At 38.9% G+C, this 461,373-nt stretch carries 409 protein-coding genes, 29 pseudogenes, 4 riboswitches and 1 other annotated feature (2 of these 443 only partly in view); of the genes and pseudogenes, 330 read left to right on the top strand and 108 right to left on the bottom strand.

Features of this window, described 5'->3' with window-relative positions; all coding sequences use genetic code 11:
- Together ACVIJU_RS06085 and ACVIJU_RS06090 are read right to left on the bottom strand one after the other, a co-directional pair.
- Window positions 1-1,369: the 5' portion of a ribonucleoside-diphosphate reductase subunit alpha gene (locus ACVIJU_RS06085; RefSeq protein WP_066250873.1), read on the bottom strand. Its footprint begins 896 nt before the window's first position; only the first 1,369 of its 2,265 coding nucleotides appear in the window; it begins with the start codon at window positions 1,367-1,369; its stop codon lies beyond the left edge, outside the window.
- Window positions 1,370-1,505: 136 nt separating this feature from the next.
- Window positions 1,506-1,684, bottom strand: a riboswitch (cobalamin riboswitch).
- Between the two features lie 133 nt (window positions 1,685-1,817).
- Window positions 1,818-2,258 carry an Hsp20/alpha crystallin family protein gene (locus ACVIJU_RS06090; RefSeq protein WP_063387274.1) on the bottom strand — a complete coding sequence of 147 codons (441 nt, stop codon included), beginning with the start codon at window positions 2,256-2,258 and terminating at the stop codon, window positions 1,818-1,820.
- A gap of 518 nt (window positions 2,259-2,776) precedes the next feature.
- Here ACVIJU_RS06090 and ACVIJU_RS06095 point away from each other — a divergent pair.
- The 5 genes from ACVIJU_RS06095 (at window position 2,777) to ACVIJU_RS06115 (ending at window position 7,380) form a co-directional block, all read left to right on the top strand.
- Window positions 2,777-3,988, top strand: a complete 1,212-nt coding sequence (locus ACVIJU_RS06095; RefSeq protein WP_063387280.1) for an ABC transporter substrate-binding protein — start codon at window positions 2,777-2,779, stop codon at window positions 3,986-3,988.
- Window positions 3,989-4,077: 89 nt separating this feature from the next.
- A complete protein-coding gene (locus ACVIJU_RS06100) occupies window positions 4,078-4,938 on the top strand; it encodes a branched-chain amino acid ABC transporter permease (protein WP_094246385.1) in 861 nt (286 codons plus the stop codon).
- Window positions 4,939-5,931 (top strand): branched-chain amino acid ABC transporter permease, encoded by a 993-nt coding sequence (locus ACVIJU_RS06105; protein ID WP_094244607.1) that lies wholly within the window; start codon window positions 4,939-4,941, stop codon window positions 5,929-5,931.
- Window positions 5,928-6,683, top strand: a complete 756-nt coding sequence (locus ACVIJU_RS06110; RefSeq protein ID WP_063387278.1) for an ABC transporter ATP-binding protein — start codon at window positions 5,928-5,930, stop codon at window positions 6,681-6,683. Before ACVIJU_RS06105 ends, ACVIJU_RS06110 begins: the two co-directional genes overlap by 4 nt.
- The gene (locus ACVIJU_RS06115) at window positions 6,676-7,380 is read left to right on the top strand and encodes an ABC transporter ATP-binding protein (protein ID WP_429646306.1); all 705 of its coding nucleotides are present in this window, start codon (window positions 6,676-6,678) and stop codon (window positions 7,378-7,380) included. Before ACVIJU_RS06110 ends, ACVIJU_RS06115 begins: the two co-directional genes overlap by 8 nt.
- Before the next feature lie 373 nt (window positions 7,381-7,753).
- On the opposite strand, the gene ACVIJU_RS06120 is transcribed toward ACVIJU_RS06115, so the two are convergent.
- The 3 genes from ACVIJU_RS06120 to ACVIJU_RS06130 all read right to left on the bottom strand — a co-directional run bounded on the left by ACVIJU_RS06120 (window position 7,754) and on the right by ACVIJU_RS06130 (window position 10,270).
- The gene (locus ACVIJU_RS06120; protein ID WP_063387275.1) at window positions 7,754-9,043 is read right to left on the bottom strand and encodes a globin-coupled sensor protein; all 1,290 of its coding nucleotides are present in this window, start codon (window positions 9,041-9,043) and stop codon (window positions 7,754-7,756) included.
- 729 nt (window positions 9,044-9,772) lie between these two features.
- Window positions 9,773-9,979, bottom strand: a complete 207-nt coding sequence (locus ACVIJU_RS06125; RefSeq protein WP_063387284.1) for a DUF1657 domain-containing protein — start codon at window positions 9,977-9,979, stop codon at window positions 9,773-9,775.
- Between the two features lie 75 nt (window positions 9,980-10,054).
- Window positions 10,055-10,270, bottom strand: coding sequence for an alpha/beta-type small acid-soluble spore protein (locus tag ACVIJU_RS06130; protein ID WP_063387285.1), 216 nt, complete (start codon window positions 10,268-10,270; stop codon window positions 10,055-10,057).
- 249 nt (window positions 10,271-10,519) lie between these two features.
- Here ACVIJU_RS06130 and ACVIJU_RS06135 point away from each other — a divergent pair, with 249 nt between their 5' ends.
- Entirely contained in the window at window positions 10,520-10,765 is a 246-nt protein-coding gene (locus ACVIJU_RS06135) for a hypothetical protein (protein ID WP_063387286.1), read from the top strand.
- A gap of 83 nt (window positions 10,766-10,848) precedes the next feature.
- Here the strand turns inward: ACVIJU_RS06135 and ACVIJU_RS06140 are convergent, their stop codons facing one another.
- The 5 genes from ACVIJU_RS06140 to ACVIJU_RS06160 all read right to left on the bottom strand — a co-directional run bounded on the left by ACVIJU_RS06140 (window position 10,849) and on the right by ACVIJU_RS06160 (window position 16,066).
- The gene (locus ACVIJU_RS06140) at window positions 10,849-11,046 is read right to left on the bottom strand and encodes a hypothetical protein (RefSeq protein WP_063387287.1); all 198 of its coding nucleotides are present in this window, start codon (window positions 11,044-11,046) and stop codon (window positions 10,849-10,851) included.
- A gap of 126 nt (window positions 11,047-11,172) precedes the next feature.
- Window positions 11,173-12,216: a YheC/YheD family endospore coat-associated protein gene (locus ACVIJU_RS06145; protein WP_456687389.1), complete on the bottom strand. Its 1,044-nt coding sequence runs from the start codon at window positions 12,214-12,216 to the stop codon at window positions 11,173-11,175.
- Complete coding sequence (locus ACVIJU_RS06150; protein WP_456687390.1) at window positions 12,206-13,558, bottom strand: YheC/YheD family endospore coat-associated protein; 1,353 nt, start codon at window positions 13,556-13,558, stop codon at window positions 12,206-12,208. The genes ACVIJU_RS06145 and ACVIJU_RS06150 overlap by 11 nt, the downstream gene beginning before the upstream one ends.
- Window positions 13,542-14,651, bottom strand: coding sequence for a YheC/YheD family endospore coat-associated protein (locus ACVIJU_RS06155; protein WP_456687391.1), 1,110 nt, complete (start codon window positions 14,649-14,651; stop codon window positions 13,542-13,544). Before ACVIJU_RS06155 ends, ACVIJU_RS06150 begins: the two co-directional genes overlap by 17 nt.
- 53 nt (window positions 14,652-14,704) lie before the next feature.
- Window positions 14,705-16,066, bottom strand: a complete 1,362-nt coding sequence (locus ACVIJU_RS06160; RefSeq protein WP_456687392.1) for a YheC/YheD family endospore coat-associated protein — start codon at window positions 16,064-16,066, stop codon at window positions 14,705-14,707.
- A gap of 120 nt (window positions 16,067-16,186) precedes the next feature.
- On the opposite strand from ACVIJU_RS06160, the gene ACVIJU_RS06165 reads away from it, so the two are divergent.
- The 11 genes from ACVIJU_RS06165 (at window position 16,187) to ACVIJU_RS06215 (ending at window position 27,299) form a co-directional block, all read left to right on the top strand.
- Entirely contained in the window at window positions 16,187-17,314 is a 1,128-nt protein-coding gene (locus ACVIJU_RS06165) for a DUF445 domain-containing protein (protein ID WP_327863870.1), read from the top strand.
- A gap of 107 nt (window positions 17,315-17,421) precedes the next feature.
- Window positions 17,422-19,047: a spore germination protein gene (locus ACVIJU_RS06170; RefSeq protein WP_456687393.1), complete on the top strand. Its 1,626-nt coding sequence runs from the start codon at window positions 17,422-17,424 to the stop codon at window positions 19,045-19,047.
- A 24-nt stretch (window positions 19,048-19,071) separates the two neighbouring features.
- Window positions 19,072-19,305 carry a hypothetical protein gene (locus ACVIJU_RS06175; protein ID WP_456687394.1) on the top strand — a complete coding sequence of 78 codons (234 nt, stop codon included), beginning with the start codon at window positions 19,072-19,074 and terminating at the stop codon, window positions 19,303-19,305.
- Between the two features lie 15 nt (window positions 19,306-19,320).
- Complete coding sequence (locus ACVIJU_RS06180; protein ID WP_456687395.1) at window positions 19,321-20,430, top strand: GerAB/ArcD/ProY family transporter; 1,110 nt, start codon at window positions 19,321-19,323, stop codon at window positions 20,428-20,430.
- Window positions 20,427-21,629 (top strand): Ger(x)C family spore germination protein, encoded by a 1,203-nt coding sequence (locus ACVIJU_RS06185; protein WP_063387295.1) that lies wholly within the window; start codon window positions 20,427-20,429, stop codon window positions 21,627-21,629. Before ACVIJU_RS06180 ends, ACVIJU_RS06185 begins: the two co-directional genes overlap by 4 nt.
- Before the next feature lie 119 nt (window positions 21,630-21,748).
- A complete protein-coding gene (locus ACVIJU_RS06190; RefSeq protein WP_063387296.1) occupies window positions 21,749-22,099 on the top strand; it encodes a YlbF family regulator in 351 nt (116 codons plus the stop codon).
- Between the two features lie 179 nt (window positions 22,100-22,278).
- The gene (locus tag ACVIJU_RS06195; protein ID WP_456687396.1) at window positions 22,279-22,695 is read left to right on the top strand and encodes a GreA/GreB family elongation factor; all 417 of its coding nucleotides are present in this window, start codon (window positions 22,279-22,281) and stop codon (window positions 22,693-22,695) included.
- Between the two features lie 270 nt (window positions 22,696-22,965).
- A complete protein-coding gene (locus tag ACVIJU_RS06200) occupies window positions 22,966-24,195 on the top strand; it encodes an ROK family transcriptional regulator (RefSeq protein WP_456687397.1) in 1,230 nt (409 codons plus the stop codon).
- A gap of 95 nt (window positions 24,196-24,290) precedes the next feature.
- Window positions 24,291-25,154 (top strand): Cof-type HAD-IIB family hydrolase, encoded by an 864-nt coding sequence (locus ACVIJU_RS06205; RefSeq protein WP_456687398.1) that lies wholly within the window; start codon window positions 24,291-24,293, stop codon window positions 25,152-25,154.
- 97 nt (window positions 25,155-25,251) lie between these two features.
- Window positions 25,252-26,745, top strand: a complete 1,494-nt coding sequence (locus tag ACVIJU_RS06210; RefSeq protein ID WP_130158840.1) for a coproporphyrinogen III oxidase — start codon at window positions 25,252-25,254, stop codon at window positions 26,743-26,745.
- Between the two features lie 359 nt (window positions 26,746-27,104).
- Window positions 27,105-27,299: a hypothetical protein gene (locus tag ACVIJU_RS06215; RefSeq protein ID WP_133309138.1), complete on the top strand. Its 195-nt coding sequence runs from the start codon at window positions 27,105-27,107 to the stop codon at window positions 27,297-27,299.
- Window positions 27,300-27,491: 192 nt separating this feature from the next.
- On the opposite strand, the gene ACVIJU_RS06220 is transcribed toward ACVIJU_RS06215, so the two are convergent.
- Window positions 27,492-27,677, bottom strand: a complete 186-nt coding sequence (locus ACVIJU_RS06220; protein WP_339193242.1) for a YhzD family protein — start codon at window positions 27,675-27,677, stop codon at window positions 27,492-27,494.
- A 181-nt stretch (window positions 27,678-27,858) separates the two neighbouring features.
- Here ACVIJU_RS06220 and ACVIJU_RS06225 point away from each other — a divergent pair, with 181 nt between their 5' ends.
- The 4 genes from ACVIJU_RS06225 to ACVIJU_RS06240 all read left to right on the top strand — a co-directional run bounded on the left by ACVIJU_RS06225 (window position 27,859) and on the right by ACVIJU_RS06240 (window position 33,378).
- Window positions 27,859-29,097, top strand: coding sequence for a metallophosphoesterase family protein (locus ACVIJU_RS06225; protein ID WP_327856399.1), 1,239 nt, complete (start codon window positions 27,859-27,861; stop codon window positions 29,095-29,097).
- Window positions 29,098-29,110: 13 nt separating this feature from the next.
- On the top strand, window positions 29,111-32,089 hold the full coding sequence (locus ACVIJU_RS06230; protein WP_456687399.1) for an AAA family ATPase: 2,979 nt from the start codon (window positions 29,111-29,113) through the stop codon (window positions 32,087-32,089).
- Window positions 32,090-32,169: 80 nt separating this feature from the next.
- The gene (yhaM, locus tag ACVIJU_RS06235; RefSeq protein WP_063387306.1) at window positions 32,170-33,114 is read left to right on the top strand and encodes a 3'-5' exoribonuclease YhaM; all 945 of its coding nucleotides are present in this window, start codon (window positions 32,170-32,172) and stop codon (window positions 33,112-33,114) included.
- Between the two features lie 69 nt (window positions 33,115-33,183).
- Window positions 33,184-33,378, top strand: a complete 195-nt coding sequence (locus ACVIJU_RS06240; RefSeq protein ID WP_063387307.1) for a sporulation YhaL family protein — start codon at window positions 33,184-33,186, stop codon at window positions 33,376-33,378.
- A 271-nt stretch (window positions 33,379-33,649) separates the two neighbouring features.
- Here the strand turns inward: ACVIJU_RS06240 and ACVIJU_RS06245 are convergent, their stop codons facing one another.
- On the bottom strand, window positions 33,650-34,486 hold the full coding sequence (locus tag ACVIJU_RS06245; protein ID WP_063387308.1) for a peptidylprolyl isomerase: 837 nt from the start codon (window positions 34,484-34,486) through the stop codon (window positions 33,650-33,652).
- A gap of 209 nt (window positions 34,487-34,695) precedes the next feature.
- Between ACVIJU_RS06245 and ACVIJU_RS06250 the strand changes: the two genes are divergently transcribed.
- The gene (locus ACVIJU_RS06250; protein ID WP_063387309.1) at window positions 34,696-34,782 is read left to right on the top strand and encodes a YjcZ family sporulation protein; all 87 of its coding nucleotides are present in this window, start codon (window positions 34,696-34,698) and stop codon (window positions 34,780-34,782) included.
- A 63-nt stretch (window positions 34,783-34,845) separates the two neighbouring features.
- On the opposite strand, the gene ACVIJU_RS06255 is transcribed toward ACVIJU_RS06250, so the two are convergent.
- Entirely contained in the window at window positions 34,846-35,025 is a 180-nt protein-coding gene (locus tag ACVIJU_RS06255) for a hypothetical protein (protein ID WP_066248923.1), read from the bottom strand.
- A 123-nt stretch (window positions 35,026-35,148) separates the two neighbouring features.
- Here ACVIJU_RS06255 and ACVIJU_RS06260 point away from each other — a divergent pair, with 123 nt between their 5' ends.
- A complete protein-coding gene (locus tag ACVIJU_RS06260; protein ID WP_063387310.1) occupies window positions 35,149-35,487 on the top strand; it encodes a DUF1878 family protein in 339 nt (112 codons plus the stop codon).
- Here the strand turns inward: ACVIJU_RS06260 and ACVIJU_RS06265 are convergent.
- The 8 genes and pseudogenes from ACVIJU_RS06265 to ACVIJU_RS06300 all read right to left on the bottom strand — a co-directional run bounded on the left by ACVIJU_RS06265 (window position 35,471) and on the right by ACVIJU_RS06300 (window position 42,525).
- Window positions 35,471-36,073, bottom strand: a complete 603-nt coding sequence (locus ACVIJU_RS06265; protein ID WP_063387311.1) for an HTH-type transcriptional regulator Hpr — start codon at window positions 36,071-36,073, stop codon at window positions 35,471-35,473. The genes ACVIJU_RS06260 and ACVIJU_RS06265 overlap by 17 nt on opposite strands.
- Window positions 36,074-36,369: 296 nt before the next feature.
- Window positions 36,370-36,735: a hypothetical protein gene (locus ACVIJU_RS06270; protein ID WP_063387312.1), complete on the bottom strand. Its 366-nt coding sequence runs from the start codon at window positions 36,733-36,735 to the stop codon at window positions 36,370-36,372.
- Window positions 36,736-37,054: 319 nt separating this feature from the next.
- Window positions 37,055-37,610, bottom strand: a pseudogene (locus ACVIJU_RS06275) (tryptophan transporter).
- Between the two features lie 55 nt (window positions 37,611-37,665).
- Complete coding sequence (serC, locus tag ACVIJU_RS06280; RefSeq protein ID WP_063387315.1) at window positions 37,666-38,745, bottom strand: 3-phosphoserine/phosphohydroxythreonine transaminase; 1,080 nt, start codon at window positions 38,743-38,745, stop codon at window positions 37,666-37,668.
- A 130-nt stretch (window positions 38,746-38,875) separates the two neighbouring features.
- Complete coding sequence (locus ACVIJU_RS06285) at window positions 38,876-39,298, bottom strand: HIT family protein (protein WP_063387316.1); 423 nt, start codon at window positions 39,296-39,298, stop codon at window positions 38,876-38,878.
- 664 nt (window positions 39,299-39,962) lie between these two features.
- Complete coding sequence (locus ACVIJU_RS06290) at window positions 39,963-41,174, bottom strand: ABC transporter permease (RefSeq protein WP_066248913.1); 1,212 nt, start codon at window positions 41,172-41,174, stop codon at window positions 39,963-39,965.
- Window positions 41,158-41,907 (bottom strand): ABC transporter ATP-binding protein, encoded by a 750-nt coding sequence (locus tag ACVIJU_RS06295; protein WP_063387318.1) that lies wholly within the window; start codon window positions 41,905-41,907, stop codon window positions 41,158-41,160. Before ACVIJU_RS06295 ends, ACVIJU_RS06290 begins: the two co-directional genes overlap by 17 nt.
- A gap of 111 nt (window positions 41,908-42,018) precedes the next feature.
- On the bottom strand, window positions 42,019-42,525 hold the full coding sequence (locus ACVIJU_RS06300) for an antibiotic biosynthesis monooxygenase family protein (protein ID WP_063387319.1): 507 nt from the start codon (window positions 42,523-42,525) through the stop codon (window positions 42,019-42,021).
- A 133-nt stretch (window positions 42,526-42,658) separates the two neighbouring features.
- On the opposite strand from ACVIJU_RS06300, the gene ACVIJU_RS06305 reads away from it, so the two are divergent.
- The 5 genes from ACVIJU_RS06305 (at window position 42,659) to ACVIJU_RS06325 (ending at window position 49,642) form a co-directional block, all read left to right on the top strand.
- Complete coding sequence (locus tag ACVIJU_RS06305) at window positions 42,659-44,770, top strand: transglycosylase domain-containing protein (protein ID WP_456687920.1); 2,112 nt, start codon at window positions 42,659-42,661, stop codon at window positions 44,768-44,770.
- A gap of 127 nt (window positions 44,771-44,897) precedes the next feature.
- Window positions 44,898-45,938, top strand: coding sequence for a uroporphyrinogen decarboxylase (gene hemE / locus ACVIJU_RS06310; RefSeq protein ID WP_456687400.1), 1,041 nt, complete (start codon window positions 44,898-44,900; stop codon window positions 45,936-45,938).
- A 41-nt stretch (window positions 45,939-45,979) separates the two neighbouring features.
- Window positions 45,980-46,918, top strand: a complete 939-nt coding sequence (gene hemH / locus ACVIJU_RS06315; protein WP_063387321.1) for a ferrochelatase — start codon at window positions 45,980-45,982, stop codon at window positions 46,916-46,918.
- A 12-nt stretch (window positions 46,919-46,930) separates the two neighbouring features.
- Window positions 46,931-48,349, top strand: coding sequence for a protoporphyrinogen oxidase (gene hemY, locus ACVIJU_RS06320; protein WP_144597118.1), 1,419 nt, complete (start codon window positions 46,931-46,933; stop codon window positions 48,347-48,349).
- 279 nt (window positions 48,350-48,628) lie between these two features.
- The gene (locus ACVIJU_RS06325) at window positions 48,629-49,642 is read left to right on the top strand and encodes a LacI family DNA-binding transcriptional regulator (protein ID WP_063387323.1); all 1,014 of its coding nucleotides are present in this window, start codon (window positions 48,629-48,631) and stop codon (window positions 49,640-49,642) included.
- A 61-nt stretch (window positions 49,643-49,703) separates the two neighbouring features.
- Here the strand turns inward: ACVIJU_RS06325 and yhfH are convergent.
- Window positions 49,704-49,839, bottom strand: a pseudogene (yhfH, locus tag ACVIJU_RS06330) (protein YhfH).
- Window positions 49,840-49,942: 103 nt separating this feature from the next.
- Between yhfH and ACVIJU_RS06335 the strand changes: the two are divergent.
- The 10 genes and pseudogenes from ACVIJU_RS06335 to murC all read left to right on the top strand — a co-directional run bounded on the left by ACVIJU_RS06335 (window position 49,943) and on the right by murC (window position 60,937).
- Entirely contained in the window at window positions 49,943-50,680 is a 738-nt protein-coding gene (locus ACVIJU_RS06335; RefSeq protein WP_063387324.1) for an MBL fold metallo-hydrolase, read from the top strand.
- Window positions 50,681-50,943: 263 nt separating this feature from the next.
- Window positions 50,944-51,906 (top strand): ABC transporter substrate-binding protein, encoded by a 963-nt coding sequence (locus ACVIJU_RS06340; protein ID WP_456687921.1) that lies wholly within the window; start codon window positions 50,944-50,946, stop codon window positions 51,904-51,906.
- 17 nt (window positions 51,907-51,923) lie between these two features.
- Window positions 51,924-52,892 carry an ABC transporter permease gene (locus tag ACVIJU_RS06345; protein WP_094244634.1) on the top strand — a complete coding sequence of 323 codons (969 nt, stop codon included), beginning with the start codon at window positions 51,924-51,926 and terminating at the stop codon, window positions 52,890-52,892.
- Window positions 52,867-53,656, top strand: a pseudogene (locus ACVIJU_RS06350) (ABC transporter ATP-binding protein). Before ACVIJU_RS06345 ends, ACVIJU_RS06350 begins: the two are co-directional and overlap by 26 nt.
- Window positions 53,657-53,761: 105 nt before the next feature.
- Window positions 53,762-54,319 carry a helix-turn-helix domain-containing protein gene (locus tag ACVIJU_RS06355; protein WP_063387327.1) on the top strand — a complete coding sequence of 186 codons (558 nt, stop codon included), beginning with the start codon at window positions 53,762-53,764 and terminating at the stop codon, window positions 54,317-54,319.
- Window positions 54,320-54,337: 18 nt separating this feature from the next.
- Window positions 54,338-55,057, top strand: coding sequence for an AzlC family ABC transporter permease (locus ACVIJU_RS06360; RefSeq protein ID WP_063387328.1), 720 nt, complete (start codon window positions 54,338-54,340; stop codon window positions 55,055-55,057).
- Window positions 55,050-55,355 (top strand): AzlD domain-containing protein, encoded by a 306-nt coding sequence (locus ACVIJU_RS06365; RefSeq protein ID WP_063387329.1) that lies wholly within the window; start codon window positions 55,050-55,052, stop codon window positions 55,353-55,355. Before ACVIJU_RS06360 ends, ACVIJU_RS06365 begins: the two co-directional genes overlap by 8 nt.
- An 83-nt stretch (window positions 55,356-55,438) precedes the next feature.
- Window positions 55,439-56,698: a M48 family metallopeptidase gene (locus tag ACVIJU_RS06370; RefSeq protein ID WP_063387330.1), complete on the top strand. Its 1,260-nt coding sequence runs from the start codon at window positions 55,439-55,441 to the stop codon at window positions 56,696-56,698.
- Window positions 56,699-56,851: 153 nt separating this feature from the next.
- Window positions 56,852-59,434 (top strand): DNA translocase FtsK, encoded by a 2,583-nt coding sequence (locus tag ACVIJU_RS06375; protein WP_456687401.1) that lies wholly within the window; start codon window positions 56,852-56,854, stop codon window positions 59,432-59,434.
- Between the two features lie 203 nt (window positions 59,435-59,637).
- A pseudogene (gene murC / locus ACVIJU_RS06380) lies at window positions 59,638-60,937 on the top strand (UDP-N-acetylmuramate--L-alanine ligase).
- Between the two features lie 59 nt (window positions 60,938-60,996).
- On the opposite strand, the gene ACVIJU_RS06385 reads toward murC, so the two are convergent.
- On the bottom strand, window positions 60,997-62,112 hold the full coding sequence (locus ACVIJU_RS06385; protein ID WP_063387333.1) for an aminopeptidase: 1,116 nt from the start codon (window positions 62,110-62,112) through the stop codon (window positions 60,997-60,999).
- A gap of 197 nt (window positions 62,113-62,309) precedes the next feature.
- Here ACVIJU_RS06385 and ACVIJU_RS06390 point away from each other — a divergent pair, with 197 nt between their 5' ends.
- The 4 genes from ACVIJU_RS06390 (at window position 62,310) to ccpA (ending at window position 66,016) form a co-directional block, all read left to right on the top strand.
- A complete protein-coding gene (locus ACVIJU_RS06390; RefSeq protein ID WP_063387334.1) occupies window positions 62,310-62,741 on the top strand; it encodes a DUF948 domain-containing protein in 432 nt (143 codons plus the stop codon).
- Window positions 62,742-62,773: 32 nt separating this feature from the next.
- Window positions 62,774-63,217: a YtxH domain-containing protein gene (locus ACVIJU_RS06395; protein WP_063387335.1), complete on the top strand. Its 444-nt coding sequence runs from the start codon at window positions 62,774-62,776 to the stop codon at window positions 63,215-63,217.
- A gap of 477 nt (window positions 63,218-63,694) precedes the next feature.
- Complete coding sequence (locus ACVIJU_RS06400) at window positions 63,695-64,771, top strand: bifunctional 3-deoxy-7-phosphoheptulonate synthase/chorismate mutase (protein ID WP_063387336.1); 1,077 nt, start codon at window positions 63,695-63,697, stop codon at window positions 64,769-64,771.
- A gap of 240 nt (window positions 64,772-65,011) precedes the next feature.
- Window positions 65,012-66,016, top strand: a complete 1,005-nt coding sequence (gene ccpA / locus ACVIJU_RS06405; protein WP_066248881.1) for a catabolite control protein A — start codon at window positions 65,012-65,014, stop codon at window positions 66,014-66,016.
- A 35-nt stretch (window positions 66,017-66,051) separates the two neighbouring features.
- Here ccpA and ACVIJU_RS06410 read toward each other — a convergent pair whose 3' ends face one another.
- Genes ACVIJU_RS06410 through ACVIJU_RS06420 form a run of 3 tightly spaced genes read right to left on the bottom strand, consistent with a single transcriptional unit; the run spans window position 66,052 to window position 68,558 of the window.
- Window positions 66,052-67,248, bottom strand: a complete 1,197-nt coding sequence (locus ACVIJU_RS06410) for an acetoin utilization protein AcuC (RefSeq protein WP_063387338.1) — start codon at window positions 67,246-67,248, stop codon at window positions 66,052-66,054.
- A gap of 1 nt (window position 67,249) precedes the next feature.
- Window positions 67,250-67,891, bottom strand: coding sequence for an acetoin utilization AcuB family protein (locus tag ACVIJU_RS06415; protein ID WP_063387339.1), 642 nt, complete (start codon window positions 67,889-67,891; stop codon window positions 67,250-67,252).
- Between the two features lie 34 nt (window positions 67,892-67,925).
- On the bottom strand, window positions 67,926-68,558 hold the full coding sequence (locus ACVIJU_RS06420; protein WP_063387340.1) for a GNAT family N-acetyltransferase: 633 nt from the start codon (window positions 68,556-68,558) through the stop codon (window positions 67,926-67,928).
- Window positions 68,559-68,717: 159 nt separating this feature from the next.
- Here ACVIJU_RS06420 and acsA point away from each other — a divergent pair, with 159 nt between their 5' ends.
- Window positions 68,718-70,433, top strand: a complete 1,716-nt coding sequence (gene acsA / locus ACVIJU_RS06425; RefSeq protein WP_063387341.1) for an acetate--CoA ligase — start codon at window positions 68,718-68,720, stop codon at window positions 70,431-70,433.
- Between the two features lie 115 nt (window positions 70,434-70,548).
- Window positions 70,549-70,995 (top strand): GNAT family N-acetyltransferase, encoded by a 447-nt coding sequence (locus tag ACVIJU_RS06430; RefSeq protein ID WP_327856391.1) that lies wholly within the window; start codon window positions 70,549-70,551, stop codon window positions 70,993-70,995.
- Window positions 70,996-71,123: 128 nt separating this feature from the next.
- Here ACVIJU_RS06430 and ACVIJU_RS06435 read toward each other — a convergent pair whose 3' ends face one another.
- On the bottom strand, window positions 71,124-73,913 hold the full coding sequence (locus ACVIJU_RS06435) for a transglycosylase domain-containing protein (protein WP_327863975.1): 2,790 nt from the start codon (window positions 73,911-73,913) through the stop codon (window positions 71,124-71,126).
- Window positions 73,914-74,041: 128 nt separating this feature from the next.
- Window positions 74,042-74,257 (top strand) — a binding site (T-box leader).
- A 48-nt stretch (window positions 74,258-74,305) separates the two neighbouring features.
- On the opposite strand from ACVIJU_RS06435, the gene tyrS reads away from it, so the two are divergent.
- The 12 genes and pseudogenes from tyrS to ACVIJU_RS06495 all read left to right on the top strand — a co-directional run bounded on the left by tyrS (window position 74,306) and on the right by ACVIJU_RS06495 (window position 84,840).
- A complete protein-coding gene (tyrS, locus tag ACVIJU_RS06440) occupies window positions 74,306-75,568 on the top strand; it encodes a tyrosine--tRNA ligase (RefSeq protein WP_066248876.1) in 1,263 nt (420 codons plus the stop codon).
- Between the two features lie 284 nt (window positions 75,569-75,852).
- Entirely contained in the window at window positions 75,853-76,233 is a 381-nt protein-coding gene (locus ACVIJU_RS06445; RefSeq protein ID WP_066248873.1) for a hypothetical protein, read from the top strand.
- A 490-nt stretch (window positions 76,234-76,723) separates the two neighbouring features.
- Window positions 76,724-76,933 (top strand): hypothetical protein, encoded by a 210-nt coding sequence (locus tag ACVIJU_RS06450; protein WP_130157325.1) that lies wholly within the window; start codon window positions 76,724-76,726, stop codon window positions 76,931-76,933.
- A 62-nt stretch (window positions 76,934-76,995) separates the two neighbouring features.
- Window positions 76,996-77,553 carry a hypothetical protein gene (locus tag ACVIJU_RS06455; protein WP_456687402.1) on the top strand — a complete coding sequence of 186 codons (558 nt, stop codon included), beginning with the start codon at window positions 76,996-76,998 and terminating at the stop codon, window positions 77,551-77,553.
- 145 nt (window positions 77,554-77,698) lie between these two features.
- A complete protein-coding gene (locus ACVIJU_RS06460) occupies window positions 77,699-78,988 on the top strand; it encodes a sugar transporter (RefSeq protein WP_327863972.1) in 1,290 nt (429 codons plus the stop codon).
- 3 nt (window positions 78,989-78,991) lie between these two features.
- Entirely contained in the window at window positions 78,992-79,663 is a 672-nt protein-coding gene (locus ACVIJU_RS06465; protein WP_456687403.1) for an ABC transporter ATP-binding protein, read from the top strand.
- Between the two features lie 189 nt (window positions 79,664-79,852).
- The gene (locus ACVIJU_RS06470) at window positions 79,853-80,197 is read left to right on the top strand and encodes a stage II sporulation protein M (protein ID WP_456687404.1); all 345 of its coding nucleotides are present in this window, start codon (window positions 79,853-79,855) and stop codon (window positions 80,195-80,197) included.
- Between the two features lie 925 nt (window positions 80,198-81,122).
- Window positions 81,123-81,359, top strand: a complete 237-nt coding sequence (locus ACVIJU_RS06475; RefSeq protein WP_066246758.1) for a hypothetical protein — start codon at window positions 81,123-81,125, stop codon at window positions 81,357-81,359.
- Between the two features lie 304 nt (window positions 81,360-81,663).
- Window positions 81,664-82,740, top strand: a pseudogene (locus ACVIJU_RS06480) (RHS repeat domain-containing protein); the annotation flags it as partial.
- Window positions 82,741-82,760: 20 nt separating this feature from the next.
- Window positions 82,761-83,099, top strand: a complete 339-nt coding sequence (locus ACVIJU_RS06485; RefSeq protein WP_456687405.1) for an Imm8 family immunity protein — start codon at window positions 82,761-82,763, stop codon at window positions 83,097-83,099.
- Window positions 83,100-83,351: 252 nt separating this feature from the next.
- Window positions 83,352-84,361, top strand: a pseudogene (locus ACVIJU_RS06490) (RHS repeat domain-containing protein); the annotation flags it as partial.
- Window positions 84,362-84,462: 101 nt separating this feature from the next.
- Window positions 84,463-84,840 carry a hypothetical protein gene (locus ACVIJU_RS06495; RefSeq protein WP_456687406.1) on the top strand — a complete coding sequence of 126 codons (378 nt, stop codon included), beginning with the start codon at window positions 84,463-84,465 and terminating at the stop codon, window positions 84,838-84,840.
- Window positions 84,841-85,053: 213 nt separating this feature from the next.
- On the opposite strand, the gene ACVIJU_RS06500 is transcribed toward ACVIJU_RS06495, so the two are convergent.
- Window positions 85,054-86,210 (bottom strand): IS3 family transposase gene (locus tag ACVIJU_RS06500; RefSeq protein WP_456687407.1). Its coding sequence is split into 2 segments (ribosomal slippage): window positions 85,054-85,949 and window positions 85,949-86,210, totalling 1,158 coding nucleotides; the frame shifts between segments, so codons are not numbered across the junction.
- Window positions 86,211-86,282: 72 nt separating this feature from the next.
- Here ACVIJU_RS06500 and ACVIJU_RS06505 point away from each other — a divergent pair.
- The 18 genes and pseudogenes from ACVIJU_RS06505 (at window position 86,283) to ACVIJU_RS06590 (ending at window position 102,050) form a co-directional block, all read left to right on the top strand.
- On the top strand, window positions 86,283-86,516 hold the full coding sequence (locus ACVIJU_RS06505) for an Imm32 family immunity protein (RefSeq protein WP_063387347.1): 234 nt from the start codon (window positions 86,283-86,285) through the stop codon (window positions 86,514-86,516).
- Between the two features lie 446 nt (window positions 86,517-86,962).
- Window positions 86,963-87,124 carry a hypothetical protein gene (locus tag ACVIJU_RS06510; RefSeq protein WP_327856383.1) on the top strand — a complete coding sequence of 54 codons (162 nt, stop codon included), beginning with the start codon at window positions 86,963-86,965 and terminating at the stop codon, window positions 87,122-87,124.
- 148 nt (window positions 87,125-87,272) lie between these two features.
- On the top strand, window positions 87,273-87,929 hold the full coding sequence (locus tag ACVIJU_RS06515) for a hypothetical protein (RefSeq protein WP_456687408.1): 657 nt from the start codon (window positions 87,273-87,275) through the stop codon (window positions 87,927-87,929).
- Window positions 87,930-88,581: 652 nt separating this feature from the next.
- Window positions 88,582-88,986: pseudogene (locus ACVIJU_RS06520) on the top strand (RHS repeat-associated core domain-containing protein); the annotation flags it as partial.
- Between the two features lie 272 nt (window positions 88,987-89,258).
- Window positions 89,259-89,615, top strand: coding sequence for a YxiJ-like family protein (locus tag ACVIJU_RS06525; protein WP_063387349.1), 357 nt, complete (start codon window positions 89,259-89,261; stop codon window positions 89,613-89,615).
- 83 nt (window positions 89,616-89,698) lie between these two features.
- Window positions 89,699-89,827: pseudogene (locus ACVIJU_RS06530) on the top strand (RHS repeat-associated core domain-containing protein); the annotation flags it as partial.
- Window positions 89,828-89,848: 21 nt separating this feature from the next.
- Window positions 89,849-90,280 carry a hypothetical protein gene (locus ACVIJU_RS06535; protein ID WP_130158299.1) on the top strand — a complete coding sequence of 144 codons (432 nt, stop codon included), beginning with the start codon at window positions 89,849-89,851 and terminating at the stop codon, window positions 90,278-90,280.
- 61 nt (window positions 90,281-90,341) lie between these two features.
- The gene (locus ACVIJU_RS06540; RefSeq protein ID WP_456687409.1) at window positions 90,342-90,578 is read left to right on the top strand and encodes a hypothetical protein; all 237 of its coding nucleotides are present in this window, start codon (window positions 90,342-90,344) and stop codon (window positions 90,576-90,578) included.
- 55 nt (window positions 90,579-90,633) lie between these two features.
- Complete coding sequence (tnpA, locus tag ACVIJU_RS06545; protein ID WP_327864002.1) at window positions 90,634-90,954, top strand: IS66 family insertion sequence element accessory protein TnpA; 321 nt, start codon at window positions 90,634-90,636, stop codon at window positions 90,952-90,954.
- On the top strand, window positions 90,948-91,304 hold the full coding sequence (gene tnpB / locus ACVIJU_RS06550; RefSeq protein ID WP_157727923.1) for an IS66 family insertion sequence element accessory protein TnpB: 357 nt from the start codon (window positions 90,948-90,950) through the stop codon (window positions 91,302-91,304). Before tnpA ends, tnpB begins: the two co-directional genes overlap by 7 nt.
- 61 nt (window positions 91,305-91,365) lie before the next feature.
- Entirely contained in the window at window positions 91,366-92,943 is a 1,578-nt protein-coding gene (gene tnpC / locus ACVIJU_RS06555; RefSeq protein ID WP_327864003.1) for an IS66 family transposase, read from the top strand.
- Between the two features lie 299 nt (window positions 92,944-93,242).
- A pseudogene (locus ACVIJU_RS06560) lies at window positions 93,243-93,360 on the top strand (UPF0236 family transposase-like protein); the annotation flags it as partial.
- Complete coding sequence (locus ACVIJU_RS06565; protein WP_063386432.1) at window positions 93,308-93,571, top strand: hypothetical protein; 264 nt, start codon at window positions 93,308-93,310, stop codon at window positions 93,569-93,571. The pseudogene ACVIJU_RS06560 and the gene ACVIJU_RS06565, both read left to right, overlap by 53 nt.
- Window positions 93,572-93,589: 18 nt before the next feature.
- Entirely contained in the window at window positions 93,590-95,086 is a 1,497-nt protein-coding gene (locus ACVIJU_RS06570) for a TIGR02677 family protein (RefSeq protein WP_063386431.1), read from the top strand.
- Between the two features lie 47 nt (window positions 95,087-95,133).
- Window positions 95,134-96,264, top strand: a complete 1,131-nt coding sequence (locus ACVIJU_RS06575; protein WP_063386466.1) for a TIGR02678 family protein — start codon at window positions 95,134-95,136, stop codon at window positions 96,262-96,264.
- Window positions 96,254-100,405 (top strand): TIGR02680 family protein, encoded by a 4,152-nt coding sequence (locus tag ACVIJU_RS06580; RefSeq protein WP_339229312.1) that lies wholly within the window; start codon window positions 96,254-96,256, stop codon window positions 100,403-100,405. The genes ACVIJU_RS06575 and ACVIJU_RS06580 overlap by 11 nt, the downstream gene beginning before the upstream one ends.
- A gap of 12 nt (window positions 100,406-100,417) precedes the next feature.
- Complete coding sequence (locus ACVIJU_RS06585) at window positions 100,418-101,710, top strand: TIGR02679 family protein (RefSeq protein ID WP_339212360.1); 1,293 nt, start codon at window positions 100,418-100,420, stop codon at window positions 101,708-101,710.
- A 250-nt stretch (window positions 101,711-101,960) separates the two neighbouring features.
- Window positions 101,961-102,050 carry a hypothetical protein gene (locus ACVIJU_RS06590; RefSeq protein WP_456687922.1) on the top strand — a complete coding sequence of 30 codons (90 nt, stop codon included), beginning with the start codon at window positions 101,961-101,963 and terminating at the stop codon, window positions 102,048-102,050.
- Window positions 102,051-102,487: 437 nt separating this feature from the next.
- Here ACVIJU_RS06590 and ACVIJU_RS06595 read toward each other — a convergent pair whose 3' ends face one another.
- Entirely contained in the window at window positions 102,488-103,654 is a 1,167-nt protein-coding gene (locus tag ACVIJU_RS06595; protein ID WP_456687410.1) for an IS256 family transposase, read from the bottom strand.
- A gap of 285 nt (window positions 103,655-103,939) precedes the next feature.
- Here ACVIJU_RS06595 and hsdR point away from each other — a divergent pair, with 285 nt between their 5' ends.
- The 7 genes from hsdR to ACVIJU_RS06630 all read left to right on the top strand — a co-directional run bounded on the left by hsdR (window position 103,940) and on the right by ACVIJU_RS06630 (window position 115,530).
- Window positions 103,940-107,185, top strand: a complete 3,246-nt coding sequence (gene hsdR / locus ACVIJU_RS06600) for a type I restriction-modification system endonuclease (protein WP_456687411.1) — start codon at window positions 103,940-103,942, stop codon at window positions 107,183-107,185.
- On the top strand, window positions 107,186-108,667 hold the full coding sequence (locus ACVIJU_RS06605; protein ID WP_456687412.1) for an N-6 DNA methylase: 1,482 nt from the start codon (window positions 107,186-107,188) through the stop codon (window positions 108,665-108,667). It abuts the gene before it with no gap.
- Window positions 108,664-110,127 carry a restriction endonuclease subunit S gene (locus ACVIJU_RS06610; protein ID WP_456687413.1) on the top strand — a complete coding sequence of 488 codons (1,464 nt, stop codon included), beginning with the start codon at window positions 108,664-108,666 and terminating at the stop codon, window positions 110,125-110,127. The genes ACVIJU_RS06605 and ACVIJU_RS06610 overlap by 4 nt, the downstream gene beginning before the upstream one ends.
- Before the next feature lie 553 nt (window positions 110,128-110,680).
- Entirely contained in the window at window positions 110,681-111,781 is a 1,101-nt protein-coding gene (locus ACVIJU_RS06615) for an NAD(P)-dependent alcohol dehydrogenase (protein WP_311067074.1), read from the top strand.
- A gap of 54 nt (window positions 111,782-111,835) precedes the next feature.
- Window positions 111,836-113,314 (top strand): aldehyde dehydrogenase family protein, encoded by a 1,479-nt coding sequence (locus ACVIJU_RS06620; protein WP_117017590.1) that lies wholly within the window; start codon window positions 111,836-111,838, stop codon window positions 113,312-113,314.
- Between the two features lie 460 nt (window positions 113,315-113,774).
- A protein-coding gene (locus ACVIJU_RS06625; protein WP_456687414.1) for an IS3 family transposase occupies window positions 113,775-114,931 on the top strand; the annotation gives its coding sequence in 2 pieces (ribosomal slippage) (window positions 113,775-114,036 and window positions 114,036-114,931; 1,158 coding nt in all).
- A 218-nt stretch (window positions 114,932-115,149) separates the two neighbouring features.
- The gene (locus tag ACVIJU_RS06630; protein WP_117017351.1) at window positions 115,150-115,530 is read left to right on the top strand and encodes a VOC family protein; all 381 of its coding nucleotides are present in this window, start codon (window positions 115,150-115,152) and stop codon (window positions 115,528-115,530) included.
- Window positions 115,531-115,595: 65 nt separating this feature from the next.
- On the opposite strand, the gene ACVIJU_RS06635 is transcribed toward ACVIJU_RS06630, so the two are convergent.
- On the bottom strand, window positions 115,596-116,639 hold the full coding sequence (locus ACVIJU_RS06635; protein ID WP_456687415.1) for an LLM class flavin-dependent oxidoreductase: 1,044 nt from the start codon (window positions 116,637-116,639) through the stop codon (window positions 115,596-115,598).
- Between the two features lie 578 nt (window positions 116,640-117,217).
- On the opposite strand from ACVIJU_RS06635, the gene ACVIJU_RS06640 reads away from it, so the two are divergent.
- Window positions 117,218-117,412 carry a hypothetical protein gene (locus tag ACVIJU_RS06640; RefSeq protein WP_063386410.1) on the top strand — a complete coding sequence of 65 codons (195 nt, stop codon included), beginning with the start codon at window positions 117,218-117,220 and terminating at the stop codon, window positions 117,410-117,412.
- An 85-nt stretch (window positions 117,413-117,497) separates the two neighbouring features.
- Here ACVIJU_RS06640 and ACVIJU_RS06645 read toward each other — a convergent pair.
- Window positions 117,498-117,614: pseudogene (locus tag ACVIJU_RS06645) on the bottom strand (ATP-binding cassette domain-containing protein); the annotation flags it as partial.
- Between the two features lie 860 nt (window positions 117,615-118,474).
- Here ACVIJU_RS06645 and ACVIJU_RS06650 point away from each other — a divergent pair.
- The 4 genes and pseudogenes from ACVIJU_RS06650 to ACVIJU_RS06665 all read left to right on the top strand — a co-directional run.
- A pseudogene (locus tag ACVIJU_RS06650) lies at window positions 118,475-118,999 on the top strand (methyl-accepting chemotaxis protein); the annotation flags it as partial.
- A 428-nt stretch (window positions 119,000-119,427) separates the two neighbouring features.
- Entirely contained in the window at window positions 119,428-119,565 is a 138-nt protein-coding gene (locus ACVIJU_RS06655) for a hypothetical protein (RefSeq protein WP_311067083.1), read from the top strand.
- 723 nt (window positions 119,566-120,288) lie between these two features.
- Window positions 120,289-121,866, top strand: a complete 1,578-nt coding sequence (locus tag ACVIJU_RS06660; protein ID WP_130156735.1) for a type I restriction-modification system subunit M — start codon at window positions 120,289-120,291, stop codon at window positions 121,864-121,866.
- Between the two features lie 244 nt (window positions 121,867-122,110).
- Window positions 122,111-122,875, top strand: a complete 765-nt coding sequence (locus ACVIJU_RS06665; RefSeq protein WP_339199374.1) for a coiled-coil domain-containing protein — start codon at window positions 122,111-122,113, stop codon at window positions 122,873-122,875.
- A 132-nt stretch (window positions 122,876-123,007) separates the two neighbouring features.
- Here the strand turns inward: ACVIJU_RS06665 and ACVIJU_RS06670 are convergent, their stop codons facing one another.
- From ACVIJU_RS06670 to ACVIJU_RS06680, 3 genes are all read right to left on the bottom strand, one after another.
- The gene (locus ACVIJU_RS06670) at window positions 123,008-123,301 is read right to left on the bottom strand and encodes a YxcD family protein (RefSeq protein ID WP_063386402.1); all 294 of its coding nucleotides are present in this window, start codon (window positions 123,299-123,301) and stop codon (window positions 123,008-123,010) included.
- Window positions 123,289-123,723 carry a hypothetical protein gene (locus tag ACVIJU_RS06675; RefSeq protein ID WP_063386401.1) on the bottom strand — a complete coding sequence of 145 codons (435 nt, stop codon included), beginning with the start codon at window positions 123,721-123,723 and terminating at the stop codon, window positions 123,289-123,291. Before ACVIJU_RS06675 ends, ACVIJU_RS06670 begins: the two co-directional genes overlap by 13 nt.
- Before the next feature lie 289 nt (window positions 123,724-124,012).
- Window positions 124,013-125,128, bottom strand: a complete 1,116-nt coding sequence (locus ACVIJU_RS06680; protein ID WP_456687346.1) for an IS4 family transposase — start codon at window positions 125,126-125,128, stop codon at window positions 124,013-124,015.
- 357 nt (window positions 125,129-125,485) lie between these two features.
- Here ACVIJU_RS06680 and cydD point away from each other — a divergent pair, with 357 nt between their 5' ends.
- On the top strand, window positions 125,486-127,219 hold the full coding sequence (gene cydD / locus ACVIJU_RS06685) for a thiol reductant ABC exporter subunit CydD (protein ID WP_339212372.1): 1,734 nt from the start codon (window positions 125,486-125,488) through the stop codon (window positions 127,217-127,219).
- Window positions 127,216-128,937, top strand: coding sequence for a thiol reductant ABC exporter subunit CydC (gene cydC / locus ACVIJU_RS06690; RefSeq protein WP_066251674.1), 1,722 nt, complete (start codon window positions 127,216-127,218; stop codon window positions 128,935-128,937). Before cydD ends, cydC begins: the two co-directional genes overlap by 4 nt.
- Window positions 128,938-129,001: 64 nt before the next feature.
- On the opposite strand, the gene cydS is transcribed toward cydC, so the two are convergent.
- The 4 genes from cydS to ACVIJU_RS06710 form a co-directional block, all read right to left on the bottom strand.
- Window positions 129,002-129,109: a cytochrome bd oxidase small subunit CydS gene (gene cydS / locus ACVIJU_RS06695; protein ID WP_375338786.1), complete on the bottom strand. Its 108-nt coding sequence runs from the start codon at window positions 129,107-129,109 to the stop codon at window positions 129,002-129,004.
- 13 nt (window positions 129,110-129,122) lie between these two features.
- Window positions 129,123-130,142, bottom strand: coding sequence for a cytochrome d ubiquinol oxidase subunit II (locus ACVIJU_RS06700; protein ID WP_063386398.1), 1,020 nt, complete (start codon window positions 130,140-130,142; stop codon window positions 129,123-129,125).
- On the bottom strand, window positions 130,139-131,446 hold the full coding sequence (locus tag ACVIJU_RS06705) for a cytochrome ubiquinol oxidase subunit I (protein ID WP_412674448.1): 1,308 nt from the start codon (window positions 131,444-131,446) through the stop codon (window positions 130,139-130,141). The genes ACVIJU_RS06700 and ACVIJU_RS06705 overlap by 4 nt, the downstream gene beginning before the upstream one ends.
- A gap of 402 nt (window positions 131,447-131,848) precedes the next feature.
- Window positions 131,849-132,040: a hypothetical protein gene (locus ACVIJU_RS06710; protein ID WP_117017358.1), complete on the bottom strand. Its 192-nt coding sequence runs from the start codon at window positions 132,038-132,040 to the stop codon at window positions 131,849-131,851.
- A gap of 145 nt (window positions 132,041-132,185) precedes the next feature.
- Between ACVIJU_RS06710 and ACVIJU_RS06715 the strand changes: the two genes are divergently transcribed.
- From ACVIJU_RS06715 to ACVIJU_RS06760, 10 genes are all read left to right on the top strand, one after another.
- On the top strand, window positions 132,186-132,482 hold the full coding sequence (locus tag ACVIJU_RS06715; protein ID WP_094245447.1) for a DUF3219 family protein: 297 nt from the start codon (window positions 132,186-132,188) through the stop codon (window positions 132,480-132,482).
- Window positions 132,483-132,539: 57 nt separating this feature from the next.
- A complete protein-coding gene (locus ACVIJU_RS06720; protein ID WP_456687416.1) occupies window positions 132,540-133,520 on the top strand; it encodes an ABC transporter ATP-binding protein in 981 nt (326 codons plus the stop codon).
- A complete protein-coding gene (locus ACVIJU_RS06725) occupies window positions 133,510-134,286 on the top strand; it encodes an ABC transporter permease (RefSeq protein ID WP_063386394.1) in 777 nt (258 codons plus the stop codon). Before ACVIJU_RS06720 ends, ACVIJU_RS06725 begins: the two co-directional genes overlap by 11 nt.
- Window position 134,287: 1 nt before the next feature.
- Window positions 134,288-135,076 (top strand): ABC transporter permease, encoded by a 789-nt coding sequence (locus tag ACVIJU_RS06730; protein WP_456687417.1) that lies wholly within the window; start codon window positions 134,288-134,290, stop codon window positions 135,074-135,076.
- 402 nt (window positions 135,077-135,478) lie between these two features.
- Complete coding sequence (gene fdhD, locus ACVIJU_RS06735; RefSeq protein WP_063386392.1) at window positions 135,479-136,267, top strand: formate dehydrogenase accessory sulfurtransferase FdhD; 789 nt, start codon at window positions 135,479-135,481, stop codon at window positions 136,265-136,267.
- Between the two features lie 12 nt (window positions 136,268-136,279).
- The gene (gene fdhF / locus ACVIJU_RS06740; RefSeq protein ID WP_094245451.1) at window positions 136,280-139,225 is read left to right on the top strand and encodes a formate dehydrogenase subunit alpha; all 2,946 of its coding nucleotides are present in this window, start codon (window positions 136,280-136,282) and stop codon (window positions 139,223-139,225) included.
- Window positions 139,218-139,688: a DUF1641 domain-containing protein gene (locus ACVIJU_RS06745; RefSeq protein ID WP_063386390.1), complete on the top strand. Its 471-nt coding sequence runs from the start codon at window positions 139,218-139,220 to the stop codon at window positions 139,686-139,688. The genes fdhF and ACVIJU_RS06745 overlap by 8 nt, the downstream gene beginning before the upstream one ends.
- Before the next feature lie 304 nt (window positions 139,689-139,992).
- Window positions 139,993-141,867, top strand: coding sequence for a molecular chaperone HtpG (gene htpG / locus ACVIJU_RS06750; RefSeq protein WP_456687418.1), 1,875 nt, complete (start codon window positions 139,993-139,995; stop codon window positions 141,865-141,867).
- A 399-nt stretch (window positions 141,868-142,266) separates the two neighbouring features.
- Window positions 142,267-143,082, top strand: a complete 816-nt coding sequence (locus ACVIJU_RS06755; RefSeq protein WP_456687419.1) for a metallophosphoesterase — start codon at window positions 142,267-142,269, stop codon at window positions 143,080-143,082.
- 771 nt (window positions 143,083-143,853) lie between these two features.
- Window positions 143,854-144,348: a hypothetical protein gene (locus ACVIJU_RS06760; protein WP_327848182.1), complete on the top strand. Its 495-nt coding sequence runs from the start codon at window positions 143,854-143,856 to the stop codon at window positions 144,346-144,348.
- 130 nt (window positions 144,349-144,478) lie between these two features.
- Here ACVIJU_RS06760 and ACVIJU_RS06765 read toward each other — a convergent pair whose 3' ends face one another.
- The 3 genes and pseudogenes from ACVIJU_RS06765 to ACVIJU_RS06775 form a co-directional block, all read right to left on the bottom strand.
- Window positions 144,479-145,699, bottom strand: coding sequence for an MFS transporter (locus tag ACVIJU_RS06765; RefSeq protein ID WP_311067095.1), 1,221 nt, complete (start codon window positions 145,697-145,699; stop codon window positions 144,479-144,481).
- 206 nt (window positions 145,700-145,905) lie between these two features.
- Window positions 145,906-147,096, bottom strand: coding sequence for an FAD-dependent monooxygenase (locus ACVIJU_RS06770; protein WP_117017361.1), 1,191 nt, complete (start codon window positions 147,094-147,096; stop codon window positions 145,906-145,908).
- Window positions 147,097-147,112: 16 nt separating this feature from the next.
- Window positions 147,113-147,489, bottom strand: a pseudogene (locus ACVIJU_RS06775) (hypothetical protein); the annotation flags it as partial.
- 342 nt (window positions 147,490-147,831) lie between these two features.
- Here ACVIJU_RS06775 and ACVIJU_RS06780 point away from each other — a divergent pair.
- The 8 genes from ACVIJU_RS06780 (at window position 147,832) to ACVIJU_RS06815 (ending at window position 156,517) form a co-directional block, all read left to right on the top strand.
- A complete protein-coding gene (locus ACVIJU_RS06780) occupies window positions 147,832-148,605 on the top strand; it encodes an IclR family transcriptional regulator (RefSeq protein ID WP_063386385.1) in 774 nt (257 codons plus the stop codon).
- 219 nt (window positions 148,606-148,824) lie between these two features.
- The gene (locus ACVIJU_RS06785; RefSeq protein ID WP_063386384.1) at window positions 148,825-149,850 is read left to right on the top strand and encodes a TRAP transporter substrate-binding protein; all 1,026 of its coding nucleotides are present in this window, start codon (window positions 148,825-148,827) and stop codon (window positions 149,848-149,850) included.
- Window positions 149,851-149,863: 13 nt separating this feature from the next.
- Entirely contained in the window at window positions 149,864-150,355 is a 492-nt protein-coding gene (locus ACVIJU_RS06790) for a TRAP transporter small permease (protein ID WP_063386383.1), read from the top strand.
- A gap of 1 nt (window position 150,356) precedes the next feature.
- The gene (locus tag ACVIJU_RS06795) at window positions 150,357-151,631 is read left to right on the top strand and encodes a TRAP transporter large permease (protein WP_063386382.1); all 1,275 of its coding nucleotides are present in this window, start codon (window positions 150,357-150,359) and stop codon (window positions 151,629-151,631) included.
- Window positions 151,632-152,401: 770 nt separating this feature from the next.
- Complete coding sequence (locus tag ACVIJU_RS06800) at window positions 152,402-153,517, top strand: cupin domain-containing protein (RefSeq protein ID WP_063386380.1); 1,116 nt, start codon at window positions 152,402-152,404, stop codon at window positions 153,515-153,517.
- 46 nt (window positions 153,518-153,563) lie between these two features.
- Window positions 153,564-154,412, top strand: a complete 849-nt coding sequence (locus tag ACVIJU_RS06805; RefSeq protein ID WP_063386379.1) for a fumarylacetoacetate hydrolase family protein — start codon at window positions 153,564-153,566, stop codon at window positions 154,410-154,412.
- A gap of 11 nt (window positions 154,413-154,423) precedes the next feature.
- Window positions 154,424-154,825, top strand: coding sequence for an acyl-CoA thioesterase (locus ACVIJU_RS06810; RefSeq protein ID WP_063386378.1), 402 nt, complete (start codon window positions 154,424-154,426; stop codon window positions 154,823-154,825).
- 102 nt (window positions 154,826-154,927) lie between these two features.
- Window positions 154,928-156,517: a class I adenylate-forming enzyme family protein gene (locus ACVIJU_RS06815; RefSeq protein WP_240326814.1), complete on the top strand. Its 1,590-nt coding sequence runs from the start codon at window positions 154,928-154,930 to the stop codon at window positions 156,515-156,517.
- Between the two features lie 631 nt (window positions 156,518-157,148).
- Here the strand turns inward: ACVIJU_RS06815 and ACVIJU_RS06820 are convergent.
- Window positions 157,149-157,721, bottom strand: a complete 573-nt coding sequence (locus ACVIJU_RS06820) for an ABC transporter ATP-binding protein (RefSeq protein ID WP_205419953.1) — start codon at window positions 157,719-157,721, stop codon at window positions 157,149-157,151.
- On the opposite strand from ACVIJU_RS06820, the gene ACVIJU_RS06825 reads away from it, so the two are divergent.
- The gene (locus ACVIJU_RS06825) at window positions 157,722-158,033 is read left to right on the top strand and encodes a hypothetical protein (protein WP_063389466.1); all 312 of its coding nucleotides are present in this window, start codon (window positions 157,722-157,724) and stop codon (window positions 158,031-158,033) included.
- A gap of 252 nt (window positions 158,034-158,285) precedes the next feature.
- On the opposite strand, the gene ACVIJU_RS06830 is transcribed toward ACVIJU_RS06825, so the two are convergent.
- The 4 genes and pseudogenes from ACVIJU_RS06830 to ACVIJU_RS06845 all read right to left on the bottom strand — a co-directional run bounded on the left by ACVIJU_RS06830 (window position 158,286) and on the right by ACVIJU_RS06845 (window position 159,835).
- On the bottom strand, window positions 158,286-158,777 hold the full coding sequence (locus ACVIJU_RS06830; protein WP_066246766.1) for a DUF7878 domain-containing protein: 492 nt from the start codon (window positions 158,775-158,777) through the stop codon (window positions 158,286-158,288).
- 45 nt (window positions 158,778-158,822) lie between these two features.
- Window positions 158,823-158,969 (bottom strand): annotated as a pseudogene (locus tag ACVIJU_RS06835) (transposase); the annotation flags it as partial.
- Window positions 158,947-159,189, bottom strand: coding sequence for a hypothetical protein (locus ACVIJU_RS06840; RefSeq protein ID WP_456687960.1), 243 nt, complete (start codon window positions 159,187-159,189; stop codon window positions 158,947-158,949). The gene ACVIJU_RS06840 and the pseudogene ACVIJU_RS06835, both read right to left, overlap by 23 nt.
- Complete coding sequence (locus ACVIJU_RS06845; RefSeq protein ID WP_456687420.1) at window positions 159,179-159,835, bottom strand: ABC transporter ATP-binding protein; 657 nt, start codon at window positions 159,833-159,835, stop codon at window positions 159,179-159,181. Before ACVIJU_RS06845 ends, ACVIJU_RS06840 begins: the two co-directional genes overlap by 11 nt.
- Here ACVIJU_RS06845 and ACVIJU_RS06850 point away from each other — a divergent pair.
- A protein-coding gene (locus ACVIJU_RS06850) for an IS3 family transposase (RefSeq protein ID WP_456687421.1) occupies window positions 159,764-160,910 on the top strand; the annotation gives its coding sequence in 2 pieces (ribosomal slippage) (window positions 159,764-160,035 and window positions 160,034-160,910; 1,149 coding nt in all). The two genes, ACVIJU_RS06845 and ACVIJU_RS06850, sit on opposite strands and share 72 nt — an antisense overlap.
- A 301-nt stretch (window positions 160,911-161,211) precedes the next feature.
- On the opposite strand, the gene ACVIJU_RS06855 is transcribed toward ACVIJU_RS06850, so the two are convergent.
- The 3 genes from ACVIJU_RS06855 to ACVIJU_RS06865 all read right to left on the bottom strand — a co-directional run bounded on the left by ACVIJU_RS06855 (window position 161,212) and on the right by ACVIJU_RS06865 (window position 165,691).
- Window positions 161,212-163,194, bottom strand: coding sequence for a bacteriocin-associated integral membrane family protein (locus tag ACVIJU_RS06855; RefSeq protein ID WP_117017585.1), 1,983 nt, complete (start codon window positions 163,192-163,194; stop codon window positions 161,212-161,214).
- Between the two features lie 635 nt (window positions 163,195-163,829).
- Window positions 163,830-165,128, bottom strand: coding sequence for a globin-coupled sensor protein (locus ACVIJU_RS06860; protein WP_117017586.1), 1,299 nt, complete (start codon window positions 165,126-165,128; stop codon window positions 163,830-163,832).
- Between the two features lie 326 nt (window positions 165,129-165,454).
- The gene (locus ACVIJU_RS06865; protein WP_063389449.1) at window positions 165,455-165,691 is read right to left on the bottom strand and encodes a hypothetical protein; all 237 of its coding nucleotides are present in this window, start codon (window positions 165,689-165,691) and stop codon (window positions 165,455-165,457) included.
- Window positions 165,692-166,349: 658 nt separating this feature from the next.
- On the opposite strand from ACVIJU_RS06865, the gene ACVIJU_RS06870 reads away from it, so the two are divergent.
- The 10 genes from ACVIJU_RS06870 to ACVIJU_RS06915 all read left to right on the top strand — a co-directional run bounded on the left by ACVIJU_RS06870 (window position 166,350) and on the right by ACVIJU_RS06915 (window position 176,258).
- On the top strand, window positions 166,350-166,511 hold the full coding sequence (locus ACVIJU_RS06870; RefSeq protein ID WP_161939838.1) for a hypothetical protein: 162 nt from the start codon (window positions 166,350-166,352) through the stop codon (window positions 166,509-166,511).
- 268 nt (window positions 166,512-166,779) lie between these two features.
- Window positions 166,780-167,475, top strand: coding sequence for a helix-turn-helix domain-containing protein (locus ACVIJU_RS06875; protein WP_117017464.1), 696 nt, complete (start codon window positions 166,780-166,782; stop codon window positions 167,473-167,475).
- A 938-nt stretch (window positions 167,476-168,413) separates the two neighbouring features.
- The gene (locus tag ACVIJU_RS06880; RefSeq protein WP_063389445.1) at window positions 168,414-169,166 is read left to right on the top strand and encodes an IclR family transcriptional regulator; all 753 of its coding nucleotides are present in this window, start codon (window positions 168,414-168,416) and stop codon (window positions 169,164-169,166) included.
- A 172-nt stretch (window positions 169,167-169,338) separates the two neighbouring features.
- On the top strand, window positions 169,339-170,235 hold the full coding sequence (locus ACVIJU_RS06885) for a class II glutamine amidotransferase domain-containing protein (protein ID WP_063389444.1): 897 nt from the start codon (window positions 169,339-169,341) through the stop codon (window positions 170,233-170,235).
- Entirely contained in the window at window positions 170,223-170,645 is a 423-nt protein-coding gene (locus tag ACVIJU_RS06890) for a GltB/FmdC/FwdC-like GXGXG domain-containing protein (protein ID WP_456687422.1), read from the top strand. The genes ACVIJU_RS06885 and ACVIJU_RS06890 overlap by 13 nt, the downstream gene beginning before the upstream one ends.
- A complete protein-coding gene (locus ACVIJU_RS06895; RefSeq protein ID WP_456687423.1) occupies window positions 170,642-170,929 on the top strand; it encodes a hypothetical protein in 288 nt (95 codons plus the stop codon). The genes ACVIJU_RS06890 and ACVIJU_RS06895 overlap by 4 nt, the downstream gene beginning before the upstream one ends.
- Window positions 170,911-172,269 (top strand): FMN-binding glutamate synthase family protein, encoded by a 1,359-nt coding sequence (locus ACVIJU_RS06900; protein ID WP_063389442.1) that lies wholly within the window; start codon window positions 170,911-170,913, stop codon window positions 172,267-172,269. Before ACVIJU_RS06895 ends, ACVIJU_RS06900 begins: the two co-directional genes overlap by 19 nt.
- Window positions 172,270-172,292: 23 nt before the next feature.
- Window positions 172,293-173,651, top strand: a complete 1,359-nt coding sequence (glnT, locus tag ACVIJU_RS06905) for a type III glutamate--ammonia ligase (protein WP_199757349.1) — start codon at window positions 172,293-172,295, stop codon at window positions 173,649-173,651.
- Between the two features lie 35 nt (window positions 173,652-173,686).
- Window positions 173,687-174,844 carry an N-methyl-L-tryptophan oxidase gene (gene solA / locus ACVIJU_RS06910; protein ID WP_063389441.1) on the top strand — a complete coding sequence of 386 codons (1,158 nt, stop codon included), beginning with the start codon at window positions 173,687-173,689 and terminating at the stop codon, window positions 174,842-174,844.
- 31 nt (window positions 174,845-174,875) lie between these two features.
- A complete protein-coding gene (locus ACVIJU_RS06915) occupies window positions 174,876-176,258 on the top strand; it encodes an ammonium transporter (RefSeq protein ID WP_066251084.1) in 1,383 nt (460 codons plus the stop codon).
- A 432-nt stretch (window positions 176,259-176,690) separates the two neighbouring features.
- Here the strand turns inward: ACVIJU_RS06915 and ACVIJU_RS06920 are convergent, their stop codons facing one another.
- Window positions 176,691-177,911 carry an acyl-CoA dehydrogenase family protein gene (locus ACVIJU_RS06920; protein ID WP_082830405.1) on the bottom strand — a complete coding sequence of 407 codons (1,221 nt, stop codon included), beginning with the start codon at window positions 177,909-177,911 and terminating at the stop codon, window positions 176,691-176,693.
- A 476-nt stretch (window positions 177,912-178,387) separates the two neighbouring features.
- Between ACVIJU_RS06920 and ACVIJU_RS06925 the strand changes: the two genes are divergently transcribed.
- The 7 genes from ACVIJU_RS06925 to ACVIJU_RS06955 all read left to right on the top strand — a co-directional run bounded on the left by ACVIJU_RS06925 (window position 178,388) and on the right by ACVIJU_RS06955 (window position 184,087).
- Window positions 178,388-178,804 carry a cupin domain-containing protein gene (locus ACVIJU_RS06925; protein ID WP_066251087.1) on the top strand — a complete coding sequence of 139 codons (417 nt, stop codon included), beginning with the start codon at window positions 178,388-178,390 and terminating at the stop codon, window positions 178,802-178,804.
- An 87-nt stretch (window positions 178,805-178,891) separates the two neighbouring features.
- Window positions 178,892-179,866 carry a heme-dependent oxidative N-demethylase family protein gene (locus ACVIJU_RS06930; RefSeq protein WP_235600511.1) on the top strand — a complete coding sequence of 325 codons (975 nt, stop codon included), beginning with the start codon at window positions 178,892-178,894 and terminating at the stop codon, window positions 179,864-179,866.
- Between the two features lie 71 nt (window positions 179,867-179,937).
- On the top strand, window positions 179,938-180,894 hold the full coding sequence (locus tag ACVIJU_RS06935; protein ID WP_063389438.1) for a PDR/VanB family oxidoreductase: 957 nt from the start codon (window positions 179,938-179,940) through the stop codon (window positions 180,892-180,894).
- 29 nt (window positions 180,895-180,923) lie between these two features.
- Window positions 180,924-181,655 (top strand): hypothetical protein, encoded by a 732-nt coding sequence (locus ACVIJU_RS06940; protein WP_063389437.1) that lies wholly within the window; start codon window positions 180,924-180,926, stop codon window positions 181,653-181,655.
- Between the two features lie 168 nt (window positions 181,656-181,823).
- Complete coding sequence (locus ACVIJU_RS06945; RefSeq protein WP_063389436.1) at window positions 181,824-182,411, top strand: dimethylamine monooxygenase subunit DmmA family protein; 588 nt, start codon at window positions 181,824-181,826, stop codon at window positions 182,409-182,411.
- A 71-nt stretch (window positions 182,412-182,482) separates the two neighbouring features.
- Window positions 182,483-183,802: an ammonium transporter gene (locus ACVIJU_RS06950; RefSeq protein ID WP_327847658.1), complete on the top strand. Its 1,320-nt coding sequence runs from the start codon at window positions 182,483-182,485 to the stop codon at window positions 183,800-183,802.
- Window positions 183,803-183,835: 33 nt separating this feature from the next.
- A complete protein-coding gene (locus ACVIJU_RS06955; protein ID WP_327847659.1) occupies window positions 183,836-184,087 on the top strand; it encodes a hypothetical protein in 252 nt (83 codons plus the stop codon).
- A 417-nt stretch (window positions 184,088-184,504) separates the two neighbouring features.
- Here ACVIJU_RS06955 and ACVIJU_RS06960 read toward each other — a convergent pair whose 3' ends face one another.
- Window positions 184,505-185,269, bottom strand: coding sequence for an IclR family transcriptional regulator (locus ACVIJU_RS06960; RefSeq protein ID WP_066251098.1), 765 nt, complete (start codon window positions 185,267-185,269; stop codon window positions 184,505-184,507).
- Between the two features lie 602 nt (window positions 185,270-185,871).
- On the opposite strand from ACVIJU_RS06960, the gene ACVIJU_RS06965 reads away from it, so the two are divergent.
- From ACVIJU_RS06965 to ACVIJU_RS07055, 19 genes and pseudogenes are all read left to right on the top strand, one after another.
- Window positions 185,872-187,164, top strand: a complete 1,293-nt coding sequence (locus ACVIJU_RS06965) for a homocysteine synthase (RefSeq protein ID WP_063389432.1) — start codon at window positions 185,872-185,874, stop codon at window positions 187,162-187,164.
- Window positions 187,165-187,758: 594 nt separating this feature from the next.
- Window positions 187,759-187,923, top strand: a complete 165-nt coding sequence (locus tag ACVIJU_RS06970; protein ID WP_420534690.1) for a PaaD-like zinc ribbon domain-containing protein — start codon at window positions 187,759-187,761, stop codon at window positions 187,921-187,923.
- Between the two features lie 5 nt (window positions 187,924-187,928).
- The gene (locus ACVIJU_RS06975) at window positions 187,929-188,786 is read left to right on the top strand and encodes a 3-hydroxyacyl-CoA dehydrogenase NAD-binding domain-containing protein (RefSeq protein ID WP_117017465.1); all 858 of its coding nucleotides are present in this window, start codon (window positions 187,929-187,931) and stop codon (window positions 188,784-188,786) included.
- On the top strand, window positions 188,776-189,501 hold the full coding sequence (locus ACVIJU_RS06980) for a 3-hydroxyacyl-CoA dehydrogenase family protein (RefSeq protein WP_094245471.1): 726 nt from the start codon (window positions 188,776-188,778) through the stop codon (window positions 189,499-189,501). Before ACVIJU_RS06975 ends, ACVIJU_RS06980 begins: the two co-directional genes overlap by 11 nt.
- Before the next feature lie 85 nt (window positions 189,502-189,586).
- Window positions 189,587-190,786, top strand: a complete 1,200-nt coding sequence (locus ACVIJU_RS06985; protein WP_063389429.1) for a thiolase family protein — start codon at window positions 189,587-189,589, stop codon at window positions 190,784-190,786.
- Between the two features lie 16 nt (window positions 190,787-190,802).
- Complete coding sequence (locus ACVIJU_RS06990) at window positions 190,803-192,278, top strand: aldehyde dehydrogenase family protein (protein ID WP_117017466.1); 1,476 nt, start codon at window positions 190,803-190,805, stop codon at window positions 192,276-192,278.
- Between the two features lie 122 nt (window positions 192,279-192,400).
- Entirely contained in the window at window positions 192,401-193,201 is an 801-nt protein-coding gene (locus ACVIJU_RS06995) for an enoyl-CoA hydratase/isomerase family protein (protein ID WP_339199470.1), read from the top strand.
- A gap of 266 nt (window positions 193,202-193,467) precedes the next feature.
- Window positions 193,468-194,343 (top strand): PaaX family transcriptional regulator, encoded by an 876-nt coding sequence (locus tag ACVIJU_RS07000; protein WP_066251023.1) that lies wholly within the window; start codon window positions 193,468-193,470, stop codon window positions 194,341-194,343.
- Between the two features lie 22 nt (window positions 194,344-194,365).
- Window positions 194,366-195,340 carry an MBL fold metallo-hydrolase gene (locus ACVIJU_RS07005; RefSeq protein WP_345994138.1) on the top strand — a complete coding sequence of 325 codons (975 nt, stop codon included), beginning with the start codon at window positions 194,366-194,368 and terminating at the stop codon, window positions 195,338-195,340.
- A 206-nt stretch (window positions 195,341-195,546) separates the two neighbouring features.
- Window positions 195,547-196,482, top strand: coding sequence for a Phenylacetic acid catabolic protein (locus ACVIJU_RS07010; protein WP_066251026.1), 936 nt, complete (start codon window positions 195,547-195,549; stop codon window positions 196,480-196,482).
- On the top strand, window positions 196,482-196,808 hold the full coding sequence (locus tag ACVIJU_RS07015) for a metal-sulfur cluster assembly factor (RefSeq protein ID WP_066251029.1): 327 nt from the start codon (window positions 196,482-196,484) through the stop codon (window positions 196,806-196,808). The genes ACVIJU_RS07010 and ACVIJU_RS07015 overlap by 1 nt, the downstream gene beginning before the upstream one ends.
- The gene (locus ACVIJU_RS07020) at window positions 196,805-197,035 is read left to right on the top strand and encodes a hypothetical protein (protein ID WP_063388948.1); all 231 of its coding nucleotides are present in this window, start codon (window positions 196,805-196,807) and stop codon (window positions 197,033-197,035) included. Before ACVIJU_RS07015 ends, ACVIJU_RS07020 begins: the two co-directional genes overlap by 4 nt.
- A complete protein-coding gene (locus ACVIJU_RS07025) occupies window positions 197,032-197,676 on the top strand; it encodes a Phenylacetic acid catabolic protein (RefSeq protein ID WP_395994395.1) in 645 nt (214 codons plus the stop codon). The genes ACVIJU_RS07020 and ACVIJU_RS07025 overlap by 4 nt, the downstream gene beginning before the upstream one ends.
- A gap of 9 nt (window positions 197,677-197,685) precedes the next feature.
- Complete coding sequence (locus ACVIJU_RS07030; RefSeq protein WP_117017581.1) at window positions 197,686-198,471, top strand: enoyl-CoA hydratase-related protein; 786 nt, start codon at window positions 197,686-197,688, stop codon at window positions 198,469-198,471.
- A 17-nt stretch (window positions 198,472-198,488) separates the two neighbouring features.
- Window positions 198,489-199,290 (top strand): annotated as a pseudogene (locus ACVIJU_RS07035) (enoyl-CoA hydratase/isomerase family protein).
- A gap of 109 nt (window positions 199,291-199,399) precedes the next feature.
- On the top strand, window positions 199,400-200,983 hold the full coding sequence (locus tag ACVIJU_RS07040) for a benzoate-CoA ligase family protein (RefSeq protein WP_117017219.1): 1,584 nt from the start codon (window positions 199,400-199,402) through the stop codon (window positions 200,981-200,983).
- Window positions 200,984-201,016: 33 nt separating this feature from the next.
- Window positions 201,017-201,466, top strand: a complete 450-nt coding sequence (locus ACVIJU_RS07045; RefSeq protein WP_063389426.1) for an acyl-CoA thioesterase — start codon at window positions 201,017-201,019, stop codon at window positions 201,464-201,466.
- Window positions 201,467-201,501: 35 nt separating this feature from the next.
- The gene (locus tag ACVIJU_RS07050; protein ID WP_261308795.1) at window positions 201,502-203,070 is read left to right on the top strand and encodes a long-chain-fatty-acid--CoA ligase; all 1,569 of its coding nucleotides are present in this window, start codon (window positions 201,502-201,504) and stop codon (window positions 203,068-203,070) included.
- A 143-nt stretch (window positions 203,071-203,213) separates the two neighbouring features.
- A complete protein-coding gene (locus tag ACVIJU_RS07055) occupies window positions 203,214-204,992 on the top strand; it encodes an adenine deaminase C-terminal domain-containing protein (protein WP_066251041.1) in 1,779 nt (592 codons plus the stop codon).
- A 461-nt stretch (window positions 204,993-205,453) separates the two neighbouring features.
- Here the strand turns inward: ACVIJU_RS07055 and ACVIJU_RS07060 are convergent.
- Window positions 205,454-205,669 (bottom strand): annotated as a pseudogene (locus ACVIJU_RS07060) (hypothetical protein); the annotation flags it as partial.
- An 844-nt stretch (window positions 205,670-206,513) separates the two neighbouring features.
- Here ACVIJU_RS07060 and ACVIJU_RS07065 point away from each other — a divergent pair.
- Genes ACVIJU_RS07065 through ACVIJU_RS07080 form a run of 4 tightly spaced genes read left to right on the top strand, consistent with a single transcriptional unit; the run spans window position 206,514 to window position 210,252 of the window.
- A complete protein-coding gene (locus ACVIJU_RS07065; protein ID WP_063389422.1) occupies window positions 206,514-206,903 on the top strand; it encodes a GntR family transcriptional regulator in 390 nt (129 codons plus the stop codon).
- Entirely contained in the window at window positions 206,896-207,795 is a 900-nt protein-coding gene (locus tag ACVIJU_RS07070) for an ABC transporter ATP-binding protein (RefSeq protein WP_456687424.1), read from the top strand. The genes ACVIJU_RS07065 and ACVIJU_RS07070 overlap by 8 nt, the downstream gene beginning before the upstream one ends.
- Window positions 207,770-209,728: a DUF6449 domain-containing protein gene (locus ACVIJU_RS07075; RefSeq protein WP_144598243.1), complete on the top strand. Its 1,959-nt coding sequence runs from the start codon at window positions 207,770-207,772 to the stop codon at window positions 209,726-209,728. Before ACVIJU_RS07070 ends, ACVIJU_RS07075 begins: the two co-directional genes overlap by 26 nt.
- A 17-nt stretch (window positions 209,729-209,745) precedes the next feature.
- On the top strand, window positions 209,746-210,252 hold the full coding sequence (locus tag ACVIJU_RS07080; protein WP_063389419.1) for an RNA polymerase sigma factor: 507 nt from the start codon (window positions 209,746-209,748) through the stop codon (window positions 210,250-210,252).
- Window positions 210,253-210,315: 63 nt separating this feature from the next.
- Here ACVIJU_RS07080 and ACVIJU_RS07085 read toward each other — a convergent pair whose 3' ends face one another.
- On the bottom strand, window positions 210,316-210,732 hold the full coding sequence (locus tag ACVIJU_RS07085) for a DUF4395 domain-containing protein (RefSeq protein WP_063389418.1): 417 nt from the start codon (window positions 210,730-210,732) through the stop codon (window positions 210,316-210,318).
- A gap of 147 nt (window positions 210,733-210,879) precedes the next feature.
- Between ACVIJU_RS07085 and dat the strand changes: the two genes are divergently transcribed.
- The 3 genes from dat to ACVIJU_RS07100 all read left to right on the top strand — a co-directional run bounded on the left by dat (window position 210,880) and on the right by ACVIJU_RS07100 (window position 213,660).
- The gene (dat, locus tag ACVIJU_RS07090) at window positions 210,880-211,719 is read left to right on the top strand and encodes a D-amino-acid transaminase (RefSeq protein ID WP_066251052.1); all 840 of its coding nucleotides are present in this window, start codon (window positions 210,880-210,882) and stop codon (window positions 211,717-211,719) included.
- Window positions 211,720-211,797: 78 nt separating this feature from the next.
- On the top strand, window positions 211,798-212,724 hold the full coding sequence (locus ACVIJU_RS07095; protein ID WP_130156951.1) for a dipeptidase: 927 nt from the start codon (window positions 211,798-211,800) through the stop codon (window positions 212,722-212,724).
- A 123-nt stretch (window positions 212,725-212,847) separates the two neighbouring features.
- Entirely contained in the window at window positions 212,848-213,660 is an 813-nt protein-coding gene (locus ACVIJU_RS07100) for an alpha/beta hydrolase (protein WP_066251057.1), read from the top strand.
- 59 nt (window positions 213,661-213,719) lie between these two features.
- Here ACVIJU_RS07100 and ACVIJU_RS07105 read toward each other — a convergent pair whose 3' ends face one another.
- Window positions 213,720-214,277: a DUF420 domain-containing protein gene (locus ACVIJU_RS07105; protein WP_117017211.1), complete on the bottom strand. Its 558-nt coding sequence runs from the start codon at window positions 214,275-214,277 to the stop codon at window positions 213,720-213,722.
- A gap of 170 nt (window positions 214,278-214,447) precedes the next feature.
- Here ACVIJU_RS07105 and ACVIJU_RS07110 point away from each other — a divergent pair, with 170 nt between their 5' ends.
- Window positions 214,448-214,864 carry a universal stress protein gene (locus ACVIJU_RS07110; protein ID WP_063389413.1) on the top strand — a complete coding sequence of 139 codons (417 nt, stop codon included), beginning with the start codon at window positions 214,448-214,450 and terminating at the stop codon, window positions 214,862-214,864.
- Between the two features lie 704 nt (window positions 214,865-215,568).
- On the opposite strand, the gene ACVIJU_RS07115 is transcribed toward ACVIJU_RS07110, so the two are convergent.
- Window positions 215,569-216,960 (bottom strand): polysaccharide deacetylase family protein, encoded by a 1,392-nt coding sequence (locus tag ACVIJU_RS07115; RefSeq protein ID WP_117017210.1) that lies wholly within the window; start codon window positions 216,958-216,960, stop codon window positions 215,569-215,571.
- Between the two features lie 997 nt (window positions 216,961-217,957).
- Between ACVIJU_RS07115 and ACVIJU_RS07120 the strand changes: the two genes are divergently transcribed.
- From ACVIJU_RS07120 to ACVIJU_RS07130, 3 genes are all read left to right on the top strand, one after another.
- A complete protein-coding gene (locus tag ACVIJU_RS07120; RefSeq protein WP_456687425.1) occupies window positions 217,958-218,521 on the top strand; it encodes an FAD-dependent oxidoreductase in 564 nt (187 codons plus the stop codon).
- 304 nt (window positions 218,522-218,825) lie between these two features.
- Window positions 218,826-219,407, top strand: a complete 582-nt coding sequence (locus ACVIJU_RS07125; protein ID WP_063389409.1) for a cell wall hydrolase — start codon at window positions 218,826-218,828, stop codon at window positions 219,405-219,407.
- Between the two features lie 225 nt (window positions 219,408-219,632).
- On the top strand, window positions 219,633-219,791 hold the full coding sequence (locus tag ACVIJU_RS07130) for a DUF1540 domain-containing protein (protein ID WP_065095535.1): 159 nt from the start codon (window positions 219,633-219,635) through the stop codon (window positions 219,789-219,791).
- 99 nt (window positions 219,792-219,890) lie between these two features.
- Here the strand turns inward: ACVIJU_RS07130 and ACVIJU_RS07135 are convergent, their stop codons facing one another.
- A complete protein-coding gene (locus tag ACVIJU_RS07135) occupies window positions 219,891-221,336 on the bottom strand; it encodes an N-acetylmuramoyl-L-alanine amidase (RefSeq protein ID WP_130156945.1) in 1,446 nt (481 codons plus the stop codon).
- A 195-nt stretch (window positions 221,337-221,531) separates the two neighbouring features.
- Window positions 221,532-221,710: riboswitch (cobalamin riboswitch) on the top strand.
- 111 nt (window positions 221,711-221,821) lie between these two features.
- On the opposite strand from ACVIJU_RS07135, the gene ACVIJU_RS07140 reads away from it, so the two are divergent.
- From ACVIJU_RS07140 to ACVIJU_RS07200, 13 genes are all read left to right on the top strand, one after another.
- Complete coding sequence (locus ACVIJU_RS07140; protein ID WP_063389407.1) at window positions 221,822-222,796, top strand: ABC transporter substrate-binding protein; 975 nt, start codon at window positions 221,822-221,824, stop codon at window positions 222,794-222,796.
- Window positions 222,759-223,820, top strand: a complete 1,062-nt coding sequence (locus ACVIJU_RS07145; RefSeq protein WP_063389406.1) for a FecCD family ABC transporter permease — start codon at window positions 222,759-222,761, stop codon at window positions 223,818-223,820. Before ACVIJU_RS07140 ends, ACVIJU_RS07145 begins: the two co-directional genes overlap by 38 nt.
- Window position 223,821: 1 nt before the next feature.
- Window positions 223,822-225,285, top strand: coding sequence for an adenosylcobinamide amidohydrolase (locus ACVIJU_RS07150; RefSeq protein ID WP_063389405.1), 1,464 nt, complete (start codon window positions 223,822-223,824; stop codon window positions 225,283-225,285).
- Window positions 225,282-226,265: an adenosylcobinamide-phosphate synthase CbiB gene (gene cbiB, locus ACVIJU_RS07155; RefSeq protein WP_063389404.1), complete on the top strand. Its 984-nt coding sequence runs from the start codon at window positions 225,282-225,284 to the stop codon at window positions 226,263-226,265. Before ACVIJU_RS07150 ends, cbiB begins: the two co-directional genes overlap by 4 nt.
- The gene (gene cobD / locus ACVIJU_RS07160) at window positions 226,225-227,304 is read left to right on the top strand and encodes a threonine-phosphate decarboxylase CobD (protein WP_063389403.1); all 1,080 of its coding nucleotides are present in this window, start codon (window positions 226,225-226,227) and stop codon (window positions 227,302-227,304) included. Before cbiB ends, cobD begins: the two co-directional genes overlap by 41 nt.
- Window positions 227,298-227,867, top strand: a complete 570-nt coding sequence (locus ACVIJU_RS07165) for a bifunctional adenosylcobinamide kinase/adenosylcobinamide-phosphate guanylyltransferase (protein ID WP_063389402.1) — start codon at window positions 227,298-227,300, stop codon at window positions 227,865-227,867. Before cobD ends, ACVIJU_RS07165 begins: the two co-directional genes overlap by 7 nt.
- Window positions 227,864-229,366: a cobyric acid synthase gene (locus tag ACVIJU_RS07170; RefSeq protein WP_063389401.1), complete on the top strand. Its 1,503-nt coding sequence runs from the start codon at window positions 227,864-227,866 to the stop codon at window positions 229,364-229,366. Before ACVIJU_RS07165 ends, ACVIJU_RS07170 begins: the two co-directional genes overlap by 4 nt.
- A gap of 1 nt (window position 229,367) precedes the next feature.
- Window positions 229,368-230,165: an adenosylcobinamide-GDP ribazoletransferase gene (gene cobS, locus ACVIJU_RS07175; RefSeq protein WP_161939836.1), complete on the top strand. Its 798-nt coding sequence runs from the start codon at window positions 229,368-229,370 to the stop codon at window positions 230,163-230,165.
- Window positions 230,123-231,133, top strand: coding sequence for a bifunctional adenosylcobinamide kinase/adenosylcobinamide-phosphate guanylyltransferase (locus ACVIJU_RS07180; RefSeq protein WP_456687426.1), 1,011 nt, complete (start codon window positions 230,123-230,125; stop codon window positions 231,131-231,133). The genes cobS and ACVIJU_RS07180 overlap by 43 nt, the downstream gene beginning before the upstream one ends.
- Window positions 231,134-231,206: 73 nt before the next feature.
- Complete coding sequence (locus tag ACVIJU_RS07185) at window positions 231,207-231,716, top strand: ECF transporter S component (protein ID WP_063389398.1); 510 nt, start codon at window positions 231,207-231,209, stop codon at window positions 231,714-231,716.
- Entirely contained in the window at window positions 231,682-232,401 is a 720-nt protein-coding gene (locus tag ACVIJU_RS07190; RefSeq protein WP_063389397.1) for an AIR synthase related protein, read from the top strand. Before ACVIJU_RS07185 ends, ACVIJU_RS07190 begins: the two co-directional genes overlap by 35 nt.
- A 287-nt stretch (window positions 232,402-232,688) precedes the next feature.
- Window positions 232,689-233,090: a MerR family transcriptional regulator gene (locus ACVIJU_RS07195; RefSeq protein WP_063389396.1), complete on the top strand. Its 402-nt coding sequence runs from the start codon at window positions 232,689-232,691 to the stop codon at window positions 233,088-233,090.
- Between the two features lie 86 nt (window positions 233,091-233,176).
- The gene (locus ACVIJU_RS07200) at window positions 233,177-234,472 is read left to right on the top strand and encodes a hemolysin family protein (RefSeq protein WP_063389395.1); all 1,296 of its coding nucleotides are present in this window, start codon (window positions 233,177-233,179) and stop codon (window positions 234,470-234,472) included.
- A 592-nt stretch (window positions 234,473-235,064) separates the two neighbouring features.
- On the opposite strand, the gene ACVIJU_RS07205 is transcribed toward ACVIJU_RS07200, so the two are convergent.
- The 3 genes from ACVIJU_RS07205 to ACVIJU_RS07215 form a co-directional block, all read right to left on the bottom strand.
- Window positions 235,065-237,710: a DUF2309 domain-containing protein gene (locus tag ACVIJU_RS07205; RefSeq protein WP_063389394.1), complete on the bottom strand. Its 2,646-nt coding sequence runs from the start codon at window positions 237,708-237,710 to the stop codon at window positions 235,065-235,067.
- A complete protein-coding gene (locus ACVIJU_RS07210; RefSeq protein WP_063389461.1) occupies window positions 237,703-239,202 on the bottom strand; it encodes an NADH dehydrogenase subunit 5 in 1,500 nt (499 codons plus the stop codon). The genes ACVIJU_RS07205 and ACVIJU_RS07210 overlap by 8 nt, the downstream gene beginning before the upstream one ends.
- A 349-nt stretch (window positions 239,203-239,551) precedes the next feature.
- A complete protein-coding gene (locus ACVIJU_RS07215; protein ID WP_063389393.1) occupies window positions 239,552-239,920 on the bottom strand; it encodes a DUF2294 domain-containing protein in 369 nt (122 codons plus the stop codon).
- A gap of 772 nt (window positions 239,921-240,692) precedes the next feature.
- Here ACVIJU_RS07215 and ACVIJU_RS07220 point away from each other — a divergent pair.
- The 5 genes from ACVIJU_RS07220 (at window position 240,693) to ACVIJU_RS07240 (ending at window position 246,802) form a co-directional block, all read left to right on the top strand.
- Window positions 240,693-242,048 (top strand): aspartate kinase, encoded by a 1,356-nt coding sequence (locus tag ACVIJU_RS07220; RefSeq protein ID WP_063389392.1) that lies wholly within the window; start codon window positions 240,693-240,695, stop codon window positions 242,046-242,048.
- Window positions 242,049-242,654: 606 nt separating this feature from the next.
- Window positions 242,655-243,755: a methyl-accepting chemotaxis protein gene (locus ACVIJU_RS07225; protein ID WP_456687427.1), complete on the top strand. Its 1,101-nt coding sequence runs from the start codon at window positions 242,655-242,657 to the stop codon at window positions 243,753-243,755.
- A 28-nt stretch (window positions 243,756-243,783) separates the two neighbouring features.
- A complete protein-coding gene (locus ACVIJU_RS07230; protein ID WP_456687428.1) occupies window positions 243,784-244,383 on the top strand; it encodes a methyl-accepting chemotaxis protein in 600 nt (199 codons plus the stop codon).
- A gap of 210 nt (window positions 244,384-244,593) precedes the next feature.
- Window positions 244,594-245,055 carry a MarR family winged helix-turn-helix transcriptional regulator gene (locus ACVIJU_RS07235; protein ID WP_063389390.1) on the top strand — a complete coding sequence of 154 codons (462 nt, stop codon included), beginning with the start codon at window positions 244,594-244,596 and terminating at the stop codon, window positions 245,053-245,055.
- A 94-nt stretch (window positions 245,056-245,149) separates the two neighbouring features.
- Complete coding sequence (locus tag ACVIJU_RS07240) at window positions 245,150-246,802, top strand: bifunctional diguanylate cyclase/phosphodiesterase (protein ID WP_066250835.1); 1,653 nt, start codon at window positions 245,150-245,152, stop codon at window positions 246,800-246,802.
- Between the two features lie 133 nt (window positions 246,803-246,935).
- Here the strand turns inward: ACVIJU_RS07240 and ACVIJU_RS07245 are convergent, their stop codons facing one another.
- Complete coding sequence (locus ACVIJU_RS07245; RefSeq protein ID WP_063389388.1) at window positions 246,936-247,034, bottom strand: YjcZ family sporulation protein; 99 nt, start codon at window positions 247,032-247,034, stop codon at window positions 246,936-246,938.
- A gap of 75 nt (window positions 247,035-247,109) precedes the next feature.
- Window positions 247,110-248,909 (bottom strand): DNA ligase D, encoded by a 1,800-nt coding sequence (locus tag ACVIJU_RS07250; RefSeq protein ID WP_130156933.1) that lies wholly within the window; start codon window positions 248,907-248,909, stop codon window positions 247,110-247,112.
- Window positions 248,910-248,942: 33 nt separating this feature from the next.
- On the opposite strand from ACVIJU_RS07250, the gene ACVIJU_RS07255 reads away from it, so the two are divergent.
- Entirely contained in the window at window positions 248,943-249,470 is a 528-nt protein-coding gene (locus ACVIJU_RS07255; protein WP_063389386.1) for a D-glycero-alpha-D-manno-heptose-1,7-bisphosphate 7-phosphatase, read from the top strand.
- Here the strand turns inward: ACVIJU_RS07255 and ku are convergent.
- The 3 genes from ku to ACVIJU_RS07270 all read right to left on the bottom strand — a co-directional run bounded on the left by ku (window position 249,467) and on the right by ACVIJU_RS07270 (window position 251,013).
- Window positions 249,467-250,309: a non-homologous end joining protein Ku gene (gene ku / locus ACVIJU_RS07260; protein WP_066250830.1), complete on the bottom strand. Its 843-nt coding sequence runs from the start codon at window positions 250,307-250,309 to the stop codon at window positions 249,467-249,469. The genes ACVIJU_RS07255 and ku overlap by 4 nt on opposite strands.
- Before the next feature lie 165 nt (window positions 250,310-250,474).
- The gene (locus ACVIJU_RS07265) at window positions 250,475-250,642 is read right to left on the bottom strand and encodes a twin-arginine translocase TatA/TatE family subunit (RefSeq protein ID WP_063389384.1); all 168 of its coding nucleotides are present in this window, start codon (window positions 250,640-250,642) and stop codon (window positions 250,475-250,477) included.
- A gap of 176 nt (window positions 250,643-250,818) precedes the next feature.
- Window positions 250,819-251,013 carry an alpha/beta-type small acid-soluble spore protein gene (locus ACVIJU_RS07270; RefSeq protein WP_063389383.1) on the bottom strand — a complete coding sequence of 65 codons (195 nt, stop codon included), beginning with the start codon at window positions 251,011-251,013 and terminating at the stop codon, window positions 250,819-250,821.
- A gap of 378 nt (window positions 251,014-251,391) precedes the next feature.
- Between ACVIJU_RS07270 and ACVIJU_RS07275 the strand changes: the two genes are divergently transcribed.
- From ACVIJU_RS07275 to ACVIJU_RS07290, 4 genes are all read left to right on the top strand, one after another.
- Window positions 251,392-252,594: a quaternary amine ABC transporter ATP-binding protein gene (locus tag ACVIJU_RS07275; protein WP_063389382.1), complete on the top strand. Its 1,203-nt coding sequence runs from the start codon at window positions 251,392-251,394 to the stop codon at window positions 252,592-252,594.
- On the top strand, window positions 252,584-253,444 hold the full coding sequence (locus tag ACVIJU_RS07280) for an ABC transporter permease (RefSeq protein ID WP_277986810.1): 861 nt from the start codon (window positions 252,584-252,586) through the stop codon (window positions 253,442-253,444). The genes ACVIJU_RS07275 and ACVIJU_RS07280 overlap by 11 nt, the downstream gene beginning before the upstream one ends.
- 50 nt (window positions 253,445-253,494) lie before the next feature.
- Entirely contained in the window at window positions 253,495-254,385 is an 891-nt protein-coding gene (locus ACVIJU_RS07285; RefSeq protein ID WP_066250827.1) for a glycine betaine ABC transporter substrate-binding protein, read from the top strand.
- Window positions 254,386-254,707: 322 nt separating this feature from the next.
- The gene (locus ACVIJU_RS07290) at window positions 254,708-256,561 is read left to right on the top strand and encodes an IS1182 family transposase (protein ID WP_456687290.1); all 1,854 of its coding nucleotides are present in this window, start codon (window positions 254,708-254,710) and stop codon (window positions 256,559-256,561) included.
- Between the two features lie 12 nt (window positions 256,562-256,573).
- Here the strand turns inward: ACVIJU_RS07290 and ACVIJU_RS07295 are convergent, their stop codons facing one another.
- A complete protein-coding gene (locus tag ACVIJU_RS07295) occupies window positions 256,574-257,794 on the bottom strand; it encodes an IS110 family RNA-guided transposase (RefSeq protein ID WP_063388609.1) in 1,221 nt (406 codons plus the stop codon).
- A gap of 454 nt (window positions 257,795-258,248) precedes the next feature.
- On the opposite strand from ACVIJU_RS07295, the gene ACVIJU_RS07300 reads away from it, so the two are divergent.
- Entirely contained in the window at window positions 258,249-258,464 is a 216-nt protein-coding gene (locus tag ACVIJU_RS07300; RefSeq protein ID WP_066250822.1) for a DUF6366 family protein, read from the top strand.
- Here ACVIJU_RS07300 and ACVIJU_RS07305 read toward each other — a convergent pair.
- Window positions 258,436-258,984: pseudogene (locus tag ACVIJU_RS07305) on the bottom strand (IS1595 family transposase); the annotation flags it as partial. The gene ACVIJU_RS07300 and the pseudogene ACVIJU_RS07305 sit on opposite strands and share 29 nt — an antisense overlap.
- A gap of 82 nt (window positions 258,985-259,066) precedes the next feature.
- Here ACVIJU_RS07305 and ACVIJU_RS07310 point away from each other — a divergent pair.
- Window positions 259,067-259,291 carry a hypothetical protein gene (locus tag ACVIJU_RS07310; RefSeq protein WP_063389379.1) on the top strand — a complete coding sequence of 75 codons (225 nt, stop codon included), beginning with the start codon at window positions 259,067-259,069 and terminating at the stop codon, window positions 259,289-259,291.
- Between the two features lie 39 nt (window positions 259,292-259,330).
- Here the strand turns inward: ACVIJU_RS07310 and ACVIJU_RS07315 are convergent, their stop codons facing one another.
- Window positions 259,331-260,035: a DUF1836 domain-containing protein gene (locus ACVIJU_RS07315; RefSeq protein ID WP_066250820.1), complete on the bottom strand. Its 705-nt coding sequence runs from the start codon at window positions 260,033-260,035 to the stop codon at window positions 259,331-259,333.
- A gap of 235 nt (window positions 260,036-260,270) precedes the next feature.
- Between ACVIJU_RS07315 and ACVIJU_RS07320 the strand changes: the two genes are divergently transcribed.
- The 4 genes from ACVIJU_RS07320 (at window position 260,271) to ACVIJU_RS07335 (ending at window position 264,346) form a co-directional block, all read left to right on the top strand.
- Window positions 260,271-261,626, top strand: coding sequence for a TrkH family potassium uptake protein (locus tag ACVIJU_RS07320; protein WP_144598528.1), 1,356 nt, complete (start codon window positions 260,271-260,273; stop codon window positions 261,624-261,626).
- A 42-nt stretch (window positions 261,627-261,668) separates the two neighbouring features.
- A complete protein-coding gene (locus tag ACVIJU_RS07325; protein ID WP_456687429.1) occupies window positions 261,669-263,660 on the top strand; it encodes a penicillin-binding transpeptidase domain-containing protein in 1,992 nt (663 codons plus the stop codon).
- A 391-nt stretch (window positions 263,661-264,051) separates the two neighbouring features.
- Window positions 264,052-264,207, top strand: a complete 156-nt coding sequence (locus tag ACVIJU_RS07330) for a hypothetical protein (RefSeq protein WP_162877044.1) — start codon at window positions 264,052-264,054, stop codon at window positions 264,205-264,207.
- Window positions 264,197-264,346 carry a hypothetical protein gene (locus ACVIJU_RS07335; RefSeq protein ID WP_186439327.1) on the top strand — a complete coding sequence of 50 codons (150 nt, stop codon included), beginning with the start codon at window positions 264,197-264,199 and terminating at the stop codon, window positions 264,344-264,346. The genes ACVIJU_RS07330 and ACVIJU_RS07335 overlap by 11 nt, the downstream gene beginning before the upstream one ends.
- On the opposite strand, the gene ACVIJU_RS07340 is transcribed toward ACVIJU_RS07335, so the two are convergent.
- Window positions 264,343-266,112, bottom strand: coding sequence for a B12-binding domain-containing radical SAM protein (locus tag ACVIJU_RS07340; RefSeq protein ID WP_456687430.1), 1,770 nt, complete (start codon window positions 266,110-266,112; stop codon window positions 264,343-264,345). The two genes, ACVIJU_RS07335 and ACVIJU_RS07340, sit on opposite strands and share 4 nt — an antisense overlap.
- Window positions 266,113-266,603: 491 nt before the next feature.
- Between ACVIJU_RS07340 and ACVIJU_RS07345 the strand changes: the two genes are divergently transcribed.
- Both ACVIJU_RS07345 and ACVIJU_RS07350 read left to right on the top strand, forming a co-directional pair.
- Window positions 266,604-267,350, top strand: a complete 747-nt coding sequence (locus ACVIJU_RS07345; protein ID WP_063389375.1) for a FadR/GntR family transcriptional regulator — start codon at window positions 266,604-266,606, stop codon at window positions 267,348-267,350.
- A 109-nt stretch (window positions 267,351-267,459) separates the two neighbouring features.
- Window positions 267,460-267,793: pseudogene (locus tag ACVIJU_RS07350) on the top strand (IS701 family transposase); the annotation flags it as partial.
- A gap of 412 nt (window positions 267,794-268,205) precedes the next feature.
- Here the strand turns inward: ACVIJU_RS07350 and ACVIJU_RS07355 are convergent.
- Window positions 268,206-268,442 carry a hypothetical protein gene (locus ACVIJU_RS07355; RefSeq protein WP_130157746.1) on the bottom strand — a complete coding sequence of 79 codons (237 nt, stop codon included), beginning with the start codon at window positions 268,440-268,442 and terminating at the stop codon, window positions 268,206-268,208.
- Window positions 268,443-268,656: 214 nt separating this feature from the next.
- Here ACVIJU_RS07355 and ACVIJU_RS07360 point away from each other — a divergent pair.
- The 4 genes and pseudogenes from ACVIJU_RS07360 to ACVIJU_RS07375 all read left to right on the top strand — a co-directional run.
- Window positions 268,657-269,093 (top strand): annotated as a pseudogene (locus ACVIJU_RS07360) (IS1634 family transposase); the annotation flags it as partial.
- 142 nt (window positions 269,094-269,235) lie between these two features.
- On the top strand, window positions 269,236-269,955 hold the full coding sequence (locus ACVIJU_RS07365; protein ID WP_063389374.1) for a (Fe-S)-binding protein: 720 nt from the start codon (window positions 269,236-269,238) through the stop codon (window positions 269,953-269,955).
- 18 nt (window positions 269,956-269,973) lie between these two features.
- Complete coding sequence (locus ACVIJU_RS07370; protein ID WP_456687431.1) at window positions 269,974-271,407, top strand: LutB/LldF family L-lactate oxidation iron-sulfur protein; 1,434 nt, start codon at window positions 269,974-269,976, stop codon at window positions 271,405-271,407.
- Window positions 271,404-272,123 carry a LutC/YkgG family protein gene (locus ACVIJU_RS07375; protein ID WP_456687432.1) on the top strand — a complete coding sequence of 240 codons (720 nt, stop codon included), beginning with the start codon at window positions 271,404-271,406 and terminating at the stop codon, window positions 272,121-272,123. The genes ACVIJU_RS07370 and ACVIJU_RS07375 overlap by 4 nt, the downstream gene beginning before the upstream one ends.
- Before the next feature lie 284 nt (window positions 272,124-272,407).
- Here ACVIJU_RS07375 and ACVIJU_RS07380 read toward each other — a convergent pair whose 3' ends face one another.
- Window positions 272,408-273,409 (bottom strand): acyltransferase family protein, encoded by a 1,002-nt coding sequence (locus tag ACVIJU_RS07380; protein ID WP_456687433.1) that lies wholly within the window; start codon window positions 273,407-273,409, stop codon window positions 272,408-272,410.
- 174 nt (window positions 273,410-273,583) lie between these two features.
- Here ACVIJU_RS07380 and ACVIJU_RS07385 point away from each other — a divergent pair, with 174 nt between their 5' ends.
- Window positions 273,584-275,740, top strand: coding sequence for a PAS domain-containing sensor histidine kinase (locus tag ACVIJU_RS07385; protein ID WP_311067139.1), 2,157 nt, complete (start codon window positions 273,584-273,586; stop codon window positions 275,738-275,740).
- Between the two features lies 1 nt (window position 275,741).
- Window positions 275,742-276,236, top strand: coding sequence for a methylated-DNA--[protein]-cysteine S-methyltransferase (locus tag ACVIJU_RS07390; protein WP_063389369.1), 495 nt, complete (start codon window positions 275,742-275,744; stop codon window positions 276,234-276,236).
- A gap of 181 nt (window positions 276,237-276,417) precedes the next feature.
- Here the strand turns inward: ACVIJU_RS07390 and ACVIJU_RS07395 are convergent.
- Window positions 276,418-277,579 (bottom strand): annotated as a pseudogene (locus tag ACVIJU_RS07395) (toxic anion resistance protein).
- 5 nt (window positions 277,580-277,584) lie between these two features.
- Window positions 277,585-278,211: a 5-bromo-4-chloroindolyl phosphate hydrolysis family protein gene (locus ACVIJU_RS07400; RefSeq protein WP_063389368.1), complete on the bottom strand. Its 627-nt coding sequence runs from the start codon at window positions 278,209-278,211 to the stop codon at window positions 277,585-277,587.
- Window positions 278,212-278,390: 179 nt separating this feature from the next.
- Here ACVIJU_RS07400 and ACVIJU_RS07405 point away from each other — a divergent pair, with 179 nt between their 5' ends.
- Entirely contained in the window at window positions 278,391-278,705 is a 315-nt protein-coding gene (locus ACVIJU_RS07405) for a YbjQ family protein (protein ID WP_094245531.1), read from the top strand.
- 418 nt (window positions 278,706-279,123) lie between these two features.
- Window positions 279,124-279,372 carry an aspartyl-phosphate phosphatase Spo0E family protein gene (locus ACVIJU_RS07410; protein WP_063389366.1) on the top strand — a complete coding sequence of 83 codons (249 nt, stop codon included), beginning with the start codon at window positions 279,124-279,126 and terminating at the stop codon, window positions 279,370-279,372.
- A gap of 22 nt (window positions 279,373-279,394) precedes the next feature.
- Here ACVIJU_RS07410 and ACVIJU_RS07415 read toward each other — a convergent pair whose 3' ends face one another.
- The gene (locus ACVIJU_RS07415; RefSeq protein WP_063389365.1) at window positions 279,395-280,126 is read right to left on the bottom strand and encodes a ZIP family metal transporter; all 732 of its coding nucleotides are present in this window, start codon (window positions 280,124-280,126) and stop codon (window positions 279,395-279,397) included.
- 88 nt (window positions 280,127-280,214) lie between these two features.
- Between ACVIJU_RS07415 and ACVIJU_RS07420 the strand changes: the two genes are divergently transcribed.
- Complete coding sequence (locus tag ACVIJU_RS07420) at window positions 280,215-280,667, top strand: hypothetical protein (RefSeq protein ID WP_094245532.1); 453 nt, start codon at window positions 280,215-280,217, stop codon at window positions 280,665-280,667.
- A 205-nt stretch (window positions 280,668-280,872) separates the two neighbouring features.
- Here ACVIJU_RS07420 and ACVIJU_RS07425 read toward each other — a convergent pair whose 3' ends face one another.
- Window positions 280,873-282,360: an ATP-binding protein gene (locus ACVIJU_RS07425; protein WP_063389363.1), complete on the bottom strand. Its 1,488-nt coding sequence runs from the start codon at window positions 282,358-282,360 to the stop codon at window positions 280,873-280,875.
- Window positions 282,361-282,533: 173 nt separating this feature from the next.
- Here ACVIJU_RS07425 and ACVIJU_RS07430 point away from each other — a divergent pair, with 173 nt between their 5' ends.
- Complete coding sequence (locus ACVIJU_RS07430) at window positions 282,534-282,980, top strand: MarR family winged helix-turn-helix transcriptional regulator (protein ID WP_063389362.1); 447 nt, start codon at window positions 282,534-282,536, stop codon at window positions 282,978-282,980.
- Between the two features lie 13 nt (window positions 282,981-282,993).
- Here ACVIJU_RS07430 and motB read toward each other — a convergent pair whose 3' ends face one another.
- The 3 genes from motB to ACVIJU_RS07445 all read right to left on the bottom strand — a co-directional run bounded on the left by motB (window position 282,994) and on the right by ACVIJU_RS07445 (window position 286,845).
- Window positions 282,994-283,773, bottom strand: a complete 780-nt coding sequence (gene motB / locus ACVIJU_RS07435) for a flagellar motor protein MotB (protein WP_063389361.1) — start codon at window positions 283,771-283,773, stop codon at window positions 282,994-282,996.
- Window positions 283,766-284,560, bottom strand: a complete 795-nt coding sequence (gene motA / locus ACVIJU_RS07440) for a flagellar motor stator protein MotA (RefSeq protein ID WP_063389457.1) — start codon at window positions 284,558-284,560, stop codon at window positions 283,766-283,768. The genes motB and motA overlap by 8 nt, the downstream gene beginning before the upstream one ends.
- 164 nt (window positions 284,561-284,724) lie before the next feature.
- On the bottom strand, window positions 284,725-286,845 hold the full coding sequence (locus ACVIJU_RS07445; RefSeq protein ID WP_327847896.1) for an ATP-dependent Clp protease ATP-binding subunit: 2,121 nt from the start codon (window positions 286,843-286,845) through the stop codon (window positions 284,725-284,727).
- A gap of 243 nt (window positions 286,846-287,088) precedes the next feature.
- Here ACVIJU_RS07445 and ACVIJU_RS07450 point away from each other — a divergent pair, with 243 nt between their 5' ends.
- The 7 genes and pseudogenes from ACVIJU_RS07450 to queF form a co-directional block, all read left to right on the top strand.
- Window positions 287,089-288,123 carry a YkvI family membrane protein gene (locus ACVIJU_RS07450; protein ID WP_327848614.1) on the top strand — a complete coding sequence of 345 codons (1,035 nt, stop codon included), beginning with the start codon at window positions 287,089-287,091 and terminating at the stop codon, window positions 288,121-288,123.
- 32 nt (window positions 288,124-288,155) lie between these two features.
- Window positions 288,156-288,893, top strand: a complete 738-nt coding sequence (locus ACVIJU_RS07455) for a metallophosphoesterase family protein (RefSeq protein WP_066247942.1) — start codon at window positions 288,156-288,158, stop codon at window positions 288,891-288,893.
- 375 nt (window positions 288,894-289,268) lie between these two features.
- Window positions 289,269-289,312: riboswitch (PreQ1 riboswitch) on the top strand.
- Window positions 289,313-289,458: 146 nt separating this feature from the next.
- A pseudogene (gene queC / locus ACVIJU_RS07460) lies at window positions 289,459-290,157 on the top strand (7-cyano-7-deazaguanine synthase QueC); the annotation flags it as partial.
- The gene (gene queD / locus ACVIJU_RS07465; RefSeq protein WP_066247944.1) at window positions 290,157-290,594 is read left to right on the top strand and encodes a 6-carboxytetrahydropterin synthase QueD; all 438 of its coding nucleotides are present in this window, start codon (window positions 290,157-290,159) and stop codon (window positions 290,592-290,594) included. The pseudogene queC and the gene queD, both read left to right, overlap by 1 nt.
- Window positions 290,594-291,322, top strand: a complete 729-nt coding sequence (gene queE / locus ACVIJU_RS07470) for a 7-carboxy-7-deazaguanine synthase QueE (RefSeq protein ID WP_063389355.1) — start codon at window positions 290,594-290,596, stop codon at window positions 291,320-291,322. The genes queD and queE overlap by 1 nt, the downstream gene beginning before the upstream one ends.
- 24 nt (window positions 291,323-291,346) lie before the next feature.
- Window positions 291,347-291,520 carry a tunnelling fold family protein gene (locus ACVIJU_RS07475; protein WP_375338788.1) on the top strand — a complete coding sequence of 58 codons (174 nt, stop codon included), beginning with the start codon at window positions 291,347-291,349 and terminating at the stop codon, window positions 291,518-291,520.
- A 371-nt stretch (window positions 291,521-291,891) separates the two neighbouring features.
- Window positions 291,892-292,221, top strand: a pseudogene (queF, locus tag ACVIJU_RS07480) (preQ(1) synthase); the annotation flags it as partial.
- 131 nt (window positions 292,222-292,352) lie between these two features.
- On the opposite strand, the gene ACVIJU_RS07485 reads toward queF, so the two are convergent.
- Window positions 292,353-292,532 (bottom strand): YkvS family protein, encoded by a 180-nt coding sequence (locus tag ACVIJU_RS07485; protein ID WP_063389354.1) that lies wholly within the window; start codon window positions 292,530-292,532, stop codon window positions 292,353-292,355.
- Between the two features lie 135 nt (window positions 292,533-292,667).
- Between ACVIJU_RS07485 and ACVIJU_RS07490 the strand changes: the two genes are divergently transcribed.
- A complete protein-coding gene (locus ACVIJU_RS07490) occupies window positions 292,668-292,871 on the top strand; it encodes a hypothetical protein (RefSeq protein WP_063389456.1) in 204 nt (67 codons plus the stop codon).
- A 61-nt stretch (window positions 292,872-292,932) separates the two neighbouring features.
- Here ACVIJU_RS07490 and ACVIJU_RS07495 read toward each other — a convergent pair whose 3' ends face one another.
- The gene (locus ACVIJU_RS07495) at window positions 292,933-293,442 is read right to left on the bottom strand and encodes a sigma-70 family RNA polymerase sigma factor (protein WP_066247948.1); all 510 of its coding nucleotides are present in this window, start codon (window positions 293,440-293,442) and stop codon (window positions 292,933-292,935) included.
- A 263-nt stretch (window positions 293,443-293,705) separates the two neighbouring features.
- Here ACVIJU_RS07495 and ACVIJU_RS07500 point away from each other — a divergent pair, with 263 nt between their 5' ends.
- The 6 genes from ACVIJU_RS07500 (at window position 293,706) to ACVIJU_RS07525 (ending at window position 301,731) form a co-directional block, all read left to right on the top strand.
- Window positions 293,706-295,190: a spore germination protein gene (locus ACVIJU_RS07500; protein WP_082829433.1), complete on the top strand. Its 1,485-nt coding sequence runs from the start codon at window positions 293,706-293,708 to the stop codon at window positions 295,188-295,190.
- 23 nt (window positions 295,191-295,213) lie between these two features.
- Window positions 295,214-296,308: a GerAB/ArcD/ProY family transporter gene (locus ACVIJU_RS07505; RefSeq protein ID WP_158640195.1), complete on the top strand. Its 1,095-nt coding sequence runs from the start codon at window positions 295,214-295,216 to the stop codon at window positions 296,306-296,308.
- 2 nt (window positions 296,309-296,310) lie between these two features.
- The gene (locus ACVIJU_RS07510) at window positions 296,311-297,378 is read left to right on the top strand and encodes a Ger(x)C family spore germination protein (RefSeq protein WP_066247951.1); all 1,068 of its coding nucleotides are present in this window, start codon (window positions 296,311-296,313) and stop codon (window positions 297,376-297,378) included.
- A gap of 147 nt (window positions 297,379-297,525) precedes the next feature.
- The gene (locus ACVIJU_RS07515) at window positions 297,526-298,851 is read left to right on the top strand and encodes an oligosaccharide flippase family protein (RefSeq protein WP_066247952.1); all 1,326 of its coding nucleotides are present in this window, start codon (window positions 297,526-297,528) and stop codon (window positions 298,849-298,851) included.
- A gap of 119 nt (window positions 298,852-298,970) precedes the next feature.
- Window positions 298,971-299,519: a TlpA disulfide reductase family protein gene (locus ACVIJU_RS07520; protein WP_066247954.1), complete on the top strand. Its 549-nt coding sequence runs from the start codon at window positions 298,971-298,973 to the stop codon at window positions 299,517-299,519.
- A 313-nt stretch (window positions 299,520-299,832) separates the two neighbouring features.
- Window positions 299,833-301,731 carry a heavy metal translocating P-type ATPase gene (locus tag ACVIJU_RS07525; protein WP_063389348.1) on the top strand — a complete coding sequence of 633 codons (1,899 nt, stop codon included), beginning with the start codon at window positions 299,833-299,835 and terminating at the stop codon, window positions 301,729-301,731.
- Window positions 301,732-301,758: 27 nt separating this feature from the next.
- Here the strand turns inward: ACVIJU_RS07525 and ACVIJU_RS07530 are convergent, their stop codons facing one another.
- Window positions 301,759-301,980: a hypothetical protein gene (locus ACVIJU_RS07530; RefSeq protein ID WP_082829436.1), complete on the bottom strand. Its 222-nt coding sequence runs from the start codon at window positions 301,978-301,980 to the stop codon at window positions 301,759-301,761.
- A gap of 208 nt (window positions 301,981-302,188) precedes the next feature.
- Here ACVIJU_RS07530 and ACVIJU_RS07535 point away from each other — a divergent pair, with 208 nt between their 5' ends.
- From ACVIJU_RS07535 to ACVIJU_RS07595, 13 genes are all read left to right on the top strand, one after another.
- Window positions 302,189-302,884, top strand: a complete 696-nt coding sequence (locus ACVIJU_RS07535) for a thermonuclease family protein (protein ID WP_063389346.1) — start codon at window positions 302,189-302,191, stop codon at window positions 302,882-302,884.
- Between the two features lie 96 nt (window positions 302,885-302,980).
- Complete coding sequence (gene pfkA / locus ACVIJU_RS07540; protein ID WP_066247956.1) at window positions 302,981-303,940, top strand: 6-phosphofructokinase; 960 nt, start codon at window positions 302,981-302,983, stop codon at window positions 303,938-303,940.
- 361 nt (window positions 303,941-304,301) lie between these two features.
- Window positions 304,302-304,520 (top strand): DUF1659 domain-containing protein, encoded by a 219-nt coding sequence (locus tag ACVIJU_RS07545; protein ID WP_063389344.1) that lies wholly within the window; start codon window positions 304,302-304,304, stop codon window positions 304,518-304,520.
- Between the two features lie 19 nt (window positions 304,521-304,539).
- Entirely contained in the window at window positions 304,540-304,758 is a 219-nt protein-coding gene (locus tag ACVIJU_RS07550; RefSeq protein WP_063389343.1) for a DUF2922 domain-containing protein, read from the top strand.
- A 66-nt stretch (window positions 304,759-304,824) separates the two neighbouring features.
- The gene (locus ACVIJU_RS07555) at window positions 304,825-304,971 is read left to right on the top strand and encodes a YvrJ family protein (protein WP_063389342.1); all 147 of its coding nucleotides are present in this window, start codon (window positions 304,825-304,827) and stop codon (window positions 304,969-304,971) included.
- Between the two features lie 252 nt (window positions 304,972-305,223).
- Window positions 305,224-306,099, top strand: coding sequence for a cation diffusion facilitator family transporter (locus tag ACVIJU_RS07560; RefSeq protein WP_063389341.1), 876 nt, complete (start codon window positions 305,224-305,226; stop codon window positions 306,097-306,099).
- A gap of 216 nt (window positions 306,100-306,315) precedes the next feature.
- Window positions 306,316-307,155 carry a glucose PTS transporter transcription antiterminator GlcT gene (glcT, locus tag ACVIJU_RS07565; RefSeq protein ID WP_063389340.1) on the top strand — a complete coding sequence of 280 codons (840 nt, stop codon included), beginning with the start codon at window positions 306,316-306,318 and terminating at the stop codon, window positions 307,153-307,155.
- A gap of 171 nt (window positions 307,156-307,326) precedes the next feature.
- A complete protein-coding gene (gene ptsG, locus ACVIJU_RS07570) occupies window positions 307,327-309,396 on the top strand; it encodes a glucose-specific PTS transporter subunit IIBC (protein ID WP_144598122.1) in 2,070 nt (689 codons plus the stop codon).
- 127 nt (window positions 309,397-309,523) lie between these two features.
- The gene (locus ACVIJU_RS07575) at window positions 309,524-309,790 is read left to right on the top strand and encodes a phosphocarrier protein HPr (RefSeq protein ID WP_063389338.1); all 267 of its coding nucleotides are present in this window, start codon (window positions 309,524-309,526) and stop codon (window positions 309,788-309,790) included.
- Window positions 309,790-311,505, top strand: a complete 1,716-nt coding sequence (gene ptsP, locus ACVIJU_RS07580) for a phosphoenolpyruvate--protein phosphotransferase (protein ID WP_144598123.1) — start codon at window positions 309,790-309,792, stop codon at window positions 311,503-311,505. The genes ACVIJU_RS07575 and ptsP overlap by 1 nt, the downstream gene beginning before the upstream one ends.
- A 635-nt stretch (window positions 311,506-312,140) precedes the next feature.
- Window positions 312,141-314,123, top strand: coding sequence for a methyl-accepting chemotaxis protein (locus ACVIJU_RS07585; RefSeq protein ID WP_456687434.1), 1,983 nt, complete (start codon window positions 312,141-312,143; stop codon window positions 314,121-314,123).
- A 433-nt stretch (window positions 314,124-314,556) separates the two neighbouring features.
- On the top strand, window positions 314,557-315,342 hold the full coding sequence (locus ACVIJU_RS07590) for an SDR family oxidoreductase (RefSeq protein WP_327848611.1): 786 nt from the start codon (window positions 314,557-314,559) through the stop codon (window positions 315,340-315,342).
- 95 nt (window positions 315,343-315,437) lie between these two features.
- Entirely contained in the window at window positions 315,438-316,307 is an 870-nt protein-coding gene (locus tag ACVIJU_RS07595) for an NAD(P)-dependent oxidoreductase (RefSeq protein ID WP_340786684.1), read from the top strand.
- A 142-nt stretch (window positions 316,308-316,449) separates the two neighbouring features.
- Here the strand turns inward: ACVIJU_RS07595 and ACVIJU_RS07600 are convergent, their stop codons facing one another.
- Window positions 316,450-317,235 carry a CAP domain-containing protein gene (locus ACVIJU_RS07600; RefSeq protein ID WP_339229218.1) on the bottom strand — a complete coding sequence of 262 codons (786 nt, stop codon included), beginning with the start codon at window positions 317,233-317,235 and terminating at the stop codon, window positions 316,450-316,452.
- Window positions 317,236-317,579: 344 nt separating this feature from the next.
- Here ACVIJU_RS07600 and ACVIJU_RS07605 point away from each other — a divergent pair, with 344 nt between their 5' ends.
- A complete protein-coding gene (locus ACVIJU_RS07605) occupies window positions 317,580-319,655 on the top strand; it encodes a peptidoglycan D,D-transpeptidase FtsI family protein (RefSeq protein WP_066247970.1) in 2,076 nt (691 codons plus the stop codon).
- A 566-nt stretch (window positions 319,656-320,221) separates the two neighbouring features.
- Window positions 320,222-322,048, top strand: coding sequence for a PAS domain S-box protein (locus ACVIJU_RS07610; protein ID WP_456687435.1), 1,827 nt, complete (start codon window positions 320,222-320,224; stop codon window positions 322,046-322,048).
- Window positions 322,049-322,126: 78 nt separating this feature from the next.
- Here ACVIJU_RS07610 and ACVIJU_RS07615 read toward each other — a convergent pair whose 3' ends face one another.
- Entirely contained in the window at window positions 322,127-323,281 is a 1,155-nt protein-coding gene (locus ACVIJU_RS07615) for an aminotransferase A (protein WP_130157574.1), read from the bottom strand.
- Between the two features lie 109 nt (window positions 323,282-323,390).
- Between ACVIJU_RS07615 and corA the strand changes: the two genes are divergently transcribed.
- Window positions 323,391-324,359, top strand: a complete 969-nt coding sequence (gene corA, locus ACVIJU_RS07620) for a magnesium/cobalt transporter CorA (protein ID WP_198318521.1) — start codon at window positions 323,391-323,393, stop codon at window positions 324,357-324,359.
- Between the two features lie 351 nt (window positions 324,360-324,710).
- A complete protein-coding gene (locus ACVIJU_RS07625) occupies window positions 324,711-325,265 on the top strand; it encodes a TIGR00725 family protein (RefSeq protein ID WP_144598128.1) in 555 nt (184 codons plus the stop codon).
- Window positions 325,266-325,380: 115 nt separating this feature from the next.
- Here ACVIJU_RS07625 and ACVIJU_RS07630 read toward each other — a convergent pair whose 3' ends face one another.
- Entirely contained in the window at window positions 325,381-325,752 is a 372-nt protein-coding gene (locus tag ACVIJU_RS07630) for a hypothetical protein (RefSeq protein WP_063389454.1), read from the bottom strand.
- Between the two features lie 327 nt (window positions 325,753-326,079).
- Here ACVIJU_RS07630 and ACVIJU_RS07635 point away from each other — a divergent pair, with 327 nt between their 5' ends.
- Window positions 326,080-327,021 carry a chemotaxis protein gene (locus ACVIJU_RS07635; RefSeq protein WP_063389327.1) on the top strand — a complete coding sequence of 314 codons (942 nt, stop codon included), beginning with the start codon at window positions 326,080-326,082 and terminating at the stop codon, window positions 327,019-327,021.
- Window positions 327,022-327,035: 14 nt separating this feature from the next.
- On the opposite strand, the gene ACVIJU_RS07640 is transcribed toward ACVIJU_RS07635, so the two are convergent.
- On the bottom strand, window positions 327,036-327,512 hold the full coding sequence (locus tag ACVIJU_RS07640; RefSeq protein ID WP_456687436.1) for a YkyB family protein: 477 nt from the start codon (window positions 327,510-327,512) through the stop codon (window positions 327,036-327,038).
- A gap of 140 nt (window positions 327,513-327,652) precedes the next feature.
- Between ACVIJU_RS07640 and ACVIJU_RS07645 the strand changes: the two genes are divergently transcribed.
- Entirely contained in the window at window positions 327,653-327,967 is a 315-nt protein-coding gene (locus ACVIJU_RS07645) for an ArsR/SmtB family transcription factor (RefSeq protein ID WP_063389325.1), read from the top strand.
- A 499-nt stretch (window positions 327,968-328,466) separates the two neighbouring features.
- Here the strand turns inward: ACVIJU_RS07645 and ACVIJU_RS07650 are convergent, their stop codons facing one another.
- Window positions 328,467-329,738 (bottom strand): MFS transporter, encoded by a 1,272-nt coding sequence (locus tag ACVIJU_RS07650; protein WP_456687437.1) that lies wholly within the window; start codon window positions 329,736-329,738, stop codon window positions 328,467-328,469.
- 128 nt (window positions 329,739-329,866) lie between these two features.
- Window positions 329,867-330,724, bottom strand: a complete 858-nt coding sequence (locus ACVIJU_RS07655) for a metallophosphoesterase (protein ID WP_117016839.1) — start codon at window positions 330,722-330,724, stop codon at window positions 329,867-329,869.
- 1,279 nt (window positions 330,725-332,003) lie between these two features.
- On the opposite strand from ACVIJU_RS07655, the gene ACVIJU_RS07660 reads away from it, so the two are divergent.
- The 12 genes and pseudogenes from ACVIJU_RS07660 to ACVIJU_RS07715 all read left to right on the top strand — a co-directional run bounded on the left by ACVIJU_RS07660 (window position 332,004) and on the right by ACVIJU_RS07715 (window position 344,183).
- Window positions 332,004-333,221, top strand: a complete 1,218-nt coding sequence (locus ACVIJU_RS07660) for an EAL domain-containing protein (RefSeq protein WP_094245556.1) — start codon at window positions 332,004-332,006, stop codon at window positions 333,219-333,221.
- A 47-nt stretch (window positions 333,222-333,268) separates the two neighbouring features.
- Complete coding sequence (locus ACVIJU_RS07665) at window positions 333,269-333,508, top strand: hypothetical protein (protein WP_117016837.1); 240 nt, start codon at window positions 333,269-333,271, stop codon at window positions 333,506-333,508.
- Window positions 333,509-333,837: 329 nt separating this feature from the next.
- Window positions 333,838-334,683 (top strand): ABC transporter ATP-binding protein, encoded by an 846-nt coding sequence (locus tag ACVIJU_RS07670; protein WP_066247988.1) that lies wholly within the window; start codon window positions 333,838-333,840, stop codon window positions 334,681-334,683.
- On the top strand, window positions 334,634-335,551 hold the full coding sequence (locus ACVIJU_RS07675) for an iron-hydroxamate ABC transporter substrate-binding protein (RefSeq protein ID WP_144598347.1): 918 nt from the start codon (window positions 334,634-334,636) through the stop codon (window positions 335,549-335,551). Before ACVIJU_RS07670 ends, ACVIJU_RS07675 begins: the two co-directional genes overlap by 50 nt.
- A gap of 83 nt (window positions 335,552-335,634) precedes the next feature.
- Window positions 335,635-336,639 (top strand): FecCD family ABC transporter permease, encoded by a 1,005-nt coding sequence (locus ACVIJU_RS07680; protein WP_456687438.1) that lies wholly within the window; start codon window positions 335,635-335,637, stop codon window positions 336,637-336,639.
- Complete coding sequence (locus ACVIJU_RS07685; RefSeq protein ID WP_456687923.1) at window positions 336,639-337,652, top strand: FecCD family ABC transporter permease; 1,014 nt, start codon at window positions 336,639-336,641, stop codon at window positions 337,650-337,652. The genes ACVIJU_RS07680 and ACVIJU_RS07685 overlap by 1 nt, the downstream gene beginning before the upstream one ends.
- Before the next feature lie 1,050 nt (window positions 337,653-338,702).
- Complete coding sequence (abbA, locus tag ACVIJU_RS07690) at window positions 338,703-338,894, top strand: antirepressor AbbA (protein WP_066247994.1); 192 nt, start codon at window positions 338,703-338,705, stop codon at window positions 338,892-338,894.
- Window positions 338,895-339,112: 218 nt separating this feature from the next.
- The gene (gene cbpB / locus ACVIJU_RS07695) at window positions 339,113-339,568 is read left to right on the top strand and encodes a cyclic-di-AMP-binding protein CbpB (protein WP_063386842.1); all 456 of its coding nucleotides are present in this window, start codon (window positions 339,113-339,115) and stop codon (window positions 339,566-339,568) included.
- 183 nt (window positions 339,569-339,751) lie between these two features.
- The gene (locus ACVIJU_RS07700) at window positions 339,752-341,257 is read left to right on the top strand and encodes an MDR family MFS transporter (RefSeq protein ID WP_340806709.1); all 1,506 of its coding nucleotides are present in this window, start codon (window positions 339,752-339,754) and stop codon (window positions 341,255-341,257) included.
- 90 nt (window positions 341,258-341,347) lie between these two features.
- Window positions 341,348-342,220 (top strand): LysR family transcriptional regulator, encoded by an 873-nt coding sequence (locus ACVIJU_RS07705; RefSeq protein WP_063386844.1) that lies wholly within the window; start codon window positions 341,348-341,350, stop codon window positions 342,218-342,220.
- Window positions 342,221-342,294: 74 nt separating this feature from the next.
- Window positions 342,295-343,005 carry a 2,3,4,5-tetrahydropyridine-2,6-dicarboxylate N-acetyltransferase gene (dapD, locus tag ACVIJU_RS07710; protein WP_063386845.1) on the top strand — a complete coding sequence of 237 codons (711 nt, stop codon included), beginning with the start codon at window positions 342,295-342,297 and terminating at the stop codon, window positions 343,003-343,005.
- Between the two features lie 49 nt (window positions 343,006-343,054).
- A pseudogene (locus tag ACVIJU_RS07715) lies at window positions 343,055-344,183 on the top strand (N-acetyldiaminopimelate deacetylase).
- A 98-nt stretch (window positions 344,184-344,281) separates the two neighbouring features.
- On the opposite strand, the gene ACVIJU_RS07720 reads toward ACVIJU_RS07715, so the two are convergent.
- Complete coding sequence (locus ACVIJU_RS07720) at window positions 344,282-345,139, bottom strand: mechanosensitive ion channel family protein (RefSeq protein ID WP_066248002.1); 858 nt, start codon at window positions 345,137-345,139, stop codon at window positions 344,282-344,284.
- 350 nt (window positions 345,140-345,489) lie between these two features.
- Here ACVIJU_RS07720 and ACVIJU_RS07725 point away from each other — a divergent pair, with 350 nt between their 5' ends.
- From ACVIJU_RS07725 to ACVIJU_RS07925, 41 genes are all read left to right on the top strand, one after another.
- Window positions 345,490-346,038, top strand: coding sequence for a peroxiredoxin (locus ACVIJU_RS07725; RefSeq protein ID WP_063386848.1), 549 nt, complete (start codon window positions 345,490-345,492; stop codon window positions 346,036-346,038).
- A 92-nt stretch (window positions 346,039-346,130) separates the two neighbouring features.
- Window positions 346,131-346,586, top strand: coding sequence for a TlpA family protein disulfide reductase (locus ACVIJU_RS07730; protein ID WP_063386849.1), 456 nt, complete (start codon window positions 346,131-346,133; stop codon window positions 346,584-346,586).
- Window positions 346,587-346,815: 229 nt separating this feature from the next.
- Window positions 346,816-347,484: a hypothetical protein gene (locus tag ACVIJU_RS07735; RefSeq protein WP_429652798.1), complete on the top strand. Its 669-nt coding sequence runs from the start codon at window positions 346,816-346,818 to the stop codon at window positions 347,482-347,484.
- Window positions 347,485-347,548: 64 nt separating this feature from the next.
- Window positions 347,549-347,649, top strand: a riboswitch (TPP riboswitch).
- A gap of 124 nt (window positions 347,650-347,773) precedes the next feature.
- A complete protein-coding gene (locus ACVIJU_RS07740; RefSeq protein ID WP_311067163.1) occupies window positions 347,774-349,039 on the top strand; it encodes an acetylornithine deacetylase in 1,266 nt (421 codons plus the stop codon).
- Window positions 349,036-349,749: a thiaminase II gene (tenA, locus tag ACVIJU_RS07745; protein ID WP_232515514.1), complete on the top strand. Its 714-nt coding sequence runs from the start codon at window positions 349,036-349,038 to the stop codon at window positions 349,747-349,749. Before ACVIJU_RS07740 ends, tenA (ACVIJU_RS07745) begins: the two co-directional genes overlap by 4 nt.
- Window positions 349,750-349,766: 17 nt before the next feature.
- Window positions 349,767-350,447, top strand: a complete 681-nt coding sequence (tenA, locus tag ACVIJU_RS07750; protein ID WP_117016834.1) for a thiaminase II — start codon at window positions 349,767-349,769, stop codon at window positions 350,445-350,447.
- A 15-nt stretch (window positions 350,448-350,462) separates the two neighbouring features.
- A complete protein-coding gene (locus ACVIJU_RS07755; protein WP_063386853.1) occupies window positions 350,463-351,038 on the top strand; it encodes an ECF transporter S component in 576 nt (191 codons plus the stop codon).
- A gap of 11 nt (window positions 351,039-351,049) precedes the next feature.
- The gene (locus ACVIJU_RS07760) at window positions 351,050-352,507 is read left to right on the top strand and encodes an ABC transporter ATP-binding protein (RefSeq protein WP_117016832.1); all 1,458 of its coding nucleotides are present in this window, start codon (window positions 351,050-351,052) and stop codon (window positions 352,505-352,507) included.
- 11 nt (window positions 352,508-352,518) lie between these two features.
- Window positions 352,519-353,316 carry an energy-coupling factor transporter transmembrane component T family protein gene (locus ACVIJU_RS07765; protein WP_456687439.1) on the top strand — a complete coding sequence of 266 codons (798 nt, stop codon included), beginning with the start codon at window positions 352,519-352,521 and terminating at the stop codon, window positions 353,314-353,316.
- Between the two features lie 336 nt (window positions 353,317-353,652).
- On the top strand, window positions 353,653-354,900 hold the full coding sequence (gene urtA / locus ACVIJU_RS07770; RefSeq protein WP_117016831.1) for an urea ABC transporter substrate-binding protein: 1,248 nt from the start codon (window positions 353,653-353,655) through the stop codon (window positions 354,898-354,900).
- 24 nt (window positions 354,901-354,924) lie between these two features.
- A complete protein-coding gene (gene urtB / locus ACVIJU_RS07775; protein ID WP_094245564.1) occupies window positions 354,925-355,827 on the top strand; it encodes an urea ABC transporter permease subunit UrtB in 903 nt (300 codons plus the stop codon).
- 11 nt (window positions 355,828-355,838) lie between these two features.
- Entirely contained in the window at window positions 355,839-356,903 is a 1,065-nt protein-coding gene (gene urtC / locus ACVIJU_RS07780; protein ID WP_063386858.1) for an urea ABC transporter permease subunit UrtC, read from the top strand.
- Complete coding sequence (gene urtD, locus ACVIJU_RS07785) at window positions 356,878-357,627, top strand: urea ABC transporter ATP-binding protein UrtD (protein WP_063386859.1); 750 nt, start codon at window positions 356,878-356,880, stop codon at window positions 357,625-357,627. Before urtC ends, urtD begins: the two co-directional genes overlap by 26 nt.
- Complete coding sequence (gene urtE / locus ACVIJU_RS07790) at window positions 357,621-358,322, top strand: urea ABC transporter ATP-binding subunit UrtE (RefSeq protein ID WP_094245567.1); 702 nt, start codon at window positions 357,621-357,623, stop codon at window positions 358,320-358,322. Before urtD ends, urtE begins: the two co-directional genes overlap by 7 nt.
- A 206-nt stretch (window positions 358,323-358,528) precedes the next feature.
- Window positions 358,529-358,831 (top strand): urease subunit gamma, encoded by a 303-nt coding sequence (locus ACVIJU_RS07795; protein WP_063386861.1) that lies wholly within the window; start codon window positions 358,529-358,531, stop codon window positions 358,829-358,831.
- A gap of 13 nt (window positions 358,832-358,844) precedes the next feature.
- The gene (locus tag ACVIJU_RS07800; protein WP_063386862.1) at window positions 358,845-359,168 is read left to right on the top strand and encodes an urease subunit beta; all 324 of its coding nucleotides are present in this window, start codon (window positions 358,845-358,847) and stop codon (window positions 359,166-359,168) included.
- Complete coding sequence (ureC, locus tag ACVIJU_RS07805) at window positions 359,165-360,874, top strand: urease subunit alpha (RefSeq protein WP_063386863.1); 1,710 nt, start codon at window positions 359,165-359,167, stop codon at window positions 360,872-360,874. The genes ACVIJU_RS07800 and ureC overlap by 4 nt, the downstream gene beginning before the upstream one ends.
- Before the next feature lie 11 nt (window positions 360,875-360,885).
- Window positions 360,886-361,335: an urease accessory protein UreE gene (ureE, locus tag ACVIJU_RS07810; protein WP_063386864.1), complete on the top strand. Its 450-nt coding sequence runs from the start codon at window positions 360,886-360,888 to the stop codon at window positions 361,333-361,335.
- The gene (locus tag ACVIJU_RS07815; protein WP_456687440.1) at window positions 361,328-362,011 is read left to right on the top strand and encodes an urease accessory protein UreF; all 684 of its coding nucleotides are present in this window, start codon (window positions 361,328-361,330) and stop codon (window positions 362,009-362,011) included. Before ureE ends, ACVIJU_RS07815 begins: the two co-directional genes overlap by 8 nt.
- 168 nt (window positions 362,012-362,179) lie before the next feature.
- Window positions 362,180-362,788, top strand: coding sequence for an urease accessory protein UreG (gene ureG / locus ACVIJU_RS07820; RefSeq protein ID WP_063386865.1), 609 nt, complete (start codon window positions 362,180-362,182; stop codon window positions 362,786-362,788).
- 2 nt (window positions 362,789-362,790) lie between these two features.
- A complete protein-coding gene (locus ACVIJU_RS07825; protein ID WP_339211317.1) occupies window positions 362,791-363,600 on the top strand; it encodes an urease accessory protein UreD in 810 nt (269 codons plus the stop codon).
- Window positions 363,601-363,626: 26 nt separating this feature from the next.
- Complete coding sequence (locus ACVIJU_RS07830; protein WP_130158577.1) at window positions 363,627-364,259, top strand: HoxN/HupN/NixA family nickel/cobalt transporter; 633 nt, start codon at window positions 363,627-363,629, stop codon at window positions 364,257-364,259.
- A 215-nt stretch (window positions 364,260-364,474) separates the two neighbouring features.
- Complete coding sequence (locus ACVIJU_RS07835; RefSeq protein ID WP_456687441.1) at window positions 364,475-366,151, top strand: sigma-54 interaction domain-containing protein; 1,677 nt, start codon at window positions 364,475-364,477, stop codon at window positions 366,149-366,151.
- Between the two features lie 284 nt (window positions 366,152-366,435).
- Window positions 366,436-367,584 carry an acyl-CoA dehydrogenase family protein gene (locus ACVIJU_RS07840; protein ID WP_063386868.1) on the top strand — a complete coding sequence of 383 codons (1,149 nt, stop codon included), beginning with the start codon at window positions 366,436-366,438 and terminating at the stop codon, window positions 367,582-367,584.
- Window positions 367,585-367,604: 20 nt separating this feature from the next.
- Window positions 367,605-368,375, top strand: coding sequence for a glucose 1-dehydrogenase (locus ACVIJU_RS07845; RefSeq protein ID WP_066248722.1), 771 nt, complete (start codon window positions 367,605-367,607; stop codon window positions 368,373-368,375).
- A gap of 220 nt (window positions 368,376-368,595) precedes the next feature.
- Window positions 368,596-370,215, top strand: a complete 1,620-nt coding sequence (locus ACVIJU_RS07850) for a long-chain-fatty-acid--CoA ligase (protein WP_066248718.1) — start codon at window positions 368,596-368,598, stop codon at window positions 370,213-370,215.
- Between the two features lie 79 nt (window positions 370,216-370,294).
- The gene (locus ACVIJU_RS07855) at window positions 370,295-371,068 is read left to right on the top strand and encodes an electron transfer flavoprotein subunit beta/FixA family protein (protein ID WP_311067171.1); all 774 of its coding nucleotides are present in this window, start codon (window positions 370,295-370,297) and stop codon (window positions 371,066-371,068) included.
- A gap of 22 nt (window positions 371,069-371,090) precedes the next feature.
- Window positions 371,091-372,071 (top strand): electron transfer flavoprotein subunit alpha/FixB family protein, encoded by a 981-nt coding sequence (locus ACVIJU_RS07860; RefSeq protein WP_456687442.1) that lies wholly within the window; start codon window positions 371,091-371,093, stop codon window positions 372,069-372,071.
- Between the two features lie 390 nt (window positions 372,072-372,461).
- On the top strand, window positions 372,462-373,613 hold the full coding sequence (locus tag ACVIJU_RS07865; RefSeq protein WP_456687443.1) for an acyl-CoA dehydrogenase family protein: 1,152 nt from the start codon (window positions 372,462-372,464) through the stop codon (window positions 373,611-373,613).
- Between the two features lie 108 nt (window positions 373,614-373,721).
- Window positions 373,722-374,909, top strand: a complete 1,188-nt coding sequence (locus ACVIJU_RS07870) for a thiolase family protein (protein ID WP_456687444.1) — start codon at window positions 373,722-373,724, stop codon at window positions 374,907-374,909.
- Window positions 374,910-375,024: 115 nt separating this feature from the next.
- Window positions 375,025-376,203 (top strand): acyl-CoA dehydrogenase family protein, encoded by a 1,179-nt coding sequence (locus ACVIJU_RS07875; RefSeq protein WP_066248706.1) that lies wholly within the window; start codon window positions 375,025-375,027, stop codon window positions 376,201-376,203.
- Between the two features lie 80 nt (window positions 376,204-376,283).
- Entirely contained in the window at window positions 376,284-377,048 is a 765-nt protein-coding gene (locus ACVIJU_RS07880; RefSeq protein ID WP_130158406.1) for a beta-ketoacyl-ACP reductase, read from the top strand.
- A gap of 22 nt (window positions 377,049-377,070) precedes the next feature.
- Window positions 377,071-377,520: a MaoC family dehydratase N-terminal domain-containing protein gene (locus ACVIJU_RS07885; RefSeq protein WP_311067174.1), complete on the top strand. Its 450-nt coding sequence runs from the start codon at window positions 377,071-377,073 to the stop codon at window positions 377,518-377,520.
- Window positions 377,517-377,918, top strand: a complete 402-nt coding sequence (locus tag ACVIJU_RS07890; RefSeq protein WP_130158402.1) for a MaoC/PaaZ C-terminal domain-containing protein — start codon at window positions 377,517-377,519, stop codon at window positions 377,916-377,918. The genes ACVIJU_RS07885 and ACVIJU_RS07890 overlap by 4 nt, the downstream gene beginning before the upstream one ends.
- 244 nt (window positions 377,919-378,162) lie before the next feature.
- The gene (locus ACVIJU_RS07895; RefSeq protein WP_063386879.1) at window positions 378,163-379,332 is read left to right on the top strand and encodes a thiolase family protein; all 1,170 of its coding nucleotides are present in this window, start codon (window positions 378,163-378,165) and stop codon (window positions 379,330-379,332) included.
- 592 nt (window positions 379,333-379,924) lie between these two features.
- Window positions 379,925-381,595: a long-chain fatty acid--CoA ligase gene (locus tag ACVIJU_RS07900; protein ID WP_063386880.1), complete on the top strand. Its 1,671-nt coding sequence runs from the start codon at window positions 379,925-379,927 to the stop codon at window positions 381,593-381,595.
- A gap of 53 nt (window positions 381,596-381,648) precedes the next feature.
- Window positions 381,649-382,515: a branched-chain amino acid ABC transporter permease gene (locus tag ACVIJU_RS07905; protein WP_063386881.1), complete on the top strand. Its 867-nt coding sequence runs from the start codon at window positions 381,649-381,651 to the stop codon at window positions 382,513-382,515.
- Window positions 382,512-383,516 carry a branched-chain amino acid ABC transporter permease gene (locus ACVIJU_RS07910; protein ID WP_340806668.1) on the top strand — a complete coding sequence of 335 codons (1,005 nt, stop codon included), beginning with the start codon at window positions 382,512-382,514 and terminating at the stop codon, window positions 383,514-383,516. The genes ACVIJU_RS07905 and ACVIJU_RS07910 overlap by 4 nt, the downstream gene beginning before the upstream one ends.
- A gap of 2 nt (window positions 383,517-383,518) precedes the next feature.
- A complete protein-coding gene (locus ACVIJU_RS07915) occupies window positions 383,519-384,283 on the top strand; it encodes an ABC transporter ATP-binding protein (RefSeq protein WP_063386883.1) in 765 nt (254 codons plus the stop codon).
- Complete coding sequence (locus ACVIJU_RS07920) at window positions 384,276-384,983, top strand: ABC transporter ATP-binding protein (protein ID WP_066248684.1); 708 nt, start codon at window positions 384,276-384,278, stop codon at window positions 384,981-384,983. Before ACVIJU_RS07915 ends, ACVIJU_RS07920 begins: the two co-directional genes overlap by 8 nt.
- A gap of 53 nt (window positions 384,984-385,036) precedes the next feature.
- Window positions 385,037-386,242 (top strand): ABC transporter substrate-binding protein, encoded by a 1,206-nt coding sequence (locus tag ACVIJU_RS07925; RefSeq protein WP_340806663.1) that lies wholly within the window; start codon window positions 385,037-385,039, stop codon window positions 386,240-386,242.
- A gap of 180 nt (window positions 386,243-386,422) precedes the next feature.
- Here ACVIJU_RS07925 and ACVIJU_RS07930 read toward each other — a convergent pair whose 3' ends face one another.
- Entirely contained in the window at window positions 386,423-387,166 is a 744-nt protein-coding gene (locus ACVIJU_RS07930) for a DUF3784 domain-containing protein (protein WP_242009367.1), read from the bottom strand.
- A gap of 220 nt (window positions 387,167-387,386) precedes the next feature.
- Here ACVIJU_RS07930 and ACVIJU_RS07935 point away from each other — a divergent pair, with 220 nt between their 5' ends.
- Window positions 387,387-388,184, top strand: a complete 798-nt coding sequence (locus ACVIJU_RS07935) for an ABC transporter ATP-binding protein (protein ID WP_066248677.1) — start codon at window positions 387,387-387,389, stop codon at window positions 388,182-388,184.
- Window positions 388,185-388,325: 141 nt separating this feature from the next.
- On the opposite strand, the gene ACVIJU_RS07940 is transcribed toward ACVIJU_RS07935, so the two are convergent.
- Window positions 388,326-389,663, bottom strand: coding sequence for a 5'-deoxyadenosine deaminase (locus tag ACVIJU_RS07940; RefSeq protein WP_063386887.1), 1,338 nt, complete (start codon window positions 389,661-389,663; stop codon window positions 388,326-388,328).
- A 176-nt stretch (window positions 389,664-389,839) separates the two neighbouring features.
- On the opposite strand from ACVIJU_RS07940, the gene ACVIJU_RS07945 reads away from it, so the two are divergent.
- The 14 genes and pseudogenes from ACVIJU_RS07945 to ACVIJU_RS08010 all read left to right on the top strand — a co-directional run.
- Window positions 389,840-390,208, top strand: a complete 369-nt coding sequence (locus ACVIJU_RS07945) for a Na-translocating system protein MpsC family protein (protein WP_063386888.1) — start codon at window positions 389,840-389,842, stop codon at window positions 390,206-390,208.
- Window positions 390,209-390,372: 164 nt separating this feature from the next.
- The gene (locus tag ACVIJU_RS07950) at window positions 390,373-391,215 is read left to right on the top strand and encodes a creatininase family protein (RefSeq protein ID WP_144597859.1); all 843 of its coding nucleotides are present in this window, start codon (window positions 390,373-390,375) and stop codon (window positions 391,213-391,215) included.
- A gap of 52 nt (window positions 391,216-391,267) precedes the next feature.
- Window positions 391,268-392,608, top strand: a complete 1,341-nt coding sequence (locus ACVIJU_RS07955) for an FAD-binding oxidoreductase (protein ID WP_456687445.1) — start codon at window positions 391,268-391,270, stop codon at window positions 392,606-392,608.
- A 123-nt stretch (window positions 392,609-392,731) separates the two neighbouring features.
- Window positions 392,732-393,742, top strand: a complete 1,011-nt coding sequence (locus tag ACVIJU_RS07960; protein WP_063386891.1) for an ABC transporter substrate-binding protein — start codon at window positions 392,732-392,734, stop codon at window positions 393,740-393,742.
- Between the two features lie 42 nt (window positions 393,743-393,784).
- A complete protein-coding gene (locus tag ACVIJU_RS07965; RefSeq protein ID WP_456687446.1) occupies window positions 393,785-395,143 on the top strand; it encodes an amidohydrolase family protein in 1,359 nt (452 codons plus the stop codon).
- Window positions 395,136-396,371 (top strand): amidohydrolase family protein, encoded by a 1,236-nt coding sequence (locus tag ACVIJU_RS07970; protein WP_456687447.1) that lies wholly within the window; start codon window positions 395,136-395,138, stop codon window positions 396,369-396,371. Before ACVIJU_RS07965 ends, ACVIJU_RS07970 begins: the two co-directional genes overlap by 8 nt.
- Window positions 396,372-396,465: 94 nt before the next feature.
- On the top strand, window positions 396,466-397,164 hold the full coding sequence (wrbA, locus tag ACVIJU_RS07975) for an NAD(P)H:quinone oxidoreductase (protein WP_456687448.1): 699 nt from the start codon (window positions 396,466-396,468) through the stop codon (window positions 397,162-397,164).
- 62 nt (window positions 397,165-397,226) lie between these two features.
- The gene (locus ACVIJU_RS07980) at window positions 397,227-398,252 is read left to right on the top strand and encodes an XdhC family protein (RefSeq protein ID WP_094246485.1); all 1,026 of its coding nucleotides are present in this window, start codon (window positions 397,227-397,229) and stop codon (window positions 398,250-398,252) included.
- A gap of 142 nt (window positions 398,253-398,394) precedes the next feature.
- Window positions 398,395-398,595, top strand: a complete 201-nt coding sequence (locus ACVIJU_RS07985; RefSeq protein WP_094245581.1) for a hypothetical protein — start codon at window positions 398,395-398,397, stop codon at window positions 398,593-398,595.
- Window positions 398,596-398,695: 100 nt separating this feature from the next.
- On the top strand, window positions 398,696-399,565 hold the full coding sequence (locus ACVIJU_RS07990; protein ID WP_094245582.1) for an FAD binding domain-containing protein: 870 nt from the start codon (window positions 398,696-398,698) through the stop codon (window positions 399,563-399,565).
- Between the two features lie 50 nt (window positions 399,566-399,615).
- Window positions 399,616-401,871, top strand: a complete 2,256-nt coding sequence (gene pucD, locus ACVIJU_RS07995) for a xanthine dehydrogenase subunit D (RefSeq protein WP_456687449.1) — start codon at window positions 399,616-399,618, stop codon at window positions 401,869-401,871.
- Window positions 401,853-402,383 (top strand): (2Fe-2S)-binding protein, encoded by a 531-nt coding sequence (locus ACVIJU_RS08000; protein WP_144597869.1) that lies wholly within the window; start codon window positions 401,853-401,855, stop codon window positions 402,381-402,383. The genes pucD and ACVIJU_RS08000 overlap by 19 nt, the downstream gene beginning before the upstream one ends.
- 167 nt (window positions 402,384-402,550) lie before the next feature.
- A pseudogene (locus tag ACVIJU_RS08005) lies at window positions 402,551-402,832 on the top strand (IS3-like element ISEnfa5 family transposase); the annotation flags it as partial.
- Window positions 402,833-403,122: 290 nt separating this feature from the next.
- A pseudogene (locus ACVIJU_RS08010) lies at window positions 403,123-403,194 on the top strand (IS3 family transposase); the annotation flags it as partial.
- Window positions 403,195-403,599: 405 nt separating this feature from the next.
- On the opposite strand, the gene ACVIJU_RS08015 reads toward ACVIJU_RS08010, so the two are convergent.
- From ACVIJU_RS08015 to ACVIJU_RS08035, 5 genes are all read right to left on the bottom strand, one after another.
- Entirely contained in the window at window positions 403,600-404,040 is a 441-nt protein-coding gene (locus ACVIJU_RS08015; RefSeq protein ID WP_117016829.1) for a hypothetical protein, read from the bottom strand.
- A gap of 1,012 nt (window positions 404,041-405,052) precedes the next feature.
- The gene (uraH, locus tag ACVIJU_RS08020) at window positions 405,053-405,415 is read right to left on the bottom strand and encodes a hydroxyisourate hydrolase (RefSeq protein WP_094245585.1); all 363 of its coding nucleotides are present in this window, start codon (window positions 405,413-405,415) and stop codon (window positions 405,053-405,055) included.
- 271 nt (window positions 405,416-405,686) lie between these two features.
- Window positions 405,687-406,196, bottom strand: coding sequence for a 2-oxo-4-hydroxy-4-carboxy-5-ureidoimidazoline decarboxylase (gene uraD / locus ACVIJU_RS08025; RefSeq protein WP_066246748.1), 510 nt, complete (start codon window positions 406,194-406,196; stop codon window positions 405,687-405,689).
- Window positions 406,197-406,216: 20 nt separating this feature from the next.
- Window positions 406,217-407,539, bottom strand: a complete 1,323-nt coding sequence (locus ACVIJU_RS08030; protein ID WP_277986831.1) for a nucleobase:cation symporter-2 family protein — start codon at window positions 407,537-407,539, stop codon at window positions 406,217-406,219.
- A gap of 186 nt (window positions 407,540-407,725) precedes the next feature.
- A complete protein-coding gene (locus tag ACVIJU_RS08035) occupies window positions 407,726-409,342 on the bottom strand; it encodes a PucR family transcriptional regulator (protein ID WP_066249041.1) in 1,617 nt (538 codons plus the stop codon).
- A 178-nt stretch (window positions 409,343-409,520) separates the two neighbouring features.
- Here ACVIJU_RS08035 and allC point away from each other — a divergent pair, with 178 nt between their 5' ends.
- The 7 genes from allC to ACVIJU_RS08070 all read left to right on the top strand — a co-directional run bounded on the left by allC (window position 409,521) and on the right by ACVIJU_RS08070 (window position 416,291).
- Window positions 409,521-410,768, top strand: coding sequence for an allantoate deiminase (gene allC, locus ACVIJU_RS08040; RefSeq protein WP_456687450.1), 1,248 nt, complete (start codon window positions 409,521-409,523; stop codon window positions 410,766-410,768).
- Window positions 410,769-410,788: 20 nt separating this feature from the next.
- On the top strand, window positions 410,789-412,033 hold the full coding sequence (locus tag ACVIJU_RS08045) for a pyridoxal-phosphate-dependent aminotransferase family protein (RefSeq protein ID WP_456687451.1): 1,245 nt from the start codon (window positions 410,789-410,791) through the stop codon (window positions 412,031-412,033).
- 201 nt (window positions 412,034-412,234) lie between these two features.
- The gene (locus ACVIJU_RS08050; RefSeq protein ID WP_327873179.1) at window positions 412,235-412,957 is read left to right on the top strand and encodes an ABC transporter ATP-binding protein; all 723 of its coding nucleotides are present in this window, start codon (window positions 412,235-412,237) and stop codon (window positions 412,955-412,957) included.
- A 14-nt stretch (window positions 412,958-412,971) separates the two neighbouring features.
- Complete coding sequence (locus tag ACVIJU_RS08055) at window positions 412,972-413,817, top strand: ABC transporter permease (RefSeq protein ID WP_066249029.1); 846 nt, start codon at window positions 412,972-412,974, stop codon at window positions 413,815-413,817.
- Window positions 413,818-413,834: 17 nt separating this feature from the next.
- On the top strand, window positions 413,835-414,338 hold the full coding sequence (locus ACVIJU_RS08060) for an ABC transporter substrate-binding protein (RefSeq protein ID WP_456687452.1): 504 nt from the start codon (window positions 413,835-413,837) through the stop codon (window positions 414,336-414,338).
- Complete coding sequence (locus ACVIJU_RS08065; protein WP_456687453.1) at window positions 414,304-414,825, top strand: ABC transporter substrate-binding protein; 522 nt, start codon at window positions 414,304-414,306, stop codon at window positions 414,823-414,825. The genes ACVIJU_RS08060 and ACVIJU_RS08065 overlap by 35 nt, the downstream gene beginning before the upstream one ends.
- Window positions 414,826-414,941: 116 nt before the next feature.
- Window positions 414,942-416,291 carry an allantoinase gene (locus tag ACVIJU_RS08070; RefSeq protein ID WP_456687454.1) on the top strand — a complete coding sequence of 450 codons (1,350 nt, stop codon included), beginning with the start codon at window positions 414,942-414,944 and terminating at the stop codon, window positions 416,289-416,291.
- Window positions 416,292-416,698: 407 nt separating this feature from the next.
- On the opposite strand, the gene ACVIJU_RS08075 is transcribed toward ACVIJU_RS08070, so the two are convergent.
- The 3 genes from ACVIJU_RS08075 to ACVIJU_RS08085 all read right to left on the bottom strand — a co-directional run bounded on the left by ACVIJU_RS08075 (window position 416,699) and on the right by ACVIJU_RS08085 (window position 419,598).
- Entirely contained in the window at window positions 416,699-417,940 is a 1,242-nt protein-coding gene (locus ACVIJU_RS08075; RefSeq protein ID WP_456687455.1) for an MFS transporter, read from the bottom strand.
- Between the two features lie 484 nt (window positions 417,941-418,424).
- A complete protein-coding gene (locus tag ACVIJU_RS08080) occupies window positions 418,425-418,616 on the bottom strand; it encodes an HAD hydrolase family protein (protein WP_456687924.1) in 192 nt (63 codons plus the stop codon).
- A gap of 40 nt (window positions 418,617-418,656) precedes the next feature.
- Window positions 418,657-419,598, bottom strand: coding sequence for a Gfo/Idh/MocA family protein (locus ACVIJU_RS08085; protein ID WP_063386903.1), 942 nt, complete (start codon window positions 419,596-419,598; stop codon window positions 418,657-418,659).
- 1,354 nt (window positions 419,599-420,952) lie between these two features.
- On the opposite strand from ACVIJU_RS08085, the gene ACVIJU_RS08090 reads away from it, so the two are divergent.
- The 5 genes from ACVIJU_RS08090 (at window position 420,953) to ACVIJU_RS08110 (ending at window position 425,508) form a co-directional block, all read left to right on the top strand.
- Window positions 420,953-421,672 carry an ABC transporter ATP-binding protein gene (locus ACVIJU_RS08090; protein ID WP_063386904.1) on the top strand — a complete coding sequence of 240 codons (720 nt, stop codon included), beginning with the start codon at window positions 420,953-420,955 and terminating at the stop codon, window positions 421,670-421,672.
- Window positions 421,641-424,103 carry an FtsX-like permease family protein gene (locus ACVIJU_RS08095; protein WP_063386905.1) on the top strand — a complete coding sequence of 821 codons (2,463 nt, stop codon included), beginning with the start codon at window positions 421,641-421,643 and terminating at the stop codon, window positions 424,101-424,103. Before ACVIJU_RS08090 ends, ACVIJU_RS08095 begins: the two co-directional genes overlap by 32 nt.
- A 4-nt stretch (window positions 424,104-424,107) precedes the next feature.
- Window positions 424,108-424,611: a PadR family transcriptional regulator gene (locus ACVIJU_RS08100; RefSeq protein WP_063386906.1), complete on the top strand. Its 504-nt coding sequence runs from the start codon at window positions 424,108-424,110 to the stop codon at window positions 424,609-424,611.
- A gap of 338 nt (window positions 424,612-424,949) precedes the next feature.
- Window positions 424,950-425,159, top strand: a complete 210-nt coding sequence (locus ACVIJU_RS08105) for a hypothetical protein (RefSeq protein ID WP_063386908.1) — start codon at window positions 424,950-424,952, stop codon at window positions 425,157-425,159.
- A 10-nt stretch (window positions 425,160-425,169) separates the two neighbouring features.
- Window positions 425,170-425,508 carry a hypothetical protein gene (locus ACVIJU_RS08110; RefSeq protein WP_063386909.1) on the top strand — a complete coding sequence of 113 codons (339 nt, stop codon included), beginning with the start codon at window positions 425,170-425,172 and terminating at the stop codon, window positions 425,506-425,508.
- 622 nt (window positions 425,509-426,130) lie between these two features.
- Here the strand turns inward: ACVIJU_RS08110 and ACVIJU_RS08115 are convergent.
- Window positions 426,131-426,448 (bottom strand): DUF2269 family protein, encoded by a 318-nt coding sequence (locus ACVIJU_RS08115; RefSeq protein WP_327019715.1) that lies wholly within the window; start codon window positions 426,446-426,448, stop codon window positions 426,131-426,133.
- A gap of 10 nt (window positions 426,449-426,458) precedes the next feature.
- A complete protein-coding gene (locus tag ACVIJU_RS08120; protein WP_066249000.1) occupies window positions 426,459-427,058 on the bottom strand; it encodes a TetR/AcrR family transcriptional regulator in 600 nt (199 codons plus the stop codon).
- Window positions 427,059-427,767: 709 nt separating this feature from the next.
- Between ACVIJU_RS08120 and ACVIJU_RS08125 the strand changes: the two are divergent.
- A pseudogene (locus ACVIJU_RS08125) lies at window positions 427,768-428,861 on the top strand (IS3 family transposase).
- Between the two features lie 195 nt (window positions 428,862-429,056).
- Here the strand turns inward: ACVIJU_RS08125 and ACVIJU_RS08130 are convergent.
- Both ACVIJU_RS08130 and ACVIJU_RS08135 read right to left on the bottom strand, forming a co-directional pair.
- Window positions 429,057-429,617 carry an imm11 family protein gene (locus ACVIJU_RS08130; protein WP_340881301.1) on the bottom strand — a complete coding sequence of 187 codons (561 nt, stop codon included), beginning with the start codon at window positions 429,615-429,617 and terminating at the stop codon, window positions 429,057-429,059.
- Complete coding sequence (locus ACVIJU_RS08135; RefSeq protein WP_207225800.1) at window positions 429,617-429,946, bottom strand: AHH domain-containing protein; 330 nt, start codon at window positions 429,944-429,946, stop codon at window positions 429,617-429,619. Before ACVIJU_RS08135 ends, ACVIJU_RS08130 begins: the two co-directional genes overlap by 1 nt.
- A 651-nt stretch (window positions 429,947-430,597) precedes the next feature.
- Between ACVIJU_RS08135 and ACVIJU_RS08140 the strand changes: the two genes are divergently transcribed.
- The 7 genes and pseudogenes from ACVIJU_RS08140 to ACVIJU_RS08170 all read left to right on the top strand — a co-directional run bounded on the left by ACVIJU_RS08140 (window position 430,598) and on the right by ACVIJU_RS08170 (window position 439,636).
- Entirely contained in the window at window positions 430,598-430,918 is a 321-nt protein-coding gene (locus tag ACVIJU_RS08140; RefSeq protein WP_456687456.1) for a hypothetical protein, read from the top strand.
- 637 nt (window positions 430,919-431,555) lie between these two features.
- Window positions 431,556-432,305, top strand: a complete 750-nt coding sequence (locus ACVIJU_RS08145; protein WP_066249044.1) for a DeoR/GlpR family DNA-binding transcription regulator — start codon at window positions 431,556-431,558, stop codon at window positions 432,303-432,305.
- 2 nt (window positions 432,306-432,307) lie between these two features.
- The gene (gene pfkB, locus ACVIJU_RS08150) at window positions 432,308-433,222 is read left to right on the top strand and encodes a 1-phosphofructokinase (RefSeq protein ID WP_456687457.1); all 915 of its coding nucleotides are present in this window, start codon (window positions 432,308-432,310) and stop codon (window positions 433,220-433,222) included.
- A 13-nt stretch (window positions 433,223-433,235) separates the two neighbouring features.
- Window positions 433,236-434,753 (top strand): annotated as a pseudogene (locus tag ACVIJU_RS08155) (PTS fructose transporter subunit IIABC); the annotation flags it as partial.
- A gap of 198 nt (window positions 434,754-434,951) precedes the next feature.
- Entirely contained in the window at window positions 434,952-437,966 is a 3,015-nt protein-coding gene (locus ACVIJU_RS08160) for an Eco57I restriction-modification methylase domain-containing protein (RefSeq protein WP_456687458.1), read from the top strand.
- A 16-nt stretch (window positions 437,967-437,982) separates the two neighbouring features.
- Entirely contained in the window at window positions 437,983-438,318 is a 336-nt protein-coding gene (locus ACVIJU_RS08165) for an N-6 DNA methylase (protein WP_456687459.1), read from the top strand.
- Between the two features lie 25 nt (window positions 438,319-438,343).
- The gene (locus tag ACVIJU_RS08170; RefSeq protein WP_456687925.1) at window positions 438,344-439,636 is read left to right on the top strand and encodes a class I SAM-dependent methyltransferase; all 1,293 of its coding nucleotides are present in this window, start codon (window positions 438,344-438,346) and stop codon (window positions 439,634-439,636) included.
- Between the two features lie 149 nt (window positions 439,637-439,785).
- Here ACVIJU_RS08170 and ACVIJU_RS08175 read toward each other — a convergent pair whose 3' ends face one another.
- Complete coding sequence (locus ACVIJU_RS08175; protein WP_456687460.1) at window positions 439,786-439,983, bottom strand: DUF7695 domain-containing protein; 198 nt, start codon at window positions 439,981-439,983, stop codon at window positions 439,786-439,788.
- A gap of 413 nt (window positions 439,984-440,396) precedes the next feature.
- Here ACVIJU_RS08175 and istA (ACVIJU_RS08180) point away from each other — a divergent pair, with 413 nt between their 5' ends.
- The 4 genes from istA (ACVIJU_RS08180) to ACVIJU_RS08195 all read left to right on the top strand — a co-directional run bounded on the left by istA (ACVIJU_RS08180) (window position 440,397) and on the right by ACVIJU_RS08195 (window position 446,055).
- Complete coding sequence (gene istA, locus ACVIJU_RS08180; RefSeq protein ID WP_066251714.1) at window positions 440,397-441,926, top strand: IS21 family transposase; 1,530 nt, start codon at window positions 440,397-440,399, stop codon at window positions 441,924-441,926.
- Window positions 441,923-442,681, top strand: coding sequence for an IS21-like element helper ATPase IstB (istB, locus tag ACVIJU_RS08185; protein WP_066251710.1), 759 nt, complete (start codon window positions 441,923-441,925; stop codon window positions 442,679-442,681). The genes istA (ACVIJU_RS08180) and istB (ACVIJU_RS08185) overlap by 4 nt, the downstream gene beginning before the upstream one ends.
- A 133-nt stretch (window positions 442,682-442,814) precedes the next feature.
- Complete coding sequence (locus tag ACVIJU_RS08190) at window positions 442,815-445,289, top strand: ATP-dependent DNA helicase (protein ID WP_456687461.1); 2,475 nt, start codon at window positions 442,815-442,817, stop codon at window positions 445,287-445,289.
- 406 nt (window positions 445,290-445,695) lie between these two features.
- Window positions 445,696-446,055 carry a hypothetical protein gene (locus tag ACVIJU_RS08195; RefSeq protein ID WP_456687462.1) on the top strand — a complete coding sequence of 120 codons (360 nt, stop codon included), beginning with the start codon at window positions 445,696-445,698 and terminating at the stop codon, window positions 446,053-446,055.
- A 284-nt stretch (window positions 446,056-446,339) separates the two neighbouring features.
- Here ACVIJU_RS08195 and ACVIJU_RS08200 read toward each other — a convergent pair.
- Window positions 446,340-447,486 (bottom strand): IS3 family transposase gene (locus ACVIJU_RS08200; RefSeq protein WP_456687463.1). Its coding sequence is split into 2 segments (ribosomal slippage): window positions 446,340-447,216 and window positions 447,215-447,486, totalling 1,149 coding nucleotides; the frame shifts between segments, so codons are not numbered across the junction.
- Between the two features lie 267 nt (window positions 447,487-447,753).
- On the opposite strand from ACVIJU_RS08200, the pseudogene ACVIJU_RS08205 reads away from it, so the two are divergent.
- Window positions 447,754-448,107: pseudogene (locus ACVIJU_RS08205) on the top strand (PTS fructose transporter subunit IIA); the annotation flags it as partial.
- A 737-nt stretch (window positions 448,108-448,844) separates the two neighbouring features.
- Entirely contained in the window at window positions 448,845-449,213 is a 369-nt protein-coding gene (locus tag ACVIJU_RS08210; RefSeq protein WP_456687926.1) for a helix-turn-helix domain-containing protein, read from the top strand.
- A 123-nt stretch (window positions 449,214-449,336) separates the two neighbouring features.
- On the opposite strand, the gene ACVIJU_RS08215 is transcribed toward ACVIJU_RS08210, so the two are convergent.
- Window positions 449,337-450,503: an IS256 family transposase gene (locus tag ACVIJU_RS08215; RefSeq protein WP_456687464.1), complete on the bottom strand. Its 1,167-nt coding sequence runs from the start codon at window positions 450,501-450,503 to the stop codon at window positions 449,337-449,339.
- A gap of 341 nt (window positions 450,504-450,844) precedes the next feature.
- Here ACVIJU_RS08215 and istA (ACVIJU_RS08220) point away from each other — a divergent pair.
- The 3 genes and pseudogenes from istA (ACVIJU_RS08220) to ACVIJU_RS08230 form a co-directional block, all read left to right on the top strand.
- A pseudogene (gene istA, locus ACVIJU_RS08220) lies at window positions 450,845-452,344 on the top strand (IS21 family transposase).
- Window positions 452,344-453,081, top strand: a complete 738-nt coding sequence (gene istB, locus ACVIJU_RS08225; protein WP_456687465.1) for an IS21-like element helper ATPase IstB — start codon at window positions 452,344-452,346, stop codon at window positions 453,079-453,081. The pseudogene istA (ACVIJU_RS08220) and the gene istB (ACVIJU_RS08225) overlap by 1 nt, the downstream one beginning before the upstream one ends.
- A gap of 87 nt (window positions 453,082-453,168) precedes the next feature.
- A pseudogene (locus tag ACVIJU_RS08230) lies at window positions 453,169-453,555 on the top strand (transposase); the annotation flags it as partial.
- Between the two features lie 183 nt (window positions 453,556-453,738).
- Here ACVIJU_RS08230 and ACVIJU_RS08235 read toward each other — a convergent pair.
- The 4 genes from ACVIJU_RS08235 to ACVIJU_RS08250 form a co-directional block, all read right to left on the bottom strand.
- Window positions 453,739-454,014 carry a hypothetical protein gene (locus ACVIJU_RS08235; RefSeq protein WP_066248432.1) on the bottom strand — a complete coding sequence of 92 codons (276 nt, stop codon included), beginning with the start codon at window positions 454,012-454,014 and terminating at the stop codon, window positions 453,739-453,741.
- A gap of 12 nt (window positions 454,015-454,026) precedes the next feature.
- Window positions 454,027-454,428: a hypothetical protein gene (locus ACVIJU_RS08240; protein ID WP_456687466.1), complete on the bottom strand. Its 402-nt coding sequence runs from the start codon at window positions 454,426-454,428 to the stop codon at window positions 454,027-454,029.
- A 134-nt stretch (window positions 454,429-454,562) separates the two neighbouring features.
- On the bottom strand, window positions 454,563-454,880 hold the full coding sequence (locus ACVIJU_RS08245) for a hypothetical protein (RefSeq protein ID WP_013877120.1): 318 nt from the start codon (window positions 454,878-454,880) through the stop codon (window positions 454,563-454,565).
- Window positions 454,881-454,890: 10 nt separating this feature from the next.
- Window positions 454,891-456,540: an EndoU domain-containing protein gene (locus ACVIJU_RS08250; protein WP_456687467.1), complete on the bottom strand. Its 1,650-nt coding sequence runs from the start codon at window positions 456,538-456,540 to the stop codon at window positions 454,891-454,893.
- Between the two features lie 1,053 nt (window positions 456,541-457,593).
- On the opposite strand from ACVIJU_RS08250, the gene ACVIJU_RS08255 reads away from it, so the two are divergent.
- The 4 genes from ACVIJU_RS08255 to ACVIJU_RS08270 all read left to right on the top strand — a co-directional run.
- A complete protein-coding gene (locus ACVIJU_RS08255; protein ID WP_456687468.1) occupies window positions 457,594-457,794 on the top strand; it encodes a hypothetical protein in 201 nt (66 codons plus the stop codon).
- A gap of 609 nt (window positions 457,795-458,403) precedes the next feature.
- Entirely contained in the window at window positions 458,404-460,086 is a 1,683-nt protein-coding gene (locus tag ACVIJU_RS08260) for an AraC family transcriptional regulator (protein ID WP_063388264.1), read from the top strand.
- A gap of 63 nt (window positions 460,087-460,149) precedes the next feature.
- The gene (locus ACVIJU_RS08265; RefSeq protein ID WP_082830327.1) at window positions 460,150-461,142 is read left to right on the top strand and encodes an ABC transporter substrate-binding protein; all 993 of its coding nucleotides are present in this window, start codon (window positions 460,150-460,152) and stop codon (window positions 461,140-461,142) included.
- Window positions 461,143-461,162: 20 nt separating this feature from the next.
- Window positions 461,163-461,373 carry the 5' end (the start) of a FecCD family ABC transporter permease gene (locus ACVIJU_RS08270; RefSeq protein ID WP_063388262.1) on the top strand. The gene runs 797 nt beyond the window's last position, so the window shows 211 of its 1,008 coding nt (coding positions 1-211); the start codon lies at window positions 461,163-461,165; the stop codon falls past the right edge of the window.

The raw sequence follows: 461,373 nt of genomic DNA on the forward strand, positions 1-461,373 counted from the left end.
TTTGCGCAATCTCTGTGCATAAATTGCTGCAATAAATCATGCCGGCATGCTTGTTTGCGTTTTTTCGATTCACTTCATCCCGATAAAACATAAAAGGCGTTCCCGTTTCAAGCTGGCTGATCATAATCCGTTTCATTATTTCAATCGCAGGCACTTTTTCTTTAGATAAGGAAGGATGATTCACGCACTCAAAATATTTTTCCCGAAAGCTGCCGTTACCTTTTTCTTCATCATAATAATCTTCCAGACTGAATCCCATGACTTTGCGAACTTCGTGGGGATCGAACAAATACCAGTCCCCGCGCTTTTCAACTTGCTCCATAAATAGGTCAGGAATGCATACACCTGTAAATAAATCATGGGTGCGCAGCCGTTCGTCTCCGTTATTTAATTTTGCATCTAGGAAGGCGAAAATATCTTTATGCCAAACATCCAAATAAACGGCAATTGCTCCTTTTCTTTGGCCGAGCTGGTCGACGCTCACTGCCGTATTATTTAATTGCTTCATCCAAGGAATGACACCTGATGAAACTCCTTTGAACCCCCGGATATCGCTTCCGCGGCTTCTGATTTTCCCTAAATAAACTCCAATGCCTCCGCCGCTTTTAGAAACATTGGCAATATCAGTGTTCGAATCATAAATGCCTTGAAGGCTGTCGTCTACCGTATCAATAAAGCAGCTTGAAAGCTGACCGACTGATTTTCCTGCATTAGCCAATGTAGGTGTTGCAACCGTCATATATAAATGGCTCAATGCCCAATACGCTTCCTTTACAAGATGCAAACGTTTGGACGGATGCTCGTTGATCATTAACGTCATAGCGATGATCATAAAACGTTCCTGTGGAAGCTCAAATGTTCGTTTATGAAAATCTTTAGCTAAATACCGGTCGTAAAGGGTCCTTAATCCGATGTATGTAAACAGCTTGTCCTTCTCAGGATCAATGGCATTTCCCAGCTCCATAATTTCCTCTTTTGAATAATGCTCTAGCAAAAGAGGGCTGTAGATTCCAAGATCGGTTAATGTTTCGATTAACAAATAAAAATCGCCGTAGCCCGGTTGGTTGTAATTTCTGTTTTGGCTCGCTTCATAGTAAATTTTTTCAAGAAATACGTGTGCAGCTAAAAAAGTCCAATCCGGCTCACTTTCCGAAATGTTTGCTAAAGCTTCAATAATCAGCAGGTTTGTAAATTTTTCAAGATCATCAATCTGCTGGTATTGTAGGGTTGTCGACACTCTCTCGCTGTATTCATGAAAGGAAAGGGATGGAAACTTTTTTTCAAGCTGCCTTAGATAAAGCTCCCAATCGCTCCTGTTAAAATGATTTTGAAAAACCTCGTATAGATTTAATGCTTTCGTAATATTCATCAAACATCCTCCTTATCAAAATAAAAAACCGCCCAGGAAGCTGAGCGGATCAAACGATGATTAAAAGGGAGGCGGTTTACAAGGCGAAACTACTCCATTCAAACCATCGTTTCATCTTCCCAACCCCCGAAGAATTAGAAACGTTCGGACAAAGGCAGGTCTCCTGACTCGTGCTTCATCCTACTTTGAATCCTTCCCATACGAAACGTACAGTGGATTATTCATTTCGTAGCACTCACAGTTGCGGGGACAGTTCCGGATTCTCACCGGATTCCCTTTTAAGCTGAAAACAGCACCTTTGTCGTTAGGTTTTCAATATATAGTATTTAATTGTTTTTGATTACACAATATATAGATTTTTGATGTTATATATTCATCATAATCGTACTTGGCGAAAATTGCAATAAAAAAGTGAGGCTGATTGAAATTTTGCAACCTCACGAAACAATTAATGAAACTGAATATCAATTTTCTTTTTGTTGTTTTCGGTTTGTTTTGGAATACGGATTTCCAAAACGCCATTTTTATATGTCGCGCTCACTTCTTCTTCTTTTACATTTGCCGGCAATGCAACAGCGCGGTGAAACCGCCCTACAAACCGTTCGCGTCTATGCATTTCTTCTTCCTTTACTTCTTTGCTTCTTTGAATTGTGCCGCTGATCGTAAGAACGTTGCGATCAAGATGAATGTCAACGTCTTCCTTTTTTTCAAGGCCGGGCAAATCACACGTAACAATTACTTCATTAGCAGTTTCATGAATATCAAGCCGGGGGGTATTCATAGTCTCAAAGTTTTCAAAAAAATGCGGGAAGCTTTCAGAAAAAACGCGATTCATGTTTCGTCTAAATTGGTTGATCTCAGAAAAAGGATCGTAAGGAATGAGAGCCATATGATTGTTCCTCCTTTGATTTTTTTACAGAAAATATTATTTGTGTTGGGAAGAGAAATATACATAAAGCAAAGTTTAAATTACTGTTTTTAATCATAAAAATATAAATAAGTCCGCTGCATCCAAATCGTTTCGTGTTTGTTGCTTTTAAAAGCACAACCTAGCAAAATTTGGTGAACGAATGGATAGCATATTGTTGTTATTAAACAAGAATTTACATACGCAGAAAATTAAGTAAGCTGCTTAATTGCAGCCATGCTGGGAATTAACAGATCAAGCTGGATAAATTCACAATGATTGGAAACCGCTGTTGGACAACTTTATAAATTTAAAAATTATTCTTTCGTTGCACATTCTGAAACAACGATGTTGTGAAGACAATCTGCAAGCAATAATATAAAAAACAATAATAAAAAAATTTGGAATATTAAAAAATATAAAGAAGGGAGGGAAAAGCTTTATAACCTTGCAATTCAAAAAATGAAAGCGTTTAACTAATGCTTTTAGGGGGGTATAAAATGGTGGGAAAAGGTAAATTTTGGAGTGTTCTTTTTATTACTATAATGTTGATTTTATCAGGTTGTTCAGGATCGGCTGTAAGCAATAGCAAGTCTAATTCCAGCGGTGAAAAAGATACAATCAAAATTGGCGTCATCCTTTCTTCAACTGGAACATTCGCTCCGCTTGCGGAAAGCATTAAAAATGGATTTAACCTTTATCTTGAAGAAAATGATAACAAGTTGGGCGGAAAAAAGGTGGAAATAAAATTTGAAGATGATGAAGCAAACCCGCAAGTTGCTTTAAGGAAATATCGCCAATTAGTCAAGAATGAAAAAGTAGATATACTTGTTGGACCAATTTCTTCAGCAGTCGCTTACGCATTGAGAGACGAGGTGGAGAAAGACAAAATTATATTAATTGATGCCAATGCTGCCGGAAACGATCTTTCCTGGAGCAAAAAAAGCGATTACATTTACCGCCTGTCATTTTCCAACTGGCAAAATGGCAGCAGTGCTGGAGAATATTTAGCAAAAAATGTTGGAAAAACAGCGGTAGCGATTGCACCCGACTACCCTGCAGGAAAGGAAGTTGTTTCCGCTTTTAAAGAAGCTTTTGAAGCTGCTGGCGGTAAGGTAGTAAAAGAAATATACCCTAAATTAGGAACGAATGATTTCGCAACGTATCTTACTGATGTAGCCCAAGTAAAGCCTGAACTAGTTTTTACATTCATGGCAGGCAGCGATGGAATTCGGTTTGTTCAGCAATACAATGATTTTGGCTTAAAGGGAAAAATTCCGCTGTCAGGTCCAATGGAATTTGGCGATCAACTGATCCTCGAGCCTACTGGTGAAGCAGCAGAAGGAATCATTTCTGGCATACTGTACTCGCCTTGGCTAGAAAATGAGGAAAACAAAAAGTTTGTAGAGGCATATCAGGAAAAATACGGAAAGCTGCCAAACACTTTTTCAGTGGGAGGCTATGACTCCGCAAAAGTCATAGATATAGCGATTAAAGAAGCAGGAAGCACAAATGCAGAGGATTTAATAAAAGTCCTTAAAGGGATTTCCTTTGACAGCCCACGCGGACCAATTACGATTGATCCAAAAACGAACAACCCAATACAGAATTTCTACATCGCAAAAAACACAAAAAAGGATAATCAAATTGTCCCTGAAGTACTGGAGACAGTCGAAAAAGTAACGATGCCTGAAAAAGCTCCTGCAAATTAGTCCATGTAACAGGATTGGGATCTGGGGCAAAGTTCTCCAGTCCCAATTTGTCGTTTCATAAATTGAGAAAGTGGGGGATCGTTTTGTCATTGTCTATATTTTCTGTACAGCTATTAACGGGATTAGCGTATGGGATGCTGTATTTTATGATAGCAGCAGGGTTGACGATTATTTTAGGAGTTATGAATATTGTTAACTTGGCGCACGGTACATTATTTTTACTTGGATCCTATATGGCCTTTACCTTTATGAATCAACAATTCAGTTTTTGGATTGCTTTATTGCTATCAGTTGCTGTTACGGCAGTGATCGGGATTATTATTGAAAAATTATTTATTCGGCAAATTTATGGGAAAGAGCTTGAGCAGGTGCTGCTCACATTTGGTTTAGCCTTCGTTATTGCGGATACCGCAAAGTGGATTTGGGGTACAGAGCCTCAAACGATGGCTGTCCCTGCTTTGCTCGATTCGTCGATCTCCATTGGACCGATGGTTTTCCCTTTTTATCGGTTGTTTGTTGTTTTAATTGGCTGTCTGCTAGCGTTGCTTCTTTGGTATTTTGAGAGCAAAACTAGAATCGGCGCGATTATTCGTGCAGGTGTGGATGACAGGGCAATGGTTTCAGCTCTTGGAATAAATGTTGGGGTCGTATTTACTGGAGTTTTTGCTTTCGGTGCAGGACTAGCTGCGTTGAGCGGAGTATTAGGAGGACCGTTAATCGGGATGTATACAGGTATGGAATCAGACATTCTCGTTACATCATTAATTGTTGTAGTGATCGGCGGCTTAGGTTCGTGGAAAGGCTCTTTCATTGGTGCAATTCTCATCGGATTGATTGAGACCTTCGGCAAGATTTGGTTTCCTTCATTATCAATGCTAATCGTATTTCTTCTCATGGTTGTAGTATTAATTATCCGTCCTCAAGGGCTATTTGGAAGGGAGGTGGCATAGTTGAAAAAGAATATTTTAATTTTCATTGTATTTCTGCTTATTGCTTTCGTTCTGCCCTTCGTTTTAAGTGTGTATGGGATAGATCTTGTTTCCGAAATCTTCATTATGGCTATTTTTGCCATGAGTCTTGGTTTAATAATGGGGTATGCAGGAATGGTTTCACTAGGTCATGCAGGATTTTTCGGAATTGGAGCCTATACCGTGGCACTTCTCGGACCGCATATTCCAAATTCCTACTTGTTACTATTTTTTTCTATCTGCTTATCTGGTCTTCTTGCATTGGTTACTGGCGCGATATTTATACGCACTTCGAAATTTTACTTTTTAATGATTACTCTTGCTTTCGGACAATTGCTGTTTGCTCTGGCTTGGCAATTAAAGCAATGGACTGGCGGAGCAGACGGCATGAAAGTTTCCGCTCCTTTGAATCTCGGTTTTGGCGAAATTGTCAGTCCTATAGGGATTTATTCCGTAATGGCAGCAGCTTTTATTATTGTTTATTTACTGCTTAGATTTTTTGTTGAATCTCCAGTCGGTAAAATTGTCAAAGGAATAATGGAAAACGAAGCACGAATGAGTGCATTGGGGTACGATGTACGCATTTATAAGCTTTTAACATATACATTTTCCGGAGCCCTAGCAGGATTTGCAGGATCTTTATACGGATTTTACAACCTTTTTGTAAGCCCAGATGTATCGAGTTGGATGTTTTCGGGTCAAGTTATGATGATGGTAATAATTGGAGGAGTTGGTACGCTGATTGGTCCGGCAATCGGAGCTGGCCTATTCATTTTTTTACAGAACTTTATCAGCACGTACACAGAACGGTGGCCAATTATAATGGGAGCCCTGTTAGTGATTCTTGTGCTGGTTGGCAAAGGTGGAATTATCCATTGGTTTGCTTTATTGAAATCTAAGATTTTTTATAAAAAACGAAAAAATAGCGATGATTACGCTCCGCAGCATGTTGAAAAAGAGGAGGTAGTCAATTGAGTATATTAAAAGTAGAAAATATAAACAAATCATTCAAAACATTACAAGTTCTTCAAAACGTGTCATTGGAAGTTCAGCCAGGAGAACGCCATGTTATCATCGGCCCTAACGGTGCGGGGAAAACAACTCTTTTTAATTGTATTACAAATGTCCTGCCAATTGACTCAGGAAAAATATTTTTGGAAGGGCAAGAAATAAGCAATATGCCTTCCAGTAAATTGGTTCATTTAGGAATGTCGCGAACGTTTCAAAAAAACAACTTGTTCGGAAATTTGACAGTCGAAGAAAATCTTCATCTTGCTTTAACAGCAACGAAACGATATCGCTACCAAATGTTTCATGCGTTGACAAAGCATATCGACCTCAAAAAAGAAACAGATGAAATCCTTGCACAATGGGAGATTTCTACACGCAGAAATGTCAAGGTGAACAATCTTTCCTATGGAGAGCAGCGGCTTCTTGAGATTTTGCTAGCGATGGCGTCTAAACCGAAGATCTTGCTTTTGGATGAACCGACATCAGGAATGTCTCCAGCAGAAACTGCACAGACAGCTGAAATGATTCAAAAGCTTCCTCGGACGGTATCTATACTAATTATTGAACATGATATGGATGTTGTATTTTCCATTGCTGACAGAATTACTGTTCTTCATCACGGAGAAGTGATATTAAGCGGCACTCCCGAAGAAGTTCGAAACAATGAAGAAGTAAGGAAAATTTACTTTGGGGGAGGTGCAAAAGCTCATGCTTGAGCTTCAAAATGTCCATTCTTACTACGGAACGAGTCATATTCTTCAAGGCGTTTCATTTTCAGTTCCAAGCAAGAAATGTGTTGCTCTTCTTGGGAGAAATGGAGCAGGTAAATCAACAACGATTCATACGATTGCCGGGCTGCTTAAACCGCGGAGGGGAAAAATTCAATTTAAGGAACGGCAGCTGAATAACCTGTTGCCTCATCAAATTTCGTGCCTTGGAATTGGATTCGTTCCACAAGGAAGGCGGATTTTCCCTTCTCTTACCATTCGTGAAAACTTGACAATGGCTGCCCGTAAAAATTTAATAGACCGAAATAATAATTGGGATTTGGAAAGGGTATATGAATTATTTCCTGTTTTAAAAGAAAGAGAAAAAAATATGGGTACTGAGCTATCAGGCGGACAACAGCAGATACTTGCAATCGGAAGAGCTTTGATGACAAATCCCAGCTTTTTATTAATGGATGAACCATCGGAAGGATTAGCCCCTGTCATTATCGATCAGGTCGGCGATATAGTTGTAAAACTGAAGCAGGAAGGACTTTCGATCTTAATGGTTGAGCAAAATATATCACTCGCATGCAAAGTAGCAGATGAAATTTTAATTATGAACAAAGGTACTATTGTATGGCAGGGCAGCCCAGATGAATTAATGAAAAATAATGAAATACAACATAAATATCTTGGGGTATAGAAAAACACCACATAACATTTGGAAGAATATGAGGATATATGTTCAATATACGAGCATATATCCTTATTTTTTTAATCTCCAAGCAAAACGATAACGATGTTAGAACTGCGCAAACAATTTTTATAGATCCTCGTACTATTAAATTTGTACAGAACCAAAGTACTTGTTCAGCTTTTTGTGATTCATCCAGAAAAAGAAGGAAAAACATTTGCAACAAGCGGATTTGCCGACGGTACAGGCGGTATGGTGATTTATGAAGCAAACATCTCCCGGCCGCCCTCCTTTTCATCTATCTATTTATGGTTCAGTACCAATAAAAACCCCATCTCTCCTAAGTTCGGAATGATGGGGCTCAAGCGTCTGAAACAAGAATTTATATATGATTGGCCAGCTTTTTTAAATGTTCTGAAGTCTCATTGATTTGCGCAATGAAATTTGTTATATCATCAATGATTTCAGCAAAGTTTTCGAGTTCATTTTTCGTCTTTTCAGTTTGTTCTTTATTTTTGTCGAAGGCATACAAAATATTGTCGAAGAATTGGTTCATCTCTTTCATTCTTTGCGAACCATTGCTTGTAAGCTCTGTTACTTCCACAATAGATGAAGCGGTATCGTTAATTTTCGCTCTGATTTCCTCAATTAAATTGGAAACGCCAAGCACGGAATTTTTTGTTTCTTCCGCCAGCTTTCTCACTTCACTAGCAACAACAGCGAATCCTTTCCCGTATTCCCCTGCGCGCGCCGATTCAATTGCGGCATTTAAAGCCAGCAAGTTAGTTTGTTCAGCAATAGAAGTAACAATCGAGACGACATGATTAATTTTTTCAGAAGTTTGTTCAAGCGACTTTATTTTTAAAGCAATATCATCAGTCCGTTCTTTTATATTGACCATTAAACCGGAGTGAAAATTCAAGTCTTCTCTCCTTGAACTGACCTCTGCTTCGGTTGATGCCGCTGTTTCAAAACGATCAACTGCAATTAAGGCAAATTGTTTGGATCGTTCGTTAATTTTTTGTATAGCTGAATTGGCTGATTCAATAAGATCAGCGAGACGAATGGAGGTTTGGGCGATGTTTTCATGAAGCTCCTGTTTTTCCTTTTCGATTTTTTGCCGTCTTTTTAAATACTCCTCATTATATGCTTCCAGCACAATTTGCTGTTCAAAGTTTAACATTTTTGCAATGGTGACCACCGCTTTATGATAATCTTCCTTCGATGGACACGCTTTCGCAACAACGGAAAAAATAGATTTCTGTAATTGCTGGAATGAACTCATGTACCAAATCGTATCTAATCCAATGCGGACGTGGGCTACAGCAATCCGCTTCATTCTTGTTATATCTTCATCTGTCAAGGATCCGCTAAACATAAGCAGCACATGTTTTTTCAATCTTTCCTTCTGCTTTTCGATCGAGCTGTATTTATTAATTATGTCAATCAAAAATTGTTCTTGATGGAGAGCATCATAAAATGCATCGATAATAAACTTTATGTTTTCTTCAATCGCATCTTTTAATATAAGAGTACAAATAAGATCATCCTTTGTCAGGCCAACCATCGCTAATTGTCTTTGATATTTTTCATCAGTCACTTCAAGTTTTACTTGTTGAAGATCTACTTGTTTTTCAAAAATTGATGGAACTTGTTTTCTTTTTTTAAACATTGGTTGATTTCCCCTTCAAAATTCATTATTAGTGTCCATTGTATATATCGGCAATTAAAAATAGATGATCAACAATTTTTTCAATTAATTTTTAAAATTTATTCAAATTCGTTAAATTTTATATTCGAAAATGAACAATGTTTTATAAAGGCGAAGATTTTAGGATGGTGTAAAACAATAGAAAGACTTCATATTCGCCGAAAAGCACATTCTGAGCAAATAGCCTGTAGATGATGTTGCAGCTGGCGGCATGAATCAAGAATTTTTTTATAATCGACAAATTGCGCGTGCAGTCAAGACTTCCTTGATGGCGCTTTCTTTAACAAAATGATCTTCAGTTTTTTATTCCTTCTCCCAATATTTAGATACTTTAGCAAAAACATGAAACATATACCATAATTTTTTGTTTTTTTTGAAGATTAATTCGATTGTTTGGCAGTCTAGCTCAATGTGATGATCTAACGGATATCGAAGGTTTTTATAGACTTTTATTACTGTAATTGTTTTTAGAAAGATCAGATTTTAAAAGCTTATAACAGCTGCTCGAACGAAATCAGGGAAACACGACACTTCGTGAGTGGATTTGAAAGTTGAAGAGAGGGCGATTTTCCTTTAATGGAATCAAGCTTGGAAGGAATAGAATTAACAGAAATAGAAAGAGGAAGCTGAATTGGAAGGGTTCAAGAACAAAATGGGAAATATCAGGAGAGTGAATGGTCCCCTCCTGATTTATAGCTGTTTAAATTGCGGCTCTTCGTTTTGAATGTAATTTAGCCTCGCTTTTAAATGGTCAAGCACTTCCTGTTGTTGTTTTGCAAGGTTTTGGTATAACTGCTTAGCTTGTTGATCTTCTGTTTCCAGTGCGAAGCTATGTAAGTTCGCAACTGCACTTTCACAGCTTGAAATAGTTTCCATCAATTTTGTACCAACTGTCATTTGAAAAACCTCCTTATTCTCAAATAAAAGGAGACACGGGTAGTGCCTCCATAGCCATGAATATAAATTTTTTAGTTATTGTTGTTGGAAACCGCCAATTTGTTGTTGAGCAAGTGCAACTAAACGCTTTGTGATTTCTCCACCAACAGATCCATTGGCACGGGAAGTTGTGTCTGGTCCGAGATTTACACCGAATTCTGTTGCGATTTCGTATTTCATTTGTTCAAGCGCTTGTTGTGCACCAGGAACTAAAAGTTGGTTAGAGTTGTTGCTGCGGTTTTGTTGAGCCATAATTTTCAACTCCTTGTGAATTTTTTTTTGGCTGGGTTAGCTGGAGTTGCACCAGCGTGAATCAAAAGATTCACTGCCAAACTCGGCTTAACCCACCGGGATGTATGCTGTTCATTAAGTAGTATGAGTAGGATGTAAAAATCTATTCGAAATGAGAAATGGTAATTTCTGTTTTGTGTCGTTACTCTGTAAATCAGACTAGAAAGGGAACATTATACATAAATCAATAACAAATAAAGGAGTTTTCACATGCGAGCCTGTCCGTTATGCAATGGATTTCAGCAACTTCATAAGTATTGTTCCAAATGCGGAGGCATTTTATTAGATGCAGGGAAAATTACTGACTATTTAGATGACTACAGTGCTTATATGGAAATGGACTTGATGAAGCTTTTAGATGGAAAAAGAGATTCACTAAAAAATCATCAATGCATACATCTTTTATATTGCAGCCAATGCCATGAAGGAGAGCATGCAATCATTCAGGAAACATAACGAAAGGGGCTTTTAAGCTTTAAGCTCTGAATTCTTTTACAGCTAAAATTTAAAAAGCCTGATGTGTTTTTCAAACATCAGGCTTACTTTCCGTTATTTTTCTCTATGTCAAAAGGCGGTTCTTCTTCCTCGAGGTCCCTTGCTTCTTCAATATTGGTCGCATTGTAACGGTAGTGAACAGATCCTCCTGAAAGACCTTCATTAATCATTCTGTCAATGTCCATAAACGATTGATCACGACCTTCATATAGCGAATCTTTTACTTCCTTATCCTTATCCATAACCGTATTACCCTCCTTATTCACTGGAATTATTCATTAGGTTGCTCAGGAAAAGGTAAAATTATAAAAAGAATGTATGATATCATGGATGATTACAAAAATTTGTGGCTTGTGCATCCGTTTTTATCAAGTTTTTTTGGAATCGATTTGATTTTTTGCTAAATGATGGAACAATTTGCTTAGCTGGACAATTCCGTTTTGGAATATGTCTTTTTCATCGAACACCATCGGTTTCGAATTAACCTCATAAATAAAAATATTTCCTTTTGTATCAATTCCAGCATCAATAGAAAATTCCCCAATGAATTGAAAACATTGAGAGAGTGTGCTGCCAATTTCATGGCAAATAGTTTCCAGTTTTTTTGTATCGACACGGTTTTTGACAAAGGAGAAGGGAAGGATAGTGCCTCCATGTACTACATGTGTTGTAATGTTTTTAGATGCGCGCACGCCAATTCCCGAAATAACATATTGGTTTTGACTGTAATGAACGAGAATGCGCAAGTCGTATTTCTGATTGTTAATCTGATCGGAGACGATCTCCTGCTGCATCATATACGGCTCGTTTAAAATGAAATGTTTTATTTCTTTCCAAATATTTTCCAATGAAGATTCATTTTTTATAGAATTTACCGTTTTGATAATGTAGTTATGTTTGGATTCGGCTGTTATTTTAATGATTCCTTTCCCTTGGCTTTGTCCAACAGGCTTTAAATAAACGGAGGGGTATTTTTCAAAAAATGTATAAAAATCTTGTTTCGATGTTACTAATTGCGATTCAGGTATGACAGGAAGAAGGTGCTTATTTTTTTGCAAACAAGTAATGACATCCCATTTATTAAAAAAATGTCTGTTGAAATATGGGATGTTTTTTTTGTTTAAAGAGCGGAAAACGAAATCTGTTTTTTGAACTGTATCGCGAAACGGATAGCGATTATAGACAACATCTGGATATAGAAACTTTTTTTTCAACCAGCGATTTTCGTTCGGTTCATATATATAGCCGACGATCGATTTTTCTTTCATGCCAGAAGGTGTAAAAACAAAGCTTGAACTGTGCTGCTCAGCCAAATGTCTTTGTATAGCTTTAAATAACGAAATGTTTCCATAAAAAGAACCGCTTCGATCGTTATCACCAGCTAAAATTCCGACGAGCATTTCATGGGGCATCATAGATCTCCTCAGTTGAAATTGTTTTTTTCATTAAATATTCGGCATATTGGAACGGAAAGCGCAATGTTTGCCGGTCTTCTTGCTGCAAATCTTTATGCATAAAAATGGAGCGGCCAGGCTTCGAGTTCGCTTCAAATAGCCATATGTTCCCGTTATTGTCGATGCCGAAATCAAAACCGATTTCTCCGATTTCACCGTCCATTTTGCGATCAATTGCCTTGCTAATAGAAAGGGCCGCGGTGGAAAGTGAACGGTAAATGTCCTCTTTATTCAGCGGCAATGATAATTCATGCAAAGATTTTATTGTTCCTCCGTTTTTTACGTGTGTTGTAGGATTTCCCTTTCCCGCCAATTTCGCAGCGATTGCACTGACAAGCCAGATTCCGTTTTCGTTCTTGTTTGTGTGCACGCGGAAATCGACAGGATTTCCACTCGATTTAAGAAGAGAAATGCCTTGTTGAGCAATATATTGATCTAATGATCGCTGTGTAAAAAAATGCTGCAAAAAGCCTTCAATAGAAGAGAACAGCTTCAACTGGCCTTTTCCGTTCTCATCATAATAGCAGCAAAGAATTGATCCATTTTTCAGATTTTTCACCAGCTTAAATATTCCTAGGCCAAGGCTTCCGTTTTCAGGTTTTAAATAAATCGTTTGAAAGCGGTTAATCAGCTGTTCAATTGTTTTTATGGACGGAGCATGATATGTCTCCGGCAAGTAATGCCTTACTGTTTCATCTTTGGATAAAATATGATGGACATCCCATTTGTTGAAAAAGCCTGAGTTGAAAAGCGGAATTGAGCGCATAATTAAGTTTTTTTTCGCAGACTGAAAGTAGTCTGAGTTTTCTACCTTCCGATTTGGAAGACGATCATAGATGACATTTGGAAATGGAACGGTTATTTTTACCCATCCGGATTCATTGAATGTATAGCCTTCAATCATCTCTAAATCCCAATGAATTTGATGTATCCCAAATACAAAACAAAAAGCGCCTGTTGAACAGCCGTTGACCACTAATTTTGAAAAAAATATCGATCTGTCGCCTAATGGGCGCAAAAGGGATTTATAAAAACCTGCTGTGAAAATGCCGACAACGGGGCCTAAAAATAGCGTTTCACTATGGACTAAAGCTTTGATCCTAATATTTTTAGGTAAAAGCAGAGATTCGGCAATATCTTTTGAAATATAAATGCTTTGGATGTCTTCGTGATGGAGAATAGAACGGCACGCTATTTTCCGTTTGCCGAAAGAGATCGATTCGATCGTTACATGGGAAAAAGAGCTAGGAAGCAAAACGGTTTGGTTTAGGTGGTCTGCCTGTTTAATTTGATAAATCATTTATTTCCACCCCGGTTTGTAGTGAGTGTTGCAAGTAGCGGGCATAGCGGACAGGAGCTTCGTACAGAACTGTTTTTCTCGCAGGATCTGTTTTTAAAACGACATTTCTCCCTGGTTTAGAATTAATATCTAAAATCCATATCGTTTCATTTTGCAAATCAATGCCGATGTCCACTCCAAGCTCAAATAAAGGAGCAAAATTTTTTTCAATTTTTTGCGGAAGATGGTGAGCAAGCTGTTCGATTTGGTTATAAATATGGTTCAATCGCTGCCTTGGAATATCTTTTTCCCATTGTTCAAGGGAAACGACAGAACCGCCTTTTGACAAGTTGGATACATACGTATGTTTTTGACCGATTCGAATTCCTTTTCCTTGCATAATCCATTGACCGAACTCGTTTTTTTGAAATAAAATGCGTAAGTCAAATGGACGCTGCTGTTTGTCCTTTAAAGGGAGCAATCGTTGAAGAATGTATGAGTCAACTTGTCTCTTCGCAAGAAATGGTTTTAATTGATTGAAATGTTTCAAACGGACGATCCTTTGATTCGCTCCAATGAAAAAGTATAGAAATAGCGTTTCCTTTTCTTTTTTAATTACAAGCACTCCTTTTCCTGAACTGCCGTGAATTGGTTTTAAGATACATTCCTCATATGATTGCAAAAATGTATAAACTTGATCGGGATGTTGGAAATATTCTGTTTCAGGAAGATATTGATAAATGAATGGATCAGTTTTTAATGTTTTATATTGTTTCCATTTATCTGGGAATCCGTAGCCTAGAAAAGAAACATTTTGTTGTATTTTTAATTTTTGAACGGCTTTTTTGTTTTGAATGGAAGCAGCATCTTTGCCATAAAAACAGCGGTCATAAATATAATGTGGAAGTTGAAAAGTACTTCGCCCCCATTTATTAGATGTTAAATTGAATGTAAATCCCGTTAACGTACCATTTGCGAATTGTACGTCCAACGGGCGAAACATAATACATTTCATATTCAATTTTTTTGCCGCTTTTGAAATATTTTTAAAATAGGCTGCTTCATGAAAATATTTATTGACTAAAAATCCGAAAGACAAAAGAGGTTCTGCCACAAATATCCGCCTGCCTCCGTTTATCTATATTTACCCAATTATTATATGAATCGTTATGAAACATCATAACCGCTTATCAAGAAACAATAACGGATGATTGCTTTGGCAGACGGACGAATGGAAGGATTGAGAGAGTATTCAATATTTTTGGATGGCTTTGTATTGACTTCTAAAATCCATGGTTTCTGATCCTCACTTACAGCCATATCAATTCCAAATTCCCCGTATTCTCCCTCCACGTTCATTTCAACTGTTTTGGCGGCTTCCAGTGCTATTTCTGAAAGAATGCTGCAAAGATGTAAACAAGTGCTTTTGTCAAAAATGTCAGATAAGATTTTTTTTATTTTATACAGCTCACCGCCTTTAGCTAAATTGCTAACAAATTGATCTTTAGCGGAAAGGCGGGCGACAGAAGAGGTTATTTTCCAGCCCTGATGATTGATTTTATGGCATAGAAACCTGAAATCAAGCGGTCGATTATCCAATTTGATTGTGTCGATTGTCTGCTGAATAATATGCGGTTCTCTTTTGAGATATGGAAAGAGATGTTTATACATTTCCTGAAAGGAATGAAAAATAATTGGCTGCTCGCTTTTACCGGGATGGGTAAAGTATATTTCGAAAAGATCGTTTTTATTTTTCAAGCGAATAATTCTTCTCCCTTGACTGCCGTTAATCGGTTTAATAAATACGTCTTGAAAATCATTTACAAACACTTGCAAATCTGATTTTTTTGTTAAAAGCATCGTTTTTGGAAGGTAGGGAAGAAGATGCTGGTTGGACGCAAAAATTTTATGAATTTCCCATTTGTTTAAGTAGCGGTGGTTAAACACCGGTATATCGTTTGCAGCTGTAAATTGCAAAAATTTCAAATATTTTTGAGAATACTCTAATTTTCTTGATCGAATCCGATTATAAATCACGTCAGGACAAGGAATGGTTTCCTTTTTCCAATTTTGATGAGATAAATGAAACCCTTTCTTCTGATTTTGCTGCAGATCAGTTAATGTTGAAATACAAAAAAATGCGCCAATTTCCGCACAGTAATTCGCCATCTCTTTACAAAAATCATCAATATTTCCAAACTGGATTTTTTCATCGTCCTGAATAGAATCAATCAATACACAAATGACCGGTCCAAGTTTGAAGGTGTTGGTGAATTTATCATACTGAAGACGAAGCGTTAAAGATTTTATAGGAAGATGAAGAGCGTTGTAAATCTCTTCACTGGCATAAAGAACGATTTTTTCGTTTCGGATGAAGGAGGCTTTTGTTTTAACTGTTTCTTGGCCGCAATGTAAGGAAAACGTTTGGATCAGTGGAAGGGTCAAAGCTTTTTGCAAAGAATCGCTTATTTCCATATAGAAACCGTTTTTTTCTTCGAGTGGAATCATTAAAATTTTTGTTTCTGCCATTTGAATTACCCCGTTTGCTTACAAATGTTAACCGATTTATAATATTAACTTAGGTAAATCATGCTATGATATCGTATGTCTGGCAGTTGATCTTGTGAATAAACAGTGAGGAAGATGCAAATGGAATTTATATTAACATCAGCTATGATGGTCGTAATTAGTGCATTTATTGGCGGTGTTACGAATTACATTGCCATTAAAATGCTTTTTCGCCCATATAGACCAATCTATTTGTTTGGAAAAAAGCTTCCCTTTACGCCAGGCCTTATTCCGAAACGCCGGGATGAGCTGGCTAGGCAGCTAGGAAAAATGGTGATCGAGCATTTAGTTACACCAGAAGGAATCAAAAAGAAAATGGAGGAGGTCTCCTTCCAGCAGAAAATACAATCATTCCTGCTTCAATCGATAGATGCTTGGCTTGCCAAACAAAAAACTTTAACGGAATTACTGGAAGAGTATGGAGTATCCAACAGCAAGGAAATGATTGCCACCCGACTTGAACGAGCGATTGAAAAAAGCATACTTCATTTTTTCAATACAGATCAAAAAGTCAGTCAGTTTTTGCCGCAAGAATGGAAGAAGAACATCGAATTGCAAATTCCTAGTCTTGCAGAATGGATTGCAATGAAAGGCGTTCAATATGTTGAAAGTGATGAAGGGAAACAAGCGCTGCAAAGAATGATCGATGACTTTCTTCAACAAAAAGGAACGTTTGGCGGCATGATTCAAATGTTTTTAGGAAACTTGAATATCGCAGATAAAATTCAATTAGAAGCAGCAAAGTTTTTTCGTCATCAAGGGACGATTGATCTGATTTCTTCCATTCTTTTTAAAGAATGGAGCCGATTGCTTGATATGCCGGTTTCTGAGTTTACAAGCAGGATGGACAAAGAAAAGACAAGCTTGTCCATTGCAAAACTTATTTCGGAAAAAATACGTATCTACGAAACATTGGATAAACCAATTTCAGAGCTTATCCAGCCGTATAAACAAGCAATTATGGAAAAAATGCTGCCAGCCGTCATTTCCAGCTCTGTTCTTTATTTGCAAAACAGTGTGGAACAGATTATGAAAGCCTTCGATATCGATGAAATTGTGACGGCACAGGTAGAATCCTTCTCGGTTGAACGTCTCGAAGAAGTTGTACTGACTATTTCCAAAAGGGAATTTAAAATGATTACCTACTTAGGCGCTCTCCTTGGTGGTATAATCGGGTTCGTACAATCGATTATCATTCTGTTTATTTAATCCCATGAAAACAGGCAAACCGCCTGCTTCATGGGATTTTTTACATATTAAAAGAACAATTGGGCACTTTACAAGTAAAAGGTTCAAAAACGTTAGGGGGATTCGGCATGAGCTTTTTAAAATTTTTTAAGAAATCGATCGATAAAAAGTCATTTGAACAGCTATTAGCAGACAAGGAAAAGCAAGATAGCAGCGAGCAACCGCAAAGCAAAGAAACGATCAAACGCAGCTTGCATGAAAACTTAAAAAAAATTAGAGAAGCATTTGGCAACAGCAGCGACATTGTTACAAGGGAAATAAGAATAGGAAGACAAGGGGAAATCCGCGTCGGGATTATTTATACGGACGGTTTGATTAACAGTGAAGCGAATCATAATTTTGTTATGGAATCGTTAATGTTTGAATTGAGAAGAAATGAAGTGGATCTGAAAGATCTGGCAGGTTTGACGCTGCTCAATTATATAAAAGAAATGGTCTTGACCGTCGGTTCGATTGAAGATGTGCATGATTTCAACGTTATCACGAATGCTGTTCTGTCTGGAAAAGTTGTTTTATTATTCGATGGATACGAACAAGGCTTTGCCGTTGAAATGAAAGGCGGAAAGGAGAGGGGAGTCCAAGAGACAACAACTGAAACAACTATTCGCGGTCCTCGGGAAGGATTTACGGAAAATTTGCGTGTCAATACTTCCCTTATTCGCAGAAAGATAAAAGACCACCGTTTATGGATTGAATCAAAAAAAGTCGGAAAAGTAACAAAAACGGAAGTCAGCATTATGTATATTAAAGGGATTGTGAGAGAAGAAGTGGTGCAGGAGGTCAGAAGCAGAATTGAACAAATTGATATTGATGGAATATTAGAGAGCGGTTATATCGAAGAGCTGATTCAAGATGACTCATACACGCCATTTCCAACTATTTATAATACGGAACGTCCTGATATCGTGGCAGGACATCTTCTCGAAGGCCGCGTAGCCATTTTAGTGGACGGCACTCCTTTCGTTTTAACTGTACCGTCAATTTTTGTGCAATTTCTGCAATCCCCTGAAGATTATTATCAACGCGCAGATATAAGTTCATTAATTCGTTTGCTCCGTTTTTTCGGTTTTTTCACTGCGCTCCTTGCACCGTCTCTTTATGTTGCTATTACAACTTTTCATCAGGAAATGCTGCCGACACAGCTTTTGATCAGTCTTGCCGCCCAAAGGGAAGGCGTTCCGTTTCCCGCATTTATTGAAGCATTTCTAATGGAAATTATGTTTGAAATTTTAAGGGAAGCAGGACTTCGAATGCCAAGAGCTATCGGACAAGCCGTTTCAATTGTTGGAACATTAGTTGTCGGGACGGCAGCAGTAGACGCGGGAATTGTTTCCGCCGCAATGGTAATTGTTGTAGCATTTACAGCTATCTCAAGTTTTTTGGTCAGCTCGTATGACCTAGCGATCACCGTGCGGATGTTACGATTTGTTTTTATGGGGCTTGCCGCATCTTTCGGTTTGTTCGGAATTATCCTTGGATTGGTGGCGCTTGTTCTTCATTTGAGCAGTCTTCGTTCATTTGGCGTCCCTTATTTAAGTCCAATCGCTCCGTTTACGCTGGCAGATCAAAAGGACGTTTTAATTCGTCTGCCCCGCCGTCTGCTTATTTTTCGACCACGACTTTTTAGTTCACAGCAAAATACGAAAAGAGAGAAATCACTTTTTCAAAACGAAAATCAACGAAAGAAGAAATAGATTACCTAAAGGGGTATTAAATGAATGTGGAACATAATCGGCATTCTTTTCGTTTCTGCATGTATTTTTATAATCGAAGCTCTGCTGCTATTAAAACATAAGCTCTGGAAGGATTTTATTGTGTTTATCATTTTTCTTTTTTTAGGAACAGGATTAAGTATTGCCAGATGCACTAATTTTCCTATTCCAAATCCGATTGAATTGCTCACATGGATCTACCAGCCGCTAAGCGAAGCAGTGAACAAAATATTTCAATAAGAGGTTGGTGAAGGTATGTTAGACAACGGGAAAATAACAGCAAATCAATATAAAATGTTAGTTTTATTATTTACGATTGGAAGTTCAATTCTCGTTGCTCCTACTGCATTAGTGAATGATGCGAAACAGGATGCTTGGATAGCAACCATTTTTACGGTCATCATCTCCATTCTTTTAGTGCTTATGTACATTAAAATATATTCAATTTTTCCAAATATGACTCTTGTAGAAATATGCGAGCTTTTGCTCGGAAAATGGATTGGAAAATTCGCGGTTGCATTATTTCTCATGTATGCTTTTATTTTATCCGGTGCATTGCTCAGGGAAATCGGCGACTTTACAACTACTCATATGATGCCTGATACACCGATCGATGCTATCCATATTGTTTTTATGGGAGTCGTTGTTATGGCAACCCTTTTAGGATTAGAAGTGATTGGACGTTCTTCAGAAATCATTTCATTATGGCTATTCATCCTTTTAACAATCTATTTCATCTCGATTTTGCCTCAAATCAAAATAGGTAACCTGCAACCGATATTGGGTGAAGGAATGAAACCGATTTTATTTGGGTTTTATCATTTTTTTAGTCTGTCGTATTTAGAATTAATCGTTTTTTTAATGATTGCTCCCTTTGTCAATCATCAAAAAGGAGCAGAAAAAGGATTTTTAGTAGGCGTTATAATTGGAGGAATCCTGCTTACATTTGTTGTCATGTTTTCTATTCTTGTTTTAGGTGTCGAAAATACAGCCAGACAAATATATCCGAGCTACGCCCTGGCAAGAAAAATTGAAATTGGAAAATTTTTTCAGCGCGTAGAGGTTATTATGGCGGGAATTTGGTTTTTATCTATTTTTTATAAGTTAACCATCAGTTTTTATGCTTTTGTTTTAGGCCTCTCTCAACTATTTAAAATAAAAGATTATCGTTCGATTACTCTTCCTATTTCTATGATGCTGATTGTGTATGCGATCGCCTTCCATCCGAACATCGTTCACTTTTTTGAGTTTGTACATAATATTTGGCCTTTGTACTCTTTAACGATCGGGTTTCTTTTTCCTCTCATCCTGTTGGGTACAGCTCTAATGAAAAAACGTCAGCATCATGTGAGGGGAAATAGATGAATAAGCGGTTGACAAGTCTTTTATTCATATTGGCGTCCATCATGTTGCTGGCAGGCTGCTGGGATCGGAGGGAGTTAAATGACATCGCAATCGTTTCAGCATTAGGAATAGACAAAGTAGATGATGAATTACTTGTAACGATACAAGTGATCAACCCGGGACAGGTAGCAACTGTAAAACAAGGGGGAATAACAAAAGCTCCTGTTAGAACATTACAGTCGAAAGCGCGTACATTGTCCGAGGCGATGAGAAAAGTGACAACTTTCTCGCCAAGAGCCGTTTATTCAAGTCATCTCCGCATGTTGATTATTGGAGAGGATTTAGCAAAAGAAGGAATGGGGGAAATTATTGATTATGTAGTAAGGGGGAAAGAATTTCGGACAGATTTTTATCTCTCTATTGCTAAAAACACTAGAGCTGAAAACATTTTAAAAGTACTTAGCCAGCTGGAGACAATTCCTGCACATAGTTTAAGTTCTTCATTAAAGTTATCTGAAAAATCATGGGGGCCTATCGAAACAATAGAAATCAATCAATTTGTCAACGAATTAGTTTATAAAGGCATTGAACCTCATGTGATAGGTGTAGAAATAATAGGCAATCCTGAAGCTGGAGAAAAAATAGAAAATGTTGAAAAAACAAAAGCTGATGTGTATCTCAAATTTGGCAGTGTAGCTATCATGAGGAAAGATAAGTTAGTTGACTGGTTAACGGAGAAGGAAAGCAATGGTCTCCATTATGCATTAGGAAAAGTGCAAAGAGCAGTCATTAATGTGCCATGCAAAGAGAAGAAGGTGGCAATTGAAACGATCCGAACAAACAGCAAGATTCAAACAAAAGTTGACGGTCATCAGTTTAAAGGCACCATTCAGCTGCATATAGATGGGTCGGTAGCCGAGGTTCAATGCGAACGAATGGATTTGGAGAAAATAGAAACGATAAACCTTTTGCAGAAAAAAGCTGAGGAAAAGGTTAAAAAAGATATTCTGACAGCTATTCAAGCTTCCCAGAAAAAATGTGAAGTAGATATTTTTGGATTTGGAGAAGCCCTTCATCGCAGCCATCCGTCGATTTGGCATAAAGTTAAAAAAGATTGGCACTCTCATTTTAAAGACATACCGGTTCATGTGGATGTTGACGTAAAGCTAAGGAGAATCGGCACAATTAATAACTCTCCTCTTCATGAAATGAAACCGTAGCTTCCCGAACTTCTAAAAAATTCCTTAGGGTGTAAGGGAATTTTAAAACTTTTTTGACAGGCGGCCTTGTCATCCTTTATATTAGCTAAAAGGGCTCGCGGAGCGAGGAGGGATTAGGAGTGTCTAATATTTTATATAATTCCGCGTACGATTTGAAAAAAGCATTAGAACAAAGCAAGGAATATATTCAATTAAAAAAATTGTATGATGATGTCCAACACGATGAATCAGCGAAAAACATTTTCCGCAACTTTCGCAGCACTCAATTAAACCTGCATGAAAAACAAGTAACCGGAAAAGAAATTACAGAAGAAGAAATTATTCATGCAGAAAAATGCGTTCAATTAGTACAGCAAAACGGCAAGATTGCTGCATTGTTGAAAGCAGAGGAAAGCATGAATATGCTTTTACAGAGGATAACCAGCATTATTTTGGAGCCGCTTGATGAGCTTTATAAAAAAAGTGAATAGTAAAAGAAATGAATATCAAATCAAGGATTTTATTGAAAAAAATAAAATATTTGGTAGTCTAGAGTGAGATGTACTTTTTGTGCATCTCTTTTTTCATTTTCAAAATTGGAGGGAACAGATCATGAATCAAAGACTCATTTTCCATTTTTTTATTAAAGAAAAAGGAGGTGGCATATTTTATGAGCCATAGTACGCTATCCAGCTTAAAAACGGCATTGCGAGAACAATTAACGCTTTTTCAGAAACAACAAAATGACAGAACTTCTCCAATCGGCCGATTTTATATGAATAACCAAAAAAAGTTTTTGCAATATGTAAGGGAATTGGAACAGCTTTTTAATCAAGAAGATGAAGATATTTTCAAAAAAGTTTTTATTGGGGCGACAGTGAAAATTGTATATTTGGAAGAAGAGGATGAAGAAACATATACAATCTGTTTTCCTGAAGAAGCTGATCCTGATCAAGGGAAAATTTCATTTTTATCTCCCATCGGTAATCAGCTGCTGCTTGAAATGAGAGGAAATTCGATTGATTTAGACATACCTGGAGGAAAAACAGCTGTTAAAATTTCTGAAATCCATTATTTAGAAAAATAAATTATGAAAAGGGACTGTCCAGAAAGTCAAATCCCCATTGAAAACAAAAAATTATAAACACCGATATATCAACTTTTCTAAAACATTCATGGGGGCGTCCATAAGCCGTAAAAACGACTTATTAGACACCCCCACTCTATTCATTTCCTCTTTCAGCGTCGAGCTGTAGGAATTTCTAATAAAATATTACTTGCGAAAACCTTGATTCATTGAGATACTAAAATGTAAGGGTTTACATCACGAGCCTCTGTATATTTCGGGGTGGTTGTCATGAAAGATGAAAAAATTGTCGGCAGTTTCCAATTAATGAAATCATTGAATAAATCTTTAATTCTTAATACAATTCGGACACACGGATCGATTTCAAGATCTGACATTGCGAAAGAAACAAAATTAACACCTCCGACAGTCACAAATATTGTAAATGAATTGTTGGAAGAAGGATTGGTAAAAGAGTGGCAGATCGGATCTTCCAGCGGGGGAAGAAAACCCATTTTGCTGAAAATCAACTCATCAAATTTTTATGTTTTCGGTATTGATATCAGCCCGAGGGAAATCCGATTTGCCATCACGGATTTAAACGCTCAAACACTTTTATATAAAACAATCACGATGAAAGAAGAGATGACGAGTTCACGTTTATTCCAAATGATTGCCAAACAGCTTTACATTATGATGGATGAAGCTTGTATAGAATTAAAAAAATTTGTAGGAATTGGCATCGGTATTTATGGCAGGATTGACGCAGATGAATGTTCAAGCGGTTTTGCTCCCCAATTGCAGCATCGAAATGTACCGTTAAAAAAAGAGCTTGAAAAAGAATTTCGTCTTCCTGTCAAAATTGAAAATGATGTTCGTGCCATGGCAATAGGCGAAAACTGGTTTGGCAGCGGGGTGGGGATTAGCAATCTTGTATGCATTAAGATCAGTCATGGGGTTGGGGCAGGTTTTATTTTAAATAAGAAGCTGTTTCATGGAACGAACGGACTAGCGGGTGAAATCGGCCATATGTTTATAGAAAGCAGCGGTTTGAAATGTTCGTGTGGGAATGACGGATGTTTAGAGGCGCTTGTTGGGTCTGAAGGGATAAAACAGCGTACATTAAACAAAATATCGCTTGGGTATAAAACGAAATTAATAGAACGGACAAACGGAATGATAGAAAATGTGAACGGACAACTGATTTATGAGGCTGCATTAGAAGGAGACCTGCTTGCTAAAGACATATTAGAGGAGACTGGCAGGTATTTAGGAATTGCCATCATGAACATTATCCATTTATTCAATCCAGAGCGGATTATTATTGGGGGCGGATTGGCAAAGGCAAAGAATTTTATTTTAACTCCGATTCAAGAAGTGGTTGAACAAAGAGCTTTGACAGAGCAAGCGAAAAAAACAGAAATTGTGTTGTCAAAGCTGGGAGATCAAGCGACGGTCATTGGCGCTGTTGCCCTAGTGCTAAATGAAATGTTTTCTGTTCAATACGAATCGGTGTCATAATGTTTCCCCTTCCTTTAGTACACAAAAGTTCTAATTTGTCTCACAAGGACATATTTTCATAATAGAATTTAACAACAAGAGAAGGGGGACAACACATGCTCTACCGCTTGCTTGCCTTAAATATCGACGGAACGCTCCTCCGTTCAAATGGACGCCTTCAGCATTCTACGAAGGATGCGATAGAATTTGTTCAAAAAAAGGATGTATATATTACTTTGGTGACGAACCGCCATTTTCAATCGGCAAAAAAAGTTGCAAAGGCGCTCAAAATAGACAGCCACTTAATTACTCATGGGGGAGCGTTCATCGGAAACCGTTTAGATGAACCTCTTTATGTGAAGCGAATTTCAGAAGAAAAAACATTTAATATTGTGCAAGTGCTCGAATATTTTAATTGTAATATTCGAATCATTCATGAGCGTTTTTCGATCGGCAACCGGAAAAAAATCTCTTCAAATCTTGTAAGCAAAATGCTATTAAATTCGTCAGATCCGCTTTTTTATCCAATACAATTTGTAGAATCTCTTGCTGATGCGTTAATTGATGAGCCAGTAGCTACCCCAAAAATTGATGTATATTTTGATACGAAGGAGGAATTGAAAGAGGCGGAAAAAACGATACTTGATTCTTTTTATGATGTAGATGTGATCAAGGTTCATGACGGAAAAATTGAAATTGTTCCAAAGGGAATATCTAAACTGAATGGCTTGCAGGTACTTGGCAATCATTTAGGCATTAAGCTGGATGAAATGGTCGCAATCGGCGACGGCCTTGACGACTTGGATATGATCCAGCAGGCAGGTTTGGGGGTTGCGATGGGGAATGCTCCGTTTGAAGTAAAACGGGCAGCAGACTGGATCACGAGGTCGAATGATGAACAAGGCGTTTCATATATGGTAAAAGAGCATTTCCGAAAACAATACCCAATTAAATTTTTAAATAAAATTAAAAACAGATAAAAAACATCCGCTTCTTAGGATGTTTTTTTCGTATTGACTGAAAAAATCCCCTTTAGTACACTATAAGGAGTTTTATTCTATTCGACAAGGTGATCACATGCGCATTCAAATCAGCGGCATAAATGATGAACGTTTTATGCGGCCTCTTCAGTTAATATCTAATTTGTTTTTTGAAGAAGCCGAAATTTTTTTAAAACCTTCTGAACATGATATCGAAGCATTATTCAATTTCGAATTCAGACAGAGTGATTTTCGGTTGGCTTGCGAGCTAAAAGCAGAAGGAAAAACGTATGAAGCTTTTTTAGAAAAAAGCTTTACCGCAACAGATGAAAAAGAACAATTCAAACAAATGAAGCAGGCGGTATTGAATGTTTATGTAACAGCTCTTCAACAGTATACGGGAATTACGCAAAAATGGGGGATTTTAACAGGTGTCCGACCCACTAAGCTTTTTCATAAAAAGAAGCTTGAAGGAAGAAAAAATGAAGAAATTTATAAACAATTAAAAGAAGATTTGCTCGTATCAAATGAAAAAATTCGCATCATGGAACAAATTGTAGAAAAACAATTAACTGTTGTTCCTGATCTTTACAATTTGACAAAAGAAGTAAGCATTTATATCGGCATTCCTTTTTGCCCGACAAAATGTGCATATTGTACCTTTCCTGCCTATGCTATTGGCGGCAAGCAAGGAAAAGTTGATTCTTTTCTCGGCGGTCTGCATTATGAAATGAGAATGATCGGCGAATGGCTAAAAGAACGAGGCATCAATATTACGACCGTTTATTACGGCGGAGGGACACCGACAAGCATTACGGCAGAAGAAATGGATATGCTTTATGAAGAAATGTATACATCTTTTCCAAATGTTGATCGCATTCGGGAAATCACAGTAGAAGCCGGCAGGCCGGATACAATTACAAGAGAGAAGCTGAATGTTTTAAAAAAATGGAACATAGACAGAATCAGCATTAATCCTCAATCATATATACAGGAAACATTGAAAGCAATCGGAAGACATCATACAGTTGAGGAGACGATTGAAAAATTTCATTTAGCTAGGGAAATGGGCATCAACAACATCAACATGGATTTAATTATTGGACTGCCGGGGGAAGGGTTAAAAGAATTTGAGTTCACCCTTGAGGAGACAGCCAAATTGATGCCTGAATCATTGACTGTCCACACGCTTTCCTTTAAGCGGGCATCGGAAATGACAAAAAACAAAGAAAAATATAAAGTAGCTGAACGAAGCGAAGTAGAAAAAATGATGAATAAAGCGGTTGAATGGACAAAGGCCAATCATTATGAGCCTTATTATTTGTACCGTCAAAAAAATATTTTAGGAAATTTAGAAAATGTCGGATATTCCCGGAAGGGTTATGAGAGTATATACAATATAATCATCATGGAAGAAATGCAAACGATTATCGGATTAGGCTGCGGGGCATCAAGCAAATTGATCGACCCGGTTTCCCGGGAAATCACTCATTTCGCCAATCCGAAAGATCCGAAATCGTATAACGATGGCTTTAAACATTATACAAATGAAAAAATCAAATTGCTAAACGCTCTTTATGGCGAAAATTGATAATTTTACGCTCCACATACGTATCGGGTCGCGTTGAAAGGAGGGCCCGATAGAAAACAAGAGCTTGGGAACGTCGAAAATGGAGAACTATTCCCGTATTTCCCTAAAAACACTTTAGAACAAATTTTAATAATAAAAGCGATTGCGCCATTAGCCTGCAACAAACGTAGCCGGCAGACTTCAGACAAAACATACAAAAGCAAGTAGAGAAATACGAGCTCCTTCTCTACTTGCTTTTATTTTTAGGATTTCTTGGACAGCCTCTGATAAATCCGTTTCATCACGTTAGCTATAATGATTTTTTAAATTAATGGGATGATATTGAAGGGGGCTCTGTGAACAAAATGGGAGATAATAAGATGTTTATCATAATTGGAATAGTCGGTCTTTTAGCTATTACTTTTTCAAATTTAGTTCTTAAATATGATGTCGTCGCGACCATTATTAGCATTGTTGTGATCGGGATTTTAGTAAGCTCCAGAACCAAAATCATCCTAATTTTTGGGAGTCAGTTTTGGAAAGAAAAATGCCCCCCACAAAATGCTGGGGACTAGGAAAAAACTGATTTTAGATGCCCACTACAATTTTTCCACACGGGTAAAGTCATATCTATTTAGATATTTTAAATTAGCCTCATAAAATTTTGGGAGCAGGATGAATATCGCGAGCGGCTTATGTCGCGCAGTATTTTTGTTGTGAAAGACTTCCCCTGTCATTCTTTTGTGAGCTGTCAACTCTGTTAAGTTTTAGCGATGAAATAAAACAAGCCGGCCAGAAGAAGTTACTAAGCGATGCGCGGTATTTAAACATTGATGCTCCTTCAATATTTTTGAACCGATTTCTTTTGCCTCTTGTTCTGAATTTGCTTCAAACTTTTCATTTAAAAGCAGTTCTCCTTTGTTTGTAAACGCAGTTAAAAAATATGTCGGCATTTCAAACATCCTCCTTTTTTAAAAAATATATTTCTTTTTCCTGAAAAAAAATCCTTTCAGCTTTTTTTAAAAAAATTTTTTGGCAGGGGGCCCGGGTACCGGGATGTATTTTTTCACATTAAAATGATATAATATGGAAAAGCAAACGTACGTTCCGGAAACAAGTGGAAAGAGGGAGACTATGACTCGCCGCATAACATTTATACATACGGCAGATTTGCATTTAGACAGTCCGTTCACAGGGCTTGAGCATTTGCCGGAAAGCATCTTTAAAAGAATTCAAGAAAGCACTTTTACGGCATTTGAACGGGTAATTGAACTGGCGGCAAAAGAAAAAGTCGATTTTATACTGATCGCAGGAGATTTGTATGATGACGAAGATCGCAGTTTGAAAGCCCAGTTGAGATTAAAGAAACAGTTTGAACGGCTCAATGAAGAAGGCATCCAAGTTTTTATTATTTTTGGAAATCATGATCATACAGGAGGTAATTGGGTTCATATTCAATGGCCTGAAAACGTTCATATTTTTTCCGATCGTGATGTAGAATGTATACCGTTTGTCCGCGACGGAAAGGTTTTAGCCAACATTTACGGCTACAGCTATCCGACTCGTTCGGTTACAGAAAATATTGTCTATAAATTTCAAAAAAGAAGCGAAGCGCCGCTTCATATCGGTCTTCTTCACGGCACCGCGTCAGGGACGGAAGGACATGAGCCGTATTGTCCTTTTACGATTCAAAATTTATTGGAAAAAGATTTTGATTATTGGGCTTTAGGACATATACATAAACGGCAAATTTTACATCGTTCCGACCCTCCGATTATTTATCCGGGAAATATTCAAGGCCGCCATAAAAAAGAAACGGGAGAAAAGGGAGTGTATCTTGTAGAATTAGCAGAAGGCGGGAAAAGCGCGTACCGATTTGTGCCGGTATTTGACATACTTTGGAATGAAATCAAGCTCTCTGTAAATGAAATAGCTGCTGTTGGCGAGCTATATGATCATATTCGAGCGGTAAAGGAACAGCAGAGACGAAATGGCTCGGCTCTTTTGACAATTATGCTAGATGGAGCTTCATCATTGTTTTGGGATCTTATGGATCAGGATCATTTGGATGAGCTTGCGCAAATATTGAATGAAGAGGAAGAAGGAAAGAACGAATTCGTTTGGATTGTTTCCATTCAACATCAAATCGTGCCGAGCGACGACTTTTTCTCCTCCTCTTACATTTCGAAAGATTTTGAACAAATTTTGGATCATTTTCATCAATTTGACGAAGCGATGGAGCCTTTATATAAAAATCGTTTATTTCGGCGTTTCTTTCAATCTTTCACAGAAAATGAAAAAGAAGAATTGATAAAAGAAGCGAAAACAATGATTTATTATGAGCTGTTTAAGCAAGAATGGAAGCGGTCGTAAAAAAGGTGATAAGATGAAAATAAAAGAACTGCATATTTATGGCTACGGAAAATTTGCAGATAAAAAAATTTCATTTTCGGATCATGGCATACAAGTCATTTACGGTTTAAATGAAGCCGGAAAATCGACGCTGATGTCTTTTATCCATAGCATGCTGTTCGGATTTCCCGTTAAACAGCATCCGGATAAACGGTTCGAACCGAAAGCGGGCGGAAAATACGGCGGGGCATTAATCATCGAATGTGAAAATTTCGGAACAGTAAAAGTGGAGCGCGTAAAAGGGAGAGCCGCAGCGGGGGATGTAACTCTTTATTTCCAGGATGGACGGACAGGAGGGGATAAAGAGCTGGCTGAAATTTTAAAAGGAACCGACAGACCAACATATCAAGCGATTTTTTCCTTTGATTTATTCGGGCTGCAAAAAGTGTATGAGCTGAATCGTGAGAAGCTGGGAAAATATTTATTTTTAACAAGTGTATTCGGGTCTGATCAGTTATATCGTTTAGAGGAGAAACTGCAGAGAGAGCAGGAGGATTTGTTTAAACCGAACGGACGAAAACCGTTGCTGAACAGATCGTTAAATGAACTGATGGAGGACTTTGCAGAACTGCAACATGCAAAAGAACAGCAGCGCGCTTACAATTTTTTGATCAAAGAAAGGGACAGCTTAGAGAAGCAGCTGAAGGACTGCCAGAACGAGAAGGTGATGCTGAAAACAGAACGGAAAAAAGTAGAAAAACAAATAGCAGTTCTTCCCCTTTTGGAAAGACGGAAAGAATGCTTGCAGCTGCTAAAAGATTTTCCTGACGGCATTCAATTCCCGGAGGACGGGTTTGTTCGTCTGGAAAAGCTTTCGGCAAGAAGAGACGAAGTTTTAGAACAGCTGGGAAGGGTGCAGGAAAAAGAAAAGGGGATCGAGGATTCCTTATCAGCCTTGAAGATCGACGGCCGTCCAGCTGACGAGACAATATTTGAGGAATTAAAAAGTCAATTTCCCCTCATCCAAAAACAATTAGAAGAACAAAAACTTTTCATTGTTCAACAACAAATGCTGGAAGGACAGATTCATGAGGAGCTCATCTATATTTTCGGCCATCAAGATGAAAATGCTATAAAAAAAATCGACACATCTGTTCGCATGAAGGAAAAAATAAAGGATGCTGCGAAGAAATATGAACAATTATTTCAAAGAAAAAAGCTTCTCGATGAACAATATGAGCGTGCCCAATATTCGCTGGAAGAATGTGAGCGCCGCATAAAAGAATACGAATCTTTTCTGCTTGATCCATCTGAAAGGGAAAGATTAATAGAGGAGCAGTCAGCCATAGAACAAGAAATGGCGCAAACAGCCGACAAACATTATTTAAAAGAGCAGATTGCCCAGTTAAAAGCAAAAATCAATGAAAGAGAAAAAAAGAATCGGGAAAAATTAAAAAAATGGAAAATTCTCACTGTATCTTTGCTATCTGTTTTTGCGTTTGCCATTGTTCTTTCGTTTGTTTATAAGAATTGGCTGTTTTTAACAGCGTTTCTTCCATTCATCATTGTTTTCTTTTTCTTCCGTCCACAGGATGATGAGCTGTTAAAGCATTTACAAAATGAGCATGAACAGCTTGTGAAAAAACTTGATAAACAAAATGATTCCCGAATCTTGGAAAGAACGTCGCGTTTGAAACATATTAAGGAAATATTATGGAAGGATCAGCAAGTCCGCCAAAAAATTGAGATCGAGAAGATGAATTATAAAGGTAAAGAACAAGCTTATGAACGGATTCTTTCGTTATATGACGAATGGGAACATGAAAAGTATCAATTGCAACATTTAATTTTCCCGTTTTATGAACATTTTCATCTTCCGAAAGAAGCCGAAGGATCACAATTGCTTGAGCAGTTTGAACGCATCGCAAGCTGTCAAAAGCTGATAAGAGAAAAAAGAATGTTAGAGGAAAAAGTTCGTTTGTATGAAGAAAACTTAAATCAGTTTAGAAAAAAGTTTGAGCCTTTGTGTGAATATTATAACATTCGTGCCGACTCAATTGAGAAACGCTATTCAGAACTGAGAAGAATAATGGAAGAAAATATAAAGAAACGATCGCAAAAAGAGGCATTGATGAAGCAGCTAAAAGAGGTTCAAGAGGAAAAAACAAAATTTCGTTTGACCTTTCAAAGCATTGAAAGAGAATTAGAGAAGCTGTTTCAGTCAGCCGGAGCAGCAAGCGAGGAAGAATATAGAAAAATAGGAATGCTCAAAAAAGAGAGAGAAAAAATCGAAACCGAATTAAACTGGATTGAAGGGCAGCTGCGAACGAAAGGATTATTGACATCAAGCGATATGAACGATTATCAAAATGAGAGGGCTTTGAAAGAGCGAGAAACATTTCTTGAGGAAAAAGAAGAAGAACTCGAAAAAATGGAGGATTCTATCCGGAAGAAATTAGCGGAAACAGAAATAGAGATTAGAAAAATAGAACTATCAGGTCTATATTCTGAGTTGAAATATTCGTTTGAAATGAAGCGTTCTGCAGCAAAAAAGCTTGCGAAAAAATGGGCGGCAATGGCAGTGGCAAGAGAGATGCTGAAACATACGACGAATTATGTTCGAAATGAAAAAATGCCGAAGTTGTTGCATAAAATGGAATATTTTTTCCGAATAGCAACGTCTGGGGAATACGAAAACATTTATCTGGCGGAGGGTTCGCCTTCTTTCTCAGTGAAAAGGAAAGACGGGCTTGTTTTTACGGCTGAAGAACTGAGTCAAGGAACAGCTGAACAACTGTACACGGCGATCCGGTTTGCGCTGGCAGAAAGCATGCAAAAGAGAATTCATCTTCCATTAATGATCGATGACAGCTTTGTGAATTTTGATCATTTGCGCATAAAAAATATTGTGAGTATCATGAGACAGCTGTCGGATCATCATCAAATGCTGCTGTTTACTTGCCATCAGCATATATTATCTTACTTTCAAGACGAAGAAATCATTTACTTATAAAATATATTTGTCAGACCGTCGCACATTTGGTTCGTATGCTATACTATAAGTTACGAGGCGGAAAGTGGAAGGAGAATACGATGGCTAAAGGAATTATTCATTACAATGTTGGGGAGCAGGTAGATCTTTTTTTGCTGATAAAATCAGTAACAAAAGGTATTGCAAGCAATGGAAAACCTTTTTTAACGTTAATTTTGCAAGACCGTTCCGGGGAAATTGAAGCAAAACTATGGGATGTGAGCAAAGAAGATGAAGAAAATTATCTGCCTCAACAGATTGTTAAAATATTTGGCGATATCCATCATTACAGGGGAAGAAATCAACTGAAAATCCGCAACATCCGATTGGCAGAGCCGCATGAAAATTTAAATGTACAGGATTTTGTAGAAAGAGCGCCATTATCTCAAGAAGAAATGGTTGAAAAAATTACGAAGTACATATTTGAAATGAAAAATCCAAACATTCAACGGATAACAAGATTCTTGATGAACATGCATCAAAGCGCTTTTCTCTTATATCCGGCGGCGACGAAAAACCATCATGAATATGTATCAGGCCTTGCCTATCATGTTGTTTCCATGCTTGATCTTGCCAAAGCGATTGCTGACTTTTATCCGAGTTTAGACAAGGATTTATTATATGCCGGGGTCATACTTCATGATCTTGGCAAAGTAATTGAGCTGTCGGGCCCCATTTCCACTTCTTATACAGTTGAAGGGAATTTGCTTGGGCATATTTCCATCATGGTAAACGAAATTGGAGAAGCAGCGAAGGAACTTGGGATTTCCGGCGAAGAGGTCGTCATTTTGCAGCATATGGTATTGAGCCATCACGGGAAACCGGAATGGGGAAGTCCGAAAATGCCGATGGTTAAGGAAGCGGAAATTCTCCATCATATTGATAATATCGATGCAAAAATGAACATGCTGGACCGGGCGCTTGAACGAGTCAAGCCGGGAGAATTTACGGAACGGATTTTCGCTCTGGACAATCGCTCATTCTATAAACCGTCATTTCATCGATAGAGAATCATAATATAGAGCCCCTTGCATAAAATGAAATAAAAAAGCTTGTCTATGCAAGGAGGAGATGGAATGACGTTTCTGCCGTGGTGGGTATATTTATGTATTGTTGGAATTATTTTTAGTGCATATATGGCATATAAAACAGCTAAAAAAGACAAAGAAATAGAAGAAATTTTTATTGAGCGGGAAGGAAATGTATATATCGAAAGAATGAAAAAAGAAAAAGAAAAGCGAGCGAAAGAAAAGATGACATCTGCAAATTAGAAACTAAATTGTGTCAGCTTTTCTACTATGCTTTCAATTTCCTCTATCCGACCAGCGGGAGCGCGACGATTTTCGGAAAAACATCATCCAACAGTCAAAAGACATCAGACAAAACTTGAGCTGCTTTAATCCGGATAAAAAGATCCATTGTCAACCCGGCAAAGCTGGTGCAGGTTGATAAAAAAACATTTATATACGCTGTCATATATTGAATGCTAAAAAGGGGGACGAAGCTTTGTTTTTAGTCCCCCTTTCTTCTATATGCCATATGTTAATTTTGGGTTTCAAACAAATCTTTTAGATCTTTGTCGTTTACTTTTACATCTGCGTTTTTAATTGCTTTGTCAATAGCTTCCTGCATCAATGACGGATCAGATATTTTCTGTTTTTTGACATCTTCTTTCAGGCTGTCTTTCATTTCTTCGAATGGTTTTACCGTCTGAGTGATTTTAATAATGTGGTAGCCGTATTCTGTTTTAACAGGATCGCTGATTTCTCCTTCTTTTAATTTAAATGCCACATTTTCAAATTCTTTCACCATCTGGTCTTTGCCAAACCATCCAAGATCTCCGCCGTTGGAGGCAGATCCGTCGATCGAATATTCTTTTGCCAAATCCTCAAATTTTTCGCCTTTATCAAGTTTTTCTTTTACTTCTTTCGCTGTTTTTTCATCTTCCACTAAAATGTGGCTGGCGCGTACTTTTCCTTTCAATGAATCATAATATTCTTTTAAATCTTTATCTGTAATTTTAATATTCGCTTCTGTTGCCTTCTTGCGTAGCAAGTCGACCTTCACGATTTGTCTCAAAACCTTGTCTCCGTATTGCTGAGCAATTAAATCGTATTGGGAGCCGTACTGCTGTTTCATTTTTTCGAGCTCTTCATCAATTTCTTTGTCGGAGACTTTAAATTTTTCGCTTAATACTTTTTCATGCACAAGTTCTTGTAAAACATCTTTACCAAAACGGTTTTTCAATGCTTCATAAAATTCGTCCTTCGTAATATCTCCGGCTTTTGTTTCAACGACCGCATCATTTGCACCGTTTGAACATGCATTCAAAGCGAATAGGCTGGCCGTTGCGACAACCGCTAATGCAAATTTTTTCATACTTTACAACTCCTACCTTTTTTTGTCTATCTAAAACAAATATACTCACATTTTGACATGAAACTATATGATTTGCAACTGTTTGTCCAAGTAATGGAAAAATCGTTTCGAATTTGGGTTAAGAAAATTCCAGTAAGAAGGACAAATGCCTATGCGAAAAAAAGAACAGTGCATACGATAACGTAAAGACACAAAAAGGGGGTGTCGTGATGAGCGGAGGATATGGTGGAGGCTTTGCGTTAATCGTTGTATTGTTCATCTTACTAATTATTGTTGGTGCTGCTTGGATCTATTAATGGTTTCAAAAAAGTCGGCAGAAGAGGTTTTCTGCCGGCTTTTTTAATGAAGTAAAAAAACTTTTAAGTAAAGGAAATTTCTATGTATGATGAAATTAGTAAAATGGTAATTAAGACATTAATGGTGCGGAATACGTTTGACTGTTTTTCTTCAGGGAGTTCACGAATGGAACAAAGAGCAGTTGTCAGTTTGTTTATATAAAATAGAATGAAGACGGCAAAAATGATAAAATATAATAGCATTTGAAATCCCCCCTTCCATTCATACCTATTACAATATCAAAATAATGACAAAAAAGATAGGGTTATGGGAAATTTTTGGGGAGTTTTCAGCCCCCATTATGAACCGAAGAAAGATGTGATGGAATGAAAGATTTAGAAAGAAGACTGGAAACTCTAGAATATTATATGTCTTTGTTTATGAAAATGATGAATATTGAAATGTATCCTTTCTACAAGCTCGTGATGGAAAAAGGGCTTATGAAGGAGGAAATAGAAGAGGTTTTTCGCATATGCGATGAATTAGCAAAGGAGCATAAGGAGCAAAAAGCGCAAGGATTTGTATATTTTGAAAATCTCCTTACGCTTTTTGCCGGACAGCTGACGCCAAAGCTGGATGTCAATGAAACGATCGATGCCCTTTATTTACAAGGGCTGTATACTGAATTAATGAAAGACTTAAAACGAACTATTGATTCACTGTAGTTTTTAAATAAGAATGTTCCTCCACATCTTTCTTTTTCTTGATTTTTCCGTCTTCAATGACAAAGTCATTTTCGATATTATTGAATGAGCGTTCAAAAATTGTCATGAAATCGTCTCCGTAAATGTTTCGGATAATTGCTGTAATTTCGATCATTTCAGGAAATTTTCCGTATAGATTTTGCAGCGGAAGCGCGCCTTTCAGAACGGTGTTTTTGGATGGATCATAACCTTCAAGAAGCTTAAGCAGCACTTCCTCTCCTTTTTCTGTTAATTGTATGTAAGTATTTCTTTTATCATTTTCTTTTTTGGAAAATTTTAAATAACCGCGTTCTTCTAATTTTTTCGAAAAGTTGAATGCCGTCGATACGTGCATGACCCCAAATTTTGCGATTTCTGAGATCGAGGCTCCTTTTAAATGATAGGCGATCCATAATATATGATGTTCATTGATGTTTAAATCATATGGTTTAATCCAGCGCTGCCAATCCTTTTCAATGGATTTCCAAAGCGCTTTGCTTAGCTGAGCGACACGCTGGCTGAACAGAAGTGCATCTTTTATCGTATAGCTGTCGAGCGATCTCTTCAATTTTTCCACCTACTTTGTATAATACTAACATTTTTAATATCTTCTATTATGCCAATAAAATAAAGATTTATAAAGATGTAATTTACGAAATTTTTAAATAAATAGTGAAACACTAAAAATAGTACACATAGAAGCGGTAATAAATTTTGCGAAGAATGATGAGAACGATCAAGATTTTCTATACTGTAACATTTTTTTCATGATTATAAATTATAGCAAAAAAGAATTGACACCCTGCCAATTCTTTGACATGCTTAATATTTTTAATTGTAAAAGGCTTCCGCAAACTTGAAGCGTCAGTTTCTTTCTTTTTTGATTTGATCTTCTAGCTCTGTTAATTTATCTTTAATCTCTTTTACATGCAGCTCCAAATTTTTTTTATTCGGATCAATTTCCATCTGCCATGCTTGAATGGACCGATTGACATCTGCAGCGACTTCTTTAGCAATTTGCAAGCCTTCTTTCGCTGATTGTGCGATTTGCTTTTTTAACGATTTCCCATCAGATTTCAAGTCTCCAAATATGTTTTCAAGCTTATGCAAATTGCATCTGGTTTTTTTTAAAACATTGCCGTTCCTCGCTTGAGCCGTAATCAGTGCAGCTGCTCCGGCAACAACACCGCCGACGAAAAATCCATATAGAAAAGATTTGCCTTTTGACATTTTTACCACTCCTATAGTTCCTTGTTTTCAAAATCCGTCAATAAAAACATAGCCTTAGTTGAAGATGCATAAACTAAAAGTAAGGGAGGGAAATTATGGCGGGTGTTATTTTTTTATTTTTTATCATTAGCATGTTGTTTCTTGTAGGAGCTTTTTATAATTTGAAGTTAGCCAATTCTGCGAGTTCATATCCTCCAAAACATCTTCTGAAAAAGAGGGCGTCAGTTTTAGCGATTGGCGGATTAACGTCACTTTTAATAGCTTTTCTTCTTTATTATATACAATAATAAAACCCGATCATAGATCGGGTCAATCTGTTTTATTTATTTTCTGATAGAACGTTAGAACGTTTAAGAATGCTTTCAACAATGGGATAAATAATCACCATTGCAATTGTATTGATAACTGTTGCCGGCAATACAACCGCAAGGAACAATGCAGTAAATCCGGCGCCTCCTGGGAGACCTACAAGTAAGAGCGCTGCTAAAAGAAACACTGTGCCGGAAATTTAATGTTCCTATGACTGTTAAAATTCCCGCCCTTGCTATTGCTTGTTTGAGTGGTTTTAAGGCTAGAAATAGAAAATATATTAAAAATGCCGTCAAAATTTTATCAATAATATTCGGAACGAGTCCGCCGGGAAAACTGGTTGTCAATCCGGATAATATGCCAGTTGCAATGCCCAGCAGACCGGCGTTTGTCATCCCAGGAAACAGGAAAATTCCTAAAAACATCATCAACAGCATCATATCCGGCTTCATCCCGTTAAATATGGGCGGAACAATCGCATGAAGAGCAACGCCGATGGCGACAAATAAAGATAAAATGACTAATTCTTTCGTTCTCATCTCTAAACTCTCCTCTTCTGTTCTCATCTTTAATAAACTTTCCACTATTATAGCGTATGATCGTTAAAGTTAGGATAGGCTTTTAATGTTTTTTTCTGAATTCTTTCATAAACTGGGCGAGCTTTTCACATGCTTCAATCGTTACCGCATTATAAATGGATGCACGGCAGCCACCGACAGAACGATGACCGGATAGACCTATTAATCGATTTTCTTTTGCCTCTTGAACAAACGCTTTTGTCAATTCATCAGACGGCAGCGTAAATGTTACGTTCATGAATGAACGGCTTTCTTTTTCTGCATGTCCTTTGTAAAAGCCATCGCTTTCGTCTATAGCGTTATATAATATTTGAGCTTTTTGTTTGTTTCTGCGTTCAATTTCAGCTACTCCGCCTTGTTCTTTTACCCATTCCAACACTAGAGAAAGCATGTAAATGGCAAAGGTCGGTGGAGTGTTATATAAAGAGTTTTTGCTTGCATGTGTTTGATAGCTCAAAATAGTTGGTACATTTTTATTTGCTTTTTCAATTAGATCTTTTTTAATGATGACAACAGTGACTCCGGAAGGTCCTAGATTTTTTTGCGCCCCTGCGTAAATGAGATCGAACTGTTCGATATTCAGCTCTCTGCTCAAAATATCGCTGGACATATCCGCAATCAGCGGTGCATTCGTGCTTGGGAACTCATGCCACTGCGTCCCAAAAATTGTGTTGTTTGACGTAATATGCAAATACGCAGCATTTTGGAGCGAATTTGCCTCGAATTGTTTTGGGATGTGTGTGTAATTTGACTCTTTGCTTGATGCCAACACATTTGTTTCACCAAATTTTTTTGCTTCGCTTAACGCTTTTTCAGACCATGCTCCGCTTAAAATATAATAGGCGATATTTTCATTATTCAAAAAATTCATCGGGATCATGGCAAATTGCAGACTTGCCCCGCCTTGTAAAAATAACACATCATACGAATCAGGGATATTAAGCAATTCTTTCAATAAGCTCTTGGCATTATTGTGAACCTCATCATACGCCTGGCTCCGATGGCTCAGCTCCATGACGGACATGCCTGTATGATTGAAATTCAACAGCTCGCCTTGAGCTTTTTGTAATACTTCGACTGGTATAGCTGCTGGTCCTGCATTAAAATTGTATACTCGATCCACGATTCGTCCTCCTTTTAACACATTTATAAAAACATCCTATCATGAAAAAAGGAGAGGGGAAATAAAAAATTTTGTGTCGGTTAGAAAACAGTAAGGATCCTGTTGTTAGGATCCTTTAGCCGTTTATTTTTTATTGCAATCCGCCTTTTATTGTTTCAGCAAGCTGTGCAAGATCTTCTGGAGTATAATCATTTTGATGGGATTTCCATACTATGCCTAAACCATCTTCTTTTCCGTGTCGAGGAATTATGTGCATATGGTAATGAAACACTGTTTGACCGGCTTCTTCGCCATTGTTATTGATTAAATTTAATCCTTTTGGATTCAATTGTTTTTTTACCGCCTTTGCGACCTTCGTAACAGCTTCAAAAAAGTTTCTTGAGATGTCAGGTGTGAGCTCGAAAACGTTTTCTTTATGTACTTTTGGGATGACGAGTGTATGTCCTTTCGTTACCTGCATAATATCCATAAAAGCTAAAACGTGTTCATCCTCGTATACTTTTGCACAAGGAATTTCTCCGTTAATAATTTTACAAAAAATGCAATCGCTCATAATGACACTCCCCGCAATTTTTTTCTTTATTTTACCACGTGTTGAAAATGAAAGAAAACATAAAAAGGAACGAACATAAGTCCGTTCCTTTGAAGAGGGGTTTCAATGCACATGTTAAAAAAGCGATTTAAAAGTGTCTTTCGTCAACACCCCATTTTCAAATAATGAATGGTATTCCTTTTTGACACTTTAAACTTTTGTTAGAACACGACATGAAAAAATTTTAATGACAAACATCTGTTTAAGTGTGTTGTCACCCTCTTCAGTCAATAGCATACCCACTAATTTATTTTTTATGTTGTGTAAAATAAAAAAATTGAGCGTTTTTTAATGATAAATATCAAAAGGCGTTTAACGCCTCGGGAAAAAAATTGGCGGCATAAGCAAAAAGCGTTAAGTCAAAAAAACCGCTCGCTCTAAAAAAACAATCCGGCGCCGTAAGAGAAAATTGGCTTTGTGAAATGTTTTTAGCATTCGCAGCCATCTGCCAAAACAGGTTAGCTTGGAAAATGAACGCTTTTCCTCACGGTTCAAATGAAAAAGAGCTTCCTGTTGAAAATAAATTAGGACGCTTCCTTAAATGCCATAAAGTTTATTCAAACCGTCCATGAAAAACGATAAAAAACAGATGTCCAAGAAGATTCTTCCGTTCCGTTCCATTCCTTTATCGTGCCAAAAACTTTCCCGAAAAGTACATATAAACAAAAATATATGCAAATAACGCATTGACTGCCAGCTGGACGCCGACAAATAAAATATTCGTTTGCGTTAATAAAACAATGGTAAGAACGGCTAGCTCAATGAAAAGAATGGTAAAAAGAAGGCGTAAAAAGCTTTTTTTCTTTACATTTTGTGGAACTGGATATAAGTCAGCGATAAAAAGAGCATCATAATGCTTGTATAAGCTCGTTAATTGAATTCCGGTTAGGAAGAGAACAGCTGCCGGCAAAATGATGCAAGATACAAGTGACAAAGGCAAAAAGATGCTGACAATAACGCCGATCATCAATAAGCGGATAAACAATCCGAAATAATCTCCTGAACGAATGAAGGATCTGGAAAACATATATAAAAATACATTTGATTGCTTGTAAGGGATGAAAGACAAAATCCAGTCCATCCATTTCCGTCTTTTTGCTTCAGCCTTCAGTTTCGGCACATCAGTAAACATATTGGCCAATCTATAAAATGATTGCAATTTGCGATTTTCCTGCAAAATTAAAAATTCCCACTGCAGCGTTTTGTTCCTCGTTATCTTGAAGAAATAAATGGTTACCAATGCCATCATGCCGTAAATAAACAGGGACAGCATGCTTTCCTTAACAGCCAAATAAATTACCGTGAAATTGACAGCATATCGGACAAACTTATCCATTATCTGGGATAACCGCTCCGGAAAATGCGTCATTTTCCATTGAATCCACAAATTCCAATATTTAATAACCGTAAGCTGGAAGATAAGGAATAAATAGTTGATGCCTTCACCTTCACCGCTTTGAAAATATAAAGGTGCAAGAATGATTAGGCATACGATCATTTGGACAGTCTGAAGGATATAGCTGTATATAAAAGCACGCTGAAAATAATGGTTTAATCCTTTTTCCATAGGCAGTAAAAAGATGATGTCAGGTTCTTTTAACAACGTGCGTACTTGCGAAAAAGTTACCGTTAATGCTAACAAGAGTGCCATTAAGAATGCTGATGGAAAATGAGGTGGGAGTTGATCAAGCCATTGCTGATACGCATAGGCTCCTCCGCCTAATAAAAACATAATCACTAAAAGCAGATGATCGTTCAGCATATAACGCAAGTATGTTTGTGTTTCTTTTATATGTGCTGCCAAACGGGCAGGCCAAATATCATTGATTGATCTCATCGTCTTGCTCCTTTGTCAGCCGAATATAAAGATCGTCCAATGTTGCACCAGGCATATTGAATTGCTCCTGCAGCTCAAGTTTAGTTCCTTGAGCCCGGACGGTTCCGTTGTGCAAAATCACAAAAGTGTCACAAAACCGTTCTGCATTTGCTAAAATGTGGGTTGACATTAAAATGCCAGCACCTTGTTTTTTCGCCTGATTCATGAGATCAAGCAGGGCGTGAATGGCTAACGGATCCAGCCCGACAAACGGTTCATCAATTATGTAAAGGGATGGCTGAACTAAAAAAGCGCACATAATCATGACCTTTTGTTTCATCCCTTTAGAAAAATGTGCCGGAAACCATTTCAACTGCTTTTCCATTCGAAATGTTTTTAAAAGAGGATCGAGCCGCTCGTTAAATGTCTCTTCACTGATCCCGTGCGCCATAGCCATCAATTGCAAATGCTCAAATAACGTCATTTCTTCGTATAAAATAGGGGTTTCAGGAACAAAACTAAATTGCTTTCGATATTGCACCGGATCTTCCTGAAATGTTTTGCCGTTAATTTTAATAGTCCCGTCACTTGGCTCCATCAAACCGATGATATGCTTGATCGTTGTGCTTTTCCCCGCACCGTTTAATCCAATTAAACCGACCATTTCATTTTCGTTTACAGTGAATGAAACATTTTTTAAAACAGGCTTATTTGTGTACCCGCCGGTAATCTGATCTACTGATAATAAAGTCATATTTTCCGCCTCTCCCCTTTATTTTTTTAAAATTAAATGAGGCTTGATGTATTTAGCCGTTTCAACGATTTTTGCATGTTTTGATCCATTCTTCTCTCTTTCCATTTTAAATCATTCCTTCTCATCTTTTACAATATAATATTTCTTTACTCGGGGTGGAGAAGGAAAAATGAGTTTATCGCTCATCCCTAAAGCTTTTTTAAAGTGGTTAGCAAAAGCTTCGTTTTGATCCCATTTGTTAAAATCTTGTTCTGTCTCCCATAAAGTGAAAATGATATAAGTGTTTTTGAAAAGAGGGCGGAGAACTCTTAAGGCAACAAAGCCCGAATGGCTTTCAATGAATCGAGATAGCTCTTTAAATTGCTGTTCAAATAGAGGTTTTCCTTCATCTGTAACAGATATATAGGTAAACACGGCAAACCCTCCATCGCTGCAGATACTTCCTCTTTTATCAATAATTTCATATTTTTTGGGTTCTTTAAAAATTGTTGTTCCTTTTGTTTCATGCATAAGGACGGCGCTTTCACCGTCATGCATGAATAACATGCATTCTGCTAGATTATTTTTTTTGATTTTGCTTAAATATTCAATAGTGCCGAAAGCTATATAAACATTCATAACAGTCACCTCGCACGAAAATCACTTGACAATTTGCGAAAAAAGTTAAACATGTTACATACTGTATCCAAAATTATACAATACTAATTATGGGAGTTAAACAGAGGTGAAAACATTGTTGAAAAAAATAAAGATGATCTCGGGAATCGTTTTATCTGCTGCTGTGTTAAGTATTATCGCATACTTTGCCATGATTTGGATAGGCGCTATCGTTGTGGATGAAAAAAAGCTTGTTTTGCATTCTGCGACCTCTTTGATCGATCAAGAAGGACGGCCCATTACGAAATTATATTTAGAAAACAGAGAGATCATCGATATTGATAAAGTTCCGAAGCATGTACAAAATGCTTTCATCGCTGTTGAAGATAAAAGGTTTTATGAGCATCACGGCATTGATTTTCGGGCAATTTCAAGGGCGCTGTTCAAGGACATTGCTGCTTTCAAAAAAGTAGAGGGCGGCAGTACAATCACCCAACAGCTCGCCAAAAATGTTTTTTTAACAAACGATAAAACGGTTTTGAGAAAAATGACAGAAGCTATCATTGCCATTTATCTTGAACAGAAATATAGCAAAAGAAAAATTTTAGAGATGTATTTGAATCAAATCTATTTTGGACATGGCGTATACGGCATCCAGTCTGCATCAAAATTTTTTTTCAATAAAGATGCCTCTGAACTGACTATTGAAGAAGGGGCGCTGCTAGCCGGCCTGCCGAAGGCTCCAGCAGCCTATTCTCCGATTTTGCACCCAGAAAAAAGCTTAGAAAGAAGAAATGCGATATTAACCTTAATGGAGCGCGAAAACTATATTTCTCCGGAGCAAGCTGTCAGAAGCCAGGGGAAAACATTAGGTCTGAATATTCATAAAACGGAAGATAAGCCTTGGCTGTCCGCCTATATTGACATGGTATTTGAGGAAGCGGAAAATAAGTATCATCTTTCAAATGAAGAACTCCTAAAAGGCGGATATAAAATTACCGTTCCGATCAATATCGATGTTCAGGAAAAAGCATTCAAAGTTTTTAAAGAAAAGGCTTATTTTCAAGGTACGAAAGATGATGCTCAAGGCGCTTTTATTTTATTAGATAATAAAACAGGCGGTGTGCTTGCTGCGATCGGCGGGCGAAATTATGTTTCCAAAGGATTTAATCGATTGACAGCGAGGCGCCAGCCGGGGTCAACGTTTAAGCCGATAGCTGTATATGCTCCGGCAATGGAGGAAGGACTTTTTCAGCCTTATTCTCTTCTAAAAGATGAGAAATTGGATTATAAAGGATACTCTCCAAGCAATTACGATGGACGTTATGATGGACATGTAACCATGTTTGATGCGCTCATTCATTCAAAAAATGCTCCTTCTGTATGGGTGCTCGATAAGCTTGGAATCGATAAAAGCAAAGAGTATTTAGAGAAAAACGGGATTTATATTGAGGATAAAGGACTGGCGATTGCTTTAGGAGGACTAAAGTACGGCGTGTCGCCGTTTGATTTGGCAAATGCATACAGAACTTTTGCCAATAATGGTCAATACAGCAAGCCGTATTTCATACAAAAAATTGTGAATGCCAACGGCGATGTAGTGGCAGAAGTAAAAAAACAAAAATATCAAGTTTTTTCTCCGCAAACCTCGTGGAATATGACGAGGATGCTGGAGCAGGTTGTTAAAGAAGGAACTGCCAAAGCGGGACAATATGAAGGAGCTTTAGCTGGAAAAACGGGTACGACATCATTTCCTGGAAAAAAGGGCGCCGTGATGGATGCATGGTTTGTCGGATATACTCCTGACGTGACGGGGGCAGTGTGGATCGGATATGACCGGACAGATGAAGAACATTTTTTAAAGGGTGGGAGCGATTATCCAACGAAAATGTTTAAAAATATTTTAAGCGGTTTGAAATTTGAGGAAAAAACATCCTTTACGATTCCGAAAAAAGTGAAAGATTTAGAAAAACCAATCAGGCTTTCACGAATCCCTTCGCTTTCCGCCACATATCAATTTCACGCACTTCAATTATTTAAAGTGACATTAAAATGGCCTGCCCAAGATGATGACCGGGTCGTATACCGAATTTATGAACGAAGCGGAGAAAGCAAGAAATTGGTCGGATCTGTAAAGGGAAAAGGAGAATATGAAATACCGTATATTAACATTTTTTCAGAGCATTTTTATCAAGTTGTCCCTTATAATCCGCAAACCCATCAGGAAGGGGAAGGTACTGATTTTGTCAGCCCGCGCTGGGAATAACAAAATGCTGGAAAGATCTTTCGTCGATTTTATGACATTTCCCTTATATTCCTATACAATCGGGCACGGGAAGAGGTATAGTTTAAAAAGAGTATTAGAAAGGAATCGTTTTTAAAGGGGGATTTACATGGATAGGAAGAAAAGCTTTAATGATACTTTTTTAAAAGCTTGCAGAGGCGAAGCGACGGACTATGTTCCTGTTTGGTATATGAGGCAAGCCGGGAGATCCCAGCCTGAATACCGGGCGTTAAAAGAAAAATACAGCTTATTTGAAATTACTCATCAACCAGAGCTTTGTGCATATGTCACTAGACTTCCTGTCGAGCAGTACGGGGTTGATGCCGCAATTTTATATAAAGATATTATGACGCCGCTGCCTGCCATTGGAGTTCAAGTTGAAATTAAAGCGGGAACAGGGCCTGTTATTGAAAATCCGATCAGGTCGCTGGAGGATGTAAAAAAACTTGGTGAAATTCATCCTGAGGAAGATGTTCCATATGTTTTAGATACGATTAAGCTTTTAGTCAATGAGCAGCTGAATGTTCCGTTGATTGGATTTGCCGGAGCACCATTTACTCTTGCCAGCTACATGATTGAGGGAGGCCCTTCCAAAAATTATAACAAAACAAAGGCATTCATGTATGCTGAACCAGAAGCTTGGTTTCTTTTAATGGAAAAGCTTTCCGATATGACCATTACATACGTGAAAGCGCAAATTGACGCAGGGGTTAAAGCGGTGCAAATTTTTGATTCATGGGTCGGAGCATTAAATGCTTCTGATTATCGATATTATATTAAGCCGGTGATGAACCGCATTTTTTCGGAATTAAAGGAAAAAGAGGCGCCGCTTATTATGTTTGGAGTGGGCGCAGGACATTTAGTAAAAGAATGGAATGATTTGCCTTTAGACGTGATCGGTTTAGATTGGCGTCTGTCGATTTCTGCTGCCAGAGAAATGGGGATTTCCAAAACATTGCAGGGAAATCTTGATCCGGCAGTTTTGCTTGCGCCGTGGGATTTTGTGAAAGAACGGGTAAAGGCTATTTTAGAAGAAGGAATGAAACAGCCAGGTTTTATTTTTAATCTTGGACATGGCGTCTTTCCACAAGTAAAACCGGAAACCTTAAAAAAATTAACGGAATTTATTCATGATTATACGCAAAAATAGATCGAAAAAAATGATCAACTTGAATTTTGGAGGTGCACGTAATGTCGAAGAAAAAAATGGGTTTGTTAGTGATGGCATATGGTACACCATATAAAGAAGAGGATATTGAACGCTATTACACCCACATTCGCCATGGAAGAAAGCCTGATCCAGAAAGTCTGGAAGATTTAAAAGAACGATATAAGGCGATTGGAGGCATTTCTCCTCTTGCTAAAATAACAGAAGAACAAGCGAAAGGCTTAGAAAAGCATTTAAATCATATTCAAAATGAAATAGAATTCCATATGTATTTAGGATTAAAACATATTGAGCCGTTTATTGAAGATGCAGTTGAACAAATGAATAAAGATGGAATCACTGAGGCGGTCAGCATCGTTTTAGCTCCGCACTATTCGACCTTCAGCATTAAGTCGTACAACGGCAGGGCAAAGGAAATTGCAAAAAAACTCGGAGGGCCTTCCATCACTTCTATCGAAAGCTGGTATAAAGAACCGAAATTTATTGAATATTGGGCTAAACAAATAAAAGAAACGTACGCGAAAATGACTGAAGAAGAACGGGAAAAAGCTGTATTAATTGTTTCAGCACACAGTCTGCCGGAAAAAATTGTTCAATTAGGGGATCCTTACCCAGATCAATTACAAGAAACAGCTGAATTAATTGCAAAAGAAGCCGGAGTGCAGCATTTTGCTGTTGGCTGGCAAAGTGAAGGCAATACTCCGGAGCCGTGGCTCGGACCAGATGTTCAAGATTTAACAAGAGATCTGTTTGAACAAAAAGGATACCGGACGTTTGTTTATGCTCCAGTAGGTTTTGTGGCTGATCACTTGGAAGTTCTATACGATAACGATGTCGAGTGCAAGGCAGTAACAGACGAGCTTGGAGCAGCTTATTATCGTCCAGAAATGCCGAATGCAAAACCTGAATTCATCGATTGTTTAGCTACAGTCGTGTTAAAACACTTAGGAATGTCAAAATAAGAAGGAGATTTTATGGGAAGAAAAAAAGTAGCAATTGTTGGCGGGGGAATAACTGGGCTTTCAGTTGCGTTCTACTTGCAGTCAGAAATTAAAAAAAATCATCTTCCAATAGATGTTGTGCTGATTGAAGCGAAGCCGCGATTAGGAGGAAAAATAGAAACGATAAAAAGGGACGGATTTATCATTGAAAGAGGTCCGGATTCCTTTTTGGAGCGAAAAAAAAGCGCTACGCAGCTTGCAAAGGACGTAGGGCTCGGAGATTATTTGGTGAACAATGACGTGGGGCAATCTTTTGTCCTTGTCGGCGACAAGCTCCATCCGATCCCGAAAGGAGCGGTTATGGGCGTGCCAACAAATATTGCTTCTTTCGCCACCTCCGGTTTGTTTTCGTTAACTGGCAAGCTGCGGGCTTCGTTTGACCTTTTCCTGCCGAAGAAAAAAGTGGACGGAGATCAGTCATTAGGCGGATTTTTTGGACGCAGGCTCGGCAGCGAAGTGGTTGAAAATTTGATTGAACCGCTTCTTTCCGGGATTTATGCAGGAGATATTTATAATTTAAGTTTATTAGCAATCTTTCCGCACTTTTATGAAATTGAACAAAAGCATCGCAGTTTAATTTTAGGAATGGCCAAGCAGGCGCAAAAGTCTAAACAAAAACAACAACAGGAGCAACATAAAGGGATTTTTCAAACCGTTTCAACTGGTTTGCAATCGATTGTTGAAGCAATAGAACGCCAATTGGATCATACGGTAGTGAAAAAAGGAATAAAAGTTTCGGAGATTAAAAAGGAAGATGATCTCTACCATTTGGAATTATCTGACGGAACTGTTGACAAGGCGGATGCGATAGTCATTACCGCTCAGCATGATGCTATTCCATCTATGTTTCCGAATGAGCAGCAAACACTCGCTTATTTCAAAAAAATGCCTTCAACATCTGTTGCAACCGTTGCAATGGCTTTTCCGGAAGAAGCTGTTCAGCTGCCCGCAGATGGAACGGGGTTTGTTGTTTCGAGAAACAGCGGCTATACGATTACTGCTTGTACATGGACCAACAAAAAATGGCCGCATACTGCTCCGAAGGGCAAAACGCTGCTAAGAGCGTATGTTGGAAAAGCAGGAGATGAAGCGGTTGTTGACCAGCCGGATGATGTGATCATTCAAACCGTTTTGGATGACTTAAATCGATTGATGCCGGTAAAAGGAGAACCGATTTTTTCTATTGTTACAAGATTGAGGAAAGCAATGCCACAATACATTGTCGGACACCTTGACAACATAAGAAATATAAAAAGTATTATGGGACAAAAATACCCCGGAATATATTTAACGGGTGCTTCTTTTGAAGGATTGGGGATCCCGGACTGCATTGATCAAGGTAAAAAAGCGGTGAAAGATGTTCTTCAATTTTTACATTTGGGACAAGCTTAAAAGGCAGGCTTGTCTCTTATTTTTTCAGAGGAGGCATCCATTTTAGCAAGTTTTGACGCTTCCGACTTCTGATCTTTAAAACGCCTTGGTTGGTTCCCATTGTTTAAAGTCCGACAATTCAAATTGAAGAAAATATATATTTGTTGAACAAGTTAGCATTTCTGTTTTTTTTAGAAAAAGCGATCTGGAAAGATATAAAAAATTCATTGCACATCTGTTGACCATTGATCTATAATCAAAAGAAAATCAAGGGATCCCAAAGTTTTTGGAGGAATGAAAGTGGCTACAATTGAAGATGTGGCAAAACTGGCTGGTTTATCGAAAACGACAGTTTCAAGGGTGATAAATAATCAGCCTTACGTATCGGAGGAAAAAAAACAATTAGTGCTAGAAGCAATGAAGCAATTAGGGTATGTACCTAATTCTTCAGCTAGAAGTTTAAGAAATCAAAAAACTGAAATTATTGCTGTCATTATTCCTAGGGTTATGAACCCGTTTTTTGGACAATTTGTTGAATCGCTGGAAATCGTTGCGTCTCAATACCATTATCAATTGATTGTTTGTCAAACGTTATATTCAGCAAAAAAAGAATTAGACTATTTAAACTTGTTAAAAACGAAACAAGTAGATGGAGTGATTATGACGACATTGCTAAATGGCTGGGAGGCTGTTGAGCCGTTTTTAGAATACGGTCCGATTATTTTATGCAACGAATTCGATGAACAGGCAAATGTCCCGATGATTCATATGGATCAAAACTACGGAGGGTATGTTGCAACTAAGCATTTAATCGATCAAGGATACAATAAAATTGCTTTTTGCTGTGGAAATGTAAACAGTAATGTTTCGAGAGCTAGGGAAGAAGGTTTTCGAAAAGCACTTCGTGAAGCGGGATTGTACCTTCCTGAGCAATATATTTTCCGAAATGTATTTACATTTGAAGACGGAAAAAATGTCTTGAGGAAAATGATGGAGATGGTTGAAGCTCCAACGGCGGTCTTCACAGGTTCTGATGAAGTGGCAGCCGGGATGATTTCTGAGTCAAAGAGACTTGGCGTCCGTGTCCCGGAAGAATTAGCGGTCGTCGGGTTTGACAATCAGGCTATAACTGAACTGATGGAGCCTATGATTACGACGGTTAATCAGCCGGTGAAAGAAATGGGTCATTTAGCAATGGAAGTGATGATGGAAAAAATAAAAACGAGACGGTATAAAGAGAGAGAGGTGCATCTTTTGCCTCTTACATTAATTGTAAGGGATTCTTCAAAGCTAGCCAATTACAATGTGTATTAGTACAGGTTAAGAGAAGAGAAAAAATATTCAGGCAATTCTTTTTAGAATTGCCTGAATAAATTTATTTTACATGTAAGCAATGATTGCATTTGTTCCCGTAGCATTCATTCGTGCTGTTCTTCAATTTCTTTTCCGCATTCAATACATTTTTTTCTTGGCAAGTTTCTAAAAAATTCAGTGATTTTTTGTCCTAACATTTATTATCCCCCCGTGCTGTTGTTATTAACATTGTATTATAACAGAATGAAAAATGTCAATACTGTTTTAAAACATTTTTTCTTATTGAGGAGGATAAGGGTGATGAAAGTAACAGTTGTAGGGTTCTGGGGAGGCTATCCAGAAGCGAATGAGGCTACATCAGGCTATTTATTTCAGGAAAAGGGGTTTAACCTGTTAGTTGATTGCGGAAGTGCTGTATTATCACAGCTGCAAAATTTTGTATCACTTTCAGATTTAGATGCTGTGATCCTTTCTCATTATCATCATGATCATATTGCAGATATTGGACCGCTGCAATATGCAAGACAAATTACCGGCATGTTGCAAAAATCAAACAAAATTTTGCCCATTTACGGACATAGCCTTGATACAAAAGAATTTGACAGACTCACACATTTGAATGTGACAAAAGGAATTTCATACGATCCTGATCAATCGATTTCGATCGGTCCGTTTACGATTACATTTTTAAAAACAGATCATCCTGTTGACTGTTTTGCCATGAGATTTACTTCAGGACATAAAACGGTTGTATACACGGCAGATTCAAGCTTTAAAAATGAATTCATTCCATTCAGCCAAAATGCGGACTTGCTTATATGCGAATGCAATATGTATGCGAATGAAGACGGCAAAAAGTTTGGGCATATGAATTCCCACGAAGCTGCGACAATTGCTAAGGAAGCAAATGTAAAAGAACTTTTGCTGACTCATTTGCCTCATAAAGGCAATCATGAAGAATTGATAGAAGAAGCTAAAACGATTTTTAATGGATCGATCAAGCTGGCTAAAACAGGGTTGTCGTTACATATTGATTAAAGAGAAATTATATTAGCAAAATTATGGGACAGCCTTTTGCCGAACATTTCATAAACTTAAAGCTACTTGCAAACTTCATTTTGACAGAATAGTGTTCCATTTTCTGTAAGGGTGCAGTATGTTGGCATCCTTATTTTTTTGGAAAATTCGTCAGAAAATAATTGAAAATCAAAAATATATTGTTATAATTTAAAGCATAAAAGTAAAAAAGGGGGAAGAAAATTTTGAAAACTAGGATAGGAGCAATCGGAGGAATTTTTTTGATGGCGCTCCTCGTGCTGTCAGGTTGTGGAAGCAGCAAAGGGTCCAGCAGCGAAAGCAATAGTGAAGAAGGAAAGAAAGAAACATTTAAAATTGGTATCACTCAATTTGTAGCGCACCCGTCGCTGGATGAGGCATTGAAGGGATTTCAACAAGCAATTAAAGATAAAGGGTTAAATGTAGATTATGATATTCAAAACGCTCAAGGGGATCAATCGAATACCCAAACGATTGCGAATAACTTCGTCGGAGATAACGTCGATTTAATTTTTGCGAATGCAACGCCTAGTGCACTTGCTGCAGCAAATGCTACAAAGGATATTCCAATTGTATTTACATCCGTAACAGATCCTGTCGGCGCCGGGCTTGTGAAAGAGATGGAAAATCCAGGAGGGAATGTAACAGGAACAACTGATACCCATCCTGATGCCATACCGAAAACGGTGAAATTTATTGATCAATATTTAGATGGCAAAAGAATAGGAATGATCTATAATTCAGGCGAACAAAACTCTGTTGCGCAAATTGACCTTGTTAAAAAAGCGACAGAAGGAACGGATTTGAAAATTGTCGAAGCTTCTGTTTCTACTTCAGCTGAAGTGAAACAAGCTGCTGAATCTCTTGTCGGCAAAGTCGATTGTTTTTACATTATCACTGACAATACCGTTGTTTCTGCGCTTGATTCGGTCATTTCCGTTGCAAATGAAAACGATATCCCGCTGTTTGTCGGTGAATTAGATTCAGTCAAAAAAGGCGGTTTTGCTGCGTACGGATTTGAATATTATGACATTGGCTATGAAGCAGGAGAAATGGCTGCAAAAATTTTAACAGAAGGGAAAAAGCCGTCTGAACTGCCTGTTCAATATCCGCAAAACTTAAAGCTTCTTATTAATAAAAAAGCAGCAGCTGAGATGAACGTTAAGATTTTAGACGAGTGGAGCAAAGATGCAGAGTTTATTGAGTAATTTGGAAGGGTGTTTACATGCTGACAGCAGTATATGGCTCACTTGAGGCGGGACTTATTTACGCAATAATGGCTCTCGGAGTCTATTTATCTTTTAGAATATTAGATTTTCCAGATTTAACGGTTGACGGTAGCTTCGTTACTGGAGCTGCCGTCGCAGCCGTCATGATCATAGACGGAGCTCATCCTGTTATGGCGACGATTGCCGGAATGATTGTCGGCTTTCTAGCTGGGATCTTAACGGGAATTTTGCATTCGTATGGGAAAATTAATCCGTTGTTATCCGGTATATTAATGATGATCGCTCTTTATTCCATTAATTTGCGAATTATGGGAAAATCGAATGTTTCGCTTTTACAGGAGGAAACGCTTTTCTCAAAGCTGGCCGATGCGCTGGCACCGATCGATCAAGCCGTTAAGAGCGTCATTTCTTTTTCCCCGACCACATGGTCAGTCATCATTTCAATGGTGTTATTGGTCGCTTTTTTAAAGCTCATCCTTGATTACTTCTTAAAAACGGAAATCGGACTTGCTATAAGAGCTGTCGGAGATAACGAAGAAATGATTAAAAGTTTTTCGGCGAATACAAACTTTCTTAAAGTATTAGGATTAGGATTGTCAAATGGTTTGGTTGCTTTGTCAGGTGCACTTGTCGCCCAATATAATGGCTTCAGCGATGCCAATATGGGAATTGGAATGATTGTGATCGGGCTTGCTTCCGTTATTATTGGAGAGGCAATTGTCGGCAGCAAGACGATTGTTCGGGCTACCTTAGCTGTTATAATCGGTGCTGTCATTTATCGTTTCATAGTCGCCTTTGCATTTAGATTTAACTTTTTTGAAACAGGCGATATAAAATTAATTACAGCTTGTATCGTCATTTTGGCGTTAATCATCCCGCGATATTTTGAAAAACGGCGTGAGAAAAAAAGAAAATTGGCAAGAAAGCGGGGTGAACAAGTTGCTTCAGCTAAAACACATTCATAAAGTGTTTAACGAAGGGTCATTGGATGAAAAAATCGCCTTAGATGGAATTCATTTAGAGGTCGAAAAAGGCGATTTTATTACGATTATTGGCAGCAACGGCGCAGGGAAATCGACTTTGCTGAACATCATAGCTGGAAAGCTGTTTCCCGATGAGGGGGAAGTCTGGCTTGACGGCGTAAATATAACAACACTTCCTGAGCATAAACGATCAAAATATATCGGCAGAGTGTTTCAAAATCCGTTGTCAGGCACATCGCCGACGTTGACCATTGAAGAAAATTTGGCGATCGCTTACGGCCGTGTTCATAAACGAACTTTGGCCAGAGGTGTAACGAATAAGCGGAAAAATTATTTTGAAGGAGCAGCTGTCGCTTTTAGGGCTTGGATTAGAAAACCGTTTAAATGCGAAAGTAGGATTGCTGTCAGGCGGGGAAAGACAGGCGTTGTCGCTTTTGATGGCAACATTTACGAAACCGAAAATATTATTGCTTGATGAGCATACAGCCGCATTAGATCCCGCACGCGCAGAGGTCGTCCTGTCGCTTACGAAAAAATTTATTGAAGAATATAATTTAACAACGATTATGATTACACATAATATGCAGCAGGCGATTGATCTAGGAAACAGATTGCTGATGATGAATCGCGGAAAAATCATTTTTGAGGCATCTGCTGAAGAAAAAGTAAAACTGACCATTCCGAAATTAATGGACGAATTTGCCAAAATTCAAGATGCAGTATCTGACCGGGTGCTCTTAAGCTGATATTTACCTCTTTCCATTCAGGGGAGAGGTTTTTAAATGCAATTTTGTTCAATATATAAAACAAATGTATGATATAATAAACAAAACATAAAAAAGGAGGAAAACATGAAGCCGATTCAGCAAATTATTGGGGAAAATTTTTGTAAAATCCGAAAAAGGATGGCGCTAAGCCTCGACAAGGTGTCTGAAAAGACAGGCGTTTCCAAAGCGATTCTGGCACAAATTGAAAGAGGGGAAGCGAATCCGACTGTCTCCACGCTGTGGAAAATAGCGAACGGACTTCATGTATCATTTTCCGCTTTGATGAAGGAGGAGGCGGCAAGCGTTCAAAAAATATCTTTATCAAACATACCGGCTATATCTGATGATAATGAAAAGTATAAAGTATACCCGATGTTTACGTTTGAAATCGGCAAGCCGTTTGAGGTGTTTGAAGCACATTTAGAGCCTGGACATGTCCATCAATCGGATGAACATGCGCACGGGGTGCAAGAAATTTTGATCATTCAAAAGGGAGCTTTAGAAATTGTAATTGATGGATGTTCTTATGTTGTTCGCGAAGGGGAAGCGATCCGATTTGCAGCGGATAAAAAGCATGATTATAAAAATATAACGGATCAAAAAGTTAAATATTATGTGATCATTTATTATCCGGAAAACTAGAAATGGAGGTGATTCCGATTGCATTCGACAGCATTGGCAAAATATAAATCGGAATTAATCCAAGGCATTCAAGCAGGAATCAGCATTGCCATCGGCTATTTCCCCGTTGCCATCGCTTTCGGCCTTCTTGCTGAAAGAACGGGACTTTCGATTGCGGAAACGGTGATGATGAGCGCAATCGTTTTTGCAGGAGCGGCTCAATATATGTCATTAAGCCTAATTGCTGCGCATGTTGGTGCATGGGAAATTATTATGACAACTTTCATTGTAAACATCCGCCATTTCCTTATGTCAGCATCATTAAATGAGAAAGTGGAGAAAGACTCCATATGGATAAAAGCTCTGTACGGCTTTGGTGTAACAGATGAAACATATGCAGTTGCGGCTGTCAGACAGGAAATGGTCACAGCACCATATATGTTTGGACTATGCTCGATGGCATATAGCAGCTGGGTGATCAATTCTGGAATCGGTCATATAGTTGGAGAAAATTTGCCCGCTTTCTTACAGGAAAGCATGGGAATTGCTCTATATGCCCTATTCATCGGCTTATTGGTTCCTTCATTAAAAAAACATCGGAAAATTATCGTACTAGCTTTATTATCTGCAGTGATAAATTCCGTTTTATTGACGACCGGACGGCTGTCTATAGGCTGGTCTATTGCATTGTCGTCCTTATTTTCCTCCGTTGTTGTGGAATGTATCTTTAGAAAATTAGAGGTGCAGCAAGATGAATAGCCAAATATTTTGGTTGATTATCGGAATGGGCGTTGTGACATACATACCGCGAATGCTTCCTTTTGTTATTTTCAGTCAATTACATCTCCCTCCGTTTTGGCAAAATGTATTAAAAAATGTACCATATGCAACATTAGGTGCATTGATCGTGCCCTCGGTCTTTTTTATTCACGAGGATTTCCTGTTTGGAGCAGTCGGTGCATTTACAGCGTTCATTGCTGCTTATTTCGGAGCCAACGTCTTTTTTGTAGTTATTTGTTCAATTGCCGTTTTATCTTTTTACAGCTTCTTTTTCTAAATATTTTGGAAAAGCAGTTCTATTACGATGTTTTTTTATCTAAACTACTAAAGGAGGGAGTTAAGCTCAAGGGGGTATTCGGCTTGAAAAAGAGTCTTCTAACGATCATTTTATTATATGCAGTTTACGGTTTGGTTTTATACTTCTATTTATTCTTCTGGACGGGTTATGAGCTGCCGAAGGGAATTGAAGGTACTGCTGCTGATCCGAAAACGTTTTTAACGGCAGAGGAGCTGCAGCTGTCAGAAAATTATTCGCAATTGAAAAATTTGGTATTTTTCATATCCATTCCGTTAGAGTGGATCATCTTTTTTATTGTGCTAAGCTTTGGGATTTCAAAAACATTTCAGCAATGGGCGGAAACAGCATCCCGTTTCTTTATAGTCCAAACAGCTTTATACTATTTTTGGCTGTCATTGCTTGTCACTTTACTAACATTACCTGTCAGCTGGCTGAACTACAAACTGTCAAAGGATTTTCAAATCTCGACTCAGACGTTGAACTCGTGGCTGAAGGATGAAGTGACCGATTTTCTTGTGAATTATGTTTTAATGGCGGTTGTCGTCACGTTTCTATACATCATTATTCGAAAATTTGAAAAGCGCTGGTGGCTTTGGGCATGGTTTGCATCGATACCATTCACATTGTTTATAATGTTTATTCAGCCGGTAATCATTGATCCGCTGTACAACGATTTTTACCCGTTGAAAAATAAAAAGCTGGAGGAAGAAATTTTACAGCTAGCTTCCAAAGCAGATATTCCCGCGGAGCATGTGTATGAAGTGGATATGTCCACCAAAACAAATGCGTTGAACGCCTATGTGACAGGAATAGGATCAAATTCGAGAATCGTTTTGTGGGATACGACGTTAAATAAATTAAGCGAAGATGAAATATTATTCATTATGGCTCATGAGATGGGACATTATGTGATGAAGCACATCTATATCGGAATAGCCGGGTATTTGCTTCTTTCCTTGGCAGGTTTATATATCATTCATCGGTTAATGATTTTTTGTACAAATCGATGGGGAAAAAGGCTGAACATTCAATCTATACGTGAATTGTCGTCGCTTCCTCTATTTCTTTTGCTGCTGGGGATGTTATCGTTCGCTTCAAGCCCTATATCCGGCATAGTATCAAGGTATCAAGAGAAACAGGCGGATTTATATGCAATTGAAATGACAAAAAATGAGGAAGCAGCTGTAAAAACATTTCAACATTTAGCGAAATTTAGCCGCAGCGAAATAAATCCGCCGAAAATAGTGAAATTTTTACGTTACGATCATCCGCCTCTGATTGAACGAATTATGTATATCGAAAATATAAAAAATAAAGAATAAACTCCTTGTTTATACAGGGAGTCTTATTTATTTTTAAATCTGTGATTTTAGCAATATAATATTAATGTTTGTCATTGCTTTTTAAACTTCCAAAAAGTATTTTTATTGATAAAATATAGGATGAGATTAGTATGAATGAAAGAGTGATCATAGATGAGCTGGTTGTCAAAACTGTTGCGGTTGTTTTTCGATAATCAGGAAGAGGAATATGAAAGAAAGATAGATAAAAACAATTCTACTGAAAAAATAAAAGATCAATCATTAACTGACGATAGATTAGAGATGCAAGCTAGAGTTACATATCAATATCCGAAAGGAAACTTTCGGTTTCCGCTAATATCCGATGATGAAACATTGCGAGAAACGAGACGCCCAGCGGATGCGGCAAAATCAAAAGCAAAAACATCTTCTGAACGCAAGCAGTCTCGACTGAATAGTGCACAAGGCGCACAAAAGGAAAGAAAATCTTTTCAGCCAACGGAAATCCCTTCACCGATTTTTGGATTTGGACCAAGGAATAGAGATGATTTATTTTTCAAAAAAATTGAAGAGCAATATCAGCAACAGACGGACATAGACGTACATGATATTTTCATCAATGATCTGGAAAAACAAAAAGAAGTGCAAAGGGAGTTTGCTGTAGCAGAAGAAATAGAAATAAATGAAATGATAGAATATGAAAACGATTATGAAAAAGAAATATCAAAAACACAAGATCACGAAGCTGAGGATTCATATTTTGAAATAACAGCACCGCCTTCGGAGGATAAACAGCGGGAAGCTGAGGAAGCTCAATCGGTCGAGGCTTCAAAGCTGGAGATGGATTCAAAGCAAGAGACGAATCTAAAACAGCGGACAGGTCTAAACCAGGAGACGGAATCAAAGCAAGAGACGAATCTAAAACAGTGGACAGGTCTAAACCAGGAGACGGAATCAAAGCAAGAGACGAATCTAAAACAGTGGACGGATCTAAACCAGGAGACGGGATCAAAGCAAGAGACGAATCTAAAACAGTGGACAGGTCTAAATCAGGAGACGGATCTAAAACAAGAGACAGTTCTAAAGCAGGGGACGAATCTAAAACAGGAGACAGATCTAAAACAAGGAACAGATCTAAATCAGGAGGAAGGTCCAAAACAGGAGACGAGCCTAAAACAGGAAGCGGATCCAAAGCATTTAGAGAAAAAGTCCGATGACAGACGAAAGCCTGTTTCCAGAGGAAAGCTTTCATCAAATCAAAACGAAAAGACAATTATTCCATATAATGTCATTATGTTTGGGCAAGATAAACGAAAGCTTGAAGTAAAGGAAAAACGGCAAAATTATTTGTTTCCGCCGCTCACCCTCCTGAACGTTCAGCCGTTTGAGGAAGAAGCGGATGATCAGTGGATAGAAAAGCAAAAGAATTTGCTCGATCTTACGCTGCAAAATTTTCATGTCAATGCAAAAGTGGTCAATGTGTCACAAGGACCTTCCGTCACGAGGTTTGAGGTTCATCCTGAACCCGGCGTAAAAGTGAGCAAGATAACTAACTTGATAGACGATATTAAATTAAGCTTGTCTGCAAAAGACATCCGGATTGAGGCTCCGATACCGGGGAAAAACACAATAGGGATTGAGGTGCCAAACCGGAAAAGCAAAACGGTTTTTTTAAGAGAGATTTTACGGTCGAAAGCTTTTCAAGCCAACCGCTCTCCGTTAACGGTTGCTCTGGGCCTCAGCATTTCAGGGGAGCCGATTGTGACGGATTTGAAAAAAATGCCGCATGGTTTGATTGCGGGAGCTACAGGGTCAGGAAAAAGCGTTTGTATCAATACGATTTTAGTCAGCTTGCTCTATAAAGCAACTCCAAATGATGTGAAAATGCTCCTCATTGATCCAAAAATGGTGGAGCTTGCACCGTATAACCGCATACCTCATCTCGTCAGCCCTGTTATTACGGATGTAAAAGCAGCTACTGCTGCACTGAAATGGGCGGTAGATGAAATGGAAAGAAGGTATGAATTATTTGCCCATGTAGGCGTTCGAGATATCGAGAAATTTAATGAACGAGTCGGCGACAAGGAAAAGGAGAAACGATTGCCGTACATCGTGATTGTGATTGACGAGCTCGCTGATTTAATGATGGTTTCGCCGAACGATGTGGAGGAGGCGATTTGCCGGATTGCCCAAAAAGCGAGAGCTTGCGGCATCCATTTATTAATTGCCACACAAAGACCGTCTGTTGATGTTATAACCGGTTTAATAAAGGCGAATATTCCTACAAGAATAGCATTTTCCGTATCATCGCAAATAGATTCAAGAACGATTCTTGATACTTCCGGTGCAGAAAGACTCCTAGGAAGAGGAGACATGCTGTTTTTAGAAAACGGTTCTGCAAAACCGGTAAGAGTTCAAGGAACTTTTGTTTCTGATGATGAAATTGATCGCGTCGTTCACCATGTAAAAAACCAGATGGCGCCCAATTATTTGTTTAAACAAGAGGAATTGCTTGCGAAAACAAATTTCCAAGCAGAAGAAGATGATCTTTTTTATGAAGCCTGCGAGTTTGTTGTAGAGCAGGGGCATGCTTCGGCTTCAAGCCTTCAACGCCGTTTTCGAATCGGTTATAATAGAGCGGCCAGATTGATTGATTTAATGGAGGAGCAGGGGATCATTTCCCCGCCGAAAGGAAGCAAGCCGCGAGACGTGCTAGTGTCAGAAGAACAATTGAAAACAATAAAAGAGAGTAGTTGAGATGTACTGAACATGATATTATTAAAATGTTGGGCTGATTTTGGCAATGCCGATTTAAAACGATATACGTTGCTTTCAATTAGGAAACACTAAAAGTATACAATATTGCGTTATGAAGCTTGCAGGAAATAAATATTATAGTTGCAAAACTAGTCATTCGTCATATATTATTTTACAGATAGACGATTGTTGGAGGTTCTTATATGACTGCTTATCATTTTGTTGGCATAAAAGGAACAGGGATGAGTGCTTTAGCTCAAATCCTTCATGATATGAATGAAAATGTACAAGGATCTGATATTGAAAAATATATATTTTACACAAAAAGGCTTGGAGGAACGGGGAATTCAAATATTTCCTTTTTCGAAAAATAACATTCACCCTGGTTTAACTGTAATAGCTGGTAATGCTTTTCCAGATACACACGAGGAGATTGAAGAAGCAAAGAGACTTCAATTGCCGGTTTACCGCTATCACAAATTTTTAGGGGAATTGATGAACAAATTCACAAGCATAGCGGTAACTGGCGTGCACGGTAAAACATCTACAACCGGTTTACTGTCTCATGTTATGCAAGGTGCTTTTCCTACCTCATACTTGATTGGAGACGGAACGGGAAAAGGAGTTCAAAACAGCAAATATTTTGTCTTTGAAGCATGTGAATACCGGCGCCATTTTCTATCCTATCATCCGGATTATGCGATTATGACGAACATTGATTTTGACCACCCTGATTATTATCGTGATCTGGATGATGTTTTTTCAGCATTTCAGCAAATGGCTTTACAAGTGAAAAAAGGAATTATCGCTTGCGGAGATGATGAGCGTTTACAGGAAATACAAGCGAAAGTTCCGGTATTATATTACGGTTTTCATGAGGAAAACGATTTTCAAGCGAGAAATGTGGTGAAAAGCACAACGGGAACTGTATTTGATGTATATATTCGGAATACGTTTTACGGCACGTTTGAAATTCCTGCATTCGGGGATCACAACGTTCTAAATGCGCTGGCGGTTATTACGTTATGCCAATACGAAAATATTGGAATTGATGTTATTCAGGAGCGCGTCAAAACGTTTAAAGGCGTAAAAAGAAGATTCAGCGCCAAAAATTTCGGAGGACAAGTGCTGATTGACGATTACGCCCATCATCCTACGGAAATAAAAGCAACAATTGAAGCTGCGCGGCAAAAATATCCTGACCGGGAAATTGTTGCTGTTTTTCAGCCTCATACCTTTTCAAGAACACAGTCATTTCTTAATGAGTTTGCGGATAGTTTAAAAAGCGCCGACAAAGTATACTTATGCGAAATTTTTGGCTCTGCCCGTGAAAACATAGGGAACCTCACGATAAAAGATTTGCAGGCGCAAATTGAACATTCAGAGTTAATCGATGAGACGAACATTAAAGTTTTGAAAAAGCATGAAAGCAGCGTTATTTTATTCATGGGTGCAGGAGATATTCAAAAATATCAAGATGCCTATGAAAAGCTGTGTGTTTAAAACAAAACGACTGTAACAAAAAATGTTACAGTCGTTTTGTTTTTATAGCGAAGAATGCACTATTTTAAATTCTCAGGATTTAGCTGCTCCAATTCCGGAATGACAAACAGTCCGTCTTTTCGGATCAATACGTCGTCAAAATAAATTTCTCCGCCTCCATATTCCGGACGCTGAATGGCGACCAAATCCCAGTGGATATTGGAATGGTTGCCATTATACGCTTCATCGTAGCATTGCCCTGGCGTAAAGTGGAAGCTTCCAGCGATTTTTTCGTCAAACAGAATGTCCTGCATCGGGTGAAGGATGTATGGATTGACACCGATGGCGAATTCACCGATATATCTTGCTCCTTCATCTGTATCCAAAATGCTGTTTAATCGTTTTGTATCATTAGCTGACGCATCAATGATTTTTCCGTCTTTAAATGTTAACCGAACATTTTCAAATGTAAATCCTTGGTACGGAGAAGGCGTATTAAACGTAATGGTGCCGTTCACAGAATTTTTAACAGGCGCTGTAAATACTTCACCGTCAGGAATATTCATGCGTCCTGCACATTTAATCGCAGGAATATCTTTGATTGAAAAAGTCAAATCAGTGCCAGGACCTTTAATATGTACTTTGTCAGTTTTGTTCATCAGTTCAACAAGCGCATCCATCGCTTTATCCATTTTTTCGTAATCAAGAGTGCAGACATTAAAATAAAAGTCTTCAAACGCTTCTGTGCTCATTTTTGCAAGCTGTGCCATGGATTCATTCGGGTATCTGAGAACCACCCATTTTGTTTTCGGAACGCGGATTTCACGATGCACCTTTTGCCCGATTGTTCTGCCTTCCAGCTTCATTTTTTCTTCTGGAACGTCAGCAAATTCATTAATGTTTTTGCCTGATCTGAGGCCTATGTATGCGTCCATTTCTTTCATGACATTTGCTTCGAAATCAGCCATCATTTCGAATTGTTCTTCTTGTCCTCCAAGCAATAAAGCTCGGTTTATTTGATGATCTTTAATGGAAACAAACGGATGCCCGCCAGCTTTGTAAGCCTCGCGGATGAGAGCAATCACAAGCTCCTTCTCAAGACCAAAGTTTTCAATAAGCACTTTTTCGCCTTTTTGCAGTTGGCATGAATAATGAATTAAAATTTTTGCCAATTTTTCGATTCTTGGATCTTTCAACTTGCCGGCCTCCTTTTTTTTCGTTATACAATAATATTGTAGCGTTTCCTGATTGGATTTAAAACTTGTTCTATTTTTGATATGATCGAAAGGATTCAATTGACAAAATGTCGAATAGATAAATGATTGCAGATTTTATGTTTGCATTCCGAAAAATTAGGGAATTGTATTATTGGTTTTACTTGGAGGTGCAGCAGTTGGAATTCATATTATATGCAAGCATTGCGCTAATAGCTGTAGCTTTTACAGTGTTAGTTGTTTATTTAGCAAAAACATTAAAATCTCTGCGCATTACACTCGATCAAGTAGCCGGGACGCTTGCGGGCCTTGAAAAGCAGGTGGAGGGCATTACAAAAGAAACAACAGATTTGCTTCATAAAACAAACCAATTGGCGGAAGACATTCAGAAAAAATCTGAGAAGGTCAACTCAGTGGTGGATGCCGTAAAAGAGATTGGAACATCCATTCAACAATTTAATCGGTCTATGAAAAAAGTTTCAGCGAGTGTAACTGGACAATTGGAAAAAAATGAAGAAAAAGTTGCTCAAGCCATCCAGTGGACAAATGCTGTGATGGAATTGATTGATAAAGTAAAGCAGAGAAAACGATCAAAGAAGCAAACTGATTAATTAATTTTACTTAAAAAACAGGAGGCGCAAACATGTCAAAAAAAAGCACGAATAAAAAAGGGTTCATAATAGGTTCTATTATAGGCGCTGTTGTTGGGGCAGCTTCCGCATTATTGCTTACGCCAAAGTCAGGAAAAGAGCTTCGCGAAAATTTTAATGATCAGGCGGGAAAAGTGAAGGAAAAAACATCAAAAATTACAAGCGAAGCATATGAAAAAGGAGTACAGTTTATCAGCTTGGCAAAAGAAAAATCACAAAATATTCAACAGAAAATCCAAGAGCAGTCTGAGGGCTTGGTAAAAAAAATAAAGGAACGAAGCAATGAAAATGAAATTTCTGAAAAAGAAAATCCTTCAGATTCCGCTGACACCGAGCTTGACGACGAACAAAGTCAGAAAACAGAAAATTTGACTGACACTTCACAAGCCTCAGATGAAGAGCTTCAAAGCGAAAACAATAAAGAAACAAAGTCATAGGTTTGGCAAGACAATCATCATCGGCAAACAAGCCGATGATTTTCGTTTACAGGAAAATAGGCAGCGAATAGAGGAAAAGAGCGTGAAAATTTTCATGGGGAATATTTTTCGAACAGTGTTACAAGTCCATCAGCCGGCAAGGTTTTCAAGAATTTTAAGCTTTTGCTGCTGATTGCCAAAGCCCTAATCATTTAGTTTACATGTACAAGAATTGTCCGATTCCATAACTGAAACATAATATAAATGAAACATAAATCCCCCAAATATTGTATAATAATTTTATCTGGCATGATGATCATTGGGAAATGACTTGTGAAGAACTGAAGAAAATATTTTGAAAAAAACAAACACTTTACCGCTTAAAAGCGTTTAATCGATAAAGAAATTTTTAGTGACATTTCAAGGAATATGGTTTATAATAAACCCTAATTAAAATCAAATGCTTAAAATTTTGACGGATGTGAAAGGGTGGAAAAAATGAGCAATACAGAATTAGAAGCGCTTAGGGAACGGGTTGATGAAATCAATTTGCAAATTTTAAAATTAATTAACGAGCGAGGCAAGCTTGTTCAAGAAATTGGGAAAGCGAAAGAAGCGCAAGGAGTTAACCGATATGATCCTGTCCGTGAACGAAAAATGCTCGATTTAATAAAAGAACATAATAATGGTCCATTTGAAGATTCCACTTTACAGCATATTTTTAAGGAAATATTTAAAGCGGCATTAGAGCTTCAAGAGGACGATCATCGCAAAGCATTGTTAGTATCAAGAAAGAAAAAGAAAGAGAATACAATCGTTGACGTCAAAGGCGAAAAAATCGGGGATGGCAGCCAATACTTTGTTGTCGGTCCTTGTGCGGTAGAAAGCTATGAGCAAGTAGCTGCTGTTGCGGAAGCAGCGAAGAAACAAGGCTTGAAGCTGCTAAGAGGCGGTGCATTTAAACCTAGAACATCACCATATGATTTCCAAGGTTTAGGTATTGAAGGCTTAAAAATTTTAAAAAGAATTGCTGATGAGTTTGATATGGCAGTTATTAGTGAAATTGTGTCGCCTCAAGATATTGATGTGGCCCTTGATTACATCGATGTCATCCAAATCGGGGCACGGAACATGCAAAACTTTGAATTGTTAAAAGCAGCAGGATCTGTTCGCAAGCCTGTATTGTTAAAACGCGGTCTTTCTGCAACGTTATCAGAATTTATGAATGCTGCGGAATACATTATTTCTCGAGGTAACGATCAAATCATTCTTTGTGAACGCGGAATTCGCACGTATGAACGCGCTACAAGAAACACGCTGGACATTACAGCAGTTCCGATTTTAAAACAGGAAACACATTTGCCTGTATTAGTTGATGTCACTCATTCAACAGGCCGGAAAGACCTTCTAATTCCTGCTGCAAAAGCTGCTCTTGCTATTGGGGCAGACGGTATTATGGCTGAAGTTCATCCGGATCCGGAAGTAGCTTTGTCAGATTCTGCGCAGCAAATGAATATTGAGCAATTCAATCAGTTTATTTCTGAATTAAGACCATTAGCGAAAGTAAATGCCTAATTGAATATCGTCTATTTTTTAAAAAAGGAGCCTTTTAAGGTTCCTTTTTTTGCGTAGATCGTTTACATTATTTAATGAAGGATATACTTTAATGAACATATTTTTTTAACGAAAAAGGTAAAAATATAAGAAAACACGTCAAGCACATTGCGGACGAATGCTTTGTATCGTATGATAAGAGTTATACGGAAGAGACTGTTATTTATTTGATATAGATCATTTAGATGAGGAGTGTTGATCATGAATAATGTGACGATATATGATGTTGCACGTGAAGCGAACGTTTCAATGGCGACAGTTTCACGAGTTGTAAACGGCAACCCGAATGTAAAGCCGACAACTAGAAAGAAAGTATTGGAAGCGATTGAGCGTCTCGGCTATCGGCCAAATGCTGTCGCAAGAGGGCTTGCTAGCAAAAAGACGACGACTGTAGGTGTTGTTATACCGGATGTATCAAGCACATTTTATTCAGAATTGGCTCGCGGGATTGAAGACATCGCAACGATGTATAAATATAATATTATTTTAAGCAATTCTGACCAAAATAAAGAAAAAGAATTGCATTTGCTTAACACCCTTTTAGGGAAACAAGTGGATGGAATTGTATTTATGAGCGGCAATATTACAGAGGAGCATGTGGAAGAATTTAAACGTTCACCGGTTCCTATTGTGCTTGCATCAACTTTTGATGAGAACAATGAACTGCCTTCTGTTAATATCAATTATGAACAGGCAGCCTATGATGCGGTTAAGTTTTTAATCGATAAAGGACACAAACATATTGCCTATGTATCCGGGCCGATGGAAGAGCCTGTGAATAAAGTGAAAAAACTTAAAGGATACATACGTGCACTTGAAGAGGCAGGGATCAAATACGATGAACAATTTGTAGTAGAAGGAGATTATTCCTACGAATCCGGGATTGAAGCATTTGACAAAGTGTTGGAGCTGTCGCCAAAACCGACTGCAATCTTTGTTGGAACGGACGAAATGGCATTGGGCGTGATTCATGCCGCTCAAGATAAAGGCTATGAAATTCCGAAAGATTTTGATGTCATCGGCTTTGACAATACTCGTTTGGCGACTATGGTTCGTCCGCGATTAACAACCGTTGTCCAACCGTCTTACGATATCGGTGCGGTTGCGATGCGCCTGTTAACAAAATTGATGAACAAAGAGGAAGTAGATAATCATATTGTTGAACTCCCGCATCGTATTGAAATTCGGCAATCGACAAAATCATAATCTTTTTAAGCTGAAGAAAAAACGGCCAAGCTTTTTTAAAAAGTTTGGCCGTTAACATTTTTTTTTGCATTATATTCCCTTTGCTGCCGGATGAATTGCAGAGCCAATTCAAGAGTGTGATTGTTTTTTTCTTCAATTTCTTTTTTCCTTGGAATCGGTTGATATAACGGATCGGGATCTTCCCATGTTGGGATTAATTCAACGGGAGATTTCTCCTGCCATTTTTCCAGCCATTCTTTCGGAAGAGCCCCTTGTGCTTTGCAGCTTAAATTTTTCATCTCCAGCCAAATGAGCGACCAAGCTCTTGGAACAACCCGCCAAATATCGTAGCCTCCTCCGCCGACAGCTATCCATTTTCCATCGCAGTAGCTATGGGCAATTTCATGTGCAAGTTTCGGAATTTCCCGGTAAATATTGATGCTGGCGTGAAGATGAGTTAGTGGATCAAAATAGTGGGCATCAGCTCCGTTTTGAGTGACGATGACATCAGGCTTAAAGTACTCTGCAACTTCTGTAACGGCCTCTTTGTAAACTTTTAGCCATGATTCATCTTCGGTAAATGCATCTAACGGAATATTAAAGGCAAAACCGTATCCAGAACCTTGTCCCCGCTCATGAACTGTTCCTGTCCCAGGAAATAAATATCGCCCAGTTTCATGAATAGATAGTGTGCAAACGTTTGGCTCATCATAAAACGACCATTGAACACCATCTCCGTGATGCGCATCCGTGTCAATGTACAGCACCCTTGCCCCATATTTTTCGATAATATATTTAATCGCCACTGCGCTGTCATTATATATACAAAATCCAGACGCTTTCCCCCTGAAGCCGTGATGAAGACCTCCGCCTAAATTTAAAGCATGCTTCGATTTTTCCATCATGACATGATCAACTGCTGTTAATGTCGCGCCAACAATAAGAGAACTGGCCTGATGCATGTTTTGAAAAATAGGTGTATCTTCCGTACCAAGTCCGTAGTTTAAAGCTTCATGCTCAGACAGCTTTCCTTCCCCTGCCTGTTTTACTGCACGAATATAGCCGGCATCATGAATAAGCTCCAGCTCCTCATCTGTTGCAAATCTTGGTTCAACTATTTCATCATCTTCAAGCGCTTTCAATTTTTTTAGCAAATCAACTGTTAATTCTACTCGCAGCTGGTTGAATGGGTGCTTATTACTAAATTTATAATTTAAAAATAAAGGGGAATAAATAAACACGCTGTCTTTCATGTTATTCCCCCATCATATGAGGCCATACAACGGTATAACCTTTTTTCTCAAGCTCAGTAATAAGCCCCATTGGATTCATCGTCTGCACCCGAAAAACTAGTGTTTTGAATTTTTCGTTTTCTTCCGGATACACAAAAACGCTGGAAATGTTTACTTTTCCTTTATGAAATACTGTTGCGACTTCTGAAAGCATTCCGGTTATATTGGGAACTCTTACTTCAATTCGGGAGCTGGGCTGATGGGCTCCAGTCAACTTTACAAACGTATTCAAAACATCTGTTTTGGTAATAATTCCGACAAGCTTTCCATTTGTAGTAATGGGGAGGCAGCTGATTTTATGCTCATAAAAAATCGTAGCAGCATCTTCAACAAAATCAAGAGGGTGTCCGGTTATGACATCGGTTTTCATAATGTTTTTAACTGGCTTGTTTAAAAGCGCATCCAATTTTTCATTTTTACTTAATATAGAGGGAGCAGCATCGCGAATATCTCTGTCTGATATAATGCCAATAAGAGTATTCTCTTCGCTGATGATCGGAATATGCTTGATTCTAGCTTTTTTAATTAAGTTTAAAGCATCTTGGATCGAGTGATCCGGAGAAAGCGTGAGTACGTTTTTTTGCATGATTTTTTCAATAATCATGTTATCCATCCCCTTTCCAAGAATAGCATGGCGATTAATACAAAAATCTGTTTGTAAACCTTAATTGGTCGAATTTCTGAATCGATTCGTTATCTACTCTTTTTCCAATACGAACCATTAAACAGTTTGCAGGATGAGAGCAAATTTCTGGATCATCTGTTGCATACCATTCAAGACCGCCTGCATTCATCATTTTTTCCATCATTTTTCTATACTCCCAAACATTTAAGCCAGTTCCCTTTAAATCCCAATGCCAATAATATTCCGTTGTAATAATGATGTAATCTTCCATTGCATCATCCATCATCGAAACAATCAATAAATTTTTTCCAATTTCACATCCGCGAAATTCTGGAATCACTTCAATGGCTCCTAGCTCAATTAAATTTTCCATCTTTCCTTCAGACCATCGTTCTAGAGGATCAGGGTATAAAAATGTAACATACCCGATGATTGTTTCGCCTTTTCTGGCAATAATAATCCGTCCTTCAGGAAGCTTGGCAATTTCTACAAGCGCTTTGTGCTGCCTTGGTGCAGGACGGAAAGCTGTTAAATCCTCATGAAATTTATAGCCTGCCAGTTTATCGGGGGGAATTGGCCCTTCGACAATCACCGTTCCATTTGGAGTTTCAATTTCTTTGGCATGATATGTTTTTTTATGTTCCATTCATTACACCGCCTACCAATCTAATAACCTATTCATATTATACAGGAATTGTCGAACATAATCGGATTTGTTTTGTAAAAAATTTTTACAAAATTGCGAAATGGAATAAAAAGTTATATAATGATAAACAAATATACTAATTTTTAGGGGGGTACTTCGATGAAAGTGGAAGCGCTACCAGCAATAAAAGGAAACCACAACTTAGCAAACTATGAGGAAGCATATGCAAGCTTTGACTGGAAAGAAGTAGAGGAGAATTTTTCATGGAGTAAAACTGGGAAAATCAATGCGGCTTATGAGGCGATTGACCGTCATGCAGATGGGGCCAAAAAAAATAAAGTCGCACTTTATTATCGCGATGCGAATCGTGACGAAAAGTATACGTTTGAAGAGATGAAAGAGCTCTCCAATAAAGCTGCGAATGTTTTAAAACAGCATACCGACCTTCAAAAAGGTGATCGGGTTTTCGTATTTATGCCTAGAAGTCCAGAGCTTTATTTTGTCATTTTGGGCGCAATTAAACTGGGAGCTATTGTAGGTCCTTTATTTGAAGCGTTTATGGAGAGCGCGGTAAAGGATCGTTTGGAAGATAGTGAGGCAAAAGTGATTGTAACAACAAAAGAGCTGCTGCCAAGAGTTCCAATTGATGAATTGCCTGCGCTCAAACATGTGGTGGTTGTTGGAGAAGATGTAAAAGAAGAAGGAAAAATAATCGATTTCTTTGCTCATTTTGAAAATGCAAGCAAAGATTTGGAAATTGAATGGGTGGATCGGAGAGACGGACTTCTTTTGCATTATACTTCCGGATCAACAGGAAAACCGAAAGGCGTTCTCCATGTCCATAATGCGATGATTCAGCATTATCAAACAGCAAAATGGGTTCTTGACTTGAAGGAAGAAGATATTTATTGGTGTACGGCAGACCCTGGATGGGTAACCGGGACAGTTTATGGTATTTTTGGTCCGTGGCTCCTAGGTGTTACAAATGTTATTGTTGGAGGCAGATTCAGCCCTGATTATTGGTATGAAACAATCGAAAAATACGGTGTCACTGTCTGGTACAGCGCTCCAACAGCGTTTCGGATGCTGATGAGTGCAGGAGACGAATTGGTGAAAAAATATAATTTAAGCTCTCTGCGCCATATTTTAAGTGTCGGAGAACCTTTAAATCCTGAAGTTATTCGCTGGGGAATGAAAGTATTTAATAAGCGCATTCATGATACTTGGTGGATGACGGAAACAGGCGGGCATCTTATTTGCAACTATCCGTGTATGGATATCCGGCCTGGATCAATGGGCAAGCCGATCCCCGGCGTAAAAGCAGCAATTATTGACGATCATGGAAATGAATTGCCTCCAAACCGAATGGGGAATCTAGCAATTAAAAAAGGCTGGCCTTCCATGATGCAAGCAATTTGGAATAATCCTGAAAAATATGAATCTTATTTTATCGGTGACTGGTATGTATCTGGGGACTCCGCTTATATGGATGAAGATGGATATTTTTGGTTCCAGGGACGGGTTGATGACGTCATTATGACTTCCGGCGAACGGGTCGGACCGTTCGAAGTAGAAAGCAAGCTTGTTGAACATCCTGCTGTAGCGGAAGCTGGAGTTATCGGCAAGCCGGACCCTGTTCGAGGAGAAATTATTAAAGCGTTCGTTGCATTGCGCAGCGGCTATGAAGCATCAGAAGATTTGAAAGAGGATATTCGCCAGTTTGTTAAAAAAGGGCTGGCAGCACATGCAGCGCCACGGGAAATAGAATTTTGCGAAAAACTGCCGAAAACTCGAAGCGGAAAAATTATGCGCCGCGTGTTGAAAGCATGGGAGCTTAACTTGCCAACAGGTGACTTGTCGACGTTGGAAGATTAAAAATAATAGAAGCCGTAAGTCTAGTAAATAGGCTTGCGGCTTTGTTATTGGCGGTTCAGGCATTAATAATAGATTGATAAAATAAACGCTAAAAATGGAAATAGGAGAGAGGCTTATGGAATCATCCCTTTTATTGAAAGAATTGCGAACGAAAGAGGAAATTTTAGAAGGATTTTCAGTGATGAAACATTTGCGGACTCATCTTGATGAACAATCATTTCTTGAATTGGTGCTTGAAGCTAAACAAAAGGAAGGATATCAATTAGTTGCTCTTTACGATCATAATAAAATGGTTGCCATCATCGGATTTATGCCAATGATCACTTTATACTACGGGCGTTTCTTTTGGGTTTGTGATTTAGTGACATTGCCTGAAGAACGATCAAAAGGATACGGTGAAAAGCTTTTAACGTATGTTCATCAATATGCTGTAGAAAATGGCTATAATATTGTTTCTTTATCTTCCGGCTTGCAGCGCGTTGACGCACACCGCTTCTATGAAGAAAAAATGCGATACAATAAAGTAAGCTATGTTTTCTTAAAAAAGCTGCCGTCACACTAGCCAGTAAAAGATAAAAAGGACCACGTGCGGTCCTTTTTAAATATTTATTGGGTGAAAGCAAGTTTTGCTGGGCTGTTTTTTCTCTTTCGTCTACTTTATTGATCGTTTAATGCATCTTTTCCATTCGCCTATTGTCTTGCATTTGCCGTCTGCTTCGGTTTTTGCTGCGGCTCTGTTTTTCCAGATTGCACCGTTTTTACAATGGCTGAAGGAGGAGACGCTTTTCCTGCCACATCAACTGCAACGACATAATAGGAGGCAGGAGATTTTCCGACTGAGATGCTTAAGTTATTTTTTGCAGGTATGCTGGCAATTTTTTTGAAACTATTTGAATTAGATGGAGCTGCATAAACTCTGTACCCGATAACATCATATTCACCGCTTTTGCTCCAGGATAATGTTGTTCCGCTAAGCTTTACAGCGGGCACTTTAGAAGGAGCTTTGCCATTATCCTGAAGAACCCTATTGCCGGTCAACGTCAAAGCCTCTAAATTAACTCCGCTAGGCAGAAGTTTAGTCAATTGGGACACGTCTGAAATCCCAAGATTATTCAATACTTCTTTTTTCAGCAGAGGCCCTTCCTGGACGAATTCAGCCGGTGCATTTGCCGGCACTTGATAGGCTACGTTGTCTACTAAAACAAATTTGCCGTACGCCAAGCTTTTATCCACTTTATTCGGCAGAAATTTAGCGTTATACAAGTCAGTTTGAACGAGTCCAGCTTTCTTACATAATTCAGAAGGCAGATCCCCAGAGAGGGCGCAATACGATCTTGAAACAATTCCTTTAGGCATTTTAAAGGAAGTGTTAGGATCTATTAAGTCAGGTTTGACGCTGTATGCGGCGTTCATTAATTTTGCCCAAAGCAATATATTTCTATTGCTGTAGGTCAAACCTTTGTAGGTCGTTTCCAGCCTTTTCGGCGTGTCATAACCGATCCATGTGCCGAAGGATACATTAGGATTTACAGCAACAAACCATGCATCCCGATAATCCTGCCCAGTTCCTGTTTTTCCAGCCCAATCAGATTGAAATGATAGATACCTTTTTAAAGAGGAAGCCGTTCCGCTTTGAATGACATCCCGCATCATATCAATCATTAAATAGGCTGTTTGAGGGGAAAAGACCTTCTCTTTCTTGCTGTTATGTTGATATATAACTTTTCCGTCTTGTGTTTCAATTTTTTCAATCATGTAGGCGTCGACAAATTCACCGTTATTGGCAAATGTTGAAAAGGCGTTTACGTTTTCCTCCACGGTTACTCCGTAAGTCATTGCCCCAAGAGCGAGGGAGAATGAACTGTAATCTTCTTGAGCAAGTGAACTAAATCCCATTTTTTCTAAATAGGATACCGGATTTTGCGAAATAATTTTTGCATAGGTTTTTACCGCCGGAATGTTATATGAATGTTTCAATGCTGTTCGAATACTTGTTAATCCGTGATAGCCGCCTCCATAGTTTTTCGGCTGATATTTCCCGATTGAAAATGGAAGATCTGCCACAACAGTTCCCGGCTGGACGATGCCCATTTCCATCGCGGGTGCATAGACAGCGAGCGGTTTCATTGTTGAACCGTTTGGTCTTAATGCTCTTGTAGCATGGTTTGTCTGCTCCCTGTTATGATCACGGCCGCCAACAAAGGAGATAATTTTTCCAGTTTTGTTTTCGATTAAAACAGCGCCGACTTCAACCGGTTCCTCGATGGTTACGGTCTTGCCTGTTTCAGGATCTTTTTTCTTTTCAAGCTTTGGACTTCCGTAATACTCGTAGTTTTTGACAACCTCTTGCATTTTGTCATAAATTTTCTTGTTAATGGTCGTATGAATGTTGTAGCCGTTTTGTCTCATGTCTTGATCGGCCAGCGCCATGTATCGATTAAACAGCTCTTTATTATTTTTTCGGAGATCCTCCAGCTTGTGACCGTCTTTTTTCGCCAGCTGCTCAGCCAGTATATCCTTCACTCTTTTTTCAACTTCGTATATAATCCAAGGATATTGCTCAATATCAGGTTTTTTCTTTTTGGCTAAATGAGCCTTTAAATCAAACTTAAGTGCTTCTTCATATTCTTTTTTTGTAATATATCCTTCTGCAAACATTTTTCTTAGGACGGTTTTCATTCGGTTTATACCAGGCTGTAAATCTTCTTTTACTTCTCCGTCCTTTGTGAACGGTGTATAAGCAAAAGGATTTTGAGGGAGACCAGCGATAAAAGCTGCCTGCGGTATCGATAAGTCTTTCGCATCTATGCCAAAAATCCCCTGCGCTGCAGCCTGCACGCCTGCAATGTTTCTTCCGGAGCTGTTTCGTCCAAATGATGATACATTTAAATAGGCTTCTAATATTTGATCTTTCGTAAAATATTTTTCTAATCTCAATGCTAGCAGGATTTCTTTTGCTTTTCTTTCAAATGACACTTCGTTGGTCAATATTTGGTTTTTAATTAATTGCTGTGTGAGGGTGCTTCCGCCGGTTCTGACAGAAGAGTTTGAGAACTCCTGGAAAATCGCCCGCATGATCGCCTTTGGGACAATCCCTTTATGCTCGTAAAAATATTCGTCCTCCACTGCAACAATTGCATGTTTTAAATGCTCGGAAATTTGATCAATTTTGATTTTTTCACGTTCAAGATCTGTGCGAATTTTCCCTAAATAGACATTGTCTGCAAAGTACACTTTCGTTGTTTCAGAATAATCGTAAATGTCTTTTTCCAATTCTTTTTCGGAACGGATCGGCTCATCTTTTACAAGCGATGCAAAATAACCAGCTCCTAATCCTCCGATAAAGGAGAAGCCTATTAAACCGATAACCAATAGTAAAAGAAATAAGTTCCATGTTACGTTATAGGCAATGACCATTTTTTGCTGGTGCTTATGATAAAAGGAGCTTACCTTCCTAAAAAATTCGTACCATTTCTCCATTTTTCATCATCCCTCTACAAAATCTAGTTTATTATAGCATATTTTTTTCTCCGGTTGACGCCCTCTGTTCTAATCTTAGTTGACAAAGGATGTCAATTATGCTAAAAATGTTTATTAATGAAAAAAATACTTGAGCGTTGATTGGAGAAAGTAGCAGGCATTTCCCTGTTTCAGAGAGCTGATGGCCGGTGCGAATCAGCACATAAATGCTTTGTGAATTACCTCCATGAGCATTCTTTGTGAAAGTGAAGTAGCAAAGGACGGTTTTAGCCGTTATCAGAATGAGTGAAGAACATGCAAATGTTCTTAAGCAGGGTGGTACCGCGTAATTATACGTCCCTTCATGAAGGGGCGTTTTTTATTTGGATAAAATTTGAAAAGGAGTGGGTTTGATGAATGCTTTGCTAGAAGATTTAAAATATCGCGGACTCATTAATCAAGTAACGGATGAAGAAGGATTAGATAAATTGTTGTCAGAGGAACAGGTGAAGCTGTACTGCGGTTTTGACCCGACGGCAGACAGCCTTCATATCGGGCATTTGCTGCCGATTTTAACGTTAAAAAGATTTCAAGAGGCAGGTCATCAACCGATTGCTCTTGTTGGCGGCGCAACAGGCTTGATCGGCGATCCAAGCGGAAAAAAACAGGAAAGAACATTAAATGAAAAAGAAACGGTGAAGCAGTGGTCAGAACGCATTAAGGAACAGCTTTCCCGCTTTTTGGATTTTGAAAAAGAAGGGAATCCGGCCATTTTGGCCAACAACTACGATTGGATCGGGCCATTGGATGTCATCACATTTTTGCGCGATATCGGCAAAAGCTTTGGCATAAACTACATGCTGGCGAAAGAAACCGTGCAGTCAAGAATTGAAACGGGCATTTCCTTTACGGAATTCAGCTACATGATTTTGCAATCGTACGATTTTTTAAAGCTGTACCAAACCTATGATTGCCGCTTGCAAATCGGCGGAAGCGACCAATGGGGAAATATTACGTCAGGACTTGAACTAATTCGAAAAACGGAAGAAAATGCGAAAGCATACGGTCTTACACTCCAGCTCGTCACGAAAGCCGACGGCACAAAATTCGGCAAAACGGAAGGAGGAGCCATCTGGCTCGATAAAGAAAAAACATCGCCTTACGAATTTTATCAATTTTGGATCAATACCGATGACCGGGATGTCATCAAATATTTAAAATATTTTACTTTCTTATCAAAAGAAGAAATTGAACAATTGGCAGAAGAAGTGAAAAATGCTCCTGAAAAACGGTCTGCGCAAAAAGCGTTAGCGGAAGAAGTGACAAAACTTGTCCATGGCGAAGAAGCACTCAAACAGGCAGTCAAAATTTCCGAAGCGCTGTTCAGCGGCAATATAAAAGCTTTAACAGCAGAAGAAATAAAACAAGGCTTTAAAGATGTGCCTTCGTATGAAACGACCGAAAATGAAATCGGATTAGTCGATTTATTGGTTCAAGCGAAAATTTCTCCATCGAAACGGCAGGCAAGAGAAGACATCGGAAACGGTGCGATTTACATTAACGGCGAACGGGTGCAGGAGCTTGATTATATTGTGTCTGAAAAAGACACCATCGAAGGTCAATTTGCTGTGATCCGCCGGGGCAAAAAGAAATATTTCTTAATTCATTTCAAATAATCATAAGCCTCTGCTCACACTTTAGGGGCCTATTAAAATCAATTGGAAAATATACGGGCGAGTGATTCTAAACGACCACCGCTCATACCCGTATTCTATTAAATAAGTCAAAAGCATCCCCCCTTCAATTGAATGGATTAATTTATTCATTGAAGGGGGGTTTTTTCGTACAAAAGAAGCGAAATTTGTCGAAAAATACAGAATTTTGTATGTCAAAAAATGTACCTAAATCTAGTTTTTATAAAGTATAATCAATTAACAAATTATTGAAAAGGAGGAATTATATGAAAATTAGTCGTTTAAAAAAATGGTTGATATGGGCAATTGTAAATCTGTTATTTTTCTCATCCGTTCCTTTAGACGTTTTCGCAGAAACCATTCATTCTAAAGACAACAACTCTACTGAAAGTCATTTACCGTCAAAAGTCCCGACCCCTAAAATTAACCTTAAACGAGGGGAAATCATTGAGGAACGGACAGAGAATACAAAAGTTTTTTACAATGGTGATGGCACATTTACCAAAAAGATTTATTTTGAGCCGATCCATATAAGGAAAAAGAAGGGGAAGCCATTTGAGGAAATTTCTCCTAATCTAAAATCGATAAATTTCTATTTCATCAACATTTATGAAGAAGATACGAAACTTTATTTACTTTCCATATAAACAGTGTTTTGTTTTCTTTTTCAAAATAAAGTTACAATCCATGCGAAATGATGTAAACGATCAGTAAATGTCACCTTATGATTTTGTGTCCATATTAAATTTTGGAATGTGTTATGGCCAAATCAGAGAATACCTATCTTTTTCTTTTGGTCTAGCAAAATGCTTTACACAAACTTTTAAACATTATTTGTTATTTAATAAAAATATTTACATATTTGGAAAAATAATTATAATTATTTTTGAAAGTGCTATGATGGAATATTTTAATAAATAAATTGTGTAATTCTGATTTGTAAGTGTAATACTATAGCATTCTAGCAGACAACTGTATAAGTTAATTTTATTAATGTAATTAATCTGACTTGCTTTATGTCATTATATTTGCGTTAGGTCTGCTCAACTATTTTATATAATTGAGCGGATCCGAATCTTATTTTTGAGTGCCTCCACATAATTTATAGATTAATGAATAACGAATGAATTGAATATAATGGAAAAAGTTTTGATTAGACAACTTACAGGTGTTAGTTTAAGCACTGCAGGGGTTATTCTGGATTATTTGGATTGGATTTCTTACGCATCATTATTACTGACTCTAACTGGACTTGGAGCTGCTGCATCAGCAGCAGTTTGGTCTTATCGTGCTACAATTTTGGCACTATCCAGATCGGGTAAAAGAGCAGCAGCAAAAGCACTTTAATAGAAATATAGTAAAGAAGGTAGTGTGTGGGGCACTAACTTCTTTATATGAAGGGGATAAATATGTTGCTTATATTAAAACGTCAAGGATTAATCAATACGCTTTCTTTTTTTCTATTGTCTCTGATATTGGTTGCCAATACTTTTTTTTCAATCAGGCAATTTGGGATCATTGAACAATTTAACGAAATCCAAAAAAACTTACCTTTATTTACCGAAGCATTTGTTATTGTCTTTATAACTTCGGTGCAATTGATAGCGGGTATAACAGTTGTAATAATGGAAACACTATTTGTTACTTTTGTAGCAACTTTCATGACTAAAAAGAAATTAAAATTTAGCAACTATATATTTCCAATCCTTTTAGCGAATATCTTTTCAACACTATTAAATATGACTATTATTAAGGCTATCGGTCTTAATGATATGCAAAACATTCCATGGCTGATCTGGTCGCCAGTCTCACAAATATTGTTGGCAGTTTTTATTTATATATTTTTTTCGATTATTGATAAGTCTATATCGAACAACGTAAAAATCAAATTAGGGGTTCTTATATTTTCGGTATTGTATGGTGTACCACTTATTATACATACATTGATAAATGCTACATTTTTTTAATAATTTGGGGAAGGTGTAAAAGAATATGGAAAAATATTTTAAGTTGAAGATGATGGTCGTATTCGCCATTTCAGTTATTTGTGTATTGGTAAGCGTTATCACAGTGATAAGAATCATCGGGAAAATGTTAGGGAATTGAGGACAGATGAAGTATTTCAAATATAAACGTTTAATAAAAAAAAGAAAAGCAATTTCCAATATAGAGATTTTCTACAGATCTATTTTCAATGAGTTTTCTGAAGCAGATAAAAAAATATTGCTGTCCGTATTATACAAAATAAATCAGGTTATTAATTTTATGTCAAAAATAGCACCAATTTTTGTTTACTCGCTCATTTATTATTTTCATTCCTATTTAGAACCTTTTATAAATCCTTTGTATGTCGCAACAATCTATTTAATTTTTAGCCTTTGGTCCACAGATATCAATAATGATGATTATGATCCTCAGGAAATGGAAAATGTTTCTGAATGGATGTATAAAGCCCGAAAAAATAAATTCAAGTTGCTAATCCTGGAAAGATTGGCATTAACATTTGGAACAAGCATTCTTTTTTACTGCATTTTTATCTTTATTTATATGGAAAAAATGAATGTTAGCTACGTAATAATCTTTTTATATGAGATTTTCGGAATCATTGCTGCCGTTCTTACAATTCTTTTAAAATTCTATTGGAGTAATCATCAGATTTTATTTTTATTTTTTCACGGGCCAAACGATATGAAGCGGAAAGAACATTTCATAAGATATCAATATGATCCGCAATTAGATAAGTACCTGATTGCTTTGTCCAGGTCCGTTCAAAATAGAACCTACTATTTATATATATTTTATATTTATCTATTCGCAGCAATTTTACCATTTATAATATGGTTTATAACTTATCATTTTGGTGTTCATCAGTTCATTATCCTAACTGTTTATTTAGCAGTTGAAAGCGTGATGATCAGTTTTATATCCCAGGGAATCATAAATAGTTCAAAGATGTTAAATAACTCAAATTTAAGTGATTACTATTATATAAAGAAGTTTGATAAGAAAAAATACTATGAGAATTTACTTTCTAAATTTCTTTCCAGAAAACTCTTTGTTATCCTGCTCAGCTATTATCTTGGTTTATTCGTACTTTACGGATTTTCGTCCGTTACTGCCATCATTGGCTTATGTTCAACCGTTATCTACTTCAGCACAATACAGATCATTACAAAAAGAGTCTTTCGATTTAAAAAATTATCATTAGAAGAAATCAAAGACAATTTTTTTATTTATTTTTTCAGTCCAATAGAAGATCTGTTTATAATTGGATTTCCTTTAATTATTAGCAGTGCTGTCGCTATTTATTCGATAAAATCAGGAAGTGTCTATCATATAATCATGTGCTTTTTTATATACTCTATTTTTTTATTATTTTATAACTTTCTTAAAGAGAGGTAAAAAATGCTTGAGTTAATAAACATTAAGAAAAGATATGGAGATTCACCTTATATTTTTGATGGTATAAATTTGAAAATTGATAAAAAAAGTATTGTGGAATTACTGGGTGAAAATGGTATCGGTAAATCAACTTTACTGAATACCATTGGCGGAATGACCAAATTCGAGGGTGACATCAAGTTAAATGGAATTTCATTAAAAGACAATTTCAAAAAGTATATGGAAGGAGTTTCATTAATTGGTAATACACCTTTTTTATATGAATATTTAACTCCTTCCGAAACTATAGATATGATCTTGTCCTTCTTGAATAAAAAAAGATTGGACGAGACTCTTGGTGCTCTCATGGAAGAAATTGGGCTCCATAAATATAAAGATACACTAACACGGGAACTATCATTGGGTACAAGACAAAAACTGTCATTAATACTTGCACTTCTTTCTTCGCCTGATTTGATTCTGCTTGATGAACCTTTTGTAAATTTAGATGTTCATTCTAGAAAAGTCATTCTCGATTTTTTGAAGAATTACGTCGTTCAAAACAAAGCAATTTTAATTTATGCAACTCATTCAACAGACATATATTTATCTGATTTTTCAAATAAAACGATAAGGTTAAGAAGAGATGATCTGTTTGATAAGGTGGTATTAGAGAGTGGTACCCGTGAAATTTAAAATATTTAGTATTTGTTTTTTAGTTAGTTCGTTAACGGGAATCATATTTTTCTTTTTAGGTTTTTTGTTATTACCTAATGAGCAGTTTAACCCGGACTTGCATCCTTCTTTTAAAAAGATTTTTTTTACGAACTTTGAAATACATATTCATACCATTTTTTCTCAATCATTAGTTTCGGATTGTTTTCTTTGATTTTTCTCTTCCAGCAGTTTTTTTATTTAGGATTTATTTTCCATAGCTTGGTAGAAAAAACTAGCTTAAAAACAGCATATTCCTTTTTCGCCGGGCATGGAATAATCGAAGTTATAAATATGTTTTTTACGGCATCAATAGGTTTATATGTTACTGTAAACATTTTTAATATGATAAAAAAAAAGGAATTTGGTAGGAAGTCATTTATCAGTTTGGGAAAAAATCTTTTTATACTTTTGATCATAGATATATTGCTTTTATTAATTGCCGCACTGTTGGAAACATATTTATCTCCGTTATTAGTCGATAAAAGTAATATAAATCATCTTTACCATCATTAAATTGGCATTGTTTAATTTCGGTAACATCAAAGATTTCGTATAAACCTTCATATGCAAGCAGCTGGCATTGAGGGAAGAGGCAAAGGTGGCGCGCCTGCTCAACAAGGCGCCGTTTCCTAAACCAAGAACATTCCAGTGGAATGAGAAGATCCATCTGGCTCCTCAGTTGGATGCTAGGGAACTGTGCAGCCTGCGCTTCATTGGCAATTGCGAGAATGTCATCCTGCCTGCTCCTCGGCACAGGAAAAACCCATTTAGCAACATGTCTGCACCCAGTTTTAACATTTACTTCCTTATATCTTTGCATTTGTAGTATGTCATCAACGGATAAAATCCCCAATAACAGCGGTTTAAAATTCCCCAAAAATGACAGATAATCGTTTCAAAACGACATCTTGGATGAGGGGAGAAACGATGCTGAAGATTGGGGAGTTTTTTATGATTCGAGAGTTGTATCAGAAAGGCTGGACTCAAACAGCGATTGCCAAAAAAGTTACGAGGATTTGCCGAAGCGCATGAAGCCCTTCAACGAATGTTTGAAGAACGTTATTGTTAACCAAATATTGTTCCTTTGCCGTTGGCGTGGGACTGGTTGGCGGTGCGGCGTTTAAAGGTGCCAAAATTGCGTATAGGGTGTATAAAGCTAGACGGGCTCTAAATTTTGCTAAAGTTACTAGAAAGGCTGTAGCTGGAAAAATAACAAGATATACTAAACATGGTTTAGCACAGGCTATGCAAAGAGATGGTGGTAGAGGAGTGGCTCCTAAAGCTATTCTAGATGCAACTAGAAACCCAAAAAAAAGTGGTTCAACAGTCAGGAGGAAGAACGAAATATGTGGGTAAGAATGCGGTTGTAGTTCTAAATAAGAACGGAAAAATAATTACTACTTACGCAAAGGGCTCAAAAGGTATAAGGAGGAAGTAAATGTTAAAGCTAAGCGCAGATATGTTACTTTTATTAAGAGAATGCTTGGAATCCCGTAGACCCGACCTTCTGTGGGTTTTAAATAATGAAATTAATATAAATGAAACTTTAGGTAACGAATTGAGAGATATTGTAAATGAAGAGTTTTTGGAAAAAGGATTAAATGATGATGAACCAAATGAGCTGGGGATAAAATTAGAGAGATTAATAGACGAAATTGGAAGGTGTTTTATGTAAGTATGTCTGTTTAAAAGGTGAAATTTCTCAGATTTACGATTTATAATCGTGAATAATCCTTAGAAGACAAATTCTCTTGAGGTTTTTCGATTAGGGTAATAGGTATGTGTCGAAAGAGAACGTGGCATGAGACTGTGGATCATAATGGTAGAATTAGACAGGTTAGACCTGATACTAAATTTACTGGTGGTGCCAAGGTTCACTATCGTTTTGATAAGAATGGGAACTATTTTGGAAAGTGGTGAAAAAATGAGACAACCAACAAAAGAGGAAGTGGTTGATAAACTGAAAATGATTTTACAAGGTCACGTACGATGCGAAGGGCAACCGGACCGAAGACGGTGAGTACCAATATGAATGGAACGAAGCCGATCAGCTTGTCGCTATCACTCGAAAAGGCGAAAGCACGCCGTTTGTCACCACCAAATACGACGAAGACGGCCGCCGCATTCAAAAGACCGTGGGTGGCGTTGTGACGAACTACCACTACCAAGGCGACAGCCTCAACGTCTTATATGAAACCGACGCGAGCGGAAATGTGGTAAGATCGTATATATACGGAGAAAACGGCCAACTGTTGGCGATGAAAAAAGGTAGTGCCACCTACTTCTACCACTACAACGCGCATGGCGATGTCATTGCTTTGACGGATGCCCAAGGAAACATTGCCGCGCGCTATCAATACGATACGTGGGGAAATATTTTTTCCCAATCCGGTTCCTTGGCCGACGAAAACCCATACCGATATGCGGGATACCAATATGACCGAGAAACGGGTCTATACTACCTGATTGCCCGTTACTACCACCCAACGCATGGCGTGTTCTTATCGTTAGATCCAGGAGATTCGGATGATATCCTCACACAAAACGGTTATACGTACGCGAACAACAACCCAGTCATGTTGGTCGATCCGGATGGGCATTGGGTATGGATGGCCATCAATGCGGGATTTGCGGCGTATGATGGGTATAAGGCCTTTAAAAAAGGCGGTTGGAAAGCGGCGGCGATTGCCGTTGGCGTGGGACTGGTTGGCGGTGCTGCTTTTAAAGCGTATAGAATTTATAAAGCAAAAGAAACAGCCAAGATTATGAAGATTTTATTGGCGGCTAAGCATGGAAAAGGTAACACTACTGTAGAAGTAGGTAGAGTAAGTAAGAGACTAGCAAAAAAGGCTGGGAAAGCATGGGGTGGACCAGGGGCTAAGCCACTTTACAAAAATGGTAAATGGATAGGATATAGAAGTAAAGATAAATCTAAAGTATTTAGAATGCAGTATAAGAAAACAAGAAGGGTATATCAAGCGAATTTTGAGGAATTTTATAAGAGTCCTATCAACAAAAAGACATATAAGTTACGAAATGCACACCTTAATTTTTAGCATGGAGGAGAGACATATAAATGATAATTCCTGAATTATTTTGTTTAACGATAATGGATGAAGACTGGGGAGAGGAGGTTGATGATTTTTGGATAGAAATTGAAGCGGATATTGGTATCAAGGGGGACTCAGATTCTACTGAAGTATTTACTATTTATGTTACAAGTCCAAAAAGGTTAGGGGATATGGTGGAAAAGTCAGGATTGGAGATAGCTAGAGGATTGTTTATAATGAAAGACTTTAATATAAAAAGTGTAGAGAATCGTCTCAAAAAAATACTTGCCCATTGTTCAAGAAAAACGTGGAACGAAACAGCTTTAGTTATTAGTCGGTACGCTATTTGGGAGTATGAAAACTAAAACGAAGTATAATTGGGAATTTTTTAGATATACAAATCCAATCTATTTTCCTAATATGTCGTCTTGTTAACGTAGGGGTACTTTAAAGATAGAATTTTTCAAACCTATCTTGACAGAAACACAGAATATTGATGAAGCCTTTTTATGAAAAATTTTTGTTTAGAACTCACGACCTACTTTAAGGTTTGTGAGCTTTTATTATCTCAGAGTGAGAAAGAATAACAACTAATAGAGAAATGTAGCCAAACAAAAAACATTGATTATGACGGAGAGAAAAACATCCGCACCTTCACGACAGGAAACGGAGCCGGTTCAACCTTTATATATGATGATCGTGGCCTCGTCGAAAACGTATCGGTTGGTACAGCGGACGGAAAAGAAATACTGTCCGAAACGTACCGTTATGATGAAAACGGCAATCGGACGAAAGTGGAATTCCCAACAGGAAAAGCAATCGATTACCGTTATGATGAGCTGGATCAATTAGTGGAAGAAGAGCTTCCAGATGGAACGAAGATCGAGTATACGTATGATGGATTCGGCAACCGGACGAAAGTCGTGAAAACAAAGGGTGGGCAGTCGACGACGACCAATGCCGATTATAACGAGGCCAATCAGCTTATTCGGTTTGGCAGCGAAACGATGAGGTACGATGCCAACGGCAACCGATTGGAAGACGGCCAGTATCGATATGAATGGAACGAAGCGGATCAATTGGTTTCGATTACAAGAAAAGGCGAAAGCACGCCGTTTGTCACATACAAATACGACGAAGACGACCGCCGCATTCAAAAGAACGTGAATGGCGTTGTGACGAACTACCACTACCAAGGCGACAGCCTCAACGTTCTGTATGAAACCGATGCGAGCGGAAATGTGGTAAGATCGTATGTATACGGAGAAAACGGCCAGCTCTTGGCGATGAAAAAGGCAATGCCACCTACTTCTACCACTACAACGCGCATGGCGATGTCATTGCTTTGACGGATGCCCAAGGAAACCTTGCCGCGCGCTATCAATACGATACATGGGGCAAGATTCTTTCCCAATCGGGGGATATGGCAGCAGAAAACCCATATCGCTATGCAGGATATCAATATGACAACGAAACAGGTCTATACTACCTGATCGCCCGATACTATCACCCAGAGCATGGCGTGTTCTTATCGTTAGATCCAGATCCAGGAGATTCGGACGATATCCTTACACAGAACGGCTATACGTATGCGAACAACAATCCGGTGATGTTGGTCGATCCGGATAGAGATCCGACCTAGGGGATGCGGATAACATTCTTACACAGAATGGGTATGCGAACAACAATCCAGTGATGTTGGTGGATCCGGATGGGCATTTTGTGTGGATGGCGATTAATGCGGGATTTGCGGCGTATGATGGGTATAAAGCCTTTAAAAAAGGCGGTTGGAAAGCGGCGGCGATTGCCGTTGGTGTGGGACTGGTTGGCGGTGCTGCGTTTAAAGGTGCCAAAATTGCGTATAGGGTGTATAAAGCTAGACGGGCTCAAAGGTTTTTAAAAGGATTAGGTAACCCATTTAAAGGAAAAACTTTCAAAGAGATAGAAGACATGTTTATAAAAAAAGGTTTTGAAAAACGAGGTTCAGACCCATTAAATGGTAAGGGTGGATATGTAAATCCTAAAACAAGACGTTCCTACTATCTAGATAAGGGGGACACTATAAAAAAGGTTATGAGCCTCCACACGTTGATGTCAATAGGTTAAAGGGTAGTAAAAGAAAAAAGAAAAAATACTTTTTAAAATAGCTTTGGAGGTATATAATGATATTAGGTCAATAAAGTAGACACAAAAATTTATAGATTTTTTTTCGCAGCTACCGCGCTATCGCTTGGTGGCCTTTTAAAAATAATTACGACGTTGTCCTAATTATTTTTAAAAGGTAAATTTTCGGGTCTAACTATTCTATTAATATGTTCATTAAGCTCCCTTTTTATAGTACATACGTTCGTATTCAGATGGCGAAAAATACTCTGTTGCGGAGTGAATACGTTTATTATTGTAAAATATTTCTATATACTCAAATATGCTCTTTTTTGCTTCCTCCCTTGTTTTATAACGAGTCTGATAGATTAGTTCTTTTTTTATAACCCCATGAAATGATTCAATACAAGCGTTGTCATAACAATTTCCTTTGCGGCTCATGCTACATTTCATTCCGTATTCCATTAGCTTAGCTTGATAGTCATTTGAAGCATATTGACTCCCTCGATCAGAATGATGGAGGATAGAACCCTGTGGTTGTTGACGCTGATAGGCTTGCTTTAAAGCACTTAACACTAGCTCCTTTTTCATGGAACAGTCTATATGCCAGCCGACTATTTTCCTTGAATACAAATCCATCATACTAGCTAGATAAAGCCAACCTTCATCCGTTGGAATGTATGTGATATCAGCTACCCATACTTCATTTGGTTTCGTAACAGTAAAATGTTGGTTTAAGACATTTTCGTGGACCGGATGGTTATGTTTTGAGTTAGTGGTAGCCTTATGCTTTTTCACGGTACGAGACTTCATTCCCTCTTTGTTCATTATGCGGGAAACCGTCTTCTGTGAAACCTTAATGCCTTCATGATTAAGCTTTTTGGCAACCTTTGGACTCCCATACAGTTGGCGAGATTCGATATACACACGACGCACTTCCTGCGTCAATTCTTCTCGACGCTCTTGTCTAGCACTTTTGGGACGATCACGCCATTTATAATAACCGCTTCGAGAAACTTTCAATACTTCGCACATCTTCTCCAATCGGTAATCGAAGCGATGCTCATGGATAAATGAATCTTTTACCGATGGTCTTTCGCGAAGAAGTGCATCGCCTTTTTTAAGATGGAGTTTTCCTCCTCCAGATCCCGAATACGTTTCTTCAGTTCACGAACTTCGTGGTCTTCGGATCGAAACGTTTGGGTTTCTGTTATTTCAGGTTCTTGCTTATATTTTTTCATCCAGCCGTGAAGAGTATTTTCGTTAATTTTGAGCTCACGAGCCACTTGTGCAACAGATTTCGCTTCCTCCAAAATATAACGAACAGTTTGAAGCTTAAAGTCTTCCTCGTACCGCCTTTGTTTTTTTGTCATGTAGACACCTCATTTTTCAGTCTATTATTACTATAATAATCTGTGTCTACTTTTTAGTCTAACATCAATAAATTGCAAAAACATCTATTATCCTTTGAATATGACAGTGATGGAGAAAAACTTGAAATCCATGCAAATGAAAAAGGCTTGAGATACTTAAAAGAACAAATTGAAATCCTTTTAGAGCATAAGCAAGGACTTCATTTAATGACACCAAGTTGGGGAGGAGAGGAGCTAACAGAAGAACAGCAAGGAAAGGATAATATTTTAATACATCATGTGAAAATCTTTCACTGGGGCGATTAATCGCATCATACCTTGAGAAAGTAAGTTCTTTTTTATGAAGTGTAGCACTGAATCAACTGGTACCGTTAAGAATTTTGTGTAATGCAAGATAGATGGAGTATCTCTGAAATGGATTTGGAATGAATAGGGGGATGTGTCCCATACCCGTCAAGTTTAGTGTTGTAAATTTTTAAGACCATACTTGTAAATTAGCACATGATTTCAGAATCCCTTTTTCAAATTATTTCGGACAGCTTCGGAAATCATGTGCAAATTTTTTGCGGAGTATTTCGGATTTTGTACAGTGTTTCTAAACGTTTTGCACATTTTTTCGGATAACTATTTCTAGTACGCCTGATGAACGGATGAAAAGAAGAAACACCGAAGGAGCGGATTCGGCCCCTTCGGTGTTAATACTCCATTTCCCCCGCCATGCGCACCAATTTTTTGACTAAGGTGCTAGGCACGTGTCGAGTGATGAACTCGATCAGTTGGAGACCGAACAATGCCCGGATGGAACGACCATCGAGTATACGTATGATGGATTCGGGAAACGGACGAAAGTCGTGAAAACAAAGGATGGACAGTCGACGACGATCACGGCTGATTATAATGCGGTGAATCAGTAGATATTATGCACGAATTGTTAAGAGAAATATTTATGGAAGAGAGAATGCCCTAAAGTGGGAAAGAGGAAGAGCTTATGCAGTGAGAAAGGCTGGGGGCAACATGTATCTTCACGTCAGACCTTAACTGCATAAAAAAAGGAGGAAAGCTATGTTACTAAAAACATTTCTGTTATTAGGTGAAGAAGGGATAACTGATGTTAAAAAAAGCTTTTCCTTTCAAACTAGATGCATGACCAAATTGTATGAAAGAGTCTTTGATAAAAAATATAAAACTGTTGATTGTAGGCAATTAAATTTCCATTGTGGTAATTATCCCGAAATAAAACTATTAGAATGTTTTGATGGTTTCTGTCAAGTTTTAGTACCATATAATGTTGAAGAATTTCTCAAGTATCCAGATAACAAGAAGAAAGTAGAAATTTTAGAACTGTTAAAAAATAGCCTCGATTTCGTTATTAGGGAGAAAAATTGGGATCCTGATCCTTTTCAAGAAGCTTATGAGAGAGTAAAGGAGTTAAACTATATTAATGAATTTATATGGGATAAACTAAAATTTAGTCCAAATAGAAAATATAAAGCTGAGGTAATTTGCAATCACGATCTATATGATTTTACACTAAAGATAGTGATTAAAGATAGAAATGGTAAAGTATTGCATGAAAAAGAAATAGTATCAACTGAACCGGATGAACTTATTTATGATAGGTTTTTAGGTCATTTACAGTGGATAAGCGATGATGAGATAGCCCTTTACGAGAAATATTCAAAGCGATATGTCTCTGTAAAATTATCAGAAGTATTATAAAGAGTATTTTATGGATATAGTTAAGTAATATTTCACACTTGGGCAGTTAGAAATTTTTTAGAAGGACATAATTCGTCCTTCTGATTTTTTACTCTTAGGAAAAAGGCAATGCGACATACTTTTGAATAAAGATAGAAGGAAGTAAAGAGATAGAAGATGAATCTTGAACAATTAATAGGGCTTCTAAGGATAGGCCATGAAAAAAATAGAATTCACTTATAAGGGCGAACGTTATTCAATCACTGATACTCAAAGAGGCATTTGTCGTACACAGTACTATGATTTACAACATCAAGTATATAAAAATTTAGAGCATCTTATAAATAAGCACTAATCGGTAAAGAAAAATTAAAAGATATTATTTCTGAAATTCAAGTGATTAATATTTTTTAATTATCTAAAAAGATAAAGGATATTGTAATAATTACTATGTTGAGTGTTCGAAATTTATAATGATTTCTTTATAATACGTAGACAATTAAATTTTTATTAAAAAATAGAGAGACTTAGGCTAATGGATAAAAAACCGCCAAAATGATTATTGTATAAGTAAGTATAAATGATGGCTGCCTATGTTGTGATTGGACATTTCGGGCAGCCGTTTTCCTAAAGGAAGAGTTTGTGTAAAATAATTCCCGCTTGTTAATCAACTGGTACCTCATATGACAACGAAACGGGTCTATACTACTTGATCGCCCGCTACTACCATCCCACGCACGGCGTGTTCCTGTCGCTCGACCCCGCCCCGGGCGTTGCGGATGACCTCTTGACACAAAACGGGTATGCGTATGCGAACAACAACCCGGTGATGCTGGTCGATCCGGATGGGCATTTTTTCTGATTGGCGGTTAACGCCGGATTTGCGGCGTATGATGGGTATAAGGCATTTAAAAAAGGCGGTTGGAAAGCGGCGGCGATTGCAGTAGGCGTAGGGCTTGTTGGTGGTGCTGCATTTAAGGCATTTCGAGCAGCACAAGCAGCAAAGGGTCTCGCACGGTTTTGGTATAAAGGTACCTTTAAAAATAGTATAGAATCGCTAGCATATCATCATAACTAACATGTCGTTAGAAAGGGACGCTCCTATAGTCCAGAAAGATACACAAAACTAGCGAGAGCATTCTATCGTTCAAATAAACATTTGCGAGAAGAAGTGACACTATCTACAGGCAAAAAAGGATATAGAATTAAGAAAGGAAAGGTTGGAGGTTATTATACCAAAAGAGGGAAAATAGTGACATTTTGGCATAACGGTTGGAAACTCAAGAAAAAGTAGAAATATGAATATTATCATTTTTAACATAGTTAAAGAGAGAAAGAGGTGAACAATTTATGAAGGTTAATCACGATGTAATATTAGAACTTGAAAAAATGAGTATATTATTAAACAATGATTTTCCCTCAGAAGATATAGAAAGAATTGAAAATACCATTTTTAAAGATAATGATAAATACTGTTTGACAGGGGACTTTGACAGCTTTTGTTCATTAATAAGTGGAAGTTTAAGTTATGTCCTTGCTCATAAAAAGATACCTAGGTATCAAAGAAAATTGTTGTATAAAGATTTTTTTGCTTTGTATCCTTATTACGAACCTTTAAGGAAATATTTAAACAAATTCCCCCATTTTTCCGAAGAATTACAAGTTCACGAAAGGGTTCGGGAATTACTTTTAGAAGTATTACGCTAACCAGAGAAAAGTAGCTGCCTAAATTCAGCTATTTCTCTCTGTTTAACGTGTCCGTTTTCTTGACATAACACCATTATTACCTAATCGCCCGTTATTACCATCCAGAGCATGGCGTGTTCCTTCCCTTGGATCCAGACCTAGGGGATGCAGATGACATTCTCACGCAGAACGGATATACGTATGCGAATAACAATCCAGTGATGCTGGTGGATCCGGATGGGCATTGGGTGTGGATGGCAGTAGGAGCGTTAATCGGAGGAGTATCGTCGTATAAGTCTGCAAAAAGTAGAGGTCTCAAAGGTTGGAAGTTGTGGGGTTCTGTTGCAATAGGAGCTGGTTTAGGTGCTATCGGTGGAATAGGCTCAGGTGCTTACCGTGCAGCTAAGGTTGCAAGAAATATTTACAATATTACTAAGGGTCCTACATATGTTAGAGGGAGAGCCGCGCACCAAGCATGGACAAAAGCTATGAAAAGAGTTGTTCCTGGAGGCAAATATGATAAACCATTAAGAGGTACTAAAAAACGTCCAGACCTTCAATTTTTTAGAGGAAGGGTTGTCGTTGAATTAAAACCAAAAGGTTCTTGGAAAAGAAGCTATGTAAAAAGGCAACTCAAGAATTATAAGAAAGCCGGCGCATGGATTATAATTAAGGCAAGTTATTAAAGATATTTTGGGACACACACTTAGAGTGTGTCCCTCTTTGATAGTTTTAGGGGTGAAAAATATGAATCAATATGAGGAGACGGTTAGAAATTTAGTTAATAATTTTAATGAGCATAATATAGATATAGTTGCTCAAGATTTAGCTAAGATGGGAAGAGACATAATTACTATCTTACAAAAATACTTTTATAAAGTAGATCCTAATGGCAAGATTGGAATATTAGAAACATTGAAATTATTAAATGACAGTAGTGTAATCCCTTTTCTGGTAAGCGTCAAATCTTGCACACCTTCTTGATGTGCTAATTTCATGAGATAATCTCCTCAAGATGAAATTGAAGGGGGTTTTTTTTATGCCTAAGAATACTGAATTACAAAAGGTTTGGGAACAACGAATCGCTGACTATCGTAAAAGCGGTCAAACTCAAGTAAACTGGTGCAAGGAAAATCAATGGAGTATTCACCAGTTTAAATACTGGTTAAGAAAAATTGAAAATCCAATAAAAAATCAAGGAAAGTCTACAAAATGGGCATCCGTTACCCTAGAAGATCATTCACAAACAGTTGAAAATTCATTACGGATTGAAATTAGTGGGATTTCAATTGAAGTAAAACCTGGTTTCGATCCGGCCTTTCTTTCAGAAGTGGTTAGGACGTTGAAATCAACATGTTAGCTGGTACAAGAGCTGAACGAGTTTACTTGGCAAAAGGAAGTACTGATTTGAGAAAATCCATTGATGGATTAGCTGCTTTGGTGAAAGAGGGATTTGATTTAGATCCCTTTTCATCAAGCTATTTTGTGTTCTGTAATCGAAAGCGAGATAAATTAAAAATTCTTCACTGGGACTATAATGGTTTTTGGCTTTATTATCGTCGATTGGAAAAAGGAAAATTTCAATGGCCAAATGAAAATGACACTGGAACGATACAAATTAGTTATCGGCAATTACGCTGGTTATTGGATGGTCTTGCAATGGAGCAAAAGAAAGCACACCCAGAAGTAAAGGCTAGAACAGTTATATGAATTTTTTACTTTTAACAAAAACCTTGGAGGAAAATAGCTAAAACCGTCGAATTATTACTACATGATGAAAAATTTAAAGAATCCTACCCAAAACCCATTTGAATTAATTGAAAAACTTCAACAGCAAATCGTTGAATTGACGGCGAAATTACGATGGTATGAAGAACAGTATCGTCTTAGTCAAAAACGAAAATTTGGCTCTTCAAGCGAAAAAACAAATCCTAATCAATTAGAACTACCTTTATTCAATGAAGCAGAGGTAGAGTCTAATGTAAAAGCCGAAGAGCCAACTGTTGAAACAATTACATATCGTCGTAAAAAGAAACGTGGTCAACGTCAAGCTACGTTTGAAAACCTGCCTATGGAAACGATTGAATATCGTTTACCCGAAGAAGAGCAGGTCTGTTCGTGTTGCGGTGAAAAAACACACGAAATGAGCACAGAAGTACGACAAGAATTAGTGATTATTCCGGCTCAAGTCAAAGTTTTAAAACACGTTCGATATGTCTATGGATGCCGTCATTGTGAGCGTAATGAAATAGAGACACCAATCGTTACAGCACCTGCCCCAAAATCTGTGTATCCAAAAAGTTTAGCTTCACCGTCAAGCATGGCATATATTATGAATCAAAAATATGTAGAGGGGCTACCTCTATATCGCCAAGAACAACAGTTCAAACGATTAGGTGTGATCTTATCCAGGCAAACCATGGCCAATTGGATGCTTTATGGTGCCGAAAAATGGCTTGCGCCAATTTATCAACGAATGAAAGAGCATCTCCTCTCTAAAGACATTCTACATGCGGATGAAACAACTGTTCAGGTTTTACATGAACCTGGAAGGTCAAGTACATCGAAATCTTACATGTGGCTTTATCGGACTGGAAGAGAGGATCCACCACTTGTCCTTTATGACTATCAGGAAACTAGAGCAGGAGAACATGCCAAAGAATTCCTAAAAGGGTTTAAAGGATACCTGCATGTCGATGGATATGCAGGATACCATAAGGTATCCGGCGTAACATTAGTTGGATGTTGGGCTCATGCCCGCAGAAAGTTCGATGAGGCTTTAAACGTACTTCCTGAATCCAAACGTCATTCAGCAGTCACAGCTCGGGAAGGACTCAATTTCTGTAATCAGCTATTTGCCATCGAGCGTGATTTGAAAGAATGTACACCAGAAGAACGATATAAAAAACGACTTAAACACAGCCAACCATTGTTGGAGGCTTTTTCAGCATGGCTAAAAACAGAGAAAAGCAATGTTTTACCAAAGAGTCTATTAGGTCAAGCCATTACATACTGCCTCAACCAATGGGAAAAACTCGTGGCATTTTTAGAGGATGGACGTTTAGAAATCGATAATAATCGAAGTGAACGATCCATTAAACCATTTGTGATCGGAAGGAAGAACTGGATTTTTAGCAATACTCCGAAAGGAGCTAAGGTCAGCTCAATCATTTACAGTATTGTGGAGACAGCAAAAGAGAATAAATTAAATCCATTTTATTATCTTCGCTACTTATTTGAAAGGCTTCCCAATATGGATATAAGCAATATGGATGAGCTTGATCAACTACTTCCTTGGTCCAAAACAATTCCTTTGAATTGTCGGGTTTTTAATAATTTATCACAATAATAGTATTTAATCCCTATCATTAAAAGGTGGGGATTATTTTACGCTTACTCTTAAATGGTAGGGGGAAAGGCAAAATAAATGCAAAAAGGACTCTCCTCCTGTATTGTGATAAGTGCACAAACCAAACACAAGGAGAAAAGAGAGGTGGGCAAACATTAAAAGAGATCGAAATGGAATTATTTTCGATGATTCAAGAAACCTTCGGGGAACTGCTTCAACAGGTGTTGGAGTACATCGATCATGAGTGCCCTTGGTAAACAAACGTCACTATGTGCATCAGACGAAATGAGCCGGTGTAGGAAGGGCTTGAAGGGTTTATGATGGAAGAATACAGCTATGACCCGATGATGGACTGGTTTTCTCAATGGAGATAGAACCGCGTGGATCACCGCTTGCCGGGAGTATTTCGGAAAACGGCAGGAACACCGATTTACAAGCATTAAAAGTGTTGAAAGGATTTAAAAAAACAAAAGAGGCACATACAAACAGGATGAGATGGTTGGCGAACGCTTACAAAACAGATCGTAAAAACGAAATATACCCAAAAAATCAAAACAGCAAAAAAATCCCCATCAAAATCTTGTCTCAATCTCTCTGCAAATCTATTACAATAGAAATAAAAACATAATTTATAAGGTGATGCATAATGGATTCTTCATGGCTGAAGCCGATTTCTGAGGCAAAGTATTTGGCAACGGACAATGCTTATCGCTATCGGGCGATTTTACGATATTTTTATATGCAGCATGAACGAATGCGGCAATATTTGTTTCCTGAAGAAGTATTTGCATTTTTAAAAGAACATAAGGAGTTTCAGAACTATACGGAAGACGATCTCCAGCAGGATTTAGATCAGCTTGTCAAATGGAAAAACTTAATTGCTCGGCAAGAGACGGTGAATATTCGCACAATCGAAGAATTTAAAAAGAAACGGTTTCGTTATCAATGCAGTCCTTACACGGTTGAAATTGAGAGGATGATCCGCACGTTAGAGAAGCTAGGGGATTCATTCGGAGGATCTTTAGAAAAAACGCGTTTTGACCGTTTATACTCTTCACTCGTTCGAATAGAAAATATTATACAAAACGATTTTCAAGAAAAACGAGAAGAGATTAATCAAATTTGGGAAGAAACATTCGATTATTTCAAAAAAATCATTCAAAATTCTGCGGATTACATCGCTTACCTTAACAGTGAGAACACGGAAGAACGAATGATGTCGGAAGCCTTTCTTGTATATAAAGAAAAATTTACGACATATTTACGCGATTTCATCGTTGCCTTACAGAAAACATCGTTAAAAATTGAAAAGTTGTTGGAAGATATCGCAGAAGATGATGTTCACAAACTAGTCGCAATTGTTGCTGATTATCAAATGACGATTCCTCGATTAGAAGAAATGGAAGTGACGAAAGAACAACTTGAAGAAGATTTATTCGAAAAGTGGAGAGGTCTAAAAGAATGGTTTTTAGGCAGAGAAGGACGTGAAAGTGAATTGTATTTTCTTCAGCACCAAACGAATGAAGCCATTCGCCGTATGACTCGGGTCGTGCAAAGGCTGGGGGAACGTCATCACAATTTCCGCAGCCGCAAGAAAGATTTTCTCCATTTAGCAAAGTGGTTTTCCGAGCTTCCGAGTTTAGTAGATGCCCACCGACTATCCTCTGTTGTTTTCGGCTGTTTCCATACAAAGCATCTCATAACAGAGAACGATGCAACAGAAAACTTTTATCGCGATATTTGGGAAGAAGAGCCGACAGAATGGACGGTAAAGCCTCGCGTTCGCCATTACCGTGAAAAGAAAAAGCCGGAAGCGATCGAAACACATGAAAAAGAGAAACAGGAGATGAAGGAGAAATTTTTGCTGGAGAAAAAACGTGAGAAAGAAGAGTTAGAGAACCTCATTCAAGACAATAAAATCGTATTACGAGAGTTGCCGGTGATCGAACCGCACATTCGAAAAACATTGTTAAGCTGGATAGCAAAATCAATGACAAAACAAGACGGAGTCGTAAAAACGGAAAACGGGTGGAAAGTGAAAATCTTGCAAAAGGATTCTTCCTCGATTCAATTGAAAGCCTCTGACGGTACACTTACGATGCCGAATTATGAACTTTATGTCCTCGAAAAGGGAGAGATGTAACATTGGAAAAGACGGAGCAAGGGTTTGATGAAAAAGCGAAAGAAGCCATGACAGCCCTGTTTGAAAACTTCTGGATTGTCCGGGAAGAGGAACCAGAGCTTTATCAAAAGATTAGAGAACGTGAAAAAGTATTGAAACGTTACTTGCAAGAAAAGTTTGGATATCGGCTAATCATTCACCGTTATTTTGCAAAGCTCGAGAAAATCCCGGCTGAGCCAGAATCGTGGATGGGTATTCAAGATTTTCAAGATATATTAGATTATGCCCTGTTTTGCTGCTTATTAGCATATTTAGAGAGCAAAGCCGTCGATGAGAAATTTCTTCTGTCCGATTTATGTGAAGAGATTCAAGCGATGTATCCCGGGGAACTGCCAATCGATTGGACGAATTATCAACATCGGAAGTCGCTCATTCGGGTGCTGAGGACGTCGGAGCAAATTGGTATCGTAAAACGCGTCGATGGGGATCTTGAAGGGTTTGCAAATAAAGAAGACCATGAAGCACTCTATGAAGTCCCCGTTGTATCCCGCTATTTTATGAGATCATATCCGAAAGACTTGTTTCAATATGAAACGATAGAGGAGATTTTAGAAGAAGAATGGAAAGCGTCCCCGCAAGACTATCGCCGCCATCGGATATATCGGCAACTATTTTTATCGCCAGCCATTTATCGAAGACAAAAAGACGATCCTGACTTTTATTATTTAAGAAACTTTCGCCATCGCTTGCGGGAAGATATTGAAAAACATACTGATTATCGCTATGAACTTTTTAAAAATGCGGCACTTTTAACTTTACCGGAACGTCAAAGCCGCTATACGCTGTTTCCAGATCAAAAAGGTACTTCGGAGATTATTCTTCATTTTTCCAAAATTATTCGCCAGCATCTTGATGTTCACATGTCTGATGAATATGGACAAATCCGCTTAACACCAAATGATTTTTTAGGTCTGTTAAAAAAATGCCGTGACGAATTTTCCGAAGGATGGAGTAAAACATACCGCGACATGACAATCTCTCAGCTTTCTGATGAAGTATTGAGTGCATTAAAGGAGTGGAAAATGGCAGAACGTGAAGCGGAGACTGGGATGATTATTCTCTACCCTCTTTTAGGTCGATTAGTCGGAACATATCCTGATGATTTTCTAATGAAAGGAACGAATGAAGATGACGAGTAAATGGGAGTTATATCGAGCGGGAGTGTTAAATTTTTGGTATTATGATGAAGAATTTTTTCATTTCGCAGACGGAAAACTTCTATTGCGTGGAAGCAACGGCTCCGGCAAATCGGTGACGATGCAAAGTTTTCTTCCGGTTCTGCTTGATGGAAAAAAGAGTCCTGACCGCCTCGATCCGTTCGGTTCCCGAGCTAGAAGAATGGAAGATTACTTGCTTGGGGAAAAAGAACTCGTCGACAGGGACGAACGAACAGGCTATTTATTTTTAGAATATAAGCGGAAAAACTCTGAACAATATATCACAACGGGTATCGGCTTACGGGCAAAACGGCAGAAAAATATGGATTTTTGGGGATTTGTCGTTTTTGACAATCGGCGCATCGGCAAAGACTTGCGTTTATATAAAGAAGAAAAGACAGACGGGAAGACGCAAAAAATTCCTTTAACGAAACGGGAGTTGATCACTGTTATTGGTGAAGGCGGTACGGTTGTTGATTCGCAACGTGAATATATGGAGTTAGTGAATAAACATATTTTTCGATTTGAGTCGCTTGATGCGTTCCACGAATTGATTGAATTACTCATTCAATTACGCAGTCCGAAGCTTTCAAAAGATTTTAAGCCAACTGTGATCTACGAAATATTAGAAAGCTCGCTGCCAGCACTTACAGATGAAGAGCTGCGACACTTGTCAGAAACGATAGAAAATATGGATCAAGCAAAACAACAATTAGAACAGCTTGAAAAAGACGAGAAGGCTCTAAAGCATCTTTGCCAGCATTATTCGACTTATAATGAATATATGTTGGCTGAGAAAGCGAATGAATATGTAAAATCAGAAAAAAGCTTTAAAAAACTAGCTAAAGAAAAGGAACAGCTTGTCGCACAACATCGTGAATATGAGGAAACACTTGCGACATTGAAAGAAGAGACTCAACAATTATCGATTGAACAAGAAGTGCTGCGTAAACGGGAACTTGATTTATCCAATCATGAAGTGTTTCAGGCAGAAGAAAAGCGTAATGAAACAGCGGAAAAACTGCAGAATGTAAACAAAGAGCTCAAAAAGAAAGAAAGATTTATAGATGAAAAACGAGAGCAAGAGCGGAAAATTGAACAAAACTTAAACATGTATGAAGAACGTTTCGAACAGTTATTGAAAAAGCTAACAGAACAGTTAGAAATGATGCGGAACGATGCGTTAGAAAGCTCTTTTTCCGAGCATACAATCAACGAAGAAGATTTTCAGCGGAACCGAGAATATGAATTTGATTTTACCGTATGGAAGCGGGAAGCTAATGCACATTTTGATCGACTGGAGCAAATTAACGGACTTTGGAAAGAACATGATGAAATTCAATTACGTTATGAAGAAACGTATAAAGAGCTCGGCGAATTAAATAGGGAATTAGACCAACTAAAAAATGAAGAGAAAAAATGGTATGAACTGGTTGAAGACGAAAAATCCCGTTTGCAGGAAAGCGTGTTTGAATGGAGCAAAATGTATCCGGATATAAAGGTGGATGACGAAGCATTTCAAGTATTTTTACAAAGGTTGAATGAGCTATATGAGCGCTATCATTTCGAAGAGGTGAAACAACCGTTTACGAATCAATATTATCAATCTTTAGAATCGTGGAAAGCGGAAAAAATTAAAAAACAACATGAAATGAAATTGATAGAAAATGAAATTCGTGAAACGGAAGAAAAATTACGCTATTGGAAGGAACAAAAAGATCCTGAACCAGAACGAGACATGCAAACGGTGCAAACAAGGGTTTTGTTAAAAGAGAAAGGAATACCTTACGTTCCGTTTTATGCAGCTGTGGAATTTCAGGAGCACGTTTCTGAAGAGTTGCGGGAACGGATCGAATCTACATTAAATCATGCTGGATTGCTCGACGCTTTAATTGTGGAAGCGGATTTAGATATCCAATATGATCGAGTAATCATGCCAAACCCGGCAATGATGGCACACACGCTAGAGGATTATTTAAAACCTGATGTAGAGAATGACTCAGGTGTTTCTAAGGAACGAATCGAAGCGGTATTGCGCAGTATTATCGTATCGGACGAACCGCAAGAAAAGGATTATTTTGTCATAAACGAATCCGGACAATATTCACTAGGACTTTTAAAAGGACATGCCCCTGAAAGGGAAAAGGCAAAGTATATTGGAAGAGCCGCACGGAAACGGCTGCGTCTTGAGAAAATTCAGCAATTTGAGGAAGAATTACAGCTTTTAAACACTCAACTAAGAGAAAAACGAGAGCAGCTTGCGGCAGTGGATGAACGAATTCGCCATATTACGGAAGGGTTTCAATTGTTTCCAACTGACCAAAATGTCAAATATGCCTATGACCAGTGGAAGGAAACGAAACTCAAAGTAGAGAGCAAAGAAAAAGAAACAGAAAAGAAAAATGAAAAATTAGGTCAAATTGCTCGAAAATGGCAGCAAGTGAAAAATACTTTGCGCAACAAGACAGAAGGACTGGACCTTAAGTTTTCGAAAAAAGGGTACGAAGATGCTTTGTCTTATATGAAATCATATTTAAAAGAGTTAAATGATGTACAAATTTCGCATGGAAACATCGTGCACACCGATGAAATGATCAAAAATCTAAATGATCAGCTTGAAGCATTACAAAACGAAATAGACGAAGCGAAAGGCGAAATCAATGTTCTTCTCGATCAACAACAGCGGGTATCACTTGAACTTGAGCATATCGAATCAATGTTAACGAAAATGGGAGCGGAACATATTCGTCAAGAGATTCAACGGATTCGAGAACGATTAACGTTTTTAACAACGGAAATTCCTGAGATAATTAAGAAGCAAGAAGGTATAAGGAATCAACTTTCAAACATGGAAAGCAAAATAAGTAGTTTAGAGAGAAAACTGGAATTTGCAAAGGTTCTTGTCCAAGCATGGGAAGAGCTATTTGCCAAAGAATTGGAACGAGGGCTAGTGTTTGTTGACGAAAATGAAACAGGCTCGCTTTTGGACAAAGCAATAGACATTTCCAGGAAATATGGTTCTGTATTAAAAGAGAATACACGACTTTCTGTCACCGAACGATTAAACCGAATATTTTTCCAAGAACAACCGAATTTAATCGAATATCGTCCGGCACAGGAACCTGCCGATTGGAACAAACAAAATCCGTTCGTCGAGCTTTCATTAGATGAGGAATCGGAGCTGAAAGCGAACGATTGGAAGGAAAAAGCAGGACGTATCATCATTTTACTAGACTACAAAGGACAACGCGTCACACCATATTATGTATTAAAAGAGATTGAAAAAGATATATTGCTGCAAAAAGAATATATTAACGAACAGGACCGCGAATTGTATGAAGATATTATTTTGAAAACGATCGGGCGAATATTGCGAAGCCGCATACAGCGTGCCGAACGCTGGGTTAAAGATATGAACGCATTAATGGAAAAACGTGATACTTCTTCAGGTCTGACGTTTTCAATTCAATGGAAGCCGAAGACCGCGGAAACCGAAGAAGAAATGGACACAAAAGATTTAGTCGAATTGTTGCGAATGAATTCGCGGCTGCTAAAGGAAGAAGATTTGCAGCGGGTTACGATGCATTTCCGCTCAAAAATCAACCGAGCGAGAGAAATGCTTGAAGAAAGTGGGCAGGGCAATACGCTTCACCAAGTCATTAAAGAAGTGCTCGATTACCGAAAGTGGTTCTCGTTTACGCTTTATTACCAAAAAACAAATGAACCAAAGCGGGAATTAACGAACCAAAAGTTTTATAAATTTAGCGGCGGAGAAAAGGCGATGGCGATGTATATTCCTCTTTTTGCCGCGGCATATTCACGATATCAAGAGGCTGCAGAGGATGCTCCATATATTATTTCGTTAGATGAAGCGTTTGCCGGCGTTGATGAAAATAACATTCGTGATATGTTTGCTTTAGTCGAAGAGCTTGGTTTTAACTATATCATGAACTCTCAGGCACTTTGGGGAGACTACGACACGGTACCATCGCTTTCTATTTGCGAGCTAGTTCGCCCGAAAAATGCACCGTACGTTACGGTTATTCGTTATCATTGGGATGGAAAAGTGAAACGACTTGCGTCAAATCCGGACGAAGAATTTACTTTTACATCATCCATATAGGAAGGATGGTTCATGTTGGAACAAAAAGTAGCGGATGCTGTTGAGTTTTTTCGCGGTGAACCCGGCTTTCACCGCCTTTTTTTGCTGATGAAAAAGAAATATCAATCACTCGGGAGAATCGGCGGAACGGTCAAATTAGACGGTTTTTCCTTTGAAGAAAAAGAAGCACTCGGGGCGTTTTTTGGGAAGGATTTTCATCAAGAATCTACTCCTTCGGTTTCATTAAAAATGTTTGCCGAACAATTAGAGAAAACGCGCTTTGCCGGTATACCGCTCGTTACGTTACTTGAGAATTATTTTGGTGAAGACATTACAACCAATCAAGAGAAGAGGGAAACAGATCGGAAGAAAAAAGAAGAATTTTTTCAAAACCTTATTCATCAATATCCCGAACAAGCAAGGCTTCTGTCTTTTATAGCTGAATCAGCTCCCCAAAACCGCTTTATTCATATCGCCTATTCGCAAGATAGGGAACATTTGGAGACTGTTTTAAAGAATGTGTGCACTGCGCTTCATCATTTGCCGAAAAAAGGTGATTATGAACGTCTTTCAATTTTTTCACAAAAAGTGCTAAAAGATCCGCACGCATTTGACTTACATACGTTTCAAGGAAAAGTATTTCTTCATGCACTTCAATTTTACTCTGATCAAGACTATGACTTATCCTCAGTCGAGGAAGTCAATGAGCTCCTGCAATCATTTGGCATTTTACGGGAAGATATTTTAAACTTTGTGACATGTGCGGGAATTTTGACAGAAACGGAACAGGGAATTCATTCTGTGTTTGCTTCTGCTGTAAAAACGAATACAGTACTCAATGTGCCATTGCGGGAAATATTGAAGTTAAAGCGTGCATATCCTGCTAAGGGGCAAACCGTATTTGTCGTTGAGAACTCAGGCGTATTTTCCGCTTTGTTGGATTTATTTCCTGACGCTTTTCCGCCGCTGATTTGCACAAATGGGCAATTTAAACTAGCGTCACTGATGTTAATAGACTTAATCATCCAAGAAGGTTGTCAAATATATTATTCTGGAGATTTTGATCCTGAAGGACTAAAAATGGCGCAGCGATTAAAGGAGCGGAATCAGGAGCATATTCATTTATGGCATTTCCAATTAGAAGATTACTTAGCGTCATCTCCAGAGGTTTTGCTGTCGGATGACCGAGTAGCGAAACTAGAAACTGTTACGATCGAAGAATTGCAACCGATCAAAGAGAAAATGCGGAAAATAAAAAAAGCTGGCTATCAAGAAGAAATCCTGAAGAAGCTTTATGAAGGTATTTGTCGCCACATGTGGGATTAGGCTGGAAACATGATTTGCGAGTCTGTTCCCATTCGATTTGCTAACAATGCGCGAATGGGGACAGGTGGTTACATAGTAAAGAAAATACACGTTTGGATAGACGTGCTTACTTTTCGAGTTTATATTAACATATTTCATTATTTGAGGTTTTAAGCTTCCTTGTTGGTTTTAAATTAACTCGAATGTCTATTTCTTTATTATGATGAGCTTGCTCATTTTGGTGCAAGTGGTCCATAATTCCTATGTTGAAATGGAAAGACAAGCGAATTATTTTGCAGCTGCTCTAATATTGCCGTGGAAGCTCTTCCTATACTCATATAAAGCTAGAGGGGGTTATTAATTGAAAGAAATTTTGGATGGTTTCTATAAATGCGATGATTGTAAGAAGTTATCATATATGTTTAATAAGTTACAATTCAATACCAATGCCAGCAAAAGAAAATGTACCAAAGGAAATAAAAACACTCAGTTGCCATTAAGTTGGACCGCCAAACTCTAATGGAGAAAAGATTTGAATGTACCAAAACAAGATTAACCTAGATTTAGAAATGTTGCATCAACTCCTTCAAGGAAATTCAAAAAATTTGCGGTTAAAATAAACCAGACTTTACAAGCTCAGGTACTGTCAAGAATTTTGTGTAATGTAGGATAGATAGGGTATCTCTGAAATGGATTTAGATATAGAGAGGGATATTTCCTCCACACAGGAGACTGAATATTCAGTCTCCTGTGTGGAAAGAGAGAATCCCCCTTATCTCATTGATTTACATTATTTGGTTAATTGTAACGTTCTTCAAACATTCGTTGAAGGGCTTCATGTGCTTCGGCAAATCCTCGCAACTTTCGCCCTGCCCATTTCTCATTAAAATCTTGGATGGTCAAATACACGACTTTTTCAGCGGCTTCTAAACTACTCAAACTGTTCATCGGCTTTAGACGTTTCCGAATCTCTTTGATCGTTCGTTCAATGGCATTGGTCGTGTAAATCAAACTTCGAATACTGCTTGGATAATCCATAAATGTAAGGAGGACATCCAACTCATTGGCCCAAGATTGAACTTCTCTCGGATACTTGCTGGACCATTTCGACTCAAACTGTTGAAACATCTGTAACGCCATCTCCTTATTCGGTGCGCGATAAATCAGTTTGAGATCCTCTGCCACTTCAAATTGATCTTTTTTCCGAACACGATTTAAGGTATTACGTACTTTGTGAACGACACAGCGCTGCACATCGGCTTTCGGATAAACCGTCTTAAAGGCTTCCTCTAAACCCGGTAGTCCATCGAATACGCCTAGAAGTACTTCCTTGACGCCTCTTTTGTAGAGGTTTTGAAGAATTTCTTGCCATACATAAGCACTTTCTTGTCCTCCTACGAAGAAGTCGAGAATTTCACGATACCCTTCTTCGTTTACACCTAACACGACATAAATGACCTCTTTTTCTACCGTATCTCGACGAAGTTTCACGTACAACCCATCCAAATATAAGACCGAATATCGCTTTTGTAGAGGACGTGTGTGCCATTTCGCAATGTCTTCCTTTACCACATCCGTGATATGACTAATCGTTGTTGGTGAGTAGGCATTTCCTAAAATTCGTTCAATAAACTTGCCAATTTCACGCGTACTCATCCCACTTTGATACATTTTGATGAAGGCTTCCTCGAGCCAGCCGGTATGGCGTTGGTAAGGGGTGAACAACTGCGTTTGAAATTCCCCGTTTCGGTCTCTTGGAACAGAAAGGCCTTCGATACGACCATACTGCGTATCTAGGTTTCGATGGTAATAGCCGTTTCTTCTATTCGATGTTCCCATCTGTTCAATTTCGAGGAAACTCTGAATTTCTTCCTTCATGATCAACTCTAATTTTTCCTTTACAAACTGACGAATGGCGTTTTCCAGTTGATTGAGCCAGTCTACATTCGGTATACTTTTAGACATAGGTAGGGTTCTCCTTTCTCTAAGATTTTTGGCCAAATCAGAGAATACCCTACCTTTTTCTTTTGGTCTAGCCAAATGCTTGACACAAAATTTTAATACATCATCCAAGCTCAAGCATCTGAAAGGATCGGATTTGAAATTGTCTAGTATTTTTAGACCCATTCATTTTTACACAATTATACGGACTCAACTCTATTAAATAGATGTATGACTGGAAATAATATATATTGTAAAATTTATGATAAAATAGCACTATATACATGTTCTTATGGGTGAGGTGTGTATATGTCGCAAAATTTTCGCTTTTTAGAAGAAAAATGGGAAGTTCTCGCCCGTGTTGGGGAAACGGCAGAACGAAATGTCTATCAAAATCCAAATGTGGCGATAAGTGAGCTTAGAAAATTTGCTGAAACTATAACAAAATATATTTTAGCGTTAGAAGAAATAAAGGAAGAACGCAGAACTGATCAACAGGAGCGTCTGAGAATTCTTTTTTATGAGCAAATTCTGCCGAAGGAAATATATGACTTATTTACGGTCATTCGTTTGAAAGGGAATCAAGCGGTACATAATCCGAGCTATGGTGAAGTAAATGAGGCAAAAGCTTTATTGCATATGGCGTTTCGAATTGCGGTTTGGTTTATGGAAGTGTATGGCGATTGGTCATTTCAAGCTCCAGAATATATCGAACCGACACCGCAAACATCTATATCAGAAGATGAATTGAACCATGTAGTTAAGTCATACGAAGAAAAGCTTGCTCATTTGGAAACAGAGCTTGAGAAGATACGCAAAGAACAGCTATATATTAGCAATGAAGAGAAACAAAAACGACGTGAGTACTCACAACGCGCCGTTGCCAACTTTGAATTGACGGAAGCAGAAACCCGTATTCTTATTGATCAGCAATTGCGTGATGCTGGCTGGGAGGCTGATTCAGAAAAGCTGCGTTTCTCAAAAGGAGTTCGTCCGGAAAAAGGAAAAAACATGGCGATTGCGGAGTGGCCTTTAAAACATGGTTACGCTGATTATGCTTTATTTATTGGCAACGAGCTAGTAGGGATCATTGAAGCGAAACGTGCTAGTAAAGATATCCCATCTGACATTGAGCAAGCAAAAGAATATGCAAAACTTGTTGTTCGGCATGGTCATGAAGTGATCCATGAGCCATGGGGAGATTACTATGTTCCATTTTTGTTCGCAACCAATGGCCGCCCCTTTTTAAAACAGCTAGAACAAAAGTCAGGCATTTGGTTTTTAGATGCGCGGAAATCAACGAATCACCCCCGACCACTTCATGGATGGTACACTCCTCAAGGACTGAAAAATCTATTAAAAAAAGATACAGAACGTTCGGAACAATTTTTGCGTGATGAAAAATTTGATTATCTTAAATTACGAGACTATCAAGTCAAAGCCATTCAAGCGGTCGAAAAAGCATTGAAAGAGAAAAAACGCAGCATTTTAATCGCAATGGCAACCGGAACAGGAAAAACAAGAATGGCGATTGGTCTCATTTACCGATTGCTCAAAGCAAAGCGTTTTAATCGTATATTATTCCTTGTCGACCGAAAAGCTCTTGGAGAACAAGCGGAAAGCGCTTTTAAAGAAAGTAAGCTGGAAAATTTCCAAACGTTCACTCAAATTTATAGCTTACAATCGTTATACGATCAAAAACCAGATGATGAAACGAAAGTACATATCGCTACCGTACAAGGAATGTTAAAACGCATTTTCTACAACGAGAAAACAGAAGACATACCATCGATTGATCAATATGATTGCATTATTGTCGATGAAGCCCATCGAGGCTATACACTAGATAAAGAGATGAATAACATAGAAATTGAAATAAGAGATCACAATGACTATGTAAGTAAATATCGAAAAGTACTTGATTACTTTGATGCCGTTCGCATCGGTTTAACAGCAACTCCTGCGCTGCATACAACAGAAATTTTTGGACCACCGGTTTTCACTTATTCTTATCGTGAAGCAGTCGTCGATGGATATTTAGTCGACCATGAACCACCGTATCAATTTGAAACGGTATTAAAAAAGGAAGGAATCACTTGGGCCAAAGGTGAAACAGTCGACGTATATGATACGGTTTCCGGCACAATTTCACAAGAGTACCTTGAAGATGAAGTGAATATTGAGGTTGCACATTTTAATACAAAAGTTATCACAGAAAGCTTTAATCGTGTTATTATACGAGAGTTGACGAATTATATTTCTCCGGACGATGAAGGCAAAACATTGATATTTGCAGCGACAGATGATCACGCAGACTTAGTCGTACGTCTTTTAAAAGAAGAATTTGAAAAAGTATACGGTGAAGTCGAAGACAATGCGATTATGAAAATTACAGGCTCTATTAAAGATCCATCAGGTGCGATTCGACGCTTTAAAAATGAAAAATATCCAACTATTGTTGTGACGGTGGATTTGCTAACGACAGGTGTCGATGTTCCAGCAATTACAAATCTCGTCTTCTTGCGCCGCGTTCGCTCGCGGATTCTTTATGAGCAAATGCTAGGACGAGCAACGAGAAGATGTGAAGAAATCCGAAAAGATCACTTTAATATTTTCGATGCGGTTGGAATCTATGAGTCTTTAAAACCATATACAAGCATGAAGCCTGTTGTCACTCGACCAAATATTTCACTGACTCAATTAGTAGAAGAATTAGAAGGTTTAGAAAAAGAAGAACACCTTCAGCATCAACAAGAACAAATTATAGCCAAAATCCAACGAAAAAAACGCCAATGGTCAGATAAGCAGCACCAAGACTTTAAAGTATTATCTGGTGGAAAAACAGTTGATGAATTTATAGATTGGGTAAAAAACTTGAATCCTGCTGAATTAACTGGGCAATTAAAAGAGTATATATCGATGTTCCGTTATATGGATGAAAATCGCTATCGGGAAAATAAACAATATATTTCCACGCATGAAGATGAACTTATTGGAGTTAAACGCGGATATGGAAATGCGGAAAAACCGGATGATTATTTACAATCATTTGGAGAGTTTATCCGAAACAATATGAACAAAATCCCTGCGCTAATGATTGTATGTCAACGTCCAACTGAATTAACGAGAGAAGAGTTAAAAAAATTGTTGCTTGAATTGGACCAGAAAGGTTTTTCCGAGAAAAAATTACAAGCAGCTTGGCGCGAGGCGAAAAATGAAGACATCGCAGCGGACATCATCGCCTTCATCCGCCAGCAGGCTTTAGGCGATCCGCTTATTAGTCATGAAGAACGAATTAAACACGCCATGAAGAAAATTTACCAAATGAAAGCGTGGCCGCCTGTGCAAAAGAAATGGCTGGAACGTATTGAAAAGCAATTACTGCAAGAATCTGTTCTTCATCCGGACCCTGAAAAGGCTTTTGAATATGAACCTTTTAAGAGCCGTGGAGGCTTTAAACAATTAAATCAAATTTTCGATGGACAATTAGCACAAATTGTTCGCGAAATTAATTATAATTTGTATAACTATCACCAAAAGAAGGAGCAAGCGTAGATGAACAACAGAGAAATCGTCCAAAAACTATGGAATTTATGTAACGTTCTTCGTGATGACGGCATTACGTATCACCAATATGTGACAGAGCTAACGTATTTGCTGTTCTTAAAAATGATGAAAGAAACCGGTCAAGAATATATGATTCCTGAAAAATATCGTTGGGATTCGTTAGTAGAAAAAGACGGGATCGAACTTAAAGAGCATTATCAACAGCTGTTGCTTGATTTAGGAAAAGAGGAAAATGAATTATTAAAACAAATTTATACAGATGCGACATCTAATATTAGAGAACCAAAGAACCTAGAAAAAATTATTCAATCGACCAATAACTTAGATTGGTACAATGCGAAGCAAGAAGGATTAGGGGATTTATACGAAGGGCTGTTAGAAAAAAACGCGAGCGAAGTGAAATCGGGAGCGGGGCAATATTTTACGCCTCGCGTCCTTATTGATGTTATTGTCGAACTTGTCAATCCTCAGCCGGGCGAACGCTGCCATGACCCTACTGCGGGAACATTCGGCTTTATGATCGCGGCAGATCGCCATGTTCGTAAACAAACCGATGATTATTTTGACTTATCTCAAGAAGAAATCGAATTTCAAAAATACAAGGCATTCTCAGGAGTAGAGCTTGTCAGAGACACGCATCGTCTAGCGGTCATGAATGCGTTGCTTCATGATATTCATGGGGAAATCTTGTTAGGCGATACCCTCTCTTCACTAGGTGAAAGTTTGAAAAATTTTGATGTGATTTTAACGAATCCGCCTTTTGGAACAAAAAAAGGCGGCGAGCGGGCAACACGAACTGACTTCACCTTTACAACATCGAACAAACAGTTGAATTTCTTGCAGCATATTTACCGCGCTCTCAAGGCAAACGGCAAAGCTCGTGCCGCGGTTGTCCTTCCAGATAACGTCTTGTTTGAAGGCGGGGTAGGAGCCGACATTCGCCGCGACTTAATGGATAAGTGTAATTTACATACAATTTTACGCTTGCCAACTGGCATTTTCTATGCCCAAGGAGTGAAAACGAACGTTTTATTCTTCAACCGCGGGACATCAGATGTCGGCAACACAAAAGAAGTATGGGTGTACGATTTACGCACGAACATGCCTTCCTTCGGCAAACGGAATCCGCTAACGAAAGAACATTTTGAAGGATTTATCAAGGCTTATACGGCAGAAGATCGCAGCCAAGTCAAAGACGAGCGCTGGAATGTGTTCACACGTGAAGAAATTGCGAAAAAAGGTGACAGCTTGGATATTGGTTTAATTGCTGATGAATCCTTGTCCGTCTACGAAAACCTGCCAGACCCAATCGAATCTGCAGAAGAAGCGGTGGAAAAATTAGAACTAGCGATTTCGTTACTAAACGAAGTCATTGCCGAGTTAAAAGCTGTCGAACAACCGAACACCTACCAAACAGATTCTAAAGAAATGCTAAAAGTCGCAGAAACATCTGAGGTGCTTGAAAAATGAGCAAAAAGAAACAAAAATCGATAGAAGAACTACTAGAAGAAGCATTAGTGCCGGAAGAAGAACAGCCTTATATAGTTCCAAAAAATTGGGTTTGGACTAGAACTGGTATTATACATGAAATAGTAACTGGGGCTACTCCATCTAAAAAAAATAATGAGTATTATGGTGGAAACTTTCCATTTGTTAAACCCGGAGATTTAGATCAGGAAGATTCGGTGATAGTAGCTTCTGAATATCTTACTGATAAAGGTAAAGAGGTAAGTAGAATAATTCCAAAACACTCAACATTAGTTTGTTGTATAGGTTCGATTGGAAAGACTGGATTTAATTTAGTAGAATGTACTACAAATCAACAAATAAATTCTCTAATTCCGAATAAAAAAGTAATTTATCCGAAATACACATACTATTTTTCATTAAGTTCTACTTATCAAAATTTATTATTGAAATCTTCTTCATCTACAACCGTATCCATAATAAATAAAAGTAAAATGTCTAAACTTCCATTTGCGCTTCCGCCATTAAACGAACAAAAACGCATTGCTGAGAAGGTCGAGAGGCTTTTTGTGAAAATTGATGAAGCGAAGCGGTTGATTGAGGAAGTGAAAGGGTCGTTTGAACTTCGCTGGGAAAGCATTTTAGACAAGGCATTTCGAGGAGAGTTAACTAAAAAATGGCGGTCTAAGAGCTCAATCATTAAAAGTGCTGATGATATTTTTAAAGAAATTCAAAATGTCTATAAAAAAAAGAACAAAAGAGATGAATACGAAATTAATCCACCTTTTCCAATCCCTCAAAATTGGAGATGGGTTAGATTAGGTGATATTGTCGATATTAACCCAGCTAGGAAGAAATTAGAGGATATTGAAGATATTCAAAGTTGCTCATTTATTCCTATGCCTTCTGTAAATGATAAAACAGGTGAAATAGAAAATCCAGAGATTAGGAAGTATGCTGAAGTCAAGAAAGGTTATACATTTTTCCTTGAGAATGACATTCTTTTTGCCAAAATAACTCCATGTATGGAAAATGGAAAAACTGCCATTGCTCATAATTTAATAAATGGTTTTGGATTTGGATCAACTGAGTTTCACGTGATTAGAACAAACCCTTATATTAACACTAAGTTAATATATTACTTACTCCGATCTAAAAAATTTAGGATGGAAGCTAAAAAGGAAATGACAGGAGCAGTAGGTCAACAACGTGTACCTAAATCATTTTTAGAGAATTATTTATTTCCATTGCCACCAAAAGCAGAACAAGACAAAATTGTTGAGTTATTGGATCATTTGCATGTTAAAGAAGTCGAAATTAGTAAAATAGAGGCATTAGAAGGAGAAATAGATTCACTACGTCAATCTATCCTAAACAAAGCCTTCCGCAGCGAGCTTGGTACAAACGATCTAACCGATGAACATGCCATTGATTTATTAAAAGAAGTGTTAAAATCTAAATAAATCATTTGTGTAAAAGCTCACTCAGTGATTATGGAGTGAACTCTTAGAAAAATTCCAGTAATTCCCCCCGCTTCCAAAGTTGAAGCGATAAACTTCTTATGTGATTAACAAAGTAAACTGTCAACAATCAAAGATTGGAGTTTAAATAAGGTGTATTTGTGCAATGGATATTTGTTTTACAAGATTATCCATTATAATAACAATAGCATATTGTTAAGGCATCTCAGAGGATAGTGAAAACTTGAGGTGCCTTTTTGTTTTACAAATTATTATCATGATGATTGAGCGGATTGTTCGGTATTAAATTTAAATTATATGAATTTAACTTAGATGTGACCATGGAATACTAATATCACGCGTGATTTTATTTACAAAAACGAAATTTCAATTAAGGGATTTAAAGAATTAATGGAACGATTTTTAGAACTAAAAGAAAATGAATGAAAAACAAAAATTTAAAGATAAAATAATAAAATTTTTAAAACAAATATCTCGAATTTATATTAAATTTAAAGAAAGCGTTTACAAAATATTTTATTAGGAGGGACTGCCGGTGTTAACAAAAGCTGCTGTTACTTATGGAAAAGGAGAGCCTTTCAAAATTGACACGATCACGATTGATGAGCCGAAAGATGGCGAAGTTTTAGTCCGTATTAAAGCTGTGGGGATTTGTCATACGGATTTAATCGTCCGCGATCAATACTATCCTGTTCCACTCCCGGCCGTATTAGGACATGAAGGGGCTGGAGTTGTTGAGAAAGTCGGAAATGGTGTAACAAGTGTCCAACCTGGTGACCATGTTGTTTTATCGTTTAGCTCATGTGGAGAATGTGCGCAATGTTTATCAGGCAATCCTTATGCTTGTCAAAAGTTTTTTGAATTAAACTTTTCAGGAAAAATGAAAGACGGAACATGCCGCTTGCATAAAGACCATCAAGATATCGCCAACTTTTTTGGACAATCCAGCTTTTCGCAATATGCGGTTGCTTCAGAAAGAAATGTTGTAAAAGTTCCCAAAGATGTACCGCTTGAAATTTTAGGACCATTAGGATGCGGTATTCAAACGGGAAGTGGAGCGGTTTTAAATAAATTGAAACCAGAAGAAGGTTCAAGCATTGTTATTTTCGGTTGTGGCTCTGTTGGTTTGAGTGCACTTATGGCTGCAAAAGTGGCGAATTGTACAACCATTATTGCGGTTGATCTTCAAGATAATCGGTTACAGTTGGCGAAAGAATTAGGTGCCACTCATACGATCAATCCTAAAAACGTTTCTAATGTGGTGGAAGAAATTAAAGCCATTACAGGTGGAGAAGGCGTTAACTATTCTGTCGAAACAACGAGCATTCCTGCTGTGCTGCGTCAAGCGGTAGATTGTTTGGCCACATTAGGAAAAGCAGCAGTCATCGGAGCTCCTCCAGTTGGAACAGAGGTAAGCTTAGATGTGAATACGATTTTATTTGAACGTTCGCTTACGGGAGTATTATTAGGTTCAGGCGTTCCGCAGCTTTTTATTCCAAAACTTATCGACCTATATAAGAAAGGGAAGTTTCCTTTTGATAAATTGATTAAATTTTATACGTTGGAAGAAATTAATCAAGCTAGTGAAGATTCTGAAAAAGGAATAACGATTAAACCGGTATTAAAAGTTTCATAATGCTGAACTTTTTTGTTTGTAATATTCGAAATATTTAAAAAGGAGGAATAGTTCATGTCTGAAGTAAAAGCAGTTGAAAAATTTTCTGTGTGGAAGAAAATGCCTATTGGTGGTGTGTGGAAATATGGCTCCAGCAATAGAGAATGTGTTGTGACAAATCCATATAATAACGAAGTGCTTGTCACCTTTAACTATGCAAGTAAAGAAGATATCAATGAAGCGTACGAAACTGCACAAAAAGAGCAAAAGAGCTGGGGACAAACTTCCGCATATGAACGTATTCGTGTTTTAGAAAAAGTTGCACAGCTCATCGAGGAAAAAAGAGAAGAAATTGTGGAAATTCTCGTGAAAGAATCCGGGAGTACAAAGTTAAAAGCAAATGTTGAGGTGGATTGCGCCATTGCGGATGTGAAAGAAGCAGCAAAATATCCGTTACAAATGGAAGGCTCGATTCGTGAATCTCTCATTCCAGGGAAAGAAAACCGTGTTTATCGTGACCCAATTGGAGTAGTAGGAGCGATTACGCCTTGGAACTGGCCATTCTATTTAACCATTCGTGTTGTTGCACCGGCTATTGCAACAGGAAATGGTGTAGTACTAAAACCAGATTCTCAAACACCGATTTCAGGCGGACTCATTATTGCGGAAATTTTTGAAGAAGCCGGGCTTCCGCAAGGGGTGTTAAATGTAACAGTGGCTGATCTTGAAGAAATTGGTGATTATTTTGTTGAGCACCCAATTCCTGAAGTAATTTCTTTCACAGGGTCAACAAAAGCAGGACAGCATGTCGGGGCTTTAGCTGTGAAAAATCTGAAAAAACCTGCACTTGAATTAGGTGGAAATAACGCCTTCATCGTACTTGACGATGCCGATGTTGATCAAGCGGTATCTGCAGCAGCATTTGGCAAATATATGCATTCAGGTCAAATATGTATTGCGATCAATCGGATTATCATCGATCGAAAATTGTATAAACCGTTTGTTGAAAAATTCAAAGAAGCCACTAAGGCCATAAAAGTTGGGGATCCGTCCGAAGATGGCACAGTTATTGGCCCTATTATTAATAAAAAACAAGTGGATCGAGCAATTCAGTTAGTAGAACAAACACTTAAAGAAGGTGCAACATTAATTCATGAAGGAAAAGTGGAAGGAAACTTAATTTATCCATATATTTTAGGCGATGTGACAAATGACATGGCAGCTGCGCAAAATGAAGTGTTTGCCCCAATAGCGGTCATCATTCCTGTTGATAGTGAAGAAGAAGCGATTGAAGTGGCAAATGGAACACCGTTTGGATTAAGTGGGGCTGTATTCTCTGGCTCATTGGAACGAGGCATTCATGTAGCAAGAAAAATTAAAACAGGTATGATTCACGTAAACGATCAATCGATCAATGTAGAACCGAATGTTCCGTTTGGCGGAGAAAAATATTCAGGTTTAGGACGTTACTGCGGCGAATGGGCTATTGATGAATTTACAACTGTTAAATGGGTTTCAGTTCAAAAACAACCTCGTCAATATCCATTTTCATAATGCTTCTTCATCATGACATATTCTAACAATTTATACCCTTTTGTATCATGTGCGAAATATTGCACATGCTGCAAAAGGGTTTTCTTTTGACAAGCTTAATTTAGGAATTACTCCATTCATGATCGCAACGCAAATAGTTAAATACTTAATTTCTCAAAAAAGACATCACACCCGCTTTCAGTTACGATGATCGAGAACATCAAGTTTAATTCTGGGAAACTATTTTGTCCCATCTTCGCTTTTCCGCAGGCTTCGTAAGATCCATGAACGGCTTTTACGAGTTCGTTTCCACCTTCGATTTTCAGTCTCAGTCAGAGGTGTCTTGAGGAGGTTCCTGGATTTGTTTCAATATCAGCTAGCTTATTGCCCATCACAACGTTTCGAAAAGCTTTTTGATGTTAGACTAAAAAGTAGACACAGATTATTATAGTAATAATAGACTGAAAAATGAGGTGTCTACATGACAAAAAAACAAAGGCGGTACGAGGAAGACTTTAAGCGTCAAACTGTTCGTTATATTTTGGAGGAAGCGAAATCCGTTGCACAAGTGGCTCGTGAGCTCAAAATTAACGAAAATACTCTTCACGGCTGGATGAAAAAATATAAGCAAGAACCTGAAATAACAGAAACCCAAACGTTTCGATCCGAAGACCACGAAGTTCGTGAACTGAAGAAACGTATTCGGGATCTGGAGGAGGAAAACTCCATCTTAAAAAAGGCGATGCACTTCTTCGCGAAAGATCATCGGTAAAATATTCATTTATCCATGAGCATCGCTTCGATTACCGATTGGAGAAGATGTGCGAAGTATTGAAAGTTTCTCGAAGCGGTTATTATAAATGGCGTGATCGTCCCAAAAGTGCTAGACAAGAGCGTCGAGAAGAATTGACGCAGGAAGTGCGTCGTGTGTATATCGAATCTCGCCAACTGTATGGGAGTCCAAAGGTTGCCAAAAAGCTTAATCATGAAGGCATTAAGGTTTCACAGAAGACGGTTTCCCGCATAATGAACAAAGAGGGAATGAAGTCTCGTACCGTGAAAAAGCATAAGGCTACCACTAACTCAAAACATAACCATCCGGTCCACGAAAATGTCTTAAACCAACATTTTACTGTTACGAAACCAAATGAAGTATGGGTAGCTGATATCACATACATTCCAACGGATGAAGGTTGGCTTTATCTAGCTAGTATGATGGATTTGTATTCAAGGAAAATAGTCGGCTGGCATATAGACTGTTCCATGAAAAAGGAGCTAGTGTTAAGTGCTTTAAAGCAAGCCTATCAGCGTCAACAACCACAGGGTTCTATCCTCCATCATTCTGATCGAGGGAGTCAATATGCTTCAAATGACTATCAAGCTAAGCTAATGGAATACGGAATGAAATGTAGCATGAGCCGCAAAGGAAATTGTTATGACAACGCTTGTATTGAATCATTTCATGGGATAATAAAAAAAGAACTAATCTATCAGACTCGTTATAAAACAAGGGAAGAAGCAAAAAAGAGCATATTTGAGTATATAGAAATATTTTACAATAATAAACGTATTCACTCCGCAACAGAGTATTTTTCACCATCTGAATACGAACGTATGTACGACAAAAAGGGAGCTTAATGAGCATATTAATAGAATAGTTAGACCCGAAAATTTACCTTTAAAAATAATTAGGACAACGTCGTAATTATTTTTAAAAGGCCACCAAGCGATAGCGCGGTAGCTGCGAAAAAAAATCTATAAATTTTTGTGTCTACTTTATTGACCTAATATCAAATTGATGAGACGCTTCTGGGCAGACAAGCTGGAGCAAATTAAAAATTATTTGGAGGGGCGCAATGAATAGATACAGTCATATCGATTTAAGAGTAAATTCATGGGAGAAAGTGCGCACGTTTTATGAGAATCTTCTTCCTGCATTGGGTTTTACCCGCACTTTCCATTCGGAAACATGGAAAGTGTTTGCAGCGGAGGGAGAGCTTCCGAGCGTTCCTTATTTCGCTATCACGGAAGATCCCAATCATAAGCCAAACGAGAATTTGATCGGGTTTTGGGCGCATGACCGGGAGGAGGTGGACCGGATTGCAGAGCTTGTAGTTCGATATGGGGGCACCATCGACAGCGGCCCCTGGCAGTTCCCGATCAGCCCGACTTATTATGCGGTTTATTTTCAGGATCCTTGCGGAAACAAGTATGAAATGGTCCACCGATTAAATTGATTCAGCACCAGTTGTTGCCCAGCCGAAACCTTTTCTTGCTGCTAGCTTCTTTTAGCGGATATCGGTTACGGTTTCCGATTTGTGCGGGCAATTTCCCGCTTGACGGCCGGTGCCACTTTAGTACCCAGCAGTTCGATGGCACGCAACACTTTTTTGTGCGGCAGCGTGCCGACGGTCAATTGCAGAAGGAAGCGATCGTGGCCGAAAATTTCATGCTGGAACAAGATTTTTTCGATCACCTGCTCAGGGCTGCCGACAAAATTGGCGCCCCGTAAGGAAAGAGAGAACTCGAACTGCTCCCGGGTCAATGGCGGCCAACCGCGTTCCCGTCCCAGCCGATCCATCATCGTTTTAAACGCTGGAAATGCAATGTCAGCTGCTTCCTGCGACGAATCGGCGATAAAACCATGTGAATTGATACTGAGGTGTGGCGTTTCGTGCCCCGCCTTTTGCGCTGCCTCCCGGTGTAATTGAGCAAAGGGCGCGAACCGTTCGGGCAGACCACCGATGATGCCCAGTGCCATCGGAAGACCGAGCATGCCTGCACGGACGGCCGACTCCGGGGTTCCTCCAACGGCTATCCAAACCGGAAGCGGATTTTGCAGGGGCCGCGGATAGATCCCTAGATTGTCCAGCGACGGACGATGCTTTCCCGCCCATGTGACCCGTTCGGATTCTCGCAGCTTGAGCAGCAGATCAAGCTTTTCTTCAAAAAGCTCGTCATAATCTTTCAGGTTGTAGCCAAAAAGGGGAAAGGATTCGATAAACGAACCGCGGCCGACCATGATTTCAGCGCGGCCTTGAGTGAGCAGGTCCAAGGTGGCAAATTGTTGAAACACCCTCACCGGATCGTCAGAGCTTAAGACGTTTACTGCACTGGTCAACCGAATGCGTTTGGTGCGGGTCCCGGCAGCGGCAAGCACTACCGCTGGAGCCGATACGGTGTAGTCGGGACGATGATGTTCACCAATGCCGAACACATCCAGTCCGACTTGATCGGCTAGTTCAATTTCCTCCATCAAGTTTTGCAGCCGTTCCCCCGGGCTGATCAATTGACCGGTTTCCGGATCAACCGTCCGTTCTCCAAATGTGTAAATGCCGATTTCCATCCGTTGGCCCCTCCTTTGATTACTGTTCGTTCATACCGATGTTAGATTTATCTTACCCTATTTATTCGACGCCAGGCAATAAAAAGGGCTTAAGGCAGCAATCGCCTTTCCTCAAGGGTGTTTTGCTATGGATGGGAAGTTCGTTTCGGGCGATTTTATCGTAAAAAAAATTTAGCTGACAGGGAAGACGAGATGCCCCAAGATTTTTCCCTAATTCGCTTATGGAGAGGGAATGCTGGTGTGTTTGTCGCTGCCCCAACGTTTTTGATTCATTAGCGGAACGGGAAAACCGCACGGTGCTTTTCATATCCGTTGTTCGCTTCCAGACTGGGAATAACGCCTGTCTATTATCCAAAAGCATTTTTCTCCCGGAAACGGGCATTTTTGCGGAACCCAAAAATCATGACGTATCTTCATAGAGGCTTCTTTAGAATGCTGAGAGCGGAGGGATTCTTTCTTCCATCTATTTAAAATAAATCTTGACGTTTGCCGGATATCCAACATATGCCCATACCAAAGCCGTGACGAATGCATAAAAAATATTGAGATGTAAATTGTTACAACGGGAGGTATGGAAAATGTACCCGGAACGTCAATTTTTCGGAAGGAGACCCTTTTTCTTCGGAGGGCGGAACCCCTTTTTCTTCGGTGCGCCGTTTTTTGGCGGCTTGCTCGGCGGCTTTTTAGGTAGTGCACTGGTAGGACCGCGGCCATATCCGTTTTATCCGCCGTATTACGGAGGATTTTATGGCGGTTATCCGTACTATTGGTAAACGAAAATTTTTTCGACGAGCTGTCTTAAACGGTCATTTTAGAATGACTTTAAGGCGGCTTTTTTTATCCGCAGATTGCAAGATGTAATTCGGGATCAAAGGCAGATGTCGATTCATCATATAACATCGCTTTTGGTTCCATAGCAAGCTCTTGTGCAATTGCCACGCGCTGTTGTTGTCCTCCGGAAAGTTGACTTGGGTAATAGTTCATTTTTTCAGCTAAAATCAACTTTTTTTAAATAATTCTCCGCAGTTTTACGAGCGGCTTCCTAGGAATTGTTGAGGGCTTTATCTGTACCAGCCATTTCATTTTCCAGTGCCGTCACCATTGGAAATAAGTTAAAGCATCGAAGAGCCATTCTTATTTCTTTTCAAAGAGCAGCTACATGCTTTTCATTAAAAAAATAATGTCCAACTATTTTAACTGTTCCTGATGTAGAAAGACATCTTATTCTATTGGGATATGCCCTGTATAGATTAAAATTCATAACTGTACCAAGCTTAAGGTTAAGGCAAAAATTTATGTTCCATTTTTCTCTGTCTTTCTTTTCTTAAACAGAGTATATTTTTCTATTTTAAGTGGTACAAAAATAAGTCCATAATCAGAGGTCATTCCCCGTCTGTATGTAAATCATCAATATTCTGGAAAAGCTTTCCCCGATAAGCCACAAAAATAAAGCGGACGGAAGAAAAAGAACAAGTTTTCTTCGTCCGCTTTTTGTATTGTTTTTTATTAAAAGTGGTTGGCTTTGTGTCATAGCTTCTGTCATGTAGAGAATAAATTGAAAAATTTACTGCCTTCCATAGGTCTTTTGTCTTCACCAATAAAGAAATCAAGAAGCTGACTATTATACGTTGGCTTGTTACTAATCAATTGATCCTAAATTTCTCGTGATTAACAGGCTAATTGTCATACATACGATTAAAACTTTTTGCCTATCAATTTTAAAAATAGTTCATTTTAACTATACCATTTTCACTATAAAATTTGTTATACAATTAAGTAAGAGGTATTATTTGATAAATTCCTTCAAATTTCTACAAAAATATAATTTTGTTTCGGCAAACTACTCGAATCTTCTCTCTTTAAATGCGGCAATTGAAGCAGCAAGAGCGGGAGAGCATGGAAATGGTTTTGCGGTCGTAGCCGATGAAGTGCGGAAACTAGCTGAACAATCTCAGGCATCAGCAAAGCAAATAGCTGATTTAATCTTAAGAATCCAAAGCGATACAGAAAACTCTGTTAAAGCTATGACAGAAGTAACACATAACGTCGAAAATGGTCTTGAGATCACGAAAGAAACATCTGAAAAATTTGCTCAAATCGTTCAAAATATGAAGGATATTGCACCGCAAATTGAGGATATTTCTTCAATTGCTCAACAAGTCTCAGCGGAAGTAGAAGAAATAACATCTACAGCGGATGAACTTACAACAATAGCAAAAGAAAACGCAGCAACATCCGAACAAGTAGCAGCGTCTACAGAGGAACAACTAGCTTCGATGGAGGAAATAACTTCTTCAGCAAAAATGCTTGCAACAATGGCAGAAGGAATGCAAGAATTAGTTCATAAATTCAAGCTATAAAATGGGGAATACAGCCCCATTTTATAGAACATAAGCATTCCGGATGCTGCCGTCTGATTGCTTATACCATAGTTTATAGAAGATAAACCTTCGAGATGATTCAAATAAATCTGAGAATGAATATAAAACAAATATTTAGGCAATGAAAGAATCGTTGCCTCAGCTGATTTATGGACTTCAGAATTTTGAACTTCAGCTTTTGAATGCTCATTTATGATGTTGCGAAATCTTTTCCGTATCGCCCAGCACCTTGCCTCCAAAAATTCCATTCGTGCCGTTCTGCATGAGTGATTCGTTTATTTCGACCTTTCTAACTTTCCCGCCGCATCTTTTTGAAAAAAATCCATGTTTTCACTAGAATATTTGACCAGTTAAATTATTTCATTATGAATACTATATTGACAAAAGCAAGAAAGGTGGTGAAACGAATGAGTGTATGGTATCCAGACAAAGAAGAGAATAGACGCTCCGATTCAGAAAAACGTGCGAACGCAAAGGCAAAAGCTGATGTAGATTTTAAAAGTGACGTTGATGTGGATACGGACAACGAATTAGAGAATAATTAAAAAATATTGATCGTAACACAAATATTGCAAAAGTAAATAATAGCGGCAACTCAAAAGTGGAAATTGATATTCATGTTGATTCCGATTCAGATGCAAAAGTTCGGTCGAAAGCAGAATCTGATCAAGATCAAAACCAAGAGCAAAGAGATTAATTGAGCATAATTAAATGTGGGTGAGATGTCTTTTTTGTCCCACCTATAATATAGGGTGAGAATGTTATGGAACATTTAGATAAAGGAGAGTTCTCTTGGTTACGGAATGCTTCTACTCAAAGCCCTCAATCAAATAAATCTTCCATCTTTATTTGAATTCAGCCCGGGTTACGATCTAGTTATAAAATGGTGAGCACGTAAATGATCGAGAAGATTGGAAAAGAAAGCTGCTGTATGGATGCAGTGAAAGTTTAAAGATTTTGTAAATTAAATTTTTTTATCCCTTCAGCAAAAAGCACTGGCACGTTTTTCTTGATTAAAGCAGCATATGTAGAAAGGGTATTATTTTTTCAACCAAATTCAGAATTGATGAAGAACATAAATGCCCAAAAGTTTGCAGGAAGAGGATATCAATCGACAGTTCATATTGTGAAAATTCGAAAATTTATTTTGTTTCTTATTGCGGCCAAAGCATGGGCCGCTCTTTTGTTTTGAAAAAGAGGAAGACAGATTATGCTAAAATATTTTTAAAATACAATGAATCGACAGCAAGATTTAGAGGGGGAAAACCATGGCGGTTAAAGCAGAGATTGATTTCCAAAAAGAATTATTTGAAGCAGCTAATAAAATGCGCGGAAGCGTGGCTCCAGCTGACTATAAACATTATGTACTGCCGCTTATTTTTTTGCGCTATCTTTCGAATAAATATGAACAGAGCTGCAATGAGTTGGAGCAAATTTTTGCGGAAAATGAAGAAATGCAGCAAGGTTTCGTTTCAGATTCTCATCAATATAGAGATAAAAATGTGTTTGTCGTCCCGAAGGAAGCAAGCTGGCACTATATAATGAAAAATGCTAAACAGCCGAATATTAAAGAAATTCTCGATAATGCGATGAAGCGAATCGAGGAAGAAAACCCAGAATTGACAGGGGTGCTGCCGCAAATTTATCAAGGCTTGAACTTACCGGTAGAAAATGTTGCTGGATTAATTGAAATTTTTTCACGTGATGTGTTTAGTGGCAGCTCGGAAGACAGCATAGATATACTCGGTCGTACTTATGAGTATTTTATTAGTTCATTTGCTTCGTCAGAAGGGAACAGAGGCGGCGAGTTTTTTACCCCATCCTGTATTGTGGAATTGCTGGTGGAGATGCTTGAACCAAAAAGAGGTATCGTGTTTGATCCAGCGTGTGGAAGCGGTGGAATGTTTATTCAAAGCGGGAGGTATGCGCCGAATAAAAAGTCTCTTTTATTTTACGGACAGGAAAATGTCGTCACGACAGTACGTCTTGGAAAAATGAACGTATTGCTTCATGGCATCAATGCGGAAATACGGCTGGGAGATTCGCTGTTGAACGATCAATTTCCTGAATTAAAGGCTGATTATGTGATTGCCAACCCGCCGTTTAATCAAAAAGATTGGGGGGCGGACAGAATATCGAAAAGCGATCCGCGCTTGATCGGGCCTGTTACAAACAGCAATGCAAACTATATGTGGATGCAGCATTTCTTATACCATTTAAATGATGCAGGATCAGCAGGGTTTGTGATGGCAAATGGCGCAATGACAACTAATGTTAAGGAAGAAAAGGAAGTGCGGAAAATATTGGTGGATGAAGGGTACATCGATTGCGTTGTCCAATTGCCGGAAAAACTGTTTTTCACAACAGGCATACCGTGCTGTTTGTTCTTTTTAAGCAAAAATCGCGATGGAAAAAACGGTTACCGTGCTCGAAGAAACAAAATTTTGTTTATCGATGCCCGAAAAATGGGAAAGCCCGTCAGCCGCAAGCAAAAAGCATTGTCTAAAGAAGAAATTGATAAAATCGCATCAGTTTATCGAGCATTTAAATATGAACATGCAAAAAGCTGCGAAAATATTGAAGGTTTCTGTAAAATTGCAAAACTTGAAGAAGTACAACAAAACGACTACAAACTGACACCAAGCATGTACGTCGGAACAGAGGCAGAAGAAGAAGAAGAAGACATTCCTTTTGAGCAAAAAATAGCCGAACTAACGAAACGGTTGCTCGAACAATTTGAAGAATCGAACAAACTACAAGAAAAAATCAAACAAAACCTGGAGGAGCTGATGTATCGGAATGGGGAAAAGTCAAACTTAGTATTCAAAAGGGAAAAAAATGAATGATCTGAGAAAATGTGAAATTTTTTTATCGGTGCTTTCGAAAATTTCCTAATAAAGATTAATCGAGGAAAAAAGGTGGTATTAAGACCTTTCTGTCAGAGAAAAGTGTATTATAATCATTATAAAAGCAGAAGTTAATATGAAACTTTTTCTTCACAAAACCAAACATTTGTTCTATTATTTTATGTAGAAACGTTTAGAGGATAGATATTTGTTATTATAAAATGAATCATGATGGAGGTTTAATATGATGGAAGAAGCGTTAAAATTAATATTATCAGAGCTAAAAGAAATGAAAGAAGGACAATCCCGTTTAGCAGTCGAACAACAAGGTGTAAAGGAACAGCTGAAAGAGCTAAAAGAAGGTCAGTCTCGTTTAGCAGTTGAGCAAAAAGGTATGAAGGAGGAGCTGAAAGAGCTAAAAGAAGGTCAGTCTCGTTTAGCAGTTGAGCAAAAAGGTATGAAGGAAGAGCTGAAAGAGCTAAAGGAAGGTCAGTCTCGTTTAGCAGTTGAGCAAAAAGATATGAAGAAGGAGCTGAAAGAGCTAAAAGAAGGTCAGTCTCGTTTAGCAGTTGAGCAAAAAGATATGAAGAAGGAGCTGAAAGAGCTAAAGGAAGGTCAGTCTCGTTTAGCAGTTGAGCAAAAAGGTATGAAGGAAGAGCTGAAAGAGCTAAAGGAAGGTCAGTCTCGTTTAGCAGTTGAGCAAAAAGATATGAAGGAAGAGCTGAAAGAACTAAAAGAAGGACAACACCGTTTGGCAGTCGAACAACAAGGTGTAAAAGAAGAGTTGAAAGAGCTAAAAGTAGGGATGAAAGAACTAAAAGAAGGACAATCCCGATTAGAAGTAAAAATGGAAAATATCGAACGAAAAATTACAGGAATCCCTAAAACTTATGAGAATTTAGAACAATTTGTAGCACGTCAGCAGCGTGTGATTGAGGAATTGTCAGCACGTTCAGTTGAATACGGGGTAGAGATTAAAGAGATTCATCGCATTTTAAAAAATCAATAAAATAGAGTTTTTTTAGATTCAGAGTGGATTTTAATTGGAAATATGAAAAAGCGCCGAAACATTTTTCATAATGTTCCAGCGCAATCCATAGTCAGCCGAATTTGTGCTGATTATTTTTTAAGGATTGTTCGTTTATCTTCCTTTGACGATGGCAATAATTCCTTCTTCATCATCCAACACAAGTTCAATCCCAGCGTACGGGTCTTCATTTAAAAATTCATCGAGCCAAAGACGCAGAGCTTCGATGATGTTTGCGGTAATAAGTACTTGCTTTCGGTCGTTTACATACGCTTCGGCAGAAAAGCCGTAATCGTCGTCATACATCAGCTCCACTACAACTTCTTCCGGCTTTATTTGTTTTTTTCGGGAAATGTACACGCAGATGGCGTTAATAATATCTTGCTCCGGAATAATCAGCTTTTCCATGGATTTGCAGCCTCTTTTTCTTTTTTATGTTTGATCAGGACGAAAATTTTGCGAATGATCGAGATGAGAATAACGATTGCCAGCAAATTAATGAATAAACCTAAAATTGAACCGAATATACCCATGTTTGCTAGCAGTCCGCCAAATAATAATCCGGCAAGCCCTCCTAACATTAGGCCTTTGAAAAATCCTCCTGATGAGAGTGTGCCTTTGGAGCCGGCAGATTGATTTTTTGGAGTGTTTGCCTTTTTATCTTGGAAATTCGAACTGTTCGTTGTAGTATTTTTATTCAAATTGAAGCTTTTTTTCCCTGATTTGTATGACTTCGCCTCTACTATCGTTGGATGATCTTGAAAAACAACATTTCCAACAGGTGAAAAAATAAGCGCGAAAGTAAACAAAGCTGCTAATAATTTTTTCAATTTCGACTTCCCCCTGTATGAAAGTATTCGTATTTTTTTTGAACTTAGCTTCAATGTTATATACGATAGAAAATCAAATTAGTTTCACGATTTGATATCTTTCTATAATAAACGAATAAAAATTTTTCTTTCATCTAAGCACACTAGTGTTGCATAAATATTGTCGTAATTTTCAGTTTTATTATTTTTCCTGTTTAGAGCCAAAAAGGTAAGTACCCAATTAAAGGTGACCCCATCCATTTGGAAATTTATTGACAATTAGACCTGTGCGACGACGACAATTTACTTATTAAGGGATGGCTTTTCCTTCAATTTTTCGAAGCCAGATATGCGCTGGTTTCCACAATGCAGCCCTTAAATAACGGCTAATTTGTAAGGTTTTTCGCGTACTATTTGTTTCGATTTGTGCCAGAACATGTAGGCAAAAAACAATAAGTGCGATAAATACTTGATTTTGAATCGCCCATTCACTTTGACCATAGAATTTTTTGATGCTGAGATGTTGTTTGACCCATTTAAAAAACAGTTCAATAGCCCATCGTGATTTGTACATCTCGGAAATTTCTTCGGCGCTTAAATCAAAACGATTTGTGATTAAATGGAGTTCATTTCCTTTTGAATCCATCACTTTTAGAAGGCGAAAGTAATTTTCAGCACGGTTTTGAGTTGTGCCAATCAATACCATTTGATCCGACAAAACACTCGTATCTTCGGGTAGTTTAAAATCATAAACTTCCCGTATAACAGCGTTTTTCCGTAGTCTGGAAAGAAAGAAGTAGCCGTCATCCGTCATACGATCAAAGCGCTCATAGTCTAGATAGCCACGGTCAAACACATACATGCATTCCTTGTCATCCACCATGATTTCAAGCTGTCCACGGTCATGTTCTCTTGCCGTTGTCATCAAAGCTTTTTCAGGATAGGATATCCCCTTTTCCATAAACACAAGGCGCAAATGCAGCTTTACACCAGCCTTTGTTTTGCGAAACTTCGCCCATTTATGATTGGTCAAATTAAGTGGCAATGTGCTTGAATCAATGATTTTTAAAGGCATGACCCGTTTTGTGTATTGTGTTTTGGCATGAATTTTTGCGACTAAATCAAGAAAAAGCTTTTGAAATAGATCTGGGTTTATACCATTTAATCGCCGTGACAACTGTGAAATACTAATAGAATTAAGGTCGACCCCTTTTTGAAGTTGGTCATCAAAAAGGCAATCGCTTAGCGCATGGAGACTTTCGATTTCTTCCAATTGCGCAAAAAGCAGTAATTTTAGAAATGACTCTGTCGTTAATTTTTTCGTATAGTAATCTAATTTCATCGTTTTCACCTGTTCTTCAAATAATTGAAGATTTATTGGCGAAAACCATTGTCCAAATGAAGTTTTTCGTGTAATCTTGTCCATGAGTTTGGTCCTTTTTAGTGGATTTGGACGGGTTACCACCTGACTTATCCATTATAAAGGACTTTTTCTTTTCACAAAATAAAATAAGTGAAGATTGTGAGTCTTTTTAATATTAAAATTAAATTAATGCAACACTAGTGATCTAAGCATGTTATTCAACAATTACAAAGTTGTAAACAAGGAATAGAAGACTTTTAAAAAATGGTGAGGCCGTTGTTTTACTTGAATATATTTTATCATGTATACTTGTTTGAAAGTATTTGCGAACTGTAAAACGTTTGGACTGCCATGTTAAAAGAGTTTTTTCAAGTTTCATCAAACTTATCTATGGACGTGTTTTTTTGGAGGCATGAAAGGATGGTTCAGCTAAAAAAATTGGCTTTTAAGCAGAAAACAAAATTGATGTTGCTAATCGTGCTTGCTTTAATCTCTGGTGCTGCCATTATTGGACAAGCTTATTTTTTTGCGGCGATAGTCGATCGCATTTTTTTACAGAAACAGTCTTTTGCTGATGTTTTCCAGTTGCTTTTAGGTTTGTTCATTGTTCTTTTGGCCAGAACTGCATCCCATTATTTCAGCGGTTTAACAGGAATTAAAATAGCGTCCAAAGTGAAAAAAGATCTTCGCCAATCTTTATTAAATAAATTTTCAAGCAACCCGCTGCAAGTATCGCTGCAAGGGAAAACAGGACAAAAAGCAAGTGTATTGCTGGATGCGGTAGATGAAATCGACAGCTACTTTAGCATTTATATTCCAAAGGCAGTTCAAACGTTGATCATACCTCTTCTCATTCTTTTCGTTGTGTTTGCTAGCCATCCATTTACTGGATTAATCATGGTGATTACAGCGCCATTTATACCGATATTCATGATCATCATTGGCTACAAAACGAAAAAGAAATCGGAGGAGCAAATGGAGAAAATGACCGCTTTATCGGGACATTTTCTTGACACCTTGCAAGGGCTGACAACCCTTAAGCTGTTCAACCGTGCGAAACAGCAGAAAGAAGCGATCAGAAAAAGCAGCCATGGCTTTCGTGATGCGACGATGGAAGTATTGAAAATTGCTTTTACCTCTTCTTTTATGCTGGAGTTCATTTCCATGCTTAGTATGGGATTGATTGCCCTTGATGTGGCGATTCGCTTAATTATTTTTCAAAACATTTCTTTTTTTACCGCGTTTTTCATGCTGATTCTAGCTCCTGAGTTTTATAATGCACTGAAAGATTTAGGAAGCGCCTTTCATGCAGGCAGGGGAAGTATGGGGGCGGCAAGAAAGATTGAAGAGGAGCTAAACGCAATCGGAAAGCCAGTAAAATGGGGGAAGGCAGTTTTGCCAAAAGGTGAAGGACCGCCGACCATTCGTATAGAAGGAGCGGGATTTCATTACGAGGGAGATAGGTTTGCCTTAAAAAATATAAATGCTGAAATCCGCCCGTTTGAGCAAGTGGCAATTGTCGGAAAGAGCGGCGCTGGGAAATCGACTTTATTACATGTGATTGCAGGTCTTGTTCCGCTTACTGAAGGGGAAATTTATGTGAACGGAATTCGGCGGTCTGATTTGAACGAAAAGAGCTGGTTCGATGAAATCAGCTATATTTCGCAAAATCCGTATCTTTTTTCTGGAACGATTGCGGAAAATATCGCATTGGGAGGAAAACTCGATGCAACGAAAGAGGAAATCGAACAAGCAGCCGAAAAGGCAGGAATTTTAAAGCTTGTCCAATCACTTGAAAATGGTTTTGATACACCTATTGGAGAAGGAGGAAGGGGAATTTCCGGAGGAGAAAAACAACGAATTGCACTGGCACGAGCGTTTTTGAAAAAACCATCCATTATATTGTTTGATGAGCCGACGACTGGACTGGATCTTCAAACAGAACAAATTTTGCAGGATTCCATAAAGGAATTAGCTCAATCTTCCACCGTCATTACCGTCGCTCATCGGCTTCATACCATTATAAATGCGGATAAAATTCTTTTTTTGGAAAATGGAGAACTCATCGCATCCGGAACACATAAAGAATTGCTGGAATCAGTTGAAGCGTACAGGAAAATGACAACGCTCCAACAGGGAGGCATGGCAAAATGAAAGATTTGCTATTTATTACAAAGCTGACATTAACAGAAAAGAAAGATCTTTTTTTGTCCATTCTCTTCGGATTTATAACAGGAATCGCGACAGTGAGTTTGTTTGCTTCAAGCGGCTATTTGATTTCTAAAGCAGCTCTTGCACCGCCAATTTACACGCTGACTGTTTTCATAGCGTGTATAAAACTGTTAGGGTTTATCAGTGCCGGCAGCCGTTACGGGGAGCGTTATTTTTCTCATCGCGCCACATTCAATATATTAAGCCGGTTGCGAGTTTCTTTTTTTGAAAAGCTGGAGCCATTGGTGCCCGCGATTTTTCTTAAATATCGGAGCGGAGATCTCCTCTCCAGAATTGTCGGCGATGTGGAAACGCTGCAAAACTTCTTTTTGCGTGTTTTTTATCCGCCGATCGTATCCACTCTCATATTTTTATGGACCATTTTTTTCACTTCGTTCTTTTCCTTTTATATTGCCTTGGTGTTATGTATCGGTTTGATTTTCACCACTGTCCTAATTCCGGCTTACTTTGCTTTCAGACTAAAAAAAGTAGAGCGTCATGTTCGGCAAAGCCGCGGGAATTTATCGACAGAAGTTACGGAGTTTTTTTATGGGTTTCGCGATTTAAAAATTTATCAACAGCTTGAGCATAAACAAGAGAAGCTTACCCAACGCTCCGATGCTTATTTGAAAGAACAGGAACGTGAAGCAATCCATAACCTCTTCAGTCAATCTGTCAATACGTTTGTATCTTTAATTGTCTCTTGGATTATTCTTTTGCTTGGCGTCTATTTCGTTGCAGGCGGTCAATTAGATGGTATTTTTCTTGCCATGCTTGTAATGATTTCATTAACTGTTTTTGAACATGCGGCACCGATGGCTGCTTTTCCAAGTTATTTAGAGGACAGCCGTCAAGCTGCTGCAAGACTATCAGACGCCACGCATCAAGACTCTTCTGTAAAAACGTCTGATGAGAAAGAAATGAAGGAGCTTCCCGGTCAACAAGCTCCATCAATTGTCATGGAGAATGTCACCTTTCATTTATTTGGTGAAATTTTAAAAAATGTTTCAATTACATTTCCGGCAGGATCGAAAACAGCCATTGTCGGACCTAGTGGTTCGGGCAAATCGACCTTGCTGGCCCTTTTATTAAAAATTTATAAAAACTATCAAGGGGTGATTCGGATCAACGGCATCCCGATCGATCAATTAGATGACGATAGCCTTTGGAAAAATGCGAACGTTATTTTGCAGGACAACCACTTTTTCTACGGTACCGTTCGCGATAACCTAATGATTGCTAAAGATGCAGTGCTTGACGAAGATTTGGAAGATGTGCTGAAAAAGGTGAAGCTTGACTATCTTTCTTTGGCCGATCCGTTGTTAGAAAGAGGAGGAAATTTATCGGGCGGGGAAAAGCAAAGACTGGCGATCGCCAGGGTATTGTTGAAAAAAGCTCCGCTATGGATACTTGATGAACCGACATCATTTTTGGATGCTTTAACGGAACAGTCTATTTATCATCATCTGTTTGAAGCTGCTAAAAATGATACCGTCATCCTTGTCAGTCATCGTCTGGCCGGTCTGGAAAACATGGATCAAATTATCGTTATGGATGAAGGAGCTATTGTAGAAGCGGGAACCTACAAAGAATTGATGAACAAAAAAGGATACTTTTATCAAATGAAGCAAATTGAACAAAGTGTCTTTACAGCAAATTAAAGAAAGCCGACATGGAGCAAACTGTCGGCTTTTTTTCGATTGATTTCTAAGCTTGCTTCAATTTTTATCCTCTTTTGGATATGAGCTCATCTTTCACTGCTGTCCAAAATGATAAAGCTGCAGCAGCGAATAGCACGAGAAAGGGGGCAAACGTAATTAAAAAAGTCTTCATCGTTCCACACTCCTTATTTTGCGTTTTGCCCTTTCACATAATCTTTATCGAACAGAAACAGTTTTATTAGTAAATAAAGGGAAGGGAGCAAAAGGGCTAATCCTAAAATAAAAACGATGATCAGGGAAATGGCCATAGCTTCGTTTGTAAAACTGTCATAAATGGACAAATATGGATAAAGCAAGTACGGATAATGGGAGATTCCATATCCAAAGAAAGCTAACAGAAATTGACCTACTAACAATCCGAATGCCAATCCATAATTTTTTCTTTTCCAAATGAGCCAGACAGTCCCGACATATAAAAGAAACGATAAAGCGAACATCCACCATAAATTAAGGATGCGTTCAAAATGCTCTTGGTTGTGATAGCTCAGTTCATAAATGATGCCGCAAGCTGTTATGATTAAAGGAAATGCCCAGAAAAGAGCATATTTTCTCATTAAATTCGTTGCGTCTGTATCACCAGTTTGATTCGCGTACCATGTAAGAAAAACAGCTGAAATATAAAGGACGGCCGTAATACTTAAAACGACGATGCTCCAAGATAATGGGCTTTTAAATAATGCTACGTAGTTTAAAACTGGATGCTCATCCACCATCGAGACAAATCCGCCTTCAGAAATGGCTAAGACGACAGATAATGATGCAGGGATCAATAATCCAGACAATCCATACATAAAGGCATACCCTTTATGCCCTTTTGATGAATACGTTTCAAATGCGTAATAAGACCCGCGAATGGCAAGCAAAATAATCGCAATGCTTCCCGGAACAAGGAGAGTTGTCCCATAATAAAATGCGGTTTTTGGGAAAAAACCGACAATCCCAACAAAGAAGAAAACGAAAAATACATTGGTTACCTCCCAAACGGGAGACAGGTAGCGTTGAATAATTTTGGACAATATATGCTGCTTGCCACTCAAAATGCTGTAAGCATTAAAGAATCCAGCGCCGTAATCAATGGATCCAACGATCACATAGCCGAACAAAAAGATCCAAAGGACGGATATCCCAATAATCTCCAAGCTCATGACTGCTCACCGCCTAATCGATTTTCAAGCTCTCTTTCCACCGGATTATTTTTAAACAACCGGCGAAGAATCACAATCGTGCCGATTCCTAAAATCAAATACAAAATGGCAAAAAGAATGAGCATAAGACCTACATGGCCGCTTGAAGTTGCTGCTTCACCCGTTGTCATAATTCCGCGAAGGATCCAAGGCTGACGGCCAAATTCAGTCAACCACCAGCCAGCCTCAATCGCGATAAAAGATAGAGGCCCTCCGAGCACAATGAGCATGCGGAACCATTTTTGGTTGATGAAAGCCCATCCGCGCTTCACTCCAATCCAATAGATAAGTGCTAATAAAATCATGAAAACGCCAATGGCTACCATAATATCAAAAAAATAATGAATATAAAGCGGAGGAGATTCAAAATTTGAAAATTGGTCTAGTCCGATAACTTCTGCATTTGGATCTCCATGCGCCAAAATACTGAGCAAATATGGGAATTTAAGTGCATATTTAATGTTTTGTTCGTCATCTAAAATACCAAACATGACTAGAGGAGCATTTCCTTCTGTTTCAAAATGCCATTCCGCAGCCGCCAATTTCTCTGGCTGGTACTCAGCTAAATATTTGCCGGAAAAATCTCCGATAACAGCTGTTGCAATGGAGAAAATCAGTCCTATTTTCATAGTTAAAAACAAGGCTTTTTTATGATAAACATGGTTGGAGCCTTTTAATAATTGGCATGCTGCAATAGATGCCAGCGTAAAGGCGGCTGTCATAAAGGCGGTTGCGACTACGTGTGCGACTTTTGTCGGCATGGCCGGGTTAAAAATCGCACCCAGCGGATTGACATTGATGAGTTCACCATTTACAATGTCAAACCCTTGCGGCGCATTCATAAAAGAGTTGACGATGGTAATAAAAAAGGCAGAAAAGGCGGCGCCAAGGGAGACAGGAATCAGAAAGAGCAGGTGCTTCCGCTGATTTTTAAATCGTTCCCAAGTGTACATATAAATTCCGAGAAAGATTGCTTCAAAGAAAAAAGCAAATACTTCCATAAAAAGTGGCAATGCGATCACATTTCCGGCAAGTTCCATAAAATTCGGCCAGAGCAATGACAGCTGGAGTCCAATCGCAGTTCCTGTTACAACGCCGACAGCTACGGTGATGACATACCCCCGCGCCCAACGTCTAGCCATTAAAAGATAATGTTCGTCATTTTTTTTGATCCCAACCCACTGGGCAATCATGATCATCAACGGAACGCCTACCCCAATGGTTGCGTAAATAGCGTGAAAAGAAAGTGTAAGGATAGTCAGCATTCGACTGCTGAATACGGGGTCTTCAAATAACAATTTTATTTCCTCCTTTTGAATGGGATAAATCTTTGAAACCGGTCATGAGTATATGATCAGGATGAACCAATACAATATGATTTCATTTTACTTTATAAAAATGTGCTCTTTGTCAATTCTCTTTGACAAATGTATATATAGAGAATGAAAAATATGTGAACATTGGCTCTTTTCGCTTAGTTTATGCCATATTATAGCATTTTAGGCAGCCTGTACCATTTGCAAAATCTGAAAAAATCAGCATTGCTCAACATATGTTTGTACAAATATTTAAAGAATATACATGATTTTCAAATCATATCGGATTATCTGCCGGGTTAAGAAAATATAGGGTTAAGTCCTGTGAAAAAAATCCATGTTTTCCCTAGCTTAAAAAGCCTGAAAGCAGCCAACAAGATTCTGTTTATGTTTGGCTGCGAAATTGGCAGAACGTTTGAATCCGTAATCGAACGGATTGTTGCTGCCGCCTCTAAATGTATATTTTTTGGCAAACAAAAAACGGCTGCATTCATCTTGACTATATAAAATCAAAAATGTTACATAGTCCGTTCTAAATCGCACGGGTTTTTAGCTGCTGTTCATCCGGTTAAATAGAGTCAAAACAGCTTCGAATTTATGTTGTATATTCATAAGCATGCTAGTTTGTGGGCAGGAAGCGTTCGTGCTATGATTTTTTATAAACAGCTGCCAAGGAGGGATGGATCGTATGGTGAAGAAAGTAATATTGAATGGTGTAGAGATACAAGTAGAGGAGTATGAAGAGGAAGTGGTTCATCAACCAAACGGTGAGCCATTACATAAAATTCGTTTTGCTTTTAAGGTGAGAAGCGATGAATATCATGATATTACGACGCTGCTGTATCAGCAAACGTTTGATGTGTCAGTTCCTGAAAGAGACCTGAACTTTAGGGGGACGATACAAAATTATTCCACTTCTGTGACGAATTTGTACAAAAAAAATCAGGTTGGTGATTTTCGATTAGAATTAATTGAGACGATTTAACAATGATTGTTTCAATGGCGTAATCCCATGGTGTTCGAAGAAACAGAGGGAGGCACTATGTCAATTCATGTAGAGCATTTGTACAAGCAATTTCGAGTTCACGTTCGGCAAGCAGGGTGGACGGGTGCTGTACGCAGTTTGTTTAAAAGGGAAATTCGTACTGTGGAAGCGGTGCGAGACATTTCATTTACCATTCCTTCGGGAGAAATTGTCGCATTTTTAGGGCCGAACGGAGCGGGGAAAACAACGACAATTAAAATGCTGGCCGGTTTGCTTTATCCAAGCTCCGGGAGCATTCAAGTTGCCGGATATGTACCGTTTGAACAAAAAGCGGAATTTAAGAAGATCATGAGTTTAGTCATGGGACAGAAAAGCCAGCTCATATGGGATATTCCGCCGATGGAAACGTTTCTCGTCAATAAAGCGATATACGAAATAGAAGACCGTGCGTTTCGGCAAACGTTGGATGAGCTTGTCGAGCTGCTGGAGTTAGAAGAGCTCTTGACGAAACCAACGCGGAGTTTGTCTCTCGGACAGCGGATGAAATGCGAATTGGCAGCCGCGCTTTTGCATCGGCCGAAGGTTTTATTTTTGGATGAACCGACGATCGGCTTGGATGTCCATACGCAGGAAAAAGTCCGCCGCTTTATAGGACAATATAACCGCGAGCACCGAACGACAGTATTGTTGACATCGCATTACATGGGCGATGTGACAGCGCTGTGCGATCGGGTGCTCATTATTAATCATGGGAAGCTGTTGTATGATGGTGAATTGGACATGTTGACGGAAAAATTGACGCCGTATAAATTGCTAGAGGTTCAGCTTTCGTCCATTCCCGATATTTCATGGGATGCATACGGCGAATTAGTCGATGCAAAAGAGGGTAAAGTAACGCTTCGTGTGCCGAGGGAACGCATTCACGAGGTATCCTCCCGATTTTTGCAGCTGTTTGATGTTCGCGATTTAAATATAGAAGACCCGCCGATGGAAGAAGTGATAACGCTCGCGTTTCAGGAGGATGCACATGTTTCGTAAATACTCTGTTCTCCTTCGCATGAAATATGTGGAGATGTTTGCCTACCGGCTGGCGACGATCGTGTGGATGACAGGAGCCATGGTTCAGCCGCTGATCACGATGATGGTCTGGATGAATATTGATCCTGATCAGGAGAATGCGTTTATTTTTTACTTTGCGGCATTGATTTTTGTTGAACGCATGACAAGCGCTTGGGACGTTTGGGAATTGGAGCGGGAAATAAGGGAGGGAACCTTTTCTTATCAAATTGTCCGTCCGTTTCACCCGATACATTGGGCCATTGCTGAAAATATTGTGTATAAAGCGTTATTTTTAGTCATTTTAATTCCGGCATGGGGCCTCTTGGCGGTCTTTATTCCGGCGCTGCGGCTGGATCAAATAGGTGCGGCGCAGTGGCTGTTATTCTTTTGTGCGCTTTTATTGGCAGCGGTCATTCGTTTTTTATTCAGCTACACATTTGGTCTGTTAGGTTTTTGGGTGACAAAAGTGACGGCTTTGTATGGCATGTTTGAAGCGGTGTCTCTCTTTTTGTCGGGCCGCATTGCACCGATGTCGCTCCTGCCGCCGTTTTTGAAAACGATCAGCTTTTATTTGCCTTTTCGATATATGGTCGGGTTTCCAATCGAAATTTTGACCGGAAGCGTCCAAGGGATGGATATTGTGTACGGATTTGGATTGGCTGCAGTTTGGTGCATGTTTTTTATGCTTGCAGTATTGTTGCTTTGGAAGGCTGGTCTAAGGAAAAACCAAGCTGTGGGGGGATAATGTGAAAAGACATTGTCGCATTTTTTGTGAATTTTTTCGGACTTGTTTAGTGGAGGAGCTCGAATATCGCAGCGAATTTTTAGGGAATTTCCTGTCGAGTTTGTTTGGCATTGGGATGGCTATTTTGACAATTCAAGTATTTTTTTATCAAACAGATAACCTCGGCGGTTGGAAATATGCGGATGTTCTGCTGCTTCTTGGTATATTCAATACGCTGCAAGGATTGATTGATTTTGCCCTGCGGCCCAACATGTCCCGTCTGCTGCAGCATATTCGCATGGGGACGTTTGATTATGTATTGACAAAGCCGGTCGACAGCATGTTTTATGTCAGCTTCCGCCATTTAGTGTTTTGGCGCTTAATTGATGTGCTTCTTGGCATCGGCTTGATAATCTATGCGTTAATACAAAAACATTATATGCCGACAATAATGGATGCAGTGATGTTTTTCATTAGTATCGGATCTTCGCTTGTCCTGATTTACGCGCTGTGGATGATGCTGATGACCACCTCCTTTTGGGTTATTCGTATCGATGATCTATCGTTTGTTTTTAATTCATTTTTTGAAACAACACGGTTTCCAATCGGAATGTATAGAGGCTGGCTTCGCATCGTGCTCACATACATTTTGCCAGCTGCCTTTATTACAAGCACGCCGGCGTTGTCTTTGCTTGGAAAATGGAACGGGATGACAACAATCCTATCCGTTGTACTTGCCGGGCTGTTCTTATGGATATCGCGCCGGTTCTGGCGGTATGCGCTTCGATCGTACACAAGTGCAAGCAGTTAAATATTCCGTGCATTGAAAAATGGCAGCAGAGAATGTGAAAAATTTGCTAATAATTTCAAACGGTAGATGTTGGTTAAGGAATGACCGAATAGCTTATTAGATGGATAGATGAAAAAGCAGAGGGGTTACAGTTTTTCAGTTGTTCTTCCCAAGCTGTTTGTCACGATAAAAGACAATGATCACTGGATGATTTTTTCGAACAAGCAGTCCGCCAAAATCAGTCGATGTCGCTTGAAAGATATATATTTCTCCCCTCATTTTTCCCAGCCTGACCTAGCTTAGGTTTTCCAGTGAAACAGTTTCCTTGTATGGACAAATAGAGAAAAAAAGAAGAAAAGGATTTTTTCTGCTTCTGTCGAATATTTTATTTTAGAGGTGTGATTAAAAAGGAAGGTTCCCATTATGGAAAAAGAAATTATTTGTAAAAGAGAAATAATCAAAATTGATCATCAAAACAAGAAAGTGGTGATAGATGAAATTGCGATAGAGTATCCGTTAACAATTTTTGTGGACAATGAGGAATTCGCCACATTAGTATGCTCGCCGTCCCATGTAGAGGAGCTTGTTTTAGGTTTTTTAGCTTCAGAAGGGATGATCCGCATAAAAGCAGATGTGAAAGCGCTTCAAATTGATGAGGATAAGGGGTTTGCCTATGTTCATTTGCATCAGCCGATAGGGGATAAGAAAGAGTTTGTTTCCAAACGCTTTATCGGCTCCTGCTGCGGAAAAAGCCGACAGTTTTATTTTTATAATGATGTGAAAACAGCGAAAACGATTATGAGCAGCATGACGATTTCTGCCGCACAATGCTTTCAGTTAATGGAAATGTTAAATGAAGCTTCATCGGCTTTTAAGCGTACTGGAGGCATTCATCATACGGCATTATGTTCAAAAGAGGGATTGATTAAGACATTTTCTGACATTGGACGACATAATGCTTTAGATAAATTATATGGCTTCTGTCTAAACGAAAGCATTTCTTTAAATGATAAAATAATCGCTTTCAGCGGGCGGATTTCCTCAGAGGTAGTGCTGAAGGTTTCGAAAATTGGGTGCGGTATACTTCTATCAAAATCGGCTCCAACAAATTTGGCACTTCAATTGGCAGAAGATTTAAACATTACGACTGTTGGGTTTATACGGGAAAATAAAATGAACATTTATACACATAGCAACAGAATAACAAAATAACAGGGGGAACGTATCGTGGGAAATGTAACGATTACGGTCAACGGGGGAGAAATAACCGCAAGGGAAAATCAATATCTTCTGCAGGCTTTGCTCGAACATGAAATGGATGTACCGCACGTTTGTTATCATGAAAGCTTGGGCGCAATTCAAACATGTGATACTTGTATGGTGGAAGTGAACGGGGAGCTTGTACGAGCCTGCAGCTACAAAGTCCAAGAAGGACTCGTTGTTGAAACAGAGACTTCTAAAGTAAAAGAATCTCAAAAATTAGCGATGGATCAAATTTTAAAAAATCATGAATTATATTGCACAGTTTGCGATAAAAACAATGGAGATTGTACAATTCATAATACGGTTAAAGCTTTAGGCATTGAACATCAAAGCATTCCGTTCCAACCAAAACCGTATGAAGTGGATTATTCAGGATCATTTTATCGATATGACCCAAATCAATGCATATTATGCGGACGCTGTGTAGAGGTGTGCCAAGATGTTCAAGTAAATGAAACATTGACGATTGATTGGAGCAGAGAGCAGCCTCGTGTGATCTGGGACAACGATGTGCCGATTGATCAGTCCAGCTGCGTAAATTGCGGCCAATGTGTAACTGTATGTCCGTGCAATGCCTTAATGGAAAAATCAATGTTAGGGGAAGCCGGCTTTTTAACAAATGTAGAACCTGGTACATTACGATCGATGATTAATTTGACGAAGGAAGTGGAAACAGGATACGGTTCGCTAATGGCCATCTCAGATACAGAAGCTGAGCTGCGCAAGGAAAGGATCAAGAAAACGAAAACAGTTTGCACATACTGCGGAGTTGGCTGTTCATTTTATATATGGACAAAAGACAGAAAAGTTTTAAAAGTTGAACCAACACCGGAATCGCCGGCAAACGGAATTTCCACTTGTGTAAAAGGGAAGTTCGGCTGGGATTATGTCAATAGTGAAGAACGGCTGACAAAACCGTTGATCCGGGAAGGCGACCATTTTAAAGAAGTTGAATGGGATGAGGCGATTCGATATGTTGCAAAACGGTTTAAAGAAATAAAAGATGCACATGGCCCTGATGCTTTAGGATTTATAGCTTCTTCCAAAGCAACGAATGAAGAATCGTATTTACTGCAAAAATTTGCCCGTCAAGTGATAGGAACGAATAATGTTGATAATTGCTCAAGATATTGTCAATCTCCAGCAACGGTTGGACTATTTCGTACTGTCGGCTATGGCGGTGATTCAGGATCTTTTTCTGACATAGCTTCCTCTGATCTTGTCATCATTATTGGCGCCAATACAGGGGAATCGCATCCGGTTTTGGCATCAAAAATCAAACGAGCGCAAAAACTTTATGGACAAAAGCTGCTCGTGTTTGACTTAAGAAAGCATGAAATGGCGGAGCGGGCCGATATGTTTATCAGGCCAAAGCCGGGAACGGATCTTGTTTGGCTGTCAGCTGTAACGAAATACATCATTGACCAAAATTGGCATGATGAAGAGTTTATCAAAGAACGAGTGAACGGCTTTGAACAATATAAAAGTAGCTTAGAGCCGTTTACGTTGGAATATGCGGAAGAAGTGACGGGAATTTCCAAGGACACGCTGATCAAGGTTGCTGAAACGATTCATCAATCTAAAACAATGGTCATTTGCTGGGCGATGGGAGTCACTCAACAGCAGCGCGGAAGTGATACGAGTACTGCCATTTCCAATTTGTTATTAGTGACAGGCAATTACGGCAAACCGGGCACTGGAGCCTATCCGCTGCGCGGCCATAACAATGTTCAAGGGTGCAGCGACTTTGGAAGCATGCCGAACTTTTTCCCGGGATATGAAAAGGTAGCGGATGAAAAAGTCCGCAGCCGTTATGAAAAAGCTTGGGGCGTGACATTGCCTAAAAATCCGGGAAAAGACAATCATCAAATGGTTAAAGCGATTCATGAAGGCGCTCTGAAGGCATTATATGTGACTGGCGAAGATATGGGGATTGTCGATGCCAATATCAATCAAGTCGGCGCCGCTTTTGAAAAGCTGGAATTTTTCGTTGTGCAGGACTTATTTTTAACAAAAACGGCCCAATATGCAGATGTTGTGCTGCCGGCCAGTCCAAGCTTAGAAAAAGAAGGAACTTTTACCAATACAGAACGCCGGATTCAGCGATTGTATGAAGCATTGCCGCCTCTTGGAGATTCGAAGCCTGATTGGCAAATTTATTGTATGCTGGCGAAAGCGCTGGGCTTCAATTGGGATTATCAGCACCCTGGAGAAATTATGGAAGAAGCGGCGTCGCTCGCACCGCTTTTTGCCGGTGTTTCCTATGACCGTTTAGAAGGATTTTCAAGCTTGCAATGGCCTGTTGAGAAAGATGGAACCGACTCGCCGCTTCTTTATGAAGATCAATTCCCGTTTGCCGATGGAAAGGCACAGCTTTATCCGCTTCAAGTCGATTATTTATATGATGTAGATGAAGAGTATGATCTTCACGTGAACAACGGGCGCTTGCTAGAACATTTCCATGAAGGGAACATGACGTATAAATCACAAGGAATCAGCCGGAAAACCCCGAACGCTTTTATAGAAATTTCGAAAGAATTGGCTGAAGAACGCCGTATTCAAGAAGGAGCCATTGTCAAGCTTATTTCCAAATACGGCTCTGTAAAAGGCCCTGTTCACATAACGGATCGCGTGCAAAAGCATGAAATCTTTATCCCATTGAATGATACGGGCGAATTGGCTATTAATCGTTTAACAGGCAATCATGCTGACCGCGATACGAACACACCGGCATATAAAGAAATTGCCGTAAAAATGGTCGTATTGAAGGAAAAAGGAGACTCCCCAATTCGTCCAAACAACCATCGAAACGGAAAAAGAAATCCGCAAATTGGGGTCAAAGTAGAGAAGAAATGGGAGCGCAGCGACTACACGTTTCCCGGAAGCAAGGTGAAAATACATGGCTAAACCAATTACAACCATCAAAAAAATCGAAGTGTCACAAGAAGAAAAAAGAAAGCAAAATTTATTAGAAATCGAGCAAGCGTTAGCAGACAATAAAGAGGCAGTTTTAGAAGGCATAGCATGTTTACGGAAGCTTCACGATGCAGGTGTTCTGGAAATCGCCAATGCCCTTTTAGCGCGGAAAGATCAAGTACTAGAAAACGTGGTTAAGGAAGTCAGCAGAAAACCGAACATTGATGTTTTAAAAAATATCGTCAATCTGTTGATGCTGCTGGGAACAATCGATCTCGAAAAGCTGCAGGTAATGACGACAAGAATGAATGCTGGAATACAAGAAGCTGCGGCAAGCGTCAATAAAGAAGAAACAACTTCTTTTTTCCAATTGCTATCGGCTTTAAAAGATCCTGACATCAACCGATCGATTACTATGCTTCTTCATTTTTTAAGAGGAATGGGGAAATCTTAAAGGATTGGCAATAAAAGTGAAGCTTGAAAGTTGCGAGGGAATGCTTTTGTGCCGAAAAACATCCTGATTGGTAAAGAAATTTGCAACCATTATGTGGAAAGACAAAGCCCTTCTCATTCGAAAACGACTGTTGCCTATCGTTCGTAAAGAAAAACTCAAGAAAAGTGCAAAGCGGTCAATCATTCGGAGTTGACATAAAATTAAATATTTGTTATTAAAAAAATGATGATTAGCACTCGATTGATTAGAGTGCTAATTTTTATCTTAATTTTGCACATACGCTTTTTAGAAAGGAGAGGCGGTCATGGAAAAAAAAGAGTTTCAAGCCGAGTCGAAAAGGTTATTAGAAATGATGATCAACTCCATTTATACAAAAAAGGAAGTTTTTTTGAGAGAGTTAATTTCAAATGCAAGCGATGCGATTGATAAAATTTATTACAAAGCACTGACTGATGATTCGTTAACCTTTCAAAAGGATCAATACTACATAAAAGTTATTCCAAATAAAGAAAAGCGGACGCTCACAATCGTTGATACAGGCATAGGCATGACAAAAGAGGAATTGGAAGAAAATCTTGGTACGATTGCAAAGAGCGGGTCGCTCGCCTTTAAAAAAGAAAACGAATTAAAAGACGGCTATGACATTATTGGACAGTTCGGCGTTGGCTTTTATGCCGCCTTTATGGTAGCGGATGTTGTCACTGTCATCAGTAAAGCGCTGGGCAGCGATCAAGCATATAAATGGGAATCAAAAGGCGCTGATGGTTTTACAATCGAACCATATGAGAAGGAAGAGGTCGGAACGGAGATCATACTAAAAATCAAAGAGAATACTGAAGATGACAACTATGACGAATTTCTTGACGAATATCGGTTAAAACAAATCATTAAAAAATATTCCGACTTCATCCGCTATCCGATCAAAATGGATGTCAAAGTACAAAAACCGAAAAATGAGAACGAGAACGAATTTGAAGAGGTTGTTGAAGAACAAACAATCAACAGCATGGTTCCGATTTGGCGGAAAAATAAAAGTGAACTGACAGATGAAGATTATGAAAACTTTTATGCCGAAAAGCATTATGGCTTTGATAAACCGTTAAAACATATTCATATTAGCGTAGATGGGACGGTTCGCTATCAGGCGATTTTATATATTCCGGAAAAAACGCCATTTAATTACTATACAGCAGAATATGAAAAAGGGCTTGAACTGTATTCCAACGGCGTGTTAATTATGAACAAGTGCCCGGATTTACTGCCTGACTACTTCAGCTTCGTTAAAGGAATGGTTGATTCTGAGGAACTATCGTTAAATATTTCAAGAGAGATGCTCCAGCATGACAAGCAATTGAAAATCATTGCGAAAAACATTCAAAACAAAATTAAACGCGAACTAGAAAACCTATTAAAAAATGAAAGAGAAAAATATGAAAAGTTTTATGAAGCATTTGGCAGACAATTAAAGTATGGCGTTTACAGCGATTTCGGCGCAAATAAAGAAACATTGCAAGACTTGCTTATGTTCTACTCTTCAAAGGAGAAAAAACTTGTCACCTTACAAGAATATGTATCAAGAATGCCTGAGGAGCAAAAATATATTTATTATGCAACGGGCGATTCGTATGAACGAATTGAAAAGCTGCCGCAAACTGAGCTGGTTGCAGATAAAGGCTATGAAATTTTGTATTTGACAGAGGATATCGATGAATTTGCGATCAAAATGTTAATGACATATAAAGAGAAAGAATTTAAATCAGTCTCCAGCGGCGACTTAGGAATTAGCGAAGAAGAAAACAAAAAAGAAACTGAAAAAGAACATAAAGAGCTGTTCGAACAAATGAAAAGTATTTTGGGTGATAAAGTAAAGGATGTGCGAGCATCAAAACGGTTAAAAACACATCCTGTTTGTTTATCAACAGACGGCGAAATCACTATTGAAATGGAAAAAGTATTAAATGCTATGCCGAACAGCCAAAACATTAAAGCGGAGAAAGTGCTTGAAATTAATACAGATCACGAAGTCTTTCAAACGCTAAAAGCAGCGTATGAAAACGATCAAGAGAAGCTGAAGCTGTTCACAAACATTTTATATAATCAGGCTTTGCTAATTGAAGGCCTGCCAGTCCAAGATCCTGTTGAGTTTACAAATGACATTTGTAAAATTATGGTTTCTTAAAAATCCAGGGCACATCTAGCGATTTGTCAAAGCTTGAACTATTTGCAGAGTTCAGCGCCACAACCGGAAAAACTTAGCTGGCTGAAAGGTGCACGATTTATAGATAAAGAAGCACAAAGAACCGATTGACTGATGCAAAAGAGCAGCAAGGCAGCAGCGGATGAATTTCGCAGATATGAAAAAATTATCATGAAAATGAATGCTTGTTTTAGCTTTTAACGTATGGACATGCGCAAAATAATTAAGAAAGGCAAACCTGTCTTTCCGGCAGAGGCGGAAGGCAGGTTTGTTAATAGTTTGAGCTCTTTTGCAGCTAAGAGTTTTTTTTCAAATTCCTTTAACTCCCACTAGGATCGTTTGAGAAAGTTCGTTATACTTTGGGGAGAGAGGAGTTTGGTTATGCTATTTTTTGTTATATTATTTTTTCTTGGACTTTTCATATTTTTTTTAATAAAAGGAATTAAAAATACAAAGGATGTAGCTGTTAAGAAAATCACAGTTCGCTGCCCCGATAGGAAAGCTTCTGCAAAGAATATAAAAATACTCCATCTATCTGATTTACACCTAGAAAACTTATCGATCAGCCCAAAGGAATTAGATGAGCTGATTTCAGCAGAACCAATTGATCTTATTGCACTGACAGGTGATTTTCTCGACCGGAAGAGAAGTATCCCAAAACTTTCCGCATACTTGGAAGTATTGAGAAAAACAAATCCAACGTACGGCACGTATGCTGTGTTCGGCAATCACGATTATGTTTTAAAGGAAGAAGACTTTGAAACTTTGAAAAAAATGCTGCAGCATTACGGGATAAAGACATTACAAAATGAGCACGTGACCATTCAGCTTGAAGAAGAATGCTTGAATATTATTGGCATTGATGATTACACGACAAACCGCAGTTATGTTCAAAAAGCTTTTCACGGAGTAGAAGAAGGAATGCGATTAGTGCTGACCCATGATCCAAGCGTTATTCTTGAAATGGAAAACATTTCGTTTGATTACTTACTGTCCGGTCATTTCCACGGCGGACAAATCAATTTGCCAAAGCCGTACCATCTTTTTTACAAAGGCAAGCTTCCAAGAATGAACATTATTAAAGGACTCTATTACCATAACGAGCGGCCGTTTTATATTAGCGAAGGCCTAGGACAAACAGGAGTGAACATCCGAATTGGCAGCCGCCCTGAAATTACGTTTCATCAATTTTCATAGTATTTTTAACATATCTCTAAAATTGTAATGTTAAGATTGTGAAATTTTCCCTACTATGTTGAAGATGATTCAATAGCTAAAGCAGGATGAACTCCTGCTTTTTTCTTTTTGCAAAAAAGAGTTTATTTTCTTGTATCTTTAATAAAGTCAGCTTTCCGTTTATTGGTTATTTATAAAAGGTTAATCACAGAATCTACTAAGATCCACATTTGCTAATAACTAAAGTTAAATTTACGCTTTTCCTCTTATAGAAATGCATTAATCGATGAAAAACATTTCAAAATATAAAGCAATCACACCTTTTGCTCCCATTGTAAAATTGAATAAACAATACTTGCTGCTTTTCCATTGTTCAGCGTGTTGATCAATCGGAATTTTCAACGATCTTGAGTTCACAAAGAATTTTTTGTGAGCGCTTATTAGTTTTTTAACTTCATCCTTTCACTCGTTTCTCCGTTTTTTTTGTAGATGACTTTATTTCTGAACGCCTATGAAACATGGTATACTCTTCCTATAAGGAGGCGGAGAAAAGATTTTTTTCACGATTGGGGTATTTAATGGAGAAAAAGCAAAAACTATTTTTAATCGTAAGTTTTAGCAGGAGCCTTAAAGGGAGAAAGTAAAGATTTCAAAAATATTTGCGGCTGCAACGTTCTTATTGCCGTTTCCCTTTGAATTGGCTGGTGATTAGATTTGTCGCCTTCTTTTTACATAGCAACGCAGTCATTGAAGCGATGACAGAAGAAATGATTTAGGAACGGAGGTTTTTTAATGCTGCCAAAAACGATCGAACAATTGGATCAAATTCGGGAAGAATGCCGTAAATTAGTGAATAGACGTTCATCTGTTTCTGCTATTGCTGCAGCTGTTCCAATTCCGGGTATTGATGTGACGGTGGATGCTGCACTTGTGAAAGATCTGCTAAATGAAATTAATCAAAAGTTTGGTTTATCAAAAGAGCAAGTTGATCAATTGGATGCGAAAACAAAAGAGCTCATTATCGTACTGGCAACTTCATTAGGAAATGAACTCATCGGAAGAACAATTGGCAAAAAATTGGTGCTGAGCTTGGTGAAAAAAGCTGCAACCCGGATGGCGGCAAAACAGACGAGCAAACTTATTCCTCTCATTGGAATAGGGGTTTCGGCCGGGATTAGCTTTGCAACGATGAAATATTTAGGAAATAAACATATTGATGATTGCTATAAATTAGTTAAACAATATATCGAACAGGAGGCGTCATCAGAAAATTTTGCTGCAAAATAGTGAGTCTGGTTAGCTGCAATATTTCTAACAATAACCCCCAAAAAGCACTGATGATGATTAATTCAACTAGATAAAATCTCAGAGTAAATAGGATTAAAGCAATGATAAAGCCCCCATTGCTTAAAGGGGGCTATTGTTGAAGAGAAGATTTTCGATCGTGCTCCAAACTTTTCGGCTTTCTGGCAAAACGATGCTGTACAAAGAGGCAATATAAAACTAAACCTACCAACACATAAAGCGAAGTGTAAAAATATAAAGATGTAAATCCAGTAAACACAACAACTGCTCCAGTTAAAAACGATCCGAGGCCGATGCCGATGTCGAAGATCGATAAAAAGGTGCTGAGAGAAGCCGCTCTTCTCTGTGGAGGGACAATTTGTATAGCCATTGTTTGGAAGCTTGGAAACAAGGTTCCCCATCCAAGACCGATAAATACTGCACTTAACAAATAGATGAAGGATGTATTTGCCATGCTCAATATAAATAATCCGAAGGCAAATGAAACGATACATGGGATAACAATGACATTTGCGCCGTATCGGTCAAACCACCTTCCGGTAAACGGCCGGGAAATGAGCAAAACGATTGCATACACGACGAAGAATAAATTCGAACCGGCGCCAAGATTCATTTTTTCCGCAAAAACGGAGACGAACGATAATACAGTCGAATAAGCAAAAGCTAAAAAGGCAGCAATCAACGCAATGCGGAATGCTGATACCTCTACAAGTTTTTCAAAGCTGAAATTCACTTTGAAAAGTTCTCTTTTATTTAGTTTCGGCTTCATTTCATGCAGGTTAACTATTCCCCCGGTCAAAAGCGCCCCAACGGAACAAATAAGGGCAATGACGAGCATGACAAAAGAACCCCAATGATCTAACGAGGTAAGCCCTAAAAACGGTCCAATCACCATGGCGACATTGGAAGATAAAATAAAATATCCCATTCCTTCTCCTTTTTTCGATTCCGGCACGATATCTGCCACAATCGCCCCTGTTGCGGTTGTCGCGATCCCGAAACCGATTCCATGAAGAAAACGAATGATCAATAATAAGACAATTGAACTGACAAATAAATAAGAAATAGAGGCGATCAGGAAAATGACCAAGGAAATAATCAACATTTTTTGTTTTCCAAGCTTCTCCATAAATTGGTCGACGAACGGGCGAGTCACGATCGCAGCAAATAAATAAACCATTGCTATTAAGCCAGCCTCAGCTTCACTGCTTTTTAAATCTTGAATGACAAAGATCGGCAAGGTGACCAGCAAATAATAATAGTTTATAAAAAGAAAAAAATTACAAATTGAAATACTAAAAAAATTTTTCGTCCATAATTTTGCTTCTTCCATATTTGTCCCTTCTTTGAAAAAAAATCATTTTTTCAGACTTTTTAAACAACAAACTAATTGTACACCTTTTTTTAAAAAAATAAAAGAATCGTGCAAATGGTATGAAGAAAGCGGTGAAACGAAGGCTATCCATTGTTTTTCACCGCTTTCTATTAAAATATTTTTTATAAGTTCAAATTTTTACGTCAGGCTTCTCTATTCATATATTAATTGATTTGTTTAGTCGTTTTGTCATAGCTATAAAGGAAATCGGCCACTTCATAGTCTTGCGGAGTTCTTTGTTCAAAAATAGTGTTTCTGAGCAGTGTTGCAACAGGATCTTCAGTATGAAGAATTTCACCCCATGTCCGAGCGCTCGTTTGTACTTTTGCTGTACGCGGCAGCCGCTCTTTCTGAAAATCGGCGAATGCTTGCTCATAGCTGTCCGGATATTTTTTGAGCATATCTGCAAGATAAGAAGCATCTTCAAGCGCCTGGCAGCCTCCTTGAGCTAAATATTGCAGCATAGGATGAGCTGCATCGCCAAGCAATGTAACCTTCCCTTTTGTCCAATTGTTAATTGGCAGCCTGTCATACATCGGCCAGCGAATTTGCCGTTGTATAAATGTTAAGGCATTTTTCACATCCGGATGGCATCCTTTAAATCGTCTGTCCATTTCTTCAGGTGTGCCCCAATCATCGGAATTTGCCTTATAATTGTAAGATTTAAACACGACCACTTGATTATAAAGCTCTCCGCATCTTACTGGATATTGTACTAAATGCAAATAAGGGCCGATCCACATGACGACATCGTCTAAGTTTGCGTTTGAAATTTCGGAAATCGGTATGGTTCCTCTGTAAGCAACATATTCAGAGCAAATGGGTTCGTCATCGACGAAATATTTTCTAAGCTTTGACCAAAGTCCGTCTGCTCCGATGACGGCATCAGCCGTGAACATTTCTCCGCTTTGGCTGTAAACAGAAACAACGACATGTTCTTGCTTGACAGTCTCAATTGTTTGGTTGTTTTTGAAGCGGACCATACCTGTTTTCTTGCAAGCTTCAAGCAAAATTCGGTGGAGATCCGAACGGTGCAAAACGAGATACGGATGTTTGTATCGGGCTTTGAATGCTTCGCCAAGGTCCATTGCTGACAACTCTTTTGCCGTATAAACATCTTTTAGCACAAGACGTTTTGGAAATACAGCAACTTTTGAAATTTCCTCCATGACTCCAAATCGTTTCAGCACAGCGGTTGCATTTGGTCCCAATTGAATACCTGCTCCGACTTCACCAAACTGAGGAGCTCTTTCCAAAACTAATGAAGTTTTTCCGGCTTCCGCTGCCGCTAGAGCAGCCGAAAGACCGCCTATCCCCCCGCCGACAATGATTAAATCTGTTTGACTGTTTTTCATATATTGATCCCCCTTATTAGAATGAAAAATGAAATGAATCGACAATTGCTTCAAGTTCACTTTTTACAAAATTCAATTTATAAGGCTGGTGTAAACTATCTTTTACTTCTTGATAACCGTTTTGACTGCTCAAACGTTTCAATCCGAATTTTTCAAGTATTGGCAAATCATTTGTTGAGAATAAAATAGCTTTCTTCTTCTGCAACGTGTTCATGCCACGACCAGTTCGGGACAACGAAAAAATCTCCTTTTTCCCAGTTAAATCGAGTGCCGTTAATGATCGTATAACGGAGCATGATAAATCGATGTGTGTATATGTCTATGGGCGTTCGAATGGAACCCTTTCGGAAGCTTTTGCATCCATGCAGCAATAATCGGGAAAATTGTATGGCCTAAAAGCATTCCTTAGGCAATACATTTTGCTTAAATTTTTAACGGCACCTACTCTTGATCTGTGTTATTAGAAAACGTGACTAATGAAAAATTGGAAGCGCATTCAATATTTTGAAAAATGGTAGTGTTAGCCTTTCACTTTTGGATCATAAAATCCACTATTAGATAACATTGTTATTTAATAATAAAAATAAATAAATATTTTAAAATTGTCAACTTTAATAAAATAAAAATTTTTCAGTTATTTTATTGTGTTTGATTTTTTCAAAGTTCCTTGTTACATTCATGTTTATAAAAGAATTTGGATATTGGGTTAAAAAATGGATTAAAAGGGGAAGAGAAATGCAGCAGCAAAAAAACGTACAAATCATTCAATCGTTGCAAACTGGCGTGCAAATTTTAGAGATTATTGCAAACAATGATCATCCGTTAAAATTTACGGAAATTCAGGAGTTGTCCGGCATTACAAAAAGCAACCTCTATAAATATTTGAACACATTGACGCAGCTTGGATTGTTGTATCGGGATAAAAGACATGGAACATATTCATTGGGAGGAAAATTTATTCAATACTGTTCGGCTGCAATTGGCAGCAAAGATGTGATCGGCAGGGTGACGCCGTACTTAAGAGATATCAGCCGCTACACAGCCCAAACATCGCTGCTTACAGTTTGGACGCATGAAGGGCCGGTTATCGCAAATATTTGGAATGCCAACTACGGTCTAAATATCGGAGCGCAAATTGGAACACGGCTGCCTTTAATGTCTGCCACAGGGAAAATTTTCGCTGTTTTCAACAAAACGCCTGAAATTGAGATTAAGGAATGGAAGTTAAAAGAGTTAAGCAAATTGACGGAAGAACAACGGAAGGAATTTGAAAAGGAGCAAGTTGAAATTGAAAAAACGTACTTTGCTTACGCAGCAGAGCCTTTAGTGGAGCACGTTTCGTCATTTAGTGTGCCGATTTTAGATTTTAATCATGATCTTGTAGCCTCCATAACATTGGTAGGCTTCACGAAGCTGATCCCGCATAAGCCGACGGATGAAGTGAGCCAATACGTCATAAAATGCGCTCGCGAATTATCTGAATCCTTTGGATTTAAAAGCGGGAAGTAGCTTTCTAGCTGGAAAGCTGCTTTTTTATTTTTAATTATTAGAAAATAATAAATATTAAAAATGGTTTGACATAGAGAGCAGATAAATTATAATATAAATGAAACGAATTCACTATTTCAATAATAAATGTTTTTTAATGTTTATTATTGAAAGCGTTTCATTTTTTGGTACCTGCAAACTTTTATTAACAAAGTTGATTTAAAAAAGGGGGATTTTTACATGAAGAAAATGAGAATTATGAGGTTGCTTGTCATGCTGTCCATTTTAGTCATCATTCTTTCAGCATGCAGCGGCAATAACGCAAACGGGGATGAGAAAAGCTCTGAAAAAGGCGGTGACGTATACACTTTTAAAGTAAGCCATGTGACACAAGAATCTCACGTCTGGCATCAAACTGCTTTGAAATTCGGGGAAGAGCTGGAAAAGCTTTCAGACGGAAGAATGAAACTGGAAATTTACCCTGCTTCTCAGCTCGGACTGGAAAAAGATATGGCACAGCAGCTTGAAACTGGCTCATTAGATTTTGGTTTTCTGACAAACGCTTATATGAGTACGCGCCAAGATTCATTAAACGCTTGGTTTATGCCATTCACGTTTAAAAATTTAGAAGAAGCGGTGAAAATGAGAGAATCGGAAGCTGCAAAGCAGATGTTGGAGGATCTGAATTCACAAGGGCTTGTCGGACTTGATTTTATTTTTGCCGGAAACCGCCACATTTTGATGAAAAACGGGCATGTCTCTTCTCCGCAAGACTTGAAAGGGAAAAAAATTCGCATTATTGGCAGCCCGGCTATTCAGGAATTTTGGGAAAAAGTCGGCGCTGGTCCAACCGCAATGCCGCTTTCTGAAGTATATACTTCTTTGCAAACTGGTGTCATCGATGGAATTGACATTGATTTAGATGCGTTAGTAACGGAAAAATATTATGAAAATGCTGAAAATTTAACGTTGACAAACCATATAACGTTCCCATCTGTTATTGTGATGAGTCAAAAAACATATGACAAGCTAACGACTGAAGATCAAGAAATTGTGAAAAAAGCATTAAAAGCAGCAGCAGATTGGGGTGTTCAAGAAGCAATTCAACGAGAGAATAAGAACTTGGAGGAATTAAAAAAGCATGGAGTTAAAGTAAAAGAACTTACCGATACCTCTGCTTTTGATTCGATCGCAAAAGAAGTGAAGGACAAATATGCTGAAAAATCACCGGTTATTAAAAAGTTCTTAGAGGAAGCGAAACAATAACGGGGGAGTTTTTATGAAGTTTATCCATAGCCTGAGTGAAATCTTACACAGTATTGAAAAAATTTTGGCGATCATTTTATGCATTTTTATGCTCATTTCATTATCTTTAGGTGTTTTCTATCGCTATTTCTTAAGCTCTCCTTTAAACTGGTCAGACGAAACCGCCATTTTTTCATTAGCATGGTTAACTTTTATTGGGGGAAGCATGAGTATTAAACGGCAGAACTCTGCTGCCGTTACTCTTTTTATGGATAAAATGAATGGAAAAACAAAAAAAGTTTTGATTGGCATCAGTTTGCTTTCCGTCCTTCTTTTCGCCTTGTATATTTTCTATTTATCTGTCATGTGGCTGTCATCATCTAATATAATGATTCAACGCTCCAATTCGATGCAATTGCCGATGATTATTCCATATTTGAGCGTACCTGTTAGTTTTTTCTTTATTAGCATTCATACGCTCGATTTGATTTTAAAAAATTTCCAAGGCAAAAAGGAGGCATTGTAATATGACTATCGCACTGTTAATCTTTATTATTCTCCTCCTTTTACAAGTACCGATTGCTTTTGTACTTGGAATCACGACGATTCTCTATATATTGTTAACTGGAAATACGGGTTTGTTATCAACAGCGCCCCAACGGTTATATTCAGGCCTTGAAAGTTACGGTCTACTTGCGATTCCGCTGTTTATGATGGCAGGGGAGTTAATGAATTCCGGCGGCATAACAAAGCGTTTAATTCGCTTTGCTACGACTCTTGTTGGGCATTTTAAAGGTGGATTGGCATATGTGAATGTCGTTTCGAATATGCTGCTTGCATCCATTATAGGGTCAGCTACAGCTCAAATTGCTATGATGAGCAAAATTATGGTGCCTTCAATGGAAAAGGAAGGATATTCAAGGGAATTTAGCGCCTCCACGACAGCAGCCGCAGGTCTTTTAGGTCCCATTATTCCGCCAAGCATGCTGTTTATTATCTATGGCGTTTCGTCAGGAGCATCGATCGGTTCAATGTTTTTGGCAGGAATTATGCCTGGAATTTTATTGGGGATTGCCTTTATATTACTAATTGCATACACAGGCTACAAGCAGAAGTGGCAGACGCATGAACGCGCTAAAATATCCGTCATGTTCCAATCTTTCTTGAATGTGATTCCTGCACTGTTAGTACCGTTTATAATTATTGTCGGTATTTTAAGCGGTGTTTTTACTCCTACGGAATCAGCAGCGTTTGCATGTGTTGTAGCGTTAGTTGTCGGTTTTTTTATTTATAAAGAACTGAAAATTAAAGATCTTCCAACTATTATGATTAATACAGCTATTTCAAGTGCTATCATTACTATGCTCATCGCAATGGCAAATTTATTTGGTTGGATGCTTTCATTTGAGAGAATTCCTCAAACAATTGCATCCTGGATGACTTCTTTAACTGAAAATCCGTTCCTGTTTCTTCTATTAGTTAATATTTTTCTATTAATTGTAGGAATGTTTATGGACGGAATCGCTGCATTGATTATACTTGTACCGATATTTACGCCAATCATTGCAAACTATGGAATTGATCCAATTCATTTCGGAGTAATTATTTGTATAAATTTAACAATTGGTCTCCTTACACCTCCAGTTGGAGCGGGGCTTTACCTTGCTTCTTCGTTGGGAAATGTCAAGCTGGAAGCCTTAACGAAAGCCATTTTGCCATTTTTGGTCGTGTCCATTATTGCATTGTTCATCATTACTTATTGGCCGCAGATGGTTCTTTGGCTTCCGAATATAATCAAATAATTGCCCATTAGCTCTAGCTTCAAAGATTTCTGGACATTTCGATAAACGTTTGATTTTGGAACAAACCCGTATTCAAGAAAGAGCGGGTTTGTTTTTGTTTGTTGGAAAGACAAAAAGCTGGAAGTATTAGAGAGTTTTTCTTTAAAGATGCATTTTCCTTTGTGCAGAAAAATAGATGCAGCGAGGAATATCGGTTTTTCTTGAAACTGCTAAACAGTTTGCACAAATTGAAGGAAAAAACCATTCCTACTATTTGTCGTGTATGAGGTTCATTCACAAGATAAAAAGCGCTTTTTACGAATCATTTAGCAAAGGGGGAGAGGAAAATCTAAATTTCGAGCCGTCTCATATTATGACAACTATCAAGCATCCATCACATTATGCAGGTCATATGCAGAAGCTGGCGTTGATGGAAAGTATCGGTCAGAGAAGAAATTTGGAAAAGATTATAATCAAAACAAATGAGGCTTGCATGAAAGTTTAATAGAACGAAACTTTCTGTAAGCCTTTTTTTAGCGTGATGACAAATATTAAGCAGATGAATTGAAATGAGGAAAGAATGCACGGGCACTGCTGAGTGAGGTATCCGCCCAGTTTTTAGAAAATAAATTCTGACTATTGACAATATTAATTTTATTTTTTAATATCGAATTAAGTAATTAAGTTCCCTATATCAGGAACAAATAAAAAATTTTATTTTTTTAGGATTGGTGGAAACGCATACATGATCATTAGTTTTGGATCAATTTTATTTTTCGGGAGGGTTTCCTATGAGCAAAAAAGAAGTCATCACGGACACAGAATTAAAAGAATATTACGATGGGATGAAAAATAGTTATTTAGGTCCGCTATGGTATGATTTAGGACACATGGTGACGAAAGAGCCTGTTCATGATGTGGAGCCATATTTATGGAAGTGGAAAACGATCCGCGATTATGTTATGAAGGCGGGAGAAATTTTAGAACCTGGAAAAGATGCTGAGCGGCGCGTTGTTTATTTGCAAAATCCTAATCTATTAAAACATGGATTAGTCGGATATGGGACACATACGTTGTATGCCGGAATCCAGCTATTGCTGCCGGGAGAATTTGCTCCTTCGCACCACCATTCTCAAGGAGCGATCCGTTTTATTATTGAAGGTTCTGGAGCTTATACAGCTGTGAATGGGGAAAAAGTGTACATGGAACGGGGAGATATGATTCTTACTCCTGCATGGACATGGCATGAACATAAACATGAAGGAACTGAACCGATGATTTGGCTGGACGGTTTGGATGTAGGACTTGTGAAAAATTTGGCTGCTTCTTTCTTCGAACCTTATGAAAATGGATTTTACCCTGAACAGCCGCTTGAAAATTATTCAACTGAAAAATTTGCAAAAGGTGCGTTCGTCCCGAAAGGCAAAAAAGAAAAGCCTGGGTATCCGTCTCCTATTATTGGCTACAAATGGGAGCGCGCAAAATATGTTTTAGAGCAAATGAGTAAATCGCCAAAGGAAAACGAAGATCCGTATGATGGCTATGCGATTGAATACATCAATCCGACAACAGGAGGATCGGCAGATGAAAGAATCGGTTCGATGATGCAAAGATTGCTGCCGAACCAGCATACGAAAGCGCATCGCCATGTGCACAGCGCCATTTACCATGTTCTTGAAGGAAAAGGATATACAGTCATTAACGGACAAAAATTTGAATGGGAAAGAGGAGACTTCTTCATTCTGCCGCCGTGGAGCTGGCATGAGCATGTCAATGAAGGATCGGAGGACGCCTATTTGTTCTCATTCAATGATAAGCCGGTTATGGACATTCTTGGATTAGAATATGAAGAGGCCCATCCGGAAGGACATCAAAAAATTGAAAAAGTATTTACTCCAGGCCCGTAAATAGATTAAAAATTGTGCAGAAGCGATTTAAGTGAGGAGTGTGCCTATGAAAATTGCCATTTTTAATGATAATCGATTAGGAATCGTAGCAGGCCAAAAAGTTTCAGATGTAACAACTACCGCTGACTGGGATCAAACAAAGCCGCATGAATCATTAGTAAGGCTGATGGAAAATTTTGATTCATTAAAAGATACACTGGAAAAGGCAGCTCAAGAAGGAAAACAGTACGATCTTGAAGAAGTAGTTTTTAGAGCGCCTGTCCCTTCACCAAGCAAAATATGGGCTGCTCCTGTTAACTATAAAAAACACCAAGAGGAGATGAACAAACAATTTAACAACGCTCCGAGAACGATTGAAGAACTTGCGCTGTTCTTAAAAGCTCCGTCATCTGTTTCAGGTCCGTCCGATCCGATTTTGCTTCCATTTAAAGACAGAAGAACAGATCATGAAGCAGAACTCGGATATGTCATCGGCAAAAAAGCGAAAAATGTTAAATATGAAGATGCAAAAGATTATATTTTCGGCTATTTCGCCTTATTGGACATTTCCATCCGGGGAAATGAAGAGAGAACATGGAGAAAATCATTTGATACATTCACACCGATCGGTCCATGGATCGTGACGGCTGATGAGATTGAAAATCCAAATGATCTTTCATTGAAGCTCTGGGTCAATGAAGAATTGCGCCAGGACGGAAGCACGAAGCATTTAATTTATGATTGCTATAAATGTTTGGAAGTCGCCTCGACTTATTCGACATTAAACCCTGGGGATATTATCGCAACCGGAACTCCTGAAGGTGTCGGACCGATCCGTGATGGAGATGTCGTCCGCATTCAAGTTGGAAGTGTGGGGGAATTTTCCGTAAACGTGAAATTTGCAGATGAGAATTAGAAGGTGGAAACATGAAAAATATTTATACGTTTAGAGTAGTGTGGGGAGATACAGACGCTGCTGGCATCGTGTTTTACCCGAATTTTTACCGGTGGATGGATCAAGCCTCGCATGAATTGTTGCGCTCCGCAGGCTTTCCTGTGGCGAAGCTGCAATCGGATGAAAAGATCATTACACCGCTTTTGGAAGCATTTTGCCAGTTTAAATCACCTCTTCTTTATGATGATGAGGTAGCTGTCCATTCTGAAGTAGTAGAAGTTAACAACAAAGTTTTCAAAATCAAGCATACGTTTAAAAAAGGGGATCAAGTTGTAGCAGAAGGCCATGAAGTGAGAGCATGGACATCTGTCGCAGAAGATCGGCCAAAAGCAGTGCCTGTTCCTGAACATGTCAAAAACATCCTTTTGTCTTAATTTTAAGCTGAAGGCAAAGGTTGTTTTTGACAAACTCAATCGGAAAACCGCCATTTATGTAAGAAGGCGGTTTTCCGTCTACTTTTGATGGGAGGGATTTGAATGGCAGCAAACCGGATGACTGAAAATGTGCTGATTCATGAATTGATTGAGGAATCGGCAAAAAAATTTAAAGACCGTGTTGCTTTTGCAGAAGGGGACAATTTCTATACTTTTGAAGATTTGAATCAATTGTCATTAAGATTGGCGAGGCATTTTATACAGCTAGGTTTGAAGAAAGGCGATGCCATCTCTGCACAGCTGCCCAATTGCTGGGAATTTGTTGTCGTACATCTTGCTGCATCGAGAATTGGGTTAGTGTTTAATCCGCTCAGTCCAAACTACCGGAAAAAAGAGCTGCAATATATGCTTTCACATTGTGAAGCGAAAGCGTTTGTAACAATTGACAATTGGAAGGGATTCAATCATGAACAACTTGCTCATGAATTGAAGGCTCAGCTTCCTCATTTACAGCATGTTTTGGTGGCAGGGGAAAAGAAGAATGACCGCAGCATAAGTATCACAGCTTTGCTTGAATCAGAACCTGATTCCGTTTCTGATCAAGACATACATGAAAACTTACCGGCTTTTGATGATCCGTGCATCATATTATTTACATCAGGTACAGAGTCCAATCCTAAAGGAGTTCTTCATACATTCCGGACATTTGTTCCGTGCCATCTGCTAAATGGCAAGGAGTATCGAATAACGGACAATGATACCATTTTATGTTTAACTCCATTATGCCACATGTTTTCACTGCCGATGATTATCATTAGCCTTCGATATGGAGCGAAGCATTTACTTTATCGAGAATATAAATCAAATGAAATTATCGACTTATTGAAAAAAGAACAAGTATCTTTTTTGACTGCTGCACCCGCACATTTAATTGACTTATTAAGACAGTGCGAACAGCAAAATGTAAGCGGTTTAAATCCTCGGCTTATTTTAACTGGGGGAACAAAAATACCGGCGAAAATGGTTCAAGATCTTAGGGCTACATTAAACTGCGATGTTGCTGCTCAGTGGGGCATGAGCGAAATTTGTGCAGGAACCTTTACTCGTCCGGGCGATGAAGCTTCGTTAACATGGGAAACAGTTGGCAGACCGGCTCCGGTCGGGGAAGTCATCATTGTAGATGAACGGCACAAACCGCTTCCGACGGGCGAAATAGGAGAAATCGCTTTTAAAGGAGAAAGCTTATTTATTGAATATTATAAAAATCCGCAAGTAACCGCCCAGTCGTTTACGGAAGACGGCTATTTTTTAACAGGGGATCAAGGCTGGCTTGATGAAAAAGGATACCTCCATTTCGTCGGACGGACGAAAGATACGATTAACCGCGGCGGATTAAAATATCATGCTTCAGAAATTGAAGAAGCATTGCAAATGCATCCGAAAATCAAACAAGTGGCAATCGTCAGTGTTCCGGATCCTCGTCTAGGCGAACGGGGCTGCGCCTTCGTCTCTTTGCGAGAAAATGAAACGATTGATCTGGAGGAAATTAAAGAATATTTGCAGGAAAAAGGATTTGCAAAGTATAAGTTTCCAGAATATTTAGTGATTAAAGATGAACTGCCGACCACTCCGTCCGGAAAAATTTCAAAAGGGCTTGTCAGAGCAGAAGCAGCATCCTTATCTGAAAATTAAGCATGTATCAAGGCAGACAACGAACAAAGGTTGTCTGCCTGTTTTAAACGACATGCTTTGGTCAAACGTGAGCAGAACTCACAAAAGATCAATAAAAAAGTCTGAGAAACCTTTTTTAAAAAGCTGCCCCAATGTTTGCACCAGCAGATCTTATTTTCTGAACAAAAACGCATAAGGGCTACTTTTAATAGGTGCTAGTTCATGTTTTGTGTGCTAGTTCTCTTTTTCATTTTAAAAGTTTAAACCCCATTCTTTTTTTGCCACGGATTTTATTTCGTTAATAGCATTTTGCTTTTTTTGAAGAATATGTTTATATTTTTCATCATCTGTTTCGAGATGGTTATTTACTTCAATTTGATAAGTTGCGTTATTTTCATCATCTATTACAATAAGACCATATAAAGAGGGGTCAAAACAATTAAATCCACTTTATCTTTGCTATTACTTACTGATAAATTGGTATATGTCTGGAAAAGGGGGGCTTCATATACTATAAGAACCATATCTGATTCGTTTTTCGCATAATCACCTAATGGGTTTTGTTCGAATCCTTTCGCATATGTTTTCACCAATTGGCCATTGGCATAAGTGTGAATGCCGAAATATAAAGAAAATATGACAACAATTTTTTTTATAATTCAATGATAACATCTCCCATCTTTTTTAATTCCTCATCATGTGTAACCAATATAATGGTCTTTCCTAATCTATTAAGTTCTTTTACATGTTCCATCACTAGATTGGCGTTATATTTATCCAAGCTTCCTGTCGGTTCATCTGCCAATATAATACTGCATTTTTTCATAAACAGACGCGCAATGGCTACTCTTTGCTGTTCTCCACCGGACAAAGTATATATTTTTCTTTTTTCGTAACCATTCAATCCAACTTTTTCTAATGCTGCTGAAACAGTGGTATTGTTTCTATATTTCTTGTCGATCATCAGAATGTTTTCTTCGACAGTCTTATTTTCTACTAATGCAAAGTTTTGAAAAAGAAATCCGAGCTTCTCTCTATATGCCTTAAGAATATCATCGTTTTTCGAAAGATCTAAGCCGTCGATAAATACTTTCCCTGCATCTACCTTTTCAATCCCTCCTATTATATTTAAAAGCGTCGTTTTTCCGCTGCCGCTCTTTCCGCTGAATACGACAAATTCACCTTGCTTGATAGAACAAGAGATAGTGTAGAAAGGAGACTTCATATGATTCGAAACGATATTTACACACATTATAAAGGAAACGATTATCAGTTCAAATGCATTGCTTTACCTTTAAACGAAGTTGAAGACCAGAGTTGTTTAGTACCTAAAGGAACAGCTCGTTATTATGAAAACGATAGGGACATACCGCTATATTTTCATAATGGTGTTTGGCTTATCGACTCTGATTTACCGCATGTCATTTACCAATCCGAAGCTAATTATGGAACAGATAAAGTTTGGGCGAGGGAAGTGGATGACTTCTTTGGTTACAAAGAAAAAGACGGGCGGTATATTAAAAACGGTTTGCATTGAAACATTTTTCGGTAGAAGGAGAGGAAAACATATGACAGAAGATAATAAAGAATGATGTAAAGCTTGTGATGGAACAGGAATATTAGGATTTCAATTAGAAACTTGCTGGTTCTGTTGCGGGACAGGATTAATTAGCAAAAGAAATGAAGTTAAAAAACCAAACCGAAAAATTCATTAATTATTAATATTAATATTAATATTTTCTTGAAAAGAGCAAGAGAGACTTGTTTAATTCAAGTCTCTCTTTTATTGCTAATAATCATCCGAATAAGGACCTTTCATCAAAGGGATATGTTTTATGAATTTTTTCAATTCGATTCCAAAGTAATTTTCTATATCTCGTTTTAGATTTTGCTCTAATTGAATAAATTCCCTTACGATATAGTCTAAATCAAAAACATTGTACAAATCTTGCTCTGCCCAAATAGATTTCACTCTTGCTTTATTTGAAAATGGAATTAAAGACAGAATAGCACCATCTTCATAATCGTCATATTCAATCGTATAATAATGGAATTCTGGAATATGTTCATCTGTGACTCTGTTTTTCCATTCGTATAATGCTTTATAGAATTCTAAAATAGCAAGTTCTGTTTCAAAGTATAACTCATTATTGATTTTTATTGTAAGTGTAGCTTCTACCGCTAATATGGTAGGAACATCACGTTTATCTTTATTTGAAATAATTCCATTATCAACTACAAAATTGTATTCAAAAGTTATTTTACTGGAAATGCTGTCCATATCTTACCATCATATCCTATCACTATTCTTATTTTTGTTTCACCTTTTTACAATGTCTTCCTTTACCACATCCGTGATATGACTAATCGTTGTTGGGGAGTAGGCATTTCCTAGAATTCGTTCAATAAACTTGCTAATTTCACGCGTACTCATGCCACTTTGATACATGTTAATGATCGCTTCCTCGAGCCAGCACTGATAAATTGGTATATGTCTGGAAAAGGGGAGCTTTATATACTGTAAGAACCATATCTGATTCGTTTTTCGAATAATCACCTAATGGGTTTTGTTCGAATCCTTTCGCATATGTTTTCACCAATTGGCCATTGGCATAAGTGTGGATGCCAAAATACAAAGCAAATATGCCAACAATTCCAATCATTATTTTTAAAAAAACTTTTTTATAATTCAATGATAACATCTCCCATCTTTTTTAATTCCTCATCGTGTGTAACCAATATAATGGTCTTTCCTAATCTATTAAGTTCTTTTACATGTTCCATCACTAGATTGGCGTTATATTTATCCAAGCTTCCTGTCGGTTCATCTGCCAATATAATACTGCATTTTTTCATAAACAGACGCGCAATGGCTACTCTTTGCTGTTCTCCACCGGACAAAGTATATATTTTTCTTTTTTCGTAACCATTCAATCCAACTTTTTCTAATGCTGCTGAAACAGTGGTATTGTTTCTATATTTCTTGTCGATCATCAGAATGTTTTCTTCAACAGTCTTATTTTCTACTAATGCAAAGTTTTGAAAAAGAAATCCGAGCTTCTCTCTATATGCCTTAAGAATATCATCGTTTTTCGAAAGATCTAAGCCGTCGATAAATACTTTCCCTGCATCTACCTTTTCAATCCCTCCTATTATATTTAAAAGCGTCGTTTTCCCGCTGCCGCTCTTTCCACTGAATACGACAAATTCTATAATGCTCCCATAAGGTGAGACACATGAGCGTGATAAATAAGTTATAATGATACCATGAAAAAAAGAAACCGATATACCGCAGAATTTAAAGCTAAGGTGGTTCTTGAGGTGTTGCGTGAAGAGCAAACCGTCAATGAAATAGCCGCCAAATATGAATTAAGCCCAGTCATGGTCAGTCGTTGGAAAGCAGAATTTCTAGAACGATCCTCGATGGTCTTTGAAAAAGGCTCAAGCGAAGTGGATAAAATCCGTAAAGAATATGAGGCCAAACAAGAAAATTTAGAGAAATTGGTAGGTCAGTTAACGGTTGAAGTTGACTGGCTGAAAAAAAAATCTGGGCTCAAATAAGTCTGTTGACGAACGAAAGGCTATGGTCGAATTCAATCACCCATCGATCAGCATCAAGCGTCAGGCACAGTTATTAGGTATTCATCGTACTAGCGTGTATCGCCAATCAAAGAGGCAAACAGAAAGCTCAGAAAACATCATGCTCATGCACGAAATGGATATGCTTTATACAGCTCATCCCTACTTTGGCTACAGGCGCATGACTGCGAAACTTCGTGAGAAAGGATTTGATGTGAATCATAAACGCGTACGCCGTCTCATGCGCCTTATGGGTATACAAGCTATTTACCCAAAACCCAACCTTAGTAAGAGGCTACATGCCAAGTACTGCCGGCCTTACCTGCTCCGTGGATTGGAGATCACCCGTCCGAACCATGTATGGGGAGTGGATATCACCTACCTTCGTATGGGACGGGGCTTTATGTACCTGTTTACCATCATCGACTGGTTCAGCCGCAAAGTGATCGATTACGAGTTATCTAGTACGCTGGAGAAAGGATTTGTCATCGACTGTCTGAAGCGGGCATTGCGTCATGGTAAGCCGGCCATCATCAATAGTGACCAGGGCAGCCATTTTACAAACGCTGACTATCTCGGGCTGTTGAAAGAGTATGGCATCCAGGTATCAATGGATGGCAAAGGACGAGCAACAGACAATAGTCGTACGGAACGATTCTTTAGAGCTTTAAAGTATGAATGTATCTATCTCAATGAATTCGAGAATCCTAAAGAGTTGCGAAAAGGCATTCGACGCTATGTTACGTTCTATAATACAGACCGACCTCACCAATCCTTGGACTATTTGACGCCAGCAACAGTGTACAAGCAACCTAAGATGGTTCAAGCATCCTAACCATCGAACGTGATGAGAGGCTTTATATGGAGAGACGGGCATGATAGGCTGTTTTAGCCATGCGATGTTATCTGTCCATCGCTCCAGCGCAAAAAATCGTGCCCGTAGAGGCTCCATGTCAAGCCTTTTTTGCACACGCACCACATTCATAGCGAAAGGAGAGAATGGATAACTTAAATATTATCAATTTGTGTCTTGACAAAGGGGTGCATTACATTCACCTTGCTTGATAGAACAAGAGAAATCCTCGAATAGAACACGATCCCCGAATTTTTTCGTTATATTTTTGATTTCCAGCATTTTATATACCACCTTTTAATACGCGGGATATGCTTATCTGTTCAAATTTATTTATAAACAGTGAAAGAATGACAATAGTATTTATCAGCACAATTGTACTTGCGAAAAAAATATAAAGGAAAGAGAAATGATAGAACATAATTTTTCCCGCTAAGGCAATTCCCACACCTAAAATGAAGGCACCAATTAACAATCTGAATACACCTTTATACCTTTGAACAAAAGTTTTTCCGAATACTTTATGAAGTGCTATTTCAATGGCTCTAGAATTAAAATCCATTTTTAAAATGGTAGATAAAGAAATATTAAATAAGATTAACAACATAATGCTTAAAATGATATTGATTAATAAAACTAATATTTTTTCAGCACGTTTTTCTAAATATAAATCTTTTATGTTATTTTTATAGAAAATTTCATCTTCATAGCCAATTTTTTTAATAAAAGCTTCAAAATTATTGTCATTGTTAAATTTAACTAATGAATTAAAGACATAGAAACCCATTTCATTACTAGGTAATTTACTATGGGTATCAAAAATAATGATAGGATTTTTCTTATAATTATCAGCTAAATTTGCCATATTAATATCATGTATTAATAATGTGTAAGGATTTTTAATAGTTATTGTTTCAAAAATCCCGTCATCATTTTGTAACAAGTTGGTAATTTCATTAGGTGTTGATGGATCAAATATACCTTTTTCTTTTAATTCCGCATCTGTATATCTAGAAATGAGATAATATCTGTCCTCTTTCAGTTTATTTAAATCAATTCCTAAATCTTTAATTTCCTTTTTCGCATATTTATTCAAATACACTATAGACTCATTTACATTCACCATACTTGACGAAATACCGCCATTGTTTGAAAAATCAAATGATAAATGAATTCGGTATTTATCGAGATAATCATTATAAAATTTAACTGCATATTCTCTTTCTGTTTCAAAGTTCGTAGTTTCGGTATAGTTTTTTAATAAAAAGAGGACATTATCGTAATCATAATATTCTTCCCAATGATCCCTCTGGTTAATCGTTAATATAGCATCGTAAATCGTCTTCAGATTGAAGGTTAAAGTTAAGATTAAGGTTACAGTTATGATAAACAATATAAAAAAGGCTAATATTTTATATCCTAATGTGTAATAGCTTCTTACAAATGTTTTCTTAATATCCAAATTGCGAAGCATAAGATAGAGAATATTTGTAGAAAGTACGATAACAAACAACATGAGAACTGATATTAATAGAAACTTAGATGATTCAGTTATAAAAATCGCTAGTAACATACCAATAAAAGCGCTGCTAATAATAGTTACTGAATTTGTAATCATCAAGGGAACAATTATACTTTTCTTATCAGACCCATTAAAATATTTAATTAAAACTTCCTTTTTTAGGCTATTAACCTCAAACATGGTATATAAGAATATAATGAAAAACACAAAGGTCCAAGCCGAAATAATCATAAATATTGCATCATTTTGATAGCGGTTTTCTTCGGGTTTGCTCATTCCGTATTTATCAATTGTTTCAGAACGCAATTTTTCCACGCTTTTTTTAGTGCCAAAAACATAAAAGTATTCTTCTTTTTTTATCTCAGTAATATCGCTAAAGGGTTTAAATATAATTTCTCTCTTGCCGCTAATTAACGATTTAAATATAGAATGATCATTCTTTACTAATATTCTTTTTTTAAAATAATTTTTATTTTCCTTTGTAGAATAGATCGTATAGGTAGCAGAATTACTAGAATTAACGGTTGATGATACGACATATATTTTTAAATTTAGTTCTTTGCTCAGTCGGTCTAAATCTTGTATGTACTCTCGATTTAACTTCTCACTTTTCACATCTGTTGTATACTTAAAATCACTTTCAAATACTTTTCCATCTAAATAATAAATATATGCGTCCCCTATAATTGTGAAGGCTATAAAAAATAACAGGGAGAAAAACGCAAGCTTCTTTTTATTGACCATACATCATAAATCCTCCATTAAATAAAATGGTATATTTGTCAGCTTGTTCTAATTGGAGCTGCTCTAATATTCTTTTATGTTGCTTTGTAGCTGCTATCATTTTGATTATAAGGGAATTAGTGTAAAAAATTCCATATTTAAACGTTGATTTTTATATATTTTTGTGGAAATATTGAAAAAAATCTTAAAACCTTTTTATCAAGAGTTTGAGAGTTTTTAAACTGTGTTTTTCGCAACAAATCTACAAAAATTCGCACATCAACTATTAAATCCAGCGTTGGCGAACGAAGCGCACCTTCATAAAGTATTGGTGATTCGATATGGATTGATCCGCACGCTTTAAAGTACTTCATCTGTTAAAATGTGTGAATGACCGCATCCGAATAGTTGAATGCTTCCGACCTTTTAAATCGCTTCATTAACTGCATAAGCAGACTTATTTTGCAAATAAAAAAGAACCGAGACACGTACCAACAGAACATCTCCCGGTTCTTGTATAGTATGCATGTTTTTTCCCAGCTTCTCATGCTTCGATGCAACAGGTGAGAACTCTTTTACAAAGGGGGAGACACAGTATAATTACAGCATCTCTTAAGTAGTCGATTGGGCAATTTTCCAACTCTCTCTTCGAAATATTAGTTCATTTCTTTTGTAATCATCGTTAATTGATCTGCAGAGAGGGACACTTCTTCAAACGCTTTTCCTAATTCATTTACCACATTTACAAACGATATCAATTCCGTCTCGATTTTATTGTTTTGATCCATTGTTTTAGCCATTGTGTCCAAAATTTGCTCAAAGTGTTTCTCTGTTTCTTGCATGTTTTGATGGCCGTTATTCACTTCTGTTTTTATTTTTTCAAGCGACTTTGTAAGATCCTCTACTTGTTTTTGGGTATTTTGAATGAGAGAAGATACTTTTGAAACTGAATTCTTAGTTTGTTCGGCCAATTTACGGACTTCTTCAGCTACAACAGCAAAACCGCGGCCAGATTCACCTGCTCTTGCAGCTTCTATGGCAGCATTAAGCGATAATAAGTTGGTTTTGTCAGCAATTCCAGTAACAATGCCGACGATTTCTTGCATTTTATTTGATATTTCCAATAATAAATGGACATCATTTGATATATTATCAACGGCACTATAAATGTTCGACATGTTTAATGTCTGTTGATGCATATGTTCTTTTCCTTTTTCGGCACGTTCTTGTGCGGATAGAGATAGACTAGTTCCGTTTTTTGCAAGGGAAACGATTTCGTTTGATTGCGCGATTAATTGCTGGAAAGAAGCATTTGTCTGCTCCGAGATTGCAGCCAGATTTTGAGATGCTTTTGCAACATTTTTACGAACTGACCTTTTTTGTTCCTCTATTGCAATTGCTTCCTTTAATCTTATTGATTCAGTATCATACGCCTCTAATACCAATTGTTGTTCTAAGTTTATAATTTTAGAGACCGCTCTTATGGCAAGAAAGCAATCTTCCTTATTCATCATATTTTGTTGGATAATATCCATAAGTGCTAAAAATAGATCCTGAAATGCACACATATACCATTTCGTTTGAAGACCTATCCTTACATGCATATGTGCAATTTTAATTCTTTTGTCGGTGAAAGCTGCATCTATTCTTCCGTTAAACATTTCAACAATATGTTGTCTAAGCGTCTTTTTTAATTTTTCTATCGAACTGTTATCATTAATAATTTTTAAAAGCGATGGTTCTTTTTCCAAGTTCTTATAAAATCTATCAGCAATTAAATCAATTTTTTCTATTACGAATGGCTGTATAGCATTAATAATCTGTAAATCTTTTTCTGTTAGGTCGATCATTAAGATTTGCCTTTCAATTTCACTGCCTTTCGTGATACTTATATTGCCTTTCCCGTGATCAAAATTAAAATACGAATTTTCTTGCTTTGTTCTTTTGAAAATCACCTATATTTCACCCCGTTACAACATGTAAGCATGTGCCAATACGAAAAAATCCCGAAAATACAACAATACATAACATTTTTGAAAATATTTTACATCATCCGTTCCAAAAATGTTGGGATGATTTTGGATAACCAACCCTATTATCTAACTAGCTGTATAAGGCAATTAAATATCATTTAGCTTCTTTATGCACCTGTTCACGCTGTGAGTACGGATGGCAGTGAAACGATATTGAGCGGCTAGAGCAGAAATAACAGTTTCCACGATTTTAACCATCGTGCCAAATGAATTTTTTTTCTGCTTAATTTGTTATATATTGTTCAGTTTCAACCGACATGCTGCACTTGTTCGGCATGGGGTTGACCCTCCTCTTCGATTTCCAACTCTCTTAAAATTTTGTCGCGATATTTTCGGTTTTGACGTGTTCCTGAAATAATTTCAGAAAGGCGGCTTAACGGGATTTTATGCTGCTCGCAAAACTCCTTATGGGTCATTTCCAGTTCTGCCAAGCGCCGCTTGATTTTCCACCCTAACGGAGTGATGCGTTGTTTGCGAACCGCCATTTAAATCACTCCTTTCTATGATCATTCTGTTTCCCTATGCCGAATTTTGGTAGAATGAAAGGGAGTCATAACTATATTTGAGGACCAGAATTCGTTATGAGATGTTGATTCAAAAATCTATTGCTGATTAACTATGTCCTGGTGCTATCTCCGAAAGATTTTCATGTATAACGAGGACGGAGAAACGCAGCAGGAGCTTTTATCATCCTTAAAGCTTCATATCGACCAGATTGTTCAGGAGATTAAGCCTGCTCATCATGTTGTAAAACCAAACTGTGGACAAATAAAAGAACCAAGTTCCTCAATTCATGCCAGTACTAGCTCTATTTAGAGACTATCTATATTTCGGAGAATTTAATGCAGATGGTATTAAAAAACAGTGAAGCATTTCCATTTGTATATCTTCAACTGATTGATGTAGTTGGGAACAAGTTGTTTTCTCGATACCTCAAATTGGCAATTTTTAAAGGACATATGATTCAACAGTTTATGTATGAATTTGAATGTATTTATACAACAACTCAAAGAATTATTTTAGATAGCAAAACTCTGCTTGATGACTTCGAATGGGTATAGCAGCCTTTGATTGAGCTCGTCTATTTCTTTCATTGTTAAGATCAATAATCAGAAGGCTTTCCGGGCATAAAGAACATTTGATATGCTGCATTTTTCAGTCAGCACGCTGTACCTGTTTCATCCAAAGCATCTGCACCGGAACAACAGCTTGCTCATTCCAATCATTGGATTGCATGATATTGTTGCTGCAATGATTCAACTGCTAGTTCAGTTTCAAGGCTGCAAAAGCGGTTGTGATGATTAATATAGAGCGCGCTGATTATTCAAACGGATATATAGTCCATCGGTAACCTTCATGAAATACCTATGACGGTTCTTTTGGACCAATGGACTAGGAAACTTACGCAGATTGTCGAACTTTTACATCTATTTACACTTTATTTTTGTTTGACAAGGTAATCGGTTACCACTTTTGATTACATTATATATTCCTATAAGACGAAAATCAACAAAATTTTCCTTTAGGACTAAAAATGTTTCTTTTAGGAAGATTATAGAGAGGTTGACAGAAAATGAGCGATTTCAAAAAGGAATTGGGCAGTCGGGTAAGACGAATTCGTAAAGAAAAAGGTTTGACACTTGAGGAAATGGCAAAAGCTACTGGTATTACGAATAGCGCACTAAGCAAAATTGAAAGAGGAGCAGTTTCAGTTTCTGCTGAGAATCTATCATTAATAAGCAGAGTTTTAGGAGTGAGTAATGATTTCTTGCTATACGGCGAGGCTTATTTGACTAGTGTTCCGATTTCTGAAACTAATGATAAATTTACGTCAGATTCTTGTTTACAAGAAATGACTGACCGTGCTTCAGTTGAAGACGATAAAATTAAAAAATCTCCATTGTTTAAAAAATTTCTGGATTTAACCATAAAATGTTTGAAAGGCGAAAACAGTTCGGTCAGCTTAGATCCTGAAGCACTAATGAATCTATTTAAAGCTTCAGCTGCTCTTTTTGCCGATCCATCTATAAAAGTTAGTGAAAACGAAATGATCGATCAACAAAATGACGAAAACGAACTTTCTCCAGAAGAGCAGGAACTAATCGAAATCCTCCGTCAATTAGATGACGGCGACAAATTTGAAATTATGACTATTGCCAGAATGAAAAGAGACATAACTAAAAGGTATGGCAAACGAAAGGGGATGTCATCTACATCGATTTCCGAAGGGGCTGCCGCATCTGAAAAACGTTATGATAAGTTTGCTTAATTTTATATTCCAAAATGGTAAGTATGTTACCATTTTTAAAAATTGAGCAGGTCTCGTATTTTCCCCTAACAGGTAGACAGTTAAATGTAATGATTTTATGCTCCTAACCGTCTACATGGGAGGGGATTTTTTTAAAGCAAAGAAAGGATAAACGTTTCAATTTTTATCAAAGCATTTATTTTATAATGAAGGTTTGGATTTATTTAGGCATTTTGTAACTGAAAGACAATATTATACAAAACCGACAATTTAAATATGTAAGTGAATTTCGAAACGGATTGACCTTATCCTAAGCGGAATTTGTTGTCAATACGAACTTTTCACGAAAGTGTAATCGAGTACACTAAAACCATTCAACTAAAGAAGAACTATTAAGGGCATCCTGGCTAGTGTACTATTCGTTTTGGCTGGTATTTTCATTACGACACGAGAGAGACATGGGGCTGTCCAGAAAATCAAATCCCATTAAAAACAAAAATCATAAACATCGATATATCAACGTTTCTAAAACATTAAAGGGGGCGTCAATAAGCCGTAAAAACGACTTATTAGACACCCCCATTTTATGAGACCTTCAGGATACAAGGTCAACCAGCTGCAATTTGCGCTTTTTCAACAAGTGCATCCAAATGACGGATTATTTTGTCGTATATTGCTTGGATAATAAATTCGCAAATTGTTACATGATCCGATATACATCCCCAGTTCGCCTCTAGAGAACCACAGAAAATGGAGAAGAGAAAAATTAACTCAACTTGCTCGTTTATTAAATTCCTCCCTCAACCTCTTCCGGTAAAAAATCTCATTATATGGGAAAAAATATAAAAAGTATGTTGGCCGATCTGACAAAACAACGTTGTATCATTTTTTATTTCGTTAATATAAAAGCAAACATTCCATTCTCATTATGTAAATTTTTTTACATAGGAGGGGTTTAGATGTCAGAGGTGATTCGGAAAACGATTTTATTATTGCAAACTATTCAGCCGAACGAAAATAAAGAAGAGTGGAGTACTACGGAAATCAGTAAAAAGCTCGGTATTCCCGTTCAAACGGTGCACCGATTGCTGACTTGTTTAGAAGAGTATGGATTTGTGTATAAAAACAAACAAACGAGAAAATTCCGTCTAGGCCTTACATTGCTTCAATTAGGTCTTTCCATACGAGACAATCTATCGGTTCGTAATGCTGCAGTACCAATTATGGAAAAGCTGGCCCAAAAAACAAAGGAAAGTGTGTACTTGACCGTACCGGAAGGATGTGAAGGCGTGTTTATTGATTGTGTTGATTCGCCGCATTGGCTTAGAATTGTCGAACCGATTGGAATGCGTCTTCCTTTATGCGTAGGTGCTTCGAAAAAAGTGATTTTAGCATACTTGGAAGAGAAAACAAGAAGCCAAGTGATTAAAGATCTTGTAAAAAATGGAAGGATAAAAGACGTGGATCATCTTCACCGACATTTAATGTTAATTCGAAAGCATGGATATTGTATTTCTTTCGGGGAAACAACAGAAGGAACCGCCAGTGTGGCAGCTCCTATTTTCTCTTGGGAAAATAAAGTGATCGCCTCTTTAAGTGTTGCCGGGCCGGAAACGCGTTTTACGAAAGATGAGTTAGCCGGTTTAATATCTACCACAATCAGAGCCGCAAATGAAATTTCCGAAGAACTAGGCTGGGTACCAAACAGATGACCAAAGGATGAAAAAGTCCATCCTATGGAAGAAAAGGTAACATGGTTTTTGTAATTTTCCCAATATTCGATAAAATGAGCTTTTTTTTGGGAAAAAATTATGGAATATTGTATATAACCACAACCTCTCACAAAAAGTTCCAAAAATTTTTCAACGACTGGAGGGAAAAAAGATGTGCGGGATCAGTGGTGTCATCTTTAAAAATCCAAATCACAAAAGGAAAACAGGCGAAGTCATATTGGCAATGCTGGACAGTTTGTTTCGAAGAGGTCCTGATTCAACAGGAGTTGCCATTCTCCATCCAAAGGAAGAGAACGTCTTATATGTTGATGTGAATTATGAAACAAGGGGCAACGGGGAGAAAATCATTTCCTTCTTAAAAGATAAAGCAGATGTGCTGTATTCATCTGATCATGGCAATTACGTCAGAACAAAAATTTTCCATTCAGGAGATATCCAACATATTGTTCAAGGAATCAGTCAGCTGGACGAAGACATTTCAGTCGCAAACATCGGAGAATCGATTGAAGTGTTGAAATCTTTAGGGGGAGCTCATCTTTTAGATGCGCAATTTAAGCTTTCCGTATATGACGGGCAAGTTGCTGTAGGCCATACAAGAATGGCGACAGAAAGCAAAGTCGATATTTCCCATTCGCAGCCGCTCTGTTGCAATTCTTTCAAAGATTTAACGATTATTCACAATGGCCATGTGACAAACTACATTAAATTGAGAGCATACTACGAAAAGAAAGGCTATCAATTTATAACCGGAAACGATTCGGAAGTGATTGCCGTTTATTTAGTAGATGAAATGAAGAAAGGAGCCAGCTTAAAAGAAGCAATGACAGCATCTGTTCATGATTTAGACGGCTCTTTTAGCTATATTGCTGTTACGCCGACAGCAGTCGGTTTAGCAAAAGAACCTTTTAGTATGAAGCCGATTGTGCTTGCGGAAACTGATGATTTCATCGCTTTTGCTTCTGAAAGCTTAGCAATTACAAATGGCTTTGGGGAAAGCTTGCCAGTAAGAGAACCAGGGGCAGAGGAGGTATTGGTATGGAATCTGTGAAAGAAAGTATAGTAATTGATTGCAAGAGTGAAACGGTGACTTCAATCAACCAAATGATTCGGGATTTTGCGAAAAATAATATAAAGGAGGTCATCATCGAAAACCCTCTCGCACGCCATAACCTTGGAGTATGCATAACAGATCCGATTCATCTCATTTATAACGGAGATGTCGGCTACTATGCAGTGAGTTTATGTGATAAGGTGACAGCGACCATAAACGGGAATTGCGGCTGGGCAGTTGGTGAAAATTTAATGAGCGGAGAAATTGTCGTAAATGGAAATGCAGCGTCTTCCTGTGCAGCTTCGCTGAGAGGCGGTATCGTAGTTGTCAAAGGAGAGGCAGGCGCCAGGGCGGGAATCAGCATGAAGGGAGGGACTTTAATTATTGGCGGTAATACCGATATATGACCGGTTTTATGATGCAAAAAGGAAAAATGATTATTTGTGGAGATGCTGGGAAAGCGCTGGGAGATTCCATGTATGATGGAGTGATCTATGTTGGCGGGAAAATTGCGGAGCTGGGGAATGGAACAAAGGTAGAGGAAGTGTCGGAAGAGGAAAAAGATGAGATAAAGAGTTTGCTTGATTTCTATCAAATAGAACCGCCGCCCTCTTTTCAAAAAATTGTTCCTAACGGCTTGCTTCATCATTTTAATAAAAAGGAGTTTCGCGTATGGAAAGAAATCTTATAAGAAAAAGCAAGGTGTGGAGTCCGGAAAAAATTGAAGAAATTCAAGAAAAAGCTCAGATTGGACGATATCGCATCCGCGGCCAAGCTACAAAAAGAATGGACTTACCTTCCTTTGACGATCTCGTCTTTACTCCGGCAGGACTGTCAAGGGTACCGCTGGAAGGGTATCGGGAGCGATGCGATACAAAAGTTGTTATAGGAGAAGGAAAGGTGAAACGTCCCCTCGTACTCGAAACACCGATCATGATTGCAGGGATGAGTTTTGGGGCGATTAATGCTCATTCTAAAAAAGCGCTTGGCATTGCAGCGACTAGATGCGGCATCAGTACATGTACGGGCGATGGGGGCATGCATCCGATAGAACGTGAATATTCGGAGAAATTGGTCTACCAATTGCTTCCGAGCCGCTACGGTTTAAATCCTTATGATTTGAAAAAAGCCGATGCGGTAGAAATTGTCGTGAGCCAAGGTGCCAAACCAGGTACGGGCGGAACGCTTCTTGGACATAAAGTTTCTGAAGAAGTGGCAAAAATGCGGGATCTTCCTGCAGGAGTCGATCAACGAAGCCCGTGCCGGCACCCCGATTGGATGGGGCCAGATGATTTAGGGGTAAAAGTAGAGCAAATTCGGGAAGCGACTGATTATGAAGTGCCGATCTTTATTAAAATTGGGGCCGGACGCGTTTATGATGATGTAAAGCTGGCGGCAAAGGTTGGGGTGGAAGCAGTCGTCATTGATGGAATGGAAGGAGGAACCGCTGCCTCACCGGAAATCCAATTGGATCATACAGGGATTCCGACCATTTCCGCTGTAGTTGAAGCAGCTCAAGCACTTTACGATATCGGTATGAAGCACGAAGTAAAGCTAATTATCGGCGGCGGAATCAGCAATGGCGCTGATGCAGCGAAAGCCATCGCACTAGGTGCGGATGTCGTTTATATGGGTTCAGCAATGTTAATTGCCCTTAATTGCCAGCGGCCAATTTATATAGAAGACTACCATGCCTTAGGGACAGAACCTGGTGCATGCCATCATTGCCATACGGGTAAATGCCCGGTCGGTATTGCGACACAAGATCCTGAGTTAATGGCGAGATTAGATCCTACAGCTGCCGCTGAAAGAGTGGAGAATTATATCAATTCGATCACGATGGAAATGCAAATTTTTGCAAGATCGTGCGGAAAAAGCAGAGTCAGTGATTTAGATCCTACCGATTTGCGCTCGTTAACATTAGTCACCTCCTATATTACAGGAGTTCCTCTAGTAGGATTAGGGGGCAAAAAACCGTATTTTGCAAGCCTTGACCATGGGAGTTCATTTAAAGATCTTTTAAAAGTGTAAAAAATAAGGGATGGTGATGATCATTGATCGGTATAGTGGAAAGCAATAACAAGGTGTTGGAGGAGACGTTAAAATATATCGAAGGTAAAAAGATCAAATTGGCGTTAGCCTCCTTTTCGGATTTGAACGGTTCTTTACGTGCGAAATTAATTCCTTCCTCCCGTTTACAGTCAGTCTGCCAATCAGGGGCTGGATTCGCCGGTTTTGCTGTAGGCGATCTCGGCCACGGACCGCATGATCCCGATATATTGTGCATCCCTGATTTGCGTTCTATGACTATATTACCGTGGAATAAAGAGATTGCTTGGTTTGCCGGAACTTTAACGGAAGATGGAACTCCTTGGCCGTTTTGTACGAGAACGATTTTGTTAAATGTGCTGACGCAAGCAAAAAGCATGGGATATACGATGAAAACGGGAGTGGAACCGGAATTTTTCCTTGTGAAACAGGGAGAAGACGGGAAAATTGCCCCGTTTGATGAACAGGATAAAGAATTGAAACCATGTTACCAACAGCAGGCGCTTATGAGAAATATCGAATTTTTAGGCACTTTGATTGAGTATATGAATGAATTGAAATGGAATGTCACACAAGCAGATCATGAAGATGCCAATGGACAATTTGAAATCAATTTTGATTTTTCAGATGCGGTGACGTCTGCTGATCGGCATACATTTTTTAAATATATGATTAGAACCATGGCAGAGGAACGAGGACTAATCGCCACGTTTATGCCGAAGCCATTTTCCAATCTGACCGGGAATGGCTGCCATATGCACTTAAGCTTATGGGATGAGCGGGAAGAACGAAATGTATTTGAAGATGCTCATGATCCAAAAGGCTTTGGATTGTCTGCAGTCGCGTATCATTTTATTGCAGGTATTCTCAATCATGCAAAAGCCTTGGCTGCTATTGTCTGTCCAACTGTCAACTCTTACAAGCGGCTAGGAGCGTTAAATTCCTCATCTGGATCTACATGGGCTCCTAATTTTATTTCTTATGGAGGGAATAACCGCACACAGCTTATTCGCATTCCTGATGCTGGAAGGATTGAGTTTCGGGCCATGGACGGTTCCTGTAATCCGTACCTGGCGACTGCTGCGATTTTAGCAGCGGGATTGGACGGCATCGAAAAGCGGATGGATCCAGGAGATCCATTTAACGGAAATTTATACATGTTCCATTCGATAGAAAATGAATTTGACAAATTGCCTTCTACATTGAATGAAGCGATTGAAGCATTAGAAAGCGATGAAGTGTTAGTCAAGGCACTAGGGGAAACATTTATGGAGACCTTTATTAAACGAAAAAAGGCTGAATGGAAAGAATATCATGACTATGTCAGCGAATGGGAAGTTGAAAAATATTTAAAAGGCTACTAAAAACAAATCGTATTGATTTATATGGAGGAATTCGTATGAATTATGACGGGATGTACGATGTGATTGTTATTGGAGCAGGTTCTGCAGGAAGTGCTGCAGCCTATTATTTAGCCCAAAATGGTCAAAGCGTGTTGATGATTGATCAATTTTCTGTTCCAAATTCCTTTGCAAGCCACGCCGGGGAAACAAGAATGCTGCGATTTGGTTATGGCCAAGGGGAAAAATATGTTGATTTAGTTAAAGAAGCATACCGGTTATGGATGGAACTGCAAGAGCAAACAGGAAAAACGTTATTTTATCAAACAGGCACTTTAGTTGTCGGCGAACGCGATTCATCTTTTGTCAATGAAACGATTCAAAGCTCTATTCATCACAACCTCCCAATTGAAATGTTCACAGCAAGCATGGTGATGAACAAATGGCAAGGCATTCAAATTCCCGAAGATTTTACTGCCTGTTTTGATCCCCAAGCAGGATTTTTGTTATGTGAAGTATGTATTCAAACTTATAAAGAAGAAGCTTTAAAACTGGGAGCCAAACTGTTGGAAAACAATCCTGTCTTAAAGCTGTCCATTCAATCGGATATGTCGGAGGTCATTACGGAGAAGGGACGTTTTCAAGCAGCCAATTTAGTGATCACAGCTGGTGCATGGATTCCGAAATTATTGCCGGAACTCGATTTTCCGATCCAAGTGATCCGAAAACCTGTTGCATGGTTTGCACCGTTGGAGGATGGACTATATGATTTTGGTCAATTTCCTGCTTTTGTCTTTGACACAAAAGAAGGTCATTATTATGGTTTTCCGAATTTTCGGAAAACAGGTGTAAAAATAGGACGTCATGACATGGGGATTGAAAGTGATCCAGATTCCGTGAACAGACTATTTGGTTCTTACTGTGAAGATGAACGTGATGTACGAAGCTTTCTTGAAAAATATATGCCGCAGGCTGCCGGCGAGCTGACCGATGGTAAAATTTGTTTATATTCACTTACTCCTGATAGCGACTTTATTATCGATTTTCATCCAAACTTCAGCAATGTGTTGTTAGCCGGTGGATTTTCCGGACATGGGTTTAAGTTTGCCAGCATCGTTGGGAGCATTTTAGCAGATTTAGTCACGCTTGGGAAAACAAAACATGATATTTCCTTTTTTCGATTAAATCGTTTTGAACAAATCGCTACCGAAAGCTAGAGTAATGAAAAAAGTAAGGAGGAGGATTCCTATGGATGGTTTCGTAAAGAAAAGAGCTTCAATATTTTTCGTTTTTCTTCTTTATCTTTTATTCCTTTTTCCGATTTCAGCCTTTGCGCAAGAGAACGAGCCGGTGGTTGATACGGGGGATACAACTTGGTTGCTCGTAGCAGCGGCTATCGTTATTTTTATGCATGTACCTGGTTTGGCTCTCTTTTATGGAGGGCTTGTAAGTGAACGGAATGTTGTATCAACGATGATGCACAGCTTTGTCAGTCTTTTAACTGTGACCATTGTTTGGGTGCTATGGGGATACAGCCTCAGCTTTGGACAGGATGTAGGGGGAATCATTGGAAAACTGGACTACCTGGCATTTAACGGAGTAGGAGGAGAGGCTGCTTTTGGTTCATTAACCATCCCTCATTATATATTTGCCATTTTTCAAGGTGCATTTGCTGCTATAACGGTTGCGATTATTTCCGGAGGAATTGCAGGGCGTATTTCTTTTCCTGCATGGGTAATGTTTTCGGTTTTATGGATCACCTTTGTTTATGCACCAATGGCTCATTGGGTATGGGGAGGCGGATGGCTTTTTGCCATGGGCGAACTTGATTTTGCTGGAGGTACGGTTGTTCATATACTTTCCGGTGTTAGCGCATTAACAGCTGCACTCGTAATTGGGCCGAGATATGAACATATGAAGAAAAATGATGCTCCTCATAATATTGTTTTATTTCTTATTGGAGCGGCCACTCTTTGGTTTGGCTGGTTCGGTTTTAACGCAGGAAGTGCACTTAGTGCAAATGGTATTACCGCTCTTGCCTTTGCCAATACACAAGTTGCCGCAGCAGCCGGGGGCTTGGGATGGCTGATCATAGAATGGATGGTTCGCAAGCGCCCGACGCTAGTAGGAACTGCCACTGGGGCAATAGGCGGTCTTGTTGGCATAACTCCAGCAGCAGGATTTGTCACAATCCCTTCAGCTTTGATTATTGGACTTGCATCCGCCCCTATCTGCTATTTTGCTATCCATTTTGTGAAAGCACGTCTAAAATATGATGATACGTTAGATGCTTTTGGAGTACATGGCATCTGCGGAATATGGGGATCCATTGCAACAGGACTTTTTGCTACTAAGTCAGTGAATCCGGCAGGGAATAACGGTTTGTTTTATGGAAATCCTGAACAGCTGTTCCATCAGGTTATAGGAGTGATTGTGGCTGTTTTGCTTGCGGCAGTAGGAACATATATTGTTTTGAAAATTGTTTCGCTGTTTACACCGTTGCGTGTGAAAAAAGAAGACGAGCTGCTTGGCCTTGATTTAAGCTTTCATCAAGAACCGGCTTATTCAGATGTTGATCAGTCGATAGAAGAGAAGGGTAAATCAAACGATATTGCTTCTCAAATGTCCTAGCATGGCAATGTATTTTTCATTGGTTGTCAAAACGGCAAAGCTATGACCAATTCAATTGTATACGCATAAAAGAATCCTCACCTGATAAACAGTGTGAGGATTCATGTTTGTTTTGATGAATTTGTAAAAACACAACAAGTAGATTTCGACAAAGAAAAACAGCCGATTATTGTTAATTTTTTATACTGTAAAGAAAAAGATTAAAAATCTGTCGTCATGTGATCGTTTTGTTCTCTTATTTCTTTAAAACTATTTTAAGCAAAAAATATACAAAAGGGTGTGGAGCTTGTTTCTGAAATATCTTTCGACTAATCGGAAGGCAGGGCTCCCTCCTCTCGTAAGGCGATTTATTCGGCTAACGATTCTCTTTTTTTGCATTTCAGAAACAAGTTATTGGCACAAACAGTTATATTTCAGATCAAGTGATACAAATTATTCAAACCAAGGAACACCAATTAACGTGCGGCCAATCCATTCGCGCAATATTTCGTTTGTGGGTCCCATGACTGCACCTGCTCGACCGTCACGTAAAAATTTTTCCACTTGCCCGGTTAGATATCCTCTTCCTCCAGAAACTTGTAATGCTTGATTTGTAACTTGTATGACTATATCTGCTGCATGAGTTTTGAGTTCCCAAAGCGGGTATAAGCATTCTGACAATTCTTTTCCACTATTTAAACATTGATCCATCCCTTCAGCTGTACGATAAAGCATGCTTCTTGCACTATCGATTAAAATTTGCGCTTTTGCCAATTCGTGGCGAATGACTTGGTAGCCGGCAACTGATTTTCCTGTATCTTTATGGACTTTTTTCTTTGCCTGGTCAATTGCTGCATTCAAGGCTCCTTGAGCAATACCAACCCAGCAAGCACTTGTGCCTAATAAAAAGAGCGGATCAATGACGTTTTCATTATAAACATTCATTCCGCCTTCAGTCCCAAGACGATTTTCAATAGGGACAAAGACATCTTTAAACTTCATCGGTCCGCTTGAATTTCCGCGAAGCCCCATAGCTGAAAAAGGAAAATATTCGATTCCCTTCTGATTATGATCTACAATTAAAAACATTAATGGATCGTCTTCTATGCTATTTGGATAATTGGTGCAAACAATATACCAATCCGCCTCGCCCGCACTGGTGACAAATGATTTTTCCGCATTTAACAAATATCCGTTTCCTTTGCGGGGAGCCGAACTAACAACATTCCAGAAGTGGCTTCCAGTCGCTGGTTCACTAAAGGCTAATGCGCCAATCTTTCCCTTTAGCACCCCAGGAATATAACGCTGCCGCTGCTCTCTAGTTCCAGCTGTATAAAGCGTTTGGACGGCAGCAGTGTGCATAACCCAACACATAGTAGTGGAAGCGCAATATTGAGAAAAACTTTCGGCTAACAAAGCAAATCCAGTTAGTCCAGCGCCAAGGCCTCCGTCGTCAACAGGGATTGTAACTGCTCCAAATCCAGCATCCGCAATTGCTTGTAAGCTTTCCCGAGGATAACGGCACTCCTTGTCTGAAATAGAAGCACGGGGCAGCAGCTCCTTTTTGCCTAATTCATGTGCTTTTTCAATTAGTTTTTCGAATCCTTCTGGGTAAGACCACCATTTTGGAATTTGCATAATTTCTTCCTGCAGTTCTGTCTGATTGACTACCATTGACATCACTCCTCGTTAAAGGTTACTGTTAAGAATGTTAACAAAAATTACAATATTATGAATATTGTGCTTTTATTTTTACATAGACGATTCTTTCAAAGAAACAGAGATTTCCTAAATAGTGGGAATAAATCAAAAACCTTGTCATTACATTTTACAATGATTCGGTACTCTCCCTGTCTCCTTTCCGTGTAAAACATCGTTGCTGATCTCATTATTGGCGCTAATAATGTTAAGTTCTCAAAGAAATAAAATTTCATTGCCTGCTCATGTTGAATGATCCGAAAGGAAAAGCTCTAATTGTCAGAACATTTTACAGATTTTTGCGAATATTCCCGCCATTTGAGAAAAAACGGTTGTGAGAACGTTACGGTTGTTATTATGATAGGATCATCAGAGTTATAAAATAATACATTTTTTGTTACAAAACATAACATAACTCTGATTATAAAAATTGAAAAAGGAGAGTGGAAAGAATGAGTGAATCAGCGGTAACAGCTATGGATCATCAATTTTTAAGTCAAAAGCCAGGAATTCAGCTAATAAAAGCTGGAACGTATGAAAAAATTGAGTTGAACAATGTTTTGAGTATACCGGCTTTGAAAAGTCAAATTATTGACGTTCCGATTAGCCCATTAGAGAAGCCTTTAACAATTGGATATTTCTCTATGCAAAAGTCGGAAGAGTTTGAATTTTTGTATACTTACTTAGAAGTAAAGGTAATTATAAAGGGGCAGATCATCGTCAGAGATGAACAAGGAAACAAATATGTAGGGGAAGCGGGAGATGTTTTTATCTTTACCCCTGAAACGAAAGTGATCTTTGATGCTGAAAGCGATGGAGATGCGATTTATACGGCACATCGATTGCCGGAGCCAACATTTTTAAATTAAACAAATGAAAGAATTTCCCCTTGTCGTAACGCGGCTTCATGGGGAGGTTCTTTCATCCAGTTTTGATCGTGAGGAGGAGAGAGGGCAGTGAGTGTAAAAACGACTAACCAACATATGATCAAAGAAATTCCGCTTATTAAAAGGTTCCCATTTCCATTTCAAAAGGACTCTTACAGGTATTCTAATAATGCGAGGCCTCTAGAATCCGGGAAACTTGCAGATATTACTCCCGAATATTTTGAAGAAATAGATAAAAAGCGTCAAATACTATTAAACCACCATGAACGTGCTTTTCAATCTTTAGAACATTCAATCGATGGACAGTGGGAAGTGCTGGAATTTTTAATAGATGAACTTGCCATTATTTACCCTGAGTATTTCTCGGTTATAAAAAATGGTCATGAATGGACGTTTGAAAATAAGCTTTTGGATGAGAAACATACATTTACTTTTGGCGATCTATCGACATTGCCCTACGAGCCTTTAGATTTTATCGGCAGACACGTTCAAGAGGATCTCATTTTTATGGGGCAAAGAGACGGTGATTTATATATGGATGCAGGACAATTGTGTTTTCCTGCCAATTGGTCGATTGCCTTTGATATTGGCATGACTTACACCGAGTTCCATTCTCCTGTACCGGTTTTTTTCGACAGCGGTTTAGCGAAAAAAGTCCTCAATTTTCTTTTGAGAATCGAGGCAGGGAAACCGTGGACACGGTTAAACTGGACTTTAACAGTGGAGCCAATCCTTGACACGTTCCCTGAGAATTTTGATGAATGGGGTCCAAAAAAGGAAAAGGTAACTTCAGAAAATGCCGGTCAGCTTGTGCACTTAAGAGTGGAGGATCAAAGGCTATTTCGTATGCCGCGAAGCAATGGGATTTTATTTAGTATTCATACTCATTTAATATCACTTGATGAGCTGAAAAAAAATGAAGATTGGTTGAAACGTTTTTTTCGAGTTTTAAAGGATTTACCTGACTATATGGCTGAATATAAAGGATTTAGTTTATACAAAGGAGAAATCATTCGCTATTTAGAAAAAAGCTTGACAGATTGAAATTGGGAAAATTGGAAGAAAATAGCGTGTGAAGAAGCTGTTTTTAAAAAACATGAAAGGAGGAGGATTACATGATGGCGCGAACACTTGAAGTGATTGTAGAACAAATTACGCATGAAACAGCTGCGATTAAAAGTTTTAAGCTAGTGTCAGCAGACCGTTCGCCATTGCCTCGTTTTAGTGGGGGTTCTCATATTACGACTTATTTGCAAACTGAAACAGGCTTAATCGAACGCCACTATTCTCTTACAAGTGATCCGGACAATACAGGCTACTATCGAATCGCCGTTCGCCGCAATGAGGATTCAAATGGAGGATCAATTTATTGGCACGATCATGTGAAAGAAGGGGATAAGATCTCCATTAGTTATCCGAAAAATTATTTTCCGCTAAGCTTTCAAGCAAAACGCCATTTATTTTTTGCAGCTGGGATTGGCATTACACCTTTTCTTTCGATGGCGAAGGAATTAAAAAAGAAGAAGGCTCCATTTGAAATACATTATGCCGCTCCTTCAAAGGAATTATGTGCCTTTTATCGCCATCTCTCCACTTTTTTTTCAGAGGAAACTCATTTTTATTTTTCAAAGGAAAACAAGAAAATGTCAACAAAGTTAATGGAAAATCAACCGATAGGAACCCATGTTTATTTCTGCGGTCCAGAGGCCATGATCAAAGGATTTGCCGATGCTGCCAAAGTCATTGGTTATTCTGAAAAAAGCATCCACTTTGAACTCTTTACACCGCCAAAATCAGGACCGATGCAGCCATTCCGGGTAAAACTCAATAAAAGCAACAAAGTGATTGAGGTGCCTGAAGGGAAAAGCTTGCTGGACACTTTATTACAGCTTCATATTGATGCGCCATATTCATGTAAAATCGGGGGATGCGGCAGCTGTCAGCTGCATGTTTTAAAAGGAGAAATTGACCATCGAGACTTTTTTCTTACCGAAATGGAGAAAAAAGAAAGCAATGTCATTTTAACATGTGTTTCAAGGGCAAAATCCGGCAGTCTTGTTTTAGATCTTTAAGAGCATACAAGAAAGGAGCAAATGGAATTGTGCACACAACAAAGGTTATCGGAATCGATGATTTTGAATTCAAGATAAACGACGTGAAATGTTCTTTTGAGGAGTTGCTGCCGGGATTTCATCAATATGATCGACTAGGAATAGTCGTACGGGAACCGGCAGGAAGTGCTGGTGCTAGCGCCTTGCTTATGGCAGCTGTCACCAGATTTTATGATTTTTATCGTCAGGATTTAACAGATGAGGAGGGCGGACTTCGAATTTATCCTGATTATTTCATTTTCCATGTCGGAAAACAGCACTTAGATCATTATTGGATGGATATATGGCCGCCCCATAAAGAGGTTATCGTGGAGGATGACCCTGAACAAATTTTAGAAGCGATTAACGATCGGGGCATCACCCGGCTGATTGTGGAAGATATCAAACCCGTTCATGCGACTTTTTTACAAGAAACCATCAGCAGTGCGCAGCAACGAATCGTCAGTGCGATAGCATATTCACCGTCAGGACGGGTTCATTTCGGCGATGTGAGTATTGCAAGCTGTCCAGCAGCAGAACGCTTCGTTTTTGACTCGTTTAATAGATCTAAGAAACTTTTTCAACAAACGGCTGCCCAATTAAAACAAAAACGGGAGAATCTATTTGTCAATGGGCGTGTTATTGAAACTTATCGCCGGATTCCTTTAACAGATGCTCTTTATATGCTTACACGCTCGAACGGTCCGGGCTTCACAACTAGCCGTTATCTTTCTATGTTGTAATTTGATAGAAATCAAGTTACGGCAATGCTTTGTTTGCTTAATATTGATTCGAACTAGCTGCAGCTTATCGTTGGAGAATATCCTGATATTCGAAAAATTCGAATTGAGAAAATTACAAATTGCTTATTCGATTCGACCATGTTGAAAAACAAACAAGGAGGTTGAAAAATGACTAAAACAGCAGATGGGAAAACAAGCGCTTCTGAAGCAGATGAATTTTTTGCGCAAAATCAGCAAGCTGGCAATCTATTTCAATTCATCACTGGGAAACAATTTTTGTTTATCATTGATGAACCGATGATTTTGCCAACGTTGATGTTTATTAAAAAAATTCCAGAACAGACGAAGAAACAAATCTATATATTGAAGAAAAATGATAGCAGCCTTCATTCGTATAAGGGGACAGAATTTTTTCCGAATGAAGCGACTGTCCTTTCATCAACATCCAGTGAGGAAATTTACAAAATATTTGAAAGTCAATTTATCGGTACAAAGCTATTTCTTTCAGTTCAATGGTCAATGTTAAAAGAGCTGAAAAAACTGGCATTGCGGGCTGGTTTTAATGAAGATGAGATCCAGGCACAAGGATGGGGGGAGAAAGAGGAAAGGGTATTTTGTGTAAAGTGTTATCATCTGAACAAGCTGACAGCACAAAAACAAGTAACGTGTGAAAAGTGTCATGCATCGTTAGAGGTTTCAAGACACTATTCTAGGCTCCATGATGCATATTTAGGTTATTTAAAAATAATTTCATGAAACAGAAGAAGGAGGGCCTGAAAAATGGTAGGTTAAAGGCTTTGAAATCTTTAGAATAAGGGGATGATCATGTGGAGGGATTTGAACAGTTTGCCGCAATCCAAATAGAAGTATTCTATTGGTGGTGCATTGCAATCATGCTGCAGATCCATGCGGGGTTTTTGACTCTTGAAGTCGGCATCTCCCGTGTAAAAAACGTATTGGCGACGGCTTTGAAAAATATTATGACGTTAGCAGTCGTGTTACCTGCTTTCTATTTTGTTGGCTGGTGGATATACAATGCGTTTCCAGACGGTTTGATTCCGAGAATGAGTGAAGCGGCATTAGCTGCATTGCCTTGGAGTGAAAATATGGGTCCGAATATAACGGATCATGCGAGTGGAGTTTTCTGGGGTGCTTTTGCGCTGTTTGCTGCTACGACAGCTTCCATCTTATCCGGCGTGCTGATCGAACGGGTTCGATTAAGTGGATTTCTTATTCTTGCCGCTATTCTTGGATCAGTTATTTGGAATTTAGCTGCTTCTTGGGGCTGGCACGGAGAAGGATGGTTTTTAACGCAATTTGGTTATCATGATGTTGCCGCTGCAGGCGTTATTCATGCAATAGCTGGGTTTTTTGCATTAGGAGTCGTGATCAATTTAGGACCTAGAATCGGCAAATATACAGGGGATGAGAAAATTGTTAATATTCTGCCGCATAATCTTCCGTCCACTTTATTAGGGCTGATGCTCATTTATGTTGGTTTTTTCGGCTTCCTCGGAGGCTGTATAATCGCTGTTACAAATGGGGAATGGATGACGATTTACGGTACTCCTACCAATTTATCGGCTTTTGTATTCAATGCTTTAATGGGATTAGCGGGAGGTTTAATAGGGGCATATTTAGGTTCAAAAGGGGAACCGTTTTGGGTCGCTTCAGGCGGGCTGGCCGGGGTTATTTCAGTAGGTTCGGGTTTAGATTTATATCATCCAGCGCTTGCATTTGTTATAGCTGTCATTGGAGGATTGATGTGTCCATTCATTGGAAATTTTCTCGAAAGGAAGGGGATTGATGATCCTGTAGGTGCTATTACCGTCCACGGATTTATCGGGATCTGGTCAGTCCTTGCAGTCGGGATATTTGCCTCCGGCTATCCCAATATAAACGGCCCGGAAATCTCTTTTATTGGACAACTCGTATGTGCAGCGGTTGTGATCCTTCTAGGATTTCTCCCAGGCTACTGGACATCACTGCTTTTGAAAAAGCTTAGTATGTTGAGAATACCAAAGCAAGCAGAGATGCTTGGTATTGATTTAACTGAAATACCTGCAACAGCTTTTCCGGAAGGAATTCCATCTACTCAAGAAAATGGAAGATTAAAAATGATCATGTCAAAGAGCAAAACTAGTTAATAAAAGGATAAAAATGTAAAGGAGGAATAGTAAATGAATACAAGTCCAATAACAAATTGGGAGCATGTCGGTGCTTATTTTACCTTTGGCCCGCATTCTATAGGAGTTGTGTTATCGATTATAGCTGCGATCGGCATCTGTGTTGCGTTGATTTACGCAATGTTTCGACATGAGAATCAAGCTTTTTCGGAAGTAAATCTATTAGCTTCGAAAGCAGTTGATGAAAAATTGGATTTTCCGAAAGAGGGTACGTACGCAGATCCATTAATGGAAAATGTAAACTAGTATAAGAGCAGGTTGCTGTCCTGATTTATCAAAATAGGAGTTTTCATACTCAAACTCTTTTTTATTTTAAATTTAACAATAAGAGAGTATTAAGTTTTGTGTCAGCCACAGCCTTGAAAGCTGTGGGATTCTGAAATGAGGAGATTAATCAATTATTATTGGGAGAATAGTACCGACAAGATGATAGCAGAATTTTCTGTTATCAATAAAAGAGGGTTTCGTATGTACACAAAAGAACCGGGCGTTGATTTTTTAACGCTCGGTTTTTCATATAAGGATAAAAATAACATCTGACCTTATAAATGACAAGAAGGCGAACACCGTCTTTTTTACTGAAACATATGAAAAGTAAAAATCAATTCCTATTTTTAAAATTCCATCTCACTTCTACTTTAAAAGGGTGCAGAAAGCTCTTTTTTATTCTTCTTTCCATCCGAAAACGGCGGAAATTTCTTTTCCTTTTATAAGCAAATATTCGCTTAGCTCATGTTCGATGGTGTCTGGAATCGATTTTTCAAAGCCGACAACAATAATAGACCCTAAAATTTCCCGCTCAAAATTAAAAATCGGAATGGCGGCAGAAGCGATGCTTGGCGCTAAAGCTTCCTGCGCAAACGATATTTTTTGATCAGCAATAAGCTGAAACTCTGTTATTAGCTCGTCTTTCGCCTGTTTGCTTAGCTTTGACAACTCCGATTCCTTCCAAACGTTTACACTTGGATCGTTTTTAAATGTCGCAAAAAGTTTTCCGGCTGCCGAGGAGATCGGAAGGATTGTTCCGACCTGTCCGCCTAAGTTAAGCCCTAAATGACTATGGATCATTTTGACGATCATTGGGCCGTTTGTTGTCCATACGGCAAGTAGAGTCGTTTCTTTCGATTTGGCATTGATTTCATGCAAAAATGGCGTGATTTTGCCAATGAGGTCCTCTTGATTGACAGCTGCCATTCCATATTGAATGAGTGTGCTCCCTAAAGAGTATAATCCGCTTCCTTTATCCCGATGAAGGACACCGAGATTCGTAAGGGTATTTAAATATTTATATAAATTGCTTTTTGCTATATTAGTAAAATGATGAATGTCGTTAAATTTCATCGGACTGCCGTTTTTGGCAATCAGGTCAATAATTGAGAATCCTACAAGCAGAGACTGAATTTGTGCATGTTTTTTATTTTCTGTCATTGCTAAAACCATCCTTCAACTGATAGGCATACTTCATCTTATTTTACCACTTCAACAAAATTTTTTCTATATTTTCAAAAAACTACTAAGACTTTGTCAATGAAAATATAAACTAGCAATAGATGAAGTGTGAAAGGATAAAAAATTTGTCCGGGATGCGAGAAAAATCCTCTCAAAAAAGTCTGAAGAGAAAAATGAAGTTCCTCGCCATTTGCTTAATGATGGCAAACTGTTTTTTTATTGCATCAATTTAAGAAATTTCATTTTCGGACTGCTCTCAGTATATTCTTTATTCCTTTTACTCATCCTGCAGTCCCTTTAAAAAAGAATAAGTAGATTGGAAAATTATTATCATATGAAAATACGAGGAAAGGTTACTTATAAAGCATTCCATTACATGAAATGATATCCAAAAAGTTTATCTTCCAATTGAGATTTTATGCTATACTGAAGAAGTCTAAAAAAATTTTTGAAAGTTTTGATAAGTAATTGACATCCGGCTGAACAAGCAGTACATTTTATTTATATATAATTAAACCTATTATTTTAGTAGGTTTAATTTTGCGAATATATAAGTTTAGAATTGAAGGGAGAAATAAACTATGTCAAACGAAAGAAAACTTCAGCCCGAAACGCTAGCTGTACATGCAGGACAGGTGCCTGATCCGACGACTTTGTCGAGAGCTGTTCCGATCTACCAAACGACTTCGTATGTATTTGAAGACAGTCAGCATGGGGCAGATTTATTCAGTTTAAAGAAAGAAGGAAATATTTACACAAGGATCATGAATCCAACGACTGATGTATTTGAAAAGCGTGTAGCTGCGCTTGAAGGAGGAATTGGGGCGCTGGCGCTTTCATCTGGACAAGCTGCTGTTTTTTATTCGATTTTGAATATTGCTGGAAGCGGCGATGAAATTGTTTCTTCATTTAGCTTATATGGCGGAACCTATAATTTGTTCACACATACTTTGCCGAAGTTTGGCATCACGGTAAAATTTGCCGATACGACGGATCCGCAAAATCTTGAAGCAGCGATTACTGAAAAAACAAAAGCAATATTTGCCGAGACGATCGGAAACCCAAGAGGGGATGTGCTTGATATTGAAGCGGTGGCAGCAATCGCTCATAAACATTCAATTCCGCTTATCGTTGACAATACAATTCCAAGCCCTTACTTGCTCCGTCCGATTGAATTCGGCGCAGATATAGTTGTTCATTCGGCTACGAAATTTATTGGAGGACACGGAAATTCAATCGGAGGCGTCATTGTCGACAGCGGCAAGTTTGATTGGAAAGGAAGCGGCAAATTCCCTGAGTTCACCGAGCCGGACCCAAGCTACCATGGTCTCGTTTATGCTGATGACATTGGTGAAGCTGCATATATTACGAAAGCGCGCATTCAGCTGTTGAGAGACCTTGGAGCTTCGCTTTCTCCATTCAATTCATTTTTATTCTTGCAAGGGCTTGAAACGCTTCATTTGCGAATGCAGCGCCATAGTGAAAATGCGCTTGCAGTTGCGAATTATTTACTTGAGCATGAAGCGGTCGAATCTGTCAGCTATCCAGGTTTGAAAAATCACCCTTCATTCGAACTTGCACAAAAATATTTGCCGAAAGGTCAGGGAGCCATTCTGACATTCGAAATTAAAGGCGGCGTTGATGCAGGAAGAAAACTGATCGATTCGGTTCAATTATTTTCAAACCTTGCCAACATCGGCGATTCGAAATCGTTGATTATTCATCCTGCCAGCACGACTCATCAGCAATTAACGAGCGAAGAGCAGCTGGCAACCGGGGTTACACCTGGTCTTGTCCGGCTATCAGTCGGTACGGAATCGGTTGATGACATTATTTACGATCTGGAACAAGCGATTCGAGCAAGCCAAGCTTAAGATCGTATCGCCAGTTAAAAATTTTGCAGGGATTGCGGCATAAGCCCACTTCACACTGAAAAGCAGCAGGCAACCTTCAGCTGCTTTCATATCGAAAGAAGTAGAGGAAAACGACTGTTTTTCTCTACTTTTATTTTATGGACTTATGGACATACTCTGCATATTACCGTTTCCCGAAACCAGCGCTCATAGCAGTATGAAACTATTCTCGAAACCAGCGCTCATAGCAGTATGAAACTAGAAAGAAAACTGCCGCGGTTTAGCTGTCGTCAAAACCACCCTCGCTGTAAAATTCTCTCGTTTCATTTATAGGTAAAAATGATACATATGTTGATTTTAGGGGGCTGTCTAATAAGTCGATTTTCCGGCCTTATAGACGCCCCCTTTAATGTTTTAGAAACGTTGATATATCGATGTTTATGATTTTTTGTTTTTAATGGGGATTTGATTTTCTGGACACCACCGTTTTAATTTTAATTTCCAGAAAATAAATAACATTTTAATTTTTTCGTTGACAGAACCTGTTGTTTTTATTAATATTTTGTTAAATAAACGATAGTAAAAAAAACGTAATATAACAGAGAGGTGACACCGGTGTCCGACAAATATGTGGTGCACTGTTCCTTTTGCGATTCTACAAATGTTAAGAAAATAGCTGTTTTCGGCACTGCTCAGCTCGTTTCTCAATATTACTGCAACCAATGTAAAAGCGTTTTTGAATTTATAAGATGGCAAAATGATTTGAACAAGGGGGTGTAGTCTGTTTGACGATCCAAACGGTTGGAGTTGTAGGAAGCGGAACGATGGGCTCTGGCATTGCCCAAACGTGTGTGCAGCATGGATTTCGTGTATTGCTTTATGATTTAAATGATGCGATCGTTCAGAAAGCATTTACTCAAATTAAAAAACGCCTTAACAGATTAGTAGAAAAGGGAAAAATGGAGGAACAAACGTTTCAAGATTCAATATCACGAATTGAGACTTGCTCCGATTTATCGCTGATGAAAGCGTGTGATCTTGTGATTGAAGCAGTTCCGGAAAAAATCAATATTAAAAAAGAAATTTTCCAAGCGCTGGATGAACATTGTACAGAACAAACCATTTTAACCACCAACACATCATCGTTTTCTGTCACTGAAATTGCAAGCGTTACCAAAACAGGGGAAAGAGTGGCAGGTCTTCATTTTTTTAATCCGGTTCCGCTAATGCCTTTAGTAGAAGTCGTAAGAGGGGTGAAAACATCTGAGGACACGTTGAAAAAGCTTGCACAATTTGTCTCTTCTCTTCATAAAGATCCGGTTGTTTGCGAAGACACACCGGGATTTATTGTAAACAGAATTGCCCGTCCTTTTTACAATGAAGCATTGAAAATTGCAGGTGAACGTTTGGCGAAGCCCGAACAGATTGACAGGATCATGAAAAAGGCTGGACGTTTTAAGATGGGTCCTTTTGAACTGCAAGATTTAATTGGTATTGATGTGAATTTTTCCACAACGGAAATCGTCTACAATAGTTTTTTCGGAGAGGAAAGATTTCGTCCGCATTATTTGCAGCAGCGCATGGTTCAGTCAGGTAAGCTTGGCAGAAAGGCCGGTGAAGGATATTATCGCTATGAAAACTAAATCATTCACTGTAAAAGTAGCTGGAGAAGGCTCTTTAGCCGATTCGATCATAGCGCAATTGCGCGAAACAGGCCATCAGCTCGAAGATCAATCGGCTGTTCATTCAAATTTTGATATTGTGATCGAAACGACAAATCTCGACATCGACCAAAAGAAAAAACTATTGGTCGAAATCGAAAAAACATTGCCAAAGGAAACGGTCATTTTGTCTACATGTCTTGGTGTAACAGCAACAGAAACCGCTTCTTGGCTCCAATATCCTGAACGATTAGTCGGATTTGCCGCATTTTTCCCTTGGGAAGATTGTGAACTTGTCGAACTTGCACCGGCTTTGCAAACCGAAAAAGAAAATGTTGAGAAAGCTAAGCAGTTTTTTGAAGAAGTTGGAAAAGAGGTCGAAGTAGTGGAAGACGGTGTAGGATTAGTATTTCCTAGAATTTTATCATTAATTATTAATGAAGCTGCTTTTGCTTTAACAGAAGGTGTTGCAAGTGCAGAGGACATAGACAAAGCAATGATGAAAGGAACGAATTACCCGATGGGCCCCCTTCGCTGGGCGGATCATATCGGTATTGATGATGTTTATGCTGTTTTAGCCGGACTGTTTAAAGAAACGGGGGAGGACCGCTACCGGCCTGCTCCATTTATCAAAAAGATGGTGTATGCCAAATGGTTCGGAAAGAAAACGGGAAGAGGCTTTTATCAATATGATTAAAAATTCCAGTTGATGATGGTAGCTTCGGGAAAGGTTCAAAATGAATGAAAATGCCTGAAAAAACGGTCAAAATGGGGGTAAGAAAATGAAAGAAGCTGTGATTGTTGATGCTGTCCGAACCCCGATCGGCAGGTTCAACGGGGCATTAAGAGAGGTCCGCCCGGACGATTTGGCAGCTCACGTCGTAAGAGAGCTGCTCAAGCGAAATCCGATTGATCCTTCCGATGTGGAGGATGTAATTTTTGGCTGCGCTAATCAAGCCGGAGAAGATAATCGCAATGTGGCAAGAATGGCCGTGCTTCTTGCGGGTTTGCCTGAAACGGTTCCAGGCGTGACCGTCAACCGTTTATGCGGATCGGGTCTGGAAGCAATTAATCAAGCAGCGCTGGCGATTCAAGGCGGATTGGGAGACGTCTATATTGCAGGCGGAACCGAAAGCATGACAAGAGCTCCATATGTCATGATGAAGCCGCAGCTTTCTGGAATGAGGGACACGCCAACTTTTTATGATACAACTCTCGGCTGGCGGCTTGTCAATGATAAATTAGCGGAAATGTATCCGCCGATCAGTCTTGGCGAGACGGCTGAAAATGTAGCTGCGCGCTATCAAATTTCGAGGCAGGAGCAAGATGAATTTGCGTTGGAAAGCCATAAAAAAGCCGGAAAAGCTATACAAGAAGGGCGTTTTCAAGATGAAATTGTTCCGGTGACAATAACAGGGAAAAAAGGGGAAGAAACGATAGTAGATGCAGATGAGCATCCGAGGCCTGATACGACTTTGGAAAAGCTGAATAAATTAAAGCCTGCTTTTGTTCAAGACGGAACAGTGACCGCTGGAAATTCCTCTGGAATCAATGACGGCGCTTCCGCACTTTTAATCATGGAGAGATCGATAGCAGAAAGACTTGGCTTTAAGCCGCTGGCACGGATTGTCGGCTCCGCTGTCGCTGGGGTGAATCCATCTTATATGGGGATTGGCCCGATTCCAGCAACGAAAAAAGTGCTGCAAAGAACTGGTTTATCTATCAGCCAACTGGATTTAATCGAGATTAATGAAGCATTCGCATCCCAATCCATTGCCTGCATTAAGGAGCTGGGATTTGATATGGAAAAGGTGAATGTCAACGGTGGAGCAATTGCTTTAGGTCATCCTCTCGGCTGCAGCGGGGCGAGAATTGTTACCACTCTCGTTCATGAAATGAAAAGGAGAGACGTTAGATATGGACTCGCGACGATGTGCATAGGCGTCGGGCAAGGAATCGCCACGATTGTCGAAAAAATATAGAAAGGAATGAAAAAATATGAAAAAACACTATCAGCTTTTTATTAATGGACAATATGTAGACAGTTCAAACGGAGAAGTATTCGAAACGCATAATCCTGCAACCGGCGAAGTCATAGCAACGGTAGCCAAAGCAACAAAGAAGGACGTTGACAAAGCGGTGGAGGCAGCCCGTGCTGCATTTGAGTCGGGCAAATGGCCGAGAATGACGGCAGCGAAAAGAGCTCGCCTGTTAAACCGTATAGCGGAAATGATGAGAGAACGATTTGAAGAATTGGTTCGCGTTGAAGTATTAAACAGCGGAAAGACCGTTGCTGCTGCCAAGGGTCAAATTATGCAGGCGATTGAAGATTTTGAATTTTATGCCGCTGCATGCTTAACTCTCCAAGGTGATGTCAATCAAGTTCCAAACGGCTTTTTTAACTATACTCTTAAAGAGCCGGTCGGGGTATGCGGTCAAATTATTCCTTGGAATTATCCGCTCATGATGGCCGCTTGGAAAGTGGCGCCTGCATTGGCTGCCGGCTGCACTGTTGTCTTGAAGCCTGCTAGCTACACTCCAATTACAGCCTATATGCTTGCGGAAATATGCCATGAAGCAGGTGTTCCGGCAGGAGTCCTGAACGTTATTACAGGCAGCGGGTCTGAAATCGGACCATATATGACGGAGCATCCTGGAATCGACAAAGTTGCGTTTACAGGCGAAACGGAAACCGGAAAGGACATTATGAAGCGCGCTTCTGAAACGTTAAAACGGGTAACTTTGGAATTAGGAGGAAAATCGCCGAACATCGTTTTTGACGATTGTGATCTGGAAGGAGCCGTAAACGGTTCGCTTTATGGAATTTTTTACAACACAGGACAATCTTGTGAAGCAAGATCCCGCTTGTTTGTTCATGAAAACATTTATGATGAATTTATGGAAAAATTTCTCGAAAAAGCTTCCCGTATACGAGTAGGAAATCCGTTTGATGAAGGCGTGCATATGGGGGCCGTCATTTCCAAAAGTCATCAGCAAACAATTGATCATTACGTGAAATTAGCGGTGGAAGAGGGCGGAAAAATTTTATACGGCGGCAAAATACCGGAAGGCGGAGAGTATGAAAAAGGGTATTGGTATTTGCCGACGGTTATCGGGGATGTCACAAATGATATGAGAGTTGCACAAGAGGAAATTTTTGGGCCTGTCGTAGTTGTTATGAAATTCAGCGACGAGCAAGATGTGATCCGACAAGCAAATGATTCCATTTTTGGATTAGGTTCGGCTATATGGACGAACGATCATGGAAAGGCACACCGTGTTGCGGCACAAATAAAGGCAGGCATTGTTATGGTGAATTCGCCAATTTCTGCATTTCCTGGAACACCTTTTGGAGGCTATAAGCAATCGGGATTTGGCCGGGAGCTGGCATTGGAAACATTGAATTTGTACACGGAAACGAAAAGCGTCGTTTCTTATATCGGCAGCAAACCATTAAATCTCTTTGGACTCTAATTATATGTATAAAAAAAGATCGTTTAAAAAAAATATAATTTCTATTGAATTATTAGAATATTTAGTATATTATGTTTATGAAACGATAAAATATTAAACGTATAAATAAAGGAGGAATTGCAATGTCAGATACAGTAGCAATAGAAAAGAAAAATTTAACGGTGGTCAAAAACAGCGGAGTGGCGGAAATCCATCTTCACATCAATAAAACGAATGCCTATGGGCTGGAGTTTTACCAAGAATTCAACGCAGCGATCGATGAGCTTCGCTTCGATCCAAACATAAAAGTGGTCGTGCTGATGAGTGATGTGCCGAAATTTTTCTCGGCAGGAGCGGATATCAATTTCTTAAAAGCAGCGGATCCGCGCTATAAAACACAGTTTTGCCTGTTCTGTAATGAAACGCTGGATAAAATCGCCCGTTCGCCGCAAGTATATATCGCCTGTTTGGAAGGGCATACAGTCGGCGGAGGATTGGAAATGGCGCTAGGCTGCGATCTGCGATTCATGGGAGATGAAGCAGGAAAAATCGGCTTGCCGGAAGTATCGCTTGGGGTGCTGGCTGGAACGGGAGGAACGCAGCGGCTCGCGCGGTTGATCGGGTATTCGAGAGCGCTGGATATGAACATAACTGGGGAAACGCTGACACCGCAGGAAGCGCTGGACATTGGTCTCGTCAACAAAGTGTTCCCGCAGGCGGAAACGAGAGAGCGGACGCTCGAGTATGCGAGAAAGATAGCTGAAAGCGCAAGCTATGCGGTTTCCAACATCAAGCTGTCGATCATGAACGGGAAGGAAATGCCATTGAACGTAGCCATCCGCTACGAAGGAGAGCTGCAAAACTTGTTGTTCCGCTCCGAGGATGCAAAAGAAGGATTAAGTGCATTTTTAGAAAAGAGAAAACCAAATTGGAAAGGGATATAAAAAAGAAGGACGAAGCATATCGGCCATAAACGGCCGGTATTTTTTCAGCCAGAAAATAATGCGGAAATTTAAAGACAAGTCATATGCCTTCCTCAAGGAGGAGGCAGTTTTTTTTCTGATCGGCAGAGTCGATTTAAACAGCTTCAGACTTATAAAAAAATAGATTAAAAGGCTCCCTATCTTGAAGAAAAAACTTGTAAAAATGGAATTCCATCCAGCATAATAAAAATAAAAGCAAAATTCAGGAAAAAGACGGGTGTAAGAAAATGAAGCCAAGATCATTAATGTTTACACTATTCGGTGAGTACATTCAGCATTACAGCACAGAAGTTTGGATTGGCAGCTTAATTCAAATGATGTCCCATTTCGGCATTTCTGAATCTTCGATACGGGGAGCCACGTTAAGAATGGTTCAGCAAGGCTTTTTTAAAGTTCGCAAAATTGGCAATAAAAGCTATTATTCTCTTACAAATAAAGGGAAGAGAACGATGATGGACGGGTTTGCCCGCGTTTATTCAATGAGAAATTACAAATGGGATGGGAATTGGAGAATTTTGACCTATTCGGTCCCGGAAGAAAAAAGGGAGCTTCGCAATCAAATTCGAAAAGAGCTGAGCCTCATGGGATTCGGCTTGATTTCGCACGGTACGTGGGCAAGTCCAAACCCTATTGAAGATCGGGTGATGGAGTTTATAAAAGATTACCATCTCGAGCCGTATGTGATTTTATTTACTTCCAGTTCAGTAGTATCCCATGATAATCATGAGTTGATTCATAGAGGATGGAATTTTGACGAAATTGCCAAAGAGTATGAATCATTCATTGATCAATACCGGCAAAAGTATGATGATTTTAAGGAACGCATTTGGAATAATGAATTATCAGATCAAGAATGTTTTATTGAGAGAACGAAGCTTGTTCATGAATATCGCAGCTTTTTCTTTATCGACCCGGGGTTTCCGAACGACCTGCTGCCTGCTGACTGGAGCGGCTTAAAAGCTAGAGAGCTGTTTTTCAATGTACATCAGCTTTTGTCTGTACCTGCTATTCGATATTTTGAAACTTTATTTGAAAAAGCTCCCGATTGTGAATTGGAAGCGAATCGGGACAGAGCGATCAACCCTTTTATGGACATTGTTTAAAATAAAAGCAAGTAGGTGCATAATGGTGGTCAATATTGAACAAATCGGGAAAAATATATATCGCATTCCGGTTCCAATCCCTTTTCCGATGAAATACATCTATTGTTATATGGTGCGCGGTGCAGACGGATGGAGCCTTGTTGATGCAGGATTTCATAATACCGAAGCGATTGAAGCTTGGAAGCAAGTATTGAAACAAATGAATGTTCGTTATGAACAGATTCATTCGATTTATTTCACTCATTTTCATCCTGATCACTTCGGGTTGGCAGGGTGGATGCAGGAAAGAACAGGGGCAAAAGCTTATATAAGCAAAGAAGATTTTGCCATGGCGCAGCGTGTTTGGGGAAAAAACAGCAGCCAGGCGGAGCAAATTGGTGAAATGTGCAGAAAAAACGGTACACCGGAAGATCTTGCGGATGAAATTGAAGAAAGTATGAGAAGTTTGGCAAAGCATGTAACGTTTCCGGAATTGACGATTCTAGAGGATGACGAGGTCATTCTAGGCGAAAGAAAATGGGAAGTTATACCGACACCTGGTCACAGCGATGGACACATTTGCTTTTATCAAAGAGAAGAAAGACTGCTGCTTGCAGCCGATCATATTTTGGATAAAATTACTCCGAACATTAGCATATGGCCCGGTTCAAGCAAAAATCCGCTTGGAAACTACATATCTTCGCTTGAAAAAATACAGCAATTGAAGGTAGACCTGGCGCTTCCTGCCCATGGGGCATTGATCGAACGAGTTGACGACAGAATATCAGAAATCATCCATCATCATCAAAAGCGCTTGGATCAAATATTTCGACTTGCGAAGGATGGCCGTACCGCCTATGATATTGCCCAAGATTTATTTCAGCACAAAAGCTTGAATTCGCATCAATGGCGGTTTGCGATCGCAGAAACTTTGTCGCACTTGGAGTATTTAGTTTTCACAGGGCAAATTAAAAAAGAGAATCGTAACGATATTGTCTTTTATAAACAAAATAAATAATGGATAAGTGCATAGCAAAAAGCTATGCGCTTTTTTTGCGGTCGTAAAAACGGCAAGAACGAAAGGAAGGAGAAAAACCTTTTATTTTTTAAATTAACAAAAAAATTTGATTTTTCTATTTTTTCTTGACAAAAGAGGCGGTTGTAAAATAATATTATGTTAAACAGACGAAATAAATAAAAACGTAATATAAAAGAGGTGAAAAAATGGATCAGGCAGCCCTTTTAAAAGAAAAAATTCAAAACGGTTTTATTGTTGAAGGCGTCGGTGACATGAATGAGGAATATTTAAAGGCATTAAAACAGACGTTGATTATTGTCGGAGATACAGAATTGTTAAGTGTGCCGCCGCTCCTTACTGTTTATGATCAAGCGCCCACTTTAAATAACAAAATTACAGCACTCGCCATTATGCAGGATGAAATCGGTCATGCACATATTGCTTTCAGGCTACTGAAAGATTTGGGCGAAGATACAGACGAATTATTGTACAATCGAGCCCCAAATAAATGGAAAAACCCTTATGCCTTTGACTTTGAACTGTCAAATTGGATTGAGCTTGGAGTGTTTAATGCGTTCTTTGACCGCGCCGGCTACACACTGCTTGGGGATGCGTTTGAGCATACATCTTACGGGCCATGGAAACGCGCATTAGTGAAAGTTGATAAAGAAGAATTGTTCCATCTTAGAAATGGTGAAATCATTATGAGAACAGCCATGAATGATCCGAAATTGCAAGAGGAAGTTCAAAAAGCGGTTGATTGGATGTTTTTAATGGCGCTTGAATTTTTTGGTGTAGAAGACCGTTTAAAATCCAGATCCGCACAGCTTGAATACCGCTTAAAAGGAAGAACAAACGATGAGCTCCGTCAAAAATGGCTGTCGACAGCAGTTCCATTCTGTGAATCAATTGGAGTAAAAGTTCCAGCTCATTATGATGAAGAACAAGGAAAATATGTGCTCGATGTCCCATTCCCTTGTAAATTTGATCCAGTCAATAAAAAATGGCTGTTCGACCAGCCGGACACATGGGAAAACGTCATTAAACGATTTAAACAAAGAGGGCCGCAAAATGAAAGGTTTGTAGGAAGAATTCAAAAAGGGGCAAAAGAATTAGAACAGCTGAGAAAAGAGGTGGTATGATGCAAAAACAAGCTGTGGATACGAAAAAATATTGGGAGGCGCTGAAAGAGGTGATGGATCCTGAATTCCCAATAAGCGTTGTCGATATGGGGCTCATTTACGACATTCAAATGAATGACGGGGAAGTGCATGTGACGATGACATACACAGCCGTTTCCTGCGCCTGCATGGAATGGATTGAAAGCGATATAAAAAATCGGCTTCTTGCAGAAGAAGAAGTAAAGGAAGTACACATAAATGTCGTATGGGATCCTCCATGGACGGTCGACCGTCTTAGCCCAGAGGGAAGGGAAAAATTAAAGTATTGGGGTGTAAGTGCAAAATGATCGCAGAAAAAATAACCTATGATATTTTTGCCCGCATTAATCGGGGAGACAACTTAATGCATATAGGCACGGTAGAAGCAGAAAACAGCGAGCTGGCAAAAGTGTATGCAACGTTTACGTACGACGAAGAGGATTGGACCGAAATGGTTGTCGTGGAACGAAACAAGCTGAATTGGGTGAAAAAACCTGATTGGCTATTTTCAGAGAAAGGAGCTGAAGCATTGTGAGCGTAATGGAACAAGGAACGCATTCTTTGATTGAATTGCTGGAGACAATAGCGGATAACAAATATGTGCTTGGCGACCGTTTAGTGGAAGTTGGTGTAAGCGGTCCAAATTTGGAAGCGACCTTGTCTGCTATAGCTATGGCTCAAGGAGAACTGGGGCATGCAAGACTTTTGTACAATTGGTGTTTTGATTTAAAAGGGGTAAAAGGCAAAAAGCCTGACATTCAAGCACAAACAGGAAAAGCTTTTCAAACAGCTGTAAACGTTCAAAACTGGATTTCTCTCATTGCTTCGCTATATGCAATCAATGCCGCAATCGATATCGTCTTTCAAACGGTGTTAAAAACAAGTCATTCCAAGGTTGCTTCACGGATTCAAAAGCTTGTCCGCGAACAACACGATCATATCATCTATGCAGAAAATTGGGCAAAACAACTTCTTCTTGATCAAGGAGCTGTCCCCTACAGATTTCAAGAAGCATTAAGGGAGGCTGCAGAGGAAGCAAAGGCTTGGCTTGCAAAAGTTGAAAAAAGTGAAGAATTGAAAAAGGAAGGTTATTTCCCGGAAACTCCTTCGTTCACGGAAAAATTTGAAAAACGGCTGCAGCAATTAAATGCGGAACAGCTTGTTCAAGCAAAGTGAGTGATGCTCATGTCAGAATCAGGCGTTCTTTTAGAAATTCAAAACAAAGTGGCTATCATTCAATTAAATAACGCAAAACGTGCCAACGCATTAAGCAAATTTTTAGTAAAAGATCTTTCTTATGCGATAAACACGATAAAAGATCATTCGAATGTAAGCGCAGTTATTTTTACGGGAGGTGAAAGCAAAGCGTTTTGTGCAGGGGCGGATTTAAAAGAAAGGCAGTCCATGAGCGAACGAGAAGTGGAAGAATATGTCGCATTGCTCAGGAAAACATTTACAAATATCTCATCTTTGCCAATGCCGACGATTGCGGCTGTAAAAGGATTGGCTCTTGGAGGGGGATGTGAACTTGCTCTTGCCTGTGACATTCGTGTCATGGAAAAAGGGGCGCTCATCGGGTTGACGGAAGTTTCTTGGGGAATAATCCCGGGAGCCGGCGGCACTCAACGGCTGGCGCAATTAGTAGGAATCGGCAGGGCCAAGCAGCTTATTTTTACAGCTGAAAAAATAAATGGCGAAAAAGCTTATGAAATAGGACTTGTCGAATATATTTGTGAAGCTGGCGAGGCAGAATTGAAAGCGCTTAACATAGCGGAAAAAATCTCGGAAAATTCAATTTATTCTGTCCGTTTAGCGAAGCAGGCTGTCGACAGTTTTGCTCGAGAACTAATGGAAAAGGGTCTGATAGCGGAATGGGATTGTTATCAAAAAACGATTTATCATCCGGATCGTTTAGAAGGATTGGCGGCTTTTCAAGAAAAACGCAAACCTGATTTTTCAAATAATAAATGAACAATGGAAGGAGAATAATGATGACAGTTGAAACAACTGCTAACAAAAATTTAACGGTGGTCAAAAACAGCGGAGTGGCGGAAATCCATCTTCACATCAATAAAACGAATGCCTATGGACTGGAGTTTTACCAAGAATTCAACGCAGCGATCGATGAGCTTCGCTTCGATCCAAACATAAAAGTGGTCGTGCTGATGAGCGATGTGCCGAAATTTTTCTCGGCAGGAGCGGATATCAATTTCTTAAAAGCAGCGGATCCGCGCTATAAAAACACAATTTTGCCTGTTCTGTAATGAAACGCTGGATAAAATCGCCCGTTCGCCGCAAGTATATATCGCCTGTTTGGAAGGGCATACAGTCGGCGGAGGATTGGAAATGGCGCTAGGCTGCGATCTGCGATTCATGGGAGATGAAGCAGGAAAAATCGGCTTGCCGGAAGTATCGCTTGGGGTGCTGGCTGGAACGGGAGGAACGCAGCGGCTCGCGCGGTTGATCGGGTATTCGAGAGCGCTGGATATGAATATTACAGGGGAAACGCTGACACCGCAGGAAGCGCTGGACATTGGTCTCGTCAACAAAGTGTTCCCGCAGGCGGAAACGAGAGAGCGGACGCTCGAGTATGCGAGAAGGATAGCTGAAAGCGCAAGCTATGCGGTTTCCAACATCAAGCTGTCGATCATGAACGGGAAGGAAATGCCATTGAACGTAGCCATCCGCTACGAAGGAGAGCTGCAAAACTTGTTGTTCCGCTCCGAGGATGCAAAAGAAGGATTAAGCGCATTTTTAGAAAAGAGAAAACCAAATTGGAAAGGGATATAAACGTTAGCTTTTCATATATATTGTGAAGCCTCCTGAATATATATCTTCTTCAGGCGGCTTCAATGCCGCTTCATCTATTCAAAAAATTGATATATAGGATGGTGAAAAAATGGATCTCCGCGGATTAGGTTTGCTTTACAATGCGGCAGTGCGGTTCATTGATGAAAGTGTAGAGAAAGGTTTGGGCGATAAAATAGCCATTTGTTATCGCGATGAGCTCATACACTATAATGAATTGCAGGAGAAAGTCAATCAAACAGGCAACATGCTCCGTGAGCTCGGTTATAAATTGGAAGACCGCCTTTTAATGATTTGCCACGATACACCCGAATTTATTTATTCATTTTTTGGCGCCATAAAAATTGGTGCTGTCCCCATTCCCGTCAACACCATGATGAAGCCATCCGATTATGAATATTTTTTAAACAACAGCCGGGCAAAGGGCTTAATCATCCATGAAGATATTTGGGAAAAGATTGAAGTTTACAAAGAACGGTTTTGCTTTTTGAAGGATATCATTATCATTCCGGACAGTGAAAGCGAACAATCAGGCACACATTTAAATTTCCTCCAACTGATGAATAGGGCAAGCAAAAAGCTTGATGCAGCCATGACGAACAAGGACGATCAGGCCTTTTGGCTGTTCAGCTCCGGAAGCACCGGTAATCCAAAGGGCGTCATCCATTTGCAGCATGATATGGAATATGCTTTCAGCACATATGCGAAAAAAATATTGCATATAAGTGAAGAAGACCGATGCTTGTCCGCATCTAAACTGTTTTTCGCCTATGGCCTTGGCGGAGGAATGTACTTTCCTTTAGGAGCAGGAGCTTCAACTGTATTAGTGAAAGAACGCGCAACTCCGGAAGCAATGTTTCAGGCGATTGAAACGTACAAACCGACCATTTTCTTTGGGGTTCCGACTTTATATGGAGCGATGATTGATTATGTGTCGCGAACGGGAAAACAATTCGATTTGAGCTCGCTCAGAGTTTGTGTATCAGCTGGAGAAGCGCTTCCGAAAGCATTTTACCGCAAATGGAAAGAAATGTACAATGTCGATATTTTAGACGGAATTGGTTCAACAGAGGCTCTCCACATATTTTTATCCAATCGGATTGGAGATGTAAAGGCAGGAAGCTCTGGAAAAGTCGTTCCTGGTTATGAAGCAAAAATTGTCGACGAAATGGGCAGGGAATTGCCTCCAAATGAAATGGGAGATTTGTTGATTCGCGGAGACAGCATCGCACATGGATATTGGAACCTTCATGAGCAAAACAAGAAAAAATTTGTCGGAGAATGGCTTCATACAGGTGACAAATATTATAAAGACGAAGAAGGATATTTTTGGTATTGCGGGCGCTCCGACGATATGCTGAAGGTTGGCGGGATTTGGGTATCGCCTGTAGAAGTCGAAAATTGCCTTCTTCAACATGAAAATGTACTGGAAGCTGCAGTTGTCAGCGTGCAAAATGAAAATAATCTTGTCATTCCAAAAGCATATGTTGTTTTAAAAGATAGAACGCCCTCCAAAGAAATGGAAGATGAATTAAAAAACTTCGTGAAGCAGCAGCTGGCCCACTACAAATACCCACGAATTATAGAATTTATTGACGAACTTCCGAAAACAGCAACAGGAAAAATTCAGCGTTTTAAACTTCGGGAATTATTAAAATCGAATTCAGCTCAATAGTTTAAGACATAGCATTGAAAGGAGTACGTACATTTGAAAAGAAACGAATTTCAGCTCAGGGTGAACTTTGGAGATACGGATGCAGCCGGCATTGTATACTATCCGAATTATTTTAAATGGTTTGATATTGCAGGGCATCAATTTTTTAGAAGTATCGGCCTTGCTCCAGCTAAACTCATCAAAGAATACAGCATCATTCTTCCGCTGCTTGATGTCCGCTGTACGTTTGAGCAGCCGTTATATTATGACGACATTATCACTATTAAAACAGAAGTAATGGAAGTGAACCGGAAAACAATAAAACTAAAGCATGAAGTATATCGTGAAGATACAAGAACCGGGCACGGATATGAGCTCAGGGGGTGGGTGAAAGAAGAAAACGGAAAAAAATTTGCAGTGCCCATACCTGAAGAGGTGAAAAAATTGCTTCAAGAAGACGGGTTTGGTGAACAGGCTCAGATCAATCCATGGCTCAGCGCATAAATGAACATTGAAAAAATGTAATGGAGGAGAGTAGCGTGGATCTTAACGTATCCATTCATGATGTGTTTGAAAAAGCATATAAGCGCTATCCTGATAAAGAATTCATTTACGATGGCTATAAACGTTTAACTTACAAAGATATCAAACAAATGTCCGATTCCATCGCCTCCGCTTTCCACCAGCTCGGTATAGGGAAAGGAGACCGCATCATTGCATGCCTGCCGAACTGGCATGAGTTTCTTGCCATATATTTTGCAATTGCAAAAATAGGCGCCATATTAGTTCCATGCAATACGCGATATCGTGTTGAAGAATTGTCTTATATAGTGGCCAATTCTGGTGCAAAAGCAATTTTTGTGGTAGAAGAGCATGGCCATTTCCATACGGTAAAATCTTTAATGGAAAGTAATGAAAGCGCTTTAGAAATGGTGTTTACGGTGCGGTTTCAAGAAGATGGTCACCATTCCTTTGAAGATTTGCTGAAAATAGGACAGTCGAAGCTGCCGCCGGAAGTGTCCATCGATCCGAAGGAAGATGTGTTTTCCATTTTATATACTTCAGGAACAACAGGACTTCCGAAAGGTGCCATGCTCACGCATTTAAATTTTGTCCATAATGCCGCATGTACAGTGGAGGCGCTTCAATGCGACGAAAATGACGTATTTTTAGTGGTCGTTCCTGTCTTTCACGTGTTTGGCATGGTTCCAAGCATACTGGCAGCTGTGACTGCCTGTGCCAAAATGGTGTTTATGGAGCAATTTAAAGCGGAAGCTGTATTAAAAATGATTGAACAAGAAAAGATTACGATACACCATGGAGTTCCGACAATGTTTATATTGGAATTAAATCACCCTCAATTCAAATCCTATGACTTATCTTCGTTAAGAACAGGTATTATTGCGGCAGCACCATGCCCTGTCGAAGTCGTGAAAAAAATTAGAAATGAGATGGGATGCAATATAACTATTTCCTATGGTCAAACGGAAACATCTCCAGTTGTGACAATTACAAGCTTTACAGACAGTGACATCATTCGTTCAGAAACGGTTGGCAGAACGATTCCAGGAGTTGAAATTAAAGTTGTTGATGTGAATCGCCAAACTGTACCGACTGGAGAAATTGGCGAACTTGCTGTGCGCGGGTTAAATGTCATGAAAGGCTACTTTAACATGCCTGAAAAAACGAAAGAAGCCATTGATCAAGATGGCTGGCTTTATACAGGTGACTTAGTGACGCTTGATGAACAAGGTTATGTCCGCATCGTTGGACGGAAGAAGGAAATGATCATCCGCGGCGGCTACAACATTTATCCTCGAGAAGTTGAAGAAATTCTTTATAAACATCCGAATGTAGTAGAAGTAGCCATTATCGGGCTGCCTGACACTGTTTTAGGAGAGATTTCATGTGCGGCGGTAAAATTAAAAGACGGAGCTTTGGAAACGGAAGAATCGATGAAAAATTATTTAAAAGGAAAAATTGCTGACTACAAAATACCGGATAAAGTTGTTTTTGTCGATGAGCTGCCAATGACGCCGAGCGGAAAAATTAAAAAAGTAGAACTTCAGAAAAAATTAAAAGAAGATTTGCAAACAGAATTGCGATAATTTCATGCAAGGAAGATCAAACGGTAGACATATGTTTGATCTTCCTTCATCATAAAGTTAATCAACCTTCTGAAAAATTTGACATCCGATTGATGACCTACGGCTTCTTCATAACATTTTTTAAAAGAGTAGGAGTGAAACTGTTGAGACAAAAAGCGTCAAGATCGGAATTAATTGAAGTGGCTCAAGGACGGAGGCCCGCAGATTTAATTATCAAAAATGGTACGGTGATCAACGTCTATTCAGGAGAATTGTTGAAGCAAAATGTCGCTGTTTATCAAGACTCCATTGCATATGTCGGCGAACGGGATGTCCTTTCCGATGAACATACAAAAATTATTGATGCAGAAGGGATGTATGTTTCACCAGGTTTTATTGAACCGCATGCACATCCGTGGGTCATCTACAATCCTGTTAGTATGACTAGGAAAGTTCTTCCCCTTGGAACAACGACAACGGTAAATGACAATTTGTTTTTTTATTTGCATATGGGAGCTGCTGGATTTAAAAAAATGGTCAAAGACTTGAAAGACCTTCCGGGCAATTTTCTTTGGCTTGTCCGGCTTGTCTCGCAAGCGAATTTCAAAGGAGAAAGGGAATGGTTTAATCAAAAGGATGTCCAAGAGCTTTTAGAATTAGAAGAAGTTGTCGGAACAGCGGAGGTCACAAGATGGCCGCTTTTGTATCAGGCTGATTCCTTTTTGCTTGATACAATTGAAGTGGCAAAACAGAAAGGGAAAGTCGTGGACGGTCATACAGCGGGCTGTTCATATGAAAAATTGATTTCCATTGCTGCGAGCGGAGTCAGCGCTTGTCATGAAGCAATAACGGCAAAAGAGGCGCTGGACAGGCTGCGGTTGGGAATGTGGACGACTTTACGCAACAGCTCGCTTCGCCCTGATTTCCCTGAAGTTATAAAAATGATTACAGAAGGGAAAGTCAGTACACATCGAATTACGATGACAACCGACGGTCCGCACCCTGGGTTTATCGAAAAAGAAGGCTTTGTCGATGGATTGATCAGAAGAGCTGTAGAATTAGGAGTGCCGGTCATAAACGCGTTGCAAATGGCTACGATCAATGCAGCCGTTTATTTGCGATTAGATGATTATATCGGCGGGATTGCTCCAGGAAAATTGGCAGACATTTTACTTCTTCCAGATTTGAAATATTTTCGGCCGGATATCGTCATTTCAAGAGGTGAAGTCGTAGCCGAGCAAGGAAATTTGCTTGTGTCGACACCAAAACTAAATTGGAATCAATATGTTGTCCGGGAGCCATTTGCGTTTTCGAAGCAACTTTTGGACGATTTAAACTTGTACCGTTACCCATATTCAAGTACTGAACAAACTGTTCCGGTCGCTTATTTTAAAAGCAATGTCATTACGCAGCGAAAAGATGTTAAGCTTCCAGAAGCAGAGGGATTCGCAGATATTTCCGGTGAAGAAGGCTTATTGTATGCATCGTTAATTGACCGGAACGGAAAGTGGGTGTCGAAAGCGATATTAGAACGATTTGCCGTTCATCTAGATGGGATGGCGTCAACTTACAATACTACAACAGAATTGCTTGTGATCGGAAGAAATCCAAAAGCGATGGCCCAGGCGGCTAAAAGAGTGCATGAACTAGGAGGAGGAATCGTCATTGTTGATGGCGAGGACATTGTGGTTGAAATACCTCTTCCATTTACCGGCATGATGACGGACGATTCATCATTTGATCAAGCTGTTCGATATCATGATGAGCTGTTAGCAGCCGTGCAGCAAAGAGGATTCCCATTCCATGACATTTTATATACGCTATTGTTTTTAACTTGTGATTTCTTGCCCGGTCTTCGTCTTATTCCATTTGGTTTGTATGATGTTAAGAAAAATGAAATGCTGCTTAAAGCGGAACCAATAAAAGATCAAATCGCGAAGTAAAACTAGAAAAAGAGAGCTGAGCCGTTTCCTCCAGGGGGGGCAGCCCAAAAAGTCAGAGTTAACTGACTTTTTGAAGCCCCTTCATTTTAGGAACTTATCGGACAGGCCATTTTTCCAATCTTGTTTATATCCTTCAGAAGTCTTATGAAGGACTTTTCTTATGCTCTCTTTCTGAATTCGGTTCTTCAAAAGTTTTTCAGCATATACAATTGCTTCTTGTTGGACCTCATTGCCTCTATGAAGGCCATTTACAAATTTTATTCGATTATTTTTGTCCTTCACAGCAGTATTTCTCCAAAATCCTTCATTTTAGGAACTCAACGGAGAGCCCCTTCTTACAATTAGTCAAGAGTTTTTCGTAACTATTTGTTTCAGTGGATTTATTTAGGAGGCAGTGGTACCCCTTCCTCCTAAATAAATTTACGCATGCCTAATAGATCTAACGATTTTTGTTTTTTTCACTAGATCAAATATGTTATATTTTTCCTGAACAATTGCGAAGTTGCTGATGCGATTTCGTAATTGTACGTTAAAATGTGTGTATTAAGATGGAAGAGACACTTCAATAACTTATTCACACAAGCGATGGACGCAACTTTATGACATTTGTTATAAGGTTGCGTTTTGAATTTGTCGTAATATTCTACAAAATGATTGTTTCCAATGCGTCGTTGGCGTTAACGATTCCTTTTTCTTATCCACGATCTCATGGATTCAACATATTAAACCTGATCTTATAAGGTCCGTGAAGTAGGCCAGTTATTTCAATGCGAACCTATCGTTCTTTAGGCTGTCACGACCTTTTCTCCACTTCTACTAAAAAAATAGCAGCACAGACATTGGTCGTGGTCTGTGCTACTAATCTTAATATGTTTTTTTCGGGTTTCACATTGTTGAAGCCTCATTTGAGAGCAACAAGGATAAATACATGCTGAATCTCCTACTATTTGTTTTTTTATATAGTAAACTCCTTTTCTGGTGCACTTTAATCAATCGGGAAGCAGGCTGGATGGACGAAAATGGACAAGAAACATTCTGGGAATGTCGGTACAGTTTGGAAAAGATGTACTTATCGTTTGTTCCAACATTTGAAAATCGGCAGGAAGAATCGTTTAAAAAATAGCAGATGCGGAAAACTCAGTTCATCATTATCTTACGGTTCGTTTCAAAAGAAAAAATTTCCTGGGAAAAGCTTGAAAACTATAATCCAATTTTTCGGTTGAAGGCGGTGCTTCTCATCGTCTGTCCATTGGTTGGCGAACAAATAAAAGTTTTGAACATCTGCCAGTTACAAACAGACAGAAAATAGTTTAGAAGAGATGTACTCACTGTTTTAAATAGCACAATCATATAAATCAAACTTTGAAAAAGGACAACAGTCTTTCACAGCGTAAAAAGCTGTGCTTTTTTGACGCAAAAAAATTTTTCCAGAAAGTATTGTCATTTTTTTCATAATAAAGTATGATTTATCTGTATTAAGAATTATAATACAGTTAATACAGATGTGGGGGCTGCGGGAAAATGCTTGATATAGATTTTCGAAGCCGAAAACCGATCTATGAACAGCTTGTCGATCAAATAAAAGAGATGATTGTAAGCGGAGTGCTGAAAGGGGGAGAACAACTTCCCTCCGTCAGAGTGCTTGCGCAGCAATTGACGGTGAATCCAAATACAATTCAAAAAGCTTACCGTGAGCTGGAGAGGATCGGATATATTTACTCGATTCAGGGAAAAGGAAATTTTGTTTCGGAGAAGATTGAGGCATCTAATCAGGAAGAGCTGAAAATGGTTAAAGAAAATTTGCAAAAATTAGCACAACAAGCATTATTTTTAGGGATGCAATCTGATGAGCTCCTGCAGATCATGGAAGAAATTATCAAAGATCATCAAGGGGGAAAAAGAGATGATTGAAGTCAAAAAGGTATATAAAACATTTCAAAATGCGACTGTGTTATCTAACATCGATTTACAAATTGAAAAAGGATCCATCTTCGGGCTTCTAGGTTCAAACGGCGCTGGAAAAACGACGTTGTTGAAGCTGATCGCAGGTTTGTATAAACAAGATAGGGGAGACATTTTAATTGATAAAAAACCTGTATTTGAAAATGAAGACATTAAGCAAAGATTCATATTCCTTACAGATATTCCTTATTTTTTCCCTCATTATACGATCAAACAGATGGCGAATTTTTATGAAAACATATATCCATCCTTCAGCAGAGAACGATTTCAAACATTGCAGGATGTATTTGATCTAGATCTTAAGCAAAAAATTTATCGCCTGTCAAAAGGAGTTCAGCGTCAAGTGGCATTTTGGCTCGCTTTTTCCGCAATGCCTGAACTGCTCATTTTAGACGAGCCGTTTGACGGTTTAGATCCGGTCATGAGGAAAAAAATGAAAAATATAATCATCCAAGATGTGGCAGCGAGAGAAATGACTGTGATCGTCTCTTCCCACAACTTGCAGGAAGTAGAGGATATAAGCGACCATATCGGCATTTTGCATAAAGGTGAACTGCTAATAAAACGGAATTTGGATGACCTAAAGTCGAATATACACAAAGTGCAAATTGCCTTTCAAGGAAGCGTTCCTTCGGAAATGCTGCAGCAGCTTCAAATTGTCTATCAGGAACAAAGAGGCAGCGTGCATTTATTCATTGTAAAAGGAAATGCTGATGAATTTTCCAGCTATATAAAAAGCTTTAAGCCTCTTTTATTCGATTTGCTCCCGCTTACATTGGAGGAAATTTTTATTTATGAAATGGGGGAAAAAGGATATGCAATCAAAAACATCCTTATTTAAAAAAGAGCTGTTAATTCAAAATTTCCGTTCTGTCGGTTGGGTAGGACTAGCGTTTTTGATCGGTCTAATTCTATCAGTACCGATGGAAATTGCGGTGTTGTTTTCCGGGAGAGAGAATTATAATGAAGAGAACATATATGAAAGTTTGTTTTCCATTGCACAAGAACTTCAATTATTCATGTTAATCGTGATACCTGTGCTTATGTCCATTTTTTTGTTTCGGTTCCTGCATGTAAAGCAATCCAGCGATTTTCTTCATAGTCTTCCGATTAATCGGAAAATGCTTTTTTGGCATCATTGGCTGACGGGTGTTGTGTTTTTAATCGTACCTGTCATGATTACTTCTCTAATATTGGCCGTTTTTATACAGGTGTTTGATTTGTCGAGCTATTTTCGTGATTTGAACCTTGTTAGATGGTTTTGTACTTATTTAGCATATACGCTATTATTGTTTTCTATCGGCACCTTCTCTGCCATGCTGACAGGAATTAGCACGATTCAAGCCATATTGACATTGATTATTTTATTGTTTCCTTTCGGGGTTTATCAACTTATAGTGTACAATTTGCAATACATTTTGTTTGGATTTCCGAGCGGCTATTATTTGAATAATAATCTTTGGATCGAATTTTTTTCACCGCTTACGAGGCTGATTTCCCTCGAATTCCAGCCTTTCTCTTGGTGGGAAATCGCCGTTTATTTATTGCTAGCAGCCTTGTTTTGCTGTATTTCCTTGCTTCTGTATACACGGCGGCCAGTCGAATATGTGTCACAAGCTGTTATTTACTGGAAGCTTAAACCGGTTTTTAAATATGGCGCCACTTTTTGTACGATGCTTCTCGGCGGAATGTATTTTGGCATTATTGACTATAGAGGAAGCTTATTATGGATTTGTACTGGATATGTAGTAGGTGCACTTATCGGTTACTTTATAGCTGAAATGATCTTGCAGCAGACGTGGCGAATCAAGCCTAAATTAAAAGGATTGTTTATTTATTTTATTGCAGTGATACTCGTATTCATTTTGACCGGTTCTGGTGCGGGAGGATATGAGAAAAAGGTTCCGAGAGTTGCAGAAATACAGTCGGTATTTTTCAGCAACTTTTGGTACTTCGATGACAAGATGACTAATAGATTCATTTACAAGGAACCGAAAATAATCGAAGCAATTCAAAAGCTGCATACAGAAATCGTTGCCGAAAATAGATCCAAAGATGTTTCCGAACCTGAACCGTTGTTTATCGTCTATTATTTAAAAAATGGAAGCAAATCGATCCGCCAATATGAAGTTGATCGGAAATCGTTCGAACGATATTTGAAGGAGATTTATGAATCGAAGGAATATAAAAAAGCAACCTATGAAGTTCTAGACGTAAACGATCAAGATGTTGAACAAATAGTATTTCATTCTAACTATCCAAACTACTATGTTGAAAAAGTGGATATTGCCAATAATTCTGATCAACTAGCAAAAGCATTAAAAGCATTAAAAAATGACATCACGAATCTTACATATGAAGATATGACCGATGAAAGAAAAGACTGGGGAGAAATTGAAATCATTCTAAAAAATAATAAGCAATTATTCATTCCATGGAAAAAAAGCTTTAAAGAGTTCGATGAGTGGATGAAGAATAACGGAACGGTTAAAAACGCAAGAGTGACAGCTGATGATGTCCAATATGTACTCATAACGGAGAATAACATCAATCACGATTTGGATTATAAAAATATGCTGAAAGAAATTGAACAAGATCCGCAAACGGTCAAAATTGTAGATAAACAGTTGATTGAGCAATGCTTGCAAGATGAAACAGAATCGACTTCAGGAAAAAATATTATGTTCATTGTTTATAAAAATGGAAATTATGAGGTTGGCAGCTTTGCTCATCCAGAAATAGCTGAATCGATCAAGAAACAGGCAAAAAAATAAAAAAGGATTGGAGAATTATGGATGATATAATATCCGCTCAAGAGAGCTTTCAAGACATCTATTGTATGTTTTATAAAAAAGTGTACCGGATTGCTTTTTCCATAACGAAAGATGTACATTTGGCAGAAGATGTATTGCAGGAAACATTTTTGAAATTTTATCAAAAGGCTGAACAAATTGAGGATATGGAAAAAATCTCTGGTTGGCTCGGTACAGTAGCAGCGAGAACTGCGATAGATTTTCTTCGGAAGGAACAGAAAACGCCGTGCCCCCTTGATGAATTATCTATCAGTCAAGGGGGCAATGTGGAACAAACAGCAGAATATGAATGGCTGAAAGAGACCATTTCTCAAGAAATTCGGAAACTAAAACCGAAATACCGCGAAATTTTAGAATTGAAATTGTATTATGATTTAAAAGAACAGGAATTAGCTCAACAGCTAAAGCTTTCGAAAGGAACAGTTAAAACTAGGCTTCACAGGGCAAGACGCACGCTGAAAGTGTCGTTGAAAGATGCGATGTAAAGTTCGGGTGCTCTTGCCCCTTTTTTACGTCTTTTCCCAGATTTTTAAAATCAGGGGAGAAGCTTATGAATTTTTCGCTTTTCGATATTGATACTGCTTCCATTGGAACCGGATAAAGCAGCCGATGCAAAATCCTAAAATCGCAATGAAAGCCGCTGAAAAAACTAAAATCGAAAAAATATATCCTAAAACATCAATATGAAAAGAAAATCCGATAAAAGCTAGCAGCAAGCATGTGCAGGCAATGATTTGATTGAATTGCTGATCAGATCTGTCTTCTAAATGATAGGACGAATGTGGTTTTCGTAAAAACGTTTTAGCGGCCGCCATAATCGGATTGACACCAAAAATGAGTCCAATCAAGCCAGCAATAAGCGGAATAAGAAGAAAAAGCGGCTCGTTTGTGATCCAAGTGATCAAAACAGACAAAACAATTGTCCATTGATTCGTTCTAACTAGAGGACGAGGGATGCCGTCCATGGAAATCCCACCTTTCCATATATGTTTTATGATATTTATATCATAAATGTGCAGGCATTGCATCTTTTTTGATTTTGATCAAGCCTCCATTCATATAATTATGTTACAATGGTTGGTAGATATTATGGAAATTAGGGGGATATGAAAATGTCAATCGGTTATGTAAATGGTCGCTTTGTTGACCTCAATGAACCGGTGATCCCGATTGATGAAAGAGGACACCAGTTTGGCGACGGAGTGTATGAGGTGATCCGCGTTTATAACAAAAAGCCGTTTATGCTGCGCGAGCATTTAGAGCGGTTAAAGACAAGTGCTGAAGCGATTAAATTAAAACTCGATCAAACATTGGAGCAATATGAACAGCTGATAAAAGAAGCAATTGAAAAATCAGCATTAACAGATTGCGACGTCTATTTGCAAATTACGCGCGGAGTGGCCGTTCGAAATCATTTGTTTCCAGATGTTTCTGTTTCAACAACGATGACCGTAAGACCTGCAAAGCAATTGCCCCATCATTTGCGGGAGAACGGCGTTTCTGCTATATTCCATGACGATGAGCGGTGGGCCAATTGCTATATTAAATCGCTTAACTTATTGCCGAATATTTTAGCTAAACAAACCGCCCATGAAAAAGGAAGCTATGAAGCGATTTTAGTCCGTGATGAATATGTGACGGAAGGGTCGAGCTCCAACGTATTCATCGTCAAAAACGGAACAATTTATACGACGCCGCTATCAAAGCATATATTGTCAGGAATTACAAGAATGGCGGTAAAATCGATCATTGAAACAGAAGGTTTAACATTAGTAGAAGAAAAGTTTACGAAAGAGGATGTACTTGAAAGCGATGAAGTCTTCATTACGAGCACAACTTCTGAAATTTTACCAATCGTGACCGTAGACGGGCAAAAAATTGGCACGGGAAAACCGGGTGAGATCGCGACAACACTTTATCAAAAATTCCAAGAAAAAATCGCAAACGAATAACGAGCCTATTGATTGTAAAAGTCTGCAAGAAATCTTTCCTGCCAGGCTTTTTTTTATCATAAAAAACAGGGGGAAAACATGAATATTATTGATCTTCATTGTGATGCACTGATGAAGCTGGCGAATGCTAAAGGAAAGCTGAAGTTTGCTAACGCCTCGTATTTGGATACGAATAAACAAAGATTGATCAAAGGTAAAATTAAGGTTCAATGCTTTGCCGTTTTTATCGATCAAAAAATAAAAACTGAATACAAATTCCAAGCGGCGCTTGAACAAATCGATCTGTTTTTTACAGAAGTGCTTGGAAACAATCCGGAAATGAAACAAATAAAGGATTGGTCTGATTTTTATAAGCTTGAGGAACATGAAATTGGGGCGATGCTGACTCTCGAAGGTGTTGATGCGATTGGCGGAGATCTCTACAAACTTCGACTTCTTTATCAGCTGGGAGTTCGATCGGTTGGATTGACATGGAATTATGCCAATCTGGCAGCTGATGGAGCACTTGAAGATCGAGGCGCTGGTGTAACAGCATTTGGCAAGGAAATCATAAAAGCAAACAATGAGCATCGCGTTTTCACTGATGTCTCCCATTTATGCGAGCGTGCGTTTTGGGATGTAATCGAGCTTGCGGATTATCCGATTGCGACCCATTCAAACGCCCGCGCCTTATGTGATCATCAGCGCAATTTAACCGATGAACAGGCAAGGGCAATGTTTCAAAAAGGCGGTACCATTCACATCGTGTACGCCCCCCAATTTTTAACAACTAATGATCAGGCAGCAATCAAAGATGTAATCAAACATATCGACCATTTTTGCATGCTAGGCGGAGTGAAACAAATCGGACTTGGCTCTGATTTTGACGGAATTGAGCAAAAAGTAATAGGATTGGAAAATGCGGCAAAAACACAAAACTTGATCAATGAACTGTTGAAATATTATAATGAGGACGAAGTGAAAGGATTTGCGTATCAAAATTTTCTCAATCATTTACCGAAATAGGTGCAAAAGCAAACTGTTAAGATTGCTTTTTTTTTGGGTTTAAATCCCCTAAAACATACTTGACTTATCGGAATTATAAACATTATAATAAAAAAAACGAACGATTAAAGGTGGTTAATTTTTATGGAAAAAATGTACTATATTCCGAGCCAACAGGCATCGTTAGCTGCCACATTGCATATACCGAACGCTCCAGCTAAAAACGAAAAATTTCCGGTTGTTGTTATTTGTCACGGTTTTATAGGAAGCCGAATAGGTGTCAACCGATTGTTCGTCAAAGCAGCCAACCATTTTGCTTCGCTCGGATTTGCCGTTTTGCGGTTTGATTACGAAGGCTGCGGCGAAAGCAGCGGTATTTACGGAACTTATGGCCTCGACCGCTTTATTGAACAAACGATTCATGTTATCGATTTTGTTGAAAAGCTTCCTTTCATCGACAAACATGAATTATATTTGCTTGGCCATAGTTTAGGAGGAGCAGTGGCGACACTCACAGCTGTACGGGATGACCGCGTGAAGAATTTGGCGATTTGGGGAGCGGTCGGTCGGCCATTTGAAGATATAGCGGCCATAGTTGGAAAGGAAGGCTTAGAAGAAGCAGAATCAAGCCAATATGTTGATTATGAAGGCTATTCCTTAACGAAAACATTTTTCCGCTCGCTTGAACAGTACACTCCTTTACAAGAGGCAAAATCGTTTACAGGTGACGTATTCGTTGCCCACGGAACAGAAGATGAAGTCATTTCTCCTTCTTATGCTTGCCTGTATGAAAAAAGCTTCAAAAAAAGGGCTAACAGCGTTGAAAAATCACTCATTATCGGCGGAAACCATACATTTTCGTCTATTTGTCATTCAACCGAATTGTTTCAACAAACAGGAGAATGGCTTGAACGGCAAAGAAAGTTAAACGATGATCGAAAAAAAAAGATTATTTAATGAAAGAGTTTCTAAACGAAAAAGAAGGTTGACCGGACAGCTCGGTCAACCTTCTTTTTTTAATAATAAGGAGAAATCAAGATGTATACAAGAACACCTGTAAATGAGACGTATAGCCAAATCGGCATCGCCCAGCGAACAATTTTCCGGTGTTTTTCTACCTGTCTTGACATTCCCCAGAAAAAGGCAAACAATGCAAGCGGAACAATGACGGCTGCTAATATACTATGGGAAGTTAGAATAAATAAATAAAATGTTTTCATAAATCCTTCACCGCCATAACGGGTCGGTTCAGATTGCAAAAAATGATAGGTTAAATAAGAAATACAAAATAAGGTGGTCGTTGTAAACGCTGCGATGATAAAGTTCCGGTGTACTTTTATATTTTTCTTTTTAATTGCATAAAGAGCAGCGAGCAGAAAGACGAACGTAAAGCTGTTAAAAATCGCATTAAGTCTTGGGAAAATCGTCAAATCAAAATGGACTTCGCCTCGATATCCGATTGGAGAGAAAAATAACAGTAAAATAACGGCATTTATAATAACTGAGAGTGTCACAACAATGCCGGTGTAATTTTTTTTGTTGTGAGGCTGTTCATAGTTTTGAATGGAGTCCATTTTTTTCCTCCTAACATAAATTTTCTCATTGTATATTTTATCATTTTAAAATGGATTTAAAAGTGACAAAGTGGTGAAAATCGAATTTTTGACAAATCTCTACTTAAATTCTAGAAAAATTTTGATAAAATGGAAATAAAGAAAAAATAGTTCTTTTGGAGGGGATGAGGATGTACAAAAAAATATTAGTTCCTATGGATGGATCTGCCCATTCTACACGCGCGCTTGAGCATGCTGTAAAACTTGCCAAAACAGTTGGGTCTGAAAAAATCACGATTTTGCATGTCAATAATTTAAGATTTACAGAGCAGTATTATTTTGTTGATATTTCCAAATTAATTGATGAAGAGAACGAAGCGATTTTAAAACCAGCGATTGAATTCCTTACTGAAAGCAACGTCCCGCATGAAACACATATTTTCCAAGGGGAACCAGCAACAATTATTACGGATTATGCAAAAGAACATGACTATTCCATCATTGTAATGGGAAGTGCAGGAAAAGGCGCGCTTAAAGCAACGTTGTTGGGAAGCGTCAGCCGAAAAGTAGCCCAAGAGGCTCACTGTCCAGTCTTAATCATTAAATAAAAATAAGAAATTTGTCCATTTTAGTTTACATACGAGCTAAAATGGGCTTTTTTTTGTTTGCTATAAAGTGAAAGGGAAAAATTGTTCAAAGCTTTTGATTATTACTGGATAGGATGAAACGAAGAGGGGATGGGCTCTGCAGAGAATTACAATATGCCTTAAATTACAGCAGAAGCTGTTTTGGGAATACTTACAATTGCTGTGGCAAGAAAGGCGGTTTGCGGCATGCACTGCCCATGAATAACAGCAGTATAAACGTATTTGTGCATTAAATGAAAAACGTAGAGCAACGACGTCTGGTTTATAAGCAATCAACTTTCTGCAAGGAAAAGCAAATCAATTGCTCTATTGTGTACATCAATCGGCACCAGCTGTTACGACTTGACAAAAGAAAGGGACCCAAAATGCTGACCTTTTTGGATCCCTGCTTTTATGGCCAAAAATGAGTGCAAACGTTAAAATACTGGAACATCTTTTTATGGGAATCGCTTTAAAATCCCTTTTCCTTTTCACACATTTCCACTGCAAAGCTTCTTTAGCAGGACAGATCATTTTTTTCATTAAAATAGGCATCAAACGTTTCAGCTTTCAAAATTTCTGTTGAACGTTTCCATAGATTTGGGAATCGGATCGCATTCAACACTATAAGAATAGGCATTGTATACATGTTATATTTCGGTCGCCAACTGCATGTGACGAGGATTTCATTTTTTTGATATCTCTGATACAGTTACAAACTCATAACCTTGTTGTTTTAAATATGGCAAGATTAGCTTCAATGCCTCTACTGTGGATGAATGAATATCGTGCATTAAAATGATGGAACCGTTTTTTGTCTTGGCTTGAACGATTTTAAGTACTTTTTTTGGGTCATCCGTTTTCCAATCTAATGTATCTACAGTCCATAGAATGATAGGCTTTTCAATAGCTGATCTGACCTTTTGATTAACAGCCCCATATGGAGGGCGGACGCAATTCGCTTTTAAGCCCGATGCCTTGAAAATTTCTTGATCGGTCATATTTATTTCTTCAAGTATTTTCTCTTTTTTTAAAGTTGTAAAATCTTTATGGCTAAAGCTGTGGTTGCAAATTTCATGTCCTTCCGAACCTATTCTTTTTACAATATTAGGATAAAAATTAACTCTTTGACCAATCACAAAAAAAGTGGCTTTTGCATGATACGATTTTAATAAATCCAAAATTTCTGTTGTATATTTTGGGTGAGGTCCGTCATCAAATGTTAGAGCAACTATTTTTTTGCTTTTGATCGGCTCGTCTTTTTGGATGGGAGGTTTTTTCGGCAATGGTTCTGCTTTTTTTGGTTTGTTTTCTTCCATCCGTAATCGCTTTCGCCACTCCTCTGTCAATAACTCTTTTCCTTTCGTTAAAGGAATGGAAATTTCAGGACTTTCAGCACCTTCTGTTACTTCATTGCTATGAAACTTGAAAACAATGAATTTGTTTGTCAAATAAATATTGGAAAAATCGTTATATGGGTGATTGAGCCACTTGTTAAGCTTCTTTTTGCTAAAGCTTTTTTTATATTTTTTTGATTGAAGAAACTGGTCCGTCAATTGAACATGCAGCTTTTCTTTTGTTTTTTCATCGATTTCAAGAATGTCTTGGCTGTTTATAAAACGTTCTGCTGCCAAATCGACTATGAAGATTTTAAAGTCTTTACTTTCTTTTTCCCCATCTGAATGGCTTTCCGAAGTAAAAACAAAAGAATAGACGCTGTCTGTGACCGGATAGAGGCGAAAAGTCAGAGAAAAATTCGACGGATCTTTAAACAAGCGCCATTTTTGGGATTGAATTTGTTCGTGAAACCGTCTTTTCTCTTCTTTGACGTAAGACTGGATGGATGCATTCAGTTTGCTGCTTTGAAATCTCGGATAGTGTATGGCGGAATGGAATTCTTTTTTATCCTCAATATCTGAAATTAAGTCAACTCCATCATATTGCGATTTTTCTATTTGTTTGCTTCCATTTGCTGGGACAGACTGTACCCTTAATGTTTTGTAATAAAAAGACATTAAAAAAATGAAAATGATCGAAATGAAAACGATGCCGCTTATTTTCCATACAAACGATTTCACTAATGTTCACTGCCTTCTTTAAATAAATGCCGTATGTAAAATGTCAACGAATATAGAGTACTATCAGGATGAAAAGATGTCAAAGCCGTTTTCCATTTTTAATAAATTTTTTTAAAATTGGCTTTTATATCCATCCATTTCTACGATCCTTGTGAAATTCGAAATATCATCATAAATATATTGTTTCAGTCCGTTTTCTTGAGCTTGATTCATATACTTGATGATTCTTATCTTCTTGTCATTTCATTCTTGCTTCGGTTTGGATATGCGCTTCACCAATCTTTTTTGAAAGCTTCGTAAAGAGGTATGGATCTATTTTAAATGTTAGTTGTCGTTCGAAACCTTTATCTCAACCTGTTTCGTGACGATCTAGCGGTGAATAAAGAAGCCGAGAGAATGCGTAAAATATTTATCAAATATTCAAGATGTTGAATGGTCGATTTGCTGCTAGCAGAGCCGTTGTAATGTTCATTTCATAAATAAATTTTTTGTTGCTAAACGAAAGCTTCCCTATTTTTTTCAAGTAAATGATGATTTATTCCATTCTAGAAGTTTCCAACTAATATATTTAGACGCTCTTTCTTTAATATATGGTTCAGTCTGCTGAGAAAATTCACCTGAATTTGCATAATATGGATTACGACTAAGTATCGTTTGTAATGTCAATCGCCAAAGGAGTGTCATATACTGACTTTCATGTTTTTCTTCCTCCGGCGGACTTATGTAGCAGTATTGTGGAACATTGCACATTGGGGTGTCGGAAGCCGCATAGCGAATTTTAATAGCGTTTTTTACTGTATTCTGAAAATAGATCAGTTGGGGATAAGCGGTTTTTACTTCGGGACTCCAGCCTACAAAAGGTTTTATGTTCAGCTGGAGAAGGGAGATTATATATGAATTTTTTAATTTTCAGAATTGGTAAGCAAGTTTCTTTACATTTTTTTTCGATTGCGCTTACAATGAAATTATAAACATTTTTTGCAAAGGAGGAGTTAAGATGTCCGATGTGATTATTGTTGGTGCCGGTCCTGCGGGGGCAAGTGCTGCGTTGTTTACGGCGAAGGCTGGAAAGAAAACATTAGTTTTAGATCACGATAAATCAATGACGAAAAGGGCATGGATCGAAAACCACTATGGTGTTTTAGAAATTACAGGTCCTGATTTAATCGATATTGGGAAAAAACAGGCGGAAAAGTTTGGAGCAGAAATAAAAAACGAGCAAGTGGAAACAATTGAAACAAAACAGGATGGACACGTCGTCAAAACCGATGGCGGTTCGTATGAAGCGAAGCATGTCATTTTAGCGACAGGAGTATTGACGGATTTAGCCGAGAAAATTGGATTAAAAACAAAAGACGGAACAGAGCCTCGCATCAAAACAATATTCGATGTGGATTCAAATGGAAAAACAAATATTGACGGAATTTGGGCAGCAGGTACAGCTGCTGGCGTAAGTGTACATACAATCATTACCGCAGGTGACGGTGCAAAAGTGGCCATCAATGTCATCAGCGAGCTGAATGGCGAACGGTACGTCGATCATGATATATTGAAAAATTAATTTCAAAAAAGACAGGACATTCATTTGTCTTGTCTTTTTTTATGATTTAAAACTCGAATATAGGTGTAAGTCCAAAATATGTAAAACTTTATACCAATGGGAAATTGTTATGGAAAAATATCTCTTGTGCAGGGAGTTTCTAAAAGAACAAAGTACAGTGTATTCAGCAAAATGTTTCCAAAAGACATATGTAAACGCCGAACCTTTGCTGGAATATTTATGAATAATATGAAAAGATTTTTTAATGAATTCTAGATTAGAAGATGTTAGGGTAATAGAGAGCGAAAAAAAGGAGGTAGGATTTATGAAGAAAATAAAAAAATTCATCTTCTCCTCATTTATTGCTCTTGCTGCCATTGTTTTCACCGGACAAGGAAGTGAGGCAAGCGCTGCCTATTCGGTGAAAGAAGGAGATACACTCTGGAAAATTGGTCTAAAATACGGGGTTTCAGTTCAAAAACTAAAATCCGTTAACAATAAAACAACTGATGAACTATATGTTGGAGAAGAGTTGACTATTCCGCCAACTATCTCAGCAAGTGAAAAAGATTTATTGGCTAGATTAGTAGAAGCAGAAGCAAAAGGAGAACCATACGAAGGAAAAGTTGCGGTTGCCACTGTTGTACTAAATCGCGTAGACAGCCCTTTATATCCTGATACAATTACAGAGGTTATTTATCAAGATCGCCAATTTACTCCTGTAGCAAATGGAGAGATTAACAAGCCTGCAAGTGAGGAATCCAAAAGAGCAGTAAATGAAGCTTTGGCATTCCACGGTTTAGGTCAAGGCTCCCTGTATTTTTATAATCCGAAAAAGACGGACGACCAATGGGTTCGAACTAAAAACACAACAATTGTGATAGGCGATCACGTCTTTGCGAAATAAGGAAGCTGCTGCTTATCAGCAGCTTCCTTATTTTTTATTCCAGCACAACCGTTCCTTATGAAAAAAATCGAATCAAGCAAGGACGCTGGATTAAAATATTTTTCATCCCGTCATACTTTTTTGCCATGTGATGCATATTTTTAAAAAATTGTCATTGTCAAAAACTATTTGTGTCGTATCAAAACACCTTCCGATGGCAATTCTATAATTGGGAGGTGACATGCGATGGCACAAGACGTTTTATGTGAAGTAAACAACTGTAAATATTGGGCGGATGGAAATAGATGTTCAGCTGATTCCATTTATGTTGTCAGCCATTCGGGGAAAACCGCCAAAGATCAAAAGGAAACGGATTGCAAAACATTTGAACCGGAAACTTTCTAAATAATGGAGAGGGCCGAATTCCATTTCGGCTCTCTTTTATTATTGATAATGATTTTCAATTTTATTCACGTTAATTGGAAAATGGACCAAAAAAAATGATCATACATGTTTGTTTAATTCCGCAATCATGGAGGAAAGCTGTTGAACAGCGAATTGAAGGTTGGAACGGTAAATCGATAAAATCATTTCTCCGTAACGATCTCCAGGAACTGCCCACTTTCCATTTAATTCTTTCCAAGTGGTAGCTGATCCGCGCTTCACATAATGAAATCTTGGATCTACAAGCGGCTCATCACCTGGAAGAGGCTTTGTTGTCGCATAAGCAAACAAGTGCTGCAAATGAGCGAGAACTCCTTCTCTTGATGTGGAGAAGCTTGCTCCTCGGACATTCGGGCCTGTCGCTCCAATTCCGGCAAAATTGTTTTGGCTGCGGTCGACAACCCCGGTGAAGCGAAAATAGTTCGTCTCATGAATGGCTTGTGCGTAAGCGATATCACCGCGTATTCCGTATAGTTTGCTTAATTGGATATATAAATCACCCAGTTGAGGTGCATCTGGATTCGTATTTTTTACGAACTGATCCAACAATGTTCCCGATAAAAGCGGTTCTCCTAAAATAGAAATGTCTTCTGTGGCGGATGCTTGCGGCTCTGATGTAGACAGCAAGCTGGCTAGTTGATTTTGCCTTGGCGGATTTGCACGCTGCTCTTCGGGAGTTAAAATAAAAGCATCTTTATAGCCCAGCTGCACAAGTTTTGCCAGCTGCTCCTTCGCATTTTCCAAATGTTGAAAAGCCCCTGCTTGAACACGGTAAAAACTTGTGCCGTTAACATTAGCAGGTGAAATAAAACTGTCCACGTTTTTTCCTTTCAGTTCCTTTACGCGTTGTTCTGCATTTTTACGCTCTTTGAAGGAACCGGCAATCACTTTGTAAAGCGTGTTGTTTGAAACAGGAGCCGACGGTTTTGTCGACGGCTTTTTTGTTGTGCTTGCCTTTCTCTTTAAATTAAGGGCTTTTCCTATTCCTTCCGCCACACTGGCGGCAAAATCACTTATAAAAGCAGAAGAGGTTAACAATTTGATATCGTTAGGATTATCGATAAATAATGTTTCCAAAAGAACCGCGGGCATTTTCGTTTCTCTCAACACAAAAAAATTGGCGCTTTTTTTTCCGCGGTCCTGTACGTTATATTTTGGCCCGATTACGCTCATAATATGATTATGAATGATGGAACGGTATTGAATCGTTTTATTAGATGCACCGCGGTTGTAAATATAGCTTTCAAATCCTGTTCCGCCCCCTGAATTGACATGGATGGAGCAGAAAAAATCGACATTTAGTCTGTTTGCCAAACTCGTTCTTTCTTCTAAACTGACAGTGCGATCGTTCGTTCGTGTCATCACGACATCTACTTGAAAGTTTTCTAGCAAATGGTCTCTGGCTATTAAGGCAATAGTCAGCGTAAAGTCTTCTTCTTCATAGCTTCTAAATGTTGCACCAGGATCACTTCCACCGTGGCCTGGGTCTAAAAGAACGACTGTCACTTATGGATCCTCCTTCGTTCCTAAAATCAATTACCCATCCATTAAAATTTTATTCATTTTTACGGCAATCGGTTCAAATCAACACGGTTGAATTGAAAACCTTATAAAAAGTCCAATATAAAACTTGACATAGCATTTTCACATTTTTTCTACCAGAACGGATTTGAATGATGTATAATTACATTCGTCGACAATTTCATTCAAAAGCAAACAGGTGCGGACACTTTTGTCCGCTTAAAAGGGAAGTTTGGTGAAAATCCAACGCGGTCCCGCCACTGTGAATGGGAGCAACCTGAAAATGCCACTGTGTCTACGGGAAGGTTCAGGGAGCGATGACCATGAGCCAGGAGACCTGCCTGTTTGAACACGCCTAAAAACCCTACGAGGATAGGGAGGTGTTTGAAAACAGAACAAAGCGATATGCTTGTTTTCAGACATCTTCTTATCAAAAAAAGAAGATGTTTTTTTATTGGAGGAGGAAAATGATGAAAAAACTATCTGCACTATTTTTAGCCTTATTACTTCTATTTGGAATTGCGGCTGGATGCGGCCAACAAAATACATCAGAGCCGTCTGAAAACAAAAGCAATCAAAAGACGGAAGAGACGGCTTCACAATTTCCGGTGAAGGTCAAGGACGGTTTAGGAAATGAGGTGACGGTAAACGAAAAACCGGAGCGGATTGTTTCGCTAATTCCAAGCAATACTGAAATTGCCTATGCTTTAGGGTTGGGTGAACAAATTGTCGGTGTAAGTGATAATGACAACTATCCGGAAGATGTTCAAAACAAAGAAAAGGTTGGCGGGATGGAATTTAATGTTGAAAAAATTATTTCTTTAAAACCGGATCTTGTTTTAGCGCATGCTTCCAGCGCCCATAACTCGCAGGAAGGGCTGAAGCAGCTGAAAGATGCGGGAATAAATGTTTTTGTAGTCGAAGATGCCCAATCATTTGATAAAGTGTATGACTCCATCCAGACAATCGGCAAAATTACAGGGACAAGTGACAAAGCCGAAGATATTGTGGCTGAGATGAAAACGAAACTGGCGGATATTCAAGAAAAAGGAAAAACGATTCCGGATGATCAAAAAGTGTCTGTTTTTGTCGAAGTGAATCCCGCACCACAAATCTATACGACTGGAAAAGGAACGTTTATGGATGAAATGCTAACGATCATTGGAGCAAAAAATGCAGCGGGCGATCAAGAAGGCTGGCCGCAAATGACGGAAGAAGCCGTTGTAAAACTGAACCCAGACGTCATTGTGACGACATACGGCTATTACGTCGATAAAGCTGTTGACCAGGTGTTGGCACGCAAAGGATGGGAAAATGTATCAGCGGTGAAAAATAAACGGGTTTACGATGTGCATTCCGACTTGGTGAGCCGCCCAGGCCCAAGATTGGTTGAAGGAGTAGAAGAACTTGCGAAAGCAATTTATCCGGATGTCTACAAAAAATAAACATGTGGTCGCCTATACGGCGACCGCTTGTTTTCTTATTTTTTCCGTCTTTTTAGGAATTTCTATCGGAACGTTTCACATCACGTTTAAGGATATTTTCCAAATAATTTTCAATCAACTGTTTCATACTGGTTTGGCGCCGGACATTGATGAAAGCATGAAAAGCATTGTGCTTGATATTCGACTTCCTCGTGTCGTTTTAGCCGGACTTGTCGGAGCCTCGCTTGCAATGGCGGGGGCTTGTTATCAAGGGCTTTTGCAAAACCCTTTGGCAGATCCTTATACGCTCGGTGTTTCATCAGGTTCTTCTTTAGGTGCTGTACTTGTTCTTTTTTTCGGCATTCAAATTCCTTTTTTCGGCTCATTCACTTTGCCGGTTGTCAGCATTTTTACGGGTTTTTTAACGATTTTGGCTGTGATTTTGTTCGCCAATTTCATTGAAAAAACGATGAGGATTGAAACCATTGTGCTGACCGGAATTATTTTAAGTTCCTTTTTAAGTGCTTTCATTTCGTTGATGATTGCCCTGACAGGAGAAGAATTGCGACAAATTGTCAACTGGCTGTTAGGAAGCGTTGCGATGCGCGGCTGGGGATACGTTTTGATGCTTTTGCCGTTTTTTTTAATCGGGTCCATTTTGATTTTTGTAAACGGAACAGAATTAAACGCTCTGTCCTTTGGCGAAGAAAAGGCGAAGCAGCTTGGGGTCCATGTAAAAAGGAGAAAGCTGTTTATTTTAGCATCATCCTCTTGTTTAGCCGGTGCGGCCGTTGCCATCAGCGGAACGATTGGGTTTGTCGGTCTTGTCATCCCGCATGTAAACAGGCTGCTTTGGGGAAGTGATTATCGCCATCTTCTCCCTCTGTCCGCCATTTTTGGCGCCGCTTTTTTAATTTTGGCGGATCTCGTTTCAAGAACGATCGTGTCGCCGACAGAACTTCCGATCGGTGTGATCACGGCTTTAATCGGCGCTCCCAGCTTTGCCTTTATTTTAATGAAACAAAGAATGGAAAGAAGAGGGTAACATGCTGCAAGTCAAGAACATTTCGGGAGGCTATCAAGAGCGAAAGATTATCGAAAACCTTTCCTTCTCAGTAAAAAAAGGGGAAATATTTGGCATTTTGGGGCCAAACGGGAGTGGAAAGACGACACTATTAAAAATGATCAGCGGGATTCTTCCGGTTAAAAGCGGCACGATCGAGCTTGCCGGCAAACCTCTTTCTGCTTATTCTCCGAAAAAATTGGCGCAAAACATCGCTTCATTGCCGCAAATCCCAACGCAAATGTTTGATTATACCGTTTGGGAGACAGTGGCGCTCGGCCGTTATCCTTTTCAAACGGGTTTCTTCAAGCGGTTGACGGGAGAAGATGAACAAATCATCCAAAAGACCATGGAGCAGACGAATATTTCCCACTTAAAAAATAAAGCGATCAATGAATTAAGCGGCGGGGAAAAACAGAGGGTTTTTTTAGCGCAGGCTCTTGCACAAAACCCCGTTTTGCTTTTATTAGATGAACCCACGAACCATCTTGATATTTCCCATCAAAAAATCATGCTTGATCAGTTGAAAAATTGGACACAATCAAATGGATTAACGGTTGTCTCAATTTTTCATGATTTGAATTTAGCAAGCCTTTATTGTGACAAACTGCTGTTATTAAAAGATGGAAAAGCGGTTGCCGTTGATAATCCATCTGTCGTGATGAACGAAAAAACGATTGAACAGGTGTATGGTGTTTCGATTGTCAAACAATCACATCCGGAGCTTGCCCGCCCGCAAATGCTGCTTATACCCGAACAGAAACAGGAAGAAACATATAAAGTGACAAAAAGGGACATTGTTCAGACGAAGGAACTCATCTATTTAAAAGCGGCATCGCCGCTCAAAACCCTTTCATCTGCCATTATTGGCGGAGGATTTGGCTGGCACAGCACTTTTGTCAACCGTCATGTCGATAAAAGCTACAATTGTCAAGACAGCCGTTCGGAAATGGCCGATTTTCTGCAGAAAAACGGGTTTGATCAACATGCAACAGTCGCCATGATGACCGCGGCTTGTTTGGAAGATGGGGTAGTCAGCGAGCTTGAAGCAGAAGGAGTCTCCGTTGTCATTGTTGTGACAGCAGGACTTTCCAATGCAGTGGATGCAGCAAATAGTATAAAACGGAATGGCATAGCTTCAGGGACGATCAATACATGGATTTTGATAAACGGACGGTTATCTGATCAAGCATTTATTGAAAGTGTGATGACGGCAACAGAAGCCAAAACGAAGGCGCTGGCTGATGAAAAAGTGTTGGATCCTGTCTCCAATACGATTGCAACAGGCACTTCAACGGATAGCATATTAGTGGCTGCCACGCAAAAGGGCATTTTTCATCAGCACGCTGGCACGATCACAACACTTGGAAGATTGGTCGGCAGGGGGGTATATGAGAGTACAATTCAAGCGATTCAGCTAAATAAAAAAAGAAGGGGAAGGACATGACAGAACATGTAATTGCGATTATGCTGGCGTTTGTAATCGATCAAGTCATCGGGGATCCGAAAAATGCCCCCCATCCCGTCCGCTTGTTTGGCTGGTCTATTGCGTTTTGCGAACGGCGCCTCAACAAAGGGCGCTTTAAGAAAGAAAAAGGTATGGCGATGATCATGCTGGTCGGTTTATTTTTTATGCTGGCCGCTTTTTCAATTGTGTCATTTTTCTCTAGGCTTCACCCAGCAGCGGGCATTTTTGCGGAAGCGGTGATCATTTCTTTTATGATAGCGGAAAAAAGTTTGCGGGAAGCAGCTTTGGCAGTTTATGAACCGCTTTGCCAAAAAAATCTCGTTTCGGCAAGAGAAAAGCTGTCATGGATTGTCGGCCGCGATACGGCAGATTTGCCAGAATCGGAAATCGTTCGGGGAACGGTGGAAACGGTAGCGGAAAATACGAGCGATGGCATTACCGCACCGCTTTTTTGGGCGCTGTTCGGCGGAGCTCCTTTTGCGGTTTTGTACAGGGTCGTCAATACTGCGGATTCGATGGTAGGCTATCAAAACGAGAAGTTCGCTGAATTCGGGTTTGCTTCCGCCAAGCTGGACGATTTGTTGAATTACCTTCCGAGCCGTCTGACAGCTTTCATCATGGTACTTGTCAATCATCCGGCAAAAGGGATTCAAAAGCGGGAATGCTTTTCCATTCTGAAAAGGGATGCGCGCAAACACCCCAGCCCCAACAGCGGATTTCTTGAAAGCGCCATGGCTGCTTTGCTGGGTGTATCATTAGGGGGAATCAACCGTTATCAAGGGAAAATTTCTAATCGCCCTAAATTGGGAGACGGGGTTTATTCGCTAGAAGCAAAACATATTCACGATGCTATTGATATTATGAAGAAAACAGACAGGTTTTTCTTGCTATTTTTCATGATCGGAGGTGTATGCTTCGATGCTGCCATCACATGGAGCCAATCCATCTTATCTTTATAAATCATTGAACATCCGGATGCCGGAAAACATCATCGATTTCAGCGTCAACATCAATCCTTTCGGTCCGCCTGAATGCATCCGCAAAAACTGGGATCGCTTTTTTCCGTTTGTTGCCGATTATCCAGATCCTGATATGGCGGAATTGCGAGCGGTAATTGCCGGAAAGGAAAATGTTTCGCCTGAAAATATATTAATTGGAAACGGTGCCGCAGAACTTATTTTTATCATTGCAGCCGCCTTGCTGCAAAATGAAGACGTATTGATCGTGGAACCGGCATTTTCAGAATACCGAAAAGCATGCGAACCGTTCTCAAAGAGGATTTCATCCTATGTTTTAAAAGAGGAAGACAATTGGGAGTTGAACGTTGAGGAGCTAAAAACGGCTCTTTCCGGGAAAAAAGCGGTTTTCCTCTGCCACCCCAACAATCCGACAGGCAAAGTATTTAACCGGGAAACATTATTGGAAATCATTCGTGATGCCAAAAAGAAGCATGCGTTTGTCGTTCTGGACGAAGCATTCTATGATTTCGCCTTGGAAAACGTATCAATTCTGAATTGTTTATCATCTTTTTCCAATGTGATCATTTTGCGTTCTTTGACCAAAATGTATGCCATTGCAGGTTTAAGACTTGGCTTTTTGTTTGCCGATGAGACGGTCATCCAGAGACTAAAAAAATTTCAGGTGCATTGGAGCGTCAACGCCATTGGACAGAGGGCGGGAATAGAAGCATTAAAGGACGAAGACTATGTTAAAAAAACAAAAAGAATGATCTCTCAAGAACGGAAGCGAATGTTTGAACATCTCCATGAACTTGGTTTTGTGGTGGCGGACAGCTCTGTCAATTTTTATTTGTTAAGAGAGCAGCCAAAAAAAGATATGCTGCCTTTGATCCGCTTTTTATTGGAAAGAGGTATAGTGCCTAGACATACATACAATTTCAACGGGCTTTCCGGCAAATACATTCGTTTGGCGGTTAAGAGAAAAGAAGAAAACGACCGGCTTCTTTCAGCGCTTAAGGAGTGGAAGGACAAGTGTTGATCTTTGTGACCGGCGGGGTGAGAAGCGGGAAAAGTTCGTGGGCAGAACATTATTTGACGGTTAAAAAGAATCAGGCCAACCGCCTTGTTTATATTGCAACCTCTTTTCCATCAGACGAAGAAATGACAAAACGAATATTGCAACACCAGCTAAAAAGAGCCCAAGGCAAAGAAAAATGGCTGGCAATTGAACAGACGAATGATGTCGGCAAGTTGTCGAAAAAACTGCAAAAAAATGATTTTGTGCTGCTGGACTGTTTAACAACGTTGTTGACGAACGAACTTTTTTTTCATGAACAACATGGTGAACGATGGCAGGCCGCTTCTTTTCGCCAATATGTGTTGGAAAAAATCATCCGTGATCTATCTGAGCTGCAAAAAAGCTGCGAGCTATTTTGCATCGTCTCCAATGAGGTCAACTGGGAATTTCCAGCGCGGTCAAATGCAGTGTTCCAATATGTTCGCCTTCTCGGCCATCTCCATCAACAAATCGTTGAACGTGCGGATTTGGCGGTCAGAATGGAATTCGGCATTCCAGTTGCTATGAAGGGAGAACTACAATGAAAGGGATCATGATTCAGGGAACGGCTTCTGATGTTGGCAAAAGTTTCATTGCCACGGCATTTTGTGCTATTTTTCACAAACTTGGCTACAAGGTTGCTCCGTTTAAATCACAAAATATGTCAAACAACTCATATGTCACATTGGATGGAAGGGAGATCGGCAGGGCTCAAGGAATTCAGGCAGAAGCCACCGGCACGGCGGCCTCCGTCTATATGAACCTGATTTTATTGAAACCGAAAAGCGATTGCACTTCGGAAATCGTCTTACTTGGCAAAAGCTATGAAACATTAGGCGGTCAAGCTTACCGCGAAAAATTTTATCTAAAAGGGCTGGAAGCGATTCAGCTTTCACTGGAAAAGCTGTCGGAACAATATGATTTTCTCGTGATGGAAGGGGCAGGAAGTCCTGTTGAAATCAACTTGAAAGACAGGGAACTTGTCAACATGAAAGTGGCCGAACTGGCCGACGTTCCGGTGATACTGGTGGCAGATATCGATCGGGGCGGCGTGTCTGCCAGCATTATCGGGACGCTTGAACTTTTTTCCGAAGAAGAACGTAGCCGGGTAAAGGGGATTATCATCAACAAATTCCGAGGAGATCTCAGCTTGTTTCAACCCGGTGTGCAATGGCTGGAGGAACGGACGGGCATCAAAGTATTAGGGGTGGTCCCTTATGTTTCCGGACATATGATCGAAGGCGAAGATTCTTTGTCGCTCACCGAACGATTTGCCAACCAAAACAGGAGAGAAATTGACATTGCGGTGGTAAAGCTCCCCTATATATCCAATTATACGGACGTTGAGCTGTTTTTATTTGAAGAAGATGTTTCCATCCGACTTGTGTCCGGCCCGGATGAATTCGGCGAACCGGATGCCCTCTTGATTCCGGGAACGAGAAGCACGATTCATGATCTGCAACAATTGAAAAATAGCGGCTTGGCTCAAAAGATTAAACCATACAACGAAACGGGCGGAACGATCATCGGCATTTGTGGCGGTTATCAAATGCTTTCAAGATACTTGTATGATAAAGCCGGATCGGATACAGGGGTGAAAGGACGTTATGCAGAAGGATTCAGCATCCTCCCAGTGGGCACAACCTTTTATCATGAGAAAAAAACGGTGCGGAACAAAGGGGTTATTCATCCGCAATCAGGTTTTCCCCAGTTTTTCGTGGAAGGGTATGAAATTCATTTAGGCGTAACCGAACCGATTGTTTCGCAAGCAGTGCGGCCTTTTATCAAGCTTTCGGACGGGACGGATGGCGCGGTAATTGACTCTGGAAGGGTGATTGGCACGTATTTTCATCACATTTTTTTCAATTATGAATTCCGTACGGAATGGCTCAACAGAATTCGAAAACGGAAAGGCCTTGAAAAAAAACAAGTAAAATGGTTGAAGAAGGAAAAAACAAAAGAGTATGAACAGATTGCACGACATGTCCAAAACCATATCCATATGGACGATTTGCTCAACATCATCCAATCGTGGGGGAAATGAGATGAGAACAGCCAGACAAATGACGGAAGGTTTTTTTCTTGCGCTCCAGTTTTTCACGATCATTCCGATTCATAGGGAGATCCCAATAGATGAGAAACGGATCAAATTCGCGGTGTTAAGTTTGCCGATGATCGGGTTTTTCATCGGTTTGACAGGGAGTTTGATCATGTATATGGCAAAATCTTGGACACCGCTGTCCAATTGGGCTTGCGCTCTTTTTCTTTTATTCTATTTTGTGGCGATAACGGGCGGCATTCATCTTGACGGTTTTACAGATACAGCGGATGCCTATTTTTCTTTTCGCGACAAGGAAAAAAGGCTGAAGATTATGGAAGATCCCAGAGTGGGAACGTTTGGGGTGTTGGCGCTGCTGTTTTTGTCAGCTTTTCGCTTTTTGTTTATGGCGGAAATCATCGGCGCAATCGACAATTTTTGGTTTGCTGTGTTCATTCCGTTTTTTTCCCGTCTCATCGTTTGCGCTCTAATGATTGATGGTCCGGGAATGGCGAAACGGGAAGGGCTTGGGTACTTGTTTGCTAAAACGCTTGCCAAAAAAGATTTCGCCGTTCTGATCGGTTATTTGTTATGTTTTTTCATCGCCGTCCCCATGATCCCGGGTTTACCTGCCGTTTATCTTTTGATGGCCTTATCGTCTATTTTTCTTTATATGTACGCCCGCCGGTTTTTCCTTCAATCGTTCGGCGGCTTAACAGGAGATTCCTTTGGAGCAGTGATTGAAGGGAGTGAGACAGTTTTATGGATGGTAACGTGGTTGTTACTCTTATACGTCATGGGTTGACAGAAGCAAATAGACAAAAACGCTATATCGGCTGGACGGATGAAGCGCTGTGTGAAGAAGGAAAAAAAGCTTTGGAAAAAAGCCATTATCCAAAAGCTCCTGATCTGGTAATAGCAAGCGATTTGCAACGCGCTGCAGAAACGGCCGGCATCATTTACCCAAAACAAAAATTCGTTGCCTTAAAAGAACTTAGGGAAATGAATTTCGGCGATTGGGAACAGAAAACCTATTCCGAACTGAAAGGAGATGCCCGCTATCAAAGCTGGCTTCGCGATATGCTGCATCATGAAGTGCCAAACGGAGAATCGTATCCAACATTTTCAGAAAGGGTCAAAAGAGGGTGGGAAAAGACGGTCACCTATTTTTTTGATGAAACCATTTCCCACATTGCAATGATCACTCATGGCGGCGTCATTCGCGAGATCCTTTATCGGTATGGACCCGAAGGATCATCTTATTGGCAATGGCGCTTGGATCATGGAGCGTATTGTTCATTGACAGAAAAGCGAACAGATGTAAGGAGGGGAAAGCGGTGCATGTTGTTGTCGGCGGAGCGTTCAACGGAAAAAGAAAATGGGGTGAAAGAGCATTACCGGCTGCAATCCGGCGCTTGCAAATGGTTTTGCGGCTACGTGAATAATGCCAAAATGTCTGAAATTTATGAGACGGAGCATTTTCAAAAAATAACGGTCATTGAAGGAATTGAACAGTATATTTTTCATCTGATCGATCAATCGTCGGACTGGCAAAAAAAATGGGAAAAGATGATTTTCAGCTGGCATGAGTGGGAAGTAAAAAAGAGAGGAACAGTCATTATTATTGCCAATGATATTACAAAAGGCGTTGTTCCAATTGACCCATTGGAACGCAAGTGGCGGGATGCATGCGGGAGCTGCCTCCAACAATTGATTGCGAAAGCAGGACGCGTCGATATGATTTGGTATGGAATCAGTGAAAGATTAAAATAAAAGTACGGTTAAACTTCTTTCATTCGTTATATTAATGGGAAGATTGCGCAATTAAAAAGAAAGAGGGAACAGAATGAAACAATATGCGTATTTGATAATGTTTATTGCCCTTTCCGTTGTCGGGGCATTTATAAAAATTCCCGCATATATTTCAAGTGTTGCGCTTGATTCATTTCCAGCCCTTGTGGCCGCTGTTCTATTAGGGCCGGTTGCGGGAGCTGTTGCGGCTTTCTTTGGCCATATCATGTCCAGCTATCTCGCTGGTTTTCCGTTAGGAGCGCTTCATGCAATGATTGCAGTCGAAATGTTTTTGCTTGTTTGGGCATTTGGGGTGATTTACAGAAAAAACAAATACGCAGCAGCCGTTTTCTTTTTTATCGCCAATGGTTTTTTAGCTGCAGTTCCTTTTTCCTTTCTGATCGGGAAAGGCTTTTATTTCGGGTTGCTGCCGGGATTGGTCATCGGTACAGCCATCAATTTAATGATTGGTCATATCGTAACCATAAAACTTGTTCCTATTTTAGAAAAACAAAAAGGGGTTCACCGCCATGAGAGACGTTATCATGATTCCGATATCAAATGATGAAGATCTTGTGATTGCCGCTGACAATTCCGGCGGTGTGGGACAAAAATTGTTCGATTACGTCAAAGTTGATTATGAAACGGTCGCTTATTATGGTTTAAGAGTAGCTTTATCCGAATGTTTAACAGTGGGGGCAAAGCCTCTTGCCATCGTCATGCAAAACCTCATCGGTGAAGAAGAATGGTCTCATTTGCAAAAAGGCTGTCAAACCCTTTTCTCGGAACTTAAGTGCGAACCGATTCCCATAACCGGAAGCACAGAAAGCAATTTCAAGATGGTTCAGTCCGCTTTTGCGATCATGGTCATCGGGAAGGTGAGAAGAGCAGACATCAAGGTTCGGAAAACGCCAAGCCATGCGAAATTTGCCTGCATCGGAAAACCGCTGTGCGGAGGCGAAGTAATCGAAAAAAAACATGAAATCGGGCCTCTGCCAATCATAAAAAAACTATTGGAATTGCCGTATGTGTTTGAAATCGTTCCGATCGGCTCAAAAGGAGTTCAATATGAATGGAAAAAGCTTTGTGAAGAAAACAAGTTAGATTATTGCCAAATCACTTCAACAGAAATTGATATAACAAAATCGGCCGGACCTGCCACATGTTTTTTAATCTCGTTTCATCCAGACCGAACCGAAGACATTGCCAAAGCGGCAGGCGGGCATTTTTTCCAACTTAATACAAAATGAGGGTTCGAAAATCATGAGCCCAAACTATTAACTTGTTTCCTGTATTTTGCCAAAAGGAGAAAGTGACTTTCATTTTGCTAACCAATTTTTTTACAAAATGAAATTTATTTTTGAAACAGTTCCTAAATAGGCCTTGAACTAAAAATCAAACTGCGAAAGTAAGTTAGACATAAATGAAAAGTTTTTTGCTTGTTTTCCAAAACTAAAACGTTGACTGTACGGTTAATTTTTTGTAAATTAAAAATAATTCTATAAGCAGGGGTGAATGTATTGGGAAGTATTTTAGAATTGGAGAGTTAGCCGAGAGAACGAACGTATCAAAGCGAACGATCGATTATTATACAAAGATCGGCTTATTGCACCCGCGGCGCTCTGATTCCAATTATCGCCTGTATGATGAAGAGGCGGTTGAAGCGATTGAAATGGTGAAGCGGTATAAAAAGATGAACTGTCCGCTTTATGAAATTAAAGATATCATTGATATGTTGCAATCAAAAAAACTATCAAATAAAAGTTTGGAAATGCATGTCGACCATATTGCCCAACTTATGCAAAATCTTGAAAAAGAAATAAAAGACATGCAGCAACTGATGGATCATATGAACAGGGAACAGCGCACCATCATAAGGGAAAAGTTGTCTAAGCAAAGTGCCAATTTGGTGAGGGCGCTGCTGGCAATTTATTATTAATCATATTCGCTTTTAAGAAAATACTAAATAAAAGTAAGATTACAGGAGGTGTATTCCTTACTGTTTAGAAGCGGTAAGGGAGATATTTGGAAATTTTCAATTTGCTTATAGTGGCATTTTTAATCGCCCTCTCAGGTTTTTTTGTGGCATCGGAATTCGCTATTGTCAAAGTCCGAACTTCAAGAATCGATCAGCTCATTTCGGAAGGAAATAAACAAGCGATTGCAGCCAAGAAGGTTATATCCAATTTAGACGAATATTTATCAGCTTGTCAGCTGGGAATTACGATTACATCTCTAGGATTGGGCTGGATCGGTGAATCTACGATTGAGCATTTATTGCACCCTGTGTTTGTTTATTTTCAGCTTCCAGCCTCGGTTACAACCATTTTATCTTTTGTAATCGCCTTTTCCGTTGTTACGTTTTTGCATGTTGTTGTCGGCGAATTGGCGCCGAAAACATTCGCCATACAAAAAGCGGAACATATCACGCTGCTTTTTGCCCGTCCGCTCATTTTGTTCGACAAAGTCATGAAACCGTTTATTAAGATTTTAAACGGCGCTGCCAGGCTTTTGACGGGCTTGTTTGGCCTCAAGCCCGCAAAAGAGCATGAAATAGCCCATTCGGAGGAAGAATTGCGCATAATTTTGTCTGAAAGCTATAAAAGCGGGGAAATCAATCAGTCGGAATATAAATATGTCAACAACATTTTTGAGTTTGACAACCGCATTGCAAAAGAAATCATGGTTCCAAGAACAGAAATTGTTGCTTTTGACAAAGACATGAAATTAAAAGACTGCATTGAGATTGTCATGGAGGAGCATTATACGCGCTATCCTGTATTTAACGGCGATAAAGATAATATGATCGGAATCGTAAACATGAAGGAAGTGCTCACCGACTATGTCAAAGGTATCCAAGGAGAAAAAACGGTGGGCGAATATGTGCGGCCAGTCATACATGTCATTGAAACCATTCCGATCCATGACCTATTGGTTAAAATGCAAATGGAACGCATTCATATGGCCATTTTAATTGACGAATACGGCGGGACGGCTGGTCTAGTGACAGTCGAAGATATTTTGGAGGAAATTGTCGGGGAAATTCGCGATGAATTCGATGCGGATGAAACGCCGCAAATTAAGAAAATTACTGATTCGAAAACGGTTGTCGATGGAAAAGTTTTGATAGAAGAAGTCAATGATATTTTTGGCCTCCAGATTAAAGAGTCCGATGTTGATACTATCGGCGGATGGATTTTAACCCAAAAGATGGATGCGAAAGTCGGAGATGAAATTGATTATGACCAATATTCGTTTAAAATTTTAGACATGGACGGGTTTCATGTTAAAACGGTTGAAATTGCTGAAAGAGAATCATGAAATAACGAAGATGTTACTAAAGATTTTCTTTTTTGAAGGACAATAAAAAAACAATAAGATCAAATTAAGATCCACCGCTATCATTGCGGCAGAGATTCTTTACTATTCTTTTATATATAAAAGAAAATCTTGTTTTTGCAGAAGAGATTTTCAGAAACAAGCTCTTCCATACAAGCCATTTGTTCTTTATTAGTCATTAACATGGTTATCAACTTCAACTTAAGCGGCGAATGAATAAAGATTCCAAACAACAGTAAAGGCTGTCGGGAAACAATCCGACAGCCTGATTTTCACTTCACAACTTTTTGAAAACGTCATGTTTTGCTTTGACATTTACAAAAAAGAATGGAGAGTAGACGGCTTCCTCTTACATAGTGATCACGGGTTCATCAAGTCAATATAACTGCAAAATGAACCCAAGATTGTTTTAGAAAAATATAGAAAACTTCTCCGGAGAATTTAAGGAAGAGTGTTCCAATCTGTACTTTTTTCGATCAGGGTTCCTGTACGACAAATATGTCCACTTGACAACAATCAACGGTTTAATACTGCTTCAATAGCTTTTTATTCTTGCTACTCCACAAGGGTCACTTCAAATTGGCTCGGTATAAAACTCGCCATGAATCCTATCAAACTTCCATTTTAACCAAGCCCCTGTTTCAGGTTCAATGGAAGAAAGACGGAGCCATCCGTTTTTCACTTTTTGACGGAAAAAGGGATTGTCCCGGAGCAGCCGCTCGATATAAAAACGCGGTGCTTCAATGATCAAGAGTAAACGAAGGGGGGAATGGAACAGCTCCCCGTCGGAAGAAGAAACCGACTGCCACGGAAGACCGGAAAGCAAGTCGCTCCCATTCCCTTGCATCACCCCGAATCCACCTGTAACCGTCTGCGTAGTTTTGCTGCCGCTTCCGTAATAATGCGGTGCAACGGTTGATGCGTAATATTGCAAATTGATCCATTGCCCGACCGTAGCAGGACCGGAGATGATATTTTCAAGTGCTTCGCCGGATTGGTCTTTTCGCCAGTCATAGCTGTGTAAAAACACTTTCCCGTCTAAATGGCAATGTTTTGTAAGCGTCCTGCGGCCGATAATAAAGGCTGCGTTTCCAGCTAATCCCCATTCAGGACGGATTTCGCTCCAATCGACGGAACGGCGGCTCGCCTCAGTCACCGGATTTTTCGATTTGCCGGTGCGAGGGAGATTCGCCAGCCGTTCGGCGTTTGCTTTCCGTCTCACTTCTTCTAGCTTTCCTTCCAGTAAATGGAGTGACTGCTCTGCCTTTTTCGATAAGGTTGGCAAATCGAGAAAGCAGAGTTCGTCGACCGTTGTGATATGTTCCGCTGCCACAAATACGGTCTCATCTGGAATGAAGATCCCTTCCTTCATCAGGCCTTCTCTAACTTCCTGCAAGTTACAAAGGCTTGCAAACACGCGGGCATTAAAAGCTCCGGCTGTTCCGCCGCACGCACCGCAATCAAGGGAGGAGGCATACGGGTTATTCGTTGTCATACTTTCGTGACCGCAGACAACGACAAGGGGGGCAAAAGACGATGTTAACCCGATATTTGTTAACAATTGTTTTACGTACTGAACTTGTTCTTCTGTTGTAAACCCGATGGGTAAACCGGATGATGAACAAGATTTTTCATAATGCAATGACAAGTTTGTCGGCGGCTTCCGTTCAGCTGTTTTTTCAGCTTGCTGGAGAAAATGGCCCGCCCATCTAGGGGCAATGCTTCTGGCGATTGTATGCAAACCAAGCCATGGGCCGCTCATTTCTGGAAGCAATAAACTCGCTAATGCATCTTTTTTCATTTTTTTAAAAGTGTCCCCGATGAACTGATATACATTGAGCCGGCGACGGAATTTTGAAACATCATCTCGTGCAGATTCGTATATTTCATGCTTCGGCTCAATGATCACAGGACAAGAAGGATGGGTATGGTCACTGTCAAGTTCACGTGTTAGGATCGGCAAGCCGAAAAATCCTGCGCAACCGTACGTTTCAAATGGACCGGATTCCTCTAAATGACGGCGAAAGGGCTCGGAACGGACATCAATGCAAAAAAGAAGCTGGACGGCGGCCTGCTCTTTTTGTCCAGTGTATGGACGGGATGCAATTTTTTCTTGCAGTCGGGATTCGTACGTCTCTTCCCACGCCTCGAGCCAAAGGTGATAACGATTGATCCGCCAAAACCGGTCGGCAAACAATAAACAGGATGTCATTTCATCTTTCGACAATTCCCTCCACTCATCCACAGATATTCCTCCCCAATGGATCCAGGCGGCCAAAAGGGGAAGTAAACTTGAAACGTCAGCCTTTTTCTCCTGTTCCAGCGGCAAGTAAGGGGCGGCAAATGCCCATTCTAACGAAAGACGAATGGCTAAATAATCAACTAACAGTTGGAGGCCTTCTCCACTTTGCTGAGAACGCCACTTTAACATGCCGGCCCATCCCGGCAATGCAAGAAGATGAGATTCTAAATAGTCTTTCGCCTTTTCATCGTCTATATCAAGCAGCGACAGCGAAAACAACAGTGCTGTTTCCGCATCTTCCGGCCAGTCAGCAAGGCGTTTTCGCTCATTTTTTGAAAGAGCCGGATCGTTTTGGATAAGTTTGTGCCAAGCAGGATAGAATCCCTGTTCCCGGAATGGCATTGCCCATGCAGCCTGATTTTCATCCAAATATAGTTTGCACCATTTGATCATTTGTTGATCAAGCCGTTCGTCTAGCTTTTTCATACGGGCGCTAATCGGTTTCACCACCGCTGCATTTGTGGAACCGATCAACTCGGCTATTTCCGCCGCCAGCTCGTTCAGTTCTGGTGAATCTAACCATTGATGCGGTACGGTTTCGTTCCACAAAAGTGCACGGCACAACTGTTCCGCTTTGTGGCGATGAACGGGCAGAGACTGCTCGGAAAGCCAGTTCTCCAGCTGTTTTTCAACGAAGGAGGAATCGATTTCGCCTCTAGAGAGAGCTTTGCGTACAACCGGCATTGTCGGATACAGGTGAACATGCAGGTTTTGTTGAAAATGCTCGGCTACTTCGGTAAACGGCATATGTTCAAGTTCCATCCACGGATGCCGTGCAATGAATGTTGAAATCGGCCAAAGAGGAGCAATTGCATCGCATGCCTGTTCCACGAGCTGAAGAATAGAGCGGGACACATCTTTCTTATTTCGTTTACTTTGCTCTTCAGGACGTTCAAGTGAAATCACTGTTTTACTCATGAGTCTTCTCCTCCTTCAAATATGCATGTAAGTAATAGGGGTGCCGTTCAACTGCAGGCAGACTAGGCTCACTAAAATGGACAAGCCGCATATAAAATCGGGCAGCAACACCGGAAGAACGGTGTTTAAAGAACTGTGTTAACGCCAATGAGAAAACAATAAACAGAATGAAAGCAAACCATTCAAGGGCAAGCGGAGGCGCAAAGTGAGAAGCCTCTACTTTATGCAGCATGGCCATTAGTCCGCTGCGCACTTCTTCTGAAATAAATGCCAGTATCGCTGCTAGTGCCAACCCAAGCCATCGGCCTTCTCTGAAAAGCGCAAATCTGCTCCATGCAATCGTCATGGACGAACCAAGAAGCAAAGCGCTCAATAGGCGCGCCGGCTCTTCCGGCGAAACGGACCAGAAGCCGAATCCAAGTGCCAAGCCAAGCATCGTGCCGACAAACCTATGTCCTTTTTTGTGCACCAATGTTTGTGCCGAATGTCCCGGACGGGGAACAGCCGAACCGGACTGTAAAAATAAAGTTGCTTTAAAAAAGCCGTGCAAAATAAGATGAATGACTGCCGCCTCGTAAGCGCCTAATGCACATTGAATAAGCATCATACCCATTTGTGCCATCGTTGAGGCGACTAGTTGACGTTTATAATCCACTTGAACGAAACTGACGCCGGTACCGATCATGACGGAAATAAACGCGATTAGAAGAAGGAGAGCGTGTGTGACTGTGTCCGTAAACAACGGTGAGAAATGCCAAAGCAAAAGTCCTCCGGCATTGACAAGACCGGCGTGCATCACAGCCGAAACCGGCGTCGGCGTTGCCGCAGATTCAAGCAGCCAACGGTGGAAAGGCCATTGCCCGGCAGGAATGATGGCCGCCAAAATAAGCAGCAAGCTTATTCCGGCTGTCTCCCACCATTTAAGATGAGACAACTTATCCGTTGATAAAGCGCCCGATAACTTCCACTCTCCAGTCGCATGAAACAGCCAGACAGACACTGCACATACCGCAAGGGAAGAAACAAAAAACATTGTTCCCATTTGCACCGCTTCAGCTTTTGCCGGCCGCCATTCTTTTTTTAAAGCCGTCAAAAAGACAAGACCGAAAAGAGGCATAGCCCAGCAAATGCTAAACAGGCGTAGATCATCAGTCATCCAAGTGCTTGCGGCAGAGCCGGTTGTCCATGTCAAGAATAGAAAATATAGCCGGTAGACTCGATCCCCATGCAAATATCGAATGGAAAACCGCTGGATGATAAAGCCGAGTGTTGAAATATAGACCGCCATCATCCAGCTAATTGTGTCGAACCGCCATGGTCCGGCTTTTATTTCCGCGCCAGAATAAATCCACCCGAAGAATGCCGAAGCAATCGGCAAAAGAAGCAGGCCGACGTGAACATTTACATACCAGTCGAGCACACGAGGATGCAGATAAATCAATGCGCTTATGAGCACGATCATCAATGCTGCCAGCCATCCGAAAACCAACATTTCTTGCAAATTTCGTTCCTCCTCTTGTGTGACCTTTTTGAAAGAAAAAAACCGGCTATGTCATTCTAAGCAAAACAGCCTTTTTCAAGAAAATGACTGTCTTTTGCCTAAAAATGACGATAGCCGGTTTACCTTAAACCAATTTCGATTGGCTTAGATCTCCCGTTTCAGTTTTCCCATTGTCGGTTTACCTTCAACGAACCTACTAATAGATTCCGTAGGTTTTTTGAAGGTCTGCCGACTTTGGCAATTCTCTCGTATTTTTTCAAAAAAAGTTGTTTTCATTATACATCATCGTTTTCAAGATTGCACGTATTTTTTTAGAGATTTATAGAAAAAGCGTTTACGTTTATTTAAGGAGTTTCTTTTCCAAATTTTGAAACAATTTAAATACCATAATTCGCTCCCCGGTTTGAGTACTAAGGTCCGTATGGAAACTTTTTACTCGCTCTTCTGTAATTTGAAAAATCATTTCTTTCAGTTCATCAACCCCGGATTCGACTAAACTGGAGCGGATTTGTTTCACAGACAACATCCCTTCTTTAGACTCACAGAGGGCATATTCAGCAGGGGTTAGAATACCTTGCAGCGATACAATAATCATATCCCGCAAAATGTCCGTTTTGACGGACACGGATCCGCGTCCAAGAAAATCTTTTTCCCATTTTGTTAATGCTTTGCTGATTTCAGCCTCGATACTGCCTTTCGATTGATTCATGATGTTTCACCTCTCTAACAGGTACATGACAAGGAATTAAAGTTCGAAAATGATAAAACGACTGATACGTTCGTATTCCCTTTTTTGATCAATAATCATTATTATAATCATTATCGGCTTTGGCTGCTAGAAAAAAATCATTCTTTGTTTGAATCAATCATTTTGAAATGGCAATTCCATCATCAATTTAGGAATCCAAAAGAGATTGTAAAGCATGGATAAGAACACCGTTTACCCGAGGCCCAGTCGTCACTCATCTTTTAAGGTTTCTAGAGCGTAAAAGGGAGCACGTCCCCAGTTGTCGAAAAAAGCAGTAGCCATTAACCATCGAACGATAACAATTTTCAACATCCGAGATGTAACCTGTTCAGCGTTTTATCATTGACAAAGATTCAGGTTTTCGCTGCTAAAAAATATCGGAAAATGTTCCAACCAAACAAAGCTGTACGGCGAGATGTATTCTTTGAGCGCTAAAACAGCGTATTTCAACCATAAAGGATCTGGTGAAACGATTGAAACATGATCTAATTTTTCTTCTTGGGTGATATACTAGAAGATATGAAAGACTTGATTCTTCTTCAAGTCATAGAAGAAGGTTGTTGATGAGGAAAACGCACCGTGAACGCAACTAATTAAAAACCGAGAGTTTAGCTGTAATGATCATTTAGGCACTGAAAAAACTATTGCAACAATCAGCATGAAAAGAGATAATAAGATTTATATGGAATTTTATAAAATATTGCTAAAATTATTGGTAGGGGATGTAGTAAATATGAAAGTTGTAAAGTTTGGTGGAACGTCCGTTGCATCAGGACAACAAATTAAAAAAGTGTTCGACATCGTCACATCTGATCCGAAAAGAAAAATTGTCGTTGTTTCGGCTCCTGGCAAAAGATTTAAAGAAGATGTGAAAGTGACCGACTTATTAATAAAGTGCGGGGAAGAATATTTGAACAATGGCAGCGTAAAGGAAACATATGAAGCTGTTGTGAACAGATATGTTGAAATTGCTAAAGAATTAGGATTATCTAATGATATTATTGATCGAATTTCTGCTGATTTGCAAGAAATTTTACATGGGGACAAATCAAATCCTGCCCGTTTTATGGATGCGGTGAAGGCCAGCGGTGAAGATAATAATGCAAAACTGATCACTGCGTATTTTCAATCGCGCGGAGTTGAAGCCCATTATGTGAATCCTAAAGAAGCAGGGCTTATTGTGAGCGATGAACCAGGCAATGCACAAGTGCTGCCGGAAGCCTATGAAAATTTAAAAAAGCTTCGTGATCGCTCAGGAATTCTGATTTTTCCTGGATTTTTCGGCTATTCAAAAGACGGAAAGCTCGTCACCTTTTCACGTGGCGGTTCCGATATAACCGGTTCTATTTTGGCCAACGGGGTCGGAGCGGAAATATATGAAAACTTTACGGACGTAGATGCGGTCTATTCTGTAAATCCAAATTTTGTTGAAAATCCGAAAGAAATTCGGGAGCTTACATATAAAGAAATGCGTGAGTTATCTTACGCTGGCTTTGCAGTATTTCATGACGAAGCACTTATTCCGGCATTCCGTGCAGGAATCCCGGTAAATATTAAAAACACCAATAATCCATCGGCTCCTGGTACAAAAATCGTGCATGAACGAACAGATTCTAACGGTCCTGTCGTAGGTATCGCTAGTGATACCGGTTTTTGCAGCATTTATGTCAATAAATATTTAATGAACAGAGAAATCGGTTTTGGCCGAAGATTGTTGCAAATTTTAGAAGATTTTGGGCTGTCATATGAACATACACCTTCTGGAATTGATGACATTTCTGTCATTTTGCGCCAGGATCAGTTTGATTCGGAAACAGAACGGAAAGTTGTAGAGCGGATCAAAAAGGAACTGGAAGTCGATAATATAGAAGTTGCTTATGATTTAGCGGTAATCATGATTGTTGGCGAAGGAATGCGGAAAAATGTCGGGACGATGGCCCGAGCTGCAACAGCACTTGCTAAAAGCGGAGTGAACCTCGAAATGATTAATCAAGGTTCATCAGAAGTGAGCATGATGTTTGGCGTAAAAGGAACGGATGAAAAGAAAGCCGTACAAGCGTTATATGAGGAGTTTTTTGGGACAACATAACTTAATCAAAATTGTCCACTCGCCTGCAGACAAATTGGATTTTTTGTCTGCAGGCTGTTTTTATGTTGGAAAAGATGCGAAATGCTCAATATTTAAGGTGATCTGGGACTGTTTTCCTAATGAAGGAGCGTTTTTTCTTTGATAATAGCAAGTTCATGCCTCCGTTCCAATTGCATAAATCATGACCTTAAAATGGGCGGTTCATTTTTTGAAAACATATGGCGATTTTATGTCTGCGATTTCACACTGATTAAAAAAGGGATTGTGTGAACGGTGAGTGAGGCGGTCAAGCAACACTGCTGTCATCCTCTCGTCCCCAATAATGCTTGCAAAATTCAAAATTAGTCGTAAGATAATACTGGTTTGTTGTAAAAAGGGAAATAGAAAAGAGCCGCGTTGTTTCTTCTTTGGTAGGATAAACAATAGACAAACAAATTTTGGCAGAAAAAGTTATTGATGTCACCTTAAACGGATCCTATACCTCCTAAAAGCTAGTTGTTAGAAGCATTGTATATGAAACTGGGTCGATTTTACTATTCTTTAAAAATGATGAATTTTGCACCGATATAAATAAAAAAGGGGTTTGGGAAGGGGATCGTAGATCATATGAAAAAGAATAAAACAGTGACAAGGATCACTACTTCCAAAAAGCAAGGCGGATTGAGAAGAAGGCTGCTCAGAAGCTTTGGAATATTAATGCTGCTAACATGTTTAATGGCCGTTATTAATTTTGGGGTCATAAAAAATTTAACAAATCATACGGAAAGCATCATGAAGGAAGATGTAGAAGGACTGATCCAAAACGAGAAAATGCGATACAATATTGCAGAACGCATTTCATTAATAAACCAGTTTCTTCTATATGGGGACCGAGACATTCGTCAAAAATACGAAGAATTGGCAAAACAGAGCAGCGAGATTCAAAAGCAGTTATTGAAATTGAATTCTTCACAGCAAATGAAGGATTTAGTTGCGAAATGCCACCAATGGGAATTGCTTGTCCGACACGAGGTTTTATTCGACTATGATATGGGGAAAAAGAATGATGCTTTAAAGCAAATGAAAGAAAGTGTACAACCGCTTGGGGAAACGATTATTCAAGAATTTGAAAAAGTGACGTCAGATCGACAAAACGATGTAATCAAAAGCGGAAATAATATGATTCAACTTAGCAATCTATCTATCATCATCATATTAGCTGTTTTGGCCTCCATACTTTTAATCGGTTTCATCATGTCCTTTAAAATGGCTCGTTCCATTACGAATCCTTTGATCAAAATCGCCGGCCAAATGGAGCAAATATCTAAGGGAAATCTAATATTGGAACCGTTATCAATAAAGTCGAAGGATGAAATCGGCGAATTGATGGAAGCTGTCAACGAAATGGGGAATCAGCTTCGAAAGATCGTGCAAGACATTCATCATGCTTCAGATACTATGTCAAAACAAAGCAGCGATTTGCTTTCTTCCTCTAAAGAGCTAAAAGAAGGAAGCAACCAAATCGCTGCGACGATGCAAGAGCTGTCGGCTGGAGCAGAATCGCAAGCTAATTCTGCCTCAGAGCTTTCTGAAGCAATGGGTATGTACATGGATAAGATTTATCAAATACATAGGAATGGAAAAGAAATGTTTGATAAATCGAGAGAAGTGCTGGAGTTGACGGACAATGGCAGCAAGCTGATGAATCAATCGAAAAAAACTTTTTGATTATATGTTTACAGGCATGCAAAGCAATATGAAAAAAATTAAAAAACTTGATGAACGCTCAAAACAAATTTCCAAACTCGTTGAAGTTATTCAATCTATAGCTGATCAAACAAATTTGCTCGCGCTAAATGCAGCGATTGAAGCGGCTCGAGCGGGGGAACATGGAAAAGGATTTGCAGTAGTTGCAGACGAGGTCAGAAAATTGGCTGAACAAGTTTCCAGTTCCGTTGTGGATATTCAAAAAATCGTGGAAGAAGTCCATAGCGAGACGAATAAAGTGACGAAAAGCTTTGAATTAGGATTTCAACAAGTAGAATCGGGAATGGATTCAATGAACGAAACGAGTGCCGCATTTCAACAAATTAAAGAAACGATTAAAGAAATTTCCGAAAGAATCAACAATGCTCAAAATGATTTAACTGACATGTTATCAACGAGCGAATCGATTAATGATTCGATTTCCAACATCGCATCGATTTCGGAAGAGGCGGCTGCAGGTATTGAACAAACATCAGCTTCAGCAGCAACGGCAAATGGATCAGCGGCAACCATTGCTTCACATGCCGAATCCATGTCAAATCTGGCTGAAGATTTGCAATCTTTAGTGAAAAGGTTTCAAGTTCAATAATCAATTTTTACGAACCGTATGACAAAATAAAAGGATGAATGGACTGTAAAGCGTGCAAGCATCTTGCTGCACGCTTTTATTTTTTTCGATAAGAAAAGATTTTGACTGACTGTTTGGTAGAGCACACTTTTAAAATGACAGCGTTTACATAAACTGTTTTTTCCATTAAAATGAGCATTATAAAATAAAAAAAGGAAAAGGGGATTGGAAATGTTTTTTTCCTATACTCAAGAAGAAATGGAGAGGGCTTTAAACTTGTTTCATACGCTTGCAAAAGCGTATAAAAACGTTTCGGATCACGCCAATCGAGACAGCAAGGAGCATGGTTTGAATCCAACCGAATATGCTGTATTGGAGCTTCTGTACATAAAGGGTCCGCAAAAACTTCAGCAAATCGGGTCAAAACTATTGCTTGTCAGCGGTAATGTAACTTATGTTATTGACAAGCTTGAAAAAAACGGATGGATTTATCGGGAAAAAAATCCGAAAGATAAACGGTCAGTTTATGCAAATTTATCGGAGAAGGGGCGCCAATATTTTGATGAAATATATCCGATCCGCGCCTTAAGGATGGCGAGAGTTTTTTCCGGCCTATCCGAAGAAGAACAAGTGCAATTGATCGAACTGTTAAAAAAAGCTGCAGACTCCAGCAATAGTGTGCTGTTTCGATAATTTTTATGAATGAAATTCTATGTAATTATTGAATAAAGCTATGTTTATACCGATATAAAAAATGAGAACCCATAGTTGAGGAAGTGTTAAAATAATGGATCGCCTTTTTCAACAATTTTATGACCTCATTTTTCAATTTCACCCTGATATGATCGTTTTTTGTGATCCAAGCGGATTGGTCAAGGAAGGCAACCGAATGGCTGCGCATTTTTTGCAAAAGAAAGGTTCGATTTATCATTTTTTTCATACTTCATCCAGAAAAGAGATTCAGCATCTTTTTGAACAGGTGAGGATAACCGGCGAACCTGCAACTTTTGAGGCAGTTGTTGAGGAAACGCCTTCGTCCATCTTATGCCTTCCTTTATATAGCAATAATTTTTTTTATGGTTATGCGCTGATTATAAGAGATATTTCAAAAGTAAAGGAAGCGGATGAGAAGATTCAATATTTAACGCAATTTGACGATTTGACAAAGCTGCCAAATGAACAAGCTACTTTCAACCGTTTAGAGTATTTATGCCAAACAGAAAAAAATCCTGCTGCAGTTGTGAAGTTTCAAATTAACCGCTATAAATACATAAACGAAATTTTTGGGAAAGATATTAGTAATGAAGTGATTAAGTCATTTGCAAGGCAGTTAAGAAATATTTTTCCCGATACATACTTTATAGGTCGTCTGTCAAATGACGAGTTTTTAGTTATTGTTTACAATGTTGTAAATAAAGATGAGATGATTCGTGATATTGTGCATCGTATCAATAAGCTGGAAGATATACTTGTCATCAACGATTTGGAAATTTATTACGACTACAGCATTGGCATCGTGTTTTACCCGGTTCATGGAAGAACGCCGAAAACTTTAATTAAAAATAGTGAAATTGCTATCAAAATGGGGAAAGAAAAAAACGAGCGCATTGCCCAATTTAATAATCATAACAGCAAATCGATCGAAAGAAGAATTTTTATAGAAAATGAGCTTTACAAAGCTGTGAAAAAAAGAGAATTATGTTTATATTATCAACCGATCGTCGATACAAAAGAAAAAAAAATTACCGGCTTTGAAGTGCTGCTCAGATGGAAACATAAAGAGCTTGGGATGATTCCCCCTTCAGAATTTATACCGATTGCGGAAGATACAGGGCTTATCGTAGAAATCGGCAAATGGAGCATGGAAAAAGCTTGCCAGCAATTAAAGGAATGGAGAGATAAGGGCTTCCGTGACTTGAAAATCAGTGTCAATTTATCTATTAAACAATTTTACCAGCATGATGTTGTGAAAATGATTACGGATTACTTGACGATGTATGAAATTCCGCCTGAATGCTTTGAGCTTGAATTTACCGAAACCGTCCCAATGTACAATTTTGAATGGTTTTTGGAAATCATCCGCAAGTTAAAGAAACTAAATATAGGTCTGAGCATCGATGATTTCGGAACAGGCTATAGTTCGCTCAGCTATTTAACGAAGCTGAAGCTGGATAAAATTAAAATTGACCGTTCTTTTATTCAAAACATTTATTTAGAGCACGACCACAATGTCGTTGTAAAAACGATTATTGCTCTAGCGCAAAATTTGAAGCTTTCCATCGTAGCGGAAGGCGTCGAAAAAAAAGAACAAGTATTTTTTCTGAATCGCCACCATTGTTTTCAAATGCAAGGTTTTTATTTCAGCAAGCCTGTTTCATCTGATGAAGCATTCCAACTTTTGCAAAATTGGCCTGAAAAGAAAAAGCAATTGTTCATTTGAAAATCTTGATCGTCGGATTTAGATTGATTACTCTTAAAAAAATATTCTGCTTTTAACAGGTGAAACCGGCAATTTTGCCGGTTTCAACGAGAGAATAAGCTCTGGCATTTTTGAAAAAGTCAAAATGTAATATTTACCATCCCCACCAAGATGCTCCGACAATAATGAGAAGGATGAACAGAACGACGATTAACGCAAAGCCTCCGCCGTATCCTCCAGATACTCCAGACATATGAAAACCTCCCTGTGAAATGTTTTATTACAGTTATAAACTATGCTGAAGAAGCTCAAGTTGTATAGGCGGTTTTCATAATAAATGCTCGACAATGGCCTTAATTTTTTCATGCTGATCGATGGAAAAATAATGTTTCATTGGACAAATACCTGATTTTACCCTGTTGATGCAGTAGTCCATTGTAAAAGATTCAGCATCAAGCTGTTCATTGACTTCATTCCAATGAAGCGGAGCGGCAACCGTTCCATTTTCGACTCCTCTGACGGAATAAGGTGAAATGATCGTTTTTCCCTCTGCATGCTGTAAAAAGTCAATATAAAGGCGGCTGCCCCGGTTTTTCTTCAAGCGTTCAATCGTAAATTCGTTCGGATGCTGTTCGGCTAAATAATTAGCGAAAAAAGACGTAAACCGCCTCGTTTCCTCATATGAGAAAATGTTGGTGCCGATCGGAATATGAACTTGAATTCCTTTGTTTCCGGAAAGCTTTGGAAAGGAGGCAATCTCAAACCGATCTAAACATTCCTTCAGCTTGTTTGCAGCATAAACAGCCAAATGAAATTCGTTTTTCGACGGCGGATCTAAATCAAATACAATTTCTGCCGGCTGTTTCTCCTTCCACGTATTAAAGGGGATATGAAATTCAATTGCGAGCTGGTTGCCAAGCCACATAAGCGTTTTTTTATCATTGCAAATGATATAATGAATCCCGTCGATTGTTTTTGTCTGAATAAATTCCGGGGCATAATCAGGACAATTTTTTTGAAAAAATGCTTCTCCCAACAAACCGTGCGGATAGCGGATCACCGTTAAGGGGCGGTCTTTTAAAAATGGAAGCATATAATCGGATATTTCCAATAAATAAAGCAAAAAATCTTGTTTTTGTATATCATGTTTCGGCCAAAGAGGTTTTTCAATATGTGTGACAGCAACATCTTTGACATTGGCTTCAGCCATTTTCAGCTGCAAAAAAGTGCAGTCTGTCCAATCATGTTCCAATGCAAAGGAATGGAAAGAAGGTTCTCTTAAACTGCCGCTGTCAATGGAAAGAAACCGTACTTTCATGCAAATGGCCGGCTCTATAGTATATAGATGGTTTTCCTTTTTTCCTTTCTTTTTTATAATCTCCAACAACGCTTGTTTTTGGTTGTCAGGCATACCGTGAGAAAAAACGCCGGCTTGCACAATTGCTCCTTTATGATGAACAGAAATATGTATGTAGCCGTTGTTTGAATCAAATCCAGTGACAAAAAAGAGCGCTTCTTTAAAGTTTTTGATTTTCAGCCATTGTGATGTTCTTTTCTTGTTCTCATATGTGCTTAACATATGTTTGCAAACAACGCCTTCTCCTTCATGCTGGACAATTTTTTCCCATAATTGGGAAAACTGATGATATGCTTGAATCATTTGGATCGGGACCGGATTCTCTGGACTAACATGCAGCGGTAAACCGAGTTGTTGAAATACGGAGGATAGTAGTTCTTTTCGGCTGGAAAGGGGTTTTTTTGTTATATCCTCTCCTTGCAGCAAAAGTATATCGAAAACGAGAAGCTGATATGCTTCGGTCGTTTCATCGCTTTTTCTTTTCCATTTTCTTTTTAAAGAGGCAACATCAGCGGAAAAAGCTGTTTTGAGCATAACAAGCTCTCCGTCCAAAACAAGCGGAAAAAAAGGACGCCACTTTTCTATTTGTTTTTCGATAAAATGTTTAATTTCCGGGAACGATGGGGATAAATCGTTTCCATTTCGGCTCATGAGAGAAATACGGTCTTCGTCAGCTTGCAATATCGCGCGAAAACCATCATATTTTGGCTCATATAGCCATTGCTCCCCTTCCGGAATATGGAAAGATAATGTCGGCATCATCGGTTGCATAGTGTTCACCCTTAAAGATTGGAGGATAGATTTGTGAAAAATGCAGTTTTTTTAGACAGAGACGGCGTTGTAAATGAAGTGATGACCAATCGTGTCCGTTTCGTAAATAAGCCTGAAGATTTTTATTTGCTAAAAGGAGCAGCTGAAGCTGTTGCGCTTTTGAACAGATCCAATTTTGACGTTTTCGTTGTCACAAATCAGGGCGGAATCGGATTAGGATACATGTCAGAAAAAATGCTCCACAAAATCCATGAAAAAATGGTTCGTGAAATTGAAAAAAAAGGCGGAACGATTAAAGAGGTTGCCTATTGTCCCCACGCACCTAAAGAAGGCTGCGCCTGCCGTAAGCCGGAGCCGAAGATGATTGTTGATTTGGCAAAGAAATATAACATCAATATAGAGAACAGTTATATGATTGGCGATCGTGAAGTAGATATCGCTGCCGGAAAGGCTGCAGGAGCTAAAACGATATTAGTAGGCAGCCGCCATCAAGAAAAAATAGCTGATTTTCATTTTCCGGATTTGCTGTCGGCCGCCCGCTTTATTGTCCGGCAAAGCTAAGCTTTTTTGCGGGTCGTTTTCGTTTTTTTGCCTGCTGCACCGCTTTTTTCTTCTCCCTTTTTATTTAATGATTTTGAGCGTTCGATGCTTGCCTCAAGCGCACTCATTAAATCGACTACGTTCTTTTTTGGAGACGGTTCAGCCGTTTTTGTTTCGTTTTGCTGTACTTTTTCTTCAATTTTTTCTTGAATCCGCAAACGGTATTCATCTTGATATTTCTCCGGTTGGAACGTTGTTGTCAGCTGATCGATAAGCAGCATGGCAGCGTCCAGCTCTTTTTTTTCAATATTGGTATTTTGAGGAACCCCGGGAACGTCACGGGCGTTTCGCACTTCATCTGGATAATGAATCGTTTCCATTAAAATGACGTCCTCATATGTCCGGATGACAGCCAATTGTTGTTTAGAGCGCATTGAAATCTTTCCAATTCCAATCTTCCCTGATTGTTTCAATGCTTCACGAAGCAATGCATACACTTTTTGTCCGTTTTCGCCTGGACCGATATAATATGACCGGTTAAAATAAATCGGATCAATTTCCGGCAAATTCACGAAATCGACGATTTCAACCGTTTTGTCTTCATTTTCTTCCTTCAGAGCTGCTAATTCCTCATCTGTTAAAATAATGAATTTGCCTTGTACATATTCGAACCCTTTCACAATGTCATCGTTGCCAACTTCTTCGTCGCAGTTTGGGCAACGTTTTGCGTATTGAATTGGGGTATGGCATTTTTTGTGAAGCTGACGAAATTTCATATCCTTGTCTTCTGTAGCAGAAAACAGTTTGACCGGGATGTTGACGAGCCCGAAGGATATGGAACCTTTCCACATTGTATGCATATTCATTCCGCCTTTCCGTAAGTTACCTTTTCTTTCTCTTTATTTTTTGCGAAAGGATCAGAATGATTTGTGTTAAAAAATGTAAGTTACATACTCGAAAAACGGTTCATACAAATTACGTAAAAAGAAAAAATCGGCAATTTGCCGATTTTACGGTTGAACCAATTATTTTTTTTCATTTTTTTCTTCTTCGTCAAGAATTCCTTTTGTAGCCAGTTTGAATTCCCGCAGCGTTTTTCCTGCTGCTTTTCCAAGCTCCGGAAGCTTGCTCGGTCCAAAAAGCAAAAGTGCAACGAAAATGATTAAAATAAATTCTGTCCAACCAATTCCCATGTTCTATTCCTCCTAAAAAATGTTCCATTTCATGCCGTTATGCAATCGGAACATGAACAAATAAAACTTATGAAACATCATCCAACATCATTTTACCCTAAACAATATGAAAAATGAAGCATTTGGACGGAACATGGGAAAGGATAAAATGTTTGTATTATTTACAAAAGTCTATTTTAAGGCTGTTTTCCGCTAAAATCAGCCTGAGCTTGTGCAATTAAACGCTTTGTCATTTCTCCGCCAACAGATCCGTTTGCGCGGGAGGTAGTATTTGAACCAAGGTGGACACCAAACTCTTGTGCGATTTCCATTTTAAATTGTTCAAGAGCTTGTTCAACTCCTGGAACAATTAATTGATTTCGCCTTGCCATTCGAATTCAACTCCTTTTTGCCTGTTTACGCATAGTTTGCAAAAAAGAAGTGATCTGATGTGTGGAACTTGTTGGTTAAAAATAAACGGTGTAGTTGACCGTAAAATGTTGATATTGGTATGAATTTACCAGCATATAAAAGGAAATGTAAGAAAACTATATAAAAAAACTATTCAGTACAAGCTGACCATTAAATATAAGAGATATCCGCTATATACCGCGTTTGTATCCATCAAGAAAAATTAGTTATACTTATAAAGCAACGAATCGTTCGGGTTTACATATTTTTATTATGAGCTAATAAAGCTTCAGTATGAAAATTTTATCGGCTTATTATTTTTGAAAAATATTGAATTTTATAAAAAAAGGGGTGGAAAAATGCCGATCATTGAGGTAAAAAATTTAACAAAAATTTTTGGTAAAAACCCCGCTCAAGCATTGAAGCTATTAGATGAAGGATTTTCAAAGCATGAAATTTTACAAAAAACCGGACATACAGTGGGAGTGAATCGCGCTTCCTTTTCCGTTGAGGCTGGAGAAATTTTCGTCATTATGGGGTTGTCTGGAAGCGGCAAATCCACATTGATAAGATTGCTCAACCGGTTGATTGAACCGACTAAAGGAAGCATTTTTATCGATGGGGACAATTTATCAAAAATGGATAAAAAATCATTGCGAGAGGTACGGAGAAAAAAAATCAGCATGGTTTTTCAACGATTTGCCCTATTTCCGCACCGAACGGTTTTAGAAAATGCAGAATTCGGACTTGAAATTCAAAAGGTCCCAAAAGAAGAACGAAGGGAGAAGGCAATCAAAGCGCTTGAAATGGTCGGATTAGGACAATATTTGGAGCAAAAGCCTAATCAGCTGTCAGGCGGAATGCAGCAGCGCGTAGGACTTGCGAGAGCATTGGCAAATGATCCTGAAGTGCTGTTGATGGATGAGGCCTTTTCAGCCTTGGATCCGCTTATCCGAAAAGAAATGCAGGATGAATTGCTCGATCTTCAAGGGACGATGAAGAAAACCATTATATTTATTACACATGATTTAGATGAAGCTTTGCGGCTTGGAGACCGGATTGCCTTAATGAAAGACGGATCGATTGTGCAAATCGGTACGCCCGAAGAGATTTTAATGAATCCGGCAAACGACTATGTCGAAAAATTCGTTGAAGATGTAGACAGATCGAAAATATTGACGGCGCAGCATATTATGAAACGGCCCGAAACGATCAATATTGAAAAGCATGGACCGCGTGTTGCATTGGAAAGAATGAGAGAAGAAGGGATATCCACCATTTTCGTTGTTGACAGCAAACGGAATCTAAAAGGTTATGTAACAGCTGATGATGCATCAGAAGCAAGAAAAAAAGATGTTCGTGATATTGAAGAAATATTGCGGACAAATGTTCCGAAGGTTGAAAAGGACACTCCAATGTATGATATTTTTACGGTCATCCACGACTCGCCGATACCAGTAGCAGTAGTCGAAAAGGAAAAATTAATAGGGATCATCGTTCGCGGGTCAGTCATCGCGGCTCTTGCAGGTGAAAGCGAGGTGAGCACAAACAGTGCTGAATAATGTGTTGGATTTTGTTCCGAAAATTCCAGTTGCGGAAAAGATCAAACAATTTACGGACTGGGTGACAAATTCTTTTTCGTTTTTGTTTGATCCGTTAAAAAAATATTTTGAGGATTTAATGGAATATGTGGCGGATTTGTTGGGGGCTGTGCCGCCTGTTCTAGTCATATTGATCGTTGCCGTTATTGCCTTTTTTATAAGCGGAAAAAAGTTTGGCCTGCCGGCATTTTCCATCGTCGGCCTTTGGTTTATTTACAACCAAGAGCTTTGGGATCATTTAATAAGTACATTTACTTTAGTTTTGATCGCAAGTTTATTATCCGTCATCATCGGTATTCCAATAGGTATTTTAATGTCTAAAAGCAGAACAGCGGAAGCAATGATTACTCCTATCTTGGATTTTATGCAAACGATGCCTGCATTTGTCTACTTAATACCTGCCGTTGCTTTTTTTGGTATCGGCATGGTGCCGGGAGTGTTTGCATCATTAATTTTCGCGACACCTCCTACCGTTCGTTTTACGAATTTAGGAATTCGCCAGGTGCCGAAAGAATTGATTGAAGCTTCTGATGCATTCGGTAGCACAGCAGTTCAAAAACTATTTAAAGTAGAACTGCCGATGGCGAGAGCCACAATTATGGCCGGAATCAATCAAACCGTCATGCTGGCATTATCAATGGTTGTCATTGCCTCGATGATTGGAGCGCCGGGACTTGGAAGAAACGTGTTATCCGCTTTGCAGCGCGCTCAAATTGGTCCCGGATTTGTTGCAGGTATCGGTATTGTCATATTAGCCATCATTATCGACCGCTTCACTCAAAGCATGAACAAGAAGCATGATCATGTATAGCAAGTTGGTCTCTTTTCGAATTGAAAAATTAAAAAGGAGTTTTGATATTTATGTTTAAACGAATTTGGAAACGCCTAGGACTTGTTGCCGGAATTTCCTTGTCGCTTTTAGTGGCTGGCTGCGGATCAAACGGGGGATCTGAAGGCGGGGCGGCAGATGAAGGAAAAATAAAATTGGTTTACGTGGAATGGGATACGGAAGTCGCCTCCGCCCATGTCATCAAAAAAGTTTTAGAAGATCAAGGATTCGATGTGGACATTACACCTGTTGATAATGCTGTTATGTGGGAATCTGTTGCAAAAGGTGAGGCAGACGGCATGGTTGCCGCCTGGCTGCCGGCTACTCACGGAGATTTATATGAAGAATATAAAGATCAGCTGGAGGATTTAGGTCCAAACTTGGAGGGTGCGAAAATCGGGCTCGTCGTTCCGAAATATATGGACATTCAATCAATTGAAGAGCTCGATCAATATGCTGGCAAATTAAACAAAACGATTACAGGCATTGAACCTGGAGCGGGCGTTGTAAAATCAGCGGAAAACGCTGTTAAAACATATGAAAGCCTAAAAGGCTGGCAAGTCCAAACATCTTCAAGCGGAGCTATGGCAACGGCTTTAGGGGAAGCTTATAAAAATAAAGAACCAATTGTCGTTACAGGCTGGTCCCCGCATTGGAAATTTGCTGCATATGACTTAAAATTTTTGGAAGATCCGAAAGGCTCCTTTGGGAAAGAAGAACATATATCCACAATCGTTCGAAAGGGATTAAAAGAAGATATGCCGAAAGCATATAAAATTTTGGATCAATTCTCATGGACTGCTGAAGATATTGAACAAGTCATGTTGGAAATTTCAGAAGGCAGTGATCCTGCTAAAGCAGCAGAAGATTGGGTCGAAGCAAATCAAGGTAAAGTGGCAGAATGGACAAAAGGTGTGGAATGATCTATTTTAAGAGGGGCTGTACAGAAAGTCAAATCGCCATTGAAAACAAAAAATCATAAACACCGATATATCTAACACATTAATGGGGGCGTCAATAAGCCGTAAAAACGACTTATTAGACACCCCCTTCTTACCTCTAGTCAAGTATTTTTTATTAAATAATTTGGTTAATATAGATTTTATTTGGGGCTGTCCAAAAAGTCAGGGTAACTGACTTTTTGGAGCCCCTCATTTTTTCACTTTTTAAAAAAAATGCACAAAAAAATCGTCCTTTCTAGTAAAATGAAGTTACCACACAACATTACAGAAAGGACGATTTTTTATGAGCAATCAAATGATTACTCGTGAAAATTATAACACACAAATGACACTTCCTCTAGATGGAAAAGAAGAAAAAACTCCTGCCAAAAGAAATTTAGCCCCTACTTTCAAACCATATGACAACCGTCAAGTTCAAATGATTTATGATATTGAATCTCTTATACCCGAACATCACGTGGCACGTGTCGTGGACGAAATGGTGGAGGCGATACCAGATAAACAATTGTTTTCTCATTATAAAGGCGGCGGCAGAAGTTCCTATCATCCCAAAATGATGCTGAAAATCATTCTGTATGCTTATTCTCAAAAGGTTTATTCCTGCCGAGGAATCGAAAAACTCGTTAAAGAAAATATTCCTGCCATGTGGCTTTCAGCGATGCAACAACCAGATTTTCGCACCATTAATGAGTTCCGAGGGGAACGGATGAAAGCTTTCATGGATGAGCTCTTTGAAGTCATGATTCTCAAATTGATAAAAGAACATTACATCACGATGGAAAACTACTTTTTGGATGGCACTAAGATCGAAGCCAATGCCAATAAGTATTCTTTTGTGTGGAAAAAATCCACTTTGAAATTCGAAGAGAAATTAAAAGAAAAAATCCAAGAAACACTAAAGCACATTCATGAATTAACCCAATTAGAAGCCGGAACAGGGCAAAAGGAAAGCGATCAACATACAGAGATCACCGAACAAAACATGGAGGAAATCGCAAAAGAAATAGAAGAAAAAGTTGAAACGCTAACGGAAGAAATCGAAAAGGAGACCGATACATCCATTCGGAAAGAGAAGCGAAAAAAACGCAGTCAATTAAAGAAATCGGTGAAACAAATTCGTGAAGATTTCCTGCCCCGAATGGCAAGATACAAGGAACAAAAGGAAATGTTCGGTGACCGTAACAGCTACTCGAAAACAGACAAAGACGCAACCTTCATGCGCATGAAAGAAGACCATATGAAAAACGGTCAGCTCAAGCCCGGATACAACGTGCAAATGGGGACAGAGAATCAGTTTATCTTGTTTTATACCATTCATCAACGACCGACCGATACACGTTGCTTTATCCCACATATGGAGAAGCTAGCCTCCAGTTCATTACCGATGCCCAAAACGGTCATTGCGGATGCAGGCTATGGTAGTGAAGAAAACTATGTATATGCAGTTGGTGATGAGAAAGAGCCCCGTTTTGAGTTTCTAATTCCTTATGGGAGCTATGTAAAAGAACAAACACGTACATACAAAAAAGACATTAAAAATGCCAAAAACTGGACCTATTGTGAAGAGGATGATTGTTTTATTTGCCCGAATGGAAGGAGAGTAACGTTTAAAAAATACCAAAACAAAAAGAATCCATCTGGCTATGAACAAAGCTTCAAAATATACGAATGTGAAGATTGTACCGATTGCCCATTGAAAGCGAAATGCACAAAAGCGAAGGGAAATCGTCAAGTTCACTGGAATCCCATCTTCGAAGAAATGAAAGCAAAGGCCAAAACAGCCCTTGAATGTGAAGAGAAAGCCGCAATCTACGCTCGACGCAAAGTCGAGGCAGAAAGTGTGTTCGGTCACATCAAGGGCAATCGGTCGTTCCGCAGATTTTCTTTGCGGGGCCTCGACAAGGTACATGTTGAGTTTGGGATTGTGGCATTAGCCCACAACATACTGAAAGTAGCCGGCATCCGCCAGCTACTTTCAGATAAAAATCGAAAAAATATAAAAGCAAGTGGAGAGAAACGAATTGTTTTTCTCCACTTGCTTCATTTTAGGGACTTATCGGACAGCCCCAAAATAAATTTTCGCATGACAAATAGACCTCACGATTTCCATTTTTTTCGTCAGGTCTTTGTGATATAATCTTACTTACGATTACTGATGCATTGTTGCCTTTTCGTAATCGTATTTCAGATTATGTGTGATAAGGTGATAAGCCGATTTCAAGAACTTATTCACGCATGCTATGGACGCAACTTTATGAGGTTTCCTCTGGGGTTGCGTTTTTAATTTATCATAATAATCTACAATATGATTTTGTGTGTTTTTCCGTAGTTGGATCATGGTCTGGATCATGTAAAATAGAATCTTTCTAAGTTTGTTATTTCCTCTTTTATTAATCTTGTCTTTATAAAAGGTATTCCCAGATTGATATCTCATAATATCAATACCGACGTAAGCATTCAGTTGTTTATGGTTTTTGAATCGTCGAATATCTCCTAATTCTCCAATTAAACGAACTGCAGTCGTTTCTCCGATTCCTGGAAATGAAATTAAAATCTGATACTCTTGTTTATCTTTCGATAATTTAACCATCTTTTGGACAAGTTGATCTCTTTTCTCCTTCAAGTCTGCAATCCGTTTGGCATAATCCCGCACTTGTTCACAGCGAATATCATCTTTTGAAATTGCTGGATACGCTTCTTTTGCTGCTTCGATTAAAGCGATCCCTTTTTCTTCAGCACGTGCCAATGATAAGTTTTTTCTTGTGTTGGCTTTTAAACGATTACGAATCACTGTTTTTGAACAAACTAACACATGATCCGGATGAGGGTATAATTGAACGACATTCAAAAATAAAGCAGAACGTTTACTGAATAGCTTTTCTAACTCGGGAAAACTCAATTGTAGAATCGCATGTAAACGACTATATAAATGCGTCATTTCACTACTTAATTCATCATAATATCTCGTCATTGCACGCATTTGTTTATAATATTCCCCTTCTTGATAAGTTTGTTCACGTTCAACTCTAAAGTGAGTTTTCGCAAGTTCATGAGCGTCGCTTTTATCTGTTTTTTGTCTCCTCATTGAAGCCATTTGAATATTCGCTTCGAGTGGGTTAACTCGATAATACATATAACCTTGATCACCTAAGAATCGTTCTAGTGGTTTTGAATATACGCCTGTTGCTTCAAAGACAATATCAGGTGCCTGTGCATCTTTTTGTGTTAAAGATATAAGGGTTTCGTTTAATTTCTCGAAAGAGTAGCGGTTATGGGTTATTTCACCCTCATATTCGCATTGACGATAACGGTCATAAATGACCATTGTACTTTTCCCCATACTGACATCAAATGCCACTACGTGTTTCATATTTTCTGCCTCTCCTTTTTAGCCAAACATAGAAGTTCTTCACATTGCCTTATTGATTCCATTTTCTTATACACGGTCTCTTCGGACCCAACATACTAAACTGATTCAAATAAGGATGTGAAGTTGGTCTGTTTTTAATACGGACTCTATTTGGTCCCAGGGGATGTTCGACCTTCCTTCACTTCTACTATAAAAAAATAGTAGCACAAACCTTGGCCTAGGTCTGTACTACTAATGTTAGTATGTTTTTATCATTTTTACATGGTCCGGAGCGTCTTTAGTTTTGATCATTTCATTGTTTATTTTTAGTAAAGGCTGTTCTCTAAAAGATTTTTTATATGAAAATTTGTTAAATTACCATAATGTGTTAAAATTATGTTATAAACCTTAAGGTAAGATTTATGTAAAGAGTATGAAGAACATATGTTAGTATTACAAAAATGGGGGTGTGATAATGAGCGAAGACAAAGAAACACCTGGAAGAAGACGAGAAAAACAAAGACGAGAAGAATTAATACGAAACCCAACTGGAAATATAAAAGATGCGTTTAATAGGGCTGAAACTGGAAACCTTGCTGATTTAGTAGCTAGTTTAGGTTGGAAGGGTACTGGAATACTTATCCTTGCGATCATAATAGGTTTTATAGCCGCATCAATATTCTTAAAGTAAGGAGAGTGCTTTGAGGTCTTTTATTAGTACTTCTTAATAATTCCACAGTTGTATAATTTGATTTTTGACAAGCTGAAATAAGCATTTGCTCTAACACGTTTATCAAATGTTAAATCCTTTCTTTATTAATCAACGGAACTAATAAAGGCAGTGATCCAAATAACGAGTTCCAACCCTTTAGAACCTTTCCACCCAACTTTTCAAGCGATTGTGGAAATTGTTAACGTGTTGAATATGATAAATTCCTTCCTTAACACGTTGCATTTGGCGTTCATTGACCAACACCCCCTTCAATTTGGCAAGCTTCTTATAATTCGTTGCTGTATCAGTGCATAGCAAAGCGGAAGGTGAATAAACTCACCTATCACAGTTCAATTTCTTCGGCTTTAACACGCCCTGTTCCTGTTTTTCGAGCAATCATATTGCCATTTCTATCTTGTGCTGCGACAACTGCAATTGTAAAATTAGAAATCCCTCTTTTCTTATCTTTCTTGCCACATTTCTTAACTTTTCTATGTGATTTCACGCTCCCTTAAAAATGTTGCCCTTTGCCGTTTCTTTGTTATTATATAGGTATTGGCTGCTATAAGGAGGGGACTTATTTGAATCATCAAAAAAATGATGTTTATCTTAACATGATGGAAAATAGCTTACAAAGAATTTCAAACCATTTTCATGAAATGGTCAAGATGATGGAAGAAAAAATGGATTTTACATACGAACGTTATACAGCTTTTGAACGAATGAAAAAGGAATTGCTTGAAGACATGAGGGCTCTCGAATTTTACATAAAAGGTTCGGCTAAAAGTAGTCAAGCCCGAAAATAACGTTCGGGAATTGCACAACCGCAATTCCCGATCTAAAAGTTAGTTATTATCTATTTTTTTCGATTCGCTTTCTTTATCAATGAACGCTTTTGCCCTTGTTTGAAAATGATACGTTAAAACAGCCAATACCGCAGCAACCGTCACATGGCAAATGCTGTCGATTTGAGCTTCCGATAAAGAAGTTTGCTTTTGAAGAAGCCTTTTTGTTTGTACGAAAAGTTTTTTTTCAAACTGCCGGTTGTTGTCGATCTCGACATTTTTTACTTGTTCCAACACATCTGTATATAATTTATAAAACATTAACGGACTGATTAAATCATCATTCCGGTCGGAAATCGTATTAAAAACTTTCATCAATAAGGAACGGACAGTTTCAAAGTCGAATATGGTTTTTAAATCTTTTACAATTAACAATAAAGCAGCTTGTTCGACCGAGTATTTTTTTCCAAGTTCAGGAGGACCGATGATTTCTTTTATATCACGCTTGACCCAATTTTGAACGGAAGTTGATTTCAAGGAAGTTAGTTCGCAAAAATTTCCTAAGATGACGATTTCATTCGTTGACAGTCCAAGCTCCCCTTTGTCTCTTTGTTTGCTCAATTTTTTGATGAAGCCAGGTATTTGGTTTGTTTGATCAGAGGGCAATTGTTGTTTCATCACTTCTTCAGGGGATAATTCGTGTATTCCTTTTAAAGATAGTAATAATTGAACCATAACGGAACGACGCAATTGAATTTTTCCCATAACATCCCCCTTTATTAAACAGCCTACCCTTATTTTTAATAAAAAGATATAAAAAAAACAAGCATTTTATATGGAATTAATAAGTTCAGATAAATTTTTCTTGAGTATGAATTTGTAGAAATTGACACAATAACAAATTTTTCAGTTTCGATAATCAAAATTGGAAAAACCTCTTTAAAAAAACTTGTACTTTCTTTATGATAGTATGAGCAGTAAAAAAAAGGATTGAACAAGGATGCTAGTAAATATTCGTAATCGATTAGTTTCACTATCACCAGCTCAGATGCTTGCTATTTTTTATTTTTTAGCTATCACAGTTGCGGTCATTTTGCTCAGTTTGCCGTTTGTTCACAAACCGGATGCCGAATGGACGTTTTTGGATGCATTGTTTACTGCTGTTAGTGCAGTAAGTGTAACAGGGCTGACAACTGTTTCAATCATTGATACGTTTACCGTTCCGGGGATTTTTATTTTAATGATTGTTCTCCAAATTGGCGGCATCGGCATCATGACGTTGGGCACATTGTTTTGGTTCGTTTTAGGCAAAAAAATAGGCTTAAGGGAACGTCAGTTGATTATGGTTGATCAAAATCAATTGAATTTGTCCGGCATTGTAAATTTAATGAGGCAAATTATGTTGATGATTTTGATTATTGAACTGATCGGCACCATCATATTAGGCACATATTATTTAAAATATTTTCCGGAATGGAAGGAAGCTTATTTGCATGGCATGTTTTCTGCCATCAGCGCCACAACGAATGCCGGCTTTGATATAAGCGGTTCGTCGCTCGTACCTTTTGCACATGATTATTTTGTCCAAATGGTTCATATTATTTTAATGACGCTGGGAGCTATCGGATTTCCAGTTTTGATTGAGACAAAAAACTTTATTTTGACAATTGGAACAAAAAGGACATACCGGTTTTCCTTGTACACAAAATTGACAACTGTGACATTTTTCGCATTGGTCGTTATTGGAACAATCCTGATCTATCTAATAGAATCAGGCAATTATTTATCTGATAAAAGTTTTCTCGAATCTTTCTTCTATGCTCTGTTTCAATCAGCTACCACAAGGAGCACAGGGCTTTATACAATGGATGTCAGCATGTTCAGCGAGACGACTTTGCTGATTATGTCCATATTTATGTTTATAGGTGCTTCGCCAAGCTCTGTGGGTGGCGGTGTCAGAACGACTACCGTTGCAGTCATTTTGCTAGTTGCCTTTCATTTTGCGAAAGGCTCCAGCACGGTGAAAGTATTTAAACGGGAAATACACCCAGATGATATAAAAAAATCAATTGCCGTTATGACAGTTTCTGTTATTTTGTGCTTAACTTCGATTGTCATATTATCTGCAACAGAACGGTTTACGTTAATGGAAATTATCTTTGAAGTTTGTTCAGCCTTTGGAACAACAGGGCTTTCGCTTGGCATTACATCTGAACTTAGTCCGATCGGAAAAATCATAATCATGATCATGATGTTTATTGGTCGGATCGGCATTTTATCGTTTATTTTTTTAATTGGAAAACAGAGGAAGGAAGCCAATTATCATTATCCGAAAGAGCGGGTAATTATTGGATAAAAAAGAATTGTCATAAAATCATAGGGGAGAGGGGGAATTTTTGTGCGGATTCGAAAGCTTTTTTTTAGTGTTTTTGTCGTGCTGGTGCTTTTTTCGGGATGTTCTAAAGATCCAGAGCCGGAGGATCGTTTTGCAAACTTTGTTGCCAATTGGAGAGACCAAAATTTTTCGGAAATGTATGACCAATTGACTGCTAATGTGAAAAAAAATATCAAAAAAGACGAATTTGTTTCCCGCTATGAAAAAATTTATCAAGATTCTGGTGTGAAACAGCTGAAAATCGACTTTAAGAAACCGAAAGAAGAAATAAAGCCTGATAAAAACGGAAATATTACATTCCCATTTGCTGTTTCAATGGAAACATTAGCGGGGAAAATAAGCTTTGAAAACAAAGCCGTTTTAAAAAAAGAAGAAACAGATAATGGAAACGATTGGCGAATTGAATGGAATCCTTCCTTTATTTTTCCTCAGCTTGATGAGGGAGAAGAAATTTCCATCCAGCCGATCGCGCCGGAAAGAGGGGAGATTTTTGACCGAAATGGAAAAGGACTTGCCATCAATGGCCTGTTGTTTGAAATCGGTGTAGTACCGGGAGAAATGAAGGAGCAAAAAGAAACCATTTTGGAACAAACAGCGAAGCTTCTTGAAGTTTCCAAGGAGGAAATTGAGAGAAAATTATCCCAAGGCTGGGTGAAGGAGGACTCATTCGTCCCGCTGAAAATCGTAAATCCGGCTGATACAGAGCTTGTCAACAAACTTTTAGCCATTCCTTCCGTTAAGAAAAAAAATGTAACGGGAAGAATGTATCCTTTTGGCGAGAGCGCTGCCCACTTGACTGGCTATTTGCGGTCAATGTATAAAGAAGAGCTTGAGAAATATGAGGAAAAAGGGTACAGCTCTTCTGAGCAAATTGGCGCAGCTGGATTGGAGCAAGTTTTTGAAGATGAGCTGCACGGAACGACAGGCTGGATCATCAAAGTAAAAGGAACAGATGAAGTGATCGCCAAAAAAGAAGCTGAGAACGGAAACGATATTTACCTTACAATTGATGCTGATCTTCAGCAAAATATTTACAAAGAATTATCAACTGATTCCGGTGCAAGTGTCGCAATCAATCCAAAAACCGGAGAAACTCTGGCTATGGTCAGTGCGCCGTCCTATGATCCGAACGATTTTCTGACGGAATACAAGAAGAAAAAAGATGATCCGAATAAACCGTTTATGGCTAAGTTCAAAAATTTGTATACACCTGGTTCTGTTTTAAAGCCGCTCACAGCAGCGATTGGGCTCAATACCGGAACGATTGATCCGAATAAAAAGATTTCCATTCCAAAAGATACTTGGCAAAAAGACGGGAGCTGGGGCAATTATTATATTAAGCGGGTTCCATCCCCTGCAACACAAGTTGATTTGCGCGCTGCTCTTGCCTATTCAGATAATATTTACTTCGCCCAGGCTGCTTTAAATATTGGAGCCGAAAAATTTATAAAAGGACTAGAGTCCTTTGCATTTCATGAAAAAATTGATTTTCCGTTTCCTGTTGAAACATCGAAAATTGCAAATAACGGTATGGATAATGAAGTGCTTTTAGCCGATTCTGGATATGGACAGGGACAAATTCAAATCACTCCTCTGCATTTAGCATACACCTTTACAGTATTTATTAATGGCGGAAACATGATTAAGCCCGTATTAATAAAAGAAGAAGAGAAGACACCATCCAATTGGAAAAGCCATGTTGTTTCAAAGGAACATGCGAATTTGATTTTTCAAGATTTGATTCAAGTGGTGGAGGATCCGAACGGAACGGCATATAAACCTCGAACTCCAGGATTGAAGCTGGCTGGAAAAACAGGAACGGCAGAGCTGAAAGCGGCAAAAGGAGAAAAAGGTCAGGAAAACGGTTGGTTTGTTGCTGTTGATGCGGATAAAAAAGATCTTTTAATAACGATGATGATTGAACGTGTTGAAGATCGCGGAGGAAGCCATTACGTGGTTTCAAAAGTAAAAAATATTTTCAAAGCTAGAAAGTAAAAAAGGTCAACCATCCATTGCGAAGATGAATAGAATAAACGAATTTCAGTGTTGTCATGAATCGCTTCTTTCATTGTTTGGCAGTTTTACGAAATTACGCCAAATAAGAGCGGTTCTTTTTTTATGCAAACAAAGTGCTAAATCATCACTTTTTTTAGCTGCAAAACAGAAAACGGTCCAAAATTGCCGAATAGCTTGAAGTATAAAGCATCAAAATTGCCGCTTAACCCGTTATAAAAGAAGCACAAAATACCCTTGCGGAGCAAGAAAAAACTTAAGCATTGACGATCGGGCATCCATATGGAAGCACATCCCTTTTTCCATCTTTTATAGAAACAGCTGAATAAATGGTTTGTTTCTGAAAAAGATAAAAAAGAAAGGAGGATGCAGATTGAAGAGGAAACAAGCATATAATCAAGCAGAAAAAACGAGCAAAACACCGACAGAAAGCCTTCCTGAAAAAGAATTTTCAGCATCCTATACAGATGAAGACCCGATGAAAGGGGCTAACCGAAATTCAAAAAAGGGGAAAGCACATGGAACATAATAAAAACGTAAAGAACAAAAAAGATGTGAAACAAGATTTGGAATTTGGCAATGAACTGGGAGATTTTAATGCTGCGAAAATTTACGATATTTTAGAAGAAAACAAAAGAAAAACAAAAACAAAAGGTGAGGGATGTTAAGCTTCCCTCACCTTTTTCAGCGCAGTATACGGAAAAGAAAACATATGCGGCTGGTGATCGCTATAGTTGTAATAAACTAACAAAATTGCCGGCTCTTTTACTAATATCTTTTTTTGCAAATACAGCTCAGGATTAAATGGAAGAATTTCTAAAACCGTATGCTTATATAAATCTTTTTCCGAAAGAGACAGATTTAAAAAGGTTTTTCCAAGCATTTCAGGGTTGGACAGGATAAATTGATAGATTGCTGATTGCTCCTGTTTTTTAAGCTTTTCATCCCACCATGGCTTTCGCGGCTTTTGCTTCTGATTGCGCAAATAATCGTATTTCAGAAACCCTTCAACAGTTGGCAAATGTTCTCGTTTGCGTTCTTGAATAAACGAAAATAATCTTCGAAACAAATCTTCGAGCTGATGACCAATTCTTGCCCATCCGCGTTCATCCCAGTAGGCGCCAAATTCTTGAAAGAAATCAAAAGGCGTCTCAAACACTTCTTCTACTAAATATTCCACTGTCGCGTCCATTCGATGGTCGTTCCAAAATTTCTCAAGAACATCTTCCACCTGTTTAATTTTGAGAATATCTTCAAAAGAGAGAACGTTGTTGCTTAAAATTTCGTATGGCGGTTCATCCATATACACGTAGCCAAAATGTTTAGCTCCAATTCGAAGACCAGTCCCTCTGAGCATTTTTAAAAAACCAAGCTGCAGTTCTTCAGGTCTTAATGCAAACACATCGTTAAAAGTTTTTCGAAAAGAGTTGTAGTCTTCTTCAGGAAGTCCGGCAATTAAATCAAGGTGCTGATCTATTTTTCCGCCTTGTTTGATCATCGTCACCGTTCTGGACAGTTTTGCGAAGTTTTGCTTACGTTTCACTAATTCGTTTGTGAAATCGTTTGTTGATTGAACGCCGATCTCAAATCGGAAAAGTCCTTTCGGTGCGTTGTCATTTAAAAATTGAATCACTTCCGGGCGCATAATGTCGCCAGTTATTTCGAACTGGAACACGACGCCCGGAACATGTTCATCAATTAAAAATTGAAACATGTCCATCGCATATTTCCGGCTGATGTTAAACGTTCGGTCGACAAATTTAATTGTTTTCGCACCGTTTTTCATTAAATAGCGAATATCTTCCTTGATTTTCTCCCGATCAAAATAACGAACCCCAACCTCAATGGAAGATAAGCAAAATTGGCAGTTGAAGGGGCAGCCGCGGCTCGTTTCAATATAAACAATCCGTTTGCTAAGATGTGGCACATCTTCTTCAAATCGAAAAGGCGACGGCATCATTCGCAGATCAATTTTGTTCCTCTGCGGATTTATAATGACTGCTCCGTCTTTTCGAAAAGCTAAACCGCTCACGTTTTCCCATTCTTGGTTTCCATGTGCTTCCCGCAAAAACTGCTTAAACGTTTCTTCCCCTTCTCCTACGATAATAAAATCAATCTCTGGGATTTTTTCAAGCCATTCTTTCGTATCATAGGATACTTCAGGCCCACCAAAGACAATGATGGTTTCCGGCTTTATTTTTTTCAGTATTTTCGCCACTTTGATTGTTTCTGTAATGTTCCATATGTAACAGCTAAAACCGATTATGTCCGGTTTTTTTCGAAACAAATCTGTTACAATGTTCATCGCGGGATCTTTTATCGTATATTCTGCCATTTGAACTTGAAATTCTGGCTCGGCATATGCTTTTAAATAACGTATAGCCAAGTTCATATGAATGTATTTGGCATTTAATGAACTGACAATGATGTTCATATTTCCACACCTTTTTCATAATGGATATTGAGAAGTAGCGATTTTCTACATTATTGTAACATATTCTTTTCAAATAAGAAGAAGCAGGGATTCACCCTTTTGATAAGTTTTTCGTACGCGTTCTTTTCCGTTTCTATCAATCACCTTAACAAGTCTACAGCTATAAAGCATATTCGTCGAGTGTTTTTGTCATTTTAACTGGTACAGTAAAAGTGAGTTACATATTAGACGTTCGTAACGGATGAAGCATTGTTTAAGAGTTTAGACAAATTTCTCTTTTTTTATGATGAAGTTTCATTCAGTCATTTGCGCGATTTCGGAGACACAGGTCTATGATTCCTTCCAAAAAAGTTGTCAAAAAAGAAAAAGTTTATGGTTAGACGCTGTTATTTTTTCGCCAACACTTTGATTTTTATAAGTCTTTTCCAGTAAAATAAATGTACCGATATTTTGGACTTCATTTTGTTTAGTTGAACTTTGGGGTGAAGCAAATGGAATATAAACAAATCAAACCGAGAAAGCTTTATGAAGAAGTGGCGGAAGCCCTTTTAGATATGATTAAAAAAGGAGAAATAAAACCTGGAGAAAAATTGGAATCCGTTCATCAGCTTGCTGAAAATTTTCAAGTCGGCCGTGCAGCGATTCGTGAAGCATTAAGCGCATTAAGAGCAATGGGGATTGTTGAAATGAAACAAGGGGAAGGAACGTTTGTAAAAGAGTTTGATCCCATGTCATTCACGTTTTCTCTTTCGACAGCGGCGTTAATGAATATGAAAGATATTGAACATTTATTAGAGGTTAGAAAAATATTAGAAGTCGGTGCTGCATTTACTGCTGCAGCAAAGCGGACGGAGCAAAATCTCCATGATATGAAAGCTGCGCTTGACGAAATGCTTATCCATATAAACGATGAAGAATTAGGAGAAAAAGCGGATTGGAAGTTTCATAAAGCGATCGCAGCCGCTACGCAAAACCCCATTTTATTAAGCTTAATGAACAATGTAGCCGACATGATTGTTGAAACGATGCGGGAAACACGAAAAATTTGGCTTTATTCAGAGCAAGTAACCGCAGAACGAATTTTTCAAGAGCATAAAGCCATCTTTACAGCAATTGAACAACAAAACGCGGAAGAAGCACAGCATTTAATGCTCGCACACCTGACAAATGTTGAAAAGGTTTTGAAAAAACATCATAAAGCCCATATAAAAACAGGGGCTAAAACAGAGTCTTTTTAACTAGGAATTGACATATGATGCAAGCGTTTTTACACATGCCGTCTCTGACTTGAACTGACAAAAGAACTGTTGTTTTTTGCGGCAATAAAAAATTTTTCGGGAGAAACCCGTTTGGGCAGCACTGAAAACCAACCGCATCCTGTATCCACAAGGAATTCGTCCATCCGTCAAAGAATTTGCCCGTTACATCGATGTTTCCGATACCCACCTCGTGACCGTGGGAGGGGAAACGTATCGAGTGTATCGCTACGAAGGGGCATTGAACGACATTCCAAATGCCGTGGTATTGTTTTGTTGGAAAACCGATCAACCGATGACGAGCGAGCATTTGCGTTGTTTTTTAAGTACAGACACAAAAACTGAGTGATCAGGCTATTCTTGAATACTATGCGAAACGCTGGTCGATCGAAAGCTACTTTCGGCAAACGAAAGAAACATTAGGGGCTGTCCAGAAAGTCAAAATCCATTGAAAACGGAACATCATAAGCATTGATATATCAACATTTCTAAAACATTAAAGGGCGTCTATAAGCCGGAAAATCGATTATTAGACAGCCCCGACATGAGCGAGCCATTAAACGATATTGGACCATCGTACAATTTACGTATATCTATTGCATGACAGAACATTCAAGTGATTTTTCAACCGGTCTTGCGAGTGTAAGATCGAGAAAAATTCACAATCTCACTGAGTTTATTTATTACGAAGCCCAACGAGGAGTGCCACTAGATTCCATTAAAAACCAGTTACGAGTGGCATTAGGGTATTTTTGTTTTCTTTTTAAAGATGGTAATAAATGTAATGGAATTTACTCATCTACAGTTTAAGTTTAAAAGAAAAAATCTACATAAAGATTATGTAGATTTATTTTTTTGTTCTTCTCTTATTTGCAAAAGTTTAGGTATTTTCTCACTAAAAATTGTTTCAATGTCATTGATTATATTTTCTTTTGTAATGTCTTCTGTAGAATATTTAAAATTTCCAAGCTTCCCATAAATTATTTTTAGAAATGATTTTGCATCTTCTTCAGGAAGTTTTTCAATTATAGCTAAAATATCATCTAAATCCAATCTTTCATTAGGGTTCTCCATAATATTACCTCCTTTAATCATTACACTTATATTCTATCGAAAATAACACAATATATAATATGGGAAAATGGTATAATTTGTTATATAAAAATAGAGACTAGGAAATTTAATTACTAATTTCGGGTCTTTTGGGGGGGAAGCGGAATTTGACAAGAGGATACTTTGGAGTTTTCAATGCCATTTTCAAAAAAATACATGCCAAATAAACCCACATATGTATATTCGAATTAATAAGCAAAAAATAAAAATGGTTCTGTTCGTCAATATCTACAAATATGTCGTACATTTCGTGTAGACAATAAAGTTCGGCAACAAACGCTTTATAATCTAGGGAGGTTAGAGCATTTATTAGAGAATGGCTCTGTCGATAAATAAATCGAGGGATTAATCAAATTTTCAGAGCGTTACTTTGACCGAATTCACGGGCAAGGCTCTTCCTCTTCTGTCTCCGTGCTTTGGACAAAAGAGTTTGGGCCGGTTTATCTGTTCCGAAAGGTATGGGAAAAGTTAGGGCTTGGTCGGCTATTATGTAAAATCATGGATGATTCCGAGGCTGCTTCTCAGTATGACGAAGCCGTTTTTGCCATGGTGTTAAACCGTCTCATGGATCCCAATAGTAAGCATGATATCTTCAAACAATGGATCGACACGGCGGCTTTTTTTTATGAATAAAGCAAGCATATTCCTTTCTAGTCATCAGATGACCTGTTGACTAAAGATAAAAAAAGCGATAAAGTGAAAAGAAAAGGGTTACATCTTAGTTGAAACTGTTTCACAAGGCGGGGGGAGCAAATTGAAAGTTTCATTATTTGTCACATGTTTAGTGGATGTATTTAACGGTTCAGTAGGCAAAGCAACAGTTGAGCTTTTAGAAAGACTTGGATGCGAAGTAGAATTTCCGGAAAGTCAAATTTGCTGCGGACAGCCTGCCTATAACAGCGGATATGTTCAAGCGGCAAAAGAAGCGATGAAAAATATGATTCTCACCTTTGAACATGCCGATTATGTTGTCACACCTTCCGGATCATGTGCCACGATGTTTAAGGAATATCCGCACATTTTTGATGAAGATCCGGTTTGGAAAGAAAAGGCGCAAAAGCTTGCAAATAAGACGTATGAATTAACACAGTTTATTGTAGATGTTTTAAATTTGGAAGATGTGGGCGCAACATTAAAAGGAAAAGCAACCTATCATACATCATGTCATATGACCCGTCTTCTTGGAGTTCAGGAGGCACCATTTAAATTGCTGGCAAACGTGAAGGGGCTTGAATTGGTTCCGCTTCCAAATGCATATGATTGCTGCGGCTTTGGCGGAACGTTTTCCGTCAAAATGGAACAAATATCTGAACAAATGGTTGATGAAAAAGTTCGGCATATTGAGGAAACCGATGCCGACTATTTAATCGGGGCAGACTGCGGCTGCTTAATGAATATCGGGGGGAGAATAAGCCGGAAAAATAAACAAGTGAAGGTCATGCACATTGCTGAGGTGTTAAACAGTATCGAATAATGGAGGGGGGAAAGCAGGATGGCAATGAAAATTTCGGATCAGCCATTTGATCAAAGGGTGCAAAAAAATATTGAAAACGATTTTATGAGAAATGCAGTCCAAGATGCTCAAGAAAGGCTGAGAAAAAGACGTCTGGAAGCTGCTGAAGAGCTTGGCAATTGGGAAGAATGGAGATCGCTCGGTGAACAAATCAGAAAGCATACATTGGAAAATTTGGACTATTATTTACACCAGTTAAGCGAAAATGTTGCAAAAAGGGGCGGACATGTTTTTTTTGCTCAAACAGCGGAGGAAGCGAACGATTACATCCAAAGCGTTATCAAGAAAAAAAAGGCTCGCAAAATTGTCAAATCGAAATCGATGGTGACGGAAGAAATTCATATGAATCAATGTTTGGAGGAAGCGGGCTGTGAAGTTATTGAAACGGATCTAGGCGAATATATATTGCAGATTGATGATCATGATCCGCCTTCGCACATTGTAGCCCCAGCCCTGCATAAAAATAAGGTACAAATTCGAGATGTGTTTCAGCGAAAACTTGGGTATGAGAAAACAGAAAAGCCTGAGGAGCTTGCACTCCATGCGAGAAAAATGCTTAGGGAGGAATTTTTAACAGCGGATGTCGGCATCACAGGATGCAATTTTGCCATTGCCGAGTCCGGATCGTTTTGTTTAGTGACAAATGAGGGAAATGCCCGCATGGTGACGACCATTCCGAAAACACAAATAACTGTCATGGGGATGGAAAGAATAGTTCCAACATTCGAAGAACTTGATGTGCTTGTCAGTCTTTTGACAAGGAGTGCAGTCGGTCAAAAATTAACGAGCTATATAACGGTTTTAACTGGTCCGAAACAAAAAGAGGATGTTGACGGACCGGAAGAATTCCATTTGGTGATTGTTGATAACGGACGAAGCAAAATTTTAGGAACTGAATTCCAGCCTGTTCTTCAATGCATTCGTTGTGCAGCGTGCATTAACGTCTGTCCTGTATATCGGCATATAGGCGGCCACTCGTACGGATCGATTTACCCAGGTCCGATTGGCGCTGTATTGACGCCGCTTTTTGGCGGTTATGATGATTTTAAGGAATTGCCTTATGCTTCCACACTATGTGCCGCTTGTACGGAAGCATGCCCCGTAAAAATTCCGCTTCATGAACTTCTCCATAAGCATCGGCAAGTAATTGTCGAGCGGGAAGGACGAGCGCCAATAAGCGAGAAGCTGGCGATGAAGGCATTTGGAATAGGAGCATCGAATCAAAAACTGTATCAGTGGGGAACAAAACTGGCGCCAGCAGCCCTCAAACCGTTTTCGAAAGACGGGAAAATTTCCAATGGACCAGGTCCTTTGAAAAATTGGACGTCCATACGTGATTTCCCGGCACCGGAAAAAAACAGCTTTCGCGAATGGTTTCACAATCGTAAAAAAGAAAGTGGTGATCGTTCATGAACGGAACGATTCAAAATCGAGATTCGTTTTTGCAGACGATAGCTCAAAGGTTAGGACGAAATCCCCGGAAGGAAGGGGTGGAACGGCCCAGCTGGTCATTTCACCCTCAAGAAAAAACACTTGCTGGTTATTCTTCCGACGAACTGGTTGATGCATTTATAAAACAATGTAAAAATGTTCATGTCGATGTATACAGAACGATTTCCAAATCATTGAAAAATACGCTGAAAGAGGCGATTGCTTTTTATGGAGGCGGTCCGATTGTGACGTGGGACGATCATCGGTTTGAAGCATTCGGGCTGATGCCTTTTTTATTGGAGGAATTGCCAAACGAAGGAACAGACGTGCATATATGGGATCCTGAGCTTGGAAAAGAAAATATTCAAATTGCGGAAAGAGCAAATATCGGAATTACGTTCAGCGATTATACACTGGCTGAATCCGGAACGGTTGTCTTGTTGAATGGGGGAGGGAAAGGAAGGGCGGTCAGCCTTTTGCCGACAACGTATATTTCCATTATTCCGAAAAGCACGATCCTCCCTAGAATGACACAGGCCGCCAGAAAATTTCATCAAATGGTGGAAAAAGGCGAAACGATTTCTTCCTGCATTAATTTTATTACAGGACCGAGCAATTCAGCGGATATTGAAATGAACTTAGTGGTTGGCGTACATGGGCCAATTAAAACAGCCTATCTCATTATTGAAGATTGCTGAATGGATTGACTAAAAAATTGAACATCTGGCGAAGTCCATCGAGGGGCCTCGCCAGATTTTTTTGGCAAATGTTCGAATTTTCCATACCCCGCTAGGACCTCTGGCTTATGACTTGTTTTTAAAGTTAGAAAGTTTAGGAACTGCGACGCCTTTGAAGTTATTTCTCTAACTACTCTAGATTGTTGTTTCAGCATCTCGGACTGTAGAAAAGACCTATTTCTGAAAAGCTATTAGAAGCCGTTCTATTTATGTGATGTGACTGTCTGTGTGCGTCAGCCCCGGTCTTATAAGCCTTTTACTATTTTTTTTAGCATTGTCGCTCGAAGTTCAATGATTGGCTGTGCGATCGTTTTGACAAAGCGGCTCGACAGCAAGAACGTAACGACAATTGAAACAATGGCGAATACCGTGATGCTTTCTATTTCTGTAAGCCAGCTTTCAAGTTCGCTGTCTCTGAACGATTGAATGATAAATCCGTGCAATAAATAAACGTAAAAAGTTCTTGTGCCCCATTCAGTGAAAAATTGACGCTTTTTCGGTATTAACGAGAAAAATCCGAACGTCGTAATCAAAGTAAGAAAATAAAATCCGAGCCGCACCAGCCCTGAAAAGATATCCGTTTCGCCAAAAGCTGAATAAGGCATGGAACCGAACAGCCACTCATACTCAAAAGGCAAATAGAAATACGTCACAGATGTAAGCAACAGAGCACTTGCCCCTAAAGATCTTGCAGGCAGCTTCGTCATCATGGCAAAATGTTCTTTCTTTAAATAAAAACCTATTAAAAAAATAGGAAAAAAGACTAGTGTACGTGACAAGCTCAAATAGTTGCTGATGAAATCAAAATATCCAGCTGCAATACCGATAAAGAACGAAAGTCCTAAAGCGACCAATTTATTCAATTTAGAAAACGGGATCAGCATGACGTTCCAGAAAAACAAACTTATTAAAAACCAGAGGGACCAGTGCGGATTCAAAGGATCAATTGAATGGAGCAGATTGTCGCCTTTAATCAAAACATAATAAACTGTATAGATGCCATGAAAAATAAAATATGGCAAAATGAGTTTTTTTGCTATTTTTTTAACGTATCCCTGTTTGTTAAACCCTTTGGCAAAAAAGCCGGAAATTAAAATGAACGCAGGCATATGAAACGTGTAAATAAATTTGTATATGTTCATCATAATGTAATTGTCTTCAATCATCGATCGAATAAAATGGCCGAACACGACAAGAAGAATTAATATAAACTTGGCGTTATCAAAGTAGCTGTTCCTCTCATTCATGTTATCACCTTCAAAAAAAGTTTCGATTTAAAATATAAGACAAATTCAACATTTTGTAAACAGTCGTACTGAAAGGTACATCGAATTGACTAAATTGACAGTGCATGAAGGATTCTAACGTAATTTGTAGAAAATGTAAATATATTGAGAGTGTTAAAATGAGAGGTGGGAAGTTTGAAGCAAAACATTGCAGCCATTGAAGAAGATTTGTTGGCAAAACGTTTAAAAAAAGCGCAACAAGAAAATGAAAAATTAAAAAAATATTACGAAATTTTCGATCGATCAATAGATGCTATGGTGCTTTTAGATCATCACGGCAAGTTTTTTCAAGTAAATCAGTCAGCATGCCGCCTTTTTGAAATGGAAAAAGAAGTCATACTAGAGAAGTCGATAGATGATTTTGTAGCAGCCCTGCCAGGAAACGAATTTATAAAAAATTTTTCTGATCATGAAAAACAGCAATATGCGGAACTCATGTTAAAACTGGAAAACGGCCGAATCAAATATGTTGAATACAGCATCATTGAGAACATTTACGGCACATACAATCTTGCTATTTTTCGGGATGTTTCTTCGAAAAAAATTCTTGAACAGGAACGATCGATCAATGAACAGCTGTTTCCGGATTTATTTGACCGTGCTGTTGACGGCATTGTCATTTTTGATTACGAAGGATTTATTATAGATGCCAATCAATCATTTTGTACCAGCTTTTGCATTCCGAGTGATGAACTCAAAAACTATAAATTTTCAGATTTTATCGAAGATGAGAAAATGAAAAAATATTTTTATGAAGTATTGTTTGAAAAAGGAAAAATGAAAGGAGAAATGCCTGTCCGATTAAAAGACGGAACGCGAAAAATTTTTGAATTTACGACCACGTCAAACATTTTACACGGATTTTACATGTCGATATTGCGCGATATTACAGAGAAGAGGCTTATGGAACAGCAAATTTTGAAGAGTGAAGAAAGGTTTAGAGAAATTTTTGAAAATGCTCTTGATGCCATCCTTATTTGGGATCATTTTGGAAATATTATACGCGCGAATCAATGGGCTTGCCGCATATTTGAACTCCCCTTTGATGAACTGTTGAAAAGCAATTTAATGCGATTTATCAATGCAAATGATCCAAAGTTTTTGCAGGTGAAAGATGAATATTTAAAATCCGGTGCCATCCGGGAAGAATTAATGTTTTACATGCCGAACGGACAAAAGAAGCAGCTCGAATTCACATCAAAATACAACCCGAAGGAAAAAACCCATATGACCATATTGCGAAATATCAGCGACCGGAAACGAATGGAAAAAGAATTGCGTGAAAGTGAACAAAAATTTCGGAATGTGTTTAACGGAGCGATGGACGGCATCCTTCTGTTTAATGATGATTGGGTGATTGTTGATGCCAATCCTGCTGCAATGCAAATTTTAGGATTAACACAAGACCAAATTGGACGTGATTGCATATTCCGATTTTTTCCCATTCATTTTAAAAGTGATTGGAAAATGGATGGGTTGACGAAAGAATTTGCGATTACGGTGAAAAATAAGCAGGAAAGAATTCTCGAATGTTCATTTAAACGCCACATTATTGAAAATATGAATTTAGTTATATTTCGCGATATCACTGAAAGAAAAGAAATCGAAGAGCGGCTGAGAAAATCGGACACTCTCAATATTGTTGGGGAATTGGCAGCCGGAATAGCCCATGAAATCCGCAATCCAATGACAGCGTTAAAAGGATTTATCCAGCTGCTGCAAGGAAGCATAAAAGAAGATTATTCCATGTATTTCAATGTCATTACTTCTGAGCTGAAGCGAATTGAATCAATCATTGATGAATTTCTTATTTTGGCAAAGCCTCAAGCTGTTCGATTTGAACAAAAAAATATTGTGAAAATCATGAAAGATACGATAGAATTATTAAATGCACAGGCTATTCTAGTAAATGTGCAAATTCATTTAGACTACGGGGAAGTGCCGGATATATTTTGCGAACCCAATCAATTAAAACAAGTTTTTATTAACATATTAAAAAATGCAATCGAAGTGATGCCAAATGGAGGCAATATTTATGTTTCGATCACAAAAGAAGATGATCACCGGGTTCAAATTTCCATTCAAGATGAAGGGCCAGGCATTCCAAAAAATAAACTGAAGCGGCTTGGGGAGCCGTTTTATACAACGAAAGAGCGGGGAACAGGCCTAGGTCTTATGGTAAGCTACAAAATTATTAAAGAGCACAATGGGAAAATTGATGTCAAAAGCAAAGTAGGGTATGGAACGACATTTTATATTTCGCTCCCTATCAATGGTCAAGAAGGTGTGTAGGATGTACTTTTTGCATACAATGAACAGCCCTATTGGAACGATCGGGATTATAGAGGAAAAGAATCGAATTGTCTCTTTGTTGATGGACGAGCAGGAGCTTACAGAGCTTCTGGCATCTTCAAAAGTTGTGGAACATAAAACGGATCTATTGGAAGAGGCAGCGAAACAGCTTAAGGAATATTTTCAAAGGAAACGAAAAATATTTTCCCTTCCCATTTTTCCAAAAGGCACTTCATTTCAGCAAAAAGTATGGAAAGAGTTGATGAACATTCCATACGGTGAAGCTAGAAGCTATCAATATGTTGCAGATGGGATCGGAAATCCGAAAGCTGTTCGGGCAGTTGGACAAGCCAATAAAGCGAATCCTATCCCGATCATAATTCCTTGCCATCGGGTGATTGGCAAAAACGGAGCGCTTGTAGGCTATGCAGGCAATCAAACGGATAAAAAAGCTTTTTTGCTGCAATTAGAGCAATGCAAAAATTGGGCATCATAGAACCTTTCAAAATGAAAAACTCTGCGATGCCTGCGCAGAGTTTTTAAAAAATTTGCTGTTTATATGATGTAAATGCCGTGCCGGTTCTGCATGAGCATTTAAAAAAGCTTGGACGAAATCACTCAACAGCTGTATATGTGTAAAATCTTTCCTCTATAAAAATCATCCCGGTTTGTCTTTTTTATTCTTGTTTAAATTGCAATAGTCTCGTTTTTAAGTCTTTCTCGAGCTGCATTAGTTCTTGCTCAGCCTGCTGCCTTTTTAGACGTCCTTCCTGTTGGATCCTGAGCGTTTCTTCGATTGTTGAAATTAGGTCGTCCTGTGTTTTTTTCAACGTTTCAATATCGACGATGCCTCGTTCATTTTCCTTGGCTGTTTCAATTGTGTTTGCTTTCAGCATTTCTGCATTTTTCAAAAGCAGCTCGTTCGTCGTTTTCGTCACTTGCTTTTGGGCCTCCAGTGCTCCTTTTTGCCGATATAAGGTGAGAGCGATCGCAATTTGGTTTTTTCCATAAAGGAATAGACGTCAAAATGGAGGATTGGATTTTTTCCGCTAATGTTTGATTCATATTTTGAATCATCCGGATTTGCGGAGCCGTTTGGATTGTAATTTGCCTAGATAGCTTTAAATCATGGATCCGTTTTTCCAACCGATCAGCAAATTGAAGCATGTCGTTTACTTCTTGAACCGCCATTTGATCTCCAGTTGCTTCCGCTTTTTTTTGCAATTCCGGTATTACTTTTGTATGGAGTTCCTCCAATTTTAATTCACCAGCAGCGATGTAAATGTTTAGCGCGTGAAAGTATTCCTTATTATGCTCATATAAACGATCGAGCAATTGAATATCGGACATCAGCGCTTTTTTTGAATTTTCCAGCCGGACTGTAATGCGTTCGATTTGTGCCCCGATTTTTTGGTATTTGGATAAAATTTCATTGATCGAACTAGATATTTTCTTGAAAAGACGAGAGAAGAAGTTTCGTTTTTCCGGTTTTAATTCTTCCGGGTTTACTTGTTCGAGTTTGCTCATCAGCTCTTTTAAAATATCGCCTATAGGCCCTATATCCTTTTTTTGAACATAGTCCAGCATTTCGTGGGAAAAACTGGAGAGCTTTTGCTGAGCGGAAGCCCCAAATTGGACGAGCGAATGCCGGTTTTTGTAATCAATTTGAGCTGCCAGCTGTGCAGCCTTTGCTTTATGCTCCTGTGAGAGCATGTCGATAAATTTTTTCGGCTGTTCTTCTTCGCCGACTGCTAAAGGTGATGCGGGCTTATCTTCTTTTTCTCCAAATGGGTCCTTTAATAGATCATCTAATAGATCCAACTCTTTCTTTTCTTCCAAAGTAATCACCTATCTTTCCATTTCGTTGTTTGTTTTTTCGCAACATTTAATTCAAATTGAAGATGTTCGATATCATTCGATAAAACGGTGATTAAATCTTTCTCCAATGATTCGCAAATTTGATTCAACATCTGTTTCGTTTCTTCCAATGATGATTTAACGTTCTGATCGCGGATCGGCTGGGCGGAAAGAAACGTATACTTTTCTGCAAGCTCCACGCAAGAATCTAAATGATAGAAAAAGAATGATTCGCCTTGATAGAAGCGTTTCGGCTCCTTTTCAACGACATGATATATACGTTTGGAAAGCCTGATTGCTTCGACAAGCTGCTGAATCGTTCCGAGCGATCGGGCTCTAAATAAGGTGCGCTGCAGTCGGGCAATTTTTTGTCTTGCTTCTTTTAAATTTTCCTGTACATATTTGTATTCACTGGCTGTCAATCCGTTTTGCTTCAGCCAATTTCTTTTTTGCAGCCATTTGGTGATATAATAGACGATAATACCGCCTGCAACAGCATACAAAGACGATTGAATGAAAGCTTGGTCAAATCCTAAAAACAAGGCAAACCAAAGAACAGACATCGAACAAACAGCAATAAAACTTCTTATGAAAAACAAGAATATCGATTTCATGATCCTACCCCTGTCAGCATTGTTTAATAAATTTACGAACAAACGGAAAGCAAGGTTTCGCTTTTTACTACAATTTTACTACAATTTAGAGAAAAAGTAGAATGATTTGTGAATCAGAATGGAACGAAACGTTTTTTCAAACGTAATAAAGTACAAAAATAAATAATGGAGGGAAATCCATGATTATTACAACAACCAATTCTTTGCAAGGAAAGGAAATTGAAGAATACTTGGGGATTGTCAGCGGTACAACCATTCTTGGGGCAAACATTGTCCGCGATTTTTTGGCAGGCATTACGGATATTGTCGGCGGCAGGAGCGGCGCATATGAAAGCAAGCTTTCAGAAGGAAGGGAAGTAGCTATTGAAGAAATGACAGCGAAAGCTAAAAATCTGGGAGCCAATGCTGTGATTGGAGTGGATCTTGACTTTGAAACATTACGAGATGGGATGATGATGGTTGTAGCAACTGGAACAGCTGTAAAAATCCGATAAAATTGCGCTGTTTTTTAGGCTTGTCGTTGTGAGGATAGAAATAAGCGCAGCTTTTCTTAATGAAAGGAAAGAAATTTCCGACAATATTTTAAATAGAAAACAAGCATCTTATCATTGCTCAAATATTGTCCTCCGACCTATAAAACGGCAGCGGTTATTGAGGCAATAAGCTTTGGTCTGCTGTCAGCAAGTAAAAAAGAAGTCGAATTTTTTCTTTTAAAAAGGCTTTTGGATAAGCTTTTTATGACTGTATGAATGTTTTGACAATCCTCCTTACGTAAATATTAAAGAGGATTGTCAAATACTTGTGTAAAAATATTGTCTAAATTTGCGAATCTATTTACAAAAATAGTAGAATCTGTAATAATAACCGAGTGCGTGTCTTTAGACCGCGAGATTTGGAAGGAGGATATGAGAAATGGCAACGGAAGAAGAGCTGCGCAAAGAAAAGCTGTTCATAGAAATCATAATAAAAAGGCAAAAAATGATTGAGATGGCTCAAGTAAACGGTATGAACAGCAAAGAGACGATTGAGCTGAGCCAAGAACTGGACAAGCTTTTAAACAAATACCAGCAAATGGTAAGCAGCGATGAGAAAAATCAATCGATTTTCCACCCTATGAAATGGACATTAACAAATCCTTTTGTTGCAACGGTTGAAAAATAAAGAAAACACATATTTGACAAGCTTAAAAAAGTTCAGTCAGCACAATCATAAATAAAATTCCGAAAATAAAAGAATATGTCGAAGTCAATTCATGACCATCGCCGTGGCTTTCCGGAATCAATTCTTTATAAATGATAAAAAGCATTGCTCCTGCAGCAAAAGCAAGACCGTAAGAAACTAAAGATTCAACAAATGTTGTTAAATAAAACCCTATTAGAGATGTGACAATCTCGATCGCTCCTGTCAACGTTGCAATGAAAAAGGCTTTGATGCGGGAAATGTTCTGATTGATTAAAAAAAGCGCAACTAATAAGCCTTCTGGTGCATTTTGTAGCCCGATTGCAAGAGCAATTAGATGACCTAAATCTTGTTTCTCTGAGGCATAACTTACTCCGACAGATAGACCCTCCGGGAGATTATGTAAGGTGATCGCCGAGATAATGAGCAATGCTTTTTCGTCAAATTGTATTCCTTCTTTCGTATGCTCCAGTTCAATGTGAGGAATATTTTTCTCTAAAATTGTTAATATAAGCACTCCAAGTATTAATCCGATGCACATTTTCATTATATTTCCGTTTGCTAATGCTTCAGGTATCAACCCCCTCATGGAAGCAGCCATCATAATTCCAGCGCTGAATGCTAATAATAAATCTCTTCCTCTATGTTTAATCGTTTTTTGCAAAAAAAGAATCGGGACAGCCCCTAAACCTGTAGACATTGCTGATAAAAAACTCCCAATATATACGTCGTACATAAAATCGTACCCCTTTTCAGAAAAAATAAATTTTGATAATAATGTTTTATAATAGATTTGTTATTTTATCAATAGAAGGAGATTTTATATGAAAGAAGCGCTCTTGTTTATTGTAGAACTGATTAATGATTTTCATGACAATATTATCCATTTAGTAGAAATGGCTGGTTTTCAATTAACAGATAAACAGCTGCATTTTTGGATCATCGGCATTTTCGGCATGGTTATCTTTTTCATTACACATGTGGTATTTAAATATATAGCAAAATTCGGCATTTTATGTATATCGTTTATTTATACAATGACCGTACTAGTTGTCATAGTGTTTGCCATTGAGATTCAACAAAAAATAACGAATAGAGGAAATATGGAATTTGAAGATATTGTGCAAGGACTATGGGGATTTCTCGCTCTGTTCTTCGCTTTTTTGAGCATTTATATCGTTTATAAAGGTGCAGTAAAAATAATGGGAAAAACACGTTCTCAAAAAGGAAGAAAAGGAAAAAGCGGAAGCCGCATGTCAAGATATCATTCATCATAAGAAAATGATTGGGTACGACTCAGCATTTTTTAGCCCCGGTCCTCTAATCGGTTTTTGATTCAAAAATAGATAAAAGAAGGTAGAAACCGTCGCTTTCATCGGTTTCTACCAATCCTGCATCAAATGCATCATCAAGCATTTTTAGATGCGGCTTACATTAGAACAAGAAGGCTGTTTTTCGCCCAGTTCAGAATCACATCGAGCTTCAGCTTTTATTTGATAGCGGCAGCTTTATCGTCACGGTTGTGCCGACATTCAATTTGCTTTCAATCTCAATGGTGCCGTCATACATATCGACAATGCGTTTGCATATTGCCAGTCCAAGTCCGGTGCCGCTGTCTTTCATCGTAAAAAATGGATCAAAAATTTTTTCCATCATTTTTTCAGGAATCCCCTTCCCTGTATCGATCACTTTGATAACTGCAAGATTTGCTTCTTTTTTGACAATCAATTCTAATGATCCGTTCATGTCCATTGCTTCTAAAGCATTTTTCGTTAAATTTAACAAAACTTGTTTAATATGATTTTTTGTACAATAAATCCGAATAGGATTATGCCGATCCATATGAACTTGAAAATTTGTTCGATGGAGATTGATTTCCGATTTAATGATCGGCATGACTTCGTCGATAATCTGATTTAAGTCGTACAGTTTGTGTTTATGAGCGGTTGGTTTTCCGAGAACGAGAAATTCGCTCACAATTTCATTGATTCGGTCGATCTCTTTTTCTATGACGGAAAAATAATGCTGATCTTCTTCTGACTGATATTTTTTCTTTAACAGTTGAATAAAACCGCTAATTCCAGTTAAAGGATTTCGGATTTCATGCGCTGTGCTGGCAGCGAGAGTACCGACCAGTTCAAGCTTTTGCGCTTTAATTTTTTCTTCTTCCAATCTTGCTTTACGTTTCAGCAAATAATATTGGATCAACAAAAAAATAATATTAAAAAAAATGTATACAATGGCGGCATAAGTTAAAACAACTTGAGAGATTTCCAACGGCTTGACCGGAGCGACCGACGCTTTCAGCACCCATGGAAGCTGGGTAATATCAGTTTGAACAGATTTTTCGGAAGCGTCCTTTTCTTTTTCGCCTGCACTGAAAAGAAAGTTGTTCTTCGTGTCGCTCACCACGATATATAAATCTGGGCTCAGTACATTCATAATATTTTGTATATAGTTTATGCTTAATGTGGCGTATAAAACGCCATTTACATCTTTTTGCTGATTTACAATCGGGGTGCAGATCGTGATAAGCTTTTTATCGTGAACTTCTGAAATAGCAGTCTTTTTTGTTGCGAGCGCAGATTGAAAACATTTTTCCGAAGAGATGTCATGATGTAATGAAACGGGTTGAGTGCCGATTTTTATTGTTCCGTCTGCATTTGCGATATACAGGCCGGTAAAGCGGGGTTCTTGTTGTAGGGTTTCTTTTAGAGCTCTTTGAATTTGGTTTGGATTATTTTCTTGATCTATGAATAACGCCATTGTTTCCATTCTCGTTTTTGTTTCCGAGATTAAGCGGTCAATTTGACTTTGATGAATGTCTAGCATATATACGGCTTCTTTTTCATGTTTCGAAAAGAGAATATTTTTTTGTTTTTCCCATATGATAAACGAAATCAGAAAAGTGGGCAGGATTACGATCAAAATGTAAAGCAAAACCTTATGGCGATGTGTTAAGTCCAGCATTTCTTTAAACTCCTTCTTTTTCATCAACCTTTTTATTATAGCATGATCTTTTGAAAGAAGATCGGGTTAAAAAAAGTTTTTTTATTCTGAAATTTTCTATGCAGTGATTGACAATAATGAGAAGTTTCACTATTATAATTCAAGACATTGAAATACTAAAGGAATGATGAAAGTTGGCTAAGGAAAACAGCAGTATTGAAAAATCTCTAAAATTTTTTATCGTTCTTTCACGTGCTTATCGCGCAATGAATGATCAAGTTAGCAAGCACATTCAATCATATGGATTAAACTTAACGGAATTTGCCGTTTTAGAGCTTTTGTATCATAAAGGAGATCAGCCACTTCAACAAATCGGCGGAAAAATTCTTTTAGCTAGCGGCAGCATTACGTATGTTATTGATAAATTAGAGCAAAAAGGGCTGTTAGTTCGAAAAGCATGCCCAAAAGACCGCCGTGTCACATATGCAGCAATAACGGAAAAGGGGAGAAAATGGATTGAAGAAATCTTTCCTTCTCATCAAGAGATGATTGATTCGATCGTGAATATTTTGACAGAAGATGAGAAGGAAACAGCGATTAATCTATTAAAAAAAGTAGGGTACCATGCGAAAGAAAAATGAAAGCGGAACCGGCTTAATTCGGCTCCGCTTTTTTATTGTTTGGAAGAATTAGAATTTCCACCCGTCTGTTTTTTTGTCTTCCTTCTGCTGTATCATTGGAAGCAACGGGTTTGTATTCGCCGTATCCTTTCGCACTGAACTTGCTTGGGTCGAGATTTTTGTTTTCTAAAATAATTTTCATCACATTTACGGCTCTCATAACACTTAAATGCCAGTTTGAATCAAAGTTTGAATTATGAATCGGTACATTGTCTGTATGTCCGCTGATAACCACGTTGCGGGCACTGCCCATGGCGAGCATTTTGGCAATGTCAGTAGCCAAAATTTCATCTTTTTTTCTCACTTTGGCGCTGCCTGAATCAAACAATATATCGTCCCGAATCGTGATTAACAAACCCTCTTCGTTTAGTGATGTTTTAATATTGTTTTTCAAGTTGTTTTCTTCAATGTATTGATTAAACCGATTTTGAACTTCCGCTAATTCCTCTTGATCGCTGTTTCCCGATTCATCATTGTCATGAGGCTCATTTTGCACTTTTCCATTTTGTTTGTTTTCTTCGATGTTTTCCATTTCTTGTTGTGGTAGAGGGCTCGGATATTCTAAAACGCTTATGCCTCCGTCAAAATTGGAATTGAAAGCTCTTGCCAAACGCTCAAATTTTTGGGCATCTATCGAACTGAGAGCAAATAGGACGATAAAGAGCGCAAGCAAAAGGGTTAAAATATCGGCATAGGGAATAAGCCAGCTTTCATCTGTATGATGGTCATTGCGGTTTTTTTTTCTACTACGCATCGGACGCAACACTTCCTTCATCAGAAATCTTTGCCCGCTCTTTTTCAGGAAGATAAAATGCCAATTTTTGCTGAATCGTCCGCGGTGCCTGTCCTTCTAAAATGGAAAGAATGCCTTCGATCATCACCTGGCGGACGAGCACCTCCTGCTGAGATTTCCGTTTCAGTTTGTTCGCAAATGGGTGCCATAAAACATATCCTGTAAAAATTCCGAGCAAAGTAGCAACGAACGCGGCGCTGATCGAATGTCCGAGCTCCTCAATATTTTCCAAATTGGCTAGTGCGGCAATCAAACCTAATACAGCTCCTAATACGCCAAGAGTCGGAGCATACGTGCCGGCCTGAGAAAAAATGGCGGCGCCTGCTTCATGCCGCTCTTCCATTGCATTGATTTCTTCTGTCATAACATCTCGGATGAACTCGGCAGACTGACCGTCCACAGCCATGCTTAAACCGGTCTTTAAAAATGGGTCATCTATTTCCTGAAGCTTAGCTTCCAGCGCCAACAATCCTTCTTTCCTTGCGATTTGCGCCCATTCAGAGAAAAGGACAATCAACTCTTGAATCGTATAAGTTTGTGTGTCTTTAAATAAGACGCGGAATAATTTCGGTACTCTTTTAATTTCATTTGTCGGAAAGGCAATAACGACCGCAGCAATCGTTCCGATGATAATAATGACGATAGCTGCCGGATTGATTAAGACGGAAAGACTGACACCTTTTAAAACCATGCCGACAATAATTGCCATAATTCCTAAAAAAATGCCGATAATTGATGTTTTGTCCATGTTCATCAAATCCTTCTTCTTTCTATATTCAATTATTATATCGACAAAGAAAGACGAAAATTTTATATTTGATAAAAAAAATAAACGACACATTCATCGGAATCGATTTTTGCGATGCTGCTCCCAAATAAAAAAACTGCCCTAATGGACTGTTAGGGCAGCTGTTATGAACGAATAACAATTTCTTCATTTTCTACGTCGGCGATTAAATGATTGTGCACTTCACCGTCTAACAGGATGTCTGCAATTTTGTCTTCAATATGTTCTTGAATGACGCGGCGAAGCGGACGAGCGCCGAACGATGGATGATAGCCGATTTCTACCAATTTTTCTTTTGCTTTTTCTGTTACGTCCAATGAAATGTTTTGTTCTTTCAACGTGTTCCGAACTTCTTCAAGCATCAAATCAACTATTTTCAAATAATCTTCTTTATCAAGCGGTTTAAATTCAATAATGGCATCGAAACGGTTTAAAAATTCAGGCTTAAAGAATGAACCGAGAGATTCAAGGATGCTTGATTCTTTTTCCACCGTGCTGTTAAAACCGACGTGAACTTGTTTTGCACCTGCTCCAGCGTTAGAGGTCATAATAATGACCGTATCTTTGAAGCTGACGGTGCGGCCTTGGCTGTCTGTCAAGCGTCCGTCTTCTAATATTTGCAAGAAAATGTGCTGTACATCTGGATGAGCTTTTTCAATTTCATCCAGCAGGATAATGCAGTAAGGGTTGCGACGAACCTTTTCCGTTAATTGTCCTGCTTCTTCATGTCCGACATAGCCTGGAGGCGAGCCGATTAATTTTGAAACAGAATGTTTTTCCATATATTCACTCATATCCAAGCGAATCATGGCATCTTTTGAACCGAACAGCTCCAAAGCTAATGTTTTCGACAATTCCGTTTTTCCAACGCCAGTCGGGCCGACGAACAGGAAGGATCCGATTGGTCGGTTTTTTGCTTTCAATCCAGCGCGGCTGCGGCGAATGGCTTTTGCCACTTTCCGGACAGCATCCTCTTGGCCGATAATTTTTTTCGCCAAGTTTTCTTCTAAATGTTTCATTTTTGCTTGCTCATCCTCTTGCAGCTTGCCGACTGGTATGCCGGTTTTTTCTTCGATGATTTTTTGAATGTCTTCTACTTGAACGATTGCTTGCTGTTTGTCCTTTCCTTGTTCAAGCTGCTTTTCAAGGGCAGCTTCTTCGTCGCGAAGCTTAGCTGCAAGTTCGTATCGTTCTTCCTTTAGCGCTTTTTCTTTTTCATGGGCAATTTGTTTAAGCCGCTCGTGGATGTCTGCTTCATTAGCCGGCTCGGCTTTTAAGTTTAATCTTGAACCAGCTTCATCCATTAAATCGATGGCTTTGTCAGGCAAAAAGCGGTCTTGAATATATCGATGAGATAGTGTGACGCAAGCTTTAATCGCATCTTCTGAATATTTGACTTGATGGTATTGTTCATATTTTTCTTGAATTCCTTTTAAAATGCTGATCGCTTCTTCAATGGAAGGTTCTTTCACAATAACCGGCTGGAAGCGTCGTTCAAGGGCTGCATCTTTTTCGATTTGCCGGTATTCTTTTAGAGTTGTTGCTCCGACAACTTGAAGCTCACCGCGGGCGAGCGCTGGCTTTAATATGTTGCCGGCATCCATAGAACCTTCCGCAGAACCGGCGCCGACTAATAGATGAATTTCATCGATAAACAGGATGATGTTTTTCCGGGCTTGCAATTCTTGAATTAGCTGCTTCATCCGCTGTTCAAATTGTCCGCGAATTCCCGTGTTGGCGACAAGTGATGAAACATCCAGCAAATAAACTTCTTTATTTTTTAGTTTTTGCGGAACGTCTCCTTGAGAAATTTTTAAGGCTAGTCCTTCCACAATAGCTGTTTTCCCTACGCCTGGTTCTCCGATTAAAACCGGGTTATTTTTATTGCGTCGATTTAAAATTTCAATCACTCGTCTTACCTCATCATCGCGGCCGATGACAGGATCAATCAACCCAGCTTTTGCAGCATCCGTTAAATTTCGGCCGAATTGATCGAGGAAGCCGTTCTGTTTTCCGCCCCCTGATTTCGGTTGTGCTTGAACAGCTTGGTCAAAGCTCTCAAAAGAGTTTGGCATAAATGATTGAAATAATTCATCGAAACCGCTGAATCCGTAAAAACCACTTGGGATTTTTTGTTTATATTGTTGATAGCATTCTTGACAGAGACGCATTTCTTGTTTGTTGTGATTGATTTGTACATTTAATAAAACATTGGCTTTTCTTGTTTGGCAATTTTCACACAACATATAGCATTCCTCCTTTTTGACTTTGATTAACTTTGACTAAAAGAAGAAACTTCTTTGACTTTCTTTGACCTTTTGGAATCAAAGAGACAATCTCAATCATTCAATAGTTAGATTCACTGTTTGACCTTTTCTGACTTTATTATACTTTGACCTTTTTTGACTTTCAAGTCTTTTTTATAAATTTTTTTCGTCTTTTTTTCCCTTCTTGTCCATATATTGTTGATAAAGTAAGGTGGGTGAAACATGAGCAATAAATGGGTATTGGCACTTCAAATAGCTTCTGTCTATATCGGCACTGTCATCGGTGCAGGGTTTGCAACGGGAAAAGAGATCGTTGAGTTTTTTTCAAAATACGGCGCTGGAGGAATTGTTGGAATTATTTGTTCTGCCGTTTTATTTGTTTGGCTGGGAACGAAAATGATGTTGATCGGAAGACGCATTAATGCATCTTCGTATTTGCAGTTGAACCAATTTTTGTTTGGGACGTTGTCAGCTTATGTAGTCAACGGCTTGATGTTTATGATGCTGATTGGCATCACATCGGTCATGCTGTCGGGGGCGGGGGCGATTTTTGAAGAGCAACTGTCGCTTTCAAAGCAATTTGGAATTTTTTTTACGATTGTGCTTTCCATTGCTGTGATTTCGTTTGGAGTCAAAGGGCTGTCTTCCGTCAATCTATTGGTTGTTCCGCTTTTTATTTTGTTTAGCCTGATCATCTCCATTGAAGCCATCATTAGGGGTGATTTTATCGATTTATCGTTGGATGGAGTGTTTCAACCAGTCAAATCAAGCTTTTTATATGTTTCTTTTAATCTCTCTCTTGCTCAGGCTGTACTTGTTCCGCTCGCAAACGCAATAAAGGATGAAAGCGCCATTAAATTGGGCGGAGTTGTAGGCGGTCTCGGATTAAGCTTCATTTTATTTTCCAGCTATTTCTCTCTTCTGCATTTGCCGGACGCCGGGCTTTTTGAAATCCCAATGGCTGAAATTGTCAAGCAGCTGTTTTCAGGCTTTTATTACATATACATCCTTGTTATTTTTGGAGAAATATTTTCATCGTTGATCGGCAATCTGTATGGTTTGGAACGGCAATTATCATCGGAAAAGCCTTTGGCAAAAATCGCTGGTGTCATTTTCATCCTATTATTATGTTATTTAGTCAGCCTGATAGGATACGGAAAGCTCATTTCCACGCTTTATCCGCTGTTCGGGTATATGAGCATTGCCTTTTTCATATTATTAATGTTCAAAAAAATTCCAGACGATAACAAATCATGATAAAATAGTAGGGAAATGAAGGAGGAGTTTATTTGGATAAAATCGCGGTCATTTCTGATATACATGGGAATATTCCAGCGTTGTCGTCTGTATTGAAAGATATAAGCTTGCGAAATGTAGATCGAATTTTTTGTTTAGGAGATCTTGTCGGAAAAGGACCTGAATCAAAAGAAGCGATCGATATCGTCCGCAGCTCCTGCGATTTTGTTTTAAAAGGAAACTGGGACGAGCTGATTACAAGGGAAGATGTAAACGATGTCGTTCGCTGGCATCAAAATCAGTTGTCGCAAGAAGACATAGAATATTTGCGTAGCCTCCCGTTTTCCATTGATTTTTATATGAGCGGCCGCCGGCTGCGGCTTTTTCATGCATCCCCTTTCAGCGTCTGGATAAGAGTACAGCCTTGGGATTCGATTGAAAAAAGATTGTCCATGTTTGAAAACAGCGTTGAAACCGGTTTGGGAACGAAGGAGCCGGATGTTGTCGGATACGGTGATGTTCATAATGCCTTTATACAGCATTTATCCGGTAAAACGCTTTTTAATGCAGGCAGTGTCGGTAATCCGCTGGACCTGCCCGAAGCATCCTACTGCATTTTGGAAGGCACGTTCAACTCGGAGAAAAGGGCTCCTTTTTCGATTCAGCACATACGTGTTCCATATGATATTGACCTTGCCATTCAATTAGCTAGAAAAAAAGAAATGCCGGAACTAAAAGAGTATATTCAGGAATTAACGACCTCACGCTACAGAGGCTTGGAAAAGGCATGATGCGGAGGTAAAAGTAAAATTATTGTAGGTAAAAATTAGCGCCTTCATTTAATGAGAACTCTGATTGCTCATTAAATGAAAGGGAAAGTGTGGCAGTAATATAAGAAAGTGCGGCTGCTCCTGGTAGAATGATCATGGACTACATTTAGAGGATAAAAAATTGCCCACAAACGCTCGGCTCAATTCTGTTTTTTGAAAAAGGAGATTTTTTTACCAAGAGGGTACCCTGAAAAAAGTGATTTCGCTATCAAAAAATAGCGATTAAAAAAGTTGCCCACAAAGTCTTGAGTGACTCCAGTCGGAGCATGCCGTTTGCATAACCAATTCTGTATGATATAATAAGATACAACTTGAATAAAAATCCGTTTCGAAAGAACGGGAGAGGTTCTAGCACACCCTCTATAAAAAACTAAGGAAAACTATATCCTTGGGATATAGTTTTTTCAATGTTTGCGAAAGGTTTAGAAGTTGAATAGATTTATGATGATTTCGAAAGGCTTCTGAACAGCTTGCTTCCGCCTCTGTAGCAGAAAAAGAAGCATCAGTTTCTGTTTAAGCTAGGCAGTGTGAATGGCTTTCTTTTTTCAGAAAGGAGCGTTTTCAAATGGATAATAAGAAAGCGGTCGTTGTGTTTAGCGGAGGACAAGACAGTACAACTTGTTTGTTTTGGGCGAAGAAACAATTTGATGAGGTGACCGCTGTCACGTTTCATTATAATCAGCGGCATGCACAGGAAATTGAAGCAGCGAAAAACATTGCGAACGAAGCCGGCATACCTCATTATGTGCTGGACATGTCCTTATTAAATCAAATGGCGCCGAATGCATTAACGCGTTCAAATATGGAAATTGAACAAAAGGAAGGAGAGCTTCCCAACACTTTTGTTCCGGGGAGGAATTTAGTTTTTTTGACATTTGCCGCCATTTTGGCGAAACAACTGGGAGCGAAACATATTGTGACAGGTGTATGTGAAACGGATTTCAGCGGCTATCCTGACTGCCGGGACGTGTTCGTAAAATCCTGCAATGTAACGATTAATTTAGCGATGGAAGAGGATTTTGTGATTCACACGCCGCTTATGTGGATCAATAAAGCGGAAACGTGGAAGTTTGCCGATGAGTTAGGGGTGTTCGATATCATTCGCGAAAAAACGTTGACGTGCTATAACGGCATTATTGGCGACGGATGCGGCGAATGCCCTGCTTGCTTATTGAGAAAAAGGGGATTGGAACAATATTTGGCTGAAAAAGGAGCTAATACGTGATGCTTCATCAATTTTATCCGCAAGTTTTTCATAATTATAGTTATGAGCTGAATAAAGATATGCAAATATCTGCTGCACACTACATCCCGCATGAAAAAGCGGGGAAATGCGCCCGTGTACATGGCCACACGTATTTCGTCAATCTCACTATTTGCGGTGATCAGCTTGATGATTCAGGATTCCTTGTGAATTTTCAGCATTTAAAAAAATGGGTTCATGATCGATTTGACCATACGCTGCTCAATGACCATACGGATGTATTCAATGGTCAAAACAGCGAAGACTTTCCAACGACAGAAGTGGTTGCGCGGAAAATTTGGGAAATTGTCCAGGATCATTTAAATGTACTCCCGAATAAACCGAAATGCTTGCAGGTGTTTGTCAGAGAAACGCCGACAAGCTATGTTGTGTACCGTCCGAAAAGGGAGATGAAATAATGAAAAAAATACCGGTCATCGAGATTTTTGGACCGACCATTCAAGGGGAAGGAATGGTGATCGGACAAAAAACAATGTTTGTCCGAACGGCCGGTTGCGACTATTCATGCAGCTGGTGTGATTCAGCTTTTACGTGGAACGGTTCAGCAAAAGATGAAATTAAACAAATGACAGCAGCGGAAATTTTGGACGATCTTATTGAGCTTGGCGGCGATCGCTTCAATCACGTCACCATTTCGGGCGGAAATCCGGCATTGATTAGAGGATTGGATGAATTGATTATCCTTTTAAGGGAGCAAGGATTTCGCACTGCACTGGAGACACAGGGAAGCCGTTATCAAGATTGGTTTTTACTAATCGATGATTTAACTCTTTCTCCCAAGCCTCCTAGTTCAGGGATGAAAACGAACTTTACTGTGCTTGATGACATTATGAAGCGGCTGATCGATGGCGGACGGAAAGACAATGTTAGTCTAAAAGTTGTTGTTTTTAATGAGGAAGATTTTGATTACGCGAAAAACGTCCACCTTCGCTATCCAAATATTTCATTTTATTTGCAGCCTGGAAATGATCAAGTAAACGAACAAAATGATCACCTCCTGAGAAATCAGCTTTTAGAAAAATTAGAATGGCTGATCGAATTGACTGTTCTATCAAAAGAAATGAACGATGCTCGAGTTTTGCCGCAGCTTCATGCACTTGTTTGGGGAAACAAGCGCGGAGTGTAAATTAATAGGAAAGGATGAAAAAAGATGGCTGGAAGAAAAGATGATGAATTGAAAGATCTGACGCTGTTAGGCAACAAAAATACAAAATATTTATTTGAATACAGCCCAGAAGTGTTGGAAGTATTCGATAATAAACATCCAGACCGCGATTATTTCGTGAAGTTCAATTGTCCGGAGTTTACCAGCTTGTGTCAATAAGGGCACACTTCAGTGGCGACACTGTCGGATAAACCTTGTGAATTCAGGGGAAGAGGATAATGGAGTAAAAAGCGGAAATGGCAATTGTAATCGAATAAAAGAAAAACATGTTCTTGTCTCTTATTCCCATTATCTTTCCAACCCTGAGCCAAGCCTCAAATTTAAGGGAATCTTCTTCTTAAATTTGAGGAAGGTGCAGAGACTATCGAAATCACTCCAGCATGAAGCGAGTAAGAGTAGTGTTGGAGGAAGAGAGTAGAGTACACCAAGATGACAGCATATATTATCTTGGTGGAAGCGCAAGGGTTCTTATTCAATATCGCAGTTGAATAAGAATATGATATAGTCCACCTGTTTGTGAAAAACAGAGGCCAATCACCGGACAACCGGACTTCGCGACCATTTATATCAGCTATATTCCAGACAAAAAATGTGTGGAAAGCAAGTCGCTGAAGCTTTATTTGTTCAGCTTCCGCAACCACGGCGATTTCCATGAGGACTGTGTTAATATTATCATGAATGATTTAATCAAGATCATGGAGCCCCGCTACATCGAAGTATGGGGAAAATTTACGCCGCGCGGCGGTATTTCTATTGATCCTTATGTCAATTGGGGACGTCCTGGAACAAAATACGAGAAAATGGCGGAGTATCGTATGATGAACCATGATTTGTACCCGGAAAAAGTGGACAACCGATAAAGCAAGTCGCTTGAGGCGTTTTTTTTGATAAAAGAACCTACCGAAACTTGCGTTAATTGTAAAAAATTCTTGAAATGGCACTAAACTCTTTGATATAAGAAAAAGTAAAACGGAGCATTCAATTCTCCGTTTTACTTTCCGACAATTTTATAGTTTTTATGATTAACTACTGTTTTTTGTTCCAGATCCATTTCCCGAAAGTTTTCCATGTACGTAAGATCGACGATGACGGAATTTTCATTTACTTTTTCGACAATTCCTTTGAGACCGTCTTTAAATTCAATAACATCTCCAACTTCAGCAATTTTCATTTGTTCTCTCCTTTTTTATGGATTTTCAAATATTTTGCATGATTTCTTTAGAATTGTAAAGTTTTTTTGGACAATCGCAAAAAAATAGGTAAAAAGTTTCCATTGCTCGGTAGACTGTTTTTCATAGAAAAGGAGATGGTCGAGTTGACAAATCAAGAGATACAAGACATTTTAAACAAGCTTCGTGATGGAGAACTGGAAGAATATTGTGTATCAAAGGAAGATTTTATGGCGTTTCGCAAAGTACTGATCGAAAGGGAAGATTTTAAACATTTTCATGGAACAGCAAAACGCGGTGGCAGCATTGTTTACCGATATACAAAAGATCCAAGAAGCTGACCGATGTCAGCTTCTTAATTTTTGGCACATCTTCCTCATAAAAACTGCTATTAAAGACTGTTCACTGTTCTTCCCGTACCTTTACGGCATATTTCTTCAATTTTTTTAATGCTCCTTTTCTCCAATTTTTTACTTTGTTGACTGTGACATTTAGCTCCTCTGCAATTTCCTTCTGAGTTTTTCCTTCAAAAAAATACATGGTAAACCAAATTCGTTGAGCATCTGATAAAGCGGGGGCAATCCGTTCATATAAATCTCTTGCTTCAATGTCTGTATATGGAAAAAATTCCAATTTAGCAGCTATTATGTCATTCGCATGAAGAACATGCCTTTCTTTATATGTTTGTTTTTTCCTTAATTCTGTCATGAGCGAGCCTTTTATCGTTGCATAAGCATAAGTGGCAAACCGTCCTTTCTGTTCGTCATAATTGATGCTTGCTTTCCAGAGGGCGATCGCTGCTATTTGAAAAAACTCGTCTTGGTCTGTATAAATATTTAAAGTTTTCATAATGTGAAAAATTAAAGGGCGAAAAGCAGTTAGCATCTCCTCAAATGATTGATTCTTTTCCACGTGTGCGCATCCTTTCAAAGAGCGCGCTCTTTTTTTTCCGCGGTAATACAATCGTAAACGGTGTAAATCATTTGAGCGAATCATCATGATTAAGATGATCTGAGTCCAATTGTCTGGGAAATTCAATTTTCTATATAGGAAAATGCAATTATTTCGTTTCAGCCTCCTCCATTTTCACCATTTTCCTCATTATTTCTATAGAAGAAATTTAATTGAATAAATAAAAAGATGGCTTGAAAAAATAATGGAAAGAGGTGGGATGAATGAGCCGAATGTATAAGCAAAATTGGAAAAGAAAAGATTCAATTGAAAAATTGTTTGCTGTCTTCCGCAGTTCTACTGATTTTATTCAATATGACGTCAATACAAGCCATATCAAATATTGGATTTCATATTTTGAAACGTTAGTGGATGTAAATATATTAAATGAAAACATTTTAAAGCCGATTCACTCAAAATATTGGCAGTCATTAGAAGAACTAAAAAACATTTTACCGGTCAAAGATATTTTTTTAACCATTGATACGGATTTAATGAAGGAAAAGCTGTTGGAAGGCTTTGTTATGATTTCGCTAAGCGAATATGGATCTCCGTGCTTGCTCGTTAATGCAAAATTAAACAAAGCTAGAGAAGTTACACTCCCGGAAGTGGAATTTACGGTCATCGGTCCGAAAGAGGCGTTTGTTGAGTCCATTGAATCCAATATTAATTTAATTCGAAAACGATTGCCGATTGAAGAGCTGCGCATTCGGACTTTAAAAATTGGCAGGCTGACGCAAACGAGATTAGCGATCATCTATATAGAAGGCATAGCGGATGAGGAAAATGTATTTACGGTTTGGCAAAGAATTTCTAATATCCAAATTGATCAAGTGAATGATAGTTCGTACATTACGGAAATGATCTCTGACAATCATAATTCTCCCTTTCCTCAGCTGTTGGATACGGAAAGACCGGACCGTGTAGTTTCCATTTTGGCGGAAGGGAAAATAGCGGTCATTGTGGACGGCTCTCCCCATGTATTAATCGGTCCGACAACTCTTGTCGAATTTTTCGCATCGTTTGAAGATTATTTTTTAAATTGGATTTTGTCTTCCTTTTTCCGTATTATCCGCCTGTTTGCTGTCTCCTTTTCCATATTGGCAACACCGATTTATGTAGCTGTTTTAAATTATCATTATGAGTTAATTCCAACTGATTTACTAAACAATTTTGTCACATCCAGAAGGGAGGTCCCAGTTCCGCCTTTTTTAGAGGCGCTGTTTTTGGAAGGAACGATCGAATTGCTGCGTGAAGCGGGCGCCCGGCTGCCGACAAAGGTTGGACAAACGATCGGCATCGTCGGGGGGATTGTAATCGGAACAGCTAGTGTGGAAGCAGGTTTAACAAGCAATATTTTGCTCATCATTGTAGCGCTTGCTGCATTAGCATCATTTACAACACCTGTCTATAAAATGGGCAATACGATCAGGCTTTTGCGTTTTCCTTTTCTCATGTTTGCCGAAATGTACGGTCTTTTAGGAATCGTTTTATGCTTTTGTTTTTTAGCGACCCATCTTTTACGATTAACTTCTCTCGGACGTCCTTTTTTGGAGCCAATCTATCCTCCGAGAATTTCCGATTTAAAGGATGCATTCCTGCGTATGCCGTTTTCAATGATGAATGAACGTCCGAAACAGCTGCGGACGGAGCAGCCGAAGCGAATGGATGAAGAGAAATCGAGGGAAAATAAAGATATTGATGAATAACAGCGGAAGAGGAGGAATCCAACTTGGCGCAAATAGCAGAACGTCATAAAGTTTCCGCACCGCTCGTTTTTTATTTAGTGCACAGCACTCAATTCGGCATCGGTGTATTAGGTTTTCAAAAAAATGTCGTCAAGTATGCGGGACATGATTCATGGATTTCAGTTATTTTGATCGGTCTTATTGTTCATCTGTACATTTGGATGATCTATCAAATTTTGAAACGTTCAAGCGGAAGCTTAATGACACTGCAGCACGATTTGTTTGGAAAATGGGTCGGCAATGGATTGAACATTGTTTGGATCATCTATTTTTTTCTTGGAAGCTGCGCCATATTAATAGGATATATTGAAATTTTGAAGGTGTGGATGTTTGAAGATTTAAATATTTGGATTTATACCGCAATTTTTATGGGATTGCTTTATTACATTTTTAACGGTGGATTTCGGGTAGTAACCGGATTTGCTTTTTTTGGAGTGGTTCTGCCGCTTTGGATTTTTCTTACATTTTTAATTTTCCCGACTCGTTTTGCAGATCTTCAGCACCTCTTGCCAATTATGGATCATTCACCTCAGGAAATTTTCATGGGAACGATGCAGATGGTCATAACTGTTATTGGTTTTGAAACTCTTTTTTTGTATTACCCCTTTGTCAAAAATATTGACAAATCCCAAAAATGGGCTCATATTGGAAATTTATTTACAACCTGTTCCTATATCATCATCATGATTGTTTCGATCGTTTATTATTCTGCGGAAGAAGAAATATTGCGCAATAAATGGGCGACGCTAGCGATGTGGAAAATTGTTGAACTTCCTTTTGTTGAAAGATTCGAATATATCGGCATTGCTTCCTGGTCTCTCGTCATCTTGCCGAATATTTGCGTCATGTTGTGGAGCGCCAAAAGAGGTATAACAGAAATTTTTGGAATAACAGAAAAGAAGGCAATCATTTCTGTTCTGGTCGTCATGTTTTTTATAGTCAATGTCATTGTTGATAAAGAAGATATTCAATTATTAAATAAGATCATCAATACGTATGCTCTTGGTATTGTATTTTGCTATATTCCGGTTTTATACCTCATTACGTTTGTACGGGATTTATGGAAAAGGAGAACATAAACATGTGGAAAATTCTCTCCTTCATTATGTTGTTCATGCTGATGCTTTATGGATGTCTGGATAAAGAAATTATTGATGATGTCAATTTAGTGATGGTTATTGGATACGATGTCGGCGAAGGCAATAAAATTAAAGGAACCATTGTTGCTCCTGAATATAAAAAGGAGCAGCCGGTCGACAGCAAGGTGATGACGGTCGAATCAGATTTAAGCAGGGATCTGATTTCCGATTTGCAAAAGGAGTCGCCAGCCCCTCTAGTTTATGGAAAATTGCAATTTGCTCTTTACAGTGAAGACGTAGCAAAACAGGGAATTGAAAAATATGTCGACTCGCTTGAACGAGATGCAAGCGTCGGTTCAAAGGTTATTTTAGCGGTCTGCAAAGGTGAAGCGAAAAATTTGCTGGAAGGAAAATATGGACAACAGGGGACTGCCACGTACTTTCGTAATTTAGTGGAGCATAATATGCACCGGGAAAATTTGCCGATTATCAATTTACACACATATTTGCGCAACTTTCGCATGAAAGGAAAAGACCCTTCTTTACCTTTATTAGAAAAGAAAAACGACCATGTCAAAATAACTGGACTTGCCTTGTTTCAAAAGGACAAAATGGTTGGCGAAATCGAAAATGATCAGCTTTTTTATTTTAAGCTTCTTTCCGATCGATATGTTAAAGGAATTCATACGATCACAATGGATGATGGAAATAAAGCATCTATAGAAAGCATCCGTTCGAAAAGAAGAGCGAACATCGATGAAAAAAATCCGTTCCATTTAACGATAGAGCTGGAAATTGAAGGGTATCTACGCGAATATTCGGAAGGGACTGTTCGTCCGGAAATCTTAAAAAAAGCTGAAAAAGCGTTTGAAAAGGAAATTGTGAAGAACAGTATGGAGATGATCGATATGTTTAAAGAGAAAAACATTGATCCGGTTGGATTAGGAGAAGAAATTTTAAGCCATTCGAGAGGTTTAAGAAAAGTGAAAAATTGGAGGGATATTTATTCCAAGATGGAAGTCGATGTGCATGCGGATGTAAAAATTACTGAAACTGGTGTGGTGCAATAATTCTAAATATTTGATTGCTTCGTTTTGCCAATGAAACGAGAAACCGAAATAACAAAGGCTGACTAAAAATTTTCCTCCCTCTTCCGATCCTCTGTCATGTTTTTGAACTTGTCTCATATGCATGAAATAAGAAAAGAGGGAGGAAAAATGAAAACATTTTTTAAGGGAGCTCTGCTTTTAATCGTTGCTTCGTTTCTAGGGGAATGCTTTGATTTTATGATTAACATGGTATTGACGCGGGAACTTGGTGAAGAAGGCATCGGCCACTATATGTCGATCATGCCTATTATGTTTTTCATTATCGTGTTAGCAAGCTTTGAATTGCCGATATCTATTTCAAAATATGTGGCGGAAACTGAAAAGCCGTACCATTGGCCAATGTTGAAATATGCTTTTCGCCTAACTTTGTGGATCAGCATTTGCTTCAGCTTAATTGTTTTTTTGCTGTTTCCTGCTCTTCCGCCGCTAAAAAGCTATCATCCTTCCGTTACGGTTTTATTTGTACTGCTTGTTCCGATGATTTCTTTTTCCTCTATTGCTAGAGGCTATTTAATGGGCACGCAGCAAATGGGGAAAATTGCATTTGCAAATGGGTTTCGCAAGCTTGTTCAGCTTATTCTGCTCATTTTGCTGTTCAACCTGTTTGAATTTTCTCCTGAAATGTCTGTCATTGCAGGGTTAAGCTCATTTATTGCAAGCGAAGCCGTTATTGTTCTTTATTTGCTTACCGTTTATGTCTATCAGGCGCAAGAACTAAAAAAAAGCACGCTCGCTTCATCCAAAACAGCTTTGATCCGGCGGAGTTTATTTCGTGTCTCTGTTCCGACGACAATTTTGCGCATTTTTCATTCTATGACACATGCGATTCAGCCGTTTTTAATCAAATATGCATTAATGGCAGCAGGTGTTTCGGAGGTTGGAGCGACAGAACAGTTCGGTCTGCTTTCCGGAGTTGCGATGACGATCGGCTTTTTTCCCGCGTTTATCGCTCATGCACTGTTAACGATTTTGATCCCAACTGTATCAGAAGCGTTTGCTAAAGGAAACCAGGAACTTTTAAAGAAGCTTTTGCAGCAATCGCTCGGAATGACAATGCTTTACGGAATACCTGCGATTGTGATTATGTTTGCTTTTGCTGAGCCGCTTACAAGTTTGTTTGTCAACGGAACTACTGCAACACTTTTTTTAAAGCTTTTATGGCCGTACTTTTTTACCCACTTTTTGATCATTCCGCTGCAAGCGTATTTGATCGGTCTGAATTTAATAAAAGATGCTTTGTTTCATACGGTTTGGGCACATTTTATCTCGTTTGTCGTCATCTTTTTGCTTGGATCGCAGCCAGAATGGCAAATGTCAGGAGTTATTATCGGGCTCAATGCAGGAGGATTGCTGCAATTGTTAATGCATTATATGACAATATGCCAAAAAATCGGCATTGGCTATTGGTCGCTGAAGGAAAAACGTGTTCATTAAGATTTTCCAGGTTGTCTCTACTGTGATCTATCGCAGCAATAAAGTATGAAATAGCGAAAGTCATCATTTTTCCATCATTGAATGGAAAAAAATAGTGCTCTCATGAAGGGGGAAGCGTTTTGAAAAAAACAGCTGCCTTGCTTTTTCATTTTCTGCTTATATCATGTGTGTTTTTTGGATGTCAAGAGAGCGATTTGAAACAAGAAAATGCACCGAGCAAAACAACCATGAAAGAAATAATAACGAAAGAAAATTCGAAAGTGCCCGCTAACAATTTTGTTTTGCCAACAACTGACGGCAAGATGGTAAAACTTTCGGATTTTAAAGGGAAAAAGGTCGTGATCAATTTTTGGACGACGTGGTGCCCTCCATGTAAGGAAGAATTGCCTGAGCTTCAACGTTTTTATGAACAAGCGGATTCTGAGCACGTCGCGTTTTTAGGAATTAACATTACTTCAGAAGAAGGGGGAAAAGAAGAAGTAAAGTCTTTTTTATCAAAGAGCGGATTTGATTTTCCTGTGCTTTTTGATGAAAAAGGCGAAGTCATGAAATTATACAAGGTTATGGTCATTCCCACTACTTTTATAATCGATGAACAAGGACAGGTGTTTAAAAAAATCATTGGTCCCGTAACAACCGAACAATTAAAACGTTTAACCGATTTGTAAAGCACAGCGAAGCTTCTGTGCTTTTTCTTTTTTAAAAAATAGAATTTTAATGCTTAACATATGAATCGACCGATTTTCCAACCAACGTTTTTGATCTGTAAAAAACCGTGATTGAGAATGATAATAATTATTAATATTAATTATTAATTTAAAATTAATATAATTATTACTTGAAAAAAATAATTGTTGATATATAATATACATATAGATGTTGATATTTTAATAGTTTTTTTACTAGTCGCCAAGAATAGCATATGGAATTCAATAGAAGTGAAGCTGAATTTTATTCTCAGTTAGGAGGTTGTAAGTGAGAATGGAAGCAAAGATGTTTCATAATACGGAATTATTTCAAGGGTTGAAACAGCATGTTGAAATGATTGCGGCCATTGTGTCAGGTGTTCTCATTTTTTTCGCTTGGCTGCTTAGCATAGATGATTTCAACATCATATCAACGATTTTATTTATTTTCGCATTCGTTATTGGGGGATTTGCCAAAGCTAAAGAGGGAATTGAAGAAACGATCCGCGAAGGCAAGTTGAATGTAGAGCTGCTGATGGTTTTTGCTGCTATCGGTTCGGCAATAATCGGCCATTGGCTTGAAGGAGCGATTTTAATTTTTATTTTTGCCCTAAGCGGCGCATTAGAAACGTATACAATGAACAAAACAAACAAGGAGATCTCTTCATTGATGGAATTGCAGCCTGAAGAAGCGCTGCTTTTAGTAGATGGACGGGAAGAAAAAGTGCATGTTTCCACTTTATCGATTGGAGATTTGATCATTGTGAAGCCCGGGGACCGCATTCCGGTGGATGGCCAGCTCATAAATGGTCATACGACAGTGGATGAATCAGCTATAACGGGCGAATCCATCCCGGTTGAGAAAGAGCCTGGAAGTGAAGTGTATGCAGGGACTGTAAACGTAAATGGATCGATCACCGTTCGCGTAACGAAAAAAGCATCGGAAACGCTTTTTCAAAAAATTATTGAACTGGTGCAAAACGCCCAATCTGAAAAATCTCCGTCCCAGCAATTTATTGAAAAATTTGAAGGAACGTATGTAAAAGGTGTGCTTATTGCAGTGGCTGTTTTGATGTTTGCTCCTCCATTTTTATTAGGCTGGAGCTTTCAGGAAGCTTTTTACAGATCGATGGTGTTTATGGTAGTGGCTTCCCCGTGCGCGCTCGTCGCCTCGATCATGCCGGCGACGTTATCCGCTATTTCTAACGGGGCAAGAAACGGCATTTTGTTTAAAGGGGGCGTACATTTAGAGCGTCTTAATAAAATTCGGGCGGTCGCGTTTGATAAAACGGGAACTTTGACAAAAGGCGAGCCGATCGTCACGGACGTAATCGTACGCCCAGACATCGAAAAAACAGAGCTGTTACAAGCAGTTTATAATATTGAGCGGCAATCCTCCCATCCTCTTGCCAAAGCTATTACAGCTTATATTCAGGAAAATGTAAAAGGACTGAAAGATGAATGGGTATCAGTGGATGAACATTCAGGGTTTGGAGTTTCTGCTTCTTGGAACGGGCAGAAAATATTCGTTGGGAAAGCTGCGTTTGTCGGAAAAGAAGAGGCTGAACAATTTCAAAACTCTGTTTCCAAGAAATTATACAAACAAGGGAAAACGGTTGTTTATGTTAAAGACGAAAAAGGAATTGCCGCAAGCATCGCTTTAAAAGATGTACTTAGACCTGATATGAAAAATTTGATGGATGAATTGAAAAGCAAAGGCATCTATACGGTGATGCTGACGGGCGATACGAAAGCGTCAGCTGAAGCCATTGCTAAAGAGGCATCCGTTGATGAATTTCACGGTGAATGTCTGCCTGAAAGCAAAGTTGACCGAATAAAGCAGTTGAATAAACAATTCGGCGTAACGGCGATGATCGGCGACGGTATCAATGACGCACCAGCTTTAAAAACAGCATCTGTCGGTATAGCAATGGGGGAGGGAACGGATGTTGCTTTGGAAACAGCAGATGTTGTATTAATGAAAAACGATTTAACGAAATTGATCAAAGCGATCGAATTGTCGCAAAAAATGAACAAAATTGTGAAACAAAATATTGCTTTTTCTCTATCGGTCATCGCCCTTCTCATATGTGCTAATTTCCTTCAAGTCATTGACTTGCCGTTCGGAGTCATTGGCCACGAAGGAAGCACCATACTTGTCATTTTAAATGGATTGCGGCTATTAAGATCATAAATAAGAAGAATAACAAGGCGGATTAAGCTATATGATCCGCCTTTTATTTTCTTTTAAAAAGTCATTTGGTTCAGAGTCATCGGGTCGTTTCGTTACAATTATGTATGCAGCTACAATAAAAATGAATCCAACCACCCACCCGATTACCGAACTGTAATAATACACATCAATTAACATCATGCCGATTATGGGTGACGAAAATGCCGCCAAGCAGAGGATCGGGACGATATTTCTTTTGATAAATGTCACAAAAAATACACTCCTTAACTCCCCCGATTGCTTTACCATTATTATTATACTAGAATGGTTTTATTTATAAAATATTCCGAGAAAAATGTAAACAACATTTAAAATAACTTTGAAGGTGAAAAATCCTCCACATTTCTTATTGATATGAATGTTCTTTTCGCTTAAAATGATATTTCATTGAATGGACACAATAGAGAGGAAGAACATCATGTGGAGAAAATGGATTGTTTTATTTTTTGGTTTGCTTGCATTATTTTTCGGATGGGAGCTTTGGCAAAAAGATGATTCAGCCGTAAACAATCGGTTGGAAGCCAAAGTAATTGATGTCGTCGATGGTGATACGATGAAAGTCATCGTCAACAATAAAAAAGAAACAATCCGACTTCTTCTTGTCGATACTCCTGAATCTGTACACCCAACGAAGCCTGTGCAGCCATTTGCAATCGAAGCAAGCAATTTTGCAAAAGAAATGCTGTCAGACAAAAAAGTTGAATTAGAGCTTGGCGTTAGAGAACGTGACAAGTATGGAAGATTACTTGTTTATTTATATATAAACGGACAAATGTTTAATGAAATGCTGCTTGAAAACGGGCTAGCCCGCGTCGCATACGTTCATCAGCCAAATACAAAATATGTAGACCGTTTTTTGGATGTTCAAAAAAAAGCCCAGCACAAAGAAATCGGAATCTGGAGTATAGAAAACTATGTTACAAACGATGGATTTAATGATAAGATTGGACAAGACGACAAAAAAGAGGGCTGCGACATAAAAGGAAACATTAATTCAAAAGGTGAAAAAATATACCATATGCCTGGCAGCAGGCACTATTATATAACAAAACCAGAAATGATGTTTTGTACAGAGGAGGAAGCAAAAGAAGCCGGATTTCGAAAAGCTGAATAACGAGAAAATCATTTAAGCGGGAAAATTTTTTGATATAATACATTTTATAAAACATGAGATGGCAGCAATTATTGAACTGCATAATGAGGTGATGGAATGAAACGAATAGCTGTATTAACGTCTGGCGGAGATTCTCCGGGGATGAATGCTGGAATACGTGCAGTTGTAAGAAAAGGGATATTTCATGGGTTGGAAGTTTATGGAGTATACCATGGATATCAAGGATTAATTAACGGTGACATAAAAAAATTAGAGCTTGGCTCTGTAGGGGACATTATTCACCGCGGCGGCACGATTCTCCAATCGTCGCGCTCTGAACAATTTAAAACAGAAGAAGGACAGCTTCTTGCGATTCAACAATTAAAATCATTTGAAATTGAAGGTCTTGTTGTAATTGGCGGAGACGGATCATACCGAGGGGCTTTGAAGCTGACGGAAAAAGGCTTCCCTTGCATTGGATTGCCTGGAACGATCGATAACGATATTCCAGGAACAGATTTCACGATCGGATTTGATACAGCACTGAATACGGTTGTAAGGGCAATGGACCAAATTAGGGACACAGCGCAATCCCATGAGCGGATTTTTATAATCGAAGTGATGGGGCGGCATGCTGGTGATATAGCGCTTTGGGCAGGAGTAGCTGGAGGCGCTGAAACGATCTTAATCCCTGAAAGATCGTTTGACTTAGATGATATTGTCAAGCGGTTGGAGCATGGTGTTGAACGCGGGAAAAAACATTCCATTATTGCGTTAGCTGAAGGAGTTATGAGCGCATCAAAACTTGCCGATATTTTAAAGGAAAAATACGGCATTGAGACGCGAGTATCGGTATTAGGACATATTCAGCGCGGCGGCTCTCCAACTGGATTTGATAGAGTTCTTGCTTCCAGAATGGGAGCGAGAGCAGTTGAGCTTCTGTTAGAAGGAAAAGGCGGAAGAGCAGTCGGAATACAGAAAAACCAAATCGTTGATCATGATATTGAAGAGATATTGAAAGAAAAGAGCGAACCAATCGGAGAATTATATACGTTGTCAAAACAGCTTTCTATTTAAAAAGAGCGGACACCGCTCTTTTATTTTTTCATCCGTTCCGTTTTGTGATACACAATAGTTTTGCATTTACGAAGTCTCCTTTTTAATGGGGTTTGACCACTTTCATAATAAGAGAGCACTTCGTAAATGCTTTTTTAATTTTGATGAAATTCATTACCCTAACATTTAGTTTTATCCAAATAAAATATTGACGAAACCAAAGAGATTCCGTTTATTGGAAATGATCAAAACGGCATCAACAGCCGTTGTTGTCTGCAACGACAGGGCTCCGTTTTCATTTCTTTTTTTCACCTTTTTTGCATATTTGCTGCCCCTCTTTTTTCATTTCTTTATATAAAGAAGGTGAAAGGAGGTGCGAGCAATGGCTGAGGTTCAACCGGTCAAATCACAATTGCGTCTTGTTTTTGAAGAAGGTTTTGATCATTCCGGCAAGCCGCTGTATCGCTATAAAAATTACAGCAATATTAAAACGTCAGCTAGTGCAGATGATTTGCTTAGAGCAGCCCAAGCAATTGCCAGTCTTCAAAAAATGCCGCTTGCCAAAGTGGAACGAAACGATACGCATCAAATTAATGCATAAGTAATCTGGGGGTGAAAAAATGTCTAAATCGCTCGATCTTCTTTTTGCCAATACGGAAGGAAAGACAGTCAGAATTAATGTTGATGAACCTAAGGATTCATTAACAGCAGAGCAAATTGGTCAAGCTATGGAAACAATCATTCAATCAAATGTTTTTACTTCTTCTGGGGGTTCGCTCGTTTCAAAAAAAGGAGCCAGAATTATTGAGCAAACGGTGACAGAATATACGATGAGCTGACGGAAGCGGCCTGTTTCCGGTTCGGGAACAGGCCGGATTTCAGATGCCATAAAGGGAGGGATTGGTTTGCACGATTGGCTGTCGTTTATCAGCGATGTCGGTTTTCCTATTGTTGTGACGCTCTATTTGCTTCACCGGATTGAAGGCAAGCTTGATGACCTAAACCATTCGATTCAAATGATCCCGGTTTATTTGACACAAAAAGAAAATTAATCTCTCTCGATTGATAGCAATCAAACTGTAAAAAGTTTGGTTGCTATATTTTTTTAATGTAATGTAAAAAAAATGAAATAATTTATATTTTTCCTTGTTTTACTAATCTCCATATTGGAATGATCGCTTTGATTTCAGAAAAACCTTTTGATATTAAACCTTTTGTAACAAGGAAATAATCTGTATGTATAGACCTTTACATGTTTTTTTGATAGTATAAATGGCAGACTAAACGAATGGAGTTAGTGGAAGGTGGAAGTTTATCAAAATTTAAAAAAGGGTGAACGGGGAGCATGGATTAGCATTGCAGCCTATATTTTGTTGACCGTTGTAAAGATAGCGGTCGGATATTTTTTTCATTCGGAAGCTTTAATGGCTGACGGACTGAACAACGGGACTGATGTAATTGCTTCGATCGCGGTTTTAGTCGGATTAAAAATATCGCAGCGTCCTCCTGACCAAGATCATCACTATGGACATTTTCGGGCAGAAACCATTGCGTCTTTAATTGCATCATTGATTATGGTCATGGTTGGTTTTGAAGTTCTTACTGAAGGAGCAAAATCAATCATAAACCCGAAAACAGAATCACCTGATTTGATCGCGGCATGGACGGCTATCGGCTCAGCAATCGTCATGTTTTCCGTTTATTTATTTAATGTAAGACTTGCGAAAAAAATAAAAAGTCAAGCGCTCATGGCAGCAGCTATGGACAATCGATCCGATGCATATGTCAGTGTCGGAACATTCCTAGGGATTTTGGCGGCGCAATTTCATATCGCATGGATGGACACAGTTGTTGCGATGATCATCGGAGTGCTTATTTGCAAAACTGCTTGGGATATCTTCAAAGAAGCGGTTCATTCCTTAACGGACGGATTTTCAGAGAAGGAGTTAGACAAATATAAAGAAACAATTAACAATATACCCGGGGTTCAATCGCTTGAAGATATTAAAGCCAGATATGTCGGAAGCACCGTATATGTTGATGTTGTCATTAAAGTTCATTCTAATTTAAATGTCGTTGAAAGCCATGCGATTTGTGATGAAGTGGAAAGAAGGCTGACGGAAGAATTTAATATTACGAACGTACATGTGCATATAGAACCTTTAAAAGGCGACAGTTGAAAAAACGGACTCTTCATTTTTGGAAAGGAAAGTATGAACTGCCGAGAAAGATGAAAAAACTAAATTTTCTATTTCCATTTTAGATGCCTCACCCCCAGTCTTAGGTGTTCGATTGTAAATTTTTTCTTGCTTTTGCTGAGTGCAAAATGCATTGACCTCCCCGTTCTTTTTTTGTACGATTATATAGATTTCTGGTAAAGGAGCGTCTTTTTAAACATGGGGTCCTTTAAAGTAAAAAAGGTGTTGAATAATAATGTATTAATAGCTGGCCACGACACCTTTCAGGAAGTCGTCTTGATTGGAAAAGGAATCGGTTTCGGAAAAAAAAGGGGGGAGCTGATTTCCAACGAAACAGTTGAAAAGATATTTGTGCTGAAAAACGAACAAGAACAGGAACAATATAAAAAACTTCTTCCTTATACAAACGAGAAGATGATAGAAGTTGTTTCAGACTGTATTGCCCACATTTCAAAGAAAGTCGGACTTCCTCTGAATGAACATATTCATATAGCTTTAACAGACCATATTACGTTCGCAATTAAGAGGATCGAGCAGGGGATGGACATCAAAAACCCTTTTTTATCAGAGACTGAAGTGCTTTATCCGAAAGAATATAATATTGCTAGTGAAGTGGTGTCCATTATTGAAGATAAGCTGAAAATCAAGCTGCCCAAAGGTGAGATCGGTTTCATCGCTCTCCACATTCACAGCGCCATAACGCATAAATCAATTTCTGAAGTGAACCGCCATTCTCAGCTTATTGCTCAGTTAATCGAAGTTGCAGAAGATTCCTTAAACATCCAGCTTGATAAAGAAAGCTTTAATTATTTGCGGCTTGTAAGGCATCTTCAGGCAACAATTGAAAGGGTTCTCAAAGAGGAAAAAACGGAAGAACCAGAAGAATTAGCTTTATTGTTGAAAAAAAAATATCCTCTATGCTATAATGTTGCATGGAAAATGATTAAAATGATGCAGCAAGTATTGAAAAAACAAATTGATGAAGCAGAAGCTGTTTATTTAACGATGCATTTATATCGAATAGCAAAAAAAGAATAAATTTTGCGCACGTGTTACTGATTCGATCAGGCATGAGTGAGCAAGGTGTACTGTATAGGGATTTGTTTTCGTACAGTTGACGCCTTGTTTCACCATGCCTTTTTTGTTTTTTCTAATACATCGATTATTCTTGCTGCATTTGTCAAATGATAATTATAAGGAGGTCATGTTATGTTTAAATCAATTTTCGGTGTTTTACAAAAAATAGGACGCGCGCTTATGCTGCCGGTAGCGCTTCTTCCTGCAGCAGGTATTTTGCTTGCATTTGGTAATGCTATGCAAAATCCGGATTTAACAGATAGAATTCCTGCTTTAACGAACGACTGGATCGTGCTTATCGCAAGCGTCATGGAGCAAGCTGGGCAAATTGTATTCTCCAACCTGCCGTTGTTATTTGCAGTCGGCGTTGCGATCGGTCTTGCAAACGGCGATGGAGTTGCAGGGATTGCAGCAGTCATCGGCTACTTAATTATGAATGTTACAATGAACGGTATTTTAACAGGTTTGGGTCAAATGCCTAAAGATATTAGTTCTGATCCAGCATTTGCAAACGTTCTCGGAATTGAGACTTTGCAAACAGGTGTGTTTGGCGGGATCATAGTAGGTATCATAGCTGCTTATATGTACAACAAATATTATAAAATTGAGCTTCCGCAATATTTAGGATTTTTTGCCGGAAAGCGGTTTGTTCCAATTGTGACAGCTGCGTCCGCTGTTCTATTAGGGATTGCGATGTACTTTATTTGGCCGCCGATCCAAGGGGCATTAAACCAGTTTTCTCAAGGAATACTTGAGACGAACAAAACGCTCGCCGCTTTTATTTTCGGTGTGATTGAACGTTCATTGATTCCGTTTGGATTACATCATATTTTCTATGCTCCTTTTTGGTATGAATTTGGTTCTTATGTAAACGAAGCAGGGCACGTTGTTCGCGGCGATCAGGCCATTTTCTTTGCCCAAATCAAGGACGGTGTGGAATTGACAGCTGGAACGTTTATGACAGGTAAATTTCCGTTTATGATGTTCGGTCTCCCTGCCGCAGCACTCGCTATTTATCACGAAGCCAAACCCGAGAATAAAAAAGTGGTCGCAGGGATTATGGGTTCTGCCGCGTTAACATCGTTTTTAACAGGAATTACAGAACCGATTGAATTCAGCTTTTTGTTTGTAGCACCGCTTTTGTTTGCGATTCATGCGATATTTGCAGGACTATCCTTTATGGTCATGCATATTTTACATGTTAAAATTGGAATGACTTTTTCAGGCGGAGTGATCGACTTTATATTATTTGGCGTCCTTCCGAATCGAACAGCTTGGTGGCTCGTTATCCCAGTTGGGCTTGTATTTGCGGTCATTTACTATTTCGGTTTCCGATTTGCCATCCGAAAATTCAACCTGAAAACTCCTGGACGGGAAGATGCAAGTGTTGAAACGTCTGATGATGAGCAGGAGAGCGAAAAAGCCGGAGATCTTCCATATAACATTTTAGAGGCGCTTGGCGGAAATGAAAATATTCAGCACCTTGATGCATGTATCACAAGGCTGCGCGTATCTGTTCATGATCAAAAGAAAGTTGATAAAGAACGCTTGAAAAAGCTCGGCGCTTCAGGTGTTTTAGAAGTGGGCAACAACATCCAGGCAATTTTTGGCCCTAAATCGGACAATTTAAAAACTCAAATACAAGACATCATGAATGGAAGAACTCCAAGAGCAGAAAAAGTTCATTCTCCAGAGCAGGAAGTTAAAGAACAAGTGGAAAATGTTATGCCGGAAGAATTACAAAGCGAAAGCTTAACATTTTCATCGCCTATGACAGGTACTCTTCATCCGATTACAGAAGTACCGGATCAAGTATTCTCTGGAAAAATGATGGGAGATGGGATTGCTATTGTACCTGAAGAAGGTATCGTCGTCTCTCCTGTTAACGGTAAAGTGTTAAATGTATTTCCAACGAAACATGCTATTAGCTTGCAGTCTGATTCTGGCCATGAAATATTGATCCATTTTGGTATTGATACAGTAAAATTGAAAGGAAAAGGATTTGACATTTTCGTTTCAGAAGGCGATACTGTAAAATTGGGTGACAAACTTCTTGAAGTGGATCTTGAATATGTTAAAAATCATTCTCCTTCTATTATGACGCCGATTGTCTTCACTAATTTAAAAGAAGGTGAAGCAATTGAATTGAAAAAAGTAGGCAAAGTAAACAAGGGCGAAGAAAACATTATTGCCATTCGGTAGCAGTTAGTAAACCGGCCTTGTTTAAATCGGACAAGGCTGGTTTCACAAATAATTGATTATCAGCTTGCACAACTCGACATGCACTGATAAAATTTTTAAAGAAAATAGCAGAAAGGATTTGATGCAAATGGCTGAAAAAACATTCAACATTACCGCTGACACAGGAATTCACGCAAGACCTGCGACTATATTAGTGCAAACGGCAAGCAAATTTGAAGCCGACATTAATTTGGAATACAATGGAAAAACAGTAAACTTAAAATCTATTATGGGAGTTATGTCATTAGGTATTCCAAAAGGAGCAACCATTAAAGTTACAGCATCAGGTGCTGATGAAAATGATGCACTTCAAGCGATTGAAGAGACAATCAAAAAAGAAGGGTTAGGCGAATAATGATACAGCTATCTGGGATTGCAGCATCAAACGGTATCGCTATTGCGAAGGCATACCGTCTAGAAGAGCCGGATTTAACCGTATCAAAAAAAGAAATACAAAATATTCGAGCAGAAATTGAGCGTTTTGAACAATCTGTCGAAAGCGCCAAAGCAGAGCTCGAGGTAATTAAAAACAGCACAGAAGAAAGGCTTGGTGCGGATAAAGCAGCGATTTTTGAAGCGCATTTGCTCGTTTTGAACGATCCTGAGCTGTTAAATCCAGTCAAAGAGAAAATCGAAAACGAAGCTGTAAACGCTGAATTTGCAATGAGGGAAACAGCTGATCAATTTATTGCGATGTTCGAAGCGATGGAAAATGAGTATATGCGCGAGCGAGCAGCGGATATTCGGGATGTCACGAAAAGGGTTATAGCCCATTTATTAGGCGTTCAAATCCCAAATCCAAGTTTAATTAATGAAGAAGTCATTATTGTTGCAGAAGATTTAACACCCTCTGATACTGCGCAATTAAACAAAAATTTTGTTAAAGCATTTACAACTGATATTGGAGGAAGAACATCCCATTCTGCGATCATGGCTCGTTCTATGGAAATCCCTGCTGTTGTCGGAACAAAGGAAGCTACCGCCAAAATTGAAAGCGGTGCTTTAGTCATTGTTGATGGGATTGAAGGACAAGTAATCATAAATCCAAGTGAAGATTGTATTGCCGAATATGAAAAGAAAAGAGAAAAATATGAAGAGCAAAAAGCGGAATGGGCTAAATTAAAAGACGAGCCGACGTTGTCGAAGGATGGACATCGTGTCGAGCTTGCCGCTAATATTGGCACGCCTAATGACGTACAAGGTGTTCTTGACAACGGCGGTGAAGGAATAGGTCTCTACCGTACGGAATTTTTATACATGGGACGAGACCAAATGCCTACAGAAGAAGAACAATTTGAAGCATATAAAACAGTTCTTGAGAGAATGGAAGGAAAACCTGTTGTTGTCCGTACATTGGATATCGGCGGGGACAAAGAGCTTCCTTACTTGAATCTTCCAAAGGAGCTGAATCCTTTTCTTGGATTCCGCGCCATCCGCCTTTGTTTAGAAAAGCAAGATATTTTTCGGACACAGCTTAAAGCGCTGCTTCGCGCAAGCAAATATGGAAACTTAAAAATCATGTTTCCAATGATTGCGACAATCGATGAATTCCATCAAGCGAAAGCTATTCTGCTCGAAGAAAAAGAAAAACTTGTTCAAGCAGGTATTGAAGTAGCTGATGATATCGAAGTTGGAATAATGGTTGAAATTCCATCAACTGCTGTTATGGCGGATCAATTTGCCAAAGTGGTTGATTTCTTCAGCATTGGAACAAATGATTTAATTCAATATACAATGGCAGCAGACCGGATGAATGAACGGGTTTCATATTTGTATCAACCGTATAATCCGGCCATCCTCCGATTAATTTCCATTGTGATCGATGCAGCTCATAAAGAAGGAAAATGGGTTGGAATGTGCGGAGAAATGGCAGGAGACCCGATTGCTATACCGCTTCTGCTTGGACTTGGATTAGATGAATTTTCCATGAGCGCAACATCTATTTTACCTGCGCGTTCACAAATTAAAAAGCTTTCAAAACAGGAAGCAGAAAGCTTTAAAGAAAAAGTTCTTTCTATGCAAACAACGGAAGAAGTCGTTTCTTTTGTTAAAAAAACGTTCCAAATATAAAAGGTACGGAGCCGATCAGTTTAATCTGAATCGGCTCCTTTTTTTGATGAGCCGATTTATTTACGGAAGGTGAATATAAAAGAATTTCGGCTCTAAGTAAAATGGAATATGAAAAACGCAGAGCATCAGCATTTTTTGATTTTTACATCCGCTTTATTATCCCGATAAAGTCCATCAAAATATAAAAATGATTTGCAGCGAGCGTATAGCTAATTTGATACAAACGATAGAAAGCAAAACACAGCAGCTGCAGTTCATAAAAAGCTTTTTGTAGTTTGAGCAACTAAAACGACGGGGTATCACGATATAAATTAGGATAAGTTTGCAAATGCAAAAATTTGAAGCCCTCGATATCCGAATCTCTTCTTGTTACTTTCCTCCAATTTGCTAAAACTTTTTTTCTTTTTCACAGCCGGCACCGCTACGGCGGTATCTTTTTTTAGAAGAAACACATGCAGCCTATGCTTTTTTTATGCAAGATCGCTCCCAAAAACAAAGCCAATTGGAAATATGAAAAAGATAATTAGTTTCATTTTGTAAAAAGATAAATCAGATTGCCGATATATACATTAGAAAACGTATAAGTTTTCTTAATTATTTTTATTAAATAAAGATTTATGTAGGAGATGGAACAAATGTTTAAAAAGCTTCAGTGGAAATTGACAGCGCTCATCACCATATTGTTAATTTTTTCACTTTTGGTTGTTTTTTTCACGTCTGATTATTTTGTTCAAAAGAACATTAAATCAGATGCGTTTCATACGGGGCAATCGATTGTTAAGCAAGCGAAAAAGAACCTGCTTTTACAGATGCAGGAATATGAAAGAATTTTGCTGCTTTTCAGCAATGAACCGGAAATCGCACAGTTGCTTGAAAAAAATGACGATCAATCTTTACAGTCCGTAAAGGAAACGTTTCAATCGTTTTTAAGCGCTAATCAATTGGTCCGGTCTGTCTATGTAGCCAACACTAAGACTCTTGTTGCTGCAGAACCTGAGTTAAACTTAAAGGAAGATTTGATAATCAATTCACGACCTTGGTATAAAAGCGCTGTAACAAGTCCAAACTTTGTTTCGTGGTCAGAGCCTTATCGTGATGGGGAAAAAGGAGAATATGTTGTTACCGCCTCAAAGGCCATTACAAAGGATGGGGTGTTGCTTGGCGTTATTGGAATTGATATTAATTTAACAACGTTTAATGAATTTGTTAAGCAAGTGGAAGCTGGCTTTGGAGGGTATACATTCCTGCTTGATAGAAATGGAGTTGCCATCGCTCATCCGAAAATGACCGGAAAAAATTTATATAAAAACAACGGTCTTATGGCACCGATTAAAAACCAAAAACAAGGTATAGCTTCTATAAAAGAAAATGGAAAAGATTCAACCATTATTTTTGAAACGATCACGGAACTAAATTGGAAAATCGGTGTAGTCTATTCGGATGCAAATCTGGAGCAAACAGCCCGCACAATCCGGAGCATTAACGTTTCCATTATTATTGCTGCATTGATTGTGGCATTTTTCATCACTAGTTTTGTTTCGAGAAGCATTTCAAAGCCGATTTTGCTTTTGGCTAAAAACGCCGACAAAATGGCTGAAGGGGATTTATCCGGAACATTAACAGTGAAAAATAAAGATGAAATCGGGAAATTGGCTAATAGCTTTACGAAGATGACCGATAACATCCGACAAATTCTCCTCGATCTGGACGGATCCGTGAAGGAGCTGCAGCAATCTGCTCAAACATTAAACGTGGTTTCGGAAGAAGCTACTGCGTCAAGTGAGGAAATTTCCGTTGCAATTGAGGAAATTGCAAAAGGCTCAGGTGAGCAGGCAAACAGTACGGAAATTATAAACGGACAAATCAAACAATTAGAAGATTGTATTCAACAAGTAAACAATGATGTAAAAAATGTCGAAAATTTATCTTACGAATCACAAAATGCCAGCTATAATGGTTTAGAAAAGCTAAATGAGCTTCAAATAAAATCAAATGAGGCTGACAAAGAATCTGAGATGGTCCAATCCGTACTACAAAATCTTGTAGATCGAGTTGAAAAAATTTCTGATATCGTGTCGACCATTTCCAAAATTTCAGATCAGACGAACTTGCTCGCTTTAAATGCAAGTATTGAAGCAGCAAGAGCAGGTGAATCAGGTAAAGGATTTGCAGTTGTCGCTGAGGAAGTAAGAAACCTTGCTGAACAATCGGCAAAAGCGACAGAAAACATTAAAAATATGATTGAAGGAATCCAAATTGAAACGAAAAATGCCTACGATGCAATGAGTCGTTCTAAGAAAATTCATGAAGAACAAAACAAAGCTGTTCAAGTGACAGGCAATGCGTTTCATGAAATTGCAATTAAAATGGAAGATTTGCTTAATGCCATTAAATCAACATTAAATGCGATCAATCGGATGAATGAGCAAAAAGAAACAGTCGTCGAATCGATTGAAAATATTTCTGCAGTAACCCAGCAGCTAGCTGCCTCTGCGGAAGAAGTCAGTGCAACAACGAACGAGCAAGTCAAAGCATTCTCAATGGTTGCGGAAAAAGCGGAATCGTTAAGCGAAGAAAGCAACCGCTTAAAAGGCTTAGTAGAACGCTTTAAGTTATAAAAAATATGCAGGGGGTGTCTAATAAGTCGTTTTTACGGCTTATTGACGCCCCCATTAATGTTTTAGAAACGTTGATATATCGGTGTTTATGATTTTTTGTTTTCAATAGGGATTTGACTTTCTGGACAGCTCCTTCTTCATTATTGATTTGAATGCAATTCACCTAGATGAGCAGGCAGGTAAGAAAACCATAACAGTTGATGTCAAGAAAAAGCATGGGTTTGCAGCTCCCTTTGAGATTTGAATTTTGGACATACTACTGCGTGAAAGAAGACAAGCTTAAACGCACCTTCGCAAGCCGCCTTTGACAGTGTTGAGCAAACAAAAGAAGCTCTATGCCGTTTAAAAATTCAGAATGGGAGTAAAACGAAAGTTCCCACATTTTGATAAGATCATGATAAGATGAAAGAAAAGGTGAAAGGATGGAATGTCAATGGATTTCGGTTTCAAAGGTAAAACAGCACTTGTTTTGGCATCAAGTCAAGGATTAGGTAAAGCGATTGCAACAAGGCTTGTGGAAGAAGGAGCCGACGTGATGATCACAAGCCGAAATGAAGAAAAGCTAATAGACGTGGCAAATCAATTAAATGCGCTTGGAAAAGGAAAAGCAGCCTTTATTAAAACAGACATTACTTCAAAAGAGGAAATTAGCAGGCTAGTTAATCAGACAATAAAAGAGTTTGGCAAAATTGATTTACTCGTTAACAACGCTGGCGGTCCCCCTGCAGGAGGATTTGAGCAAATGACTGATGAAGATTGGCAAAATGCTTTTGAATTAAACTTGCTCAGCTATATCCGTACCATTCGCGAGATTCTTCCGCATATGAAACAAAGAGGAGGGAAAATCGTAAATATTGCCTCTTCTTCCGTGAAGGAGCCGATCCCGGGTTTAATTTTATCCAACACGTTTCGCTTAGGAATTGTGGGGCTGACGAAAACGTTAGCAACAGAATTTGCAAAGTACAATATTTTAATTAACACGGCGTCACCCGGCAGAATTGCAACAGAACGGATTGATCAATTGGAAGAATGGAATGCAGCGAAGCTCGGTATTCCGAAAGAAGAGATCAAGAACAAATATTTGGAAGCGATTCCTCTCAATCGCTACGGAGAACCGAATGAATTTGCGAACTATGTGCTGTTTCTTCTGTCTGACTTGAATACATATATGACTGGACAAACCTTTTTGATTGACGGCGGTTTAGTAAAGTCCATTTAATCGGGTGTGCACTGAAAGCTGAAATGCAAGCGTTTCATAGCAGAACAGTTTCATTACTAAGCCGTATACACTGAAATGGGGAAAGGGTGAACAATATGTCAAAAAAAACAATCGGTTTTATTGGGCTTGGAGTAATGGGAAAAAGCATGGCACGTCATTTGCTTGAAGCGGGTTATCCGCTTACGGTTTATACCCGGACAAAAGAAAAGGCCGAAGATTTGATCAATCAAGGTGCTGCTTGGAAAGAATCGATCAAAGATCTCGCAAAAGATGCGAATGTTATTATCACGATGGTTGGTTTCCCGAAAGATGTTGAAGAAGTTTATTTTAGTGAAAATGGAATTTTAGCCAATGCCTATCCAGGAGCTATATGTATTGACATGACAACGACAAAACCATCGCTTGCCGAAAAAATATACGAAAAATCAAAGGAAAAAGGCATTTCCTTTTTAGATGCACCTGTTTCAGGAGGAGATGTCGGCGCAAAAAATGGAACGCTATCGATTATGGTCGGAGGAGATCAAGAGACGTTCGATGAATGTTTTGAAATTTTTGAGAAAATGGGAAAAAATATTGTTTATCAAGGAAAAGCTGGTGCGGGGCAGCATACAAAAATGTGCAACCAAATTGCGATTGCTGCCGGCATCATTAGTGTTTGTGAATCGCTTGCCTACGCTGTTCGGGCGGGGCTGGATCCAGATAAGGTGTTGAAAAGCATTTCCTCCGGAGCTGCTGGAAGCTGGTCTTTGTCGAACTATGCGCCGAGAATGCTTTCGAATCAATTTGAGCCTGGATTTTATGTCAAGCACTTTATAAAAGATATGGACATTGCTTTAGAGGAAGCAAGAAGAATGGAATTAGACGTACCAGGGCTTGAGCTTGCGAGAAGCTTGTATGAAAAACTGGCTGAAATGGGAGAAGAAAATAGCGGAATACATGCATTATATAAGCTGTGGAAAAAATAAAAACGCACATCATTCTTTCAAGTCACACAATTTTAGTCAGCTTATTCTTTTTCTCAGCTTCTCAGCGAATTTATTTTCAAAAAAATGTGGGGGCATATCCCCCACCTTTTGAACAGTTGAAATGAGTGAACTGTCCGATCTATTATTTTCCAATAAACATTTGTGTCCAGTAATTTCCATTTTCCACGTAACCAACGCCGATATGAGTAAAGTTAGGATTTAAAATGTTTTGTCTGTGGCCAGAGCTGTTCATCCAAGCATTAACAACTTCTTCAGGAGTACGCTGCCCCATTGCAATATTTTCCCCTGCTGTTCTGAAGGAAATGCCGAACTTTTTCATCATGTCAAACGGAGATCCGTAAGTCGGGCTTGTGTGGGAAAAATATTTGTTTCTTTGCATATCTAAAGATTTTTCACGAGCTACCTTGCTTAAAGCTTCATCTAAAACAAGAGGCTTCAAACCTTGTTTTTGCCGCTCAGCATTTGTTAGTTCAACTACTTTTTTCTCAAATGCATTTACGGATGAAGCGGTTTGTGATTGTTTTGGTGTTTGGTTGTTGGTTGCTTTGTCATTGGCAGATGGTGCTGGCTGAGTTGTTTTTTGAGTAGTTTGGGCTGGTTTTTTCACAGCTTGCTTGTTCGCAGGCTGGTTTATGTTTCTTTTAATTGCTTCTTTTATAGCATTATTTGCTTCTATGCTTGGATTTTGTAAACAGTTGTTAAATAGATTTTGCAATTCTTTTGAATCAGCTGATTGAATGAGCTGTTTCAATTGATCTTCGTTTATATTATAAGGTCCGAAAGCTTGTACGTAGCTTTTGATTTGAACTGGTTGGTTTTGAATTTCAGCTGCATTGGCATTTGTGCCGGCGCCTGCAGTGAAAATGGCGGCAGCTGCTGCAATAGAAGCAATAATAGATTTCTTCATGCGTTTCTACCTCCTTGAAATTTGTTCATGTAATTTACGAAACTATCATAACATGCGTTTTTTGTCATATTTTTGTCTATTCCTTCCATTGACAAATAATAGATTTTAAGTTTATAAACATTATCATGTAATTGTTGAAATTATAGGGTTCCAACCGAGGGAATATATGATATACTTCCTTCAAGAAGTGACAAAATTAAGCAAAATGTCTATAAATTGATAAGAATTAGGGGTTGACAATCTGTATAGAAAACAAAACTTTGTAATGTATGTTACAATATATTTACAAGTTCATGAGTCGACTGAAACATGATTTATATTAGAAAAGAAAGGAAGATTCCTTCGTGAAAAAAGAAGCGGAAACAACTCCTTCTGAGACAAAACGGCAAAGGAAAGCGAGAATTTTTCGTATCAATTTTTTCTTTTTTATCGTTTTTCTTTTATTTGCCGCACTTGTCGTCCGCCTTGGCATCGTTCAAATTGTTCAGGGTGAAGAATATGCGAAAGAAGTCAGCCGGACAGAAGTGAATGTTGCGCAATATCCTGCACCAAGAGGAAAAATGTTTGACCGAAACGGGAGAATCGTTGTAGACAACAAAAATGTTCCTGCTGTGACCTATACGGTGGAGAAGACGACCAAAACGAAAGACAAGCTGGAAACAGCAAAAAAATTAGCACAGCTGATTGATCTCGACACATCTTTTCTAAGAGAAAGAGATTTGCGGGATTATTGGATAGCCAAAAATCCAAAAAAGGCAGAAAACTTATTGACGGAAAAAGAGAAAAAATTAGAACCTAAGGAAACATATCCACTTCAGGTTGAACGGGTTCCGGAAGAAGAAATTAAAAAAATCGAGAAGGATCCAAAAGAATTGGAGCTTGCCGCTCTATATACGAAATTTTCATCCGGATATGCGTATGAGCCGCAGATTGTCGCAACGAACTTAAGCCAAGAAGAAGTTTCAAGGGTTGCGGAACAGCTGGAAAATCTTCCGGGTGTCGATGTCATCACAGATTGGGAAAGGGTGTACCCTTATGATGACGTATTTAAAACGATTTTAGGGAAAATCTCATCTCCAAAAGAAGGGATACCAGAAGACAATAAATCATTTTTTGTAGCTCGAGGCTATGCCCGAAATGAACGAGTTGGAAAAAGCTATTTGGAGCAGCAATATGAGGATTATCTAAACCCAAGAAAAGCAAAAGTTCAATATATATCTGATAAAGATGGAAATACGATTTCACAAAAGGAAATTGATGACGGCAGAAGAGGATTCGATTTAAAACTTTCCATCGATATCGAACTGCAAAAAAGAATTGAAAAAATTGTTGATCAGCAGATCAAAGCAGCAAGAGGACGTGGAAATTATTTAGTTGACCGCGCTTTCGTTGTCATGATGGATCCATATAAAGGAGACGTTTTGGCGATGGTCGGACGAATGTACGATTCCGGAGAGATGTTGAACTTTGATTACGGTGCATTTGGGACGCAATATGAAATGGGTTCTACCGTTAAAGGTGCGACAGTTTTAGCAGGATATCAATTTGGTCTGAGACACGGAACCGTCTTTTATGACGCACCAATTCGTTTAAAAGGGACTCCGGAAAAATCTTCTTATCAAAATATGGGGGCTGTATCTGACCTAACAGCGTTGCAAAGAAGTTCAAACGTTTATATGTTCCATATCGCTATGAAAATTGCTGGTATACAATATTATCCGGGAAGAAGTTTTCCAGCTAAAGACGAAGATTTTCAAAAGATGCGGAATTACTATGCCCAATTTGGTTTAGGGGTTCCGACAGGGATTGATCTCCCGCAGGAGTCCGCAGGGCAGCAATCTGATCCTGGAACTGACAGAGGGAAATTGCTTGACCTTGCCATTGGTCAGTTTGATACGTACACACCGCTGCAAATGGCCCAATATGTTTCAACGATTGCAAATGGCGGATACCGTGTCAAGCCGCGGCTTGTAACAGAAATTCTTGAACCGACTGACGATGGGCTCGGACCGATTGCTCAAGAAATGCCGGTAAAAGTGTTAAACCGAATAAACAATACGGAAGAGGATATTCAACGCGTCCAACAAGGCTTTTATCTAGTGACGAATACTCGACGCGGAACAGCTTACGCTCAGTTACATGGATTAAATGTTGCGGGCAAAACCGGAACAGCGGAAACGACTTATTATGGTACGAAGCGCCAATACTGGGGGACAGACGTTTATAATTTAACATTTATCGGCTATTATCCTGCCAAAGATCCGCAGGTTGCTTTCAGTGTTGTCGTCCCTTGGACAAAAAGAACCGGAAGCGAAGATGTGAATAAACGTATAGCGAGAGATATTGTAAAAGCATACATCGATTTACAGAAAGAATACGCCGGAAATTCCAATGCAAAATCAAATGATGACGAGCAATAAAAAATAAATTATATGGAAGGGCCGTCGCTTTTTAACGAGCGATGGCTTTTCTATTAGTTATCGAAAACCATTCATATAAATTGAACGATGCCGCATTCGCATAAAGATTTTTCGATAAACGGTTCGAAATTCGCACATGCCGCAAAAACCGCAAACTTTTGTCCTATCTGCATATCTCCGAATGGTGTGAAACCCGAAGAAAGCGCAAAAACCGCACATGGCCGCAAAATCGGTAAAGCTCATACCACCTCTTGCATGCCTCCGGTGCGTTGTTAAACCTGAGGGAAGCGCAAAAACCGCAAAATAACCGAAAAATCCGCATAAGACAAAAAAAACTAGCCCTTTTTTGGCCAGTATTTTTTAAAATGTTGATACATACATATTTTTTATAGGGAAGGAAATGCAGTGGAAAAAGTCGAAAAAACATTTTAAATAGTAAGATTGACACATTTTTAGATGTTTATTTTGTAAAACTATATTAAAATTTTAGGTGGACAAAAAGTAGCAGGTCAATGAACAAGATAGACTTTTTCTTTCTGGAAAGGGTAGTAATAGGGGGGCCAGGGATGAGTCAACAAATACAAAAGGGTGTGCACAATCAAACAGAAATCATTTATTCGGTTATTTCTAATGAAGGCTATTTTGAATACATCTCCTCAAATTGTTTGAAAGTGCTCGGATATAAACAAAAAGAACTAATCGGTTCCAATCTTTCAGAATACTTGCATGTAGAAGATATAAATATATTTGAAAGCTTTTTATATCATGGAGATGATATCTTTCCTTGTTCCTTCCGTTTTTTGCAGAAAAATGGATCCTATATTTGGATGAAAACGTCAGTTGATGTTATATACAATCATTTGAAAAAGGATCAAAGAGAATTTGTCTTAAAGTTTGCTGTCACTTCGGCGGATGACAAGATAGATGAAGTTCCCAAAGAAGTAAATCCGATACGTGCTGACGGTGCTCTTGATTTTGTGCACGAGCTTCCGTGCCCGCTCATAATTTCAAAAAAAGGGAAAGTTCAATATGCTAATACGGCTGCTGTTAAGCTGCTTGTGGCGACTAGCAGTGAAGATATTGTTGGAAAAATGGTTTTCCAATTTATTGACAAAATGTTTCACGAATCTGTCCATGAAACGATTGAAAATCTTCACAAAGGAATTGATAGCGGAATTTTAGAACAAATTTGGACATCTTTGGACGGGAACAAGATCTATGTTGAGTTGAAGAGCGTGCTTATATCATATAAAGGCGAACAAGCAGAACTGCTTGTCATTACCGATATTTCATCCAAAAAAATATACCAAAGCATTTTGCAGCAAAGCAGTGAAAAGTATCAAAGGCTGATTCAAAATTCCATCGATACAATTGCAGTGATTCATAATGATAAATGGGTTTTTATGAATGAGTCGGGGATCAAGCTTTTCGGTGCGCAAGATTATCCGGACGTATTGGGCAAAAGCATCTATCATTTTTTACACCCGGAATATCATCAGCATGTCAAAGATCAATTAGATGACATAATGAACGGAAGAACGGAAACAATCGTGACCAAGCAAAGCTGGTATACATATTCGAAAAAAATTGTCCATACCGAAATGGTTTGCATTCCGACAACATATTTTGGCGAACCGGCGGTTCAAATAATTTTACGAGATTTGTCTGAACATAAACATGCGGAAGAATTGATGATTCGCTCTGAAAAGCTTTCTGTTGCAGGGCAGCTGGCAGCAGGTATCGCCCACGAAATACGCAATCCGTTAACAGCAATAAAAGGTTTTTTACAGCTGATGCATGGTGAAATCGAAAAAGATAATCAATATTTTGAAATCATTTTTTCAGAGCTGAATCGAATTGAAATGATTTTGAGTGAATTGCTGATGCTTGCGAAACCGCAAGAAACGGTTTTTGAAAAAGCAAATGTCAAAACGATTTTACGCGAAGTTGTTACACTGCTGGAAACGGAAGCAATATTAAGAAATATTGTGATTGAGAAAAAATTTTCTGATGAGATTCAAGAAGTTGTTTGCGATAAAAACCAATTGAAGCAAGTTTTTATCAATCTCATTAAGAATGCAATTGAAGCAATGCCAAATGGAGGAACAGTTACAATTTCTACTAAATCTGAAAATTTTTCCATTGTGATTGAAATAAAAGATGAAGGAGAGGGGATACCGAAAGAGCTGCTAGAAAGATTAGGGGAGCCTTTTTTAACGACAAAAGAAAAAGGAACAGGTCTAGGATTAATGATCACATATAAAATTGTTGAAAATCATAAAGGCACGATCGATGTGTCGAGCAGCGAAAAAGGCACCGTTTTCACAATTAAGTTGCCAAAACAAAGGGGCTGTCCAGAAAGTCAAATCCCCATTGAAAACAAAAAATCATAAACACCGATATATCAACGTTTCTAAAACATTAATGGGGGCGCCAATAAGCCGTAAAAACGACTTATTAGACACCCCCTTCTATTTTCTTTTCAGTTGCACAAAATGCTCAAGCCTGTCCAAAGCTTTTTCCAGCTCTTTTGTCGAGTAAGCGTAAGAGATGCGGATAAACCCTTCTCCAAATTTGGAAAAAGCGCTCCCCGGGACGACCGCAACACCAGCCTTCTCAACCAGCTCCAAAGCAAAATCAAAAGAGCTTTGTCCAAATGATTGAATCGAAGGAAACAAATAAAAGGCTCCGCTTGGTTTAACAACCTCAAATCCCATTGCAACGAGACGACCGTATACGTACTCCAATCTTTTTTCATATTCTTTTTTCATTATTTGACCATCATGAAACCCTTCCGTTAAAGCGTTGTAAGCAGCTTTTTGAGAGATCGACGAAGCGCATGAAACATTATATTGATGCACTTTTAACATATGTTTTGTGATATCTTTCGGCGCAAAAAGAAATCCGATCCGCCATCCAGTCATGCTATGCGATTTGGAAAGTCCATTGACGACGATCGTCTGCTCCCGCAAAAAAGAAGCGATCGAGGTATGAGGTGCATCATACGTTAATTCACTGTAAATTTCATCCGCTAAAATAAAAATATCCTTCCCGCGAACGGCATCGGCAATCTCTATCAGCTCCTCTGCAGTGAATGTAACGCCTGTCGGATTGGACGGGTAAGGCAAAATTATGCATCGGGTTTTTTCTGTTATATTTTGTTTAATCAAATCCGCAGTTAATTTAAATTTGTTTTTTGTCGTATCAACATAAACGGGTATTGCTCCGCACAATTGAATAATTGGCTCATACCCCGGATAAACAGGACCTGGCAGCATTACCTCCGTCCCGGGCTCCAAAATCGTTCGAAGCGCTATATCAATCGCCTGGCTGGCCCCGATTGTAACAATCACTTCCGAACCAGGATCATAGGAGAGATGATATTTTTTATGTACAAATTGGCATGCTGCTTCTCTTACATCGATCAATCCTGCATTATGCGTATACGTTGTATAGTTGTCATCAATTGCCTGTTTTGCCGCTTCTTTTATATGTGAAGGCGTTGGGAAGTCAGGCTGACCAATCGTTAGCGAAACGATATCGTCATAGTTGGAAACGATGTTAAAAAAAGCTCGAATGCCGGAAATCGCAATGTTTTTTACATTTTGGTTAATCAAATGTTCCATACAAATCACCTGCTTTAATAAGTGTCGTCTTATATTTTATCATGTTTGTCCCAAGCTTTTATTGGTAAACTAAATTTATGTCCAAAAAAATTTAGAAAGTGTGATGTCTATGATACGAACATTAGTCATTACAACTGATTTGGAAGCTAAATATGATGTGGCATTAAAAGAGATTCGAAAAAAGGAAGTTCTTTGGTACTGGGTCGATTTTTACAAGGCGACGGAAGATGAAATTAGATTGCTAGGGAAATTTTTTCATTTTCATCCTTTGTCCATTGAGGATTGTGTCGAAAATGTTGAACGGCCGAAAATAGATTTTTATGACTCTTATATGTTTGTTGTGTTGCACGGAATTCATCAACAGACGCTGGAACCGGAAGAGCTTGACTTATTTGTAAACGAAAAAGGAATCGTCACATTTCACAAAAATGCCATTCGAGATCTAAACAACATTTGGCTGAGAATCAAAAAAGACGATTCTTTAAAAAAAGGGCCTATGAAAATCATGCATCAATTGACTGATAAGCTCGTTGATGATTTTTTTCCGCCCGTGTACCATTTGGAAGATTTATTAAATCAAATTGAGGAAAACAATAAAAACAAATCGATCAATGAGTTAATGAAAGAGCTTTTTTCCATCAGGTCTCAATTATCAAAAATAAGAAGAACAATCATTCCGATGCGGGATTTGATGTACCGGATCATCTCGTCCAACAGGCTGAACGAAATGAAGGAGGAAGATTTGTATTTTTATGATGTTTATGACCATTTACTCAAGCTTGTCGAGATGACGGAGGCAAATCGGGAGCTTGCGGCTGATATAAGGGACAGCTATTTATCTTACAACTCAAACCGGATGAATACGATTATGATGACATTGACGGTTATTTCGTCTATTTTTATGCCTCTTACGTTTATCGCAGGAATTTATGGAATGAATTTTGAATATATGCCCGAGCTGAAAATGAAGTATGGCTATTATATTGTATTAGGAGTCATGGCTCTCATCGGAACAGGAATGCTTTATATTTTTTATAAAATGGGTTGGTTCCGGTTTCATAAAGGTCCAAAATTGTAGCGGGCAAAAAATGCGGCCTGCTTCGTAAAAAATAGGATGGGTAAGTTTTTGCACATTATAAAAAAGAAACTTGAAGAGTGCAAAATTTAACAATGAAAGGCGGAAAATTGCTCTTTCAATTTATCGATACAGCGGTTTTGAAAGACTTGACAAGCATACATAGAAGATAAAAAGGAAAACAAAGGCGAGAGTAAGAAAAAATTCAGTATGCGCCCCCTCAAATTCTTTTGTAAGGTAAACAATCAAAAGGAACTCTTTTTATAAAAGGCTAAACAGTGACAGCAATACAAGCTGTTCACAAGCTTCGTTCTATAATATAAAACAGCAAAAAATTTGAAATGGAGGCTTATGATGGAGAGAATTGCAGTAATTGGTCAATCCGGCTTGATTCCGGAACATGTCCGCCTCCTGGCTGAAGAAATCGGTTCAGAAATTGCTAAAAGAGGAGCTGTTCTTTTGACAGGCGGCGGAAGCGGAGTGATGGAGGCAGTTTCACGAGGGGCCAAACAAGCAAACGGCCTTGTCGTAGGTATTTTGGCTGGAGACGACAAACTGGCAGCAAACGAATTTATTGATATTCCGATTAATACTGGATTAGGTTTTGATTACAGAAGCGTTTTGCTTGTTCATTCCGCAGATGCCATCATTATGATTGGAGGAGGAAATGGAACGCTTGGAGAATTGTCTGCCGCATATATGAACAAAAAACGTGTCATCATCGTTGAAAATTCAGGAGGATGGTCGAACACCGTGAAGCAAATCGCCTTTGAAGGCTGTTATTTAGATGAGCGGAGAACAGTCGAAATTCAGTTCGCTAAAACGGCTAAATCAGCTGTAGATCTTGCTTTTCAATCCATTTACAACCCTGTTGATCCCGATAAAAATACCGGTTTAATAGGTGACTAGCATGCGGATGTTTAAAAAGTCCAATCGGTTGAAAACAATATATCAACGTTTCTAAAATAGTAAAGGGGAGTCCCATAAGCCAAAAACGACTTATTAGACTGCCCCGAGTGTCATCTTAAAAACATGAGAAGGAAGAGATTCTGTTTAAATCAATGCCGAAATATTCCCATCGATTTTGACGAGGTCTCCAGCGCCACCCGGCAATGGACCTTTGTCCTACAAACACAGGGAAATACCAGAAGCTTCTGCCGTTTGTTAATCGGATAAATGTAAAGCGATGTAAACATCTTCTAATGCCTCCGGGATCAACTGCAAATGTTCCGACTCCGGGTGATTCTTGAGGAATAAAACTTGGAGGCGGTCCTGAAGGCGGTCCTTGCTGCTGTCCAAAACCGTCACTCGGACTTCCGCCGATTCCAGGAGGGCCGAATGGAGGGAAACCGGGACCAGTCCCCGTAGGAGGAAACGAAGGAAATCCTCCACCCATCCCTGGAAATCCCGGAAAAAATTCTGGCTGTTGAACTCCCGGGAGGATTTGTCGATAGAATGGATACACGTTCATGCTCCTTTCACTTTTCAGTTGTTCACCATAACATATGCAACTTCACTTTTAAGGTGTTTGACCTACATAAAAGTTTTTTATAAAAAAAGGAAATCAAGTCGTCTTTGTCGAAATAAAATGTATCATTTACGTTTTTGTGAGTAACGCTGTTCAGACTTATTTCCCAATTTGTATTAAATGAACAAAGAATAAAACCGATATAAAAAAGTGAAGAAGAAACGTTCGCAAATATTAGACGGAAGGAAGAAAGATATGAACGAAAAGGGAATTTTGCTTGAAAGCGGTACGAACGAGTTGGAATTTGTAGAGTTTCTCGTCGGCTCGAATAAATTCGGTATAAATGTGATGAAAGTAAAAGAAATCATTCAGCCTCTTCCTGTAACGAGCGTGCCTCACGTCCATCCATACGTTGAAGGAATTATTGAATTAAGAGGAGAAGTGCTCCCGGTAGTTAACGTACCGAAGGCGATCGGCGATCCGAATTGCGAGCCCAGCGAAAAAGATAAGCTGATAGTAACGGAATTTAACCAACAAAAAGTTGTGTTTCGCGTCCATCAAGTAACCCAAATTCATCGTGTGTCTTGGTCGCAAATTGAAAAGCCTTCTGAAATGTATCAAGGATTGGAAACTCAAATTACCGGCGTTGTCAAAATGGGAGACGAAATGATTTTAATGCTTGATTTTGAAAAAATCGTTGTTGAAATTAATCCTGAGTCCGGAATCCAGCAGGAAAAAGCGAAAAAACTGGAAAAGAGGGACAGATCTGATAAAAAAATTGTCGTTGCCGAAGATTCCCCGCTGTTGCGCAGATTGTTGAACGACACATTGACGGAGGCGGGATTTCAACAGATTGAGTTTTTTGAAAACGGCAAGGATGCACTGGACTATTTAGAGAATATTGTAAATGAAGGCGAACCGGTTAAGGAGCGTGTTGATTTAGTCATTACGGACATCGAAATGCCGCAGCTTGACGGATTGCATTTGACGAAGCGAATTAAGGAAAATCCAGAGCTGGATCATATTCCGGTTGTGATTTTTTCCTCATTGATTACGAATGATTTAAAACATAAAGGACAACAGGTAGGTGCAAATGCCCAAATTAGCAAACCTGAGGTCCATCACTTGATTGAGCAAATCGATGAATTGTTATTTAAAAATGAAGAAGATGATGAATTAAAAGACGAGGCTGAATAAGCCTCTCTTTTTACTCAATCATACCGTTCGCCTAATCGTTTAAACATCGGTTTTTGATATGTATGACGATGGAATCGTTTGGGAGAAGAAAGCGGTCGATTCGCTTTATCCATACCGATATAATACTCCAATAAATTTTTTGCCTTTGACAATGATAGATTTGTTTTCGGGTTTCGGTATGAATTATTTAAGGAACCTAAGTGAGGAAGGTTTTGGAAGTCTTCTTTTGTAGGAGGCATATGAAAATAATAATTTCCTGCCGACACCAGAACATCTGACTGCTGTTTGCTTAATTTTGGATTTTTTGAATAATGCAGTCCTTTCTTTGTTGCTTTTCCTTCAGCGATCAGTTTTTGCAGCGCCTTCTTTTTTAAATAATATAAATATTTAGGATTTGGTGCTGTTTTTGCATGCCGATTGACAACATAGATGGCTCGTGCTATATTTTCCGGCGTCTCATCCCGTAGCTTATAATGACTGATATCGTCCATGATGTCTCTCCTTTTTCATTATTTTCCGTAATCTTTATTTACATTATACTTTCATGAATAGAAAATGCAACCAGTTTTTACAGTCTATTAATTATGCCTATAATAGTTATTATGAAATATTTTAGAAAGCAGGGTGGGTCATGAGCGGAAAAGAGGAATTTCTAGATATAGACGAAGAAACGCTTTTTATCGTGTCGCAAACGTTTAAAGCGTTATCGGATCCGACTAGAATTCGGATTTTACATTTACTTGCGGAAAAACAAGAATGTTCTGTGAATGAAATAGCTGCCGAGCTTGAGCTTTTGCAATCAACCGTGTCCCATCAATTGAGGTTTCTAAAAAATTTGCGTTTAGTCAAATTTAGAAGGGAAGGAACGACAGTTTACTATTCACATGATGATGAGCATGTAAAAAAAATACTAGAGCAAACCATTGACCATGCTCGGCATAATTAAAATGGGCGTCGAGTGGGCAGTTTGATCAGGGGACTAAACGGTTAAGAGATGATCTCGGTATGGAGCCGGGGTCATCTTTTATAATTTATTGGCAGCGGGGCTGATTTCATTCATTTATTTATTTATTTCACATTCTGTAAAAGATTCGAATTTCTTTCGGAGCATGATAGGGAGGGGGGGCCAGAAAGCAATCGCCATTGAAAACAAAAATCATAAACACCGATATATCAACGTTTCTAAAACATTAATGGGGGCGTCAATAAGCCGTAAAAACGACTTATTAGAACCCCCTTTTTTGCTTGCTATACGTTTAGTAGAAGTTTTCTTGAGGGTAGAAGCAAAACTAATGATGAATTTTTTCGGTAAAGTTTATTATTATCACTTTCCTTCAAACGAATATCACAAAAAAACTCCCAATCAATGCGGTTGTAGGGTGAATTCTCATCCACTATGATCCACATGATTGGGAGTATAAGTCTGACTGTCAAACACATTTTTGTTATAAAACCGATTTGATTGTGTTTTTACCTATCCGATGCCGTTTTTCGTTTAAATATTTCGGCATCAAGATCATATAAAAGAAAAAGACGAAAAGAATGATAAGAGCCATACCGTAATAAAGTAAATCGATGTTTCGAATGATGTTTGGAAACAATAGTGCAATACATAAAAGCGTAGCAGACTGCGCAAACATCATTAACGGGTCGATCCATCCGCTGACACGTCCCATTAGCTTTGGATGAACGATATTCGGAATCCAACCGCCAATTGCTACGTTCACAGGACCGATGCACATGCCGATCAAAAAAATAATCGACAAGTAAAATTCTACTTCATCCACAAAACCAAGGAGAAAAACAAAAATGCTTGTCAAAAATATCGGTGTAACAAACATTGGAAACGGTTTTATTTTTTTAGCAAAAAATGTTGAAACTGTACTGCCGACTAAAAGACCCGCACCGAGAAAAATGGCAAATAAAGATGAATACATTTCATAAGAATTCGGTGCCAGCTCATATTTCATTGTAAATAACGGAAGAACGGCAAAACTTCCTTGAACAAAGCCGAAAATGAAAAAACCAAAAATAATGAGCGATAAAAGCCGATTATGTAAAATGTACCGAATACCTTCCAAAAAGTCGGAAACAGCGGATGATATATGTAAACCTTTCCATGACACTCGACCGTTTGGTAGCCTTGCTGATTTAGGGATTTTACACGAGCGAATGAGCAAGGCGGAAAGAACGAAGCTTATTAAATCAACCAATACGGCCCCATGAATTCCAACTGTTCGATAAGCCAATGCCCCTAATCCGACACCAAACACTAAAAAAATGCTGAAAAGTATTTGATTCAAACCTGAAGCTTGCGCATATTGATCTTTTCGCAAAATAGCTTGTACTAAACTGGATTCGGCTGGATAAAAAAATTTCGTGACAGCACTCCGCAAAAACAAGATGAAAAAAATGAGCGGAATCGAATTTGTAAATAAGGCGAAAAACAAACATGCAGTCATAATTGCACGAATCCAGTCGCAGTTCTCTGCCACCTTTTTTCGATCGAAGCGGTCTGCTACTACACCGACAATGACAAAAACAAATACAGTCGGCAAAGAATACATCAGCTCAGCAATAGTTGCGTAATAAGGTTTGCTGCTAAAATGCTCCAACAAATAAAAAGCAAACGCCATATTGCCAACTGTTGAACCCATTTGTGAAGCAAGCGCTGCAAAAAACAATTTGACAAAATTGCGGTTTTTAAAAATATCCATTGCGACTCCCCTTAACTGACACTTACAGTAGCTATTATAATTTACCTAATTCAATATGAACATCTTTTTTTCATATTTTGGTTAGAGAAATGAAAGCCAAGTACTTTTAAGCCGGTTAAAAGAGAGGATTATTTGGAATATAATGTAAACAAGGTGATTTCTGGAACTGCCAAAAAACGAAAGGGCAGTCTAGTTGTGCCCAACCCGCGATTGACATAAAGCTTCGTATGATCAACAGTATAAAAGCCCTCCGAAAAGGATTTTGCATAAGGAGGCGTGTAAAGCGGACCTATAAAAGGGATTTTTATTTGTCCTCCATGGCTGTGTCCAGATAATTGGAGATCAACATTGTAATTTTTAGCCTGAAGCACTGTATCAGGTTCATGGACTAAAAGAATAGTAAAATAGTTTTTGTCAATATTGCCCATTGTTTGATGAAAATCAGGTCTTCCAAGCATGACATCATCAAGGCCGGCGACAATCAATTTGCTTCCGTCAATCAGCTGTATCTCTTTTTTTTCATTTTGCAGTAAATGAAACTCTGCATTTTGTAATATATTGCGATAAACATCAGTGCCGTATCCGCCGTGATCGTGATTTCCATAAATTGCAAATTTTCCGAAGTCGGCACGGAGGCGTTTTAAAATCGGGGCAATCTGATGCACAGCGGGATAACTGTTCGGCTCATCGATTAAATCACCAGTAAAAACAATTATATCCGGGTTTAGACGATTGATTTGATTGACGATCCGTTCCAGATTTGCAATTGTAAAGTCGTTATTTAGATGTGTGTCGCTGAATTGAACAATTTTCAAACCATCAAAACCTTTTGGTATTTTTGGATGAGAAACATTTATTTTTTTTATTTCTAGTCTTCTCGGTTCAATATATCTTGAGTAGATGTATAAACCGCTGCTCGCGAATAAACTGTACGCAGCCGTCCAGAAAAAATGCTTTAAAAATTGTCTTCTTGTCAACTTATTCATTCTTACCAACCATTTCAGTTTTTATAGCGATCGAAAAAATTATAACACAAAACTTTCAACATCTTGTTTAATGTTTTTTGACAAATCTTCACATGCACATTTTTTCTGATTAACTATTTTGTTATCATCTATGGACGACATTAAAACAATCATTTGGAAAATATGATGAAAAAGGTTTAACTCTCCTGCTGGAGCGAGAAAGTCTTTAGGAATTGAGAAATGAATGGTGTAATTTTCATAAAACATAAAGGGCAGCTATTTAATGATTTAAATTTCTAGTAAAATTGCTATTAAGGAAGGAGGATTAAAATGGTGTCACTTTAAGGGAAAAACCTATTGTAAGAGGAAATGATGCAAGAAGATTTATTAATAAAGCAAAAATTAATAACAGAAATTTGAAAGATAGAGCAAAAAATAGAATGAAAAATTTGAAAAGAGAAGGTATTAGTAATGACAAATATCTTCATAAAACCTATTGAATGAAAAGATATGGAAAAAAATAATAATGAGTCAATGATTTTTAATGAAATGATGATACTGATTCATTTAAAACCAATAAAAATCAACAGTCTAGTTTTGAAATTGATAAAAAGAAAAAGTAAATTCGTTTATGTTGAATAACTAATTCAAATAATTTTAGAGGACACCTCAAACTCCCCTATTCGAATCAGCAAGAGAAAAACTCCATCCTTTTGAATATATTTTCTGCTTAGACGATTTTCTCCGTGTAGAAAAAAGTCATTTTGATGAATATTTTTATCTGGACCCGTCATACTTATGGAAGCAATCACTTCATTTGCAAAGTCGTAGATCGGAGCAGCAGTGCTGAAGCCTTGATGAAACTCGTTCAAACAGATTGTAAATTATTGGGATTAATGCCGTTAATTGTTTTTCGTTCATTCCTGTATATCTCTATCGGTATTTTGGCCAGAACACTCAAATTTCTTTGTTTTCCTTCGGTCCGATGATTTTCGGCTATTTTTCATTTGCAAACGGAATGTTTCTGCTCTCTGTTCTTTTATTGCTCGGTTTTCTGCTTGTATGGTCATTGAAAAACAAACTACTTTGTTGATTGTGGAAACGGGCGCAAAACATAAAATCAATTGAGAAATGCAGAAACTTTGAGAGGTCAAACATTGCATCCAGGATGGCCTCTATCCAATTATGTAAAAATGGGAATGTAGCAAATGCGCAAAAACGGTTCTTCATCATTTTCTAATGTACCAAATAATGCTATAATCATGTATCATATGAGAGTACAAGAAGCGGGGAGATGCCCATGGACCCACTAGATGTCATAACCAATACCGAAAAAATTGTGCCTTATTATCAGGCGATTTTTAGCGCAGATGAACAAAAGGTGATTGGCTACGAAATTTTAGGCAGAATTCATATGGAAGGGGAATACAAAAGCTTAGGCTTTTTTTTCCATGATGATTCGATCCCTGAAGAATACCGAATGGAAGTGGATGATACAGTCGTCAAAAAAGCATTGGAGGAAATGAAAGAACTGGATGATGATCTTCTCATTTTTATAAACAGGGATCCAAATCTGCTTATGATCGATCACGGCGAAAGCTTTTTAAATTTGCTGCTGGAAGAAAAAGAGAAAGGGCTTGATTTAAACCGGATTGTTCTGGAAATTACGGAACACAATTATTTAGGAGATATCGAACAGCTCCATCATTTGCTCACTTATTACCGGACTTACGGAATCAAAATTGCGATTGACAATATTGGGAAAGAATCGAGCAATTTGGACCGTATTGGGTTATTATCTCCTGATATTTTGAAAATCGATTTGCAGCCATTAAAATTAGCTTCACCCAGCCAATCGTATTTCGATGTTTTATTTTCGATTTCACTACTTGCGCGCAAAATCGGTGCGACGCTTTTATATGAAGACATCGAGGCAAACTTTCAATTGCAATATGCGTGGAAAAATGGCGGAAGATATTATCAAGGATATTATCTTCATTATCCGGAAAGAGAATTTATTGATCGATGTGTTCTAAAAGAAAGACTGCAGCAGGAATTCAACCATTTCATTCAATTTGAAAAGAAAAAGCTTGAAACACTTTATTCATATTCCGATCAGTTTCATCAGCGGGTGTCACAACTAGTGAACAAATATAAAAAAGCTGTCAGCCAATTTGACGAATTAATTACCCATTTAGCAGAAGAGCTTGGCGACATGAGCTTTCGTATTTATATTTGTGATGAAAACGGGTTTCAAAAGTCAGGAAATATTTTCCGAAAAGAAGACCGATGGATTTTTCAAAAAGAATATTATATGAAAAATTGGAGCTGGCGCCCGTACTTTTTAGAAAATATTATTCGCATGCGTGTCAACAAAAAAGGGTTTTTAAGTGATTTGTATAGTGATATCGAAACAGGGGAAACGATCCGCACGTTTTCCTATCCGCTTGATGACGATCATTATTTGTTTATCGATATTCCATATTCTTATTTATATGAACAAGACGGTCTCCTTTGAATAAACCCCCCTTTTTTCTCAAATAATAGAGAAAAAGGGGGGTTTTTATGCAATTTACTAATTTGATCATCGGCGGTGTTTTTTTGTTAGTTTTGCTTGTCGGCCTGTTTTATACGTTACAAGTGGGCAGCCAGATGGAAAAAAGGCAAAGCGAGTATGATACAGAAGTAAGCGAAAAAGTTGAAAAGCGCCCGTATATTCGAAATCCGATTTTTATTGCTTATATCGTGCTGATTGCATTTGCGCTTTTTTATATTTTTTATATTAGCTTTTCAACTACTTGGTAGCCATAACTTTGCGTTATGGTTTTTTTCTATTAAAGGAAATTTTGTTTTGAAAAATTTTTTTTATAAAAAGTGTTGACATCGATATTGATAATCATTATCATTATAAATGTAAGACGAAGTAGTTCACAGACGTCTTGAAGTGAAACATCGCGGCTAAACCCCCGCTCCCCCTTTGTTACACATTCGGACGAGAAACCCGGCTTTGGAGGCCGGGTTTCTTCTTTCTCTTAAAAAAAATGATAATTGACAAGGAGAAAGGGTGGTATTATATTATATTTGTATAAGAAAATGATAATCATTATCAATTTGGAATAAATTGGAGGTTTTCCATGATCCGCCTATACACAGATCGTTTACAAATTTCCTATGGCAATCGACTGATTGTGAAAGATATGAAAATTGAAATTCCTGATAAAAAAATTACAACGATAATCGGTTCCAACGGCTGTGGAAAATCCACTTTGTTGAAAGCGATAACTCGGATTATTCCGCACCAATCCGGTCGAATTATTCTTGATGGCGAGAGTATTTTAAAGCAGGATACGAAAGAACTGGCGAAAAAAATGGCCATACTTCCTCAATCACCAGAAAGTCCAGCCGGCCTTACCGTTGGAGAGCTTGTATCTTACGGCCGCTACCCATATCAAAAAGGCTTCGGCAGATTAACAAAAAAAGATCTTGAGGTCATAAACTGGGCTTTAGAAGTTACGAAAACGGCCGATTTTAAACACCAGCCAGTCAATGCGCTGTCAGGCGGTCAAAGACAGCGTGTCTGGATAGCGATGGCGCTCGCTCAAGAAACGGACATCATCTTTTTGGATGAACCGACCACTTATTTAGATATGGCGCATCAGCTTGAAGTACTAGAGCTTCTACAGCAGTTAAACAAAGAGCAGGGGCGGACAATCGTCATGGTGCTTCATGATATCAATCAAGCAGCTCGTTTTGCCGATTATATTATAGCGTTAAAAGACGGACAAATTATCAAAGCCGGGACGAGTGACGAAGTAATCGACTGCAACGTGCTGAAAGAAGTATTTCAAATTGATGCTGTAATAGGACGGGATCCCCGAACAGATAAACCAATATGCATCACGTACAATCTAATAAAAGGAGAAGAAAAACATGAAAAAACGTCTTATTCCAATTCTGTTCTTGTTGGTTCTCATAGTTAGCGCTTGTGGTAATAAAAAGGAAGACAGCGCTGAAAAGAAAGAAGAAAAACCTGAAACGATTACATATCAATCGGAAAACGGTCCTGTTGAAGTCCCGGCTAATCCTAAAAGAGTCGTTGTTCTCTCGTCATTTGCCGGAGATGTGATGTCTTTAGGAGTAAATCTCGTTGGTGTTGATTCATGGTCAAAAATGAATCCGCGTTGGAAAGACAAATTGAAAGATGTTGCAGAAGTATCTGATGAAGATTTAGAAAAAATCATTGAACTAAATCCGGATTTAATCATCGGATTATCGACGATTAAAAATGTAGATAAACTGAAAAAGATAGCGCCTACTGTTACGTTTACTTATGGAAAAGTCGATTATTTAACACAGCATATAGAAATTGGCAAGCTTTTAAATAAGGAAAAAGAAGCAAGAGAGTGGGTCGAGGATTTCAAAAAAAGAGCTGAAGAAACAGGAGAAGAAATTCGCGCGAAAATTGGAGAAGATGCAACTGTTTCAGTCATTGAAAGTTTTGATAAGCAATTATATGTGTTTGGGAACAACTGGGGAAGAGGAACAGAAATTTTATACCAAGCCATGAAGCTAAAAATGCCTAAAAAAGTGGAAGAAAAAGCTTTAAAACAAGGTTATTATGCTTTATCGACTGAAGTGCTTCCAGAATTTGCAGGGGATTATTTAATCGTCAGTAAGTATTCGGATGCTGATAACTCTTTCCAAGAAACAGATACTTATAAAAACATACCGGCTGTCAAAAACAATCGCGTGTTTGAAGTAAATGCTAATGAATTTTATTTCAATGATCGACTGACATTGGAATATCAGCTTGAATTCTTTCGAGAAAAATTTCTTGGAAAAAAATAAGTAATAAGAAGAAGAGAAATTCAGCAGGCATGAATTTCTCTTCTTTCCATCTATAAAATAGAAAAATAGAAGAGATGAGATGTATGCTAAAAAACGATTCCGCTTCATTTTTCTTTAAATTCATATTCGCAGTCATTTTGCTGATTGGTTCGTTTTTTTTAGCGATGGTGTTTGGAGCGGCAGACACAAGTGTAAAAGATGTTTGGCTTGCGCTAACGACAAATGCGGCTGGTAAGACGATTGATATGATTCGGGAAATTCGTCTTCCGCGCGAAGTCGGCGCTATTTTTGTCGGCGCTTCTTTATCAGTAGCCGGAGCAATCATGCAAGGATTGACTCGCAATCCATTAGCAGATCCAGGATTATTAGGGCTGACAGCCGGAGCAAATGCTGCACTCGCTTTGACAATTGCCCTTTTTCCGAACGCAAATTACTTTAGTATGACCATTGCGTGCTTTATTGGAGCAGCAGCTGGCGCCTTTTTAGTTTTTGGAATCGGTGCGGTAAAAAAAGGAAGGATTTCTCCTTTTCAAATCGTTTTAGCGGGGGCTGCTGTGTCTGCTTTTCTTTTTGCCGTCGCGGAAGGAATCAGCTTATATTTTAATATTTACAAAAATGTTTCGATGTGGACAGCTGGAGGACTTGTCGGTGCAACATGGAAACAGCTCAAGATCCTCATACCGATTGCTCTCGTTGGGATCACCATTTCTATTTTTTTCTCAAGGCAGCTGACCATTGTAAGTTTAAATGAAGAAGTGGCAGTCGGGTTAGGACAAAAAACGGCACAAATAAAAATGGTGCTGTTTATCATCATTATATTGCTTACTGGTGCATCTGTAGCCCTTGTTGGGAATATGGCATTTATCGGTTTAATGGTTCCGCATATCGTCCGTTCGGTCGTAGGGGCCGATTATCGTTATATCCTCCCAATGTCTGCGATATTCGGCGCCTGCTTTTTATTAATCGCTGATACGCTTGCCAGAACGATTAATGCTCCTTACGAAACACCAGTGGCGGCCATTGTTTCCTTTTTAGGTTTGCCTTTCTTCCTGTTCATTGTGCAAAAAAGGGGGAAAGCTATCACATGATCATACATCCGGCAATTATAAAAAAGCAGCGGCTGATCATACTTGTTCTGTTTCTTTTAATTGCTGCAACGGCCATCATCGGAATGGGATTAGGCACCTCCTCCGTCTCGATGAATCGTTTGCTTCCAACTATTCTCGGCCACGGGACGTTTAAAGAGGAGTTCGTTTTATTTTCCGTCCGCTTGCCGCGGATCATTGTGACCTTATTGGCAGGAATGGCTTTGGCGGTTTCCGGGGCGATCTTTCAAGATATTACTAGAAACGATTTGGCTGAGCCGGGGATCATTGGGATTAATGCCGGAGCAGGAGTAGCTATTGCAGTGTTCTTTTTATTTTTTCCAATTGATGTCGGCTCATTTGTGTATTTACTGCCAGTCGCAGCTTTTATCGGCGCTCTTTTAACGGCAGGGGCTATTTACGTTTTTTCTTATGATCGAAATGCCGGTTTAAACCCCGTTCGATTAGTCCTTATCGGTGTCGGCTTCGCCATGGCTTTATCAGGAACCATGATCGTCATTATTTCTTCTGCAGAACGGCAAAAAGTTGATTTTATCGCCAAATGGCTGGCAGGGAACGTTTGGGGGGCAGATTGGCCGTTTATTTTGGCAATTTTACCTTGGATTGTCATTTTGATTTCGTTTATTGCTTTCAGAGCTCAACAATTAAATTTATTAAGTTTAAACGATCCTTCTGCTGTCGGGGTTGGCTTGAAGATTGAGAGGGAGCGAATTACGCTTCTATTGGCTGCTGTCGGGCTTGCCGCAACTGCGGTTTCTGTAACGGGAGGTGTAGCGTTTATCGGTCTTTTGGCACCCCATTTAGCACGGTCACTGATTGGTCCCCGCAATCAACTTTATCTTCCGATTGCGATTTTGTTGGGAGGGTGGCTTCTACTACTAGCCGATACAATCGGGCGAAACATCGCACTTCCGGACGGCATCCCAGCGGGCATTATGACAGCTTTAATCGGGGCGCCCTACTTTATCTATATTTTATTGAAAAAATCATCATAATCGAGGCACATTTCGTTTAGAAAAGAATGAGGAAAGGAATAAAATAGCTGATAGTAATTTAGAAATCTTCCATTACTCCTATGTGTCGGCTGGCTGTTCATCCTTTTTTAGCTAGACGGCATCTATTTGCTTACATGATACTCGTAATACATCTGGCTGGAAGTAAGACAAATTGATGCCTTATTTAATAAAAATTGGGCGGCAGGAGGGCTGAGATCTCCCTCCGCCGTTCCTGCCTTTGTCAGTGTGAAAAAGTTTGCCTCATAGACTCTCTTTAAATGCTCATTTTTTAGCAGAATTCAAGAAGTTTGGCAGTTGATCGCACATTTTACTGAAGGTAATGACAGCTTCTTTTTCTTCTTCGTTTTATGTGCAGCCTTTCATAAAGAGTATTTTTGTCTCCAAGAGCTTCAACCGTGATGATTTAAAATTGAACATTTTTCCCACCTAATGACGCATTGATTAGCATCTTTCAACTCTTTGTCCTAATTCAATGCTCTGACGTACAAAATGATCGGAAATACAGCTCTACATGATCTTTTGCTCTAGCTCAACTATTTTTGAGAAAGTTTGGCTGGCTTCATTGTTCGCTTCCGCCTCAAAGATGCTCTTAAGTTCATGCGATTTATTGAGCAATGGGTCCATGTTTCCCATTTCATTTCAATCAAATCTTTTCATATAACAGAGAGAGCATACGGTTTCAAAGGGGAGAAGCCCTCGCATCAGTTCCAACACTTTATTGGCGAAGAAACGTATCTATCATTTAGAATCAGTGTAAATAAACACAATTGCCGGAGCCAGAGGAACTGAATGCAGCGGTTCGAACGGTGATGTCATTTAATCGACTTGGTTAATTAAACAAAAAACAATCTGCACATGCTCCAGCTTCGGGCTTCTGATTCTATTTCCAGCTTCTTGTAATTGAAAGTTGCGAAAAAAGGAATATTATTTTTCATGATGTAAGCAAATTTCGACATAATTTTAAAGCTGCTCATTATATGTTATGGTTAGGATGTTTTTTAAAATGAAGGCACTGGAGGATGAATAACGATGCGAGCTGTTCAACCGGTATTGTCTCTAGAAGAAAAGCAATTGCTTGTCGCAATTTTGTTTCGCAACCATTTTGCGATTGAATTGGTTGTGAGCGAAATCAATGATATTGAATGCGGAAAAAAAGAGTTTGATTTATGTACATACAAAAAATTAGTGGAGCTTTATGACAAAATCCGTTCGCATACGTAACCTGTATCCTTGTGAGGACCAGTTTTTGAGTATGAGAGGCATCTCAACGATGCTCTTTGCAAGAGCATCGCTTTTCGCAGAAATGTAAGTTTATCACGTGATAAAACGCTTACATAATGATATCATAAAATAGGAAGTTTCTTTTTGGTAAATGGAACACATTTTCCAGATCATATGTTATGATTAAAATGAAATGTCAAAGTGAGAGGAAGAAACGAATGACAAAAGTTTTTTCTGAAGAATTTACAAATATTTCGATTAAAGATTTGATGATACCTGCAGATAAAGTGGCTCATGTCCAAATGGGAAATAACTTAGAGCATGCATTATTAGTGTTGACGAAAACAGGCTATACAGCTGTTCCGGTTTTGGATGCTCAATATCGCTTGCACGGGCTGATTACGACGAATTTGATCATGGATTCAATTTTAGGATTGGAACGAATCGAATTTGAGCGTTTGCAAAATATGAAAGTAGAAGAAGTAATGAACAAAGATGTTTCCAGATTGAATGTATCGGATGATTGGATGAAGGCGCTGAAGCTCGTTATTAATCATACGTTTGTATGTATAACGAATGAGGACGGTGTTTTAGAGGGGATTTTTACAAGAAGGGTCATCTTAAAAAAGCTCCATAAACAACTAATGATATTAAATTCCAGGTTTCCCAAATAAAAACGCCCTTGCCGGCGTTTTTATTTCATATTGGCTCAATAGTTTCGAATCCATCCAACCTTCAAATAATGAAAATATAGATATTGTTTTTTTGGGAAAGCAATTGAACGAATGCGAATGCTATGGCAAAATGAATTCATGCTTACAAACGATTGAAAGTGATTTTCAAATGAGGTGATCGTGATGAAAGAGGCGCTTATTGAAAAAGATAGGGGAAAACTAGACCATAAAGAAACAAAGCGTCCGTTCGTTTTAGCTGCCGTCATGCTGGCGATGTTTATGGCTGCAGTTGAGGCAACGATCGTTTCCACAGCAATGCCTGCCATTGTCGCAGAAATTGGCGGTTTTTCAAAATATAGCTGGATTTTTTCTTCCTATTTATTAATGAATTCCGTAACGATTTTAATATATGGTAAATTGGCGGATTTGTTTGGAAGAAAACCGATTTTTGCTTTTGGCATCATTATTTTTTTAATTGGCTCTGTGCTTTGCGGTCTCGCCGATTCGATGGAAACTTTAATTATATACCGTTTTATACAAGGGATTGGAGCCGGAGCTGTGATGCCAGTCGCCACAACAATTGTCGGCGATATTTATACAGTAGAAGAAAGAGCCAAAATACAAGGATATTTGTCCAGTGTATGGGGAATTTCTGCAATAATCGGTCCCGTTTTAGGTGGCTTGTTCGTTGAGTACATAAGCTGGAAGTTTGTATTTTGGGTGAATGTTCCTTTAGGCATTTTATCAATGACAGGAATCGGTCTGTTTTTGAATGAACGCATTGATAAGAAAAAGTCGAGCATTGATTATGCAGGCGCCATGTTCATGCTTATTGCGATCAGCTTGTTGATGATCGTCCTTGTCGAAGGAGGAGTCCGCTGGTCTTGGACTTCCTGGGAGGTTGCGGCGTTATTAGCTGTTGCATGCTGCTTCTTTATATTGTTTATTTTTCAGGAAAATCGGGCCGATGATCCGATGATGCCGCTTTCGCTTTGGAAAAATCGCTCCATTTTGCTTGCGAATGTAACGTCCTTGACGACCGGGATGATGCTTATGGGCATTTCCACCTTTTTGCCGACATTTGTGCAAGGTGTTATGGGAAAATCGGCAATGGTGGCTGGATTCACGCTGACAACGATGTCAATCGGATGGCCGATTGCCTCAACAGTAGCGGGGAGGATTTATTTAAAAGCCGGCTTTCGTGCCACATCAATTTTAGGAGGCATTTTTTTATTGGCCGGCAGTCTTGTCTTTGTTATGCTTTCAGCAGATGACGGACCTGTTCATGCTATGATCGGCTCTTTTTTACTCGGCGTCGGAATGGGGCTGACATCGACCTCGTTCATTGTATCGATTCAATCGGCAGTTGATTGGAAAGAACGCGGAATTGCCACCGCCACCAATATGTTTATGCGAAATCTCGGCAACACCGTCGGCGCCGCTTTGCTCGGCGGGATTTTAAACAGCAAGCTGCAAACATATTTGGAGGAGCATAGTGCTGGAAAAAACTTAAACATTGATTCGGCCAACAACCTTTTGAATCCAGAATCAGATCTTTCCGGTCCTATAAAAGAGGTTCTTGAGTCTGGTTTGAGCATTGCTCTTCACCATGTTTATTTCGTCGTCTTTTTATTAGCAATTTTGAGCGTTCTTTTTATTTTCTTTCTTCCTAAGAGAGAATTAAAATGAATGTTTTTTGCTAAACTTGTTATGACGGAGAAGCAAAAATATTTTATAATGTTTTTGAACTATTGAATCCACTAAGGAAAGGGTTTAGCGATGCAAATTTCGGAATTGCAAATCCTTGTGACTTTGTCTGAAGAAAAAAATATGAGAAAAGCGGCTGACCGACTTTTTGTTTCCCAGCCTGCTTTGTCGCAGCGTCTTCAGTCGATCGAAAAAGCATGGGGATTTAAAATTTTTTTGCGCTCACAAAAGGGATTGACTCTTACACCGGCAGGAGAAAAAGTTGTCCAGTTTGCAAAAGAAATGATTGAAAAGGAAGAGAAGGTAAGAGAGGAAATCTCTGTTTTGGAAGGAGAAGTGTACGGGACGTTAAAGCTTGCAGTGGCATCCATAATCGGCCAGCACTGGCTTCCAAAAGTTTTGAAAAAATATGTACAAAAATACCCTCAGGCGGAAATTTCACTTATAACCGGGTGGTCAAGCGAAATATTAAAATGTTTATATGAAGATGATATTCATATCGGAATCATACGCGGAAACCCTGATTGGAAAGGTTTTAAACAGCATTTGCTGGAAGATACTTTGTATTTAGTTGACACAGAAATTCAAAGCATCGATGATTTAGTACACACAGAGCGGCCTTTTATTCAATTTAAAAGTGATTCTACATACTATCAAGAAATACAAGAATGGTGGCACAGGCAATTTAAAAACCCGCCAAAAAGGACAATTGTCGTTGATCAGATCGAGACGTGCAAGCAAATGGCGTATCATGGTATAGGCTTTGCGATTTTGCCTTCTGTCAGCATTGATGAAAAGGATGGTTCGATCTTTCGACTGCCGCTCATTGATCATGAAGGAAAGCCGATTAAAAGGGATACTTGGTTGATCGGGCATGAATCATCGTTAAAGCTTAAACAAGTGCAGGCGTTTATGGAAATCGTCCATCAATTTATTAATGAATGATAAATTTGCTTGTCAATTGATTCTTTTCTTTGATACAGTAATGGGGGTACAGAAAAACAGAGAGGAGTATTACGATGAAAATGATGGATGCAAACGAAATTATTTCATTTATACAAAACAGTAAAAAAACGACTCCTGTAAAAGTTTATGTAAAAGGTCAATTAGAAGGAATCAACTTTGGAGAACAGTCCAAAACATTTATTACTGGAAACACAGGCATCATCTTTGGAGAATGGTCTGAAATTGAACAAGCACTAGCAGAAAACAAAGATAAAATTGAAGACTATGTTGTTGAAAATGACCGCCGGAACTCAGCGATCCCGCTTCTTGATTTAAAAGGCGTAAAAGCGAGAATTGAACCAGGTGCAATCATCCGTGATCAAGTGGAAATCGGAGATAATGCGGTCATCATGATGGGGGCAGTGATCAATATCGGCGCCGTCATTGGTGAAGGAACGATGATTGACATGAATGCAACATTGGGCGGTCGTGCAACGGTTGGTAAAAACTGCCACATTGGTGCCGGAGCGGTTTTAGCTGGTGTAATTGAGCCGCCTTCTGCAAAACCTGTCGTAATCGAAGATGATGTTTTGATCGGAGCAAACGCCGTCATTTTAGAAGGTGTAAGGGTAGGAAAAGGCGCGGTTGTTGCAGCTGGTGCTGTTGTAGTGGAAGATGTTGAACCGTACACAGTTGTTGCAGGTGTTCCTGCGAAAAAAATTAAAGATATTGACGAAAAAACGAAAGCGAAAATTGAAATTAAGCAAGAATTGCGGCAGCTCTAAATTCGAAGCGTGGACAGCGTCCACGCTTATCCTTTAGGAGGGGACTCATATGAATAAGGATGCGCTTATTGCCATTCGCCGTGATTTGCATAAAATACCTGAACTCGGATTTCAAGAACATAAAACACAAAAATATTTATTAGATTATATTCATTCGCTGCCGAACGAAAGGCTTGAAGTGAAAACATGGAGAACAGGTATTTTCGTGAAGGTCCATGGAACAAATCCTCGAAAAATGATAGCCTACCGGACAGATATTGACGGATTGCCGATTGAAGAAAAAACGGGGCTTTCATTTCAATCAGAACATCCAGGCTTGATGCATGCTTGCGGTCACGACTTTCATATGACGATCGCTTTGGGGGTTTTAACTCATTTCGCCTATCATCCGATTCAAGATGATCTGCTATTCATCTTTCAGCCGGCAGAAGAAGGGCCCGGCGGTGCAGAGCCGATGCTAAACAGCGAGATTATGCAACAATGGATGCCGGATATGATCACTGCGCTTCACATTGCTCCAGAGCTTCCGGTTGGAACTATCGGAATGAAGCCTGGACTACTTTTTGCTAATACGTCCGAGTTGTTTATCGATTTAACCGGGAAGGGAGGCCATGCCGCTTTTCCGCACACGACACATGATATGGTCGTCGCTGCTTGCTCCCTTGTCACCCAGCTGCAATCCATCGTTAGCCGCAATATAGATCCTTTGGATAGTGCTGTAATTACCATTGGAAAAATTTGCAAGCGGCACGATACAAAATATAATTGCGGATCACGCCAGATTGGAAGGAACGATTCGCACATTTTCTGTCGAATCGATGGAAAAAGTGAAAAAGCGGATTGAAGACATGGTCAAAGGTATAGAAATCGGCTACCAATGCAAAGCAGAAATTGACTGGGGTTCGATGTATTATCAAGTGTGGAATGATGAAGCGTTATCAAAAGAATTTATGGAGTTTGTCCAGAATGAAACAGAAGTTCAACTCCACGTATGCAAAGAAGCGATGACTGGGGAAGATTTCGGCTATATGCTGGCGAAAATTCCGGGATTTATGTTTTGGCTTGGAGTTGATTCTCCTTACGGCCTTCATCATGCGAAGCTTTCACCAAATGAACAAGCAATCTTTAAAGCGGTCGATCTTATTTGTCAATATTTTGAATGGAAAGGCAATAAATAGAAGATTCATAGCCTCCTGCATAAAGCAGGAGCAAAAAAATTAGAAATACGTTCTATACAAACACGAAGTCATAATTAAAAAGGAAAGGGGATGAGAGATCATCCTCTTTCCTTTTGCTGCTCGTTCTTATGAATCATCACTTGATGAGGGAACGGAATTTCGATGCCGTTTTCATCAAGCACTTCTTTCAGCCGTTTCCGGAGCTTTCTTTCAACAGCCCACTGCTCCATGTTTTTCGTTTTGGCGATGATGCGGATAATCACATCAGACGTGCCGAAATTTTGCACGCCTAAAACGTCCGGACCCTCCACAACCTCTTCAGTTTCTTTTGCAAATTGGTCGCAAGCTTCTTGAAGAATGGACATGACCCGATTTAAGTCTTCATTATACGATATGCTGATATCAACGAGGGCTTGCATATTTCCTCTAGAATGATTGGAAAGGCCGACAATCTGCCTGTTTGGAACATAATGCAATGTGCCGTCAAAGCCTCGGATTTGCGTCGTTCGTAAACCGACAGCTTCCACAATGCCTGAATAATTGCCTGTAGTGACATAATCTCCAACATCAAGTTGTTTTTCTAGGAGAAGGAAAAATCCTGTCACAACATCGCTGACGAGCCCTTGAGCTCCAAAGCCGATCGCAAGACCAACAACCCCAGCCCCGGCTAAAAGCGCTGTGACATTGTAGCCAAACACTTGAAAAACGGTAACAATAAAAATGAAAAACAGGGCATAATGAAAGAAATTCAAAACTAATGTTTGCAGCGTTTTAGCCCGCGTGGTGGAAATTTCCTTCCGATTCTCAAGCCCCTCAAACATTTTGTGAATAATTTTATTGCCGATTGATTTGACGATAATATATGCAATGTAAATTCCAATAAGCTTGGCCAAAACTTCTCCTGATTTTAAAGCCAGATCAGCCCAATCAATAGATTCAAAAAAGTTCAAAACCATTTCCCCTTTCTTTTCAAGCCAATCATTTGGTTATTTGACGGGATCGTGTTAAACTGAATGTACAGTTGAAAGTTTAGCATAGAAAAAGGAATTTTCAATGATTGTTACATTTTTTTAATGATAGCGGCGAAAATTGGAAATAGTATTATTGTTCTCTTCACCGCAATGAAAATGTAAAACAAATTATTTAAATTAATTATTACTTAAAATTGACTAAAATTTTGTTGTTATATATAATAGTAATCGGAGGAAGGATATTGAGAAAATACTCAATTCATTCTCATTTGTTTTTGAAGGAAACGATCAAAAAGTTTCCTTTAAAATAAAATTTTAAAATGGAGGGTTACATAATGGCAGAGCGTTTGGTTGGTAAACAAGCTCCACGTTTTGAAATGGATGCCGTTTTGCCAAACAAAGAGTTTGGTAAAGTAAGCTTGGAAGAAATCATGAAACAAGGAAAATGGACAGTTCTTTTCTTTTATCCAATGGACTTCACTTTCGTTTGTCCAACTGAAATCACAGCTATTTCTGACCGTTATGAAGAATTTGAAGATCTTGATGCAGAAGTGATTGGTGTATCAACTGACACAATTCACACACACTTAGCTTGGATTAAAACTCCTCGCGAAGAGAACGGTTTAGGCGATATTAAATATCCGCTTGCAGCAGATACAAATCATCAAGTATCAAGAGACTACGGCGTTTTAATCGAAGAAGAAGGAGTTGCTCTTCGCGGATTGTTCATCATCAATCCAGAAGGCGAACTTCAATATCAAACAGTATTCCATAACAACATTGGCCGCGATGTTGATGAAACATTGCGTGTACTTCAAGCGCTTCAAACTGGCGGACTTTGCCCAGCAAACTGGAAGCCTGGTCAAGAAACGCTTAAAGTATAATGAAGCTTTTCATTCAAAGGGCCTAGCAGTACGTTAGGCCTTTTTTCAAACGATTATTTTTTTGATATTCATTCTTCAAGGAGGAAACGGAAATGAAATTACGTGAGCCAATGCCTGAATTAGTCGGAGCAACAACTTGGCTGAATGGCGAAGTAACGAAAGAGCAATTAATCGGTGAAAAACCAACATTAATCCATTTTTGGTCAATCAGCTGCCATTTGTGTAAAGAAGCAATGCCGAAAGTAAATGAGTTCCGCGATCAATATAAAGATAAACTGAACGTAGTAGCTGTTCATATGCCTCGCTCCGAAAAGGATTTAGATATTGATGATATTAAAAAAGTAGCGGAAGAACACGGGATTACGCAACCGATCTTTGTAGACAACGAACATAAATTAACCGATGCTTTTGAAAATCAATATGTACCTGCATATTATGTTTTTGACAAAAACGGCATTCTTCGCCACTTCCAAGCAGGAGGAAGCGGAATGAAAATGCTGGAAAAACGTGTTAATCGGGTGTTAGCGGAAACAGAAAACGCTGAATGATTCAACCATCTGCAAAACATTGCAGGTGGTTTTTCATTTTAGAAATACCTTTCCGGCTTTGAAAGGACTTGTTTTTATTGCTTCGAAGCTTTCAAAAGATAAGCATCTCCATTTTCCATTCATCTGACATCCTTTTTCCAGCTCTCAATCCTAAAGAAATGATTCACATTCCAAATCACAACATGCTATAATAAATGATGCTAGTTTGAACAAAAAGGAGCATAGGTGGATGGCAAAACAATCACAAACTTTTTCCATTATGAATCTATTAAAGGTGCTTTTGGCTGTCATCGTTATCCTTTTCCTATTTTATTTGCTTGCGTTTAACGACGTCGTCGTGCGTTTTATATCTCTGCTATTAAATGCATGTTTAGTTGTTCTCGCCTTCCTTGTCTATCGGAAAATAGACTATATGATAAAGATGAAAGAAGAACGAAAAGAGCCTATTCAAACCGAAAAGCTGCCTGATGAAACAGAAATGGCGCGAAAAGAACAGCAATTAAATAAACTGGAGCTTGATAAAACGCAATTGTTGGAGGAGCTATTAACAAAAGCCGGTATCGAAGAGGAAGAAAAACAAAAGTACCGAGCCAAAATTAGAGAAAAAGAGGATGAAGCTTCAAAGCTTCAACAAGAACTGGCATTCATGAAAGGCCGGATTGCCAACTTGATTTTAAAAAGAGATCCTGAGATCGAGCGGATTGTCCTGCTGCTTGATGCGGATTTTATATTAAATCATTCGTTAGTGGAAATTAATCAAAGGTTTCAGGAAATTAGCGGCAGTTTTTCTGAACAATCCATCGAGCATTTGAAAAAGGCTAATTATATTGATCAACATTTGCAATTTACTCGAATTGGTTATCGTGAATTATTAAAGACGGCAAAAAGGATCAATTAACCGTTAGCTTGTATTTTTCTATATTTTATGATTTAATGAAATTAATGAAAATTTCATAATATTAACATACCACTAGGGGAGCCGAAAGGCTGAGAAAGGCGTGTGCCTTGACCCTTTGAACCTGATCTAGATCATGCTAGCGTAGGGAAGTGGTGCAGTAATATCGAAACCTGTCTATGGGTTTTGTATATACTTGCCCGTTCCCTTATATTGGGAACGGGCTTTTTGCATTACATGGCTGGTTGGCAAACCATTTTTCAAAACAAAATGTTAAGAAAGGGGAGACAACGTGTTACAAACGCTATTTCAGCAAATTGATGAAAGGGAAGAAGAACTTCTGAATCTTCTAAAAACACTCGTATCGTTTGAAACGCCGAGCCCTCCGGCAAGAAATGCAAAAGAGGCTCAAAAGTATGTCGCCTCATATTTGGAAGACATCGGCTTTTCCATTGATCAATGGGATTTATATGAACAAGATCCAGTCGTAGTAGGAACGAAAAAAGGAAAAGATCCAGAAAATTACCACAGTTTAATTATTAACGGGCATATTGATGTCGCTTCAATCGAAGAGGGAGAAGAATGGCTAACGCCTCCTTTTGAGGCAACGGTTAAAGGGGATTACATATATGGACGCGGTGTAGCGGATATGAAAGGGGGAATGGCTGCCAGTCTGTTTGCATTAAAGCTGCTGCAAGAAAACGGCATTGAGCCGGGAGGGGATATCATTTTTCAGTCCGTCGTCGGTGAAGAAGTAGGCGAAGCAGGAACAAAATCGTGCTGCGACCGGGGATATCGAGCTGATTTTGCCATCGTTGTCGATTCAAGCAACTGTGAAATACAAGGGCAGGGCGGGGTGATCACGGGCTGGATTACAATTGAAAGCCCCGAGACATTTCACGATGGCACGAGAAGACAAATGATTCATGCCGGCGGGAAGCTTTTTGGGGCAAGCGCGATTGAAAAAATGATGAAAATTATTGAAGGACTGCGAGAGCTTGAACAGCATTGGGCAGTGATGAAAACGAGCAAAGGCTTTCCGCCTGGTTCTGCCACAATTAATCCTGCAGTGATTGAAGGTGGAAGGCACGCCGCTTTTGTGGCCGATAAATGTTCCCTTTGGATTACCGTTCACTATTACCCGGAAGAGCATTATGTAGAGGTGATCCGGGAAATTGAAGAACATATCCATCATGTTGCAATGGCTGATCCATGGCTTCGGAAATATCCTCCGAAATTTAAATGGGGCGGCACATCGATGATTGAAGATCGAGGAGAAATTTTCCCAGCTTTTTCATATGACGAACATTCACTCGGAGTGAAAACATTACAAAAAGCACATAAACTGGCATTTAATGAGGAAGCAAAGCTGACGATGTCCCCTACTGTGACAGACGGCGGCTGGCTGAGTGAAGCGGGAATTCCCGTCGTTTTATATGGACCGGGCACGCTTGAAGATGCACACTCGGTGAATGAAAAGCTGTCCATCCCCCAATTAAAAACATTTACAAAATCGCTGATCGCGTTTTTATTTGATTGGTATCAGAAAAAACGATGACAATTACAAAAGCTGCGAAAGGGGTAATTCAAATGTTTACAGACCGATTGTATAAAACTGCAAAACCGATTTGGGAAGCGAGTTACCATCATCCGTTTGTTCAAGGAATCGGCAATGGGACGCTGGATATCGACAAATTTCGCTTTTTTATGGAGCAGGATTATCTTTATTTAATCGAATACTGCCGCCTGTTTGCCCTTGGAAGCTTAAAGGCTCACAATCTTCAAACAATGACAGTTTTTGCTGATCTTCTACATTCGACGTTAAAAGTGGAAATGGATTTGCATCGTCAATACGCTGAAAGAATAGGAATAGAGAAGGAAAAATTAGAACAAGTTCAGCCTGCTGCTACAACCGTTGCATATACGAGCTATATGTTAAATGTGTCGCAGCGAGGATCATTGGCAGAACTGGTTGCCGCAGTCCTTCCATGTACATGGAGCTATTATGAAATCGGCACACGCTTACATGAGATTCCTGGTGCTAGTGAACATGAGTTTTACGGCGAGTGGGTAAAAATGTACGCATCAACAGAATTCGGTGAATTGGCAAAATGGCTGAAAGATTTAATGAATGAGCTTGCAGAAGGAAAACGGGAAGAAGAATTGAAATGGCTGGAAGATATTTTTGTCACAACGAGCAAATACGAATATATGTTTTGGGAAATGTCTGAACGAAAAGAAATGTGGCCAATCGAAATCAATTCTTAATATAGGAGAGAATGAACATGAAATTTACTGAAAAAATTCGAACAAAAGCAGATCCGATATGGCAGGCCAGCTTCGATCATCCATTTGTAAAAGGTATTGCCGATGGGAGTTTGCCGCTTGAATGTTTTCGTTATTACGTTTTGCAAGATTCGTATTATTTAAGCCATTTTGCAAAAGTGCAATCGTATGGAGCGGCAAAAGCAAACGATTTATATACGACATCGCGAATGGCTCAGCATGCACAAGGAACATTTGAAGCGGAATTATCTCTTCATGAAACATTTGCCAAACAGCTGGGAATCACAGAGGAGGAGAAGGCGAATTTTAAGCCGGCCCCAACGGCGTACGCCTATACTTCCCATTTATATCGAGCGGCGATCAACGGTCACTTAGGCGATATTATTGCTGCAATACTTCCGTGCTATTGGCTATATTACGAAATTGGCGAAAAATTAAAAGATGCGAAGCCAAAAGAACCGATTTATCAACAATGGATTGCGGCTTATGGGGGCGATTGGTTTAAGCAGCTTGTCGAAGAACAAATTGACAGGCTGGATGAAATCGCACAACAAACGATAGAAGCCGATCTAAAAAGAATGGAAGAGCATTTTATCATCAGCAGTCAATATGAATTAGCGTTTTGGGAAATGGCTTATCGTTTAGAAAAATGGGAAGTGGAACTAAAAATCAGTCAATAAAGGAGTTTGATCATAATGAAAGGATTAAAACTGACAGACATTCTAGTAACAATTGTTATTTCGATCGTTTTTGGAATTGTTTATAAACTATGGGGACCGCTTTACTATGCGGTCAAGCCGATCGGGCTGCATGTCGACCAGCTCATATACGGTATGTGGTTTATTGCTGCGACGGTCGCCTTTCTTATTATTCGCAAGCCCGGAGTAGCGCTGATAGCGGAAACAGCAGCGGCATCTGCAGAATTTATAACCGGCTCTGAATTCGGCATAGAGGTTCTTCTATACGGAATCGTCCAAGGACTATTTGCAGAGATCATTTTTGCGATATTTCGATATAAAAAGTTTAATATCGGTGTTGTCATGCTGGCTGCAGCCGCTTCAGCAGCTGGTTCGCTAATTATGGATCTTTATAAAGGCTATATAGATGACTTAGTATTTTGGAACTTGCTATTATTCATTGGAGCTCGATTGATTGGCTCAATCATTATTGCCGGCGCGTTTGCCTATTATCTAGTGAAATCTTTGGAAGCAACAGGAGTGACTAATTTAGTAAGACCTGCGTCGCATGAAGATTATGACGCACTGAACTAGAGGTGGCAAACATGGATCTAGTATGCGAAGTGAAAAATTTACGATTAAAATATCCTGGAGAGGAATCCTTGCTTTTTAAGGATGTATCCTCTTCTTTCTATAAGGGAGAAAAAGTCTTGCTTCTTGGTCCTTCCGGCTGTGGGAAATCGACGTTTTTGCAAGTGTTAAGCGGTTTAATTCCAAAATCTATTGAAGTGCCGATGAAAGCAGAAAAAATCTTGACCCCGTCATCTTGGGGATATGTGTTTCAAGATCCTGACACGCAATTTTGCATGCCGTATGTAGATGAAGAAATGGCTTTTGTTTTGGAAAATTTGCAAGTGAAAAGAGAACAAATGCATGAAAAAATGCGAGTTTACCTGGAAATGGTCGGCCTTCATTTTGATGATCTTCATATCAGCATTCAATCATTGTCAGGCGGGATGAAGCAACGGCTGGCGATCGCCACTGTTTTAGCATTGCATCCAGACGTGTTATTTTTGGACGAGCCGACTGCAATGCTGGATCCGGAAGGGACAAAAGCGGTATGGGACACGATGAAACAAGCAGCTCAAGATAAAACAGTTATCATCGTTGAACATAAAATTGATCATGTTCTTGACTTTGTCGACCGCATACTTTTATTTAATCAAAAAGGACAAATCGTCGCAGACGGTCCGAAAGAACAAATTTTTTCTCGGTATCGGAAAGAAATTCGCGAAGACGGCATTTGGTATCCCGGTGTATGGGAGGATTATCTTCGTGATAAGCAGGGGTATTACAAAAAAACCTCTTTAAAAGAACAGGTCGTGATTGAGCTCGAGCAATTTAAAGGATATCGAAAGAAGGAAGTCAAAATCGATGTACCGTATGGAAAGGTTCATGCAGGTGAATGGATTGCGATAGTGGGGAAAAACGGCGCCGGAAAGAGCACTTTGTTACATTCATTGATGCAGTTTATACAAACGACCGGCACTTATTTGCTGTTAGAAAAAGAAGCAAAGAAAATAAAAAAGCTTTCCAACATGCTGTCGTTCGTTTTTCAAAATCCGGAATTTCAATTTGTCACCAATTCAGTTTACGATGAAATTGCTTATTCGTTGAGGATTGAACGGATGAAAGAAGAAGAGATACGAACAAAAGTAGAAGAAATGCTCGAATTATTTCATTTACAGAAGCACCGGCATCAACACCCGTATCAGCTTTCAATGGGACAAAAAAGAAGATTGAGTGTTGCCGCTTCAATTGTCAAAAAACAGCCGATCATGCTTTTAGATGAACCGACTTTTGGGCAAGACTCATCCAATACATTTCAGCTTCTGGAGCTTTTAGAACATTATCGCAAACAAGGGTCTACCATTTTGATGGTGACACATGATGAGCAAATAGCAAAACATATGGCGACAAGAATTTGGCGGATCGAAGGCGGGAAGCTCGTAGAGGATGAAATTCATTCTTGTGAGGATGAGCAGATGTATGTTCAGATATAGGGGGATCTACAATGGATTTTGACATAAAAGAAACATGGCTGCATAAAATCAACCCGAGCTTAAAGCTATTGTTTCTTATCGTTTTATTTATTAGTGTTCTGTTTATTCACAACATTAATTTTTTAATCAACTACACAGTTGCCGCCTTTCTTTTATTTGCTTTTTTTACCGGTCATCCGATGAAGCGCATACTTTTATTGCTGATTCCATTCGTGCTTATTTTTGTGTCGACTGCTACCTCCATGATCTTTTTTGGAAAAGGTGAGACAACATGGTGGAAACGGGGGCTGATCCATATTACAGAAGAAAGCTTTTATCGCGGTCTTCATTTAGGATTTCGTGCCCTTATCTTCGCTCTGCTTGGGTTAATGTTTTCGTTAACGACAAGACCGGTTTTTTTATTTTATTCGTTAATGCAGCAATTAAAGTTGAAGCCTAAATATGCTTACAGCTTTATGGCAGGCATTCGTTTAATCCCTATTATGATCGAAGAGTTTCAAACAATACGGCAAGCGATGATTGTAAGAGGTGTTGAACAAAGAAAAGGCTTAGCGAATTTTTTTCATAAATTGAAAGCATACTCGATTCCGCTGCTATCGCAAAGCATTCGCAGAGCGCACAGAATTGCTGTAGCGATGGAGGCGAAAAGATTTTCGAATGACACAAAAAGAACGTTTTACTACGAAATCGGGTTTTCCAAATACGATCTTTGCTTTGTCCTTTATTTTATAATCGCTATTTTGTTAAGCTACTATGCAGCTAAGATGCTTCCGTTTTTCCCGGTTACAGATGTAAGGTATATTGAATAAATGGCAGCCGGCTGCAAAATGCTTTTTCATAATCGCTGCATGGTAGATTTAAATGATTGAATAGTCCCGAAAGCATCCAAGTAAAGTGATTGTCCCAACTTACGAAACGATGGACAGTGTCAAACAATTTTTTCTGAAAAGGAACAAGAAGTAAACCATTTTGAAGCAAAAAGTGAATGAGTTTGTTTGATGAAAAAGAGCCTCTAGGGGAAACACCTAGAGGTATTTTTTTTGAAAAATCATGTTAACATTTTTTCCGTACTTGTTGTATGAAGGAAAGAGAATCGGTATTTTTGTTATATAAAATTACATAAAGTGTTAAAAAGGGGGACAATAATGAAAAAAATTTTTTTATTTCTAACGGTTTTCTCTGTAATTTTCGCAAGTGGATGTGCCATGTCTTCTGCTTTAGAGGAAAAGGAATCAAGCGATGGACAGAATAGCGAACAAAATGAAACGGATGTTGTGAAAGTCGGTATTCTCCATTCATTAAGCGGCACGATGGCGATCAGTGAAGTTTCTTTAAAGGACGCAGAATTAATGGCGATTGAAGAAATTAACAACTCAGGCGGGCTTTTAGGAAAGAAAATTGAACCGGTTATTGAAGACGGCGCATCTGACTGGCCGACTTTTGCTGAGAAAGCAAAGAAATTACTGCAACAGGATAAGGTAGCGACGATTTTTGGCGGCTGGACTTCCGCAAGCAGAAAGGCCATGCTGCCGGTAGTCGAACAAAATAAAGGCTTGCTTTGGTACCCCGTTCAATATGAAGGAATGGAATCTTCTCCGAACATTTTTTATACGGGGGCGACCACCAATCAACAAATTGTGCCTGCTGTCAGCTGGCTGTTAAACAATAAAGGGAAGAAGTTTTTTTTAATTGGCTCGGATTATGTGTTTCCGCGCACGGCAAACAGTATTATTAAAGCACAATTAAAAGCTGAAGGCGGAGAGGTAGTTGTCGAAGAATATACACCTTTAGGACATACTGATTACAGCACGGTCATCAATAAAATGAAAAAAGTGAAACCTGACGTAGTCTTTAATACATTAAATGGAGACAGCAATGTCGCCTTTTTCAAACAATTGAAGGATGCCGGAATCACATCGAAGGATGTTACTGTGATGTCGGTCAGCATTGCTGAAGAAGAAATTCGAGGAATCGGCGGTGAAGTATTAGCCGGCCACTTAGCGGTATGGAATTATTTCCAGACAACGGATACACCAGAAAACAAAGCGTTTGTTGAAAAATATAAAGAAGCTTATGGTGAAGAGCGTGTAACGGATGATCCGATTGAGGCGGCTTACATAGCTGTTCATTTATGGGCAGAAGCAGTAAAAAAAGCGGGATCTTTTGAGGTTGAAAAGGTCAAGGAAGCTGCGAAGGGAATCGAGTACAAAGCTCCGGGCGGCACGGTAAAAATAGAAGGGGAGAATCAGCATCTGTGGAAAACAGTAAGAATCGGCGAAATTCAACCGGACGGCCAATTTAAAGAAATTTGGAATTCTGGTGAGCCGGTGAAGCCGGATCCGTATTTAAAAAGCTATTCTTGGGCGGAAAAATTATCTAAAAATAATGAATAATCTAAATTGATAGGAGTGAACAGCTTGTCAATTTTCATCAGTCAACTGTTTAACGGGCTGAGCCTTGGATCGATCATGTTATTGATCGCCCTTGGCTTAGCTATAACGTTTGGCTTAATGAATGTCATCAACATGGCCCACGGTGAATTAATTATGGTCGGTGCGTATGCAACCTATGTAATGCAGCTCATTTTTTCTAAATATTTGCCGGAAAACTTGTTTAATTATTACTACTTTATTGCTATACCGATTTCATTTCTCGTTGCTTCGTTTATCGGTTATCTGCTTGAAAAAGGAATCATTCGTTTTCTATATAATCGACCAACAGACAGTCTTTTGGCCACTTGGGGAATTAGTTTGATTTTGCAGCAGATTGCCAGATCCATATTTGGCGCTCCGAATGTTGCGGTTGTTGCACCTGCTTGGATGGATGGAGGCTGGCAAATATTTGGTATTACATTGCCTTATAAAAGGTTGTTGATTTTATCTCTGTCAATCGTTTGTATCGCTTTGCTTTATTATTATTTAAACAAAACGTCTACCGGTTTAAGAATAAGAGCGGTCACGATGAATAGAAATATGGCCTCTTGTTTAGGAATTTTTACAAGAAAAATAGATTCTCTAGGCTTTGCTCTCGGAGCTGGATTAGCCGGAATCGCTGGCTGTAGCTTAACTTTATTAGGACCGATCGGCCCTACAATTGGAACGTACTATATTGTCGATGCGTTTATGGTTGTCATTTTAGGAGGAATTGGCGGATTGAAAGGGACGATTATCGGCGCATTTGGCATTGGAATGCTTAGCACTGTTGTTGAATATTCCTTCGGCGCCACGATGGCAAAAGTCATTGTATTTGCAGTGATCATTTTATTTTTGCAGTGGAAACCGTTAGGTATTTTCTCTTATCGCACAAGGGCATTGGATTAGGAGGACGGATTATGCGCAGAAAACAAATGATTTATCTGTTATTTTTCCTGATTTTACTTCTGGCCCCGTTTTATTTAACCGAATTCCGCTTAGCATTGCTCGGAAAATTTCTTTGCTATGCGATCATTGCAGTAGGAATCTGTCTTATTTGGGGGTACACCGGGATATTAAGCTTAGGTCACGGCGTGTATTTTGGGATTGGAGCTTATTGCATGGCGATGTATTTAAAATTGGAGGCTTCAAAAGGAGCGTTGCCGGATTTTATGGAATGGAACGGAGTGCAGGAGCTCCCGTGGTTTTGGAAGCCCTTCTTTAATCCTTTCTTTTCCATAATGGCAGCAATTTTCATACCAGCTATGCTGGCAGCGGTTTTGGGCATGCTTACGTTTAAAAACCGGATCAAAGGCGTCTATTTTTCTCTTTTGTCACAGGCAGTCGTTGTTGTCGTCGTCACACTTTTAATTGCCAAACAGGATTTGACAGGCGGTACAAACGGATTAACCAATTTTAGCACCGTTTTTGGGTTTTCTTTATCCTCACCAATGGTACAAATTGTTTTATATGCTATTACCGTTTTCGCTTTGTTTGCCATTTTTATGTTATCTGTTTGGATTACCAAAAGCAGACTTGGCCATGTATTAATTGCCATTCGGGACGGCGAAAACCGCCTTCGGTTTTTAGGATTTGATCCGGCTGTTTTTAAAGTGTTTATTTACAGTTTATCGGCTTCGTTTGCCGGAATAGCTGGCGCGTTGTTTGTTTTGCAGGTCGGTCTCATTTCTCCTTCGATGATGGATATTATCCCTTCAATTGAAATGGTTTTATGGGTAGCCATCGGCGGTCGTCATTCGTTATTCGGCGCCATAATCGGAGCAATTTTAACAAACGGAGCCAAAAGCTTTTTCAGTGAAACATATCCGGATGTTTGGCTTTTCTGCTTAGGCATTCTATTCATTTTGATCGTTGTTTTTTTCCCGAAAGGAATTGCCGGGTTGTTCGAAGCTTTTCCAAAGCGTATTGCGAAATTTTTTGAAAAAGGTGTGAAAAAAGGTGAATCCGATTCTGTCGTGTCATGATATTATTGTTGATTTTGACGGCTTTAAAGCGCTTCAAGGTGTCAATTTAGATGTTCATCACGGAGAAATTCGTTTTTTAATTGGTCCGAATGGTGCGGGCAAAACGACTCTTCTTGATGTCATCTGCGGCAAAACAAAAGCAGCAGATGGAAAAGTGATGTTTCAAGGAGTAGATTTGACAAAGCGGAGAGAGCACGAAATCGTTCGGCATGGAATCGCTAGAAAATTTCAAAATCCGTCCGTTTTTACTGAATTAACCGTATTTGAAAACATGGAGTTATCGATCAAACAAAATAGAAATCTTTTTTCCGTTATGAAGGCGAAATTAACCGCGGATGAAAAAGACGAAATTACGGCAATGCTTGAGAGAACCGATCTTTTAGATCGAGCTTATGACCCAGCAGGCTTGCTGTCCCACGGCCAGAAACAATGGCTTGAAATCGGCATGCAGCTGCTGCAAAAACCGGAAGTTTTACTTCTTGATGAACCGATTGCCGGCATGACTGGGGCGGAAAGGGAAAAAACCGGCTTGTTTATTCAAGAAATAGCTGAGAAATGCGCAGTGCTGATTGTTGAACATGATATGGATTTTGTTCGGAATTTTGCTGAACAGGTAACAGTTATGCATGAAGGGAAAATTTTGTGTGAAGGTTCCATGGAGGAAGTGCAGCAAAATGAGCTTGTTGCAGAGGTTTATTTAGGAAGGGAGGCAAAGGTGTGCTAAAAATATCTAGTTTGAAAGCAGGATATGATGAAACGATGGTGTTGAATAATGTTCATCTTGAAGTTGAAAAAGGAAAGGTCGTTTCCATTCTGGGAAGAAACGGGGCGGGAAAAACAACATTGATCAAAACGATTGTTGGATTGTTAAAGCCGATGGACGGGACTATTTATTGGAATGATCAGGAAATTACACATGAGCTTCCGGAAAGGAGGGCAAAAAAAGGAATCGGATATGTTCCCCAAGGCAGGGAGATTTTCTCTTCGCTGACTGTGGAAGAAAATCTCATTTTAGGCTTTGAAGCTGTTTCGAAAAAGATAGAAAAAACGCTTGTTTTAGAGGAAATTTTCGAGCTTTTTCCTGTTTTAAAGGAAATGTTGAAGAGAAAAGGAGGAGATTTAAGCGGCGGGCAGCAGCAGCAATTGGCCATTGCGAGGGCGCTTGCCGGGCAGCCCGAGCTATTATTGCTGGACGAACCGATGGAAGGGATTCAACCATCTATAGTAGAGCAAATACAGGAGGTCATTGTAAAAATTGCGTCCAAAAAAGGAATTGGCGTCGTTTTAGTTGAGCACAGCATAGATTCAGCATTTGCCTGTTCTGATGAATACTATATTTTGGACAAAAGAACTGTTGTATCAAAGGGTGTAGTAAAAAACACAAATATTGAAGACATTCAACAATATTTAGTAGTTTAATTTAAAACTTCCTCCTCCCCCTAGAAAAATTTTTTTAAATTTTCCATGTTAAAAAATATAACATAACACTTGGTGTTTCACATAGTGTGAATTATATTTGTAATAAAAAATAACATAAAAACACCTTTTATCTTCAACCCATTGAGGGAAATGGAATGTAAGAAAATCGTGTTATTTTTGATTGTCTGTTAGAAAGGAAGGGTGTTATGAAGCTGACAGCCCGAGAGCAGGAAAAATTGATGGTCGTTGTTGCTGCAGATTTAGCGCGCAGAAGGCAGAGAAAAGGCTTGAAGCTGAACTATGCGGAAGCAGTGGCCATCATCACATATGAGATTATGGAGGGCGCAAGGGAAGGACGGACGGTTTCGGAGTTGATGCAATATGGCACAAAAATTTTAACTAGAGATGATGTGATGGAAGGCGTTCCGGAAATGATCGAAAATATCCAGGTGGAGGCAACATTTCCAGACGGAACGAAGCTTGTAACCGTCCATGATCCGATCCGGTAAAAGAGGTGAAAAAATGATTCCAGGGGAATATCGATTAAAATCAGCTCCGATTGTTTGCAATAAAGGGAAAGAGGCGATCAAGCTCAATGTTGTCAATAGAGGGGACCGTCCAGTACAAGTCGGTTCGCATTTTCATTTTTTTGAAGTAAACAGGGCGCTCGAATTTGACCGGCAGCTGGCGTTCGGCAGGCATTTAAACATTCCGTCCGGAACGGCGGTAAGGTTTGAGCCGGGCGATGCGAAAATCGTAGAGCTCGTTGAATTTTCGGGAAAAAAAGAAGTGTACGGTTTAAATAATTTGACGAACGGACCGTTGACAAAGGAGGCGGACAAATGAGTTTTCAAATGCCGCGCAAACAATATGCCGATATGTTCGGCCCGACAACTGGAGACAGCATTAGATTGGCTGATACGGAACTCTTCATTCAAATCGAAAAAGATTTTACCGTATACGGAGATGAAGTAAAATTCGGCGGTGGGAAAGTGATTCGCGACGGAATGGGACAGCATCCATTTGCCGAAAGGAAAGACGTGATGGATCTTGTTCTCACAAACGCCATTATTATTGATTATACAGGTATTTATAAAGCGGATATCGGCATAAAGGATGGGAAAATTGCCGCGATCGGAAAGGCGGGAAATCCATTATTAATGGATGGCGTCACAATGGTAATCGGAGCTTCAACCGAAATCGTTGCGGCAGAAGGAATGATTGTTACGGCAGGCGGAATCGATACCCATATTCATTTTATATGCCCTCAGCAAATTGAAACAGCTTTGACATCTGGAATTACAACAATGATAGGAGGAGGAACGGGGCCTGCAACAGGGACAAATGCAACGACTTGTACACCGGGTGAATGGAATATTTATAGAATGCTGGAGTCAGTTGAACATTTTCCTATGAATTTCGGCTTTTTAGGGAAAGGAAATTCATCCGGAAAAAAAGCGTTAGAGGAGCAAATCAAAGCAGGTGCAGTTGGTTTAAAACTGCATGAGGACTGGGGTTCAACACCGGCGGCGATCGATCAGTGTTTATCCGTAGCTGACGAGTATGATGTGCAAGTTGCCATCCATACAGATACGTTAAATGAAGCCGGTTTTGTAGAAGACACCATTGCAGCGATTAAAGACCGGGTCATTCATACATACCATACGGAAGGCGCAGGCGGGGGACACGCCCCGGACATTATGAAAATGGCCAGCCTGCCAAACGTTTTGCCTTCTTCGACAAATCCGACAAGACCGTTTACAGTCAACACGCTCGAGGAACATTTAGATATGCTGATGGTTTGCCATCATTTGGATCCGGCTATTCCTGAAGATATCGCCTTCGCCGATTCCCGCATTCGCAAAGAAACGATTGCAGCGGAAGATATTCTTCATGACCTTGGCGTATTCAGCATGATCAGTTCCGACTCGCAAGCGATGGGAAGGGTCGGCGAAGTGATTACGCGGACATGGCAAACCGCAGATAAAATGAAAAAGCAGCGGGGCTCCTTAAAGGGAGACGGCCAAGATCATGACAATTTCAGAGTGAAAAGATATGTGGCAAAATATACGATCAATCCTGCGATTGCCCACGGAATATCTGAATATGTCGGCTCTGTAGAAGTCGGCAAATTGGCGGATTTAGTTGTTTGGAATCCGGCCTTTTTTGGGGTGAAGCCGGAAATGATCATCAAGGGCGGAATGATTGCCTATAGTTTGATGGGAGACCCAAATGCATCCATTCCAACTCCGCAGCCTGTTTATTACCGTCCGATGTTCGGATCATTTGGCAAAGCTGTCTCACAAACATCGATCACATTTTTGTCAAAAGCAGCAATAAAAGCCGGCATTCCCGAAAAGTTAAAGTTGCAAAAATTTGTGAAACCCGTCAAAGGAGTTCGTACATTGACGAAAAAGGACATGGTTTTTAATGGTGAAACTCCTTCTATCGAAGTCGATCCACAAACGTATGAGGTAAAGGTGGACGGTGAATTGATCAATTGTGAGCCGGTTGAAGTTGTTCCGATGGCGCAAAGATATTTTCTGTTTTGAGGTGAAGACGGATGATTATTAAAGAAACACTTGGAAATATTTATGCAAAAGCAGTAAAGGAAAAACATGTGGAGCGCGTCTATTTAAGAAGCGATGATCTGCTCAAAAGAATTCAACGAGTGAAAACAGACCACGGGAACGAAATAGGGATTCGTTTAAAGGAGGAAAAGAAGCTGGCAGATGGTGACATTTTATATGAAGATGAAAACAATATGATCATTATTTCTGTCCTGCCTGAAGATGTCCTTGTCATTTGTCCGGCTACGCTGAAAGAGATGGGAGAAATTGCACATCAAATCGGCAACAGACATTTGCCGGCTCAGTTTGAAGGAAATGAAATGATCGTGCAATACGATCATCTTGTAGAACAACTTGCAAACGAGCTGAACATTCCTTGCAAACGGGAGAAACGAAAAATAAAACAACCTTTTCGATATGTCGGACATCATCACCATGATTGATTGGCTGCCTTTATTGCAGATAAGCGATTCAAACTTTCCTTCCGGAGCCTTCTCCCACTCGTTCGGATTCGAAACATATATTGTTGAGCAGAAAATAAAAGATGCAAGTACATTTAAAAGTTTTTTAAAAACGTACATTGACAAGCAGCTCGTCTATACGGACGGACTGGCTTGCCGGCTTGCATATCAATTTGAAAAAGAAGGGAAACAAGAGGAGCTTTGGAAGCTGGATGAGATTCTTTACGCCAGCTCAATGGCTAAAGAAACGAAAGAAGGGAACCGAAGAATTGGCGAGCAAATGCTGAAGCTTTGTTTAAATATTTACCCTCATCCAACACTGCAACAATATGCTCAAAAAATAAAAGCGAAGAAGCTTTACGGACATGCGGCTCTCGTTTTTGCCATTGTCGGGATAAAAATAGGAGCGGATGAAAAAACAACGCTTGTAACGTATTTGTATTCCACTATTCAAACGCTTGTACAAAACGGAGTCCGCGGCATTCCGATCGGTCAAAAAGAAGGGCAACTGCTATTAAAAGATTTGCAGGAGGATGTGAGGAGAGCTGTTTTAAAAATTGGCAAACTTTCGATCGACGATTTAGGTGCGCAATCACCTGGCCTTGAAATTGCACAAATGAGGCATGAGCAATTGCATGTAAGACTTTTTATGTCTTAACAGACTGTTTTCAGAGTTTCATTATTTTTACAAACTCTCTGCATGCTTGGCTGAAGCGAAAAGGCTGGAAAGCGTAAGAAGCGATCTGCTTCTTTTCAAAAAAAAACTGCAAAGCTTGATCAAAAGATAAGGGGGGAAAGATTTGGGGCTAATCCCGAATCAGTCAAAATGGAACCTATACGAATCGGAATTGGAGGGCCAGTAGGAGCCGGCAAAACGCTGCTAGTGGAAAAATTGACTCGCTATTTGTCAAAGGAATTCAGTGTTGCTGTTGTCACTAATGATATTTATACAAAAGAGGATGCCTTATTTTTAATAAAAAACAGCGTTCTTCCGGAGGATCGGATTATCGGCGTCGAAACAGGCGGCTGTCCCCATACGGCCATTCGTGAGGATGCATCGATGAATTTTGCGGCAATTGATGAGTTAAAAGAAAGACACGAGGATTTAGATATGATTTTTGTTGAAAGCGGCGGAGATAACTTAGCGGCAACCTTCAGCCCGGAATTAGTCGATTTCTCCATTTATATCATTGATGTTGCCCAAGGGGAAAAAATCCCAAGAAAAGGGGGACAAGGGATGATTAAGTCTGATTTGTTTATCATCAATAAAATCGACCTCGCTCCTTATGTCGGTGCAAGTCTTGAAATCATGGAACAAGATACGAAAATGATGCGGGGGGAGCGACCGTTCTTTTTTACTAATTTAAAGGAAGAAATTGGTTTAGATAATGTGATCAATTGGATTAAACGAAATGCGCTGCTGGCAGGGTTGTAGAAATGGAAGGAATTTTGCAGATTCGCGCGGAGCAAAAAGGGGAGCGGACCGTAATTACGGATCACTTTTTTCAGGGAGCTTTGAAAATGACAAAGCCGGTCTATACGGAATCGTCGATACCGATCGTTTATGTGATTCATGTCGGCGGCGGATGTGTAGACGGGGATGAATACGCACAAGAAATTTCCTTAGGTGAAAAGGCAAGGCTTGCGGTGACGTCACAATCTTCAACGAAAATTTATAAAACACCGAAAAAACCTGTCAAGCAGAAATTCTTGTTTACATTGCAAAAAGACAGCGTGCTGGAATGTTTGTCAGATCCGTTGATCGTTTATGAACAGGCTCGCTTTGAGCAGGAAACCATCGTCCATATGGAAAAGGGTGCAGCCTTTTTGTACAAAGAAATTATTACGCCGGGCTGGTCTGAAACCGGGCAGCCGTTCTGTTTCGATGCAATTCGGCTAAAATTAAAAGTTTATAAGGAAAATCGATTGATTTTGTTCGATCATTTTTATCAACAAGGGGATCGGGGAATTGATCAATTATTGAATATGGAAGGCTATACACATTACGGTTCGTTCCTCGTTATTTCTGACGAAGTGGATGATAAATTAATGGAAAAGATTTCATGCCATTTGCAGGGAGGACCGTTTGATGGACGGATCGGCATTTCAAGATTTTTGCCATCTGCCTTTATGATTAGAATTTTAGGAAACCATACCGATCACATTGAGGGGCTGTTTTTGGAAGTTCACCGATTGGCGAGAGCTTATCTATTAAAAGAACCTCCAATCCTATTACGAAAATATTAAAGAGATAAATAGAAGAGGTGAAAAATGTGTCAGTCAATTTTTTATCCGTGCTTTTTTTCGGATTGATTCTCGGGATGAAACATGCAACTGAACCGGATCATGTGATTGCTGTGTCCACAATTGCCAGCAGGACAAAAACTTTAAAGAAATCCAGTTTAACAGGAGTATATTGGGGAATTGGACACACCGCTACCCTTTTGTTGATCGGGATGATCGTGATCGGATTAAAAACAGCTATTCCGGAGAAGGTTTCATTGACATTGGAATTATTCGTCGGGATTATGTTAGTGATTTTAGGAATTTTAAGTCTTCGCGATGGCAGGCACAAACTGGCGCGAAACGATGAAACGGAATATACAAATATTAAATCATTGATCATTGGTTTTATTCACGGTTTGGCAGGAAGCGCGGCAATGGTGCTGTTAACGATGACAACTGTTGAAAGCTATTTTCAAGCGTTTTTATACATCTGCATTTTCGGAGTCGGGACGATCATCGGCATGTTTTGTTTTACAACCATTCTCGGCCTGCCGTTTATTCTCGGAAGCAAAGTGAAAAAATATGTTCCGTTCATTTGCTCGCTTGCCGGAGCAATTAGTATATTATACGGCACCTTTTATATTTATGAAATCGGCTTTAAAGACGGATTGTTTATATAAATCGATTAATTGCTTAAAACCTCGTTTGGATCACTCCATCCAAATGGGGTTTTTTCATGTGTATTGGGATTATTTACTAAATCATTAAAGTATTGTATTCTTTTAATAATCATCCACATTTTTTGTAGAAACTGGTTCGTAAATCAAATATATGTAAAGAGGCGAAAAATCGCCAACCTAAAAAATCCGCGAAACTGTGAGATAGAGGTGGTTAGATGAGCTCAGCCGTTCAATTTCAAATCCCCTTTCCCTATTTTGTCATGTCCCCCAACGAAGAAATCCTCTTTGGCAACGAAGTATTCAATGAATACGTCCGTACTTCTACTAAACATAAAAAAATACACGACATATTTCATATATGGGAAGAATTCAAACATGGAAAAGTTGTGCGAACGGAGGTGGAAGGGAAAAGCTGCATGTTTCTGAAAACGAAAATAGAAGAATCTCAACATTTCTTTTATATAGGGACTTTTTCCTTAGAATTAATTTCATTGCTTGATGAGTTAAAAGAGACCCATCGCCTTAACCGTGAATTAGACGCCATTATCGAAAACTCTTACGACGGCATTTATATTACGGATAAAGAAGGTGTTACGATTAAAACGAATTCGGCAATCGAACGAATTACTGGAATTCCAAAAGAATACTATATTGGGAAAAAGGTAGATTATCTCCAAAAGAGAGGGATTTTAAAAGACTCTGTAACTCATAAAGTTTTGAAAACAAAAAGAACGGTGTCAGTTGTCCAACTAAACTATTCAGGAAGAGAAACATTGTTAACAGGCAATCCGATTTTTAACGAAAACGGCGAAATTGAGGGAGTTGTCACAAATATTCGCGACTTGTCCGAATTAAATGAGCTCCAGAAAGCCTTAAAAAAAGCAAATGAATTAAATGAGACATATAAAAAAGAGATTGACCGATTAAAAAGAAACAAGGAAGATGAGCATGATGTCGTTGTCAATAGCCAGCAGATGAAATTCATTTACGACACTGCCAATCGAATTATCAATGTAGATGCAACCGTATTGATTTTAGGCGAAACGGGCGTTGGGAAGGATGTGTTGGCTCGGCATATTTATGACAATAGCGAAAGAAGGTTTAAAGGGGAATTTGTTAAGGTCAATTGCGGAGCCATTCCCCCTGAATTATTGGAATCTGAGCTTTTTGGATATGAAGGCGGCGCTTTTACCGGAGCGAATGCAAAGGGAAAACAAGGTTTGTTTGAGGCGGCTGACAAGGGCGTGCTGTTTTTAGACGAAGTGGGAGAATTGCCATTAAACTTGCAAGTCAAATTATTACGCGTGATTCAAGAAAGAGAAGTACAAAGGTTGGGTGGTACGAAAACAAAAAAGGTAGACGTGAGAATTATTGCAGCAACAAATCGTGATTTGAAAGAAATGGTCAAAAAAGGGGAGTTTCGAGAAGATTTATTTTATCGTTTAAATGTCGTCCCGATTCACATCCCTCCTCTAAGAGAAAGAAAAGAGGACATTTTGCCATTAGTAGAAGTGTTTTTGCGAAATGTAAACAAAAAATATCGGAAGCAAAAGAAAATAGACCCTGAATTAAAAGACTTTTTTTACCATTACCATTGGCCGGGAAACATTCGCGAGCTGTCCAATTTGATTGAAAGAATTGTGCTCGTAAATCGGGATCAATTGTTAAAGGTTCATCATTTGCCGCCGGAATATCAAAATGAAAATACGTTCCATTCGAATATTCCATCTTTAAAGGAAGCGATGGAGCAAGCTGAAAAGAATATTTTAAGAATGGCTTGTAAAAAATATAAAACGACGTATGAAATAGCGGAAGCACTGCAAACGAGTCAGCCAACAGTGGTTCGAAAGCTGAGAAAATACAACTTAAATATAAATGGTCATGAAAACTAGCATGCAAAGATCATTTATACTCCTCTTAAACAATGCTGATAAAAATAAATTTACTCCAATCTTTTTCAAGAAAGGATTGGAGTTTTTTTGTGAATCAAAACTGATTTGATCGATTCATATTTGAATCAAATATTTTTCCGAGAAATAAAGACTTTTCTACAAAGTGATTTATTTATGAATTATTTTCCCCCGCTGCATTTCGGAAAAAAGCAATAAAACGATCATGTGTCATTGGCACGCTTATTGCTTATAAAAAAATGAAAACTTGTTGAGGAGGAAGTTGCATGCTTGAAACAACGATACAGGAAATCGACCAGATGAAGCAAATGGTGAAGCAGTTTGTGGACAATGAAGTGGAACCATATGCTCAACAAATAGAAGAAGAGGATCAAATTCCCCAACATATCATCGATCAAGCGAAAGAACTGGGCCTGTTCGGAATCAGTATTCCTGAGGAGTACGGCGGGATCGGTTTAAATACGCTTGGTAAAGCGATCGTTCTTGAGCAGCTTGGTCGTACGCATAACGGCTTTGTCAGCATGATAAGTGCACATACAGGAATCGGTAGCACAGGATTAGTGAAGCTCGGTTCTGATGAATTAAAAAGAAAATATTTACCAGCAATGGCGGCCGGAGAAAAAATAGCCTGTTTTGCCTTGTCCGAGCCTGGGGCTGGTTCGGATGCTACAAATATTTCAACAAGGGCGGAAAAGAAGGGAGATTACTGGGTTTTAAACGGAATCAAACATTTTATAACAAATGCCCCGATAGCTGATATTTTTACCATTTTTGCGGTAACGGATAAGGAGAAAGGAGCGAAAGGAGGGATTACAGCCTTTGTCGTTGAAAGGGATTTTCCTGGATTAATCATAGGGAAAAAAGATAAAAAAATGGGATTAAGAGGATCTCATACAGCACAAGTCATTTTGGAAAATTGCATAGTTCCAGAAGAAAACGTTATTGGCGAGGTTGGCAAAGGATATATATCAGCCTTAAAAATTTTGGCAGAAGGACGGATTGGGCTGGCGGCCAGGTCGGTCGGCTCGTGTGATAAGCTTATTGAGATGTCAGCTGCCTATGCAAAAGAAAGAATCCAGTTTGGGAAGCCGATTGCTCATTTTCAAGCGGTTCAATGGATGCTTGCGGATATGGCGACAGAAACAGAAGCGGCTCGAACGTTAACGTTAAAGGCCGCACAGATGGTGGACGAAGGGAAAAACGTGATGAAAGAAGCAGCAATGGCCAAACTATTTGCTTCTGAAGTCTTTAACCGTGTTGCAGATCGCGCTGTCCAAATTCATGGCGGGATGGGGTATGTATCGGAATATCCAGTTGAACGGTACTACCGGGATGCCAGAATTACAAAAATATATGAAGGAACCAATGAGATTCAAAGAATCATTATCGCAAGAAAAATTCTCGAAGAAGTTTAAGGAAAGGCAGTGGATGGCTTGTGCTAAATAAACTTTTTCATATTCGCGATCAAGTGGCCGTCGTTACCGGCGGCGGGACCGGGCTGGGAAAACATATGGCAGAGGCTTTAGCAGCATCAGGCTGTCATGTGGCGATTTGTTCCCGAAAGGTTGAAAATTGCAGGCAAACAGCTGAAAACATTCAAAAACAATACAATATTCACGCGAAAGGGTATCAATGCTTCGTTCAAAATGAAGAAAGCGTCCGGCAATTTATAACCGAGGTGATCAATGATTTTGGCAAAATCGATATTTTAATCAACAATAGCGGCACAACTTGGGGAGCCGATGTTGAAGACATGCCGCTTGAGGCTTGGCAAAAAGTGATCGATGTGAATATAACAGGTACTTTCCTCATGTCGAAAGAAGCAGGCAAGCATATGATTAAACAACAATATGGAAAAATTATCAATATTGGTTCTGTTGCCGGATTAAAAGCTGAATCTCCTGAAATTTTAAATGCGACCGGTTACAGCGTAAGCAAAGCAGCCATTCATCATTTTACAAAAGAGCTAGCCCGTAAGTGGGCAAAGCACAACATTCATGTTAATGCGATTGCTCCGGGATTTTTCCATACAAAAATGACAGATTATACCCTTCGCCAAAAAGGAGACGAAATAAAAAAACGCAACCCGTTAGGAAAAATCGGTGATACGGATTCATTAAAGGCTTTGGTGCTCTTTTTTGCAAGCCCTGCCAGCAATTATGTGACAGGCCAAATTGTCGCAATTGATGGAGGCAGTTCTCTGTAAGAACGGGGAACTGTTAGATGCTTTGGTTGAATCGGATTCAGGTGGGAAGCTTTTGGCAATTTTGTTTCGAGATAAGAGGAAAAGAAGTGCCTTTTAACGAATTAATTTTATGAAAATTCAGAAAAAATAACGGCATAGATGTGAACAGTTTTGAACGTTAAGGGTCATAAACTGAAAAGAAGCTATTTGTCTTCAATAAAAAGCGCAGGAGGTTGCAATTTTGGAATTGCTAGAAGGACGCCCGTGGAGCAAATGGTATAAAGATCAACCGTCAACATTCAATTTTCCAGAAGTATCTTTATACAATTTTTTGGAGCAAACTTCAAAGCGATTTGGCAAAAACATTGCCGTCATTTTTGAAAATGAAGAAATCACTTATAACGAGTTAAAATGCCGAGTCGATCAACTAGCTGCAGCATGGAACGAAATGGGGCTTCAAAAAGGGGAAAGAATCGGGTTAATGCTTGCCAACCATCCTCATTATATTATCTCATATTACGCAGCACTTGCATTAGGTTTAACCGTTGTGCAAATTAATCCATTTTACACGGTTAGGGAGCTTTTGCAAATTATCGTTGATTCACAAATCTCATATATAGTGGCTGATGAAAACGCTTTAATAAAAATAAAAGAAGCAAAACACATATATCCTTTTAAAAAGATCTTCGTTTCTCAAAAAAACACGGAAGAAAAAGATCGGCAATTTATCGATTTGAAAGCCTTAATAGATTATTCTAAACAGCTTGAAAAATGTACGGATGTCCAAGCAAAAGAGGATGTGGCAGTGATTCAGTATACTGGCGGGACTACAGGGAAAATGAAAGGTGCGATGCTGACACATTATAATTTAACCTCCAATGTCATTCAAAGTTATTTGATGTATGGCGATAAAATGATTTTCGGAGAAGAAATCATTTTGACGGCAATCCCTTTGTATCATGTTTATGCGATGACATGTGCGATGAATTTAGGGATTTACATTGGTGCCAAAATACTGTTGTTCCAAAAGTTTGACGTTCAAGATATTCTTGAAAAAATACAGAAATATCGGCCAAGTCAATTTCCAGGCGTTCCGAAGATGTATAACGCATTTGTCAATCACCCTGACATCGATCAATATGATTTAAAAAAACTAAAAGTTTGCACTTCAGGTTCAGCACCTTTGCCGGTGGAGGTGTTAAGACGTTTTGAAAAGCTGACAGGAGCGGCAATTGGTGAAGGGTACGGCTTGTCCGAAGCTTCGCCGACCACCCACCGCAATCCGCCATTTGGAAAACGGGTAGTTGGAAGCATCGGCATTCCGTTGCCGGCTACAGATTGCAAAATTGTCGATGAAAATGATCATGAGCTAGGTCCGAAAATGATCGGGGAGCTCTTAATTAAAGGGCCGCAAGTGATGAAAGGGTACTGGAACAATGAGGCGGAAACCAAACAGGCTATTCAAAACGGATGGCTTTATACAGGGGATTTGGCCATGATGGATGATGAAGGATATTTCTATATTGTCGGCAGAAAGAAAGAAATGATCATCGTTGGCGGATTTAATGTATATCCGCAAGAAGTCGAAAGCGTTTTATATGAGCATCCAAATGTAAAAGAAGCAGCAGTTGTCGGGATTCCTCATCAAAACGAAGGGGAAATCGTGAAGGCGTATATTGTTCCGAAACATAATAGCGAAATGGACATTGAAGAATTAAAAGGATTTTGTTATGCCAAATTAGCAAGATATAAAGTGCCAAAAGAATTCGAGATTCGTGACAGCCTTCCGAGAAATTCGGTTGGAAAACTATTAAAAAGAATATTAGTAGAAGAGGAAAAATCACAGAAAAGAAATGTTTGAAGCTTTTTAAAAAACGATCAGCTGAAAAATTGGCAGCGGTCAGCACACTAAGTTCTAAAAAAAGACTGGAGTGATAAATATGAACATATGCGTTTTGATCAAACGAACGTTTGATACGGAAGAGAAAATTATATTGACTGATGGAATCATTCAGGAGGAAGGAGCAGAATTTATCATCAATCCATATGACGAGTACGCCATTGAAGAAGCCATTCAAATTCGCGATGAACAAGGCGGAGAAGTAACAGCTGTTATGGCTGGAAATGAAGACGGTGAAAAGGAATTGCGTACAGCTCTTGCAATGGGGGCAGATAAAGCAGTTCTCATTAAACTTGAGGAGGATGTTGAGGATGGAGACCAATGGACGACAGCAAAAGTTCTTTCAACCTATTTAGAAGGAAAGAACTATGACCTTATTTTAGCCGGTAATGTAGCGATTGACGGCGGAAGCGGCCAAGTAGGACCTCGCGTTGCCGAACTGCTTGGAATACCTTATGTAACAGCGATCACAAAGCTAGAAATTGACGGAAGAAAAGTAAAAATTGAGCGTGATGTCGAAGGGGATGTAGAAGTGATTGAAGCGTCGCTTCCTTTGCTGGTCACCGCTCAACAAGGATTGAATGAGCCCCGTTATCCATCTTTGCCAGGCATTATGAAAGCAAAGAGAAAGCCGCTGGAGCAATTAGAATTAGATGACTTGGATTTGGAAGAAGATGATGTCGAGCCAAAAACGAAAGTATTAGAAATCTTCTTACCTCCAAAAAAAGAGGCGGGCAAGATATTAAAAGGTGAATTAGAAGATCAGGCAAAAGAACTTGTTTCATTATTAAGAAGCGAAGCAAATATCATTTAATCACGACAAAGGGGAGATGAGGATGGCAAGAAAAGTAATCGTTTTAGGAGAGATCCGCGATAAAGCGCTGCGCAATGTTTCGTTTGAAGCAATTGCAGCTGCAAAAGTGTTAGCAAACGGAGGAGAGGTTGTTGGAATTTTAATAGGAGAAAAAGTAGCAAATCTTGCTTCAGACATGATAGCCTATGGAGCGGATCGGGTGGTAGTGGCGGAAAATGAAAAATTTAAGCATTATACTCCTGATGGGTATGCTCAAGCGCTTATGGCAGTGATTGAGGAGGAAAAACCAGAAGGAATTGTCTTCGGTCATACGTCACTAGGAAAAGATCTTTCACCGAAAATTGCCGCAAAATTAAACGCAGGGCTCGTCTCTGATGTAACAGCTATTGAGGCAGACGGTGACAATATCACCTTTATACGACCCATCTATTCGGGAAAAGCATTCGAAAAGAGAGTGGTAACAGAGGGGATTATGTTGGTTACTGTTCGACCAAACAATATAGCGCCATTGGAGAAAAATGAGGAAAGAACAGGTAAAGTTGCTTCCATATCGGTTGAAATAAAAGACTTGCGCACGATCGTAAAGGACGTCGTTCGAAAAGCTTCTGAAGGTGTTGATCTTTCAGAAGCAAAAGTAATTATCGCCGGAGGTCGTGGAGTGAAAAGTGCAGAAGGCTTTAAACCGCTCCAAGAGCTTGCGGAAGTATTGGGAGGAGCTGTCGGGGCATCCCGCGGAGCTTGTGACGCTGGATATTGCGATTATTCGATGCAGATCGGCCAAACTGGCAAAGTAGTTACACCTGATTTATATATTGCCTGCGGAATATCTGGAGCGATTCAACATTTAGCCGGCATGTCCAATTCAAAAGTGATTGTCGCCATTAATAAAGATCCGGAAGCAAACATATTTAAAGTGGCGGATTACGGAATTGTCGGTGACTTGTTTGACGTGGTCCCAATGTTGACAGAGGAATTTAAAAAGTTAAAGGTCCTTAGTTTCTAAACCGCATTAAAAATTTGGTTTTCCTGAAGATCGGAATTTCCATTCAAAAGTCTTGTGCTGTTTTTAGCAAAGCTGCCATGAAGAGAGAGAGGATTAGGGAAAATCTCTATATGCTAGATAGTTATTCGGAAAACGGGTGCGATTCGCAGCATGAAAGGAAAGCGTTTTTAAAATGTTGAAAGGTTTCCCTCATGGAATGAATTTGTCTTGTCGGCACTTTTGATCAAACGGCTAACTTGTTTACATGTATTGCAAGCATCTTGGGTGAACCGTTTCTATGACAGAGTGAAGCTGACAGAGATGGACGATTCGGCTTCATCCAACCGGTTTGCTCGAATAAACCATCAGTGAAGCAAGCTTTAAATTGGGGACAAAAGAGGTGGTGAAAAAATGGATTTTCAGCTGGATGAAGAAATCGAATTGTTAAAAAGAAATGTGCGAGATTTTGTTCAAGCAGAAGTCGAAGCAGTTGCGAAACAAATTGAAGAAGAAGATAAAATCCCCGAACATATTGTGGAAATGTCCAAGGAACTGGGCTTGTTTGGATTAAGCATCCCCGAAGAATACGGCGGGCTTGGAATCGGGATGGTGGGGAAATGTGCTTTATATGAAGAAATTGGCGCCACCCATAACGGTTTTACAACATTAATCGGAGCACACACTGGCATCGGCACAGTCGGAATTGTCGAAATGGGCAATGAAGAGCAAAAGAAAAAATACTTGCCAGCCATGGCGCGGGGGGAGAAAATAGGAGCATTTGCTTTGACGGAGCCAAGCGCTGGTTCCAATGCAACCAACTTAAAAACGACCGCGATCAAAAAAGGAGAAAAATATATTTTGAATGGCACAAAGCATTATATAACAAACGCTACGGTAGCGGATGTTTTCACCGTCATGGCCGTAACAGACGCATCTAAAGGATCAAAGGGAATCACTTCCTTTATCGTAGAAAAGGACTTCCCCGGCTTTCGTGTTGGAGCAGTTGAAAAGAAAATGGGGTTGAAAGGCTCTCATTCTGCTGAAATTATTTTAGAAGATTGCGAGGTTCCAGCTGAAAATATTTTAGGGGAGGAAGGCCAAGGATATGTGAATGCATTAAAAATTTTAGCGAATGGCCGAGCCGGATTAGCAGCCAGAAATTTAGGATCTTGTCAAAAGCTTTTAGACTTATCCGTTCAATATGCAAAAGAACGCATTCAATTTGATGTTCCGATTATTGAACACCAGGCTGTTGCTCACATGCTTGCAGAAATGGCAATGGAAATTGAAGCATTGCGTTCATTTACCTACCGTGTTGCGTGGATGGTAGATCAAGGAATGAAAGTGATAAAAGAGGCAGCAATGTTAAAGCTATACGGGTCGGAAGTGTATAACCGTGTCGCAGATAAAGCTGTTCAAATTCATGGCGGTATCGGCTATATTTCAGATTATCCAATTGAAAGATTTTATCGAGATGCCCGGATTACGAGAATTTATGAAGGAACATCGGAAATTCAAAAAAACATCATTGCCCGCCAATTACAAAAGGAATACGGCCAATAACCATTATGGTCATGCTGTAAATGCAAGTGTTTCGAAACGGATAACAAAAGATTGCTGGAAAAATAATATAAAAAAATTTTAAAGCTGCTCTCCGGGGGAGGAACGTACATGGAGAACATAGTCATTGCCAGCGCTGTTCGAACAGCGATCGGCCGGTATGGCGGAGCATTAAAGGATATCAATTCCGGATTTTTGGCTAGTCATGTTATCAAAGAGGCAATAAAAAGAGCAAAAATCGGGCCAACCCAAGTAGATGAAGTGATTTTAGGCGAGGTAAGGCAAACGACGGAATCTTCAAATGTTGCCAGAGTCGCTGCATTGCGGGCAGGAATCCCTGAAACGGCAACCGCCTTTACTGTGAATCGTTTATGCGCCTCAGGAATGCAGGCAATCGCTTCAGCTGTACAGCAAATTTTAACAGGCCATGCGGAAATTGTCGTTGCCGGCGGCACGGAAAATATGTCAAGGGCGCCTTTCTATTTAAGAGGTGTTCGCTTTGGCACGGGACAGCCGTATTTGGTAGATTCCAATACTGAGGCAGGTCAGCAGCCGAATGAAATCTATGGAGATCAGCTGGGAATGGGCATAACCGCAGAAAATGTTGCGGAAAAATATAATATTTCACGGAAAGAACAAGATTTATTTGCATTAGAAAGCCAAAAGCGCGCAGAGAGAGCCATCCAAGAAGGGAATTTTCAAGCTGAAATTGTTCCGATTGAAATCAACAGCAAGAAAAATTCGTTCATTTTTCATACAGATGAACATCCGCGCCCGAATACAACCTTGGAAAAATTGCAGCAATTAAAACCGGCCTTTCGGCATAACGGAACGGTGACAGCAGGTAATGCGTGCGGCAGAAATGACGGCGCGAGCGCATTGGTCATCATGAGCGAAGAAAAGGCAAAAAGGTTGAACATTCAGCCATTAGCCCGGATTGTAAATTGGGCGCAATCAGGCGTATCCCCGGAAATTATGGGGATCGGACCCGTTCCAGCGGTGCAAAAATTGCTGGAGCGAACAGGAAAAAAGATGGAAGATATCGATTTAATCGAACTGAATGAAGCGTTTGCTTCTCAGGCGCTTGCAGTCATTCGCGAACTAAACCTTGACTATGACAAAGTAAATGTGAATGGAGGGGCGATCGCTCTCGGCCACCCTTTAGGTGCGACCGGAGCACGGATTGTCACAACATTGCTTTATGAAATGATGCGAAGAAATAACCGATATGGTATAGCAACTCTTTGTGTAGGCGGAGGACAGGGAATGGCCATGCTGATTGAAAATTTGATCGTTTAAAATCAACCGCTTCAAATCTCCTGATCAAAATCCGCTGCAAAGGGATATGCATTCTGGCCGGTAGTATAGGAGAATCAATAGTTTATCTTAATTGGAAAAGGATGGAGAGATTAACATGAACTTACGTCTATCTGAAGAACAAAAAATGGTTCAAAAAACGATAAAAAAATTTGTTGAAAAAGAGTTAATGCCTTTGGAAAATGAAGTGCTCAGAAATGAAAGGGAAGGAAAGCCCAGCCTTCCGCCTGGCAAGCTTGAAGAGCTTCAGCTGAAAGCAAAAGAAGCTGGTTTTTGGGGAATTAACACACCAGCCGAATACGGAGGAGCAGATTTAGGAAATGTTATGCTGGCGATCGTCTATATGGAGGTTGCGAAAACGTTTGTACCATTTAAATTTGGCGGTTCAGCGGATAATATTCTTTACTATGCAAATGAAGAGCAAAAGAAAAAATATTTAATACCAACGATCAATGGGGAGAAAAAGTCATGCTTTGCCATGACTGAGCCAAGTGCAGGATCAGATACACGAAACATAAAGATGACTGCCGTAAAAGACGGTGATGAGTGGGTGCTGAACGGTGAAAAAACGTTCATCACTGGCGGAAACGAAGCAGACTTTGTCATGGTCATTGCCATTACAGATAAAGAAAAGCATAAAGAATCCAATGGCCGTGAAGGGGTTACATGCTTCATTGTTGATCGAGAAATGGGGTGGAGATCAGAGTATATTCATACGATGGGAGAATGGGGACCGGCCGGGCTGGTGTTTGAAAATGTTCGCGTCCCGGAAGAAAATATTTTAGGTGAATTGCATAAAGGCTATAGCCTGGGACTGGAATGGATCGGCTTTGCTAGATGGGTCGTCGGAGCAAGAGCAGTCGGAGCAGCTGAGCGTCTTTTGCAAATGGCGATCGACTACGCAAAAGAGCGCATTACTTTTGGAAAACCGATTGCCGAAAGACAGGCCATTCAATGGCAAATTGCTGATTCAGCTGTTGAAATCGAAGCGGCAAAATGGCTGGTATTAAATGCTGCCTATACTCTTGATCAAGGAGAGGATAATCGGCATTTAGCTTCGATGGCGAAGCTGTTTGGCGCAAATATGGGGAATCGAGTAGTGGATCGAGTTTTACAAATTCACGGCGGAATGGGATATACAAGAGAATTGCCAATTGAAAGATGGTACCGGGAAGCAAGGCTTTGGAGAATTTATGACGGTACAGATGAAATTCAACGTATGATCATTGCAAGAAACCTTTTAAAAGGACATGTAAAAATCGGTCAATTTATTTAACCATTCATGAAACGTCACTTTAATACAAATTTAACCGGAAATGACGAAATTTTTCGAAAATATGGTTAGGAGGAGCAGAAATGGCTGGTCGATTTGATGGGAGAGTTGCTTTTATAACAGGAGGAAGCCGTGGGATCGGCAAAAGTATTGTCGAGCTTTTCGCTGAGGAAGGAGCAAAAGTGGCATTTATTGATCTAAATGAGGAAGCGTTAAAGGCCACAGCAAATGAACTGAAAGAAAAGGGATTTGAGGTTTTTGCAAAAGCGGCGGATGTGACTGATCGAGAACAAGTGGAAGGTACGATGGAAGAGGTCGTGAATACATTCGGTTCGATAGATATTCTTGTCAACAATGCCGGTGTCATTCGAGATAATTTATTGTTCAAGATGACAGATTCTGATTGGGACACCGTGATGAATGTTCATTTAAAAGGTTCTTTTTACTGCGCACGGGCTGCTCAAAAATATATGGTTGAAAAAAAATACGGACGGATTGTTAATATTTCATCGACTTCCGCTCTCGGCAACCGCGGCCAAGCAAATTATGCAACAGCAAAAGCAGGGATCCAAGGATTTACCAAAACGCTTGCCATTGAGCTTGGCAAGTTTGGGATTACGGTAAATGCGGTTGCGCCTGGATTTATTGAAACTGATATGACGAAGGAAACAGCTAGAAGAATCGGCGTGCCGTTTGAGCAGTTTGTAAGCGCTAGAGCTGCCAATATACCTGTAGGCAGAAGCGGAAAGCCGTTTGATATTGCAAACGCGGTAGCATTTTTTGCAGATGAAAGATCGTCTTTTGTGAACGGGCAAGTGTTATATGTAACCGGGGGCCCGAAAAACTAGAAATCGACGGGGGTGGTTCCAAATGTTTGAACAGCATATCGGAAAGTGTTCTAACAAGGTAAAAAATATCGTTGAAAGTGGTGCTGTAAAGAAATTTGCCGAAGCTATCGGAGATCCTCACCCGATTTTCATCGATGAAGAAACAGGAAAAAAATCACGCTATCAACGCAATATTGCACCGCCGACATTTCCGAGAGTATTTGATTTTGGGGTAATTGCCGGATTGAATCTGCCGAAAAAAGGGCTAATTCATGGTGAGCAGGTGTTTCATTATGTACGGCCGTTAATAGTAGGAGAAGAAATTTTTTGTTGGTTAAAAGTGGAGGATTATGTAGAGAAAACGGGAAAGAGCGGTAAAATGGGATTTTTAGTCCTCAAAGGCTTTGGAGAAGATCCAACCGGTGAAATAATTTTTACTTCTAAACAAACGATTATTATTACGGAAGCGGTTCGAAAGGAGATGATCGTTTGAACAGCCTGTCTGATTTACAAGAGGGGAAGTCATTACAAGTCATTCAGCTCAAACCTGTTTCAAGATTAGATTTAATTAAATACGCTGGAGCTTCAGGCGATTATAACCCGATTCATACAATAGATGAAGAAGCAAGAAAAGCTGGTTTGCCGGGCATTATAGCACATGGCATGTGGACAATGGGGAATCTGGCAAAACTTTTTACCCCTTATTATCATGAAGGGTTTGTGAAGGATTATTCTGTAAGATTTATAGGGAAAGTGTTTCTAAATGATGTGATCACGTTGAAAGCGACATTAAAAGAAAAATTCGACCAACAATACCGTTTTGATGTGGCGGCCGTAAATCAACATGACAGCGAAGTCGTAAAAGGAGAGGTCATCTTTTCGAAATATTAAGGAGAAAGTTTGAGGGGGCCCTACATTACTGTCAAAAAGTTCACTATTGTTGGGATCAGCAGACCAAAACGCATTAATGTAAGTTTTCGCTTGTTCTAAAGTGCAGTACGTAAACTTCTAATGTATGAGGAAAAAGCTGCCGTAATACGTTTTTACAATCTAAGCTGGCCGACATAGATTCAAGTTTTTTCAAAAGCTTTAAACTGCAAGGTGAAAGAAAGCTTATAAAGGAGGCGTGAGATTAGTGAAGAGAGATGCCGTGATTGTTTCGGCGGTACGTACAGCAATAGGAAAACAAGGCAGTGCACTAGCTTCTGTTCCGGCACACGTGCTTGGAGCTGAAGTGATAAAAGAAGCGGTAAGACGGGCTAATATTCGACCAGATATGATTGATGATGTGATTTTTGGAAATGTATTAAGCGGCGGCGGGAATATTGCCAGGCTGACTGCACTGCAAACAGGTTTATCGATTAAAATTCCCGGCGTAACCGTTGATCGGCAATGCGGTTCTGGCATTAATGCGGTAAACCTTGCCTCGCAGGCAATCCGGGCTGGAGACGGGGATGTGTATATTGCCGGCGGAACCGAAAGCATGAGTCGAGCGCCATATTTAATGGACCGGCCGGAAAAACCATATAGTCCGAAGCCTCCAAGCTTTCGGAAGTCCCAATTGTCACCAAAGGAAATTGGTGATCCGCCAATGGGAATTACTGCAGAAAATCTTGCGAAAAAGTATGGGATCAGTCGTGAAGAACAGGATGCATTCGCTTTTAAGAGCCAGCAAAAAATGGCCGCCGCCATGAAGGAGGGGCGGTTTGACGAGCAAATTGTTCCGATAGCCATCCCTGTCAAAAAAGGAGAGCCGATCGTTTTTCAAACGGATGAGCATCCCCGTCCTCAAACGACGATGGAGGCTTTGTCAAAGCTGCCGCCGGCTTTTTTAGAAGGCGGAACAGTTACGGCTGGAAACAGCTCTGGTTTAAATGATGCCGCTTCAGCATTAGTTGTTATGTCAAGGGAAAAGGCAGAGGAATTAAGTTTAACCCCGTTGGCAGCCATTCGCGAGTATGCTGTAGCTGGAGTAGATCCAAATATTATGGGGATTGGACCCGTTCCAGCAACAAAAAAGGTGCTGAAAAAAGCAGGACTGACTTTGGACGATATCGATCTCATTGAAATAAATGAGGCGTTTGCCGCTCAAGTCATCGCATGCGACAGGGAGTTAAATATAAACCCTGAAAAATTAAATGTAAACGGCGGAGCGATTGCTCACGGCCATCCGCTTGGTGCAACGGGCGCGATCTTAATCACAAAAGCTGTCTATGAACTGCAGCGAACAGGAGGAAGGTATGCTTTAATAACAGCCTGCATCGGCGGGGGACAGGGAATTGCAACGATTATCGAACGGGAATAACAAAAGTAAAAACTGCCTCTCTTCGCCTCTTAATAGAAAATAGAAAAAATTTTCAAGGTTATGATCAAAACAAGTATTCAAGAAACGGTTCATTTGATAGGTGTGGCAATGAGATTATTTTGTTAACAAAGAAGAATTGTTAAAAATATTTGCATCAGTTCCATTGAAAATCTATTGAAACTAAAGAAGAAATTGAGGTGAATCGTAAAATTTCCTGAAATCGCCAATAGGCATATTACAACAATTTCCTAAAAAACATGCGTCGTTTAGCTTCCACAGCATTGAAAGAAAGGGGAAACGAGGTCAAACATTGATTGAAATCGGAATGCAAAGAGGATTAAAAAGCATTTTCCGCAGTGGGAATTTGCAATTTCACGGGTGACAATTGATTTTATTCTGAAGGGGAAAGCTTCGGAGGAAAACTTGCAAAATTTTATTTTAAAAGTGTTAAATGGGCAGATGTTAGATATTTAAAAAGATTTCCCCTTTCTTTTTGCCAATAATCAATAGAGTTTTTTTTAGATAAAATATTAATCATTGTTTTTTAAATTCTTATGCTTTCTTGAATATATTTCATGAAGGAGTGGTCCGTTTGCTGACACTTCATCACAAATTTTGGCCTAAACTTCCGAAATCGTTAACGGTTCCGGAAACTTCTATTTACGAAAATTTAGAAATAACAGCAAGACGCTATCCTGATCATGAAGCTATCTATTATTACGGCCGTTCGATCACGTATCGCCAACTGGATGAAGAAGTAAATCGAATAGCTGGTTTTTTACAGCAAAAATTCAATGTATTAAAAGGAGAACGAGTTTTATTGTTTATGCAAAACTCCCCGCAATTTATCATTGCCTACTATGCAATCATAAGAGCAAATGCAGTTGTAGTTCCCATTAACCCTATGCTGACAACAAAGGAGCTGGAGTTTTATATTCGAGATGCTGAAATAAAAACTGCCATTATCGGTCAGGAATTAAATGAAAAGGTTGAACCGCTGCTCCACAACACATCTCTTACGAAGCTTCTCATCGCAGCATACTCGGATTATGTTGGAGTTGGGTTTGATGGCAAGCTGCCAAAAGAAGTGAAAATGCCTCCAATTCGTTTTAACAGTTATAACCAGTTTCTATGGATGGATGCCATTCAGGCGAATGATATTCCAGGCGAACATTTTGCCTTGCCTGAAGATTTAGCAGTTATTCCATATACATCCGGTACTACTGGTGTGCCAAAAGGTTGTATGCATACGAACAAGACCGTCCAAGCCAACATTGTTGGAGGATATTATTGGGCTCGGGCAACAGCAAATACGGTTCATCTTGCAACTTTGCCAATGTTTCATGTAACAGGCATGATCATGGGCATGCATTTACCAATTTTTGCAGGAAGCCGGATCGTGATCATGACGAGATGGGATCGAGAAGCAGCAGTTGAGCTGATCAAAAGCCAAAAATGCACTCATTGGGTTACGATCAGCACGATGCTTGTTGATTTCCTTTCCAATCCTAGCCTAAAAGCGGAAGATTTGATTTCCTTAACTTCTATTTCAGGAGGAGGAGCGGCTTTTCCTGAAGCGCTGGGAGAGAAGCTGTATAAAATGACCGGACTGTATTTTATCGAAGGATACGGTCTTTCTGAAACCATTGCGCAAACTCACTTGAATCCTTCTGACAGGCCAAAATGGCAATGTCTCGGCATCCCGACTTTTGATGTGGATGCTCGCATTATTGATCCGGAAACACTGCAAGAACTAGGAGTTGGCGAAGTAGGAGAAATTATCGTTCATGGTCCGCAAGTGATGGTCGGCTATTATAACAGAGAAGAAGAAAATCGCAAAGCCTTTATCGAATTGGATGGAAAAACATTTTTTCGAACAGGGGATTTAGGACGTTATGATGATGATGGATATTTCTTCATCGTCGATCGAGTAAAACGAATGATTAATACATCTGGATTTAAAGTATGGCCGTCTGAAATAGAGTCGTACCTTTATAAACATCCAGCTGTTAAGCAAGCATGTGTAATCGGAATTCCCGATCCGAAAAGAGGAGAAACTGTTAAAGCCTTTATCGTTTTAGAGGAAGGTTATGAAGGAAAAATAAGTGTCGACGATATGATTGAATGGTCAAAAAAGCATATGGCTGCTTACAAGTATCCTCGCTATGTTGAATTTAGAAAAGAGTTGCCTGTCACAGGCAGCGGCAAAATTTTATGGCGCCAGCTTCAAGAGGAAGAAAAGAAAAAAACGGCGGGTAACTAATTTGTCGCAATTTGTTGTAAGCAATGTTTTCATTCTGCGAAAGGGGGAGAATGATGGAGATTTTTGCGCAGCAGATCTTTAATGGACTAACAGTTGGAAGCGTTTACAGTTTGGTTGCTTTAGGATTAACGCTTGTATACGGCATTTTGCATATCCCTAACTTTGCCCACGGAGCCCTTTATATGATGGGGGGATATATAACATTAACCATGATGACGAAATTTGGGCTGTATTATTGGATTGCCATCATGATTTCCATGGTAATAGTCGGACTGATGGGAGTGCTGATGGAGCGGTTTATTTTTTATCCGTTAAGAGATGCTCCGCCGATACAGGATAAAATAGCCGCAATCGGAATTCTCCTGTTTCTTGAGGCGTTTGCCCAATTTGTTTGGGGGGCTGACTATCAAACAATGCCGACCCCATATGGTCAGGTGGTCTCCGTAATGGGGTTAACGTTCACCATGCAAAGGCTTCTTATTATTATCTCTACCGTTGTCGTGATGATATTACTGTTTTTATTCCTGAAAAAAACGTTCATTGGATCTGCTATTATTGCGATGTCCCAAAACCGAGAGGGTGCTCATTTAGTCGGCATCAATACAAACAAAATGGCAATGCTTACTTTTATGATTTCCGGAGCGCTTGCTGCGATTGCAGCTTCTTTGTCATCCCCTATCAATCTTGTCTTTCCGGGGATGGGCCATCTTGTGATCTTAAAAGCGTTCGTCATTATTATTATTGGAGGGATGGGGAGCATCCCGGGAGCGATTATTGGCGGATACATTTTAGGGTTTGCTGAAAGCTTAGGGGCAACATATATATCGAACGATTATAAAGATATTTTTGCTTTTATTCTCCTCGTTCTCATCTTAACATTTAAGCCGACCGGATTATTCGCAAAGGGGGGACATTCATGACAGCTCGTTTCAAACAAAAAGCTGTTGTATTGAGCATTGTCCTCCTTGCCCTTTTGCTTCCGTTCATCATTCAAAATGATTATTTTTTCCATATCATGACGCTGTCATTTATTTGGATGATCGGAGTGTACGGCTTAAATTTAATAGCTGGCTATACGGGATATTTGTCTTTGGCGCACGCAGGCTTTTTTGCTATCGGAGCTTACTCGCTGGGGATATTAACGGTAAAATTCGAGATTCATTATTGGCTGGCCTTTTTTCTTGCATGTGCGATCACATGCATCATCGGGTTGGTCATCGGCCTTGTTGCCTTACAAACAAAAGAACACTTTTTTGCCATTTATACGCTATGTGTTGGCTATATAATTTATCTCGTGATTGATAAATGGGAAAGTTTAACAGGCGGAGTGAGAGGTCTGATTGGGATTCCTGTTCCGCCTGATCTTGGCCCTATCTCGTTCCGTTCACCCGTCAGTCAATATTATTTTAACTTATTTTTCCTGCTTGCTGCTATTTTCATGATGTACCGGATTGTTCATTCGCTGACAGGAAGAACGTTGATCGCCATTCGAAACAGTGAAGAGCTGGCCCGAACGATCGGAATATCCACAATGAAAAATAAATTGGTTTCCTTTGTCCTTTCAACTTTTTTTGCTGCATTGTCGGGAATTTTGTATGCATCCTTTATTCGTTTTCTCGGTCCAGATATAAGTTATATAACGATGACATTTGATTTTTTAATCTTTCTTCTTGTCGGCGGAATTGGAACTCTTTCCGGTCCGATTGTTGGAACGCTGTTAATTGTTTGGATTTCTCAGCAGCTCCAATTTCTTCAAGATTATAGAATGCTAATTTTTGGCCCTTTATTAACCTTGTTAATTATTTTCTATCCGAAAGGCATTGTCGGTGGAATTTTCAGTTGGAAAATGAAAATGCAAGAAAAAAAGAAGCGTCTTTCAATGTCTGCTAAGTCAGCCACACAAAGAGCGGAGGAGGGATAACATTGTTTTTGGAAACCCGCCAGCTAACGAAACAATTTGGTGGTCTTGTAGCTGTAGATCATGTGAATTTTTCGGTTGAAAAAGGAAAAATCAATGCGATCATTGGTCCCAACGGCGCAGGCAAATCGACTTTCTTCAACTTGATCAGCGGTTTTTATCCGCCGAGCTCAGGACAAGTGATGTTTAAAGGGCAGGACATTACTCGTCTTCCTCCCAACAAAATTGCCAAGCTTGGAATTGCCCGTACGTTTCAAACAACCCATCTTTTTGAACAGGCAAATGTATTGGATAACGTTTTGATCGGGTTTCGTTTGCGAACAAAATCCAATCTGATTGATGCGTTATTTCTTACAAAGCGGTTAAAGAGGGAGGAGGAACAATCGAAGGAAAAAGCGTTCGAAGTTTTAAAGTTTGTCGGATTAACCAATATGGAAAATAAGATCGTCGCCAACATTTCGCAGGAAGAGAAAAAAAGAGTGGCGATCGCGCTTGCACTTGCAACAGAGCCGGAAATCATTTTTCTAGATGAGCCTGCTGCCGGCATCAATCCGGAAGAAACGGAGGGGCTGGCAAACTTAATCGAAAAAATCGTTCAACATAACATTACCGTTTGTTTGATCGAACACAAAATGAAAATGGTGATGAATTTGGCTCATAAAATAATGGTTCTGAATCATGGGAAAAAAATTGCAGAAGGAACACCTGAAGAAATACAAAATAATGAAACAGTCATTAAGGCTTATCTTGGAGGGAGTGCCATTGCTTAAACTAAAGGGTGTTTCCGTTCAGTACGGAGCATATAAGGCTGTTAGAAATGTCGACATCGAAGTGGGCAAAGGTGAGATTGTAGTTTTATTGGGTTCTAATGGTGCCGGCAAAAGCACAGTTTTCAAAACGATCGGGGGCTTACACAAGTGTACAGAAGGAGAAATTATGTTTGAAGGAAAGAGAATTGATCAAAGCTCCCCGGCTCAGATTGTCAAAACAGGCATTGTTCAATGTGCGGAAGGCCGCAAATTATTTCCAAGAATGACCGTATACGAAAATCTTATGATGGGCGCGTTTATTCACCGCAAACAAAAAAAAGAGATTGAAAACACATTACACGAAGTTTATGAGTTGTTTCCGATTTTAAAAGAAAAACGAAACGATTTGGCAGGTTCTTTAAGCGGCGGACAGCAGCAAATGTTAGCGATTGGGAGAGCGTTAATGTCAAAACCGAAGCTTATGCTCCTTGATGAACCGTCAATCGGGCTCGCACCGATCATCGTTGCCCAAATGTTTGAAGTGATCAAACAGATTAACAAGACCGAAACGACGATTTTACTTGCTGAGCAAAATGCTAATGCAGCGCTTCATATTGCACATAAAGGCTATGTACTTGAAAATGGCTCCATTGTCGTCGAAGGTTCATCAGAGGAATTGTTTGCTGATGACAACGTAAGGAAGGCATATCTCGGTGCATAAATCATTTTTTAATTTATTGAAAATTAAGAAAATAAAACCGGAGGGAAAAAAATATGAAAAAAATGAAACGTCTTTTTGCTGCGGGGCTTCTGCTCATAATGATGGTTAGTTTAGCAGCTTGTGCGGGCTCTCAAACAAGCCAATCTACTGGCGGCCAGAAGGAATCATCAAGCAAAAGCGAAGAAGGAACGGTAAATATCGGCTTTAGCGGTCCTTTAAGCGGACCGGCTGCTTTATATGGAGAACGGACACTGAACGGCATAAAAATGGCCGCAGAAGAAATTAATAACAACGGAGGATTTGAAATAAATGGAAAAACCTATAAATTAAACATCGTCCCTCTTGACGACAAATATTTGCCGAATGAAACAGCCTCTAATGCCAAACGGCTTCTTCAAGAATATAAAACACCTATTATTTTTACGCCGCACAGCGGTGGAGTGATGGCGCTTCAAGTATTTAATGAGACTGAAAAGTTTTTGATTGGTGCCTATACGAGTGAACCGGATGTAACTGATGCCGGGAACTCCCTTACGATCGGCATACCGCCGCGTTATGACGGCTACGTGGAACCTTTTACAGATTATGCTATGAAACGGTTTGGCAAAAAATTAGCCGCTCTTCCGCCGTCTACACAATATGGGAAAGACTGGGCAAAAACTTTGCTTCCACAATGGGAAAAGAAGGGCGGAAAGGTTGTATATCATTCATCCATTGATTTTTCAAAGGAAACCGACTTTTTCACCATTGTCACAAATGCTCTTAAAGAAAAACCGGATGTTCTATTTATAGGCGGAGCTTCAGAACCTACCGCAAAAGTGGCAAAGCAAGCTAGAGAGCTAGGATTTAAAGGCGGATTCATTATCATGGATCAGGCAAAACTGGATTTTATGGAAAAAATAACAGGTTCCTATGACGTATTAGAAGGTTCTGTTGGAGTGCTGCCGCTCGTAAAATCTAATGATCCGGGAGCGCCGGCATTTGCCGAAAACTATCGAGCAAAGTTTAAAGATGAACCTAGCTCTGAATCAGGGCTCAACTATATCGCTACGTATATTTTCGTTGAAGCGATGAAAGCGGCAAAAACTGTTGACGATGCGGAAGCTATTCGCAAACATATGCAAGATGGACTGGATAATCTGCCAAAAGACAAACGCGTATACGAGATTCCATCAATCGGTGATGACGGAAGATTGGAAGTGAAACGAAAAATCGCGGTAGTAGAGGATGGTCAAATTGTTTTAAAAGTAGTAGATTAATAGGTTTTCCGATAGGATTGAGCAATGATTGAAAATTTAAGAGGCTTCCTGAATGGGGAGCCTCTAAATACATGTTCCAATGCACTGTTAATGAATATTCGGATATCGGGCATGAAAAAGAGAATTGCTGTAAAGTTTCCAGTTATATATTTATAGATCAGGGTTCCATGTGCACTATTATCATTCGCTTATCTTTTCCAGTAATTGGTCATACAGCTTTTGCGTTTCGTCCCTGTCTTTTTGATTCAAAATGATATAATCATCATCTTTTTCGATATATACATACGGTGCACGCCCTTTGTAAACAAACAATTTTCCTCCTCCACCGTATGGCTCTTTTAGCCGAAAAGATCCTTTCAAACGATCAAAAGCCGCAAAGCCATTACTTTTGGCAACGACCTCGGGAAGTTCATCCAACAGCTTCACACGGTCAATCTCATCAATCGGCCATTCCACCCCATATAAACCCGTTACCTTCAACTGTCGGTCATTTATGATCACATCATGCTCCTTAAGTCCCAAATAGCCTAAAACGATAACGAATGTGATCACAATAGCCGCAACAATTCCGGTAATCCAATAATATTTTTTCCGTTTATGCTTTAGTTCATATTTTTGTACATAGATCGAACCGCCGAGCAGTACGATGAGAAACAGCAGCATGCCTATTTCAAATCCATATGGGATTTGAAAAAGTGCTAAAATGACCGAAATGAACAAAATGATGAACGTATAAAACAGCAATCTACCAATTGCCTGCGGATAACCATTTTCAATTAATTGCTGCTGTTCTTCTTCTGGTCTGTTGTAGAAGCCCGATATTAAGCTGTAATCTTGCTTCTTTACGACTAAATACGTCAGGCCCCCGTGTATGATAAGTGTGAACCCCATAGTGATTAAAAAAACGATCGTATCTGTTGACACAATGGTTCCCCCTTACGCTTTACAAAACATTTTGATTATTTCTACGGTTTTATCTTACAAATGTTTCACTCGCATAAATACCTAATGGAACTAAACCAATCTGAAGAAAGAAGAAAACACTTTTGATGGAAAAATCAGATTTTTCAATGATCCTCTCTTCCCTTCAACAGAAATTTTTGGAATAATAATTATAATGTAACGTATGGAGAGGAGCAAGCGTATGGTGATTGCACTTGAAAATGTTTCGCTCATTCGCAACAAAAAATATATTTTGGAGAATATAAATTGGAATGTTGATGAAGGCGAGCATTGGTGTATTTTAGGAAGAAATGGAGCGGGGAAAACAGCATTGCTCAATTTGTTAAACGGCTATTTGTTTCCTTCAAAAGGAACGGTTTCCGTCATTGGATTTACTTTTGGAAAGGCAGATTTTCGCGAGGTTCGAAAAAAAATCGGCCTTGTCAGCTCATCGCTCCAAGAAAAAATTTACGGACATGATCTTGTTGAAGAAGTTATTTTGAGCGGAAAATTCGCGTCAATCGGCTTATATGAAACACCGGATGAACACGATTTAGAAGAGATGCGGTCTTTGATGACGCTATTCGGGGTGGAAAAACTAAGCGGGCGTACATATGACAGCCTTTCCCAAGGGGAAAAGCAAAAAGTGCTGATTTTGCGTGCGCTTATGCCTCAGCCGAAGCTCCTTATTTTAGATGAGCCGTGCAATGGTCTTGATCTATTGGCGAGAGAAGAGCTTTTAGGGCTGATTGAAACAATTGCCAAAAGGCCCAATGCGCCAACGATCCTGTACGTGACGCATCATGTTGAAGAAATTTTGCCTTGCTTCACCAATTCCCTGTTATTAAAGGAAGGAAAGGTTTTTGCTGAGGGAAGAACAGAAGAGCTGCTTTCAAGTGAACGATTGTCAGACTTTTTTGAAGCAGGCATCGAGGTGGAAAATTTTCATGGCCGATATTATGCGAAGCTTTTGCAAAACAATCATAATAGATTGTCATAGGGAGAGTGGGGCTGTCCAGAAAGTCAAATCCCCATTGAAAACAAAAAATCATAAACACCGATATATCAACGTTTCTAACACATTAATGGGGGCGTCAATAAGCCGTAAAAACGACTTATTAGACACCCCCTTTTTCGGATTTCAGTGGAAAACTGCTTTTTCTTTTTTGAGCATTCTTTTGATCGAGCGGTCTGCTTCTCTTAAAACAATTTCTTTGTCGAGTGTTTTTATTTTTTTGTTTTCCATTATAATCTCCCCATTTATAATGGTTGTTTCTACATTATCCCTTGAAGCAGAATAAACGATCCGCGAAATCGGATCAGCCTCAAAGGAAGGGAAAGTATGAAAATGATGTAAATTTAGAATCACTAAATCTGCCTTTTTGCCGATTTCAATACTGCCAATCTCTTTTTCCAATCCGACCGCTTTTGCCCCGCCGATGGTCGCCATTTTAAATACCTCTTTTGCTTTCATTGCGGAAGGGCCGTGCTTCGGCTTTTGGATGAGGGCAGCAAGCTTCATTTCCTGAAACATATTTAAATTATTGTTGCAAGGCGCTCCGTCTGCGCCTAAGCTTAACGAAACTCCCATTTCCATCAGCCCGGGAATATCCGCAATTCCTGAAGCTAATTTTAAATTAGACCCGGGGCAATGGCTAACATTAACTCCTCTGTCTTTAATGATTTTCTTTTCTTTTTCATCCAGCCAGATGCAGTGCGCCAAAATCAATCGTTTATTGGCAAGTCCAAGATAGTCAAGATATTCGATATTTCGCATCCCTGTCTGCTGTTCAACCAGCATGATTTCTTCCTGATTTTCCGCTGCATGAGTATGAACTTTTACTTGATATATTTCAGAAAGCCGTTGAACTTCTTTTAACAGTTCTTCTGTACATGAAAGGACAAATCGGGGAGAAAAGGCATATTGAATTCTTCCGTTTGCAAACATATGCCATTTTTCAAGCAAATCAACGCTTTCTTGGAGAGAATCAGCTGTTTTTTCGCGAAGCTCCATTGGCACATCGTCGCCACGATCCATCATCACCTTGCCTGATAAAGCTCTGATTCCGCTTCCTGCAATCGCTTGAAACGCTGCTTCTGTATGGTGAACGGTTTCCATATCGACAATCGTTGTGGTCCCGCTTTCAATCAATTCTCCAATGCCGAGCAATGCAGAGTAATAGATCGATTCCTCATCATGTGCTGCTTCCAATGGCCAAATTCGTTTTTTCAGCCAATCTAACAATTCTAAGTCATCCGCCCGTGAGCGGAAAAGTGTCTGACATAGGTGAACATGGGTTTGAATGAAGCCCGGAATGACGGTCCGATTTTCTGCATTGATGATTTGATCGGCGTCACATGCAAGATTTTTCCCTATGTTGCTTATGATGCCATTTTCGATGAAAATATCTCCCGTGAAAATTTCATCCGCATGATTCATCGTAATAATTTGTGCGTTTTTGATCAACAGGCTCTTCATATTCCTTTCTCCTTGCTATAAGTATTGAAATTCATTCTAAGAATGTATGCAGGTAAATTCAATAAAAGTGTAAGAATTTATGACAAAAATAAAAAAATGTGGAAAAAAACTTAACAAAGAAATAATCAAACATTTTGAAAAATTGTAAAATCATTTTTAAGAAAAGAGGTGGTTTTTTGAAAGACAAAAGCCTTTTGACAGAACAGAGGCAATCATTAAAAAAAGATATTGCGAGAATTTACAACGAAGTAAATAAAGAAATTTTTCAAACAGGTGTGATTCAACTGCGAGTTGAAGTAACGGATGAAAAAATTTTAATTTTCGGGTTGCATAAACGGGATCCTGCTTTGCAAATTCTTGAAAAAGTAGATGGAGCTTTGACAATGTGGGCAGATTCGTTATTAATTGATGAATTTAAAAAGCGATTTAAATATAAAATGGAAACAATTGTCGGACTAAACGTTTTTTCGGTTTTAAAAGATTATGATCCTTCCACTGGCTCAGCATGCATGACAATTATTCTTAAAAAAAATGAGTTAGCTTGAAGGACGTTTTCCGTCCTTTAGGCTATCCATAGATTATTCGGTATTGTTTTGATCCTGTTTACGGGATGGAAACAAGCCGTAGGAAAGAAAAAACTTATTGTTTTTCTTTTCCTGCGGCTTTTCTTTTTTCACAAAAGTAATCATTTGTTCGGAGGGGAAACGGCATGGAATTTCGCTACCGGGGAGAAGCATTTGAACAGAAATTTTTTGCAAGACTAACGAGTAAGGAAATTGCTGAATTGCCAAAGCAAAATGCTTTAATCATTTTGCCGGTTGGCGCAGTTGAACAACATGGGCCTCATTTACCGGTATTTACTGATTCTTTAATAGCGGAGGGGATTTTGCATTCAGCTTGCAAACATTTAAAAGAAGAAGATAATATTTGGATTTTGCCTCCAATTGCGTACAGCAAAAGCATCGAACATCTCGGATATGCAGGAACCATCTCATTATCTGGGAGCACTTTAGAGGCAATGATCAAGGATATTGCCGCAAGTCTGAAAAAAAGCGGATTTAGAAAATTCGTCTTATTTAATTCACATGGAGGAAACCATGATTTACTCAATTCCGTTGCCCGCGATATCCGCATTGAAACAGGTTTGATGACTTTCCGGTTGAACAGCTATGACTTCAATGTCTCAGAGGATCTCATTGAGGAAAAAGAGGCTGCATACGGAATCCACGGGGGAGAAATCGAAACATCCTTCATTCTTTCCTTCAAAACCGATTGGGTGAAAAAAGAGCTTTGTCCCGATGAGTTCATCCAGTTTCCGGAAAGCGCAAAGCATCTTCAATTAAAAGGCAGCCATTATGTTGCTTGGAGGATGGAAGATATTTCGAAATCCGGGGTTTTAGGAAATGCAAAAAAAGCTTCAAAAGAAACGGGAGAAATCATCGCCAACCGTTTGGGTGAAAAGCTGGCGGTTGTTTTGCGGGAAATGGCGGAATTCGAAATGGATGATCTCATCAACATTTCTACCGAAAAGCAGTACAGTCCTTTGACATAGAAAGGATGATCAATTGTTTCAAACATAAAGAAAACTTTGGAGGTGTGGAAGTATGGCTTGGAAAAAAGAAATACAGCAGCTTTTAGGGAAGGAAAAAGTTCTGTTCGATGCAGCTTCAAGAGGAAAATTTTCTAAAGATTATTATTGGTATTCACCCATTCTCACACAAAAGCTAAAGGATAAACTGGCCGATTGCATCGCCTTTCCGGAGTCAGAAGAGGAATTAGTTTCGTTAATATCATTCGCCGTAAAAAGAAAAATTCCGATTACGGTCAGAGGTGCTGGAACAGGAAATTATGGTCAGGCCGTACCTCTTCAAGGCGGTATTGTGATCGACATGACGAGGTTTCATCAAGTACTTGAAATCGGCGAAAACGCTGTAACGGTACAAGCGGGAATAAGAATCGGCAAGCTTGAACGGATATTAGAGCGAAACGGAAAAGAGCTGCGAATTATGCCGAGCACATATATTCAAGCAACGATTGGCGGTTTTGTGGCGGGAGGATCGGGAGGAATCGGCTCCATTACATGGGGCAATTTGTGGGATGGCAATGTGCACAGCGCTTCGGTTTACACAATTGAGGAAAAGCCGAGAAAAATTGTTGTTTCAGGCGATAAACTCGAGCAATATATTCACAATTACGGAACTTTAGGTGTCATGACAGAGCTGCAATTGCCGATCGAGGAGAAAACAGATTGGATGCAAGCAATGGTTTTTCATGACCATTTAGATGAAGCGATAAATTTCGCCCATCAATTTTCGGGCATAGAAACTATGGAAAAAAGGCTCTTATCAGTATGTGAAGGAGCTTTGACAAAGCATTTCGCTCCTTTAAAACAATATATTTTGCCTGAAAAAACGTTAACGATGATTGAGGTCGATGAAAAAGCAAAAAGTGAATTTGTCGAACTCGTTGCCGAACATAAAGGAATATTGGCACATACCATTCCTGCCAAGCAGTATCGAAAAGGGGTCCGCCTTTCGGATTTTACTTGGAACCACTCCACGCTGTGGGCCTGCAAAAATGAAGACAATATTACTTACTTGCAAGTTGAGTTTGATATTCAACACCTTTATCATCAAGTCCATTTGTTAAAAAAGGAATTTGGTGAAGAAGTTCTTCTTCATTTTGAATTTATAAAAAGAAACGGAGCAATTATTCCAACGGCCTTGCCGGTCGTTCGCTTTACAAGCGAGAAACGGCTGTATGAAATCATACAATTTTTCCTGAATATAGGAGCTAAAGTGCATGATCCGCATACTTATTTGTTGGGATTCGGCGGTTGGAGTTTACGAATGGATGAAATCATAAAAATCAAGCAAAAAAATGATCCGTTTCATTTGCTGAATCCAGGAAAAATAACGGACGTCACCTCTTATGCACAAGTGTAACGATGGGAAAATGAATTGAAACGGCTGAAATATACCGAAAAAAGTTCTTATTATCGGCACTAGGTTCTTGGCATGAAGCAGAAATGTAACTAGAAAAATATCAAAAATAGTAGGAGGATTCGTATGCAGGCAAAAGGGAAGGGATATACAAAAATCTTCATTTTATTTCTACTCGTTCTTTTAGCTGGATGCGGCAGCCAATCAGCTTCAACTAATAACGAAGAAGTCAAAGAGGACTCAGAAAAATTGGAAAAAGTGAAGCAAGTCACGAACTGGTTTGCCGAACCGGAACATGGAGGCAACTATGCAGCTTTGATGAAAGGCTTTTATAAAGAAGCAGGCATTGATATGACAATAGAGCCAGGCGGGCCGCAAGTTTCCCCCATTCAAATAGTGGCATCTGGGGAAGCCGATTTTGGAATCACTCAAGCTGACGATATTTTATTAGCTCGCGATAAAGGAATACCCATTGTGGCGATCGGAGCCATTTTTCAAGTGAATCCGCAGGCGTTGTTGTACCATGCTGATCAAAATATTAAAGATTTTTCCGATTTGAATGGGCGAACGGTGTACACGGCACCTGGAACAGGGTACTGGGCATATATAAAAAAGGCTTATCAGCTCGACAATGCGAAAGAAATGGCATATAGCGGACAGCTGACTCCATTTATAGAGAATAAAGAGTCAGTTACCCAATGCTACATTACGGCGGAGCCTTTCGCTTTAAAGCAGCAAGGAATCGAAACGAAATATTTACTGATTCACGATTCCGGCTACCAGCCTTATGGCAATGTAATATTTACAACCGAAAAAATGGTCAAAGAAAAACCTGAACTCGTCAAACGGTTTATGGAAGCGACAACGAAAGGGTGGGAGTATTATAAAGATCATTCGGATGAAGTAAATCCATTTATACATGAATATAATCCTGATTTATCAATGGAGGCGCTCGAATATGGGGCTGAACAGCAGCTGAACTTAATTTTCGGGCACGATGCGAAAGACCACGGCTTCGGCTATATGTCTCAAGAACGGTGGAACACCTTGCAAAATCAACTCTATGAACTAGGTTTAATTAAAAAGAAAGAAGATATCGCCAATGCCTACACAAACGAGTTTTTGGCGAAAAATTAAAAATGCGCCTCGGAGCAAGTTGGGCAAAAAGGGGAGAAAGCTATGAGTCAACTGCATTTGCTGAATGTTTGTCTGCCGCTTGAAGATCCTGGTTCTCTCTTTGAAATCATCATTAACGATGATCGATATGAAAAAATCACAAAGCAGCCTTCTTATCTTCAGCGCGAAGACTTTAAAACTTTAGAGGCCCTTAACTCATCCTCCGATTCATTCATTGATTGTCAAGGATATGTGTTGTTGCCCGGCTTTGTTGATGCTCATATGCATTTAGATAAAGCCTATTCTCTCAGGAAAGTTCCGAACGATAGCGGGACGCTTCAAGAAGCAGTAATAAATTACCGGAAGCAATCTCCCCATTTCACGGTGGAAGAGATTGAGTATCGGGCGATGAAAACTGCACTGAATGCACTAAGCCATGGTACAACAGCCATTCGCACACATGTCAATTTTGAATTGCCTTTAGGGGAAGACGTCGTGTTCCGGGCGTTGACAGCTGTTTTAAACGTAAAAGAAAAATTAAAACAATACATTACGATTCAAGTCATTCCAATGTTTTTACTGCCTGACGACGATTCGAAACGAGAGCTGGATTGGATTGAACAAGCGATCAAAATGGGGGCTGATGGAATTGGCGGAGCTCCTCATTTAGCTGAAAACCCTGAGAAGCAAATTGACGGTTTGTTTTCGTTGGCGGAAAAGTACGACAAACCGATTGATTTGCATGTAGATGAAAGTGATGATCCGAACGTATGCACACTGGATTATATTATCCAAAAAACAATGGAGCGGCAATATCACAATCGCGTTGTAGCCGGCCACCTTTGTTCGTTGGCGCCAATGGAACAAGAAAAAGCTCTTTCTTTAATTGAACGAATGGCGGCGGCACAAATTGGAGCGGTGACGCTGCCGGGTGCCAATATGTACTTGCAAGGTCGATTTGATCAAGGGATTGTCCGCCGCGGCGTTACAAGAATTCATGAAATTTTGCAAAGCGGAGCGACGCTTGCAACTGCTTCCGATAATGTCCATGATCCATTTCATCCATTCGGGAAAGCGGATTTACTGCAAATCGGTTTGCTAACTGCATATGTTGCCCATTTAGGAAGCAATGAAGGACTGAACCAAGTTGTTCGGATGATTACCGAATATCCGGCAAAATTATTAAATTTAAAAAATTACGGTGTAAGATGCGGAGCGAAGGCAAGCTTCGTTCTATTAAAAGCTAGATCAGTAGAAGACATCTTTACGAATCTGCCTGTTGAAAGATATGTGTTCCGAAACGGAAAATTGCTCTATCAATCTAAAAAAGCTGAACATTGGAACGATCGCCAATTGTTGATGTATCAGCATGAGACGGAAAGCCAATATGCAAAATTTGAAAGGAATTTACAATATGTATGACCTTGTATTAGAAAATATCAGACTGCCCAATCAAGAAAGGCATCATTTTATCGGGATTCAAAACGGGATCATTGCTGAAATTTCCCCTTATCCCCTGCAAGGAAAAACAGTGATAGACGGCTGTGGAGATTTAGCCATGCCGCCATTTGTCGAAACACATATTCATCTTGATACGGCATTTACTGCCGGAGAGCCGAGCTGGAATCAAAGCGGCTCGATATTAGAAGGAATTTTATTATGGAACGAACGGAAGCAAACTTTGACGATGGAAGATGTCTACGGGCGAGCCAGGAAGGCGCTGAATCAATTGATGAAATTCGGTGTTTTATATGTAAGAGCGATCGCGGATATTTCCGATGAACGCCTCGTTGCTTTAAAAACATTGCTGAAGCTGAAATCAGACTTACAGGACATCATCTATTTGCAAATCATTGCTTTTCCTCAAAATGGTTTACTCTCATGTCCGGAAAATCAGGAACGGATGCTTGAAGCAATCAAGCTGGGCGCTGACGGGGTCAGTGCTGTTCCTCACTTGGAAAGAACGAGGGAGGAAGGGATCGAATCCATTCAATTCTGCTTTTCTTTGGCTGAAAAATACGGCCTATTTCTTCATTTCTTTTGTGACGAAATCGATGATCCGCAATCGAGGTTTATTGAAACAGTTGCATCATTGGCGATTTCATCAGGACTGGAAGACAAAGTGACTGCAAGTCATGCTTGTGCAATGGCCTATTATCCGGATAATTATGCTGCCAAATTATTAGATTTGATTGCGAGTTCCAAAATTCATATTGTAGCTTGTCCTCTGATCAACACGGCAATGCAAGGAAGATATGATTCCTATCCTAAAGGGCGAGGGATTACGAGAATAAAAGAGATGCTGCAAAAAAATATCAATGTTTGCATCGCCCATGACGATATCATGACCCCGTTTTATCCGTTAGGTAACGGGAATATATTGCAGGCTGCACATATGGCTGCTCATGCAGGTCATTTAACGGGAATGAAGGAATTGGAGGAATTGATTAACATGATATCGATAAACGGAGCCAAAGCTCTGCAAATCAACGATTACGGAATAAAGGTAGGAAATGAAGCAAATATCATTACGTTCCCGGTTGATCATGCTATAGATTTGATTCGCCTTCAGCCCCATTGCCGCTATGTGATAAAGAAGGGCAGAGTTTTGCTTCACACCAATCCGATGGAAACCGTTTTTTATATGTAATTTTAAAAGGCTTTTATTCCCTCCAATTCTAATATAGCAATACTCAAACCGTTTTATTATATGTAATTTTAATAGGTTAGGAGCAGAAAGCTTTATGGCAAATATTTTAGTTGTTTTTTATAGTGCTTTTGGACATATAAGACAAATGGCGCAATCAGTTTGCGAAGGAGCAAAGGCGATTGAGAAAACAGATGTACGATGTGTAAAAATTCCCGAATTTACTGATCGTCTAATTCCGGCTATTAGAGAAAATCCGTTGATGATTGATAAAAACGGCATTTCCGCAACATTTCAAATTGGAAAAAGAAAAGAAAATTATGAGCGTGAAAGCGAGAAGCAGAAAATATTTAAAACAGCGGAAATAGAAGATTTTCACTGGGCAGATGGAGTGATATGGGGATTTCCGACGTATTTTGGATCGATGCCGTCCCAAGTTAAATATTTTTTAGAAACTATCGGCGACCTTTGTGTGGAAGGCGCACTGGAGGGAAAGCCCGCGGGCATCTTTACAAGCGCTGGTTCCATTCATTCCGGGCATGAAGCGGCCATCTTAACATCCATCGTACCGCTTCTCCATTTCGGAATGATCATTATCGGATTACCTTATACTCAAAATCCGGAATATTTAACGGACGCCCCCATTGGCGGAACTCCGTATGGACCAACAGTTTTAGCCGGCCCTGATGGTTCGCGAAAGCCGTCTGATGACGAATTAAAAATGGCCGGTCGCCTGGGGAGAAACGTGGCGTATATTGCCAACGCATTGTGCATGCAAAGAGAAAGAAACAGCTGATGATTGCGTTTGAACAAAACAATCATTCTCATTACTTTTCTTTCATAAGAAGGGGAATTGTTATGGACTATATCCATGAAATTTTAAAGATTGCAACAACTGAGCCAAAAAAAGCTGTGCTAGCCACTATTATTGATGTGGAAGGCTCCGCTTACCGAAAAGAAGGAGCAGCAATGCTGATTCAGGAGGATGGGGAAACAATCGGCGTAATAAGCGGCGGTTGCCTTGAAAATGACCTGCAAGAAAGGGCGAAGCTTTTGCTTGAGGGCGAGTCGCAATGTATCGTATATGACTTGAAAAGCGAAGATGACTTGTCGTGGGGAAAAGGCGCCGGCTGCAACGGCGTCATACGCATCCTGTTGGAGTGCATCGATGACCGTTTGCGAAAGCATTTATCCCGGCTGCATGATTTGCTTCAAAACGGCAAGGACGTTTTCATCGTAAAACAACTCGGCAAAAATTTTTCCGTAAGCAATTATTTATTTTTTACAGAAGACACGGAAACATTCGGGGAATGGGCTGGTGCGGTGCCGAAACAAATCGATGCCATAGCTGCGCAAGAGAAAAGCGGATTAGTTTGGGTCAATGAACTGTCCTCATATGTTTATGTTCAGCGATTTGAGCCTAAACCGAGATTGATTATTTTCGGTGCCGGTTCGGATGCTGTACCACTGTCGCATTTCGCTTCGCGGACCGGTTTTTCGGTTATCGTTAGTGATTGGAGAGAAGCGTTGTGCAATAGATGCCGTTTTCCTGATGCCGATCAGCTTATCATCGCTTTCCCGCGGGAAGCGGCAACGAAAATATATTTTTCCCCCCGCGATTTTGTTGTGCTGCTGACACACCAATTTCAACAGGATCAAGAGCTTTTAAAGCTGTTGTTGCAGCAAAACCTGCGATATATCGGGGTCATCGGTTCAAAAGAACGGACAAAACGCTTGCTGGGAGATCAGGAAATTCCCCGAAACGTTCATTCACCTGTCGGCTTGTCTATTGGGGCAGAAGGCCCTGAAGAAATCGCGATCAGCATTTTAGCAGAATTAATTCAATTGACAAAGCTTCGATCTCCTCAGAAGGTGCGTGCATAATGAAGCCGCAATCACATTTCACAAAAAACCAGGCGCTAATCGGAATGCCAAAGTCACTTGACCAATAGACGAACCGATGGTTATGTACCGACGCTGTATCTAAACTTGTCAAGCCCCTTTTTAGAGTTCTTTTAAAGGCGGCTTGGAAAAGTCGATAGCAGAGCAAGCGGTGCAATTGCACAAAACAGCCGTTTATTCAACTGGAAATCATCAACGATCTCATTTTTCAATACGAAACTTGATACGCAGCAATAAGTTGTTTGATGAGGATGCTGCCAAGCTGGATCGCTTGCCGAGTACGCCGATTTTGTTATCCCTATTTAAGGAAGCGGACAGGCGATAATGGTGCATAATCGGTCAAATGCGGACGTCCACAAGGCATTTCCGTTTCTAATCGCAATATGGTTGCAAAAGCACGTTATTTTACTATCAAAGGAAGGGGGATGAAGTTGAAAACATTGTCCTCAAAAATATGGATGCCAACAGATTTAAGAGAAGCATGGCGATTGCGGCAGCTATTGCAATTAGAATCACACTTTATAGCCGGCGGAACATTATGGCAAACAAAATGGGAAAAAGGAGCACCGCAGCCATCTCATTTAATCAGCCTTGAGAACATAAAAATTTTAGAAGCGATATATGAAAAAGAAGATGGCGGCCAAAACTTTCTTCACTTGGGGGCGCTTATCCGATTGGCTGACTGCCTCCGCCATCCCATTATAAAAGCGAAATGGCCTTTATTGACCAAAGCTGTCAAGACCATTGCTGCACCAGCCGTGCGCAATCTTGGAACGATCGGCGGAAACGTCGCCTCAACAATTGGTGATGCCATCCCCGCCCTGTTAGTGATGGAAGCGAAAATCGGATGTTTTGATGGGGACGACATAAAAAAAATCGATTTAGATCATTGGTTGAATGAAGAATTCAAGGATGATCTTATAACGGAAATAGTGGTGCCGGAAATTTCAGCTCCGCCATCATATGTCCATTTTTATCAAAAAATTGGGAGGAGAGAGGCGTTTTCAGGCTCTGTCGTCACCATTGCAGGGATAATCGGCCAAAATGACAACGGAACAATTGACTTTGCGCGGTTGGCAGCAGGCGGAGGCGAGAATCGTCCAAGGCGATTAAGAATAACGGAGCAATTGCTGGCCGGACGCAAGGTTGAGTCCGCTTTACTAAAAAAGGTACATGAGGCGGTCTTTTCTGAATTTCAACCTGTCGGCGATGCTTTTTTTTCAGCGGATTACCGCAGGCGGGTCGCCGCCAATATAGTCATAGCAGAGCTAAAAAAATTAGAGGAGAAAGATTAATATATTCAGATACGAGCTTTTTCAATTTGGATTATGAAGAAGGGAAGGGATTGAGATTGAAACAAGTGTGCATCAGACCGGACGGAGTAGAAAAAGTAACTGGACATTTAAAGTTTTTAACAGATCTTTCGTTTCCGAATATGCTGTTTGCAAAAATTTTGCGAAGCGAATATCCGCATGCCAATATCGTTTCGATCTCAACGGAAAAAGCGGAGGAATTGCCGGGAGTTCGGGCTGTCATTACAAGCAAGGATGTTCCAGGTTTAAACGGGTTTGGCTTAATCTTTCCTGATCAGCCTGTTTTATGCAAAGATAAAGTTCGTTTTGTCGGCGATGCTGTCGCGGCTGTTGCTGCGGAAACAGAGGAAATCGCCGAAGCGGCGCTTCAGCTGATCGAAGTGGAATATGAGCCGCTGCCGGTTGTTGATGATCCGGAACAGGCTATGCTCCCTTCTTCTCCGCAGCTCCATCCGAACGGGAATATCCTACACCAAGCATCTTATCAAAGCGGCAATGTGGAAGAAGCATTTCAATCATGCGACTGTATTGTAGAGGAAACGTATCAACTTCCAAGGCAAATGCATGCGTACATGGAAACAGAGGGCGGGGTGTTTGTTCCGGAAAAAGACGGCACTTTGACGGTGTATGCCGGCACTCAGCATGGATATAAAGACCGCTATCAATTAGCCCGCATTTTAAATATGCCGGAAGAAGACATCCGCGTCGTCTCAAGCCCGCTTGGCGGCTCTTTTGGCGGAAAAGACGAATTAAACATCCAGCCGTACGGAGCCTTATTGGCGCTGAAAACGGGATTTCCTGTAAAAATTCATCAAACGAGAAGGGAATCGGTGCGGTCAGGAATCAAAAGGCATCCGATGAAAATTAAAATGAAAACAGGTGCGAAAAAAAACGGCAAAATCATCGCCCATCAAGTGCGAATTATAGCGGATACCGGCGCATATGCAACGTTAGGCCCCGCAGTATTGGATTTTGCGGTTGAACATGCGACAGGCCCATACATGATCCCGAATATTCAAGTTGAAGGCTATTCGGTTTTTACGAATAACGGCGTTGCCGGTGAATTTAGAGGCTTTGGAGGAAACCAAGTAACCTTCGCATTGGAAGGGCAAATCGATCGCTTGGCAGTCAAGCTTGGAATGAGTCCGCTTGAACTCAGACAAAAAAATCTGCGCCAGGCACATGATCCCGGTCCTGTCGGGCAAAAAATCGCCCCAACTGACGGCGCTCAACAAGTTTTAAAACAGATCAGCCAATCGAAACTATTAAACAGCTGCCGAAAACAAGATCATAACGGCTTGATTAAGACAGGCGTCGGGGTGGCAATCACCATGCACGGCGGAGGGCTGGGCTATGGACGTTTAGATCCGGCTGGCGGGAGAATTTCATTGAACGAGGAAGGAAAAATCGAAATTGCTTTTGGGTTTGAAGAATTTGGCCAAGGCTTGCTCGCAGTGATTGAACAAATTGCCATTCGAGCAATAGGCTGCTCCCGAGAGGATTTACACATTGTCATCGGCGATACGTACAAAGTCCCGCGTTCAGGCTCATCAACTGCTTCAAGGGGTACGAGCATGGTTTGGCAAGCCATTCAACGGATGAAAGCTCCGTTTCAAAACAGCCTGTTGGAAAGAGCCTCGCAATGTACGGATGTGCCAGTCAGTCAATTAAAAATAGGCGAAAAAGGTGTTTGGCACCAAGATGAGCTGCTGATTTCATACAAAGAACTGGCAAAACAAACGATAGACAAGCCGCTGATCATTGAAACTCGATTTGACTTTCCGGCAACCCCTTGCTCCATACCAGGCGGACATTTTTTATATTCGTTTGCAGCTTGTGCCGTTAAGGTGGAAGTAGATCTGGCAACTGGATTTGTTCGTGTAAAACATTTAGAGCAAGCCGTTGCCGCTGGTCCTGTTATTTTTCCGCAAGGATATTTGGGACAAATTGAAGGCGGATCCGTGATGGCGTTAGGCTATACATTAACGGAAGAAGCGCTGATAGAAAAAGGAACATATGTAACGGAAAACTTTGATTCGTATTTAATTCCGACGATAAAAGATGTCCCCCTTTCGATTGACATCACCGCAATCGAGGAGTTGTGCGAAGAGGATGAATATGGGCCAAGAGGCGTCGGGGAAATTGGCACGGTTGCTGTTGCCCCTGCCATCGCAATGGCCATTTATGATGCGACTGGCATCTGGGTGAATAAGCTACCGGTATCAAGGGAAGAAATCGTCAATAAGATGATGGAAACGGAGATGAGCAAATGGCTGACAAGCAAATGAGCTCAAGCATAAAATTACCGTCTGAAGAACGAATGCGCATGTCGATTTTTGTGAATGGCAAAAAGAAAGAGCTTGAGATTCATCCGGCCGCTCGGCTAGTTGACATTTTAAGAGAGCAGCTGCATCTGACTGGCACAAAGATTTCCTGCGGAATTGGCCGCTGCGGCGCCTGCTCTGTCATCATGAACGGCAGGCTAGTGAATGCCTGTTTAGTTAGAGCTTATCAAGCAAATGAAAAAGAAATTGTTACAATTGAAGGACTTGCGGAAAAAGGGCTTCATCCGATTCAGCAGGCGTTTTTGGAAGAGGGAGGTTTCCAATGCGGATATTGCACCCCAGGAATGATTATGGCTGTCAAAGCGATTTTGGATCAATATCCGAATCCAACTAGTCAGCAAATAGTTGACGGTTTATCAGGAAATCTTTGCCGATGCACAGGCTACTCCGGTATTATTAGAGCAGTTCAAAAGCTTGCTGAAAAAGAAACATCTCGCTTAGACAGCAAATGTTAAGAAGGCGGAGCAGTTCGGCGATTTTTTTAACATGATCAGTTGAAAGAAATTATAGATTTTAGCGTTTTTCGGCTTGTTTCCTTGTCTGCAGCGTTAAAAATTTATGGCTATCGCCGAATGAAATTCGTCATACATCGAAAATAAGTGACCCATAAACAAATATATGCCTGATGAAAACAACCGGTATTCAATCTGTAATTCGTTGTAAAAAGAACCGTTACGTTTCATCATCAGCGGTGCATGTGGCTGAGAATGTATTAAATCGCAAATTTACAGCAAGTAAGCCAAATGAAAAATGGCTGACGGATGTCACGGAATTCAAGATAGGAAACGGTAAAAAAGCGTATTTGAGTGCAATTCTAGATCTGTATAGTTATGTATTAGGGCATTCGAACAATCATCAACTTGTGTTTCAAACAGTTGATCACGCTATCGCAAGGGTCAAGTCCAACCCTGCCCTAGATTCCTGGCAAATCACATCACCGCTGCTTTTTTACACAACATTCAGGACTTAATCTATCACAAGTTTAAAAGAACATAAACAACTTTTGATTTATAGTACATCTCATGGGCTTAAGAAGCGAATAATCGAAGCAAAGCGAACACATAGTATGTCAAGAGTGGGACGCTGCATGGAAAACGCCCCAATGGAATCTTTTTGGGCAACCTGAACGTGTGAAAGGTATGATCTGAAACGATATGAAACGTTTAAAGCGTTACAACAAGCGATTAAGAGTTTTATAATAACAAACGCGATCAAGAAAAATTAAACGGCTTAAGCCCATTAGAATTTAGAGCTCAAGCCGTTTAAAGCAATTTATGATTTCCACTGTCTGCTTGACAGGGGACAGTTCAACTTTTGGACAATCCCTTTAAGAAAGTTATTTTCTTTTTAATAAAATAGCTAATATCAATGATGTTTGGACAATCCCTTTAAGAAAGTTATTTTCTTTTTAATAAAATAGCTAATATCAATGATGTTTGTAGAGAAATGATAATTAAAAGAGATAGTATTAATTCACTATCTAAAGAAGTATCATAATTAAGTATATAAAATAAAATGACCGATACAACTAGAATAAGAATAAAGTTGGCAATCGTTTGTATCATAGACTTACCACTCCAACTAGATTAATAAGATAAAGTTAATGCGTATGATTTTGTATCTGTTTTTGGAGTTGACGTGATTGATAAACCTGCTGGATAAACTGATATACTAGGTGTTCCAGCAATTCTTTGATGACCATATTCCATTTTTAGCATTTTTTGATTTAGGAACATATACATATTGACCAATGTACCCTTTGTGTTTTGTATGACTAGTAGAAGGTTTTAAATCATATGAGCCAGCCACACCAGCACTTGGCTCCCAATTACTCGGAGAATACTTAATTGAATAATCAATCGAACGTCCATTTCCTTGAGGATCTTGAGAATATCTATGTTGGTGCTGTTTTACTGTTCCTCCGCTAGTTGGTAGATATAATCCTGAATTTGAAGGGAAACCAATAGTCATTTTATCAACTAAATGAAAAGAAGGTGTTTTTAACCATTGAAAGTTACCATATATATAAAATTTATCTTCTTTTGAACGATCACTAGTTACTTTATATACTGTTCCACCTAATTTTAAAGTTGAAGAAGCAATAGTTCCCATAGTACTAATTTGTCCTGGTTTAACATCTTTTGGTTCATATATAGTAATAATTTCTGGTCCAGAATCTATAACTTTAGCTTCCTCTTCAATTAATTGTCTAGCAACTTCAATGGGCAGAGCATCAGCTTCTTCTTGAGTGTTGCCAACTTCATTTACAGATAGTTTAATTCTTCTTGTGTAAGACTTTCTTCATTAACATTTGCATCGTTTTCTGCAGCAAATTCTACTCTAGTAAAATTTAGGGAAAATAAAAATGCAATTACAATAACCTATTTTCTTAAACATTTTAAAATCCTCCTTATTTCTGATTTTTTAAAATATTAACACATTTACTAGTCTTTTTTCCATTTTTACAATATTAAAAAATTTATCCTCATATCCAAAGTGTTTGTTGAATGTAAAATAAAAGTAGCGAACCGCATTATTATGGGCGTAAGCCTGTTTGCTGATAGCCTGATGTATTTTATAGAGGAGATGAACGTAAATAGTAAATTTGAATATATATTGATGAGTTCCGTTTTCATACGGTTTTCTTTCATGCGCATGAAGGTTGCGTCTTTATCCGTTTTAGAATAGCTGTTACGGTTGCCAAAGATTTCTTTTTGTTCCTTGTATTTAACCTGCCGTAGGATAAAATCTTCTCGAATTTGCTTCACAAATTTCTTTCATTGACTGCGCTTATGTTGCTTGTCCTTATGTATGTTTGTATCTGTTTCCTTTTCGATTTCTTCTGATAACTTTTCCACTTTTTCTTCTAATTTCTTAGCGGCTTCCTCTAGGTTTGGTTCTCATCTTTATCTGTATTGATTGTTTTTCTTTTGTTTCGCTCCAGCTTCCAATTGTTGCTCATAAAATCGTCCTTTCTGAAATATTGTGAGGCAACTTTCTTTTACTAGAAGGGACGATTTTTTTTGCTTTTTTAAATAAAGGGGGTCTCCCAAAAGTCAGTAACGCTGACTTTTGGAAGGCCCCGTTTTTTCATGACGTTGTTGAAGAAAGTATTTGTATCCGATTAACTTCCCCGATACACTTGATACCCCCACGGTGAAATAAGCAATGGAACATGATAATGGGCATTTGCATCAGAAATGCCGAAGCGGACGACGACGTGATTAAGAAACAGCGGCTCCTTCAAGGATAAACCTTTGTTTTTAAAATAATCTCCAATGTAAAACAGAAGTTCATAAGTTCCCGGTGTTAATTGCTGCTCAGTGATGAGCGGTTCGTCAACCCGACCGTTTTCGTTTGTGAATGCGGTTTTGAGCAGCTGTTTTTCCGTTTCGTTTTGATCTGTAACAGAAAACAGCTCGATTTTGACGTTTTGTGCAGGCGTACCGTGAGTTAAATCTAAAATATGTGTTGTTAATCCTTTCATATTCCATCTCCTTATTGACCTTTTTATTTGCCTCGTTTTTCATTTTGGAAGCCCGTTTTGTTACTTTGGAAGCGCTTGTCTGACGGGGCATGGCATTTGAATCACGGCTTTCTTTCACTATTTAACAAGCGTGTAATTTCTTTGGTTATTATTTCTCAGCAGATTCAGTTGTACCGCCATTTATGGCGCTTAAAAAGAATATGGCTTCGTACTGTGCAAAAGATCAAAAATAACGAAAGTCAATTTGTTCTATCAAAATGGAATGTACGTGTCAGCATAGGTTTCTCTCTTCTTTCACTATATCCTTCAGTCGAAAATAGGCAATTTTTTTAATTTCTGCTATTGCTTGCTCTATCTCTGCTTCCGCATTGTTTTTGATTCGCTGTTCAATCGATGCAAATATTTCCTGCTTTGTTTTGCCGCGCACAGCCAAAATAAACGGGAATTGAAATTTTTCCATATACGTTTCGTTTAATTTTAACAATCGATCGAATTCTTCATCTGTCAGTTTTTGCAGCCCCGCTTTTTGTTGTTCTGTTTGCGAAAATCGGGTCATTTTTGTTCTTGCGCCTAAAGCAGGGTGATTGCGAATAAGCGCCAATTTTTCGTGTTCGTCAGCTTGATCCACGATCTCAGCCATTTTGGAAAAAAGCGATTGCACGGAAGAAAACGGGCGGAATTTTTCTGCTTTTTCTGACACCCATGTTGAATCTTCAAATATCCCGCCTAGCTTCTCAATAAATTCAGCCGCACTGAGTTGGTTAACTTGTTCTATGTCCATTCGGCTTTCTCCTTTCGTTTTTAAAATTTGATCGTTGTCGGTTTTAACTGTTCGGCAGCAGAAGATTTTTTCAGTGAGAAATGGTGAAAAAATAAGTTTAAAAAGATGGCTGTAAGACTGCCTGTTATAATCCCATCACTAAAAAGAATTCGCAGCATAGGCGGCAGCTGTGCAAACAAATCAGGAACAACTGTGGAACCCAATCCGAGGGAAATGGAGCAGGCAATTACTAACAAATTGCTTTGCTGTTGAAAATCAACAGTGCTTAACATTTTAATGCCTGAAGCAACGACCATGCCAAACATGATCACCATTGCTCCCCCTAATACAGATGTTGGGATCATCGTGGCAAAAGCAGCAATTTTCGGAATAAATCCAAGGGTGACAAGTATAAAGCCGGCAACGATCGCAACACTTCTCGTTTTTATATTTGTCAGCTGCACAAGTCCGACGTTTTGAGCGAACGTGTTGTACGGGAAAGCGTTCAAACAACCGCCGATGATGAAAGCCAATCCTTCGGCACGATATCCGCGCGCAAGATCTTGGTCGCTAAGATCTTTTCCGCAAATTTTGCTTAGGGCTAAAAAGGCGCCAGTCGATTCAATCATGATGACAATGCCCACTAATGTCATTGTTAAGATCGGCACAAGCTCAAAAGTAGGTGTACCGAAATACAAAAATTTCGGAGAATGAATCCATGAAGCTTGCATTACTTCTTTCACATCAACCTCTCCCATAAAAGCCGCGGCGACCGTACCCGCGATAATCCCGATAAGCACAGAGATTGCCCGAAAAAAGCCTGTGAAAAATCGATTCATAAACAAAATCAAAAGAAAAACCCCAAATGAAAGGAGCAAATTTTCCGGATCGCCAAATTTCGGACTTCCTGCACCGCCCGCCATGTTTTTAATCCCGACCGGTATTAAGGACAGTCCTATAAGGGTGACAACTGTACCTGTCACGACCGGCGGGAACAATAATCTTGTTATTTTGCCAAAGAGCGGAGCAAAAAGAATAATGAATATTCCTGCGGCAATGATCGATCCATAGATTGCATTGATGCCGTACTCTTTTCCTATCCCGATCATCGGTGTAACAGCAACAAATGAAGCACCTAATATGACAGGTAAACCAATGCCGAAATATTTTGTTTTGAACGCCTGCAGCAGGGTGGCGATTCCGCATGTCAATAAATCAATCGCAACTAGATATGACAGCTCCTGCGTCGAAAGGTTTAACGCTCCTCCGACAACAAGAGGAACAACAATGGCGCCTGCATACATCGCCAGTACATGCTGCAAACCAAGTGAAAAAAGATGAGTTCCTCCATTTTGATTTGTCAAGTGACCTCTCCTCCTCTTATGTAAAAAAATCTAACACTAGATGTTATTTGTTTTTCATAATAAAAGAACGATGTAGTGAAGTCATTGGTTGAATTACATAATCGTTTTTGCAAAATTTAGTTAATGTATCTAAAGCTTTATAGACAAATTACATTTTCATTTACTAAAGCTCTTGCCTCAATTTTTTTATAATTGAAGCAAATTTTTTATGCGGAATGCCAAGCGGAGGCTAATAGTGGCTTCTGGATCCTTTAAGCTTTTTCCGATGAGCTCCTCGCATTTTTCTAATCGATAGATCACCGTATTGCGATGAACGAAAAGCTTTTTGGCTGTTTCAGAAATTTGACAATGATTTTCCAAAAATAAAAACAGCGTTTGCAGCAGAGCCTGTTTTTCAGTGTCTGCCGGGTCTGAAAGGTTTGTCAAAATCTGTTCGTAAAAATCAATCAGCTCTTCTTTTGGAATCATTTTCAATAGCGTATAAATATCTTTTTTCTTATGAATTTGAATGAATTCTTGATTTCCGGAATACTGTTCTTCTTCCAGCACTTCCAACGCTTCTTTATAGCCTTTTTTTACATCTAAAAATTGTTGGCAAAGACTGCCGATGCCGAATGAGACAGTCCGTTGGAACCTGCTTCTAATTTTCGCTTGCAATTCCTTTAAAAACGGCATGATGGAAGAATGAAGCTCCAGCCATGATTTTTGAATCGGGAAGAGCAAAATGCCTACGTTCCCCTTCACAAAAAAATGAACAGGATTTGGGAACGCATCAGCTTCTTTTTCCATAAATTCAAAAATCCGTTCATTTTCTTTATGGAATTGTGTAAACGTTAAAGATTTTTTTCTTTCATCCAATTTTCCTGTTGCACAAAAATACGATTGATCATTGCGAATTTTAAATTCTTTTGCTTTAATGACAATCTCTTCTTTTGATTGAAAGGCGCCATCTGTAAAATTGATAAAAAATTCATTTTGAACTTTTCGTTTATGTTGTTTAAGAGCATTTTTTTTCATCAATTCAAATGAAATGACATTTGTCGCTTGTTCAATCGTCAACACAAGCGAAGGACTGTGAAAAGGAATGGCATCAAAAACAATTAAACATCCGCTGTTGCTTTCATGAGTGTAAATGGGAAAAACGGAAACAGTTCGTTTACTAGAAATAATGGAAAAACAAGTGTAAGAGCTTGGCTGTAAGAAAAAGCGAAATCCGTCTGTGTACATTTCCTCGATTTCCGGCAGACTCGATGTAACGGAAGATGAAGAAGCAATCATTTGAAAGTGCTGATCCAACAGTAAAATTGGACAGCCGATCAAGTTTGCCAAATTTTCCAGTAATGAGACGAGCCCTTTTCCTCTTAAAATATGGTTTGTAAATTGCTGATGGATTTCAATCGCATTGAGCAATTCGTTTGTCCGTTTGTCCAATATATAGCTTAATGTCTGGTTCACAACCTCTCCTAACGTAACCTCAATCGGCAATTCAATAATTGGGAAATTTTTTTCATTTGCATACTTCAGGCAAGCCTCCGGAATTTCTTCCAAAAATCGCTTCATTTTAATTGCCAACCCTGCACATTGCTGATCCGCCATATTTTTGATGAGTGCGAGCAGATCATTCGGATTGTCTTTTAAATGAAAGGCAGTTGTTACAAGCAGTTCATTCGGTTTCAGGAAATCGATGATATCCGGTGCATCCATCATATTGACGCTGAAAACTTCTCGATCTTTTCCGTTATGGCCGGCGATGAGCTTGGCATTTTTCATAACGGGAATTTTTAATATTTCGGAAATTTTCATTTTTTCAGCCCCTTTGTCTTCAAATTTTAGTGAACATGCACAAAAGATGGTGAAATTTATATCAAAATTGCCAATGTATATGAAAAAGAATAACGATAAAATAAAGTAAATTCACATTTTATGGAACAAAATGTAACAAGGATATTTGCTTATTTTGAATAGAAAAGAGGGAAGAGACATGACAGTTCATTTACTTGGGCCCATTCAGCTTGAAGAGGAAGTTGAAAGGCTGATCGAATGGCTTGCAACATTCGGTAAAACGGAAAAAGGGGGAGTTACCCGGCTGTTATATAGCGAACAATGGCTGTCAGCGCAGGAAGCGTTGAAGGAGAAAATGGAGGAATGCGGATTAGCTCCATATTTTGATGACGTCGGCAACTTGTTCGGCCGAGCAGAAGGATCATCTCCATCCTCCAAAACAATCTTAACTGGTTCGCATATCGATACGGTTATTGAAGGAGGAAAATATGACGGCGCATACGGCATTATTGCCGGCTTGTTGGCGACTCATTATTTATTAAAGCGTTTTGGAACACCAAAAAAAACGATTGAGGTCGTATCCTTATGTGAAGAGGAAGGCAGCCGGTTTCCGCTTACATTTTGGGGGTCAGGCTCTGTAACGGGGAGGCGCTCTTTTAAGCATATACAAAAAATTGTTGATTCTAAAGGGATTTCGTTTGTGCAAGCAATGAATGAATGCGGTTTTGGACAGGAAAGATTTCGCCAGCCATTTCGAAACGATATTCAATGCTTTATTGAGCTGCACATCGAACAGGGCTCTGTGTTAGAAAAAAAGAAAAAATCGTTGGGCATTGTCAGCGACATTGTTGGACAGCGCCGCTATCAAGTAAAGGTTGTTGGTGAAAGCAACCACGCAGGAACAACCCCGATGCCCTGCCGAAAAGATGCGGTGGCCATTACCTCTGAACTGATTACCTATTTAATGAAACAAGCCAAACAGGTGTGCGACCAACTAAGAGTGACCGTCGGCAAAATAAAGGTTGAACCTAACGTTCCGAATGTGATTGCAGGTGAAGTCGTTTTTACGATCGATATCCGTCATCACGAGGAAGAACTGCTGGAGCAATTTTGTTCAACATTTTCACGTCATTTTAAAAATGTGAGCGCACAATACAATGTCGATATTTTGATAAATGAATGGCTGAACGTCAAGCCGGTCAAAATGGATCAACAATTGCTGAGGCTGTCAAAAGAAATTGCAGAAGAGCAAAATCTGTCTCATGAAATCTTGGTTAGCGGGGCGGGACATGATTCGCAAATGTTTGGAACCTATTGTCCGACTGCGCTTTTTTTTGTCCCGAGTCATAACGGAATCAGCCACTCGCCGAAGGAATATACCTCAGCGGCTCATTTAGAAAGCGGCGTTAAGTTTTTAATCCATTATTTATATAGATTGGCATATTAAAAGAAAGGATTGTGGACGAAATGAAATTTCTGCCTCTACAGACACCTAATAGAACGATCATGACACCGGGGCCTGTTGAAGTCGATCCGAGAGTTTTACAAGCGATGAGTACGCCGATTTTAGGCCAATTTGATCCTGCATTTACTTCGATCATGAATGAAGTAATGGAAATGCTTCGCTATTTATTTCGTACGGACAACAAATGGGCGTTCCCTATCGATGGAACCTCCAGATCGGGGATTGAAGCGATGCTGGCGAGCATTATCGAACAGGGCGACAAAGTGCTGATCCCGATATACGGCCGGTTCGGCTATTTATTAACCGAAATATGCGAACGCTACGGGGCTGATGTCACTACAATTGAGCGTGAATGGGGAACGGTGTTTGACCCGGAGGATGTAATTAGAGAAATAAAGAAGGTTCAGCCAAAAATAGTTGCGATCGTCCATGGGGAAACCTCAACGGGGTGCATGCAGCCGCTTGAGGAGATCGGGAAAGCTTGCCGGGAGATGGATGTAATTCTTGTAGTCGATGCGGTTGCGACAATTGGAGGAACGGACGTGAATGTCGACGAATGGCAGCTTGACGGCGTGATCGGCGGGACGCAAAAATGCTTATCGGTTCCATCAGGGATGGCTCCCATCACATATAATGACAGAATTGAAAAAATTGTTTTGTCGCGTAAAAAGGTAGAAAGAGGAATTCGGACGGAATTGGATCAGCAAATGGCCTCAGGTCAAACAATTATTAGCAACTATTTTGATTTAAGCCAGCTTCAAGATTATTGGAGCCCGCGGCGATTAAATCATCATACGGAAGCTACATCAATGCTTTACGCATTGCGTGAAGGCTTGAGGCTTATTATGGAGGAAGGATTGGATAATCGATTTGCACGCCACCGCCTCCATGAACGGGCATTAATGGCCGGGCTGGAAGCAATGGGGCTCACATTATTCGGCGATAAACGCTTTAAACTGCCGACCGTCACATGCGTCAACATACCGGAGGGCGTCGATGGAGAATCCGTGCGCCGCATGCTGCTGGATGAATTCGGGATTGAAATTGCCAGCTCGTTTGGCCCGCTCCACGGAAAAATCTGGAGGATCGGTACAATGGGCTACAGCTGCCGCAAAGAAAATATTCTCAAGCTGCTGACAGCATTGGAGGCAGTTCTCATCTATCACGGTGTTCGCATGAACAGAGGTGAAGGAGCACAAGCAGCGCTGAGTATGTATGGAAAACAAAAAAGTAAAGTATCATCTTAGATATTTATGAAACTTTTTAACATGTTGATCGAACAATTGTTACCAAAAACAGTTGTTCGATTTTTTTAATTTTTGATATTTTACACAAAATCTTTTTTAATTTTTATTTATTTTGACAGTGGATAAATCAAAAAATTACGTATAATATACCAATATAGTTTCGTTATGTGTTAATAAAAGTTACATAAAGGGGTGAGAAATATGACATTGATAGTTGAAAATGTAAAAAAGTTTTATAATGATCATCTTGTTTTAAAAGGGATAAACCTTACTGTTCAACCGCATGAATTTATTTGTGTATTGGGAAGCAGTGGCGGCGGAAAATCAACTCTATTAAATTTGATTGCGGGATTTATTAAACCAGATGAAGGAGTGATTAAGGTAAACGGATCTTTTGTAACAAAACCTTCCAAGGAAAGAGGAGTCGTTTTTCAAGATCATGCACTATACCCTTGGTTCACTGTTTTAGAAAATATCGCTTTTGGACCAATCGTGCAAGGGATGCCAAAAAAGAAAGCATTGGAAAAAGCATTACGTTATATAGAATTAATTGGTTTATCAGACTATGCAAACCATTATCCTGAACAACTTTCAGGAGGTATGAAACAACGCGTCGGCATTGCAAGAGCTTTAGCTGGAGAACCTGAAATTTTGTTAATGGACGAGCCTTTTGGAGCGTTAGATATGTTTACCCGTGAAAATATGAGAACTGAACTAATTCGTATATGGAAAGAAGTAAAGCCTACTATTATATTTATTACCCATGATTTAGCTGAAGCTGTCTATCTTGCAGATAGAGTAATTGTCATGAAAAATGGAATGATTGCTACAGAATTAGAGATTCATTTACCCCGTCCTCGAAATTATCGTGATCCTGCATTTAGTATTTTGATGGAGAATTTAGAAGAGCATTTTGTCAGCTAGTTAGGAGGAAGCTTATGAAAAATATGGCGGCCAGACAAGAAGCGGTTTCTGTCTATACGAAAAAAGTGGACAAGGTTAGAAATAAAAAATATTTACATGCTATTCCAATAATTTCTTTTTTTGTTTTATGGGAAGTCATTACAAGATTAAATATAAATTTTTCCATAGTAAATCCCGTTTTTTTTCCACCGCCTTCACTAATATTTCTAAATGGTGTAGAACTATTTCATTCAGGATTAATTACAGACAGTATTGTATCGAGTACGATTCGAATAGTAATTGGCTTTGCAATCGGAGTATTTCTCGGGGTGATTGCCGCATTATTGATAGGAAGGGTAGAGAAAATTGAATTTTGGTTTATGCCTGTCTTTAACATGATCGGCCCTATTCCAGCTTTAGCGTTGCTGCCTTTATTTATTATTTGGTTCGGAATTGGCGAAATTCCAAAAATTATATTAATTGCTTGGACAACATTTTTTCCAGTTATGACGAATACATTTGATGGAATTAAAAGTGTTCATTCTTCTTATATTCGTTCTGCATTAAGCTTAGGCGCAAATGATAGACAAATATTTAAGAAAATTATTATTCCGTCAACATTACCAAATATTTTTACTGGATGTCAAATAAGTTTAGGATTGGCTTTTTCAGCATTAGTGGTTTCAGAAATGATGGGTGCAAAAAGTGGTTTAGGGTATATTATTGTGGACGCTCGAAACTATATGAAAATTTTAAATATGTATGTAGCTATTATTTTAATAGGTATTGAATATAGTCTTTTTTCCTTGTTATTAAAAGTGATTGAGAAAAAACTATTGAAATGGAGAACAGGCGGATTTGAAAATGCTGTAGAAAAATAATAAGGGAGGAATTATAAATGAGAAAAATTTTTCTTTTTTGCCTAGTTTTTTTGACAATGTTTGCAATCGTTGCGTGCGGTTCAAACAGTTCGACAACAACTAGTGAAAATAGTAATAAAGCGAGTGATGAACTAGAAGTGAAGGATATAACATTAGTAGGGGTAAGAGATGCGCAAATTTCTTCACAACAAATCATTGCAGATAAGTTAGGATTTTTTAAGGAAGAAGGGCTAAACGTAACAAACCAATTAATTGAAAGCGGACCAGATATTGGACCTATGATTGCTGGTGGAAGTGCTCCGGTTAGTTTACAAACAAATTTTATGGATATTATTTTAGCTTCCTCAGGCGTTAAGGTGAAAATCGTAGCTCCGCTTGCACAAATTGCAGGAACACAAGCGGTTGTAGCGGGCAAGCATGCTGAAATTAATTCTCCAAAAGATTTGGAAGGAAAATCAATAGGTATTCCTAGTGGTGCTGATGTATATGATTGCAATTCAAAATATGGCCAACGATTATAATGTTGACATAAAAAAGATAAATTTTGTGAACCTAGCTCCTAGCGATGCTTTAACTGCTCTTGAAAAAGGTGATATTGATGCAATGGCTGCTTGGGAACCGTTTATAACGAAGGCTATCAACAGCGGAGGAAAACTACTATTTAGCGGTACGGTTGACAATTTTGATGAAAAAGAAAAATCTGTTGATTGGATGAGTGTTCATACAACACTGCAAGTAACGGATGATTTCCTAAAAGAAAATCCGAATACGGTAAAAGCAATCATTAGGGCTTTAATAAAAGCTACAGATTACATTAATAAGAATAGAGAAGAAGCAATTAAAATTTTAGCGCCTGAACTTCATTTAGAAGAAAGCGAGTTAAAGGAAATTATGAATAGAAATGTTTATACAATGCAAGTCGACGATTCCTTTATGAACAAAAGCAATGGTTCTGAAGTAGGAGAATATTTATTGAGTGTAGGAAACTATCAAAAATATCCCAAATAAGAAAGATTATATTGATTTTTCATTATTAGAAGAAGTTGAACCGGAACTTATGAATAACAAATAACATGAAAAAAGCATGATGGAAAAATTTTTATTTTAAATGGAGTTTGATAAAAATGATCTACGATCTTATAGTCAAAAACGGCAGCGTTGTGTTTCATGACGAAGTGAAAAAAACAAATTTAGCTGTTAAAGACGGCATTGTTGTTGAAATTGGCGATGACATTGACGGGGAAGCCGATGTCGTTTGGGATGCGGAAGGCCAATACGTTTTTCCCGGATTGATTGATGTCCATGTTCATTTCAATGAACCGGGCAGAGAGGATTGGGAAGGCTTTTCAACAGGTTCATCTATGCTTGCAGCGGGCGGCTGTACAACGTTTTTTGATATGCCGCTGAACGGTGTCCCTTCTACAACTGATCTTGAAGCTCTTCAACAAAAAGGAAAAATAGGCGAGGAAAAGTCATTCGTTGACTTTGGATTGTGGGGCGGGCTTGTTCCGGGCAATGAAAATGATTTAGCGCCTCTTGCGGAAAAAGGAGTTGTCGGATTTAAAGCTTTCATGTCTCCGAGCGGCAATAAAGAGTTCGCAGCGGTTGATGATAATACGCTCTTGAATGGAATGAAAACGATCGCCGGCTTGCGTAAAATTTTGGCTCTTCATGCAGAAGACGGCGCAATGGTGCAATTTTTGCAGAGAGAAAAAGAGCGGCAAGAAAAATTCGGTCCGGACGATTATTTACAATCAAGACCGATTGCTGCGGAATGGCTAGCTGTCAGAAAAGCCATTACATTTGCGGAACAGACCGGCTGTTCTTTGCATTTCGTTCATATCAGCAGTGCAGAAGCCGTTGAAGAAATCCAGCAAGCGAAGAAAAGAGGACTTGATGTCACTTTGGAAACGTGCCCGCATTATCTTTTGTTTGACCATGAACATACGAAAAAGCTTGGAGCGGTTGCAAAATGCGCTCCCCCATTGCGCGAATTAAGCGACCAAAAAAAATTGGTTGATTTGTTTTTAAAAGATCAGATTGACTTTGTCGCATCCGACCATTCCCCGTCGCCATGGAGCTTGAAAGAAGATGAAACGAATTTTTTCAATGTTTGGGGAGGAATCAGCGGGGGGCAATTTACATTGATGGCGATGATCGAACTAGCGGTTCGCTATCGCATTCCTTTTCCGAAGCTGATTCATTGGACATCTGCTAGACCCGCCAAACGATTTGGATTGGACGGGAAAAAAGGGGAAATTGCAAAAGGAAAAGACGCAGATTTTGTGATTATAAGTTTAAAAGATTCCTTCACAGTCGAGAAAAACAGTTTGCTTCAAAAACACAAGCATAGTTTATATGTCAATCATACATTTCCTTGCAAAATCCTTGCGACATTTCAACGGGGGAAATTGGTATTTGACAACGGGCGCATACGGGCTTCCAAGCCTCTTGGCCAATGGCTGAAGTTATGATGGAAAGGGTAAGGGGGCTGTCTAATAAGTCAATTTTCCGGCTTATAAACGCCCCTTTAATGTTTTAGAAACGTTGATATATCAATGTTTATAATGTTTCGCTTTCAATGGATTTTGACTTTCTGGACAGCTTTTTTTTGAACGTTTTCCGTATCCTCCATTTTGCAATCATGTTCCGTGAAAAGTTTTCAAAATTTTTTTAGCACGTTATCTGCAGCCTTAAAGGACTTGTCGGAAAACCGAAACAGGAAGTTTGGTTAGGCAAATAAAAATGTGAACAGGGGATCTGCGAATATTGAGGTTGGCCCAATAAATAAATGAATAGGTCAGTCTTACGAATTTGTTCAGCTTTTTTGCCGAGTGACAACAGGTTCGAGGTCTCCAAAAAATCGCATAGGTGCCTTCTCCTAAATCGTTACCTTTTCTTTGGGAAATTCAGGAAGAAAGAAGGTGAGGATTGCTGAAATGACTAATATGATTATTGAAAAATAAAAAGCAACATTATAATTCCCGTGGTAACTGTATAGTAAACCTGGCACATAGGCTCCTAGTGCTGATCCAATTTGGTGGCTGAAAGATAGCCAACCAATGATAAAACCAACAGAGTGTTGTTTAAAGTATTGCGTGACCAACAATTGCGTAGGAGCAACAGTGGAAAAATCAACCAATCCAAAAACGATAGCGAAAATAATTAATAGCAGAGGGTTATAGCTATAGAATAGAATAAACAACGATAATGCCCGTATAACATATAGACAGATGAGCATTTTTCGACTACTCCAGCGATCTGCTAACACACCAGAAAATAGTATTCCTACAATATTAAAAGCAGCCAATATAGTTACTGCTGCACTAGTCGCACTTGTTGGAACTCCACACAACTGGGCATAAGGGATAAGATGTGTATCCATTAAACCTGTAGTGGTAAAACCGCAAACGCTAAATGGTAAAATCAAGAACCAAAATTGTTTTTTACGAAAAGCATCCCAAATTGAAAAATCATTGAATTTACTTGGCTGTTCAGTTGTGCTTTCTTCTTGATCCATTCCGCCAATTGGCAACATACCTTTTTCATTAGGATGGTTTCGTAAAATTAACAGGACAATTGGAAACACAACAATCATTAAAAAACATCTCAAGATGATGACCGTTGCTTTCCAATTCAACCATTGAATTAATAATAGAGATCCTGGTACCAACAGCATTTGTCCGGCTCCAAACCCTGCTTCGACAATTCCTAAAGCAAATCCTCGTCTTTCATTAAACCAGTTTGTAACGACTACTGTTGCAGCCACGTTTGACGCTCCGCCAACCCCAAGTGATACAAATATGGCATATAGAATAAACAATTGCCATGGATGATGGACAAAAGCTGTTAATAGAATACTAACTGCCACCAAAAAAGTACTGACAGAAAGGATTATACGAGGCCCAAATTTATCAACTAACCTTCCTATAAATGGTTGGGAAAGTCCATAAACGATAAAGCTTAATGTCGAAATTAACGATACCGTCCCTCTGTCCATTGAAAATTCCCTTTCCCAAGGTTCAACAAAAGCCCCGAAAGAAAGACGAACACCTTGAACGGCTAAAAGAGATAAAAACGTGACAAATAAAATAACCCAAGCATAGTGAAATCGTAATATCATTTTAGTTTAGTCTCCTAACTTCAAAATTTTAAAGATTCAATATTTTTTCTATTCTACCGAATTGGATGTTTAAGTCAAGCCATTTTTTCCAATATTTTTCTCCGTCAATCGCGGCAAAAATCAGTTCATATTCCGAGATGGTGGCTATTTTACAGAAGACGGTCTCAGTGATTTGAATATGCCAACTGTCGTCTCCCCCAATCGTGCAAAAATCTCTGTTGAACCGATGCAAATCAAAGGATTGGCAAAGTTTCCCTGGAAATAATCAATCAAGCATTAAAAATGAAATGCGTATATAACACTTTTTTGGGGTTTTTATCTTCACTATGAGGAATTGCAAGTCTCCATGACCAATAATGACGTGATGCCCGTATCCGTTTTTATCTTCACTATGAGGAATTGCAAGCAATACGAAAGAGAGAAGTTTGTTTGACGTCTGGAGGCCATTATTTATCATACAGCCAAATTGCCAATTATTTATGTTTCAAAAGAGCCGTGCCAACAATGATTGAACGTGCGGAAAAGAAAATAGCGGAGAGAAAAACAGAAAGCCTCTTCTGCCTTTAAATGGGTAAAGAGGCTTTGACTTTGTTTGTGCATTTACAATTGCTTCACGGTTTTTTTCGCTAATCATATGATCATTTGTTAAAATTGTGCCGTCTAAGTCGATTGCGATTCATTTCATTAGCATTTTTCCACTGGCGTTAGGAATTTCACTACATCGTCAACAGCTTCACAACTTGTTTTGTCCGTTCATGACTATTTATATCGGATTCAATTTTGCCGTTTTTCACGCAGTTTATAAATTCTTCTACTTCATAATACATCGTTTCAAATTTATGTTCCACGGTTAAATCTTTTATTTCACCGTTTCGATATTTGATGACAACTTTCTTCGGATCACTGATTTTGTCAATTTCAATAACACCTTTTTCTCCTTGGATCTCACTAGGGAAAAAGGAGTCTGTTATTTTGGAATACATTACGACTGCTTCAAAATTATCATAATTTAAAATCATACTTCCTTGACCGTCTGCACCGGTGGATAAGTAATAGTGATTTTTTACTATGGATTTTGGTTCGCCGACTAGATGAACAATCGGTGCTAAGCAGTATACACCCAAATCCATTTTCGAACCGTTTCCTAATTCCGGTTTAAAGGCGTTTTCAATAATTCCTTCTTTATATTTATCATATCGTGAAGAATATTGATTGTAATGGAAAACAAATCGTCTGATCGGAGCGATTTCGTCAAGATGTTTTTTTAAATTTAAAAAGGTCGGTGTAACGGTTGATTTCATCGCTTCCATAAACATGGCATTGTAAGTTTTGGCTGTTTGAATGACCTCATCCATTTCTTGCACGGACGTTACTGCCGGCTTTTCGCAAAGAACGTGAATTCTATTTTTCATGGCCAAAATACTTTGTTCGGCATGGAATTTGTTGGGGGATGCAATATAAACGGCGTCAATATTGCCGCTTTGAAACATTTCTTCAAGGTTGGTGTACACGTGTTTTATTTGATATTTTTCGGCAAACATTTTTGCTTTTTCCATTGTTCTCGAATAAACAGCGCCGAGGGAAAATTCCGGGTGTGCGCTTGCAGCTTTTATAAAATGGTCGGTAATCCAGTTTGTTCCTATAATACCAAATCTCATAACGAATCCCACCTTTATTGTTCATATTTGTACATGAATATCATATTATAACATGTTCTGCAGCAGCTTTTTATTCGATTATCTTTTTTTTTGAACTAACTTAAAACTCCATGTCAATAAAAACCAAAACATATTAACATGGTAAGAGCTGTCTGAAAAGTCCCGAAAAAAAGAGTAAACGACAGTTTCTTTTCATCTGCTTTTCTGTTTTGATCGAATTTCTGAAAAGGATAAACAGGCATTCAGAGCGGGAGCAACCCAACTCGCTTGGTCAATCGGACCGACTATTACATTTATACTGGCCGTATTATTGGTGCCCTTAGGATTGTTCGGTTCGGGATTGCCTTGGCACCGAACACGCAGGGCGGGAAATTGAAAAAGAACGGTATGGAATTTTGGAAACGGAAGAAAAAGTTACGAATATTTAGAGAAGTTGCTTCACGACTTGCTCCAGCAGCTTGGTAATCCTTTGTCTCGCATCAATAACCCGTGCAAAAGTTCATTATTTGCGGTAATATGATATTGAGTCATGTTTGCATATCTCTTAGTTGGTGTTTTTATCTGTCAAAGGGGAAGCAGCATGACTCTTTTTCTTTTTTTACACAATGATATGGACTTTACTCTTCAGCTACACATGTGTTTTTATTTTTAGTCACGATATTTTGATTATCCTCTATGACTATACTTCTGATTTTGTCTCTTCACCATTTTCTGTGATTGACACACAATCCCAGTAATGAACCTGTAGACTGTCAACTTGATTTTTTGACCGAAAATGAATTTTCACATTCGTATGAACTTAATCATATATTGAAATTATATATACTAGATATATATTGTTTTAGCCTTTAAAATAACTTTCAATAATGATTTTACAATAAATCTGCTTGTTTATAATATATACTTAGTATATAATGAGTGTATAAAAGCAGATGAAATAATTGAGGTAGTGTCAAAAGTCCTTGAAAACTCAGTAGATGTTCATAGTTATTTCCATTAATTAGGTGGAAATGCCATGCAATTACTATTGGCAAAAGCGCCAATAGTTTTGACATTGACGTCAAGGGCAAAGGGAACAGAAAAGCATGCCAAAAAAGTTTTTAAAACCATTGTCGAATTCAGAGTTCACTTCATCTGTGGAGGGTTTTAAGGGCTAACCTAAACCAAAAGGTAGGTCATTTGTTCTATCAGCCATTAAGACGATTACACACTATTTTCGGTGCTGGTGGCATACAGAAAATCGGAGGGAGCGTCGCGCTGTGGACAATTGATAGAGCGAGGCACTGACGATAATGAAATATAGTGATTTTATATGAAAATTTTTGACAATACGAATAATAGAGGAGCGAACGCTATGATTAAAGTTAGCAATCTCACTAAAGAATTTTTGCAGGGGCAAGAGAGAACACGGGTGTTGAAAGGCGTCGATTTGAATATTAAAAAAGGCGAATTCGTAGCAATAATGGGACCCAGTGGCTCCGGAAAAAGCACTTTGCTGCAGCTGATGGGAGGCCTTGACGTACCGACCGCTGGAGATATACAAATTGACGGGAAATATTTAAATAAGATGAGCGAAAAAGAAAGAACGATATTCAGAAGACAAAAACTGGGGTTCGTTTTTCAAAATTATCAACTGCTTCCGACTTTAACTGTAGAAGAAAATATTGCGTTTCCACTTCATGCCGACGGCAAACTGACAAAGGAGAAGAGTCGGGTGATCCAAGAATTGATTCAGGCGGTAGGATTGGAAGGAATTCATCGCAAACGCGCCAACTTGCTCAGTGGCGGTCAGCAGCAGCGTGTTGCTATCGCCAGGGCACTCGTAAATAGCCCGACTGTTTTATTAGCGGATGAACCGACAGGGAATTTGGACAGAGCGAATGCAGAAGAAATTCTCCGGCTATTGACAGTCTTCCATCGTGAAAACAGACAAACGATCGTGATGGTTACTCATGATATTTTTGCAGCCGGATTTGCGGACCGGATTATTCTTTTCAGGGACGGAGGCATCGATCAGGTGGTATCGAGGGAGGAGGGCGACTATGCTAAATATTTGGCGAATTTCATGGCGTAATATCACTCATAACAAAAAGCGTTTTTTCTTTACCTTGTTTGCGATTATACTGGGAACATCTTTTATCACCGCTATGCTGGTAGCCGATAGAACAACTAGAGACGTTTTTAATTACTACACAGATATGTATGTAGCCAATGCAGATTATTGGGTTTTAAGCGATAAGCATACTTATCCGGAAAAAATGATTGAGCCTGTTCAAGATGATCCCGATGTTACGAATATGCTGCTTGTTCTCCAAAAGCAAGCGTTCTTTGAACTTGAAGACGATCACTCTTTAAGTCAAAGATCTGTACGAATTATCGGAGTCAGTGACCAAAACAGCCCGTTACTGGTGCTTCCTGTGATTGAAGGCAGTTTGGATAATGAAGGGGTCATATTGCCGAAAACTGTTGCATCCCTTTTAGGAAAAAAGGTTGGGGATACGGTTCGGTTTGAAGGTTTGGGAGAGGCAAAAGTTTCTGCTATTGTTGAGTATACGCAGCTGCTTGCAAGTCCTAGTGATTGGGACAGTGCTGAATCAACTAGTTTTCGGGTTTTAGTTCCACTCGATATGTTAAGAGAATGGACAGGCAAACATGATGAGATTTCTTATATGCGGTTTCAGGTCAACGGCGATGGCAAGGACCTCTTTCATTCCTTACAGCAGCAGTTCCGTGGGTCAGGTGTGTTCATACAGCCTGTTGTAGCAGATGACCTTCAGAACAACGATATTAGCGGCCTCTATACCTTCTTTTATATTGTTGCCGGTTTATCGATGTTAGTCAGCGGTTTTATTGTCTTTAACACAATTTATACAAGCGTGATCGAAAGAAAAAAAGAATTTGCTATAATGAAAAGCTTCGGCTACACACAACGTTCTGTGTCTAAGCTTGTGCTCATTGAAATCGTACTTTTGTCATTGATCGGTACAGTCATCGGTGTTCCTCTTGGTATATGGCTCGGTGATCTGTTTATGCAGGAACTGCTCAGCATGCTCCAATTTGATATAGTTTATACTTTAAATTGGAGATTGCCGGCGATTATGGCGGTGACTGTTGGAGTGCTGTTCCCTGTTCTGTTTTCGCTTTTCCCTATTTATCATGCAGGCAGAACATCGATTTTATTGACGTTAAAAATGGCCAGCCAATCGAAGGGATCATCAAGACCTCTGCTAATTAGAGCTGTAGTTGGCTTGGTGCTTCTATGCTTTGTGTTTATCGACCACTCTGTAACTTATGCAGCCGTTTTAGCAGGTGTCATTCTTTTGTTTCCTTTGTTGTTGGCCGGTTTAAGCAGAATCATAAAACCTGTTTTAAATTTTCTTTTTCATTATGCTGGGAGTTTGGCTGCCAAAAGCCTCTTTCAACAAATCAATCGAAATGCAAATACGGCAGCGATACTCGGCATCGGAATTTCGGTTATTTTATTGCTTGGTGCGGTGGTGGAATCAGCTCCGGAAGGATATGAACAAGAAATCAGGAATACGTATGGGGGAGATATGAGACTTACGTCTGAAGCGCCTTGGTCTGCAGAAGATATAACGAAACTGCGTTCTTATGATGGAGTTCTAGGCGTTGAGCCATTAATGGAAGCGACCCCGATTACGTGGGAAACGGTTGACGGCGTAAGCAGACAATTTTCTGTTTTTGCCGTAAGTGAAGATGGTCCGGCGTTATTTGCCGATCAACATGAGGAAAAACTGTATAACCGGTTAAAACAGCAAAATGCTGTGCTTCTTGGTGAACGCGCATTTGATGAATGGGGCGGGGAGATCGGGCAGAGCATTCGGATGAATACGCCAAATGGTGAACAATCTTATGAGGTGGTTGGAGTTGTCAAAACATCGCAATATTCCGGTTATGTCGCGTTTATGGATGAGGAACGTCTTAAGGAGGAATTTGGATGGACAAAAGGCTTTGATTTGCTGCTTACTGTTGACAACGAAGCGGCCAGTTCCATCCGAGATCGGGTATGGTCTGATTTCCGCGATCATCTGTCAAAGGTTCAAACGGTTGAAGATGAAATTGAGTCCACTACTTCAACAATTTCCGGTATGAATGAACTGATCTTGATGTTGCTGTTTATGATCATCGGGTTAGCCAGTATCGGCACAGCCAACACCCTTTTGATGAACACGCTGGAACGCGTTTTCGAGATCGGAACGATGCGTGCTCTTGGGTTTACTAAACAACAGGTTAGAAATATGATTATCGCCGAAGGCTTGCTCGTTGGGTTATCCGGAGTTATCGGAGGAATAGCAGCTGGGTTGATCTTAATCTATGTAACAAGTCAGTCTGAACTCATGGACGGATTTATGTCTTTCAAGCTGCCATACAGTAATATGATAATGGCAGTGATATCCGGTGTTGTGTTGAGTCTATGCGCCGCTTGGATGGCAAGCCAAAGTGCCAGCAAAATAGATATCCAATCATCACTGAAAGAAGGTTGACAACTTGTCAGTTAAATATGGAATTTTGACATTGTTATACCAAAAAAAACATCATGGATACGAATTGAAATTAGAATTGGATTCCCTTTTTGGCATTAAAGGCAAAATTAATCCCGGTCAGATCTATACTACGCTTGATCGCCTGATTCGTGATCAACTTGTCTCGTCCGCAGGAATGGACGATCAGGAAAGAAAATTATACGAGTTAACACCAAAAGGTAAAGATGAGTTGGAAAAATGGTTGCTGGAACCGGTGCCATACACCACGACAAAAGAAGATTTTTTCTTTAAATGGAGCTGTGCCCGCAAAATTAATTTTGCTCAGGAAAAGAAAATGCTTGAACAGCAAAAAGCGGTGGTGATTAAAGAAGTGATGGAATTGACCAAATTAAAAACAGAGCTGCTGCTTCAAGGTGACGAAAGCAAATATTTATTGATCACCGGTATTTTATTGCATTTAGAGGCGGATTTAAACTGGATAAATCAAGTTGAAAATCGAATCCATTAAAAGCTGCCAAGTTCAAAGAAAAGTGCGGGCCAGCATAAATAGAATGAAAGGAGAATGGGCTTAGGATTGCGATTCTGGCATATCATTGGGAACTGTTTATCGTAGCGGAAGTGTTGTCAGTCATCTTTCGATATTTTTTAGAAAACCAAAACTCAGTATTTTGCTGAAAGCTGAAGCTCGACTCGGGTTGTATGTATGTCAGCAAACAGGTGAGATTTCAACGTTTCTCATTGTTATTACTATATTTGTCATTTATGCTTGTACTTTTGGAATATCCGATTTTATCAGGTCTAGATCAATAAAAATCGGTCAGCTGCGCGGTGTTGAGCTGTTAACAGATGAAGAAATATGAAAAGATAAGACAAAACCGTGATGCGAAATATATCGAAAAAATTCGTATATCCTCGCTCATTCACCTGGTGTTATTCGTTGTGGTTCCAGCAATATTTTGGTCTATGGGGACGGACGAAACACTTAATAATGAAAATATGAAAGAAGAAAGTAAAAAGACCCCGGCTGTGGCTGCTCCTGTCAAAGAAGATTTCTAGGAGTATATGGATGGAAGCAGTACAAATTCATTACTTAAATTTGGCGAAAAATCCTGGTGCTTACAAAAATAAAAAGGTTGTATTCACAGGAAAAGTTATTCAAATTATTGAACATGGGAACAACATTACTTTTAAAGTGAACGTCGATAAAAGTATAGACGGCGTTTGGAAAAATGCGATAGTCGTGAATTACCGAAATGCAAACAAAAAAAGCCATCTGCTTGAAAATGAAATGATTACTTTTTGGGGAACCGTCAAGGGATTAAAAACTTATCAGTCTTCGGGAAAACAAGTAACAATCCCTGAAGTGTACGCAAAGTATATAACGATAATGTGGAATGAAAAATAAGTAACTGAAGCGAACTCGCTATCGGACGGTTTCATGTACGAGGATGTGGAATTAAAAGAACCTTACCGGAGCTATCTAAGCAGGTGATAGGTAATAAAAGCCAAGTGTTATGGTCATCAATTTTAAAATTCATCGTAACGCTTTCTATTAATTCTAAGTCACTTATGATCGTGTACAATTTTAAACCGTTGACTCGGAACAGTATATCCGTCCCGAGTTTTTTTCTTTATATTCTAAAAACTTAAGCTCTGTTTTTTGTACTGTGAAAGCTAATTTTTTAGATTCAAATCGCTCTTCTTCACACTTCAATATGGATGGATCTTGACGTATAGTGGAAATTTCATTGAACATGGCACGATTGATGTCAGAAGTTAACAAGCCAGACCTTGATTGCTTTTCAGAAGCATTTTCCGTACTCCTTTTTAGAAAAGCTCTCCACTTGATCATTTTCCATCGCTTTCGGCGGAAAAGTGTGTTCAGAAGAATCCCTTGCCAATCATAAGATATAAGATCATAACAGGAAGAAGTGTTGCAATAGTTCCGAATATCATCCAGAGCCATGACACTCGACGGTACGCTTCCGTGTTGAACTCATTTTCCTCAGTTTGAGCGCTGAGCCGTATCACTTTCGCTGTAAGGGGAGAAGCACCCCTGCCCAAAGTACTCCTGTCAATACAAACAATATTAATGACAAGGTCAGCCAATTAAATCCCGAAATAAGATACCCCGTTCGAACGGCCATCCAAACTCCGGATGTGATGATGAGCAGCAGTCCCGGAATTGTGAAAACGAAATCGGCAAGCATGACGTTTTTGGCGGCACTATGAATTAATTCACGATTCCCTGTTTGATCTGCCCGCATTTTCCAAAAAGCCGTAATGATAATATTGCCTAAAAAAAGGACAACTCCGACAATATGCATAAATAACAGAAATTCCATATGCCTCCTCCTACCTTTCTTCCTTTGGCTGAAGCATGCCAGACATCAGCTCAGCAAAATCTTTATGATGAAAGAAATGTTTCTTTGAATCAATGGCGCCGCGCATTCGCAGACCAAATGAAATGAGCATAAACAACTCTGCTGTTTTATCGGCATCAACGGACTGAGGGATTACCCCTGCCTCTTGCCCAGCAGCTATCCATAATTTGGACATATGAATGGCTTGTTCATAATACTGTTGGAGTATGTTCTTGACATCAAGCTGATCGCTTTTTCCGAGAAGATACATTAGTACTTGATTGCCGGGATCTTGAGGATTTTCCAGATCCGACAATCGGGCGGTAATTTCATGCATCGGTTCTTCAAATGATTTCTTTTGCGAAGCCTTATTAAAAAAGCGCCCGTTAATTTCGTCCAGCCTATCTTCCAACACCCAGCTGAAAAGCTCGTCTTTGCTTTTTACATAATGGAAAATGGCTCCTTTAGACAAACCGGAACGCTCCATAATGTCATTGAGCGTTGTATTGGTGCACCCTTTTTCACAAATTAATTCTTTCACAGCGTCCAGCAGCAATCGTTTCGTTTGTTCTCGTTTCTGTTCCCGCTTCAATCAAGTTTCCTCCCGATGTTATGCAACTATTTATAATCAATTATAAAACCGACCGTCGGTTTGTAAATAAATTGTTTTATTTGGTCAAATGCCTCTTATTGATAAATGATCATAGTTTTATCGCTATACTTTGTGTTGACATGATTGTCACTTCCATCTCTAAGGTGACTTCTTCTTCTATATGCGGGTCTAATCTTTTAACTAATGCAAAATACTCCATCTCTAGCCCCCTCTTCTTACTCAACAGAATTGATTATCGGAATGTTGCCGTTTATAGTTTTCCAAAACTTCTTGCCACTTTGAGTATGATAAGTGGTAATTCACCATTATTGTTCGTACCTACAAACTCAAATTTAGCTTTACCATCTCTGTTGTTACCCATAAATTTCACGTATCCTGTTCTAGTCTCTCCTTTATATTCATATTGTACCTTAATTCAGTACTCCCAAATTTGGTGTTTAGTCTACTTGACCTTAATTTTATTGTCCAGTTTAGTGTAGCCGATTCACAATTCGAGTAAAAGACCATGTAGGAAGTTGTGTCTATGATCTAGACTAACATCAGTTAAGGGGAGAAAAAGAGTTAAGAGTCGACTAGGATAAAGCCAAAGCCGTACAACGAGTGTTTGAGTTAAGAGAGCAACATAGAGAAATGTACAGTAAATCTATCAATCATAGGGAGTGTCTATAATGGCTAGACGTTTTGATAAGTGGTCGAGGAAGGAAAGGTGATCGCTCAAACCGCAAGACAACTCGATATTTCACCAAAAACTCTTCATAAATGGGTCGCAGATTATAAAAAAGATGCCGAACATAGTTTTGTCGGAAGCGGAAACCTTAAACCAGAAGATCAAGAAAAGCGCGAACTTCAAAAGCGCATTCGGGATCTGGAGGAGGAAAACACCATCTTAAAAAAGGCCATGAGCATCTTCGCCAAAAACCAGAAGTAATTTATGAATTCCTTCATACGCATAGAAAGAAGTTTCGTGTGGCGAAGATGTGCGAAGTCCTAGGTGTTTCAAGCAGTGGATATTATGCATGGGTCAAACGCCCAGAAAGTCAACACAAACAGAGACGAGAAGCGCTGAAAAAGCAAATCAAAAAGATTCACATCGAGTCAAGAGAAACGTATGGCAGTCCAAAAATCACAAAAATCCTTCAGATGCAAGGGGCTGAGGACGGTCGCCAGAATCATGAAAGATGGTGATATTCGTTCAAAAACAAAGAAAAAATATAAGGCAACCACGAACTCGAAGCATCATTGGCTGGTGTATCCGAACTTATTAAATCAGCAGTTTGAAGCAGATGAGCCGAATCAAGTATGGGTGGGATATTACGTATATTTGGACGAAAGAAGGCTGGTTGTACTTAGCCTCCATCATGGATTTGTTTTCTCGTAAAATCGTAGGCTGGTATCTTTCTGAGTGTATGACAAAGGAGTTACCGGGCCATCCATCAGCGAAGTCCTCAACCTGGTCTGATTCACCATTCGGACCAAGGGGGCCAGCATGCATCGAATGAATACCAAGCCATGTTGAGGCAATACGGCATACAGACGAGCATGAGTCGAAAGGGAAACTGTTATGACAACGCATGTGCAGAATCGTTTCACAGCATCATGAAAAAAGAACTCATTTTCCACGAAACCTTTACGACAAGGGAAGAAGCGAAACAACGGATTTTTGAATACATTGAGTGTTTTTATAATGCCGAGCGAATTCATTCCGCTAATGAGTACATGTCCCCAATGGAGTATGAGAAGATGCATCGGCAAGGCAAAAAGCAGCAACGTTTCTCACCATAAGTTACGATATAAGGGACATCTTTCCTCTTGAGAAGAGGAATGGTTTACCAAACCGTTCTCCTTCTCAAGAGGCCACTAAACGAAGTGCGGTAGTAGGATTTTAAATTTTTCTCGATTTTACGTGTCTATTTTCTTGACATAATACCATTAGACCCTTATGAGTCAGAGCCTTATTCCCTTATAAAATACCTATATTTAGATTACTTTAACTTCTAAAAAGTCACATCCTGTTATATTATTTTTCTTTATTAGTTCTCTAAGTTCTTCTGATATGAATATTGGAATTTCATCACCCTTGAGTTTAATAATATGCTTTGATTGTATCGCCTCCTTACATAAAGCATATTTTTTTATACTATATATACTTTCACCATCAAGTTCAAACACACTATAATCTGAATTTTCTAAGTTTAATGCATCGACAACATTCAAAATGTTAGCTACCGAAAAACCTTTTAAAATTTTGTTTTCACCTTTAATCACTACATTTATAGGCAGATATTGTATACCATCATCTACTTTCTCTAAAATCGCTTTAAATCTTTCAGAAACTATAAACCACCCTAAATTGTTTGCTAAATAATCTGTTAATCTTTCTCCTTCTTTAGGGTCAAAGTAAAAGGTGATTTCGCTATTCCAATTATGAATATACTTACCTTCCGATAATTCATATTGTTCAAATCCCTTTGTATCTATACAGTATGCTACTACATCTCTATCATCACTATCATCCATTAGTAACTTATAAAATCTCATTATTTCTTCCTCCAATAATCTTTATAAAGCATCTCCGGGTTCTTTCTAATTTCCTGTTTTACTTGTTCGAATAATCTTAAAAATTTCCTTTTATCCCCCTTAGCTATTTTATCAAAAGTTCTAATATTGCTTAACACATACTCGTGATAAGCATTTGGATGTCTTCCATGATGAGGTAGTAATTCTATATTCCAAACGTCATCCAAATCTAGTCCATATTTTTTCGTTATAGCCTCTATTTGTGGAGTATATTTTTTACTTATTATTAGTAGCATAATGATGTTTTTGTAAAGGTTTACCTGCACCCTTAGTGCTAAGTTCAACGCCATCGTTGCCTGCTTTACTTACGCCTAAATTTACCTTTGTCTTCTCACTTAGATAAGCTCGAACTTTATTCTCCAATCCATTGGTGTTTTTGGGCGGAACTTTAACGTTCTCAATCCCTTCCATGGCAAATCCCATTTGCCGGTCAGGGATTGTATTTTTCAAATTGGTCAGGACGTTGTCTACGAACCGGCCGGCTTTCAGTGCATTATTTGCGCTTTTGTTTTTCAAATGGTGCGGGATTTCTTATCAATCATGCCTTTGCCTCATACACTGAGACCGACCAGGTCGCCAATACCTTTCTTCGTCTTTTCCCATTCAGAAGGGATAACTTGACATCCACTGCCTTCATGCCTCCGATTGAAACGAAATGGATTCCAACATGTGGAACAGCTTTCTGTTTCATTATAAGAGAAAATATGAAACTTTTGGTAAACAGAAAGAAAAAAAGGAATTTTAAGTAAAAACTACCAATCATTTTTCAGATTATGTTCTTATTTCAGATCGTAGGAACCGATCGAATAGACCTAAACCAATTTTTCCAGAATGAAATGTTAAAAATATGGTCTCACTCTTCCTTCAATTGAATGAGAAGGGAATGAGCCGGATGTTTACTTTATTAACACAGATGGGTCAGGTAAAATGGTTGATACAACATGGATTTCATTGTCGGCAAGCAAACTTTGAAATCTGTTTTAAACGGAAATAAAAAAGAGTCGTCGACCCCCAATCGTGCAAAAATCCCAGGGGATCGACGACTCTTTCAAATCTTTATTGAGTGCAAGCAAATCAAAGGTTTGATAAAAATTCCCCTTTTCGTTAAAATAAAAATAACCAGTCAAGCATTAAAAATGAAATGCTTATTTAACAACATTTTTTTGGGTTTTTATCTTAACTATGAGGAATTGAAACTTGATGGAACCACTAGTATTGCAAACGGCGTCATCAAAGTTTTTATCTTAACTATGAGGAATTGAAACTGGAGCTGCAAAGAAAAAACGGGGTTATCTTTTTCAGTTTTTATCTTAACTATGAGGAATTGAAACATTGTCATCCCAAACTCATGTACATTCGCGATCATTGTTTTTATCTTAACTATGAGGAATTGAAACTACGGTTTTCGCTCCTGGTACGAATCTCTCAAGTGTTGTTTTTATCTTAACAATGAGGAATTGAAACATCTAAGTATTCTTTCGATGTCATCCATGTTCACTGTTTTTATCTTGACTGTCAGGAATTGAAACTTTTGTTTTCTATCGTCGAGGTAAATCTTGATGGCTAGGTTTTTATCTTAACTATAAGAACTTAAATCTCATTCATTCGGACTGGTTCACAACACGCAGGGCAACGTTTTTCATAACTTATTTACTACCCTTTCTCCTTGACAGATATCTGTAGGAGAAAGGGTTATTTTATTGGCGAACATGATGTAGAAGATTCCTTTTTTTTCTCGTTTTGGATTAAATGGACTTGTCATATGATCGTTTGTGACTGATTTTTGTCATAAAACGACCATTTTTGAATGTTTTTGATAAAAAATGATAGATTTTCGAAAGTGCTTACACTATAATGAAATTAGAGAAATAGAAAACATCCAGATGGGAGTTGATAAGGCTGCTAACACCAGAGAGACACCGGATCATTTTAGAGCTGTTGGAACAAAAGGGAGTCGTCAAAATTCAAGAATTGGTGGAGGCAACCTCTTCGTCAGAATCTACGATTCGAAGAGATTTAAGCCAATTAGAAAAAGAAAAAAAGTTAAAGAGAGTTCATGGCGGAGCTTCCTTATTTCAACAAAGAAGTGAAGAGCTGAGCATCTCCGAAAAATCGACAAAGAATTTAGAAGAAAAGCGGATGATCGCTCAATATGCAGCGAGTCTCATTCAAGATGGTGATTGTATATATTTGGATGCGGGTACAACCACCTTTCAAATGATCCCGTACATTTCTGCTCAAAAAATAAAAGTAGTAACAAATGGATTAACCCATTTGGAAGCACTGCTTGAACAAAATATCGAAACCTATTTAACGGGTGGTTATGTAAAAAAGACCACAAGAGCTCTCATCGGTAAGGGGGCTCAAGAGGGGCTGCAATCGTATCGTTTTGATAAGGCCTTTATGGGTGTTAACGGCATCCACCTTGAGTTTGGTTATACAACTCCTGATCCAGAAGAAGCGGCTGTGAAAAGCCTCGCAATGAATCTCTCACAAAAGTCATTTGTTCTAGCTGATCATACAAAATTTAATGAATTTACCTTTTCAAAAATTACAGATTTAAATGATGCCATCATTATTACAGATGAAATTGATCAAGAAATCTTAGAAGAATTTTCAGCCAAAACCGCAGTAAAGGTTGTGAAATAATCATGATTTATACGGTTACCTTAAATCCATCGATTGATTATCACGTCCGTATTAATCACTTAAAAATAGGAGAATTGAACCGAGCGGAAGAAACACTTTACTTCCCGGGAGGAAAAGGGATCAATGTGTCCCGCGTATTGAAACGCCTTGGTATCGATAGTGTTGTATTAGGGTTTGCAGGCGGTTTTACAGGAGATTTTCTTAAGAATGCATTAATTAGTGAAAATATTGCCATCGATTTCACTGAGGTGGAAGAGCCTACCCGGATCAATATAAAGCTGAAAGGAGATCAAGAAACGGAAATTAACGGGAATGGACCTGCCATCTCAAAAGAAAAGCAGGAAAAGCTATTAGCAAAAATTTCTTCTTTGAATAAAGATGATGTTTTAGTGCTTGCTGGCAGTTTGCCTCCAACAGTTCCTGAAAATTTTTACGAGACGATAGCATCGATTTGTCAGGAAAGGGAAATACCGTTTGTCGTTGATACATCAGGACCGAGTCTAAAACGGTTGATACCTATGGGACCTTTTTTAATAAAACCGAACCATCACGAATTAGGAGAGTTGTTTCATGTAAACATTGAGACGGTAGAAGATGCAATAAAGTACGGAAAGAAGCTGCAAAATGAAGGAGCAAGGAATGTAATCGTTACCATGGGAGGAAACGGAGCAGTATTGATTAATGCTGATCATACCGTATTGGCCAAAGTCCCAAAAGGTAACGTGAAAAATACAGTAGGAGCTGGGGATTCAACTGTTGCCGGTTTCTTAGCCTCCTATATTCAAAACCATGACGCGATCAAAGCATTCCAACACGGCGTCAGTGCCGGAAGTGCAACAGCATTTTCAGAAGATTTATGTACAAAGGAAAGCGTGGAACAGCTTCTTCCAAATATTCGCTTGGAAATTTATCGGTAAGGAGGATTGTATAATGAAAATCACGGATTTATTAACAAAAGAGACGATTATATTAGATTTACAGTCTGCTACCAAAATGGAAGTACTTAATGAATTAATAGAAACGCTTGCGAAGGCAGGGAAGCTTCACGATAAAGAAGCGTTTAAGGAGGCCATCCTTGCTCGTGAATCTCAAAGTACGACTGGAATTGGCGAGGGGATAGCGATTCCGCATGCTAAAACGAATGCAGTTAAACAGTCTGCGATCGCATTTGGTCGTTCAAAAGCAGGCATTGACTTTGAGTCTTTAGATGGTAAGCCCAGCCATTTATTTTTCATGATTGCAGCTAGTGAAGGCGTCCACAATGCTCATCTAGAAACACTTTCCCGTTTATCGACATTGTTAATGGATCAAGAGTTTCGTAAAAAAATTGAATCAGCCAATTCTGCTGAAGAAATCATTGAAATTATCAATGAAAAAGAAAAGGAAAATGAAGAAGAGAGCGAGCAGATCGATTCTAAAAAAGGAAAAATTTTAGCCGTTACCGCTTGTCCGACTGGTATTGCTCATACGTATATGGCAGCGGATGCTTTGAAGACAAAAGCGAAAGAGTTAGGCGTTGACATTAAGGTTGAAACGAATGGTTCAAGCGGTGTCAAAAATAAGCTGACGCCAGAAGAGATCGAAGAGGCAGACGCAATCATTGTGGCTGCAGATAAGCAAGTGGAAATGGACCGTTTCGATGGCAAACATGTCATTGAAGTCCCTGTTGCACAAGCCATTCGCCAACCAAAAGAGTTGATTGAACGAGCATTAAAGAAAGACGCACCTATTTACAAAGCTTCGGGAAAAGAAACAAATTCAGCGTTTCAACGGGGAGAACGAAAAGGATTTTATAAGCACCTCATGAATGGGGTTTCAAACATGCTGCCATTTGTCGTTGGCGGCGGTATCTTGATTGCCATTTCATTTATTTTTGGGATTAAAGCGTTCGATCCGAACGATCCATCTTACCATCCGATTGCTGAAGCATTGATGACTATTGGCAAGGAAAATGCCTTTAAATTAATGATTCCTGTTTTAGCCGGATTTATTGCCATGAGTATTGCGGATCGTCCGGGATTTGCTCCGGGAATGGTCGGAGGATTTTTGGCAGCAAATGGGGAGGCCGGTTTTCTTGGCGGATTAATTGCCGGTTTCTTAGCCGGATATTTAGTCGTTCTTTTAAAACGAATCTTTCAGGTGCTGCCGCAATCATTAGAAGGGATTAAGCCAGTCTTACTATATCCTTTATTCGGTATTTTAATTACAGGTTTTATTATGATGTATGTGGTGAATGATCCTGTTAAAGCGATTAACGATGGATTGAAAGCTTGGCTGGAAGGCTTAGGAACTGGGAACTTAGTTCTTTTAGGTTTGATTTTAGGGGGAATGATGGCTGTAGATATGGGAGGTCCGATCAACAAAGCAGCCTTTACATTCGGTTTAGCGATGATTGATGCAGGAAACTACGCCCCGCATGCTGCGATTATGGCTGGCGGTATGGTTCCTGTGACATAAAGCATAAAATTTCCGTTTGGAAACTTTATGCTTTATTTTTTTAGGAAATTTTATACTTTATTCTTCAGGTTCTTTTATTTTCATGAGGGTTAGTCTCATCTGCGGTGTTGTAAAGGAAAAGTACCCAAATCTTCTTTAATTCCTATATAATTGTATATAAGGAAATATATTTAATAGGAGCGTATTGATATGAAGGTAATACAAGAATTAGTGGAGAACTTTAAGAGTAATTTAAATTATTTTAAGTCAAATAAATTTAATTATAATGAACATTCAACCAGAATTGAATTTATCGATCCCTTTTTTCAAGCATTAGGATGGGATATAAGTAATAAAAAAGGATTGCAGCCAACTATACGTGAAGTAATTCCAGAGGATTACATAAAAGCCACAGCAAGACCGGATTATACATTTTCCGTTAATGGTATAAAGAAATTTTTTGTGGAGGCAAAGAAGCCTTCTGTCGACATTCTTAAAGATTTATCTTCAGCTTTTCAGGCAAGAAGTTATGGTTGGTCAGCTGGTCACTTGATAACTGTTCTTACTAATTTTGAATATTTGTTAATTTACGATACAACAATTCCTCCAAAAGAAGGAGATTATCCACATACTGCTTTACTAAAAAAATTCCACTTTACTGAATATGTCGATAAGTGGGAGGAAATTAGTAATATTTTATCTAGAGAAACTTTATATAGTGGTAAGTTTGATGAAGGGTTCCAATATTTATTAAAATCAAGGGACTATAAATCTATAGATAATTACTTTTTACAAGAAATAAATCGTTGGAGAGTAATGCTGGCAAATGAGCTTTTAATAAAACATGGAAAGGATTACTCTATTGAGTATATAAATGATATATCCCAAAACTTTATTAACCAAATGGTATTTTTAAGAATTTGTGAGGATCGAAATTTACCAATATATCACAAGTTACATGAAACAATAAGTAGTCCCCAAAAAATGAAAAGTGAATTACTTAAAGTATTAAAAGTAGCTGATAAAAAGTATAATTCAGGACTTTTTAAAGATAATCAAATTATTTTAGATTTAAGCGATGAAATTATTCTGGATATTATTAAGAGCTTATATTATCCTCAGAGTCCATATGTTTTTAGTGTTATTGAAGGAAATATACTTGGAGAAATATATGAGTTATTTTTAGCGGAAAAATTAGCAATAGAAAATAACTCAATAGTTTTGACAAAGAAGAAAGATAATATAAATAGGGACATTGTATCAACTCCTAATGAAATAGTAAAATTTATGGTTGATAAGGCATTAGGTCCACTGAGCAAAGGAAAGCATCCAAATGAAATTTTACAATTAAGAATTGCCGACATAGCATGTGGATCTGGGTTATTTTTAATAGAAGCTTTAGATTATCTAATAAAAAGAACAACAGAGTGGTATTTAAATAATCAACCTGAATATCTTATTGAGATAGGAAATGGCGATTATTCAATTCCTTTCGAAGATAAAAAGGAAATATTATTGTCATGTATTTATGGCATAGATATCGACCCTAATGCTGTTGAAGTAGCAAAGTTTAGTTTACTTCTAAAAATACTCGAAAATGAAACGATTCCAACACTTTTTGATAAAGAACAATTGTTACCTTATTTGGATGAAAATATTAAGCAAGGCAATGCTCTTGTAGATTATAATCATTTAAAAAAGATAAAAATTGAAGAAAGTGAAAAATATGAAATTGCACCTTTTAATTGGAGTTTTAGAAATGGTGTAGAAACTTTTAATGTTATTCTTGGTAATCCACCTTATGTTACAACAGAAGATATGGTTAACCTTTTACCGAAAACTGAATATGAGATATATAAGAAGAAATACAAAACTTCGTATAAACAATTTGATAAGTATTTCATATTCATAGAACGAGCATTAGATAAATTAGATCCTAATGGTACTCTATGTTATATAGTCCCAAATAAATTTTCTAAGATTAAATCAGGCCAAAAATTGAGAAAGTTACTTACAGATAACTATTATCTTAAAGAATTCATAGATTTTAATTCTGTACAGTTATTTAAGAAAAAAGGAATAACTACATATAGTTCAATATTGTTAGCCATAAAAAATAAAAACAATACATTTGATTTCGAAGAAGTAACAAACTTGAATGAATGGTGGGCATCTATTGACAGTGAAAAGTCAAAGAATAAGGTCACATTAGATAGTAGAATTTTGTCTGAATCATCTTGGGTATTAGTTTCTGATCAGAAAAAGGCAAAGTTAATTAATAAATTGTATGAGAACGCAATACCTTTGTCAAAAAATGCTGAAATATTTAATGGGATTCAGACAAGTGCAGAATCTCCTTTCCCTGTTTATTGGTTTAGTAAAGACCAAATTATTAATGAGGATGATAAATATATTGAAGTTATAAAAAATGATAATCGATATTTAATTGAAAAAGGAATCTTAAGACCATATTTTAAACCAACAAAACACTCAGAACGTAATATGGGAACATATGATGCTTTTGAGACTAATAAGTGGATTATTTTTCCGTATGATAATGAAGGAAAAATAATACCCAAAGATAAAATGCAAAAAGATTATCCAAAAACATATTATTATTTAAAGCAGCATTATAATAGGTTAGTTCCAAAACAAATTACTGGAAATAATAAGGGGAGAGACGTTCCTCATGCTACCGAAGATACTTGGTATCATTATGGTAGAATCCAAGCGCTTACTAGATTTATAAATACACCTAAATTAATCGTAGGAATTTTAACTAAGAAACCACTTTATTTATATGATAATACAGATATGTTAATTGCATCTGGTGGTACAGCTGGATATTGTGCAATTGCTGAAAAGGAAAACAGTTTATATAAAATTGAATTTATACAAGCAGTTTTAACACACCCGGCTATTGAATGGTTGACATCAATTATTGGTAGCGATTTCGATAATGGTTACCATTCAAGAGGAACAGCAGTCTTGGAAAATATACCAATTATAAATATTGACTTTGGAAATGAGAATCAAGCAAAGCTATATTATAATATTATTGAGATGACAAAAAGAATATATGCAATTAATGAAGAATTAAAACGTAAATTAGATAAGAGAAAGTACAATGTATTATCTGGCGAAAAAAATGAACTTATAAAAAATATTGAAGAATGTGTGAGTAAACTTTATGGTATAGAAGAATTACTCCAAGTGATTACTTGAAAGGTGATTTATTTAAATGAAACTTAAAGAAGATAGTACGGAACAAAAATTAAGAGGGGGATACTATACTCCTAAAGCGTTAGCTGACTTTATAGTAAAATGGGCATTACCTAAGAAAAGTAAAGAAAACAACTATGTGAAAATATTAGAACCAAGTTGTGGGGATGGAGTTTTCTTAGAAAGTGTGATTGATCAATCTGATGGTATCCCTATTAAATGTACAGCAATTGAGCTACTTGAAAGAGAAGCGCAAATAGCGAAAGAAAGAACTTTTTATCATCCTGATATAAACATTATAGTTGGTGATTTTTATGAACAATATGAAAGGAGTTTAAAAAAACAAAAAATTTGATGTAATTATAGGTAATCCCCCTTATATTCGTTATCAGTATTTAACAAATGAGCAAAGGGAAACACAGGCTAACATACTTGTGGAAAACGGAATGAAATCAAACAAATTAATTAATGCTTGGGTATCTTTTGTTGTAGCCTCTGTTCGTATGTTAAATATGAACGGGAAAATTGGTCTAGTAATCCCTGCTGAACTTCTCCAAGTTGCTTATGCAGAAGATTTGCGTTTGTATTTATTGAAAAATTTATCAAAGTTAACAATTGTCACGTTTGAAGAACTAATTTTTCCGGATGTCCAACAGGAAGTAGTTTTACTACTTGGTGAGAAGACTGAAAAAAAAGTGAAAGAAAAAAATAAGATTAGCATTGTAGAAGTTAAGAATATTGATGCCTTAGAAAAACAGTTCTATAGTATTCCAATTGAATTTAAAGAGGTAGACCATACTACAGATAAATGGACAAAGTACTTCCTATCTAATCATGAAATTCAATTAATAAATTTTATAAAAAATCATAGTGGATTTTGTGAATTTAGGGAAATGGCTGAAGTGGATATTGGTATAACTACTGGTAATAACAAATACTTTTCAGTAGATAAAGAAACTGTAGAAAGATTTAACTTGCATGATGTTAGTATTCCTTTAATAGGTAGAAGCGCTCACGCAAGCGGTCTTTATTTTACCTATGAGGATTGGAAAAAGAATGTTGATAAAGGTGTTCCTGCCCAACTTCTATATTTTCCTAACGAACCATTTGAAAAGTTACCTACAAATTATCAAAAATATATAAAGTATGGCGAAGAGAACCAGATGCATACTGGATATAAATGTAGAATTCGTGAAAATTGGTATCATATACCATCTGTATGGGTTCCAGATGCATTCTTTTTAAGAAGAAATAATAAGTTTCCAAAATTTGTTTTAAATGACATTAGTGCTGTTAGTACAGATACAATGCATAGAATTAGGTTTAATCAGGGAATTAATAGAGATAAAGCTCTGCTTTCTTATTATAATAGCATCACTTTTGCCTTTACCGAAATAGAGGGTCGAAGTTATGGTGGTGGTGTTCTTGAAATACTGCCCGGTGAAGTTGAGAAAATAGTACTTCCAAACTTACAAAATTTTGATGATAGTATTGCCAAAGAATTAATTAGTAAAATAGATCGAACAGTACGTAATAATGAAGATATAGAACCTACTCTGGATGAGGTTGATGAAATTATTTTGGTTAATTATTTACGAATTAATATAGAGGTAGTTCAAGCTTTTCGAAATATATGGAAGAAACTGATGAATCGGAGATTAAATAGAGGTTAAATATTTTTTATATTAAACTGTTAATGAGTGGTAGACTACCACTCATTTTCATTTTAAAACTTTTTTTGAGCCAATTTAAATTCATTATTAGAATAAGGTTTTTGTAGTAGATGATTTCTTAAGGAAAACTTAATTCTATAAGCTTTTTCTCACAATTTATATTCGGATAACTCCTCGTAATGTAATTCTGCTGGATTTGATCTATAAACACGTTTTGGATAATGTAATCCACCATCTATACCTACTGCCCCACACTTACATCTTTGAAAATCATATATAGTTTTGGATTCTATAATGTCCCCACAATGTTTGCAACGAATTCGGTTTCTTTTTAGTTTCTTCTGCATTTTTTATCTCCTTTTTTCAATAAGAGAGTTATAAATAAAATTTTATAAGTTATTTTTAAAAGTCAATCTTGCTCAACTATAAATTAAAATACCCATCCAAAAATATTTTTTACGTAGTGAACCATCAAAATTATAATTAATGATTTAAGACATTTAATAAATAGAATTTAAGTTTATTTGCATATTAAAATCCAGAACATGCATTCGTGTATGTGTTATAATATATTTAGTAAGAACATTTGTTTTGTTAAAGGAGAATGGATTTGAAATCTAAAGCTGTATTTGATAATTTAAAATTGAGCCACTTTTGAAGGGTTCGATCACATAAAAAATGAGCCACCTGATTTCCAATTTTCATTACCTCCCTTATGATTGAAAGTGCCTAAACTTTTCATCAGAGGGAGAGAAAAAGGATGATCAAGATGGCTCAATTTCATCATATCAAATTCTTGCATGAGGTAGAAGGGCTATCCCAACGACAAATTGCTCAAAAATTAGGGATTTCAAGAAATACCGTAAGCAAATATCTAAAACAGAATGAGGCTCCAACCACCATTCATCGGCAGAAAAACTATCATGGAAAGGAGTATTCCGATGAAACGAAGCGAGTCTTGCCCATTATTGATCAATGGCTCGAAGACGATCTAAAACGTTGGGGAAAACAACGTCATACCGCTGCCAGAATTTATCGAAGATTGGTCGATGAGTACGATTTCAAAGGATCTGAGTCCAACATCCGTAAGGTTGTAGCCAAACGTAAGAAGAAGCTACAGGAAGTCTTTATTCCCCTTGACTTTCAACTCGGCCACCAATTCCAATTCGACTGGGGAGAGGCGGATATTATTCTACAGGGTCGAACACAACGAATTTACCTCTTTTGTATGCAACTTTCGGCAAGTCGAATGCGATTTGTACGAGCATACCTGCATGAGAAACAGGAGGCTTTCTTAGATGGCTTTGTCCATGCGTTTGAATTCTTTGGAGGAGTACCTACCGAAGGGGTATTTGATAATTTAAAAACAGCCGTAGTAAAAATACTCCAAGGGAGAGATCGTCTCGAACAGGATGCTTTTCTAGCCTTACAATCCCACTATTTGTTTAAGGCAGAGTTTTGTAATATTCGTTCCGGGAATGAAAAAGGACGAGTGGAAGGGACGGTCGGATACGTAAGAAGAAACGTCTTCGTTCCGCTTCCGGACGTACAATCGCTGGAGGAATTAAACGCTTATCTATTGGACTGGTGTTTGAGAGAGGCGGAAGAAAAAACCGTTCCGTTCACTAAAGAAACGGTTGCGCAAATGTGGGCGAAAGAAAAGGAGTATCTACACCCACTCCCTGAAAAGAAGTTTGAAGCTTGCCGATTAGTCTCTTGTCAGGTGAATAAGACCTCTTTAATTACAGTGGAGACCAATCAGTATTCTGTCCCTTGTAGTTATGTAGGTCAAGCTGTATGGGCAAAAATATTTGTCGATCATGTGATCGTTGTGGCTCAAAATCAAGTGATCGCTGAACATCCTCGTTCTTACGAACGGAACCAGATGATCACCAATCTAGATCATTATCTGGAGGCATTATTAAAAAAACCGCGAGCGATTCGGGATGCCCATGCATTTCAATCATCTGACCTTCCGGATGTATTTAGGCGTTTTCACCGAAAAATGAGGGAACAAGAAGGAGCCGCGGGCGACCGTAAATTTATCCGACTCCTTCTCCTTCATCGAGAGATCGGGATGGAAAAATTGACACAAGCATTACGAGAAGCTGAACAAGCGCAGGTCTATCGGTATGAAGTCGTCCATGAAATCATTCAAAGACTGACGAATAACTACTTGCAGGTCCAAGATCTATCTAAGGAGAAAACGCCTGTAAATCTACTAGACTATAAAATTCAAAAGGCAAACGTAGCTCAATACGGACAATTAACGGGAGGTCAGATGAAATGACAACAGAAATCCTTTTAGACCATATCACGAAGCAATTGAGAATGCCTACAATTGCGAAACAATATCGCTCTCTCGCAAGAGAGGCAGAAGAAAGAAATCTACGGTATGAAGAATACTTATTGGCACTATTAGAAGCAGAAGTGCAGGCAAGAGAGGAAAATCAAAGACAGCGAAGGCTCAAACAAGCTGCCTTTCCCATCCACAAAACTTTAGACACCTATGATTTTACTTTCATGCCGAGCTTAAATCGAAATCGATTTCTCACACTCGCAAAAGGTGAGTTTGTAGAGAGAAAAGAGAATATTATTTTTCTAGGGAATAGTGGCACAGGGAAAACCCATTTGGCCATTGGGCTTGGAATCGCCATGATCCAAAATGGCTACAAAACCAAATTCATTACTGCTTCCGAGTTAGTGGAAGAGTTGCTTATTGCTAAAGAAGAGCACAAACTTGGTGCGTTTGAGAAGAAGTGGCTCAAATATGATGTGATCATCGTAGATGAACTGGGATATATCCCCTTTTCCAAAACAGGAGCAGAGCTATTATTTCAGTTCTTTTCCAATCGCTATGAACGTGCAAGTGTCATCATTACAACAAATCTTGAATTTGTAGAATGGACGAACATTTTTGGGGATGAAAAGATGACAGCAGCGTTGCTTGATCGGCTCACTCACCGTTCGCACATTCTTCTTCTAAACGGAGAATCTTATCGATTCCGTCAAAGTATGAAACAGAGGGAAAATGGGGAGTGGTAGCCAGGTGCGCGAAGCGTTTGGATGAGTTGCCCCTAGGGGCAACTCATCCAAACACCCACCTTCTCCCATTTATGGGAACTCTGATTCTAAAAGTGGCTCACTTTTGAAGTGATCGCTCTGGCTCAATTTATTATTGACAAAAACAAAAGCTGAGAGAATATTTAATATATTTGAGAAGAAAATCCCAAAGCACTATAATTCAGAGACTATAAGGTTATCACAAGTTCAAATGGCAATGGATATCGCAGCTTTTCTAGATAATAAAGAATCAAAAAGAATAATGTTTATTGAGGCTCCTGTAGGTACTGGAAAGTCACTAGGTTCTCTTGTTCCATCCTTGATTGAAGCTAATAAAGGAAGAAATTGTAGAGTTGTTTATGCTACTGCTACTATTAATCTTCAAGGCCAACTTATGAATAGTGAAGTTCCTTTACTTAAACAATTATCCTTATTAAAACAACCGATATTGGCAAAGGGTAAATATCACTACTATTGTCATAAAGAATTTAATAATAAGAAAGAAAGTTTCTCGCCCAAGGAAAGAGAATTTTTCACAGAGTTCTTTAAAAATGCTGAGACAGGACAAAGGAATGAAATTGAAGATAACTATAAACAAGATATCCCCGAATCACAATGGTCGAAAGTTTCGCTAAATGCATCTAAGAAAGAATGTGAACGGTGCAGTTTCTCCATGACTTGTCCTACGAATATTCACCGAAGTAACTTTTTATCACAGTGGAACGACTTAGTTATAACTAACCATGATCAGTTAGTCAGAGCAGTTTTGAATTTAAATGCTGAACCTAGACAAAACCCTATTATTCCTGTTGATCCCGGGATCATTATAATTGATGAAGCTCACCACTTTCTGGAAAATTTCTTAAATCAATTAGAGCAATCATTTACATTATTTGATTTAAAAAGGCTAAAAAGGTTTATTTCGAATAGATACAAGAAAAGATATGGACAATTGCTTGGTTCGTTGGAAAGAATTATTAATGAGCAATCAAACTCTACCGAAGTTTCATTACAAGGTCGTTATCGAATAACAGAAGATATTTTTGAAATTTTTAATGAGTTATATACATTTGTGAATGAATCATTAATTGAAGAATCCGCCAAACAAATGAGCAGATATTATATGAGTATAAATGATGATGATAGTGAACTGGAAGAAATATCTTATTTACTGAACTGTATTCTCAATGAACACTATGTAAAATGGATTAGTTACGAGGACAAAAAATTTAGCATGATTTCGGAGTCTTTTCCAACTGATTTTCGAAATTGTATGGATTTTCTTTCAAGAAATAACAAAATTATTGTAATGTCAGGTACTTTAACATCAAGTGGCGATTTCGATTCATTGCTCAATCAATGGAGATTAAAGAAAGATGATGTAATTACAAAAAGATTAGCAACACCCTTTGATTATCAAAATCAAGCAATTGTTTATGTTCCTGAAAATATAGTTCATCCAACTAACTCTGATTATCTTTTGTATGCTGTAAAAGAAATAAAAAAACTTATTACACTAACAGGAGGAAGAAGCTTGATATTAACAACCTCCAAGGAACATATGATTAGTATCTCGGATGAACTTTCACAATTTTTAAGAGAAAAGAATATTAATTTATATGTTCAGGAACAAAGTGGTGTAGAAAAATTGACAAAGCAGTTTAAAGAGGACGAGGCTAGTGTATTAGTAGGATCTGGAAGCTTTTTTTCGGGTTTTTCGGTTCCCGGAAGATCATTAGTATCGGTTGTGTTAACAAAGTTGCCATTTCCTGTACCAGACGATCCATTTTTAGAATTAATCGGTCAAGGATATGAAGATGAACTTTTTAAGATGGTTTCATTTCCATACATGATTAATAAATTAAACCAAGCAGCTGGTAGGCTTATTCGTGACATAACTGATTTTGGAGTGCTTACGATTTTAGATCCACGTATATTTACACAAGAATATGGAACTAAGATTCAAAAGGACTTAATAGGTCAAGGTTATAAAATAACCCGATCTTTTGAAGAAGTTATTAACTTTATTGAAAGTAAGTTCAAACATGGGGCTAAAGCCCAATATCAACCTTATAATAGAGATGATATTGACTTTAAGGAATTTTTATGGGAAAAACCAGTAATCAAGAAAACAACCAAAGCAAATATAGAACCTGAAAAATTAAATAATAATGTGACCGAAGAACAGAAAGAATTCGCTAAAGAAATTTGCAAAAAGTATAATATAAAATACCCAACTAGCAAAAAAACTCCAGATGCTTTATATCAATATTTAGTTGACTCTTTATATTACATTTGGGAAGATACAACCATCATCGAGGAAGGTTTTCCTTTTACAAATGAAGAGGAAAAGACTCGTCTTTTAAAGATTAAAGGTACGAATCGAAAGACTGTAGTAATGCCTAAGTGTTTAGAATTTGGTTGTGATGGAGAATGTAAGAAAAAAATTAAATCAGAAATTGTTGAGTTCTTTAAAAAAGACTACAATGCTACTGATGTTAAATTTTATGAAGTTCCAGCTAAAAAATTCTGTAGGGTTTGTGTAGAACCCTTGGATATTATTGGCAGGAATTTTAATCAAACAGAATAAACTATGAGGAATTCGTAGTAAGTAAGGTAGAATAATTTAATTTAATTTAAAATTAGTATAAAAGATTGGATACTAACTTAATTGTATTGAATTCTTTTATGTAATACCAGAAATACCTTAGTTATATACATGAGGGAAAACTTAGAAGAGTAGGAAGCTTTAAATAAAACTTCCTACTTTTTATGTCAGAAATAAAATTTGGACTAACATATTTAATTATTTCCAAATGAGAATAGTTTGTGTGTAAAAATATCTAAATTCATGTTTCCTTCCAGTATCTCCTAAAGAATTTCGGTAAAAAATATGGATAATATTTAATTGCATTTTTTTACACTAAAAAGTTTTCTCAAGATAGCAAACCTAACCTAATAAGCATAGGCATTAATAAGGAGGAGACCTATGGAAATTGAAAATATTTAAGGGATCACCTGAGCAGCTTCAACTAAATACAACATTAAGGGAAAATCAATTATATTGGATAAAATATATTATTAGTTCAATGGAAAAAAGAAGGGTAGCCGAAATTTTATTTTCGAATGGGTATACAATTAAAAAGGTAGAGGATGTTTTAATATTAGCAGATCGTGAAGCTGCTTTAATGAAAGACCATTTAGATATATATGGTAAGATCGATACAGAGTACATATTAAAAACATTAACTAAGATTTATCAGAGAGAGACGTTGGAAATGCTTGTAGAACGACTGTTAGATAAGAATTTTGATAAAGATACTATTGAAAATACAATAAAATTGTTTAAAAAATAATATTTGCATGGGTATATATCATGACTAAATATATATTAAATTCTTTAAAAGCTTATATGCAGTTAAAATGTAATGCACCCCTTTGTCAAGACACAAATTGATAATATTTAAGTTATCCATTCTCTCCTTTCGCTATGAATGTGGTGCGTGTGCGATAAAGGCTTGACATGGAGCCTCTACGGGCACGATTTTTTGCGCTGGAGCGATGGACAGATAACATCACATGGCTAAAACAGCCTATCATGCCCGTCTCTCCATATAAAGCCTCTCATCACGTTCGATGGTTAGGATGCTTGAACCATCTTAGGTTGCTTGTACACTGTTGCTGGCGTCAAATAGTCCAAGGATTGGTGAGGTCGGTCTGTATTATAGAACGTAACATAACGTCGAATGCCTTTTCGCAACTCTTTAGGATTCTCGAATTCATTGAGATAGATACATTCATACTTTAAAGCTCTAAAGAATCGTTCCGTACGACTATTGTCTGTTGCTCGTCCTTTGCCATCCATTGATACCTGGATGCCATACTCTTTCAACAGCCCGAGATAGTCAGCGTTTGTAAAATGGCTGCCCTGGTCACTATTGATGATGGCCGGCTTACCATGACGCAATGCCCGCTTCAGACAGTCGATGACAAATCCTTTCTCCAGCGTACTAGATAACTCGTAATCGATCACTTTGCGGCTGAACCAGTCGATGATGGTAAACAGGTACATAAAGCCCCGTCCCATACGAAGGTAGGTGATATCCACTCCCCATACATGGTTCGGACGGGTGATCTCCAATCCACGGAGCAGGTAAGGTCGGCAGTACTTGGCATGTAGCCTCTTACTAAGGTTGGGTTTAGGGTAAATAGCTTGTATACCCATAAGGCGCATGAGACGGCGTACGCGTTTATGATTCACATCAAATCCTTTCTCACGAAGTTTCGCAGTCATGCGCCTGTAGCCAAAGTAGGGATGAGCTGTATAAAGCATATCCATTTCGTGCATGAGCATGATGTTTTCTGAGCTTTCTGTTTGCCCCTTTGATTGGCGATACACGCTAGTACGATGAATACCTAATAACTGTGCCTGACGCTTGATGCTGATCGATGGGTGATTGAATTCGACCATAGCCTTTCGTTCGTCAACAGACTTATTTGAGCCCAGATTTTTTTTTCAGCCAGTCAACTTCAACCGTTAACTGACCTACCAATTTCTCTAAATTTTCTTGTTTGGCCTCATATTCTTTACGGATTTTATCCACTTCGCTTGAACCTTTTTCAAAGACCATCGAGGATCGTTCTAGAAATTCTGCTTTCCAACGACTGACCATGACTGGGCTTAATTCATATTTGGCGGCTATTTCATTGACGGTTTGCTCTTCACGCAACACCTCAAGAACCACCTTAGCTTTAAATTCTGCGGTATATCGGTTTCTTTTTTTCATGGTATCATTATAACTTATTTATCACGCTCATGTGTCTCACCTTATGGGAGCAGTATAAATCATAATAAAGCATAATATTTCCTAAAATAAAAATATAAAGTATAAAGTTTCCTAAAATTTGAAAATGAGGGTATTGGATGATTCTATTAGAAATGTAATAAATTCTACCGGGGGATAAATCCCTATATTAAGTTGTGAAATGCCTTGTGGCTCTAAGGTCGGAAAATATATGATTTATTATCAGGAAAAGATATGCTTTACGTCACAGTTCCTCCATTAGGACTAGCCATTGCAACAACTTTGTTTAAAAAGAAGTTTACAAAAGCAGAACGAGAAGCAGGAAAAACGTGCTATATTATGGGGGCAACCTTTATAACAGAAGGAGCCATTCCTTTTGCCTCAGCTGATCCAGGACGTGTAATTCCATCGATTATCGTAGGTTCCGCAATTGCTGGTGCGTTAACGATGGTATTTGGAATTGGTTTGTCAGCACCGCATGGAGGCATATTTGTCATCCCGTTTATAAGCGGCAGTCCATGGTTATATGTACTGGCTATTTTAATTGGTTCATTTGTAACAGCTCTTATGGTCGGTTTCTTAAAGAAAGAAGTAAAAGAATAAAAGACTAATACGAGCAGCAAATTTCTTTTAAGGGTTCGGATCTAGGGTCTGAACCCTTTTTTGTTTGCGGTATGAACTGAAAAGGTGTGACGATATTTTTAGAAAAATGCTTGTTGGCGGGGAGATATTGTTTACGACTTACCCTCGAAATAGATTTTTTGTAAACTAGAAATAGTGGACGAAACTTGTAAAAGCTTTAGATGCCCCATGTCATTTACTTACTGAGTAATAGAACTGTTGTCGTCGACCCCCAATCGTGCAAAAATCCCCGGGATCGACGACTCTTTCAAATCTTCATTGAGCCCAAGCAAATCAAAGATTTGATAAAAATTCCCCTTTTCGTTAAAATAAAAATAACCAGTCAAGCATTAAAAATGAAATGCTTATTTAACAACGTTTTTTGGTGTTTTTATCTTAACTATGAGGAATTGAAACTATCCGTATTCCGGTTTCCACTCTAATTCGCTTCCGTTTTTATTTTAACTATAAGGAATTGAAACTAAGATGGGCAGTCAGATAGTGATATGCTCCCCTTAAGGTAGACAGATTAAAATATAAAAAATCTGTTTTACCTTAGGGGGAGTTTTTCTATGTATAAGCAATATACTACAGAGTTCAAACTTGAAGTTTTACTTGCATATGAAAACCGAGAATGTACTATATCAAGAGCTTTGTAAAAGCATCAAATTACTAAATATTCTTTAAGGCAATGGATAAATGAATTTGAGGAATTTGGAATAGAGGGTCTAGAACGTTCAAATTCTTGGAAAGGTTTTAAGGAAGCAGCTGTAAAAGATTATTTATCTGGTGAGTTCTCACAGTACGAGATTGTCAGGACATATGGTATTAGTAGATCGGTACTTCAACGATGGATGAAGAAGTATAATAGCCATAGAGATTTAAAGGATACGTCGAAAGGAAAGACAAGCTCTATGACTAAAGGAAGAAAAACGACTTGGAATGAACGGATACAAATTGTGCTTAATTGTTTAGGGAACGGAAAAGATTATAAAAAAACAGCAGAAACTTATGAAGTTTCTTATCAACAAGTATATCAATGGGTGAAAAGTAGGGTACCGTCAAGAATTTTGTGTAATGTAAGATAGATAGGGTATCTCTGAAATGGATTTAGAATAGAGAGGGATATTTCCTCCACACAGGAGACTGAATATTCAGTCTCCTGTGTGGAAAGGGAGAGTCCCCTCATCTCATCAATTTACATTATTTGGTTAATCATAACGTTCTTCAAACATTCGCTGGAGGGCTTCATGAGCTTCGGCAAATCCTCGCAACTTTCGCCCTGCCCATTTCTCATTAAAGTCTTGGATGGTCAAATACATGACTTTTTCCGCGGCTTCTAAACTGTTCAAACTGTTCATCGGCTTTAGACGTTTCCGAATCTCCTTGATCGTTCGTTCGATGGCATTGGTCGTGTAAATCACACTTCGAATACTGCTTGGATCATTCATAAAGGTAAGAAGGACATCCAACTCATTTCCCCAAGATTGAACTTCTCTCGGATACTTGCTTGACCATTTTGACTCAAACTGTTGAAACATCTGTAACGCTATTTCCTTATTCGGTGCGCAATAAATCAGTTTGAGATCTTCTGCCACTTCCAATTGGTCTTTTTTTCGAACACGATTTAAGGTATTACGGACTTTGTGAACGACACAACGCTGCACATCGGCTTTCGGATAAACAGCTTTAAAGGCTTCTTCCAGCCCCGGTAGTCCATCGAATACGCCCAGAAGCACTTCTTGTACGCCTCTTTGGTAGAGCTGTTGAAGAATCTCCTGCCATCCATAGGCGCTTTCCTTTCCTCCTACGAAAAAATCAAGAATTTCCTGATATCCTTCTTCGTTTACACCTAACACGACATAAATAACTTCTTTTTCTACCGTATCTCGACGAAGTTTCACGTACAACCCATCCAAATATAATACCGAATATCGCTTTTGTAGAGGACGCGTATGCCATTTCTCGATGTCCTCCTTCACGACATCGGTCATACGACTGATCGTTGCAGGAGAATAAGCATTTCCTAAAATTCGTTCAATAAACTTGCCAATCTCACGTGTACTCATGCCACTTTGATACATCTTGATGACAGCTTCCTCGAGCCAGCCGGTATGGCGTTGGTAAGGGGGAAACAACTGCGTTTGAAATTCCCCGTTTCGGTCTCTTGGGACTAAAAGCCCTTCAATCCGACCGTATTGCGTATCTAGGTTTCGCTGATAGTAGCCGTTTCTCATATTTGACGTTCCAGTCTGTTCCATTTCGAGGAAATGTTTTATTTCTTCACACATGATGAGTTCTAATTTTTCCTTTACAAACTGGCGAATCGCACTTTCCAGTTGATTGACCCAGTCTACATTCGGTATACTTTTAGACATAGGTAGGGTTCTCCTTTCTCTGGAATGTGTTGTTGGTCAAATCAGAGAATACCCTACCTTTTTTCTTTTGGTCTAGCAAAATGCTTTACACAAAATTTTATACATCATCTGAAGTAGTATGAAAATGGTGGAGAAGAAGCGCTTAAAGACAAACGAGTAAGAAAAAAAGATGTCGCAGTAAAATATGGTTCATCAAAGAAATGTTTATTGCAAAATAAAAGTACAGAGATTTGCAAGGAATTTGTGCAGAACTTAACTGCATAAAAAATAGGCTTGCCAGCCCCTAAAATAACTCCTACTGTATAGATTGAGCGATCTTAACAGTGGGAGGAAATGAAAGGATGCTAGCAATGCCTGAAGTTAATTATATCAAACATTTAAGAGAGAAAGAAGATTTGTCAATAAATGAAATTGCAAGAAAGACTGGCCGTAATTGGAGGACAGTTAAGAAATACGCAGATGGAGAAAGTTTTGAAGAAACTCTTACCTTTAGGAAAAGAGGAATGATGTATGAGGAGGGGTACGGAGAAATCGTAGATTATTGGCTTGAGGAGGACATGAAACTTAAGAGAAAAGAAAGAAGAACCAATAAGAAAATATATGAACAGCTTAGAGATGAACATGGGTTTAGGGGATCTTATCGGACTGTGTGCGAGTATATTCAATACCGGAGACCGCAAATCAAAGCTGCAAATATTGAAAGTTATGAGCGTTTAGAGCACCCTCCTGGAGAAGCACAAGTGGATTTCGGTAACATGACTGTTGTAAAAGATGGAGCCTATAAGGATATAAAGGCACTTGTCATGAGTTTTCCACAGAGTAACGCGGGATTTTCCTACCCTCTTCCAAGTGAAAATACGGAATGTTTCCTAGAAGGATTAAAACAACTGTTTCATCAGGCGGGGGGAGTTCCAACCTATTGACGAATTGATAACTTAGCTGCAGCAGTTGTTTCAATTGGTAAAGGGGATAAGCGAACATACACTGACTCTTTTATTAGATTTAAATGTCACTATGGCTTTGAAGTTCAACCGTGTAACCCGTCTAGTGGACATGAGAAAGGCAATGTGGAAAAGAAAGTTGGTTATACAAGGAATAATTTGTTTACAACGGAACCAATAATGGAAAGTTTTCCGCAATTAGCGACTTGGATGAAAGAAGAAATGGAAAAAGACCGAAAACGTCCACATTATGAAAAAGATGTATTGATTGAGGAGCTGTGGATTGAGGATAAAAAGCATTTGAAACCTTTGCCTTTAACGGATCTTCCGATTTTTTCAGTGAAATCCGCAAAGGTTAATAAATACGGGGAAATTGAAGTCGACGGTGAAAAGTTTGTTATCCACAAAGCGAAAATGAAACAGACTTTAGTCATCAAGATGGAATGGGATAAATTTACCTGTTATACGAACGATGGAAAAGTGGTTTACCAAGAAGCCCGTCCCTATATGAATACTACAAGGAGGATTCCCTGGAATGATATTTTTATGGATTGGGAGAAGAAGCCACGGTCTGTAAAGTATTCGCGTTTTTTTAAGTATTTGCCGGAGAGAGTTCAAACGTATCTGACGATACGATCGGAAGAAACCAAATCTCGAGTCAAGGGGATAAAGAAATTATTAGAAAAATATTCGTTAAATGATATTCATGCGGTTTTAAAAACAGAAGAACGTTTTGAAAGGGCTCCACATGAACTTGGTTTTATCTTGGAAGCGAAAGAAGCAGCTTATCCAGAGAAACTAAGTGAAGCCCATACACCCGAGATACTGCTTAACTATGAAACAGATTTGAATGCCTATGATAAAAGGCTTTGTCCTTCTTTGGAAGGAGGTGTTTCCTAATGGCGAATTTAAAGGCTATTTGTAAAACTCTTCACCTTGCCCATATTATTGAAGAGTTTGAGCAGGTTCCGTTCGAAAGTAAAGAACAGTTTTTGCGTGATGTATTATTGATTGAAGTAAATTCCAGGCAGACAACGAAGATTGCTAGACTGATTAAAAAGGCTAGATTTAGAGAGCTTAAATGGCTTAAGGACTATGAGTGGACCGAGCAGCTGCACTTGCCAGCTACAACCTCGAAAGAGGAAATTTGCGATCTTCGTTTCATCAAGGAAAAGCAAAACCTACTACTTTTAGGGACACCGGGCACAGGGAAAACGCACTTAGGAACAGCATTGGGAGTAAAGGCCTGTGAAATGGGATATGAAGTGCGTTTCTTCCGGGTGGCTGATTTAGTAGCCCAATTAGAGGAAGCCTTGAAAGAGGGCACACTAAACCGGTTAAAACGCCAAATTGAGAAGTGCGACTTGCTTATATTGGATGAATTGGGCTACGTCCCTTTTCAAAAGCAAGGTTCTGAATTATTGTTTCATATTATCGCAGACTGTTATGAACATAAAAGCGTTATAGTGACATCTAACCTTGAATTTGGTCAATGGAATCGTGTTTTTGGGGATAACCGACTAACCTCTGCACTTGTGGACAGACTAGTGCATCATGCACATGTCATAGCATTCACAGGGGAAAGTTACCGATTGAAAAATGCCCTTTCTTCTATAAAAGCACAAGATGGTAATTAATGTAAAAATCACTGCAAGCCTATGTAAATTTCGCTGCATTTTTCTGCACTTTTTGCTTGCAAAAAACAAAGAAAGCCTATTTAAGTGCTATATGATGGATCGATTGTGAGCTATGTTTTAGGACATTCCAATCATCATCTTGTATTCAAAACGTTGGATCAAGCCACCGCACTTTTAAATGGAGAGCATCCACTTATTCATAGTGACCGTGGGTTCCAATATACCTCTCATGGTTAACGTACCAAGCAGGGATGACACAAAGTGTGTCAAGAGTAGGCAGATGTATTGATAATGGGCCAATGGAATCTTTTTGGGGAACGCTTTAAATGCGAGAAGTGTTATTTACATAAGTATCAGACATTTGAAGAATTAGCTCTTGCGATGGATGAGTACATCCGCTTTTATCATTATGAAAGGTATCAAAAAAGATTAAACGGCCTTAGCCCCATGGAATATAGAGCTAAAGCCGCTTAGGTATATTTTTATTATTTCTACTGTCTATTTGACAGGGGGCAGTTCATTTTTGGACAGCCTCTTTTAAGCTTTTCTTTATGAGCTCTTTGATCAAATTATTTTTAACCCAAATAATAAAGAAAAACCTTGAAATGCCGGTGGCCAATCAAGGTTTAAAGTTTTGAAACTTACTCTTGTTAACATCTACTTTTTTAATAATTCTTTATATAATTTTTCAGATTTATGCAATTCTTCTAATAACGGATTTTCATAGTCACTATAACTATCCAAATAAGCCCGTATGCTGCCAATAATATTTATTGCTTTAATATCTTTATCTTTCTCTAATATTTCCAATGCACTCTTATATCTTTTATATATAAGTTGAAGAACACCACTTTTTATTTCATTACAATAATCTTGTTCAAGATTATTTAACACAATTTTTATTTGTTGGATTAACTGCTTTTTATTATCCATTATACCCTCCTCCTATATACTTGGAACCTCTCTTATTTCCTTTATCCATTCTGATGGCCATCCTTGTGGTAGTAGTATTTGATCCCCATCACCTTTTAATAATGCTCCTGTTTTTGTATATTGCTTTTCAACCCTACCAATATTTAAAACTTGACCTTTCGGTACTTCTATAACAGCTTCATATTGTCTAGAATTTTTCCAATCCGGTACTAAAGCGGTATTAATTTTAGCATTTATTCTATTTCCAGCTGGGCTAGTAGTTACAAATGAACCATTAACCTTTCCACCACCACCAAAAGTTCTATATAACGTAATATTTTCTTCTTCTGTAATTACAGTTCTATAAATACCATCAGTAAATGATTCTCTTATCCAATCTAAGGTATTAATGGTATCCGTCTCTTTAGCATGCATATCAGCCAAACTCCATGTAGGTATAACCATCATAAACTCTGAAATTAATGTTCAGTTATTTTAAGAGCGAAACCATTAATAATAAAAAGAACCTTGAAAGGCATATAGCCAATCAAGGTGCATAACTATTTTATTCAAATATTGTTTATTTTTCTTACCCATAATTCTATAATTTTTTTTAGTTCAATCGTTTCAATTATGCATTCTTCTTCGTCCTCACTGTAATTATCTATTATTTTAGTGATGTCCTTTTTAATTTCTAACGTACAGTTATTACCCGTACACTCCTCATAGCTAGATTCACCTTTTAAAACCTTGTGTATTAAATTTATCCACGGTTCACCATTGCTTTGAATATCCCCCATAAGAAGAATTGCTACAGGTGAAATACAACTCGGAACGTTTACTTCCAATCCTTTATCATTCTCCTTAAAACTAATTTCATATTTCATAATACCCCCCCTAATACATCGGATATGCCGTCTTAACTTTACCCTCGGAATCTAATCTCATTTGTATTCTCATACCATTAGGTAATGTACCCTCATACAAGTTATCCTTAATTAATCTCTTATTTTGATAAACCTGTTTGATAGCATCGACTACTTGAACTCTATTCCAATTTTTAGGGAAGAATGTTGATGGTACTCTTTTTCCCTTTCCTTCTATTTCTACTATTGCGCGATACACACCATACTGATTAGGAGGATCAGTCACCTCAATGATTTTTCCACCCATCATACTCTCATGGTGATACCCTACAGTATTACGTTTCTTATTAACTTCTCCGTGGAATATATGCTTCATAGCACCTTTAGAGAATATACTATCATTACCTGTACCCTTAGTGCTAAGTTCAACGCCATCGTTGCCTGCTTTACCTTCGCCTAGATTTAACCCCGTCTTCTCACTCAGATAAGCTCGAACTTTATTCTCCAATCCATAGGTGTTTTTGGGCGGAACTTTAACGTCCCCAACCCCTTCCATGGCCAATCCCATTTGCCGGTCAGGGATTGTATTTTTCAGATTGGTCAGGGCGTTGTCTACGAACCGGGCGGTTTTCAGTGCACTGTTTGCGCTTTTGTTTTTCAAATGGTGCGGGATTTCTTTTGCCCATGCTTTGGCACTCCTGATGCGGGGGAATATGCCTTTTTCTGCACGAACCACCATATCCCGGACAGATGATTTGGACTGCAAACCCGTTTTCGTCGCTAATAATTTTAAATCACTGGCTTCTCTTAGATAGGAAAAACGGGCGGCGCTGCTGAATGTTGAAAGCCCCTTTACGCCAGGGACGATATCCAAGGGAGAAAGGACACCACGGAATACTCGTTCGTCTGTTTTCAACTCTCTCCCTGAAATCCAGTCTTTTCCGGAAACGGCTGAACTTAATTCTAGTGTACCATAAGCTGCCCCCAATGCCATCCCTGCTGGCGGACAAATGAAGGAAGTGCCTACTATGACAGTTAGTGCCGTTATTTGTCCCCAAAACTCTTTGTTCATCTGCCCGTCTTTGATCGATTCATACTGGAAAGCTTGGGAATTCAATGCTTTCTGTATATATTCTTGTTTCGAAAAATTTGCTTTAGGGTTCAGTTCTTTCCATGAAGCGTATTCCCGTTCTATCAACTTAGCATAGTAGTTGCTGCCACTGAACAGATCTTCCAGTCCAACTTCCGCTTTCGGCACGTCGATTGTTTGTTGTGTGCTGTATGCTCCGGAAGCGACAACTGTTTTTTTGGCACCAATGTGATTTTTCGTTTTGATCTTTGATATGGATAAGTTGTGCATCGCTTCCACAAAAGCATCGATCTCTTGATAAAACTTATCATCGATGGTGCGGTCAACAATTTCTCCGACACGGCTGCTAAAGCGGTGCAAGACGAGATAATCTTCATATAATTGTTGATATTGTTTTTTTCGGTCTGTGTAGGTGAAAGAGATGACACCATCTGTGTCATATTTGGCGATGTCTGCTTGAACGTCTTCGAGAAGATCGTTTAGATCTTTTAATTTATCAATCATGCCTTTGCCCCATACACCGAGACCGACCAGATCGCCAATGCCTTTCTTCGTCTTTTCCCATTCAGAAGGGATATACTTGACATCCACTGCCTTTATGCCTCCGATTGAAACGAAATGGATTCCAACATGTGGAACAGCTTTCTGTTTCATTATAAGAGAAAATATGTAACTTTTGGTAAACAGGAAGAAAAAAAGGGAATTTTAAGTAAAAACTACCAATCATTTATCAGATCATGTTCTTATTTTAGATCGTAGGAACCGATCGAATGGACCTAAACCAATTTTTCCAGAATGAAACGTTAAAAATATGGTCTCACTCTTCCTTCAATTGAATGAGAAGGGAATGAGCCGGATGTTTACTTTATTAAAACAGATGGATCAGGTAAAATGGTTGATACAACATGGATTTCATTGTCGGCAGGCAAACTTTGAAATCTGTTTTAAACGGAAATAAAAAAGAGTCGTCGACCCCCAATCGTGCAAAAATCCCCGGGGATCGACGACTCTTTTAAATCTCCATTGAGCCCAAGAAAATCAAAGATTTGATAAAAATTCCCCTTTTCGTTAAAATAAAAATAACCAGTCAAGCATTAAAAATGAAATGCTTATTTAACAACGTTTTTTGGGGTTCTTATCTTAACTATAAGGAATTGAAACAATACCAAACGATCAGCAACCCACTAGCTACAAACGTTCTTATCTTAACTATAAGGAATTGAAACATGATATGACTTTCTAGATCCCCGAACCAAGTCATATCCGTTCTTATCTTAACTATAAGGAATTGAAACTAACCTTAAGCTGAGGTACTAGCTTTTCGAGTACACGTTTTTATCTTAACTATAAGGAATTGAAACAATAAGAATCTAAATAGGCAACTGCATCCGCAGTAAGCGTTTTTATCTTAACTATGAGGAATTGAAACTCACTCCAATCAAATGGTTTGCTGCCCATATAATCGTTTTTATCTTAACTATGAGGAATTGAAACACCTATCATACACAAAGCTTCTTGTACCAGGTCCGCCAGTTTTTATCTTAACTATGAGGAATTAAGCCCCTGTATCTAAGAAAATATGCTAGTCTACTAATAAGTGAAGCTATAAAAGAGCGCTAGACGAATACCAAAGGAGCGCATGAAATGACGTGTAAAGAACCTAAATTTGCAAAAAGTCCTTTCTTCGTTGATGAACCGGGTAACTGGCACCTAAAGCCTGGAGCGCCGGAAGACATAGTTAAAGAGTTTAATGAATACATGGAAGACCAAAAAATGTGTGTAGAAGCTCCGAAGTTAGACGAAGCAGAGTTAGAAAAAATCCTTTCAGAGCTAAAAAAACTTTGAATGACTCTTTTTTCTACTGGCTGCGTCCCGTACAAGTATCAATAGGGTCTTGGGGCAGTTGTGATGGAAAACGTACAGAATTTCACATTCAGCGCTGTAAAGCAGCTGGTTTAATCTTAACGAAGCTTTGGCATTGTCAGGGTAACACATCATTTAAATCGGTGTGTATTCTTTCATAATACATTAACAGATACTTCGGGTAAGAAATGTTAAAGTGGAGCGAATGATTGCAAAAATATGAGTGATGAAAACCGTAATGATTGCAAGGACCAATCAGTAACAAATTGGCAAAAGAACCTAATCTGTGAATCAACGCCACAACGCGTTGATTCTTTTTTTCGCGCTTTTCGATATGAAACAAATTTGTTTTTAGCGTTTCCTAAATCGAATTCTTGAGTCCAAAGTGATAAACATTAAGACTAAAGAACTGTCTCGTCATTTAACTTTTAAAAAAGAGAAGAATTTGGTATGATTATAAACAATAATGATAATCATTATCATTTATAATCTTTGTGTTAAAATATTTTCCTTGCTGTTCCTCCAATATTTGAAAAGAAATGAACATGCTAGTTGACATAAAGATACAACTAATTAGGAAGGTGGAAGCTGATGAGTGGACATAGTTTTGTTGTGAAAGAGGTTTCGAATAATTTATCTTTAGATGACTTGTCTTTTAGACTTCGAGATATTGAGTTATTAAAACGGAATGGAAATTTGCAAATTGAGCAGCAGCTAACCTTCTCATATGTTCTTATCATAGTGGTGAACGGACATGGACAATTGACGCTGGGCACAACCGAGTATCGGATTCAACAAAATCATGTGTATGCGTGTATACCTGGAGAGACTTATGGAGGTGAAATACAGGCTCTCGATGAAACAGAAATCTACCTGTTGAAGTTTGAGGTGTTCCGATCAACCGATCAAAGGTATGAATGCATGGTAAATGAGAAAGATGGACGTTTATTTTCTCTGCAAGGTGAAATTCAAGTGTTCCCTTTTGATCAACTCACCTCATTGTGCAAATCGATCTTTCAATATTGGGATAGTGATGACGAGCTGGAACGCTTCCGCAGTCAGTTTACTTTCCAAAAATTGCTCTATATTATTTTGAAAAGCCGATCTTTTTTACATAACGGATCGTGTGCAGCGCTTGAACTGGCAAAGGACTATATGGACCATTATTATTATGAAAATTTGTCCATCGAGCAATTGGCAGCAATCGCAAAAATCAGTCCGAAATATTTTGTCGATTTATTTAAAAAAACGTACGGAATTAGTGCTATCGACTATTTGACAGAGCTGCGGATCAATAAAGCAAAACAGCTTATGGCACAGTCTCATGCCAAGCTAAAAGATATTGCCCATCAAATCGGCTACAACGATGAATTTTATTTTAGCCGCAAATTCAAGAAGCAGGTTGGAGTTACACCAACACATTATATGAAAAGACGACGCCGTAAAATAGCTGCTTATCGCTCTCCCATTACCGGTCAATTGCTGGCTCTTAAAATCATCCCGTATGCTGCGCCGCTTCATCCGAAATGGACCGCTTATTATTATAAGGAGTATCGTACAGATATTTCTGTCCATCTCAATGCTTATCGGAATGGGCAAAAATGGGAGTCCAACATCGAAAAGCTGCTTCAAGCAAAACCTGAAGTAGTCATAAGTACGGATGATCTAGATGAAATGGAGAAAGAAAAATTATCTCGGGTTGCTCCAATTTATTATATTCCGTGGCAGGAGAAAAATTGGCGGGAACAGCTGCTGCTGACAGCTGAATTTTTAGGTGAAACGCAAGAAGCTGAGGACTGGCTTAAAAATTATGACAGAAAAGTAAAGCATGCACGAGAATGGGTGAAAAATAAAGTGAAGGACGATACTTTCCTCATTTTACGAATTTCCAAACAGAATATGTATGTTCATTGCAATCGGAGTATTTCAGATATTTTATTTCATGATTTGCAGCTGGCATCTGCGTATAATTGCAATCAATTAGCCCGCGATGAACGAATGACAATAGATCAGTTAATTGAATTAGATCCTGATCGGCTTCTCTTGTTAATTCGCCAAGAAGAAGAAACGTTAGCTTATTGGAAAACTTTGCAATATTCGTTGCCATGGCAAGAATTGAGCGCAGTTCGAAATAATCGCGTTTATTTCATTTCCTCAGATCCATGGCTGGAGTATTCTGCCAGCGCGCACGAACGAATAATTGACGAAATGGTAAGTCTTTTTTCTGGAAATCGTCCAAAAAGAATTCTGGATACTGTCCATGGTCATATATAAGAAAGACTTTTTATAATTAAAAATGATAATTATTATCAATTGGATGATAGGAGGACATTCTATATTATGAAAAGAAAACTGCTTTACTATGGACTTATCACGCTAATTATTCTTTTATTGGCGGCTTGCGGCGGTAATAAGGAACAAACCAGCAGCACAGGGGGAGATTCAAGCAGTAAAACGGAGCAGAAGAAGGAAGCTGAGTCAAGTGAAACGAGAACGATCAATTATCTCGGCAAAGAATATACGGTTCCTAAAAACGTAGAAAAAATTGTAATCACCGGCAGTATGGAAACGATGGAGGATGCGCTCGTATTGGGCGTTGAGCCTGCTGGAGGCATCACGGTTGGGGGAAAGTTCCCGGAAATGTTCAAGGATATTACAGCTTCAACCGTTTCGATTGGAGAGAAGGCACAGCCAAACATTGAATCGATCCTGAAGCTGAAACCGGATGTTATTTTCGCAACGACAAAGTTTAAACCAGATGTTATTGAAAAATTAGAGAAAATTGCTGTCACGATCCCGGTTTCCCATATATCAACAAATTGGGAAAATAACCTGCGATTATTGGCTGAACTTACTGGGAAACAGGATCTAGCAGAAAAAGTTTTAAAGGAATATCAAGATGACCTCGAAAAGGCGAAAGCACAAATAGGCGAGAAGTTCAAAGATAAAAAAGTAGCTATCGTTCGTATTAGAAGCGGTAATATTATGATCTATTCGAAAGATATATTTTTCAACCCTTCGTTATACGAAGATTTAGGATTTACCGTACCGGAAGAAATCCAAAATGCCAAAGCGCAGGAAGTGATTTCGTTAGAAAAATTTAGCGAAATGAATCCGGATTATCTCTTTGTCCAATTTTCAGAGGATGAGAACCAAGAGAATCCAAAAGCACTAGAGGAATTGCAAAAGAATCCGATCTGGAAAAGCATTAATGCGGTTAAAAACGACAAAGTATTCGTAAACGTTGTGGATCCGTTGGCACAAGGCGGTACAGCATGGAGTAAAATTCAATTCTTAAAAGCAGCGACTGAAAAATTGGCAAATGAATGATGTAGGGCGGGAATCATAATATGCGCTTAAAGATTCCTATATCCATTCTCATTTTATGTTCTTCGCCTATTGCGTTTGTGCTCATAGTTCTATTATCTATACTTTATGGAGCGAAAGATATAAATTTCGAAACGGTTTGGGAGGCGTTCTTTCATTTTGATCCGGAAAATGTAAATCACCAAATTGTAATACATTCCCGTTTGCCAAGAGCGATTGGAGCGCTTTTAATCG

The sequence above is a fragment of the Aeribacillus sp. SP014 genome (assembly GCF_054055575.1).

Coding starts and splice junctions, on each gene's coding strand:
- ACVIJU_RS08260 (WP_063388264.1), top strand. CDS start 458,404: ATGAGTGGACATAGTTTTGTTGTGAAAGAGGTTTCGAATAATTTATCT.
- ACVIJU_RS06900 (WP_063389442.1), top strand. CDS start 170,911: ATGGAAAGAAATCTTATAAGAAAAAGCAAGGTGTGGAGTCCGGAAAAA.
- ACVIJU_RS08165 (WP_456687459.1), top strand. CDS start 437,983: ATGAAACTTAAAGAAGATAGTACGGAACAAAAATTAAGAGGGGGATAC.
- ACVIJU_RS08000 (WP_144597869.1), top strand. CDS start 401,853: ATGGCTGACAAGCAAATGAGCTCAAGCATAAAATTACCGTCTGAAGAA.
- ACVIJU_RS06355 (WP_063387327.1), top strand. CDS start 53,762: ATGAAGCCGATTCAGCAAATTATTGGGGAAAATTTTTGTAAAATCCGA.
- ACVIJU_RS06880 (WP_063389445.1), top strand. CDS start 168,414: ATGTCAGAGGTGATTCGGAAAACGATTTTATTATTGCAAACTATTCAG.
- ACVIJU_RS06125 (WP_063387284.1), bottom strand. CDS start 9,979: ATGACAGTTGGTACAAAATTGATGGAAACTATTTCAAGCTGTGAAAGT.
- ACVIJU_RS07220 (WP_063389392.1), top strand. CDS start 240,693: ATGAAAGTTGTAAAGTTTGGTGGAACGTCCGTTGCATCAGGACAACAA.
- cbpB (WP_063386842.1), top strand. CDS start 339,113: ATGACAAAAGTTTTTTCTGAAGAATTTACAAATATTTCGATTAAAGAT.
- ACVIJU_RS06485 (WP_456687405.1), top strand. CDS start 82,761: ATGATAATTCCTGAATTATTTTGTTTAACGATAATGGATGAAGACTGG.
- ACVIJU_RS06535 (WP_130158299.1), top strand. CDS start 89,849: ATGGCAGTAGGAGCGTTAATCGGAGGAGTATCGTCGTATAAGTCTGCA.
- ACVIJU_RS07065 (WP_063389422.1), top strand. CDS start 206,514: ATGCTTGATATAGATTTTCGAAGCCGAAAACCGATCTATGAACAGCTT.
- ACVIJU_RS06160 (WP_456687392.1), bottom strand. CDS start 16,066: ATGGCAGAAACAAAAATTTTAATGATTCCACTCGAAGAAAAAAACGGT.
- ACVIJU_RS06185 (WP_063387295.1), top strand. CDS start 20,427: ATGAATAAGCGGTTGACAAGTCTTTTATTCATATTGGCGTCCATCATG.
- ACVIJU_RS07610 (WP_456687435.1), top strand. CDS start 320,222: ATGAGTCAACAAATACAAAAGGGTGTGCACAATCAAACAGAAATCATT.
- ACVIJU_RS06300 (WP_063387319.1), bottom strand. CDS start 42,525: ATGAATGTTTATATAGCTTTCGGCACTATTGAATATTTAAGCAAAATC.
- ACVIJU_RS07205 (WP_063389394.1), bottom strand. CDS start 237,710: ATGAGTAAAACAGTGATTTCACTTGAACGTCCTGAAGAGCAAAGTAAA.
- ACVIJU_RS07110 (WP_063389413.1), top strand. CDS start 214,448: ATGTACAAAAAAATATTAGTTCCTATGGATGGATCTGCCCATTCTACA.
- ACVIJU_RS07615 (WP_130157574.1), bottom strand. CDS start 323,281: ATGGAACATTTGATTAACCAAAATGTAAAAAACATTGCGATTTCCGGC.
- istA (WP_066251714.1), top strand. CDS start 440,397: ATGATCAAGATGGCTCAATTTCATCATATCAAATTCTTGCATGAGGTA.
- ACVIJU_RS07800 (WP_063386862.1), top strand. CDS start 358,845: ATGATTCCAGGGGAATATCGATTAAAATCAGCTCCGATTGTTTGCAAT.
- ACVIJU_RS07130 (WP_065095535.1), top strand. CDS start 219,633: ATGGCACAAGACGTTTTATGTGAAGTAAACAACTGTAAATATTGGGCG.
- fdhD (WP_063386392.1), top strand. CDS start 135,479: ATGGAAAAAGAAATTATTTGTAAAAGAGAAATAATCAAAATTGATCAT.
- ACVIJU_RS06120 (WP_063387275.1), bottom strand. CDS start 9,043: ATGTTTAAAAAAAGAAAACAAGTTCCATCAATTTTTGAAAAACAAGTA.
- ACVIJU_RS06220 (WP_339193242.1), bottom strand. CDS start 27,677: ATGCCGACATATTTTTTAACTGCGTTTACAAACAAAGGAGAACTGCTT.
- abbA (WP_066247994.1), top strand. CDS start 338,703: ATGCGAGCTGTTCAACCGGTATTGTCTCTAGAAGAAAAGCAATTGCTT.
- ACVIJU_RS06670 (WP_063386402.1), bottom strand. CDS start 123,301: ATGGAAAAGCTGATTATTCCGGAGCAAGATATTATTAACGCCATCTGC.
- hsdR (WP_456687411.1), top strand. CDS start 103,940: ATGTCGCAAAATTTTCGCTTTTTAGAAGAAAAATGGGAAGTTCTCGCC.
- ACVIJU_RS08240 (WP_456687466.1), bottom strand. CDS start 454,428: ATGCATGCTAAAGAGACGGATACCATTAATACCTTAGATTGGATAAGA.
- ACVIJU_RS07760 (WP_117016832.1), top strand. CDS start 351,050: ATGGATCTAGTATGCGAAGTGAAAAATTTACGATTAAAATATCCTGGA.
- ACVIJU_RS06095 (WP_063387280.1), top strand. CDS start 2,777: ATGGTGGGAAAAGGTAAATTTTGGAGTGTTCTTTTTATTACTATAATG.
- ACVIJU_RS06305 (WP_456687920.1), top strand. CDS start 42,659: ATGATCTCGGGAATCGTTTTATCTGCTGCTGTGTTAAGTATTATCGCA.
- ACVIJU_RS06215 (WP_133309138.1), top strand. CDS start 27,105: ATGTTTATCATAATTGGAATAGTCGGTCTTTTAGCTATTACTTTTTCA.
- ACVIJU_RS07410 (WP_063389366.1), top strand. CDS start 279,124: ATGGCAACGGAAGAAGAGCTGCGCAAAGAAAAGCTGTTCATAGAAATC.
- ACVIJU_RS07910 (WP_340806668.1), top strand. CDS start 382,512: ATGACAGCTCGTTTCAAACAAAAAGCTGTTGTATTGAGCATTGTCCTC.
- ACVIJU_RS08175 (WP_456687460.1), bottom strand. CDS start 439,983: ATGCAGAAGAAACTAAAAAGAAACCGAATTCGTTGCAAACATTGTGGG.
- ACVIJU_RS07815 (WP_456687440.1), top strand. CDS start 361,328: ATGATTGATTGGCTGCCTTTATTGCAGATAAGCGATTCAAACTTTCCT.
- ACVIJU_RS06455 (WP_456687402.1), top strand. CDS start 76,996: ATGTTGCTTATATTAAAACGTCAAGGATTAATCAATACGCTTTCTTTT.
- ACVIJU_RS08070 (WP_456687454.1), top strand. CDS start 414,942: ATGATCTACGATCTTATAGTCAAAAACGGCAGCGTTGTGTTTCATGAC.
- ACVIJU_RS06895 (WP_456687423.1), top strand. CDS start 170,642: ATGACCGGTTTTATGATGCAAAAAGGAAAAATGATTATTTGTGGAGAT.
- ACVIJU_RS07265 (WP_063389384.1), bottom strand. CDS start 250,642: ATGGGAATTGGTTGGACAGAATTTATTTTAATCATTTTCGTTGCACTT.
- ACVIJU_RS07095 (WP_130156951.1), top strand. CDS start 211,798: ATGAATATTATTGATCTTCATTGTGATGCACTGATGAAGCTGGCGAAT.
- ACVIJU_RS06115 (WP_429646306.1), top strand. CDS start 6,676: ATGCTTGAGCTTCAAAATGTCCATTCTTACTACGGAACGAGTCATATT.
- cobD (WP_063389403.1), top strand. CDS start 226,225: ATGCTGCCATCACATGGAGCCAATCCATCTTATCTTTATAAATCATTG.
- ACVIJU_RS08130 (WP_340881301.1), bottom strand. CDS start 429,617: ATGAGATTTTATAAGTTACTAATGGATGATAGTGATGATAGAGATGTA.
- ACVIJU_RS06965 (WP_063389432.1), top strand. CDS start 185,872: ATGTCAAACGAAAGAAAACTTCAGCCCGAAACGCTAGCTGTACATGCA.
- tenA (WP_232515514.1), top strand. CDS start 349,036: ATGACAATTACAAAAGCTGCGAAAGGGGTAATTCAAATGTTTACAGAC.
- ACVIJU_RS07015 (WP_066251029.1), top strand. CDS start 196,482: ATGCAAAAACAAGCTGTGGATACGAAAAAATATTGGGAGGCGCTGAAA.
- ACVIJU_RS06135 (WP_063387286.1), top strand. CDS start 10,520: ATGCGAGCCTGTCCGTTATGCAATGGATTTCAGCAACTTCATAAGTAT.
- ACVIJU_RS07415 (WP_063389365.1), bottom strand. CDS start 280,126: ATGTACGACGTATATATTGGGAGTTTTTTATCAGCAATGTCTACAGGT.
- ACVIJU_RS07285 (WP_066250827.1), top strand. CDS start 253,495: ATGTTTAAACGAATTTGGAAACGCCTAGGACTTGTTGCCGGAATTTCC.
- ACVIJU_RS07705 (WP_063386844.1), top strand. CDS start 341,348: ATGCAAATTTCGGAATTGCAAATCCTTGTGACTTTGTCTGAAGAAAAA.
- ACVIJU_RS06495 (WP_456687406.1), top strand. CDS start 84,463: ATGGCGATTAATGCGGGATTTGCGGCGTATGATGGGTATAAAGCCTTT.
- pfkB (WP_456687457.1), top strand. CDS start 432,308: ATGATTTATACGGTTACCTTAAATCCATCGATTGATTATCACGTCCGT.
- ACVIJU_RS07335 (WP_186439327.1), top strand. CDS start 264,197: ATGGAACATAATAAAAACGTAAAGAACAAAAAAGATGTGAAACAAGAT.
- ACVIJU_RS07970 (WP_456687447.1), top strand. CDS start 395,136: ATGTATGACCTTGTATTAGAAAATATCAGACTGCCCAATCAAGAAAGG.
- ACVIJU_RS07515 (WP_066247952.1), top strand. CDS start 297,526: ATGAAAACATTTTTTAAGGGAGCTCTGCTTTTAATCGTTGCTTCGTTT.
- ACVIJU_RS07085 (WP_063389418.1), bottom strand. CDS start 210,732: ATGGACGGCATCCCTCGTCCTCTAGTTAGAACGAATCAATGGACAATT.
- ACVIJU_RS06795 (WP_063386382.1), top strand. CDS start 150,357: ATGACTATCGCACTGTTAATCTTTATTATTCTCCTCCTTTTACAAGTA.
- ACVIJU_RS07450 (WP_327848614.1), top strand. CDS start 287,089: ATGAGCAATAAATGGGTATTGGCACTTCAAATAGCTTCTGTCTATATC.
- cydD (WP_339212372.1), top strand. CDS start 125,486: ATGGTTCAGCTAAAAAAATTGGCTTTTAAGCAGAAAACAAAATTGATG.
- ACVIJU_RS07550 (WP_063389343.1), top strand. CDS start 304,540: ATGTCTAAATCGCTCGATCTTCTTTTTGCCAATACGGAAGGAAAGACA.
- ACVIJU_RS06800 (WP_063386380.1), top strand. CDS start 152,402: ATGAGCAAAAAAGAAGTCATCACGGACACAGAATTAAAAGAATATTAC.
- ACVIJU_RS07070 (WP_456687424.1), top strand. CDS start 206,896: ATGATTGAAGTCAAAAAGGTATATAAAACATTTCAAAATGCGACTGTG.
- ACVIJU_RS07105 (WP_117017211.1), bottom strand. CDS start 214,277: ATGGACTCCATTCAAAACTATGAACAGCCTCACAACAAAAAAAATTAC.
- ACVIJU_RS08215 (WP_456687464.1), bottom strand. CDS start 450,503: ATGTCTAAAAGTATACCGAATGTAGACTGGGTCAATCAACTGGAAAGT.
- ACVIJU_RS07215 (WP_063389393.1), bottom strand. CDS start 239,920: ATGAATCAATCGAAAGGCAGTATCGAGGCTGAAATCAGCAAAGCATTA.
- htpG (WP_456687418.1), top strand. CDS start 139,993: ATGGAAAAAAAAGAGTTTCAAGCCGAGTCGAAAAGGTTATTAGAAATG.
- ACVIJU_RS06365 (WP_063387329.1), top strand. CDS start 55,050: ATGAATAGCCAAATATTTTGGTTGATTATCGGAATGGGCGTTGTGACA.
- ACVIJU_RS07730 (WP_063386849.1), top strand. CDS start 346,131: ATGAAATTACGTGAGCCAATGCCTGAATTAGTCGGAGCAACAACTTGG.
- ACVIJU_RS06435 (WP_327863975.1), bottom strand. CDS start 73,913: ATGGAGAAATGGTACGAATTTTTTAGGAAGGTAAGCTCCTTTTATCAT.
- ccpA (WP_066248881.1), top strand. CDS start 65,012: ATGAATAATGTGACGATATATGATGTTGCACGTGAAGCGAACGTTTCA.
- queD (WP_066247944.1), top strand. CDS start 290,157: ATGCTTCATCAATTTTATCCGCAAGTTTTTCATAATTATAGTTATGAG.
- ACVIJU_RS07320 (WP_144598528.1), top strand. CDS start 260,271: ATGCTAGTAAATATTCGTAATCGATTAGTTTCACTATCACCAGCTCAG.
- ACVIJU_RS06955 (WP_327847659.1), top strand. CDS start 183,836: ATGAATACAAGTCCAATAACAAATTGGGAGCATGTCGGTGCTTATTTT.
- ACVIJU_RS08140 (WP_456687456.1), top strand. CDS start 430,598: ATGGATTTCATTGTCGGCAAGCAAACTTTGAAATCTGTTTTAAACGGA.
- cbiB (WP_063389404.1), top strand. CDS start 225,282: ATGACAGAACATGTAATTGCGATTATGCTGGCGTTTGTAATCGATCAA.
- ACVIJU_RS07010 (WP_066251026.1), top strand. CDS start 195,547: ATGGATCAGGCAGCCCTTTTAAAAGAAAAAATTCAAAACGGTTTTATT.
- ACVIJU_RS06985 (WP_063389429.1), top strand. CDS start 189,587: ATGAAAGAAGCTGTGATTGTTGATGCTGTCCGAACCCCGATCGGCAGG.
- ACVIJU_RS07660 (WP_094245556.1), top strand. CDS start 332,004: ATGGACCCACTAGATGTCATAACCAATACCGAAAAAATTGTGCCTTAT.
- ACVIJU_RS07680 (WP_456687438.1), top strand. CDS start 335,635: ATGCTAAAAAACGATTCCGCTTCATTTTTCTTTAAATTCATATTCGCA.
- ACVIJU_RS06825 (WP_063389466.1), top strand. CDS start 157,722: ATGATTCGAAACGATATTTACACACATTATAAAGGAAACGATTATCAG.
- ACVIJU_RS06465 (WP_456687403.1), top strand. CDS start 78,992: ATGCTTGAGTTAATAAACATTAAGAAAAGATATGGAGATTCACCTTAT.
- ureE (WP_063386864.1), top strand. CDS start 360,886: ATGATTATTAAAGAAACACTTGGAAATATTTATGCAAAAGCAGTAAAG.
- ACVIJU_RS06445 (WP_066248873.1), top strand. CDS start 75,853: ATGAAAATTAGTCGTTTAAAAAAATGGTTGATATGGGCAATTGTAAAT.
- ACVIJU_RS07125 (WP_063389409.1), top strand. CDS start 218,826: ATGAAGAAAATAAAAAAATTCATCTTCTCCTCATTTATTGCTCTTGCT.
- ACVIJU_RS06450 (WP_130157325.1), top strand. CDS start 76,724: ATGGAAAAAGTTTTGATTAGACAACTTACAGGTGTTAGTTTAAGCACT.
- ACVIJU_RS06410 (WP_063387338.1), bottom strand. CDS start 67,248: ATGAAAGACAGCGTGTTTATTTATTCCCCTTTATTTTTAAATTATAAA.
- ACVIJU_RS06145 (WP_456687389.1), bottom strand. CDS start 12,216: ATGCCCCATGAAATGCTCGTCGGAATTTTAGCTGGTGATAACGATCGA.
- ACVIJU_RS08160 (WP_456687458.1), top strand. CDS start 434,952: ATGAAGGTAATACAAGAATTAGTGGAGAACTTTAAGAGTAATTTAAAT.
- ptsP (WP_144598123.1), top strand. CDS start 309,790: ATGATACAGCTATCTGGGATTGCAGCATCAAACGGTATCGCTATTGCG.
- ACVIJU_RS07855 (WP_311067171.1), top strand. CDS start 370,295: ATGAACATATGCGTTTTGATCAAACGAACGTTTGATACGGAAGAGAAA.
- hemY (WP_144597118.1), top strand. CDS start 46,931: ATGGGAAGAAAAAAAGTAGCAATTGTTGGCGGGGGAATAACTGGGCTT.
- ureG (WP_063386865.1), top strand. CDS start 362,180: ATGGAACCTATACGAATCGGAATTGGAGGGCCAGTAGGAGCCGGCAAA.
- ACVIJU_RS07655 (WP_117016839.1), bottom strand. CDS start 330,724: ATGAATAAGTTGACAAGAAGACAATTTTTAAAGCATTTTTTCTGGACG.
- ACVIJU_RS06925 (WP_066251087.1), top strand. CDS start 178,388: ATGAGTGAATCAGCGGTAACAGCTATGGATCATCAATTTTTAAGTCAA.
- ACVIJU_RS06610 (WP_456687413.1), top strand. CDS start 108,664: ATGAGCAAAAAGAAACAAAAATCGATAGAAGAACTACTAGAAGAAGCA.
- ACVIJU_RS07640 (WP_456687436.1), bottom strand. CDS start 327,512: ATGGACGATATCAGTCATTATAAGCTACGGGATGAGACGCCGGAAAAT.
- urtC (WP_063386858.1), top strand. CDS start 355,839: ATGCGCAGAAAACAAATGATTTATCTGTTATTTTTCCTGATTTTACTT.
- ACVIJU_RS06875 (WP_117017464.1), top strand. CDS start 166,780: ATGAGCGATTTCAAAAAGGAATTGGGCAGTCGGGTAAGACGAATTCGT.
- ACVIJU_RS07545 (WP_063389344.1), top strand. CDS start 304,302: ATGGCTGAGGTTCAACCGGTCAAATCACAATTGCGTCTTGTTTTTGAA.
- ACVIJU_RS07645 (WP_063389325.1), top strand. CDS start 327,653: ATGAGCGGAAAAGAGGAATTTCTAGATATAGACGAAGAAACGCTTTTT.
- ACVIJU_RS06240 (WP_063387307.1), top strand. CDS start 33,184: ATGACGTTTCTGCCGTGGTGGGTATATTTATGTATTGTTGGAATTATT.
- ACVIJU_RS07670 (WP_066247988.1), top strand. CDS start 333,838: ATGATCCGCCTATACACAGATCGTTTACAAATTTCCTATGGCAATCGA.
- ACVIJU_RS06640 (WP_063386410.1), top strand. CDS start 117,218: ATGTACCCGGAACGTCAATTTTTCGGAAGGAGACCCTTTTTCTTCGGA.
- acsA (WP_063387341.1), top strand. CDS start 68,718: ATGAAAGTGGAAGCGCTACCAGCAATAAAAGGAAACCACAACTTAGCA.
- ACVIJU_RS06745 (WP_063386390.1), top strand. CDS start 139,218: ATGGCTAAACCAATTACAACCATCAAAAAAATCGAAGTGTCACAAGAA.
- ACVIJU_RS08075 (WP_456687455.1), bottom strand. CDS start 417,940: ATGATATTACGATTTCACTATGCTTGGGTTATTTTATTTGTCACGTTT.
- istB (WP_456687465.1), top strand. CDS start 452,344: ATGGCGAATTTAAAGGCTATTTGTAAAACTCTTCACCTTGCCCATATT.
- ACVIJU_RS07980 (WP_094246485.1), top strand. CDS start 397,227: ATGGACTATATCCATGAAATTTTAAAGATTGCAACAACTGAGCCAAAA.
- ACVIJU_RS06920 (WP_082830405.1), bottom strand. CDS start 177,911: ATGGTAGTCAATCAGACAGAACTGCAGGAAGAAATTATGCAAATTCCA.
- ACVIJU_RS06595 (WP_456687410.1), bottom strand. CDS start 103,654: ATGTCTAAAAGTATACCGAATGTAGACTGGCTCAATCAACTGGAAAAC.
- ACVIJU_RS07120 (WP_456687425.1), top strand. CDS start 217,958: ATGTCCGATGTGATTATTGTTGGTGCCGGTCCTGCGGGGGCAAGTGCT.
- cydC (WP_066251674.1), top strand. CDS start 127,216: ATGAAAGATTTGCTATTTATTACAAAGCTGACATTAACAGAAAAGAAA.
- ACVIJU_RS08090 (WP_063386904.1), top strand. CDS start 420,953: ATGATTAAAGTTAGCAATCTCACTAAAGAATTTTTGCAGGGGCAAGAG.
- urtA (WP_117016831.1), top strand. CDS start 353,653: ATGAAAAAAATTTTTTTATTTCTAACGGTTTTCTCTGTAATTTTCGCA.
- ACVIJU_RS07735 (WP_429652798.1), top strand. CDS start 346,816: ATGGCAAAACAATCACAAACTTTTTCCATTATGAATCTATTAAAGGTG.
- ACVIJU_RS07405 (WP_094245531.1), top strand. CDS start 278,391: ATGATTATTACAACAACCAATTCTTTGCAAGGAAAGGAAATTGAAGAA.
- ACVIJU_RS06935 (WP_063389438.1), top strand. CDS start 179,938: ATGATGGCGCGAACACTTGAAGTGATTGTAGAACAAATTACGCATGAA.
- ACVIJU_RS08065 (WP_456687453.1), top strand. CDS start 414,304: ATGATTGCAATTCAAAATATGGCCAACGATTATAATGTTGACATAAAA.
- ACVIJU_RS06635 (WP_456687415.1), bottom strand. CDS start 116,639: ATGGAAATCGGCATTTACACATTTGGAGAACGGACGGTTGATCCGGAA.
- ACVIJU_RS06660 (WP_130156735.1), top strand. CDS start 120,289: ATGGCGGTTAAAGCAGAGATTGATTTCCAAAAAGAATTATTTGAAGCA.
- ACVIJU_RS07245 (WP_063389388.1), bottom strand. CDS start 247,034: ATGTCTGGAGTATCTGGAGGATACGGCGGAGGCTTTGCGTTAATCGTC.
- ACVIJU_RS07880 (WP_130158406.1), top strand. CDS start 376,284: ATGGCTGGTCGATTTGATGGGAGAGTTGCTTTTATAACAGGAGGAAGC.
- dat (WP_066251052.1), top strand. CDS start 210,880: ATGTCAATCGGTTATGTAAATGGTCGCTTTGTTGACCTCAATGAACCG.
- ACVIJU_RS07185 (WP_063389398.1), top strand. CDS start 231,207: ATGAAACAATATGCGTATTTGATAATGTTTATTGCCCTTTCCGTTGTC.
- ACVIJU_RS07825 (WP_339211317.1), top strand. CDS start 362,791: ATGGAAGGAATTTTGCAGATTCGCGCGGAGCAAAAAGGGGAGCGGACC.
- ACVIJU_RS06335 (WP_063387324.1), top strand. CDS start 49,943: ATGAAAGTAACAGTTGTAGGGTTCTGGGGAGGCTATCCAGAAGCGAAT.
- ACVIJU_RS07765 (WP_456687439.1), top strand. CDS start 352,519: ATGGATTTTGACATAAAAGAAACATGGCTGCATAAAATCAACCCGAGC.
- ACVIJU_RS07625 (WP_144598128.1), top strand. CDS start 324,711: ATGGAGAGAATTGCAGTAATTGGTCAATCCGGCTTGATTCCGGAACAT.
- ureC (WP_063386863.1), top strand. CDS start 359,165: ATGAGTTTTCAAATGCCGCGCAAACAATATGCCGATATGTTCGGCCCG.
- ACVIJU_RS06210 (WP_130158840.1), top strand. CDS start 25,252: ATGCGCATTCAAATCAGCGGCATAAATGATGAACGTTTTATGCGGCCT.
- ACVIJU_RS06415 (WP_063387339.1), bottom strand. CDS start 67,891: ATGATTATTGAAAAAATCATGCAAAAAAACGTACTCACGCTTTCTCCG.
- ku (WP_066250830.1), bottom strand. CDS start 250,309: ATGCATACAATGTGGAAAGGTTCCATATCCTTCGGGCTCGTCAACATC.
- ACVIJU_RS06180 (WP_456687395.1), top strand. CDS start 19,321: ATGTTAGACAACGGGAAAATAACAGCAAATCAATATAAAATGTTAGTT.
- ACVIJU_RS06140 (WP_063387287.1), bottom strand. CDS start 11,046: ATGGATAAGGATAAGGAAGTAAAAGATTCGCTATATGAAGGTCGTGAT.
- ACVIJU_RS07630 (WP_063389454.1), bottom strand. CDS start 325,752: ATGGGTGGAGGATTTCCTTCGTTTCCTCCTACGGGGACTGGTCCCGGT.
- ACVIJU_RS06170 (WP_456687393.1), top strand. CDS start 17,422: ATGAGCTTTTTAAAATTTTTTAAGAAATCGATCGATAAAAAGTCATTT.
- solA (WP_063389441.1), top strand. CDS start 173,687: ATGAATTATGACGGGATGTACGATGTGATTGTTATTGGAGCAGGTTCT.
- ACVIJU_RS06705 (WP_412674448.1), bottom strand. CDS start 131,446: ATGCTGACTATCCTTACACTTTCTTTTCACGCTATTTACGCAACCATT.
- ACVIJU_RS06580 (WP_339229312.1), top strand. CDS start 96,254: ATGACGAGTAAATGGGAGTTATATCGAGCGGGAGTGTTAAATTTTTGG.
- ACVIJU_RS07290 (WP_456687290.1), top strand. CDS start 254,708: ATGAGCAATCAAATGATTACTCGTGAAAATTATAACACACAAATGACA.
- ACVIJU_RS07355 (WP_130157746.1), bottom strand. CDS start 268,442: ATGGAGAACCCTAATGAAAGATTGGATTTAGATGATATTTTAGCTATA.
- ACVIJU_RS06475 (WP_066246758.1), top strand. CDS start 81,123: ATGTTAAAGCTAAGCGCAGATATGTTACTTTTATTAAGAGAATGCTTG.
- ACVIJU_RS06285 (WP_063387316.1), bottom strand. CDS start 39,298: ATGAGCGATTGCATTTTTTGTAAAATTATTAACGGAGAAATTCCTTGT.
- ACVIJU_RS06785 (WP_063386384.1), top strand. CDS start 148,825: ATGAAGAAAATGAGAATTATGAGGTTGCTTGTCATGCTGTCCATTTTA.
- ACVIJU_RS07210 (WP_063389461.1), bottom strand. CDS start 239,202: ATGTTGGTTTTCGGATGGCTGGCAGCATTGATGATCGTGCTCATAAGC.
- ACVIJU_RS07885 (WP_311067174.1), top strand. CDS start 377,071: ATGTTTGAACAGCATATCGGAAAGTGTTCTAACAAGGTAAAAAATATC.
- ACVIJU_RS07955 (WP_456687445.1), top strand. CDS start 391,268: ATGGCTTGGAAAAAAGAAATACAGCAGCTTTTAGGGAAGGAAAAAGTT.
- ACVIJU_RS07275 (WP_063389382.1), top strand. CDS start 251,392: ATGCCGATCATTGAGGTAAAAAATTTAACAAAAATTTTTGGTAAAAAC.
- ACVIJU_RS06830 (WP_066246766.1), bottom strand. CDS start 158,777: ATGGACAGCATTTCCAGTAAAATAACTTTTGAATACAATTTTGTAGTT.
- ACVIJU_RS06565 (WP_063386432.1), top strand. CDS start 93,308: ATGGAGATAGAACCGCGTGGATCACCGCTTGCCGGGAGTATTTCGGAA.
- ACVIJU_RS06790 (WP_063386383.1), top strand. CDS start 149,864: ATGAAGTTTATCCATAGCCTGAGTGAAATCTTACACAGTATTGAAAAA.
- ACVIJU_RS07795 (WP_063386861.1), top strand. CDS start 358,529: ATGAAGCTGACAGCCCGAGAGCAGGAAAAATTGATGGTCGTTGTTGCT.
- ACVIJU_RS07390 (WP_063389369.1), top strand. CDS start 275,742: ATGTACTTTTTGCATACAATGAACAGCCCTATTGGAACGATCGGGATT.
- ACVIJU_RS07080 (WP_063389419.1), top strand. CDS start 209,746: ATGGATGATATAATATCCGCTCAAGAGAGCTTTCAAGACATCTATTGT.
- ptsG (WP_144598122.1), top strand. CDS start 307,327: ATGTTTAAATCAATTTTCGGTGTTTTACAAAAAATAGGACGCGCGCTT.
- ACVIJU_RS07445 (WP_327847896.1), bottom strand. CDS start 286,845: ATGTTGTGTGAAAATTGCCAAACAAGAAAAGCCAATGTTTTATTAAAT.
- ACVIJU_RS07075 (WP_144598243.1), top strand. CDS start 207,770: ATGCAATCAAAAACATCCTTATTTAAAAAAGAGCTGTTAATTCAAAAT.
- ACVIJU_RS07000 (WP_066251023.1), top strand. CDS start 193,468: ATGAAGCCAAGATCATTAATGTTTACACTATTCGGTGAGTACATTCAG.
- ACVIJU_RS06870 (WP_161939838.1), top strand. CDS start 166,350: ATGCTGCATTTTTCAGTCAGCACGCTGTACCTGTTTCATCCAAAGCAT.
- ACVIJU_RS06165 (WP_327863870.1), top strand. CDS start 16,187: ATGGAATTTATATTAACATCAGCTATGATGGTCGTAATTAGTGCATTT.
- ACVIJU_RS07860 (WP_456687442.1), top strand. CDS start 371,091: ATGGCAAGAAAAGTAATCGTTTTAGGAGAGATCCGCGATAAAGCGCTG.
- ACVIJU_RS07485 (WP_063389354.1), bottom strand. CDS start 292,532: ATGAAAATTGCTGAAGTTGGAGATGTTATTGAATTTAAAGACGGTCTC.
- ACVIJU_RS06570 (WP_063386431.1), top strand. CDS start 93,590: ATGGATTCTTCATGGCTGAAGCCGATTTCTGAGGCAAAGTATTTGGCA.
- ACVIJU_RS07950 (WP_144597859.1), top strand. CDS start 390,373: ATGGAATTTCGCTACCGGGGAGAAGCATTTGAACAGAAATTTTTTGCA.
- ACVIJU_RS07240 (WP_066250835.1), top strand. CDS start 245,150: ATGGATCGCCTTTTTCAACAATTTTATGACCTCATTTTTCAATTTCAC.
- ACVIJU_RS07500 (WP_082829433.1), top strand. CDS start 293,706: ATGAGCCGAATGTATAAGCAAAATTGGAAAAGAAAAGATTCAATTGAA.
- ACVIJU_RS06805 (WP_063386379.1), top strand. CDS start 153,564: ATGAAAATTGCCATTTTTAATGATAATCGATTAGGAATCGTAGCAGGC.
- glcT (WP_063389340.1), top strand. CDS start 306,316: ATGGGGTCCTTTAAAGTAAAAAAGGTGTTGAATAATAATGTATTAATA.
- ACVIJU_RS07585 (WP_456687434.1), top strand. CDS start 312,141: ATGTTTAAAAAGCTTCAGTGGAAATTGACAGCGCTCATCACCATATTG.
- ACVIJU_RS08015 (WP_117016829.1), bottom strand. CDS start 404,040: ATGGGAACTATTGCTTCTTCAACTTTAAAATTAGGTGGAACAGTATAT.
- motB (WP_063389361.1), bottom strand. CDS start 283,773: ATGCGTAGTAGAAAAAAAAACCGCAATGACCATCATACAGATGAAAGC.
- ACVIJU_RS06960 (WP_066251098.1), bottom strand. CDS start 185,269: ATGACAGAAAATAAAAAACATGCACAAATTCAGTCTCTGCTTGTAGGA.
- ACVIJU_RS07490 (WP_063389456.1), top strand. CDS start 292,668: ATGGTCGAGTTGACAAATCAAGAGATACAAGACATTTTAAACAAGCTT.
- ACVIJU_RS07340 (WP_456687430.1), bottom strand. CDS start 266,112: ATGAACATCATTGTCAGTTCATTAAATGCCAAATACATTCATATGAAC.
- ACVIJU_RS07725 (WP_063386848.1), top strand. CDS start 345,490: ATGGCAGAGCGTTTGGTTGGTAAACAAGCTCCACGTTTTGAAATGGAT.
- ACVIJU_RS06090 (WP_063387274.1), bottom strand. CDS start 2,258: ATGGCTCTCATTCCTTACGATCCTTTTTCTGAGATCAACCAATTTAGA.
- cydS (WP_375338786.1), bottom strand. CDS start 129,109: ATGAAGACTTTTTTAATTACGTTTGCCCCCTTTCTCGTGCTATTCGCT.
- uraD (WP_066246748.1), bottom strand. CDS start 406,196: ATGGACATAGAACAAGTTAACCAACTCAGTGCGGCTGAATTTATTGAG.
- ACVIJU_RS08050 (WP_327873179.1), top strand. CDS start 412,235: ATGACATTGATAGTTGAAAATGTAAAAAAGTTTTATAATGATCATCTT.
- ACVIJU_RS07235 (WP_063389390.1), top strand. CDS start 244,594: ATGTTTTTTTCCTATACTCAAGAAGAAATGGAGAGGGCTTTAAACTTG.
- ACVIJU_RS06575 (WP_063386466.1), top strand. CDS start 95,134: ATGACAGCCCTGTTTGAAAACTTCTGGATTGTCCGGGAAGAGGAACCA.
- ACVIJU_RS07840 (WP_063386868.1), top strand. CDS start 366,436: ATGCTTGAAACAACGATACAGGAAATCGACCAGATGAAGCAAATGGTG.
- ACVIJU_RS06890 (WP_456687422.1), top strand. CDS start 170,223: ATGGAATCTGTGAAAGAAAGTATAGTAATTGATTGCAAGAGTGAAACG.
- ACVIJU_RS07425 (WP_063389363.1), bottom strand. CDS start 282,360: ATGCTGGACTTAACACATCGCCATAAGGTTTTGCTTTACATTTTGATC.
- hemH (WP_063387321.1), top strand. CDS start 45,980: ATGTCGAAGAAAAAAATGGGTTTGTTAGTGATGGCATATGGTACACCA.
- ACVIJU_RS06770 (WP_117017361.1), bottom strand. CDS start 147,096: ATGAAAAACAGTCAAACAGATTTAATCATTGTCGGCGGGGGGATAGGC.
- ACVIJU_RS08060 (WP_456687452.1), top strand. CDS start 413,835: ATGAGAAAAATTTTTCTTTTTTGCCTAGTTTTTTTGACAATGTTTGCA.
- ACVIJU_RS06525 (WP_063387349.1), top strand. CDS start 89,259: ATGAAGGTTAATCACGATGTAATATTAGAACTTGAAAAAATGAGTATA.
- ACVIJU_RS06780 (WP_063386385.1), top strand. CDS start 147,832: ATGCAGCAGCAAAAAAACGTACAAATCATTCAATCGTTGCAAACTGGC.
- hemE (WP_456687400.1), top strand. CDS start 44,898: ATGGATAGGAAGAAAAGCTTTAATGATACTTTTTTAAAAGCTTGCAGA.
- ACVIJU_RS07595 (WP_340786684.1), top strand. CDS start 315,438: ATGTCAAAAAAAACAATCGGTTTTATTGGGCTTGGAGTAATGGGAAAA.
- ACVIJU_RS06865 (WP_063389449.1), bottom strand. CDS start 165,691: ATGGCGGTTCGCAAACAACGCATCACTCCGTTAGGGTGGAAAATCAAG.
- wrbA (WP_456687448.1), top strand. CDS start 396,466: ATGGCAAATATTTTAGTTGTTTTTTATAGTGCTTTTGGACATATAAGA.
- ACVIJU_RS06590 (WP_456687922.1), top strand. CDS start 101,961: ATGGAAAGACAAGCGAATTATTTTGCAGCTGCTCTAATATTGCCGTGG.
- ACVIJU_RS07375 (WP_456687432.1), top strand. CDS start 271,404: ATGAACGGAACGATTCAAAATCGAGATTCGTTTTTGCAGACGATAGCT.
- ACVIJU_RS07250 (WP_130156933.1), bottom strand. CDS start 248,909: ATGCAACCGATGATGCCGACATTATCTTTCCATATTCCGGAAGGGGAG.
- ACVIJU_RS06630 (WP_117017351.1), top strand. CDS start 115,150: ATGAATAGATACAGTCATATCGATTTAAGAGTAAATTCATGGGAGAAA.
- ACVIJU_RS06430 (WP_327856391.1), top strand. CDS start 70,549: ATGGAATCATCCCTTTTATTGAAAGAATTGCGAACGAAAGAGGAAATT.
- ACVIJU_RS06810 (WP_063386378.1), top strand. CDS start 154,424: ATGAAAAATATTTATACGTTTAGAGTAGTGTGGGGAGATACAGACGCT.
- ACVIJU_RS06175 (WP_456687394.1), top strand. CDS start 19,072: ATGTGGAACATAATCGGCATTCTTTTCGTTTCTGCATGTATTTTTATA.
- ACVIJU_RS07270 (WP_063389383.1), bottom strand. CDS start 251,013: ATGGCAAGGCGAAATCAATTAATTGTTCCAGGAGTTGAACAAGCTCTT.
- tyrS (WP_066248876.1), top strand. CDS start 74,306: ATGAATGCTTTGCTAGAAGATTTAAAATATCGCGGACTCATTAATCAA.
- ACVIJU_RS07675 (WP_144598347.1), top strand. CDS start 334,634: ATGAAAAAACGTCTTATTCCAATTCTGTTCTTGTTGGTTCTCATAGTT.
- ACVIJU_RS06980 (WP_094245471.1), top strand. CDS start 188,776: ATGAAAACTAAATCATTCACTGTAAAAGTAGCTGGAGAAGGCTCTTTA.
- ACVIJU_RS06400 (WP_063387336.1), top strand. CDS start 63,695: ATGAGCAATACAGAATTAGAAGCGCTTAGGGAACGGGTTGATGAAATC.
- ACVIJU_RS06665 (WP_339199374.1), top strand. CDS start 122,111: ATGATGGAAGAAGCGTTAAAATTAATATTATCAGAGCTAAAAGAAATG.
- ACVIJU_RS07005 (WP_345994138.1), top strand. CDS start 194,366: ATGGTGGTCAATATTGAACAAATCGGGAAAAATATATATCGCATTCCG.
- ACVIJU_RS06290 (WP_066248913.1), bottom strand. CDS start 41,174: ATGAGATCAATCAATGATATTTGGCCTGCCCGTTTGGCAGCACATATA.
- ACVIJU_RS06915 (WP_066251084.1), top strand. CDS start 174,876: ATGGATGGTTTCGTAAAGAAAAGAGCTTCAATATTTTTCGTTTTTCTT.
- ACVIJU_RS08045 (WP_456687451.1), top strand. CDS start 410,789: ATGAAATTTCTGCCTCTACAGACACCTAATAGAACGATCATGACACCG.
- ACVIJU_RS06995 (WP_339199470.1), top strand. CDS start 192,401: ATGTCAGATACAGTAGCAATAGAAAAGAAAAATTTAACGGTGGTCAAA.
- ACVIJU_RS06250 (WP_063387309.1), top strand. CDS start 34,696: ATGAGCGGAGGATATGGTGGAGGCTTTGCGTTAATCGTTGTATTGTTC.
- ACVIJU_RS07230 (WP_456687428.1), top strand. CDS start 243,784: ATGAAAAAAATTAAAAAACTTGATGAACGCTCAAAACAAATTTCCAAA.
- ACVIJU_RS07940 (WP_063386887.1), bottom strand. CDS start 389,663: ATGAAGAGCCTGTTGATCAAAAACGCACAAATTATTACGATGAATCAT.
- ACVIJU_RS08095 (WP_063386905.1), top strand. CDS start 421,641: ATGCTAAATATTTGGCGAATTTCATGGCGTAATATCACTCATAACAAA.
- ACVIJU_RS06225 (WP_327856399.1), top strand. CDS start 27,859: ATGACTCGCCGCATAACATTTATACATACGGCAGATTTGCATTTAGAC.
- ACVIJU_RS06620 (WP_117017590.1), top strand. CDS start 111,836: ATGTCTGAAGTAAAAGCAGTTGAAAAATTTTCTGTGTGGAAGAAAATG.
- ACVIJU_RS06605 (WP_456687412.1), top strand. CDS start 107,186: ATGAACAACAGAGAAATCGTCCAAAAACTATGGAATTTATGTAACGTT.
- ACVIJU_RS06260 (WP_063387310.1), top strand. CDS start 35,149: ATGAAAGATTTAGAAAGAAGACTGGAAACTCTAGAATATTATATGTCT.
- ACVIJU_RS07535 (WP_063389346.1), top strand. CDS start 302,189: ATGTGGAGAAAATGGATTGTTTTATTTTTTGGTTTGCTTGCATTATTT.
- ACVIJU_RS07400 (WP_063389368.1), bottom strand. CDS start 278,211: ATGAAATCGATATTCTTGTTTTTCATAAGAAGTTTTATTGCTGTTTGT.
- ACVIJU_RS08255 (WP_456687468.1), top strand. CDS start 457,594: ATGACGTGTAAAGAACCTAAATTTGCAAAAAGTCCTTTCTTCGTTGAT.
- queE (WP_063389355.1), top strand. CDS start 290,594: ATGAAAAAAATACCGGTCATCGAGATTTTTGGACCGACCATTCAAGGG.
- ACVIJU_RS06725 (WP_063386394.1), top strand. CDS start 133,510: ATGTTTCGTAAATACTCTGTTCTCCTTCGCATGAAATATGTGGAGATG.
- ACVIJU_RS06765 (WP_311067095.1), bottom strand. CDS start 145,699: ATGGAAGAAGCAAAATTATGGACGAAAAATTTTTTTAGTATTTCAATT.
- ACVIJU_RS07865 (WP_456687443.1), top strand. CDS start 372,462: ATGGATTTTCAGCTGGATGAAGAAATCGAATTGTTAAAAAGAAATGTG.
- tnpC (WP_327864003.1), top strand. CDS start 91,366: ATGATGAAAAATTTAAAGAATCCTACCCAAAACCCATTTGAATTAATT.
- ACVIJU_RS06340 (WP_456687921.1), top strand. CDS start 50,944: ATGGCGCTCCTCGTGCTGTCAGGTTGTGGAAGCAGCAAAGGGTCCAGC.
- pfkA (WP_066247956.1), top strand. CDS start 302,981: ATGAAACGAATAGCTGTATTAACGTCTGGCGGAGATTCTCCGGGGATG.
- ACVIJU_RS06460 (WP_327863972.1), top strand. CDS start 77,699: ATGAAGTATTTCAAATATAAACGTTTAATAAAAAAAAGAAAAGCAATT.
- ACVIJU_RS06515 (WP_456687408.1), top strand. CDS start 87,273: ATGTTACTAAAAACATTTCTGTTATTAGGTGAAGAAGGGATAACTGAT.
- ACVIJU_RS06375 (WP_456687401.1), top strand. CDS start 56,852: ATGAGCTGGTTGTCAAAACTGTTGCGGTTGTTTTTCGATAATCAGGAA.
- ACVIJU_RS07665 (WP_117016837.1), top strand. CDS start 333,269: ATGCAATTTACTAATTTGATCATCGGCGGTGTTTTTTTGTTAGTTTTG.
- ACVIJU_RS07225 (WP_456687427.1), top strand. CDS start 242,655: ATGAAAAAGAATAAAACAGTGACAAGGATCACTACTTCCAAAAAGCAA.
- ACVIJU_RS07370 (WP_456687431.1), top strand. CDS start 269,974: ATGGCAATGAAAATTTCGGATCAGCCATTTGATCAAAGGGTGCAAAAA.
- ACVIJU_RS08105 (WP_063386908.1), top strand. CDS start 424,950: ATGAAGAAATATGAAAAGATAAGACAAAACCGTGATGCGAAATATATC.
- ACVIJU_RS08235 (WP_066248432.1), bottom strand. CDS start 454,014: ATGGATAATAAAAAGCAGTTAATCCAACAAATAAAAATTGTGTTAAAT.
- ACVIJU_RS06295 (WP_063387318.1), bottom strand. CDS start 41,907: ATGACTTTATTATCAGTAGATCAGATTACCGGCGGGTACACAAATAAG.
- ACVIJU_RS07510 (WP_066247951.1), top strand. CDS start 296,311: ATGTGGAAAATTCTCTCCTTCATTATGTTGTTCATGCTGATGCTTTAT.
- ACVIJU_RS08055 (WP_066249029.1), top strand. CDS start 412,972: ATGAAAAATATGGCGGCCAGACAAGAAGCGGTTTCTGTCTATACGAAA.
- ACVIJU_RS07525 (WP_063389348.1), top strand. CDS start 299,833: ATGGAAGCAAAGATGTTTCATAATACGGAATTATTTCAAGGGTTGAAA.
- ACVIJU_RS06255 (WP_066248923.1), bottom strand. CDS start 35,025: ATGCTATTATATTTTATCATTTTTGCCGTCTTCATTCTATTTTATATA.
- ACVIJU_RS06680 (WP_456687346.1), bottom strand. CDS start 125,128: ATGGACAAGATTACACGAAAAACTTCATTTGGACAATGGTTTTCGCCA.
- ACVIJU_RS06655 (WP_311067083.1), top strand. CDS start 119,428: ATGAGTGTATGGTATCCAGACAAAGAAGAGAATAGACGCTCCGATTCA.
- ACVIJU_RS06755 (WP_456687419.1), top strand. CDS start 142,267: ATGCTATTTTTTGTTATATTATTTTTTCTTGGACTTTTCATATTTTTT.
- ACVIJU_RS07020 (WP_063388948.1), top strand. CDS start 196,805: ATGATCGCAGAAAAAATAACCTATGATATTTTTGCCCGCATTAATCGG.
- ACVIJU_RS07170 (WP_063389401.1), top strand. CDS start 227,864: ATGAAAGGGATCATGATTCAGGGAACGGCTTCTGATGTTGGCAAAAGT.
- dapD (WP_063386845.1), top strand. CDS start 342,295: ATGAAAATGATGGATGCAAACGAAATTATTTCATTTATACAAAACAGT.
- ACVIJU_RS08135 (WP_207225800.1), bottom strand. CDS start 429,946: ATGGCGTTGAACTTAGCACTAAGGGTGCAGGTAAACCTTTACAAAAAC.
- ACVIJU_RS07040 (WP_117017219.1), top strand. CDS start 199,400: ATGGATCTCCGCGGATTAGGTTTGCTTTACAATGCGGCAGTGCGGTTC.
- tnpB (WP_157727923.1), top strand. CDS start 90,948: ATGTTAGCTGGTACAAGAGCTGAACGAGTTTACTTGGCAAAAGGAAGT.
- ACVIJU_RS06815 (WP_240326814.1), top strand. CDS start 154,928: ATGGCAGCAAACCGGATGACTGAAAATGTGCTGATTCATGAATTGATT.
- ACVIJU_RS07635 (WP_063389327.1), top strand. CDS start 326,080: ATGAACGAAAAGGGAATTTTGCTTGAAAGCGGTACGAACGAGTTGGAA.
- ACVIJU_RS07990 (WP_094245582.1), top strand. CDS start 398,696: ATGAAGTTGAAAACATTGTCCTCAAAAATATGGATGCCAACAGATTTA.
- ACVIJU_RS07190 (WP_063389397.1), top strand. CDS start 231,682: ATGAGAGACGTTATCATGATTCCGATATCAAATGATGAAGATCTTGTG.
- ACVIJU_RS06150 (WP_456687390.1), bottom strand. CDS start 13,558: ATGATTTATCAAATTAAACAGGCAGACCACCTAAACCAAACCGTTTTG.
- allC (WP_456687450.1), top strand. CDS start 409,521: ATGACAGTTCATTTACTTGGGCCCATTCAGCTTGAAGAGGAAGTTGAA.
- ACVIJU_RS06420 (WP_063387340.1), bottom strand. CDS start 68,558: ATGGAACATAAAAAAACATATCATGCCAAAGAAATTGAAACTCCAAAT.
- ACVIJU_RS06855 (WP_117017585.1), bottom strand. CDS start 163,194: ATGGTCAATAAAAAGAAGCTTGCGTTTTTCTCCCTGTTATTTTTTATA.
- ACVIJU_RS07030 (WP_117017581.1), top strand. CDS start 197,686: ATGTCAGAATCAGGCGTTCTTTTAGAAATTCAAAACAAAGTGGCTATC.
- ACVIJU_RS06195 (WP_456687396.1), top strand. CDS start 22,279: ATGAGCCATAGTACGCTATCCAGCTTAAAAACGGCATTGCGAGAACAA.
- ACVIJU_RS07100 (WP_066251057.1), top strand. CDS start 212,848: ATGGAAAAAATGTACTATATTCCGAGCCAACAGGCATCGTTAGCTGCC.
- ACVIJU_RS07650 (WP_456687437.1), bottom strand. CDS start 329,738: ATGGATATTTTTAAAAACCGCAATTTTGTCAAATTGTTTTTTGCAGCG.
- ACVIJU_RS07960 (WP_063386891.1), top strand. CDS start 392,732: ATGCAGGCAAAAGGGAAGGGATATACAAAAATCTTCATTTTATTTCTA.
- ACVIJU_RS07300 (WP_066250822.1), top strand. CDS start 258,249: ATGAGCGAAGACAAAGAAACACCTGGAAGAAGACGAGAAAAACAAAGA.
- ACVIJU_RS07590 (WP_327848611.1), top strand. CDS start 314,557: ATGGATTTCGGTTTCAAAGGTAAAACAGCACTTGTTTTGGCATCAAGT.
- ACVIJU_RS07870 (WP_456687444.1), top strand. CDS start 373,722: ATGGAGAACATAGTCATTGCCAGCGCTGTTCGAACAGCGATCGGCCGG.
- ACVIJU_RS07925 (WP_340806663.1), top strand. CDS start 385,037: ATGAAAAAAATGAAACGTCTTTTTGCTGCGGGGCTTCTGCTCATAATG.
- ACVIJU_RS06885 (WP_063389444.1), top strand. CDS start 169,339: ATGTGCGGGATCAGTGGTGTCATCTTTAAAAATCCAAATCACAAAAGG.
- ACVIJU_RS07600 (WP_339229218.1), bottom strand. CDS start 317,235: ATGAAGAAATCTATTATTGCTTCTATTGCAGCAGCTGCCGCCATTTTC.
- ACVIJU_RS06945 (WP_063389436.1), top strand. CDS start 181,824: ATGACTAAAACAGCAGATGGGAAAACAAGCGCTTCTGAAGCAGATGAA.
- ACVIJU_RS07295 (WP_063388609.1), bottom strand. CDS start 257,794: ATGAAACACGTAGTGGCATTTGATGTCAGTATGGGGAAAAGTACAATG.
- ACVIJU_RS06715 (WP_094245447.1), top strand. CDS start 132,186: ATGGTGAAGAAAGTAATATTGAATGGTGTAGAGATACAAGTAGAGGAG.
- ACVIJU_RS07475 (WP_375338788.1), top strand. CDS start 291,347: ATGGCTGGAAGAAAAGATGATGAATTGAAAGATCTGACGCTGTTAGGC.
- ACVIJU_RS08110 (WP_063386909.1), top strand. CDS start 425,170: ATGGAAGCAGTACAAATTCATTACTTAAATTTGGCGAAAAATCCTGGT.
- ACVIJU_RS07965 (WP_456687446.1), top strand. CDS start 393,785: ATGAGTCAACTGCATTTGCTGAATGTTTGTCTGCCGCTTGAAGATCCT.
- tenA (WP_117016834.1), top strand. CDS start 349,767: ATGAAATTTACTGAAAAAATTCGAACAAAAGCAGATCCGATATGGCAG.
- ACVIJU_RS07140 (WP_063389407.1), top strand. CDS start 221,822: ATGAAAAAACTATCTGCACTATTTTTAGCCTTATTACTTCTATTTGGA.
- ACVIJU_RS06540 (WP_456687409.1), top strand. CDS start 90,342: ATGAATCAATATGAGGAGACGGTTAGAAATTTAGTTAATAATTTTAAT.
- ACVIJU_RS07700 (WP_340806709.1), top strand. CDS start 339,752: ATGAAAGAGGCGCTTATTGAAAAAGATAGGGGAAAACTAGACCATAAA.
- ACVIJU_RS07720 (WP_066248002.1), bottom strand. CDS start 345,139: ATGGTTTTGAACTTTTTTGAATCTATTGATTGGGCTGATCTGGCTTTA.
- ACVIJU_RS07180 (WP_456687426.1), top strand. CDS start 230,123: ATGGATGGTAACGTGGTTGTTACTCTTATACGTCATGGGTTGACAGAA.
- ACVIJU_RS06245 (WP_063387308.1), bottom strand. CDS start 34,486: ATGAAAAAATTTGCATTAGCGGTTGTCGCAACGGCCAGCCTATTCGCT.
- yhaM (WP_063387306.1), top strand. CDS start 32,170: ATGGCTAAAGGAATTATTCATTACAATGTTGGGGAGCAGGTAGATCTT.
- corA (WP_198318521.1), top strand. CDS start 323,391: ATGATACGAACATTAGTCATTACAACTGATTTGGAAGCTAAATATGAT.
- ACVIJU_RS08085 (WP_063386903.1), bottom strand. CDS start 419,598: ATGAGATTTGGTATTATAGGAACAAACTGGATTACCGACCATTTTATA.
- uraH (WP_094245585.1), bottom strand. CDS start 405,415: ATGAAAGGATTAACAACACATATTTTAGATTTAACTCACGGTACGCCT.
- motA (WP_063389457.1), bottom strand. CDS start 284,560: ATGGACAAAACATCAATTATCGGCATTTTTTTAGGAATTATGGCAATT.
- ACVIJU_RS06345 (WP_094244634.1), top strand. CDS start 51,924: ATGCTGACAGCAGTATATGGCTCACTTGAGGCGGGACTTATTTACGCA.
- ACVIJU_RS06395 (WP_063387335.1), top strand. CDS start 62,774: ATGTCAAAAAAAAGCACGAATAAAAAAGGGTTCATAATAGGTTCTATT.
- ACVIJU_RS06200 (WP_456687397.1), top strand. CDS start 22,966: ATGAAAGATGAAAAAATTGTCGGCAGTTTCCAATTAATGAAATCATTG.
- ACVIJU_RS06700 (WP_063386398.1), bottom strand. CDS start 130,142: ATGAGCTTGGAGATTATTGGGATATCCGTCCTTTGGATCTTTTTGTTC.
- ACVIJU_RS06585 (WP_339212360.1), top strand. CDS start 100,418: ATGTTGGAACAAAAAGTAGCGGATGCTGTTGAGTTTTTTCGCGGTGAA.
- ACVIJU_RS07905 (WP_063386881.1), top strand. CDS start 381,649: ATGGAGATTTTTGCGCAGCAGATCTTTAATGGACTAACAGTTGGAAGC.
- ACVIJU_RS08035 (WP_066249041.1), bottom strand. CDS start 409,342: ATGAAAATTTCCGAAATATTAAAAATTCCCGTTATGAAAAATGCCAAG.
- ACVIJU_RS06130 (WP_063387285.1), bottom strand. CDS start 10,270: ATGGCTCAACAAAACCGCAGCAACAACTCTAACCAACTTTTAGTTCCT.
- ACVIJU_RS06205 (WP_456687398.1), top strand. CDS start 24,291: ATGCTCTACCGCTTGCTTGCCTTAAATATCGACGGAACGCTCCTCCGT.
- ACVIJU_RS07935 (WP_066248677.1), top strand. CDS start 387,387: ATGGTGATTGCACTTGAAAATGTTTCGCTCATTCGCAACAAAAAATAT.
- ACVIJU_RS06760 (WP_327848182.1), top strand. CDS start 143,854: ATGCTGCCAAAAACGATCGAACAATTGGATCAAATTCGGGAAGAATGC.
- ACVIJU_RS07835 (WP_456687441.1), top strand. CDS start 364,475: ATGAGCTCAGCCGTTCAATTTCAAATCCCCTTTCCCTATTTTGTCATG.
- ACVIJU_RS07575 (WP_063389338.1), top strand. CDS start 309,524: ATGGCTGAAAAAACATTCAACATTACCGCTGACACAGGAATTCACGCA.
- ACVIJU_RS06230 (WP_456687399.1), top strand. CDS start 29,111: ATGAAAATAAAAGAACTGCATATTTATGGCTACGGAAAATTTGCAGAT.
- ACVIJU_RS07875 (WP_066248706.1), top strand. CDS start 375,025: ATGAACTTACGTCTATCTGAAGAACAAAAAATGGTTCAAAAAACGATA.
- tnpA (WP_327864002.1), top strand. CDS start 90,634: ATGCCTAAGAATACTGAATTACAAAAGGTTTGGGAACAACGAATCGCT.
- istB (WP_066251710.1), top strand. CDS start 441,923: ATGACAACAGAAATCCTTTTAGACCATATCACGAAGCAATTGAGAATG.
- ACVIJU_RS08115 (WP_327019715.1), bottom strand. CDS start 426,448: ATGGAATTTCTGTTATTTATGCATATTGTCGGAGTTGTCCTTTTTTTA.
- ACVIJU_RS07755 (WP_063386853.1), top strand. CDS start 350,463: ATGAAAGGATTAAAACTGACAGACATTCTAGTAACAATTGTTATTTCG.
- ACVIJU_RS07420 (WP_094245532.1), top strand. CDS start 280,215: ATGAAAGAAGCGCTCTTGTTTATTGTAGAACTGATTAATGATTTTCAT.
- ACVIJU_RS07380 (WP_456687433.1), bottom strand. CDS start 273,409: ATGAATGAGAGGAACAGCTACTTTGATAACGCCAAGTTTATATTAATT.
- ACVIJU_RS06720 (WP_456687416.1), top strand. CDS start 132,540: ATGTCAATTCATGTAGAGCATTTGTACAAGCAATTTCGAGTTCACGTT.
- ACVIJU_RS07345 (WP_063389375.1), top strand. CDS start 266,604: ATGGAATATAAACAAATCAAACCGAGAAAGCTTTATGAAGAAGTGGCG.
- ACVIJU_RS07315 (WP_066250820.1), bottom strand. CDS start 260,035: ATGGGAAAAATTCAATTGCGTCGTTCCGTTATGGTTCAATTATTACTA.
- ACVIJU_RS06820 (WP_205419953.1), bottom strand. CDS start 157,721: ATGAAGTCTCCTTTCTACACTATCTCTTGTTCTATCAAGCAAGGTGAA.
- ACVIJU_RS07150 (WP_063389405.1), top strand. CDS start 223,822: ATGCTGCAAGTCAAGAACATTTCGGGAGGCTATCAAGAGCGAAAGATT.
- ACVIJU_RS06270 (WP_063387312.1), bottom strand. CDS start 36,735: ATGTCAAAAGGCAAATCTTTTCTATATGGATTTTTCGTCGGCGGTGTT.
- cobS (WP_161939836.1), top strand. CDS start 229,368: ATGAGAACAGCCAGACAAATGACGGAAGGTTTTTTTCTTGCGCTCCAG.
- ACVIJU_RS08245 (WP_013877120.1), bottom strand. CDS start 454,880: ATGAAATATGAAATTAGTTTTAAGGAGAATGATAAAGGATTGGAAGTA.
- ACVIJU_RS06990 (WP_117017466.1), top strand. CDS start 190,803: ATGAAAAAACACTATCAGCTTTTTATTAATGGACAATATGTAGACAGT.